General features: G+C 66.2%; 334 protein-coding genes, 4 tRNA genes, 3 pseudogenes, 1 CRISPR repeat array and 1 riboswitch (2 of these 343 cut by a window edge). Of the genes and pseudogenes, 158 read left to right on the top strand and 183 right to left on the bottom strand.

Annotated features, from left to right (window positions below; translation table 11 throughout):
• The 3 genes from hemL to ggt form a co-directional block, all read left to right on the top strand.
• Positions 1–1,166: the 3' portion of a glutamate-1-semialdehyde 2,1-aminomutase gene (gene hemL, locus Mschef_RS03415; RefSeq protein ID WP_081126405.1), read on the top strand. It extends 127 nt beyond the left edge of the window; 1,166 of the gene's 1,293 nt are visible here — the last part of the coding sequence; its start codon lies beyond the left edge, outside the window; its stop codon occupies positions 1,164–1,166.
• Entirely contained in the window at positions 1,163–1,660 is a 498-nt protein-coding gene (locus Mschef_RS03410; RefSeq protein ID WP_081126404.1) for a GNAT family N-acetyltransferase, read from the top strand. The genes hemL and Mschef_RS03410 overlap by 4 nt, the downstream gene beginning before the upstream one ends.
• 109 nt (positions 1,661–1,769) lie before the next feature.
• Positions 1,770–3,560, top strand: coding sequence for a gamma-glutamyltransferase (gene ggt / locus Mschef_RS03405; RefSeq protein ID WP_081126403.1), 1,791 nt, complete (start codon positions 1,770–1,772; stop codon positions 3,558–3,560).
• Positions 3,561–3,572: 12 nt separating this feature from the next.
• Here ggt and Mschef_RS03400 read toward each other — a convergent pair whose 3' ends face one another.
• Positions 3,573–3,806: a hypothetical protein gene (locus Mschef_RS03400; RefSeq protein WP_136256380.1), complete on the bottom strand. Its 234-nt coding sequence runs from the start codon at positions 3,804–3,806 to the stop codon at positions 3,573–3,575.
• 78 nt (positions 3,807–3,884) lie between these two features.
• Between Mschef_RS03400 and Mschef_RS03395 the strand changes: the two genes are divergently transcribed.
• From Mschef_RS03395 to Mschef_RS03385, 3 genes are read left to right on the top strand one after another with little or no spacing between them, the layout of a single operon-like run.
• Positions 3,885–5,990 (top strand): S9 family peptidase, encoded by a 2,106-nt coding sequence (locus tag Mschef_RS03395; protein ID WP_081126401.1) that lies wholly within the window; start codon positions 3,885–3,887, stop codon positions 5,988–5,990.
• Positions 5,974–6,963 (top strand): ABC transporter ATP-binding protein, encoded by a 990-nt coding sequence (locus Mschef_RS03390; RefSeq protein ID WP_168708895.1) that lies wholly within the window; start codon positions 5,974–5,976, stop codon positions 6,961–6,963. The genes Mschef_RS03395 and Mschef_RS03390 overlap by 17 nt, the downstream gene beginning before the upstream one ends.
• Positions 6,960–7,703, top strand: a complete 744-nt coding sequence (locus Mschef_RS03385; RefSeq protein WP_081126399.1) for an ABC transporter permease — start codon at positions 6,960–6,962, stop codon at positions 7,701–7,703. The genes Mschef_RS03390 and Mschef_RS03385 overlap by 4 nt, the downstream gene beginning before the upstream one ends.
• Before the next feature lie 142 nt (positions 7,704–7,845).
• On the opposite strand, the gene Mschef_RS03380 is transcribed toward Mschef_RS03385, so the two are convergent.
• Positions 7,846–8,574 carry an SDR family oxidoreductase gene (locus Mschef_RS03380; protein WP_081126811.1) on the bottom strand — a complete coding sequence of 243 codons (729 nt, stop codon included), beginning with the start codon at positions 8,572–8,574 and terminating at the stop codon, positions 7,846–7,848.
• 23 nt (positions 8,575–8,597) lie between these two features.
• Positions 8,598–9,842, bottom strand: a complete 1,245-nt coding sequence (locus Mschef_RS03375; protein WP_136256381.1) for an aspartate aminotransferase family protein — start codon at positions 9,840–9,842, stop codon at positions 8,598–8,600.
• A 103-nt stretch (positions 9,843–9,945) separates the two neighbouring features.
• Here Mschef_RS03375 and Mschef_RS03370 point away from each other — a divergent pair, with 103 nt between their 5' ends.
• Entirely contained in the window at positions 9,946–11,070 is a 1,125-nt protein-coding gene (locus tag Mschef_RS03370) for a trans-sulfuration enzyme family protein (RefSeq protein WP_081126397.1), read from the top strand.
• Between the two features lie 16 nt (positions 11,071–11,086).
• On the opposite strand, the gene Mschef_RS03365 is transcribed toward Mschef_RS03370, so the two are convergent.
• The 3 genes from Mschef_RS03365 to Mschef_RS03355 all read right to left on the bottom strand — a co-directional run bounded on the left by Mschef_RS03365 (position 11,087) and on the right by Mschef_RS03355 (position 13,163).
• Positions 11,087–11,524, bottom strand: a complete 438-nt coding sequence (locus Mschef_RS03365; RefSeq protein ID WP_081126810.1) for a VOC family protein — start codon at positions 11,522–11,524, stop codon at positions 11,087–11,089.
• 204 nt (positions 11,525–11,728) lie between these two features.
• The gene (locus tag Mschef_RS03360) at positions 11,729–12,550 is read right to left on the bottom strand and encodes an SDR family oxidoreductase (protein ID WP_081126396.1); all 822 of its coding nucleotides are present in this window, start codon (positions 12,548–12,550) and stop codon (positions 11,729–11,731) included.
• Between the two features lie 10 nt (positions 12,551–12,560).
• Complete coding sequence (locus Mschef_RS03355) at positions 12,561–13,163, bottom strand: LON peptidase substrate-binding domain-containing protein (RefSeq protein WP_276967305.1); 603 nt, start codon at positions 13,161–13,163, stop codon at positions 12,561–12,563.
• 128 nt (positions 13,164–13,291) lie between these two features.
• Here Mschef_RS03355 and Mschef_RS03350 point away from each other — a divergent pair, with 128 nt between their 5' ends.
• Both Mschef_RS03350 and Mschef_RS03345 read left to right on the top strand, forming a co-directional pair.
• Positions 13,292–14,212, top strand: a complete 921-nt coding sequence (locus Mschef_RS03350; RefSeq protein ID WP_081126395.1) for an ABC transporter ATP-binding protein — start codon at positions 13,292–13,294, stop codon at positions 14,210–14,212.
• Positions 14,209–15,618 carry a hypothetical protein gene (locus Mschef_RS03345; RefSeq protein ID WP_136256382.1) on the top strand — a complete coding sequence of 470 codons (1,410 nt, stop codon included), beginning with the start codon at positions 14,209–14,211 and terminating at the stop codon, positions 15,616–15,618. Before Mschef_RS03350 ends, Mschef_RS03345 begins: the two co-directional genes overlap by 4 nt.
• Before the next feature lie 106 nt (positions 15,619–15,724).
• On the opposite strand, the gene Mschef_RS03340 is transcribed toward Mschef_RS03345, so the two are convergent.
• The 5 genes from Mschef_RS03340 to pgmB all read right to left on the bottom strand — a co-directional run bounded on the left by Mschef_RS03340 (position 15,725) and on the right by pgmB (position 26,694).
• Complete coding sequence (locus Mschef_RS03340) at positions 15,725–17,299, bottom strand: GH39 family glycosyl hydrolase (RefSeq protein ID WP_242426430.1); 1,575 nt, start codon at positions 17,297–17,299, stop codon at positions 15,725–15,727.
• 70 nt (positions 17,300–17,369) lie between these two features.
• A complete protein-coding gene (locus Mschef_RS03335; RefSeq protein WP_338093166.1) occupies positions 17,370–18,677 on the bottom strand; it encodes an MFS transporter in 1,308 nt (435 codons plus the stop codon).
• Positions 18,667–20,940, bottom strand: coding sequence for a glycosyl hydrolase family 95 catalytic domain-containing protein (locus Mschef_RS03330; protein WP_081126806.1), 2,274 nt, complete (start codon positions 20,938–20,940; stop codon positions 18,667–18,669). Before Mschef_RS03330 ends, Mschef_RS03335 begins: the two co-directional genes overlap by 11 nt.
• Before the next feature lie 142 nt (positions 20,941–21,082).
• On the bottom strand, positions 21,083–23,578 hold the full coding sequence (locus Mschef_RS03325; RefSeq protein ID WP_081126393.1) for a TonB-dependent receptor: 2,496 nt from the start codon (positions 23,576–23,578) through the stop codon (positions 21,083–21,085).
• The gene (pgmB, locus tag Mschef_RS03320) at positions 23,575–26,694 is read right to left on the bottom strand and encodes a beta-phosphoglucomutase (protein WP_081126392.1); all 3,120 of its coding nucleotides are present in this window, start codon (positions 26,692–26,694) and stop codon (positions 23,575–23,577) included. Before pgmB ends, Mschef_RS03325 begins: the two co-directional genes overlap by 4 nt.
• Before the next feature lie 321 nt (positions 26,695–27,015).
• Between pgmB and Mschef_RS03315 the strand changes: the two genes are divergently transcribed.
• Positions 27,016–27,975 (top strand): LacI family DNA-binding transcriptional regulator, encoded by a 960-nt coding sequence (locus Mschef_RS03315; RefSeq protein ID WP_081126391.1) that lies wholly within the window; start codon positions 27,016–27,018, stop codon positions 27,973–27,975.
• A gap of 23 nt (positions 27,976–27,998) precedes the next feature.
• On the opposite strand, the gene mpl is transcribed toward Mschef_RS03315, so the two are convergent.
• Together mpl and Mschef_RS03305 are read right to left on the bottom strand one after the other, a co-directional pair.
• The gene (mpl, locus tag Mschef_RS03310; protein ID WP_081126390.1) at positions 27,999–29,363 is read right to left on the bottom strand and encodes a UDP-N-acetylmuramate:L-alanyl-gamma-D-glutamyl-meso-diaminopimelate ligase; all 1,365 of its coding nucleotides are present in this window, start codon (positions 29,361–29,363) and stop codon (positions 27,999–28,001) included.
• An 18-nt stretch (positions 29,364–29,381) separates the two neighbouring features.
• Positions 29,382–29,969: an adenylate kinase gene (locus tag Mschef_RS03305; protein WP_081126389.1), complete on the bottom strand. Its 588-nt coding sequence runs from the start codon at positions 29,967–29,969 to the stop codon at positions 29,382–29,384.
• A gap of 262 nt (positions 29,970–30,231) precedes the next feature.
• Here Mschef_RS03305 and Mschef_RS03300 point away from each other — a divergent pair, with 262 nt between their 5' ends.
• Both Mschef_RS03300 and Mschef_RS03295 read left to right on the top strand, forming a co-directional pair.
• Positions 30,232–31,485, top strand: a complete 1,254-nt coding sequence (locus Mschef_RS03300) for a 6-phosphofructokinase (RefSeq protein ID WP_081126388.1) — start codon at positions 30,232–30,234, stop codon at positions 31,483–31,485.
• A gap of 152 nt (positions 31,486–31,637) precedes the next feature.
• Positions 31,638–32,582, top strand: coding sequence for a DegV family protein (locus Mschef_RS03295; protein WP_081126387.1), 945 nt, complete (start codon positions 31,638–31,640; stop codon positions 32,580–32,582).
• Between the two features lie 118 nt (positions 32,583–32,700).
• On the opposite strand, the gene Mschef_RS17595 is transcribed toward Mschef_RS03295, so the two are convergent.
• Both Mschef_RS17595 and Mschef_RS03290 read right to left on the bottom strand, forming a co-directional pair.
• Positions 32,701–32,847, bottom strand: coding sequence for a hypothetical protein (locus Mschef_RS17595; RefSeq protein WP_168708896.1), 147 nt, complete (start codon positions 32,845–32,847; stop codon positions 32,701–32,703).
• Between the two features lie 183 nt (positions 32,848–33,030).
• Positions 33,031–34,071, bottom strand: coding sequence for a threonine aldolase family protein (locus Mschef_RS03290; protein ID WP_081126386.1), 1,041 nt, complete (start codon positions 34,069–34,071; stop codon positions 33,031–33,033).
• A 277-nt stretch (positions 34,072–34,348) separates the two neighbouring features.
• On the opposite strand from Mschef_RS03290, the gene Mschef_RS03285 reads away from it, so the two are divergent.
• Positions 34,349–34,969, top strand: a complete 621-nt coding sequence (locus Mschef_RS03285; protein ID WP_081126385.1) for a DUF4124 domain-containing protein — start codon at positions 34,349–34,351, stop codon at positions 34,967–34,969.
• 54 nt (positions 34,970–35,023) lie between these two features.
• On the opposite strand, the gene Mschef_RS03280 is transcribed toward Mschef_RS03285, so the two are convergent.
• The 4 genes from Mschef_RS03280 to Mschef_RS03265 all read right to left on the bottom strand — a co-directional run bounded on the left by Mschef_RS03280 (position 35,024) and on the right by Mschef_RS03265 (position 41,242).
• A complete protein-coding gene (locus Mschef_RS03280; protein ID WP_081126384.1) occupies positions 35,024–36,529 on the bottom strand; it encodes a thioredoxin-like domain-containing protein in 1,506 nt (501 codons plus the stop codon).
• A gap of 151 nt (positions 36,530–36,680) precedes the next feature.
• A complete protein-coding gene (locus Mschef_RS03275; RefSeq protein ID WP_136256383.1) occupies positions 36,681–38,957 on the bottom strand; it encodes a patatin-like phospholipase family protein in 2,277 nt (758 codons plus the stop codon).
• Between the two features lie 137 nt (positions 38,958–39,094).
• Complete coding sequence (locus Mschef_RS03270; protein WP_081126382.1) at positions 39,095–40,354, bottom strand: sensor domain-containing diguanylate cyclase; 1,260 nt, start codon at positions 40,352–40,354, stop codon at positions 39,095–39,097.
• Between the two features lie 93 nt (positions 40,355–40,447).
• A complete protein-coding gene (locus Mschef_RS03265; protein ID WP_081126381.1) occupies positions 40,448–41,242 on the bottom strand; it encodes an SDR family oxidoreductase in 795 nt (264 codons plus the stop codon).
• Positions 41,243–41,331: 89 nt separating this feature from the next.
• On the opposite strand from Mschef_RS03265, the gene Mschef_RS03260 reads away from it, so the two are divergent.
• On the top strand, positions 41,332–41,586 hold the full coding sequence (locus Mschef_RS03260) for a hypothetical protein (RefSeq protein ID WP_081126380.1): 255 nt from the start codon (positions 41,332–41,334) through the stop codon (positions 41,584–41,586).
• Positions 41,587–41,783: 197 nt separating this feature from the next.
• Here Mschef_RS03260 and sppA read toward each other — a convergent pair whose 3' ends face one another.
• Complete coding sequence (gene sppA / locus Mschef_RS03255) at positions 41,784–43,643, bottom strand: signal peptide peptidase SppA (protein ID WP_081126379.1); 1,860 nt, start codon at positions 43,641–43,643, stop codon at positions 41,784–41,786.
• Positions 43,644–43,697: 54 nt separating this feature from the next.
• Positions 43,698–45,065: an MATE family efflux transporter gene (locus Mschef_RS03250; RefSeq protein WP_081126378.1), complete on the bottom strand. Its 1,368-nt coding sequence runs from the start codon at positions 45,063–45,065 to the stop codon at positions 43,698–43,700.
• 90 nt (positions 45,066–45,155) lie between these two features.
• Here Mschef_RS03250 and Mschef_RS03245 point away from each other — a divergent pair, with 90 nt between their 5' ends.
• Positions 45,156–46,148: an NAD-dependent epimerase/dehydratase family protein gene (locus Mschef_RS03245; RefSeq protein WP_081126377.1), complete on the top strand. Its 993-nt coding sequence runs from the start codon at positions 45,156–45,158 to the stop codon at positions 46,146–46,148.
• A gap of 309 nt (positions 46,149–46,457) precedes the next feature.
• Positions 46,458–48,641 (top strand): primosomal protein N', encoded by a 2,184-nt coding sequence (locus Mschef_RS03240; protein WP_081126376.1) that lies wholly within the window; start codon positions 46,458–46,460, stop codon positions 48,639–48,641.
• 85 nt (positions 48,642–48,726) lie between these two features.
• On the opposite strand, the gene Mschef_RS03235 is transcribed toward Mschef_RS03240, so the two are convergent.
• From Mschef_RS03235 to Mschef_RS03215, 5 genes are all read right to left on the bottom strand, one after another.
• Complete coding sequence (locus tag Mschef_RS03235; RefSeq protein WP_081126375.1) at positions 48,727–49,248, bottom strand: hypothetical protein; 522 nt, start codon at positions 49,246–49,248, stop codon at positions 48,727–48,729.
• A 98-nt stretch (positions 49,249–49,346) separates the two neighbouring features.
• Positions 49,347–50,429, bottom strand: coding sequence for an ADP-ribosylglycohydrolase family protein (locus Mschef_RS03230; RefSeq protein WP_081126374.1), 1,083 nt, complete (start codon positions 50,427–50,429; stop codon positions 49,347–49,349).
• Between the two features lie 17 nt (positions 50,430–50,446).
• Entirely contained in the window at positions 50,447–52,594 is a 2,148-nt protein-coding gene (ovoA, locus tag Mschef_RS03225) for a 5-histidylcysteine sulfoxide synthase (RefSeq protein WP_081126373.1), read from the bottom strand.
• Positions 52,595–52,732: 138 nt separating this feature from the next.
• Entirely contained in the window at positions 52,733–53,650 is a 918-nt protein-coding gene (locus Mschef_RS03220; RefSeq protein WP_081126372.1) for a glycosyltransferase, read from the bottom strand.
• Between the two features lie 31 nt (positions 53,651–53,681).
• Complete coding sequence (locus Mschef_RS03215) at positions 53,682–54,947, bottom strand: multifunctional CCA addition/repair protein (RefSeq protein WP_081126805.1); 1,266 nt, start codon at positions 54,945–54,947, stop codon at positions 53,682–53,684.
• A gap of 90 nt (positions 54,948–55,037) precedes the next feature.
• Between Mschef_RS03215 and Mschef_RS03210 the strand changes: the two genes are divergently transcribed.
• The gene (locus Mschef_RS03210; RefSeq protein ID WP_081126371.1) at positions 55,038–55,907 is read left to right on the top strand and encodes a TlpA family protein disulfide reductase; all 870 of its coding nucleotides are present in this window, start codon (positions 55,038–55,040) and stop codon (positions 55,905–55,907) included.
• A gap of 60 nt (positions 55,908–55,967) precedes the next feature.
• On the opposite strand, the gene Mschef_RS03205 is transcribed toward Mschef_RS03210, so the two are convergent.
• Both Mschef_RS03205 and ettA read right to left on the bottom strand, forming a co-directional pair.
• A complete protein-coding gene (locus Mschef_RS03205) occupies positions 55,968–56,918 on the bottom strand; it encodes a LysR substrate-binding domain-containing protein (RefSeq protein WP_081126370.1) in 951 nt (316 codons plus the stop codon).
• Between the two features lie 40 nt (positions 56,919–56,958).
• Entirely contained in the window at positions 56,959–58,620 is a 1,662-nt protein-coding gene (gene ettA / locus Mschef_RS03200; RefSeq protein WP_081126369.1) for an energy-dependent translational throttle protein EttA, read from the bottom strand.
• A 376-nt stretch (positions 58,621–58,996) separates the two neighbouring features.
• Between ettA and glyA the strand changes: the two genes are divergently transcribed.
• From glyA to Mschef_RS03175, 5 genes are read left to right on the top strand one after another with little or no spacing between them, the layout of a single operon-like run.
• Positions 58,997–60,250: a serine hydroxymethyltransferase gene (gene glyA / locus Mschef_RS03195; RefSeq protein WP_081126368.1), complete on the top strand. Its 1,254-nt coding sequence runs from the start codon at positions 58,997–58,999 to the stop codon at positions 60,248–60,250.
• 15 nt (positions 60,251–60,265) lie between these two features.
• On the top strand, positions 60,266–60,814 hold the full coding sequence (nrdR, locus tag Mschef_RS03190) for a transcriptional regulator NrdR (protein WP_081126367.1): 549 nt from the start codon (positions 60,266–60,268) through the stop codon (positions 60,812–60,814).
• Between the two features lie 9 nt (positions 60,815–60,823).
• Positions 60,824–61,315: a GNAT family N-acetyltransferase gene (locus Mschef_RS03185; protein ID WP_081126366.1), complete on the top strand. Its 492-nt coding sequence runs from the start codon at positions 60,824–60,826 to the stop codon at positions 61,313–61,315.
• Entirely contained in the window at positions 61,312–62,418 is a 1,107-nt protein-coding gene (ribD, locus tag Mschef_RS03180; RefSeq protein ID WP_242426429.1) for a bifunctional diaminohydroxyphosphoribosylaminopyrimidine deaminase/5-amino-6-(5-phosphoribosylamino)uracil reductase RibD, read from the top strand. Before Mschef_RS03185 ends, ribD begins: the two co-directional genes overlap by 4 nt.
• Before the next feature lies 1 nt (position 62,419).
• Positions 62,420–63,016, top strand: a complete 597-nt coding sequence (locus tag Mschef_RS03175) for a riboflavin synthase (RefSeq protein WP_081126365.1) — start codon at positions 62,420–62,422, stop codon at positions 63,014–63,016.
• On the opposite strand, the gene Mschef_RS18355 is transcribed toward Mschef_RS03175, so the two are convergent.
• Positions 62,955–63,266, bottom strand: coding sequence for a DUF6538 domain-containing protein (locus Mschef_RS18355; protein WP_425486737.1), 312 nt, complete (start codon positions 63,264–63,266; stop codon positions 62,955–62,957). The genes Mschef_RS03175 and Mschef_RS18355 overlap by 62 nt on opposite strands.
• 27 nt (positions 63,267–63,293) lie before the next feature.
• On the opposite strand from Mschef_RS18355, the gene Mschef_RS03170 reads away from it, so the two are divergent.
• Positions 63,294–63,548 (top strand): FitA-like ribbon-helix-helix domain-containing protein, encoded by a 255-nt coding sequence (locus tag Mschef_RS03170; RefSeq protein ID WP_081126364.1) that lies wholly within the window; start codon positions 63,294–63,296, stop codon positions 63,546–63,548.
• Positions 63,545–63,961 (top strand): type II toxin-antitoxin system VapC family toxin, encoded by a 417-nt coding sequence (locus tag Mschef_RS03165; protein WP_081126363.1) that lies wholly within the window; start codon positions 63,545–63,547, stop codon positions 63,959–63,961. Before Mschef_RS03170 ends, Mschef_RS03165 begins: the two co-directional genes overlap by 4 nt.
• 306 nt (positions 63,962–64,267) lie before the next feature.
• Here Mschef_RS03165 and istB (Mschef_RS03160) read toward each other — a convergent pair whose 3' ends face one another.
• Positions 64,268–65,092, bottom strand: a complete 825-nt coding sequence (gene istB, locus Mschef_RS03160) for an IS21-like element helper ATPase IstB (RefSeq protein ID WP_081126362.1) — start codon at positions 65,090–65,092, stop codon at positions 64,268–64,270.
• The gene (gene istA, locus Mschef_RS03155; RefSeq protein WP_136256384.1) at positions 65,079–66,584 is read right to left on the bottom strand and encodes an IS21 family transposase; all 1,506 of its coding nucleotides are present in this window, start codon (positions 66,582–66,584) and stop codon (positions 65,079–65,081) included. Before istA (Mschef_RS03155) ends, istB (Mschef_RS03160) begins: the two co-directional genes overlap by 14 nt.
• Positions 66,585–66,788: 204 nt before the next feature.
• Between istA (Mschef_RS03155) and Mschef_RS03150 the strand changes: the two genes are divergently transcribed.
• A complete protein-coding gene (locus Mschef_RS03150; RefSeq protein ID WP_081126360.1) occupies positions 66,789–68,195 on the top strand; it encodes a hypothetical protein in 1,407 nt (468 codons plus the stop codon).
• 345 nt (positions 68,196–68,540) lie between these two features.
• Here Mschef_RS03150 and Mschef_RS03145 read toward each other — a convergent pair whose 3' ends face one another.
• Positions 68,541–68,864, bottom strand: coding sequence for a type II toxin-antitoxin system RelE/ParE family toxin (locus Mschef_RS03145; protein ID WP_081126359.1), 324 nt, complete (start codon positions 68,862–68,864; stop codon positions 68,541–68,543).
• Positions 68,861–69,139, bottom strand: a complete 279-nt coding sequence (locus Mschef_RS03140) for a ribbon-helix-helix domain-containing protein (RefSeq protein WP_081126358.1) — start codon at positions 69,137–69,139, stop codon at positions 68,861–68,863. The genes Mschef_RS03145 and Mschef_RS03140 overlap by 4 nt, the downstream gene beginning before the upstream one ends.
• Positions 69,140–69,476: 337 nt before the next feature.
• Here Mschef_RS03140 and Mschef_RS03135 point away from each other — a divergent pair, with 337 nt between their 5' ends.
• The 3 genes from Mschef_RS03135 (at position 69,477) to Mschef_RS03125 (ending at position 70,909) form a co-directional block, all read left to right on the top strand.
• Positions 69,477–69,698, top strand: coding sequence for an antitoxin MazE family protein (locus Mschef_RS03135; protein ID WP_081126357.1), 222 nt, complete (start codon positions 69,477–69,479; stop codon positions 69,696–69,698).
• Positions 69,695–70,021 carry a type II toxin-antitoxin system PemK/MazF family toxin gene (locus Mschef_RS03130; protein WP_176212393.1) on the top strand — a complete coding sequence of 109 codons (327 nt, stop codon included), beginning with the start codon at positions 69,695–69,697 and terminating at the stop codon, positions 70,019–70,021. The genes Mschef_RS03135 and Mschef_RS03130 overlap by 4 nt, the downstream gene beginning before the upstream one ends.
• A 129-nt stretch (positions 70,022–70,150) precedes the next feature.
• On the top strand, positions 70,151–70,909 hold the full coding sequence (locus Mschef_RS03125; protein ID WP_136256385.1) for a hypothetical protein: 759 nt from the start codon (positions 70,151–70,153) through the stop codon (positions 70,907–70,909).
• A gap of 40 nt (positions 70,910–70,949) precedes the next feature.
• On the opposite strand, the gene Mschef_RS03120 is transcribed toward Mschef_RS03125, so the two are convergent.
• From Mschef_RS03120 to Mschef_RS17905, 16 genes are all read right to left on the bottom strand, one after another.
• On the bottom strand, positions 70,950–71,714 hold the full coding sequence (locus tag Mschef_RS03120) for an HNH endonuclease (RefSeq protein WP_081126355.1): 765 nt from the start codon (positions 71,712–71,714) through the stop codon (positions 70,950–70,952).
• Complete coding sequence (locus Mschef_RS03115; RefSeq protein WP_081126354.1) at positions 71,711–72,409, bottom strand: RNA ligase family protein; 699 nt, start codon at positions 72,407–72,409, stop codon at positions 71,711–71,713. The genes Mschef_RS03120 and Mschef_RS03115 overlap by 4 nt, the downstream gene beginning before the upstream one ends.
• 3 nt (positions 72,410–72,412) lie before the next feature.
• Positions 72,413–72,949, bottom strand: coding sequence for a hypothetical protein (locus tag Mschef_RS03110; protein ID WP_081126353.1), 537 nt, complete (start codon positions 72,947–72,949; stop codon positions 72,413–72,415).
• Complete coding sequence (locus Mschef_RS03105; RefSeq protein ID WP_081126352.1) at positions 72,949–74,334, bottom strand: DUF3696 domain-containing protein; 1,386 nt, start codon at positions 74,332–74,334, stop codon at positions 72,949–72,951. The genes Mschef_RS03110 and Mschef_RS03105 overlap by 1 nt, the downstream gene beginning before the upstream one ends.
• Positions 74,328–78,317 carry an Eco57I restriction-modification methylase domain-containing protein gene (locus Mschef_RS03100; protein ID WP_081126351.1) on the bottom strand — a complete coding sequence of 1,330 codons (3,990 nt, stop codon included), beginning with the start codon at positions 78,315–78,317 and terminating at the stop codon, positions 74,328–74,330. The genes Mschef_RS03105 and Mschef_RS03100 overlap by 7 nt, the downstream gene beginning before the upstream one ends.
• A 58-nt stretch (positions 78,318–78,375) precedes the next feature.
• A complete protein-coding gene (locus Mschef_RS03095) occupies positions 78,376–78,600 on the bottom strand; it encodes a type II toxin-antitoxin system Phd/YefM family antitoxin (RefSeq protein ID WP_081126350.1) in 225 nt (74 codons plus the stop codon).
• 27 nt (positions 78,601–78,627) lie between these two features.
• Positions 78,628–81,405 carry a helicase-related protein gene (locus Mschef_RS03090; protein ID WP_081126349.1) on the bottom strand — a complete coding sequence of 926 codons (2,778 nt, stop codon included), beginning with the start codon at positions 81,403–81,405 and terminating at the stop codon, positions 78,628–78,630.
• Positions 81,402–86,705 (bottom strand): DEAD/DEAH box helicase, encoded by a 5,304-nt coding sequence (locus tag Mschef_RS03085; RefSeq protein ID WP_081126802.1) that lies wholly within the window; start codon positions 86,703–86,705, stop codon positions 81,402–81,404. Before Mschef_RS03085 ends, Mschef_RS03090 begins: the two co-directional genes overlap by 4 nt.
• Before the next feature lie 158 nt (positions 86,706–86,863).
• Positions 86,864–87,175 carry a hypothetical protein gene (locus tag Mschef_RS03080; protein ID WP_081126348.1) on the bottom strand — a complete coding sequence of 104 codons (312 nt, stop codon included), beginning with the start codon at positions 87,173–87,175 and terminating at the stop codon, positions 86,864–86,866.
• A gap of 102 nt (positions 87,176–87,277) precedes the next feature.
• Positions 87,278–87,817, bottom strand: a complete 540-nt coding sequence (locus Mschef_RS03075; RefSeq protein WP_081126347.1) for a hypothetical protein — start codon at positions 87,815–87,817, stop codon at positions 87,278–87,280.
• Positions 87,814–88,473: a hypothetical protein gene (locus tag Mschef_RS03070; protein ID WP_081126346.1), complete on the bottom strand. Its 660-nt coding sequence runs from the start codon at positions 88,471–88,473 to the stop codon at positions 87,814–87,816. Before Mschef_RS03070 ends, Mschef_RS03075 begins: the two co-directional genes overlap by 4 nt.
• 183 nt (positions 88,474–88,656) lie before the next feature.
• Complete coding sequence (locus Mschef_RS03065; protein WP_081126345.1) at positions 88,657–89,109, bottom strand: hypothetical protein; 453 nt, start codon at positions 89,107–89,109, stop codon at positions 88,657–88,659.
• A gap of 182 nt (positions 89,110–89,291) precedes the next feature.
• The gene (locus Mschef_RS03060; protein WP_081126344.1) at positions 89,292–89,720 is read right to left on the bottom strand and encodes a hypothetical protein; all 429 of its coding nucleotides are present in this window, start codon (positions 89,718–89,720) and stop codon (positions 89,292–89,294) included.
• Positions 89,721–89,802: 82 nt separating this feature from the next.
• Positions 89,803–90,654, bottom strand: a complete 852-nt coding sequence (locus Mschef_RS03055) for an HD domain-containing protein (RefSeq protein WP_081126343.1) — start codon at positions 90,652–90,654, stop codon at positions 89,803–89,805.
• A 116-nt stretch (positions 90,655–90,770) separates the two neighbouring features.
• Complete coding sequence (locus Mschef_RS03050; protein WP_197686709.1) at positions 90,771–92,036, bottom strand: site-specific integrase; 1,266 nt, start codon at positions 92,034–92,036, stop codon at positions 90,771–90,773.
• A gap of 1 nt (position 92,037) precedes the next feature.
• Positions 92,038–92,496, bottom strand: a complete 459-nt coding sequence (locus Mschef_RS17905) for a hypothetical protein (protein WP_197686708.1) — start codon at positions 92,494–92,496, stop codon at positions 92,038–92,040.
• Between the two features lie 368 nt (positions 92,497–92,864).
• Between Mschef_RS17905 and Mschef_RS03040 the strand changes: the two genes are divergently transcribed.
• Positions 92,865–95,825, top strand: a complete 2,961-nt coding sequence (locus tag Mschef_RS03040; RefSeq protein WP_081126341.1) for an ankyrin repeat domain-containing protein — start codon at positions 92,865–92,867, stop codon at positions 95,823–95,825.
• A gap of 25 nt (positions 95,826–95,850) precedes the next feature.
• Here the strand turns inward: Mschef_RS03040 and Mschef_RS03035 are convergent, their stop codons facing one another.
• Positions 95,851–96,168 carry an STIV orfB116 family protein gene (locus Mschef_RS03035; RefSeq protein WP_168708897.1) on the bottom strand — a complete coding sequence of 106 codons (318 nt, stop codon included), beginning with the start codon at positions 96,166–96,168 and terminating at the stop codon, positions 95,851–95,853.
• Positions 96,169–96,275: 107 nt separating this feature from the next.
• Here Mschef_RS03035 and Mschef_RS03030 point away from each other — a divergent pair.
• Positions 96,276–96,556: pseudogene (locus tag Mschef_RS03030) on the top strand (transposase); the annotation flags it as partial.
• An 88-nt stretch (positions 96,557–96,644) separates the two neighbouring features.
• Here Mschef_RS03030 and Mschef_RS03025 read toward each other — a convergent pair.
• The 22 genes and pseudogenes from Mschef_RS03025 to Mschef_RS02925 form a co-directional block, all read right to left on the bottom strand.
• On the bottom strand, positions 96,645–98,843 hold the full coding sequence (locus Mschef_RS03025; protein ID WP_168708898.1) for a TIGR03986 family type III CRISPR-associated RAMP protein: 2,199 nt from the start codon (positions 98,841–98,843) through the stop codon (positions 96,645–96,647).
• A gap of 104 nt (positions 98,844–98,947) precedes the next feature.
• Positions 98,948–99,412, bottom strand: coding sequence for a hypothetical protein (locus Mschef_RS03020; RefSeq protein WP_081126338.1), 465 nt, complete (start codon positions 99,410–99,412; stop codon positions 98,948–98,950).
• Positions 99,409–100,860 carry an RAMP superfamily CRISPR-associated protein gene (locus Mschef_RS03015; RefSeq protein ID WP_168708899.1) on the bottom strand — a complete coding sequence of 484 codons (1,452 nt, stop codon included), beginning with the start codon at positions 100,858–100,860 and terminating at the stop codon, positions 99,409–99,411. The genes Mschef_RS03020 and Mschef_RS03015 overlap by 4 nt, the downstream gene beginning before the upstream one ends.
• Before the next feature lies 1 nt (position 100,861).
• The gene (locus Mschef_RS03010) at positions 100,862–102,379 is read right to left on the bottom strand and encodes a hypothetical protein (RefSeq protein ID WP_081126336.1); all 1,518 of its coding nucleotides are present in this window, start codon (positions 102,377–102,379) and stop codon (positions 100,862–100,864) included.
• A complete protein-coding gene (locus Mschef_RS03005) occupies positions 102,376–102,978 on the bottom strand; it encodes an RAMP superfamily CRISPR-associated protein (protein ID WP_081126335.1) in 603 nt (200 codons plus the stop codon). The genes Mschef_RS03010 and Mschef_RS03005 overlap by 4 nt, the downstream gene beginning before the upstream one ends.
• Positions 102,975–104,627 (bottom strand): Cas10/Cmr2 second palm domain-containing protein, encoded by a 1,653-nt coding sequence (locus Mschef_RS03000; RefSeq protein ID WP_136256386.1) that lies wholly within the window; start codon positions 104,625–104,627, stop codon positions 102,975–102,977. The genes Mschef_RS03005 and Mschef_RS03000 overlap by 4 nt, the downstream gene beginning before the upstream one ends.
• A gap of 334 nt (positions 104,628–104,961) precedes the next feature.
• Entirely contained in the window at positions 104,962–105,429 is a 468-nt protein-coding gene (locus tag Mschef_RS02995; protein WP_136256387.1) for a hypothetical protein, read from the bottom strand.
• A gap of 142 nt (positions 105,430–105,571) precedes the next feature.
• On the bottom strand, positions 105,572–107,494 hold the full coding sequence (gene csx16, locus Mschef_RS02990) for a CRISPR-associated protein Csx16 (protein WP_081126332.1): 1,923 nt from the start codon (positions 107,492–107,494) through the stop codon (positions 105,572–105,574).
• A gap of 173 nt (positions 107,495–107,667) precedes the next feature.
• Positions 107,668–109,674, bottom strand: coding sequence for an AAA family ATPase (locus Mschef_RS02985; protein ID WP_168708900.1), 2,007 nt, complete (start codon positions 109,672–109,674; stop codon positions 107,668–107,670).
• A gap of 526 nt (positions 109,675–110,200) precedes the next feature.
• Positions 110,201–110,497 (bottom strand): hypothetical protein, encoded by a 297-nt coding sequence (locus Mschef_RS02980; protein ID WP_081126330.1) that lies wholly within the window; start codon positions 110,495–110,497, stop codon positions 110,201–110,203.
• A 141-nt stretch (positions 110,498–110,638) separates the two neighbouring features.
• Positions 110,639–110,878: a hypothetical protein gene (locus Mschef_RS17065; RefSeq protein ID WP_136256388.1), complete on the bottom strand. Its 240-nt coding sequence runs from the start codon at positions 110,876–110,878 to the stop codon at positions 110,639–110,641.
• Positions 110,879–111,135: 257 nt separating this feature from the next.
• Positions 111,136–112,202: pseudogene (locus Mschef_RS02970) on the bottom strand (IS1595 family transposase).
• Positions 112,203–112,310: 108 nt separating this feature from the next.
• Positions 112,311–112,448: a hypothetical protein gene (locus tag Mschef_RS17585; protein WP_168708901.1), complete on the bottom strand. Its 138-nt coding sequence runs from the start codon at positions 112,446–112,448 to the stop codon at positions 112,311–112,313.
• Positions 112,449–112,544: 96 nt separating this feature from the next.
• Positions 112,545–113,568: a CRISPR direct-repeat array (repeat unit 37 nt; unit sequence GTCTTAATCCCCTCGTTTGCGGGGCAGTGATTCGGAC).
• Between the two features lie 150 nt (positions 113,569–113,718).
• Positions 113,719–114,087, bottom strand: coding sequence for a CRISPR-associated endonuclease Cas2 (gene cas2 / locus Mschef_RS02965; protein ID WP_168708902.1), 369 nt, complete (start codon positions 114,085–114,087; stop codon positions 113,719–113,721).
• Positions 114,084–115,034, bottom strand: coding sequence for a CRISPR-associated endonuclease Cas1 (cas1, locus tag Mschef_RS02960; protein ID WP_081126327.1), 951 nt, complete (start codon positions 115,032–115,034; stop codon positions 114,084–114,086). Before cas1 ends, cas2 (Mschef_RS02965) begins: the two co-directional genes overlap by 4 nt.
• 12 nt (positions 115,035–115,046) lie before the next feature.
• A complete protein-coding gene (gene cas2, locus Mschef_RS02955) occupies positions 115,047–115,328 on the bottom strand; it encodes a CRISPR-associated endonuclease Cas2 (protein WP_081126326.1) in 282 nt (93 codons plus the stop codon).
• Positions 115,329–115,420: 92 nt separating this feature from the next.
• Complete coding sequence (gene cas6 / locus Mschef_RS02950) at positions 115,421–116,383, bottom strand: CRISPR system precrRNA processing endoribonuclease RAMP protein Cas6 (protein ID WP_081126325.1); 963 nt, start codon at positions 116,381–116,383, stop codon at positions 115,421–115,423.
• A gap of 3 nt (positions 116,384–116,386) precedes the next feature.
• Positions 116,387–117,523 carry a CRISPR-associated ring nuclease Csm6 gene (gene csm6, locus Mschef_RS02945; protein WP_081126324.1) on the bottom strand — a complete coding sequence of 379 codons (1,137 nt, stop codon included), beginning with the start codon at positions 117,521–117,523 and terminating at the stop codon, positions 116,387–116,389.
• Positions 117,524–117,640: 117 nt separating this feature from the next.
• Positions 117,641–119,515, bottom strand: coding sequence for a DEAD/DEAH box helicase (locus Mschef_RS02940; RefSeq protein ID WP_081126323.1), 1,875 nt, complete (start codon positions 119,513–119,515; stop codon positions 117,641–117,643).
• 221 nt (positions 119,516–119,736) lie between these two features.
• Entirely contained in the window at positions 119,737–120,366 is a 630-nt protein-coding gene (locus tag Mschef_RS02935; protein WP_081126322.1) for a hypothetical protein, read from the bottom strand.
• Positions 120,367–120,491: 125 nt separating this feature from the next.
• Complete coding sequence (locus Mschef_RS02930) at positions 120,492–123,338, bottom strand: S8 family serine peptidase (protein ID WP_206780147.1); 2,847 nt, start codon at positions 123,336–123,338, stop codon at positions 120,492–120,494.
• A gap of 908 nt (positions 123,339–124,246) precedes the next feature.
• Positions 124,247–124,323: transfer RNA gene (locus Mschef_RS02925), tRNA-Met, on the bottom strand.
• 106 nt (positions 124,324–124,429) lie between these two features.
• Here Mschef_RS02925 and Mschef_RS02920 point away from each other — a divergent pair.
• Positions 124,430–124,978 carry an RNA pyrophosphohydrolase gene (locus Mschef_RS02920; protein ID WP_081126320.1) on the top strand — a complete coding sequence of 183 codons (549 nt, stop codon included), beginning with the start codon at positions 124,430–124,432 and terminating at the stop codon, positions 124,976–124,978.
• 22 nt (positions 124,979–125,000) lie between these two features.
• Here the strand turns inward: Mschef_RS02920 and Mschef_RS02915 are convergent, their stop codons facing one another.
• From Mschef_RS02915 to Mschef_RS02905, 3 genes are read right to left on the bottom strand one after another with little or no spacing between them, the layout of a single operon-like run.
• The gene (locus Mschef_RS02915; RefSeq protein WP_168708903.1) at positions 125,001–127,394 is read right to left on the bottom strand and encodes a hybrid sensor histidine kinase/response regulator; all 2,394 of its coding nucleotides are present in this window, start codon (positions 127,392–127,394) and stop codon (positions 125,001–125,003) included.
• A 10-nt stretch (positions 127,395–127,404) separates the two neighbouring features.
• Entirely contained in the window at positions 127,405–130,008 is a 2,604-nt protein-coding gene (locus Mschef_RS02910) for a response regulator (protein ID WP_081126318.1), read from the bottom strand.
• Between the two features lie 45 nt (positions 130,009–130,053).
• Positions 130,054–130,470, bottom strand: coding sequence for a CopD family protein (locus Mschef_RS02905; protein ID WP_081126317.1), 417 nt, complete (start codon positions 130,468–130,470; stop codon positions 130,054–130,056).
• Positions 130,471–130,602: 132 nt separating this feature from the next.
• Here Mschef_RS02905 and Mschef_RS02900 point away from each other — a divergent pair, with 132 nt between their 5' ends.
• The 9 genes from Mschef_RS02900 (at position 130,603) to Mschef_RS02860 (ending at position 141,153) form a co-directional block, all read left to right on the top strand.
• Positions 130,603–131,343, top strand: coding sequence for a DUF6776 family protein (locus Mschef_RS02900; RefSeq protein ID WP_081126316.1), 741 nt, complete (start codon positions 130,603–130,605; stop codon positions 131,341–131,343).
• A complete protein-coding gene (locus tag Mschef_RS02895; RefSeq protein ID WP_081126315.1) occupies positions 131,324–131,722 on the top strand; it encodes a bactofilin family protein in 399 nt (132 codons plus the stop codon). Before Mschef_RS02900 ends, Mschef_RS02895 begins: the two co-directional genes overlap by 20 nt.
• A gap of 32 nt (positions 131,723–131,754) precedes the next feature.
• Positions 131,755–132,123 carry an iron-sulfur cluster insertion protein ErpA gene (gene erpA / locus Mschef_RS02890; protein ID WP_168708904.1) on the top strand — a complete coding sequence of 123 codons (369 nt, stop codon included), beginning with the start codon at positions 131,755–131,757 and terminating at the stop codon, positions 132,121–132,123.
• Positions 132,120–133,028, top strand: coding sequence for an NAD(+) diphosphatase (gene nudC, locus Mschef_RS02885; protein WP_081126314.1), 909 nt, complete (start codon positions 132,120–132,122; stop codon positions 133,026–133,028). The genes erpA and nudC overlap by 4 nt, the downstream gene beginning before the upstream one ends.
• Before the next feature lie 120 nt (positions 133,029–133,148).
• The gene (locus Mschef_RS02880; protein WP_081126313.1) at positions 133,149–134,015 is read left to right on the top strand and encodes a hypothetical protein; all 867 of its coding nucleotides are present in this window, start codon (positions 133,149–133,151) and stop codon (positions 134,013–134,015) included.
• A 223-nt stretch (positions 134,016–134,238) separates the two neighbouring features.
• Positions 134,239–135,960 carry a diguanylate cyclase domain-containing protein gene (locus Mschef_RS02875; RefSeq protein WP_081126312.1) on the top strand — a complete coding sequence of 574 codons (1,722 nt, stop codon included), beginning with the start codon at positions 134,239–134,241 and terminating at the stop codon, positions 135,958–135,960.
• Between the two features lie 83 nt (positions 135,961–136,043).
• Positions 136,044–137,117: a glycosyltransferase family 9 protein gene (locus Mschef_RS02870; RefSeq protein WP_081126311.1), complete on the top strand. Its 1,074-nt coding sequence runs from the start codon at positions 136,044–136,046 to the stop codon at positions 137,115–137,117.
• 89 nt (positions 137,118–137,206) lie between these two features.
• Positions 137,207–139,738 carry a DNA topoisomerase I gene (locus Mschef_RS02865; protein WP_081126310.1) on the top strand — a complete coding sequence of 844 codons (2,532 nt, stop codon included), beginning with the start codon at positions 137,207–137,209 and terminating at the stop codon, positions 139,736–139,738.
• 53 nt (positions 139,739–139,791) lie between these two features.
• Entirely contained in the window at positions 139,792–141,153 is a 1,362-nt protein-coding gene (locus Mschef_RS02860; protein WP_081126309.1) for an AMP-binding protein, read from the top strand.
• A 307-nt stretch (positions 141,154–141,460) separates the two neighbouring features.
• Here Mschef_RS02860 and Mschef_RS02855 read toward each other — a convergent pair whose 3' ends face one another.
• A complete protein-coding gene (locus tag Mschef_RS02855) occupies positions 141,461–145,222 on the bottom strand; it encodes an EAL domain-containing protein (RefSeq protein ID WP_081126799.1) in 3,762 nt (1,253 codons plus the stop codon).
• Between the two features lie 255 nt (positions 145,223–145,477).
• Between Mschef_RS02855 and Mschef_RS02850 the strand changes: the two genes are divergently transcribed.
• Genes Mschef_RS02850 through purD form a run of 4 tightly spaced genes read left to right on the top strand, consistent with a single transcriptional unit; the run spans position 145,478 to position 149,174 of the window.
• Positions 145,478–146,122, top strand: coding sequence for a class I SAM-dependent DNA methyltransferase (locus Mschef_RS02850; RefSeq protein WP_081126308.1), 645 nt, complete (start codon positions 145,478–145,480; stop codon positions 146,120–146,122).
• 2 nt (positions 146,123–146,124) lie between these two features.
• Positions 146,125–146,796 carry an SDR family NAD(P)-dependent oxidoreductase gene (locus Mschef_RS02845; protein WP_081126307.1) on the top strand — a complete coding sequence of 224 codons (672 nt, stop codon included), beginning with the start codon at positions 146,125–146,127 and terminating at the stop codon, positions 146,794–146,796.
• Positions 146,796–147,851, top strand: a complete 1,056-nt coding sequence (locus Mschef_RS02840; protein WP_081126306.1) for a flavin monoamine oxidase family protein — start codon at positions 146,796–146,798, stop codon at positions 147,849–147,851. The genes Mschef_RS02845 and Mschef_RS02840 overlap by 1 nt, the downstream gene beginning before the upstream one ends.
• Positions 147,852–147,893: 42 nt before the next feature.
• A complete protein-coding gene (gene purD / locus Mschef_RS02835; RefSeq protein ID WP_081126305.1) occupies positions 147,894–149,174 on the top strand; it encodes a phosphoribosylamine--glycine ligase in 1,281 nt (426 codons plus the stop codon).
• A 26-nt stretch (positions 149,175–149,200) separates the two neighbouring features.
• Here the strand turns inward: purD and dprA are convergent, their stop codons facing one another.
• Together dprA and Mschef_RS02825 are read right to left on the bottom strand one after the other, a co-directional pair.
• Positions 149,201–150,331, bottom strand: coding sequence for a DNA-processing protein DprA (gene dprA / locus Mschef_RS02830; protein ID WP_081126304.1), 1,131 nt, complete (start codon positions 150,329–150,331; stop codon positions 149,201–149,203).
• A gap of 125 nt (positions 150,332–150,456) precedes the next feature.
• Complete coding sequence (locus Mschef_RS02825; protein WP_081126303.1) at positions 150,457–151,605, bottom strand: LysM peptidoglycan-binding domain-containing protein; 1,149 nt, start codon at positions 151,603–151,605, stop codon at positions 150,457–150,459.
• Between the two features lie 1,028 nt (positions 151,606–152,633).
• Here Mschef_RS02825 and Mschef_RS02815 point away from each other — a divergent pair.
• The 5 genes from Mschef_RS02815 to Mschef_RS02795 all read left to right on the top strand — a co-directional run bounded on the left by Mschef_RS02815 (position 152,634) and on the right by Mschef_RS02795 (position 156,812).
• The gene (locus Mschef_RS02815) at positions 152,634–153,623 is read left to right on the top strand and encodes a hypothetical protein (RefSeq protein ID WP_081126301.1); all 990 of its coding nucleotides are present in this window, start codon (positions 152,634–152,636) and stop codon (positions 153,621–153,623) included.
• A gap of 295 nt (positions 153,624–153,918) precedes the next feature.
• Positions 153,919–154,833, top strand: coding sequence for an HNH endonuclease (locus tag Mschef_RS02810; RefSeq protein WP_136256594.1), 915 nt, complete (start codon positions 153,919–153,921; stop codon positions 154,831–154,833).
• Between the two features lie 32 nt (positions 154,834–154,865).
• Entirely contained in the window at positions 154,866–155,495 is a 630-nt protein-coding gene (locus tag Mschef_RS02805; RefSeq protein WP_168708978.1) for a Shedu anti-phage system protein SduA domain-containing protein, read from the top strand.
• Positions 155,496–155,567: 72 nt separating this feature from the next.
• Positions 155,568–156,185: a YiiX/YebB-like N1pC/P60 family cysteine hydrolase gene (locus tag Mschef_RS02800; protein WP_168708977.1), complete on the top strand. Its 618-nt coding sequence runs from the start codon at positions 155,568–155,570 to the stop codon at positions 156,183–156,185.
• A 204-nt stretch (positions 156,186–156,389) separates the two neighbouring features.
• Positions 156,390–156,812, top strand: a complete 423-nt coding sequence (locus Mschef_RS02795) for an NADPH-dependent FMN reductase (protein WP_081126297.1) — start codon at positions 156,390–156,392, stop codon at positions 156,810–156,812.
• Here Mschef_RS02795 and Mschef_RS02790 read toward each other — a convergent pair.
• On the bottom strand, positions 156,740–158,380 hold the full coding sequence (locus Mschef_RS02790) for an IS1634 family transposase (RefSeq protein WP_081126145.1): 1,641 nt from the start codon (positions 158,378–158,380) through the stop codon (positions 156,740–156,742). The genes Mschef_RS02795 and Mschef_RS02790 overlap by 73 nt on opposite strands.
• Between Mschef_RS02790 and Mschef_RS17060 the strand changes: the two genes are divergently transcribed.
• Positions 158,367–158,834: a hypothetical protein gene (locus Mschef_RS17060; protein ID WP_139789384.1), complete on the top strand. Its 468-nt coding sequence runs from the start codon at positions 158,367–158,369 to the stop codon at positions 158,832–158,834. The genes Mschef_RS02790 and Mschef_RS17060 overlap by 14 nt on opposite strands.
• A gap of 353 nt (positions 158,835–159,187) precedes the next feature.
• Here Mschef_RS17060 and Mschef_RS02780 read toward each other — a convergent pair whose 3' ends face one another.
• The 4 genes from Mschef_RS02780 to Mschef_RS02765 all read right to left on the bottom strand — a co-directional run bounded on the left by Mschef_RS02780 (position 159,188) and on the right by Mschef_RS02765 (position 164,825).
• Entirely contained in the window at positions 159,188–159,928 is a 741-nt protein-coding gene (locus Mschef_RS02780) for an SseB family protein (protein WP_081126295.1), read from the bottom strand.
• Positions 159,929–160,234: 306 nt separating this feature from the next.
• Positions 160,235–161,494 carry a TniQ family protein gene (locus Mschef_RS02775; RefSeq protein WP_081126294.1) on the bottom strand — a complete coding sequence of 420 codons (1,260 nt, stop codon included), beginning with the start codon at positions 161,492–161,494 and terminating at the stop codon, positions 160,235–160,237.
• Positions 161,491–162,492 (bottom strand): ATP-binding protein, encoded by a 1,002-nt coding sequence (locus tag Mschef_RS02770; RefSeq protein ID WP_081126293.1) that lies wholly within the window; start codon positions 162,490–162,492, stop codon positions 161,491–161,493. The genes Mschef_RS02775 and Mschef_RS02770 overlap by 4 nt, the downstream gene beginning before the upstream one ends.
• Complete coding sequence (locus Mschef_RS02765) at positions 162,492–164,825, bottom strand: hypothetical protein (RefSeq protein ID WP_139789382.1); 2,334 nt, start codon at positions 164,823–164,825, stop codon at positions 162,492–162,494. The genes Mschef_RS02770 and Mschef_RS02765 overlap by 1 nt, the downstream gene beginning before the upstream one ends.
• Positions 164,826–165,701: 876 nt before the next feature.
• Here Mschef_RS02765 and Mschef_RS02755 point away from each other — a divergent pair.
• The 15 genes from Mschef_RS02755 (at position 165,702) to Mschef_RS02700 (ending at position 184,566) form a co-directional block, all read left to right on the top strand.
• Positions 165,702–166,502 (top strand): hypothetical protein, encoded by an 801-nt coding sequence (locus tag Mschef_RS02755; protein WP_081126290.1) that lies wholly within the window; start codon positions 165,702–165,704, stop codon positions 166,500–166,502.
• A gap of 156 nt (positions 166,503–166,658) precedes the next feature.
• Entirely contained in the window at positions 166,659–166,859 is a 201-nt protein-coding gene (locus Mschef_RS17055; RefSeq protein ID WP_136256577.1) for a hypothetical protein, read from the top strand.
• A gap of 58 nt (positions 166,860–166,917) precedes the next feature.
• Positions 166,918–168,297: a hypothetical protein gene (locus Mschef_RS02750; protein WP_081126289.1), complete on the top strand. Its 1,380-nt coding sequence runs from the start codon at positions 166,918–166,920 to the stop codon at positions 168,295–168,297.
• 132 nt (positions 168,298–168,429) lie between these two features.
• Entirely contained in the window at positions 168,430–169,968 is a 1,539-nt protein-coding gene (locus tag Mschef_RS02745) for a class I SAM-dependent DNA methyltransferase (protein WP_081126288.1), read from the top strand.
• On the top strand, positions 169,965–171,155 hold the full coding sequence (locus Mschef_RS02740; protein ID WP_081126287.1) for a restriction endonuclease subunit S: 1,191 nt from the start codon (positions 169,965–169,967) through the stop codon (positions 171,153–171,155). The genes Mschef_RS02745 and Mschef_RS02740 overlap by 4 nt, the downstream gene beginning before the upstream one ends.
• Positions 171,156–171,157: 2 nt before the next feature.
• Positions 171,158–171,988, top strand: coding sequence for a hypothetical protein (locus Mschef_RS02735; protein WP_081126286.1), 831 nt, complete (start codon positions 171,158–171,160; stop codon positions 171,986–171,988).
• A gap of 9 nt (positions 171,989–171,997) precedes the next feature.
• The gene (locus Mschef_RS02730) at positions 171,998–173,638 is read left to right on the top strand and encodes an ATP-binding protein (protein WP_081126285.1); all 1,641 of its coding nucleotides are present in this window, start codon (positions 171,998–172,000) and stop codon (positions 173,636–173,638) included.
• 280 nt (positions 173,639–173,918) lie between these two features.
• Positions 173,919–175,103, top strand: coding sequence for a Fic family protein (locus tag Mschef_RS02725; protein ID WP_136256579.1), 1,185 nt, complete (start codon positions 173,919–173,921; stop codon positions 175,101–175,103).
• The gene (locus tag Mschef_RS02720; RefSeq protein WP_081126284.1) at positions 175,100–178,540 is read left to right on the top strand and encodes a DEAD/DEAH box helicase family protein; all 3,441 of its coding nucleotides are present in this window, start codon (positions 175,100–175,102) and stop codon (positions 178,538–178,540) included. Before Mschef_RS02725 ends, Mschef_RS02720 begins: the two co-directional genes overlap by 4 nt.
• Before the next feature lie 88 nt (positions 178,541–178,628).
• Positions 178,629–179,354, top strand: coding sequence for a hypothetical protein (locus tag Mschef_RS02715; protein ID WP_081126283.1), 726 nt, complete (start codon positions 178,629–178,631; stop codon positions 179,352–179,354).
• A 292-nt stretch (positions 179,355–179,646) separates the two neighbouring features.
• Positions 179,647–180,639, top strand: coding sequence for an RDD family protein (locus Mschef_RS02710; protein WP_081126282.1), 993 nt, complete (start codon positions 179,647–179,649; stop codon positions 180,637–180,639).
• A gap of 163 nt (positions 180,640–180,802) precedes the next feature.
• Entirely contained in the window at positions 180,803–181,726 is a 924-nt protein-coding gene (locus tag Mschef_RS17050; RefSeq protein ID WP_136256615.1) for a hypothetical protein, read from the top strand.
• Between the two features lie 310 nt (positions 181,727–182,036).
• Positions 182,037–182,327, top strand: a complete 291-nt coding sequence (locus Mschef_RS17045; RefSeq protein ID WP_136256614.1) for a hypothetical protein — start codon at positions 182,037–182,039, stop codon at positions 182,325–182,327.
• Positions 182,324–182,812, top strand: a complete 489-nt coding sequence (tnpA, locus tag Mschef_RS02705; protein WP_136256613.1) for an IS66 family insertion sequence element accessory protein TnpA — start codon at positions 182,324–182,326, stop codon at positions 182,810–182,812. The genes Mschef_RS17045 and tnpA overlap by 4 nt, the downstream gene beginning before the upstream one ends.
• Positions 182,813–182,871: 59 nt before the next feature.
• On the top strand, positions 182,872–184,566 hold the full coding sequence (locus tag Mschef_RS02700; protein ID WP_081126280.1) for an IS1634 family transposase: 1,695 nt from the start codon (positions 182,872–182,874) through the stop codon (positions 184,564–184,566).
• A gap of 454 nt (positions 184,567–185,020) precedes the next feature.
• Here the strand turns inward: Mschef_RS02700 and Mschef_RS02695 are convergent, their stop codons facing one another.
• Complete coding sequence (locus tag Mschef_RS02695) at positions 185,021–186,139, bottom strand: TniQ family protein (RefSeq protein WP_242426428.1); 1,119 nt, start codon at positions 186,137–186,139, stop codon at positions 185,021–185,023.
• A 116-nt stretch (positions 186,140–186,255) separates the two neighbouring features.
• On the opposite strand from Mschef_RS02695, the gene Mschef_RS02690 reads away from it, so the two are divergent.
• Positions 186,256–187,695 (top strand): IS1182 family transposase, encoded by a 1,440-nt coding sequence (locus tag Mschef_RS02690; protein ID WP_081126278.1) that lies wholly within the window; start codon positions 186,256–186,258, stop codon positions 187,693–187,695.
• Between the two features lie 265 nt (positions 187,696–187,960).
• On the opposite strand, the gene Mschef_RS02685 is transcribed toward Mschef_RS02690, so the two are convergent.
• The 6 genes from Mschef_RS02685 to Mschef_RS02660 all read right to left on the bottom strand — a co-directional run bounded on the left by Mschef_RS02685 (position 187,961) and on the right by Mschef_RS02660 (position 193,111).
• Entirely contained in the window at positions 187,961–188,851 is an 891-nt protein-coding gene (locus Mschef_RS02685) for a hypothetical protein (protein WP_081126277.1), read from the bottom strand.
• A 192-nt stretch (positions 188,852–189,043) separates the two neighbouring features.
• The gene (locus Mschef_RS02680) at positions 189,044–189,457 is read right to left on the bottom strand and encodes a type II toxin-antitoxin system MqsA family antitoxin (protein WP_081126276.1); all 414 of its coding nucleotides are present in this window, start codon (positions 189,455–189,457) and stop codon (positions 189,044–189,046) included.
• Entirely contained in the window at positions 189,454–189,762 is a 309-nt protein-coding gene (locus Mschef_RS02675; RefSeq protein ID WP_081126797.1) for a type II toxin-antitoxin system MqsR family toxin, read from the bottom strand. Before Mschef_RS02675 ends, Mschef_RS02680 begins: the two co-directional genes overlap by 4 nt.
• A 708-nt stretch (positions 189,763–190,470) precedes the next feature.
• On the bottom strand, positions 190,471–191,289 hold the full coding sequence (istB, locus tag Mschef_RS02670; protein WP_081126275.1) for an IS21-like element helper ATPase IstB: 819 nt from the start codon (positions 191,287–191,289) through the stop codon (positions 190,471–190,473).
• On the bottom strand, positions 191,279–192,790 hold the full coding sequence (gene istA / locus Mschef_RS02665; RefSeq protein ID WP_081126274.1) for an IS21 family transposase: 1,512 nt from the start codon (positions 192,788–192,790) through the stop codon (positions 191,279–191,281). The genes istB (Mschef_RS02670) and istA (Mschef_RS02665) overlap by 11 nt, the downstream gene beginning before the upstream one ends.
• Before the next feature lie 96 nt (positions 192,791–192,886).
• Positions 192,887–193,111, bottom strand: coding sequence for a hypothetical protein (locus tag Mschef_RS02660; protein WP_136256559.1), 225 nt, complete (start codon positions 193,109–193,111; stop codon positions 192,887–192,889).
• 55 nt (positions 193,112–193,166) lie between these two features.
• Between Mschef_RS02660 and Mschef_RS02655 the strand changes: the two genes are divergently transcribed.
• The gene (locus Mschef_RS02655; RefSeq protein WP_081126272.1) at positions 193,167–193,679 is read left to right on the top strand and encodes a hypothetical protein; all 513 of its coding nucleotides are present in this window, start codon (positions 193,167–193,169) and stop codon (positions 193,677–193,679) included.
• A 272-nt stretch (positions 193,680–193,951) separates the two neighbouring features.
• On the opposite strand, the gene tyrA is transcribed toward Mschef_RS02655, so the two are convergent.
• Entirely contained in the window at positions 193,952–195,085 is a 1,134-nt protein-coding gene (gene tyrA / locus Mschef_RS02650) for a bifunctional chorismate mutase/prephenate dehydrogenase (RefSeq protein ID WP_081126271.1), read from the bottom strand.
• A gap of 272 nt (positions 195,086–195,357) precedes the next feature.
• Here tyrA and Mschef_RS02645 point away from each other — a divergent pair, with 272 nt between their 5' ends.
• The 4 genes from Mschef_RS02645 to Mschef_RS02630 all read left to right on the top strand — a co-directional run bounded on the left by Mschef_RS02645 (position 195,358) and on the right by Mschef_RS02630 (position 200,830).
• Positions 195,358–197,295, top strand: a complete 1,938-nt coding sequence (locus tag Mschef_RS02645) for a pyridoxal phosphate-dependent decarboxylase family protein (RefSeq protein WP_081126270.1) — start codon at positions 195,358–195,360, stop codon at positions 197,293–197,295.
• A gap of 16 nt (positions 197,296–197,311) precedes the next feature.
• Entirely contained in the window at positions 197,312–198,802 is a 1,491-nt protein-coding gene (locus Mschef_RS02640; protein ID WP_081126269.1) for a UbiD family decarboxylase, read from the top strand.
• 118 nt (positions 198,803–198,920) lie between these two features.
• Positions 198,921–199,916, top strand: a complete 996-nt coding sequence (ubiU, locus tag Mschef_RS02635) for a ubiquinone anaerobic biosynthesis protein UbiU (RefSeq protein ID WP_081126796.1) — start codon at positions 198,921–198,923, stop codon at positions 199,914–199,916.
• 11 nt (positions 199,917–199,927) lie between these two features.
• Positions 199,928–200,830: a U32 family peptidase gene (locus Mschef_RS02630; protein WP_081126268.1), complete on the top strand. Its 903-nt coding sequence runs from the start codon at positions 199,928–199,930 to the stop codon at positions 200,828–200,830.
• On the opposite strand, the gene ubiT is transcribed toward Mschef_RS02630, so the two are convergent.
• The 9 genes from ubiT to tatA all read right to left on the bottom strand — a co-directional run bounded on the left by ubiT (position 200,809) and on the right by tatA (position 208,020).
• The gene (gene ubiT, locus Mschef_RS02625) at positions 200,809–201,753 is read right to left on the bottom strand and encodes a ubiquinone anaerobic biosynthesis accessory factor UbiT (RefSeq protein ID WP_242426427.1); all 945 of its coding nucleotides are present in this window, start codon (positions 201,751–201,753) and stop codon (positions 200,809–200,811) included. The genes Mschef_RS02630 and ubiT overlap by 22 nt on opposite strands.
• A 31-nt stretch (positions 201,754–201,784) precedes the next feature.
• Positions 201,785–202,144: a hypothetical protein gene (locus Mschef_RS02620; protein ID WP_081126267.1), complete on the bottom strand. Its 360-nt coding sequence runs from the start codon at positions 202,142–202,144 to the stop codon at positions 201,785–201,787.
• Positions 202,141–202,953, bottom strand: coding sequence for a cytochrome c1 (locus tag Mschef_RS02615; RefSeq protein ID WP_176212389.1), 813 nt, complete (start codon positions 202,951–202,953; stop codon positions 202,141–202,143). The genes Mschef_RS02620 and Mschef_RS02615 overlap by 4 nt, the downstream gene beginning before the upstream one ends.
• A gap of 88 nt (positions 202,954–203,041) precedes the next feature.
• A complete protein-coding gene (locus Mschef_RS02610) occupies positions 203,042–204,475 on the bottom strand; it encodes a cytochrome b (protein ID WP_081126265.1) in 1,434 nt (477 codons plus the stop codon).
• Positions 204,476–204,529: 54 nt separating this feature from the next.
• The gene (locus Mschef_RS02605; protein WP_168708962.1) at positions 204,530–205,378 is read right to left on the bottom strand and encodes a c-type cytochrome; all 849 of its coding nucleotides are present in this window, start codon (positions 205,376–205,378) and stop codon (positions 204,530–204,532) included.
• A 27-nt stretch (positions 205,379–205,405) separates the two neighbouring features.
• Entirely contained in the window at positions 205,406–206,092 is a 687-nt protein-coding gene (petA, locus tag Mschef_RS02600) for a ubiquinol-cytochrome c reductase iron-sulfur subunit (protein WP_081126263.1), read from the bottom strand.
• Between the two features lie 261 nt (positions 206,093–206,353).
• Positions 206,354–207,127, bottom strand: coding sequence for a twin-arginine translocase subunit TatC (gene tatC / locus Mschef_RS02595; protein WP_081126262.1), 774 nt, complete (start codon positions 207,125–207,127; stop codon positions 206,354–206,356).
• Positions 207,124–207,762 (bottom strand): Sec-independent protein translocase protein TatB, encoded by a 639-nt coding sequence (gene tatB / locus Mschef_RS02590; RefSeq protein ID WP_081126261.1) that lies wholly within the window; start codon positions 207,760–207,762, stop codon positions 207,124–207,126. Before tatB ends, tatC begins: the two co-directional genes overlap by 4 nt.
• 9 nt (positions 207,763–207,771) lie before the next feature.
• Positions 207,772–208,020, bottom strand: coding sequence for a Sec-independent protein translocase subunit TatA (gene tatA / locus Mschef_RS18245; protein ID WP_081126260.1), 249 nt, complete (start codon positions 208,018–208,020; stop codon positions 207,772–207,774).
• A gap of 264 nt (positions 208,021–208,284) precedes the next feature.
• Here tatA and Mschef_RS02580 point away from each other — a divergent pair, with 264 nt between their 5' ends.
• The 6 genes from Mschef_RS02580 (at position 208,285) to vapC (ending at position 213,346) form a co-directional block, all read left to right on the top strand.
• On the top strand, positions 208,285–209,670 hold the full coding sequence (locus tag Mschef_RS02580) for a cytochrome C (RefSeq protein WP_242426426.1): 1,386 nt from the start codon (positions 208,285–208,287) through the stop codon (positions 209,668–209,670).
• 101 nt (positions 209,671–209,771) lie between these two features.
• Positions 209,772–210,170, top strand: coding sequence for a hemerythrin domain-containing protein (locus Mschef_RS02575; protein ID WP_081126259.1), 399 nt, complete (start codon positions 209,772–209,774; stop codon positions 210,168–210,170).
• Positions 210,171–210,256: 86 nt separating this feature from the next.
• Positions 210,257–211,657, top strand: a complete 1,401-nt coding sequence (gene hemN, locus Mschef_RS02570; RefSeq protein ID WP_081126793.1) for an oxygen-independent coproporphyrinogen III oxidase — start codon at positions 210,257–210,259, stop codon at positions 211,655–211,657.
• A 74-nt stretch (positions 211,658–211,731) separates the two neighbouring features.
• Positions 211,732–212,490 carry a Crp/Fnr family transcriptional regulator gene (locus tag Mschef_RS02565; RefSeq protein WP_136256355.1) on the top strand — a complete coding sequence of 253 codons (759 nt, stop codon included), beginning with the start codon at positions 211,732–211,734 and terminating at the stop codon, positions 212,488–212,490.
• A gap of 221 nt (positions 212,491–212,711) precedes the next feature.
• Complete coding sequence (locus Mschef_RS02560) at positions 212,712–212,942, top strand: antitoxin (protein ID WP_081126257.1); 231 nt, start codon at positions 212,712–212,714, stop codon at positions 212,940–212,942.
• On the top strand, positions 212,942–213,346 hold the full coding sequence (vapC, locus tag Mschef_RS02555; protein ID WP_081126256.1) for a type II toxin-antitoxin system tRNA(fMet)-specific endonuclease VapC: 405 nt from the start codon (positions 212,942–212,944) through the stop codon (positions 213,344–213,346). Before Mschef_RS02560 ends, vapC begins: the two co-directional genes overlap by 1 nt.
• 233 nt (positions 213,347–213,579) lie before the next feature.
• Here vapC and Mschef_RS02550 read toward each other — a convergent pair.
• A tRNA-Phe gene (locus tag Mschef_RS02550) sits at positions 213,580–213,655 on the bottom strand.
• A 207-nt stretch (positions 213,656–213,862) separates the two neighbouring features.
• On the opposite strand from Mschef_RS02550, the gene Mschef_RS02545 reads away from it, so the two are divergent.
• The gene (locus tag Mschef_RS02545) at positions 213,863–214,342 is read left to right on the top strand and encodes a DUF6491 family protein (RefSeq protein WP_081126255.1); all 480 of its coding nucleotides are present in this window, start codon (positions 213,863–213,865) and stop codon (positions 214,340–214,342) included.
• Here the strand turns inward: Mschef_RS02545 and Mschef_RS02540 are convergent.
• The 4 genes and pseudogenes from Mschef_RS02540 to ftsY form a co-directional block, all read right to left on the bottom strand.
• Positions 214,312–214,596 carry an oxidative damage protection protein gene (locus tag Mschef_RS02540; protein ID WP_081126254.1) on the bottom strand — a complete coding sequence of 95 codons (285 nt, stop codon included), beginning with the start codon at positions 214,594–214,596 and terminating at the stop codon, positions 214,312–214,314. The genes Mschef_RS02545 and Mschef_RS02540 overlap by 31 nt on opposite strands.
• Positions 214,593–215,639: an A/G-specific adenine glycosylase gene (gene mutY / locus Mschef_RS02535; RefSeq protein ID WP_081126253.1), complete on the bottom strand. Its 1,047-nt coding sequence runs from the start codon at positions 215,637–215,639 to the stop codon at positions 214,593–214,595. Before mutY ends, Mschef_RS02540 begins: the two co-directional genes overlap by 4 nt.
• Complete coding sequence (locus Mschef_RS02530; protein ID WP_081126252.1) at positions 215,636–216,688, bottom strand: AsmA family protein; 1,053 nt, start codon at positions 216,686–216,688, stop codon at positions 215,636–215,638. Before Mschef_RS02530 ends, mutY begins: the two co-directional genes overlap by 4 nt.
• Before the next feature lie 9 nt (positions 216,689–216,697).
• A pseudogene (ftsY, locus tag Mschef_RS02525) lies at positions 216,698–217,609 on the bottom strand (signal recognition particle-docking protein FtsY); the annotation flags it as partial.
• Positions 217,610–217,811: 202 nt separating this feature from the next.
• Here ftsY and rsmD point away from each other — a divergent pair.
• The 7 genes from rsmD to Mschef_RS02490 all read left to right on the top strand — a co-directional run bounded on the left by rsmD (position 217,812) and on the right by Mschef_RS02490 (position 222,262).
• Positions 217,812–218,393: a 16S rRNA (guanine(966)-N(2))-methyltransferase RsmD gene (gene rsmD, locus Mschef_RS02520; RefSeq protein ID WP_081126250.1), complete on the top strand. Its 582-nt coding sequence runs from the start codon at positions 217,812–217,814 to the stop codon at positions 218,391–218,393.
• Positions 218,394–218,429: 36 nt separating this feature from the next.
• A complete protein-coding gene (coaD, locus tag Mschef_RS02515) occupies positions 218,430–218,960 on the top strand; it encodes a pantetheine-phosphate adenylyltransferase (protein WP_081126249.1) in 531 nt (176 codons plus the stop codon).
• A 23-nt stretch (positions 218,961–218,983) separates the two neighbouring features.
• Positions 218,984–219,481 carry a hypothetical protein gene (locus Mschef_RS02510; RefSeq protein WP_081126248.1) on the top strand — a complete coding sequence of 166 codons (498 nt, stop codon included), beginning with the start codon at positions 218,984–218,986 and terminating at the stop codon, positions 219,479–219,481.
• A gap of 39 nt (positions 219,482–219,520) precedes the next feature.
• A complete protein-coding gene (locus Mschef_RS02505; RefSeq protein ID WP_081126247.1) occupies positions 219,521–219,784 on the top strand; it encodes a YfhL family 4Fe-4S dicluster ferredoxin in 264 nt (87 codons plus the stop codon).
• Positions 219,781–220,653 carry an MBL fold metallo-hydrolase gene (locus tag Mschef_RS02500; RefSeq protein WP_081126246.1) on the top strand — a complete coding sequence of 291 codons (873 nt, stop codon included), beginning with the start codon at positions 219,781–219,783 and terminating at the stop codon, positions 220,651–220,653. Before Mschef_RS02505 ends, Mschef_RS02500 begins: the two co-directional genes overlap by 4 nt.
• Positions 220,650–221,744, top strand: coding sequence for a TMEM43 family protein (locus Mschef_RS02495; RefSeq protein WP_081126245.1), 1,095 nt, complete (start codon positions 220,650–220,652; stop codon positions 221,742–221,744). Before Mschef_RS02500 ends, Mschef_RS02495 begins: the two co-directional genes overlap by 4 nt.
• Positions 221,745–221,854: 110 nt before the next feature.
• Complete coding sequence (locus tag Mschef_RS02490) at positions 221,855–222,262, top strand: MAPEG family protein (RefSeq protein WP_081126244.1); 408 nt, start codon at positions 221,855–221,857, stop codon at positions 222,260–222,262.
• A 196-nt stretch (positions 222,263–222,458) separates the two neighbouring features.
• Here the strand turns inward: Mschef_RS02490 and Mschef_RS02485 are convergent, their stop codons facing one another.
• Genes Mschef_RS02485 through Mschef_RS02475 form a run of 3 tightly spaced genes read right to left on the bottom strand, consistent with a single transcriptional unit; the run spans position 222,459 to position 224,511 of the window.
• Positions 222,459–223,016, bottom strand: a complete 558-nt coding sequence (locus Mschef_RS02485) for an NUDIX hydrolase (protein ID WP_081126243.1) — start codon at positions 223,014–223,016, stop codon at positions 222,459–222,461.
• Positions 223,013–223,930, bottom strand: a complete 918-nt coding sequence (locus tag Mschef_RS02480; protein WP_081126242.1) for a 5'-3' exonuclease — start codon at positions 223,928–223,930, stop codon at positions 223,013–223,015. Before Mschef_RS02480 ends, Mschef_RS02485 begins: the two co-directional genes overlap by 4 nt.
• Positions 223,918–224,511 (bottom strand): nitroreductase family protein, encoded by a 594-nt coding sequence (locus tag Mschef_RS02475; protein ID WP_081126241.1) that lies wholly within the window; start codon positions 224,509–224,511, stop codon positions 223,918–223,920. Before Mschef_RS02475 ends, Mschef_RS02480 begins: the two co-directional genes overlap by 13 nt.
• Before the next feature lie 273 nt (positions 224,512–224,784).
• Between Mschef_RS02475 and Mschef_RS02470 the strand changes: the two genes are divergently transcribed.
• On the top strand, positions 224,785–225,888 hold the full coding sequence (locus tag Mschef_RS02470; protein ID WP_081126240.1) for an NAD(P) transhydrogenase subunit alpha: 1,104 nt from the start codon (positions 224,785–224,787) through the stop codon (positions 225,886–225,888).
• A 49-nt stretch (positions 225,889–225,937) separates the two neighbouring features.
• On the opposite strand, the gene Mschef_RS02465 is transcribed toward Mschef_RS02470, so the two are convergent.
• From Mschef_RS02465 to Mschef_RS02455, 3 genes are read right to left on the bottom strand one after another with little or no spacing between them, the layout of a single operon-like run.
• Positions 225,938–226,447, bottom strand: a complete 510-nt coding sequence (locus Mschef_RS02465; RefSeq protein ID WP_081126239.1) for a DUF3106 domain-containing protein — start codon at positions 226,445–226,447, stop codon at positions 225,938–225,940.
• Entirely contained in the window at positions 226,444–226,854 is a 411-nt protein-coding gene (locus tag Mschef_RS02460; protein WP_136256356.1) for a hypothetical protein, read from the bottom strand. Before Mschef_RS02460 ends, Mschef_RS02465 begins: the two co-directional genes overlap by 4 nt.
• Complete coding sequence (locus Mschef_RS02455; RefSeq protein WP_081126791.1) at positions 226,851–227,435, bottom strand: RNA polymerase sigma factor; 585 nt, start codon at positions 227,433–227,435, stop codon at positions 226,851–226,853. Before Mschef_RS02455 ends, Mschef_RS02460 begins: the two co-directional genes overlap by 4 nt.
• Positions 227,436–227,573: 138 nt before the next feature.
• On the opposite strand from Mschef_RS02455, the gene Mschef_RS02450 reads away from it, so the two are divergent.
• Both Mschef_RS02450 and Mschef_RS02445 read left to right on the top strand, forming a co-directional pair.
• Positions 227,574–227,867, top strand: a complete 294-nt coding sequence (locus tag Mschef_RS02450) for an NAD(P) transhydrogenase subunit alpha part 2 (protein ID WP_081126238.1) — start codon at positions 227,574–227,576, stop codon at positions 227,865–227,867.
• Positions 227,867–229,336, top strand: a complete 1,470-nt coding sequence (locus tag Mschef_RS02445) for an NAD(P)(+) transhydrogenase (Re/Si-specific) subunit beta (RefSeq protein ID WP_081126237.1) — start codon at positions 227,867–227,869, stop codon at positions 229,334–229,336. The genes Mschef_RS02450 and Mschef_RS02445 overlap by 1 nt, the downstream gene beginning before the upstream one ends.
• On the opposite strand, the gene Mschef_RS02440 is transcribed toward Mschef_RS02445, so the two are convergent.
• The gene (locus tag Mschef_RS02440) at positions 229,317–229,760 is read right to left on the bottom strand and encodes a hypothetical protein (RefSeq protein WP_136256357.1); all 444 of its coding nucleotides are present in this window, start codon (positions 229,758–229,760) and stop codon (positions 229,317–229,319) included. The two genes, Mschef_RS02445 and Mschef_RS02440, sit on opposite strands and share 20 nt — an antisense overlap.
• A gap of 539 nt (positions 229,761–230,299) precedes the next feature.
• Positions 230,300–230,500, bottom strand: coding sequence for a sulfur carrier protein ThiS (gene thiS / locus Mschef_RS02435; protein WP_081126235.1), 201 nt, complete (start codon positions 230,498–230,500; stop codon positions 230,300–230,302).
• A 47-nt stretch (positions 230,501–230,547) separates the two neighbouring features.
• Here thiS and Mschef_RS17580 point away from each other — a divergent pair, with 47 nt between their 5' ends.
• On the top strand, positions 230,548–232,074 hold the full coding sequence (locus Mschef_RS17580; RefSeq protein WP_168708820.1) for a pilin: 1,527 nt from the start codon (positions 230,548–230,550) through the stop codon (positions 232,072–232,074).
• Positions 232,075–232,166: 92 nt separating this feature from the next.
• Here Mschef_RS17580 and Mschef_RS02425 read toward each other — a convergent pair whose 3' ends face one another.
• Positions 232,167–234,461, bottom strand: a complete 2,295-nt coding sequence (locus Mschef_RS02425; protein WP_081126234.1) for a DUF6600 domain-containing protein — start codon at positions 234,459–234,461, stop codon at positions 232,167–232,169.
• Between the two features lie 1,036 nt (positions 234,462–235,497).
• On the opposite strand from Mschef_RS02425, the gene Mschef_RS02420 reads away from it, so the two are divergent.
• The 6 genes from Mschef_RS02420 (at position 235,498) to Mschef_RS02395 (ending at position 241,798) form a co-directional block, all read left to right on the top strand.
• Positions 235,498–235,571 (top strand) — tRNA-Gly (locus tag Mschef_RS02420).
• Between the two features lie 16 nt (positions 235,572–235,587).
• On the top strand, positions 235,588–237,213 hold the full coding sequence (gene ltrA, locus Mschef_RS02415; RefSeq protein ID WP_081126233.1) for a group II intron reverse transcriptase/maturase: 1,626 nt from the start codon (positions 235,588–235,590) through the stop codon (positions 237,211–237,213).
• A gap of 209 nt (positions 237,214–237,422) precedes the next feature.
• Positions 237,423–238,298 (top strand): 30S ribosomal protein S6--L-glutamate ligase, encoded by an 876-nt coding sequence (rimK, locus tag Mschef_RS02410; protein WP_081126232.1) that lies wholly within the window; start codon positions 237,423–237,425, stop codon positions 238,296–238,298.
• Between the two features lie 387 nt (positions 238,299–238,685).
• Positions 238,686–239,375, top strand: a complete 690-nt coding sequence (locus tag Mschef_RS02405) for a response regulator transcription factor (RefSeq protein ID WP_081126789.1) — start codon at positions 238,686–238,688, stop codon at positions 239,373–239,375.
• Positions 239,356–240,681 (top strand): sensor histidine kinase, encoded by a 1,326-nt coding sequence (locus tag Mschef_RS02400; RefSeq protein WP_081126231.1) that lies wholly within the window; start codon positions 239,356–239,358, stop codon positions 240,679–240,681. The genes Mschef_RS02405 and Mschef_RS02400 overlap by 20 nt, the downstream gene beginning before the upstream one ends.
• Positions 240,682–240,748: 67 nt before the next feature.
• Positions 240,749–241,798, top strand: a complete 1,050-nt coding sequence (locus Mschef_RS02395; protein WP_081126230.1) for an NAD(P)/FAD-dependent oxidoreductase — start codon at positions 240,749–240,751, stop codon at positions 241,796–241,798.
• Positions 241,799–241,812: 14 nt separating this feature from the next.
• Here Mschef_RS02395 and Mschef_RS02390 read toward each other — a convergent pair whose 3' ends face one another.
• The 4 genes from Mschef_RS02390 to ahcY all read right to left on the bottom strand — a co-directional run bounded on the left by Mschef_RS02390 (position 241,813) and on the right by ahcY (position 246,060).
• Positions 241,813–242,736, bottom strand: coding sequence for a branched-chain amino acid transaminase (locus Mschef_RS02390; protein ID WP_081126229.1), 924 nt, complete (start codon positions 242,734–242,736; stop codon positions 241,813–241,815).
• Positions 242,737–242,861: 125 nt separating this feature from the next.
• A complete protein-coding gene (locus tag Mschef_RS02385) occupies positions 242,862–243,473 on the bottom strand; it encodes a hypothetical protein (protein WP_136256232.1) in 612 nt (203 codons plus the stop codon).
• A 184-nt stretch (positions 243,474–243,657) separates the two neighbouring features.
• Positions 243,658–244,518: a methylenetetrahydrofolate reductase [NAD(P)H] gene (metF, locus tag Mschef_RS02380; protein WP_242426424.1), complete on the bottom strand. Its 861-nt coding sequence runs from the start codon at positions 244,516–244,518 to the stop codon at positions 243,658–243,660.
• Between the two features lie 111 nt (positions 244,519–244,629).
• Positions 244,630–246,060, bottom strand: a complete 1,431-nt coding sequence (gene ahcY / locus Mschef_RS02375) for an adenosylhomocysteinase (protein WP_081126787.1) — start codon at positions 246,058–246,060, stop codon at positions 244,630–244,632.
• 54 nt (positions 246,061–246,114) lie between these two features.
• Positions 246,115–246,206: riboswitch (S-adenosyl-L-homocysteine riboswitch) on the bottom strand.
• Between the two features lie 103 nt (positions 246,207–246,309).
• On the opposite strand from ahcY, the gene ppc reads away from it, so the two are divergent.
• From ppc to Mschef_RS02320, 10 genes are all read left to right on the top strand, one after another.
• Positions 246,310–249,024 (top strand): phosphoenolpyruvate carboxylase, encoded by a 2,715-nt coding sequence (gene ppc / locus Mschef_RS02370; protein ID WP_081126227.1) that lies wholly within the window; start codon positions 246,310–246,312, stop codon positions 249,022–249,024.
• 268 nt (positions 249,025–249,292) lie between these two features.
• Positions 249,293–250,402 carry a LacI family DNA-binding transcriptional regulator gene (locus Mschef_RS02365; protein WP_081126226.1) on the top strand — a complete coding sequence of 370 codons (1,110 nt, stop codon included), beginning with the start codon at positions 249,293–249,295 and terminating at the stop codon, positions 250,400–250,402.
• A 96-nt stretch (positions 250,403–250,498) separates the two neighbouring features.
• On the top strand, positions 250,499–253,498 hold the full coding sequence (locus tag Mschef_RS02360; RefSeq protein WP_081126225.1) for a TonB-dependent receptor: 3,000 nt from the start codon (positions 250,499–250,501) through the stop codon (positions 253,496–253,498).
• A 116-nt stretch (positions 253,499–253,614) separates the two neighbouring features.
• Positions 253,615–255,129 carry a tryptophan halogenase family protein gene (locus Mschef_RS02355; protein ID WP_081126224.1) on the top strand — a complete coding sequence of 505 codons (1,515 nt, stop codon included), beginning with the start codon at positions 253,615–253,617 and terminating at the stop codon, positions 255,127–255,129.
• A gap of 165 nt (positions 255,130–255,294) precedes the next feature.
• The gene (locus tag Mschef_RS02345) at positions 255,295–256,761 is read left to right on the top strand and encodes a glucoamylase family protein (RefSeq protein ID WP_081126222.1); all 1,467 of its coding nucleotides are present in this window, start codon (positions 255,295–255,297) and stop codon (positions 256,759–256,761) included.
• Between the two features lie 7 nt (positions 256,762–256,768).
• Positions 256,769–258,070, top strand: a complete 1,302-nt coding sequence (locus Mschef_RS02340; protein WP_081126786.1) for a sugar ABC transporter substrate-binding protein — start codon at positions 256,769–256,771, stop codon at positions 258,068–258,070.
• A complete protein-coding gene (locus tag Mschef_RS02335) occupies positions 258,067–258,951 on the top strand; it encodes a carbohydrate ABC transporter permease (protein ID WP_081126221.1) in 885 nt (294 codons plus the stop codon). The genes Mschef_RS02340 and Mschef_RS02335 overlap by 4 nt, the downstream gene beginning before the upstream one ends.
• A complete protein-coding gene (locus Mschef_RS02330; protein ID WP_081126220.1) occupies positions 258,948–259,772 on the top strand; it encodes a carbohydrate ABC transporter permease in 825 nt (274 codons plus the stop codon). Before Mschef_RS02335 ends, Mschef_RS02330 begins: the two co-directional genes overlap by 4 nt.
• 16 nt (positions 259,773–259,788) lie before the next feature.
• Entirely contained in the window at positions 259,789–262,992 is a 3,204-nt protein-coding gene (locus Mschef_RS02325; RefSeq protein WP_081126219.1) for a discoidin domain-containing protein, read from the top strand.
• 168 nt (positions 262,993–263,160) lie between these two features.
• Positions 263,161–264,144, top strand: a complete 984-nt coding sequence (locus Mschef_RS02320) for an aldo/keto reductase (protein ID WP_197686729.1) — start codon at positions 263,161–263,163, stop codon at positions 264,142–264,144.
• 146 nt (positions 264,145–264,290) lie between these two features.
• Here Mschef_RS02320 and Mschef_RS02315 read toward each other — a convergent pair whose 3' ends face one another.
• Together Mschef_RS02315 and bufA1 are read right to left on the bottom strand one after the other, a co-directional pair.
• Complete coding sequence (locus Mschef_RS02315) at positions 264,291–264,785, bottom strand: DoxX family protein (RefSeq protein ID WP_081126218.1); 495 nt, start codon at positions 264,783–264,785, stop codon at positions 264,291–264,293.
• A gap of 122 nt (positions 264,786–264,907) precedes the next feature.
• Positions 264,908–265,237: a BufA1 family periplasmic bufferin-type metallophore gene (bufA1, locus tag Mschef_RS02310; RefSeq protein WP_081126217.1), complete on the bottom strand. Its 330-nt coding sequence runs from the start codon at positions 265,235–265,237 to the stop codon at positions 264,908–264,910.
• Positions 265,238–265,566: 329 nt separating this feature from the next.
• Here bufA1 and Mschef_RS02305 point away from each other — a divergent pair, with 329 nt between their 5' ends.
• The 4 genes from Mschef_RS02305 to Mschef_RS02290 all read left to right on the top strand — a co-directional run bounded on the left by Mschef_RS02305 (position 265,567) and on the right by Mschef_RS02290 (position 269,281).
• Entirely contained in the window at positions 265,567–266,055 is a 489-nt protein-coding gene (locus tag Mschef_RS02305; protein ID WP_242426423.1) for a MarR family winged helix-turn-helix transcriptional regulator, read from the top strand.
• A complete protein-coding gene (locus tag Mschef_RS02300; RefSeq protein WP_081126215.1) occupies positions 266,036–266,611 on the top strand; it encodes a cysteine hydrolase family protein in 576 nt (191 codons plus the stop codon). Before Mschef_RS02305 ends, Mschef_RS02300 begins: the two co-directional genes overlap by 20 nt.
• Complete coding sequence (locus tag Mschef_RS02295) at positions 266,608–268,347, top strand: MFS transporter (RefSeq protein ID WP_081126214.1); 1,740 nt, start codon at positions 266,608–266,610, stop codon at positions 268,345–268,347. Before Mschef_RS02300 ends, Mschef_RS02295 begins: the two co-directional genes overlap by 4 nt.
• A gap of 115 nt (positions 268,348–268,462) precedes the next feature.
• On the top strand, positions 268,463–269,281 hold the full coding sequence (locus Mschef_RS02290) for a DUF929 family protein (RefSeq protein WP_081126213.1): 819 nt from the start codon (positions 268,463–268,465) through the stop codon (positions 269,279–269,281).
• A 171-nt stretch (positions 269,282–269,452) separates the two neighbouring features.
• On the opposite strand, the gene radC is transcribed toward Mschef_RS02290, so the two are convergent.
• The gene (radC, locus tag Mschef_RS02285; RefSeq protein ID WP_081126784.1) at positions 269,453–270,121 is read right to left on the bottom strand and encodes a RadC family protein; all 669 of its coding nucleotides are present in this window, start codon (positions 270,119–270,121) and stop codon (positions 269,453–269,455) included.
• Positions 270,122–270,264: 143 nt separating this feature from the next.
• Here radC and coaBC point away from each other — a divergent pair, with 143 nt between their 5' ends.
• The 3 genes from coaBC (at position 270,265) to Mschef_RS18240 (ending at position 274,487) form a co-directional block, all read left to right on the top strand.
• Complete coding sequence (coaBC, locus tag Mschef_RS02280; RefSeq protein WP_081126783.1) at positions 270,265–271,491, top strand: bifunctional phosphopantothenoylcysteine decarboxylase/phosphopantothenate--cysteine ligase CoaBC; 1,227 nt, start codon at positions 270,265–270,267, stop codon at positions 271,489–271,491.
• The gene (dut, locus tag Mschef_RS02275) at positions 271,488–271,943 is read left to right on the top strand and encodes a dUTP diphosphatase (RefSeq protein WP_081126212.1); all 456 of its coding nucleotides are present in this window, start codon (positions 271,488–271,490) and stop codon (positions 271,941–271,943) included. Before coaBC ends, dut begins: the two co-directional genes overlap by 4 nt.
• A 174-nt stretch (positions 271,944–272,117) precedes the next feature.
• Complete coding sequence (locus Mschef_RS18240; RefSeq protein WP_081126211.1) at positions 272,118–274,487, top strand: phosphomannomutase/phosphoglucomutase; 2,370 nt, start codon at positions 272,118–272,120, stop codon at positions 274,485–274,487.
• A gap of 130 nt (positions 274,488–274,617) precedes the next feature.
• Here the strand turns inward: Mschef_RS18240 and Mschef_RS02265 are convergent, their stop codons facing one another.
• From Mschef_RS02265 to def, 4 genes are all read right to left on the bottom strand, one after another.
• On the bottom strand, positions 274,618–275,292 hold the full coding sequence (locus tag Mschef_RS02265) for a DUF4124 domain-containing protein (RefSeq protein ID WP_136256230.1): 675 nt from the start codon (positions 275,290–275,292) through the stop codon (positions 274,618–274,620).
• A gap of 83 nt (positions 275,293–275,375) precedes the next feature.
• A complete protein-coding gene (gene rsmB / locus Mschef_RS02260) occupies positions 275,376–276,695 on the bottom strand; it encodes a 16S rRNA (cytosine(967)-C(5))-methyltransferase RsmB (RefSeq protein ID WP_081126209.1) in 1,320 nt (439 codons plus the stop codon).
• The gene (fmt, locus tag Mschef_RS02255; protein WP_081126208.1) at positions 276,692–277,639 is read right to left on the bottom strand and encodes a methionyl-tRNA formyltransferase; all 948 of its coding nucleotides are present in this window, start codon (positions 277,637–277,639) and stop codon (positions 276,692–276,694) included. The genes rsmB and fmt overlap by 4 nt, the downstream gene beginning before the upstream one ends.
• A 2-nt stretch (positions 277,640–277,641) precedes the next feature.
• Positions 277,642–278,151: a peptide deformylase gene (gene def, locus Mschef_RS02250; RefSeq protein WP_081126207.1), complete on the bottom strand. Its 510-nt coding sequence runs from the start codon at positions 278,149–278,151 to the stop codon at positions 277,642–277,644.
• Between the two features lie 257 nt (positions 278,152–278,408).
• On the opposite strand from def, the gene argS reads away from it, so the two are divergent.
• On the top strand, positions 278,409–280,097 hold the full coding sequence (argS, locus tag Mschef_RS02245) for an arginine--tRNA ligase (protein ID WP_081126206.1): 1,689 nt from the start codon (positions 278,409–278,411) through the stop codon (positions 280,095–280,097).
• Positions 280,097–280,753 (top strand): SPOR domain-containing protein, encoded by a 657-nt coding sequence (locus Mschef_RS02240; RefSeq protein ID WP_081126205.1) that lies wholly within the window; start codon positions 280,097–280,099, stop codon positions 280,751–280,753. Before argS ends, Mschef_RS02240 begins: the two co-directional genes overlap by 1 nt.
• Before the next feature lie 130 nt (positions 280,754–280,883).
• On the opposite strand, the gene Mschef_RS02235 is transcribed toward Mschef_RS02240, so the two are convergent.
• The 3 genes from Mschef_RS02235 to glk all read right to left on the bottom strand — a co-directional run bounded on the left by Mschef_RS02235 (position 280,884) and on the right by glk (position 286,018).
• Positions 280,884–282,038, bottom strand: coding sequence for a glycoside hydrolase family 18 protein (locus Mschef_RS02235; RefSeq protein WP_242426422.1), 1,155 nt, complete (start codon positions 282,036–282,038; stop codon positions 280,884–280,886).
• Between the two features lie 111 nt (positions 282,039–282,149).
• Positions 282,150–284,885 carry a TonB-dependent receptor gene (locus Mschef_RS02230; RefSeq protein ID WP_081126203.1) on the bottom strand — a complete coding sequence of 912 codons (2,736 nt, stop codon included), beginning with the start codon at positions 284,883–284,885 and terminating at the stop codon, positions 282,150–282,152.
• 110 nt (positions 284,886–284,995) lie between these two features.
• Entirely contained in the window at positions 284,996–286,018 is a 1,023-nt protein-coding gene (gene glk / locus Mschef_RS02225) for a glucokinase (RefSeq protein ID WP_136256229.1), read from the bottom strand.
• 474 nt (positions 286,019–286,492) lie between these two features.
• Between glk and Mschef_RS02220 the strand changes: the two genes are divergently transcribed.
• From Mschef_RS02220 to nagA, 4 genes are all read left to right on the top strand, one after another.
• Positions 286,493–287,809 (top strand): sugar MFS transporter, encoded by a 1,317-nt coding sequence (locus tag Mschef_RS02220; protein ID WP_081126202.1) that lies wholly within the window; start codon positions 286,493–286,495, stop codon positions 287,807–287,809.
• A gap of 120 nt (positions 287,810–287,929) precedes the next feature.
• The gene (locus Mschef_RS02215) at positions 287,930–288,985 is read left to right on the top strand and encodes a LacI family DNA-binding transcriptional regulator (RefSeq protein ID WP_081126201.1); all 1,056 of its coding nucleotides are present in this window, start codon (positions 287,930–287,932) and stop codon (positions 288,983–288,985) included.
• Between the two features lie 178 nt (positions 288,986–289,163).
• The gene (locus Mschef_RS02210) at positions 289,164–290,225 is read left to right on the top strand and encodes an SIS domain-containing protein (RefSeq protein WP_242426421.1); all 1,062 of its coding nucleotides are present in this window, start codon (positions 289,164–289,166) and stop codon (positions 290,223–290,225) included.
• A gap of 1 nt (position 290,226) precedes the next feature.
• Complete coding sequence (gene nagA / locus Mschef_RS02205; protein WP_081126200.1) at positions 290,227–291,390, top strand: N-acetylglucosamine-6-phosphate deacetylase; 1,164 nt, start codon at positions 290,227–290,229, stop codon at positions 291,388–291,390.
• A gap of 8 nt (positions 291,391–291,398) precedes the next feature.
• Here the strand turns inward: nagA and Mschef_RS02200 are convergent, their stop codons facing one another.
• From Mschef_RS02200 to tsaD, 4 genes are all read right to left on the bottom strand, one after another.
• Complete coding sequence (locus tag Mschef_RS02200) at positions 291,399–292,637, bottom strand: MFS transporter (RefSeq protein ID WP_136256228.1); 1,239 nt, start codon at positions 292,635–292,637, stop codon at positions 291,399–291,401.
• 51 nt (positions 292,638–292,688) lie between these two features.
• On the bottom strand, positions 292,689–293,717 hold the full coding sequence (locus tag Mschef_RS02195; RefSeq protein ID WP_081126199.1) for a hypothetical protein: 1,029 nt from the start codon (positions 293,715–293,717) through the stop codon (positions 292,689–292,691).
• Between the two features lie 92 nt (positions 293,718–293,809).
• Positions 293,810–294,184 carry a dihydroneopterin aldolase gene (locus tag Mschef_RS02190; protein ID WP_081126198.1) on the bottom strand — a complete coding sequence of 125 codons (375 nt, stop codon included), beginning with the start codon at positions 294,182–294,184 and terminating at the stop codon, positions 293,810–293,812.
• Positions 294,181–295,221: a tRNA (adenosine(37)-N6)-threonylcarbamoyltransferase complex transferase subunit TsaD gene (gene tsaD / locus Mschef_RS02185; protein ID WP_242426420.1), complete on the bottom strand. Its 1,041-nt coding sequence runs from the start codon at positions 295,219–295,221 to the stop codon at positions 294,181–294,183. Before tsaD ends, Mschef_RS02190 begins: the two co-directional genes overlap by 4 nt.
• A gap of 51 nt (positions 295,222–295,272) precedes the next feature.
• On the opposite strand from tsaD, the gene rpsU reads away from it, so the two are divergent.
• Entirely contained in the window at positions 295,273–295,488 is a 216-nt protein-coding gene (rpsU, locus tag Mschef_RS02180; protein WP_081126196.1) for a 30S ribosomal protein S21, read from the top strand.
• A gap of 58 nt (positions 295,489–295,546) precedes the next feature.
• On the top strand, positions 295,547–295,990 hold the full coding sequence (locus Mschef_RS02175; RefSeq protein ID WP_081126195.1) for a GatB/YqeY domain-containing protein: 444 nt from the start codon (positions 295,547–295,549) through the stop codon (positions 295,988–295,990).
• A 115-nt stretch (positions 295,991–296,105) separates the two neighbouring features.
• On the opposite strand, the gene Mschef_RS02170 is transcribed toward Mschef_RS02175, so the two are convergent.
• Positions 296,106–297,962 carry a phospholipase D family protein gene (locus Mschef_RS02170; RefSeq protein ID WP_176212388.1) on the bottom strand — a complete coding sequence of 619 codons (1,857 nt, stop codon included), beginning with the start codon at positions 297,960–297,962 and terminating at the stop codon, positions 296,106–296,108.
• A 221-nt stretch (positions 297,963–298,183) separates the two neighbouring features.
• Between Mschef_RS02170 and Mschef_RS02165 the strand changes: the two genes are divergently transcribed.
• The gene (locus tag Mschef_RS02165) at positions 298,184–298,729 is read left to right on the top strand and encodes an HlyD family secretion protein (protein ID WP_168708819.1); all 546 of its coding nucleotides are present in this window, start codon (positions 298,184–298,186) and stop codon (positions 298,727–298,729) included.
• Here Mschef_RS02165 and Mschef_RS02160 read toward each other — a convergent pair.
• The gene (locus tag Mschef_RS02160) at positions 298,674–299,435 is read right to left on the bottom strand and encodes a hypothetical protein (protein WP_081126193.1); all 762 of its coding nucleotides are present in this window, start codon (positions 299,433–299,435) and stop codon (positions 298,674–298,676) included. The two genes, Mschef_RS02165 and Mschef_RS02160, sit on opposite strands and share 56 nt — an antisense overlap.
• 279 nt (positions 299,436–299,714) lie before the next feature.
• On the opposite strand from Mschef_RS02160, the gene Mschef_RS17575 reads away from it, so the two are divergent.
• Positions 299,715–299,813, top strand: a tRNA-Pro gene (locus Mschef_RS17575).
• Between the two features lie 79 nt (positions 299,814–299,892).
• Here Mschef_RS17575 and Mschef_RS18350 read toward each other — a convergent pair.
• Positions 299,893–300,108 (bottom strand): transposase, encoded by a 216-nt coding sequence (locus Mschef_RS18350; protein ID WP_425480065.1) that lies wholly within the window; start codon positions 300,106–300,108, stop codon positions 299,893–299,895.
• Here Mschef_RS18350 and Mschef_RS18010 point away from each other — a divergent pair.
• Both Mschef_RS18010 and Mschef_RS02150 read left to right on the top strand, forming a co-directional pair.
• A complete protein-coding gene (locus tag Mschef_RS18010; RefSeq protein WP_242426419.1) occupies positions 300,082–300,507 on the top strand; it encodes a hypothetical protein in 426 nt (141 codons plus the stop codon). The two genes, Mschef_RS18350 and Mschef_RS18010, sit on opposite strands and share 27 nt — an antisense overlap.
• Positions 300,504–301,250, top strand: coding sequence for a transglutaminase domain-containing protein (locus tag Mschef_RS02150; RefSeq protein WP_136256226.1), 747 nt, complete (start codon positions 300,504–300,506; stop codon positions 301,248–301,250). The genes Mschef_RS18010 and Mschef_RS02150 overlap by 4 nt, the downstream gene beginning before the upstream one ends.
• Before the next feature lie 27 nt (positions 301,251–301,277).
• Here the strand turns inward: Mschef_RS02150 and phhA are convergent, their stop codons facing one another.
• Positions 301,278–302,171, bottom strand: a complete 894-nt coding sequence (gene phhA / locus Mschef_RS02145) for a phenylalanine 4-monooxygenase (RefSeq protein ID WP_081126190.1) — start codon at positions 302,169–302,171, stop codon at positions 301,278–301,280.
• A 146-nt stretch (positions 302,172–302,317) separates the two neighbouring features.
• On the opposite strand from phhA, the gene Mschef_RS02140 reads away from it, so the two are divergent.
• The 3 genes from Mschef_RS02140 (at position 302,318) to Mschef_RS02130 (ending at position 304,759) form a co-directional block, all read left to right on the top strand.
• Positions 302,318–302,791, top strand: coding sequence for an Lrp/AsnC family transcriptional regulator (locus Mschef_RS02140; protein ID WP_081126189.1), 474 nt, complete (start codon positions 302,318–302,320; stop codon positions 302,789–302,791).
• Positions 302,792–302,906: 115 nt separating this feature from the next.
• Entirely contained in the window at positions 302,907–303,722 is an 816-nt protein-coding gene (locus Mschef_RS02135) for a lysophospholipid acyltransferase family protein (RefSeq protein WP_081126188.1), read from the top strand.
• A complete protein-coding gene (locus Mschef_RS02130; RefSeq protein WP_081126187.1) occupies positions 303,719–304,759 on the top strand; it encodes a YheT family hydrolase in 1,041 nt (346 codons plus the stop codon). Before Mschef_RS02135 ends, Mschef_RS02130 begins: the two co-directional genes overlap by 4 nt.
• A 144-nt stretch (positions 304,760–304,903) precedes the next feature.
• Here Mschef_RS02130 and Mschef_RS02125 read toward each other — a convergent pair whose 3' ends face one another.
• Positions 304,904–305,527 carry a thymidine kinase gene (locus tag Mschef_RS02125; RefSeq protein ID WP_081126186.1) on the bottom strand — a complete coding sequence of 208 codons (624 nt, stop codon included), beginning with the start codon at positions 305,525–305,527 and terminating at the stop codon, positions 304,904–304,906.
• A gap of 207 nt (positions 305,528–305,734) precedes the next feature.
• Here Mschef_RS02125 and Mschef_RS02120 point away from each other — a divergent pair, with 207 nt between their 5' ends.
• Entirely contained in the window at positions 305,735–307,714 is a 1,980-nt protein-coding gene (locus Mschef_RS02120; RefSeq protein ID WP_081126778.1) for a UvrD-helicase domain-containing protein, read from the top strand.
• A 21-nt stretch (positions 307,715–307,735) separates the two neighbouring features.
• Here Mschef_RS02120 and Mschef_RS02115 read toward each other — a convergent pair whose 3' ends face one another.
• Positions 307,736–309,814, bottom strand: coding sequence for a tetratricopeptide repeat protein (locus Mschef_RS02115; RefSeq protein ID WP_081126185.1), 2,079 nt, complete (start codon positions 309,812–309,814; stop codon positions 307,736–307,738).
• A gap of 96 nt (positions 309,815–309,910) precedes the next feature.
• Positions 309,911–311,320, bottom strand: a complete 1,410-nt coding sequence (glnA, locus tag Mschef_RS02110; RefSeq protein WP_081126184.1) for a type I glutamate--ammonia ligase — start codon at positions 311,318–311,320, stop codon at positions 309,911–309,913.
• 278 nt (positions 311,321–311,598) lie between these two features.
• On the opposite strand from glnA, the gene Mschef_RS02105 reads away from it, so the two are divergent.
• Positions 311,599–312,459, top strand: coding sequence for an undecaprenyl-diphosphate phosphatase (locus Mschef_RS02105; RefSeq protein ID WP_081126777.1), 861 nt, complete (start codon positions 311,599–311,601; stop codon positions 312,457–312,459).
• A gap of 142 nt (positions 312,460–312,601) precedes the next feature.
• Positions 312,602–313,417, top strand: coding sequence for an undecaprenyl-diphosphate phosphatase (locus Mschef_RS02100; protein ID WP_242426418.1), 816 nt, complete (start codon positions 312,602–312,604; stop codon positions 313,415–313,417).
• Positions 313,418–313,669: 252 nt separating this feature from the next.
• On the opposite strand, the gene Mschef_RS02095 is transcribed toward Mschef_RS02100, so the two are convergent.
• From Mschef_RS02095 to rpmH, 7 genes are all read right to left on the bottom strand, one after another.
• Positions 313,670–314,113, bottom strand: a complete 444-nt coding sequence (locus tag Mschef_RS02095) for a phage holin family protein (protein WP_081126183.1) — start codon at positions 314,111–314,113, stop codon at positions 313,670–313,672.
• 2 nt (positions 314,114–314,115) lie between these two features.
• Complete coding sequence (locus Mschef_RS02090; RefSeq protein ID WP_081126182.1) at positions 314,116–314,448, bottom strand: ElaB/YgaM/YqjD family protein; 333 nt, start codon at positions 314,446–314,448, stop codon at positions 314,116–314,118.
• A 123-nt stretch (positions 314,449–314,571) separates the two neighbouring features.
• Positions 314,572–315,195 (bottom strand): YbhB/YbcL family Raf kinase inhibitor-like protein, encoded by a 624-nt coding sequence (locus Mschef_RS02085; protein WP_081126181.1) that lies wholly within the window; start codon positions 315,193–315,195, stop codon positions 314,572–314,574.
• Positions 315,196–315,282: 87 nt separating this feature from the next.
• The gene (mnmE, locus tag Mschef_RS02080) at positions 315,283–316,638 is read right to left on the bottom strand and encodes a tRNA uridine-5-carboxymethylaminomethyl(34) synthesis GTPase MnmE (RefSeq protein WP_081126180.1); all 1,356 of its coding nucleotides are present in this window, start codon (positions 316,636–316,638) and stop codon (positions 315,283–315,285) included.
• 9 nt (positions 316,639–316,647) lie between these two features.
• Complete coding sequence (gene yidC, locus Mschef_RS02075; protein WP_081126179.1) at positions 316,648–318,366, bottom strand: membrane protein insertase YidC; 1,719 nt, start codon at positions 318,364–318,366, stop codon at positions 316,648–316,650.
• Positions 318,367–318,411: 45 nt separating this feature from the next.
• On the bottom strand, positions 318,412–318,795 hold the full coding sequence (rnpA, locus tag Mschef_RS02070; RefSeq protein ID WP_168708818.1) for a ribonuclease P protein component: 384 nt from the start codon (positions 318,793–318,795) through the stop codon (positions 318,412–318,414).
• 7 nt (positions 318,796–318,802) lie between these two features.
• Positions 318,803–318,937, bottom strand: a complete 135-nt coding sequence (gene rpmH, locus Mschef_RS02065) for a 50S ribosomal protein L34 (RefSeq protein WP_049621303.1) — start codon at positions 318,935–318,937, stop codon at positions 318,803–318,805.
• A 149-nt stretch (positions 318,938–319,086) separates the two neighbouring features.
• Here rpmH and dnaA point away from each other — a divergent pair, with 149 nt between their 5' ends.
• The 9 genes from dnaA (at position 319,087) to Mschef_RS02020 (ending at position 329,378) form a co-directional block, all read left to right on the top strand.
• Positions 319,087–320,439, top strand: a complete 1,353-nt coding sequence (gene dnaA, locus Mschef_RS02060) for a chromosomal replication initiator protein DnaA (protein ID WP_081126177.1) — start codon at positions 319,087–319,089, stop codon at positions 320,437–320,439.
• Between the two features lie 195 nt (positions 320,440–320,634).
• Positions 320,635–321,741 carry a DNA polymerase III subunit beta gene (gene dnaN, locus Mschef_RS02055; protein WP_081126176.1) on the top strand — a complete coding sequence of 369 codons (1,107 nt, stop codon included), beginning with the start codon at positions 320,635–320,637 and terminating at the stop codon, positions 321,739–321,741.
• A gap of 57 nt (positions 321,742–321,798) precedes the next feature.
• Positions 321,799–322,863, top strand: a complete 1,065-nt coding sequence (gene recF, locus Mschef_RS02050) for a DNA replication/repair protein RecF (RefSeq protein ID WP_081126175.1) — start codon at positions 321,799–321,801, stop codon at positions 322,861–322,863.
• A gap of 65 nt (positions 322,864–322,928) precedes the next feature.
• Complete coding sequence (gyrB, locus tag Mschef_RS02045) at positions 322,929–325,352, top strand: DNA topoisomerase (ATP-hydrolyzing) subunit B (RefSeq protein WP_081126174.1); 2,424 nt, start codon at positions 322,929–322,931, stop codon at positions 325,350–325,352.
• A gap of 155 nt (positions 325,353–325,507) precedes the next feature.
• Entirely contained in the window at positions 325,508–326,785 is a 1,278-nt protein-coding gene (locus tag Mschef_RS02040) for a tetratricopeptide repeat protein (RefSeq protein ID WP_168708817.1), read from the top strand.
• 239 nt (positions 326,786–327,024) lie between these two features.
• A complete protein-coding gene (locus tag Mschef_RS02035) occupies positions 327,025–327,603 on the top strand; it encodes an energy transducer TonB (RefSeq protein WP_338093148.1) in 579 nt (192 codons plus the stop codon).
• A gap of 113 nt (positions 327,604–327,716) precedes the next feature.
• On the top strand, positions 327,717–328,448 hold the full coding sequence (locus Mschef_RS02030) for a MotA/TolQ/ExbB proton channel family protein (protein WP_425480064.1): 732 nt from the start codon (positions 327,717–327,719) through the stop codon (positions 328,446–328,448).
• A 32-nt stretch (positions 328,449–328,480) separates the two neighbouring features.
• Positions 328,481–328,900, top strand: a complete 420-nt coding sequence (locus Mschef_RS02025; protein WP_081126171.1) for an ExbD/TolR family protein — start codon at positions 328,481–328,483, stop codon at positions 328,898–328,900.
• Positions 328,901–328,994: 94 nt separating this feature from the next.
• Positions 328,995–329,378 carry an ExbD/TolR family protein gene (locus Mschef_RS02020; protein ID WP_242426417.1) on the top strand — a complete coding sequence of 128 codons (384 nt, stop codon included), beginning with the start codon at positions 328,995–328,997 and terminating at the stop codon, positions 329,376–329,378.
• 71 nt (positions 329,379–329,449) lie between these two features.
• Here the strand turns inward: Mschef_RS02020 and Mschef_RS02015 are convergent, their stop codons facing one another.
• The 7 genes from Mschef_RS02015 to Mschef_RS01985 form a co-directional block, all read right to left on the bottom strand.
• Entirely contained in the window at positions 329,450–330,196 is a 747-nt protein-coding gene (locus Mschef_RS02015) for a pyridoxine 5'-phosphate synthase (protein ID WP_081126169.1), read from the bottom strand.
• 229 nt (positions 330,197–330,425) lie between these two features.
• The gene (locus tag Mschef_RS02010) at positions 330,426–331,037 is read right to left on the bottom strand and encodes a 4'-phosphopantetheinyl transferase family protein (RefSeq protein ID WP_081126168.1); all 612 of its coding nucleotides are present in this window, start codon (positions 331,035–331,037) and stop codon (positions 330,426–330,428) included.
• Positions 331,034–331,798 (bottom strand): ATP-binding cassette domain-containing protein, encoded by a 765-nt coding sequence (locus Mschef_RS02005; protein ID WP_081126167.1) that lies wholly within the window; start codon positions 331,796–331,798, stop codon positions 331,034–331,036. The genes Mschef_RS02010 and Mschef_RS02005 overlap by 4 nt, the downstream gene beginning before the upstream one ends.
• A complete protein-coding gene (locus Mschef_RS02000; protein WP_081126166.1) occupies positions 331,789–332,106 on the bottom strand; it encodes a hypothetical protein in 318 nt (105 codons plus the stop codon). The genes Mschef_RS02005 and Mschef_RS02000 overlap by 10 nt, the downstream gene beginning before the upstream one ends.
• Entirely contained in the window at positions 332,085–332,852 is a 768-nt protein-coding gene (locus Mschef_RS01995) for a hypothetical protein (RefSeq protein ID WP_081126165.1), read from the bottom strand. Before Mschef_RS01995 ends, Mschef_RS02000 begins: the two co-directional genes overlap by 22 nt.
• Before the next feature lie 64 nt (positions 332,853–332,916).
• Positions 332,917–334,857 (bottom strand): acetate--CoA ligase, encoded by a 1,941-nt coding sequence (acs, locus tag Mschef_RS01990; RefSeq protein WP_136256233.1) that lies wholly within the window; start codon positions 334,855–334,857, stop codon positions 332,917–332,919.
• A gap of 62 nt (positions 334,858–334,919) precedes the next feature.
• Positions 334,920–335,231 (bottom strand): hypothetical protein, encoded by a 312-nt coding sequence (locus Mschef_RS01985; RefSeq protein ID WP_136256225.1) that lies wholly within the window; start codon positions 335,229–335,231, stop codon positions 334,920–334,922.
• A gap of 42 nt (positions 335,232–335,273) precedes the next feature.
• On the opposite strand from Mschef_RS01985, the gene Mschef_RS01980 reads away from it, so the two are divergent.
• From Mschef_RS01980 to Mschef_RS01960, 5 genes are all read left to right on the top strand, one after another.
• On the top strand, positions 335,274–335,714 hold the full coding sequence (locus Mschef_RS01980; protein ID WP_136256224.1) for a hypothetical protein: 441 nt from the start codon (positions 335,274–335,276) through the stop codon (positions 335,712–335,714).
• Positions 335,715–335,716: 2 nt separating this feature from the next.
• Positions 335,717–336,880 (top strand): class I SAM-dependent rRNA methyltransferase, encoded by a 1,164-nt coding sequence (locus tag Mschef_RS01975; RefSeq protein WP_081126161.1) that lies wholly within the window; start codon positions 335,717–335,719, stop codon positions 336,878–336,880.
• A gap of 170 nt (positions 336,881–337,050) precedes the next feature.
• On the top strand, positions 337,051–337,848 hold the full coding sequence (locus tag Mschef_RS01970; RefSeq protein WP_081126160.1) for a sulfite exporter TauE/SafE family protein: 798 nt from the start codon (positions 337,051–337,053) through the stop codon (positions 337,846–337,848).
• Positions 337,845–338,720: a DMT family transporter gene (locus Mschef_RS01965; RefSeq protein WP_081126159.1), complete on the top strand. Its 876-nt coding sequence runs from the start codon at positions 337,845–337,847 to the stop codon at positions 338,718–338,720. The genes Mschef_RS01970 and Mschef_RS01965 overlap by 4 nt, the downstream gene beginning before the upstream one ends.
• Before the next feature lie 60 nt (positions 338,721–338,780).
• Positions 338,781–340,022 (top strand): nucleoside recognition domain-containing protein, encoded by a 1,242-nt coding sequence (locus tag Mschef_RS01960; RefSeq protein WP_081126158.1) that lies wholly within the window; start codon positions 338,781–338,783, stop codon positions 340,020–340,022.
• 23 nt (positions 340,023–340,045) lie between these two features.
• Here Mschef_RS01960 and Mschef_RS01955 read toward each other — a convergent pair whose 3' ends face one another.
• The 5 genes from Mschef_RS01955 to Mschef_RS01935 all read right to left on the bottom strand — a co-directional run bounded on the left by Mschef_RS01955 (position 340,046) and on the right by Mschef_RS01935 (position 344,102).
• Positions 340,046–340,858 (bottom strand): DUF3014 domain-containing protein, encoded by an 813-nt coding sequence (locus tag Mschef_RS01955; protein ID WP_081126157.1) that lies wholly within the window; start codon positions 340,856–340,858, stop codon positions 340,046–340,048.
• A gap of 66 nt (positions 340,859–340,924) precedes the next feature.
• Positions 340,925–341,125, bottom strand: coding sequence for a hypothetical protein (locus Mschef_RS01950; RefSeq protein WP_081126156.1), 201 nt, complete (start codon positions 341,123–341,125; stop codon positions 340,925–340,927).
• Between the two features lie 76 nt (positions 341,126–341,201).
• Positions 341,202–342,080, bottom strand: a complete 879-nt coding sequence (locus Mschef_RS01945) for a cytochrome c oxidase assembly protein (RefSeq protein ID WP_242426416.1) — start codon at positions 342,078–342,080, stop codon at positions 341,202–341,204.
• Between the two features lie 57 nt (positions 342,081–342,137).
• Complete coding sequence (locus Mschef_RS01940) at positions 342,138–343,058, bottom strand: restriction endonuclease (RefSeq protein ID WP_081126155.1); 921 nt, start codon at positions 343,056–343,058, stop codon at positions 342,138–342,140.
• A gap of 57 nt (positions 343,059–343,115) precedes the next feature.
• Positions 343,116–344,102, bottom strand: coding sequence for a pyridoxal-phosphate dependent enzyme (locus tag Mschef_RS01935; RefSeq protein ID WP_081126773.1), 987 nt, complete (start codon positions 344,100–344,102; stop codon positions 343,116–343,118).
• Between the two features lie 119 nt (positions 344,103–344,221).
• Here Mschef_RS01935 and pepN point away from each other — a divergent pair, with 119 nt between their 5' ends.
• The gene (gene pepN, locus Mschef_RS01930) at positions 344,222–346,891 is read left to right on the top strand and encodes an aminopeptidase N (protein ID WP_081126154.1); all 2,670 of its coding nucleotides are present in this window, start codon (positions 344,222–344,224) and stop codon (positions 346,889–346,891) included.
• A 31-nt stretch (positions 346,892–346,922) separates the two neighbouring features.
• Here pepN and Mschef_RS01925 read toward each other — a convergent pair whose 3' ends face one another.
• Entirely contained in the window at positions 346,923–348,404 is a 1,482-nt protein-coding gene (locus Mschef_RS01925) for a RimK family protein (RefSeq protein WP_081126153.1), read from the bottom strand.
• Positions 348,405–348,577: 173 nt separating this feature from the next.
• On the opposite strand from Mschef_RS01925, the gene Mschef_RS01920 reads away from it, so the two are divergent.
• Entirely contained in the window at positions 348,578–349,051 is a 474-nt protein-coding gene (locus Mschef_RS01920; RefSeq protein ID WP_081126772.1) for a GNAT family N-acetyltransferase, read from the top strand.
• 21 nt (positions 349,052–349,072) lie between these two features.
• Here the strand turns inward: Mschef_RS01920 and Mschef_RS01915 are convergent, their stop codons facing one another.
• Positions 349,073–350,062, bottom strand: a complete 990-nt coding sequence (locus tag Mschef_RS01915; protein WP_081126152.1) for a chorismate transformation FkbO/Hyg5 family protein — start codon at positions 350,060–350,062, stop codon at positions 349,073–349,075.
• Positions 350,063–350,156: 94 nt separating this feature from the next.
• Between Mschef_RS01915 and Mschef_RS01910 the strand changes: the two genes are divergently transcribed.
• The 8 genes from Mschef_RS01910 (at position 350,157) to fabG (ending at position 356,539) form a co-directional block, all read left to right on the top strand.
• On the top strand, positions 350,157–350,444 hold the full coding sequence (locus Mschef_RS01910) for a phosphopantetheine-binding protein (RefSeq protein ID WP_081126151.1): 288 nt from the start codon (positions 350,157–350,159) through the stop codon (positions 350,442–350,444).
• A 72-nt stretch (positions 350,445–350,516) separates the two neighbouring features.
• Positions 350,517–351,197 (top strand): hypothetical protein, encoded by a 681-nt coding sequence (locus tag Mschef_RS01905; protein ID WP_081126150.1) that lies wholly within the window; start codon positions 350,517–350,519, stop codon positions 351,195–351,197.
• Positions 351,194–351,496, top strand: a complete 303-nt coding sequence (locus Mschef_RS01900) for an ApeI family dehydratase (protein WP_081126149.1) — start codon at positions 351,194–351,196, stop codon at positions 351,494–351,496. The genes Mschef_RS01905 and Mschef_RS01900 overlap by 4 nt, the downstream gene beginning before the upstream one ends.
• Positions 351,493–352,443: a lysophospholipid acyltransferase family protein gene (locus Mschef_RS01895; RefSeq protein ID WP_081126770.1), complete on the top strand. Its 951-nt coding sequence runs from the start codon at positions 351,493–351,495 to the stop codon at positions 352,441–352,443. The genes Mschef_RS01900 and Mschef_RS01895 overlap by 4 nt, the downstream gene beginning before the upstream one ends.
• Entirely contained in the window at positions 352,403–353,026 is a 624-nt protein-coding gene (locus tag Mschef_RS01890) for an outer membrane lipoprotein carrier protein LolA (RefSeq protein WP_242426415.1), read from the top strand. The genes Mschef_RS01895 and Mschef_RS01890 overlap by 41 nt, the downstream gene beginning before the upstream one ends.
• Before the next feature lie 8 nt (positions 353,027–353,034).
• Positions 353,035–355,383 (top strand): MMPL family transporter, encoded by a 2,349-nt coding sequence (locus tag Mschef_RS01885; protein WP_081126769.1) that lies wholly within the window; start codon positions 353,035–353,037, stop codon positions 355,381–355,383.
• Positions 355,377–355,805: a hotdog family protein gene (locus tag Mschef_RS01880; protein WP_081126148.1), complete on the top strand. Its 429-nt coding sequence runs from the start codon at positions 355,377–355,379 to the stop codon at positions 355,803–355,805. Before Mschef_RS01885 ends, Mschef_RS01880 begins: the two co-directional genes overlap by 7 nt.
• Positions 355,802–356,539: a 3-oxoacyl-ACP reductase FabG gene (fabG, locus tag Mschef_RS01875; RefSeq protein WP_081126147.1), complete on the top strand. Its 738-nt coding sequence runs from the start codon at positions 355,802–355,804 to the stop codon at positions 356,537–356,539. The genes Mschef_RS01880 and fabG overlap by 4 nt, the downstream gene beginning before the upstream one ends.
• Before the next feature lie 196 nt (positions 356,540–356,735).
• Here the strand turns inward: fabG and Mschef_RS01870 are convergent, their stop codons facing one another.
• The 4 genes from Mschef_RS01870 to Mschef_RS01855 form a co-directional block, all read right to left on the bottom strand.
• Positions 356,736–356,996, bottom strand: a complete 261-nt coding sequence (locus tag Mschef_RS01870) for an outer membrane beta-barrel protein (RefSeq protein ID WP_136256223.1) — start codon at positions 356,994–356,996, stop codon at positions 356,736–356,738.
• A 78-nt stretch (positions 356,997–357,074) separates the two neighbouring features.
• Entirely contained in the window at positions 357,075–358,715 is a 1,641-nt protein-coding gene (locus Mschef_RS01865) for an IS1634 family transposase (protein WP_081126145.1), read from the bottom strand.
• Positions 358,716–358,848: 133 nt separating this feature from the next.
• Positions 358,849–359,100, bottom strand: a complete 252-nt coding sequence (locus Mschef_RS01860) for an outer membrane beta-barrel protein (RefSeq protein WP_206780145.1) — start codon at positions 359,098–359,100, stop codon at positions 358,849–358,851.
• A 99-nt stretch (positions 359,101–359,199) separates the two neighbouring features.
• Positions 359,200–360,435 (bottom strand): glycosyltransferase family 9 protein, encoded by a 1,236-nt coding sequence (locus Mschef_RS01855; protein ID WP_168708808.1) that lies wholly within the window; start codon positions 360,433–360,435, stop codon positions 359,200–359,202.
• Positions 360,436–360,738: 303 nt separating this feature from the next.
• On the opposite strand from Mschef_RS01855, the gene Mschef_RS01850 reads away from it, so the two are divergent.
• A complete protein-coding gene (locus Mschef_RS01850) occupies positions 360,739–363,123 on the top strand; it encodes a TonB-dependent receptor (RefSeq protein ID WP_081126142.1) in 2,385 nt (794 codons plus the stop codon).
• A 60-nt stretch (positions 363,124–363,183) separates the two neighbouring features.
• On the opposite strand, the gene mnmG is transcribed toward Mschef_RS01850, so the two are convergent.
• Together mnmG and Mschef_RS17570 are read right to left on the bottom strand one after the other, a co-directional pair.
• Positions 363,184–365,052 carry a tRNA uridine-5-carboxymethylaminomethyl(34) synthesis enzyme MnmG gene (gene mnmG / locus Mschef_RS01845; RefSeq protein ID WP_081126141.1) on the bottom strand — a complete coding sequence of 623 codons (1,869 nt, stop codon included), beginning with the start codon at positions 365,050–365,052 and terminating at the stop codon, positions 363,184–363,186.
• Positions 365,052–365,225: a hypothetical protein gene (locus Mschef_RS17570; protein ID WP_168708809.1), complete on the bottom strand. Its 174-nt coding sequence runs from the start codon at positions 365,223–365,225 to the stop codon at positions 365,052–365,054. Before Mschef_RS17570 ends, mnmG begins: the two co-directional genes overlap by 1 nt.
• A gap of 596 nt (positions 365,226–365,821) precedes the next feature.
• Between Mschef_RS17570 and Mschef_RS01835 the strand changes: the two genes are divergently transcribed.
• On the top strand, positions 365,822–366,013 hold the full coding sequence (locus Mschef_RS01835) for a hypothetical protein (protein ID WP_081126139.1): 192 nt from the start codon (positions 365,822–365,824) through the stop codon (positions 366,011–366,013).
• 137 nt (positions 366,014–366,150) lie between these two features.
• On the opposite strand, the gene Mschef_RS01830 is transcribed toward Mschef_RS01835, so the two are convergent.
• From Mschef_RS01830 to Mschef_RS17565, 14 genes are all read right to left on the bottom strand, one after another.
• Positions 366,151–366,741, bottom strand: coding sequence for a 1-acyl-sn-glycerol-3-phosphate acyltransferase (locus Mschef_RS01830; protein WP_081126138.1), 591 nt, complete (start codon positions 366,739–366,741; stop codon positions 366,151–366,153).
• Complete coding sequence (gene arfB, locus Mschef_RS01825; protein ID WP_081126137.1) at positions 366,738–367,160, bottom strand: alternative ribosome rescue aminoacyl-tRNA hydrolase ArfB; 423 nt, start codon at positions 367,158–367,160, stop codon at positions 366,738–366,740. Before arfB ends, Mschef_RS01830 begins: the two co-directional genes overlap by 4 nt.
• Before the next feature lie 68 nt (positions 367,161–367,228).
• Positions 367,229–368,623, bottom strand: a complete 1,395-nt coding sequence (locus Mschef_RS01820) for a TolC family protein (RefSeq protein WP_081126136.1) — start codon at positions 368,621–368,623, stop codon at positions 367,229–367,231.
• Positions 368,620–368,937: a DUF3240 family protein gene (locus Mschef_RS01815; RefSeq protein WP_081126135.1), complete on the bottom strand. Its 318-nt coding sequence runs from the start codon at positions 368,935–368,937 to the stop codon at positions 368,620–368,622. Before Mschef_RS01815 ends, Mschef_RS01820 begins: the two co-directional genes overlap by 4 nt.
• The gene (locus tag Mschef_RS01810; RefSeq protein ID WP_081126134.1) at positions 368,934–371,996 is read right to left on the bottom strand and encodes an efflux RND transporter permease subunit; all 3,063 of its coding nucleotides are present in this window, start codon (positions 371,994–371,996) and stop codon (positions 368,934–368,936) included. The genes Mschef_RS01815 and Mschef_RS01810 overlap by 4 nt, the downstream gene beginning before the upstream one ends.
• Before the next feature lie 10 nt (positions 371,997–372,006).
• Positions 372,007–373,056 carry an efflux RND transporter periplasmic adaptor subunit gene (locus tag Mschef_RS01805; RefSeq protein ID WP_168708810.1) on the bottom strand — a complete coding sequence of 350 codons (1,050 nt, stop codon included), beginning with the start codon at positions 373,054–373,056 and terminating at the stop codon, positions 372,007–372,009.
• A gap of 94 nt (positions 373,057–373,150) precedes the next feature.
• Positions 373,151–374,458 carry an ATP-binding protein gene (locus tag Mschef_RS01800; protein WP_206780144.1) on the bottom strand — a complete coding sequence of 436 codons (1,308 nt, stop codon included), beginning with the start codon at positions 374,456–374,458 and terminating at the stop codon, positions 373,151–373,153.
• A 19-nt stretch (positions 374,459–374,477) separates the two neighbouring features.
• On the bottom strand, positions 374,478–375,140 hold the full coding sequence (locus Mschef_RS01795) for a response regulator transcription factor (protein WP_081126131.1): 663 nt from the start codon (positions 375,138–375,140) through the stop codon (positions 374,478–374,480).
• Between the two features lie 120 nt (positions 375,141–375,260).
• Entirely contained in the window at positions 375,261–375,677 is a 417-nt protein-coding gene (locus Mschef_RS01790) for a hypothetical protein (protein WP_081126130.1), read from the bottom strand.
• A gap of 185 nt (positions 375,678–375,862) precedes the next feature.
• Positions 375,863–377,524 carry a ubiquinone biosynthesis regulatory protein kinase UbiB gene (gene ubiB / locus Mschef_RS01785; RefSeq protein WP_081126129.1) on the bottom strand — a complete coding sequence of 554 codons (1,662 nt, stop codon included), beginning with the start codon at positions 377,522–377,524 and terminating at the stop codon, positions 375,863–375,865.
• Positions 377,521–378,165 carry a ubiquinone biosynthesis accessory factor UbiJ gene (locus tag Mschef_RS01780; protein ID WP_081126128.1) on the bottom strand — a complete coding sequence of 215 codons (645 nt, stop codon included), beginning with the start codon at positions 378,163–378,165 and terminating at the stop codon, positions 377,521–377,523. The genes ubiB and Mschef_RS01780 overlap by 4 nt, the downstream gene beginning before the upstream one ends.
• Before the next feature lie 57 nt (positions 378,166–378,222).
• Complete coding sequence (locus Mschef_RS01775) at positions 378,223–378,687, bottom strand: tRNA (cytidine(34)-2'-O)-methyltransferase (RefSeq protein ID WP_081126127.1); 465 nt, start codon at positions 378,685–378,687, stop codon at positions 378,223–378,225.
• A gap of 14 nt (positions 378,688–378,701) precedes the next feature.
• Positions 378,702–382,016 (bottom strand): S41 family peptidase, encoded by a 3,315-nt coding sequence (locus tag Mschef_RS01770; RefSeq protein WP_081126126.1) that lies wholly within the window; start codon positions 382,014–382,016, stop codon positions 378,702–378,704.
• A 196-nt stretch (positions 382,017–382,212) separates the two neighbouring features.
• Entirely contained in the window at positions 382,213–382,380 is a 168-nt protein-coding gene (locus Mschef_RS17565) for a hypothetical protein (RefSeq protein WP_168708811.1), read from the bottom strand.
• Positions 382,381–382,586: 206 nt separating this feature from the next.
• On the opposite strand from Mschef_RS17565, the gene Mschef_RS01765 reads away from it, so the two are divergent.
• Positions 382,587–383,771, top strand: coding sequence for a DUF6351 family protein (locus Mschef_RS01765; RefSeq protein WP_136256217.1), 1,185 nt, complete (start codon positions 382,587–382,589; stop codon positions 383,769–383,771).
• Here the strand turns inward: Mschef_RS01765 and Mschef_RS01760 are convergent, their stop codons facing one another.
• Positions 383,772–384,761: an NAD(P)-dependent oxidoreductase gene (locus Mschef_RS01760; RefSeq protein WP_277921461.1), complete on the bottom strand. Its 990-nt coding sequence runs from the start codon at positions 384,759–384,761 to the stop codon at positions 383,772–383,774.
• A gap of 14 nt (positions 384,762–384,775) precedes the next feature.
• Here Mschef_RS01760 and Mschef_RS01755 point away from each other — a divergent pair, with 14 nt between their 5' ends.
• Entirely contained in the window at positions 384,776–385,357 is a 582-nt protein-coding gene (locus Mschef_RS01755; protein WP_242426414.1) for a peroxidase-related enzyme, read from the top strand.
• A gap of 6 nt (positions 385,358–385,363) precedes the next feature.
• Here the strand turns inward: Mschef_RS01755 and Mschef_RS01750 are convergent, their stop codons facing one another.
• Complete coding sequence (locus Mschef_RS01750) at positions 385,364–386,323, bottom strand: L-threonylcarbamoyladenylate synthase (RefSeq protein WP_081126124.1); 960 nt, start codon at positions 386,321–386,323, stop codon at positions 385,364–385,366.
• A protein-coding gene (speA, locus tag Mschef_RS01745; protein ID WP_081126123.1) for a biosynthetic arginine decarboxylase crosses the window boundary here: on the bottom strand, positions 386,320–386,968 show its final stretch. 1,250 nt of this gene lie beyond the right edge of the window; the window shows 649 of its 1,899 coding nt (coding positions 1,251–1,899); the start codon falls outside the window, past its right edge; the stop codon is at positions 386,320–386,322. The genes Mschef_RS01750 and speA overlap by 4 nt, the downstream gene beginning before the upstream one ends.

The following is a 386,968-nucleotide window of genomic DNA, read 5'->3' as shown; positions in this document are numbered from 1 at the left end:
ACCTCTGGGACGTCGAAGGCAAGCGCTATATCGACTACGTCGGCTCGTGGGGCCCGATGATCGCCGGCCACAACCACCCGCATGTACGCGAGGCTGTGCAGCGCGCCGTCGCCGGCGGACTGTCTTTCGGCACACCTTGCGCCGCGGAGGTCGCGATGGCCGAGGCCATCACGCGGCTGGTGCCATCGATCGAAATGCTGCGCATGGTCAACTCGGGCACCGAGGCGACCATGGCCGCGATCCGTCTGGCGCGCGGCGCCACCGGGCGCAGCATCATCGTCAAGTTCGAGGGCGGCTACCACGGTGTCGGCGACAGCTTTCTGGTGAAGGCCGGTTCGGGCGCGCTGACCTTCGGCGTGCCCTCCTCGCCAGGCGTACCGAAGGCGCTGGCCGATCTCACTTTGACCCTGCCCTACAACGACACCGACGCCGCACGCGCGCTGTTCGCCGAACATGGGCAGCAGATCGCCTGTGTGATCGTCGAGCCGGTGGCCGGCAACATGAACTGCATCCCGCCGCTGCCCGGATTCCTCGAAACGCTGCGTGCGCTGTGCACGCAATACAGCGCCGTGCTGATCTTCGACGAGGTGATGACCGGCTTCCGCGTGGCCCCCGGGGGCGCACAGCAGCTCTACGGGATCACGCCCGACCTGACCACGCTGGGCAAGATCATCGGCGGCGGCATGCCGGTGGGCGCCTATGGTGGCCGTCGCGAACTGATGCGACAGATCGCACCGTCCGGGCCGATCTATCAGGCCGGCACGCTCAGCGGCAACCCGGTGGCGATGGCGGCGGGACTCGCCATGCTGGAGCTGGTGGCGCGGCCCGGATTCCACGCCGCGCTCGAGCAGACGACCATGCACCTCTGCGCCGGATTCGAAACGCTCGCACGCGAGCAAGGCGTGCCGTTCACCAGCAACCATGTGCCGGCCATGTTCGGCCTGTTCTTCCACGTCGGCCCGGTGCACAGCTACGCCGCAGCCACGGCCGCGGACATCCCGGCGTTCAGCCGCTTCTTTCACGCCATGCTGGCGCGCGGCGTGTACCTCGCGCCCAGTGCGTTCGAGGCCGGCTTCATGTCCTCGGCACACGGACAGAGCGAAATCGAACAGACGCTCGAAGCCGCGCGCCACGCCTTCCGCGCCGTCGTGCAAAGCACGGCATGAGCGGCGGCACGGACGCGCCACGCGGTGAGGCGCTGCATATCGAGCCACTGCGCGACCACGAGGATGCCGCCATCGTCGGCCGCTGGATCTACCAAGAATGGGCGCGCATCGAGGACGAAGCGGTGTGGCGCGAGAACCGCGCCGATCTGCAACACAGCCTCGATCGTGCCGTTGCCATCCCCAGATTTTTTGTCGGCCTCGTCGACGGCGAACGCGTGGGCTGCGCCAGCATCGTGCCGCACGACCTGCCAACACGTCCCGACCTCGGCCCGTGGCTGGTCAACATCCTGGTGTTGCCAGACTGGCGCCGGCGCGGTTTCGGTCGCCAGCTGGCACGCGCGGCGATGGACCACGCCTGCCGCCACGTGCCCGCGCTGTACCTCTACACCTTCGACCAGGTGGACCTATACCGGCACCTGGGCTGGACCGTACTGGAGCAGAGTGAATACAGCGGTCGCAGCATCACTCTGATGCAATATCGTTGCACGGAGTGAGCCGCTTGCCGCGTAGTGGCAGCATCATGCGGCCACCACGAGTTGATCGCGCGCAGGGCGGTAATCTGCGCAACCCGCATCTGAATCCCGACCGACCGAGGAGAGCCCCATGCATCGACTCCTAACCGTCCTCTTCTGCGGCCTGCTGGCCAGCCCGCTGGCCGCCGCCGCGCCGCGCGATGCGGCGCCCGCGCATCCTGCGCCAGCGGCCTCCGCCCAGATCTCCAGCGCCGCGCTGGACAGTACTGCCGGCGGCATCGCGCAGGCCGAATGGATGGACGCCAAGCCCGTGCTCGCCAAGCACGCCATGGTGGTCAGCGCACAGCATTACGCGACGCAAGTGGGCCTGGACATTCTCAAGCAAGGCGGCAACGCGGTGGATGCCGCGGTCGCCGTCGGCTACGCACTGGCCGTGGTGCATCCCTGCTGCGGCAACATCGGTGGCGGTGGCTTCATGACCCTCCACCTGGCCAATGGCAAGAACGTCTTTCTCGATTTCCGCGAGCGCGCGCCGCTGGCGGCCACGCCGACGCTGTTCCAGGACGCGCAGGGCAACGTGGTGCCCGGCCGCAGCACCAAGACCTGGCTGGGCGTGGGCGTACCCGGCTCGGTGATGGGCCTGGATGCGGCGCTGAAGAAATACGGCACGATGAGCCTGAAACAGGTGATGGCCCCGGCCATCAAGCTGGCGCGCGACGGCTTTGTGCTGCAGCCGGGCGACGTGAAGATCCTGGACACGCGCAGCAAGGACTTCGCCGCGCACCCCAACGTCGCCGCCATCTTCCTCAACCACGGCCAGCCCTGGAAAGCGGGCGAGCGGTTGAAGCAGCCCGAGCTCGCGCACACGCTGGAATTGATCGCGCAGGGCGGCAGCAAGGCCTATTACGACGGCCCCATCGCCAGGGCCATCGTCGCCGCCAGCGCGCAGCACGGCGGCATCCTCAGCCTCAAGGACTTCCGCGACTACAAGGTGGTGTGGGCCAAGCCCATCGAATGCCGCTACCAGGGCACTACGGTGGTGACGCCGCCGCCGCCCAGCTCGGGCGAGACGGTGTGCGAGATCCTGCGCATCCTCGATGGCTATCCGCTGGCCCAGTGGGGCTACGCCTCGGTGCTGACCACGCACGTCCTGGCCGAGGCCGAACGCCACGCCTTCGCCGATCGCAACACCTACCTCGGTGATCCGGCCTTCGTGCACAACCCGATCAAGCGCCTGCTCTCCACCGCCAACATCGCGCGCATCCGCAGCCAGATCCAGCCCGACCGCGCCACCCCCTCGAGCGAGGTCAAGGGCAGCCTGGGCGCCGCCGAAGGCATGCACACCACGCACTACTCCGTGCTCGATGCCAAGGGCAACGCGGTCAGCGTCACCTACAGCATCAACTATCTGTTCGGTGTCGGCATGATGGCCGGCAACACCGGCTTCTTCCTCAACAACACCATGGACGACTTCACCTCCAAGCCCGGCGTGCCCAACTCCTTCGGGCTGGTGCAGGGCCACGTCAACGAGATCCAGCCGGGCAAGATCCCGCTGTCCTCGATGGTGCCGAGCATCGTGCTCAAGCACGGCAAGGTGTTCATGGTCACCGGCAGTCCGGGTGGCTCGACCATCATCTCCTCCACGCTCGAGAGCATCCTCAACGTCGTCGACTTCGGCATGAACATGCAGCAGGCGGTGGATGCACCGCGCATGCACATGCAGTGGTACCCGGACGCCATCTTCGTCGAACCCGGCTATCTCACGCCGACCACCCAGGCCGCCCTGCAGAACATGGGCTACACGTTCAAGGTCGTGCCCGCATGGGGCGCCGACGAGGCGATCCTGGTCAATCCGGAAACCGGCATGATCGAAGGTGCCAACGATCGCAGACGCCCGGCAGGCCTGGCCGCGGGGTACTGATGCGCGTACGCGTCACGCGTCCACCAGATCCAGCGCCGCAGTGGGGCCGTAAGCCATACCCAAGACCACCGCATAGTTGAACCGCCGCCGGCGAGGGCTCGGCGCTGCATCAGCGCGTCGTACAAAGCGACGCTGCGTGGTCAGTCGTTGTCGGCAAAGCCGGCACTCGGCCAGCGCGTCGGTATCGAGCAGCGCCCCGCGCAACGCCACGCGCCCGCTGTAGCGCACGGCAACACCCGTCGCCACCGGCCATGCGATGCAACCTCGCGCCCACGCCGCTGTCAAAGCTCGATCGACCACGGCACGTCTTCGCGGAGATCCGACATGTCACTGCCATCGCGCCTGTTCACGCTGCTGCTGGGCCTGGCTTTCGCGCCCCGACTGGCGCAGGCCGCCGATGTGATCCCGCCACCCGAGGTTCCGGCCGCGGTTTCGGCGCGGGTGGATGCCATCCTGGCGCGGCTGGGCGCGGCCAAGGCCATTGCCGCGGTGGCGATCTCGCCGCACGCGCGGCATCTAGCCTGGGTCGAGAAGACCACCGACGGCGCGCGGCTGTACCTGGCCAACGGCAACGGCAGCGAGGTGCGCGCCATCGCCGCGCCGGGCCAGCACAAGGGCTGCGGCGTCGCCGCGCCCGGCTTCGCGCCGGATGGACACACGCTGGCGTTCCTGTCCGACTGCGCCAGCGGCAAGCGCGCGCAACAGGACGTCGTGCTGCTGGATGTGGCGCGCGCCGGTGCGCAGCCGCATCAGATCACCCATCTCGATGGCCTCGTGCACGCGCTGCGCTGGGCGCCGGATGGCCGCGCGCTGGGCTTTCTGTACATCCCCGGCGACACGCGCCGTGCCGACGCCCTGGCCTCGACCGGACCCCAGGTGGGCGTGATCGGAGAAACCAATATCGAACACCAGCGTGTGGCGCAGGTGGCGGCGCAGGGCGGCGCACCGCAATTGCTCACGCCCGCTGGACTGTTCGTCTATGAATTCGACTATGCGCCGCACGCGCAGCGCATCGCCTACGTGGCGGCCACGCCACCCGGCGCCGACCACTGGTGGGTGGCGCAACTGTACGTGCAGCCGACGCGCGTCGCTGCCGCGCCACGCGCCGTGGTGGACCCCGACACCGTGGCCGGGCCGCTGCATGGCCTGCAAATCGCGCTGCCGCGCTTCGCGCCGGATGGCAAGTCCATCGCCTTCATCGGCGGGCTGATGAGCGACCAGGGCGCCACCGGCGGCGACGTGTACCTCGTCCCCGCCACGGGCGGCGCGCCGGCGGATCTGACCCCGGGCATCGGCGTCACCCCGAGCTGGTTCGCCTGGACCGGCGCGCATGCACTGCTGGTCAACGCCTTCGCCGGCGGCTCCAGCCAGTTGGCCACGTTGCGCATCGACGGCAGTCACGGCCGCTGGCAGCCGCTGCGCACAGTGCATGCCGCGCTGGGTGACGGCACGGCGATGTCGGCGCTGGCGCTGGCCGCGCAGGGCGATGCGCTGGCGTGGATCCAGAGCAGCTTCGAGGTGCCGCCCGAGGTGTGGTCCACCACGCTGCGCCGCGCCAGCGATGGCGGCATCGCCGCGCTGGCCGCGCCGCGCGCGCTCACGCAGGTCAATGCCGGCATCCGCCCGCTGTGGGGCAAGTCGGTATCGCTGCACTGGACCAACCAGGGCTTCCATGTGCAGGGCTGGCTGCTGTACCCAGCCAACTACGATCCGCACCAGCGCTACCCGCTGATCGTCTCGGTGCACGGCGGCCCGAGCTGGGCGGTGCAGCCACGCTGGCCGGGCGTGAACTACGGTGGCGCGCCGCTGTCGGCGATGGGCTACTTCGTGCTGTTTCCCAACCCGCGCGGCAGCTTCGGCCAAGGCGAGCGCTTCGCCAAGGCCGTGCGTCGCGACATGGGCTACGGCGATCTGCGCGACATCCTCGCCGGGGTGAAGCAGGTCGAGGCGCACTTCCCGGTCGATCCGCGCCGCGTCGGCATCACCGGCTGGAGCTACGGCGGTTTCATGAGCATGTTCGCGCCCACGCAGACGCACGTGTTCCGCGCCGCGGTGGCTGGTGCCGGACTGTCGGACTGGCTGAGCTACAACGGCGAGAATTCGATCGACGCCTGGATGAAGCCCTTCTTCGGCGCCAGCGTCTACGATGATCCGGCCGTGTATGCGCGCAGTTCGGCGATCAACTTCATCAAGCGGGACAAAACGCCGACGCTGATGGTGGTGGGTGAATTCGACGCCGAGTGCCCGGCGCCGCAATCGTTCGAGATGTGGCGTGGGCTGAAGGCCATGGGCGTGCCCACGCAACTCGTGGTGTATCCGAACGAGGGCCATGGCTTCGTCAACCCGGCGCACAAGCGCGACGTGCTGGTGCGCGCGCTGGCCTGGTTCGCCAAGTATCTGCCGCCCGATGCGCATGCCCGACATGGCTGAGGGCGAGGTGTCGGGCAATGCGCCGGCGCTCGAGGCGCGCGGCCTGCACAAGCGTTACGGCGCCGTGCATGCGCTGCGCGGCATCGACCTTGCCGTGTGGCGCGGCGAGATGTTTGCCCTGCTCGGTCCCAATGGCGCCGGCAAGACCACGCTGTTCTCGATTTTCGCCACGCTACTCAAGCCCAGCGAGGGCACGGCGCAGGTGCTCGGCTTCGATAGCGTGCGCGAGCGCGTGGCGGTGCGCCAGCGCATGGGCATCGTGTTTCAGGAGCCGGCTCTCGAAGGCAAGCTCTCGGTGCGCGACAACCTGCATCTGATGGGCCTGTTCTACGGGCTGTCCTCGCGCGCGGCGAAAACGCGCAGCGCGGAACTGCTGGTGACGCTGGGGCTGGAGGATGTCGCCGCGCGCGAGGCGCAGAAGCTCTCCGGCGGGCAGAAGCGCCGCGTCGAGCTGGCGCGGGCGCTGGTGGCCACGCCCGAAGTGTTGTTCCTGGACGAGGCCACGCTGGGCCTGGACGTGGATGCGCGGCGCCTGTTCTGGGCCGAGGTGCGCCATTACGTCAGCGCCGGCGGCACGGTGTTCCTGACCACGCATTACATGGACGAGGCCGAGCCCGCCGACCGCATCGCGTTGATCGATCACGGCCAGATCATCGCCCTGGGCAGTCCGCAGGAACTCAAGAACCGCGTCGGCGGCGGCGTGTTGCTGCTGGCCACCGATGACGACGCGCAGGCCGCCGCATGGCTGCGCGAACACGGCCATCACCCCGAAATCAGCGCGCGCGGCGTGCTGCTGGTCGCGTCCGAGCCGGCGGCGGTGTTGCCCGAGGTGCTGGCGCATCTGCCGGTGCGCACGCGCCGCGCGGAGGTGCACGAGCCCAGCCTCGAGGACGTGTTCCTCAAGCTCACCGGACGTGCGCTCGAGGATGGCAACGGCAAGCCCGCGCCGCGCGCGCAGGGAGGCCAGCCATGAGGGGCCTGTTCGCGGTGATCATGCTGGACCTCAAGCGCCTGTGGGTGGACCGCGTGCGCCTGGTCTCCAGCCTGATCCAGCCGCTGCTGTACCTGTTCGTGCTGGGCTCGGGCCTGGGCGCCAGCTCCAAAATGGGCGGTAGCGGCTATCTGCACTACATCTACCCAGGCGTGCTCGGCCTGTCGCTGCTGTTCTCCTCGGTGTTCGCGGCGATGCTGATCGTGTTCGACCGCCAGATCGGTTTCCTCAAGGCGGTGCTGGTGGCGCCGGTGCCGCGCGTGGCGATTGCGCTGGGCAAGGTGCTTTCGGGCGCCATCCAGGCGCTGGTGCCGGCGACGATCCTGCTGCTGCTGCTGCCGCTTCTGGGCATGGATCTGTCGCTGCTCGCGCTGCTGGAACTGATCGGCACCATGATCCTGGCCGCGGTCACGTTCTCCGCGCTGGGCGTGGCCACCGCCGCGCGCTTCCGCTCGACCACGGTGTTCCCGATCATCTCCAACGCGGTGCTGCTGCCGATGTTCTTTTTGTCCGGCGCGTTGTACCCGCTGGACAGCGCACCGGTCTGGCTGCGCTGGCTGGCGCACATCGACCCGGTGGCCTACGCGGTGGACCTGATGCGCGGCGCCATCCTCGACCGCTATGCGTACCCGCCGCTGCTATCGCTGGCGGTGCTGCTGGGTTTCATCGTGGTGCTGACCTGGCTGGCGACGCGCGTGTTCGCCGCCGGCGAGGACACGTGAGGTCAGCACGCAGCGGCGATCAGCGGTCGATCAACGATGACGCCCATGGCAGGTCCCGCTGGATCCCGGCTCGGCGCTGCGCGCCGCCCGGGATGACGGAGCCTGCGAGTCGCAACGCGCTCGTCCCGAGTCCCGGTCCAACTCAACCCAGCTCGCGCAGATCCGCCACGGCTTGCGCGCCGAAGGCATCGCTGAGCAGGTAATCCAGCAGACGTTGCGCCACGGCAGCCGGCGCCAGCAGCGCGCCAGTCTCGTGCATGGCCACGAAGCGCGCGTGTTGCGGAAAGCGCGCTGGATCGCTGGCGCGCACCGCGGCCTGCATGTCGGTATCGATCACGCCGGGCGCCAGGCTGCAGATGCGCAGGCCGGGCGTGGCGTCCGCAGCCACGGTGCGCGCGTGCTGGTCCAGCGCGGCCTTGCTGGCGCAGTAAAAACTCCAGCCGGCGATGGGCTGATGCGCGGCGCCGCTGGAGATGTGCACGATGCGTCGCTCGGCCGTGTTGGACGCCGCGAAGGCGGCGGCCAGCATCAGCGGCGCGCTCACGTTGAGCGCAACGGCCCGCGCCAGTTGCGCCGGCGCTTGCACCTCCAGCGCGCCCACCGGACCAACCACGCCGGCGTTGTTGATCAGCAGCACGCGCGCGGCGCCAGCCAGCCAAGTGCGCAGTTCGCCGCCGTCCAGCCAGCTTTGCAGCGCGGCGCTGTCGGACAAATCGATCGAGACCTCATGCAGGCGCTGCGGATAGTGCGCGGCGAGCGCCGCGTTACCGCGCCGTGCCAGCCCCAGCGTGGCGATGCCGCGCGCCAGCAGCGCTGCGGCCAGCGCGGCGCCCAGGCCGCGCGAATGCCCGGTGAGTACGGCTTTGGTCATGTTGATCGCAACGCCTTCTTCCATCACGCGGCCGCCCGATAAGTGCGCAACGCCTGCGCCAGACGCGCCAGACCCTGCTCGATGTCGGCCTCATCCAGCACCAGCGGCGGCACGATGCGCAGCACATCCGCACCGGCCTGCAGCAGCAGCAGACCGGCGCGGTGCGCATGGTCGAGGATGGCGCCAGCCTGGCCGCGGTGCGCCTCGGCCAGCACCGCACCCAGCATCAGTCCGCGCCCACGCACGCTGGCAATCACGCCGGTTTCGACTGCCAGCGCCTCCAGCCCGCGGCGCAGCGTCGCGCCATGCCGCTGGACCGCGGCCAGAAGTTGCGGAGCGGACAGGCGGCGCAAGGCCACCCCGGCCACCGCCGCGGCCAGCGGATTGCCGCCGAAAGTGCTGCCATGCGCGCCGTACTGCAGCACTTCGGCCACGCGCGGGCCGGCCAGCATGGCGCCGATGGGAAAACCCGCGCCCAGCGCCTTGGCCAGCGTCACCACATCCGGCACCACGCCGTCCTGCGCGTGCGCGAACAGCGTGCCGGTGCGGCCCATGCCGCACTGGATCTCGTCGCAGATCAGCAGCGCGTCGTGGCGGTCGCACAGCGCGCGCAGCCCGGCCAGGAAGCCCGGCGCGGCCGGCATCACCCCGCCCTCGCCCTGCACCGGCTCGACCAGCACCGCGCACACGCTGCCGTCGGCCAGCGCTGTCGCCACAGCATCGAGATCATTGAACGCGCAGTATCTGAATCCAGCCGGCAGCGGCTCGAAGCCTTGCTGGTATTTGGGCTGCGCGGTCGCGGTGACAGTGGCCAGCGTGCGCCCGTGGAACGAGCCTTGAAAGCTCAGCATCGTGCGCCGCTCCGGCGCGCGCCCCTGCTGCGTAGCCCAGCGCCGTGCCAGCTTGATCGCGGCCTCGTTGGCCTCGGCGCCGGAGTTGCACAGGAACACGCGCTGCGCGAAACCCGATGCCGCCACCAGCGCCGCGGCCAGCTCGATCGCCGGCGCGTTGTGGAACACGTTGCTGGTGTGCCACAGCTTCTGCGCCTGCGCGTGCAGCGCCGCGACCAACTCGGGATCGGCGTGGCCCAGACTGCACACCGCGATGCCGGCGGCGAAGTCGATGTACTCGCGGCCATCGCGGTCCCACAGGCGCGCGCCGCGGCCATGGTCGAGCACCAGCGCGCGCGGCTGGTACACCGGCACGAACACCTGCTGCGCCGTCGCCAGCAGTGCAGCAGTGGACGACGGGGAATCACTCGGGGACATGGCAACAGAATTCATGAAGGCGACGCGCGATTATGCCCGCGAGCGCAACGCTGCGTTACCCTGCGCATCCGTGGCGCCCGGCGCCGTAATGCGAGATCGACCCATGCGCATGGAAACCCTGGCCGTGCATGCCGGCGCGACACCCGATGCCGAAACCGGCGCGGTGGTGCCGCCCTTGCACCTGGCCACCACGTTCGAGCACGCGCCCGATGGCAGCCTGCCGCACGGGTTGATTTATCAGCGCACGGATCACCCCACGCAGCAGCGTTTCGAGCAGGCCCTGGCCGCGTTGGAAGGCGGCGTGCGCGCACTGTATTTCGGCAGCGGCATGGCCGCTGGCAGCGCGCTGCTGCAATGCCTGCCGCCCGGCAGCCACGTGTTGTTTCCGCACGACGTGTACCACGGCTTCCGGCATCTGGCGCTGGAGTATTTCGCGCGCTGGAACCTGCGCTGCGATTTCGCCGACCTGTCCGACATCCCCAGCACGCACGCTGCCCTGACGCCGCTGACACGGCTGATCTGGGCCGAGACGCCGTCCAATCCGCTGCTGCAGATCAGCGACATCGCCGCGCTGGCCGAACTGGCGCACGCGCGCGGCGCGCGCCTGCTGGTGGACAACACCTTTGCCTCGCCGGTGCTGCAGCAGCCGCTGACGCTCGGCGCGGACGTCGTGCTGCAGTCGGTGACCAAGTACATCGGCGGGCACAGCGACACCATGGGCGGCGCGCTGGTGTTCGGCGCCGGACTGGACGCGCTGGCCGAACAGGTGTTCCGTACCCGCGCCGCCGTCGGCTTGCACGGCGCGCCGCTGGGCGCGTGGCTGGCGCTGCGCGGCCTGCACTCGCTGCCGGCGCGCATGGACTGGCACTGCCGCAATGCCTTCGCCGTGGCCCAGGCGCTGGGCGCGCACCCGGCGGTGGCGCGCGTGCACTACCCCGGCCTGCCCACGCATCCCGGCCACGCGGTGGCGGCGCGACAAATGCGCGATTTCGGCGGCATGGTGTCATTCGAGCTGGCGGGCGGACGTGAGGCGGCGCTGGCCTGCGCCGCACGCCTCAAGCTGTTCATCAACGCGACTTCGCTGGGCGGTTGCGAATCGCTGGTCGAGCACCGCGCCTCGACCGAGGGCCCCACGCCCACGTCGCCGCAAAGCCTGCTGCGCCTGTCGGTGGGCCTGGAACACCCGGATGATCTGGTCGGCGATCTGATGCAGGCGCTGGCCGGCTGAACCGGCTGCGGCGGCGCTACCAGACGCCGCTGTTGGGCATGGATCGCCACGGCTCGGCAGGCGGCAGCGCGTCGCCTTTCTGCAGCAGCTCGATCGAGATCAGGTCCGGCGAGCGCACGAAGGCCATATGGCCATCGCGCGGTGGACGGTTGATGGTCACGCCCATGGCCTGCAGATGCGCGCAGGTGGCGTAGATGTCGTCCACGCGAAACGCCAGATGGCCGAAGTTGCGTGCGCTGCCGTAGTCCTCGGGCGCACTGCCGTCGGCGGGCGGCCAGTTGTGGGTCAACTCGACCTCAGCCTCGGGGCTTTCATCCGCAGCCAGAAAGACCAGCGTATAGCGGCCCTGCGGAAACTCGCGGCGGCGCGTTTCCGCGAGGCCCAGCCCGTCGCGGAAAAACCTCAGCGTCGCGTCCAGATCGCGCACGCGAATCATGCTGTGCAGATATTTCATGGCGGCCTCGCTGACGTCGACAAGTGGGCGATGTGGGATCGGCCACGCGATTTGCAAGCGTGACGGCATGGCCGTGGCCATGGGTCGCGAGCAGAGATGAGGCAATACCGGGATGCTTCGCGTTGCTCAGCATGACCAACCCCTTCATTTCACGGCGCGCAAAGTGACTCCATGCTCCTCACACTCCTCGCTTTCCGCGCGCGGTCAATCGAGAAACAAATCCGGCAGCAGCGCGGCGCCGGGCTGCACCGCGTAGTGCTCGAAATCGCTCAAGCCGGATTCGCGCAGCACGTCCTCGTCGATGGCGAAGCGGCCCGTGCAGTTGCGCGCGGGTTGCGTCAGCAGCCAGTGCGCGGCGTCGGCGACGATCTCGGGTTTGCGGCAGTGCTCGGGTTGCACCGTGTCACCGAGCATGGCCACCGCGGCCGTGGCAATGACGGTACGCGGCCACAGCGCGTTGACCGCGATACCGCGCGCGACGAATTCGGCGCTCATGCCCAGCACGCACTGGCTCATGCCGTACTTGGCGATGGTGTAAGCGGTGTGCGTGGCAAACCAGCGTGGTGCCATGTTCAGCGGCGGCGCCAGCATCAGCACATGCGGATTGGCGGCGCGCTCGAGCCAGGGCAGGCAGGCCTGCGTCATCAGGAACGTGCCGCGCGTGTTGACCTGGTGCATCAGGTCGAAGCGCTTGACCGGTGTGCCCGGCGTATCCGCCAGCCAGATCGCGCTGGCGTTGTTGACCAGGATGTCGATGCCGCCGAAGCGCGCCGCGGCGGCGGCTACGGCGCGCGCGATGTCATCCGCGTCGCGCACATCCAGACGCAGCGCCAGAGCGGTTCCGCCCGCCGCCTCGATCGCCGCGGCGGCACTGTGGATGGTGCCCGGCAGTTTGGGATTGGGCACGTCGCTCTTGGCGGCGATGACCACGTTGGCGCCATCGCGCGCGGCGCGCAGGCCGATGGCCAGGCCGATGCCGCGCGAGGCGCCGGTGATGAACAGGGTCTTGCCGGCAAGCGTGGTCATGCGCAGGTCCTCATCCGTCGCGCTGGAAGCGCGGCAGCAACATGTTGAGCGCGCCCAGCCGCGCCAGCGGGTCTTGCAGTTCGAGCAGACTCTGGCGTTCGGCGCGCGCCAGCGGCAGCAGTTCGGCGAGGCGACAGCCCACCCACACGGCGTCGTCGAGCTGCGGCGCAGCGTAGAGCACCGCGTTGTCCTTGGCATAGGCATCGAGCAAGCGCTCGAGTATCGTCGCCAGCAGGCTGAACTCGGGCGGCAGGATTTGCGCGGGCTCGATCGGCCACAGCGTCACGTCTGCGCGCAGCTGGCCATCGTTGCGTACGCGCGTCTGCCGCACGCGAAAGCGCTGCCCGCCCTCGGCGAGGATACCCAGCAACCCGTCGCGCAGAGAGAAAAAATCGCGGATGGTGGCCAGCGTGCCCACCGCGGCCGGCGTCGCCGCCACGCCCGCCTCGGCACCCTCGAGGATCAGGTTGACGCCGAAGGGGCGCTCGGCGCGCGTGCATTCGCGCACCAGATCGACATAGCGCGGCTCGAATACGCGCAGTTGCATGCGACCGCCAGGAAACAGCACGGCGGGCAACGGGAACAGCGGCAGGTCGGCGCAGTTCGATTCCACCGGCGAAGTCTAAGGAGGGACTGGACATGCCGCCACAGGCGAGGCGTCGCACGTGCGCCACGCCTGCTGCGTGGCGCACGTGATTTGCGGCATGCTTGCACGCCGGACCGACCCCGCAGGATCAACGCATGGGCATCGATGCAACGCTCGCAGCGGCTCGCGAGACTGAACTTCCCGCACTCAGCGCGCACGCGCTGCTGAAATCATTCGACGGACGCGAGGTGCTCAAGCGCCTGGACTGGGAGGTTCCCGCCGGGCGCGTGGTCGGCCTGTTGGGGTGCAACGGCGCCGGCAAGACCACGCTGCTGCGCTGCCTGCTGGGCCTGTCGCCGCTGGACGCCGGCAACATCGAGGTGCTTGGTGAACCGATGGATGAACCGCGCGGTCAGCGCCTGCACCGCATCGGCTACGTGCCGCAGAGTTTCGATCTCTTTCCGTGGATGCGCATCGGCGATTTCCTCACCTTCACCGCGGCGTTCTACAAGCGCTGGGACAGCGCGCTGGTCGAGCGCCTGCTGGGCGAATGGCAGCTCGACCGCAAGAAAAAAATCGCCGCGCTATCGCAGGGCCAACGGCAGATGCTGGCAATCGTGCGCGCGCTGGCGCCCGACCCGGATCTGCTGGTGCTCGACGAGCCGGTGGCCAGCCTCGATCCGATCGCGCGGCGCGATTTCCTGGCCACGCTGATCCCGCTGATGCGGCGTCCGGGCAAGACGGTGATCTTCTCCACGCACATCACCACCGATCTGGAACGCGTCGAGGCTGACATCGCGCTGCTGCGCAGCGGCCGCATCGCGCTGCAGCGACCGCTGGCGGACCTGCGCGCGCACTTCCGACGCGCATGGCTGAGCCGCGAAGGCGGCTTCAGCATGGCACCGGCGCTGGATGGCGCGCTGGATGTCGACCTGGTGGAGGCGCGTGCCGCCTACGTGGTGGACTTGGCCGACGTGCGCATGCAGCCGGCGCTGAAGGCCTTGGCCGCGCGCGAGGGCGCGACGCTGGAGCTGGCGGCGCTGGATCTGGAAGACCTGTTCGTGGCGCTGGCATGAGGGCAATGCTCGCGCTGGCCGTGCTGCCCGTGCGCCAGGCCTGGGTGGCCATGCTGCTGTTACTGGCCATGCTGGCCGGCGCCGGCGCGCTGATCGTGGCCGGCGGCAAGGGGATCGATTCCGGCGCGATGCTGGCCGCTTTCGCGCTGTGGTTCGCTTGGCTGCTGGCCGGTGCCGCACTGAAGGGTCTGGCGCGCAAGGAAACCCTGCTGCTGCCGGAGTTCCACCGCGCGCTGTTTGGCGCGGCCATGCTCTGGGCACTGCTGTTCTGGCTGCTGCCCTGCGCGCTCGCAAGCCTGCACTGGGGCGTGATGGTGGGTTGGCAGGCGCTTGGCGTCGGCACGCTGGCGATCGTCTGGGCACTGCTGACCACCAGTGGTTCGCGCAGTGGATTCCTGGTCTGGATATTGATCATTGGTGCGCGCTTCATCGCGGAGCCGTTCTGGCTGGCCATCGCACCGGCGCTGCAAAGCGCCTGGCTGCCGCTGGCGGCGCTGCTGCTGGCGGCGCTGATCCTGCGCGCGACCTGGCAGCGCCTGTTCCCGGCCGGCGATCCGCCGCTGCCGGACTCGCCGCTGCTGGCGCCCGAGCCGATGCGCCGCGGCATGGGCAACACCACCAGCAACGTGCCGCGCGGCAAGCTGATGCAGCGGCTGAATGGCTGGTCGGAGGTCGGCGCCAGCGCGCTGTTGCTGCGCCAGGCCGCGCGCTATCACGCCGCGCCCACGCCGACGCGGCAGCGCGCCATGCTGCGCGCCCTGCTGCTGCCGCAGGAACAGCCGCGCGGCTGGCTGGTGCGCTGGCTGCTGTGGGGCGCGGCCATCGCGGTGTATGCCATCGCCGTGGGGCAGCAGGCGCAGATCGGCATGGTCGCCGGCTACGCCACGTTTTTCGCGCTGACTGGTCTTAACGTGGTCGGTCTGGGCATGCCGCGCCTGCAACCCAGCCTGGTCGAACTGTATTTTTCGCTGGCACCGGACACCCTTGCCGATTTCAAGGCGCAGTTGGTGGACAGCTTCCTCGGCCTGCTGCCGGGCACCATCCTCAGCGCCTTCGTGTTCACCACGCTGGCGGCGCTGCTGGTCGCGCCGCCAGCGCTGGCCGGCGTCGCGCTGACCACGGCGATCCTGGCGCCGCCGCTGACACTGGCGACGCTGGCGCTGTACCTCAGTCTGCCGGTCAATATCATCCTGCGCAGCGTGGTGTCGGTGATCACCCTGTTCGGCCAGATGGGCACGATCTGGCTGGGCTACGCGCTGATCGACCGCTATGGCGCGCTGTGGGGCGGCGTACCGGTGCTGGTGGTCACCTGGAGCTTCGCCATTGGCGCATGGAGCGCCGCGCGCGCGCACTGGATCAACAGTCCGCTGAGCTTCGATCCGCCCAAGGCCAAGGCCGGCGCCTGAGAGGCTGTGAGTTTTCAGCCTCTCGGCTCGGCCATGGATGGCCGGATGAAAAATCCCGCACGCCGCGGAATTTTTCACAGGCTCGGAGACACCGGCCGGCCGCGCTTCAGGCGTGCACTTCGAGCAGGGCCAGCCCGTACGGCGGCAACGTCACCTCGACATGGCCGTCGCGGATCGGCAGCACCCGCGGCGGTGCCAGCATGCCGGCGCGGCGCAATTCCGCGGTCTGCAGCTGCGTGGGATAGGCCGGACGCCCCATGGCGTCGTACAGGCGCATGACGTCGGCGTGGTGGCGGCCGACGCGCCACAGCGTGGCGTAGCTGCCCGCGGCCAGATGCGTGAAATGCACGTCGAAGCGTTTGGCGGGCTGCACCGGCGCGCGGTCGACATAGTTCGGCGTCAGGTTCACCGGCGGCGCGTAGTTCCACAGCGCCAGCGCCAGCGTGCCGTCGCGGCGGCGCGTGGCGATCACGTCAGCGCCGCGCACCGGCAGCCGGGTGCGACCAAGCTTGTGCAGCAACGCGAAGGCATTGAACGCCGGCTTGCGCATGCCATACGCCGAGACCAGACCGTAGCCGCCGTAGAACGGCGTCTTCACCACGCCCTGCTCCTCGAACACGTCCGAGAAGGTCCAGTAGCTCATCATGGTCACCTTGCCGGCGCAGCGGTCCACCGTCTCGGCCAGATACGGCCCCATGTAGGCCGAATCGGTGACGTTGGGCAGGTTCATGTAGGTGGCGTTGTACTCGCTGAGGATGAAAGGCAGGTGCGGATCGGCCGATTGCGCGATCTCGCGGTGCACCTTGGCCACGGCATCGCAGACCATGGCGCGGCGCGGAATGTGCTCGTCCTTGTGGAACACGTTCTGCGCGGTGTCGTCGCCGTACACGTGCGCGCTGAGGAAATCCACCGGGACGTCGTGCGCGTGGGTGTAGTCGAGAAAAGCCCGCACCCAGGCGGTCTGCGCGGTGGCCGGACCGCCCACGCGCAAGCGCGGACTGACTTCTTTCAGCGCGCGCGCGGTGTTGGCGTAGAGCTTGAAGTAGGTGGCCTGCTTCGGCTTGCCAGCCCAGAAGTTCAGGTTGGGCTCGTTCCACACTTCGAAGTACCAGGTGGAGACTTCGTCGATGCCGTAGCGCGCGACCAAGTGACGCGCGAAGGCGCGGATCATCGCGTCCCACAGCTTGTAGCTCTTCGGCGGCGAGGTGATCGGGTGATACCAGAAGCCGTTGGTATCAGCGGGATCGGCGGCCAGTTCGCGCGGCATGAAGCCCAGTTCGACGTAGGGTTTGACCCCGCGCGCCAGCAGGCCGTCGTAGATCTGGTCGACCAGCGAGAAGTTGTAGACCGGCTTGCCATCGGGGCCAATGTGAAACATGCCCACGTGACGATCGAAGATGCCGTGGAAACGCACGTAGTCGAAGCCGGTGGCGCGCTTGACCATCGACAGGTCGCGGCGATACGAGGCACGCAGCGTCAGCACCGCGTGACCGGAGCCGAACATGCGCTCCCAAAAGTGCGGGAACGGCTGGCCGGCAGCCTGTGCATCCACCTCGATCGGAACGGCCTTGGCTGGCGCCGCGGTCTGCGCCAATGCACACGCGGAGTGCAACGCGAACAAAGGGATCACCCAAGCCACGCGACGCAACGCGCGACGTACGATCATGCAGGTCAAGGACATGGGGCTCGCAGGTAATGATGAAGGGGTGTGCATCGAAGCAATCCATATGAACCCTGAAAACTGATTTGGTTCACTCCGCCATGGCACGGCCGTGCTGCAAGGCTCGCTCCGCGGCCGCCGTTTCGCGGCGAAAGAAAAACAACGCCACGAGTATTCCCGCCATCGGTATCAGGGTGATGTAAAAGGCGTGGCTGCCGCCGAAGTGGGTGAACAGGAAAGCGACGATGAACGAACCGGAAGTTCCACCCAACGCGGAGAACACCACGATCAGTCCGGTCATCGCCGCGTGCCGATCCTTGGGCAACGCACTCAGCATCACCGAATTGACCGCGGGATAGATCGGCGCCATCAGCAACCCGATGAGAGGAAATGCATAGGCCACGAACGGCGCATTGAACCAGTTCACGTCGGGACGCAAATGTACGTGCGCCGCCAGCGGCAGGACGATGACCACCAGCAGGATCATGCCGACCAGACACCCGCTGAGCAGCGCATACCAGGACACCCGCCGCAGCACATAACCCGCCAACAGCCGGCCCAGCGCCAGCGAGCCGGCATAAATGCTGGCCATCTGCACGCTCATCGCTGCCGGCAATCGCAGAACCTGGCTGTTGAACGTCGGCAGCCAGGTACCCAGCCCCTGCTCGATCAGCACGTACAGGAAAATCGAGATGATGAAGACGTACACCATGGGCCGGGTCAGCAGACGCAACATGTCGCCGAATGCACCGCCACTGCCGGTGCTGACCGAGCGCGCCGCGGACTCATCGAGTCGCGCCAGCGCGAGCAGCACGACCACGGCCAGACTGGCGCCGGCCAATAGCCAGTACACATGCACCCAGACCAGATTGGCCGGCGCCCTGGAGTCGATGAAGGCGCCGAACAGCCAGTAGCCGCCGAGCACGCCAACCATGAACAGGCCTTCCAGCACATTCATCAGGCTGGCGTGGCGCTTGGCGTCGGCGGTCAGCAGACCGATCGAGGAGTACACGCTGACCTTGATCAGCGCGAAGGTCACCCCGATGGTGGCGAACAGCACCTCCGCCGTGCCGAAGCGCGGGCGCAGCGCCATCAACACGCAGGCCGCCGCCACCAGCGCGTGCCCCAGCATCATCGCGCGCCGGTAGCCGAGCCGCGGCAGGTACGAGGCCACCACGAAGGACACGCCGGCGATGGAAAAATCCTTGCACGCCTCGAGAATGCTGCCGCTCTCCTTGCTGATGCCGAAGCTGAGGATGGATTGCAGGATCACCGTGCCGACGCTGTTGAGCAGCACGGCATACACCATGTAGCTCAGACACAGCGAGACCAGCATCAGCCAGCGGTTGATGCGCGCTTGCCCATGCGGATGGGTATTGCCCAGGCCGTCACCGATCATCCACATGCTCCAGGCGAGTTCGCTGCAGTTGCGCGACACCCGCCGCATCGCGGGTGATCGTGATGTCATAACGCTTGCCGCGTATCGCGATGTCGCGCAAGGTGAGCGCGCGCCAGACCGGCGGCAAAACCGGCGGATAGACCGCCTCGACGCCCGTGCCTTCGACACGCAGGCCGCTGAAGCCGTAGATGAAGTTCTGCACGAAGCCGCCGGAAGCGGACAGCAGATAGCCCGTGTCGTTGGTCGCTGTTTCGCTGCGCACGTCGAATGGCGGCTTGTCGAAGCCAACCACGCTGCGCTGCAGCCAGTGATAAGCCGCTGGCGCATCGCCCAGCGTGGCGGCATTGACCGACAGCATGACCATCAGCATGTCGTTGGGGTCATCACCGTTGGTTCTGAGCGCGTGCAAGGCAAAATCGAAGTCGTTGCGCCGAACGGTCTCGCTCATGTGCAGGTCCAGCGGAGGATAGGCGAGCCAGGCCAGGGTGCTGCCCATCCAGGTCTTGCGGTCATGCGCGACGCCCGCGCCAAAGTCGAGATAACGATTCTGTTGCCGCGAATACGGCAGATAAAGCCCCGCGGCGATACGCGCCCAGCGTGGATCAGGAGCCAGCCCCAGCACGTGCGCGGCTTGCCCTGCGATTCTGAGCGCCTTGCGCGCCACCGCATTCGTGAACGTGTCGTTGTCGACATCGTCGTAATCCTCGTCGGGCGAGACCACATGCAGGATCTCGTAGCGGTGCGCGGCTGTGTCATAGGTCACCCGGCTAACCCAGAATCGGGCCACGGCGCGGATCACCGGCCAGCCGTAATGGCGCAGCCAGGTCTTGTCACCGGTCGCCAGGTAGTACTGCCACTGCGCGATCGCGACATCGGCGTTGACGTGGATCTCGCGCGCTGCATTGCGCCAGGCAAAGCGCGGGGTCTGATCGGTGCCGTATTCGGGATCGGCCTCCCACGGATACATCGCACCGCGGAAACCGCTCGCCTTGGCACGCGCCTTGGCCGCGCCCAGCGTCCGATAGCGGAACATCACCAGCGACTTTGCTCGCCGTGGATGCAGCAGCAGCAAGGCCGGGAAGTCCCATGAATCGTTGTCCCAGAAGACGTGTCCGAGATAATTGGGACTGAAACCACAAGCCGCCATCGGCCACGCGGTGTCGGCGGTCGAGTTTTCCAGCAGGTAAAACAGATCGGCATGCACGGCACGCTGCATCGGCGGATCGCCGCTGATCACGATGTCCGGGCGCCACAGGCGATGCCATGCCGCCACGTGCTGGTCGTGCAGCACGATGAAACCCTTGCGCCGTGCTGCACGGACGAGGGCTGCATCGGTCCGCGCACCGCCCCCCCAACCGGCACGCGAAGCGGTGACGAATTTGTCGAACGTGTAAGTCTCGCCCTTGCGCACCTCGAGACGCATCTCGAGCACCAGCCGGTGCGGAGTCCTGACCAGCCGCGTGACCGGAGGCGGCGTGCCCGGCGGCAATCCGAAGCGCACGGCCACCGCCTCGGCCATGGCGAGCCCGTGGCGCGCGTGGCCGCGTACCCACAGCATGCGCCGTCTGGCGCTGCCGCCCGACGCATCGATCACGGTCTGTCCCGGATACCAGATCGGCGCGCGGTCGGCGGTCGCGGGCGCCACGGCATGCAAGGACTGGCCCGATGCGGCGACGGCGGCCTGCATTTGCGCCAGCGTCAGGCGCGCCAGCGCGAAACGATACGCCGGCGGCGGCCATAGTCGCAGCGAGAATTCGAGACGCACGGCACCGCTGAACCGCGGCGTCAGCGTGAGACGAGTGGCCGCGAGATGCGGATCGGCCTGGCTGACGAAGGTCGACACGAGAATGTCGCTGCCGCGATCACCGTTCACCCAGCGATAACGCGTGGTGAGCGTGCCGGCATGCATGTCCAGCACCTGGCGGTAATCACGGAACGCAGCCGGCGTCAGCGACACGCGATTGAGCCACGCGTTCCCATCAAAATAGTCGATGCCACTCCAGCCGGGAATCAGCGCGGGACGCGATACGTCACCAGGCGTGTAGTCCATGAGCGCGACCATGAACGCGTGCGTGGCGCGGGTGCCGCGCCGCGAGCTCATGGTCGTGAAGTAGCCATTGGCGAGATAAGTGGGAAAGTACGCGGCGAGATCGGCCGGCGTCGCGACCAGCTCGAAATCCGCGGGCGTGGCGCGCACGATCCATGGTGCCAGTCCAAGGCCCAGGACCAGGAACACCTGCCGGAAAAGAAGACGAGCCTGCATGCGCGCACTCAAGGACTGCATCACCTGGACGAGGACGGATCGACGGCATCCGACGCAACGGGTGGCCGCCACCGCCGGCCATGGGAATCGGCGCGGCGCGAGCCACGTGGCGTTGCGCCACGCGACCCGCGCCGCATTGCCATCAGAGCTTGTATTCGACCTGGAACCGCACTTCACGACCGAAAATCGGGCGCGCCATCTCCACTCCATTCAAGATGCCCGAGGTCAATATGCGGGCATTGCCCTCGGTCAGACCGATCTGGTTGGTGAGATTGCTGCCCTGCAGGCGAAATACGAGATGCTTGCCGACCCTGGCGACGGCGCCTGCATCCAGCGTGTAGTACGACGGCAGCAGCTGGGAATTGGCGATATCCGAATAGGCGTAACTGATGCTGCTGTAAGCGGCAAACAGTTGCACATCACCCCAGCTCGTCGGTATCAAATAGCTGGGCGTGAAGCGCGCCTGCCAGCGCGGCTGGCGGATCAGCATGTTGCCGTTGTAGTTGTACGCGCTCTGTCCCGGGCTGGCCGGTGCCGCGTAATGCGTGTAGCGGCTGTCGTCCCAGTCGCCGACCAGCGCCAGCGTGAGGTGTTCAAGCGGACGCCAGCGCACCTCGAAGTTGACGCCGTGTCCGCTGGAACCATACACCGTATTGAAAATGCTGCCGTCCGACATGATGATCGAATAAGGCACGCCGGTGAAAATTCTGCGATAGGCGGTCACGCTGCCATACCAGCCGTCCTTCTCGGCACGAAACCCGACTTCCAGATTCTTGACTTTCTGCACGGATGGCGTGCCATTGCGCAAATCGTCGAAGCTCGGGAAGTGCACGCCCTGATCGACGCGTACATAAGCGCTCATGTCCGGGGTGATCTTGTAGTTCGCGCCCAGGGTCCAGGAGCCGCGCGTGGTGTTGAAATTTTCCGGGGTGTAGGTGCCGTTGGCGACCGCGGTGCTGTTGTTGTACAGCGTCAGCGGATTGCCATCGAGGTTGACCGTCGAATCATTCGACACGGAACCGTTGAGACTCTCGTTTTCGATGCGCACGCCGCCGTCGAACAGCCAGCGCCCCGTCTGCCACTGATCATACAAATAGCCGGCGGCATTGCGTCCGCTGAAGGAATCGATCAGCGAGTAGAACGGACCGCTGATGAAACCATTGCGCGTGACCTGGGCCCCGTTGTTCAGTGTCAGATTGATCGGCTGGGCATTGTTCGTCGCGGTCATCAGCATGTTGTTGCCGAGGTACCACGTATCATTCGCCGTGTAACTCGCGAAATAGGTACCGAAGGTCAGGTGATTGCCCTCGAACAGGCGCTTGGTCAAACGCGCCTCATCGCTGAACGACTGGATCCGGTTATCCACGATCCAGAAACCGAGTGAAGCGACCGCCTGATTGGGGTTCACGGCACCGCCACCATTGACATACGTGGCCGTGCCGCTGGTGGCAAGTCCGCCGGCCGCCACCACCGCGGGATCGGCATTCGCGCTGGCGATTTCGCTGGCCGTGAAACTGCTCATCGTTTCCGGCGAGAGGTTGTTGAACAAGGCATTGGTCGGCATGTGTCCATCGGTGACATTGAACACGTTGCTGAAAGTCCAGCCGTTGTCGAAATACAGATTCAGGTTGGATCCGAACATGCGCACATGCGCACCGCGGCCATTGGCAAGATCGGCATTGATGGTGCCCGGGGGATTGCCTGGCGTGACCTGGATGTTGGCCATGCGCAGCGCGTTGCTGGCGAATGTCCCGGTCAAGGCCGGGAACCCAGGAAAGCCGGACAGATTTTGTCCATTCGGGCTGACAATCAGCGGAACATCCGTGATGAACAGATTCTTGTCACTCAGGTCGCGTGCATAGAACATCACGCTGCCATGGCGCAGATCATGGGTCAGCGTCGCGGTCAGTTGCCCGCCCTGGTTCGCGGGAAATTGCGGGTCGCGTATGCCACTGTCCGTGCGGTAAAAACCGCCGACACTGTAAAACCAGCCAGGGCTGATTTCGCCGCTCATGAAGCCGTCATAGCGGTAGTAGCCGTGGGTTCCGATCGTGTAGCCGATCGCGCCCTCGGTCTGCGGCGTGCCTTGGCGCAAGGTGAAGTTCGCAACCGCACCGATCTGGCCGCTGCCGAAAATGACCGAAGGCCCTCCCTGCAGCACTTCCACGCCAGAGATGGTGTCGTCCAGTCTGAACATCGACGAGTTGTCCATGAACGACAGCGTCGGCACGGGATAGATCGGCGAGCCGTTCAGTTCGAACGTGACATAGGGCGCATCGCCACCGCCGGGAAATCCGGCGACGTCGATGTTGGGGCCGGTTTCGCCGCCGCTGCTCTCCGGCCAGATGCCCGGAACCACTTTGAGCAAATCCGCGGAACTCGAAGGCATGATGTTCTTGATGTCCTTCAGCGACAGCGCGGTCACTTCGAAACTGGCATCGATTTTCTTCACGCCCATGTAGGTCGGCGCGCCAGTGACCACGACCTGCTGCAATGTCTTGACGTGCTCGGGTACCGGCTCCGTTGATTTGCCTGGCGCTGCCGGTGTCGTTGCGTCCTGTGCCTGGACCGTGAATGTGGCCAGCGCCGTCGCAATGGCGAGTGCCAGTACCGCTCGGTTCGTGCGTGTGCGTTTCATAAATCCTCCACCCTCGGATTGCCTGTGTGTTTAGGTTGTTGTTGAGCCGCGTGCGCGCGGCCACTCGACGGCCATTTCCTTGCCAGGATTGACTCCAGATCCAACTCAGCCAGGGATCCGACCACGACATCGGCGGCCCCCAGCACTGCCATGCAACCGATGCCCACCGACCGCATCCCGGCGGCGCGGATGGCGGCGATGCCGGCCGCGGAATCCTCGATGCCGATGCAGGCCTGTGGCGCGACACCGAGTCCTGCGGCCGCCTCCAGAAAAATCGCCGGACTCGGCTTGGCCGCGCCGGCGCGGACCGGGTCGGCGATGAAATCGAAGTACCCGGCGATACCCAGGCTGCGCAGCAACTGCGGCGCATTGCGGCTGGCCGAAGCCAGCGCCAGTTTCAATCCCGCCGCGCGCGCAGCCAGCAGAGTCGCCTGCGCTCCGGGCAGCAGCGCCCCGCCATCGAGTTGCGCGATCTGCTGCACGTAGCGCTGGTTCTTGCGCTCGGCCAGCGTCTGCTTCTGCGCTTCGCTGAATTCGCGCGCGCGCGCGCCCAGCACGAGTTCCAGCGAACCGCGCCGATCCACGCCTTTCAAGCGCTCCGCGAGCGTCGCATCGAACGGCAGGCCAAGCTCGTCAGCCAGTTCGCGCCAGGCCGCAAGATGCAACGACGCGGTATCCGCGAGCACGCCATCGAGGTCGAATATCAGGGCCGCGCAGTGCGCATCCGTGCGAGCAGCCGCAACCACGACCGCCGGCGCGAGCATCGGCGCGGCCGCCAATGCCCTGCGCACGCACGCGCCAGGTTCGACCTGCAGCAGCTCGCTGCAATGACGCAACAACAGTGGCGTGCCTGCTCCCGCGTCCAGCTCATACGACACGCCGGTGCGATCGACAGTCAGGCGCAGATGCGCGCCGCGCCATTGCACGCCGAAACGATACCCCTGCCAGTGCTCGGGACAGCGTGGCGCGAAGGCGATGGCATCGCGCTCCACGCGCAACCCGGCAAAGCCCTGGCTCAGCGCGAGCCAGCTCCCGGCCATGGCGGCGAGGTGCACGCCATGTCCGGTGTTTCCATGCAAGTCATCCAGATCGACGCGCAGGCTCGCCATCAGATAGCGCTCGGCCTTGGCGACCTGGCCGACAGCGGCCGCAAGCACGGCAAAGCTCGATGCGGAAAGCGTCGAGTCATGCACGGTGACTTGCTCGTAGTACTCCAGCGTGCGCCGCTTCAATTCCGCGTCGACCTCGGCGCCTGCCAGAGCCAGCGCCAGCACGGTGTCGGCCTGTTTGCAGACCTGGTGGCGGTAGATCGTGAGCGGATGCAGACGCAGCAGCAGCGGGCCTTCGCCGTGGCTGAGCAGCGCTTCCGGCAAGCGCGGCCGATCGAGGAATCCATCGTCCTGCGGGTAGATGCCGAGCGCGGCATCCACGGGCAAATGCATCGCGTCTGCCGCACGCCGCCATTGCGCCGGTTCCTGCTCGCGCAGACCGATGCGCTGACGCAGCGTCACCCACGCCTGCGGATGCCGCGCCGCCATCCAGTCCGCGATCGCCGCGGCATCGCGCAGGTGACGCTGTGCCATGCGGTTGGTGTAGTGATTGTTGTCGACCAGCGCCGAGTACTCGTCAGGCCCGGTAACTTCATGGATGCAGAACGCGCCGCCGCGACGTGCGCTGAAATGGCCGATCTGCATCCAGATGCGCGCCGTCTCCAGCAGCATTTCCGCGCCCGCATCGCGCATGAACTCCTCGTCACCGCTGGCGTCCACGTACACGCGGATCGCCCAGGCGATGTCCGCATTGATGTGGTACTGCGCCGAGCCGCCCGGAAAATACGCCGAGCACTCGGCGCCCGAGATCGTGCGCCATGCGTACAGCGCGCCTTCGCCATGATCGAGTTCGCGCGCATGTGCACGGGCGCGATCCAGGGTGCGGTAGCGGTAGACCAGCATGCTGCGCGCGAGCTGTGGTGCGATCAGCACCAGCGCAGGCAGCATGAACACCTCGGCATCCCAGAAGAAATGCCCTTCGTATCCTTCGCCGCTCAATCCCTTGGCTGCTGCGCTGCCGCTGCCATCGCGCGCCACTGCTTGCTGCACGTGGAACAAACCGAAACGCAGCGCGCGCTCGATCTCGGTCTGCCCTGGAACATGCAGGTCCAGCGCCGCCCAAAATGGTTCAAGCCAGGCGTGTTGCTGCTCGCACAATGTGTCGAAGCCAGCGGTGGCCAAGGCGGCGCTGTCCCGCTCGGCACGTGCGCGCAATGCGGGTAGATCCGGGGTCGAGTCGGCGGGCGAACACGCATAGGCGATGTACTTCTCGAGCACCACCTCCCGCCCCGCCGACAACTGCGCGCCCACCCGCTGCGCCACGCCCGCGGCGCCGTGATCTGCCACTTCGCAGGGGCCGGCTGCGGACCAGTTCTGGCGCTGCACGCACACCACCGCGATGCCGCTATGCGTGGTGCGCTGCGCATACCAGGCGTGCTCGGTACCTGCCGCTCCACCCGCCCACTGCAATCCGCCTTCCAGCGCCGCGCCGATGCGCGGGTCATCACCCTGCGGTGCCGCGGCGACGGCGGGACTGATGCCTGATTCCACCACCAGCGAACCGCTGTAATCGAGCGAGCGTATGCGGTAACGCAACACCAGTGCCGCGCGTCCATCCAGCGGCACCAAACGTTCGGCGTTGATTTCGATGCGTGCGCCAGTCGCGGCTTGCCACAACGCGCTGCGCCGGTAGCAGCCGGTGCGCAAATCCAGTGTGTGTGCCTCCGACAGGCATCGGCATCCGTCTTCGCCCAGCACGGCCGCCCCCAGTTCAACGCGTATCGAGGTGGCGTCCGCAACCGGCAGCCGGGTCTCGGTATGACGCGCGAAGCCTGGGAAACGCTCGTGGTAGCGAATCGGCGTGCGCTCCCAGACCCCGGCCAGAAACACGCGCGGACTCTCGGCACTAACTTCCTCGGCGCCGGCGCGCACGCCGAGCGCGCCATTGGCCAGCGCGCACAGACTTTGCAGCCGCGGTGCGGCTGCGCTGGACACATCGCGCCAGCTCAGCTGCCACGGATCGTGGCCATCAGCCTGCGGCGCTTGCGCGCTGGTGTGCTCGGACATCGCTGCTTTTGCTCCCCGGCAAGCGCCGATGGGCGGCGAGCCTAGAGCCAAATGATATCGATATCAAGATATCGATATCATGCACCGCAGCATGGTCGCCTGCCACGCATGACAGTCCGCGTATGGCAGCGGCGTGACAGCGTTGGCCACATCAGCATTGACGCTGGCCCTGTCACGCCGGAGACTGCAAGGCATGATCGCCGCCCGTCACTTCCGCCGCGTCGCGACCGCGCCGGCGTACCTGTCGTTGCCGGATGCGACCCGCCCTTGAGCAGGATTCGCCCACCACGCGCCGAAGCGCAGCCTCCGGCCCCCCTGACCATGGCCGATCTGGCCCGCCTGGCGGGCACGTCCAAGATCACGGTCTCACGCGCCCTTGCCGACAGCTCGCTGGTGAATGCGCGCACGCGCGAGCGCATCCAGACCCTGGCGCGCGAACAGGGTTACAAGCTCAATATCAGCGCGCGCAATCTGCGCTTGCGCCACAGCCGCACCGTGGGCGTCATCGTCGAGATGCGCCCCTCGGACGCGCGCCCGATGCTCGATCCCTACCCGCTCAACCTGCTCGGTGGCATCACCCAGGCACTGACCACGGCTGGCTACAGCGTGCTGCTCACCACGCGGCAGGATGCCAATGCCACCGCGATCCACGCGGCGGATGGCTTGATCCTGCTGGGCCAGGGCGTGCACCAGGATGCCGTGCGGCGCTTCGACAAACTGGGCCTGCCGATGGTGGTCTGGGGCGCCCCCGCTGACCATGACAGCCACATCGTGGTCGGCAGCGACAACCGCCAGGGCGGACAACTGGTCGCCGAGCATTTCGCGCGCATCGGACGCCGGCATCCCGTGTTTGTCGGGCCACCCGGCCACCCCGAAATTCTCGACCGTCTCAATGGATTCGTCGACGCCCTGGCCCGCATGGGAATCAAGCCGCTGCTGATGCGCCGCGACGATTTCACCATGGCGGCGGGCATCGACGCGGTGCGCTCACTGGTCGCGCGCGGAGCAAAATTCGACGCCATTTTCGCCTCGAGCGACCTGCTGGCGCTCGGCGCCATCAGCGCACTCAAGGATCTCGGCGTGGACGTGCCGCGAGCTGTGTCGATCGTGGGTTATGACGACACCCCCCTCGGCGCCACGTTCCTGCCCAACATCTCCACGGTTCGCCAGGACTGGCAGGCGGGTGGCGTGTTGCTCGCCGAGAAAGTGCTGGACCTGATCGAAGGGCGCCCGGCGCAAACCGAAACGCTCCCGGTCGAACTGATCCTGCGCGCGACCTGATCCGCGGGCCCGCGGACGTGGATTCAGGCGCGTTCCGCGAATCGCCGCGGCGCACCCTCGAAGCCGCCGTTGGACATGAACACCACGTGGTCGCCCGCGCGCGCGCGCGCAGCCAGCGTGGCCAGCAACGTGTCGGTGTCGGGCACGGCCATGCCGCGGCCGTCCAGCGCGGCGATCACCGGCGCGGTATCCCAGGCCAGTGCCGGCCGTGCCAGCAGGACCACCTCATCGGCAGCGGCCAGCGCCGGCGCCAGCGCCGCCGCGTGCGCGCCGGCGCGCATCGAGTTGGAGCGCGGCTCGAGCACCGCGAGGATGCGCGCCGCGCCGACCTTGGCGCGCAGTCCGGCCAGCGTGGTGGCGATGGCCGTGGGGTGATGCGCGAAGTCGTCGTAGATGTGCAGGCCATCGCGGGTGCCGATCAGTTGCATGCGCCGTTTGACGCCGCGGAATCCGGCGAACGCCGGCAGCGATGCGGCCGCGTCGACCCCTGCCGCGCTGGCCGCAGCCAGCGCCGCCAGCGCGTTCATCACGTTGTGGCGACCGAGCAGTTCCCAGCGCACCGTGCCGATCAACCGCCCGCCGCGGCGCACCTCGAACGCGCCGCCATCCGCATCGAGCAGGCGCGCGCGCCAGTCGCCGGCATCGATGCCGAAGGTCTCCACCGGCGTCCAGCAGCCCATCGCCAGCACCTCGGCCAGACGCGCGTCCTCGGCGTTGACGATCAGCCGGCCATTGCCCGGCACCGTGCGCAGCAGATGATGGAACTGACGCTGGATCGCGGCGACGTCGGGAAAGATGTCGGCGTGGTCGTACTCGAGATTGTTGAGCACGGCGATGCGCGGACGGTAATGCACGAACTTGGAGCGCTTGTCGAAAAATGCCGTGTCGTATTCGTCGGCCTCGATGACGAAGGGCGCACCCGCGCCCAGCCGCGCCGACACGCCGAAATTCTCGGGTACGCCGCCGATCAGGAAGCCCGGCCGCGTGCCGGCCGCATCCAGCAGATGCGCCAGCAAACTGCTGGTGGTGGTCTTGCCGTGGGTGCCGGCCACGGCCAGCACCGCGCGCCCGCGCAACACGGTTTCGCCCAGCCACTGCGGGCCGGAGACGTAGTCCAGGCCGGCATCGAGCAGGTATTCCACCGCCGCATTGCCGCGCGCAAGCGCGTTGCCGACGATGATGCGATCCGGCGCCGCGTGCTGCGGCGTGGCCTGCAGATACTCGGCGCGATAGCCGGTTTGCAGCGCGATGCCCAGTGCCTCGAGCTGGGTGCTCATCGGCGGATACACATTGGCGTCGGAGCCTTCGACTTCCAGACCCAACTCGCGCGCCAGCGCGGCGACACCGCCCATGAAGGTGCCGCAGATGCCGAGGATATGCAGCCGCATCGGAGTGTTCGTGCGCGCTCAGCGCGCCGTCGCGGCAACCGGTGCCGCGGATAGTGCGGCCATGATGCGCGCGAACACCTCGTCCAGGCTGCCGACACCATCGACCACGCGCAGCGTGCCGGCGCGGGTGTAGTGCTCGGCCACCGGCGCGGTCTGCTCGGCGTACACGGCCAGGCGCTTGCGCACGGTGTCGGGATCATCATCGGCGCGACCCTCGGCCTGATGGCGCAGCGCGGTGCGTGCGATGATCGCCGCGCTCGGCACCTGCAGCTTGACCACGGCATCCAGCGGCCGCCGCAGACGCGCCAGCAGCGCATCCAGCGCCTGCACCTGGACCAGATTGCGCGGATAGCCATCGAGGATGAACCCGGCCTGCGCATCGGCCTGCGCCAGACGCTGCTCCAGCATGCCCAGCACGATATCGTCGGAGACCAGTTGCCCGGCCTCCATCACTGCCTTGGCCTTGAGTCCCAGCGGCGTGCCCGCGGCCACCGCCGCGCGCAGCAGATCACCGGTCGAGATGTGCGGTACGCCCAGCGTGCTCTTGAGCCGCGTCGCCTGGGTGCCTTTGCCCGAACCTGGCGCGCCGAGTAATACCAATCGCATGGGTCTCCCTTGCAGTGCGTCCCACCCGGGCGCTCCGCTATGCTTGTGATGAGGTTTCAAGCTTGCGGCCCGCGGCCGCCCGAGTCAAACCGCGGCGGCTGCAATCCAGGCATCCCGCCGTGGCGGGCATGCAAACCGCGCGGCGCAAGCCGCCACCCCGGTCGCGACGCGCATGCACCCGCCCGCCGCGGCGACCCATCGCACGGCGCAGCGGCACGGCACACCGCTCGCGTTCCAACCCCTGCAAGCTAAGGAGTCCCCCATGCCCGGCAAGCTTCTGTATGCCCAGTCCGGCGGCGTCACCGCCGTGATCAACACCAGCGCCGCCGCGGTGATCGCCACCGCGCGCGCCCACGGCGTGCGCGCCTATGCCGCGCGCAACGGCATCCTCGGCGTGCTGCGCGAGGATCTGATCGACACCGGCAAGGAATCCGCCGCCGCGCTGCGCGACTTGGCGCACACCCCTGGCGGCGCGTTCGGCTCGTGCCGCTACAAGCTGAAGACGCCCGAGGCCGATCCGGCCGCCTACGCGCGCCTGATCGAGGTCATGGCCGCGCACGACGTGCGTTATTTCCTCTACAACGGCGGCAACGATTCGGCCGACACCGCGCTGAAAATCTCGGCCTATGCCAAACGCAGCGGCCACGAGCTGATCTGCGTGGGCGTGCCCAAGACCGTGGACAACGACCTGGCGGTGACCGACACCAGCCCCGGTTTCGGCTCGGTGGCCAAGTACACCGCGCTGTCCGTGCTCGAGGCCAGCATCGACGTGGCCTCGATGGCCGAGTCCTCGACCAAGGTGTTCATCCTCGAGGTGATGGGCCGCCACGCCGGCTGGATCGCCGCCGCCGCCGGCCTCGCCGGGCAAGGCCCGGACGACGCCCCGCACCTGATCCTGTTCCCCGAGATCGCCTTCGACGAAGCCGCGTTCCTGGCGCGTGTCAAGGCCACCGTGGAACGCGTCGGCTGGTGCACCGTGGTCGCCTCGGAAGGCCTGAAGAACGCCGCCGGACAGTTCCTGGCCGAGGCCGGCGGGCGCGACGCCTTCGGCCACGCGCAGCTCGGCGGCGTGGCGCCGGTGCTGGCGCAACGGGTGCGCGAAAAGCTCGGCTACAAGTACCACTGGGCGCTGCCCGATTATCTGCAGCGCTCGGCACGCCACATCGCCTCCGCCACTGACGCCGCGCAGGCCGCGGCCGTGGGTCGTGCGGCGGTGGAATACGCGCTGGCCGGTCACAACGGCGTGATCCCGGTGATCGTGCGCGGCAGTGACGCCCCGTATCGCTGGAAGATCGCGCCGGCGCCGCTGGCCAAGGTCGCCAATCACGAGAAGAAACTGCCGCGCGGCTACATCACCCGCGACGGCTATGGCATCACCGCGCAGGCGCGCAAGTATCTGGCGCCGCTGATCCACGGCGAGGCGTATCCGCCCTACGACACCACCGGCCTGCCGCGCTACGTCAAGCTGAAGAACGCCGCGGTGCCACGCAAGCTGGCCGCGTGGGCGCAACCATGACCGCGCGCGCAAGCATGCCACTGACGAAATCGTAATCTGCGCGCACTCGGCCCGGCACGGCGCAAGCGGCCCGACTGCGCCATTCGGCGCGCACCACACCGTGCTTGCGTGATAATTTGCGCCCCTGCAGCACTGCTGAAGGAGCCTGGGTCATGCGTGTCGGACTGGTGGTGGACTCGGCTTGCGATCTGCCCGCGGAATTCCTGCGCGCGCACGACATCACGCTGCTGCCGATCAGCGTGCGCAGCGACCTGATCACCTTCGAGGATCGTCGTGATCCCGTCGCCACGCTGCGTTTCTTCCGCGAACAACTGGGCGACCGCGCGCACCACGCCGAAAGCGAGCCGCTCAGCGTCGCGCAGGTGCACGAGCTGTTCCTGCGCGAGTTGGTCACGCGCTACGACGCGGTGGTCGCGCTCACCATCACCGCCTCGCGCAGCAAGATCTACGAAAACACCCTGCAGGCCAGTTTCTCGATCCTCAAGGATTACCGCCCGATCCGTCAGGCGGCCGGCTACGATTCGCCGTTCCAGTTGCGCGTCATCGATTCGCAAACGCTGTTCGCCGGCCAGGTGCCCGGTGCCTGGGAAGCGGTGCGCATGATCGGTTCCGGCGCCAGCGCCGCGCAGATCCGCGAACGCATGGAGTTCCTCGCGCCGCAATGCTACGGCTATTTCTTGCCGCGCGACCTGTACTACCTGCGCGCGCGCGCGCAGAAGCGCGGCGACCGCAGCGTGGGCTGGTTCTCGGCCACGCTGGGCAGCGCGCTGGACATCAAGCCGGTGGTGCGCGGCTGGCGCAAGGCCACCGAGCCGGTGGGCAAGGTGCGCGGTTTCGAGCACGGCGCCGGGGTGCTGTTCGCGCACGCCGCCGAGCGCGTGCGCGCCGGCCTGCTGGTGCCGGTGGTCGGCCTCAGCTATGGCGGCGAGCTGGAAGTGATGCGCGCACTGCCCGGCTACCAGGACTTGTGCAACACCTGCGACGAGCACGGCGTGCAATTGATCGAAAGCGTGATGAGCATGACCGCGATGGTCAACGTCGGCGCCGAGGGCCTCACCGTCGGTTTCGCCAGCGCCGAGTACGAGGCGAAGTTCTGAGGCGTCATCGCGACAACCCCGCGAAGTACGCAAGGCAGGCCGAGAACGCGCACGTTTTTTCATTCGACCGTGCGCGCTGCGCTTCCTGCGCGGACAACGCCGCGCCGCACCCCGCCGCTCAAGCTTCCTGCGCCCACCCCTCGCCACCCAGCAAGCCATCGTCGCCGAGATCGAAGCCGAACAGGTGCTGGTCGCCGCCAACCGCGAACTCATCACCCGCTTCGCGCAGAAAATCCAGGCCACCCGCGCCCGCGTCTGGGGCCACGGCACGCCGACTTCACCGGATTCCACTGCTTGTTGAAGTCCCTGGATCCCCGCCTGCGCGGGGATGACGGCCAACCGCGCTGGGATGTCGAAGCAAGGCAATCCGCGCGGTAATGTCGCGTCAAGGCCAACCGCGCGGGGATGACGGCAGCATCCGCCGGCATGCGCGCACCGCGCGCGGCGCTCAGCCGCGCAGCGCCGCCGCGATCACCTCCAGGGCGCGCACGATGCCGGCGTCGTCCACGTCCAGATGCGTCACCGCGCGCATGCGCCGCGCGCCCATCGGGCACAGGCGCACGCCTTGCGCCAGCGTGGCGGCGGCCAGTTTCGCGGCGTCCCAGCCGGGCGCGGTGATGTCGAAATACACCAGGTTGGTCTGCACCGTGGCCACATCGATACCGAGGCCGGGGATGCGCGCCACGCCTTGCGCCAGTTGCCGCGCGCGCGCGTGGTCAACGGCCAGGCGCGCGAGGTTGTGATCGAGCGCGTACAGGCACGCCGCGGCGATGATGCCGCTCTGGCGCATGGCGCCGCCGATGCGCAACTGCCAGCGCCGCGCCTCGCGCACGAAGGCCTTGCTGCCGGTCAGCAATGCGCCGCCTGGCGCGCCCAGGCCCTTGCTGAAATCGATCCACGCCGAATCGAAGCCCTGCGCGAAATCGGCCGCGCTCACGCCGCTGGCGACGACGGCATTGAGCAGGCGCGCGCCGTCCATGTGCGTGGCCAGTCCGGCATCGTGCGCGCAGGCCGCGATCTCGCGCAGGTCCTGCAGCGGCCACACCGCGCCACCGCCCAGGTTGGTGGTGTTTTCCACGGCGACCAGCCGCTGCAGCGGCGCCTGCAGGTTGTCGGCGCGCAACTGCGCCCTGAGTTGCGCGGCGGTGAACATGCCGCGCGTGCCGCTGATCGGCTCCAGCATCACCCCGGCCAGCGCCGCCGCGCCGCCGGCCTCGAAGCCGACGATGTGCGCGCCGGCCTCGCACAGCACCGCCTCGCCCGGACGGCAGTGCACGGCCAGCGCGATCTCGTTGCACATGGTGCCGGAGGGCAGGTACAGCGCCGCCTCCTTGCCCAGCAGCGCCGCGCCGCGCGCCTCCAGCGCGTTGACGGTGGGGTCTTCACCGGCGCGCTCGTCGCCCACTTCGGCGGCGGCCATGGCGGCGCGCATGGCGGCGCCGGGCTGGGTCTTGGTATCGCTGAACAGGTCGATCAGGGGCATGGGCATGACGGGCTCGCGGCCAGATGGAAAGCGCGATTGTGCGGCAGCGGCGGTAGCGTGGGGAGTCGGAAGTGGCGAGCCGGAAGCCGGGAGGCAGCGCGGCTCATGCTTTTGTTGTCATCCTGAGGCGCAAGCCGAAGGATCCCGGCAGCCACGATGACGCTGCGCGCGCACCAGCCACGACGCGCATTCACGCGCGCAGATGCTTCGCCGCGCTCGGCATGCCAAGCCGTAAACAGTCCGTACCCATCCCCGACCGCCGCCCAGCGCTACGCTGCGCCCCATGCGCACCCGCCTGCCCCTGCTGCTGCTGCTCGCGCTGGCCGTGCCGGCGCACGCGACCGAGGTGTACCGCTGCGTGGATGCGCGCGGCCGGCTCGCGTTTCAGGATCAGCCCTGCCCGCCGCGCAGCCGCCAGCGCATATTGAACCTGCCCACGCCGCCGCCCGCCGTGCCGGCGCCCGCGCTGGCGCCGCCGCGGCCCACGCGCAGCGCGCCGCCCGCGCCGCCGCCCAGGCCCGCGCTGCCGCTGCCGGCGCTGTATCGCTGCATCCGCGCCACCGACCACAAGCCGTACCTCAGCACCATCGGCGACCCGCAACCCTATGCCGTGCCGCTGGCCGTGCTGGGCATCCAGCCCATGTCGATGACACGCAGCGCCCCCGGCATCGGTGCTCCGGTGCGACCGCCCGGCCCGCCGACCCCTCTGGCTTCGCCGTTCACGGGTTACTACACCTGGGTGCAGGATCGCTGCGCACCACTGCCGCGCGCGGCGGTATGCGCCAACCTGCGTGAGCGCCTGGACCAGCTCGACACGCGCATCGAGCACACGTTCCAGTTCGATCGCGCGCCGCTGCAGCACGAAGCCGCGACGCTGCGCGCGCAACTGCAGAATTGCCGCTGAACCATTCCGCACGACGCGGAATTGTTCAGCGGCTCTGCGCGCCGCGTCCGTCGATTACTGCGCCGGCGGCAGCCCGCTGAGCGGCCACGCATGCAGCGCGCCGTTGGCGACATTGATCGTGACGATGCGATTGGCGTCGGTGTCGGCCACCAGCAGCGTGCCGGCATCGAGCACGGCGAGGCCGCCCGGCTGCCTCAGCCCGGTCGCCAGGGTGCTGACTTGATCGTTGGCCGGATCCAGCACGCGCACCGCGTTGTTGAAGGTGTCGGCGATGTACAGCTTGCCGCCCTGCCAGGCCAGGCCCTGGTCGTGCTGCAGCAGCGCCTGCCCGGCACGCCCGTTGCGCAGACCGAAATCGAACAGGCCCTTGCCGATGAGCGTGCGCACGCGCCCGGTTTTCAGATCGATCGCGCGCACCGAGGACGACTCGGGATCGGCCACGTACAGCGTGCCGGCGTGATACGCGAAACCGCTGCTCTGCGCGAAGCTGGCCGACTGCCGCGAACCGTCATCGATGCCCTCGGCACCGGTGCCGGCATACGGGCCGATGCGGTCGCTGCGCAAGTCGAACGCCCACACCTGATGGTCGCCGGCCATGGCCACATACAGCACATCGCCCACGGCCTCGAGGCCCCAGGGCGAGTTCAGCGGCACGCTGCGCGCGGGCTGCATGCCGCTGCCGCCGAACACGCGCCGGCCATCGCCAGCCACGGTGCTGACCACGCCCGAGGCGAGGTCGATCCTGCGGATCAGCGAGTTGCTGGTGTCGGCCACGTACAGCGCGCCGCCGACGAAGGCCAGCCCCTGCGGACCGTCGAACTGCGCCACGCCGGCCGCGCCATCGCGCGCGCCGGGCACGCCGCTGCCGAACACGCGCAGCACCTTGCCGGCGTGATCGAGCAGGATCACGCGGTTGTGGCCGCTGTCGCTGACCGCCACGTAGCGCGCATCCACCGCCACCTTGCCCGGCTGCAGCAAGCCGGCGCGGCTGAGCAGCGGCGGTTTCAGCGGCAGCGGCGCGGTCACCAGCGTGCCGGCGCGCTGCGCCTGCTCGATGGTCTGCAGCACCGCGGCGCGGATGCCGCGGTAATCACCCTCGCCGATGAACTGCTGCACCACGCCGCCCTGCCCATTGAGCAGCACCAGCGTGGGCCACGCCTGCACGCCGTAGTAGTTCCACAGCGTCATGCCCTTGTCGGTGAGCACCGGATGGGTGATGTCGTAGCGCTGGATGAAACCCTCGATGTTGCTGCTGCGCTGCGAGGCCACGAACTTGGGCGAGTTGACGCCGAGGATCAGCAGGCGCGCGCCGAACTCGCGTTCGAGCCTGGCCATGTCCGGCAGCATATGCACGCAGTTGATGCAGCCGGGCGTGAAGAAATCCAGCAGCACCACGCGGCCCTTCAGGTCGTTGGGCGTCAGCGGCCGGCTGACGTTGAACCAAGGCGCGCCCGGCGGCAGCGGCACCGCAGCGGCCAGCGCGCGCCTGGGCGCCAGCGCCACGGACACACACAGCACCGCCAACAGCGGCAGCCAAATCCAGCGGATCATTCGCAACATAAGAACCTCGTCCAGTCATGCGCGCAGGCCGCGGCGGGAATGTCGCGGCATTGCCTGCTTGGTCGCGCGGCGCGGCAAAACCTTACACGCGGGCGTGATCGGTCATTGGATGCGCGATGGCGTCAGCGATCGGTGAAGGACCGCCACGGCCTCACGGATCCTGGCGCCGGATCAGCGAGCCGAAGCTGAGATAGAACGTGGTGTGGCCGCCGCTGGCATGGCCGACGCCGAAGAAAATCGGCCCCATGGGCGATTTCAGCGCGATGAAGGCGCTGCCGGCGTAAATCAGCTGGTTGAAGTTGATCGCGCTGCGCGTGTTCCACACGTTGCCGGCCTCGAGGCTGGCACCCAGATAAAACGGAAAGCCGACGATGCGCTCGCCGCTACCGGTCAGGTCGCGGTAACCGACCAGACGTCCGTAGGCGAGCTGGTTGCCGACCAGTGCGCGCTCGGTGAGGCCGGACAAATCGAGAAAGCCCCCGAGCACGCCGCTGGCCTGCAACACCTGGCCGCTGCCCCACTCGGTTTGTCCGCGCAAGCCGGCGAGCACGGTGTTGCGGTCGTCGTGCCACAACACCTGGTCGTAGCTGAAGCGCGCCACGTCGCTGTCGGCATCGCCGCCGAGCGCACGCAGATACGCGGTGTAGGTAAGATCGCTGCGCCAGCCGCGGGTGGGAAAATCGGCGTCGTCGAGATTGTCGTGCACCACGCCGGCGTAGACATCGGCGAAGGGCGTGCGAAAGCTGGGGTACACCGCGGGATCGCCGATGTTCAGCGCGAAACTGTCGCGACCGCGCTGCATGCCGGTGCGCAGGCGCCAGTCGACCGTGGGGTCCCAGCCCAGTTCGGCGCCGGCGCGCAGGCGGCCGACGCGGTACTGCGCCAGCGTGGTGTTGCCGCTCACCACCGGCTGGTTGATGGCGCGGTAACCGCCGTAGAGCCTGGCGTAGAACTGCGCCTGCGGGCCGAAGGGCTGGTACAGCTCGCTCTGGAAACCCGCCACGCGCCCGAGGCTGAGGCGGTTGCGCCATTCGCGGCCGAGGCTGTCGAGACCGGTGAGGTTGTACTCGACCAGCGCCTGATAACCGGCGTTGCCGCTGAAGTCATCGCTGAGGCTCAGACCCACGCGCAGAAAATCCGGGCCCCAGCTCTTGTCCACCGGCGTCACCTGCAACCCGGTAGCGCCGTAACGCTGCACCAGTTGATAATCGATGCGCTCGTAGCTGCCCTCGCCGTAGCTGCGGTCGATCTGCGCATCCACGCGCGCCGCGCTGAACACCTTGCCGACCTCGCCCTGCATGCGATCAGCGACCAGCGGCGCGGTGCGGCTTTGCGCGCCGCGCACGTCGACGAAATCGATCACCGGCGCCGGCCCGCCTGGCAGCCGGTGCCGCGCCAGCCACGCCTGCCAGGCGACGCGACCGACGGCGAAACGCCGCAATGCGGGCGCCAGCGCGACGGCGGCCTTGCGACCCTCGGCCACGGCCTGATACGCGTGCGTGAAATCGGCGCTGCCCAGATCGCCCAGATCGGGACGGATCAGCACATCGTCCGGGCCCAGCGTGGCCAGTTGCCGCTCGGTTTCCTGGCGCATCATCACGGTGATCATCTGATCGGTGATGGCCAGCGGCGAATTGAGATCCCTGGCTGGCTTCAGCGGCGCGCTCACGTCCACCACGATCAGTCGCGCGGCGCCCAGCGCGCGCGCGACACCGATCGGCACGTTGTCGGAGATGCCGCCATCGACCAGCAACTGGCCATGCAGGTCCACTGGGGCGAATACCGCCGGCACCGAGATGCTGGCGCGGATCGCCAGCGGCAGGTCGCCCTGCGCCAGCACCACGCTCTGGCCCGATCCGATATTGGTGGCCACCGCGCGGAACGGCAGGCTCAGGTCATCGAAGTCGCGCGTACGCCATACCGGCAGCAGCCAACGCGTGAGCAGTTGCTGCAGGTTCTGCCCTTCCAGCGCGCCGCGCGGCAGCTTGAGTCCGCCGCGGCCCACGCCGAACTCGATGCCGCCGATGCGATCGAGTTCGTCGTCCTTGGCGCGCATGCCCAGCGCGGCGCGGCCGGGGCTGTCGCTGAACACCTGCTGCCAATCCACCGAGTGCAGCATGGCGTCGATCTGCAACGGGCTGTAGCCGGCCGCGTACAGGCCGCCGACGATCGCGCCCATGCTGGTGCCGACCACGCAATTCACCGGCACGTGCAGCTTCTGCAATTCCTCCAGCACGCCGATGTGCGCGATGCCGCGCGCGCCGCCGCCGCCCAGCACCAGCGCGGTGCCGCCGGCGCAGGGCCGGCTCGGGTCGGGCTGCAGCGGCTGCGCCACGGTGTGCGCCAGCACCGGCGCCGCGTGCGCCGGCAGCACCCGCACGCACAGCGACCCGATCAGCGCGCAAGCCAGCATGATCGCGTGCTTCATGATCGTATCCAGATCAGTTTGCAAAACCGGGCATCCTGCCGCGGTTTGCAAAACAAACGGACGCGGCAGAGCCGCGCCACCTTTGTCGCATTGTGCGCGAGCGGCGCGGGACTGACGAGAACCGCGCCGCTCGCCGCTTAGGCACCGACGCGGTTGCGACCTTCCGCCTTGACCCGATACAGGGCGCGGTCCGCGCGTTCGAGTGGATCGCTGGCACGGCGGTCGCCAACACGCAGGTCGGCAAGACCGAGGCTCACCGTCAACTCCACCGCGTGCAGGCGATCGACGATGAAGGGCGTCGACTGCACCGCGGCGCGGATGCGCTCGGCCAGATGCCGTGCCGCGCTCGCGTCGACCCGCTCCAGCAGCAGCACGAATTCCTCGCCGCCCAGGCGCCCGAACCGATCGACATCGCGCAACAGCGTCTGTACCAGCGCCACGAACTGGCGCAGCACACCATCACCCGCGCCATGGCCCCAGCCGTCGTTGATGCGCTTGAAATGATCCAGGTCGAACAGCAACAGCGCGAATGGACCGCCGCCACGGCGCAACCGCGCCAGGGCGTCTTCGATTTGCTCGAGAATGGCGCGGCGATTGAGGATGCCGGTGAGGTCGTCGCGCGTGGCCAGCCGCTCCAGCTCGCGTTCCATGCGCTTGCGCTCGCTGATGTCGCGCCAGATGCCCTCCACGCCAGCGTAATTGCCCTGCTCGTCGCGCAGCACCTGCGTGCTGATGGCGATGTCGATGATGCGCCCGTCGCGGCAGCGCATGCGCCCCGGAAAATCGTGCACGAAACCGTCGCGACGGATGGCCGCCAGCAGCGGCTCGCGCTCGGCCGGGTCGGGATAGAACATCGCTGCCGGCAGGCCGATGATGTCCGCGGCGGCGTAGCCGAGCACGTTCTTCACCGCCGGGCATACGTAGCGCGTGATGCCGTCGGCATCGGTGCGGTAGAACACGTCCTGCATGGTGTTCATCATGCGCTGGAAGTTGTCGTCGGTTTCGCGCAGGCGCGCGTCCATCTCGGCACGCGCGCTGAGGTCCATGAACGTGGCCAGCGCCGCCCAGGTGTTGCCAAGGCGCAGCGGCGTGCTGGTCATCGCCAGCACGCGCAGGCTGCCGTCGCAGGCGTACACGCGAAACTCGGTGGGCGGATTGCCGGCTTCGCCGCGCTCGGCGCGGCGGATGCGCGCCAGCACGCGCGCCAGATCCAGCGGATGCACGAAATCCTGCACGCTGCGCCCCAGCACATCCTGCGGCGTCGCCGCGCGGATCAGGCGCAGCGCCTCGGCATTGGCGTAGCGCAGATGCTCACCGACGATCAGGATCACGCCGGTCGGCAGTTGCTCCAGCCAGCGCATATCGGGGTTGATCGGTGCCGCACACGCGTCGGCCATGACGGTTTCCTCTCGCTGCGCAACGCCGCATGGTGCGGGCTGCGCGTCCATAGCGCACGGATTATGCCAGCGCCTGACGCGCGCCGTCGCACCTCAGAACCCGTAACGCAGGAAGCCGCCATCCACGGCGATGCACTCGCCGCTGATGTAGCTGGCCGCCGGCAGGCACAGGAAGGCCACCGCCGCGGCGACCTCGTGCGGCTCGCCGATGCGCTGCATGGGCGTGCGCGCCAGCACCTCGTCGAGATAGTCCGCATCGGCCAGCGCAGTTTCGGTGCGGCGCGTGCGGATGTACCAGGGCGCCACGGCATTGACGCGGATGCCGTCCTCGGCCCACTCACAGGCGAAATTGCGCGTGAGCTGGTGCAACGCGGCCTTGCTCATGCCGTAAGGCGCGCCGGTGCGCACATGCGTGAGGCCGGATACCGAGCCGACGTTGACGATGGCGCCGGCGCCGTGCGCGGCCAGGTGCGGATGCGCGAGCTGGCACAGATGAAACGCGCTGAGCAGGTTGGTGCGCAGCAGCGCCTCGACCTCGGCGAGCGGGTAATCGAGCGCGGCGCGCACCTGGTTGGCGCCGACGTTGTTGACCACGATGGACAGCTCGGCGCCGGCATCGGCGTTCAAGTCGGCGATCCAGTCGAACACTTCCAGACGCGACTCGGCCAGGCTCAGGTCGGCGGCGAACGCGTGCGCCGCGCAGGCCGGGAATTCCTCGCTCAACTCGCGCCGAGCGGCTTCCAGCGCATCGGCATCGCGCGCCACCAGCAGCACGCGCGCGCCCAGCGCCGCCAGCTCGCGCGCGCAGGCGTAGCCGATGCCGCGACTGGCGCCAGTGACCAGGGCCGTGCTGCCATCAAGGCGCCAGCGCGCCAGGATCTCGTTCATGCCCACCTCCGCTGCGCGCGAGTGTAGCGCCGGCTTGCCCGCGCCCCATGCCCGCGCGAGACTGCACGCAACCCCGCGCGGAGAGACCCATGCGCCCGCACATCCTGGCCCTGGCCGCCTGCGTATTGCTGCCGCTGCTCGCCGCATGCAGCAAACCCGCGGCCGACACCACGCACGCGACGCTGGCAGCGCGTGCCGGTTCCGTGGCGCCCGCCGATGGCGGGCTCGGCGGCACGCCGTTGGCGCCATTGCTCAAGGACAAACAGCGCGCGCGCGACGTACAGGCCATCGTCAACCGGCAGGCCGCGAAACAGCGCGCGCAGATCGCCGCGCAGACACATTGAAGCGGATGCCGGCAAGCGCAGGATCATTGCGCCCTGCCTTGCTTTGTCATCCGGGCGTCGCGACGGAACCCGCCTTGGCGCCGTGCGCAGACGCGCGGAAGAGAGGCTTCGCTGCGCTCGGCACGACCAGCAGGAGGCCGCGCGCGGCGACCCGGACGCTGCCGGGTGCCGCGTGCCGCGTGCCGCGTGCCGATCTACTACTGCCCGCAGAAGCAATACGCGTAGGCGTTGACCTTGCCGGGCCGCGCGTTCTGCAGCATCTGCAGCGGGCCGGTGACGCGCGGCGCGAAGCTGGCCATCCATGATGGCAGGGTGAAGCCGTGGTGGATGGCGATGGACGCCAGCGCGCTGTCGCCGAAGCCCATCAGCGCGCGCTGCAAGGGGCTCATCGGCTCGCTGATGTAGTGCACGCGATAGTTCTTGCCCAGCTTGGCGTCCTGCGCCGCCAGCGCGATGGCGGTGTCGATGCCGCCGAGCTTGTCCACCAGTCCGCGTGCAACGGCCTGACGACCCGTCCACACGCGACCCTGGGCGATGGCGTTGATCTGCTCGAAGGTCTTGCCGCGCGCCTTGGCCACGCCGCCGACGAACTGCATGTAACCGTGGTCGATGATCTGCTGGATGGTCGCGCCCAGCTTGGGATCCAGCGGACGGGTGATGTCGAACGCGCCGGCCCATGGCGTGGTGCCGAGACCGCCAGTGTGGATGCCGATCTTGGCCAGCGTGTCGGGAATGTTGTAGTACAGGCCGAAGATGCCGATCGAGCCGGTGATGGTGTCCGGCTCGGCGACGATCTGGTTGGCGTCCATCGAGATCCAGTAGCCGCCGCTGGCGGCCACGTTGCCCATCGAAGCCACCACCGGCTTGCCGGCGGCGCGCGCCAGTTGCACCTCGCGCCGGATCAACTCGGCCGGATAGACCGCGCCGCCGGGCGAGTTGACGCGCAGCACGATGGCCTTGACGTGCTTGTTCTCGCGCGCCGCGCGGATCAGCCGCGCGGTTTCGGCACCGCCGATGCTGCCCGGCTTCTGCGGGCCGCTGATGATGTCGCCTTCGGCCACCACCACGGCGACCTCGGGGCGATTGTCGAGTTTCGGTGCATCGCGCCGGATGCGCGCCAGATATTCGCCGAAGCCGACGCCACGGAACCCGTAGCCGTCTTTTTCCGGCGCGCTCAGCTTGCGCAGCTCGGCGACGACCTGCGCGCGCGTGGCCAGACCATCGACGAAGTGCTCGTCCAGCGCCATTTTCGCCAGATCGCCACCGGCCGCGGCCACGCCTTGCGGCATGTCGTCGATGTCCTGCTTGACCTGCGCCGGGGTGAGCTTGCGCGCCTTGGCCACGGAATCCAGCCACTGGTTCCACAGGCCGCCCAGCCAGTAGGCGTTGGCTTCCTGCGCGGCCGGCGAGGGCCCATTGAGGATGAACGGTTCGGCCGCGGATTTGAATTCGCCGACGCGGAACAAATGCACGTTCACGCCGAGCTTGTCGAGCAGATCCTTGAAATACGGCTGGTAGCTGTCGAAGCCGGTGAACAACACGCTGCCGGCCGGATCCAGCAGCACGCGGTTGGCGTGCATGGCCAGGTAGTACTGGCCCTGGTCGTAGCCGCTGGCCCAGGCGATCACCGGCTTGCCGCTGGTCTCGAACTCATCCAGCGCGTGACCGACCTGACGCAGGCTGGCGTAGGTCCAGGTGCCGGTCTGCAGGTCGGAGGTGTCCAGCAACACCGCGCTGATATGCGGATCCGTGGCGGCGTGCTTGAGTACCATCAGCAGGTCGCGCAACTGCACTTGCTGGATGGGCTCGCCGGACAGCCTTGCGATCACGCGCTGCGCGGGGTCGATGCTGTACTGCTCGACGATCTGGCCCTTGGGCTGCAGCACCAGCACGGTCTTGTCCTGCAAGGGCAGCGGCCGACGCGCGGCGGCGAGGATGATGATCAGCAGCAGGCCGAAGAAGATCAGGTTGAGGATGGCCTGGCGGGTGATATTGATGCCGCGCCACAGCACCCTGATGAAGCCGAGGAATCCATTGCGCTGCTTGACGTCGGCCATGACCGTGTCCCGTACCTGTGAAAGCGCGCAGCCTAGCCCAGCCCGGCACGGGCGTCATCCGCCATCGGTCACCAGGTTCAGCCGGTGCGCACGGCGCACGAAGCGCGCGAACAACAGCAGCGCGGCCATGCTCAGCCCGGCGATCAGGCCCATCCACACGCCGCGCGCGCCGAGGTGGTGCCAGAAGCCGAGGTAGATGCCCAGCGGAAAACCCACCACCCAATACGCGAACGCGGTGATGAACATCGGCACGCGCGTGTCCTTGAGCCCGCGCAGCGCGCCGGCCGAGGCCACCTGGATGCCATCGGAAAACTGGAAGATGCCGGCCAGCACCAGCAGTTGCGCCGCCAGCGCGATCACGCGCGGGTTGACGGTGTAGATCGCGGCGATGGCGTGCGGAAAACCCAGCATCAGCGCGGTGGAAAAACTCTGCGTCAGCAGGGTCAGCGCGATGCCGCTGTAACCGGCGTAGCGCACCCCGCGCGTATCGCCGCGCCCCACCGCGAACCCCACGCGCACGGTGATCGCCATGGCCAGGCCCAGCGGCAGCATGAAGGTCACCGAGGCCACGTTGAGCGCGATCTGGTGGCTGGCCACCACGTCCGCGCCCAGGCGCCCGATGGCCAGCGCCGCGGCCACGAACAGCCCCGCCTCCATCAGCAGGCTGAAGGCCATCGGCATGCCCAGGCGCAGCAATGCGCCCAAGGCGCGCAGGTCCGGCGGCTCCGGGCGCTTGAACAAATGCAGCCCGTCATAGATGCGCGCACGGCGCATGTACAGCGCGAAACCGCACAGCTCCGCCCACAGGATCAGCGCCGTGGCCATGCCGCTGCCCTGCGCGCCCAGTGCCGGCACGCCCAGCCTGCCGTACATCAGCACGTAGTCCAGTGGCACCAGCAACACCAGGCCCAGCACGCCGAAATACATGGTCGGGCGCGTATGCCCCATGCCCTCGGACACACCACGCAGCGCGAAATAACAGGCGATGGCCGGCGCACCGAAGGACACCGCGTGCAGGAACTCGGTCACCTGCGGCCACAATCGCGGATCGACGTGCAGCGCGCGCACCACCTGTGGCGCCAGCCAGTGCACCGCGGCGAACAGCAGCAAGCCCATGCTCAACGCCAGCCACAGCGCCTGGCGGAACAGTGGACCGATTTCAGCGCGACGTTCGGCGCCGACCAACTGCGCCACCGAGGGCGGCAGCGCCATCATCAGGCCGATCGCGGTGACCACGGCCAGCGACCACAGACTCACGCCCACCGCCACCGCGCCCAGCACGTCGGCCGAGTAGTGCCCGGCCATCACCGCATCGACCGCGCTCATGCCGACCGCCGCCAGTTGCCCGGTGATCAGTGGCAGCGCCAGACGCAGCGTGCTCCAGGCTTCATCCGCGAACCGGCGCGTATCGACGCGTGCCATGATGCCTGCTTGTGATGCGAAAGCCGCGCAGTGTAGCCGGTGCCGGTGTGGCACCGATGCTTGCGGCGCGACGCCCGGACGAGGCCTGACATGCGCAGCGCATTCATCACCGGAGCCGGCGGTTTCCTCGGCGGCCACGTGCGCGCCGCGTTGCAGCGGCAGGGCGTGACGCTGCGCGCGCTGGCGCACAGCGATGCCAGTCGCGCGGCGCTGACCGCCGCGGGGGTCGATGTGGTGCAGGGCGAGATCGACGACGCCGCGCTGCTGGCACGGGCACTCACACCCGCGCCCGATGTCGTGTTCCACATCGCCGCCGACACCAGCGTGTGGCGACGCGAGCGCGCGCGCCAGTGGCGCATCAACGTCGACGGCACGCGCGCGCTGCTGGATGCCGCCATCGCCGCCGGCGTGCCGCGTTTCGTTTACACCTCCAGCATCAGCGTGTACGGCCTGACCGCAGCCTGCATCGACGAGGACTCGCCACGTCTCGGCCTGCACGGACCGGTGCACTACGCGCGCAGCAAGGCCGCGGCCGAGGCCCTGGTCTGCGCCGCGGCGCAGAGCGGACGCATCAGCGCCGCGGTGCTGCAGCCCGGCCACATCCTCGGCCCCGGCGATCGCCACAACTGGTCGCGCCTGGCGCAACTCATCGCCGCGCGGCGCCTGCCCGGCGCGCCACCCGGCGTGGGTGCGTTCGCCGATGTGCGCGAGGTCGCGGCCGCGCACGTGGCGGCGGCCATGCATCCGGCGGCAGCGCGGGCATGGGTGCTGGGCGGCGCGGCGGCACCGTTCAGCGCGCTGGTCGCGGCGCTGGCGCGGGCGCTGCACCTGCCCGCGCCGCGCCGCACCCTGCCGCATGCGCTGCTCTGGCTGCGCGCCGTGCTGGATGAATCCGCCGCGGTTTGCACCGGCCGGCCGCCCGCGCTGACCCGCGAAAGCGTGGCCCTGGCCTGCCATCATCTGTGCGTGGATGACACCCGCGCCCGCATTGAACTGGGCTACCGCCATCAGCCGCTGCAAACCATGGCCGATGACACCGTGGCCTGGCTGCAGACCGCGGGCTTGCTGGCCGCCACGCAATAGGAATTTTTCATCCGCGGCAGACGTTGTGCACAGCAGCGCAAGGCTGGGCAAGCTGCACCCGGTCGCGCACGCGGCACGGTTTGCTGCGCGTGAAATCGTCCCGGCATCACCACGCAAGTATCTGTTTTCATGACTATGTGACGCTTTGTTGAAAATGTGACCAAGGCAAGCCGCCGCGTGCTGTGGCAAGGTGCGCACGCTGCCATGCAGCGTCCCATGCACAGACTTATCCACAAGCCATGTGGATAAGCCGCAAATCCTTTCGGAATCCGGCCTTTGCCACGCGAAGTTGCGCAGCCGCACACGAACATGACGCAACCCGACGCCTCGCCGCGCGTGCTGCGCGTGGCACTGCCGGTACCGCTGCGGCGGCTGTTCGATTACACCCTGCCGGAGTCATTTCGCACGCCCATGCCCGGCCTGCGCGTGCGCGTGCCGTTCGGCCACGGCACACGCATCGGCGTGGTGGTCGCGTGCATGGCGTGCAGCGATCTGCCCGCGGCACAACTCAAGCCGGTCAACGCGCTGCTGGATGATGTGCCACTGCTCGATGCCGAGCTGCTGGCCAGCGTGCTGTGGGCCGCGGAGTACTGGCTTGGCAGCCCTGGCGAGGCCCTGCTCAACGCGCTGCCGGTGGCACTGCGCGATGGCCGCGCGTTGCCACAGCTGCGCGCGCAGACTTGGATGCTGAGCGACGCCGGCCGCATCGCGCTGCAGACCAGCCGCACGCGCGGCGCCAGTCTGGCGCTGCTGCAACGTCTGGCTGCAGCCGAGCTGCCTGCCCAGTGCGTACGCACGCTGCCTGCCGCCGAGCGCGCGGCGCTGGCGCGTCTGCGCCGCGCCGGACACATCATCGCCGCCGCGGACAGCGCCGCCACGCCCGGCACCGCGCCCGCGCTCAACCCCGCGCAAGCAGAAGCGCTGGCGCAACTGCGCGCGCAGCCACCGGGATTTTCCGTGACCCTGCTCGATGGCGTCACCGGCAGCGGCAAGACCGAGGTGTACCTGGCGCGCATCGCCGAGGTGCTGGCGCAGGGCCGGCAGACGCTGGTACTGGTGCCCGAGATCGGCCTGATCGCGCAAACCGCGCAGCGCCTACAACAGCGTCTGGGCGTGGGCATCGACCTGCTGCACTCGGGGCTCAGCGACGGCCTGCGCGCCGAGGCCTGGCTGCGCGCGCGCAGCGGCGCAGCGCGTGTACTGCTGGGTACGCGTTCGGCGGTGTTCGCACCGCTGCCGCGCGCCGGCCTGATCGTGATCGACGAGGAGCACGACGCCAGCTACAAGCAGCAGGACGGGTTGCGCTACCACGCGCGCGATCTGGCGCTCAAGCGCGCGCAGGCGCTCGGCATCCCGGTGCTGCTGGGCTCGGCCACGCCGGCGCTGGAAAGCCTGCACAACGCCGCACGCGGGCGCTATGCGCACCTGCGCCTGGCGGCGCGCGCCAACGCGCGCCCGGCGCCGCATGTGGAACTGATCGACCTGCGCCGCCAGCGCAGCGAGCACGGCCTCAGCGCGCCGCTGCTGGATGCCCTCGGCGCAACCTTCGCGCGCGGCGAGCAGGCCATGGTGTTCCGCAACCGCCGCGGCTACGCACCGGTGCTGAGCTGCGCGCAGTGCGGCTGGCACGCCGACTGCCCGCAGTGCGCGCGCCCGCTCACCTGGCACCGCGCCGCGCAGCGGCTGGAGTGCCACCTGTGTGGACGCCTGCAGCCGGTGCCGCCGTGCTGCCCATCCTGCGGCAGCAGCGCGCTGCAGGCGCAAGGGCATGGCACCGAGCGGCTGGAGGCGGCGCTGGCCGAGCGCTTTCCCGACATTCCGCTGCTGCGCGTGGATCGCGAAACCACGCGCACGCGTGCCGCGCAGGCCGCGCTGGACACGCGCCTGCCCGAGCACGGCCCGGCGCTGCTGGTCGGCACGCAGATGCTGGCCAAGGGCCACGATCTGCCGCGCCTGACCCTGGTCGCCGTCACCAGCGTGGACGAGGGTTTGTACAGCATCGACTTCCGCGCGCCCGAGCGCCTCGCGCAGCTCATCGTGCAGGTCGCCGGCCGCGCCGGTCGCGGCACGCAGCCCGGGCGCGTGCTGCTGCAAACGCGCCACCCCGACCATCCGCTGCTGCTGCAATTGCTCAGCGGCGGTTACCACGCACTGGCCGCCAGTCTGCTCGACGAACGCCGCGCCGCGCGCTTGCCGCCGTTCGCCTATCACGCGCTGCTGCGCGCCGAGGCCGCGCACGAGGCCGCGTTGTTCGCGTTTCTCGACGCCGCGCGCACCGCGCTGCCCAGCGAGGCCGCCATCGAAATCATCGGCCCCATGCCGGCGCCGTTGCCGCGCCGCGGCCCGCGCTGGTGCGGCCAGTTGCTGCTGGCCGGCGCACAGCGCGGCGCGCTGCACCGCGCGCTCAAGCCTTGGGCGCTGGTGCTGGAAACCCTGCCGCAGGCGCGCGCCCTGCGCTGGTCGCTGGATGTCGATCCGCTGGAGATGGGCTGAGAGGCTGGGGAAAAAAACGCCCGCCTGCTGCGACCGTCGCCACGGCGCTCGAATTTTTCACAGCCTCTGAGTTGTGGTGCGTCGGTCAGGCCTGATGTCTACGGCTCCAGCACCGTAACACCGCCCTCGGCCCCACCGCGGCAACCACGATCGCCAGTCCGATCAGTAGTTCGACCAATTGCAACAACCACGCCAGCGGCATGCTGGCGAAGTCGGCGACCCAAGGCACGTTGCGGTCCAGATGCAATACCAAGTCGCGCAGCAAACCGAGCAGTCCATGCACCGCGAAGTAGAGGCCCAGCAAAGCGAATAGCGTGCGCTGCAGCGTGAGTAAATCGGTGCGACTCGGCGCAGCCGGCACCATGCCGCCATCGTGTCGATCGGCCGTACGCAGCGCACGCGTACCGAGACGCCACAACAGTGCGCCGATCCCCGCAACGAGCACGAATACGACCAGCACGCCCCCAAGGTAGGTCCAATTGTCACCGCGCAGCGCACCCCACTCGAAACGCGTCTGCAGCAGAAAAACAGTCAGCGACAAAGCCAGGGTAGCCAGCACGTACATCGCCAACAGCCGCAGCGCCAAAGCCGTGATGATGCGGATCATGGTGTCTCCCCCACCCTTGCCCATGCCGCATGCTACTGCGCCGCACGGCCGGACATCGCGTGGCGACCGACTGGGCTGCGCGATCGGAGTCGGCGCGCCTAGGCGCGTTCGATTTGCGCCGCGAGCCGTCGCGCCCACTCCATGCGCTGCGTGGCGCGTTCCAGGCCACCGATGAAACGCTGCGGAATCGCGGACAGACCGACCATCGCCCCGACCAGCGCGCCGGTGAGCATGGCGCGCGCCTGATTCTGGCCGCCGCCGTTGATCGCGTGCAGCACGGCGGCCTCGAAGTCATCGGCGAAACGCGCGGCGAGATAGTACGCGGCGGGAAACTGGTGGTACACCGCGCAGGGCATGCCATACACCAGCGATGCTTTCCACGCCGGTTCGATGCGTACCCCGGGATCGGCGGCGGCGCGGGCGATGTTGCCCGGCGTGAGCAAGGCATCGGGGGAAGCGAACTGCCCCGGCCGCGGCGCGGCTTCGGCGCTCGCGGGGACGGCATCCAGCGCCGCGGCGGTGACCGTGTGGAATGGCAGCTCGCCGCTGCGCACCAGCGCCATCAGCCGGGTCGAAATCTGCGCATCCAGCGGATGACCCTGGACCAGCAGGCCCAGCACCGCGCAGTACGCGGTGGTCATCGCGCCGATGGTCGGATCGATTTGCGTCAGCACGGTGTTGGCGCCGACAAAGCCGGCGAGCTGACGCGGCGCATGCGCGTAGCGCACCGCGATGGCCAGCGTGCGCTCGGCCGCTTCGGTGTTGTCGGCATGGCCGCCGACGCGTCCCCACGGCAGGCCCTGTTGCACGCGCTTGCGCCAGGCCTCACGCATCGACTGGCTGGTGTAGCCGCCGGGCCCGCCCTGCGGCGTGCCGTCGAGCAGGGGGAAGAATTGCGTGTCGATGCGACGGCAGAAATCGGCCTCGTCGTAGGCGCCGCGCTCGACCAGGCTGCGCAGCGTCAGCTCCAGCAGCCAACCGGGCTGGGACGATTGCCCCGCGCGCAGCCCCGCGTGGTAGCGGCCTGGCCTGGGCGTGGTGTAGTCGGCGACCCACGGCCCGAAGTCGGCGTGCAGCGCATCGAGGTCGTAATACCAGTGCGGGCCCACGCCCAGGGCTTCGCCGATGAATGCGCCGAGGAGGGCGCCGCTGACACGGTCTTGCAGGTCGGATGCCGGCATGGCGGGGACTCGATCCGTCAGCGCCGTCGCCAGACGCTGACTTCGGACAGGCTGTGCTGGAATTTGCGCCGCGTTTCGCGGATCACGAACGGCAGCTCGCGCGGCTCGCCGACGCGATCGAAATGCGCGCCGAGGATGTCGCGCAGGCCGTCGAGCGTGGTGTGATTCTCGCCGTCCTTGCGGAAACCGCCGATCCACTCCTCGCGCCGGGTGTGCTCGGCCAGCCAGGTGTAGGGCGAGGCGATGACCAGCAGTCCACCGCGCTTGATGCGCGCGTGCACCTGCCCGAGAAACTGCGCGGGACTGTACAGGCGGTCGATGAGGTTGGCGGCGAGGATCAGGTCGTAGCCGCCGAACAGTGGCTTGAGGTTGCAGGCATCGCCCTGGAAGAACTCGACCTTGCGCGCTGCCTCGACCAGGCCCAGCTCGGCCAGGGTGCGTTCGCGATAGCTGACCAGTTCGCCTTCCTCGACCAAGGCGTAGCGCAGCGTGCCCTGCTCGGCCATGTGCGTGCACACGCTGATGAAGCGCGCGGAAAAATCGATGCCGGTGACGTGCTCGAAATGCCGCGCCAGCTCGAAACTCGACCGCCCGGTGGCGCAGCCGAGATCCAGCGCGCGGCGCGCCGGCTGCCCGTCCATCGCCGCGCTGCACAGCTCGGCCAGCGCCTGCGGGAAGTTGGGCACGCCGAAGTGGCGATCGCCGTAGTGGAACTCGCAGTATTCGGCGACCAGGCGATCGGTTTCGTAGTGCGACTCGGGCAGTTGCGTGCGGGCCTGGCTGACCACGTAGCGGAACCCGGCATGCTGGAAAAAGTGCCGTCTGAAGGCATAACGCGAAACCGGCAGGGCCGGGTTGCCGCAGGAAATCCACGAACCACCCTTGATCAGGTTGTGGTGACCGTCGAAGGTGGGCGTGGTGAAGTCGTCGTAGAGCGGATGCACCGCGAACCCGGCGAACGGATACGTCGGCGTTTCCAGCCACTGCCAGACGTTGCCGATCAGGTCGCAGAACGGCCCCTGGGCGAAACGCGTCACCGGGCACGACGAGGCGCCATGGTCCAGCTCGATGTTGGCCGGCGCGGGCCGTGGCTGCGGCCCGTCGGCGATGCCGGCGAGCTGGCGCATCGCGTGCCACTCGTCCTCGCTGGGCAGGCGCACCGGCTGACCGCTTTGCCGCGCCAGCCAGTTGCAGAATGCCTTGGCCTCGTGGAAGTTGGTTTCCACCGGCCAGTCCCAGGGCATGGGCACTTCCTCGGCCAGCAGGCGCAGACGCCAGGCGCCGGCACCACGCACCCAGAACGCGGGATGTTCGGCACGCGCGTAGCGCTTCCACGCCGCGCCTTCCTCGCTCCACAGGCTGTCGTCGGCGTAGCCACCGGCCTCGACGAAGGCGCGGAATTCGTGATTGCTGACCAGCTGGCGCGCGGCCTGGAACGCCGCGACATCCGCCGCGTGCGCGCCGAATTCGTTGTCCCAGCCATACACGTGCGGCTGCCCGCGATCGCGCCCCAGGCGCACCTGGCTGGCATGCACGTCTACCAGCGCGTTGCGCGGCGGCATGCCGCTGTCACGGCACGGCTGCCAGGCCGGGTGCGGCTTGACGTATTCGAGCTTGTGCTGGCGGATCAGCACGGACGAAGTCTCCAAGTGGATGCGCTCGTGCTCGATGCCCATCAGGATCACCCACCACGGACTGTCCCAGTCGATGGGCGCATCCAGCGGCAGGCTGCGGATCAGGCCATCGACGACGTCGCGCACGCGCCGGCGATAGGCGCGCACGGCCTGCGGCGTCGGCCACTCGTAGTGCCGGTCATCGAGGTCGTCCCAGCTCATTTCATCGACGCCCACCGCGAACAGCGATTCCAGCTCGGGATCGATGCGTTGCCTGATCAATTCGGCCAGGATGAGCTTGTTGATGAAAAACGCCGCGGTGTGGCCGAAATAGAAAATCAGCGGATGGCGCTGCGGGATCGGCTTGACCAGCCATGCCGCGTCGTCGCGCAGCAGCTCGAGCAGGCTTTCATGGCGATCGAAGGTCGCATGGAACGCGTGCAGGACGTCGACGCGCAGGGCCGCCGGCTCGCGGCCATCGAGGCGCACCGCGCGCAAGTCGCCGTGGCCCCGCGCGGTGGTGGTTTCAGCAGCGCCGCCGGATATGTCCATGCCGGCATTATCCCAGCGCTGCCGCGCGCATGTGTCAACGTCGCGTCAATCAGGACAAGGTTGCCGTGCACGGTCATGGCGCCGCCGCGACGAATCGACTTGCCGGGTACGCGACTTGCGTGAGCAGGACGGATTCCCTCAACGATCGGCCATGCCGGCGCCAGCGCGAGCATGGCCGCGCGCGCGCGCATCGCGCCATGCCAGGCGCGGCGCCAGCATGGCGAAGTGCAGCCAGACCAGCGCGGGCAACAGCGCGCGCCATGGCCAGCGCCGCGCCGCGGCATCGTGCGTGCGCAGATAGCGCAGCAGGCCGCGGTGCTTGTGCCGCGCCACGAACAGCGCGCGGCTGCCGGAGGAACCACCTTTGGCGTGCAGCACGCGCGCCGCGCCGGCGAGGCGCAGCGGCGTGCCGCCGGCACGCACGCGCGCGCACAGGTCCAGATCCTCGAAGTGCAGGAAATAGCCCGCATCAAAACCGCCGACATGATTGAACACCGCGCGCGGCAGCAGCAGCAGCGCTCCGGACAACGTCTCGACCGGAACCGTCGCAGCGGGCAGCGCATCGCGCCGGTTGACCCCGGCCAGCGCCGGCCAGCGTGATTCGAAATGCGCCAGCCCGCTCATCATGCACAGCACGCGGCGCAGCGTGGGCGCGCGCCGCCAGGCGGCCGCGTCGGGCCGACCCTGCGTATCGCAGACGATGGCGCCGACCAGTGCCCCGTCCTGCGCGGCGGCGAGCAGGCGCGCGAGGGTGTCGGCGGCGAGCAGGCAATCGGGATTGAGCAACAACAGCCAGTCACCGCGCGCCACGGCCGCGCCACGATTCATCGCCGCGCCAAAGCCGAGATTGGCGCCGAGTTCCAGCACGCGCACGCGCGCATCGTCCGCATGCTCGCGCGCGAGGCGCTGCGCAATGCCATCGCGACTGGCGTTGTCCAGCACGATCAGCTCGCTGCATTCCGGCGCGGCCAGCGCGCGGCGCGCGGCCTCCAGCGCGCCCGCGCCGCTGTCGGCCAGCACCATCAGCACGCTGACGCGGGCGGTGTCGGATGCCATGGCGGATGCGCGCACGCTGGACTCGAGGCACCTAGCGTGGGGCATGCGCGGCACCTGCTGCAGGACAGGCCGTGCTGATCGCGCGGCAGCGCGCAGCGCGCAGCGCAGCGCCCAGCGCCGGGCCCTGCAGGCCCTGCGCCAGCAGCGGCGCGGTACTGACATGGTGCGCGGCCGCCAGCGCGGCGCGCAGCCGCGCGGCCTGCGGATACGCCGCATCCGCGTGTCCGAGGCGTCCGCGCGCATCGGCCTCGCAGGCCAGCAGGAATTCGTGCAGGCGCTGCGGACGGCGCAGCGCGTCGAGTTTTTCCAGCAACTGCAGCAAGGTGCCGGGACGCAGCGCCAGCGCGCGGTGCGCATCCAGGTGATAGCGGCACACGGCGGCGGCCAGATCGGCGTGTTCGCCGCCGACTTTCAGCCGCGCGCACAGCGCACGCAGCGGCGCCAGTCCGCGCTGCTCGTGGCCGACGTGGCGTGGCCACTCGGCGCGCGCGGTCAGCGCCTTGCCCAGGTCGTGACCGAGCGCGGCAAAGCCGATGCGGTCATTGCCAGGCGCCAGCTGCGCGGCCATGTCCAGCACCAGCTCGAGATGCACGCCGCAGTCGATCTCGGGATGATGATCGGCGCGTTGCGGCACGCCGTACAGCGCATCGACCTCGGGGAACAACCGCGCCAGCGCGCCACTGGCGCGCAGCACGCGCACGAACGCCGACGGCTGCGCCTCGGCCAGCGCCTTGCGCGTCTCCGTCCACACGCGCTCGGACACCAGATGGTCGATCTCGCCGCTGGCCACCATCTGTCGCATCAGTGCCAGGGTTTCATCGGCCACGCGAAACCCCAGCGGCGCGTAGCGCGCGGCAAAACGCGCCACGCGCAGCAGACGCACCGGGTCTTCGACGAACGCGGGAGAAACGTGGCGCAGCACGCGCGCCTGCAGATCACGCTGGCCGCCATGGGGATCGATCACGCGCCCCTGCGCGTCCTCGGCCATGGCGTTGATGGTCAGGTCGCGGCGTGCCAGATCCTGCTCCAGCGTCACCTCGGGCGCGGCGTGAAAGGCAAAACCGTGATAGCCGTGACCCTGCTTGCGCTCGGTGCGCGCCAGCGCGTACTCGGCGGCGGTATCGGGGTGCAGGAATACCGGGAAGTCCTTGCCCACCGGCTTGAAGCCGGCGTCGAGCAGCGCTTGCGGGGTGGCGCCGACGATCACGTAATCGCGATCGCCGCCACTGCGTCCGAGCAGGCGATCGCGCACCGCGCCGCCGACGAGGTACACGGAAAAGAGCAGGGATGGGTCCATGCGCATAGCCTATGCGCGCTGCGGCCCGCGCGTCGAACGAAACCTTGCGCGCGTGGCACTACCATCGCGCCTGCGCAACCGGAGACCGCCATGCAGGCACTGCCGCTGGGCCCGCTGGTGCTGCCGTGGGGACCGGTACTGATGTTGATCGGCTATGCCGTGGCCGCACTGGTGGCCTGGCGCGAGCGCCGTCACGGCCGCGCCGACGCCGAGCCGGCGCTGTACCTGCTGCTGTTGCTGGGCCTGCTCGCCGCGCGCATTGGTTTCGTCGCCCGACACTGGCGCAGTTACTCCGGCGTGCCGGCCATGCTCGACATCCGCGATCTGGGCTTCGCCCCGTGGCCGGGCGCGATCGTGGCGCTGCTGGGTGGCGCGTTATGGCTGTGGCGGCGCCCCGCACTGCGCCGCCCGCTGGCGTTGAGCGCGGCCAGCGGACTGGTGATCGCCGGGCTGATCGGCGCCATGATCAGCATCTCGCAGCCATTGCGCACACCGCTGCCCGAGGTCACCCTGCGCACGCTGGATGGCGCGCCGCAACCACTGGCGGCGCTGCGCGGCACGCCGCTGGTGCTGAACCTGTGGGCTACCTGGTGCCCGCCCTGCGTGCGCGAGCTGCCGCTGCTCGTGCACGCGGCACGCCACGAACACGGCGTGCGCATCGCGCTGATCGATCAAGGCCAGGATGCCGCCACGGTGCGTGCGTACCTTCACGCGCACCGGCTCGATCCGCCGCTGGTGCTGCTGGATGGCGACGGCGCGCTGCTGCGCGCCTACCACTCGCCGGGGCTGCCGACCACGCTGTTCATCGCGCCCGATGGGCGGCTGCTCAGCGCGCACGTCGGTGAGTTGTCGCAAGCCACCCTGGCGCAAGCGCTCATGCGATTGCGCGCCGCGTCGCGACCAGCGCCCACTGCCCGCGACGGCAGCGCCTTGCGCGCGCATGCATCACCCTCAAACTGAGCGCATGGCCGCAGCGCCGGCTTGCCGCGACACATGACCCGAGCCGCGTGGCAAAGCAAGCTAGGCGCGCGCCGCGGTTTGCCGTGCGCCGCGCGCGCGCGACTTGATGGTCGCCGCCGAATTCAACGGCGCCGCCTGCGCGGTATCCAGCAAGGCTTGCAGCAACGCGCCGCGGTAGCGTCCACGCGCCAGCACCAGCGACAGCTCGCGTTGCAAATCCAGAAACGGCGTCGGCAGGATGCGCAGCTCGCCCGCCGCCAGCTCGGCGCGCACCGCCACGCGCGGCAGACAGGCCACGCCAAGCCCGGCCAGCACCGCCTGCTTGATCGCCTCGCTGTTGCCCAGCTCCAGCACGGTGACGCCGGCCGGCAGGCGCGTCAGCTCGCGCTCGACCAGGGCGCGCGTGGCCGAGCCGTGTTCGCGCAGAATCCAGCGCGCACCGGCGAAATCGGCGGGCGCGAGGCGCTTGCGCGACGCCAGCGGATGGGTGGGACGCGCGCACACGCACAGCGCATCCTCGCGCCACGGCAGCGCGTCCAGCCCGGCGCGCGCGGCCGGGCCTTCGACGCAACCGACATCGAGCGAATAATCCAGCACGCGCTCCAGTACCGTTTGCGTGTTGTCCACCAGCAGTTGCACCGAGGCCTGCGGGTGCAGCGCGATGAAGCCGCCCAGCAGCTCGCCGACACGGTAGCTGCCGACCGTGTTGCTGGCGCCGATACGCAGCTCGCCGAGTAGTTCGTCGGGGCTGGCGGCGGCGTTGCGCTCCAATGCCTGCATGCGCACAAGCACCTCGCGTGCCTGCGGCAGCATGGCGCGACCGCGCGCGTTCAAGTGCAGGCGCTGGCGCGCGCGATCGAACAGCACCACGCCGATGCGCCGCTCCAGCTCGGCCAGCGCCATGCTCGCCGCGGGCTGGGTGAGGTGCAGTTGTTCGGCGGCGGCGCGCACGCTGCCCAGCGCGGCGACGGCAACGAACACCTCGAGCTGGCGCGGAGAAATGCCGATCATGTGCGCAGCATAGCCGCTGACCGGCGCAAGCCGGCGCGGCTCAGGCGATCTTCTTGAAGCGCACGCGGTGCGGCTGCGCGGCCTCTTCGCCCAGGCGGCGCTTCTTGTCGGCCTCGTATTCCTGGTAGTTGCCGGTGAAGAACTCGATGTGCGAATCACCCTCGAAGGCGAGGATGTGCGTGGCGATGCGGTCGAGGAACCAGCGGTCGTGCGAGACCACGATGGCGCAGCCGGGGAACTCCAGCAGCGCCTCTTCCAGCGCGCGCAAGGTTTCCACATCGAGGTCGTTGGATGGCTCGTCCAGCAGCAGCACGTTGCCGCCGCTCATCAGCGTCTTGGCCAGGTGCAGGCGCCCGCGCTCGCCGCCGGACAGTTGCCCGACCAGCTTCTGCTGGTCGGCGCCCTTGAAGTTGAAGCGGCCCAGGTAGGCGCGCGAGGGCGTCTCGTAGCGGCCCACGGTGATCATGTCGGCGCCGCCGGAGATTTCCTGCCACGCGCTCTTGCTACCGTCGAGCGTGGCGCGCGATTGGTCGACGAAGGCCAGCTTCACCGTCGGTCCGATGATCAGTTCGCCGGAGTCGGGCTTTTCCATGCCCATGATCATTTTCATCAGCGTGGACTTGCCGGCGCCATTGGGCCCGATCACGCCGACGATGGCGCCGGGCGGGATCTTGGCGCTGAAGTCCTCGATCAGCATCTGCCCGGCGTAACCCTTGCAGAGTTTGTCGAACTCGAGCACCAGCCCACCCAGACGCTCGCCAGGCGGAATGTAGATCTCGTTGGTTTCGTTGCGCTTCTGGTACTCGACCGAGTTCAGCTCCTCGAAGCGGTTGATGCGCGCCTTGCCCTTGGACTGGCGCCCCTTGGCCGCCTGGCGCACCCACTCCAGCTCACGCGCCACCGCCTTGCGCCGTGCGCTCTCGCCGGCCTCCTCCTGCTTCAGGCGCTGCTCCTTCTGCTCCAGCCACGAGGAATAGTTGCCCTTCCACGGAATGCCGCGGCCACGGTCCAGCTCGAGGATCCACTCGGCGGCGTTATCGAGGAAGTAACGGTCGTGGGTCACCGCGACCACGGTGCCGGTGAAGCCCTGCAGGAAGTGCTCCAGCCATTCCACCGATTCGGCGTCGAGGTGGTTGGTGGGCTCGTCCAGCAGCAGCATGTCATAGCGCCCCACCAGCAGACGGCACAGCGCCACGCGGCGCTGCTCACCACCGGAGATCTCGCCGATCTTCGCCTCCCAGGGCGCCAGGCGCAGCGCGTCGGCGGCGATCTCCATCTGCCGCTCCAGCGTGTGCGCGTCGCCCGCGGCAAGGATGCCCTCCAGCCGCGCCTGCTCGGCGGCGAGCTTGTCGAAATCGGCGCCGTCCTCGCCATAGGCGGCGTAGACGGATTCAAGCTGCTTTTGCGCATCGAGGATTTCGGCAAAACCTTCTTCCACGGTTTCGCGCACGGTCTTGCGCGGATCCAGGTGCGGCTCCTGCGCCAGATAGCCGATCCTGATGCCGGGCTGCGGGCGCGCCTCGCCGTTGAACTCGGTATCGGTGCCGGCCATGATGCGCAGCACCGTGGATTTGCCGGAACCGTTGACGCCGAGCAGGCCGATCTTGGCGCCGGGGAAAAAGCTCAGCGAGATGTCCTTGATGATCTCGCGCTTCGGCGGAACGATCTTGCTCACGCCGATCATGGTGTAGATGTATTGCATGGAGGACTCCGAAGATTGCATGACGCCCGCTGCGCGGGCGCGCGGCGCGGCTGCCAGGAAAAAGAAACAGGACCATCCCGCCCCGTCATGCCCGCGCGGGCGGACATCGCTTCACGACAGCGCAGCGGGTCATCCAGCGCAAAGCCAGTTACCGGATGCCCGCCCCCGCCTTCGCCGGGGCAGGCTCTGCACGGGCAAGACTGACGCTGCGCAGACGCCGCGCATGTGTGAGGCCGGGCAAACCGGGCTACGTTGGCGACACGCGATTATCTCCGAGCGCGCCGCGCGGCGCCAGCGCTGCTAGGCGCAAACCCGCGCCTCCGTTAGACTTTTGCATCCGCGCGACGGCTGCGCCGCGCCTCGCCCGAGGTTCACCATGTTCCCCAGCACCCTGCAGATCGCTGGCTATGACGACGAGCTGGCGCGCGCCATCGCCGCCGAACGCCAGCGCCAGGAAGACCACGTCGAGCTGATCGCCTCCGAAAATTATGCCAGCCCGCGCGTGCTCGAGGCGCAGGGCAGCGTGCTCACCAACAAGTACGCCGAGGGCTACCCTGGCAAGCGCTATTACGGCGGCTGCGAGTACGTGGACATCGCCGAGCGTCTGGCCATCGCGCGCGCGCAGCAGTTGTTCGACTGCGACTACGCCAACGTGCAGCCGCACTCCGGCTCGCAGGCCAACGCCGCGGTGTACTTCGCCCTGTTGCAGCCGGGCGACAGCATCCTCGGCATGAGCCTGGCGCACGGCGGTCATCTCACCCACGGCGCCAAGGTCAACTTTTCCGGCAAGATCTTTCACGCCACGCAGTACGGCGTCGATGCCGGCGGCCTGGTCGATTACGCCGAGATCGAACGTCTGGCGCAGGAACACCGGCCGAAGATGCTGGTGGCGGGCTTCAGCGCCTACTCGCGCGTGCTCGACTGGGCGCGCCTGCGCGCCATCGCCGATGGCGTGCAGGCATACCTGTTCGTGGACATGGCGCACGTCGCCGGTCTGGTTGCCGCCGGGGTGTATCCCAGCCCGCTGCCGCACGCGCACGTGGTCACCAGCACCACACACAAGACCCTGCGCGGCCCGCGCGGCGGCATCATCCTGGCCAAAGGCGCCAGCGAGGATGTGCAGAAGAAACTGCAGTCGATGATCTTCCCCGGCACCCAGGGCGGCCCGCTGATGCACGTCATCGCGGCCAAGGCGGTGGCCTTCAAGGAAGCGCTGGAGCCGGACTTCAAGGTCTATCAGGCGCAGGTCGTGCGCAACGCGCGCGCGATGGCCGCCACGTTCGTGGCGCGCGGCTACAAGATCGTCTCCGGCGGCACCGACAATCACCTGATGCTGGTCGACATGATCGGCCGCGAGGTCACCGGCAAGGACGCCGAGGCCGCGCTGGGCAAGGCGCACATCACCGTCAACAAGAACGCCGTACCGAATGATCCGCGCTCGCCGTTCGTCACCTCGGGCCTCCGCATCGGCACCCCGGCGGTGACCACGCGCGGCTATGCCGAGGCCGAGTGCACCGCGCTGGCCGGCTGGATCTGCGACGTGCTCGACGCGCCCGCCGACGAGGCCGTGATCGCCGCCGTGCGCAGCAAGGTCACCGCGCAGTGCCGCGCGTTCCCGGTGTACGGCTGAACACACGGCCATTCGATGCACTGCCCCTTCTGCCAGCACGAGGACACGCGCGTGATCGACTCGCGTCTGAGCGAGGACGGCAGCACCGTGCGCCGGCGTCGCGAGTGCCCGGCCTGCGGTGAGCGCTTCAACACCTTCGAGACCGCCGAAATTCGTCTTCCCGCGGTGATCAAGAGCGACGGTCGCCGCGAGACGTTTGATGAGCGCAAGCTGCGCACCAGCTTCGAGCGCGCGCTGCAAAAGCGCGCGGTCGGCGCCGAAGCCATCGACGCCGCGCTGCGCGCGGTGCTGCATGGCCTGCGTCTGGGCGGTGAGCGCGAGGTGCCCTCGCTGCAGATCGGCGAGCTGGTCATGGGTGAACTGAAGAAACTCGACCAGGTCGCCTACGTGCGCTTTGCCTCGGTGTACCGGCGCTTCGAGGACGTGCAGGCTTTTCGCGAGGAAATCGAACGGCTGGAGCGCGACCTGCCCGCGCTCGAAGGTCTGCAATTGCCGCTGCTCGAAGGCGAGACGGAGGACACACCCGGCAAGCCGGCCAGGAATGTCCGCAACGGCAAGCGCTGAGCGCTGCGCATGGAATTCCGCATCGACTACGCCTGCGACGCGCCCGCCTTGCACAGGGATTTCGCCGCCGCGCAAATGACCGCGTTCGCGCCCATGATCGCCGACATGCGCCTTGATGCCACGTTGCTGCGCGTGCGTGCGCATGTGCAGCGCGGTGCGCTGCCGACCAGCTTCATCGCGCACGCTGACGGAGCCTTTCTCGGCGGCTGCAGCCTGCTCGTCAACACGCCCGCGGATACGCGCCCATGGACGCCCTGGCTGGCCAGCCTGGTGGTGCGCGCAGACCGGCGCGGACGCGGCATCGGCACTGCGCTGCTGCAACGCTGCGTGGACGCGGCGCGCGCGCTGGGGTTGCCTGGGTTGTACCTGTACTGCGCGCCGGAGCTGCACGATTACTACGCCACGCGCGGCTGGCAACGCTGCGGCGACTTCACGCGCGGCACCTGGCAGGCCACGGTCATGCGCATCGGGCTGCAAGCGGCGCGGGCGGACGCGGCATGAACCCGTTCAGCGCCAGCGATCACGCGCACATGGCGCACGCGCTGCGCCTGGCCGAGTGCGGCCTGTTCACCACGCAGCCCAATCCGCGCGTCGGCTGCGTGATCGCGCGGGGCGAACACGTGCTCGGCAGCGGCTGGCATGAACGCGCCGGGCAGCCACACGCCGAGGCGCATGCGCTGCGCGCGGCCGGTGCCGCGGCGCGCGGCGCCACCGCCTACGTCACGCTGGAACCCTGCGCGCACCACGGGCGCACCCCGCCCTGCGCCGATGCGCTGGTCGCGGCCGGCGTGGCGCGCGTGGTCGTGGCCTGCGTCGATCCATACGCGCAGGTCGTCGGCGCCGGCATCGAACGCCTGCGCGCGGCCGGCATCGTGGTCGACGTGGGCCTGATGCAGGCGCCGGCGCGCGAGCTGAATCGCGGCTTCATGAGCCGCATCGAGCGCGACCGCCCGTGGCTGCGGCTGAAAATGGCGCTGAGCCTGGACGGCCGCACCGCGCTGGCCGACGGGCGCTCGCTGTGGATCACCGGCAGCGCCGCGCGCGGCGACGTGGCGCGCTGGCGCGCGCGCAGCTCGGCCCTGCTCACCGGCGCCGGCACGGCACGCGCCGACGATCCACGGCTCAGCGTGCGCCTGGCCGAGCCGCAGCCTTTCGTGCCACCGCTGCGCGTGCTGCTGGATACACGTCTGGATGCCCTGCCCGTCGACGCTCACCTGCTGGATGGCACGGCACCCACGCTGATCCTGCACGCGCCGCATGCGCGCCCCGCACACGCCGGCTATGCGCGCGCCGAATGCGTGCCAGTTGCGTGCCACGGCGCCGGACTCGACCTCCACGCCGCGCTGGCGCTGCTGGCCGCGCGCGGCTGCAACGAGCTGCAGGTGGAGGCCGGCGCCACGCTCGCCGGCGCGCTGTTCGCCGCGGGTCTGGTCGACGAGCTGCTGCTGTATGTCGCGCCGGTGATGCTGGGCGACAGCGCGCGGCCATTGCTGCGCCTGCCGGCGCTGGCTGAAATGAGCGCACGCTGGCAACTGCGCACACTGGATCAACGCATGCTCGGCGACGATCTGCGCCTGTTGCTGCGCCCGCATCGAGGAGACTGACATGTTCACCGGCATCATCCAGGCCGTCGGTCACATCGCCCGCATCGAGCCGCGCGCTGGCGACCTGCGCCTGCGCATCGATGTGGGCGCGCTGGACCTGACCGGCGTCGTGCCCGGCGACAGCATCGCCGTCAGCGGCGTGTGCCTGACCGCGATCGAACTCGATGCGCGCCAATTCGCCGCCGACGTATCCCGCGAGACGCTGGCCTGCTCCACGCTCGGCGTACTGCGCGAGGGCGCCGCGGTGAACCTGGAGAAGGCCCTGCGCGTCGGCGATGCGCTGGGCGGACACCTGGTCGCCGGTCATGTCGATGGCGTCGGTCATGTGCGGGACGTGCATGCCGACGCGCGCTCGCAGCGCTGGCGCTTCAGCGCGCCCGCCGCACTGGCGCGCTACATCGCCAGCAAGGGCTCGGTGTGCATCGACGGCGTCAGCCTCACTGTCAACGAAGTGGACGGCACCGACTTCGGCGTCAACCTGATCCCGCACACGCTCGAGCACACCTGTTTCGGCCAGCGCGCAGCGGGCGACGCGGTCAACCTGGAAGTCGACCTGCTGGCGCGCTATGTCGAACGCATGCTGGGCGCGCAGGCCTGATTTCACCCGTCCGCAAGCTGCGGGTGATCTCAACCCTCCCGAGAAGGGGCCGAAGATCGGCGGGTACACCCAAGCGAGAGGTGAAGGTGTTGCCGCGTCGCTGTAGCACTTGCGTCCAATTCCCTGTAGCACGGCACTGGGAACGGTACGGCACCACTCGGAACGAGTGTCCTGCAAGGCTTACAGGAGCGGTGGTGGCTGCTAGGCGGTTGGGCGGTCGTGTGATATCATTTGTGTAAAATGCTATCATTGATAGCATAGATTCAAGGCAGCCATCATGGCGACAGTCACCGTTAGAAACCTACCGGACGAGGTGCATCGCGCGCTCCGTGTACGCGCCGCCATGCACGGCCGCAGCACCGAGGCGGAAATCCGCGAAATACTTGAAACGACCGTCCAGCCAGCGGAACGCCTTCGCCTGGGCACAGCCTTGGCGGAGCTGGGGCGTCGCGCCGGGCTGTCCGATGAGGATTTCGCTGCTTTTGAACAAATGCGCGACAAAACGACTGCCGAGCCTGTGAAGTTCGGATGATCATTTTGGATACCAACGTCGTCTCCGAGGCGATGAAGCCACGGCCACATCCGGAGGTACGCACGTGGCTGGACGATCAAGTCGCGGAAACGCTGTACCTGTCCAGCGTCACGCTCGCTGAGCTGCTGTTCGGCATTGGGGCCCTGCCGACCGGCAGACGTAAGGACGCACTGGCTCAAACGCTGGATGGGTTGTTGGAACTGTTCGGGGATCGGGTTCTTGCGTTCGACACGGACGCAGCCCGGCATTATGCCAAGCTGGCCGTAACGGCACGAGCGACTGGCAAGGGCTTCCCAACGCCAGACGGCTACATCGCCGCCATCGCCGCCGCACACGGCTTTACCATTGCGACACGTGACGCATCCCCGTTCCAGGCTGTCGGGCTCAAGGTCATCAACCCCTGGGGCCTATAAAACATCTGCCACTGACATTGTCCAGCACTGACCGCAGCAATACTCTTGGCCTTGATGGCCGCGCCCAACGACCTGCCCGCTTCTAACCTGCTGAGCCTACTAGCCAGACTGGATGGGGCACTGCCTTCGTCCGTCAACACGATGTGGCTGACGGACGTCGCTCGCAGCTTGCTGCGAATTCACCGAAATATCGCGGACTGTTGGCGCTGGTTGAAAACTGACCACCTCTGCTGGTTCAAAACTGACCAGGGATGGAGGCCGAGGGGAAGGCCCCTCGGCTGTGGATAAGTATAGGGTTTGGGGTCCTCAGAAGGGATCGTTGGTGTCGTCGGTGCTGCTGGATTCCGCGCCGAGTTTTCGTGTGTGCTCGCGGGATTTGATTTTTGCCTTGGCGGTCGCGCTGCTGTGACGGAAGCGGAACGACTCGTTGCCGGTTTCGACGATGTGGCAATGATGGGTCAGGCGGTCGAGCAAGGCGGTGGTGAGCTTGGCGTCACCGAAGACCGCGGCCCACTCGGCGAACGTCAGGTTGGTGGTGATGATGACGCTGGTGTGCTCGTAGAGCTTGGACAGCAGGTGGAACAGCAGCGCGCCACCGGCTTGCGAGAACGGCAGGTAGCCGAGCTCGTCGAGGATGACCAGATCCATGCGCATGAGCGCGTAGGCCAGACGGCCTTGCTTGCCCGCGGTCTTCTCCTGTTCCAGCGTGTTGACCAGCTCAATGGTCGAGTAGAAGCGCACGCGCAGGCCGCGCTGCGTGACGGCGGCGACGCCGAGCGCGGTGGCCAGATGGGTCTTGCCGGTGCCGGTGCCGCCGATCAGGACGAGGTTGTGCGCGGCCTCGGTAAAGTCCAGCGTGGCGAGCTGCTCGATCAGGGCGCGGTCGACCTTGGCGGCCGTGAAGTCGAAGCCGGCCAGATCGCGATGGACAGGGAACCGTGCGGCCTGCATCTGATGGCGGATGGAGCGCATCGCCCGATCGGTGTTCTCGGCACGGATCAGGTGATCGATCAGCCAGTGCGATGTTTGCATGGCAGCGGTGTCGCCTTCCTGCAGCAGTTCGGCATAGGCCTGCGCCATGCCGTGCAACTTGAGGTCCTTGAGTTCGGCGAGGGTGTCAGGCCTGGGCATGGCGCACCCCCAGGCCGTGCAGGCGGTCGTAGCGCTGCGGATCGGCCACCGGTTCCTCGATCAGCTGCAGCGTGGTCTCGACGCGGTCAGGGGTCGGCGTGGCGCGCAGCCGCGCGAGCACATTGAGCACATGCTCGGCGCTGGGTGCGCCGGACTCGAGGACCCGATCCACCGCAACGAGCACGGCCTCCAGGCCGAAGGTCGGCACAGAGGCCAGCACCTGGGCCATGACCCGGTCGCCACCCACATGGCGCAGCAGCGCCTGTTTGAGGGCGAGCAAGGGCGCCGGCATCTCGGCAAACGGCGCGCCGTTGCGCAGCGCGCCGGGCTTGCGCTCGAGCAGCGGGACGTAATGCCGCCAGTCGTACGCCACCTGATCGCGGTCCAGGCCGCGCACATGATCGGCGACGATCTGCGCATCGGCGCAGATCACGATGTGCTCGGGATACAGTCGCACGCTGACGCGCTGACCTGCGTACTCACAGGGCACCGAGTAGCGATTGCGCTTGACCGTGACCAGGCAGGTACTGGAGACCCGTGCCACGACCTCGACGTAGCCATCGAACCGGCTCGGCATCGGCATCAGGTGCGGCTGCTCGTACGCGTGCGCCTCGGCGATGCTCATCCCCGGGAAGTCCGGGTGTCGCGCGCTCTGCCACGCCGCCTTGCAGCGCTCCGCCAGCCAGGCATTGAGTTCGGCGAATGTGGCGAAATGCTCGGCCAGCGCCTCCTGCCAGATCCCGCGCCGGCTGTCCTGCACGTCCTTCTCGACGCGACCCTTCTCCCAGCCGGCGGCGACGGTGCAGAAATCCGCATCGATCAGATAGTGCGCGCACATCGCCGCGAAGCGGCCGTTGACCAGGCGCTCCTTGCCCTTGCCGACCTTGTCCACGGCCGTTTTCATATTGTCGTAAATGCCGCGCCGGGCCACACCGCCGAGGCCAGTCAGCGCGCGGGTGTGCGCATCGAACAGCATCTCGTGACTCTGCCCCGGATACGCGCACAGCCAGAACGCACGGCTGGCGCAGAGCTTCATGTGCGCCAGCTGCACGCGGCGGTAGACACCGCCGATGACAATGCCTTCCTCGCTCCAGTCAAACTGGAACGCCTCGCCCCACTCAAATTGCAGCGGCACATACGCTGCACGTGCCGTGGCCAATCCGGCCTCGGCACGCAAGTGCCGGATGCGCTCGGTCAGTTGCGAGTAACTCCCGGCATAGCCTTGCGCCTGGATCTCGGCAAACAGCCTCAACCGCGTCCGTCGATCCCGCTTGGGCCGATGCGCATCCGCTTCCAGCGCCTGCCGCAGCGCGGCCATGAACGGATCGAGCTTGGTCTTGCCCTGCGGCCGTGTGTACTTGAGCTCGTCGCGCTCGGGCGCTTGGAGCCACTTCCTGACCGTGTTGCGCGACAGATTATTGCGGCGTGCGATCGCGCTGATCGCGACCTTCTCCCGGAAATACATCCGGCGAACTTTGGAGTACTGACTCATGGTGATCACCTCGTGGTCCTGCTGGTTAAAAACTCAGCAGGTTAGGTTGAACACCCTGGTCAATATTGAACCGGCAGAACCCCTGTTTGATGGTCAGTTTTCAACCAGCGCCAACAGGCCACGCCCCTGCCTTGGGATGCGATTGCTGCTCTGGCCGGGCTCCGCCAAGCCCATCTTGATCCAGGTCTCTACAGCGAGCACGAGTTGGCCAAGGTGTATGAGGTGCTCCAACAGGATCGAGCCGATCTGCTGGCGCGTCCCGATGCAGCGCCCGATCTCATCCGCCTGGCCGAGCTGCGGATCGTGCAGTTCGTCGTGCTTGCCGCCAGCGGCATCCGGCCCCGCTCCGCACGTGGCCTGCTGTTGGCTGATCTGCATTTGTTTGGCGAGGCCGGCGATTGGGTGCACGTGCATCGCACCGGCGGCTACGGTGAAGCCAAGACCAGGACTTCGATTGGCTACGTGCCGCTCGAAGGATCGTTGTGGGTCCGTGTACGACCCTGGTTCTGCGAATGGCTCGAGACCGAGCGTAGCCGGGTTTCTGCCGATCAGACCCAACGGGTACCGTTGTTCGCCGTCGCCGCCGGCGCGCGGAAGCGCTTTGGTCGCACACTGCTCGAGCATCGCCAGGGCGAGCTGCTGCGCTGGGTCACCGGGAATGAAGACGCCCGTCTGTATTGGTTGCGCAAAACCCGGGTCACGGCGCGGCACCGTGCACTTGCTTTGACCGAGGGCGCGCGCGCCCGCGATATCCACCGCATCCTGTGCCTCTCAGGCCATGCCAGCATCGAGACGCCGATCAGCAGCTACATCGCTGACCCTGCCGTTCTCGTCGGTCACAGCGTGCTGCAGGGCCGCAACGCCGAACGGCAACAGATCCTGGCTGCATCAAACGTCGAAGGCGGCGCCATTGATGTGGCGTGGACGACCGCAGGCGGCGTGAAGAGCGGCCAACGCATCGCAATCACCCTGAACCGGCTCGCGCATGCGCCGCACGAGGTGCCTGCCGAGCAAATCACCGAGCCGCCGCCGCTGATCGCCAAAGGCGGATTGCTGCCAGCGGACCTGGATGCCTATGCGCGGCTGCGACGCCGGCTGCCCGCCGATGAGGCGCAGTTACAGGTCAATCTCTCGCCGTCCCAGAGCGAGGCTTTGGAGGCTGCCGCGCGCAAGTTGCTGGTCCTGCGAGGACAAGTTCCGTGGCCGGTTGACGGCTTTCAGAAGCCGCGTGCACGGCTCTTGCCACCGAGGCTGCTCGCCAGCGCAGCACCGTTCAAGTCGGCACTGGCGCGACGACCGGATGATGACCTGCTCGCGCTGTCGGAGCTCTGGGCACAAACCGGGCACGCCACGCTGACGGGTGCCGACCACGATGCGGTGTTCGTTCCGACTGGCGGGGATCTCGCACGTGTGCGCGCAAGTCTGCTGACGCTGGGCGTTCCTGCTGCTCTGATCTCCGAGGCAACCCATGCGCACGGAACCAGCCTCACTGTCCTGCGCCCACCCGATGAAGAGACCGTGCTCGAGCTGACCCATCAGGCAGCTCTGAGGTGGCTGCTGGCACTGGTCTGGCTATGGAGCGCCGTCACGTCGCCCGCAAACACGGAGTAGGCTGCCAGCGCACTTGCGCGCGCGCTCGCAATTCATCCATTCCGCGCCATTGCGCGCGATGATGGCTGCCCAATGTTCGACGCCACAACCGACCGAACTGATGCAAAAAACCAGGCAACTGGACTGTAAAACCAGCATCACTGGACACCAGCGCCAAGCAAACTGGACAGCAGCGCCAGACCGGCTGGACACCGACGCCAGCCTGGACGGCAACACCAAGTTGCACGCACTAACTATGGCGAGGTGAATTGCGGTGACTTCATGGCCTGACGGCAAGTGCTGCCGGAGTGGATCTTCGTCGCTTTCCATGCCCGTCGAGAACCACATCGGATCGCAACATGTCGGTCAGCGTTCACGGTCGCTTGGCAGGAGGGCGCTCTCGTAGTCCTGGCCACCGTAGAACACGCCGATGATCCAGACCTCCTCCTCGTCGACCACGAAAGCCACCTCAGCGCTGCCGCGGTAGGGCACCAGCCGTAGGCCCGGTCGGATGTCGTCGCGCCGCGCACCGCGCTGCGGAAACGTGGCCAGCGATTCGCAATAGCTGACCAAGGCGTCGACATAACGTTCTGCGACCATCGGATGGCCTGACGCGGCTGCGATGTAGCGCTCTATCGCGCGCAGCTGGTTGAGCGCCTCGGGGGTGAGGACTACTTGGTAGGCTTTCACCGCTTGCCAGTGGCTTTCCGGCGACCGGCCGCCAACTCTGCGCGCGCAGTTGCCAGAGGAATCCCCCGTGATGGATCGGCCTTGAGGGCATCGTAGGCGGGCGCCACCGTCTCGCGTAACCAAGCCTCCACCGCCCGATCACGCGCCATTAGAGATCGCAAACCGTCCCGAATGACCTCGCTTTCGGTGGCGTACTCACCGCCCGCAACCTTGGCGCGCACCACGTCGGCCATGTCATTGGGTAGCGTAATACTGAACTGCTGCGTGGAACGCATGCCTGGATCCTCGCTCACGAATATGGGATTCAATCCTACGCATCTTGCAGTTTGCCCGCAACGCAAGGCAAGCGGTGGCGCTGGTGTCCAGGCTAGCGTCGGTGTCCAGCCGGTCTGGCGCTTCCGTCCAAGCGGTTTGGTTTTTGGTGTCCAGTAGATTGGCGTTTTGCAGAACTGACGACGCACATCGACGGTGCCGGTTGATCAACATCGAACGCGCTGGAGTATTCATTTTCAACGCGTACCATCACGTCACGCAGGCCCGATTCGCATGAATCCCCACCCGGCACATTCGGGCGTGGTACGATTCGTTTCATGTAACAAAGCGAGAAATCTCATGTCGACACCCATCCGGGTCCGTGTCAGCAAGCATCGCGCCGCGCTGCGTGCGGCGGGACTTCGGCCTGTGCAGCTATGGGTTCCTGATACGCGTCAACCCGGCTTTGCCGAGGCCTGTCATCGGCAGTCGCTCAAGGTCAACCGTGCCGATGCGAAGGATCGTGCGCTCCAGGATTTCCTCGACGCAAGCGTCGAATCGATCGAGGGCTGGACCGCTTGATCCGAGGGACTCTCATCACCGTGGCGCTGCCTGGAGATCTAGGCAAGCCAAGGCCTGCGCTGATCATCCAGGCCGACCGCTTCGAACGTCTCGCCACCCTGACGGTACTCCCGATCACCAGCACGCTCGTCGATGCGCCGTTGCTACGCGTGACACTCGAACCATCCGACACGAACGGTCTGCGCAAGCGCTCGCAGGTCATGCTCGACAAGATCTCGACGATCCGGCGCGACAAGCTGGGGCCGAGGATCGGGGCCCTGAATCGTGACCAGTTGATCGAGATCGAGCGCCGCCTTGCGGTGTTTCTCGGTCTTGCGGATTGAATGTTCGCGCGAGTCACTTTCTGTGCGGGGCGAAATTGCCTCTGAGAGGCGTTTTTATCACCAAGGGGCGTCACCGAATGCCACAGAATAGGTATCGGCCAGATCGTGGTCGACAACCCAGTCATCAGCATGAAAACGTCGAAATTCAGCGAACCGTATTTTGCGATGGCGTTACTTGCCAACGAGAATCCACATGAGGACGAAGCGATTGAGATCTCCACTGCCGATTTGCGCAGAATGGTCCACGCCAAAGTTTTCCGGCCACTCATCAGGCATTTGCAGCGCCAATGTCAAATTGCGATCTATGTTGATCGCGGCATCCTTATCGTCGAGATCAAGGCGACGAAATCTGTTAAGCAAAACGGTACAGCCGAGTTGCTCGATGGCAACGCGGCGGCGTTTGACCTGATTTCTCAATTCTGCAGCATGCTCGAAAAATCCGCAGAGCGCATTCATGCGAATAGCATTTCTGAAAATCCGGTGCCGTTTGCGCAGCTCCTTGGAATAACTAAATTCGCATTGCGGATGCTTGACGCGCTTTCACGGGCGGCCAAGGATAGCGTTAATGTACTCTGCCATTGCCGCGAGATGACACGCTTGCCTGCACTGCCGCGCGAGTGTTTTACGGACATGCTGACTGCGCAAAATTCCGCGACTCGCGCAATTAATGCCCACATCTGCGGTGTGGTGCTCGTCTCACGGCCTGATAAGTTTGTCCTCGAACTCGAGGATGGAACCCGCGTGGTCCCGCCCATGCGCTTCCTACTTAAAAACGCGTTGATGACTTTCGAGGCGCCGATCCTTGTTGTTGGTCGAGCCAACTTGCATGACGACCGCTGGCACCTTGATGAAGATTGTCGCTTTCTCCAGCAAGCTGCGCTCGGATGAGGCTTGATCCATTGCTGCGCGCTCACGATTGACTGGTTGTTCAAGTCACCATACGCTCGCGATGGTAAGCCAGATAACGCGCATGTTCCACTGCCAGCCAGCGCAGGTACAGCGGCGTGCGCAGGCTCAAAGCGTCGCGCTGAGACGGCGAGATTGTGGGGCTGACCAGCAGTCGGCCCGTCACATCGAAACTGATGAGGAAGCGGTCGAACAGCGCGTCGAGGTTCGCCACCAGCAAAAATCCGTTGAACACATCCAAGCGCTCAGCGTCGCTGGCGCAGTCGGCCCAGGGCTTGGCGTGGCTGGCGCGCAGCACATCGGGCAGAGCGATGCCGGTGACGGCGCAGGCGCCGCCCCAGTAATCCAGCAGTGCATCGCGATAGGTCTGCTGACCCACGCGCTGGCGCACCAGGCGCTCGACTTCGGTACCGCGCGCCGCGGCGGGGAGCGCCGCCAGAGCAGCGTCCATGGCGGCCTCGTACGTGTGCAAGGCCTGATGGGGCAAGGCCAGCGCCAGCGCGGCGGCACGACGCAACAGCGCGGCCAAGGCGGCCTCGCCCTGTACGATGAAGCGGCCATCCGCCTGTCGCGCGGCGGGAAAGCTGCGCGCGAGTTCATCGGCAAAACCGGCGAGCGTGGCGAGGATGCGCAGGTGGTAAGTATCCCGCTCCAGCCGCACCTCCACCTGCGCGCGGTGCCGCGCCGAGGCCATGCGCACCGCATCGGCTGGCGCATCGCCCAGCACGTTCTCGAAGCCGTTGTCGTAGCCGGCCTTTTCGATCAGTGCGCGTTCGAGGGCATTCATGCCGAGATGGGTGCATCCGCTGCGACGCGATTCCACTGCACGGCGCGGTGCCGCCAGTGGTCTTCGATGGTCTGGGCGAACTGCGCGCGCACCAGCTTGGCGCGGACCTCGCACCAGTCGGCGGACTCGCTGCGGATCACCACGCCTTCCAGCGGCCCGTTGCGGTAGCGGCTGGGCGTGCCGTTCACCAGATGCTTGACTTGATCGAGCGTCGCGTGGCCACGCCACACCAGCGGCACGGTCACCAACCCCGCCTGCGCCGCCAGCACGTTGCGTCGCGCGCTGCTCCAGAACTTGCCCGCCGTGCGATCGTACACATCGAACAGCAAGAACCAGTCGGGCAAAGCGGCGTAATCCAGCGAATGCCGCGCGGCGCACCATTCGCCGAACAGGATCAGATCGGGCGTGAGCACGGCGCGCAGTCCCGCCTCGTGCTGCGCCAGCCACGCAGGCAGGCGCGCAAACTGGCCCATGTGCGGCGTGCTCAGGTATTGCCCGCGGTTCTGCGCGCGCAGGCTCCCATCGGGCGCCCGTGACAGGCCGAGGTTGGCGCCATCGAGTTTTTCTTCCACCACCACTTTGCCCGCCAGCAATGCGCGCGCCTCCTCCGGCGCCAGCACCTTGTCGTCGCGCGGGGCGCCCTCGCCCAGCCAGGCCAGGTGCGGGGTGTGGGGGAAGCGGAAGAAGGCGGTCATGGCTCAGGCAAGAGGCAAGTCGGGAACGGCATGCTTGGGAAATTTCTTGGTATAAAAGCGTCGCGCATCATCCGGGCAGACAAACTCCACTCTCACGCCCTTGGCCGCCAGCGCGGGCCACCAGTCCAGCCATTTGCAGTCAGCGGCTTGCCAGATCGGCGGCTTGTCAGTGTGGGCGTGCGCCACGGCAGCGAATTTTCGATCTGGCGCATCGAAGCGGGACTGCAACGTGGCATCCGGAAATTCAGCGAACTCGTTCGTCGCCGTCTCCGTGATCGCCACCTTGTGCACGCGCGACGCATTGGCTTGGTTTTGCAACAGCCACTTCAGGAATGCATCGCCCACGCCCTTGGGTTGGTTGGGGCTGGTCTTGTTCCGGTATTCGGACAAGATGCGGAAGCCGTCGTCGATCACGGTGACACCACTATGTTGCTGTGTCTGCAGACGTTCGATACAAGCTGCGCGGCACGCATCTGAAACATCCGCATGACTGCCGTTGGCAACCAGCAGTATGTTGGTATCGATCACGGCCATCGACATCACTTGCCTCCTTTGCCTGTTTGCGCACGATGTCGGATCGCGGCCAGAGTGCGTGCCGCAATGTCGCCCATCTCATCGCCGAAGAAGTTGTCCGGCCAATTGCTGATTTCTCCCGCAAGGTCGATTTGCAACGACTCCAGCCTGGCGCCGCCGTGCTGATGCTTGACGAAATACACGGCGATCTCATCGGGCCTGATGCCACCTTCGGCCACGCGCCGCTGCAACCGGGTAAGGAAGTGCTCGGAGTGTGTCTCGATGATTAGTTGTGTATCGCGCGGCTTGCCGCCCTCGTAAGACTGCACGGCGCTGATGAACGCATCGGCCAGGTTGGATTGCGCCATCGGGTGCAGATGGATTTCCGGCTGCTCCATCCAGATCGTCGAACCGGCAGGCGCATAGAACGCCTGCACCATGGCCGGCAAGACCTGCGAGAGGCCAAAGCCCACATCGGTGAGCTTGACCTCGGGCGCGTCGGCATGGGTCTTGATCAGCACCTCGTACTCCTTGCGGTCCTTGGCGACCGGTTTGACCTTGAACGAGTTGATCACGCCCAGATCAACCAGCCAGGCCGCGATGAAGGCATCGAAGCTCTGTTTGCGCTGTTTATAGGCGCGGTTGAGTTCACGCCGACTCTGGGCGGCCGCCAGCAACGCAGCGATGGCGTATTCGCCCTGCTGTCCCACATCGCGAGGCGTATCACCCGACCACTGGTACACGCGCTTGGGCGGGCTGCGCAGCGGGCCGAGATAAAACACGCCATCCAGTACGCGCTCGGTCTCCAGCGCGAACTCGGCGAGGAAGTCTGCATTCTGGTAACGCGACAAAGTTCGATCAGCGAAACGGTAGAACTTTTCCGGTGGCTCGGCTGGCCATTTGCGACCCTGTGCATGGACCAATCGCAGCGGCTTGCTGTCCAGCGTTCCACCGGATGCATTGCGCCCATGCGTCACTTGCAGCACAGGTCCTGTACTCGTTGCCAGCGTGTAACTGATCTCGGCCGTCTGCGGCTGGCCGGCCTTGTCGGCCGTCAGTTTTGCCGTCAAAGCCAAGGTGTCGCCCACATACTTGGCGCGACTCAAAGTGTCGGAAACTGTCATCGCACTCGGCAGTTTCCAGCCCAGGCTGAACTCCAGCGCACGCGCGGTATCGTGGGTATACAGGCAGTCGGCAAACGTGCCAAGGTCGATCAAGGCATTCTCGTCACCGAGGTGCAAGGCGCGCTTGCGGTCGGCCATTTGCACGGTTTGCTTGAGTGCCAGCAGCAGGTGACCAAGACTGGATTTGCCCGAGCTGTTGGTGCCGAAAATCACCGTCAGTGGCGCCAAGCGCATGGTGCCGGAGTCTTGCCAGGCTTTGAAATTCTGGACACGCAGTGACGTCAACATGATGCGGCTTCTCCTTCTTGGTGCATGGCATCCCACGCCGCCAGTACCAGGCGTTGGGTGCGATATTCGCCGAAGTCGCGTTCTTCGTTTTTCTCGAGCACGCGGAAGGTTTCGCTGGGGTAGTCCGCGCCCAGCACATCGCTGGGGTCGAGGATGTAGCGCAGCTCGTCGCGGGTGAGGCCGTAGAGGTGGGCATAGTACGCATCGAGTTCGGCGCGCAGCAGCGCGCGGCGGTCGGGGTCGAAGGCGTAGGGCGGGCCGTCGTAGCCGAGGTCGTGCGCCCAGGCGTTCAGGTCGTGGGCGGTGTAGGTGAGTTCCAGCACGCGCGGGACGATGAAGGCGTGGTCGGCTTCGGTGTATCGGTCGGACGAGAGGATGGGGAATTGCTCGACGATGAAGAAATTCAGATTGGTCCCGCCAATCTTTTGTCTTGCGGCGTAATCCAGGGTCATGGATGCCATGTTTGCGAGCAAAACTGCTGCGTGACTGGCGGGAATTTCGCCGTCTATGAGCAAGAGGGGGGCACTGTTGCCTACCGCGACGAAGGGAATGATGCTTGAGATAAAAGACCGTTCATTGGTTGCATTGGTTATTCCCCTCATTGCCATCAACCACCCCCGCGTCCAGCCTTTGTCTTGCAGACGCTGCTCCACCTCGGCGGCTTCCACCCAGTAGCGCGGGGTGACGGTGAAATCGGGGTCGCGGTGTTCGGCCAACGTCACGTCGCGGCTGTTGCCGTCGGGGTTATAGGTGGCCCAGCGGTGGTCGAACTGGTGGATGAGCTTGGCTTCGTACAACGGCAGGCGGCCGGCGCCGGGGGCGTCGGCGAACAGGTGGCTGTCGTTGGACATGTCCAGCATGCGCATGAAGGAAATGCCCCAGGGGTTGCCGTCGGGGCGCCGCTCGTCGATGAGCACCGGCGCGGCGCGGTAGAGTTTTTTGGTGAGTTCGGCATCGCGCGCGCTGCGGAATACCGGGCAGGTCAGGGTGTTGGGGTTGAGCAGGCGGAATTCGTCGGGGGTGAGGGCAAAGCGGCGACGCGGGTCGGCCAATTGCTGGAGTTGCCTTGCGAAAAAAATAAACTCCGGTTGCTTCGAATGTCCCAAGGTCAAAAGGCAAAATTTGAATGCGTGATGAACTGCCTGGAAAATAAATTCCTCGTTTTCAAACGAATAGAGACTTGCCAACTGCTCTGATTGAACGATGTGGGAAAAAAATGTCTTTGTGCTGTCGTCGGTGACGATCCCGGTGGGCACAATGAAACCGGCGCGGCCCAGCGGCGCCATTAACTGCACGAAGGTTTCGGCAAAGAGGGCGTAGGTGTTCACATCGCCCACGCCGGTGAGCGGGTAGCGGCCACCGTCCTCGCCCTTGACATGGGCGAACAGGCTCACGGCCTCGGCCGTGCGGCGGGCGGTGATGAATTCAGCGTACACGCGTTGCTCGGCGGCGCATTCCTGCTCGGGGTGTTCCAGTTCGGGGAACAGATGCCGCGCCAGCATGCCCTCGGCTAGCCAGCCGATACGCTGGCTGCGTTCGGCCTTGTTTTTGGCCTCGGCCACGTCGCGGTGGCGGGTGGCGAAGAATTCTTCTTCCTGCAGCTTGATGCGTTCCCACGGCGGGTTGCCCAGCACGCAGTCGAAGCCGCCCGCCGCGGCCACCTGCGGAAACGCCAGCGGCCAGTGCAGCACGCGCGCCTCGGCGCAGGCGTGCTGCGTGGCGCCGCGCTGCGCCACGTGGGCGACATCCGCTGCGTCTGTGAACAGTTCCAGATACAGGGTCTGGCTGGTGGGCACGCTGGCCGCGCTGGCCGGTGTCTTGGGCAGCAGGAAGGCGCCGATCAGCAGATCGGCCGCGTGGGCGAGACGGCTGTCGTGGGCCTGCTGCAAAACCTCACGCCAGGCGATTTCCTTGGCGGCGATTTCGGCAGGGGTGTCTTGCGGCAGGGCTTCGAGTCGGCGCAGGCCATCGAGTCCGTCCACGTGGTGGAAGTCGAACGGCACCTGCCCGCGCTGCAGGTCGCGCTCGAGTTGTTTCAGCCCGTGGGCGTTGGCCTGCGCCAGCACTTTGCACGCGGCTTTGTCGTCGCCGGAAAGCGGCTTGAACGCGTCTTTGGGAATGCCGTGTTCGAGTGCCTTGAGGTCGGTGAGGCCGAGCAGCGCATCGCCCATTTGCAGGTGGTGATCGAGAAAGCTCAGGGGCCGGCCTTCTTCAAAGCCTTCCAGCCACAGCGCGGTGCGCGCCAGTTCGATGGCCATGGGGTTGCGGTCGACCCCGAAGATGCAGCGGGCGATGACGTCGCGCAGGGCGTGGCGGTAGTGCTGCGGCTGCACGGCGCCATCGGCGGCGCGCAGTTGGGCGAGTTGTTCGGCCAGGCGGCGCGCGGCGGCGAGCAGAAAGTGGCCGCTGCCGCAGGCAGGGTCGATGACGCGAATCGCCAGCAGGGCTTCGACCGGGTTGGCGGGCTGGGCGGCGAGGCGCTGGGCGATGACGGGGTCGAGGGCGGAACGGATGAGTTCCTGCACCAGCGCGTCGGGGGTGTAGTAGCTGCCGCTGAGTTTGCGCGCGTTGCCGGCGGTGCTGCCTTCGCTGTCGCCCATGCCGATGAAGCCGAAGCGGCGCGCGGGCAGGTCGATGTCGGGCACCAGTTCGAGCAGGCTCTCGTACACGCTGCCCAGTTCTTCCGGCCCCATGTTGCGGTAGTCCACCGGGGCCAGGCTGCCGCTGTGCCTGGACCAGCGCAGGTGTTGCAGCGCGGCCATGAGGTGGGCGTTGTCGAGGCTGGAGGCGTCGAGGTCGGGGCATTGCGCGGGGGTGAACAGGCCGCCCAGCGCCGGCAGGGCCAGGCGCGGCTCGCCTTCGGCCAGCGCGTTGAACACGATGCGCAGCGCCTGCCAGTGGTCGTCGAAGCGGTTGCGCGCACGGCGCTTGAGGCAATGATCGCGCAGGCGCGCCAGGGCATAACCCTCGGCGTAGGCGGTGCGGGCCTGCGGGCTGGCGTCGCCGGGGTGCAGCACGCCGCGCTCTTCGACGTTGAACAGGAAGATCAGCCGGTAGATCAGGCGCAGCAGTTGTTGGAAATAGGCGTCCTTGCCAAGGGCGCCGCTGTGCAATGCGCCGCGCAGCGCGTCGTTGGCGGGATGCTGGATGAAGCCTTCGCCGAAGCTCAGCAGGGCTTGGGTGACGCCGTCGCGCAGACCCTCGCGCACGCGGGTGCCTTGCTCCTGCCCGGCCTCGCGCCAGCGCTCCCAGATGCAAGTGCCCGCACCTGCCGCTGCATCCGCATCCCCTGCCACGCTGCCAGCGGATGAAGCACGTTGCGGGGCGCGGCTGGCGTGCAGCAGGCGCCACACCGAGCCGAATTCGGCGTAGCGGGCGTTGCCCAGCAAGTCTTGCAGGTCGATGTCGAGATAGCCGGGACGGGTGAGCGTGCTGGAGACGCGCAACAGGCGCAGTTGGCGGCCGTTGCTGACCAGCGCCCAGGGGTGATCGGGGCTGGCATTGCAAAACTCCTGCGCAAGCTGGAAGGCGGTTTTTTTGCGCGCGCCACCGCCGCTGATGACAAAACGTGCGTCGGCCTCGTCCAGCCCGATGGTGTGCGGTGCAACGACGACGGGCACGGCGCCGGCTTGCAAGGCGATGGGGTAGTGGTGATCGCCGATGGCGATGCCGTCGATCGACGCGATGTCGGTGTAACCGAAGGCATCGCGCAGCAGTTCGCGCACGTAGCTTTGGGTGAGTGCCGCGGCCTCGACATCACGGCGCTCGCACTGGCTGGCGAAATGCTTCCACTGCGCGCAGGCGATCTGAAAGGCGCGGCTGATGTCGTCCTTGAGCTTGAGGCCCTTGGGGGTGCGGTAGTCGGCTTCGGACTGAAAGTCCGCGGCACCAAGCGCGGCTTTTTCCAACAGGTCGGGCAGGAACAGCGCGCCTTCCAGACGCAGGGTGTCAAGGGCCAGGTGCTGGCGCGGGCGGTGTTTCACGGCGACACCACGTGGATGCGGCGCTTGGCGATAGCCGATGCGTCGAAATCAGCGCGCATCAGTTGCCGCGCGCCTCGAGGATGAGCCGGCTGATGGCCTTGCCGCCAAGGGTCAGCGGCCGCGCCGGGCGCTGTTTCCACGAGGGCGTTCGCGGCGGGATGGGCTGGATTTCGGCGATGGGCTTGCCATTGCGCAGCACGCGCACGGTCTGCCCGGCCTCGACCCGCGCGAAACAGGTTGCGAAGTCTTTGCCGATCAGTTTGCTGAGTTCGATTGCTTGCATGACGGGACTCCTTCCGGGTTTTGTCCATCACAACGCATCCGGCAGCAGCACGTAGATGCCCATCACGTCCACCGGCAGGCAGGGGCTGACACTGTATTGGCCGACATCGCGCGCGGCTTCGCGCACACGCTCGTGGTCGGCCAGCAGCACGGCGGCGCGCTCACGTGCCAAGTCTTCGAGCTGCTGCGGGTGGGCGCGCAGAAAATCCAGCGCAGTGGCGATTTCGCGTTGCACGGCAGCGGGCGCCAGATTGCCGCTGGGAGTGCATTCGAGCAGCGCGCTGGCGGCATCGCCGCGCAGCCATTGCGGGTTGCTGCGACCTTTGACGGCGAGGGTGACGGTTTCTTCGGCCATCACTTGGAACGGTTCACGGCGGCGCACATAGCTGAGCTGATGGCGCAGGCGCAGCAGGTAGAGCGTGGTGACGACATCCACCGCGTCGGTGAGGGTGGCTGCGCAGCGCGCGGCAAGCCCGCTATCCCCTTGCAGGCTGGTTTCCAGCAGGTGCTCGGCCAGGGTAGTGACCAGCGGGTGACTGCGGTGCAGTTCGGTGAAATCGAGGTTCAGTGTTTTGCTGATGCCCTCGTCGGCCAGACGCAGGCGCAGCGCTTCGGGCAGGTGCTGCGGCAGCAGACGAAACTGGCCGTTGCGCGCGGTCTCCAACGGCGCGCCGAGGCGCGCGCAGGCGCTGAGCACGAAGCGCTGCACGTCGTCCTGGGTGCCCAGCGCCTGCTGCTGCTTGTGCCACTCGGGCAGCACTTCGTCGGGGCGGATACGGCGCTGTGCGAACACGGTGCGGTTGGCCTTGGCTTTGTCCAGCGCGTCGCGCCACTGCGCCTGCAGCGGGGCGAGGATGGCCTCGGCATCACCGAAGTCGAAACCCAGTTGCGGCGAGCGCGCCTCGCTGCGCTTCATCAGCGCGGCCTTGACCAGCGCCTGGTTGATGCGCGCTTCGTCCTCGGGCATGGGCACCAGCACGCCGAGTTCCTTCTCGATGGCCTCGCCCTTGCGCAGGATGACGTTGAGCACGAAGCCATCGACCGGGTTGTCCTGCCCGTACAGCATGGTGCAGCGCACTTCGGGCGCCTGCTGGCCAAAGCGGTCGACGCGGCCTTCGCGCTGCTCGTGGCGAGTTGGATTCCAGGCCAGATCGTAGTGCACGACGGCGGTGAACAGGTGTTGCAGGTTGATGCCCTCGGACAGGCAGTCGGTGGCGACGAGGATGCGCGGCTCGGCTTCGGTCAGCGCCTCGACCCGCTCGCGACGTTCCTCGGGCGCGTATTCGCCGGTGACGGCCTCGATGGTGACCTTGGGGAAAGCCAACCGGAGGTGTTCGGCCACATAGTGCGCGGTGGCGATGTAGCGGCAGAACACCACGGGGGCAAAGCCGTCCTGCAGCAGCGCACGCAGGTGGACGATGAGCGCCGCCAGCTTGGGGTCGCCTGCTTGCCCGCTGAGCCGCCGCGCCTCGGCAATGAGGCTGCCCAAGCGCTCGGCATCCTGCAGTTGCGCGGGCGGTTCGAGATCGCTGCCGCTGAGGTCGTCGGCGTGGCCGTCGTACAGACGCTCGTCGCTGAGCAGGTCGTCGCCGGCCATCGTGCCGTCGAGGCGCGTCGTCAGCGCCTTCACCGCCGCGGCGGGCGATGAGGCCACGCAGCGCAGCAGCGCCAGCGTGGCGTACCAGATCAGCCGCGCGCCGCCGGTGTCGGCTTGCGCATGGGATTCGGCCAGCTCGCGGCAGTAGCCCTGCACGGCGTCAAAAAACAACCCCCAGTCGCCGCTGAGCGGATAGGTGATCTCGGTTTTCATGCGCCGTGGAAAGCCGCGGCCATCGCCGGTGTCCGCCTGCCATTCGACGATGTCCTTGCGCCGACGCTGGACAAAGTGGCGGGCCAGCTCCAGGCGCAGCGGGTCGCTGGCCGAGGTGCGGCCTTGAAGATCGGCGAAACGCGCATCGAGCAGCGACAGCAGATTGTAGAAGGCAGCCTCATCACCCGAGTGCGGCGTGGCGGTGAGCAAAATCAGGTGGCGGTTGGCGTCGGCGGACAGCCGCTGCAGCAACTCGAAGCGCAACTGCCTGCCCTGCCCGCCGGTCGCGCAGGTGTGGGCTTCGTCGACGATGACGCATTCGGGCGCAATGGCGAGAAAGTGCGCGCGGTGGCGCTCGCTCTTGATGTAGTCGAGGCTGACTACGGCGACCGGGTAGTGATCGAACAGGCCCATGCCATGCGGCAGGTCGCGTTCGATGCGCGCAGCCGAAGCGGCGGTGAGCGCTACGGCCTGCAGGTTGAAGCGGCTTTCCAGTTCGTCCTGCCATTGCTCGACCAGGTGCGGCGGGCACAGCACGGCGAGGCGTTGGATCTCACCGCGATCGAGCAACTCGCGCGCGATCAACCCGGCTTCGATGGTCTTGCCCACGCCCACGTCATCGGCAATCAGCAGGCGCACGGTGGACAGGCGCAGGGCCATGAGCAGCGGCACGAGCTGGTAGGCGCGCGGTTCCACGGCGATGTTGCCGAAGGCGCGAAACGGCCCGCCGCCGGCGCGCAGTTTCAGGCGCAGCGCGTCGCGCAGCAGCAAGGCGGCCGCATGGTTGCCGGCCTGTTCGGGTTCTGGCCATGGGAAGGTGGCGGGCGCAATGGCCTGCAACTCCAGCGCGGGGATCAGGGCGATGCTGTCATCGTCGGCGCCGCCCAGCGGACGCAGGCGCAGCCAGTCTCGGCGCGAGTCACTCTGCACCACCCATTCGCGGCCGCGCGCGCGCACCAGGGCGCCCGGCAGGAAGTCGTGCTCGAGCGCGGTCATGTGCGGGCCAGATCAGGTGATGGCATGGCGGGCGTGCCGAACACATCAGCATGCGTGGCGAACTGGGTCGCCCATTGCGCTGGATCGGAGCAATCGAGCACGCGCCAGCCCTTGTCGGTGAGCCGAGTGATCCGCTCGGACGCGAGCGAGTGGACGAACACCAGGACACGCGCCGCCTGATATCGCCCCGCCGCGGTGACGGCACCTTGATCGACCGGCACGCGTGTGGCGTCGGGCTGGCGCAAACCGGCGACGTTCAGCGCGAGCAGCCATTGCGCGATCAGGTCTTGCGCATCGCTTGTAGCGCGTTCTGACACCGACGTGGGTTCGGTGGCAAGCGGCTGCACCTGCGCATTGGCCAGCGCCACCAGCAGATCGATGGCGTCGGCATTGTGACGGTCGATGTGTTCGTGGTCGGGCTGGTTGAAGTACGACAGCAGGCATTGGTAGCAACCGGCTTCGCAGGCGCGCTGGCCGTTGGCATCGAGCTGTTCCTGCAGCGCGTCGGCTTGCCAGATGTCGACGGGTTTTTGGTAATGCATGAGCTGCAGTGCCTGGCTTGCCACCTGCGCCAAGCTGGCCGGGTCGCTGGCCAGGCGTGTGAGCACGCCGGCGCCGCCTTCGGCGGCTTCGTAGAACATCAGCGCGCGACGCTCGTCGCCGGTAGGCAGCGGTTCGGCCACCAGCTCGGATTCCTCGATCTGGAAGGTCATCTCGATGCCGCGCTTGAGCGCAGCCTGCAAGGTGGCCATGGCCTCGATGGGCAACTCGCGCAGCGGGGCCAGGATCAGCAGGTTCCGATGGTCCTCGACAAAGGGCACGATGCGCTGATTGGGCACCTTGTCGAGCAGCGCCTCGTCGTTGTCGTTGCTCTCGCTGGCGCTGGGGTCGTCCTGCTTGCTCCAGGCGCCGGTGATGGGGTTGATGTAAAAGCCGAGCTGCGCCTTGTCCTTGCGCCGGCGCCAGCCACGGTTGATGCGCCAAAGCTGCGCGGCGGGCGCGTAGGTGAGTTCGGCCAATACGTCCTCAGCGTGCGAGACGCGCGCCTTGCGCTGCTGGATGACGCCATCCGGCCCAGGCAGGAAGCGGTAGGTGGTCTGCAGCTCGAAGCCCTGCCGCTGGCGGTCTTCGTCGTTGACCGAGATGCGCTCGACAGGAATGGTCTCGACGGTTTCGATTCGGTATAAATCGCGCACCCAGTCGTGCTCGGTAAGCAGGGCATCGCAATTGTCGCAGCGCTCGGCCAGCGGTTCGCTTGCACCCGGTTCGCCCAGATGACCGTAGCCGCATTGGCCGCACACCCGCGAGGCGATGGTGGCAAGCGTGCTGTTGCCGGAGATGTGATCGGCCGAGCCGACGTTGAGCTTGGCGCGCACGACGCGGTACATGCGGCCCTGGTGGTAGATGAGGCTGCGCGGGCCAAATTCGGACAGCGCAAGAAAGCGCGGGCGGCTGACCATGCTGCCTTCGTCGTCCTTGCCATGACCTGTGCCGCCGCGCGCCGGAATCCACGCCATCAACGGCAGCCGTGGAAAGTTGTAGCCCGGCAGGAAACCCTGGCTGGCCAGATAGCGGTAGCTGTAGAAGTCGGCGTTCTGCGTGTTGCCGGTCTTGAGCAGCACAGCGTATTGACGTGCCGCATCGCCATAGCGCCGCTGCGCATTCTGGCGCTCGCGGTTCGAGGCGGTGTGGCTTTTCACGAGCTGATCGGCCATGGCCATCTGCGTGCGGGTGGCGTCGAACAGCACGCGCCAGCGCTCCAGCGCCTGCGAAAAGGCTTGCGGCGCCTGCCCGATCACGCGGCGCACGTAGTCGGGCGAAAACCAGTCGCTGCCGTCCAGATCGGACTGCAGTTGATGGATCACGCGGGCCGCGCTGGCCTGCGCGCGCGCTTGCGCGGCAGGGTCGTTGAAGCCGACTTGATAATCGGCCTTGAGTGGTTTGCCTGGCTGATCGAGATCGAGCAGTTCGGCAATGCTCGATGGCAGATCGATCTGCGCACTGGCCAGCCAGACGGCGTGCAAGTGGCTTTCCACCAGATCACGGTTGGCCAGATCGAGCGTGGGTGGCTTGACCACGCCATGCACCATCTGCGCGGCATGGTGGAAAAACCACTGGTCGTGCGGACTTTGCGCCGCACAGTAGGTGATGACCAGCGCCTGCTGGCCCGAGCGCCCGGCACGGCCACTGCGTTGGGCGTAGTTGGCCGGTGTCGGCGGCACGTTGCGCAGGTAGACGGTATTGAGCGCGGAAATATCCACGCCCAGCTCCATGGTCGGCGAGCAGAACATCACCGGCAGCCGTTCCAGCGGCGCGTCGTGCGCCGGGTTGCTGGCCCAGTCGCTGCGATCCTTTTCGGTATAACGGAAACGCTGTTCCAGCAGTTGTCGACGGTCGGCATCGACCTGTGCGGTGTGCTCCTGCGCCTCGAAATCGAATAACGGGTGGCTGGGCGCGCGCAGCAGGTCGGCGACGTTGAGATAGAGCTGGCGGAAGAAGGCGTTGGATTTGCTGTCTGCGGCCTGGGGCGCAGCGGCGGTCAGGTGCCAGTCGAGTGTCGTCGCGTTGAGGCGCCAGCCGATGACTTGGGTGTCGAGGTCGTGCTTTTGCACGTAGCCATAGTCGCTGGCGGCAGCCAGAGCAGCCTCGATCAGCTCGACCCAGTGCGCTGATTTCCAATGTGCAATCTCAGCGGCCAAGGCGCTGCCTTTCCAGAACGCCGCCGCCTTGACCTGACGCAGCAGGCGCGAACGCGGACCGCCGGTGATCAGATCATTGCGCGGCTTGCCCTTGTATTCGGGACGCTTGCCGGTGATCAGATACTTGGCCGTTTCCAATTGCTCATCGGTTGCGAACGCCCAGCGCTCGTTGAGATAGGTGTAGGCGCTCGTACGAATCTTGTCCTGTTCGACGGGATCGAGGTAACGGCTTTCCAGGCACAGACCGCCACGCATGCCATCGAACACGATCTGGCACAGCTGCGCCCGGTCCTGTGCGTTGAGCCTGGCGAGCGCGACATGCTTGGCAAACGTGGCATCCGTGGCACAAAACGCATCGAGCTCGCGGTAGCGGATGGCCAGCAGCCCGAGCTGGTCGAGGTTGGGATTGTTGAAGCGCCAGCCCCGGCGCAGATCGCGCAGCAGCCGATAGCCGATGATGAAGCGCAGCGTGCGCTGCGCCTCCTGCCGCGCCAGACCCATGAGCTTGGGATTGCGCAGGTATTCGGCCAGGGTGGCGGCATCGTTCGCATCCAGGCGCAGCGCCTTGAACACGGCATCGGCGAGCTGCGCTTCGTCGAGCAGGCCGCCGCTGTTTTGCATGGCGCCCAATAGCCCGGACCGCAGGGTCAGCAGAAAAATGAAATCATTGAAATGCCCGGCTTGCAGCGCGGCATCCTGGCGGTTGTCAGTGAAACCCAGCAGCTTGCGCGGGTCGGGCTGGCCGGGCGCCGGCATGGGCTCGCCAAACAGTTGGCGCAGCGCGCTGAGGGTCAGCATGGTGGTGGCCGACGAACGGCCTTCACCGGAGAGGCTCGCGAGGCGGTTGATGTCCTTGCCATGGGCTTCGTGCTCTTGGCCGCAATTCAGGCAAAAGCGGAACTTGCCGGGAATGAACCAGTACGCCTGGCCGCGACCGGCATGGCCCTGGGCATCGACGGCCACTTCAAAGGGCACGGCCTTCTTGTAGTTCGGCTTGACCCTGGGTTCGTTGCGGGTCACATCGAGCCAGGCTTCGGGCAGGTCTTCCAGCGCGCCCCGGTATTGCTGGCCCTCGCGCCGCGGGCAAAGGAAGCCGTAGCGGTCGTCTTCATCGTCGGCGGTGATGTCGTCAATCTCGCGCGGCGAATACAGGTCTCCTGCCCCGCCGCTGCTGTGCCACACCGGGTGGTATTCCTGCCCGCAATCGCGGCAGAAATGCGTGGCGTAGAGCTGCACCGCTTCGGCCTGTCGTCCAGGTGCAAAGCGTTGTACGTCCTGGGTGATATTGCGTACGCCGGGAGCCTCCAGCGTGGCCATGACCTTGCCGGGGCCGCTGATGAACTGGTGCAGCTTGAATGCGAACGGTGCACGGCCTTGCGGTGTCTTGACCGCATGCGCGGCGAGCAGGAACCGCTGCAGGGCGCTGCGTGCTGCATCTGGCGTGCAGCCGGCGTCAACTGCCAGACGTTCGCTGGCGTCCTTCAAGGTCATGGGCTGGGCGCGGCGCGGCGGCGCGTTGTCGTGCAGCGCGATACCCAGATTCAGCTCGACCCATACTGCAATCGGATCGCTGCGAAAGGCAGCGAAGTCGTCCCATTCAAATGATTCGCGCTGAATTGCTGCGCTCAGGTGAGGCCGGATCGCGGCCAGATCGAGTGCCGGATCGGTGACTCGCTCCAGAGTTTCACCGATCACATCCTGCGCGGTGATGGTGGCGCCGAACAAGCGGCTGGCCACATCCGCGACAGCCTGGTTGCTGTCGCCACGATGCTCGGCACTGGACATGGTGGCCGAGGTGCCGATGCACACGAGGGATTCGGCGTGCAGGCGTTCGCGCAGGCGCCGCACCAGCAGCGCCACATCGGCGCCTTGCCGGCCGCGATAGGTGTGCAGCTCGTCGAGCACCAGGAATTCGAGCCCCTCGCAGTGTTCGAGCACCCGGCGATCGGTGTCCTCGAATCGGGTGAGGATCAACTCCAGCATCATGAAGTTGGTCAGCAGGATGTCGGGCGGATTGACGGCGATGGCGTCACGCTCGGGCTGCTTCTCCTGTCCGGTGTAACGCGCCACGCTGAAGGGCGCCGCCCCGGCTGCGAAGCCGTGCAGAAACTTGTCCAGCTCCTCCAACTGGCTGTTGGCCAGCGCGTTCATCGGGTAAATGACGATGGCTCGGGTGCGGGGGGATGGATCGACATCCTTGGCACGCAAGATGCGATCGATGATCGGCAGGAAAAAGGCCAGCGACTTGCCCGACCCCGTGCCTGTGGTTACGACGAAGCTCTGACCTTTCTGTCCCTTGGCCAGTGCCTGCAACTGATGGGTGTAGAGCTGCAGTGGCGCGGGATGTCCTTCGGTCTTGCCGACCTGGAAGATCTCCGCGCACAGCGGATGCAGCACGCCGTCGCGGGCCAGTTGCTGCACCGTGCCCTGTTGCTGGTAGTTGGGGTTGATCTGGATCAGCGGCTCGGGCCAGTAGCGGCCATCGGCGTAATCCCGCTCGACCTCGTGCCGGATGTCGTCCGCGCCGATACGCACGAAACTGCGCGAGAAGGTGCTGTATTCGTCGATCAGTTTGTCGCGGAAGGAAAAGACGTTATCCAAAGACTTCATCCTCCATGCGGCCAAAGTGATAGCGACTGCGGATAGATACTAAGGCCTGCGTGCTAATGCGGACAGAACAAAACACGGTACGCTCCGCCGCCGCAAGCCGCCGCTCGAGGGCATTCATCGGTTCTTCCACGCCGGCATGCACCCGCTTGTCATGACTCATGCGCGAGACGAATGCGTTGCGCCTCGGACACCAGGCGGAACAGCGCGCCATTGCCTTCGAAGCTCCACGGACGACCCGCCTCGACGATCGCGAGATCGGATTCTTCGCTGCGCAACAAGAGGCGGTCGGCAACTCGACCCGAGGACTCTCGATAGATCAGCGCCAGTGCATCGGACCCATGCCATTGCACGCTGACCACGCTGCCGCTGGCATCGGGCAGGATGCCGCGCACCGGGCTGCCCGCGGTAAGCTGCTCCAGACGTGTGGCGGTGCTGCTTGGCTCGACGTTCGCCTCATCCATGTCTGCAAACACTCCCCTTGCGATGCGGATGACCATGGTATGCCTGCCTGTGTGTCCGCTCTAGCAGCACAGTTCGGGTGCGCCCGGTCGAGACTGCGTTGATCACCGCCGGTGCAGCCCCGGTGTCGCCACACCGAGATCCGCCGGCGGCCCGAGGATCTGGCCTTCGGACAGCTTGATCCCTTGATTGAGCCGCTCGGGATCGCCGCGGTAGGGAAGCCCGGTCCACACCTTCGGAATGACCGTGATGTAATCCCTCTCCAAGTACTTCTCGATGGGTGCACGCGCGCGCTTGGGTGGCTTGTTCCTGGCCGGCAAGATGTCTTGCAGTCTCCGCGCCAGCGCCAGCATCAGCGTGCCGATCCCGGCGAGCAGCAGACCGCTGGCCGAAATCAGCACCCAGCCGATCGCCAGCAGGATGCTGTTCGCGATGACCCAGGCGAGTCCTTTGGCAAAGTCCGCCAGCAGATCCAGCCGCCAGATTCCCTCGCTGAGGCGGCAGACGATCTGCACGCCCAGCTCGGACAGCCCGGCCAGCACCAGCAGACTGAGCAGGCCCAGGCCCATCCGCGGCAGCAGAGTGCCCGGATCGAGCGGGTTGTCCGCGGGCTCGGAACGAACCTGTTGGAGTGTCGGTGTCATGGCATACCCTCCTTTGGTGTAGCCGATGGATCTTCAGACCACCCAGCCGGGCGCCTCGGCGCTTCGATTCCGCATGCGCCGAGGATGTTCCTGATTTCAGCAACGTCATTCCGAAGCGCGGCGTCGATCAAATCAGTTTCCCGCACGTGAACGCTCGGCTCGCTTTCGATCAGGTTCGCCATGGCGATCATGCGCCGCATTCGATGCTCCCGCCGTTGGATGACTGCGATCGGATAGAGCCCTTTGGCAGTGACGCCCGTGGGAAGCTCCAAGTAGGCGACCGTTTGCTCGGGCGTGATCGACAGCATCGACTCCGCCTCGACATACGCCTCGATGAGCGAATAGAGCAATGCATGCACCACGGGATCCTGTGGCACCGATTCAACCGAACCCGGGGCATAGCTACCAGTGCGCGCCATCGGCATCGGATGCTGGGCAATCTCCTGACTGAGCGCCTCCAGCTCTGCCTCGATGGCTGCGACATCGCCCATATCGGGGCCAAATCGCGGCGGCCACGTCAGTCGGATCTGGCGCTCCTGAACGATCTGACCGTGGCAGATCGCTCGCAGGAGGCAGCAGCTGGATTCACGATCATGCTCAGGGAGAAAGACCTCGAACAAGACATCTCCCTCACGACATTCTGCCCACTTGATCATCGGGTCACTCCGGTGTGATTGACAGGGGGGGGTTGGTATCGAGGTGTCCATGGCGCGGCCTCGGGTCGCGACGCCGTCGCTAGGGCGTGATCGCGCATTGACGTGCCCACCACGTGTTGACGGCTCATCAGGTCGATCACCCCATCGTTCGTCAGGGGTGTGCTCAGACAGAGATTGCGTTGATCACTGTTTGTGCAGCCCCCGTGACGGCTGCCTGAGATCGAGTGGCGGGCCGAAGATGGAGCCCATGGATACCTTGATCCCTTGCACGAATCGCGCTGGATCGCCCTGGATGGGAAGTCCGGTCCAGACCCGCGGCGTGCGGGTCATGTACGCCTTTCTTCGATAGGTTGGTGTGCGCCGTTGCGCTGACTTCCCTGCCGGCAAGAGAGTGCGCAGCCTCCGCGCCAGCGCCAGCATCAGTGTGCCGATCCCGGCGAGCAGCAGACCGCTGGCCGAGATCAGCACCCAGCCGATCGCCAGCAGGATGCTGTTCGCGATGACCCAGGCGAGTCCTTTGGCAAAGTCCGCCAGCAGATCCAGCCGCCAGATTCCCTCGCTGAGGCGGCAGACGATCTGCACGCCCAGCTCGGACAGCCCGGCCAGCACCAGCAGGCTGAGCAGACCCAGGCCCATCCGCGGCAGCAGAGTGCCCGGATCGAGCGGGTTGTCCGCAGGCTCGGAACGAACCTGTTGGGGTGTCGGTGTCATCGTGCGATCTCCCATAGCGTTGCGGTTGGCTCTTCAGGTCGTCCGGCCGGGCCAACGATCCGTTGCGCACTGCGCGATCAGTGCATCGATTCGTTGTCGTCCGAGGATCAAGACAGGGGCCAGAAGAATTCGCCCAGCCAATAGGCCCACCAGCAGACGAGAGTCCCCGCCAGCAGTACGAGCGGGGTCAGGAAAAACCCGCATCCCGCCAAGGTGAGCAGATACAGGCCGTAGCTACCCTGGAAACCCTCACCCGCCGGCACGCCCCAGATACCGAAGATCATGCGTGCGACGCCCCAGGCCAGCCCGGTGGTTACGAGGATGTAGGCCAGGATCAGCGCAAAGCCGAACAGAATGCGCGCCCAGGTGCGCCGGTCCATGAGACCGTAGGGCCCGAAGTCCAACACGTCGCACTGCGCGGCGGCCTCATCTGCAGCCGCACCGACCGCGTTCTGCGCATCCTCCGCCGCAAGCTCCCGCTCGACGGGATGCATCAGTTCGTCCGCTCCGGGCTTCCGCTCAGTGTCCTTGCTCATGGCAACCTCCGCTGTGGCAATGATGGGGGGGGTGTATTGCAAAACGACGCCGTCGCACAGGCTGCGACGGCGCCGGGGTCGTTCAGTCTTGCGGGGCACCGGCGCTGGCCGCGCTCTTGTTGTCCGCCCAGCGCAGCAGATCGCTGAGCCGGCGCAGCGGCAGCGGGCTCTCGGCGAAGTACGTCCGATTCGTCAGCAACACGTGCAGCCCATCGGCCAGCAGCGGGGACTCCTGACGCATCGCCAGCAGGGCCGGCCACAGCAACTCGACGCCGAGCAGCTCGTGCCCGATCCGGCGGCAATGCTCGGTGCGGCCACCCTGGGCGTCGTAGGCCGCCGTCTTGCCGACCTCGTGCAGCAGCGCGGCCGTGAGGGCCAGGTCGCGTGCCGCGGGCTCGACGCCTTGATCGGCCAGTGCCTGTTTGCGCAGCGTGCGCTGCACGATCTCCATCACATGCAGGCTGTGCTCGATCAGTCCGCCCGGATAGGCGTGGTGCGCACCGGCCGGCGCGGTCCAGTAGCGATAGAAGATCACTGGGACCTTGAATACCGTACGGATGAAATCCTGCAGCGCCGGGGTGTCCATGGCATCGACAGTGCCGCGCAGCTGCTCGATGGCCAGCGGGATGCAGCAGAACGCACCGGGCACCTGCGCCAGCGGATCGAAATCGGCCGTGCGCCGGGCCTCGACCAGGTGCATCACACCCTGTGCCGTGCGCAGCAGCTCGACCTCGGCGAAGTCGATCGTGGTGGCATGGTCACGCGGCCCCTCGGCCCAGCACTCGACCGGGGTGATGCCGCCAGCGTTGATCAGCGAGACGCCGCTCGGCAACGCCGGGTGCGCGCGGCCCCAGGCGAGAATGCCCTCGCTGCTGTAGACATCCGGGAGCGATTCACTGCGCAACAGGGGATTGGTCAGGGTCGTCGTATTCATGGCAAAACTCCTTGTGGTGGGTTGTTGCGTACGCGCCCGTGCATGGGCTCACTCGGGGGAACTTCGGGAGACTTCGGGGAACTTCGGTGGACTGCCGGTGGCGGCCGGCCAGTGGGTTAGCTGGGTGGCGTCATGACGTCCTCCTTGACAGGGATCACGGACAACGGCCGCTGCTCCAACAACCCGGCCAGGGCGAGGCCATCGCGCCGGGTCAGGTTGGGCACGAAGCGGCTGTAGACCTTGAACAGCATCTCGGTGTTGGCGTGACCCAGCACGCGGGCGATCCACTCCGGGTTCTCGCCGGCGGCCAGCATCAGGGTCGCGGCGGTATGCCGGGTCTGGTACGGGCGGCGCGGTTTCAGGCTGAGGTAGCGCAGCAGCGGCAGCCAGATGCGGTTGTTGAAGTTGTGGCCATCGATCGGTCCGCCCTCGCGCGTGGCGAACACCCAGGACACGTCCGGCCGACGCTGCTGGAACTGCGCTTCCAGCGCCTGACGCACCATCGGCAGCATGGGCACATCGCGCACCGAGCCGAGCGTCTTGCCGCCGGGCGTGGCCTCGCCATCGACCAGGGTCTGGCGCACCAGGATCTGGCTGCGCGTGAAGTCGATGTGCTCCCACATCAGGGCGTTGATCTCGCCCGTGCGCAGGCCGGTGAAGAAGCGCACCGTCAGGTAATGCCGGTAATCCGGTCGCACCATGGCCAGGATGCGCTGCACCTCCTCCAGGGTGAAGGGCTGCACCTCGCTGCGCGGCAGCTTCAGGGGCTTGATGCCGCGGAACGCGGGCACCAGGCCGAAGCGATCGGCGGCCTCGTTGAGGATCTGTCGCAGCACGCCGAGGATCTTGTTGATGCGCGCCGGCCCAAGGGTGCCTTGCTTGCCGGGGCGCTGCGCCAGCTTGGCGCGCAGGGCCAATACCTCGGCCTTGCCGATCCGGGCCAGCGGCTGCGTGCCGAAGCGTGGCAACAGATCCCGGTCCAACACCGCGCGGACGTTCTCGCGGTAGCGACCTCGCCACTGCGGCGTCATCTCCGCGTACCAGGTTTCGGCAAAGGTGGCGAAGACAGGCGCCGCGGCGAGAGCGGTGGCATTGCTGCTCGTCATGGTCGCCGGCATCGGCACGCCCGGCGGTGTGCCAAGGGCGCCGTGGATGGCCGGGGGCAAGCCCGGCGCCGCCATGAGTGCGGCACGCGGACTGTCCGGGAAAAATGCCGAATACACGAAGCTGCCCTCGCTGATCGCGCGCTCGATGCGCTTGAGCAGGCCTTGCAGCAGCCGGCGATTGGCCGGCGTGTCGGCAAAGTCCGTCTGCTCTCGGCACCGCTGACCGCGATAGCGGAAATCGACGAACAACTTCCCGGACTCGATGCGGGTACGCACCTTACCCACGTGCGTAGCCCCCGTTGGCCATCGGGATCAGCGTGCCGCACTGGCCCATGTAGGGCAGGTCGCGCACGATGTTCTCCCACAGGAAGAGATACTTCCGGCGCGGCTTGATGAAGTGCACGTTCTCGAACAGCACGACATCGATCCAGGTGTTGCGGATCGTGCACTTGGCATAGCCCAGGCGCTCGGCCACCTTATCGGTGGTGATCACTTCGAACTTGGACACGTCCGGCGGCGTCGCGGCAGGACCGAGCAGGTAGGGAATCGCCGACGCGCGGGTGGCAGGCGGATCTTGCGGTGGCACCGCGACCGGCGGATGTGCCGGAGCGGGCGATGCCTGACCGACCTGCTGATGGTTGCGACGCGGCGTGCGATACGATGCACGGCGCGACACGTGCGTGTCCGGTTGCGCGTCCTGAGTAGCCGGGGTCAGCGGCTGGGTTGCGGTTTTCATCGTCGTCTCCTGAGTTGGGCGAAGCGGCTGCTCCACGTGAATTCAAGAAAGCACACGTTTGCGCTGTGGCAAGAGCGGGACGCGCGATCATCATGGACGTCAATCGACGTCGATCGATCTCAACGGCGAAACGGTCGCTGAACGCACTGAATCGCAGGGTGCAGCAATCGCGATGCATGAGGGCAAGCCCGATGCGCCCGCATGGGCTCGGCAATGACCGCGCACGCGCTTGCATGAGTGCGCAGGCGATTCATGGCGCGCAGTCAGTGAACATCCTGGCTGCAGATCACACCTGGCGCGTGACGCATTCCGCCTTGAGGCGATTCACGATGGGATTCAAAGAAGCTTTGCGCTGTTAGCATCACCCGATGCGCGTCCTTCACTACCGTGGTCTCGACACACGACGAGTCCAGAAAGCCTTCGACAAAGTCCGCCAGGCGCTGATCCGCGAGGACTTCCACAGTGCCCAGATCAAGAAGCTCGCGCCCACGCCCTACTGGCGCGCGCGTCTGGATGACAGCAATCGTCTGTTGCTGCAGTTCGTGCGCCATGCCGGTGAGACGGTCTGCCTGCTGCTGGAGGTGATTCCCCAGCACGCCTATGAGAAGTCGCGCTTCCTGCGCGGCGCACGCATCGACCCGGCGCGCATCGAAGCGGATTCCCAGCAGGATCGAATCGACGTCACGCCCGAGCCGGCGGCACCGACGCTGCGCTGGTTGCATCCCGAGCGCAGCGCGTTCGAGCTGCTGGACAAGCCCATCGTGTTCGACGATGCACAGGAGGCGGCACTTCAGCTGCCGCCGCCGGCCGTGCTGGTCGGTCCAGCGGGCTCGGGCAAGACCGCCGTGACCCTGGCCAAGCTGCGTCAAGCCAGCGGCCGCGTGCTCTACGTCACCCTCTCCGCCTATCTCGCGCAGAGCGCCCGTTCCCTCTATGACGCGCACGGCTATGTCAATGAGGATCAGGCGGTCGAGTTCCTGAGCCTCCGCGAGTGCCTGGAGACACTGCAGATCCCGGAAGGACGGGAAGTCCGTTTTGCCGATTTCCGCGGCTGGTTCGAGCGCCACCGGCAAGTTCTGCGCGGCGAACTCAAGGAGTTGGATGCACATGCCTTGTTCGAGGAGTTCCGCGGCGTCATCGGTGCCGCGCCTCGTTCAGCGCTGGATCTGGCGGCCTATCAGGCCTTGGGTGTGCGCCAGTCGCTGATCCCGCAGGGTCCGGCACGCGCGGTCGTGCATGGCCTGTATGGCCGCTACAGCGCCTGGCTGAAGGAGGCCGGCCTGTTCGATCTCAACCAGATCGCGCACGCCTGGATGCCACTGGCCGAGCCGGTGTACGACTTTGCCGTCATCGACGAGGTGCAGGATCTCACCCGCGCCCAGCTGGCGCTGATCCTGGCCTGCCTGAAACATCCGGATGCTTTCCTGTTGTGCGGGGATACGCACCAGATCGTGCACCCGAACTTCTTTTCCTGGGCGGCGGTGCGTGCGCTGTTCTGGGAAGGGCGTGATGCAAGCCCGGACACCACGCAGCCCGTCGCGTTGTTGCGTGCCAATTTCCGCAACACCCAAGCGGTGACCCAGCTCGGCAACCGCCTGCTCAAGATCAAGCACGCCCGCTTCGGCTCGGTCGATCGAGAAAGCAGCTTCCTGATCGAGTGCGCCACCCGCGAAATCGGCACCGTCCAGCTCCTGGACGCCACCTCGGCGACACTGCGCGAGATCGATGCGCGCACACGGACCTCGGCGCGTCATGCCGTGATCGTGCTGCGCGATGAGGACAAGCCCGCCGCCAAGGCGCAGTTCCACACGCCGCTGGTGTTCTCGGTCCACGAGGCCAAGGGCCTCGAATACCCGCATGTGGTGTTGTTCGATCTGGTCTCCAGCCAGCGCGCGGCCTTCGCCGAGATTGCCGAAGGCATTTCCGAGCGTGGTCTGAACCAGGACGACCTGAGCTTTCGCAGGGCGCGCGACAAGGCCGACAAGTCGCTCGAGCTGTACAAGTTTTACGTCAACGCCCTGTACGTCGCGCTCACGCGCGCCAGCGAGAGCCTGATCCTGGTCGAATCCGATCCGCGCCATTCCCTGCTGGATCTGCTCGGCTTGCGCCCGGGTCAGCCGCTGGATCTCGCAGCCAGCCGCTCCAGTGTCGATGAATGGGCACAGGAGGCGCGCAAGCTGGAGCAGCAGGGCAAGCAGGAACAAGCCGATGCCATTCGCGCGACGTTCCTGCAGGCCAAGCCGACACCCTGGAAGCCTTGGTCGGAAGCGCTGATCCGTGAACTGCTGCCGCGGGCGCTGGACCCGCGCGATCCTTCCAACAAACTCCGGCAGACCCTGTTCGATTACGCCCTCTGGCACGGCCAGCATGCCTGGATCGAACAACTCGCGGAGACGACACGCTTTGCGCCTGCCCTCAGCCTCGCGCCGCAAGGCGCCCTCGGCGGCATCCCGCTCACGCGCGGTTTCATCGAGCGCGCCGACCAACCGGTCTTGCGCGCGATCGCCAACCAGCGTGAGCGCTGGTTGCGCCCTTATGCGGCACGCAACATCAAGGAGGTGCTGGCCGATGGCGATCGATATGGCGTCGACCACCTGACACCGACCGGGGGAACGCCCCTGATGTGCGCCGCGCAGGCGGGCAACCTCCCACTGGTCGATGCATTGTTGTCCCGTGGCGCCAGTCCCGAACAGGCTGATGACTTCGGACATACGCCGTGGCTGGCAGCGCTCAATGTCGCCATCGAGGATCCGGGTACGGCGCGCAATGCCCTGGGGAGCTTGTTCGAGCGTTTGGCACCGGGCGCGCTCGATGTGCAGGTCGACCACCGTTTGGTGCGCCTCGAACGATCGCAAGCGGAATACTGGGTGCTCAGCGTCATGCTGGCGGGGCTGAAAACCTTGGGCATGCGCGTCAGCCCGCGACCGCTGCCAATACAGCGCTATCGCCGCGGCTTCTTCGCCGACGCCATCCTGGCCGTGCTGGAAACCTTACCCGAAGCCCTGTGGCCCGCCGCGCGGCGCAAGCGCACCTACATCAACCACGTGCTCGCACGCGCGGAGCTCGGCGCGAACTATCGCCCCTCACGACAACTGTGGGTGCGGGTCCAGCAAGGCTACTACATGCCCAATCCGGCCATGAAGCTGCGCGCATCACCGCAAGCAGACAGCACGACAGGCTGGGTGGATCTGGACAACGCCTTCAACCTGGCCTGGGTCACCACCGGCAGCGATGCATGGCCTGTGATCGGATTGCGTCATGCGATCGCGGCGCCGGGGCCAGCCGAGCAAGTTGTCCAGTGTCAACGGCCTGACCGGCCAGAAGATTGACGCTGTAAGCAGCCTCAGGTCTGGTTCAAGACACGCGTTCAAGCAGCGCGAGCTCATGCGGCCAGGCAGCCAGCTCGGCGTGCTCGAGTATGCGTCCTTCGGGAAGACGCCGCAGCAGGCGCAAGACCAGCGCGGCATCACCAGGCTGCATGCGTACATCGACGCGCTGCATCGGCACGTCGCACTCGAGCAGTTGACCCATGCGCGATGCCGCACCCGCGTGACCGATGGCCGAGGTAAACCCGCACGCTGCGCGCGCACGTGCGGCAGAAACGTCCAAGGGCGTGAAGCGGAACGTGCCTATCGTGGTGAGTACGGGAGAGTTGAGCAGATACAAGGTCATGAGGCGCATCCAGACTGTGATGGATAGGCACAGAATGGATGCGCTTGCTCAGCAGTACGCAAGTGACAAGTTTGCCGCGGATCGCGCCGATGATGCTGTGCGGCGGCTGGCGCCGCGCCTGGGACCGGGTCATCCGGTTCTTCGCATTCCCTCCGGCCGTGCGCAAGGTGATCTACACCACCAACGCCATCGAGAGCGCAATGCACGGCTGCGCAAGATCATCAAGACCCGCGGCCATTTCCCCAGCGACGACGCGGCCAGCAAGCTGATCTGCCTGGCGCTACGCAACATCACCGCCGACTGGGGCCGCGCAGCCAAAGACTGGAAGGAGGCGATGAATCAGTTCGCGATACTCTACGAAGACCGCTTCACGCTGGCACGGCCCTGACCACGGCCCTGTCAGCGCAGAAGCAAAACCGCCTCACACACAAAAAACCTGACACGCCCCATGGCCGCGGAATAACGTCTCTGCGCGCTCAGCCTGCTGGCCAAATCAGCCCGACGATGGTGAGGCGATTGCCCTGCGCCTCGACTTCGACCTCGACACCGGCAAGCTCGCCTTTCTTGCGCAGGCGTTCGCGCTGTGGCTCGGGCAAGGCATCGAGTAACCGTGTGGCTTGCTCTCTCACTGCGGGCTTGCCTTTGCCAGCCAGCGTGGCCGTCAATCGGCAGGGCCCGGGCTCCCATTTGAGTTTGGCATTGGGCCAGGTGTTGAGCGTCGTAGCGTATGCCGTGGGTGCCGTGGCCCCTGCTGGCACCGCCTTATTGTCCACCGAGACAGTCACTGCACCGTGTGGCTTGCCCTGCGTTGGCTGATAGTGCGTGGCAGGGATGTAGCCGCTGGCAACGGCATAGTCGGCCAATACGGAGTTGCCTTGCTTGGCGGTTTGAAATTCGTTGACTTTTCCCTTTGCCTCAAGACGCATATGGCGCAACGGCATGCCCACGGGCAATTTGCAGGCAGCGGCCGGATCGGCCATGGCGCAGAGGTTGAGTAGCTGCGGTGACTGTTCCCACTGAGGGAACGAGGCCTCCATATGTGCCGCGAACGCTGCCACGAAATCGGCGCGGCGCGCTGCATCCAGGGCAGCCTCGGGGATCGCAGGATCGTTCGGAATGAGCCGGCTCTGGTCGGTATCCAGAGTGAAATGCACTTGCCCGAAACCAAACGGCTTGCCCATGCCCAGGCTGTGGCGCAGATGCGTCTTGCCGCCCCAGGTCAGCGCCCAAAGCAATGCGCCCAGCTCCTCCGGCTTGAGGTTGTGAAACACGATGCGCCCGGCAAACCGGCTTTCCGGCGCCAGGGTATGCAACTCGATTTGCACCTTGCGATTCTTGAGTTGCTCGTCAGTGAGCGACTGCACCTGCGCATCGCTCAAGGGCCGCACGGGATACCGCTTGAAACCGCGCAGAGTGGGCGCCTTGGACTGACTACTCTCGAGGTATGTCGCGTACTGGCTAGTCTTGAGCTTCCAATTGCTGGGGTTGGCCTGCTGGGTAATGTAATTGGGAAAATAACTGGGCTTGGGGCCGTTCAAGATCGTAGCGGGCTGCGCAACGGCCTGCGGATTGTCCAAGGCATGCGCCGTTTCCAAGCTGACCCGGCCACGCAATGCATCCGCCTGAGAGTCACCGTTGATGGCGCCGAACAGGAGATCGGCCAGGTCGTAGCCATGCTGAGCGCCGGGCGGTTGCAGATGCTCGCAACTGACATGTTCGATCATGTCGAGGCTGGAAAAATCTCCTGCCAGCTTGGGCATGTAGGCCAAGCCGATGCGAAGCAGATCCTTGTTCTTGACCGTGTCCCGCAAATAGAAAACAGGAACGTCCTCGCCCGCGCGATATTTGTTCTTCCAGTAACCGGGCCAGGACATGGCGGGTTTGCCATCCTCATCGCCATGGATGCGCAGGAAGTCACGCCATGCATCACGAGAAACCTCGATCGCATGGGATGCATCGCGCGCGTAGAACACGAAATCGCGACGCTTGCCACGTGGCTGGGTGCTATCGTTGATCTGGCCCGTGAATACCGGTACGCCCTCGAGGGCACCTTCGAACAGACGTATCGGGGCCTTGGCGTCTGCGCCCAGATCGAAACGCAACGACCGCGGGTTCTTGCCAGCCTTTCGACAGGCCTGGCTCCAAGTCTCGTATTTGTCTTTAACCGAGGTGCGTGTCGCAAAGATCGGCTCTTTGACGCCGAGCGCTTTTTCAAGAGCACGATGGTCAAGCCGCAGCATTTTGCAAGGGACGATCTCCTGCCCGCCATCCTTGCGTCGGCACAGGAATCCGGTCTTCACCCTGTCGCGCACGCGCGTTGCATAGACCGTATCGCTTTTTGAGATGTCGCGCAGCCCTGGGCGCACTTCATCCACCATGCGCATGCGCCCGAAGGCCGCTATTTCGACCACGCTGCGCAGCATGCCCTTGAGGCTGGAACCGGGAATGGCGTAGGTGCCATCGGGCCATTGCAAGGGTTTGACGCTGCCGGGTTTGTCCTGGGTGGCCTTGATCTGCTTGCCGCCGACCAGCAAGGGCGTATCGGCAGTGAGGATGTAATGCAGCTCACCGCTGTAACCATCCTCGAAAGGCCAGTCGTGCGAGACTTCGCGCGACCACGCCGGGATATGCACGCGGGGTGCCAGCGGCACGAAGTTGTAAGGCGCCGAGATCATTTCTCGCGCGCTGTTGTCCTGCCCCTGCGAACGGCTTCCGTTCTGATGGCGGGATGGGCCTTGCGCATTGGACGAATGAGCATTGGGATTGGACATGACGGGCCTCACTCGAAACCGATGAAACAACCGTGATCCTGCACGAAGCCCGCTTCGGCATCGTGCCGCCAGTAACGCCGATAGCGCAGGGTGCCGGTCTTGGGGTCGTGCGCAAGATGCCGCACCTCATCCCACAAGTCATCCCCCGTTGCCTGGTGCTCGAACCGGCTCACCAGCCAGGCGCCGTCGGCATCCAGCGCGATGGCGATCGAGCAGCCCTCGGCATCGACCAGCTCGCCCGCCAGCAGCATGCCCCAGCGTGGATCGCGCACGGGCAGCTCGCCGTGCATGGCGAGCTGGTACGACTGGAACTGCAGCCAGCCCTGACGCGGTGCATGCTCAGCCAGATGCGCCCATAGCTGCGCCTCGCTGGTGCAAGTCTGCTGTGTCATGGTGTAGCTGCCGGTGTGCATCTCGGGAAGTTCCGGGATGCGCGTGCGCAGTTTCCGATAAGACTCGATTAGATTCGTCATGCCGCCTCTCCCTGCAATTGCGCGGATGGATCCAGCCAAGCCTGCAGTGGGCCGCTGAGCCGGCCGCAGAAGAACCCGTTGCCCGTGGTGCTGCGTGAGCCCAGTGCCAGCCGGCCCTCGCACAAATCACGAATCGCCAGATGCAGGGCGGCGCGCGTATCCGCTGACCGCAGCCGTTGCGTATCCAGCGCCAGCTCGATTTCGATGACGCCGCCCAACACCACCTCTTCGTCGTACAGCACGCGGTCGCGCACACCGCCGGTGAAGCGATCGATGGCGTTGTGCATCAGTTGCGCCAGCTTGACCTCGGACACGCTGACAAATGCATCGTCGATATACAGGCAGCCAGCCTTGCCGAAACCTTCGTCGTCGTCCGCGCTGGCGCCGTTCTTGGCTTCGCCGAACAGGTCGACCACCGCGCCGGGCTTTTCGTCCAGGTCGTGTGCGGTCTCCGCTGCGGCGCGCCACGTGTCGGACAGACGCCGCGCATGAAACGCCATGCGATGCGCCAACGCACCCTTGATCGAACTCGCCGGGACCAGCAGCATGGCGGGCGTATAACCTCCGGCACCTGCGGCCCAATCGATGCGCGATTCAACCACGGGCAGAAGGTCCGCGGGTTTCTCGGCGCCGCTCGGCGGCGCGTCGCCCTGACCGATACGCCACGCGCCGCGCGGTTCCAGGCGCAGCGTGCCGCGCAGCCAATCGGCTTGTTCGGCAGGCCGTGGCGTGGGCGTGTAGGCCGCAAGGCCACGCCAGTCGTTCAGGTCGCGTGACAGATTTTTCAACCGGGCGCGATCCGCAGCCTGCTCCATGTCGAGCCGTGCGATGGCAATGTCGACGGTTTTCAACCGGCCCAGGCCCGCGCGCGTGGCACCGCCCACGCGCAGACCCGGGTGGGCAAGCAGGCTCAGCAGGCGATCAAACTCCGTGTCGTCGTGGCCGGCGCCGGACCACAGGCGCAATTCGACAATGAATCGGTTGCCGGCAGGCAGGACGGCGCGATCGAACTTTCCGGTATCCGCCGCTGCGCCACGATGCGTCAGACGAACCCGGTTGCGGAATACGGGCGCATCCACCTGGGCCAGCGCCGTGGCGAACAAGGGATCAGACGTCAGGCGCTTGGCCGCATCGCCCAACAACAAGCCATCGGCGACACGACCCTGGCTGTCGCACAAATGCCCCCAGGAGACAGCCACTCGCGAGGGCGCACCCTCGCTGCCCGTCTGGTGGCCGAACAACGCATCAGCGGACGCCTCGCCGTGACGACCCAGCCACAGATGGCGCAGGACGCCGGCCAGTGCCGTGCCGGGGATGGCGGGCAACCCATTGGCATCGCGCACCAGCGCGGTATCGAACACGTTGTCCGGCTGCCCCGTGCTGATGGAGAGCGGGGTGACGGCCTCGAGCTTGACGCGGGCAAGCAGCAGAACCGATTCGCCAGCCATTTCAAACCCTCCTGTTGTCGATGTCATCGCGCACGCGATGGGCGATGCGCCGAATCAAGTAGGCATATTCTTCCTTTGTGCGCGACGCGACTGGCAATTGCACTTTCAGCCAGTCCGCAAGCTTCTGCCACTGTTTGTCCACCAGCACTTCGATGCTCCAACCCTCGCCACTGGCTTTGATGATGGCCTTGTCATCCTCGAACAGTTGCTTGTACAGCGCCGCGCCCGAATGCACGCGCGCGGCCTCGAACACACGACCCCACTGCGATCGGGAGGGTCCGAAAGGCAGCTTCTCGTCGAGACCTGCGGCGCGGCGCGCCGCCATGATCCGCTCACGGATCTCGCTCGCCATGTCTTCGGCTTTCTGCTCAACGCAGATCTTCCAGCTCTTATCCTGCTGGGTCAGCCAGTGCAGCAAGGGATGGCCGGGTGCGACTGGAACAGGCTCCGAATCGGACTCCTTGCGTTCGGCAAACCGTGGGTGCAGCTCGGCCAGCAGAGGCGCATCGGCCCAGACCTGGCCAAGTCCCGACTCGCGATGCAGCCCCAGCCCTGCATGCAGGAGATTCCGCAATGCCTGACGATCGGCGCCGTCGGGCAATACCACCGTGATCACGCCCCCCGCATTCAGCACCAGGCGCTCGCGCTCATAGCCGTGTCGCGCCGTGTTCCATGGGCTGTAACAACGCCGCCGCACGAAGGTTTTGCTGGCATCCAGACGAGTGCCGCGTGGAAACCCCAAGGCCATCAAGTCGATGGCATGGGTGGGTTGACGCGCCCGATCACAAGGCGCGAGATCGGACAGCAGCCACAGGCTCATGCGTGTCGCATCGGCAGAATCGGCGTGCTCGAAGGCCGGCAGTTCGTTGACAGGCGGCCGGGCCAGCGCGCGACCGAATTCGGCGGAGCGCGAGCGCCCCAGCAACAACGAACCGTGCAGGGCGCCGAGTACCTGTTTGAACAGATCCGCGTCGAGATCGTCATCGGCATCGATGCAGGCCATGAACGACTGGCCACGCTGCAGGGCGTCATAGCCGAACAGTGCGGCCTCCATGGCGCGTCCGCTGGCTGGATCGATCGCGGTCTTCATGCGCAGTCCATGCGCAGGCTTGCTCCGGAACCCATCCGCATGCACGTAGCCGTTGCGCATGGGCTTGACCTGTGGGTCAGCAGCACCGGACTTGTCATGCAGGAAGTTGAAGATCTGATCCGACAACAGATAGTCCTTGGAGTCGTCCCTGCTCTGCAGCCGTTCCTTGGGCTCATGCCACGACAACGGCAGCGGATAGCCCACGCTATGGCCATCCCAGGGCAGGCCATTGCCAAAGCGCAGCTTGCCGGAATGGAACACGCGCGCCGCATCCGCCGGACCGAGCGTGCGATAGACGCGCGCCGCGGCGGCGCCAAGCAACGCGCTTCCGGGAACATGCGTAAGCGACGCATGCCCGCCTTCAGTCGCGGCGCTGGCACTGAAGACGCAATCGTCGAGAAGATCGATCTGCAAGGCTGCGCGTCTCATTCGGCATGCTCCAGGCTCAGTACGGCCCGCCCCAGACCACGTGTGCGGTGCGCGCCAACGGCATCGATCAGCGGCAGCACGTCGCGCAGGCGTTCGTGCCAGTCAGGCGGTGGTGAATCGGCGTCGGCGATGGCCTCGATGCGTGCATGCAGCTGCAGGGGAATCGTGACCTCGATGCCGCGCAGCGAATGCTCCTTGGCGCTGCCCGTTTCGTGATCGACTGCCGTGCTATGCAGGCTTCGAAACAGGCGGGAGATGTGGTGTTTGCCGTTTGAGCTGGCTACCAGGTAACGGGCCAAGCTGCTGTCCATGCGGCCATCGCTGACGCGCAGGCAACCCGGCCTGGGCACGACACCCGGTTCAATACGCTCGCTGCGCTGCCCGAACAAATGCTCGGCCAGGCCGGCGTAGCCGTCCCAATTCCAGGCCTCGGCGCGTTCGAGCGCATCGCGCAACAGCCCCTTGATATGGCGTCCCGGCAACACCGGCAGGCCGGAGGGGTCACGATGCACCAGGGCATCTACCACGGCGCCGCCGCTGCGCCCGGTGCCGGCATGCCAGTATCCGAGCACGTCGATCTTCAACGTCTGCGCGCTCATACTGCCGCCTCCAGCGCGGTGGCCGACTGATCGCTGTCCGCGATTGCACAGCACCGCGTATCGTTGCCCGCGCCGTGCAGGGCGAGCACATCGCCCAGCGGGCTATGCCGCAAATGCTCGCGATCGGGCGGACCATAAGGCAGATCCTTGATCCTATCGACATTGCATCCCAGCAGCTTGCAGACCCACTCATCGAAGCGTTGCAGAGTCTCTCGCTTGTTGTCTTGCATCAACTGACGCCAGCGTCGATAACGCATGCGCGCATCCGCCGGAGCCAGTCCGACCAGGGTCAGCAATTGCCGCGTGGGGCCACGTGCCATGTCCTCGTCCCCCAGCAGGTGCTGCAAGGAGAGCAAGTCGCCCAGATTGGGCTGCTGCGTGTCGTCGAGAAAATATGCGGGCAGCACATTGCGATAGACGTGTGCATCCCCATCGCCATCGCCTCGATGCGTCAGCTCGTGACGCAGCACCTCATCGTAATCGTCGACCAGGCTGCTGGTGATGCGATGAAACTTGATGCTGCTGGCCGGCACGGCGTAGGTGCCGGCCTGCTGCTTGGCCAGATCTTTCGCGCGGCGCATCAGGTCTTCGCTGAGATCGGCGGCCATCGAAAACGGCTGGCTGGCACCCATGTAGACCAGACCGATGCCCAGGGTGAGTTGCTGCGGCAATCCCGCCACGTCGAACCCAGCCAGTTTCTGCTGCAACAGGCGCCGACTTTCGGATTCGAAAGCGCGCGCAAAAGCCAGGGCATAAGCCAAGGCAAGATCGGCGCGCACCAGCACGGTGACATCGTCCCCGCCCAGCACGATTGGACGTGCCGCCAGGCAGTCCGTTGCGCGAACGCGTGCGGGTAGCAAGACGGTTTCGGCTGCGTGACGCGCCGCCGTCTGGATACTCGCATCGAGTGTGTCGGAAAACCCCTTGAAGATCCCGATGAACTGGTCCGGTCGCGCTTGAGCTGCGGCGCTCAGGTTGCGCAGGATCTGGCCCATGCCATTGCCATCAGCGTGAATCAACGCCACGGTGCGCAAGTCACCTGCAAATGGCATGGACTGCTCACCCGCCTCGAGATTCGTCGGCCAGTCGCGCCAGCCAACGCCCGGCGGTGAAAAGCGCGTGATGAAACCAGCGTGATCGGGCCTCGAAAATGCCTTCTTGCGCGCACTCGCAGCGTCCACGGGGCCGTCGTGCCGATCGAGCACGCTGGCCACAGCGCCGGTGCGCCGATGACGTGCCGCGATCGGCGCTGCTGCCGGAATTTGCAAGGGTCGTGCAGCGGCCTGGTCCACGGACTTGCGCGCATTCCGGAATGCATCAAGTTCACTCTGGCCGTGCCCGCGCGATACGCTGAAGCCTAGCCCGGGCGCCCAGTGTTGCACCGCCAGCACCCACAGCGCCTCGAAATGGCGCAACAGAGCCTCGTCCGCGCAGAACGCATAGAACGCGCCACCCGACCGGCGCGAAAACCGGATCGCCTGTTGCGCATCGCAGGACTGCAACACGCAATCGAGCAGGTTGCCCTCGGCGCTCTCATTGGTCATCAGATCGATCAGCTCGCTGCCGCCGATCAGATCGCGCAGGCGCCCGCTTTCAGCGATCCAGGATTGGATTGAATTGAGCTCGAACAGCACGGCGTGGTTGGTCATGAGGGCTTCCTTGGCTGCTGGATCGTTGCAGTTGCTGCCCGCGCGCAAGAAGGCAGCACCCAAAGATTCCGGTGCATTGCCACTGCACGCATGCGCGCAAAAATCAGGCAAGAAAAAACGGATGGTGGGCGCGGGCTCAGCACCCCGCCGGATGATTCGGCTGTGTACGCATCAGCCCCCTGCCTGCGTCGCATGATTGAGCGTATCTCCCCACCTTGCCGCGCCGCAGTGCGGTGAATGGCAGGATCATGGCCCGATGAGTTGGGGACAAGTATGGGCGGATAAAGTTCCGCGACGCAGGCCGGATCCGCGCCTCTTGTTGTACGCGCTGCGTTCATGACTCGCGCTCGATCGTCTGCAATAACTCGCGCCATAACCCGATCACTGCAACTATGACCCAACCCAGCCAAACCCACTGCATGCCGGGCCACGCCATGCACATCAGGTTGCCAACCACCCCAACGCAGGCGACGGAGTAGCCGAATCGGCCGTGGTCTCCGTAAATGCCCGGCAGCATGACTTGCAGCATGAAACCCGCGCTCACGCCATCGAGCACGGACCCGAGCAGGCCCCAGCCGCACACCAGATTGGCCGCGACGGTGGACAGCATCAGCGCCGCCAGCGCCACATGCCAGCGCCAAGTGCCCTGCTCGGCCTGGTTCCGCGCACGCGTGCGCCAAGTCAGCGTCGCGATACCGTCGGCCAACACCGCCAATGGCGCGCGCCACGGCGATCCTGCCGAGTCAACCGTGCCGGGGTTTTCCGGCGGTTGTCTGGATTGCGGTGCTGCGGAACGGACCACGATGCGGATCCTCCTGACGGAGAGCTGTGCGCCGACATCATCGGCTGGTGCGCAGTGTGCTTGCGCCTCTCGGCGCTGCGCTGACCGGCAAGTTTGCTGGCCATGACCTCGGGACCGCGCTGGGCCACCTGGACAACCCGGATCAACGCCGCCGCCGACCACTCCACGGTGCGGATGGCTTGCTGCTGGCCATACCGCCCAGGCCTTTCTGCTCCAGTTGGCGCATTTTGTCCTCGCTCGCGGGCGCAGCGGGGGCGTCAGATGGCGCTGCTTGAGCCGCGTCGGAACCAGCACCATCGGCCGAGGAAACGCGTTCGTAGAGCTTCGATTTGGCGTCGATTTTCTGCTTCGCGTCCTTTGAAATCTCGAGCACGCGCGCCGCATACCCGTCGTCGCGCGGCATCGAGCCACGTCCTGCGTCGATCCACTCCTTGAGCTTGCGCGCGAAGTGTTGAAGAGGCTCCTTACCCTCACCAGACGGTTGCGCCGAGAACACCTCGATGCGCTTGTCCCTGGCGCGCTTTTGGTCATCATCATCCAGCGCGCGCGCTGTAACCAGCCAGTTGCCGCTGAAATAGTGGCCCAAGGTATGGCCCACCGAATCGAGCTTGTATACGGTGTCCTGTGCCTTGGTACTTTTCTTGCCGCCGCCCTTGTCGGACTTGCGCGCAAGATTGGCCGCCTTGACCTCGATCAGCAGGGTGCGATTGCCGCTGACGATGAGCGCATCGAGTTCGTTGTTCTTGCCGCGTTCGCTGCCCACTTGCACACCGCAGGCCCAGTCGTCGGGACCGGCAGCCTCGATCAGACTGGCGACATGCGCCTCCAACCACGAACCCAACAGATAACCGATTTCGGAAGGTGCAGTGAACTGCAATTTGACCCCTGCGTCGCTTGTCTGCGGCCGTGTACGCAGCACACCGGCCTCAGCCAGGTGTGCGCCTAATTTGCCGCTGATTTGCTTTGCCGCAAAGTCATCGCCAGGCAACACGATGAAGTGCCCCCGCGTGGCTTGCTCGACATCGTGCTCGATTCGCCACACCCCCTGTTCCGATTTCTTCTTGCCGCGCTGTAATTCTTCCATCTGTGCGACCAGCGCATTGAACAGCGCAAGCCTGTCCGGATTCCCCAGCAGGTAGCGATGCAATTGAGTGCGGCTCATCCACTTGCGAAATACGGACGATGCGCTGTCGCACCCCGCATCCGGCTTGCCCGAGGCCAGCACTGCGGCACGCACATCGAGCACGGCACGCATGGGCTGCAGCGGCCGCGTATCCGGGGTCAGATGCTCGATGCGGCCCGCTGCCGTATCCACGTACACCGCATCGACTGGGGCGCCATTCCTGGCTGCCTGCTGTCCGGCATGGGTCAGTGCCATCGACATCAGCTTGGTGCCGCCGGTCGCATTGAGCACGATTTTGTCGTGGCCAATCTCCAGCAAGTAGTCCAGCAGATCGCGTGTTTTGGCATCCAATGTTGCATAACCCGTGCTCTCGAAGGGAATTTTCCCGATTTTATCCGGCCGGCGTGGTGCGTCGTTCAGGAGTTTCTCCAACTCATCGGCGCGCTCTCCCATCTGATCTGACGCAGCCAGCAACACGCATGGTGTCGGCGCATGCAGATAACCCAGATAGTTCGGCATGATCTCGCCACTGACCAGCATCACAGTCACCGCTGGTCTTGGCGCATCCGCAGTGCGCTGGCGCTCTGCTTTCACGGCATGCTGGCCATCCTTGCTGACCCTGTAACGCGTCAGCGTGGCGCCAAGCTTGGCCAGCTCGGTAGCACTAAGCTCCTTGCGCCTGTCCTGCGGCGGGACGTGCAAGTCCAGTGCCCAAAATGCGATGCCGCGCGATTCGAGCGCTGCCGCCACATTCATCGGCAAGGTGCCCATCACCACATCGCCCGGTTGCAAATGCTCGGGGTCGATGTTCTCTACCGCTTGATCGATGCGATGCGGCAGCTTGCCGCCCTTCGCATTCATGATGCGCGCCCAGCGCTGGATGCGCTCGTGCTGCGAAACAAAATAGACCGTCATGTCCATCCTCCCCGTGGTGGACACCATGCCCGGGGGAGCAAGGCGCCGCGTGCGTCGGTGGCAATCGGATGCGAACGCTCTGCGACAGCGAAGACGCCACCCGCATAGACATACACTTGTACGCCAAGTTCAAAGCGGATTGAAAAACGCTCCGGCACATGGATAGGCCATGGCCGGCTCGGCGGTCGTTGCCTCAGCCGTCACTGCAACACGATTTCGTTGTGCGCGGCAAGCAGGCGCTCGCGCGTCACGCATTGCTGCGCGGTGTGGTTCTCCATCGCTGCCGTGACCGCATGGTTCACGGCCAGCTTCAGCACCGCTTGTACGTTGCTGATGGTCTGCCCCTGCAGCACTTCGGCGGCCATCTCCACCCAGGCATCCGCATCATCGCCTACGAACGCATGCCTGGATTGCGCCCACTCGCGCAACATGGCTCGCAGCGGTTCCGGGCTGGGCGCGCCGAAAAGCAGCTTCTGCTCGAAGCGACCGCCGCGGAGTGCCGCACTGTCCATGCTTTCGATGCTGTTGGTCGCCGCAATCCACACCACATCGACCAGCATGCCACCCGCGCCATCGATCAGTGTCAACAGCTCGTTGGTTGCGCTCTTGTTGGATGAATAGGACCGCTCGCCCAGAATGTCGTCGGCCTCGTCGATGAATACGATGGCAGGGCGCAACTCGCTGGCCTCCTTGCGCAGCGCATCGATGGCGTTTTCGCTGGTCAGGTCGCGGCCATTGCGCACGATGAACGTCCAGCCGCACTCGGCGGCCAGCGCCATTGCTGTTGCGGTCTTGCCTGTGCCCGGCGGGCCATAGAAAACAATGCCCTTTGGCAGCGTGCCACCCCGGCGCTCGATCTCATCGACTTTCATCAGTTGCGTCGCCAGGCGCTGGATTTGAATCCGCTGAGTCGCGTCCATGTGCATCGACTGCAGACGTTTGGCGCCTTCGGGAGCGCCGCCGCGACGGCCCTGCACGTCGCGCAGCGCGCGGTAAAACGTGTCGTAGCTCAATGCGACGGGTGCGTTGTTCTGCTTCCCTCCAGAGCCGATGACTTGGGTCCGGCCAAGCTTGCACGCGCGTTCGGTCACCTCGCGGATACGTGGCACATTAAAGCCTGCCCAGCGCCGCACCAGCCGTTGCAGCGTATCGTCATCGATGCTGCTGCCGTAACAGCGCAGGCCTTCGTTGATCAGCTCGTGGCGTGCCACGGCATCGGGCAGTGGCACCTCCAGCTTGAAATCAAAGCGCCCCTCGCGGATCGCAGCCGGGTCCAGGCGCTTGATCAGATTGGTCGCAGCCACCAGCAAGACGCTCTGGCTGCGCAAGGCGACCGCAGCGGCCAGGAAGGTCGCCACGATGCGCTCGTGCTCTTCATAGCCGATACCTTTCATGCTCTCGCGGTCGCGCAGCAAGGCGTCGATCTCGTCGATGAAGAGTACACATGGCGCTTGTTGCCTGGCGCGGTCGAACAGCAGTTTGAGCCTCTGCGTGGTCTCGTTGATCCACTTGCTGGCCATGTCGCCAACGTTGACAGCGATGATCGGCAGCCCCAACTCCCCCGCCAACGCCTCGGCCATCAGCGTCTTGCCGCCGCCCGGCGCGCCGTGCAGCAGGATGCCGTTCTTTTTTTCGTCGCGCCAAGCATTGCCGGCATCGGCGAGGGACCGCTTGAATTCCGCGTAACCCAGGATGGACTTGAACGTGTAACGCGCACGCACGGCGACAAACTCCCGTAGCGTCTCAGGGTTCGGCGTTGCCTGGACCTGCTGCGCCACCGGCTGGGCCACGTGTTGCGCCTGTGCGGTCGGCTGCTCGGGCTGCGCCTGTGGCTGCGTGACGGGCACCGGCCAGCGGGCGATGCGCAATGCCAGAACCATGCAAATGTTGGCCAAGGCCAGCGCCGCCATCCAGTGCCAGGCGGTGATCAGGTGCGCCAGATCCTGCGTGCGCACCAGCGGGTTGCTCCAGTCGGTGGGATTCAGATAGCGACCCGGTTTGCTCATCAAATACGGGTACAGGATGCTGCCGGCCAGCAGCACCACGCCTGGCATCAGCGGGGTGACATCGACATGATCTCGCAAGTGAATCAACTGCAGCAGCAACTGCAGAGCGACCGCCGCTCCCAGACCCAACAATGCCACCAGATAGAGCGTGAAGTCGCTCACGCCGAAGCTGTTGGGGTTCGCGCGATGCAGCCAGACCATGCCAAGAACCACACCAAGCATCGCGGTCGGCGTAAACAGCTGCGGCAACACCCAGTGGTGCTTGCTAGGGTCTTTTCTCTCGAGTGCGGTGATGAAAACCGCTCCGTAAAAAAAAATGAACGCACCTGCCAAGAGGCATATAAACGTCAACAGCTTGTTGATCGAATTGTCACCCCACGCATGTCCTGTCTGGATGTACTCGTAAGGAAACCTCGTGAAGCAATACGCCACAAGCGGACCGAGTAGCGCAAGTAGAAGCCCGCGCAACGTGAAGACCGGCAGTACGCTCGACAGCTCGCGCTGAAGCAACAACCAGACGTTGTGCTGTTTCATGGGCTGCACTGCGTGTTCTCCTTATTCAGTTGGGCTGGTCGATCGATATGCCAATCATGTCCAGTTGTCTGGCGTATTACCTTGCGGTGCAAGCTTTCACCGCCTGCGAACCCCGGAGATGGCACGTCCCTGTGCCTGCGCAGCGGTGGCGCTGCGCTCACGCCGTCGTGGCGTGCCCCCTTTTTCATATGTGTTATCCACCCCCCTGGCTGTAGCGCACAGCCGTCTGATTGCACTGCACTGCCGCCAGCCCCGCCCAGACCACGCATACCGGCCATGCGAGCAGGTAGAGCCAGAACCCCAGTCCCAGCGTCATCACGCCGATGAGCGGGATCAGCACCACATAGACCGCCAGCATGATCAGCGCGCCGGCCAGCGTTGAATAGAACATCCCCAGTGGACCGAAGAACAACGCCAGCAGTGCGGCCGCGAAAGGCGACTTGCGCGGCGCCACGATGGTCACGTTGATCGAGCTGTTGGTGTCCGACATGATGATTGACTCCTCTGAGATTCAAAGAATTGGTGTGGTTGATGCCTGTTGACGAAGCGCATTGTCCGTGCGGCCTGCAGCGCATCGTGAAGCGACAAACTTGCACGGCCTTGCGGCGGAAATCAGATGCGCCCGGCGTGGTCATGGATGCGCGCAAGTTCCTGCGCGCCTCACGGCAAACCACAGATGGAGCGTGCCACTCTGGCCGCCGCGCCGAACCTGTCGCTCGCGTACCAGCTTCGCAGCCAATGCGCCGGGCACGTCCACTCGTTGCCCGTTGTAATGCAGTGTGAAGCGCCGTCCCCCGTGGTTGTGTTCTTCCAGCGTGGCGCCAGTAGACAGCAGTTCCAGCAACGCAGAATGTTGGCGATCTTCATTCATGAGTCTTCTCCTGAGATTGATTAACAAGTCAGCATCCGCCCCGTACGGACCGCAAAACACTTGATTCGCACAACAACCGGACTGGCGTTGAACTTGGATCGATGCCCCGATCCCAGCCCGGAACAGCGTTCGTGTCCGGAACGAGGCTTATGCTTGCAGGAGCGGTTGGTGGCAGGTGCTCTGGCAAACTTGCCCGCACGGCACGGGCGTTGCCGGTGCGCGCGTGATGCATGACTTGCCTTGATTCGCGCTGAAGTTCAGCCGGTGGGGGTGGCAGGCATGGCGCGCAAACACCGCTCGGGCCAGGCTTTGCAGCGCGCTGCGGCCACCAGCAAGCGAGACACCAGAATCTTGAGGTCGAAGCGGCGGTTGAGGCGCTTTTCAACCGCCGCAGGCGGGTCAACGCCAGGCGGCCTCGGCGAGGTAACGATGCGCATAGGCAGCGAAGCGGAATGCCTGATAGGTGCCGTCCAGCGAGCGCTTGACGTTGCTGAGCTCCGTATTGACCCAGCGCATGCCGCCGGCCTCGATGGCGGCGCGCCCGCACTCGCTTTCGATAACGGTGTGCGCATGGCCGGCTTCGATCACGGCGCGGAACGCACCCAGCCCATCGCTATGGACCTCGGTTTCCGGGCGCAGGTGCAGCCGCGTCCAGTCCGTCAGCGCCTGGGTGGTGAAGCCGGATACAGGTGTGATCACCGCATGCAGTGGATGGCCCTCCGCAGAGAGTTCCACGGCGATGACGAAAGGGCACCTGTTTTCCGAGCCGCGCCCCGGTTTTCCGCCGTTGCGCTCGCCGCCCAGGTAGGCATCATCGATCTGCACGAGGCCGCCCAGCTGGCGCCCCGCCTCACGCTCAGTCATGGCCTGCATCAGCTTGTCCCTTGGGGACTTCCGTTGGTCGTGCTTGATCCGCCACGCGGTGCGATAGCACACACCCAGGTGCCGCATGAGCTCCAACGCCGCCACGTTGGTCTTGCTCTGGGTCAACAGGTAGAGCGCCAGAAACCATGTCCGCAGCGGCAGCTTGGTGGCCTCGAAGAGCGTGCCGCTGAGCAGCATCGTCCCTTGGGGACTTCCGTTGGTCGTCTGGTGCCGACAGGCCGAGCATTGCCACATCCGCTCGCCATGCCGATTCGCGTAACGGCCATAGCGCCGGCCGCCGCAGCCGGACAGACAAACCCTTTCGGCCAGCGCGCGTGCCGCAACGCGCGCTTGCACGCCGCCTCGGTGCCGTACTGTTGCAGAAAGCCGGCCAACGACGACCGAAAGAAGTCCCTTTCCGGGACAGGCCGGGTTGGAACTGGATGCGGTTCATCGCCATAAGTCCTGCCTCCTCCTTGCGGGAGGCTCAGCATCTGCGCGACCCGTCGCACAGGCTGCGACCCGGCTGAACTTCAGCGCGAATCAGGACGGCGTTTCGACAGGCGTCTTAATCCCCTCGTTTGCGGGGCAGTGATTTGGACGATCGGAAAAGCCGCTGAAACAGCATCGGCATGGCGATCGCACTGAGTGCGGCAAGAATCGTCGTGACAAAAATCGCGATGCCAAGTCCAATTCCAATGTTCATGAGCGACCTCCTTTGGCGTGACGCCCATGATGGACGCGGTGTGTGCAGGGCTCCGGCGGCTGGCTTAGATTATAAGCCACCAGCGCCGGGGCCACCGTCTTAATCCCCTCGTTTGCGGGGCAGTGATTCGGACGAGTACCAGGCTTCACGGCGCGCCAAGCGAAGGGTCTTAATCCCCTCGTTTGCGGGGCAGTGATTCGGACTGAGTTCAGCCTGAAGGATACATCCGATTCATTGTCTTAATCCCCTCGTTTGCGGGGCAGTGATTCGGACCCACCACCACGGAGAAGTTCGCCAAGTATGATGGTCTTAATCCCCTCGTTTGCGGGGCAGTGATTCGGACCGAATCAACCAATAGCAAGGAGGAGATATGAAGGGTCTTAATCCCCTCGTTTGCGGGGCAGTGATTCGGACCGAATCAACCAATAGCAAGGAGGAGATATGAAGGGTCTTAATCCCCTCGTTTGCGGGGCAGTGATTCGGACTCAACATGTCACAAAACCAGTATGGGCCGCAATTGTCTTAATCCCCTCGTTTGCGGGGCAGTGATTCGGACTCCTGTACTCCGGGATCCTGGAAGACGGGAAAGGGTCTTAATCCCCTCGTTTGCGGGGCAGTGATTCGGACCGCATCTGGGCCGCAGGTGACACCATGATCAACGGTCTTAATCCCCTCGTTTGCGGGGCAGTGATTCGGACCACTTTAGCAAGCTGATTGCTAACGCATTGGCTGGTCTTAATCCCCTCGTTTGCGGGGCAGTGATTCGGACCCAGGCCCGGTGTCGGTCGAGGCTCTCACACGTCGTCTTAATCCCCTCGTTTGCGGGGCAGTGATTCGGACCGGCCTGCGTCTCATCGCGGTCGTAATCGTGGTGTCTTAATCCCCTCGTTTGCGGGGCAGTGATTCGGACCCGATTTTCAAGTCTTTTCGCGATTTAGACGATGTCTTAATCCCCTCGTTTGCGGGGCAGTGATTCGGACGCTTGTGCTGAACTGCTAGAGGTATTAACTATGTCTTAATCCCCTCGTTTGCGGGGCAGTGATTCGGACCCGTCAGCGCTGCGGCTGGAGTGATGGCCAACATGTCTTAATCCCCTCGTTTGCGGGGCAGTGATTCGGACCGCTCGCGTCTGCAATGCCTTTTGTTTCAGTGTGTTGCCAAGGCGCTTGCGGAATTTGTCGGGCATGGGCGAGTTGAGGTCCATCACTGAACTCCGGCACGCGACCACGTTGCCGGATGTGCGTGACCTTGCGCCGGTGATTTGCGCATGTCAAGCATGATCGGGGTGACCCTGTGCGCTGGACTGTCTGGCGGCCGCCCTCGCACCGAGCAGGTCAAGCAGGTGCGCGGCAGCTTGTGTGCCTGTCAGCTCGATGTCTTGCGGCAGAGTTGGCCGGCCCAGGCTCCAGACGCGGGCGCGCGCAGGGATGGCGTAGGCACGCACGTCGTCGCGGCGCGGGTCGATGAGACTTGCCAGTTGCGCGAAAAGCTCGTCCAGACCGGCATCGTCGGCCAGGAGGGTGAACAGCGAGTATTGGGTGGCGATGCCCTGTTTGCGCAAAGTGCGGTGCACGCTGCGCAGACGCTTGGGATCGCGGATGTCGTAGGCAACCAGCCAGGTGCGTGTGGAGGCGCTCACAGGCTCAGGTCCGGGCTGATGGCGCGCAACACTTCGTGCATGGGCCGACGCAAGGCTCGGCGTAGGGGCGGCGCGGCTTGCGCCCAGTCGGTGTAGAAGTGCTGGCGGCCGGCCTTGCCCATGATGCAGGCGTCACCGCCGTCGCGGCCGAAGTGCTCGGCGCTGAGGCGCCGGCTGCGAAACAGGGCGTGGACACGGCGATCGATCCAAGGGCGCCATGGTTCCATAAGGTCGGCGGCGAGGCTGGCGCGGCCATGTTCGGGCACGTGCAGGTAGCCGATCATGGGGTCGAGGCCGTGGGCGTAGATGGTCTCCACCAGCAGGCTGTGCAGCAGGGTGTAACCCAGCGACAGGCAGGCGTTGACCGGGTCGCGCGGCGGGCGGCGGTTGCGCTGGGTAAAGCCCAGCTCGGGCGGGAGGACGCTGGAAAATCCGGCGAAGTAGGCGGCCGCGGCCGCGCCTTCGAGGCCGCGTACACTTTCGACGGTGCGCACGCGCGGCAGGCGCTGCAGGGTGGCGCCCAGGGTTTCAAAGGCGTCGAACAGTGGCTTGCGCTGGTCGGGGCGCTGTTGCATGAGGCTGGCGATGAAACGTCGCTGTGCGCGCAGCTTGGCGCGGATGAGTGTCTGGCTCCAGTGCAGGACGTGGGCAGCATCGTCGAGCTTGCGCACTTGCGCAATGCGGCGGCGCGCGTCGTTGCCGGCCGCGCCCAGAATCTGGGCGACGCGCTGTCCGCCGCGTCCGCCGTGGGCGATCACGCCGATGCCGGCATCGGCCAGGGTGGCCAGGGTTTGGCTGTCGAGTTGGGTGCGGGCGCGCAGCACGACGCGCTCGATCAGCGCCAATGGCAGGTGACGCGGGCCGGGCGCATTGGGAACGCGCAGGACCAGGTTGCCCTGTTCGATGGCGAGGGTGGTGTCGTGGTGGTCGACAAACAGAATACCCATGGGTGTACTCCTTCAGCCCTGGTAAAAGCAGGTGCCATCGTGGGGTGCGCAGGCAACGCCAAGGGTGCGCACGAGGGTGTCGCGGCCGATCTGCACGATCAGCGCGCGGTCGGCTTGCGGGTCGATGTGTGCATCGAGCTGCTGCAGGGTGGCTTGCAGGCAGCCGGCATCGAGACGGCATTCGTAGAGTGACTTCTGGCCACCCACGGCATATGCGCGCAGGCTTTGACGCACGCGGCGGGCACGGAGCGGGCTGCTGATGTCGTAGGCGACGAGGACCAGTGGCTGGAACATGGCGCCATTGGAACAGCCGGCACCGCGGCCAGAGTTGGGTGGCAAGATTGCGACGCCGTGTTTCGGCGCGCGTCGCGTGAAGGCGACGGGGCTCAACCGGCGGCGCTGATGCGGTAACCACCCATGCCAAAGCTGGCGTTCTTGCCCACATGCAGCCACTGGCCGAGGTAGAGCAGAGGCCACCAGGCGCCGGCGATGTCGGTGATGGTGTAGCAGCCAACCATGCCGCCGAGGGTCATGGCGCGCTGTTGCCGGTTGGAATAGCGCGTCCAGTCGCGCCAGCGCAGCGAGCCGCTGCCGCGTGTCGCGCGCGCCTGTGCATGCAAGTCGTCAAAGCACCAGCCGGTGGCGCGACCCAATTGCAACTCCAGCAGCAGCGCGGCACGGCGCAGCAGGGCAATGAGTACGTCGCCGGCGGTGATGGCACTGGCGTCGAGTACGCGACCCTGCTGCTGCAGGCGCAGCGGGGTGATGAACTCGAGCGTGACCTGCGCAGGCGCGCTGTCGGGTGTGGGCAGCGCTACGGCCTGGTTGTGCGCAAGAAACGAGTCGGCGTCTTCGCACCAGATGACATGGCCGCTTTCCAAGTGCTGCACGCGCTGCACGCGTGCGCTGCCCTGACCGCCCCCGACGTTGCGCGCAAGGCCCTTCTGCCAGGCGCGCACAATCAGGGGCAACTGCACCAGTGCCGGGCCGATGAGCACGAGGTCGAAGTGAAAATCGGCGCCGCTGGATAGATGCAGTGCGCCCCAGCCGGCGGGCTCGACGGCAAACGGGTTGGGTGCGTGGCGGAGGGCTGCCGCGGGATAGCCCACTGGCGCCGGGCGCTCGAAGATGGACGGATAGACGCAGCTGCGGTAGAACGCGCAGGGCTCGCAGACGGGCTGGCGGGTGACGCAGACCAGATCTTTCAGGGCATGGCCCAAAACTCCGCGCAAGGTGGAGCCGGCGTAGTCGGGCAGATGCAGCGCACGCTCGACGCGGCAGTGCAGGCGATAACGCGCCACCGGAAACGGGTTGGGCAGCGGCGCGCCGGGGATGGGAGAGCCGGGCATGGCTCAGACGAACTCGATGCGTCCGGGCGAGAGGTTGAGCGCGTAAACGGAGCGTGCGCGCGGGCCAAGCGTGGCAACGCCCAGCAGTGTGCGCCCACGTGTCCCCAGGGCGGCCTCGATATCTTTGTTGATTTCGTTGACGCGCTCACCCAGCCATTTCGAGCCGTCGGTGTTCAGCGCGGACTTTTCGTCGTCGTGCAAATTGTCGAGTTGCGCCGCCAGAGCACTCATTTCGGCCAGATGGGGTTTCACGCTGCGGCAGAGACCAGTGCGCAGCGCAGGATCGGTGTTGAACAGGTGGCGCGATACCGGTCCTTCGCCATGCTGCGCGCGCAGTGCGAGCCAAAGCCATACGAGAAATGCCAGCGGTTTGAGCGCGATGTCGAACTCGGCGTAGCGCAGCGTGCGCGCTTGCACATCGACGCGCACATTGTGCGTGGCCACCAATACGGATGCCTTGCGCACGGCCTCGCTGAAGCTGATGCCGGTGTCGCTGGCGAGTTGATCGGTGACGCCGCTGCGCAGGCTGACAAAGGGTATGTCCACCAGTTGCACCTGCGCGCTCTTGGCATCGAGCGGGCGCTGGTCGCGTGTGGCGTAAAGCACCCGGGTGTGCGGTGTGGGATAGAAAAACTCCGGGTGGGATTCAAAATCGGCATCGACCAGCACATGCGAGAGCCGGTCCTGTGGACGGCCAAACAGGGTCAGCGCGTAGCCGAGCAGGTAACCCATGGTCTTGCGTCCTCCCGCGATGGATACGTGCAGGGCGCTATGCGCATCAGCGCTGAATTCACGCACCATGCGCACCATGGCATCGGCGCAGGCGGTGTTGTCATCGGCGTCGTGAATGTCCTCGAGTGCTTTGCCATCGGCGCCTTGGACGACATGCAGACAAGTCTCGTCGAAACGTGGGGGCCGCAGCGTGTAATCGGCGCACAGACTTGCGACGGCACCTTTGCCATCTTGCATCAGGGTGAGCCGCGCACGATGCGCGCCCTCGCGTGTGGTGATGATGTGGATTTCACTGGGCACCCACGCCGGGCGCTGGCGCACAGCGAGGGCATACAGGGTTTCGGTGACCACTTGCGGCGAGAGGCCGGTGGCGCAAAGCAGGATGCGGCGTTCGTTGGCTGGTTTCATGGGATTCGATTGGACACGGGTATGAAGCAAGCATGCGCGATCAGGATGCGCTGCATCCGCGCGACAAGTTTGCCACGAGGTTGACCTGGGCCTCCCTTGCTTGAGAGCCGGCGCGTCTCAAGCGGCGCTGTCACGCGCGTGCAAGGTGCGCTGAATTGCGCTGTCCAGGCGCATGGTAAAGGCTGACTCGTCGTGGTGAAACAGCAGGAGGCGTTCTGTGGCGCGTGTCATGGCCACGTACAGTAACCGCGCTTCATGCACTGCATCTTCGCGGGGGTGCGGGAGCTGACCAAGGCCGTAAATGATGACCATTGGAAATTCGAGGCCCTTGCTGCTGTGCTGAGTCATCAGCTTGATGCAACGGTCGTCGCTGAACAGGGCCGCCTTGCCGGCGCGCGTTTGCGCGACGCAGACGGCAATGCCGGCATGGGCAAGCTGTTGCGCGAGCGCATCGCCCTCGCGGTGCGTGCGGTAAAGCACCGCGATGTCGCACGGCTGCGTGCCGCGATCCAGCGCATCCTGGATGCATTGAACGATGGCCTTGCATTCGTCGCGCTGGTTGCGAAAGGCAAACAGTTCGGGCACTGGTCCGTGGCGCCCCGAACTTTGCGGCACGATCAGGGGCACTCCGTCGTCGTCGCTGCTCTGTTCGTGCAGCAAGACCTCAGCAAAATGCCGCGCGACGCTGAGTATCTCGAGCGTGTTGCGGTAGTTGAGCTTGAGGATCGTGGTATGGCCCACGGCCTCGATGCCCACGCTCTTCCATGTGAATCCGCGCCGCGCCGGCGTGCCGTAGATGTTTTGCGCGTCGTCATACAACACCAGCAGCGCGTTGCTGGACGGATCGAGCATGTGCACGACCAGACGATACCAGTCGGACTTGAAATCGTGGCCCTCGTCGATGAGCACGGCGCTGTATTGCGCACGCGGCACCTGGCCTTGCTCGAGTGCGCGCATCAAGGCCGGCGCGAGCGCATCGAAGTAACGTTCGCCCGACGCCGGCAGACAGACGTGATAGGCGTCCAGCATGCGCCTGCACCACTCGTGGAAGTGGTGGACCTGCACTTTGTGCGCAAGGCCATAGCCATGGACGATCTGGCCAAGGCGCGCAGCGAGCGTGGTGTTGTAGCAAAGCACCAGCACCGGCTTGCTGACCATGCGTGCAAGGTGCAGACAACGGTAGCCGAGGATCATGGTCTTGCCCGATCCGGCCACGCCGTGGATGATGCGGTGGCCTTCACCCAGTGAGCGCGCCAATGACTCCTGCTGCATGTCCATGACCTTGACCAGATCGGGGATGGCCAAGGGCATAACGTTGGGCTGGGATGCGGCATCGAACAGGCCAAACTGGCCTTCACCCGGGGCCACGCGGATTTCCGGGAACAGCAGCCAGCGCACGCGGTCGATCTGCGGCAGGCTGAGCACGCAGCCAAAGGGTTGCGGAAGCATCGACCATAGCCGGCGCTGCAATGCTTCGGCGTCGACCGTTTCGACGATTTCGTCCTTGCATAAGACCAGATGCGGCTCGATAACCTGGTCGAGTTGCGCCTCGGTAAATTGCCTTCGAGTGATGTGGGTCAGCACCACACCGAAACCCCAGGGCATCACCAATTGCCCGGCATGTGGGCTGCCGGGCGGATGGCGCATGGCGCTGTCGGCCTCGAGCACGATTTTCACCTCCAGCGCATAGACACGAGCCTGCTGCTGTGGGTTGATGACGGTGACTAGGCCGCGATCGGTGAGAAGAGTGAACGACTTGCGATTGGCCTCGCGGATCGTCTCGAGCTTCCAGTCCTTGACTTCGAGCACGAGCAGGCCACGCCGTGGATGCAGGATGACGAAGTCGGGCTGGCGCTGCTTGAGCCCGATGGGCACGTCGTACCAGAGCAGATAGTCATCCTCGAGTTTTTGCTCGAGTCGCTCCGAGAATCGTCGTTCACCCGACGTCATGCGTCGCAAACACGTACTGCGCGCGGGCACCAGCTTGGCCATTCTCCCCCTCCAAGGCATGGAACTTGCCGGGGATTATCCATGCGGATCGCCCCGCGCGGGGCGGCCTGATGCGTCTGTGCGCCGGGCGGGCCGGCGATAGGCAGGCAGCAAGACATCCTTGTCTTGCCCCAGCAGTCCCTGTGTGATCGGCTCTGTGTAGCAGCCGTCACACGGCCTGCCGTTGTGGGTGAGCCGCGGACAGGCGCCTCCCTTTCTCGTGCTCAGAAGTCCATGAATACCGCCCTCCATCCATTGTGCGTCAGCGTCATGGCAGCCTTCTTCTTGATTGGCTTGCCGCCTGACTTCAAGTACTCCTTGTAGCTCAGGAAAATCGGAATCTGACTGACTACGTTGACGACCCCGGGCTGCTTGGCCCACGCCGGGACGATGTACTTGTAAGTGAAATCAACCTCATAGTTCGAGCTGTCTTCCTTGGCATAGTTGGTGATAGCGACCACCTCACGCTTGAAACCAAAGCACTTGTTCTTTACCGAGTAGTAACGTTTGCCCATCGGCGTCAGTGCGTAGTTGTAGAGCGTCTTCGCGGGTTGCGCAGACGACAGAAACGATGCCTTCTCCGGCGGCAGCACCTTGTACACAGTTGTAGCGAACAAGCCGGCATGGGCAAGCGCCTGGCTGACCTCGTCCATAGCCATGAAATCGAACGCGGTGTCATGACCGGGCTTCGGGTAGTTGGAATAGAACATGCACTTCGGATCATGCGTGTCGAAACGATGCTGGATGGCTGTCTGGAAATTGGATGCACTGGGCGATGAGCTGCAGCCGGCGAGTGCCAGTGTGCACAACGTGATCGCAGCGATCAGGGCAAGCGTGCGGAAAGTGTTCATCATGGTTTCTCCTGTGATTGGGAATAGCTGGAATGGTAGGTTTGACTTGGATGCAAACGACTTGATCGAAGAGTGTTTGTCGATGCGTGCATCGAATCGATGCACATACCGCGTGTCGGCGACATTGATCAGAACCGCGCCTCGAGGCCGACGTTGGCCAGCTTGCTCACGAACGCGCCGCGCGCCCGCGCCAGGCCCAAGTCGATGAAGCCCGTCCAGGTGCGGTTGAAGCGCGTGTCGAGATCCACGCCGCCCTCGAGCGTATTGCGCACCAGGCTCTGGCCTTGCGCCGTGAACGTGGCCGTCGGCGTGCCGGCGAAGGCCGCCGTGAAGCCCAGGTTCGCACCCGACAGCACGCGCTGCCAGGCCAGCCAGCCGGACAGGCTGCTGCGGCCCAACGCCCAGTCGAAGTCCGTGCCGTAGCGCAGGCCGAGCGTCGCGTAGCTGGCGGTGTGGCTCTGCGCCGCCGCGGTGAGGCCGAAGCCGGATGCGCCCGCCTCGGTGTACGCTGCCTGGTGCAGCCGGATGCCGGTCAGATCCGCATATGGCGTCCAGTGGCCCAGCGTGTCGCCCAGCTCCAGCGTGCCCGCCGTGATCGTGTCGGTGCGGTTGCTGGCCAGGCTCTGCAGGGAGTTGCCCAGCAGCACCGTGCGCTCGATGTTGGCGGTGAGTCGGCCTTCGCTGGCGCGGCCCGACAGATAGACACCCTGCGCGTGACCGGCGCGGCCATAGACCGCCACGGTGTCGAGTGCGCCATCGATGCGGCCAGCGAGACCGTCCAGCGTCGCATCGAGGTGGCTGCGGCTCAGCGCGGCGCCGATCTGGATGTGGCGGGCGACGGGAACATCCACACCCGCCATCACGCCGCCCAGGTTGTCGTGCGCCGTGGCCGTGCCGGCCTGCCGCGAAGTGCCCGAGCCGCCCGTGGCCTGAATCCACACGCCGGGCCGCGTGCCCTCACCCAGCGCATTGACGCGATCGGCCAGCGTCTGGTCGGTGTCCAGCGCCTGCTGCACTTCCAGCGCACGGGTGGTTCCGTAGATCTCGCCGGAGAGGCTGCCCAGGCTGGCGTTGGCCTGCGCATCGGTGCGCGCCGCCAGGAACTGCGCGGCGTTGGTCAGGAAGCCGGCATGCGCTGCACGCTGCGCGGTATTCCAGCCGTTGGCCTGTTGCAACGACGCCTGCACGCCCTGCGCCGTGGCCAGCGTGACCGCATCGGCACCCGGCAGCAGCGCGGAAGTCTGCGCGACGTTGCTGGCGGTAACGGTCGCCGTCAGCGCCTTGCTGCCATAGCTGAGGTTGCTCACCGTCCAGAACACGCCGGCGCCGTACGTCTGCGAGCCGAAGCTGCCGGTCTCGCTGCCATAGTTGATCAGCGTCTCGGTGCTGGTCGGCGTGTAGGTCGTCGCCGGCGCGAGGATCTCGAGGATGCCGGCCAGGCTGGCACTGCCGTCCACGGTGAGCGGGTTGCCCAGCGCGATCGCGGTCGTGCTGGCGCTGTTGGCTGTGTAGTTGCCGGTGAGGGTCAGGCCCTGGCCGCCCACGGCGGCCTGGCTGATCAGCGTGCCGCCGGTGTTGGTCACGCTGCCATTGATCGCGCCGGGGCCGCCGAAGCTGCCACCGCTGATCGTGACGTTGCTGGCCACCGAGCCGGACAGCCACAAGTTGCCGCTATTGACCGTTGTGTCGCCGCTATAGGTGTTGGTGCCGGTCAGCGTGAGCGTGCCGGTCGTGCCGGTCAGGACCAATCCACCGCTTCCGTTGACCGGGTCATTACCACCCAGTGGGTCCGGGCCGATGTCGTTGGCGAACGTGCCGTCGAAGGCGCCAATGTTGGCATCGAAGTTGCCGAACAGGAATGCGGCCGGGCCTTCGACAGCCTTGCCGGCATTCACCAGTCCCCAGCCAAAGGTCGCGTTCGGTGTATTGCCGCTGCCATCGGCAATCGGCGTGGCGGTCGTTAGCAGGGTATCTTGCAGTTGCGGGCCTTGCATCCATGGATAGGCTTGTTGGACCAGGGCGGCAACGCCTGTAATGACGGCCGTGGCAAAGCTGGTACCTACGCCGCCCGCCAGACCATTCGTGCCCGACCAAAGCGCTGATCCCGGCTCACCATCCACATCGAGGAAGCCTGGCGCACTGATGCACCAGTCCGCGGCGACGCCGCACGCATTCGACGGCTCGCTTCCGACTGTGTTCCAGAGCCCGACGACTTCGCCTTTGGCACCGATGTTGACGTTGACCACGGCCAGCCAGTTATGCAAAGCGGCCGAATCTCCGTAAGGTAGCGCGGCCAAGGAACTTGGCTGGGGCTGACCTTGATTCATCGCGGCGACGACAAACAATCCGTTGCTCAGATTGATCAGCGGGTTGAAGATGTTCGCTTCACCCTGGAATACCGCCGATGCCGCGGTCGCGGCATTGTCGGTCGGGCCAAAGCTCATGTTATAGATCGTGACGCCCTGACCGTAGAGGTCCTCATAGTTTTGTGCGGAGTACACGCAGCCGCCTGTGCTGTTGCAGATCTGCGCTTCATACAGCGACGCGCCTGGCGCCACGCCACCCTGAAAGCCCACCGACGGATTGGCCATCCCGGCGATGATCTGGCTAATGAAACTGCCATGACCGTAGGAGTCATTCGCTGTCGTGCCCGTCGACGGCGTGAGATAGGACTTGAACCACGCGATCTTGCCCGAGAGACTGGGGATTGCGGGATTGGCGCCGCTGTCGAGAACCCCGACTTTGACTCCGGCACCGGTGCATCCATGGCCATCGCAAGCCGTTCCGGTCTGCGCTACTTGCACACCCGTCGGGATGATCTGGCTGTACTCGGGATAGCTGTACACCGTGGTCGGCGGCGGCACGGTTGTCGGCGGTGGTGGATTGCTCGTCGTGGAGGGCGACGCGGGCACATTGGGCTGGACGTTGGCGCCGCCGCCCGAGCAAGCCGTGAGGATGAGGACCAACAGGGACAAGCAAGCCAACGAAACGATATTGCGATACGACATGACGCCACTCCGTGCAGAAAGCGATGGAGCAGCACCCTAAGGCACCGGGCTCAGCCTATGGTCGTGCGGCAAGATTGCCGGTGATGGCAGACGCGCGGGCACGTGCAGAACGCTGTTGGCACCCGCGTTGTTGGCGCGCGTTGAAAATTGACGATGGGGAGGTGCGGCACCTCCCGGCGGCGAAATGGTGACCAGCCCTGCGAGTTCCACGTTGATCAGCAAGCGCCGACGGTCGTCATATCCGACTGTTGCGGCATTCAACCTTGTCGTCGCGCACCATGCTCCAGGACTGATAAATCTCGAACGCGCGGTAAGTCCCGGGTCAATAGCTGGACTGCTGCCCTATGACCTGGCCAACTTGATCGCCGTCTGTGGGTTTGGGCGTGTCGGTGACCATGCCAAGCGCGTCGCGAGTGGTACCTGATTGCATCGCGCCACAGATCTGACAGGTGTGCTGGAGGCGTGCGCGTTGTTCTCTCCGAAGTCTGTGACAACGGCTGTGTCACAGACCGCGAATTGACCTCAGCACTGCATGTGCTCCTGTGACATGCCCAAGGCTGTGACGGAAAACAGTGCTTGGGTCGCGTTTCGGCATGACTCCAGCACACGCTGTGACACGTCCGAAGTTGTGACAAAAAACAGTGCTTGGGTCGGGTGAAAATGCGACCCCAGCACGACCTCTGCCGGGGTCATTCTCACGGTTCGATGAGATCTGTGACGCAGCGGAGTGTCACAGAAACTGTCACAGCGTCGTTTGGACGTCCAAACGTAGGCTTGAAATCGCGCGAAAACGGGGGCATGCTCGGACACGCTCGTTGCCATGACAGCGAGGCGGCGTGCGGGTTGCAGAGTGATCGCGCGGCGCGCTGATGCGGTGGTGGCTATGGGTGGACTCGAACCACCGACCCCAGCATTATGAGTGCTGTGCTCTAACCGGCTGAGCTACATAGCCGCGCGAACCGGTGATTTTATGGGTGCGTCGCGACTGACGCAAGGTGCGGCGCTTGCCGCTGCGGGGTGCGCGTGCTTGAATCGACGCACCTCTTGTGCGCTGCGCCATGTCCGACGTCATCGACGCTGATGGTTTCCGCCCCAATGTGGGCATCGTGTTGCTCAATCCGGATGGCCGGGTGTTCTGGGCACGCCGCATCACGCGCGACGGTTGGCAATTTCCGCAAGGGGGCATCGGCAGCGACGAGACGCCGCTGGAGGCGATGCATCGCGAGCTGACCGAGGAAACCGGGCTCGGCGCAACGCATGTCGAGGTGCTGGCGTCCACACCGGGCTGGCTGCGCTACCGCCTGCCGCATCGCTATCTGCGCCATCACCAGCGTCCGTTGTGCGTGGGCCAGAAGCAGGTCTGGTACCTGCTGCGCTTCATGGGCGAGGACGCGCAGGTGCGCCTGGACGCGGTCGATCATCCCGAGTTCGATGCCTGGCGCTGGGTGGATTTCTGGTATCCGGGCGAAGCCGTGGTGGCGTTCAAACGCGAGGTGTACCAGCGCGCGCTGCGCCAATTCGTGGTGCATGCCGAACGCCTGTGCGCACGCGAATTGCCGCCGCCATGGTCGGTGCCGGCCGGCGTCGTGCCGGCGGCGAGCGACTGAATCAGCGCCTGACGCGGCTCTGTCAGGCACGTACGCCGAAGCGTTCGCGCAGAGCATCGGCAGTGGCCAGATACATTGCCTTGAGCTGCGCGACGCGTGCCACCGGATTGTCGACTTGGCCAGCGCGCGCGGCCAGTTCCAGCGTCTTGGCCTCGGCCGACATGCGCTTGGCCCCGAGGTTGGCGCTGGCCGATTTCAGCGCGTGCGCCTGCTGCGAAAGGCCATTGATGTCGTTTTGCGCGGCGGATTGTTCGAGCATGGCGATGCGTTTCGGACTGTCGCCGAGGAACACCGTGACCAGCGGCTTGAGCTCGTCGCCCATGATGTCTTCGAGGTCGCGCAGCACTTCCTCGTCAAGCAGATCGCCACTGGCGACTGGCGGCGGCGCGGGCGGCGCGAAACTGGGCCGCAGCGGCGGCGGGGTGATGCGGCTGGGCGCCGCCGCGGCGCGCGCGGCAACGCGCAGCACCTGACCTGGATCGGGCGCGACAGGCGCCGGTGCGACCGGAATGGCCTCCTCCACGGGCGTGCTCGGCAACCACTGCTTGAGGGTACGCGCCAGCAGCGCGCGGTCGAGCGGCTTGGACAGGTAATCATCCATGCCGCTGTCCAGGCATTTCTCGCGATCGCCAGCCATGGCGTGCGCGGTCATGGCGATCACCGGCATGCGCGCGGAGTTGACCAGGGCTTCGCGACGGCGCAGCTCGCGCGTGGCCGCATAGCCGTCCATGATCGGCATCTGGCAATCCATCAGCACCAGATCGAACACGCCCTTGCCGAGCAGATCCAGTGCTTCGCTGCCGTGGTTGGCCTGCACCACTTCCAGACCCAAGCGTGACAGCAGCTTGGTCGCCACCTGCTGGTTCACGGGGTGATCCTCGACCAGCAGAACGCGCCCACGCAGCGGCGGCTCCAGCTCGTTGGCGGTGGCCGCCGCGGGTGCGCGCGCCGGCGGTGTCGTGGCGCGCGCGATCAATGGCTGCGGACGTGTGTGCGAACTCAGCGCGAACAGGCTTTCCAGCGCGGCGCGCAATGCGGACTCATCAGGTTCGCGCGGCAGCACGCCAAGGCGCGGACCGCCGGCCTCGGCAGGTGCGCCGGGCAACAGGATGCGCACGCGTTCGAGGGTCGGCTCGCGCAACACGTTGCGCACCAGATTTTGCGTCTCGCCCGGCGCGCCGCCCATTTCCGCGACCAGCAATTCGTGGCCGAAGCTGCGTCCCAGCGGCGCGGAACGGCGCAGCCGCGCCAGTGCCTCGGCCGGCTGCGGCAGAAATTCCACCTGCAGGCCCAGCCCGGCCAGCAGCGGGTTGAGCTTCTCGTAGCCACGCTGGCTGCCGACGTACAGACCGCGCACACCCTGCAGGCTGAGCCGGCCTTGCGCGACCTCGCCCGGGAGTTTGGCCAGCGGCAGGCTGAACCAGAACACCGAGCCCTTGCCCGGCTCGGAGCGCAGGCCGATCTTGCCGCCCATCAGCTCGACCAGTTTCTTGCAGATGGTCAGGCCGAGGCCGGTGCCGCCGTAGCGGCGCGTGGTGCTGCTTTCGGCCTGGGTGAAGGGCTGGAACAGCCGCGCGGCGGCCTCCGGCGTGATACCGATGCCGGTATCGCGCACTGCGAACACCAGCTCCTCGTGGGTGGGCGTTTCCGCGCGCTTGCTGACGCGCACCGATACGCCGCCACGTTCGGTGAACTTGAGCCCATTGCCGACCAGGTTGCTGAGCACCTGGCGGATGCGCACCGGATCGCCGCGCAGCAACGTGCGCACATCCTCATCCACGCTCAGGCGCAGACTGAGGCGCTTGGATTCAGCGGCCTTGTCCATCAGCGCCTGCACGCTGTCGAGCAGGTCGCGCAGGTTGAGCGTGACGTTCTCCAGTTCGAGCTTGCCGGCTTCGACCTTGGAGTAGTCGAGGATGTCGTCGACGATGCGCAGCAGCTCCTGCGCCGAGCGCTGCGCGGTGGCGACGTAATCGCGCTGGTCGGCGTTGAGTTGCCCGCCCAGCACGATGTCCAGCAGCGGCAGAATGCCATTGAGCGGGGTACGGATCTCGTGGCTCATGGTGGCCAGGAATTCGCTCTTGGCCAGCGTCGCGGCCTCGGCCGCGCGCTTGGCGGTGACCAGTTCCTTCTGCATGCCCTGCAGTGCCGACAGCTCTTTCTCCAGAATGATCGTGCGCGTGGCGTTGGGCGTCGGCGCCGGCGGCACCAGCAATGCTTCCGCCTCGCCCCAGTGCCGCGCCAGACGCAACCAGGACAGCACGGCCAACACAGCGGCCAGCAGCGCGGCGGCGGCCAGCACCAGCTTCCACGGCAGCACCATCTGCCACAGGGCCAGCACGACCAATGCGGCCAACAGCACCAGGCTGCCGACGAGCAGGGCGGTGGCAGTACGATCACGGGGCATGGCGGACATGCGGCTCATCTCAGGCAGTGTTGCTGACAAAATCGTAATCGAGTTGCGCGCCGGCTTCCTGCACGAAGTTGCCCTGCAAGAGGTCGGCACCGGCAGCGTAGAACGCCGCGGCGGTACTTGCATCATGCACGCGCGGGGCAATGACCAGTGCGCCGCGCGCATGTCCGGCGGCGACCACGGCACGCGCCTGACCGTCGCGCGCCAGCTCGGGCGCCAGCTTGAGGAAATCCAGCGGCAGATCGTTGAAGCCCGGCTGCGCCAGGGTCTGCGCACTGACCCCGGCCACCGCCACCGCGAGGCCGCGCGCATGCAGATCCGCGAAACGGCGCGCGGCGTCGGGGTAATCGCCGAGCAATGCCTCGCAACGGTATTCCAGCACCAGGCTGGACGCCGGCAGCGCGGCGGCAGCCAGCGCCTGCGCCAGACTGCCATCGCGCCAGACCTCTTCGAACACCTCGAAACTCTGGCTGACGAACAACATCAGCGCCGTACCCAGCTTGCGCCGCGCGGCCAGCACCACCAGTGCGCGCTTGAGCACCCAGACATCCAGCGCCGGCAGCAGACCAGCGGCGGCGGCGGCAGGCAGCAGAGCGGCGGCGGCGTGCTCGCTGCCGCGCGCATCGCGCAGGCGCAGCAATGCCTGGTAGCGCGGCGCAGCGGCCATGCCGGCGATCGGCACCAGCGGCTGGAACGCCAAGCTCAAGGTGTCCTCGGCCAATGCGCTGCGCACGAGCGCGGCAAGGGTTTGTTGACCCGATGCCTGCGCGGCGTGGCGCGCGACGTTCACGCCCTGCCGGCGCGCGTTTTCCAGCGCACGCTCGCAGGCGCCGAGCAAGGCCATCGGATCAGCGCCAGCGCCCATGCCGCAAACCCCGGCACTGAACGCCAGCGGCACCGCGCGGGCCATCTCGAAGCGCTCCTGGCCGATGCGCGCGGCAAGATCCTCGGCGAAGGCGGCCAGCGCGGCCTCGCCGCGTTGTGGCGCGAACAGCAGAATGGCGCTGGGCCCGAATGGCGCCAGCACCTCGCGCGGCAGGGTCTGCTCAGCCACCCACGTGGCGAATTGCTGCAGCAGGCGATCGAAACCGCCGAGGCCAAGGCGCTCGCGCAGGCGCGGCGCGTCGTTCAACTCGATCAGCAGCAGGCCGCCGCCGGGCGTGACGCCGGTGCGCGCGGCCAGTTGACGCGCGATGCGATCGAACAGTACGCCGCGATCGACCAACGCCCCGCTGCCGCCAAGCGCACGCGGACCGCGTTGCGTGGCGGCGCGCGCGCGCCGCACGCGATTGCCGACCGCAGCGATCAGGTGCCTGGGCCGCACCGGCTTGGCGATGAAATCATCACCACCCGCATCCAGCGCGGCGAACTGGCGATCGGTGTCCGGATCACCGGATAGAAACACGATGGGCGTGGCCACGAAGGCCTCGCGCTCGCGGATCAGCGCGGTCAACTCGAAGCCGTCGGCGCCAGGCATGTTGATGTCCATCAGGATCAGATCGGGCTGGAAGCGCTCCAGCTCATCCAGCGTCGCCAGCGGCTCGACCACCGTGCGGGTCTGCATGCCGGCCCTGCGCAACACGGTTTCGGCGAAAGCGGCCTGGGCGGCGTCGTCGTCGACCACCAGCACGCGATAGGGCGCGTCGTCGAGTTCGTCCTTGAGCAGCGGCTCGGCCTGCGCCAGCAACGCGTGCAGGCCCAGGGTGCGCGGCAGGGCGTGATCGGCACCGGCGCGCAGCGCTTCGAGGCGTGCACCCAGATCATCGTGCTCGAGAATGGCCAGCAGCGCGATGCGGTGTCCGGCCTCGACGCGGGCGTGGCGCAGCGCCGGGGCCAGCAGCGGCAGCGCCGCCAGTGCGCGCGCGCCGACCACCAGCAGCCGCGGTGGCGCAGCGTCGCCCAGCGCCATGATCATGCGCTCGACGCTGTCGACTTCGGCCACCGCGTGCCCGTCCTGCTCGAAGTGCAGCGCCAGATCGTGCAGCACCGCGTCGGCGCCCAGCAGCAAAACTCGGGGCGCGACCGCCAGCGCGGCGGGCGCGGGCGCGGCCGACGCCGTGGCGGCGATGTCCACGGCGGCGGCAGCCGGCAGGGGCATGCCAGCGGAATCGGTGATCAGGGCGGCGGCGGGCGCGGGCGGTTCGGGATCGGCAATGCCCAGTTCGCGCCAATAACCGGGCGGCGGGGTTTCCATTTGCGCGTAACCGGCAGGGTCGGCGGGGGTTTCGGCCCGCGGCGGCGGCGCACTCGGCGCGGCCTCGGCGCGCGCGGCGAGCTCCAGCATGGCCACTTGGCCCATGGGGGCCTGCAAGGCCTCCAGCGCCTGCGCAATGGCGTCGTTGGCGGCTGCATCCGGCAGCGTGCTGCCCAGCACGAAGGGTTGCAGCGATTCGGCCAGCGCCTGCAGCGGTGCCGCCTGTTCGGGCAGACCATAACGGCCGGCGGCCTCGGCGAGACGCGCGAACTCGGTTTCCAGCAGATACAGCGCGTTGACGTCCCAGCCCTCGCGGCGCTGACGCTCGGCGCGACGCAACAGGATCTTCATGCGCTGCGGCAGATGACGCAAAAAGGCGCCCTTCAGCTCCTCGCTGCGAATCTGCTGCTCGGTAACCTTCATGCCTGTCCCCTTTGCGTCCCCATGCGTCCATGCCCGGCGTGGTCCTCAGAACGGCTTGACCACCACCAGGAAGACGATTGCAACCAACAAGAGCGACGGAACTTCGTTGAACCAGCGCAGGCGCTTGCTGCTCCAGTCGCATGCGTCGCGCGCAAACCGGTTTTTCAGATGCAGCAAGCCGAAGTGGTAGGCGATCAACAGCGCCACCAGGGTGAGCTTGACGTGCATCCACGGAAACCGCAGAAAACCCGGATCCATGACCAGCATGGCGATGCCGAACGCCACCGCCAGCGCGCCGCCAATGTGGGTCATGATCATCAGCTTGCGTTCCATCACCTTGAGGCGTTCGCGCACCACCGGCTCGGTCGCCTCGGCGTGGTACACGAACAATCGCGGCAAGTAAAACAGACCCGCGAACCAGGTCACCACGAAGATGATGTGAAACGCTTTCAGCCAAAGCATGGGGTCACTCCGCGAGGGCCGAGTATAGCTACAGCAGACCGCGCGAGCCGTGTCGTGACGTGGCTTACAAATTGCAAACTTTCGTCATGGCACCATCGCGGCCACTCCTCACTACGGCCCCTGGTTGCCGCGATGCCGGTCACGCCGCCACCCGATTACAGCGTACGCCCGCGCCTGCCCGGCAGCCATGAGCGTCGTGTCGTGGCCGTGCTGCTGGCGCTGCTGCTGCTGCTGGGCGCCAGCTTCACGCTGGGGCGCTGGAGCGCCGGGCGCGGTGCCGCCGCGCCGGGGCAGGCCGCATCCGCGGCGGCGCAAGATGAAATCCAGGCGTTGAAGCAGCAGCTGGCCATCGTGCAACGCGACCGCCAGGTGATGCGCGTGGCCACTGATGCGCTGCGCCGCACGCTGTCCGATCGCGGCGCCGAAATCGAAAGTCTGCGCGCCGATCTGGCTTTCTACACACGCCTGATCGGCGGCGACGAACAGGCGCCGGGCTTGGGCGTGGCCGCACTGACGCTGAGCCCGGTGGCCGGGACGCGCGGCTATACCTTCACCGTGACCCTGCTGCAGACCGCGCGCGACAGCAACCCCGTGCATGGCCTGATGACCCTGACGCTACAGGGCGTGCAGGGCGGTCGCGCGGCGCGCTGCGCCTGGGCGCAACTGGCGGATGCGCGGCAGCGTGACGGACTGCCGTTTGCCTTCAAGTATTTCCAGCAAGTGCATGGCATGCTCGTGCTACCGCCGGGGTTCGTGCCGGCGCGCATCCATGTCACCCTCAAGCCCGCGGGTGGTGCCGCGTTCACGCGTGATCTGGCCTGGGCCGGCACGCTGGCCGGCAAGGATACGATCCATGTTCCGCAAAACCCGTAAAGACCGCGCCGGCGGCGGCGCGACCAGCCTGATTGCGGCCGACACGACCGTGCACGGCGACATCACCTTCAGCGGCACGCTGCATGTGTGCGGATGTGTGATCGGCAACGTGCGTGGCGATGGTGAAGCGCTGTTCACGCTCAGCGCCGGGGGCGTGATCGAAGGCGGCGTGCTGGCGCCACAGGCGGTGATCAACGGCACGCTGCGCGGCGATATCCACGCCACGCAGCATCTGCAGCTGGCGGCTGCGGCGCGGGTCGAGGGCGATGTGCGCTACTGCAGCCTGGAGATGGCCGCCGGCGCCCAGGTCAATGGGCGTATGCTGCACGATGCCGATGCACCCAAACGCCTGGCCGCACCCGATGCGGCCGAGGCTTGAACCCGGCGCCTCCGCCCCCAAGCATGCTGATCATGGATATCGCCATCGCCACGCCTGACTACCGCAGCGCCGAGCACCCGCTGGACTTCACCGCGGCGGCCGCGCAGAAAGTGCGCGAGTTGATCACCGAAGAGGGCAACCTCGCGCTCAAGTTGCGCGTGTACATCTCCGGTGGTGGCTGCTCGGGTTTCCAGTACGGTTTCAGTTTCGACGAGCAGCAATCCGACGATGACTACGTGCTGGAGCGCGACGGTGTCGCCCTGCTGGTCGATCCGCTGTCGCTGCAATACCTCGCCGGGGCCGAGATCGACTACCGCGAAAACCTCAACGGCGCGCAATTCGTGATCCGCAACCCCAACGCGCGCACCACCTGCGGCTGCGGGTCCTCGTTCTCGGTGTGAACGCAAGCCAGCGCTCGGCGCGCAATGCCTATGCCGGGCTGGTTCTCGACCGTGTCCACACGCTGCGCGACGATGCGACCTGGCTGGCTGCGGCGCAGGCCGATGCACGCACACGCTTCGTCTTGACCCTGCCCGAATCCAGGCTGTGGGCCACCCCCGCGGGCGATGCGCTGCAATTGCTTGGCCCTGCCGCGCTGGATATCGCGCAACGCGCACCTGCCAGCCTGCTCGGTCTGGACGACAGCGGCGTCGCGTATTTCCAGACCGCCAGCGCGCGGCCACCACCGGGGCCGGGGCAGGCCCTGGGTTTGCGCGCGCTGGCCGCCACCGCCGATGCCTTCCAGGCCGGGCTCGCCGCCTACGCCGCGGCCCTGGCGCACTGGCAGCACACCAGTCGCTGGTGCCCGGCCTGCGGCGGCGCCACGCAACGCGACCAAGGCGGCCACCGCGCGCACTGCGCGCAGTGCGGCCTGAACCAGTTCCCGCGCACCGATCCGGCGGTGATCGTGCTGGTCGAGCACGCCGGCGCCGCGCTGCTGGGGCGCAAGCCGGGCTGGCCGCCGGGACGTTTTTCCACGCTCGCCGGCTTCGTCGAACCGGGCGAGACGCTGGAAGATGCCGTGCGCCGTGAGGTGTTCGAGGAGTCCGGCGCGGTGATCAGCGCCTGCGACTATCACTCCTCGCAGCCATGGCCGTTCCCGGCCTCGCTGATGCTGGGCTTCACCGCGCGGGCCGTCTCGCGCGTGCTGGCGACGGGCGATGGCGAACTGGCCGAGGTGCGCTGGTTCACGCGCGCCGGGCTGCGCGCCGGGCTGGCCGCTGGCACCCTGAGCCTGCCGCCGCGTTTTTCGGTGGCCCATCACCTGATCGCGGACTGGCTGGCGCGTACGCGCCGAGCGCCGTGATGGCAGCGGCCATTCGATACAAGTCAGCGCTGATCGCGGCCCGTGCATGCGCCCGTGCCCGCGCTGACAGCACGATGCCGGGCGCGTGATTACAATCACGCCTCATACCAAGGAGTGTCCATGGCGCTGAAGCTGCTTGCCGTGCTGCTGGCCCTGCTCCTGGCGCGCGGCGTGCCAACCCTGTTGCACCTGCGCAGCTTCGGCTGGTTGAAACCCTGGCTGCGCGCCACGGGCGCCACGCGCACGGGCATCGTGCTCGCGGTGCTGTTGCCCGCGGCGCTGGCCGGAGTGGTCAGCTATGTGCTGCTGGACCGCTGGCTGGGCGTGTTGTGGCTGGCGTTCGCGCTGGTGACCCTGCTGTGGACGCTGGGCCCGCGCGAACTGGAAGCCGACCTCGAAGAACTGCTCAACGCCGCCGAAGGCGAGATGCGTGCGACCGCATTGCAGAACTTCGGCGATGGCAGCGATGCCGCCTTGGCATGGAGTGCGCCCAGCGTGGTCGGCGCCGGCATCAACGCCGCGCTGCGGCGTCGTTACGCGGTGCTGTTCTGGTTCTTCATACTCGGTCCGGGTGGCGCGCTGTTGTACCGGCTGGCGCGGCTGGCCGCTGGCGCGGCCGGACATGCCGCCGGGCTGCCCGCCGCGCAGCAGGATTTCGCGCGGCGCATGGCCGCAGCACTGGAATGGCCAGCGGCATTGCTGATGGTGCTGGCGATGGCGCTGGTGTCGAATTTCGATGCCGTGCTCGGCAGCCTGCGCGCCTGGCACAACGAGCCGGGCCGCAGCTGGCTGGGACTCGATCCGGATTTCCTGCCCGCCATCGCCGTGGCCGGGGTCAACGCCGATGTCGAGGCCGGCGATGGCTATGCCGTGGACGCCACCGACGTGGCCGGCGAGCTCGAAGACCTCGCGCATTTGCTCAACCGCGTGCTGCTGGTGTGGCTGGTTCTGGCCGCGCTGCTGGTGCTGGGCGGCTGGATGGCGTGAGCCGGAAGCCGGACACGCGAGATGCCTCGCTGCGTTCGGCGTGGCAATCGACGAAGGTCGGCCGGCAGAAACCCGGCGTGGCGAAGGCATTGCCGTCGCGCCTTGCCCTGGCGGCCGCCGGCGGCCGCCGGTGCAGGCCGGAAGCAGGGAATAAAACAGCAGGATGGTCAGCGTTGCGCGAAATTGGATTCGCGCGCCAGGGCTCGCTTGCTAGGCTTGTCCCATGCCCTACCGCCAAACCGGATCTCTCGCCCGCCGCGCCGCCGCGGTGCTGCTGCTGTTCGCCCTGCTGCCGGCGCTGCTGCTGGGCCTCGCGCTGAGCGCGTGGTACGGGCGCAGCGATGCGCGCCATAGCGCGGCCATGCTGGGCAGCATGGCCGATGGCGCCGAGCTGGCCCTGCGCGGGTATCTGGCGCGACACCGCGATGCCATCGCCACCATCGCCGAGGTTCCCACGCTGCGCAGCGATTTTTCGGTGGCCACTCTCACTCCGCGCCTGCGCCTGCTGCAAAAAATGTATCCCGGCATGCTGACCACGTTCGCCGCGGCGGCGGACGGCGCGGTGCTAGTCGCCTCGCCGGAGCACGACGCTGCCGGACGCGGTTACTACTGGCAGGGCGTCAATCTGGCCGAGCGCGACTATTTCCGCGCCGCGCTGCGCAACCGCGCTGTCGCGGTGACTGGCCTGTTCCACAGCCATGGCTACGGCCAGGGCATGCAGGTTGGCATCGCCGCGCCGGTGTACGACCCGCAGGGCAGGTTGCTGGGCGTCGTTGGCGCGGTACTCGATCCAGACAAGCTGCAGGCCGACCTGGGCGAACTGGCTGGGCCTGAAAACGCACTGGCCCTGCTCGATGCACAAGGGCGTGTGGTGGCAGCCAGTCCGGGGCTGGGTCTGACACGAGGCGTTCCGGCACACGACGATTCCACCCTGCGGCATGCGCTGGCGCTGCCGGTTGATCATGTGGCGGACGTCGACCCCGGGCCGTTGATGGAACGCCGCGGCTTGCGTGAAATGCTGCCGAATGGATGGCAGGTGGTCGCGCTGGGCCCGCGCCAGCTATTCGCGCATGCTTGGCTGCTGGCCTTGGGATTGCTCGGCCTGCTGCTGGTGCTGGTGTCGATATCGCTGCGTCTGCTGATACGTGGCGCGACGCGACGCCTGCTCGCCCCGGTCAACACCCTCGCGGATGCACTGGCGCGGTTCGACCCGAGCGGCAGCGCCGAACTGCCGCCCGGTCTGCGCGCCGCGCCGCGCGAGCTGCGCCCGATCGTCGACGCGCTGGAGGCGCATGCCGCGTTGTTCCAGGCGTTGCTGGCGCAGCGCGAGGAAACCCTGGCCGAGCGCGAACACGAGATCGAGCAACGCACCCGCGAGCTGCGCCGCGCCGTGGATGCGCTGGCCGAATCCGCGCGTACCGACGCCCTGACCGGGTTGACCAACTACCGCGGCTGGCGCGAGCTGGCGGACACGCTGTGGGCTGAGGCTCGGCAACAGCATGGCGAGGTTGCCGCGATCGCCTGCGACATCGATCATTTCAAGGCCTACAACGACACCTATGGCCACGGCGCCGGTGACGCGTGCCTGCGTCGCGTGGCCACCGCGTTGCAGGCGAGCCTGCAGCGCGATGCGCGCGTCTTGGCGCGCAGCGGCGGCGAGGAATTCATCGCCTTGATCCTGCCCGCGCAACGGCGACACATCCAGGAACTGGCCGAAGCCGCGCGCGCCGCCGTGGCCGCGCTGGCCATTCCGCACAGCGGCAGCACGCGTGGCCACGTCACCCTGAGCCTGGGATTCAGCGTGATGCTGGCCGACCCGGATGCGCGTCTGGACGTGTTGCTGCGCGCCGCCGATCTGGCCCTGTACCGCGCCAAGCGCAATGGCCGCGATCAGGTCGCCGAACTCTCGGTGAGCGCCTTGCAGAAGCTGCGCAACGAGGAATGAGCCAGGCTCCGCTACGCAGCGCACCACGGCGGTGCTGCTAGGCTGCGCGCCCCTCTCGCCGCAGCGCTGGCCCGCCACGATCCATGCCCGATCGCATGCCCGATTGCACGCACGCCTGCATGCCGCGCCCGCTGGTCGTGCGCTGCGGCGCGCTCGGCGACATGGTGCTGCTGACGCCTCTGCTGGCGCTCTTGCACCAGCGCTACGGGCTGGCGGCGGACGTGCTTGGCGCAGGCGCATGGACGGCACCGCTGTACGCCGGGCATCCCGACGTCCACCGTGTGCTGCTGCTGGGCAGCCGCAAACGCCCGTACTGGACGGATCCGCGCCAGTGGCGGGCCGTGGCGCAATTGCGCAGCGGCGGCCGGCGCCCGGTCTATGTCTGCGACGAGCTGGCCACCACGCCCTTGGCGCGACTGCTGGCGCGCGCCGGCTTCGATGCCGGCGATCTGCTGTGGGTCGGCGCGCACCCCGAATGCGCACGCACGCACTGGGTCGAGCGCTGGCTGGCCTTCGGTGCACTGGACGCGCCGCGGTGGCCAGGCGCAGCCCAGGCTTTGACCGAGGCGGCGCCGCGACTGTTCATCAGCGCCAGCGCCGCAGCCGACTGCGGCGCGTGGCTGGCGCGGCGCGGCTGGGCCGGACGCCCGCTGCTGCTGCTGCACGCCGGCAACAAGCGCACGCTGAAGCGCGGCGGCACGCGTGGACGCCTGGGCGACAGCAAGGCCTGGCCGGATGCGCGCTGGCTGGCCTTGCTGCAGGCCATGCACGCGCGCGTCCCCGCCGCCATCATCCTGCTCACCGGCACCGCGCCGGAGCAGGCGTGGCTGCGGCGCCTGGCGCGCGCCAGCGGTCTCGCCGCCGCGCAGGCCATCGGCGACGATCTGCCCTTGCCGCGCCTGCTGGCGCTGCAGGCGCGCGCCGCTGGCATGATCAGCGTCGATACCGGCCCGGCGCACAGCGCCGCCGCTCTGGGCTGCCCGCTGCTGGTGCTGTACGGCGCGGCCAGCGCGGCGGCGTGGCTGCCGCGGGCGCCCACGGGCAGTCCGGTGCTGTGGCTGGGCGGCCAGGATGCCGGCCGCGCGCGGCTGCTGGACACCGCCGCGGACGCGGTGATCGAGGCCTGGAACACCCTGCCGCTGCGGTCGCCGACTTGACAGCGTGCCCGCGCTGGCCCTCAGACTAAATAAGAAGCGCGAGGTTTGACGCCACCGGCTGCGCCCCGCAACCCCATTCGAGTGCATTCATGGCCAAGAACCTGCTCATCGTCGAATCGCCGGCCAAGGCCAAGACGATCAACAAATACCTCGGCAAGGATTTCGAGGTGCTGGCCTCCTACGGCCACGTGCGCGACCTGGTGCCCAAGGAGGGCGCGGTCGATCCCGAGCACGGCTTCGCCATGCGCTATGCGCTGATCGACAAGAACGAAAAGCACGTCGAGGCCATCGCCCGCGCCGCCGCCAAGGCGCAATCGATCTACCTCGCCACCGATCTGGATCGCGAAGGCGAGGCGATCAGCTGGCACATCAGCGAGATCCTGCGCGAGCGCGGCCTGCTGGAGGGGCGCAACGTGCAGCGCGTGGTGTTCAGCGAGATCACCCCGCGCGCCATCCTGGAGGCCGTGGCCAGGCCGCGCGCGCTGGCGCAGGATCTGGTCGATGCGCAGCAGGCGCGGCGTGCGCTCGATTATCTGGTCGGCTTCAACCTGTCGCCGGTGCTGTGGCGCAAGGTGCAGCGCGGGCTCTCGGCCGGGCGCGTGCAGTCGCCGGCGCTGCGCATGATCGTCGAGCGCGAGGAAGAGATCGAAGCGTTCAAGGCGCGCGAGTACTGGTCGCTAGATGCGCAGCTCGCGCACGCGGGCATCGCGTTCACGGCGCGTCTGAGCAAGCTCAGGGGCAAGAAATTCGAGCAGTTCGATGTCACCGACGCCGCCACTGCGCACGCCGCGCGCGCATCCCTGCTGGCCGCCGCCAACGGTCGCCTCGTGGTCAGCGAAGTGGTTTCGAAAGAGCGCAAGCGCCGCGCCGCGCCGCCGTTCACCACCTCGACCCTGCAGCAGGAAGCCGCGCGCAAACTCGGCTTCGCCACCAGCCGCACGATGCGCGTGGCGCAAGGTTTGTACGAGGGCGTGGCGCTGGGTGACGCGGGCAGCGTCGGCCTGATCAGCTACATGCGCACCGATTCGGTGAGCCTGTCCGCCGAGGCACTGGACGAGTTGCGCGAGGTGATCACGCGCGAGTTCGGCGCGCACGCGCTGCCGGAGAAACCCAATTTCTACCAGAACAAATCGAAGAACGCGCAAGAGGCGCACGAGGCCATCCGCCCGACCTCGGCGCTACGCACGCCCAAGTCCGTGGCGGCATTTCTCAATGACGACCAGCGCAGGCTGTACGAACTGATCTGGAAGCGCGCGGTGGCCAGCCAGATGATCCCGGCCACGCTCAACACGGTCAGCGTGGACCTGGCCTGCGGCGCCGACAACGCGTTTCGCGCCAGCGGCACCACCGTGGTCGATGCGGGCTTTCTGGCCGTGTACGAGGAAGGCCGCGACCAGAAAGCGGACGACGACGACGAGCAGCGCAAGCTGCCTGCGCTGAAGATCGGTGACGCGGTGCCGCTGGCCGACATCCTTGCCGAGCAGCACTTCACCGAGCCGCCGCCGCGCTATTCCGAAGCCTCGCTGGTGAAAACCCTCGAGGAATACGGCATCGGTCGGCCTTCGACTTACGCCAGCATCATCCAAGTGTTGCTGGCGCGCGAATACGTGCTGCTCGACCAGCGTCGCTTCCGGCCCACCGATGTCGGTCGCGCGGTGGGCAAATTCCTCGCCCAGCACTTTGCCAAGTACGTCGATTACGACTTCACCGCGCGCCTCGAGGACGAGCTGGATGCGGTCAGCCGCGGCGAGGAAGCCTGGGTGCCGCTGCTGCAGAAATTCTGGACGCCGTTCAAACAGCAAGTCGATGAAAAAACCGGGAGCGTCGAGCGCAGCGAAGCCACCGGCGCGCGCGAGATCGGCATCGACCCCGTCAGCGGCAAGCAGGTGAGCGTGCGCCTGGGCCGCTATGGCGCGTTCGCGCAGATCGGCCTCAAGGAAGCGGGCGATACGCCACGCTATGCCTCGCTGCGTCCGGGGCAGAGCATGCATACCATCGCGCTCGCCGATGCGCTGGAGTTGTTCAAGCTGCCGCGTGCGCTGGGCGATTCGCCGCAGGGCGAAGCGGTCAGCGTGGGCATCGGCCGTTTCGGCCCGTTCGTCAAGCAGGGCGACACCTACGCCTCGCTGGGCAAGGACGACGACCCGTACACGATCGACCTGGCGCAGGCGCTGGCCCTGGTGCAGGCCAAGCGTGAGGCCGCCGCCAATCGCATCATCCAGGACTTCGGCAACGGCGTGCAGGTGCTCAACGGCCGCTACGGGCCGTACATCACCGATGGCGAGAAAAATGCGCGCATCCCCAAGGAGCGCGAGCCGGCCAGCCTTACTGCGGACGAGTGCGCCGCCCTGCTCGCGGCGGCGCCGTTCCGTCCCAAGCGTGGCGCCGCGCGCAAGAATGCCAAGGCCGCGCCCGCGAAAAAAACCGCCGCCAAGAAGGCTGCGTCAGCGGTGCCGGCCAACCTGGCCACCCCAACGCGCAAGCGCGCCGCCAGCGTGAAGAAAGCCGCGGCACGCAAGACGACCACCGACACATCGGCGCCGCGCAAGACACCCGCAGGCAAAGTCGTCGCCGGCAAACGCGCGCCGGTCAAGCGCGTAGTCCCCGGCCCGGGGGCGTGAACATGTGCGCCAGCAACCCCGGCGTACCTGATCGATAGCGCGACTACGGCGCCATGTCGATCCGATTCCCCGCCCGCGCCTGCGACGCCGCGCAACTGCCGTGGCTGGCAGGTGCGGCGACGCGCGCGCTGATCTGGCGCGATGGCAGGGCCATCGACCTCGGCGCATTCGCCGCGCAGGCTGAAATCGTGGCCGCGGCGCTGCCCGGACCGGCCAGCGCGATCATCAACCTGTGCGCCGGGCGCTACTCATTTTTGCTGGCTTTCGCTGCCGCGCTGCGCGTCGGTCGGCCCACGCTGCTGCTGCCCGCGCGCACGCCCGCAGCGCTGGCCGAGGTGCGGCAGGCGTGGCCGGGCGCGCTGACGTTGCATGAACCGGGCGCCGCGCATGATCTCGGCGGCTTGCAGATGGACGCGCTGGGCAGCACGGCGCCCGCGTGCGGCACCTCCGCGCGCAGCATGGCGCTGCTGGATGCCACGCGCGTGGCGCTGGTCGGCCACACGTCAGGTTCCAGCGGCGCGCCGCAACCGCAACGCAAGACGCTGCGCGCGCTGTGGGCCAGCAACGCCGCCAACCAGACACGGCTGGCCGCCGAACTGGGGCTGCATTTCAACATCCTGGCCACGGTGCCACCGCAACACATGTACGGCATCGAGATGAGCGTGCTGCTGGCGCTGCTCGGCGGCGGCGCGGTAGCCGACGCGCAACCCTTGCTGCCCGCCGATGTCGTCGCCGAGCTGCGCAAGCTGCCCGCACCGCGCGTGCTGGTGACCACGCCGCTGCACCTGCGCGCGCTGCTCGATGCCGGACTCGAACTGCCTTGCGAGGCCATCGTCTCGGCTACGGCGCCACTCGAGCCCGCGCTGGCGCGTACCGCCGAGGCGCACACCGGCGCACCGCTGATCGAGGTGTATGGCTCCACCGAAACTTGCGTGGTAGCCACGCGACGCCCGGCGCACGAACCACTATGGACGCCCTACCCTGGCGTTGACATGCAATCCGCGCCCGACGGCGTACGCATCGAGGCACCGCAATTGTTCGCACCGGTGCTACTGGGCGATCTGGTCGAGCGCCAGTCCGACGGCCGCTTCGCGCTGGTCGGGCGCGTGAGTGACCTGATCGAGATCGCCGGCAAGCGCGCCTCGCTGGGCGACCTGACGCGCCACCTGCTGGCCGTGCCCGGCGTCGAGGACGCGGCGATCATCCAGCACGAGGACGTCGACAGCAGCGGCGTGCGCCGTCTCGCCGCACTGGTGGTGGCGCCCGGCACCAGCACTGCCGCCATCATGGCCGCACTGCGCGCCAGCTTCGATCCCGCCTTCCTGCCACGCCCGCTCAAGCGCGTGCCGCGCCTGCCGCGCAATGCGCTGGGCAAGCTGCCGCGCGCGGCGCTGCTGGACCTGCTGCGCGGCTGATATCCACGTGCATTCAGCAAGAAGGACTTTTCGAACGAACGACCAGGTCGTTGGGGCTCGTCATCCACGCACAAAGCCTGCCGCCGCGCAGGCGGGATTGATTTGTCATACCCACGCGGGCGGGGATCCAGTGATTTCAGCCAGCGCTGGCTGACCCGCTGTCAAAACGCGATTCCCGCCTGCGCGGGAGTGACGGAAGTGGGGCGAAGGCAGGACAGGCTTTGCGCGCGAATGACGGTCTGATCATCCTCGATATTCGATTGCAATTTCGTATTGAGGCACCAGCCTGCGCAAGGCGTCGGCCGATTCAGGCGCTGCGACCGCGCGCGTTTTCCTCGGCGCACACCTGCGCAACCAGCACGTCGATGAAGTGCGCACGCGACGCGCGATAATCCGCGCTGCGCGGCCCTTGGTATGCGGCGCTGTGCATGGCGTCGTGCGCGTCGATCAGCGCGGCATGCGCCGCGCCGTGCTGCTGCGCCAGATGCGCGTGGACAAGACCTGGCTGCTCGGCGATGCGCCGCCAGCCAACCTGGTCTTCCGCGGATTGCTCGAAGCGCTCTTCCCACAGCAACACAGCCGCCAGCGCGCCCAGTGCCGTACGCGGCGTGTGCGCATCGAAAGGCCAGTGGAACCGCGCCAGCAGTTCCGGCAGTGCCGCCGGTGCACACGGTCGCGCCAGTGCGTAACCCTGGCCGAAATCCGCGCCCAGCAGCAGCGCGGCCTCCACCAGGCCGGCGGTTTCCAGCCCCTCGACCACCACCTCGATGCCCAATGCCTGCCCCAGCAGGGTGAGCTGGCGGATGAAGCGCAGCGTGCGCAGCGGATCGGAAGCCACGCCGCGCACCAGGGTCTGGTCGATCTTGACGCGATCGAACGGCCATTGCCGCAGCCGCGCCAGCGAGCTGTGGCCGGCACCGAGATCGTCCTCGGCCACGCGCACGCCCAGTGCCTTGAGCGCGAGCACGCCCGCCACGCCGCTGCCCAGCGCGTGCTCGGCCTCGCTGGCGTTCTCCAGAATCTCCAGCAGCAGCGCACGCGGCGGACACTCGCCGCGGCTCAGCGCGGTGGCGGTGGCGGCGACGTAACGCGGATCATGCAGCGCCGCCGGCGGCAGGTTGACGGTGATATCCAGCGTGTGGCCGGCCGCGGCCATGAGCGCGCGCTGCGCCAGCGCCTGGCGCAGGCCTTCGCGAAACAGGTGCAGCAGATCGTCCGGGTTCAGCGCCGGCAGAAAGCGCCCGGGCGCCAGCAGGCTGCCATCGACATCACGCAGGCGCGCCAGTGCCTCCAGCTCGACCACGCGACCCTGCGCCAGCGCGAAGATCGGTTGGTAGTGCATTTCGATGCCAGCGCCGGCCAGGCGCTCACGCCAGCGCTCGCGCAGGGTAAATGGCAGCACCTCGGTGCCGGGCCGATCCGGCGCCAACCGCGCCAGGGCCAGATCGAGCAAGGTCTTGAGCTGCGCGATGAAAGCTTGCTGCGCGTCGCTGGAAAACCCGCCCGGATAGCGGCTATACAGCACCAGCAACGCCAGCGACGCGCCCGGCTTCGGTCCCAGTGGCAGCGCCACGCTGGAGCGCACGCCGAGCTGCAGCGCGAACTCGCGCCACGGCGCCATCGCCGGGTCGGTGGCGAAGTGCAGGCAGCGCTCGATGCCGCCGCCACGCCAAGCGCGGCCGCTGGGCCCGCGTCCCAACTCGCTGCCGGCATCGGCGGAGATGGCCGTCACCGCGCCGCGCGCGAGCGCGCGCAGGTAGTCGGCGAAGGCGCTGCCACCGACCGCCTCGTAGGCGAAAGCGCCATTGGCGTCGGGACGCCCGACGCTGCAGGAGATGATTTCATCGTGACGCGCCAGCGCATCCACCACGCCCTGCATCAGCGCCGCGTAGCTATCGGCCGACCAAGCCAGCGCGCTGATCCGCGCGATCAAGGCATCACGCTCGCGCTGCGTGGCGCGCATGCCCTCGAGCTGCCATTGGCGATCCTGCGCCAGGCGCCGGTGCAACACCAGCAAGGCGCGGCGGTCGCGACGCACATAGCGGCCGAGCGCCGTGTCGAGCGCTTCACGCAGCCGTTCGGCGCTGTCCGAAAGCCACACCGCTTCGATGCCGCAACCGGCGTGCGCGCGCCCGGCGTGCTCGGCCACCCTGCGGTGCGTCGACTCATCGAGGTCCGGGCGCAACAACAGGCGCAAATGCTCGCGCTGCTTGTCGTGCAGTGCGGCGAGTTCATGCGCGGGCAGGATCTGCAGCAGGCGTGCCGGTTCCGCCATCTGCCCCAGCTCGAGGTAGAACGGCTCGACCACGCTTTCCAGGGTGTCCTGCGCCGCCGCGGAGATCGTCTGCAGCAGGCGCGCCGCGTAGTCGCCATACGGCTGCAGATCGGTCGTGTCGTGCTCGCTGGGCGTGCTTTCAGCGTTCGCGCCAGCGGGTGGCAGCGCCCACCAGCGGTGTGCCTCATGCTTGTGCGTCTTGACCTGGTACATGGCCTGGTCGGCGCGCCGCAGCAGTTGCTCACCACTGTCATCGGCGTGCAGCGGAAACAGCGCCATGCCCAGACTGGCGTGCAGCCGAATGTCCTCGGCGTCGATGCGGCAGGGGCGCTCGAGCGCGATGCGCACACGCTCGAGCAGGGGCTCGAGATCCTCGATGCGTGCCAGATCCTCGAATACCAGCACGAACTCGTCGCCGCCAAGACGCGCCACGTAATCCTCGGCGCGCAGCGCGCTGCGCAGCTGTGCGGCCACGGCCAGCAGCAGGCGATCGCCCATGGCGTGGCCGAGGCGATCGTTGACCGGTTTGAAGTCATCGAGATCGAGCATGCCCACGCCAACCAGCATGTGGTGGCGCCGCGCGCGCGCCAGCGCGCCATCGAGTTGGTGTTCCAGTGCGCGCCGGTTGGGAAGTCCGGTCAGCGCGTCGTGCAGGGCGAGGTGCGTCTGCCGCTCACGCTCGTGCGCCAGCGCCGCGCGCTGCGCGTGCTGGCGCAGCGCCAGACCGGCGGCGGTGGCGATCTCGTCCAGCAGCGCGCACAGTTCCGCATCGAAGGTATCGGCCTCGCGCGCGATCACCGCGAACACGCCGCTGGGCGTGAGCCGTGTGCTGGTCTCGGGCACTTGTTGCGCACCGAAAATCGGCCAGCATCCGACCGCGCCCATCTGCGCCAGCGGCGCCTGCCGCCAACTCTCGGGAATGCTGTCATCCGCGGCCGATTGCACGCGCACGAACGGCCGCGCCTCGCTGAAGGCGCGCGTCGGCCCGGGCACCACCGCCCCTTGCGGAGTACGCGGCGGAATGGGTACGGCACGAATCGCCTCGGCCATCGGGCCAGTCAGTGCCACGCGTCGCAACTGCACGCCGCCCTCGTCGGCGAATACATCCACCGCGGCGGCGCCGGCGACATCGACCAGTACCGCGGCCAGTGTTCGGTAGATGGCTTCTGGATCGGGCTGCGCCAGCAGGGCCTGCTGGATCGCACGCTGCGCGGTGCGATAGCGGCGCAGGCGCTGCTCGCGGTCCAGCAAGGCCTGGTGGTCCCAGAAGCGCGCGATCTCCTCGATCAGGCGTTGCGCCCAGTCCAGCAGGTCATCACCCAGCAGCGTGCGCGAATGACCGTAAACGGACAGCGCCAGTTTCGCGCCATCCGCGACGGCCGCCACGGCAACCAAGCTCGCGCCCAAGCCATGGCGTTGCGCAGCGACCCGCCACGGTGCGAATTCCGGCGCATCGACCTGCGTGAGGCGCGGGCGGCCATCGCGCAGTGCCATGCCCATCGGGCCATGCGCGCTCGGCTGGACGGGGTCGATATCCAGTTGCAGATGGTCTGCGTAACTCTTCGCCGGCCCTGCGCTGCCCAGCACCTGGATCTCGCTGGCGCCCGCGGGCAGCAGGCCGATCCACACCAGCGGCAGGCCCATCGCCCGCACCAGCGTGGCAGCAATTTCGGTCATGGCGGCGCGGCGATCGCGGCCGGGTGACGGGCGCAACTGCGTCAGCGTCTCCGCGACGCTGCGATAAAAGCGTGCGCGCAATGCCTCGGCGCGATGCAACTCGACGACTTCGTCCATCGCCATGACTCCGTCCCAATCCACGGATGACCGATACCCATCATCCCGCGACCCGCTGGTCATTGGCGGGTTGCGACGCGTGCGCTGCTCGCCAGCTCGCCGCGTTCATGAAGACTGCACCTTGATTTCGGTCAAGGCAAGAACCAATTCTGGCAGGCTGCGAGTGTGGCGCTGCGCGCATTTTCACGGACGGACGCAACGTAATGTGTTCGTATTGTTCATTCTGTCGTCACCAAGCTACCCCGGAGTCACCCCATGTCCAGCCTTTTGCAAGACTCGAACCGCCAGCGTTTCGACCGCATCGCCGCGGACTGGGACGACTCGCCCCGGCGCCGCGCCATGGCCGGCGACGTCGCCAGGACCATCGCCGACGCGGTGCCCCTGCAATCCGACTGGCAGGCACTGGAGTACGGTTGCGGCACCGGTCTGGTCGGCGCGCAACTGGCGCCACGGCTGGGACACTTGCTGGCCTGCGACCTGTCGCCCGGCATGCTGTCCGTGCTGGATGAAAAAGCCCGTGCCGCAGGCGTCGGCAACCTCGACACGCGCGTGCTCGACCTCACCCGCGAAGCGCCGCCCGCGCAGCGCTTCGATCTGATCTTCAGCAGCATGACCATGCACCACATCCCCGATGTACCCGCGCTGTTGCGCGTGTTCCACGGCATGCTCGCCGCGGACGGCTGGGTGGCGCTGGCCGATCTCGACGCCGAGGACGGCAGCTTCCACACCCCCGACGTCCCCGGCGTGGCCCACCACGGCTTCGCGCGCGATGAATTCACACGCTGGCTGGCCGCCGCCGGTTTCCGCGACATCAGCGCGCGCACCGCGCACACCGCGGAGAAAACCCGCGATGGCAAGACCGTGCGCTACCCGATTTTCCTGATCACCGCGCGGCGCTGAACATGACCGCGCCGGCCCAACTATGGATCGTCGGCCATGGCCCGGGCCTGGGCGCGGCGCTGGCCGCGCGTTTCGCGCGCGAGCACTGGGGCGTGCTGGCCTTGTCGCGGCGCGCACCCGTCGCGGCATTGGCCGTGGGCACGCACACGAGCCTGGATGTGCTGGCTGCCGATGCGCCCGCGCGGCTGGCGCGGTTGATTGCCGAGCACGGCGCGCCGCGCGTGCTGGTGTACGACGTTGGCGTGTTCAAGCGCGCGCCCTTCGCCGCGCTCGGCGAGGACGACTTCCGCGCCTGCTGGGAAGGCATGGCGCTGGGCGCCTTTCGCGTGGCACAGGCCGTGCTGCCGGCGATGGTGCAGGCCGGCGGCGGCACGCTGATTTTTTCCGGCGCCACCGCCAGCCTGCGCGGCGGTGCCGAATTCGCCGCCTTCGCCAGCGCCAAGTTCGCGCTACGCGGGCTGGCGCAGGCGCTGGCGCGCGCCTACCAGGCGCAGGGCGTGCATGTGGTGCATACGATCCTCGACGGCGTGATCGGCGGCAGTGCGCGCGCCGGGCAATACAGCGCGCGACTCGATCCCGGCGCGGTCGCCGATGCGTATTGGCAACTCGCGCAGCAGCCGTCCGGTGCCTGGACCCACGAGCTGGATCTGCGCGGCGCCGACGAGCCGTTTTGATGCGCCATGAGCTGATCATCGTCGGCGCGGGTCTGGCCGGCGTGGCGCTGGCGCATGCGCTGCATGTCGATGGGCACGCGCCGCGCGTGCTCGAAGCGCGCGCACGCTGCGGCGGGCGCATCCTCGGTGTCGATGGTTTCGACCTCGGGCCTTCCTGGGTGTGGCCGACGCTGCAGCCGCGACTCGCGGCATGGATCACGACGCACGGCCTGCGCAGCTACGAACAAGCCAGCACCGGCGCGTTGCAGTTCGAGGATGCGGTTGGGCGCATGCAGACGTATGCCTCCGGCATGGCGCAGGAGCCGCCCAGCCAACGCCTGCTCGGTGGCAGCGCTGCGCTGCTGGCACCGCTGCCGGCACTGCAAGGCGCGGGATTGATCGAAACCGGCGTCACGGTGCGCGCGCTGCAGCTCGGCACGGAAGGCGTGGACGTGATCGCGCAGGGCAGCGACGGCACGCGCCGATTGCAGGCGCGGCGCGTGGCACTGGCGCTGCCACCGCGGCTGGTCGCGGCCATGGCATTCGACCCGCCGCTACCTGCAGCCCTGCATGCGCAGCTCGCGGCGCTGCCCACCTGGATGGCCGGGCAGGCCAAGTTCGTGGCGCGCTACGCGCGACCGTTCTGGCGCGCGGCAGGTTTCTCCGGTGCAGCCTTCAGTCAGCGCGGGCCGATCGGCGAACTGCACGACGCGACTTTGCCAGATGGCCGCGCCGCGCTGACCGGCTTCATCGCCTGGCCGGCGTCGGTACGCGCCGCGTGCGCGGATCTGCCGGGTGCGATCGTGGCGCAGTTGCAGCGCCTGTTCGGGTCCACGGCGGCGCAGCCGCTGGCGGTGCATGTGCAGGACTGGGCGCTGGAAGAGTTCACTGCCACGCCCGCGGACAGCGCCGCCGTGCCGCGCGAGCATCCGGATTACGCGCCTATCATGCTGCCCGAACCCTGGCGCGCGCGCGTGCTGCTGGCCGGCAGTGAAGTGGCGCCGGATTTCGGCGGCTATCTGGAGGGCGCGCTGCAGTCTGCCAGCGCCGCACATGCCTGGCTCAGCGCGCGCTGAGCGCACCGCTACAATCGCGTTTTGCGCACGTGGGGCAATGTGATGAAGGTGCTGGTGATCGGCAATGGCGGCCGCGAACATGCCCTGGCCTGGAAGCTGGCGCAGTCGCCGCGCGTGCGCGAGGTGATCGTCGCGCCGGGCAATGCCGGCACCGCGCGGGAACGCCACGTGCGCAACGCGCTGGTCGCGGCCACCGATATCGACGGTCTGCTCGGACTGGCGCGAACCGAAGCGGTGGCGCTGACCGTGGTCGGCCCCGAGGCGCCGCTGGCGCTGGGCGTGGTCGATCGTTTCCGCGCCGCCGGGCTGCGCTGCTTCGGCCCGCGCCGCATCGCTGCGCAACTGGAAAGCTCCAAGGCCTACGCCAAGGATTTCCTCGCGCGGCACGCCATTCCCAGCGCGCACTACGCGGTATTCACCGACCTCAAGCTGGCGCTGGCGCATGTGCGCCGCCACGGCGCACCCATCGTGATCAAGGCCGATGGCCTGGCCGCCGGCAAGGGCGTGGTGGTGGCACTGACCCTGGGCGATGCCGAGCAGGCGCTGCACGACATGCTCGGTGGCAACGCGCTGGGCGCGGCCGGCGCGCGCGTGGTGATCGAGCAATTCCTCGAAGGCGAGGAGGCCAGCTACATCGTGCTGTGCGACGGCACGCACGCGCTGCCGCTGGCCAGCAGCCAGGACCACAAGCGCCGCGACGACGGCGACTTCGGCCCCAACACCGGCGGCATGGGCGCTTACTCGCCGGCGCCGGTGCTGACGCCGGTGATCGAACAGCGCGTACTCGACACGATCATCCGCCCGACGCTGGCCGGCATGGCCGCCGAGGGCGCGCCGTTCATCGGTTTTTTGTACGCCGGGCTGATGATCGACGCCACTGGCAACGCGCGCGTGCTGGAGTTCAATGTGCGCCTGGGCGATCCGGAAACCCAGCCGCTGCTGCTGCGCCTGCGCTCGGATCTGGTGGACCTGATCGAAGCCGCGCTCGATGGCCGCCTCGCGCAGATCGACGTGGAGTGGGATCCGCGCCCGGCGCTGGGCGTGGTGCTGGCCGCGCACGGCTACCCCGGCGCGACGCGCAGCGGCGATGTGCTCAGCGGCCATGACACGCAGTTTGCGCCGGAGGTGAAAATCTTCCATGCCGGCACTCGGCTCGACGCGCAGGATCGCGTCATCGTCAGCGGTGGGCGCGTGCTCAGCGCCTGCGCATTGGGCGAGTCGCTGGCCGCCGCGCGCAGCGCCGCCTACGCCGCGCTCGCGCACATCCATCTGGACGGCGGCTTCTACCGCCACGACATCGGCTTTCGCGCGCTGCACCGCTGAGGGCGCGCGGACGCGGTCGGTCATGTTCAATCCGGCAGGCGCTGCCACAGTCCGCCGGCGGTGCGCGCGACGCGGCCATCGAGTTCCAGCAGACCCAGTGCCGCAGCCGCGGCGGCGACCGGCTGATCGAGGCGCAGTGCGAGGGTTTCCAGCGCCACCGGGGCGTGACCGAGCGCATCCAGCCAGCGCGCGGCGTCGCCATCCGGCGCAGCGGTCGTGGCGGATGCGGCGCTGACGTCGGCGTCCTCGCCCAGCCGCGCGGACAGGCGCAGGCCTTGCGCGGCGATGGACGTGCGCAGCGCATCGATGATTTCCTCGGCGCTTTCCACCAGTTGCGCGCCCTCGCGGATCAGGCGGTGGCAGCCGCGCGCCAGTGGGTTGGCGATGGACCCGGGCACGGCGAACACCTCGCGCCCCAGCGTGGTGCCGGCATGCGCGGTGATCAGCGCGCCCGAGCGCTGTCCGGCCTCGACCACCAGCACGCCCAGCGCCAGCCCGGCCAGCACGCGATTGCGCATGGGAAAGTGCGCGGCACGTGCCGTGGTCGCGGGCGGGAACGCGCTGACCACGGCACCGTGCACGACGATGCGTGCGGCCAGTTCGCGGTGCCGCGCCGGGTACACCACGTCGCAACCAGTGCCGACCACGGCGACAGTGCCGCCGGCGCTGTGCAGCGCGCCGGTGTGCGCGGCGCCGTCGATGCCGGCGGCCAGCCCGCTGCTGATGGTCAGGCCCGCCGCGCCCAGTTGCGCGGCGAAGCGACGCGCGTGGGCGAGGCCCTCGGGCGTGGCCGCGCGCGCGCCGACGATGGCAAGCTGCGGCAGCAGCAGCCGTGCGGCATCGCCGCGCACGAACAGGGCCGCGGGTGCGCCAGGACAGGCGTCGAGTTGCGGCGGGAAATCGGCATCGAGGCAAGTGAGCAGCCGTTGTTCCGGCTGCCGCAGCCAGTGCAGATCGGCGTCAATGCGCGCGGCATCCGGCGCATGCAGCCAGGCGCGGGCGACGGCGGGAAGGCCCTCGGGCGGCGCCCGGCGCAGCCGGGTCAGCAGCGCCGTGCTGCTGCCGGCGCGCGCCAGCAGGGCACGCAGGCCGGCACCGCCCAGCATGGGCGTGCGCAGCAGGATCAGCCAGGCTTCGTGTTCGGTATCGGCATGCATGCGCGCAGTGTGTGCAAAGCGGTGTCAGCCGCGCGGCGGCGCGTGTTGTCGGGCATGGCCTACAGGCGCCACAAACGCGTGCGCCCTCACGAGGAGGGCGCACGACGGCTCATGCGATGGCGAACTTATTCCGGCAGTTCGAGCTTGTCGCCCAGCTTGACCGGGCCTTGCGCGTCCATGATCAGGCCATAGCTGACGTGATCGAAGGTGCGGAAGATCATCACGTGGCCGACGAACTCGCTGGGCAATGTCACCTTCTTGCTGAAGGTGTGATCGAAGCTGGACGATTCGACATCGTTGATGATGTGCTCGCCCGGCTGCCAGATGGCGTAGGTCTGGCCATTGTTCACGCCCTCCGCGCTGCCTGCCGAAAGCGCCACCACCTGCTTGGGGCCCGCCGCATCGAACGCATCATTGAAAGCGATCACGCGCATGTTCGGCGGCAGGGCCTTGGGCGCGTGCGGGTAGTAGTTGCTGTCGTAGGGATGGGGGTCCAGCGGCAGGATGCGATCGCCCTTGCGGATCTCCATGGTCGAGGACTGCAGCAGCGTGGTCACGGGCTCGCCCGGCTTGTTGACGCGCAACACCGCGATGGTACCGATCACCTGCGCCTCGTAGCCCAGGGTGTGGCCCTTGCCGAAGTGCCCGTCGCCGATGGTGTTGCGGTGCCAGGGACCGTTGTACTGGCTGACATCGTCGTCGAGATCCTGCGCGATCTGGTCGCGGCTACCGGCGTCGGCGTTGAAGGTGGTGAACACATGCGAGGGTCGCACCACGGCGAAACGCTCGCCGGGCTTGGCATCGTGCAGACCCATCACGTAGACGAACTGGCCGGGTATGCCGCGCAACTCGTTTTGCTCGAAGCCGACCACATACGGCGCCTTGCTCAGCGTGTCGCGATGATCGAACACGCGCAGGTCGACCAGATAGGTTTGCAATTCAGACAACGGAATCGGCGCAACCGCCTGGTTCAATGGGGTGGCGATCACGCGCGGCTTCAGCACCAGGCTCGGCTCGCCGTTGCCGAGGTAGGCCAGACTGAGCACGTCGCCCGGGTAGATATGGTGCGGATTGTGGATCTGCGGATTGGCCTGCCACAACTCCGGCCACAACCAGGGTTTGTTGAGAAAGCGGGCGGCGATGCTCCACAACGTGTCGCCCTTGCGCACCACGTAGGTGTCCGGGTGACCGTGACGCAGCATGTTGCTGCCACCGGCATAGGCCGCGAAGGCGATCATCACGCCGGAAAGAAGCGCAAGCGATTTCTTAAGCATGGCTGGCAATTCCCCGTTCCCCTTAGGGTTTTAGCAGTGTAACACGCACTCAAACCGGCTCGGCCAGCATGGTTGGCATGTTCCCTTGTGGTCGAAACACCAAAGTTTGTACCAAATGCACCGACTTTGGTGTCAAAACGCCCTGTACCAACTTTGGTGTCACTGACTTTTGGAGCGGTGCTGAAGCGTCAATCCATTGTTTTCACTACACTTCATGATTTTCAATGAGAACTGTTGTCAAATGAGAATGGCGCGACGCGTTCAGGAAGTTTCTTGTATCTCAATGTGCTTATATTGCAACGCAGCACGCTGAACTGTGGTCTGCATCACCCAACCACCGGCAGGCTGCCCGGGTCCATCGCTGTCGCGCACACCCTGCCAACATCCTCTACCGCCAGATGCCGCGCAAGGCGCTAGCGCAATTGCACCCGCTGCGCCGGTGTCGGCACCAGTGTGCTGTTCAGAGCGGATGAATGTAGGGTCTGCGCCACCGCAATGTCCACCAGCCGGCGCAGCCGTGCGCTCGTGTCCTGCCGGACGTAGCGCTGCTGGGGTAGCGCGCGACCCGTCCAGGTTCGGCTTTGTCGAGCCTGTGCCGGTTCCATGCCCAGGCGCGGCAGGATGGACGCCAGCGGCGATAGACGCCAGCGGCGGTAGATAGGCGGCCGGCGCTTCGTCCAACAGATAGTCCAATCCAACCCGTCAGGGCCGAAAGTTCGGCTGCATCGTCACCGCCGGAGGTTGTGCGCGAAGTTCGCGTCGAGGGCCATGTTGAGGGCGCAAAGGCCGCCGCTCATTTCAGATGAACGGCGGCGACCGGTGGCGCGCCGCAGGCGCGATGACCGCGGATACCGCGCAGTGCAGTGCTGGCATCACGCTGGCCCGAGTGGCACAGTGCGACCCAAAGCAGACACTGCTCGATGAGATGAAACTAGGATCATCGAGATGGCTCCTTGCCTGTGAGCTCGCATTCTTCGAGACTTTTGCCATGTCGAATGGTACGAAGGTAGGGAGTTGAGGGGGCGCGCATGGAAATCGAAGCGACCGACATCAAGATGAGCACGTCTGTTCAGACCGAGACCTTTTACTTCACGGGCGGGCTCTGCGCGCATCCACTGAACGACGGCCATCTGGCGCTGGCGCCGGTGGGTGTAAACGACAAGGGACTGATCGGCTATAGGTTGACCTGGCCTGAGGTGCTAGAAGCAACCACGGCGGCCGGCTGTGTGATGGCGGGTGTCAACCAAAGACATAACACTGGGAGACCGACCCGATCGGAAGTCTGGCGTCCCGACGTCCCAACCTCTGGCCAGCAGCTCCATGCTGGTGACAGTTGGCGGGCGCTTTCGCACGTGGCACGTGTAAGCGGCGACCAGCAGTTCTCGGATCTGGCTCGCTACGTCTCGGTGTCGGTCCACGCAGCAGGAGTGCGTCTAAGAGACGTGGCCGACGCACATCACGAGCAGTTGCGTTGGGCGCTGATCGAGGGAAAGAAGCCCGGAGTGCGCTTTTCGAACACGGCCATGACTGATCTCCACCTCGCCTTTCACTCGCTTGCTGGCGAACTCTATTCGGCACGCGACCACCTAGCGCACGTCGCGGCTGTCGAGTGCTCCGCGCCCGAGAAGGTCGATGGAATGGGCCGGCTCGAGGAATGGCTCGCAACGTCCGACAACGCCGCCGCGGCCAACAATCCGCTAGTGGCCCTCCTGTTTGCGAACATGGGGACGAAGAATGCACCTGGCTGGTTGCGCATTCTCGGCGAGTTCCGCAACACCGTCATGCACCGTCAGCCTATGGGCGCAAATCCAGCGGCCGGCGGCCTCAGTGTCGCAGAGTCGATGACTTGCGCAGGGCCCGTCCGCACCATTCGTCTCGTACCAATGAACGCCGCTACCAAGGGACCTGATCCATTCGTCGAGCTTGTCGGGCTCTATAAGCAGTTCGAGGCGTTGGCCATCGAAGCAACGGCCCGTCTTCCCTACAAAGTCGAACTTCCCCGCGTGGTCGGCAGATAACGACTTTGGTTGGATCAATGCCCGCTTCCGGCCCGGAGCTGCCGGTCGCAGCCTCGGCAAGATTGCCGAATAGCGGTCGTTGGAGGCCCGCCGTGTTGATGCTCGCGGCAGAACTCGGAATCCCGATTTTCCCCTCAGGTGGGCCCGTCTATGCCGCTCAGAATTCGCCGGACCGAGCACGTCGAAGCTCCTTCAACTTCGTGAAGCTGTGCTACGGTCGTCTGAGGCCGGTCCGAGATATCGCCGTACCCCCGGTTTCGTATATTGAGTAGTTAGCTATAGTGAGGATGCCGTCGTGCAAGCTTTTGTCTTAAGGCTGAATCCTGACCCGAGAGGGGGGATGCCGTACACGAAGTATCCAACTCAAAAAGAATATCGTGAAATCCACGAATCGTCTCCAATGGATGGTTTTCATGAAGCGGTCAATTTTCTCTCTGAAAGCGGAATCATCCGCGGCTATCTTCCGCCGAAGCATTTGCTATCAATCCGCTCTGGTAAGCCTTTTGTGCTCATCACAATCACTGCAAAAACTGCAAAGATCGGCGGAGATATGATCGTCGGGATTCAGGCAGGTTGCCGATACGACGGCGACAATTCAAGGTCCGGCGGAACACAAGCATCAAGAGCTTTAAAGTTCAACTGGCATTATTCCTGCGGCGAGTCAATGTCACTAGTTCTTAATCGCCAGGTTCCAAATGCACGCAAGCTAGTTCTTGGCAAAAGCGGCACGTGGGTTCGAGGGCCAACTTACGAAATTGGAAAGCCAGCACTCAAGAGGCTGATCGGTTCTATTGGCAAATCTCTTACAGCTAAAGACGAGCGTAGAAAATTCGCGCAAATTTCTAAAATCTTAGGTGGTGTTGCAATAAAGACTTTCCCCAAAGTTTCCGAAAACTCGGACTTTGAGTTGAATGTTGCAGACGCCTTGAAAAGCGATCTTTCGCACGTTGTTGGAAAGAGAGTCCCAGATCAAGTAGAGGTCCGTACTTACCAGTATCAGAGAGACTCGAAGGTTGCTGCGTATGCGCTAAAGCATTCAAATGGCACTTGCGGAGACTGTGGGAACCATGCTCCGTTCAAATCAAGTAAAACGGGGCTTCCGTATCTTGAAGTTCATCATATCAAGATGCTCAAAGATGGTGGCAGTGACACAACTGATAACGTGGTTGCGTTATGCCCAAACTGCCATCGCAAGCGGCATTATGGCTGACTCGTTCAACGCGGACACCGGAGGGCACATCCATGCAAGTTAGTAAGCTAAATGACAAGCAAATCAAGAGCCATCTAGGCGCCCTGAAGAAGCTGCTTGGATCTAAAAAGACGGACGAGAAGACCATTCTTAGTTACTTAAAAAAACATCAAGATCTTGTTCTTCACATTTTTGGAAACAGGGGCGAAGGATTTTGTTTCCGCGAGTATCATTTGTGCTCTGGTGAAAAGCCCGACTTCTTTCTACTTCATGGAAATTCCTATCCACACCTACTTAATATTGAGTTTAAATCTCCTAAAGCAAAGCTTCTAACTAAGAAGGGACTCATGTCGAGATGGATGAACGATGCTATTACTGCAAGCTTGAACCGAGCATTTTGGTCGGAAAAAAACCACGCAAGCTTAGATGATCGTCTCGCTCGAGAAACAAGTGACGCGATGATTGAAAAATCGCATTATCATTGCATCTTTACTCCTGAAGTAACCTCGAATTTTTCCATTCCCTTGAAAAAGCCCAGCGAGAAATTTGAATCGGTTATCATTATTGGCCGAGATACTGACACTATGACCGATGATGCTCTTAGAAACATGATTTCAAAACAATTGAAAAACACTTCCTTATGGACGTATGACACCTTACTGAGGCGTCTTACTAGTGTCTAACATTTTACTACAGCGGACGCCCCTGGCGGGCCGCCGCTGAGTTCTGGCGTTATGTTTTCTATGGACAGACTTGTGAACGAACTAATCGTCATCGATAAATTCTCGCTTCAACCTGGAGACGTTTTGCTCAGCTATGCAGCGCAAATGATGGATGAGCCTGGCTGCGAGACGGGATACTGCCATGCAGCAATCTATCTTGGCTCCGGAGAAATTCTCGAATCCGACGCACAAGGAGTCAAAAAGAGCTCTGTTGAAGATATTCTTCTTGCCTACGATCACATTGCGGTCATGCGCTCCGAAGACATTTGGTCAAGCGCAAGAATTGAAGCTCTTCGGGACTTTGCATCGCGTCATATCGGAAAGAAGTTCAACATACGAGCACTGCCAAGAATTGAACTCTTGAGGCAACTAAGCGTTGAGAACCCTCATCAAGAAATCATTGACTACTTTGCTGGACGCGCGACACCGGTTGAGGCAGACAGAGAAACATATTTCTGCTCGGAACTTGTCACATCCGCGTTCATTGACGCCGGGATAATTTCAGAATCCGCAGCACTTCTGTTCAAGCCGGAGACCCTGATGCCAATCGACATTGCTCAAGACAAAGTCTTTGGCTTCTTCTTTGGCTACATTCCCAAGAGATCGAATTATGTCATCCCAAGCGATGATTGGTTCAGATCGAATATCTAGCTAAGAAATATGACGATTCAATCAAGCCGGCGCCGCTTCGCGCCACGGCTTGATTCAGGCGTTGCCAGCCCTCCCGAAAGCGGCCGTTCGTAACCGGCTGCAACGGGCCGAAACCCGACGTCGGGGCAAGGCAGGGCAGAGCGATTAGCCCGTAGTGGGGGCTCGCTGGACAATCACTTGCTCGAAGTCCTGTTTGGCTAGCTCATGAAAGTTCTTGCGATTTCCGGCAGCCTGCGGGCCGCATCCATTAACTCGGCGCTGCTCCGCGCAGCCGCACGCCTGGCTCCGCCCGACATGGCGATCACACTGTTTGCCCGCATTGGCGACCTGCCGCTCTTTAATCCCGATTTCGAGCCGCACACGCCGCCACCGGTCGCCGCACTGTATGCCGAGGTTGCAGCTGCCGACGCGCTGCTGATCGCCAGCCCGGAATACGCACACGGCGTGAGCGGCAGCATCAAGAACGCGCTGGACTCCCAAGTTCCGCAGCTAAACGCACAAGTGATTGATTGGCCTGTGGGCGAGCAGGCAAAAATGACACAACAGACGGGGGATCAGAGTTTCGGTAGGGTCAACGCATCGAACAGGGCGAGTTGCTCCGGGGTGGTCTTGCTGACGCCGCGGTAGGCGTGATCACCAATGGCGACGTGGTGCTGCTGGATGCGGCGCAGGATCTCCAGGGCGGTCTTCGGGCTGGTCGTGCTGCCGCTGGCCTTCAGTCGCATGCGCATCACCCGATACAGCACCAGCGCCAGGAAGCAGATCAGCGCATGTGCGCGGATGCGTTCCGGCAGGCGGTGGTACACCGGGGCGATCTCCAGATCGCTCTTGAGCACCCGGAAGCCGCGCTCGATGTCGGCCAGGGATTTGTAGCGCGCGAGGATCTCGGCGGCGCTGAAGTCGCTGACGTTGCTCAGCAGGACCAGCTTGCCGTCGAAGCGCTCGGCCCAGGCGATGGCCTCTTCATCGAGGTGATAACTGAAGCGCTCCGCCTGATAGTCGGCCTGGACAAAGCGCGTCAGCTCGGCCTCGGCGACGGCGCGCGCAAAGCGGCTGTAGGCGCCGCGATCGCTGGCCTTGCGGCCGCGCGCGCTCTGTCCTTCGTCCTGGGCATCGAGCTTGCGCACCAGGGTCTGCGCGAAGGCCTCGAGTTCCTGGATCCGGGCGCGCCGCTTGGCCGCCTGCTCGGCCGCGCGCACCGGGTCGTGCGCCACCACCAATCGATGGCCGGCGAAGGTGCCTTCGGCGAGGCCGTCCTGAAAGTCCAGTGCCGCCAGCGTGCCGCCCAGCTCGCCATAGCGGCGCGCCGGCACCGCCAGGATGAACTGCAGCTGCCGCTGCGTGCTTTCTGCCACCTGCGTTAGCTCGGCCACGTTGTCCAGGCTCAGCAGCCCGCGATCGGCGACGACGATCACCCGCTCCACCGCAAACCGCTGCAGCACCGCTTCCAGCATCGCCTTGAGCGTCTTGGTCTCGGCGACGTTGCCCGCATGCACCGTGTGCATCAGCGGCAAGCCCTCCGCCGACTGCACCACCCCCAGGACGAACTGGCGGGCGATCCCGCCGGTCTCCTTGTTCAGCCCGAACGCGCGCACATCCCCGGGCAGCTCGGCGGCGCCGTGGATGCGCACCGTGGTCAGGTCGTAGAACACCACCGACAGCTGCTGGTCCAACAGCGGGTGCAGCTGGCGCGCGATGCGCGCCTCCACCGCCTCGGCGCGATCCATCAGGGCGTCCATGGTGCGCAGCAGTTGGTCGTGGGTCACCTCCTCCGGCATGCCCGGGATCGCCACCGTCTGCAGCCAGTCCAGACAACCCAGCTTGGAGTCCGGCGCGCACAGGCGGTTGAACACCATCGCCCGCACCAGCGCCTCGGCATCGAAGCTGCGCCGGGATGAGCGCAAGGCCGCGCGCACAGCATCGGCAAAGCCCAGCTCGGTCCACAAGGCGTGCAGGGCGTAGACATCGCCATACGTCCGCGCGCTCTCATACGTCACCGGGGCCGCCGTGGGCTCGGCGCGTCCCAGCGCGCGGTGGAGTCCCTGGATCAACGGATCGAGGTGTTTGGGCTCCAGCTGATCAAGCCGCCCCAGGGTGGCGACGATGCGCTGGCGCACCGTACCGGTGTCGGTGCGATAGCCCTCCACGAGCTGCAAGTAGCTGCGTCCGCCGGAGCGGCTGATGCGCGTGTACATGGGACAACGGTATCACGTGCAAAACACCATTCCAATTACACATTACATACAATGCGTGACACAACAGCATTGCCGCGTTTCGCCCACGCAACCCCTTGAGCCACAACGATCCCAGCTCGCCAAAACACGAAAATCAGGCCGCGAACTGCGGAACTTGGGTGGACTGGCTGGTCGGCAGCGAAACCTTCATCAACTGCGCCTACAAGAATCTGCAATCAACAAGCCGGAGGCCGTGCTCAACGCTTCGCCGCGCGCACGGCACGCTGACGCTGCATTGCGCGAAACACTGCGCACCATGTCGGCCGTCATCGTCGAGGCGGCTTCGATCAGCATCCCGCTGCTCGGTTCGAACCTGACGGAAAGCGGCATGGTGGACTCGCCGCCGGTCTCCAGCGCGATCAGGGGCGCGCTGGCGGATCTGCAGCGCGCGGTGCTAGCGCTTCAGCCCGGGTAGGCGCGGGCTTTCCGCAAGCACCGAAGCTCGGCGCTACCTGCAGGATCCAGTGCAACAGCGGCGACGCCCTGGTGCGGGCAGATGGCTGAGTTCGATCGCAGTCACACAGACGCGACTCGCATCGACTGCCCCCAGCTGATTCGGCAGGCTTTGTTGCCAGCGTGTCTGCACCATGCACCGTCAGCCCACATGCGGATCCGCGATTGAGCCGAACGGCTGCGTGCGCATCCGATCTCGAAGCCGATGCGATCCAGGCGAAACGTGTCGGCAATTGGGGGTGAGTTCTCGTGCCTGTGCCTTTGTTCAGAAGATCGGAAGGGTGGGCGTGGCTGCATGCCGACCGGCCCGAAGGGCTAGCTTCCATAGAACTGAATGCCCCGGTCGCAGATCGCAGGCAGATCTTGGTCGACATCGTGAAATGCCACCGACAGGGGGAGTGCAGTCGTCGGTTTGCTCGTTGCGAGCGCGAGCGAGATCACGTGGGCCAACCGCTCTGCATGGCGTCCATGCGACACCACGACCAACAAGAGAGAGACCTCCTCCGACTCGCCACACGAGCGCCGGACCTCAATCAGATAGCCCGCCCGGACCGTGCCCTCGGCGGCAAAGCACGCTCGAAGGACTTCGACCAGGTCGTCCTCGGGGACCGATGGGGGACATCCATCGGTGAGCGTATCGCGCGGGATGGTTTCCCTCGACAAGGTGCCGATCGGTCGCCCGGCCAGCAAGGCGTCAATCTCCGGCGGGTAAAGCACGGCCTGTTCCCGATTCGGGTTCATGATCAATGTCGCGCCCCGCGTCCATTCGAACAACTGACGGCCAGTCGCCTCGATCAAGGCTCGCTCGGGCGATAGCGGCACTTCGGCCTGCGCTTGATCCGTAAAAAACGGAAGAACCAACTGGCCATTGTCGGGTCGCCTGATCTGAATGAACCGTATTCGTCCGGGCGGCATCGGGCCGCTCGGCCGATGGGCGTAGACCGTGGCGTCCAGGAGCGCAACGAAAAATGCATGCTCCGCCTGGGCCATGGCCTCGAACGTCTTGGCAGCGCGAGCGACCTCGAGCAATGCTTCTAGTTTGGATGCAGATGCCATACGTGCAATGGACCTCGCTTCTGATTCCACGCGCTCACGCGTGAATTTGACCATTCAATGCGACAGGCAGGCCATGGTGCGGCGCTTGCTGTGCAGTCACCCCATGACCGACGCTGTCGGGACCCTTTGCTTCCCCTCGTGAGGTAATGCCGAAACCTGCGCAATATGGAATCGGTGGCCCGCGCTGACGACTGGTCGATCGGTCTGACGGACCCATGCGGTCGCGCAAGCGGGCCCTCTCTGCGCAGACGGTGTGTATGGCGCTGACACAATGCTCTGCAAAGCGGGCATGACGATATCGCAGCATCACGCTTCCACCGTCAAGCTGCTGAGTTCGACCGCGGTCACGCAGACGCGACTCGCATCGACGGCCCCCAGCTGAGTCGTCAGGCGTTGTCGCCAGCGGATCAAATGCGCCGGCGCCGGCACCAGATGCTGCGTCAATGCGACGGACCGCAGGGTCCGCGCAACCGCGATGTCGAGCCGGCGCAGCCTGGCACTCGGACCCTGACGGAGGTAGCGCTGCTGGTACCGCGCGACGCGGACGGGCTCCGCTTGTCGCGCCTCGTCTAGCTCCAGACCCAGGCGCGACAGGATGCACACCACCGGGGGGAGGTGGGCGGCTGGCCCTTCACCCATGAGGTGATCCAACACGACCCGTAGCCGTAGCCGGGGCATTGCCGGTCTGCGCAAGCCAGCGTCCTGCCTGTCCGATAGCGGGGACCAGAGCGCGCTCTGGAAGGTGGCATCAGGCGCCGTCAGCAGCGGCACCACGTCACAATGCTGGGTCGCCGCGACTTCCAGCAACAATTCAAGCGTCGGCGGCGGCAAGAGACGTCGGGTCCCTCGGCGCAAGCGAGACCGGACTACGGCGGGAACAAGGGCCCAGCGTTCCGGGATGCGCTGCAAATGCAGGCATGCCTTGTGGAATGCGTCGGCCGGAAGCTGTGGACTTTGCGGATTTGCGGCATAGTTGACGATTGCTAGGACTTGGGCGTCGATCCAGCGCTCGAGTGCGCTTTGCACCAGGTGCGCCGAACCGGTGCACCATCCCAGCGATGCTGCGCATTGGCGACATTGGCGGCGTTGAACCACCGAGTCGCCATGCGGCTGCGTGTCGCCGCAGATTCGGCATCGATCCACCAGTGCGCAACCGTGCGTGGGGCAGGTCTGCATCAATCGGATCAACCAGGCCAGCGGCTCACTCCACTCTTCCCGGGTTTGCTCCGCATAGCAGTTTGGACACCAGCGCCGCGGCCGACTTTTTGTGCCGGCGCCATGCAGACTGAGCGCTCGGGAGACCGCCCACAGGGTGCCGCATCGAAGGTCATTTTGACCGGTGAGATGCTCCATGGCCCGAAGGGTCTGCTCGGTGCAGGGCAGCAGTCCGCAGCATGGAATCGCGCAAGCCGCCTTCTGCATGCCAGCTTGCTTGATCAGCGATGCGAGCGGCAGCCCCAAGATCTCACTCATCCGCAGCACGTAGTGTGCAAGCGACTCCACTTGCGATGTGGCCGTGTGCCGCAGCGGCTGCGGAGGCAAGGCCGTCCAGAGGAATTCCTTCATGCGCGCCGCTCCTTCGGTGGCAATTCATGCAGGACCTGCTTCTTCAGCGCGCGCGGATCACCGGGTGCACACAGTTCCTCGAACAGACGGACGTCTTCCCACATCTGTTTCGCGGCGGCGTCATTGTGAAAGGAGGCGCGCAGGTCCACCTCGCTGATCGCTTCCCGTCCGGACTGCTGGGCGCGCATCCTGCTGTCGTCTGCCAGCCGGATAAGCTCGCCGACGATCCCTGCGGTTTCGACAAACAGATCCTCGATCATGCCGCGCAGCACGCCCTGCTCGACGGCATACTCGTTCTCGATCGCACGCAGCAGTGCCACGAAATGCTTGCGATCTTCCTCGCGATAGGGGGAATACGGTCGCATCAAGACGATGTGCGCGCGTCGGCGGATCTCCGGGCGCGTCATCCACAGCTCGGACATCGCTGTCACACCCGTCAGCACGAAGTTGAGCTCGAGCTGTTCGGCAATCCCCATCAAGTGCAGGATGTGATCGGCGGGCTGCTTGTTGCGGCGGACCACGCACAGGGACGCCGCCTGTTCCACCGAGACCGTTTTGACTGCGCGTGTGCGCGCCAGTTGCGCAAAGATGCCCCAGAGCCGTGTCTCGGGCACGCGCGAATAATCCACCCCATCGAGCTGGGCGCGCGCTTGATCCACCTCGCGTTCGAAGACTTCGCACGCTTCGCGATGGGCACCGCCTTTCATCCAGCCGAGCCGTGGGAACGTGACCATCTCCACCAGCGTCTGGGCAAACGCTTTGGAGGTGAAATACGCGTTGGCCGGCAGCTCGGCGTAGACCTCGATGAGGGGAATACGGCCCTGGCCCCACTGCTGTGGGCTACCGACCAGATCGCGGAACACGGCGTGGCGCAACGTCGTCTTGCCGACCCCGGTGGGACCGACCAGAAAGATCATGCGCCCCGCTGTTGGATTACCAAGCACGGCGCGCAGCCGTGCGCGCGCCTCGACAAAATGCGGATGCTCAAGCAGATCCATCAGCGAATCTCCGCAGCGGCGTCATCCCACAGCTCTGTCCAGCGTGCCGTTGCCGGATCTTCCATGGACGAAACTTCACTGGCATCCACAGTCGCCGACGGATGCAGATGGGTATGCGCGTCGGCCGCCGCGCGCGCACGCTCCATGCGCTGGCTCAGCTTGCGCTCGACTTGAGTCTTCTGGTCGCGGTTGGCGGCCTGGATGGCGGGCTCGACCAGGCGCAGCCAGAGGCGCTCCGCAGCACTCAGTGCGGCGCGTTGTTGCACCTTGCCGTGAAACGCCCTGAGCCGCTGCCCATTGATGATGACATGCAGCACGCTGGGATCGGCGGCGTCCAATCGCAGTTCCTGGGGCGTGCCTGTCCGCAGTGCGTTGCGCACCTCGAGCGAAGTGAAATCGTGATTGCCCAGCCGGATGCCGCGTCTCTCGTTTGCAACGAAGCCACCCGTCCAGCGCGGTGACGTTGCAAACAGCAGCTCATCATCGAAGAGGCAAGGGATACCCAGCGTGCCGAGGCGCTCGACCGCGGCTTCCTTCCTCTGCTGCGGAGTTTCTCCCTGTGCATTCGGGATGTGCGGAACGTCCTCATAAAGGAATGCTTCGATCAGCCCGCAGAGCTGCAAGAACTCGAGCTTGGCCGTCATCAGGCTTTTGAATTTGCCATCGACCGAGCGTCCGGCCTTATCCGGTAGCGTGCTCCCCGGCAACCGCTGGGAGACACGCGCGTTGACCTGGCCGATGCGATTCTCAGCCTGGCTGTTGGATCGACTTCCTCCAGACATCGTATCAAGCAAGGTAATGCCCCGGCTGAGAGCGAATTGCTTCAGCCAGCGGCTTTGGTTGTCCGGACCGCGATCGTCCACGATGGCACGCGGCAGCGCGCCATGCCGATGCACGATCTCGCGCATGAGCAAGGCCACACCCTCGATGCGTGAGGGTCCAACAACAAATGCGTGGCCGACGACAGAGTCGGAGGATTCGTCCACAGCGATGTAGAAGCTGTCGTAGCCGCGCCCGGCGTCGTCCTTGAGTGCGCGGCGCTGGTCGATCAGTCGTTTCAGCTCGGACGAGGCGCGCACATCGCGCTTCGAACTGTCGATGTGGACCGTGTGCAGGAAACCGCTCGCCGCGCCGGAACGCAGGCGCGGATCACTCCGCGCCGCTGTGGCCTGGTAGGCACGCATGCCGCCCGTTTTCAAAGCCCTAAGTGCTGGATCCTCAGCACGCAGGGCACGCCGGAAGGTCGTGATCGACGGCGCATCGGCTTCGGCCGCACTGCATTCCGTTTCCAGCAGAGTCCACGCACTGGTGATCGCTATTGGTGGCGTTCGACCTTGGAAATCCTTGACTGCCCTGCGCAACAAAGATTGTTGGGTCTCATCCAGGCGCGCCAGGCGATTCCCGCTCACGGCATAGGAGGGCAGACAAGCGTCATAGGGCGTGACGCCCTTCTGCACGGCCTCGGCAACCTGCTTGGCGAGTTTGCGCATGCGCCGCGTCGGCCTGGCCTCGCCCTTCTCGATGGCCTGCAAACGCTGCAGTCGGCGCATGGCGCAATGCGCTACTGCCGTCGATGGCGTGGCGGCCGGTACTTCCTCACCTGGGGTCCCCAGCATCCGCGCGCGCGCGTGAAGCAGGGCCTGATCGACTTCCAGCGCCTGTGCTTCGTCCCCGAAGATGCGGAATGCATCTGCGCCGATCGGATCACTCTGGATCGTGCCAAAGAGCTGCCGCTGGGCCAACAGAATTGTCAACGAGCGTCCATCGATGCCAGGCAGTTGCGCACGTAAATCGGCCCAAGTGAAGGTGTGGTTTCTCAGCAGCCTCGGGATCTTGGCTGCTGCAGGCTCGGCTGCCTTGTCGAGCGGTTCGCCCAAGCGCGTGAAGAGAAGCTCCAGGTTTCGGAGATAGATGGCAAAGGGAAAAGGCGGATGCCAGACGCGGAAGGCAAGCCCATGCGCCACCGCCCAGCGTGCATAGGGTTCACAGCTCCAGGTTCCGTCGTTGCAGGACCAGCCCTTGCGATCCTCATGCGCGCGCAACCAGCTCAGGTCTTTGCACTCCACGAGGGTGATGGCGTTGCGCGAGAAGACCAGGACATCCAGGGTCGCTGCCGCGATGTGCCGGCGCCCGTTGGGCAAACGCCGCTCAACACGGGTCAGCGGGACCTGCGTGACATACCCGACGACCTGCGGGTCCAACTCGAGTTCATACAGGAACATCCGCTCCACCGTGTGCGACTCGAAGAGCCGCAGCGCCTCACACTTTTTCGATGGCAGACTCCCGCGAATGTTGCGTAAAGCGCCCTTGCCCACCGCGCGGGCAGGGCTCAAGCGAACCAATTCCTCTATGGAGCGCTGCTGGGCGGCAGTCAGGGCAAGCGTCTGGTAAACCGCCTCCCGCTCCCCACGCCAAACTGCGCTCGTGCGCTGTGCCAATCCCGCCTGCTGGCGTCAATACTTGATCATTCATACCTGCCTCCAAGTGTTGAGGAAAAGCGCCCCTACCCGAACCGCAGGGCGCACTTGACTCGCGGCTCGTGCCGCGTACACTGGAGGTGCTGACGGTCTAATGTCTGCACCTCCAAGAGCCCATGGGTTGCCACCCGTGGGCTCTTTCGTTGAAGCGATTTGCAGTTAGCTCGTGTCCACCGGATGCTCCTGAGACTTGTGCTGGTGCCTAACCCACTCCCAACCATCAGCTCATGGCGGTGAGGCCTTACTCTTTCGAGCAGCCCTCGCCTGCCGACTGCAATTCCACGGTTGCAAGAAACTCTGCGAGGCTGCGACTGCTGACGAACCAGCCTCGCCGAGGCGGGATTCGAACCATCTTGATCGGCAGACTGCCCCGCAGCCGAGCCTTCTGCACCGCTTGGACGCTTGGGTAGCGCAGAACCTCTGAAACATCGGCCATGGTCAGCAAGGGGCCGTACCTGAGAACCAAGCCGTCCTCAACTCGCTGCACACGGTCGCCGCTGGTCTGCGCTAGTCTTTTGGTTGCCATGCGGTGGCCACTCCGGCGGGTCTGTCGCTCGCGGAGTATTGCTCAGTATTCAACAGCGCTCGATGCGTCAATTGCGATCGAGTGCACCAGCGAGAATTTGACTCACGTGCGTACCAGTTTCGTTGACACCCTTCGTCACATGGACGGCAGCAAAAGTAAGGGTGCCCAGCCAGTTCGTGAATTCCACACCAAGATCTGGCTTGAGTATGCAGTACGACGATCAGGGCTTGCGTGGCGGGATTTCGTCAGGGAGTGCGTGTACCGCGGCCGAGCCAGATCGAGCCTTGCTGACAAGTGGCGAACGGGAAAAGCCCTGCCGACGCGCCTGTCCGCACAACGAATCGAGCGCCTATTGTCAGGCACACTGGCCGTTTTCGATTCTCCACTGTTCCCGCTTACTTGAAGATCGCCCGTTCACCGTTCAAGAGTTACGGAAGCTCTTCGCGCCCTACCGCGAAACGCGTGTTCCGCTGATCGTTTGGAGATTCCCGAACGACGAGGAACTCCGCGAGCGTCGTCACTGGGTGCCAACCCTGCACGAGAAGGACACGTCGAGTCTCGTGAGGCGTGGCGACATCTGGGGATTCATCGCCGCGGTCTGGGTCGCACGCATGTGTGAAGCTCAAGGTGAGCTGGACTACCACTTTACGGCGTGTATGGATGTTTACCGGGCCGCGCCGGCGGCGCTCAAGGAGTCATGGCTGGCTCCACACGTCGATCAACTCTTCAAGTTGCTCGAAACGGTGAGGTATCGGGAGATCTCGACGTTCATCATGTTCGATGTCGATCTCGACATCATCAAGCGCCAGGCGTCTGATCCGAACCACGAGCCGATCCGCGAATATCGGCCGCGCGATCCGTTGACACATCGATTCGTCGAGATCGAGGATCCCGTGCTGCCTGCGCACTGGATCCCCGGCACAGTCTGGCGCGACCAGCAACGGCGCCGCGAGCAGCGCAGGGCGACTCTTAAGAAGTCACATCGACCGTCACCCCCGACGACCTAAGATAGACGTGCCTGTTGGCGCGCATCGACAATGGATCGGCTTGCAGGGTTATGGTTGACCATGCGTCAAGACGGGCAAATCGTTGCTCGCCCGGAACTACAGCCCTCCGTCTCATGAATTGCGACGCCTGCGGGTCACGATAACGGCCTCTCCTCCATGGGCACCGAGACATGTCGGATCAATGTCGTGCTGTTGGCCAGCCTGCGGCAGTTGAAAAGCGCATCGACAGGGCCTGCGCTGGTCGAGCATATGCAGCGGTACTGCACCGAAGCCAAGACCTACCATGCCTCACCACGGCACACTGGCCAGGCGGCTTCTACTGCCCGGCCCGCCATGACCGGCGGCGTTCACGCTTGACCAGCATGGCGACTTCTCATTGATGCACGAAATAACTGCAATGTCGATGTCAAGCACGATGGCGCCCGAACAATCCTTCAAGCCATTGTCGCCACCCCAGGCCAGGATGTGGACGGCGCTGCCGCCGCTGCAGCTGCGCGGCACCGGGACTGCACAGGTCGAGAGCCTCGATCACTACCTGATACGTCTCGTGGATCTCGTGGGCATCACGCATGACAGGATGCTCGAGATCTGCAACGCTGCGGCAGGACAGATCCTCTTTCCGCCGCATGGCACGTCGTCTCCGTTCCTGTGCAATGAAACGGAGCTTGAAGCGCGTATCGCGGCCATCGAGCGGCTGACCGGCCAGAACGATCTCCTTCGCCATGGCACGCCATGGGCCTGCTCCGCGGTGATGGGCGTGCACGCCTTCTCCAGTGCGGCGCGCGCCAGACGCTGGTGCCCTGTGTGTTACTTGCAGTGGGATGTGGACAGATCTGCAGAGCCGCTCACCTGGTCGATCGAGATCAAGAAGCTCTGCTCGCTGCATGGCAGTGAACTCGTGGACCGCTGCCGATCCTGCGGCAAAGCGCAGCCGGTCCGTACACATTACCGGGCGCGGCGAGCCTGTCGATTTTGCCGAACACCTCTCGGATGGGACGCAGAGCCGGTTAGCGCACACCTGACCCCATTGGATCGCTGGGTCGAATCGCAAGTCGACCAGGTGATCGAGCTCTGCTCGGATCCCGCGCAAGAAAAATTGCCCGCAGATCGCTTCCACCAATTTCTGGAAGCCTTCAGCGTTATGCACGGTGATCGAGCGGATTTGCCGTCCGCGCTGCGCTCGGTCGTATCGCTGTGGTCCTATGCACCCGCCACGAAAATTTCGCTCAAGATGCTCGTGAACCTGGCCGGGATGCATGGCTGCTCCGTGCTGGACATCCTGCTCGATCCGGTCAGGACCGCGCAGCGCGAGCCGTTCTTCGGATTCTGGCAAGGCTTCGACTATCTCCCGCTGACACCGCGCAGCCGTCTTCGCGGCTCCGTCCGCCTTCAAGTTGCGCTGCGTAATCTGCTGCGGCGCGCGGCGGTCTGCTATCTGCCCTCGCTGGCTCTCGTTGCGGATCATGCAGGCTGCAAGCAACCCGAGATCCTGCACGTCCAGAATCAGGTGCTTGCTGCCTATCGACAGGCGCGCAGGGTGCAGCACGGCAAGCACAAGTCCAAGCTGTTTGAGCAGGCGATCCAGCCTGCGCTCGATGCGCTTGGCCTCATCCAGATCAAGCGTGTCATGCTGTACAAGATCGTTCCGGAGATTGTTACGGCAAGCAGGCTCGACAAGACCGATGCGCGGCGCATCGCCGAAACTGCATTGATCCTGCGCCGCGCGAAGCGCGCCCACGACGCATCGCTGGCCGTTCTGCCAGACACCGCCCGGGACACGGTCTGGTTGCAGTGAGGATTCCGGCTGAAGCAGCGTAAATCGCATCGCGCGCCCAACGTATTACGCTTTAGATCATCATTGATCGCCTCTCCGGACGCGTGCTGAGAGACGGTCGCGCACCACGCTGATAACCGGAACCCTGCCCGCATGATCACCGGCACCATCAAGAACCAAATCGACCAAGTCTGGAACGCCTTCTGGTCCGGCGGCATCTCCAATCCGCTGGAAGTCATCGAGCAGATCACCTACCTGCTCTTCCTGCGACGGCTGGACGACCTGCAGACGCTGGAGGAGAACAAGTCCGCGCGGCTCAAACAGCCGATGGCACAGCGGGTGTTCCCCGAAGGCATCGATCCCAGGGGCCGCCCCTACGAGGATCTGCGCTGGTCGCGCTTCAAGCACTTTGCCCCGGGCGACATGTACGTCGTCGTTGGCGACCATGTCTTCCCGTTTTTGCGCACGCTGGGCGGTGACGAGTCCACCTACGCGCACCACATGAAGGACGCGCGCTTCACCATCCCCACGCCGGCGCTGCTGTCCAAGGTGGTGGACCTGCTCGACGCCGTGCCGATGGAGGATCGCGACACCAAGGGCGACCTCTACGAATACATGCTCGGCAAGATCGCCAGCGCCGGGCAGAACGGCCAGTTCCGTACCCCGCGCCACATCATCCGGCTGATGGTGGAGCTGACCGCGCCGCAGCCCACCGATGTCATCTGCGATCCGGCCTGCGGCACGGCGGGATTCCTGGTCGAGGCGGGCGAAGTCCTGCGCGAGCGCTACCCGGACATCCTGCACGACGCCAGGCTGCGCGAGCACTTCCATCACCGCATGTTCCACGGCTTCGACTTCGACAACACCATGTTGCGCATCGGCAGCATGAACATGCTGCTGCACGGCGTGGAGAACCCCGACATCCGCTACCGCGACTCCCTCGCCCAGGACCACGCCGGCGAGGAAGAGAAGTACACGCTGGTGCTGGCCAATCCACCCTTCGCCGGCAGCCTGGACTACGAGAACACGGCCAAGGATCTGCTGCAGATCGTCAAGACCAAGAAGACCGAGCTGCTGTTCCTCGCGCTCTTCCTGCGCCTGCTCAAGCCCGGTGGCCGTGCCGCTGTGATCGTGCCCGATGGCGTGCTGTTCGGCTCCAGCACCGCGCACAGGGCGCTGCGCCGGATGCTGGTCGAGGACCAGAAGCTCGATGCCGTGGTCAAGCTGCCCGGCGGTGTCTTCCGGCCCTACGCGGGCGTCTCCACCGCGATCCTGCTGTTCACCAAGACCAACTCCGGTGGCACCGATCACGTCTGGTTCTACGAGGTCGAGGCCGACGGCTGGAGCCTCGACGACAAGCGCGCGCCGTTGCTGGCCGAGGACAAGCTCGGCCCAACACCGCGCTTGGCGCTCAGCGCGGAGGAGCACGCCAAGAACAACCTGCCCGACGTGCTGGCACGCTGGGCCGAACGCGACGGCGCCGAGCGCGAACGCCCGCGCACCGCGCAGAGCTTCTGCGTGGCCAAGGCCGACATCGCCGCTCAGGGCTACGACCTCTCGCTCAACCGCTACAAGGAAGTGGTGCACGAGGCGATCGAACACCGCGCGCCGAAAGAGATCCTCGCCGAGCTGGCGACGCTGGAGGAGGAGATCCAGCAGGGGATGAAGGAGCTGGAGGGGATGCTCGGATGAGCGCTGTGCCGCATGCCACGATCGGGGAACTTGTGGAGCCGGTGACATCCTGGGTGCCTGAGCGCGATGACCCTGATAGTGCCTTTACATACATCGACCTAAGCGCAGTCGACCAGGATGCCAAGGCGATTACAGGTGCGCGACAGCTCGCCTGTGTAGACGCCCCAAGCAGGGCGCGGCAGCTCATTCGCACTGACGATGTTCTCGTGTCGACGGTTCGACCCAACTTAAATGCGGTTGCGCGTGTGCCTCAGAAGCTCGATGGCGCGACCGCGTCCACTGGATTCTGCGTGGTACGGCCGCGTCCCGAGAGGTTGGATGGTGGATACCTATTCCACTGGGTTCGCTCGCCACGCTTTGTTAGCGATATGGCCAGGTTGGCGACCGGGGCGAGCTATCCCGCTGTCAGTGATCGAATCGTCTTTGACTCGAAACTGCCCCTACCGCCCCTCCCCGAGCAGCGGCGGATTGCGGAGATCCTGGACAAAGCGGACGCGCTGCGGGCCAAGCGCCGCGCCGCTCTCACCCAACTCGACACCCTCACCCAATCCATCTTCCTCGACATGTTCGGCGACCCCGCCACGAATGCGAAGCGGTGGCCGCAGGTTCCTATCGGCGACCATGCGATCAAAATCGGGAGCGGAGCGACGCCTCGGGGTGGGGAAGAGGCCTACAAGGCTGCTGGTATCAAGCTCATCAGGAGCATGAATGTCCGAGACGGTGCGTTCCTGAGAGACGGCCTTGCATTCATCGATAACGAACAAGCCGCACAGCTTGAGGGTGTCGTCGTTAAAGCTGACGATGTACTGCTGAACATCACGGGCGCGAGCGTTGCACGGGTATGCCGTGCGCCGGCAGACGTGCTTCCTGCGAGGGTGAATCAACATGTGGCGATCATCCGCCCGACGTCGGCTTTCAATCCGTGTTTCCTTGAGCAGTGCCTCCTGTCCCCGGCGGTGAAGGAACGACTTCTCAAAATCGCTCGCGCCGGGGCAACCCGCGAGGCCATCACCAAGTCAGCGATTGAACAGTTCAGGGTCATCCGTCCGCCGCGCGAAATGCAGAACCTGTTCGCTGCCCGAGTGGCCGCGAGCGAAAGCATCCACCGCCATATGCGTACTTGGCTCGGCGAAATGGACTCGCTTTTCGCCTCCCTCCAGCACCGCGCCTTCCGGGGAGAGCTGTAACCATGCATGGCGAGTTCATCGGCGCATGGTCCGAAACATGGCGCGAGATCTGGCTGCCACTGACAGACCACGAGGATGTGCGGGAGGACATCTTCTGCGACTTGTACCGCGAACTCGCAAAGGCGCTAAAGGCGCCGCCCTCGGTTGGAAACCTCGCCGATCTCATCGAAAACCCCGTACAGAGTCGCATGGCGTTCGAAGCGATTACCGCGAACGACTTCGCCGGTGAGCGCGTGCTCGTCGACTTCTTCGAGTCGGCGTACGACGCCTTAGAAGAATTTCGTGGCGATGAGCTGTCGAATCGCTACTTCAACCTGCTCACCGCGTTCATCGAAAAATTCAGCCTCCGCTATGACCTGCGTCGCCCCTGTACCTTGTGCCCGACGCTGCCCGGTATGTTCGCCAGCCTCGTGCGGGATCTGCGAGGGATGACGTGTCTGGACGCGCACCTCGACACGCTGATGAAGGAGTTCGAGGAGGCCATGCGCAACCTGCGCCACGATTGCTCCGACGGGCAGATCAAGACCTGCATCCAGAAGCAGGTGAACCTGCTGGAGGCTATCGGACGAACGACGCCCGGCGTCACCGAGGCCGAGTTGAGCGGTATATGCAACCAGGTTACGACTTGGCCGCATGGTGCGATCAAGGCGTCATTGAAGAACCTCTACGGGTTCGCCAGCGACTATCCGGGGATTCGGCACGGCGGAAATCCCGCAGGTGCGCTGCGCGCTGTCGACATGCGCGACATGGTAGCCATGTCGATCCTGCTTGCCGGGTTCACGCCGTACCTGAGCAACGCGCTCGACGCTGACGTCGTGTACCGCGGCGGCTGAGGGGGCGTCATGCAGACCACCGCCGAACAACTCCAGCACTGGTTGGCCGAGCCCGAAGGGGTTCGCCTCGAGTTCAAGGAAGCGAAGCAGAGCTATCACTTCGACAAGCTGGTGGAGTACTGCGTGGCCTTGGCCAACGAAGGTGGCGGCAAGATCATTCTCGGCGTGACCGACCGGCGCCCGCGCCACATCGTCGGCACGGCAGCGTTCGCGGAGCCTGGGCGCGCTGAAGCCGGTCTGCACGACCGGCTGTCGCATCGCATTCCCGTGGAGGAGGTGCGAACCGCCGACGGTCGAGTGCTGGTCGTCCATGTGCCGCCGCGACTTCCCGGCACGGCCTGGCAGATCGACGGGCGTTACCTCAAGCGGGCGGGTGACAAACTGGCGGCGCTAAGTGATACGGAATTGCGGGCCATGTTCGCCGAGACCGGGCCTGACTTCTCCGCCGAATGCTGTCCCGGCGCTACGCTCGACGATCTTGCAGCGCAAGCCATCGCCTTGTTTCGCGAGCGATGGGGCAAGAAAACGCGAGACGAGCGCAAGCTGCAATGGACCGACGAACAAACGCTCTTCGATGCCGAGTTGCTGATCAATGGCGGTGTCACCTACGCAGCGCTGATCCTGTTCGGCACCCGCGCGGCGTTGGGGCGCCGGCTGGCCCAGGCCGAACTGGTGTTCGAATACCGATCCTCGGAAGCATCGGGTCCGGCGGCGGACCGCGAGGAATATCGCGAAGGCTTCTTCCTCTGGCAAGACGCGATCTGGGCCAAGATCAACCTGCGCAACGAACGCCAGAGCTATCAGGACGGCCTGTTCCGCATGGATGTGCCCAGCTTTGATGAAGTCACCGTGCGCGAGGCCCTGCTCAACGCTGTGGCGCACCGCGACTATCGCGATGGCCGCTCGGTGTTCGTGCGGCAGTGGGCGCGGCGGCTCGAGGTCGTCAGCCCGGGCGGGCTGCCGGCCGGCATCACACCCGAGAACATTCTCGACCAGCAGAATCCGCGCAACCGCCGCTTGGCCGAGGCGCTGGCGAAGTGCGGCCTGATCGAGCGCTCGGGACAGGGCATGAATTTGATGTTCGAGAGCGCGATTCGACAGGGCAAGCCCTTGCCGAGCTTCGCCGGTACCTCGGCGCACGAGGTGCGGCTGACGCTGGAGGGCGCGATCGAAAGCCCTGCCTTCGTGCGCTTTCTTGAGCGCGTTGGCGAGGAACGTCTGCGCAGCTTTTCGACCTCCGACTTTCTGGTGCTGGATCACCTGCGCCGCGAACAGCCGCTGAGCGAGGCGCTGAAGCAACGTCTGCCGGCACTGATCGACGCTGGTGTGATCGAGCGGGTGGGGCGTGGCCGCGGTTACATGCTGTCGCAGGCTATGTATGCCGCCTTGGGGGCACGCGGGGTGCACACGCGCAAGAAGGGCTTGGACCACGAGACCAACAAAGCGCTGTTGCTGAAGCATCTGGGTACCGTGGGGCAGGTGGGCTCGCCGCTGAGCGAGTTGCGACAAGTGCTCCCGGCCTTGCCGGCATCGGCGGTTCAACAGCTGCTTGCGGAGCTGCGCCGGGAAGGCAGGGTCGCCTTGTCGAATCAGCGCCGCTGGGCACGCTGGAAGCTGGCCTCATCGGGTCAGGGTGCGGGCGATGCCTAAAGATTTTTGCGTAGTGCCGTTCGACGCTTAAAAAAGACGCGCGCAAAATTTGTGTGCCGAAAACAGTGCTTTATAAAACGCATCAAAAAAATGCGCCGCCTAAAAAATCTTTAGCGCACGGCTTAGGCCATGCATGAGAATGCGCCGCGCCGATATGCCTGCTCTTGTAGATTCAGACTGGATGGCGTCGAACCTTTAGCATGGCGGCTGCTTGCCTCCATGCTAAAGAGAGCCTTTAATACAGCAGGGGCGCGCCAGCATAGGAAGGGTAGGCTTGCATATGGTCGAGGTCTCGACGGGTCATTCCTTGCGCGCCGGCAGCTATCAGCGCCAGCCCTCCGGCTACCGCGCATTCATCCCAGCACTGCTGCCGCCCATACCGCCCGTGATGATCCAGGGCGATATGCAGCGTTTGCTTTCGGAGGCCGATCGCGCCCTGGGTCGCCTCGACGGCTCGGTGCACACGCTGCCCAATCCCGACCTTTTCGTGCTGATGTACGTGCGCAAGGAGGCGGTGCTGTCCAGCCAGATCGAAGGGACGCAAAGCTCGCTGCAGGATCTGCTGGCCGCCGAAGCCAATCTGTTTGGCGCCGACACCCGCCCACGCGATGTCGCGGAAGTGGTCAATTACGTCGCGGCCATGAACCACGGCTTGCAGCGACTGGCCGAGCTGCCTGTATCGGTGCGACTGATCCGCGAAATCCATGAGCGACTGATGCGCGGCGTCCGCGGTGGCCGGCTGACCCCGGGGGAGCTGCGCCGCACCCAGAACTGGATCGGCCCCGGTGGCTGCACGTTGGCGACGGCGAGCTTCATACCACCGCCACCTGAGCTGGTGCCGCAGGCACTCGGTGAATTGGAGCAGTTCCTGCATCGCGAGGACGATCTGCCAGCGCTGATCCGGATTGGTCTGGCCCATGCGCAGTTTGAGACCATCCATCCCTTCCTTGACGGCAACGGGCGCGTCGGCCGCCTGCTGATCACCTTCCTGCTGACGGAGCGCAACATTCTGCAGCGGCCCGTCCTCTACCTGTCGCACTATTTCAAGCGTTATCGGCAGGACTACTACGAACGCCTGCAGGCGGTTCGCGATACGGGCGACTGGGAGGGCTGGCTGCGCTTTTTCCTGCGCGGCGTGGCGGAAGTCAGCGCCGAGGCCACGGAGACCGCGCGCCGGGTGCTCGCGTTGCGCGAGACGCATCGGGCTGAAATCACGCACAGCCTTGGGCGTGCGGCCGGCAATGGACACAAGGTGCTGGAATCGCTGTTCGACAGACCGATCGTTGCGGTCAACGATGTCGCGGCCCTCATCGGCACGACCTATCCTGCGGCCAACAACCTCGTCTCTCGCCTGGAGCAGCTGAAGATCCTGGTCGAGGTGACCGGCCACGCGCGTCATCGCCGATTTCGTTACGAATCGTACGTGCGGCTGTTCACTGACGATCCAGTGGAGCCGGAAGCGTGAGCCCATTCGATTTCCTTGAACGCGAATGGCCCACCGTGCATGAGGCCGCCGGCAAGGCCGCGGCCGCCGTGCACGCCGACCCACGCACGGCCTGCTTCTATGCGCGCAGAGCACTCGAACTGGCCGTTGCCTGGACCTACAAGCACGACGCCGCGCTCAACCTTCCCTATCAGGACAACCTGTCGGCGCTGATCCACGAGCCCAGTTTCAAGATCACCGCCGGCGAGGCGGTGTTCAACAAGGCGAAGGTCATCATCACGCTGGGCAACCGCGCGGTCCACAGCCACCGCGCGATCCCGTCCGACGATGCCCTCGTTGCGGTCCGGGAACTGTTCCATGTGACGTACTGGCTGGCCCGCACCTACGGCCGCGCAGCACGACCGGCGCCCGGGCTTGTCTTCGACGCAGCCGCGTTGCCCAGGCCCCTATCGGCATCCAGCCAGACGGCTGAGCAGCTGCAGCAGCTCGAAGCGGGATTGCGCGAACGCGACGAGAAACTCGCCGCCTTGCTGGCCGACAAGACCACGCTCGACGAGGAATTGAAGCGCCTGCGCGCCGAGGTGGCGACGGCGAAGCAGGCGGCAGCGGCGCAGCCGGATACGCACGACTACTCCGAGGCCGAAACCCGCGACTACTTCATCGACCTCCTGCTCAAGGAGGCCGGCTGGCCGCTCGATCAGCCGCAGGACCGCGAGTTCGAAGTCGCCGGCATGCCCAACATGGAGGACAAGGGCTTCGTCGACTATGTGCTGTGGGGCGACGACGGCAAGCCGCTCGGACTGGTCGAGGCCAAGCGCACGCGCCGCGATCCGCGCGTCGGCCAGCAGCAGGCCAAGCTCTACGCCGATTGTCTGGAGCGCCAGTTCGGCCAGCGCCCGGTGATCTTCTACTCCAACGGCTACGAACACTGGCTGTGGGACGACGCCCGCTACCCCCCGCGTGCGGTGCAAGGTTTCTACAAGAAGTCAGAACTGGAGCTTGCGATCCAGCGCCGCACCACGCGCAAGCCGCTGGCCACGGGCGCGATCAATCGCGCCATCGTCGAGCGCTATTACCAGACGCGCGCCATCCGGCGCATCGCCGAGGCGTTCGAGCGCGACCACGACCGCAAGGCGCTGGTCGTGATGGCGACGGGCGCCGGCAAGACGCGCACGGTGATCGCGCTGGCCGACCTGCTCATGCGCTGCAACTGGGCCAAGCGCATTCTGTTTCTCGCCGACCGCGTGGCGTTGGTGAACCAGGCGGTGAATGCCTTCAAGCGCCACTTGCCGGATGCGTCGCCGGTCAACCTGGTGACCGAGAAGGAGGCCGAGGGGCGTGTCTTCGTCTCGACCTATCCCACCATGATGGGGCTGATCGACGAGGTGTCAAACGACCGCGCTGGGCGCGGTGGCGACGGCCAGCGCCGCTTCGGCGTCGGACATTTCGACCTGGTCGTCATCGACGAGGCGCACCGCTCGGTATTCCAGAAGTACCGCGCCATCTTCGATTACTTCGATTCGCTGCTGGTCGGCCTGACAGCCACGCCCCGGGATGAGATCGACCGCAACACCTACAGCCTGTTCGACCTCGAGGACGGCGTGCCGACCGACGCCTACGGGCTCGACGAAGCGGTGCGTGACGGCTTCCTCGTCCCGCCCCGGGCCGTCTCGGTGCCGCTCAAGTTCCAGCGCGAGGGCATCCGCTACGACGATCTGCCGGAAGACGACAAGGACCAGTGGGATGCGCTGGAGTGGGATGAGGACGGAGACGTCCCGGACCGCGTCGAAGCCGAGGCGGTCAACAAATGGCTGTTCAACAAGGACACGGTCGACAAGGTGCTGGAGCACCTGATGACGCGCGGCCAGACGGTGGCCGGCGGCGACCGGCTCGGCAAGACCATCGTGTTCGCCAAGAACCAGGCGCACGCGGAGTTCATCGCCGAGCGCTTCAACGCCAACTATCCGCATTACAAGGGCGAATTCGCGCGCGTTATCACCTTCAAAACCGAGTATGCGCAGAGCCTGATCGACAGCTTTTCGGCCAAGGACAAGGCACCGCACATCGCCCTCTCGGTGGACATGCTGGACACGGGCATCGACATTCCGGAAGTCGTGAACTTGGTCTTCTTCAAACTGGTGCGCTCGAAAACCAAGTTCTGGCAGATGCTGGGCCGCGGTACGCGCCTCTGCCCGGATCTGTTCGAGCCCGGAAAAGACAAGAAGTTTTTCTATGTCTTCGACTATTGCCAGAACCTGGAGTACTTCAGCCAGAACATCCCGGCCACCGAGGGCGCGCTGGGCGAATCGCTGGGCAAGCGCCTGTTCAATGCACGGCTGGAGTTGCTCGGCGAGCTGGACAAAACGCTGGAAGGAGGCCAGCGCAATGCCACACGTGAGCAGCGGGCACCCCCGCACGGGCAACCCGATTCCACCGACGAGGTGCGAGCGCAAGTCGCCGCGTTGCTGCATCGAGAAGTGGCCGCCATGAACCTCGGCAACTTCGTCGTGCGGCCGCGGCGACGCAGCGTCGAAAAGTACGCCCACCCCGAGGCCTGGGCGATCCTGTCGCCAGAGGCGTTATCAGAGCTGTCGCACGAGGTAGCGGGCCTGCCGACGGAACTCGACCCGGAGGGCGAGGAGGCCAAGCGCTTCGACCTGCTGGCCCTGAACCTGCAGCTCGCGATGCTGCGCTCGGAGCCCGGCTTCGCCCGGTTGCGGGATCAAGTCAAAGAACTGGCAGGACTGCTGGAAGAGAAGGCCGCGATTCCGATGGTGCGCGAGCAGATGGCGCTCATCCAGGACGTGCAAACCGACGCGTGGTGGCAAGACGTGACGGTCCCCATGCTCGAGGGCATGCGCAGAGGGCTACGCGATCTGATCAAGCTGATCGAGAAGCAGAAGCGCAAGCCGATCTACACCGACTTCGAGGATGAGATGGGCGGGGAGATGCCGGTCGATCTGCCCGGTTTCAGCCAGGGTACCGACTACACGAAGTTCCGTGCCAAGGCTCAGGCGTTCCTGCGCGCGCATCAGGATCATGTGGCGATTCGCAAGTTGCGGATGAATAAGGCGCTGACCGCCGCCGATCTTGCGGAGCTTCAGCGCATGCTCGCGGACAGCGGAATCGGCGCTGCGGACGAAATCCGACGCGCGGCCGAGGCATCGCACGGACTGGGGCTCTTCGTGCGCTCACTGGTCGGGCTTGACCGTCAGGCGGCGAAGGAAGCGCTGGCCGGATTTCTCAGCGGCAAGACGCTGAGCGCCAACCAGATCGAGTTCGTGAACCTGATCGTGGATCACCTCACCGAGCACGGCGTGATGGAGGCGGCGATGCTGTACGAGTCTCCCTTCACGGACTTGACACCGCGCGGCCCGGAGGAGCTTTTTACTTCCGTGCAGGTCGATGAATTGCTGGCGGCGATTGATCAAGTGCGCCTGTCGGCCATTGCGGCATGAATGTCAGACTCACGCCAGCCAGCCTTTACAAAAGCCGGGGCGGCTCAGTTGGCGTCGAAGCCAAAATGTCCACCAAGAGGTACTTAAATTGAAACGGCCACTCGCAGACTTTCCAGTTTTTCCTCACTGTGCTGAGGACCTCGTCATTGAACTGACCATCCAGGCGCTCAACGCCGGCCACTTGGTAAAGGACCGTATCGATGCTGCGCTCTTGGCCGCCATGCTACGGGAGTTTTCGAAATGCGTTGGACGACTTGATGATGTGCTTGAGCTGCAGGCGCTTAGCGACGACCTGGGTAACAGGCATTTTCTAGTTTGTGACAGCGTCGACCATGGCGGAGGTCTTGGCGCGCACTGGGACGAGGTGCCATTGCTGAGTTCGGGGTCGGATGATCCGATTCCGCTTGCGGCAATTTCTGGCAGCGATACTCACAAGGCAGCCCATCTCAGCAGGATCGATCTGCTGTTGCATGAGATCACGCATTGGGAGTTCCAAGAGCACGACCTCTGGTTTGCAGCCCTGCTGAACTGGCAGCGCCTACGGTGTGGCTTGTCACTCTTGTCGGATCCCTATGACGTGCATGAGGAAAGTGACTTCCGTACAAATGAAACTGCCCAAGGACTGGATATCGTATTGGAGTTGGCTCACGAGCTTGCCACGGCGTTCTCTAAAATTCGTCGGCGGGAAAATGTTGTCGGCGCCTTGATAACGCTTCACGCCGAGAGCATGTCGTGGGGCGGCGATGCGCAAATCTTGCGCCGAAGGATGCTTGAGCTGAAGTCCATGGCGCAACAGAGTTGCGAAATGCTTTAAGGCTGCCACAGAACTCTCTTCCGTAACACCTGTGGGAGCATGTTCGATTGGGCAGTCGCCATCGAGAGGATCATCCTTATCTCTTGGTTTTTTGCCAAGGTAGGCGTCGAGAGCCGGCGTGGGCGGCCGTTTCATCCTGGGTCTCGCGACCGTCTCTCAGCGAGGTGCACAGTCGACCCACAGCCGCAACTGGCTACAGCACTGATTTTTGTGTAACGTGCCCAGCGTGATGGCCGGGGAAGATAGGCTCCAACGATAATCGTGCGGCACATTTGACTCCAAGGGGGAAGTCATGTCGGATGCACCGCAGTCGGGTAGTGGTTCGGGTGCGCCCGTTGCCTACTCAGGTGCGTGGCGTCGGCTAGGTGCTTTTTGCATCGATGGCCTCGTTCTCGGGATCATCGGCATAGCGCTGGGTGCCGTCGCGTTTGCGCGCTTGGCTGCACTGGGTCCTTGGGGTCGGCTTCTGGGCTTTGTCATTGCAGTTGCCTACTTCGGCGTCCTAGAGAGCCGCGTCGGTGGTGGCCGTACCCTCGGAAAACGTCTTCTTGGGATCCGTGTGGTGGATCACAGCGGACACGCGCTCAGCCTTGCGCAAGCGCTGTTCCGGTCCACGATCTTCTTCGTTCCCTATTTTCTGAACGGTCTCATGCTCGGCGCCGACAGCATGATCCCATGGGTCGCCATGGTCCTGTCGATCCTCGTCTTTGGACTTGGGTTCTCCATTCTCTACCTGCTGCTGTTCAACCTGCCGACCCGGCAGTCCGTGCACGATCTGGCCACGGGTGCATTCGTCGTCAAAGCCCCTGCCTCCGCACCACTTCCCACGCCGCTGCGGCGCGTGCACAAAATCGTGATTGCGGTTGCCGTTGCGCTGAGTCTCGTCCTCCCTCTGGGTGGACTCTGGATCGCGTCGCGACTCACATTCTTGGCGCCTATCCTGCGGGTGGGGCGGACGTTGGACGCACAGAGCCATGTTGTTTCGGCCTCGGTGAACGAGGGTACACGCTGGTCGTCATTCAATGGCAGCGTGATGCACAAAACCACGATGCTCAGCGCGTCGGTGGTGATGCGACGCTGGCCAGCCGATCCGAAAAGTGCAGCAGCTTCCTTTGCATCCATTCTCCTCCGGGACGTTCCTGGCGCCAGTACGCGGGACGTCGTCTCGGTGCAGCTTGCGTACGGCTATGACATTGGCATTGCCCGAGCTTGGCGATATATGAACTACAGCTACACACCGGCCGCGTGGATGCGGTTGGAGTCGCCGAGAACAACGATACATTGAGTGCGAGCTTACCGCTCACCGCACTGACGCCATCTCGAACCCACAACATACAATGCAGATCGATCAAACCGCAGGAGAGAGAGTGTAAGCGGCGGCTCCATTACGTGCGCGCTGGTGTAAGGGCTTGCGAAGTGCTGGAACGCGCAGGCTTGACGCCGGCGAGATGAATTACTTGCGTTCGGAGGCGCAGCGATTCAGGAATCAATACTGGTTGCCGGCGGCTCTCCTTGCCGCATCACCAACGTGCCTTGTTTTAGGTCTGATTGCGTTCGCAGGAAGCCACACGACACTGATCGCCGAAGTGGTCAGCGTGATACTGCTAGTCTGCGGCATCTATATTTTACCAGCATTTGCATTTCTGAGCTTTCGCGACATCAAAAAGCAGCGCAAACTGCTGCGGCTTGATCTGGAAATCGGCGTGGTCGAGCGGTTTGAGGCTTTGTCAGATTCACCATCTAGAATACCTAAAAAAGCCTCATTGTGCGAGAGTGCTCTGGAAAGCATCGAAGTGCTTCCAGGCTCAAGATTCATACTTAAGGCAAATAACAGGGTCCCGCCGAAGCGCATTGCCGCCGAGATTACAGAGACTGCGCCGCCGACCTCTAACATCGAAACCAGCAAACAGCCAACGACGGTTCGTCGCACCTCAGTCCTTCGTTCATTTACCATGGAAGAACTCAGTGAAATAACGGCGACCGCGCAGCGTCTCAAAAGAAATATCCGGATCAGGTTCTTTTTTATCGCGTGGTTTATCCTTGTGCTAATGAATGTCACATCCGGAATGTCGCACGGACCGTTAAGGTCAGTGCCAACAGATATTCGCGAAATAATCTTGCTTATCGCTACAGTCATTGCCGCCGATGCTATCTACAAGTTTTATCGCTTATTCCGAGTTGCGAGACTGCTTACTCAAGACTTGCGGGATGGACACTTGATCGTAGTTGCGGAACACGCTCCTCCTTTCCACACATTCGAGGTTTTGCGTCATTCCAAGTTGATCTGGTCTGCCTCAGCTCAACCTGCCCTTTGGAGGCATAGTCGCGCACTGATTCGTCGTAGTGATTATTTAGCTGATCTGAATCTATAATATTATTCACGTGACAGCACTTATCCAGCACACTGTCACGCCGCACGTTAAGCCACGGGGTCATGCGGCAGCCCCAAACTGGCCAATAGCGTGAAGTAACCGAAGGGGACAAGAATGTCACTGCAGATCTTGACCGAGTTCAAACAGTTGTTGTACCTGCGGATGTCACCGTGTGGCACCTGAAAAGTCTTCGATCCAGAAGACTCGTGGCGTAACAAGCTTCGCCGCAGGATGCTTACTGTCGCTCGCTTGTGCCCCTGCGCCGATCTCGGCAAAGACGCCTCCACCCGTGCTCCCATCCTGGCGCGTCATGCCGTACCGTGCCACGCTCCGCAGTGAGCCTGCTGCAGGCTTCGCGCTGGGAGTCTTCAGTGCCCGCTTCGAGCACACCACGCTGAATGAAGTGAGGAGCGCACTGCACGTAGGGCAGATCGAGCAACAGGGTGATGCGGGTGGCTACTTTCTGTGGCTCTGCTACACCAATATGCACGCCGCGCCAGCCGAGCGCATATGGATCGTATCAAGTGGCGAAATGGGTGGCCCGGACCATGCGGTTCAGGAGATCGATAGTAAGCGTCCATCAGCGGCACCTGTTGTTTGACGGTCTGGCTGTTGCACGCTCGCGCCTGGTTTTCGGATGCGGGCGTGGTGATGACGAGTCAGGTGCAGAAGCGGGTGTTGTGGCAGCAGCGGTTGGCGGATCTGGAAGCGAGCGGGATGACCCGGACGGCGTACTGCACGGCGCGTGGCATCGGTCGCTCGACGCTGCAGCGCTGGCAGCGGCGGCTGCGGAGGGAAGCGGCGACCGCTGCCGTGGTTCAGGCCGACGACGCGCCGGGTGCTGGTCTTGGCCTGATCCCGATCCGGGTGCGTGATGGGACCGCGCCGAGGAAGGAGCCGGCGGCCGCGCCGCCGGACTTGGCGCTGACGTGGCCGAGCGAGTTGCGCCTGCAACTGCCGGTGGCGACGGACGCCAGATGGCTGGTGGATCTGCTGCGCCCAAGTTCGACATCTTCGAGCGGAGATTTTGCTCTGAAGGTGTGTCGCGACAAGGGTTTTGGCTCGTCCGAAGCGGCCATGCTGTAGTGACACGTTATTTAGCAGAGTATGCTCAGTAGCGTTATTTTGTGCAGTAGAGTGGCGACATGTTCGTCAAGCTCACCCGTTCCGGTCCGCGCAGCTACGTCAAGCTCGTGGAGGCGTACCGCGATGATCGCGGGGTCTCCCGCCAGCGCGTCGTCGCCACGCTGGGTCGCCTGGAGCAGGTCCGCACCGGCGGGGCCGATGCCCTGATTCGCGGTCTGCACCGCGTCATCGACGGCGAGGAGCCGCAGGCGCCCTCGGTGCGCTTTGCCCCGGCGCTGGCGGTGGGCGACACGTGGATGCTGCACGCGCTGTGGCACAAGCTGGGCTGGGACGAGGCGTTTCGCCGGGTGCTGCGCAACGCTCACGGCGCCTTCGATGCCGAGCGATTGCTCCGGGTGATGGTCTTCAACCGGCTGTGCGATGCCACGTCCAAGCTCGGCGTCTTGCGCTGGCTCGAAGGCACCCGGGTGCCGGGAGTCGACAGCACCTCGGTCACGCACCAGCGGCTGTTGCGCACCATGGACACGCTGGCCGAGCGCAGTGAGGCGATGCAGCGCACCCTGGCGGCGGTGCTGCGGCCGCTGGTCGATCAGGACCTGTCGATCGTGTTCTACGACATGACGACGATCGGCATGGAGGGCCAGAGTGAGGTGCCCGGCGAGATTCGCCAGTTCGGCCTGTCCAAGGACGGCGGCATCCGCCGGCAGGTCATGCTCGGCGTCGTGCAGACCGCCGAAGGCTTGCCCATTGCGCATCGCGTGTGGGCGGGCAACACGGCCGAGGCGCCGACGCTGCATGCCGTCATCGACGAGATCCTGGCCCTCTACCCGGTCAAGCGCGTCGTGCTGGTGGCCGACCGCGGCCTGCTCAGCCTGGACAACCTGGAATGGCTGCAGACGGTGCGCATCGGCAAGACGGCGCAACCCCTGGAGTTCATCCTGGCCGTGCCGGGTCGCCGCTATGGGGAGTTCAACGAGATCCTCGGCGCCGTGCAGGCCGAGCACTGCGTGCAGGCCAAGGACGAGGTCATCGGCGAGACGTCCTGGCAGGGTCTGCGCCTGGTCTGGGCGCACGAACCGCAGGCGGCTGCACAGCAGAGCGCCGCACGGCGCCAGACCATCGAGACGCTGACGCAGCAAGCCGAGCTGCGCGCCGGCAAGCTCGACGCCCAGGACGCCGGCGCCGCTTTCAAGGGTCGGCGCCTGAGCGACTCGGGCGCCAAGGCATGGCTGTTCCGCGCCGTCAGCGACGCCCATCTGGGATCGATCATCAAGGTCGACCTGCAGTCCGACCGGTTCGCCTACACCGAGGACGAGGCCGCGCTCAAGCGCGCCGAACTCAACGACGGCAAGCTGCTGCTGGTGACCAACACCACGGACCTCGATCCCGCCGAAGTGATCGCGCGCTACAAGTCGCTGGCCGACATCGAACGTGGCTTCCGGGTGCTCAAGTCCGAGATCGAGATCGCCCCGGTGTTCCACCGCCTGCCCGACCGCATCCGCGCCCACGCCCTGATCTGCTTCATGGCGCTGGTGCTGTACCGCGTGCTGCGCATGCAGCTCAAGTCCACTGGCAGTTACTACTCCCCCGAGCGCGCGCTCGAAATCGCCCGCCGCATCCAGCTCCACCAGGTGCGCATCGCCGGCCAGGGTGCCGCCAGCGGCCTGACCGACCTGAGCCCCGAGCAGCTTGCCCTGTTCGACCAACTTCAACTCGACATCCCGACCAGAGAACCCTTCGACATCGCCCCGTAGTGCCAATTTCGATCGCCTGAACATAGGCGGATCAATGCCTTGCACAAAAATATGTCGAACTCGGGGGGCCGAGACCGGTCGCTGGGCGCGTAGCGATAAATCGCGGCGGCAACTGCCGTGCTGCAGTGCAGGAAAACCATAGTTTGTGCAGAAACCGGGGGAAATGCACCGACTTTGGTTTCTTTCGTGTACCGACTATGGTTTCTCGACCACTTGTGGTCGAAACACCAAAGTTTGTACCGAATGCACCGACTTTGGTGTCGAAACCCCCTGTACCGACTTTGGTGTCGCCTGCACCTTAACCTGTTGAACTGCACCAATCCACTGTCCCCACAGCACTTTTTCCGTCGTGCCGCGCACAGATTGCAAATGAGAATGCAGCGACGCGTTCAGAAAACTGCGGTGGTCTCAGAAGGGCCATCGTGCACCGCAGCACGCCAGACTGTGTAGTACATCACGCACGCGGAGCCGGCAGCCGGCTGAGCGCCAGCGCCGACGTACAAACGCGCCCCGCATCAGCCACCTTGAGGTGCCATGTATGCGCGAGCTGCTGGCGCACCTGCGCCACACGCGAAGGGGTCGGCACCAAGCTGCGGGTCAGGCTCGGCGATAGCAATGCGCGCTCCAGGGCAATGCTCAGCCGGCGCAGCTGTGCGCTCGTTCCCTGCTCGGCGTAACGCTGCTGGTAGTGCGCTATGAGCTCCGGATAGGAATCCTTCGCTTGATCCAAGTCGATGTCGACGCGCGCCAGAATCGTAGCCAGGGGCGGCAAGTACGAAACCGTGTTGCCGATCAGCAGGCGCGACAGCAATGCCTTCATTCGCAGCATGGGCACTTCAGGCCTCAGCATCGCGTGTGTGGACTCCCGCGCCAAAGGCCCTTCAGCCCACAGCGGCGCTTGGACTGCCCACTCGGGCTCGGTCAGCAGATCCATCACCCCGCAGTGCTGGATGGCCGCGACTTCCAAGAGGACTTCCAACACGGGTGGTTTCAGTGTGCACCGTGGCCGGGTGCACATCACGGTGCGCAGCGATGTGGGCAATTGCTGCCAGCGTTCCGGGAAGCGCCTGAGCGCGGTGCAGAATCGGTGGAAGCCGTTTGCAGGCAACAGCGGATTCTGTGGGTCGGCGCAGTACTGAACGATCATCACGATCTGGGTGTCGATCCAGCGCTCCAGCGGACTCTGCTCATCCCGGGCCGGGCGTGCATTCCAGCCTAGAGGCGCGCAACACTTGCGACAATGCCGTCGCGTTGACAGCGGACCCTTGTCTGGCTGAGCCGAACCGCAGGCACCGCATGTATCGACCAGCGCACAGCCATGGACTGTGCAGGTTTGTAGCACCCGCATCGACCAGACCAGCGGTTCTGCGGCACTCGCGGCGCTCTGCTCCGCATAGCAGACTGGACACCACCGACGCGGCAAATTCAATTGCGACACGCCATGGAGGTTCGTTGCGCGGGAGACAGCCCACAACGTGCCGCAACGCAGATTTGTTTGGCCCGTGAGGGTTTCAATCGCCTGAATTCGACGTGCCAGTCGCTGCGACAGTCCCGGCCACTGGGTCTCCTTCATCGAAGAGGCGGCATCTCCGGTTTGTAGGCCGCTATCCAACAGCGTCGCCGGACTGAGAGGGTGAGAGTTTTTCTCTGAGCCACCCAAACGGTTGTGCGGCAGGCATGATAGCGAGCATGACGACATCCACTGAGCATGACCCGGCGGCGACGCAGACAGGCCTGTTTCTGGACCTGCCCGAGCCCAGCGAAGCCCAGGTACGGGAGGCGCAGGCCAAGGCGGCGATGCAGCGAGAGCAAGGCGCGCCGCGATTGCTCGAACCCAACCGTTTGCAGGTGGAGCTGCGCGCCTCGGACCTGGAATCGTTGTTGCCCGAGGACCACCGGGCGCGACTGGTGTGGGGTTACGTCGAGCGTCAGGACCTGAGTCGGTTGATCGAGGCGGTCAAGGCGCGCGGCAGCAACGCCGGTCGTGCGGCGATCGACCCGCGCATTCTGTTCGCACTGTGGCTGTACGCCACGCTGGACGGTGTGGGCAGCGGCCGCGAAGTGGCGCGGCTGAGCCTGGAGCACGATGCGTACCGGTGGATTTGCGGCGGCGTGTCGGTGAACTATCACGCGCTCAATGATTTTCGTGCGGGCAACGAAGCGCTGATGGACGAGCTGCTCACGGATAACGTAGCCGCCCTGGCCGCGGTGGGTGCGATCACCTTGCAGCGCGTGGCGCAGGACGGCATGCGCGTTCGCGCCGCTGCGGGTGCCGCCTCGTTCCGCCGCCAAGCCAGCCTGGACGACCACCTGAGCCAGGCCCGCGAGCTGGTGCAGACGATCAAGACGCAGGCCCAGGCCGATCCGGGTCAAGCCCGGCGGCAAGCGCAGGCGGCCAAGCTGCGCGCGGCCCGGGAGCGCGAAGCGCGCATCCAGGCGGCGCTGGAGCAACTGCCTGAAGTGGCCGCTGCCAAGAAGCGCAACGGCTCCAGGGCCGAAGACGCCAGAGCGAGCACCACCGACGCCGACGCGCGGGTCATGAAGATGGGCGACGGCGGTTTCCGTCCGGCGTTCAACGTGCAGTTTGCCACCACCTGCGAAGAACAGGTCATCGTCGGCATGGACGTGGTCACCGCCGGCAGCGACATGGCGCAACTGGCGCCGATGGTCGAGCAGGTCGCGCAGCGCCTGGGGCGCAGCCCGGAGCAGTGGCTGGTCGATGGCGGCTTCCCCGCGCACGAGCAGATCGATGCGGTGGCCGGCAGGACCAAGGTCTACGCGCCGGTGCCAGAACCCAGGACGAAGCAGGACGCGCAGGGCAAGGAGGTCGCGCAGGACAAGCACCAACCCAAGCCCGATGACTCCGAGGCGGTGGCCCAGTGGCGCGTGCGCATGGCCGGCAGCGAGGCCAGGGACATCTACAAGCAGCGCGCGGCAACCGCCGAATGCGTCAACGCCCAGGCGCGTAACCGAGGCCTGCTGCGCATGCCCGTGCGTGGCTTGGCCAAGGTCCGCTCGGTGGTGGGCCTGTTCGTGCTGGCGCACAACCTGTTGCGCACCGCCGCGCTGGCACCGCAACTCATCGGTTGGGGGACAGATCCGTCCGCCATGGCGGCGCAGGCCGCATGAGAGGGCAAGAAATGGCCCCAAAGCGCTCAGCCAGCGCGAAGTTCGGGAGACCGACACCCATCACGGGCACCGTCTGCGCCATTCGACCGCACGCGCAGGCGACCACGTCCAGCATCAGCAGCCGTCGCGCCCACGCCGACAACCGAAAAACTCACAGCCTCTGAGCCCGACGACGTCACTCAGACGCAGCACATAGTGATCAAGCGACTCGACCCTCGTCGTTGCCACGTGACGCAATGCCAGTGGCGGTAAGACCGACCACAGCTCAGGGTGCATTGCGGGCTGCCTCGCCATGGCCTTTTCTCGGCTTGGGCGCCGAAGGTTGGATCAGCTTGCGCAGATATGCCGGTGATCCCGGAGCACGCAGTTCCTCGAACATGCGGACGTCCTCCCACATCCGCTGCCCCGCTGCATCGTTGTGGAACGATGCACGAATGTCCGAGGCGGTGATCTCTGAACGGCCGCCCTGCTGGGCACGCATCAGGCTGTCGTCGGCCAGCCGTATCAGTTCGCCGACAATGCCCGCAGTCTCAAGGAAAATCTCCTCGATCAACGCGCGCAAAACGCCCCGTTCAAACGGGTAATCGGATTCGATCGACCGCAGCAGGCTGACAAAGTGCTTTCGATCATCCTCGTCGTGGATGCCGTATGGACGCATCCAGACCACGTGGGCACGCCTTCTTATCTCAGGCCGCGACATCCAGAGCTGCGACATGGCAGGCACACCGGTCAAAACGAAGTTCAGCGCCAACACTTCGACTATCTTCCGCTGACGCCGCGCAGCCGTCTTCGCGGCTCCGTCCGCCTTCAAGTCGCGCTGCGTAATCTGCTGCGGCGCGCGGCGGTCTGCTATCTGCCCTCGCTGGCTTTCGTTGCGGATCATGCAGGCTGCACGCAACCCGAGATCCTGCACGTCCAGAATCAGGTGCTTGCTGCCTATCGACAGGCGCGCAGGGTGCAGCGCGGCAAGCACAAATCCAAGCTGCTTGAGCAGGCGATCCAGCCTGCGCTCGATGCGCTTGGCCTCATCCAGATCAAGCGTGTCATGCTGTACAAGATCGTTCCTGAGATTGTTGCGGCAAGCAGGCTCGATAAAGCCGATGCGCGGCGCATCGCTGAAACCGCGTTGATCCTGCGTCGCGCGAAGCGCACCCACGACGCATCGCAGGCCGTTCTACCAGACGCCGCCCGGGACACAGTCTGGTTGCGGTGAGGATGCCGGCTGAAGCAGCGTAAATCGCATCGCATGCCCAACGTATTACGCTCGAGATCATCATGGATCGTCTCTCTGGACACGTGCGGAGAGACCTGTCACACACCGCGCAAGCACCGGAACCCTGCCCCATGATCACCGGCTGTTGGTTCTTGAAGGCGCTTCCGCCAATTCCCCAAGCAATTCGGGGTGTCGGTCGAGCAGGCTGAACAGGTTGATCACGGCCGGCATCGGGCGAGCCTCGCCGCGCTCGTAGCGGCTGAAAGCATTGTGACCGCCGCCGGTCAGTTCGGCTGCGGCTTTCTGCGACAGGCCCAGACGCTTGCGGATACTACGCAGCATGACGGCTTCTTCGGCCGCCAAGGCTTCCGCGGCCGCGCTGTAGCGTTGCCCTTCGCCTGGATCGAACTCGACCTCGCCACAAACCGGACAGTGCCAGCCCGAGACCTTCGTGACCACACGTTCGCGACCACGCACCTGGACCGTCAAGTCGCGCCGTGTATGGACCAACTTGGTCCCGTCATCGCATTGCAAGCAGTAGTGCGTCATGGTCGATGCTCCTTGAACGAGATCACCACGCTGCCATCCTTGCGCAAGGTGAACTTCACATAAGCCGTCCCGCACGGAGTCGGCGCGTGGTACACGTCCTGCCACACGCGAGGGTCGGCGTAAGTGGTCATGGACTTGAAGAAATGCACCCGCTCCAGCGCCAGCAGTACCGCGATGGCCTGAGCCGCCGTCAACCCCATACTCACGACGCCATCCTGCGCAGAACGGGTGAAGCAGTCGATGCCGCGAGCTGCGATGGCGGCCTTGATCCCTTCCAGCAAGTGGTGCGGGGTGCGTTTCTCCACGCCGCGCATACTACCCTATAAGGGTCATCACTACCACTCTCGCGACAGACAGCGCGGGTGGCCAATTCCGGAGCGCAAAGGGTGGCTGATGGCCCCATCAGCCGCGGCCGGATGGCGTTTCCGGTGGTGGGGACCAGCATTTTGGGTGGTGGTATCTGAGCATACTGGGTGGCGGGATTCGGGCATTCTGGATGGCGGAAAACGTGCAGCGCACGCAGCAAGACAACCGGCCGCGGGAAAAAAAAGCCTCTCGCACCAGCAGGCACTGCCCTTCAAGGACATCTGGCTGTATCCGCTGCGTCGCGACTATGCCGCTATCTTGCGGCGGTAACTGCTCGACGTGCTCACCGAATATTTACCAACAGTCGACCTGCTTACGCAATCGTATCCGCGGAAGATAGACACGGACTTCGCACCCGCTGTTCAAGAGGCGCGCACAGCAGCATGCGCAGGGGTATGGAATGGGTGCAGCAGCCAAAGCCGCAGGACGGGTGCCGTCGGACGACTTGTTCCGGCCCGAGGCGCTGCAGGCGCAGCAGACGCGCTGGCTGGGCGAGATCCACATTGCCACGCCGCCGCGGCGCTGGATCGTGTGTTGCCGCCGACTTAAAACTGACCCGCCGTGCCGATTTAAAACTGACCCGGGAAGAAGACGGCCACGCAAGGTGGCCGCCTGTGGATAACTCTACTGTTTGGCGGGCTTGGTGACTAGCTGGGCGACATGGCCTCCGCTTCGATCGGCAAGTCCGTTTGAGCCTGTTTCCTGGCCGATTCACGCGCCTTGATGCGCTGGCCTGCGGCCTGGCTGCTGTGCCGGTAACGATGCGATTCGTTGCCGGTGGCGAGGATGTGGCAGTGATGCGTGAGCCGGTCGAGCAAGGCCGTGGTCATCTTGGCATCGCCAAAGATGCTGGCCCACTCGCCGAAGTCCAGGTTGGTCGTGACGATGACGCTGGTGCGCTCGTAGAGCTTGCTCAGCAGGTGGAACAACAAGGAGCCACCGCTGGGGCTGAAGGGCAGATAGCCCAGCTCGTCGAGGATGACCAAGTCCATGCGCATCAAGCTGGCGGCGATGCGGCCGGCTTTGCCCTGGGCTTTCTCCTGCTCCAGGGCATTGACCAGGTCCACCGTCGAGAAGAAGCGCACGCGCTTGCCGTGGCGAGTGACGGCGGCATGGCCGATGGCGATGGCCAGATGCGTCTTGCCCGTACCGGGACCACCCACCAGGACCACGTTGTGCGCGGCCTCGGTGAAGCCGGCGCCCGCCAGTTTTTCGACCAGGACGCGGTCGATGGGCGTGTCTTCATACTGGAAGCTGAGCAAGTCCCGATGCAGCGGGAAGCGCGCGGAGGTCAGCTGGTTGCGGATGGATCGTCCGTGACGATCGGTCTGTTCGGCCTGGACGAGGTGTTCGATCAACCAGCGGCCACTATCCAGCGGATGGTTCTGCTCCAGCAGTTCGCTCCATGCGCCCACCATGCCGTACAGGCGCAAGTCCTTCAGGTCGCGCAACAGGTCAGGACGCATGGGCCACCTCCGTCTCGCGCAGGCGGTCGTATCGCGCCGTGTCCGCTTCCGGAGTAATGGCGGCACGCAGGGACGTGGCGATAGCCGCCGGCGTGGCCGGTGCGCTCAAGCGCCCCAGCACGTTGACGACATGTTCGATACTGACCCGTCCCGGCGGCCCGGACTCCAGGGCCAGCTCCGCCGCTACAGTCACCGCCTCCAGCCCCGCCTGCGGCACCAGCGCAAGCACCTTGGCCATGACGCGATCGCCGCCCGCCTCGCGCAGCAACGCTCGGCGCAACTGCTGCAGGGCTGCGGGCAGGTCGGCGAAGGGCTCGCCGTTGCGCAGCGCGCCCGGCTTGCGTTGGATCAGCGGCACGTAATGCTGCCAGTCGTAGCGTACTTGCCCGCTGCCGTTCAGCCGTTCGTGTTCGGCGATCACCGTCTCGTCCGAGGCCATGACCAGCCGTGTCGGGTACACGCGCGCCGACACCCAGCGGCCGGCATATTCGCACGGCACCGAGTAACGGTTCCTCGCCACCGCGACCAGGCAGGTGCTGCTGACCTTGGCGGCCTTCTCCACGTAACCGTCGAACGGTGCCGGCATCGGCATCAGATGGGCCCGTTCGTGCTCCAGTAGCTCGGCCAGCGTGCACGCCCGGTGTTGCGGGTGATGCAGCTCTTCCCACAGCGCGCGGACCTTCGTCGCCAGCCAGGCGTTGAGGTCGGCGAAGGTCGCGAAGCGCTCACCGGCCGCCTGCTGGAAGATGCGCCGCCGCGCATCCTGCACGTTCTTCTCCACCACGCCCTTTTCCCAGCCGGACGCGACGTTGCAGAAATCCGGCTCGACCAGGTAGTGCGCGCACAGGGCCGCGAAACGCGCATTGACCACCCGCTCCTTGCCGCGCAGCACCTTGTCCACCGCCGTCTTCATGTTGTCGTAGATGCCGCGGCGGGCCACGCCGCCCAGGGCGGCGAAGCTGCGCGTATGCGCGTCGAACAGCATCTCGTGGCCCTGACTGGGATAGGCCACCAGCCAGAACGCGCGACTGGCGCACAGCGTCATGTGTGCCACCTGGGCGCGGTAGTACACGCCGCCGACCACCACGCCTTCCTCGCTCCAGTCGAACTGGTAGGCTTCGCCCCACTCGAAGGCCAGCGGTACGAACGCCTTGCGCGCCGCCGCTTCGCCGCCATCGGTACGCCAGGCGCGCACGAAGTCGGTCACCCGCGAATAACAGCCCTCGTAGCCCTGGGCCCTCACGTCCTCGAACAAGGCCTTCGCCGTGCGTTGCTCGCGCCTGGGACGGCGCGCATCCGCCGTCAAGGCTTGCCGAAGGGCATCCGCGTAGGGCGTCAGCTGCATCGACGCCGCTGGTCGCCGATATTGGCGATCCTTGACCTCTGGCTCACGCAACCACGCCCGCACCGTGTTGCGGGACAAGCTCGTCACGCGCGCGATCTCGCGCACCGATTTCTTCTCGCGGAAATGCATCCGCCGCACTTTTCCTATCATCGACATGGGGTACACCTCATCAGATTCCTGCTGGTCAAAAAACCAGCAGGAAGGTTGGGGTACCCGGGTCAATTTTCGGTCGGCATCAGCCCGAAAAGTGGGTCAGTTTTGGATCGGCGTCAACAAGCCGTGCGCCTGCGCAACGATCAACGCCAAAGCACCACGCACCGCCGAAGATCTTGGACCGTCATCGCTTGCCAGTGCATTTGTCAGCAAGAGCAAAGCTGCAGGCGCGATCCCGGTCCACACGCCGTCACCGGCATTCACGCACCTGAGCCCGATATGCGCAGCAGCGCACAACTTGAAGAAATGTTGCAACAACGCCATGCGCCGCGACCTATCCTCGTGTGATGTCCGGATGACGTACATGACGGGGTGACGCATGCTGCCCATTGAACAGGTGACCGCGGTCGATCCGGACAGTGCCGGTACCGCGGCAGGATTCCGTCTGGAGACGTTCGATGCACCGGGCTACGCCGGTGCGGTGTTGCGTATCGCGTGTCCGGCAATCCAGGATCTTGCGGCAATCGGCGTGGAGGCCCTCGGCGCAGCGCTCGGCGAAATGATCGCGGATGCGCAGCGTGCCATCGGTACCGATACGACCACGATCATGCTGGACGTCGTCGATGCCACCATCGTGCCACTGTATGTGGATATCGCGGTGGACCACCTTCGCGAGCGTCGCGTGCGCACCGGCGTGATCGTCGTCTGTGATCGGTCCACGACCCATGATGTGGACTCGACGCTGCCCGCGGCCTTGTGCGCCAGCGTGAGCGCGACAAACCGACGCGGCGCGGTCTGGCACCCGTTGCGGCAACGCGCCGTGCCGGCCACTCTTGGCATGACCACCGAGGCCCCGGATCGCATGCAGGCGTCGGCGTCCACGCAGCGCTGACGGCAACACGGTGCGCGAGATCACAACGCAACAAAACCTTGCAATGCCATGCGCGCCCCTGCAATGCCGACAGTGGCGCTGCGCTGATCACCACCACGCCGAATCAGGCACAACGCATCTGCCTGTAGCGCCCTGCCTGGATCAGCACATCCGCAGGCGCTTCGCGCCATCCATGTCGCGGCCGCGGCTGCGAACGAACGGGCGTGGCGATGCCGCCTCTGCATGCGCGCAACGAAGCCATTACCGGTTCTCGGGCCGAACCGCAGCGGCCATCAGGCAAATCGCTCGGACAGCCTGTAGATCAGGTATCCGCTCTCGCGGCGGGCGCGTTCCGCGAAGTCCGCGAAGAACGCACTGATGTCGCGGAATTCGGTGATGAAGGCCTCGCGGTCGTTGTCCTCGATGATGCGCGCCAGCGCGCGGTGGTGCTCGAGGAATTCGAGCAGCAGGCTGCGCCGTTCGGCGTTGGCCAGCACGATGTCGGCATATAACTGCGGATCCTGCGCGAACATGCGCGCCGTCATCATCAGTTCCATCCGGTAGACCGGGCTGGAGTAGTCGAGGATGTCCTCCGGATGCAGGTTGCATTGGCGCAGAAACGATCCGTGCAGGAACGTCGTGAAGTGGCGCAGGCCCTGGATCAGGTGCATCGCGCGATCATGCTGATCGGCCTCGACGATCTTGATGCGCATGCCCCATAGCCGGCACTGCTCGAGCAGCCACTGGCTGCGCTGCGGATCGCGTCCCGGGCAAGCCAGCATCAGTTGTTTGGCCAGATTGGGCGCGTCCGGGCCATGCAACGGGTGCAGACTGAGGACCGGACCCGGGTGGACCTGCCGCATCAGTTCCAGCAGGCCGTTCTTGTTGGAGGTGAAATCGGCCAGCACAGCGTCAGCAGGCAGGTGTGGCGCCAGGCGGCAGATGACCTCGGCGGTGACATCGATCGGTACCGCGACGATGGCCAGATCAATGCCGGCCGCGAGTTGCGCGACGCGCGGCCAGTCGTCGCGATCAAGCACGCGCACGCGGTGCCCGCTGCGCTCGAGGAAGCGGCGGTACAGCGAGCCCATGCCGCCCGCGCCGCCGACCAGCAGCACTTCGCGCGGCTGCGACCCCGCGCGCGGAAAGTCCCCGTGTGACTGGCGATCGCGCGAACTGCCCATGATCATGCGCAGGAAATCCTCGGCCCACTCCGCATCCAGCCCGCGTTCGACGGCCTGCGCGCGGAAGCGCACGATTTTGTCGGCTTCGCGCGCGGCGTCGAAGATGGGCAGGCTCTGCCGGATCTTGGTCGCGATGACATCGCCGACCACGCGATTGCGCTGCTGCAGCAAGTCGAGGATCCGGTTGTCGATGTCGTCGATGAGCTCGCGCGGGGCCGCGAGCGGCGGCTGACTGGATGGCATGGTCGATGTCTGCAGGGCTGTGGTGGGGGTCGATGGTCGCGCCGCGCTGGCGCGCCGGAATCGATAGTAGAGCCTGCACCGCTTGTTTCCCTGTGTTGTGCCAAAACTGATCCAGATCAAGACGGGCTTGAGCTTTCGGCGCGATGCTTCTGAGTCACTGCAGCGGCGCGACGAGTCTGATCCGGGCCTGGCGCCGGGTTGCGCCGTGCGGGTTGCCTTGTCACGCGACGTGCAGCCATGCAACCGCCAATGAACCGATCCTGCGAGCATCCATGACCGAGCCCAGCCTGTATCCGTGTTTCCTGGGGCCCTACGGGGAGAACGATGCGCTGCTGGAACGGCTGGTGCTGGAGTTTCTGCGCGACCATGTTTTCTGGCGGCGCAATCTTTATCCCGAAGATCCGCCGGCCATCCCCACGCGCGCCGCGCAGCAACCCGCATTCCAGGAATTCGAGGCGCGCCTGCGACGTGAATTGCACACGCTGTCCGCGGCGTTGAAACGCTCCGTGCCCTTTCACAGCCCGCGCTACCTCGGGCACATGGTCTCGGACCTGCTGCTGCCCGGGCTGGTCGCGCAGATTCTGGCCCTGCCCTACAACCCCAACAATGTCAGCGACGAGGCCGCGCCCGTCACCATCGATCTGGAGATCAAGGTCGGCTTGCAACTGGCCAAGTTGCTCGGCTATGCCAGCGATCCGCAACAGGACCATTGCGCATTCGGCCATCTGACGTCCGGCGGCACCCTGGCCAATTTCCAGGCCTTGCGCCTTGCGTTGGCATTGAAGTGCTTTCCCGTGGCACTGCGCGCCGCGGCACCGCCGGGGATGCATATCCCGGACGACGATGTGCAGGCGTTCAGGCTGACGCCGACGCAAAGCATTGCCCTGCTCACCGACTGGCAAGGCTGGCTGGCCGCACTGGAACCCGCGGAGCGCGCCCGCTGGCGCAGGACACTCGAAGCCGCACGCATCGAGCAGCTCGGCAGCGTGCGTTTCTTCGCCATGCACCCTGCGCTGCTGCCGCCCGTCGTGCTGGCCCCCGTGACGGCGCATTATTCCTGGAGCAAGGGCATGAAAATGCTCGGCCTGGGGCGCGAGCAGTTGCGGCTGATCCCGGAGCGCGGCATGCGCCTGGATATCACCGCGTGCGCACAGGCGCTGCGCGACCTTGATGCCACCGGCGCTTCTCCGTTGCTGGCGGTCGCGGTCTTCGGCACGACCGAGTTCGGCACCATCGATCCGGTCCATGAGCTGGTGGCCCTGCGCGAGCGCCGCGCCGCACAGGGCAAGGGTTTCGCCATCCATGTCGATGCCGCCTGGGGCGGCTACCTGGCCACCCTGTTCCGCCAGGAAGACGGCGCGCTGCGCAGTCTGCAAAGCATGCGCGCGGAGTTCACCTCGTTTCCCAGCGCGGACACGCACGCGGCGACGGCCGCGCTCGGCCAGGCCGACTCGATCACGGTGGACCCGCACAAGCTCGGTTATCTGGCCTACGGCGCCGGCGCATTCGTATGCCGGGACCACCGTGCCATGGAGCTGCTCACCGAAACCGCCGATTACGTGTTCACGGGCGCGGCGCCATCCGGATATTTCGAGCGCTATCGCAAGCTGGGCCAGTACATCCCGGAAGGTTCCAAGTCCGGCGCGGCGGCGGCGGCCGTGTATGTGACGCACCGGGTGCTGCCGCTGGATCACGCCCACTTCGGGCAACTGGTGCGGCAAACCATTCGCGCGACCGAGGCCTTCGCAGCACGCGCGGAACAATTCGCCCGCGAAATGGAATCACGTCTGCGCGTGTGCGTTCCCTATGCCCCCGACAGCAATTTGGTGTGCATGGCCCTCAACCCGGCGGGCAACCGCGACGTGGCCGTCGCCAATGCCTTCACCCGCCGCATCCACGGCGCGATCAGCACGGACACCGGGGCCGCTGTGCAGAACCGCGAATTCTTCGGTTCGACCACCACGCTGCGCGCGGAAATACTCGGCGCGCAAGACATGCACCGGGTTCTGCATGAGCTGGGGCTGGATGCGAACTCCATGCGCGCGGATGACCCGCGCGCGGATCGCTTGCTGATCCTGCGCCACACCTTGATGAATCCTTTCATCATCGATGACGAGAACGGCATCAGCTATATCGACCGTTACTTCGACTATCTGTCACGGCGCATGGCCTTGCTGCTGCCGGCGACGCCATCGCCGCGCGCGGCCTGAGCGAGGAATCCGGGGTATGGCTTTTCACGATCTGCGCGCGTTTCTCGCCCATCTGCAGGCGCGCCATTCCCTGCGCAGGGTCGCGCAGCCGATCGATCCGCAACTGGAGAGCACGGCGTTCTGCCTGCGCGCGCTGCGCGCCGGCGGGCCGGCGCTATTGTTCGAGCATGCGCGGGGTTCAGTCCACCCCATGCTCGGCAACCTGTTCGGGCATCGTGAGCGGATCGAGGCCGCGCTGGCCGGCAGGCCCCTGGCCTCGCTGCGCGAACTGGGCCAGTTGCTGGCCTCCATCAAGGAGCCGCGCTGGCCGGGATCCGTGCGTGAAGCACTGCAGATGTGGCCTGAATTCGGCCAGCTGGCGAATGTCACCCCCAAGGTCGTGCACGAGGCTGCGTTTCTCGATCAAGTCGTCGAGGCCGCCGATGTCGATCTGGCCCGGTTGCCCATCCAGCGCTGCTGGCCCGATGACGTCGGGCCGTTGATCACCTTCGGCCTGGTGGTCACCCGCGGCACGCGACAGAAACGCCAGAACGTGGCGATCTACCGGCAACAGGTGATCGCCCGCAACCGGGTGATCATGCGCTGGCTGCCGCATCGCGGTGGCGCGCTGGATTTCGCCGACTGGCAGGCGGCTTGTCCGGACCGGCCGTTCCCGGTCCTGGTCGCCATCGGCGCCGACCCGGCCACGCTGCTGGCGGCCGTGGCGCCCGTCCCCGACACCTTGTCCGAATACGAGTTCGCCGGCCTGCTGCGTGGCGACCGCACCCGCGTCTGGCACAGCGCGCGCACCGGTCTGGATGCGCCGGCTGGCGCGGAGATCGTGCTCGAAGGTGTCATCCATCCCGGCGACACCGCCATGGAAGGGCCGTTTGGCGACCACACGGGCTACTACAACAGCCAGGCCCGGTTCCCCGTGTTTACCGTGCAGCGCATGCTGCTGCGCAGCGGCGCGATCTATCACGGCAGCTACATGGGGCGTGCGCCGCATGACGAACCCTCGGTCCTGGCGCTGGCATTGAACGAGGTCTTCGTGCCGATCCTGCAGAAGGTATTTCCCGAGATCGTGGATTTTTACCTGCCCCCGGAAGCCTGTTCCTACCGGATCGCCATCGTCAGCATCCGCAAGCAGTATCCGGGCCATGCTCGCCGCGTGATGATGGGCATCTGGTCATACCTGCGCCAGTTCACCTACACGAAGTTCGTGATCGTGGTCGACGCGGATATCGACGCGCGGCAGTGGAGCGAAGTGATCTGGGCGCTGTCGACACGGGTCGATCCCGCGCGCGACAGCGTGCTCATCGAGCGCACCCCCATCGATTACCTGGATTTCGCCAGCCCGGTGGCTGGCCTCGGTTCCAAACTGGGACTGGATGCCACCAGCAAATGGGCCGGCGAAACCGACCGCGCCTGGGGACGCCCGATCACCGCCGACCCCGACATCGAGCGGCGGGTCGATGCCTTGTGGTCAAGCGTGTTCGCCAGCGTCCCCGCGGCGCAGCAGCCATGAAATGGATGCCCTCGCCGTGCGCTCTCCACTTCAGCAGCCCGACGGCAGCCAGGGCGGCGGTGTCGCGTCGCGCCGCGCGCCGCGTGGCGAACCACCCGGCACAATCCCAGGAGGCACCATGGATCTGATCTGTCCGGCGGGCAACCTGCCCGCGCTCAAAACCGCGGTTGATCACGGCGCCAGCGCGGTCTATGTCGGCTTCCGCGACCAGACCAACGCGCGCGCGTTCGCGGGCCTCAACTTCAGCGACGACGACCTGCGTCAGGGCATCGACTATGCCCATGCGCGCGCGCGCAAGGTCTACGTTGCGCTGAACACCTACCCGGGTCCGGCGCATATCAGTGCCTGGCAAAGCGCCGTGGATCGCGCAGCCGATCTCGATGTCGACGCCATCATCTGCGCCGACCTCGGCGTACTCGACTATGCGACGCGGCGCCACCCCGATCTGCCGCGCCACCTTTCGGTGCAGGCTTCCGCGACCACCCACGCCGCCCTGCGCTATTACCGCGAACGCTTCGGCATCGCGCGCGCCGTCATGCCCAGGGTGCTGTCGCTGCAGCAGATCGAGCGGCTCTGCGAACGCCAGGTCGTGGCCATCGAGGTATTCGCCTTCGGCAGCCTGTGCATCATGGTGGAGGGACGCTGCCAGCTGTCCAGTTACGTGACCGGCGTTTCGCCCAACCGCCATGGCGTCTGTTCACCAGCCAAATTCGTGCGCTGGGACGAGGAGCCCGGCGGCGTGCGCAGCGTGCATTTGAACAACGTCCTGATCGATCGCTACCAGGCGCACGAACCCGCCGGCTACCCGACGGTATGCAAGGGCCGCTACGCAGTCGGTGGCGAGATCTTCCATGCCCTGGAAGAACCCACCAGCCTGAATACGCTGCCGCTGTTGCCGATGCTCAAGGCCGCGGGAGTCGCGGCACTCAAGATCGAAGGGCGGCAGCGCGGACTGGCCTACGTGGGCGCCGTGACACGGGTCTGGCGACAGGCGCTCGACCGGCTCGAAGCACAGCCTGGTGCCGCCGGCGATCCGGCATGGCAACGCGAACTCGACGCGCATGCCGAAGGCCAACAGACCACGCTGGGCCCTTATCACCGTTCCTGGCATTGAGGCACGCGCACATGCAACTCACCCTCGGACCCCTGCAATATTTCTGGCGCCGCGATGACGTGTTCAAATTTTATCGCGCGGCGGTGCAATGGCCGCTGGACACGATCTACCTCGGCGAGACCGTCTGCAGCAAGCGTCGCGAACTCGGCACGCGTGACTGGATCGCGTTGGCGAACGAACTCGCCGAAAGCGGACGCGAGATCGTTCTGTCCTCGCTGGCGCTGCTGGAAGCCGAGTCGGATTTGTCGGCGCTGACGCGTCTGGTCGACAACGGACGCCTGCGCGTCGAGGCCAATGACATCGCCGCGGTACAGCTTTTGCGCGAACGCAAATTGCCGTTCATTGGCGGCCCGGGTTTGAATATCTACAACCATGTCGCCTTGCGCCTGCTGCGCGCGGACGGGATGCAGCGGCTGGTGCTTGGAATCGAGCTGGGGCGAGAATTGATGCAGGAATTCAAGAACAGCGGCGAACCGCTGCCGGAGTTCGAGGCGATCGCCTGGGGGCGTCTGCCGCTGGCCTATTCGGCGCGCTGCTATACGGCGCGGGCGCTGGATCTGGCCAAGGACGACTGCGGTTTCCGCTGCATCGACTATCCGGATGGCCTGCCATTGCAGACGCGCGAGGGCCGCCCCTTCCTGACCATCAATGGCATCCAGATCCAGAGCAACGAGCACTGCGATCTGGCGCCCGACATCGCCGAACTGCAGGCAGCGGGCATCCGCTTGCTGCGCCTTTACCCGCAGGTGAATGACATGGCGGCCGTGGTCGCGCGCTTTCGCGAGGCCATCGATTCCGGTCTGCCGGCGCAGCGGATCGGCAAGGAAAATGGCTATTGGCACGGACGCGCCGGCATGCAACGCATGCCCGGCGATGATGCGCCAGAGCTCGCTCAGGCGATCATTTCGCCTTGATGGGCCGCGCGCGCCAGGCGCGCGAACCGGGCGCCTCGATTCAGCAACACCCGGACATCCAGTGGAATCGTCTCCCACGGAAGTTGATCAAGCAGATTGCGCACCAGCAACCCCAGCTCGGTGTCGCCGACTAGTTGCAGACGGCGCTGGAAAAACAGCGTATCGGCGTCCTCGAGACGGCTGGCCAGAAGCAGAAGATCGGTGGCACTGCCGCGCACGGTCGACTCCGCCTCCGCGCCGGGAACCTGCACATGCAAATCGCGCGTACCGATCACGACCACCCAGCGCAACTTGAGGTCGGTGACTTCGACCCCGAGCCTGCGACCCTGCAAATCATCCAGCCTGCCCGCGGCAAGAGGCCCCGCCATGACACGCAAGGTCATGCTGCGCAGCAAGACGCGCAGCAGCGGCGCTGGCAACGTCCAGCGCAACGGTGTGCTCAAGCGCACAGGAGGCGGCAACAGCCGCAGAAATTTTCCCGCCCGGGGGGATCCCGGCACCGGCGGACTCCCCGATTCATGCAGCGATGAAGAACAACCCATGGTTGGTTCCCCGGATGACGACAAACCCTGCAATGCGCAGGCATCGCCGATGAGCAGCTCCATCAATTGCCGCGTCACGCCATTGGGCAGCGCGAGCTTCGCGCCAAAGGCCTGTGCCCGGTCATGCACCTGACGCTCGCGTTCAGGGTTGCGTGCGGGCAGGCCGGCACGCTGCTTGAGCGCCATGGCACGCCGCACCAACTGGCGCCGACCCGCCAGCAGAACCAGGAACATCTCGTCGACCCGGTCGATCAGGCAGCGCATCGCGTGCAGTTCAGCCGATCCGGTGGCTGCCACGGGTCGCGCGCGTGCAGCGCCAGCGCGGCCGGAAGTCTGCGCAGGCGGCTCGATACGGGTTGGCGGCAGCTCGACGGTATGCATCAAACACCGGGCCGGCAATGCACGCGAAAGCTCATATCACTTTCCGCAGACTGAAAAAAATCAGGCCCTTGAGCAACCGATAGACAAACCACGAATAGACGGGTACGAATACCAGCAGGGCAAATCCGAACGGCATGCAGAAGCCGGCGAGAATGGACCACATCATGAACAAGAACGCGGTGCGCAGGCGCCATTGGCGATGACTCTGCAGAAATGGATCCGCACAGGATTCTGCCGGCTTGCGCGTATCGGCATACACCTGATACCAGATGGTGAAGATGAAAAAAACCAGACCCAAGGCAAGTGCAATGTAGGCATTGCGCGAACCCCGCAGTTGCCGGTCACCTGATCCCACCATGACGCTTGGCGCGGCGGCGATCGTGGTACTCATCGCCCGATCCTCCACCAGCGCTCATGGCTGGTAATCACCCGCCGCCAGTACAATTTGTAGATGAAATAAGTCAGCAACGAAAGCCCGAGAAACAGACCGATGATCCATGGCCCAAGCCGGGCCCGCTCGGCCTGATGCGGATGTGCGACTGCGTACAGAAACGTGACAATGTCCCGCGCGGTCTGATCAAACTGCGCCTGCGACATCGTACCTTGCGTCAAGGGCTGCACACCGACCGCGATCCTGGCCGGGCTGCCAAAGCGCAAGCCCGTCACCAAGACCGGCTTTTGCAGTCCCTGCATGCCGGCGAAAACATCAGGCATGGCAACATTGTAGAACACGACGTTGTTGACGCCGGTCGGCCGCGCCGGATCGACATAAAATGAAGTCAGATACGTGTATAGCCAGGCGGGCGAGCGGCGCAGCGCGATATCGGTCAGATCCGGCGGCTCCATGTTCAGGAATTTCGTCATCAACTCGGGCGACATGCTCGTGGTGATGGTGTCGTGGTAGTGGCGCCCGTCGGTGCCGATGTATTTCAGGAACTGCGATTTGCTCAAACCAAGGACCGGCGGCAGTTCGCTGTAGCGCTCGCCCTGGATCCCGTGACACGCGGTGCACATGTGCAATGTATACAGGGCACCCGTCTGCAATGCCGCTTTGTCATGCAGATTGATCTTGATATGCCGCAACGGTGGTTGCGTGGTCGTTACCGATGCCAGCGCCGCGCTGCCGGACACCGCCAGCAGCAGAGTGGATAGAAGCACCACAAGCAAACCGGATTTCCATGCTGGAGTGCGTGTTGTCATTGCTCGTCCTGCCCAAAAAGAGTTCGGTTGTCTTCTGCGGACCGATCGGACGAACATCGCCCGATATCACGTGGACGCAGACTTGTCGTCAATGGAAAATCCCACCCGCAGTAAGTCGCTCAGGCAGGTGCTGGGTGTCACGGGTCAGTGCCGGGAACAGAATCGCCAGTCCGAACAACAGCAACAGGTAAGCCGCCGGAATCCAGTCCGTCAGCAGCATCAGGGCCCATCCATGCGCATGGATGGAGTACATCCAGAGGTCGATCAGAAAAACCACGGCCTCCGTGGCGACCAGCCAGGCCACCGTGGCACCGATCGCGCGCCGCTTGTTGAAAAATGGCAGCACCAGGAACGTGGCGTAAAAGACCTCGGTGACATGAAGCCCGTACACCATGTTGTGCTCGGTGGCGAAGCCGTGGGCGACATAACCCAGCCACAAAAATGATGCCGGCATCATCAGGATGTTTAATTTGTACAGTACCGAGCGATAGCGAATCGAGCGAATCGGATTACGGTCGAGCAGCGGCAGGCACGCCAGCAATGCAAATGAGCCGGCAAATGCCATGATCCCATACAGCTTGTTGGGTACACCGCGCAGCATTGCGTAAAATGGTAGAAAGAACCACAGCGGGTGAATGTCGCTGGGCGTATGCAGGATATTTGCAGGTGTATAGTTCAACTTGTCCAGCAGAAAACCCCAGCCATCCGGTCGATAGAATACGAACCAGAAAAACACGACGAAAAACACGCTGACACCGAACAGATCTTTCACGGTGTAATACGGGTGAAACGGGATTCCGTCACGCGGCCATGATGATTCGTTGGTATTGTCGTGAATCTCGACTCCATCCGGATTGTTCGAGCCGACCTGGTGCAGCGCGATGAGATGGACCAGCACCAGCGCCAGCAACAGGACCGGCATCAGAAACACGTGGAACACGAAGAACCGGTTCAAAGTCGGCAGTCCGATCACGAACGAGCCGCGCAACCACTGCGCGATCGGCTTGCCAATGCCCGGTATCGCAGTCACGAAATTGGTGACGACGGCCGAGCCCCAGTACGACATTTGCCCCCATGGCAACAGGTAGCCAAGAAATGCCTCTGCGGCCAATGCCAGGTAGATAAAGATACCGATCAGCCACAACAATTCGCGGGGCTTTTTGTATGAGCCGTACATGATGCCGCGGTACATGTGCAGATAGACGAGCACGAAAAACGCCGAAGCACCGACGATGTGCATGTCACGGATCAGCCAGCCCCAATGCGAATCTCTCTGGATCGTGCGCGCCACCGACCAGAACGCCAGATGCGGGTTGGGTTGGTAATGAATGGCCAGAAATAAGCCAGTCGCAAGCTGCATGACCAGAACCAGCAGCGCCAGCGAACCGAAGATGTACCACAGATTGAAATTTTTCGGTGCCGGATACTCGGCGACCTGCGTGCGCCAGAGCGACGAAATGGGCAGTCTCTGGTCGAACCAGCCAAACACTCGCTTTGCTCTTGATTGGTCAATGTTATTCATGGAGTGCGAAATCCTTCACGGCGCGAACGCCACGTGGGTCATGCGTTGTTTCGTTCAGCGTATTGGCTTGGATTGGACGGTCTCTGCTTTCGGCTTGGCAACACCATGCGGCGCGGCCACGAGAGCGGATTTTTCTGCTTGCTGGTGCAGTTCGACGGTCTTGGTGTATTCGCCGTAATTCTTTGGTCCGATGCCGAGAGTCGAATCAGGATTCAACTGCTGTAGATAGGCGGCAACCGCCTGCATCTGCGGCTTTGTCATGGCCCTGGCAATGCTGGTCATGACTTGTCCAGGACTATTGCGCCGCGCGCCGCTGGCGAATTGGTCAAGCTGCGTCAACAGGTAAACCTGGTGTTGCAATGCCAGCGCGGGAATCGCCATCGGCCCATTGCCGTCCGCGCCAAGTCCGTGGCATGCGGCACAGGCAGGAATGTTGTCGTTTGCCAGTCCCTGCGTATAGATTTTCTGTCCTTCCTTCAACTGGGTGGCGTCTGCGCGCATGCCGGGGCCTGCCGCCACTTCCGCCGGCAGTAATGGTTGACGCGAGAAATATGCGGCGATTTCTTTCAGGTTTTGATTATTGGCCGAGGCAGGTATGGTCATCGCCATGCCACTCATGATCGTCGATTTGCGCGCGCCGTCCCGGAAATCTTCCAGTTGCTTCAGCAGATAGTTGTAGCGCTGTGCCGCCAGATTGGGATATTCGGCTGCGGCACTGTTCCCAGTTATTCCATGACACGCTGCACACACCGCGATCAAGGCGCTGCCTTGCTTGGCCGCCGCCGCTCCCAATGGTATCCCGTGATAATCAGCTTTCGCATGCACATCGGCCACACTGCAAAACGCAACCAAAAACAACGCAATCGCGGTGGCTGGCTTGGGCATATGTTCGGCAATTTTCATCTTGACATCCATCTGCAGAATACCGGCTTACCAAATATCGGGAGTCCAATTCTTGTCGATGCCCGATTTGTTCGCCTCGCCTATGGTGACCATCGTGGCGGTTTTCCAGTAATACGGTGGAATCGGAATGTTCAATGGTGCTGGCGAACCCTCGAGCACGCGCGCGGAAAAGTCGTACATGGATCCGTGGCAGGCACAATGAAATCCACCCGGCCACCACGGCGTCACCGTATGCGGCGCGGGCCGATAGTCCGGAATGCATTGCATGTGCGTGCACAATGCCACGGCTATGAACATGTCCGGTCGCAGGGCCCGATAGTTGCCATTCACATATTCTTGCGCGGGCTGCTGGTTCTGTTTGCTGTGTGGATCCTTGAGTCGCCGCAGCAGTGACGGTTCGGCCAGGGTGTTCAGCATCCAGCCTTCACGTTTCAAGATCCATACTGGTTTCTTCTTCCATTCCACGAGAAGCAACTGCCCGGGTTCCATCCGGCTTATGTCGACGTCGATCGGTGCGCCCAGAGCCTCAACAGCTTTCCCGGGATTCATGTTGTCGATCAGAATGTCCGCAAACAGACCGACTGCACCCGCGCCCAGGACACCGGCAGCGGCGATGAGAAACTGTCTGCGGTCGGGTCGTACCTCGCTCTCGGGACGAATCGAATCCATGATCAGCTCGCCAGCGGGCGCTTTTTGAATCGGGCTATTCGCCATAAATGTAACCCTGCCGTAATATTGCCGGACTTGATTGGGTCAAAAATAATCCCCCGCGCCTCGGGTTGACTTGATTCAGATCAAGTTCGGCGCGGATTGCGTCATCTTGTCACGGAATTTTGACCAAGGGGATTACAAATCGCTCCGGCACGTGGCCGTACCACCAGGATGAGCATGCAGGTGCCTGCCGCGACCATGCAGGCGCAACTTTGCCGTACCCGTTTGCTGCAGGCCCCGACGGCGCGCGTGCGTTGAGCGCCCTCAGCGCGGATCGCCATCCTGGTGTTGTGCGGCACGCGCGGCCTTCTGCCGCACCAGCATGGCGGCGACCAGCACGCCGATCTCGTACAGCAGCACCATGGGCACCGCCAGCAGGGTCATCGACAGCACGTCCGGCGGGGTGATGATCGCGGCCACCACGAACGCGCCGACGATCACGTAGCGCCGCGCGCTGCGCAGCTTGGCCACGCTGACCACGCCCAGCGCGGCCAGCACCACCACGATCACCGGCACCTCGAAGCACAGGCCGAAGGCGAAGAACACGTGCAGCACAAAGCTCAGGTAATGCCCGATGTCGGTCATCATCGACACGCCGGGCGGGGTGACCAGGGTGAGGAAATGGAACGCCGCCGGCAGGATCAGGAAATAGGCGAACGCGCAGCCGGTGTAGAACAGCAGCACCGCGGCGACCAGCAGCGGCAGCGCCAGGCGTTTTTCGTGGCGGTACAGGCCGGGGCTGACGAAGGCCCAGATCTGGTACAGCACCGCCGGCATGGCCGCGAACAGCGCCACCACGAAGGTCAGCTTGATCGGGGTGAGGAACGGCCCGGTGACCTCGATGGCGATCATGTGCGCGCCCTTGGGCAGGCGCTCGATTAGTGGCCGCGCCAGCAGCGCGTAGAGTTTTTCGGAAAACGGCAGCAGCGCCAGCAGCGCCACGAGCACGGCCAGCGCGGCCTTGAGCAGGCGCGAGCGCAGCTCCAGCAGGTGCGCGATCAGGCCGCCGGGGCTGCCGGGGGCGTCAGCGGCGCTCATGCGGAGTGCGGCGGGGCGGGCACCGGGCGGGCGGCGGGCGCATCCGCATCCGGGGCCACGGCGAGCGTCGCCGCCGGCACCTGCTGCAGGCGCTGCGCGATCTCGGTCAGCGATTGCGCCACGGCCTGCGTGGCCGGGGCCGTGGCGTCCGCCAGCGCGGCCGCGTCGGCGGCCATCTCCGGCGTGGCGGCCAGTTGGTCGGCGGCGGCACGCAGATCGGCGGCAACCGCGCGCAGTGCGTCGCGCTCGGCGCCGGCCGCGCCATCCAGGCGTGCCGCCAGCGTGCGCAACTCGCCGATGCTGCGCGCCAGTTCGGCGGCCACCTCCGTCATGCCGGCGCGCGCCGCGTCCGCCGCGTGCACGGCCGGCTGCAGCGCTTCACGCGCTTCGCCCAGCGTCGCGCGCGCTTCGCTGGCCACCCCACGCAGCGCCGCGGCGCCCTCGCGCCACTGCCGGGTGAGCGCGTCCTTGTCCAGTTCGCCCGCCACCTCGGCCTGCACGCTGGCCCAGGCCGTGCGCGCACGCCGCACCAGCGCCCCGGCGGTCCGCGCCGCGCCCGGCAGCTTCTCCGGGCCCAGCACCACCAGCGCCACCACCGCAATCAGCAGCAGCTCGTTGAAGTCGATGCCGAACACGGGCGCCGCTTACGGGGCGTGATCCTGCGGCTTGGCCGCGTCCTTGGCCGCCTCCGCGACCGGCGCATCCGCCTGCAGGCGCTCCACGCCGCCGTCCTTGGCCTCCTTGGCCGCGTCCGCGTCCTCCTTCATCGCTTTCTTGAAGTTGCGCACTGCCGCGCCAATGTCCGAACCCGCGTTGCGCAGCTTGCTCGTGCCGAAGATCAACAGCACGATCACCAGCACAATCAGCCAATGCCAAATGTCATCTAAACCCATGTCTCACTCCCGCGCTCGCGCGCCGAACGACGTCGCAGCAGCGGACGCCAGCGGCGTGCAAGTTTACTCCTCGCGCCGAGCGCACAAGCTGGCATCCGCCAGCGCGCACAACGTTGATCGAGCACAGGCGTCAAAGTGCGCGGCGTCGTGCCGCATGCCCGCGCGGCTGCAAGCAATGTCCGTCTTGATCTGGGTCAAGAGCGCACGCCATTGCTTGCGGCACGATGGATGTGCATCGTTAAGGATGCGTTATCGGAGATTGCAATGAGCACCTCATTTGTCGCGCCGCGTGCCTTGCGCTGGCTGCGTGCCACCGCCCTGCTGGGCGTGGCTGCGCTGGCCCTGCTGCTGGCACTGCCGGCGCAGGCCGTGCCCATGTTCGCGCGCGAGACCGGGCAACCCTGTTCAGCGTGCCATATCGGTGGCTTCGGGCCACAACTGACGCCGTTCGGTCGCCAGTTCAAGCTGGACGGCTACCGGCTGGACGTGCACAAGGGTTGGGACACGCATATCTCGGCCATGGCCGTCGAAAGCTTCACCCACACCCAGCAGGCGCAATCCGCACCTCCGGCGCCCAATTACGGCCTCAACAACAACACCGAGCTGCAACAGGCCTCGATCTTCTACGGCGGCAAGCTGGCCGCTCACTGGGGCATGCTGGGTCAGATCACCTACCAGCAGGCCACCGGTCAGTGGGGCTGGGACAACACCGATGTGCGCTATGCGCACAATTACATGCTGGGCGGCAAGGGCGGCGTGTTCGGCGTTTCCTTCAACAACAATCCGACGGTCTCGGACGTGTTCCAGACCTCGCCAGCCTGGATGTATCCCTACTTCGCCACCGACCTGGTGCCTGGTCCGCCGGCGTCTCCGGCGATCATGGGCGCCTTCGCGCAGCAAGTCGTGGGCGCAACCGCCTACACCATGTTCGATTCGAACTGGTACGGCGAAGCCGGCATGTACCGCACGCTGTCCTCGAGCTTGTTGCAACAGCGGCCATTCAACGCTGGCTTCAACGGTCGCATCGTCGGGGCCGCGCCCTACGCGCGCATCGCCTACACGCGCAATATCGGTGCGGGTGACATCGAAGTGGGCGGGATGTTCTTCGACGCGCGCCAGGGCCAGGTCGGCACCAACAACAATGGCACCGTCATCGCCGTGCCCGGACCGTACAACCAGTACAAGGACTATGGCATCGATGCCAGTTACCAGTATCTCGGCACCGGCAAGCACATCTTCACCGCCGACGCGCTGTACGTGACCGAACGCCAGACCTTGACCGGTACCTACAGCCAGGGCGGATCCAGCAACCTGCGCAATACCGTCAACTCGCTCAATCTCAACGGCTCGTACTGGTACAACAATACCTACGGCATCACCCTGGCCGGCTTCCGCAACAACGGCACCGCCGACCCGATCCTGTATGCCAACCGCACCGGCTCGCCGCTGACCCAGGGCTACATGGTGGAGTTCAACATCAACCCGTTCGGCAAGTTCAACTCGTTCGACCAGCCTTGGGTGAACCTGCGCTTCGGCCTGCAGTACACCTACTACACATTGTTCGACGGCGCGGCCACCAATTTCGATGGCGCCGGCACCAACGCGCACGCCAACAACACGCTGTTCGCCTATGTCTGGACCGCGTTCTGATCCGGATGCCGAACTGACGCAACTAACGAGCGCCGCGCCCGCTGCATTGCGGGCGCGGCTGTTCGCGTTCGCGGATCCGCACCTGTCCGCGGGAGTATCGGATGGATCAAGCCCCTGATATCGGCGCGCAACATGCACACCTGTTGCGGCTTGTGCAGCAGGAGCGCCTGGCTTTGCTCGCCGGCGAGATCGCGCTGGCGCGCGATCTATTGGCGGAAATGCATGCTTTGCAGGAAACCCACATCGCGGACGAGGAAAGTCGGCTGCTCCCGCGCCTGCCGCAGACGGCGCGCTGGCCCGCCCGGATCTACATCGCCGAGCACCGCAAACTGACCTCGATGCTTGCGGATTTGCGCGCGGCGCTCGCGCCGCTCGCCGCCCGCATCGAGAACGCCACCACCCGGCTGACCTTGCTGGATGCGCAGATGCCTTTCAAGCATGTGATCGAGCACCATTTCGAGCGTGAGGAAAAAGGTCTGCTCGTGGAAATATCGACGTGAACACGCGCCGTGCCGAAACATTGCGGCATCCCGCGAATCTGATCCAGATCAAGACCGGCGCGCGGCGGTCGCGGCAGACTGCGGCCATGACTTCGCAAGCACCCCAGGCACCGCGCTTCGACGCCGAGCTGATCCGGCGCTACGACGTGGCCGGACCGCGCTACACCAGCTACCCGACCGCGCCGCAGTTCCACGCCGGTTTCGGTGAGGCCGCGCTGCGCGCCGAGGCGCACGCCAGCAACGACGACCCGATCCCGCGCGATCTGTCGGTATACGTGCACGTGCCGTTCTGCCTGAGCCCGTGCTTCTACTGCGGCTGCACGCGCCTGATCACGCGCGATCACGCCAAGGGCGAGCAGTACCTGCAGCACCTGTATGCCGAGATCGAGCGTACCGCGCCCTTGTTCGACCGCGACCGCAGCGTGGTGCAACTGCACTTCGGCGGCGGCACGCCCAATTTCCTTGATGCGCGGCAGATGCAGGACCTGCTGCAGGTCCTGGGCCGGCACTTCAACCTCAGCCAGGCCGCCAGCCGCGAGTTCGGCATCGAGCTGGACCCGCGCAGCGCCGACCCGGATTACGTGCGCGCACTGGCGGCACTGGGTTTCAACCGGCTCTCGGTGGGCATCCAGGACTTCGACCCGGCGGTGCAGGCCGCGGTCAACCGCGTGCAGAGCGTGCAGGACACCGCCGCGTTGCTGCAGGCCGCGCGTGCGGCCGGCTTCCGCTCGACCAGCGTGGACCTGATCTACGGCCTGCCGCTGCAGACGCCGGCGCGTTTCGCGCACACGCTGGAGCAGGTCATCGCGCTGGCGCCGGACCGCATCGCCGCCTACAGCTACGCGCACCTGCCGCAGCTGTTCAAGGCGCAGCGCCGGATCGACGCCAGCCAGTTGCCTGATGCCGCGAGCAAGCTGGCGCTGCTGGGCCTGACCGTGGACCGGCTCACCGCGGCCGGCTATGTGTACATCGGCATGGACCACTTCGCGCGGCCGCTGGACGAGCTGGCACGGGCGCAGCGCGCGGGCACGCTGCAGCGCAATTTCCAGGGTTACTCGACGCACGCCGAGTGCGACATCATCGGTCTGGGCATGAGCTCGATCAGCCGCGTGGGCAATGCCTATTACCAGAACGCCAAGGACCTCCCGGGCTATTACGCGGCGCTGGAGGCCGGGCGCCTGCCGGTGGCGCGCGGGCTGGTGCTGAGCGCGGACGACCGCCTGCGGCGCGAGCTGATCAACGCGCTGATGTGCCAGGGCGAGATCGACATCGACGCCTTTGGCGCGCGCCACGGCATCGACTTCCGGCGCTACTTCGCCGACGCGCTGGACGCGTTGCATGAGTTCGAGGCCGATGGTCTGGTGCAGTGGCAGGGCGCGCGCCTGCGCATCAGCGCGCGCGGCCGCCTGCTGACGCGCCAGGTGGCGATGCGCTTCGATGCCTACCTCGGCACCGCGCAGAACGCGCGCTACTCGCGCGCCATCTGACGCAGTCTCGCGTTTGCATGCCAGTGGGCGCTAGAATCGCGCGCTCGAGTGCTGCAGTCGCGACGGAGGCTGTGATGACCGCCAAGCCGAAACTCTGCGCGCTGGACGTACCCGGCATGGCCTGCGCCGAGCCACGCGATGCAAGGGTCTCCTGTGATCGCTGCGGATTGGTACACGCTTGCGGCATGTCCGGCAACGGCAGCGTGGCCTTCGCCGACATGCACAAGCTGGTCGAGGACATCGGACCGTTTCGCAGCAATGACCACGTATTCAAATCCGGCGAGCCGTTCCGCACGCTGTTCGCGGTGAAGTCCGGCATGGTCAAGACCGTGCAAGTCGACGCCGAGGGCCGCGCCCAGGTGCTGGGCTTTTATCTGCCCGGCGAGGTCGTGGGACTGGAGGCGGTCGACCCCGGCGTGTATCCCTGCGATGGCGTCGCGCTGGAAAGCACACGCCTGTGCAAGCTGCCGTTCGATGCGGTCAGCCACGTGGCGCAACGTGAACCGGAAGTGCAGCAGCACCTGTTCCGCATGTTCAGCCACGCCATTGCGCAGCACGAGGCGCGCAGCTGGGACATGGGTGCCGATCAGCGCGTGGCAGCGTTCCTGCTCGATTTGTCGGCGCGCTATGCACTGCGTGGTTTGTCGCCGGAGCATTTCCATCTGCCCATGCCGCGCAGCGACATCGCCAACTTCCTGCACCTCGCCGCCGAAACCGTCAGCCGCGTACTGGCGCGCTTTCGCGAACAGGGCATGGTCGACATCATCGGCCGCGAGGTGCACTTGCAGCAGCCCGCCGCGCTGCGCGCGCTGCTCAAGGACGACAACGCCTGAGCATGCCTCCGTCCCGCCGCATCGGGCTGCCGGACACGGCGGCGGTAATCGGCGTGATGCGGCGGGCCGGCACGTTTTCGTCACGCGCATGGTGTGATGCGTTGGCTGCCGATTGAGTACGGCACATGCGCTGCCTTTTGGCGTCGCACTGGCATCCTTGCGCGATGACGCCGCATGATGCAAAGTATACACTTTGATGTGTATACATAGGAGCGGGCCCGATGACAACCGCCAGAGTCTTCATGTCCGGCAACAGCCAGGCCGTGCGACTGCCGAAAGAGTTCCGCGTGCGCAGTGCCGAGCTCGAGATTTTCCGGCGCGGTGATGAACTCGTGTTGCGCGAACCTTCCGGCGGGCTCGCGCGCGCGTTCGACCTGCTCACGCAATTGCCGGATGACTTTCTGCCCGATGGCCGCGATGACACGCCGCCGCAGCGGCGCGAGGGGCTGTAATGGCGGCACGCTATCTGATCGACACCAACATCTGCATCTACATCCAGCGGCAACGGCCGCCTGCGGTGCTGGAACGCTTCCGCAAGCTCAAGCCTGGCGAGGCGGTGATCTCGGTGATCACCTGGGGCGAGTTGTCCTATGGCGCGGAGAAGAGCCGCCAGCGCGACAAGGTGCTTGCGCTGCTCGAAGAGTTGGTGACGATGCTGCCGGTCATGCCGCTACCGGAAACGGCGGGGCGGACCTATGGTGCGATCCGTGCCGCACTCGAAGCGAAAGGCGAGCCGATCGGCAACAACGATCTGTGGATCGCCGCGCACGCCAAAGCGGCGGGGCTCATCGTGGTGACCAACAACGAGCGCGAGTTCAGGCGCGTACCGGGGCTGCAGGTGCGGAACTGGGCATGAACCTCGGCAGGGGCGAAGATGTGCCTATCGGTCGCGGACATCAAGCACGCAATTTGAATTCCGGCAACTCCGCATTGATCTTCGTGGTGCCGCTGTAGGTCCGCCAGGGCTGTTGCGTTACGCGCATCTCGCCACCGATCACCTGCGTGACGCGGCGGGCCGGATTGATGGCACGTTTTCGTCACACGTAAGGCAACCGCAAACGTTGCGACTTGTGTAGGTGATTGATTTGATGGTGGCCAGGGACGGAATCGAACCGCCGACACGAGGATTTTCAGTCCTCTGCTCTACCAACTGAGCTACCTGGCCGGAACACCGCAGCCTTGCGTTGCGGGCCGCGTATTACAGCGGCTGCGGGCACTTTGCGTCAAGCCCGAATCTGGCGCGCGTGCCGCCATGAACGCGGCACGAACACGGGTGCGGGGCGCGCGGCGGCGCTTTGGCGCGGGACTATGATCGTCGCGAAACCGCGGCCAACCGGACGGGTCGGGCACGCGGTACGTGAAGGAGATTCCCATGCGCAGCAAAATCGTGTTGTCGGGCCTCATGGCGTCGGTGCTGGTGCTGTTCGCGGGCACGGCGCTGGCCGATACCGCCAAGGTGATGGCGGCAAACCTCGCCCGCTTCGAGCATTACGCCGGCAAGCCGCAGGACGCGGTCACCGTGTTCCAGTTGCAGGGCTGGCAGCCCTTGGGCGATGACCACATCGCGATCTGGACGGGGGTCAACGATGTGTACCTGATCAAGGTCGCCAAGCCCTGCATCAACCTGAGCTGGACCAACAGCGTCGGCATCAATCCGCACATGAATCAGTTGCAGGCGCGCTTCGATTCGATCCACGTGCGCGGCATGCCATGCCAGATCGAGACCATCCGCAAGGTTGATTACCGCGCGCTGCGCAAGTCCGAGAGCACGCAGGGCAAGGTGCTCGATCCCAAGCCGATGACGGCCGCGGCCAAGGATACTCAGCCGGCGTCGGCATCCTCGGGCGGCTGAAAGCCGGGTGGCGGCGCCGCGCCGCCGCCGAACAGGAACTTCTCCATTTCCGCGGCCAGTAGTGCGCGCGTTTTCGCGTCCAGCGGGCTGAGCCGGTTCTCGTTGATCAGCATGGTTTGCTGCTGCTGCCACTTGCTCCACGCCTCGCGCGAGATTTCGGCGTAGATGCGCTGACCGAGCGCGCCTGGCCAGGGGGCGTAGGGCAGACCCTCGGCCTCGCGTTTGAGGTATTGGCAGTACACCATGCGCGTCATCGGCTGATCTCCGGAAGTTGTTTGAGCAGGCGTCGCACCGGCGCCGGCAGTGCCAGCGCCAGTGCGGCCTGCGGCATATACCAGCCCAGCGCGGGTTGATCGCATACCGCGGCGCGCGCGCGCGCGCCGTCGAACAATAGCGGCTGGGCCTCGAGCTGGAAGTGGGTGAACACATGCCGCAAGGGCGATAGCGCGCGCGGCGCAGCGTGCAGTTGCGCCAGGCTGGCGGCGTGCGCTTCGGGGGCAAGCTCGGCTTCGGGCAGGCTCCACAGGCGCGGCCAGATGCCATCGCCAGCACGCTGCACGAGCAGGATGCGACCCTGCGCGTCGCGCAATAGCAGCCAGTGCAAGTAGCGCCGCGGCAGCACGCGGCGCGGGCGCGGTGTGGGCAGGCGGGCGCTCAGTCCTTGTGCGTGCGCGGCGCAGGACGTACGCAGCGGGCAGCTTGGACAATCAGGTTGCTGCGGCGTGCACAGCATGGCGCCGAGATCCATGATCGCCTGCGCATAGGTGCCGGCGCGCCGGCGCGGCGTGTGCGCGGCGGCATGACGCCAGAGTTCGCGCGTGACCGCCGCCTGCCCCGGCCAGCCGCTGATGGCGTGGTAGCGCGCCAGCACGCGCTTGACGTTGCCATCGAGGATGGCGAAAGGCAGATCCCAGGCCTGCGCGAGGATCGCCCCGGCGGTGGAACGGCCGATGCCGGGCAGCGCCGCGAGCGCGTCGAAATCGCGCGGCAAGTCACCCGCATGTTGCGTCATGCAGCGCCGCGCGGCCGCATGCAGATGACGTGCACGGCGGTAATAGCCAAGGCCCGACCACAACGCCAGCACGCGGTCCTCGCTGGCCGCTGCCAGCGCTGGCAGATCCGGCAACGCATGCAAAAAGCGCGCGTAGTAGGGAATCACCGTGACAACCTGGGTCTGCTGCAGCATGACCTCCGCCAACCAGATGCGATAAGCGCTGCGCGGTGCCTGTTGCCAGGGCAGGTCGTGGCGGCCGTGGCGCGCGTGCCAGTGCAGCAACGCCGGTGCCAGCGCACTCATCGCTTGACCGGCAGCGCGGATTTTTTCGGCACGCTGCTGCTGGTGGCTGGCGCGGCACTGGCATCGACGTGCACGCTGAGGCCCTCGATGTGCACGCCGGCGGCGTCGAACTGCGCCACGCTGGCACTGGCGGCCAGCGGCGGCGGCGTCAGTGGTGGCAGATTGCGCCCGCTGGCCAGCGCGCCGTGCCACCATGCCAGCAGCGTGGCGGGATCAAAACTGGCCTGCAGGTGCTGACCCGGGCGCGTGGCGTCGATGTTCATTTGCGCTGTGCCGCTGGTATTGGCGAAACCCAGTCGCAACTGCATTGCGGGCTTGCCGGCACTGCCCTGCAGCGCCAATTGCACGCGGCTACCGCCCAGCCAGCGCGCCTGTCCGGCGAGGGTGAAATCGCCATAGCCCGGCAGTGTGCCACTGAGCTTGAGCGGGTCCAGCGCGACCACGCTGGCGCTGCTGCGCGGCGTACCTTGCAACTGGCATCGCAGGATCTGCGCCTGCGCGTTGCGCGCGCTCAGCGTGAGCACGAACGGGCGCCCTGGCTCAAGCTGGCCGGCACTTATGTTGATGGCGCTGAAAACGGTCTGGCCGCTGCTGCTCAGCGTGCCGTCGTTGATCTCGACGCCGGTGCTGATGCGCGGCAACCATGGGGCCTTGCCCGTTGGCAGCGTGGCAATGTATGCATCAAGCTCATCAAGGTCGATCTGCGCGCCGTCGAGTTGCAGGCGCGTGATCACCGGCACGCCGCCGAGCAGTGCGCGCCAGGGCACGAAAATCTTGCCGCCACTGGCGCTGAGCATCGGCGTGGCGTGCGCGGGCACGCTCAGACTCAGGCCTTGCAGCACCAGGCCGGGGCTGGGAAACAGTTCGGGGCTGGCCGGCTGCGCCAGCGTCAGGCGCAGGCCGGCGGTGCTGGCGGCGCTTTCCAGCAATTGCGTGAAGCGCTGCGGTTGCAGCAGCAGATGCACCGCCAGCAGTGCGCCCAGCAGCAGCGCCAGCAGCACGCCGCCGATACTCAGCAACAGGATGCGTGTACGCCGGCGCAGGCTCATCGCACGGGCTCAGGCCGTACCCTGCAAACGCGGTGGCAACAGGCCGTCGACGAAAGCGGCGGCATCGAACACACCCAGATCGCGCAGATGCTCGCCCAGTCCAACGTAGCGAATCGGCAGGCCGAACTCGCTGGCCAGCGCGAACACCACGCCTCCCTTGGCGCTGCCGTCGAGCTTGGTCACCACCAGACCGGTGACCGCGGCGCTGTCGCGGAACTGGCGCACCTGGCTGATCGCATTCTGGCCGGTGGTGCCGTCGATCACCATCAGCACCTCGTGCGGTGCATTGCCATCGCGCTTGCCCAGCACGCGGCGGATCTTGGCCAGCTCGTCCATCAGCCCGCCCTGCGTGTGCAGGCGCCCGGCGGTATCGGCGATCAGCACTTCGGTATCGCGCGCGATCGCGGCCTGCAATGCATCGAAGATCACGCTGGCCGAATCGGAACCCTGCGCCTGCGCGATCACCGGCACCTGATTGCGTTCGCCCCAGGTCTTGAGCTGCTCGACCGCGGCGGCACGAAAGGTATCGCCCGCAGCCAGCATCACGCTGCGGCCTTCATGGCGATAGCGCTGCGCCAGCTTGCCGATGGTGGTGGTCTTGCCGGCGCCATTGACGCCGACCATCAGCACGACAAAGGGCCGCGCGCCAGCGATCACCAGCGGTTGCGCGATCGGCTGCAGCAGCGCCAGCAGCGCCGCGCGCAACGCGCTCAACAGCGCATCGGCATCGGCAAACTCGCGCTCGCGCATGCGCTTGCGCAGGCCTTCGATCAACGTGGTCGTGGCGGCGATGCCGACGTCGGCACCCAGCAGCAGGGTTTCCAGCTCATCGAGCAGGTCGTCGTCCAGACGGGGGTGGCGACTGAACACCCCGGCCAGACCACGCGCCAGCGCACTGCCCGCCAGACGCTCGCGCCAACTGCGCGCAGGCGACGCTTCGGTGACTTCATCTGCGGCTGTGGCGGCGGCGGCAACCGGCGCCGGGCCTTGCTTGCGAAACAGCTTGATCATGCAGGCGGCAATGCGGCGAGAATGCATGCATGCTAACACTGCGAAATACAGCGCTTGCTGAGCACGCGCGTACCTTGCGACCCGTTCCGGCCCGGGCGCGCGCGTGAGCCGCATGCGCCCTGCCACTGCGCGCGCGGCGCCACCTGGACGCGTGCGCATCATCGCCGGCAGCCTGCGCGGCTCGCGCCTGGCGGTGCCCGATCTACCCGGGCTGCGGCCCACGCCCGACCGCGTACGCGAGACTCTGTTCAACTGGCTGCAGCCGCTGCTGCCTGGAGCACGCTGTCTTGATTTGTACGCTGGCAGCGGCGCGCTGGGCATCGAGGCGCTGTCGCGCGGCGCGCAGTCGGTGTGCATGGTCGAGCGCGAGCCGGTGTTGGCTGCCGCGTTGCGCGCCAATCTCGATCGCCTCAAACAGCACGCCGGCACGGTGGTGCAGGCGGCGGCGCTGGATTACCTGGCGCGCGCACCACAACCCTTCGATGTGGTGTTTCTCGATCCCCCTTATGCCGCGGATGCGTGGTCGGCCGCGGCACGGGCACTGCAACCCTGGCTGGCGCCCCAGGCACGGGTGTATGTCGAGCATCCCGCTGCCCTGCCCGTGCCACGGTTGCCGGCGCACTGGCAGGCATTGCGCAGCGCGCGCGCCGGCGCAGTGAACTACGCGCTGTACCGCGTCGACAGGCAGGGCTAGCTGTTAAAGTAACCGCGATCTAAACCGGATGCAGCCATGACCGAGACCCCGGACGCGCATGCCAGACACCGCATCGCGGTCTATCCCGGTACGTTCGACCCGATCACCAACGGCCACGCCGATCTGGTGGCGCGCGCCGCGCCGCTGTTCGAGCGCGTGATCGTCGCGATCGCGGAAAGCTCCGGCAAATCGCCTGGTTTCAGTCTCGACGACCGCATCGCGCTGGCGCATCTGGCACTGGCGAGCTTGCGCAATGTCGAGGTGCGAGGTTTCGATTGCCTGCTGGCCGATTTCGTGCGTGAGACTGGCGCCGGGGTGATCCTGCGCGGATTGCGCGCGGTGTCGGATTTCGAGTACGAATTCCAGCTTGCCAGCATGAACCGCTATCTGATCCCCGAAGCGGAAACGCTGTTCCTGACACCGGCCGAGCAGTACAGCTTCATTTCATCGTCGCTGGTGCGTGAAATCGCGCGCCTTGGCGGCGACGTGTCCAGTTTCGTCCATCCAGCCGTGCAACAGGCCCTGCGGCAACGCTGGCGCCTGCGCCGTCCGGCTGCATCAAACTAGAAAGCACTGAGAGGAGAACGCACATGCGCAAGATTCTGATTGCCGCGGCCCTGGGCCTCGGCGTGGCACTGTCGCTGGCCGGGTGCCACAACAAGGAAGCAGCCGTCACGCAACAGGCGGCCGCCACCGTGCCGCGGCCCACCAGCGCCACTGACATCCCGGGCTGGCAGGCCTACCTGAGCCAGGTCGTGCAGAACAACATGCAGGGCGTCAGCGCCAGCAGCCCGTATGTGTACTTCGTCCCCGCGGGTACCGACCCTACCGATGTCGCCGAGCGCCAGCGCCAGCTGGAGCAGGTGCAGGGGGTGGTCGCGCGTACCGTGTTGCCGGGCAACATGCTGGCTTTCGGCGGCCCGGATTCGGCATTGACCGCGAAGATGATCGAAGACTCCTTCATGGGCGCCACGGCGGGATCGTTCAAGGGCGTGACCGTGCTGTTCATCGGCGACAAGGCCGATGACGCCGCCGTGCAGAAAGCGGTGGCGCCGACCAGTGCCACCTACAAATTCGTGCAGATGTGAGGACTTTCGCGGCGGGCACCGTGCCCGCCGCCGTTCGCCATGGCCCTGAAGATCACCGATGCCTGCGTCAATTGCGATGTATGCGAGCCAGTCTGCCCCAACCGCGCGATCAGCATGGGCCCGGAGTTCTACCTGATCGATGCGGCGCTGTGCACCGAGTGCGTCGGTCACCACGATGAGCCGCAATGCGTGGTGGTGTGCCCGGTCGAGTGCATCGAGCCGGATGCGCTGCACGCCGAATCGCACGCCGAGCTCGAACGCAAATACCGCGCCCTGACGCAGGGCAAGGACGATGCTGCATGAAGCTGTGGTCCGTGCCCGGCAACTCGCAGAAACTCGATGGCGGCGCCATGTTCGGCAACGCGCCGCGCACGCTGTGGTCGCAGTGGCTGGCGCCGGATGCCGAAAACCGCGTGCCGCTGGCCTGCCGCTGCCTGCTGGTGCAGGATCTCGATGGCCGCACCGTGCTGTTCGAAACCGGCATCGGCGCATTCTTCGAGCCGAAGCTGCGCGAGCGCTACGGTGTGCAGGAGGACCGCCATGTGTTGCTGGATGAACTCGCCACGCGCGGATTCTCCGAACGCGACATCGACGCCGTGGTGCTCTCGCACCTGCACTTCGATCACGCCGGCGGGCTGCTGGCGGCGTGGACCGAGGGCGCCGCGCCACGCCTGCTGTTTCCGCGCGCACGCTACCTGGTCGGCGCGGCGCACTGGCAGCGCGCGCTCAAGCCGCATCCGCGCGATCGTGCTTCATTCATCCCCGAACTGCCCGCGTTGTTGCAAGCCAGCGGACGTCTGGAACTGGTCTCCGGCACGCACTCGGAGTGGCTGGGCCCACGCGTGCGCTTTCATTTTTCCGATGGCCATACGCCGGGGCTGATGCTGGCCGAGATCCAGCCCGCGGCCGGTGCTGGCGGCGGCGTACTGTTTTGCGCCGATCTGATTCCGGGCACGCCCTGGGTGCACGTTCCGATCACCATGGGCTACGACCGCTACCCCGAGCGCCTGATCGATGAAAAGCAGGCACTGCTGGATGACGCGCTGGCGCGCGGCGTACGCCTGTTTTTCACTCACGACAGCAGTGCCGCCATGGCTGAGGTGGCGCGCGATGCGCGTGGACGCTATGCCGCGCGGGCACCACTTGCGGCGCTGGCCGGCGTGAGTTTGTGAAGCCCGCCACACGCCGCATCCGCAAGCAATTGCAGCAACAGCGCAGGGCCGCGCGCGCGCCGCGCGACTGGCGCAGCTCGCCGTGGCCGTGGCGCGCTGCCGGGGCCGTGCTGGTGCTGGTGGCGCTGCTGCTGTCGTGGCGCGTGGAATCAAGCGCGCTGCGCTATCAGCAGGGCTTGCGCAACGTCGCCGGCGCGGGTGCCAGCCTGGTCAATCTGGGCCAAAACGCACAGCCGTCGAAACATTTGCAGGGTGACCTGGTGCGCGTGGTCGGCACGCCGCAGGTCATCGAAGCGCCACGCGATCCCGATTTCAACCAGAGTTCCAGCGCATTGCTCCTGCGCCGCGAAGTAGCCATGTTCCAGTGGCAGCAGGTCAACGTGGGCTATCCGATCTACGAGTTGGAGTGGGTGCATGGACGCGTCGACTCCGCTGCTTTCTCGCGCCCCGCTGGACACGTCAATCCGGCGCTGCCGATTGCTTCCATGGACTTTCCCGCGCCGCGCGTGCGCCTGCATGGTTTCATCCTCGATGCCGCGCTGGTCGATCTGGTCCCGGGCCATGATTCGCACCCGGTCGATGCCGCGGCGCTGCCGTCCAATCTTGCCGCGACCTTCAGCGATTACGAAGGCGATCTGTACAGCGGCAATCCGCAGCAGCCGCGCCTCGGCGATGTGCGCTTGCGCTGGAGCACGGTGCCGACGCAGGAAATCACCGTGCTGGCGCGCGTCGACGACGGGCGTCTGACGCCCGCGTCCGCTGCCGGCGTGCAACTGGGCGATCGCAGTCTGGGCGATCTGCTGCCACAGTTGCCGCCACGGCCTTACGGCCTGTGGTTCGGGCGCGTCGTCGGCTGGCTGCTGGCGGCGCTGGGCGTGGCGTTGCTGCTGCGCGCGCTGCGCCGCGGCCTCGATCCGCTGCTGGCGCTGGCGGCGGGTGGGGCACTGATGTTGTTGCTGCCCGCGGTGCTGTGGATGACATTCGATGTCTGGCTGGGTCTGGGCCTGCTGGCAGCGCTGCTGCTGACGCTGGGCGTGGCGATCTGGCGCTGGCGTGGCGGAAAAATCGCGTTGCGCCGTGCGCAGCAGTAGATGATGGGTCGCTGCCATCCAGGCGTGGATGGCAGATGGCAGGAACTTTTTTATGCGGCGCGCCGCTTTTTTCCGGGCCCCGGCATCACGAACCCCGACAAGGAATCCCCATGCCCCTGATCACCGGTTTCTATGCCGCGCTCGCCACCCTGCTGGTGCTGGTGCTGGCCGCGCGCATCGTATGGCTACGCAATGTGCGCAAGATCGGCCTCGGCGATGGCGGCGATCCGCAACTGGCGCGCGCCATCCGCGTGCACGCCAATGCCGTCGAATACCTGCCGCTGGCCTTGCTGCTGCTGCTGGTTCTCGAACTGCAGCACACCGCGGCGTTGTGGTTGAACGTATTCGGCATTGCCTTGATCGTGGCGCGCGTGCTGCACGCGTTCGGACTTTCCGGTTCATCCGGCTATTCGTTCGGGCGCGGCGTCGGCACCGTGCTTACCTGGCTGGTGATGCTGGCCATGCTGGGCGTGGCACTGTGGCATTACCTGGCGCTGCAGATCCTGCTGGCGCATTGAACCCAGCTTGTCCAATAGGCGGCGCTTCGCACCTGCATGGGCGCTGGCGGGTGCCTGGCGGCGTCTTTGCCCCCGCGCTTCGCGTCCATGGCGGCGGCTATGGGCTTGTCGCGCCGGGCCCAATCCATCCCGCCACCACCGCGCCATCCTCCGATGTCCCATTCAACAATCTGGCTGGATTGAACGCGTTGCGCGCTCAGCCTGCGCCGTGGTGCAAAAACCAAAGCCCGGCGAATAGTTTGGGATCAATCGAATAACCCGCGGCGGCCTGCGCCAAGAGCCAAGCGTGCGCCTGCGCGCGCGGCACCGCGTGCACACGGATGTTCTCGGTGGCATCGCCGCCGCCGGCGCCGACCTTGCGCAGCTCGTGCGCGCGCACGAAGCTGATGATCTCGTTGCTCATGCCGGCCGATGACGGCCCGGCGTGCAGAAACTCGACGCGCGCCGGACGCCAGCCGGTTTCTTCCTCCAGTTCGCGCGCGGCGGCGAGCAGCACGCTTTCATCGCGGGCGTCGGCCAGATCGCCGACCAGACCGGCCGGCATCTCGATGGTCCACTGCGCCACCGGCACGCGGAACTGCTCGACGAACAGCACCTGGTCGCCGGGCGTGAGCGCGACGATCACCACCGCGCCGCTGGCACGCGTACGTTCGGCGTATTCCCAGTGGCCGCAGGCTTGCAGGCGCAGCCAGTTACCCGTGAACAAAGTGCTGACGGCGGGCATGCCGGCGGGAATGGGCGGCGTCGTGTTCATGTCGGCAAGGGCTCCTCGATCAAGGCCAGCGCACGGCTGCGCGTATGCGGGCCGAAGCGGTGTTGCTGCAGCAAGGCATCCAGTGCGGCGCCATCGCCGCGGCCGCGCACGAGGCAATCCGCCGGTAACGGCACGTCGCATGCGATCGTGGCCAGGCACTTGCACAGGCGTGCGGCGTCGGCGTGTTCGCGCAGGCGCCGCGCCAGCACTGCCGCGCCGCGCAGGGTCTTGCTCGCGGCCAGTTCGGCGGTACCCGCCAGCAGCGTGTCCAGATCGCCGAATTGCGCCAGCAGGCGCGCGGCGGTGCGCGCGCCGATGCCGGGCACGCCGGGGATGTTGTCCACGGCGTCGCCGCACAGGCCCAGGTAATCGCTGATCTGCCGTGGCCACACGCCAAAGCGCTGATGCACGCCGGCCGGCCCCCAGCGCGTCTGGCGCGCCCAGTCCCACTGCTCGTCGTGCACATCCAGCAGCTGGCCGAAATCCTTGTCGGCGGAGACGATCACGCAATCCAGATCCAGCGCGCGTGCGCGTACGCTGGCGCTGCCGATCAGATCGTCGGCCTCGTAGCTGGCATGCGCGTGCGTGCTCAGCCCGAAGGCCCGGGCGAACGCGCGGCAGGCATCGAACTGGCGCAGCAACTCGGCGGGCGCCGGCTCGCGGTTGGCCTTGTAGGCCGGGTACAGCAGGTTGCGGAACGAGCCGCCGAGGGCGATGTCGAAACCCAGCATCACCTGCGCCGGCCGCACACGCTGCAGGAAATCCAGCAGAAAGCGCACAAAACCATAGGTGGCGTTGGCGGGCTGGCCGTCCGCGTCGCGAAAGGCCGCGGCCGGATACGCAAACCAGCCGCGGAAGACATACATGCTGGCATCGACCAGATAGGCCTTGCCGCGCGGATTCAGCCCATCCACGCGCTGACCTTGGCGGCGGCCGCGGGGCGCGCACGCTCGGCCATCGCGCCGTTGATGCTGCCGATATGCACGAAGCCGATCACGCGCTCATCCGCGGCCAGTCCGAGCAGCGCGGCGACCCGCGCATCGTAGGCGGCCCAGCCGGTCAGCCACTGCGCACCGAAGCCCAGCGCCTGCGCACCGAGCAGCAGGTTGTAGGCCACGCAGCCAGCCGACAACAGTTGCTCCTGCACCGGAATTTTCGCGTGCGCCGCGTCGATGCGCGCGACCACGACCAGCACCCACGGCGCGTGGGTGTAGCGCAGACGCTCCTTCTCGCGCTTGTCTTCGAGCAACGCCGCATCATGTGCCAGCGCCAATGCCGCGAGGCGCTCGCCGAAGCGCAGCTTGGCCGCGCCCTCCAGACTGATCAGCCGCCATGGCGTCAGCGCGCCGTGATCCGGCACGCGCAGCGCGTGCTCGAGCAACCACGCGCGCTGCGCCGCGTCGAGGCCGGGCGCGGACAAAAGACGGGCGGGGATCGAGCGGCGTGCGCCAAGGAACTGCTGTGCGGCCGCATCGGCCTGACGGGATTCGGACATGACGCGCAGTCTAGCGACACGTGCGCCGACGTGACGAGTCAGCATGATGATCCGCATCCGCCGCGCACCCGGCCTGCCAGCAGCCGATCGGGATTTGCTGGTCGAGACGCGACTTCGGCTGTGCGAGGACCGATTTTCGACACAGCGCCGGCCCATCGTGATTCCATGAGCCAAGCAGCGGCGGAGAGAGGGACCGCACGGACGGATTCGCAGCCCGGCCAACCGAAGTCCGACAGGCTGCTAGCATTCGGCAACGATCCGGGGAGAGCCAGCATGCCGATCACCATCGCAGCCTTGCGCGAAACCGCCGCCGGCGAGCGGCGCGTGGCGATCACGCCGGAAACCGCGAAAAAGTACGCCGCGCGCGGTCTGCGCGTGCTGCTCGAGCACGGCGCCGGCGACAGCGCAAGCTTTCCCGATGCCAGTTACTCCGGAGTTGAATGGGGCGATGCCGCGGGCGTGGCCGCGGCCGCCGACATCCTGCTGTGCGTGCTGCCGCCCAGCGCGGCCGCCATCAACACCATGCACAGCGATGCCATGCTGGTCGGGCAACTGCGCCCCTACGGAGCCGCCGCGCGACTGGCCGCGCTGGCGCAGCGCCAGGTCACCGCATTCGCACTGGAGCGCCTGCCGCGCAGCACGCGCGCGCAGGCCATGGATACGTTGTCCTCGCAGGCGGCGGTGTCCGGCTACCGCGCCGTGCTGTTGGCGGCCGAAGCCGCGCCGCGGTTTTTCCCGATGCTGACCACGGCGGCCGGCACCATCCGCCCCAGTCGCGTGCTGGTGATCGGTGCCGGTGTCGCTGGCCTGCAGGCTCTGGCCACGGCGCGGCGCCTGGGGGCGCAGGTCGAGGGTTTCGACGTGCGCCCGGAAACGCGCGAGCAGGTGCAGTCACTCGGCGCCAAGTTTCTCGAACTGGGCGTCAGCGCCAGCGGCAGCGGCGGTTACGCGCGCGAGCTGTCCGCCGAGGAGCGCGCGCGTCAGCAGCAGGCGCTGAGCGAGCATTTGCGCAACATCGACGCGCTGATCACCACCGCGGCGGTACCCGGCCGCGCCGCGCCGCGCATCGTCACCGCGGCCATGGTCGCCGGCATGAAGCCGGGCGCGGTCATCGTTGACCTGGCCGCCGAGAGCGGCGGCAATTGCGAGCTGACGCGACCCGGCGAGCGCGTCGAGCACGGCGGCGTCAGCATTCTCGGCCCGCTGAACATGGCAGCGGGACATCCGTTGCACGCCAGCGAAATGATCGCGCGCAACTTCGCCCATTTCGTCGAATTGCTGGTGAACAAGGATGGCGTGCTGGCGCCGGACTTCAGCGACGAGCTGCTGGCGCAGAGCTGCGTGGTGCAGGGCGCGACGGTGAAATTCGTCGAGTAAGCGGAGATCGCGGACTCATCGCGTGGCTGCGCGGTGCCGCGCACCGCGTTCAGCGCCCACCGGCTCCATCGCGTTGCCCGCCGCCTGCGCGCGCTGGCGGCACGTGTTCATGCAGCCACTGCGCGCGCTGCTCGGGACGCAGCTGCTGCCAGCGCTGGCGCAGCGCCTCGCGCTGGGCCGGGCTCATGCGCTGGAACCGCGCATAGGCTTCGCGCAGCCGTTGGCGTTGCTCGGGACTCATCGCGCGCAGTCGCTGCAGGTTTTCACGCACGCGCGCGCGCTGCTCGGGATTCATGTGCTGCCAGCGTTCGATGCGCTGGTCGATCAGCTGCTGGCGCCGTGGCGGCAGGCGCTGCCAGTTCGCTTCGCGCTGCAGCAATAGCTGGCGGCGTGCCTGCGGCATGTGGTCCCAGTGTTCGCGGAACGGCGCCAGCAGGTGTCGCTGCTGCGCATCGAGCTGGCGCCACTCGGGCGCAGGCCGCGCACTGGCCAGCACCGGCAGTGACGCGAGGACCGCGGTCAGCACCGCGACGGCGAACAGACGCGCAGGCGCTTTCATTGCACGCTCGTGGCCTGCGCGGCCTGTGCGGGTTGCGGCTGGGTGGCCAGCCAGTCGTAGAAATCGAGGTTTTGCGCCATGTCGACCTCGTTGCTGTCGGCGCTGGCCAGCAATGCGCCGGCGCCCGCAGTCGCCGGCGCGCTGGCGGGCGCACGCAGCGGATGCCAGACCACGGCCAGCGCCAGCGCAGCGGCAGCCAGTGCGCCCGCGGGCACCAGCACCGGCAGTAGATTGCGCCGGCGCGGGGCGCTCAGCGCGGCCACGCGCGCGACGCGCAGACGGCGCAATGTGTCGCCGTCGATGTGTTCGCTGGCGCTGGCAAACAGCGCGTGCGCATGCGCGGCCAGACTGGCAGCGGCGCGGTCTGCATGGTTCTTGTCAAAATCAGGGGTGGCGTCCGGTTTCATTTCCAGTCCTCCAGCTTGTGCCGCAGCGCCTCCATGGCGCGCGATAAATGGGTTTTCACGCTGCCGTCCGAGCAGCCCATGGCGCGCGCGGTGGCGGCCACATCGAGGCCTTCCAGCATGCGCAGCATGAAGGCCTCGCGCTGGCGCCGCGGCAGCGCGCGCACCGCGCACGACAAATCCGCGTAGGCGGCACGACCGGCGATTTCGCGCGCCGGATCGGCGAGTACATCGACAGGTTCCCAGACCGGTCCGTCCTCGCCATCCTCACCCGCACCGCGCAACCAGCCGACCACGATGCTGCGCACCTTGCGCCGCCGCTGCAGGTCGGTGATGCGCCGACGCAGGATGCCCCAGAACAGCGGCGACCATTCCTGCGCCGGGTGCTGCCGGTAATGCTGATGCAGGCGCAGCATGGCGTCCTGCACTGCGTCGAGCGCGTCGTCGGCGTTGCCCAGACTCATTTCAGCGACGCGAAACGCACGCCGCTGCACCTGCGCCAGGAACGCCTCCATGGTCGCCGGCAGCTCGGCCGCGCGCGGCGCGGCCAAGCCTTCGGGGTGCAGCGCGGCGGCGAGGTTCATGTCATCCATTCCCGGCTCCGGCGCGTGCTGTTGCCATGGCCCGCGCCTGCTTCGACAGTATCGACAACGCGCCAGCTTCCCCGCGGTTGACCGGCCTGCGTATGATGCAGCGGATTCCTGGCGCGCGGGGGATGTGGGATGGATGGTTTTCTGGTGCTGTACGTGTTCATGCTGGCGGCCTTCACCGGCTACGAGATCATCGCGCGCGTACCGGTGATCCTGCATACACCGCTGATGTCCGGCTCCAACTTCATCCACGGCATCGTGCTGGTCGGCGCGATGGTGGCGTTGGGCCACGCACATACGCCGCTGGAGCAGACTATCGGCTTCATCGCGGTGCTGCTGGGCGCAGGCAACGCCGCCGGCGGCTATGTGGTGACCGAACGCATGCTGGAGATGTTCAAGTCGAGCAAGCGCGAGGAGGGCAAGTGATGACCAGCGCCTGGCTCACGCATCTGATCAGCGCCAGCTATTTCATCGCGGCGCTGCTGTTCATCCTCGGCCTCAAGCGCATGAGTTCGCCGCGCACCGCGCGCGGCGGCATCCTGTGGGCGGGCGTCGGCATGCTGCTGGCGGTGCTGGTCACGTTTTTCCTGCCCGGCATGCAGAACCTGGCGCTGATCGGTCTGGCGCTGGTCATCGGCGTGGCCGCCGCGTGGGTGTCGGGCAAGCGCGTGGCGATGACCAACATGCCGCAAATGGTGGCGCTGTACAACGGCATGGGTGGCGGCGCGGCGGCGGCGATCGGCGCCACCGAACTGCTGCGCTTCAGCGGCGGTGGCGAGGTGGTACTGGCGGCGTTGCATTTCGGCGGCGCGCCGGTGCTGGCGATCAGGACGCTGCCGCCCGCACCGCCACTGCCGCAGCTGGTGCTGGCGGTGGTCGGCGCGCTGATCGGCGCGGTGTCGTTCTCCGGCTCGCTGATCGCCTTCGCCAAATTGCAGGGCTGGATGGACCGGCGCTTCGTGTTCGCCGGGCAGCAGGGCATCAACCTGCTGGCCCTGCTCGGTGCGTTGCTGGCAGGCGCGCTGCTGATCGCGATGCCGCACAGCGCGGGCACCACCATGGTGGTGGCGTTCTTCGCGCTGGCGCTGGCCTTTGGCTTGCTGATGACGCTGCCCATCGGCGGCGCCGACATGCCGGTGGTGATCTCGCTGTACAACGCCTTCACCGGGCTGGCCGTGGCGTTCGAAGGCTTCGTGCTGCACAACGAGCTGATGATCATCGCCGGCATGGTGGTGGGCGCGGCCGGCACCTTGCTCACGCAGCTCATGGCCAAGGCCATGAATCGCTCGATCGGTAACGTGCTGTTCGGCAGTTTCGGCGCGGGCGCGGCGACAACCGGGGCGCAAGCCATCGTTGGCGCGCAGAAACCCATCGAGGCGGCTGATGCCGCGGTGATGATGGCCTACGCCGAGCGCGTGGTGATCGTGCCGGGCTACGGCATGGCAGTGGCGCAGGCGCAGCACAAGGTGTGGGAGTTCGCGCAGGCGCTGATCGCGCGCGGGGTCAAGGTGAAGTTCGCCATCCACCCGGTGGCGGGACGCATGCCAGGGCACATGAACGTGCTGCTGGCCGAGGCTGGCGTGCCCTACGATCTGATCGCCGACATGGACGACATCAATCCCGAGTTTCCGGCCACCGACGTGGTGCTGGTGATCGGCGCCAACGACGTGGTCAATCCGGTGGCCAAGACCGATCCGGCTTCGCCGATCTACGGCATGCCGATCCTGGACGTGGCCAGCGCGAAGCACGTGATCGTGATCAAGCGCGGTCGCGGCACCGGCTTCGCCGGCATCGAGAACGCACTGTTCTATGCCGACAATGCGCGCATGCTGTATGGCGATGGGCAGGGCGTGGCCGCCAAGCTGGTCAGCGAGATCAAGAACCTCGACGATTGAACGGCCAGGCGCCCAGCGTGGCCAGTGCCATGCCGGCGCAAATCCATGCCAGCAAGGAGCTGCTCATCGCCATGCGCGCCAGCAGCGCGAGCATGCCCAGTCCACTCTCGCGCAGCGCTGCGAGCAACGGCACACCGAGCGTGCCGGCGATGCGCACCGCCGCCATCAGGATCTGCTGGTAATACGCCGCCGCATACGTGGCCGCGAGGGCCAGCAATGCGCCGTAATGGCGCGCCTGCGGCAACGACGCGCGCGCAAGCAAACCCGTACCCAATCCCAGCAGCAAGGCTGCCGGCGCCAGCGTGCGTTGGCTGAACATCGCCGCGAACGCCCACACCGCCGCCAGCGCCAGCGCGCCGAGCACCACGTTGAGCGTGCCGAAGGCCAGATTCAACCACGCTACTGCCTTGCTGCCTTGGGTCATGCACGCCTCCGCGCTCGGAGCGGCGAGCATAGCAGCGGGGTGGGGCGCGAATGCCCTGCTTCGCATCACGTGCAGGCGCCGCTACGCGCTGCGCGCGTGGGCCCTTGAGGGCTCGCGCATCCTGCGTTCACCGCGCAAGTCCTGCCCGAGACATCCTGCCTCGGGCGTGATGCGCGCCGTCCATGGCGCTTACCCTGCGGGCCGCCCGCGGCGTTCGTGCGTTGCTCATGCACGCACGTCGCACTGGCGCGATCTGCCACTGGCAGATCGCAAACGCCACCACGCGCTGCGCTCGTGGGCTCTTGCGGGCTCGCGCATCCTGCGTTCACCGCGCAAGTCCTGCCCGAGACATCCTGCCTCGGGCGTTCGCACTGGCGCGATCTGCCACTGGCAGATCGCAAACGCCACCACGCGCTGCGCTCGTGGGCTCTTGCGGGCTCGCGCATCCTGCGTTCACCGCGCAAGTCCTGCCCGAGACATCCTGCCTCGGGCGTTCGCACTGGCGCGATCTGCCACTGGCAGATCGCAAACGCCAGTGCTCACCCCCCGCCGATGGCGTGGACGATTTCGACGCGATCGCCTTCGGCGAGCAGATGTGTGGCGTGTTCGGAGCGCGGCACGATGCATCGATTGACCTCGACAGCGACGCGGCGCTGCGCGTAACCGGCGTTTTCGAGCAATTCCGCGACGCTGCAGGGTGCGGCGCAATCGTGCGACTGGCCATTGAGTAGCAGATTCATGACGCTATTCTAGGCAGTGTTGCGGGTGGACCGCACAAGGGGGATCCATGGAGACGCAGTTTGCAGTCACGCTCACCGGACGCGTGCAAGCCGGTGTGGATGTCGATCAGGTCTGGACACGTGCGGCGGGTTTGCTGCGCAAATCGCCCGAGGTTTTCCTCGCGGAGGTGCAGCGCCGCATGCCGCTGAGCCTGAAGCCGGTTGACGAGTCGCAAGCGCGACGTCAGGCCGATGCCTTGCAGCAGGCCGGCCTGGAAGTGGCGCTGCTGCCCGAGCAGGGCGAGCGCGTGTGGTTGCACCACGCGGATCGGGTATGCGGGCCTTTGAGTGCGCGCTGGCTGGAGCAGGCGCTGGACGCCGGCAGCATCCCGGCGCAGGACAAGGTGCGCGCGCTGGCTGCGAATGCAGCGTGGATCGCAGCCAGCGACTGGCGCGCCGGCAAGGATCTGGACCTTGCGCTGGACCCCGGCGACCCCAGCCCCGCTGTGGCACCGGTAACACCGGATGCCGCGCCAGCCGCAGCCGTTGACGGGTGGGCGGTCACCGCAGGTAGCACGATGCCCGCCGCAGGCACTCCGGTCGCCGCGGCTGCGTCTCTTGGCGCCGGCTGGCTGCCAACGCACCATGAGCGCCGTGATCTGTATGGCGGCTTCTGGCTGCGCTTGATCGCGGCGATACTGGACGGGCTGATTCTGTACGCAGGCAGCATGTTCGTGGTCGCGTTGGTGAGTGCGGCAGCAGGAGCGCCGTTTGCGGTGCTGGCGGGTTGGGATTTTGCCTGGGGCGGATATGCCGGTCTGCATGTACTGATGTTTTTCATCAACATCAGTGTTGCCTGGCTGTACGCATCCCTGTTCCAGAGTTCCAGGCTGCAAGCCTCGCCCGGCATGCTGGCGCTGGGCTTGCATGTGACTGCGCTGGATGGCGCGCGCATTGGTTTCGGACGTGCCATGGGTCGTTTTTTCGCCTCTTATCTTTCGGCGATGATCTTGTTTTTCGGTTATTTCATGATCGGCTGGACGCAGCGCAAGCAGGCATTGCACGACATGATCGCCGGCACGCTTGTGGTGCGCAGGGAAAGCCTGGCGGTGTATCGCAGCGAGTTGCGCAGCGGCACCGTGGCAAGTGGCGGCTATCGTCCGGGGCTCTCGGCCGGCGCCATTGTCGGCATCGTGTTCGCGGGTGTGTTCGCGTTTCTGATTGTTCCGATCCTGGCCGCAATCGCGATTCCGGCGTATCAGAATTACATTGTGCGCACGCAAGTGGCTGCAGGTCTGGCCTTGGCCGACGGCGCCCGGATCGACGTGGTGCAGTTCTATGCAAAGACCCGGCGCTACCCAGCCGACAACGCCAGCGCGGGCTTGCCGGCGGCGAGCAGCATCAGCGGCAGGTATGTCGCCGCGGTCGCGGTGCGTGACGGCAATATCCTGGTGCAGTACGGCAACGCCGCGAACACGCGGATCAGCGGCAAGATGCTGATGCTGGCGCCACAAGCCGCGGACGGCACACTCCGCTGGAGTTGCCAGGGACTGGACCTGCCGCGGCGCTACCTGCCGAACAGCTGCCGTCCGTAGCCGCGAGCGTTCGCGAAGCGCAGCCAGCGTGCCTGTGCTGGCTGCCGCGTTGTGTGCAGCAGCCACGCCGCCTGTCACGGCATAGCGCAAGTCTAGTCGCGCCCGCCACCGTGTGGCCGATTGGGCTCCTCCGCGCGCGCGCGCGGCGGCGGTGCCTCACGCGGGGCCGGCATCGGCCGCGCCTGGGGCGGCGCACGGAACTCTTGCGGCGGTCGCTGCTGGTACTGCTGCGGCGGTTGCTGGTACTGGGGCATGCGCGGCGGTGGCGGCATGGGAACGCCTTGACCGTAGGCTGGCTCGCGTGGATATGCCGCGTGGAAGTTCTCGCGCGGCACGTTGTAGTTGCTGCGCGGCGCCTCGATCACCTGCGCGCCTTGGCCGAAAGCCGGCTCGCGCGGGCGTGCCGCGCGGAAGTTGTCGCGCGGCGCCTGCGGATAGCCGCCCTGGCGTGGCGCGCCATAGTCGGGACGGTTACCTGTCTGCATGGGCGGCGGCGTGTTGCGGCCGCCCGGCATCACGCTGAAGCTGCCACCGCCACTTTGTGGACGGCCCTCGATGATTTGCGCGCCATTCTCGCGACGGATCTGCGTACGCGCGCCGGGCGCAACCATGGGCGCCGGTTCAAGGCGCGCAGCCCGCGGCAGGCTCTCGGGTTGCCAGCGATGCGGTACGAAACCCGTTGAGGGCATCGCGCCTTGCCGTGGCATGGGTGAACGCGCCATGGGCGCGGCGGCGGCCTGGCCTGCGCGTTCGATGCGCGGTACCCGCGGCAGGGCAACATCGCCGCGCGCCGCATGCATGCCGGGCTGCGGCCGCGAGCCGATCACGCGCACGTTGCTGGCGATGCGCACCGGCTGCGTCGGCAGCAGCGGTCGCGCTTGGCCACCAGGCGCCAAACGATAGCCATCGGCACGTTGCGGCAGCGCATTGATCATCTGCGGGGGGGGGCGGTGTGCCAGCACGTTGCGCGCGAAAATCGGGCGCGGCACGTTGGGCCTGAGCCCGTGATCGGGCGCCATCAGGCTGCCGCGTCCGGGCGCTGGTGGTGCAGCCAGCGCCATCGGCCCGCGCAGCACCGTGCCGTGCGGTCGCGCCACCAGCATGTGCGGCCCGATCTGGTGCGCGCCGGTGAACACATCGTGCGGCACCATGGTCAGCGCCCGCGGCGGGATGCGGTGATCGCCGATCTGCGTGAGATTCAGATGGCCGCCCCGACGGTAGATGTTGTAGGTGTTGTTGATGTTGTTGATCGTGTTGTTGTTGACCACGCGGATATTGGTGAGGTTGACGTTGCGGAAGTAGCGTGGCCCGCAGCGGTACCACGGCACGAATACCGCGCCCGGCGCCAGCGGATACCAACCCACCGGCCCGCCAAAGCCGACGCCGACATTCCAGCCGATGCCGCCGCCAAATCCGCCGACGAAAGCCACCAGCGCTGGGGCATACACCGGACGCATCGCCAACGAGCCAGGTACCCAGCCCCAGCGGTTGCCGATGTAAGCCCAGCGCCCGTAGTGGAACGGCGCGAAACCCCATGGCGCGTTGTCGATCCAGGTCCAGCCCCACGGCGCGATCCACGCCCAGTGGCCGTAGCGATAAGGCGCCCAGCCCATCGGCACCGCGGTCGGGAACCACATCGGGCCATAGTCGGCTTCGTTCTGCCAGGTACCGTAATCAGCCAGATCCTGATAACCGATCACTTCGCTGGAGACATACTCGCGCGAGCTGCTGTAGTCGCGCTGATAGCGTGCATCGCGCGCGAAGCACCAGCGATCGAAGCTGTCCGGCGCGGGCACGGCGAACACCTCGACTTGCGCCAGACTCGAGTCGAGAAAGCGATACGAGTTGCCCGCGGTGACGCGGCGTTCGGTGCCGCCTTGGCCGTACACCGTGGCTGCGCCGCTGAATACGGTGACCTGGGTGCCCTTGCCATCCGGCGCGATGTCGAGACGGTACTGCCCACGCTGGCGCGTGACGAAAGCCAGGGTCGGCGTGTCGATCTCGTAATCCTGACCCGAGTAGAGATGGCGCACGTTGAGGTTGAGCGTGCCCGAGGTCAGTTGCGCCTGCGCGGTGTCGTTACCCAGATGCAGAAAGCCGAAACCGCTGTCGCCATCGAGACGGATCTCGGTGCCGCCCAGCTCCAGTGATGCGCGGCTGCCTTCCGGTATCCACAGCTTGTCGCCGGTACCCAGCGGACGATTGATCGAGGCATTGCCCCAATCCTGGCTACCGGCCGGCAGCAGGCTGGCGCTGCCATCGATCACCGCCAGGCGCGCAACACGATCGGGTGGCGCTTCCTCGGCGGACTGTGCCTGCGCTGCCGCCACGGCGGCCCATAGCCCGCAACCCATGGCGACCAGCACCCAAAGCTTGCGCATGTTCATGCCTGTTCCCTCGCTGCCGCCGCGGCGGCTCAACTGGATTCGAAGCCTACTTTCGCGCATGCACCTTAACCTGCCCTGCACGATTTCATGGATGCCGTGGTCGATGTCAACCAAAGCACGACATCCCGTGCGGCCGGCGGCGCAGCTTGCCGCAATTCGGTCGCCTGCGTAAGCTTCACAGGCAGCGCGGGTGTAGCTCAATGGCAGAGCTGTAGCTTCCCAAGCGTGCGACACGAGCCGCGTGTCCCACGCTCTTACCGTAGGTGCGGCCGACTCTCCGTCGTAAACTGGAGCGGTCCCGGCTCGATGTCCGGTGTGCTCAAGGAGCTATATCCCTTGAGCGAGGTAAGGGAGGTCTGTGTCCGGATTTCGGATGCGGACATGCGCGGCGAAGGCTGTGCGAGTAATTGTCAGTCGGGTTTTCATGCTTGAACTGACTCGGTGTTCAGCCACCGGTAGCCTAGGAGCAGTGCGGAACGGGTAACTGTTCCGTGCCGAGCGCTCTGACAATGTAGCCACCCTCGCGGGTACGTCGACCCCGCAAGGGGCCGGCGTGACCTCGGAAGATGTACCCGAGTAGGCGCTAGGCTGTGTAGCAAGGGTTAGTGCAAACGAACTGCCGTTCTAAACGTCGTCAAGCTAGCTGGGCCAAAGCATCTGACAGGCCCTACCCAAAAGGGATGAGGTCGGACATTCCCCTGCTTGGTGGGAATGCGCTGATGGAGTACCTCCGGCGAAAAGGCAGAACCCTAGCCACACTGTTACTTGTACGGAACGTGGAAACCCCGATAGGCTGTCGCCACCTCGGTGACGACTAGACCATCCGCAAGGATTGTCGAAGGCCTAGCGGGCACAGGATCGCGGAGAAAGCGGATGCTCGGCTGTAATCGCCGAGATAGGGGATGAAACGATCGCCCCAACCCGAAAGGGTGCTGACTTCTGCGAGGTGGCCTGTCGCTAGACAGGCCTGACAACCAACTCCCGATGGGGTGACAAATCCCCGTCAGGGGAGGCGTCCATCCCCAAGGGGTCATGGGCGGGTGTAGCTCAATGGTAGAGCTGTTGCTTCCCAAGCAACTGACGAGGGTTCGATTCCCTTCACCCGCTCCAACTCTGGAGGACTGATATGGACGCCATTTCAAGTGGCGATGTCGCCTCCACGCGCTGGAACGATTGGCACACGATCCCGTGGGCCGAGACTTTTCAGCACGTCGGTAGGTTGCAGGCACGCATAGCGAAGGCAGCCAAGAACGAGCAATGGCGCAGCGTCAAGCGCTTGCAAAAGTTGCTCGTTCGTTCGACCACCGCACGGGCAGTCGCGGTGCGTCGAGTCACGGAGAACCAAGGCCGAAAAACCCCAGGTGTGGATGGCATCACATGGTCCACGCCAAGGGAGAAGCGGAAGGCGGTGTCCACACTGGATTCTCGTGGATATCGTCCGAAGCCGCTTCGTAGGATCCACATCCCGAAGGCCAACGGCGGGAAGCGGCCCTTGGGCATACCGACGATGAAAGATCGGGCGATGCAGGCGTTGTACTGGCTTGCGCTGGATCCCATCGCGGAAACCCACGGAGACCTCAACTCGTACGGATTTCGCTCTGGACGTGCAACGGCGGATGCCATTGCCCAGTGCCACAACGCACTGAGTCGTGAACATTCGCCGGAGTGGGTACTGGAGGGCGACATAAAAGGCTGCTTCGACAACATCAGTCATGACTGGCTGGTGCGCAACGTGCCGATGGACCGGCACGTGCTGTCGAAGTGGCTCAAGGCTGGGTTTGTGGAGGGTCACAAGCTGTTTCCGACGGACGCGGGTACGCCACAAGGAGGGCCTATTTCTCCTTGCTTGGCCAACCTGGCACTGGACGGCATGGAACGGTTGTTGAAAGACAATCTTCCGCGTCGGGCCAAGGTCAACTTCATCCGCTACGCGGATGATTTCGTGGTGACGGGCGCCTCGAAAGAGCTGCTCGAAACCCGAGTCAAACCGCTGATCGTGGGATTCCTCGCCGAGAGAGGTTTGATGCTCTCGGAGTCGAAGACGAAGATCACCCACGTGACGGAAGGGTTCGACTTCCTCGGCTGGCACGTGCAGAAGCACAAGCGGTTTCTGCGCATCGTTCCGTCAAAGCGTAACGCTACAGCGTTCTATGCAAAAGTCAGCGACAGGCTGCGCGAGCTGCGGGGCGCAAGGCAGGATGAGGTGGTGTTCGTCCTCAACCCGATTATTCGAGGGTGGGGCAACTATCACCGAGTCGTGCACTCGTCCCGTACGTTTGCCAAGCTCGATCATCTGATCACGCGCGCACTGTGGTGTTGGGCTACGCGTCGGCATCCAATGAAAGGCAAGCGGTGGATCAAACGGCGGTACTTCCGCTCGAATGGTTCACGCGACTGGCTCTTTCAAACGGATGTGTCCTGCCTCACGCACTTGACCAGCATTCCTGTGGTCAGGCACGTGAAGGTTCGGGCGGACGCCAACCCCTATGACCCAAAGGACGAGGGCTACTTCGACGAGCGTCTTACTCGCCGAATGCGGTCCACCTTGCAGGGACGCAGGAAGTTGTATTGGCTTTGGAACAAGCAGCAAGGCAACTGCCCGGTCTGCGCTGCCAAGATCACGAAGGCCACGGGTTGGCATGTCCATCACGTGGTTTGGCGGGTTTATGGTGGCTCTGATCGGCTGTCCAATCTGCAAATGCTCCACCCGACGTGTCACGCGCAGTTGCACGCGTGCGCCACTGAAGGATAGGCTGCCGCTCGTCAGCGGGTGCTGATCGAGTTCTTGGCTGCTTGAGCCGTATGAGGCGAAAGTCTCAAGTACGGTTCTGAGGGGGGAGGGTGGCCGCGAGGCCTCCCTCCCACCCGACTACTGACGAGGGTTCGATTCCCTTCACCCGCTCCAGTGTCCCGCGTGGCTTGCGCCTGGCAGCCCGCTCCCGGTGCAGGATCGATCCGCGCTTGAAGCTCGCCATCCTCTCGCGCAACACCAAGCTGTATTCGACGCGGCGTTTGCTCGAAGCCGCGCGCGCGCGCGGCCACCAGGTGCGCGTGCTCGATCCGCTGCGCTGTTACATGCGCATCGCGCCGGATGATTTTGCCCTGCACTACCGCGGGCGCGCGCTGCGCGGCATCGACGCGGTGATCCCGCGCATCGGCACCACGATCACGTTCTATGGCACCGCGGTACTGCGCCAGATGGAGCTGATGGGTGCCTATACCCCCAACGGCGCCGATGCCATCCTCAAGGCGCGCGACAAGCTGCGCTGCCTGCAATTGCTGGCGGTTGCAGGCTTGCCGCTGCCGTGCACCGCCTTTGGCGACAACCCCGATGACACCGCCGATCTGCTCTCGCTGCTGGGTGAGCCGCCGCATGTGATCAAGCTCAACGAGGGCTCGCAGGGGCAAGGCGTGGTACTGGCGGAAAAGCGCGCGTCCTCGCAGAGCGTGATCGAGGCGTTCCGCGGCTTGTACGCCAATTTTCTGGTGCAGGAATTCGTCGCCGAAGCGAACGGCTGCGACCTGCGCTGTTTCGTGGTCGGTGGGCGCGTGATCGCCGCCATGCAACGCTGCGCGCAACCTGGAGAGTTTCGCGCCAACCTGCATCGCGGCGGCAATGCGGTGGCGGTGAAGTTGAGCGCGACCGAGCGCAAGCTGGCGTTGCATGCCGCCGCGACGCTGGGATTGGAGGTGGCCGGGGTCGATCTGATCCGCTCGGCACGTGGCCCGCTGGTGCTGGAGGTCAATGCCTCGCCCGGGCTGGAGGGGATCGAGGCCGCCGCGGGCGTCGATGTCGCCAGCGCGATCATCGCCTTGATTGAACGCCGCCTGCGCTGAGCCCACCCTGGGCATCGAGGTGCTGTGGTTGGCTGGCAAAGTTCAAGGCCGCGCGCGTATTGCCATCGGTGCTGGCACCGACGCATCGGGTGGCTTAACGCGCCCCTGCGCCGCGCTTAACGCGGCTTTAAAGGCCGCGCGTCTATAAAAGCCGCACTGTAGTGCGAGCGGGCCCAAGTCTCGGGCTGTTGCGGATTACGGTAATCGGGGCAGTAGCTTGGGCCCGATGAGGCGGGTTTCCCCCAACGGCGCCTCGTCGGGCCTTTTTCTTTGGCGTTGATTGCGCGCACCGCGCCGCGCGGGCTTGCCAGTGTCGGCGGCAGCCGCGGCGGCGATCGCGGTAAGCTCTTGTCCGCGTGGCAGCGGCTGCGTGGCGGAGGATGTTTCATGCGCGTGCTGGTGATCGAAGACAACAACGATATCGCCACCAATATCGGCGACTACCTGGAAGATCGCGGCCATGTGGTCGATTTCGCCGGCGATGGCGTGACCGGCCTGCATCTGGCCGTGGTGCATGATTTCGATGTGATCGTGCTGGACCTGACCCTGCCCGGCATGGACGGGCTGGAGTTGTGCCGCAAGCTGCGCCACGAGGCGCACAAGCAGACCCCGGTGCTGATGTTGACCGCGCGCGACGCGCTGGAGCAGAAGCTCACCGGCTTCGAATCCGGCGCCGACGACTACATGACCAAACCCTTCGCACTGCAGGAACTGGGTGTGCGCCTCGAGGTGCTGGCGCGGCGCGGCAAGGGCCCCAGGAGCCGCGTGCTCAAGGTGGCCGATCTCACCTACAACCTCGACACGCTGATCGTCACCCGCGCCGGCAAGGACATCCCGCTCAACCCGATCGGATTGAAGCTGCTGCAGGCGCTGATGGAAGCCAGCCCCTCGGTGGTCACGCGGCACGAGCTCGAACATCACGTGTGGGGCGAGGAACTGCCCGATTCCGATTCACTGCGCGTGCATATCCACGGCCTGCGCCAGTTGATCGACAAGCCCTTCCCGCGGCCGCTGATCCACACCCGCCACGGCATCGGCTACCGCATGGGCGAGACGGATGCTCAAGTCACGGCGTAGGCTGCGCAGCCGCATCTTCATCTCGTTTGTCATTTTCGGGCTGGCGCTGACCTCGCTGTTCGCGGTGGCGACGATCTACATGCGCGCGCGGCTGGAGGACCAGCTGATCAACAATACGCTGCAGAAGCAGGTTGATCGTTTCGTCGAGTTCAAACGCAAGAATCCATCGCCTGACGCGCCGTTCTTTTTCCCGCTGGTGAAGATGTACATCGCCTCGCGCCAGCACTTTCCCAACGTGCCATTCGAGTGGCAGCCGTACGTCAAAACCGGCGTCTACGACATCACCGAGCGCGATGCCGGTGGCAAGCTGGTGCCGTACAAGCTGGCTGTATTTCGCAGCCAGAACTACTGGGCTTTTCTGCGTTACGACATCAGCAGTCAGCGCGAAGGCGAACAGCAATTGCTGATGGCGCTGATTGTCGCGGTGTTGCTGTTTGGCGCGCTGTCGGTGGTCATCGGCCTGTGGATGTCGCGGCGCGTGATGCATCCGGTGACCGAACTGGCCGGGCGTCTGCGCGCTTCGCGCCGCGCAGGCACCCTGCAGAAACTGGCGCCGCACTTCGCCGACGACGAGGTGGGCGAGCTGGCCGGCGCGCTGGACGAATACGCCGAGCGCCTGACCAGCATGGTGCGCCGCGACCACGAGTTCAATGCCGATGTCAGCCACGAATTGCGTACGCCGCTGGCGGTGATCGCCAGCACCACCGAGCTGATGCTGGCGGCGCCGGAGATGAGCGAGAAGCTGCGCGAGCGGCTCAAGCGCATCGAGCGCGCCAGCCGCCAGGCCGCCGAGATCATCGACGCGCTGCTGCTGCTTTCGCGCGCCGAGCGCCAGGGGCCGGCCGATGGCGAGAGCACCGACGTGGCCAAGGCCGTCGCCGATGTTCTGGAACTGCAGCGCCCGCAGTTGCGCAACAAGCCGGTCAGCGTGTCCTTGCAGGTGGAGGCGGCGCTGGTGGTCAACGCGCCGGCCTCGGTGGTGTCGGTCGCGCTGTCCAATCTGGTCGGCAATGCCTTCAAGTACACGCAGCAGGGTGACGTGCTGGTACGTGTGCAGGAAGGCCGCGTGCTGGTCGAGGATTCCGGTCCAGGCATCAAGCCCGAGGACGCCGAGCATCTGTTTGAACGTGGCGTGCGCGGCGAAGGCGTGAAGGGTGGCGGCGCGGGCCTGGGTTTGGCCATCGTACGCCGGCTGTGCGACCTGTACGGCTGGCGCGTGCGCCTGGCGCCGCGCCCGGAAGGCGGCGCGGTGGCGATTCTGGAATTCGATGCCGCGCTGCGCCCTGCTGTCGCAGCAGGGGCTTGAGGCTGCCATCGTCCGGCGCCACGTCGGATAATGCCGCGCTTTGACCGGATGCAGGCACGAGACGCGGATGATCGAGACCGATGTAGTGATCGTGGGCGCGGGCCCGGTGGGCCTGTTCCAGGTATTCGAACTGGGCCTGCTCGGCCTCAAGGCGCATGTAGTCGATGCCATGCCGCATATCGGCGGCCAGTGCGTCGAGCTGTATCCGGACAAGCCCATTTACGACATACCGGCGTTGCCGGTGTGCGGTGCGCGCGAGCTGATCGAGCGCCTGCACGAGCAGATCCGCCCCTTCGCGCCGCAGTTTCATCTTGGCCATACGGTGACGGCATTGCAGCCGCAGGCAGGCGGCGGCTTCGTGTTGAGTACCAGCGCCGGCACGCGCCTGCGTTGCGGCGCGGTGGTGATTGCCGCGGGTCTGGGCGCTTTCGAGCCGCGCCGGCTGGCATTGCCGCAAGCCGCCGCGCTGGAGGGCCACGCGCTGCATTATCTGGTACGCGACGCGAAGGCGTTTGCCGGGCAGGACATCATCGTCGCCGGCGGCGGCGACTCGGCACTGGACTGGTCGCTGGAGCTGGTCGAGCACGCCCGCAGCGTGGTGCTGCTGCACCGCTCGCCGCGCTTCAAGGCCGCGCCGGCCAGCGTGGCGCGCATGCATGCCCTGTGCGATGCGCTGCGCATGCAATTTCTGGAAGGCGATATCGTCGGCCTCGATACCGCAGACACCGCGCTGCAGGCTGTGCGCGTGCGCACCCGCGCCGGCCTGACGGTGCGTGTCGAGGCCACGCATTTGCTGGTGTTCTGGGGCCTGCACCCCAAACTGGGACCGATTGCCGACTGGGGGCTGGCGCTGGACAGGCACCTGCTGCAGGTGGATACCGCGCACTTCCAGACCAGCCAGCCGGGCGTATATGCAGTGGGCGACATCAACACCTATCCGGGCAAGAAAAAACTGATCCTGTCCGGCTTCCACGAGGCCGCGCTGGCCGCTTTCGCGATCAAGGAACAGCTCACGCCCGGCGAGAAAGTACACTTGCAATACACCACCACCAGCCCGCTGATGCACAAGCGTCTGCACGTCGAGCCGGACCTGTCCGGGCTCGACGATGTGATGTGAGGCCGCCGCAGGATTCAGCCCGTGACCGGCTCCAGCCAGCCCCACTGGTCCGCGGTGCTGCCATCGAACAGGCCGAAGTAGAGCCGCTGCATGCGCCGCGTGATCGGGCCCATGCCGCCGTTGCCGATGCTGCGGCCATCGACGCTGCGGATCGGCGTGATCTCGGCCGCGGTGCCGCACATGAATACCTCGTCGGCCAGATACAGATACTCGCGCGGCAGATCGCGCTCGACCACCTTGATGCCGGCCTGCTCGGCCAGCGTGATCAGCGTGTGCCGGGTGATGCCGTTGAGCAGGCTGGCGGCCACCGGCGGCGTGTGCAGCGCGCCATCCATCACCAGGAACAGGTTTTCACCGGCGCCTTCGCTGAGCAAGCCGTTGTGCGCCAGCGCGATGCCCTCGCCGAAACCCAGCCGCCGCGCTTCACGCGCGATCAGTTGGCCGGACAGGTAATTGCCGCCGGCCTTGGCGCCGGCCGGAATGGTGTTGGGCGCGAAACGCTGCCAGCTCGACACGCAGGCATCGATGCCTTGCTCGAGCACGCCCTCGCCCAGATACGCGCCCATCGGCCGTGCCGCGATGGCGACATCGGTGGGGCAATCCGCGGCCAGGCCGAAACCGCCCAGGCCCAGGTAAGCCACCGGGCGCAGATAAGCCGCCTCGAGCTTGTTGGCTTGCATCACCGCGCGACACGCAGCGGTCAATTGCGCCTGGTCATAGGGCATGGCCATCGCATAGATGCGCGCCGAATTGAACAGGCGCCTGAGGTGATCCTGCAGGCGAAAAATCATCGCGCCGCGTGGCGTCTTGTAACTGCGGATGCCTTCGAACACGGATGAGCCGTAGTGCACCGCATGCGCCATGACATGCGTGGTGGCCTCGGCCCAGGGCTTGATCGCACCGTTGTGCCAGATGAACTCGGGATAGGTCTGTGTCATGGCGAACTCCGCTTCGGGAACGCGACATGATAACGGAGCCGGTACCGCGACTGGGTCGCCCATTGCGGGCAAGACGATGCGGCAAGGGCACCCGAAGCAGCAAGCTCATCCCGCGTTGGGCGCACTCAGGGCAACAGCCACCAACAGCCGTGGTCGCTTTCGATGGCGAACCCCAGCTCATGCCCGCCGTCGAGGCGGATGTGCAGGCGCGTGGGCGCCGGTGCGTCATTGTCGGCATGGGCCAGGCTGTCGCCCGACAGCGCCATGCTCGCCGTGGTGCCGAACGCTGCGTCAGGCGCGGCAATAGACGCGAGTGGCGAGGGCGGGCCATGCAGTTCGATGCGCAGCAGCCCTTCGCGCATGGCACTTCCCAACGCCTGCATGCGCGCGATCGCGGCGTGCCCGCCGTAGCCCTGCCACAGCATCAGTCCGGCGAGGCGGTTGATGTCGTGCGCCAGGAATGCGTCCGCGACGCGCGCGCGCAGTTCGTCCGGATCGAGGGGGCACAGGTGCAGTGGCGTGCGGTCGCCGATTGCGGCGACCTCGGGCAATGCGCCCTGCGCGAGACTGTCCTCGTTGCACGGCGTGCCGCTGAACATGGTGCTGCCGTCCGGACCCAGACACCGATAGATGGGTTGCGGCGCGATGGAATCACCACGCGCGCAGGCGCGGCGCACTTGCAGTGGCGCGCACAGCACGAGGCCGACGAATACGATTCGCAAAGCCTGTCGCATCATGATGCGGCAGTCTAGCGGAGCGCCTGGCGCGCTCAGCGCCTGTGAAAAATTCCGCGTCGTGCGGAATTTCTCATCGGCGCGTCCGGCACAGGTCCGTACGCGCCTGCGCGAATCAGCCACTGACGTGACCGCTTCGCGACCGGCCATCCATGGCCGGGCTGAGCGGCTGAAAATTCACAGCCTCTCAGCGCAGACGCTCGAGCACGGCCTCGGTGGGCTTGGCCAGATTCAACGTGTAGAAGTGCAGCTCGGGTGCGCCGCCTTCGATCAGGCGCCGGCACATGCCGGCCACCACATCGGCGGAGAAACTGCGGATCGACGCGGTGTCATCGCCATAGGCCTGCAAGCGGCGCACGATCCAGCGCGGAATCTCGGCACCGCACTGCTCGGAGAAGCGCCGCAGTTGCGCGAAATTGGACACCGGCATGATGCCGGGCACGACCGGCGCGCTCACGCCGGCGCGGCGCGCGTCCTCGACGAAATGGAAATAGGCATCGGCGTTGAAGAAGTACTGGGTGATCGCAGTGTCGGCGCCGGCCTCGATCTTGGCGGCGAAGTGGCGCACATCGGCGTGCGCATCCTCGGCCTGCGGATGCGTCTCTGGATAGGCCGCCACGGTGATGTGGAAATGCCGCGCGTGCTCGCTGCGGATGAAGCGCACCAGGTCGGCGGCGTAGCGGAAATCGCCGCTGGTGGCCATGCCCGAGGGCAGGTCGCCGCGCAGCGCCACCACGCGCGTGCAGCCGATCTCGCGATACTGTGCCAGCAGCGCGGCGATCTCGCTGCGCGTACCGCCCATGCACGACAGATGCGGTACCGCGTCCAGCCCGTGGGTCGCGCGCAGCGTGCGCACGGTGTCCGGCGTGTAGCTCAGCGTCGAGCCGCCGGCGCCGAAGGTCACCGACACGAATTGCGGGGCGTGCGCTTTCAGGCGCGCCACCGTGCGCTCGAGCTGCGCGTGCTGTTCGGGCGTCTTGGGCGGGTAGAACTCGAAGGAAACCGGAGCCGGCAACCGCGCGCCGGTAGCCGGGGGGGCTTGCATCATATTGCTCACGCCGGTCATTCAATTCATGCCTTCGAGGTGATCAGGGCGCCGGGTAGCGCGGCGCGCGCAACGGTTGCGGTGCTTTCCGGCTACCCATTTCCGGTTACCTGCTCAATAGCGGTAATGCGCGGGCTTGTACGGCCCCTCGACCGGCACGCCCAGATAGGCGGCCTGCGCGGCGCTGAGCGTGGTCAGCTTGACGCCGATCTTTTCCAGATGCAGACGCGCGACTTCCTCGTCGAGTTTCTTGGGCAGGATGTAGACCTTGGCCTGATACTGGTCGCGGTTGGCCCACAGTTCGATCTGCGCCAGCGTCTGGTTGCTGAAGCTGTTGGACATGACGAAGCTGGGGTGACCGGTGGCGCAGCCCAGGTTGACCAGGCGACCCTCGGCCAGCAGGAAAATGCTGTTGCCGTTGGCAAACGTGTACTTGTCCACCTGCGGCTTGATGTTGAGCTTGTCAGCGCCGCTCTTGTTCAGCGCATCCACCTGGATCTCGTTGTCGAAGTGGCCGATGTTGCAGACGATGGCCTGGTCCTTCATCGCCTGCATGTGCTGCAGGGTGATGATGTCCTTGTTGCCGGTGGTGGTGACGTAGATGTCGCCCGTGCCCAGCGTGTCCTCGATGATTTTCACCTCGAAGCCTTCCATCGCCGCCTGCAGTGCGCAGATCGGATCGATCTCGGTCACCACCACGCGGCAGCCGTAGGCGCGCAGGCTGTGCGCGCAACCCTTGCCGACATCGCCATAACCGCACACCACGGCCACTTTGCCGGCCAGCATCACGTCCATGGCACGCTTGAGGCCGTCGGCCAGCGATTCGCGGCAGCCGTACAGATTGTCGAACTTGCTCTTGGTGACCGAGTCGTTGACGTTGATCGCCGGCACCAGCAGCGTGCCTGCCTCGGCCAGCTGGTACAGACGATGCACGCCGGTGGTGGTTTCCTCGGACACGCCCTTCCAGTCCTTGACCACGGCGTGCCAGTAGCCCGGACGCTCCCTGGCCACGCGCTTGAGCAGGTCCTTGATCACCTGTTCCTCGTGACTGCCGGAGGCGCTGTTCACCCAGTCGGAACCGTTTTCCAGCTCGTAGCCCTTGTGGATCAGCAGGGTCACGTCGCCGCCGTCGTCCACCACCAGTTGCGGACCGAGCTTGCCGGCGCCGAAACTGAGCGCGGCGAGCGTGCAGTCCCAGTACTCCTCCAGCGTCTCGCCCTTCCAGGCGAACACCGGCGTGCCGGTTCTGGCGATCGCGGCGGCGGCATGATCCTGGGTGCTGAAGATGTTGCACGAGGCCCAGCGCACGTCGGCGCCGAGATCCTTCAGCGTTTCGATCAGCACCGCGGTCTGGATGGTCATGTGCAGCGAGCCAGTGACGCGCACGCCCTTGAGTGGCCTGGCGGTGGCGTATTTGCGGCGGATCGACATCAGTCCCGGCATCTCATGCTCGGCGATGTCGATTTCCTTGCGGCCGAAGTCGGCGAGGCTGATGTCGGCGACCTGGTAATCGGCGCCGGCGGCGGTATGGGCGAGTGCGTTCACGATGGACTCCAATGGATGCGCGGATAAGGCAGGGCCCGCACAAGCAGCATGCAAACCCGGCGGGCGCGGTTGTACTGACTGCCGCACCGAGCCTGGCCGCGTGGTCGAGCTTCGGCCAAGACACGGTCGCAGCGCCCCTCGGCGTGCAGAGGATTTAGTATATCGCTCTCTCCGGATGGAGAGATAAAGACTTTGTCAACGCGCGTACGGTGGCAGGGATACGGTCGACGCCCATGATCCGGAACTTGCATGCACGACTCGCGTGAATCCGAATTTCGCCCGCAGGACGCCCCGCTGCGCGAGGACGTGCGCCGCCTTGGCGCCCTCGTCGGCACCATGCTCGGCGAACAGATGGGCGCTGAATTCCTCGCCATGGTCGAGGCGATCCGCGCCGCGGCCATCCAGCGCCGCGAGTCGGCGGCCGCGGTCGATGCGCTTGACGCGCGCTTGCAGGGTCTGGCGCCGGCCTTGGCCGACGCGCTGACGCGCGCATTCTCCACATACTTTCACGTGGTCAATGTCGCCGAGCGCGTGCACCGCATCCGCCGCCGACGCGCCTGGCAACGCGCGCTGGCTACGCCGCAACCGGATAGTCTGCACGACGTGCTGGCGCGCCTGCGCGATGGCGGCATCGGCGCCGATGCGCTGCGCGAGACGCTGGGGCGACTGCGCATCGAGCCGGTGTTCACCGCGCACCCCACCGAGGCGGTGCGGCGCTCGCTGCTGGAAAAGGAGCAGGTGATCGTGCGCTGTCTGGTCGCCGATCTCGATGGCGAGCAGACACCCGGAGAGCGTGCCGCAGGCATCGCGCAGATGCGCATGGCGCTGAGCGTGGGCTGGCAGACCGCCGAAGCCTCGGCGTTGCGCCCCAGCGTGCAGGACGAGGTCGACCACATCGGTTTTTATCTGTCCGATGTGCTGTATCGAGTGCTGCCGGTGTACTACGAGATTCTCGATGACGCGCTGTGCACCTGCACCGGGGCAACCATCGAGCTGCCCACGCTGCTGCGCTTCGGCACCTGGGTGGGTGGCGACATGGATGGCAACCCCAACGTGGGCGCCGCGACCATCGAGGCCACGCTGCGCGCGCAGCGCACGCTGGTGCTGGAGCGCTATCTCGCCGAGGTGGGCCGGCTGGCGCGCTTGCTCAGCCAGTCGCAGAGCCGCATCGGCGTGGATGCGCGCATCATCGCGCGCAGCGTCGAGTATCAGCGGATGCTGCCGCAAGCCGCCGCCCTGATCCGTCCGCGTCATGCCGAGATGCCTTACCGCGTGCTGCTGACACTGATGCTGGCGCGGCTACGCGCCAGCCTTGACGACACCGCGCATGGCTATGCCAACGCCGACGAATTCGCCGGCGACGTGGAGCTGATCGGCGCCAGCCTGCGCGCGCATGCGGGCAACCACGCCGGCTGGTTCAGCGTGCGCCGCCTGCTGTGGCGCGTGCGCACCTTCGGTTTTCATCTGGCGCGCCTGGACGTGCGCCAGGACGCGCGCATACATGCGCAGGCGCTGGCGGCGGCGCTGGATGATGCGCAGTGGAGCGAGCGCGATATCGGCGCGCAGGCGCGGCGTCTGGCGCCGTATGCCGCCGGCAGCGCGCGCTTGCCGGCGCCCGCGGATGCCGTCGGGCGCGCGCTCGATGCCGTGTTCACCACGCTCGGCGTGGCGCGCACCGTGCACGGCGATGCCAGCATCGGGCTGTACATCATCAGCATGGCGCACAGTGTCGCCGACGTGCTGGCGGTGCTGGCACTGGCACGGCGTGGCGGCCTGCCCGGCGCGGGCGCGGGCGCGGTGCCGCTGGATATCACGCCGCTGCTGGAAACCATCGATGACCTGCAGCACGGCGCCGACATGCTCGCCGCGCTGCTGGCCGAGCCGGTCTACCGCGCGCATCTGGACGCGCGCGGTGGTGTGCAGACCGTGATGCTGGGCTATTCCGACAGCGCCAAGGACGGCGGCATCGTGGCCTCGCGCTGGGCGCTGCAGCGCGCGCAAACGCAATTGCTCGCGGTGGCCGCGCAGGCCGGCGTGCGACTGACGTTTTTCCATGGCCGCGGCGGCTCGGTCAGTCGCGGCGGCGGCAAGACCACGCGCGCGGTGCTGGCCGCGCCGCCGGGCAGCATCGACGGACGCCTGCGCTTCACCGAACAGGGCGAGGTGGTCCATCGTAATTACGGCATCCGCGCACTGGCGCTGCGCACGCTGGAACAGCTCAGCGGCGCGGTGCTGCGCGCCAGTCTGATCACGCCGGGTGTCGATGCGCGCGAGCCGCACTGGGCCGCGGCCATGGACACCATCGCCGCCGAGGGCCAGGCCGCCTATCGCGCGCTGCTCGAGACGCCGGGGTTCGTCGCCTACTTCCGCGTCGCCACGCCGATCGACGTGATCGAGCGCATGACGCTCAGCTCGCGCCCGCCCCGGCGCGGCGCGGCCGCAGGCGGCATCGAAAGCCTGCGCGCCATTCCCTGGGTGTTCGCGTGGACGCAGTGCCGCGCCGGCATGACCGCGTGGTATGGCGTGGGCAGTGCGCTGCAGCGCGCCGCGGAGACCCTGGGCGAGGTCGCACTGCTGGACATGTCGCGCGACTGGCCGTTCCTGCGCACGCTGCTGGACGATGTCGAGATGGTGCTGGCCAAATGCGATATGGATATCGCCGCGCGTTTCTCACAGCTCGCGAGTAATGGCCTGCACGCGCGATTTTCCCCGCGCCTGCGCGACGAGTTCGCGCTCACCCGGTATTGGGTGCTGCGGCTCAAGGGCAACGACGAACTGCTGGCTGCCGATCCGCGCCTCGCGCAATCCATCCGCCTGCGCAACCCCTACATCGACCCGATGAGCCTGATCCAGCTCGACCTGCTGGCACGCTGGCGCGCAACCGGGCGCAACGACGACGCGCTGTTCGCCGCGCTGGTCACCACGGTCAACGGCATCGCGCAGGGTTTGCAGAATACCGGCTGAGGCAGCGCGGTCTGCGCATACGGCTTGCCGGCAACGGTTACATGCCGCATTGCGACATTTTTGTTAAATATCCGCCCGCGCATTTCAAGCTCAAATCCAGCAATAATATGAATTGGCGCAACCATATGTTTAGAAAGAACTATTATTGCGTTGCAGCATAAAACAAGGCTTTTGCAAACCATTATGGAAACGTTTACATTCCGCTCCGAATCGTTGCTTATGCGTCCATCGGTAAGCACTTTCCAACCTTCCGGTAAGGCGGTGTGGCGTGGCCATCACGATCAGAGATGTGGCACGAGAGGCCGAGGTGTCGGTGGCCACCGTGTCGCGCGCGCTCAACGGTCGCGACAACGTCGCCGCCGCGGTACGCGCGCACGTGCAGGAGGTCGCCACGCGCCTCCGTTATGTGCCGCATAGCGCGGCGCGCAGCCTGATCACGCGGCGCACGCAAACCATCGGCGCGCTGCTGCCGGACATGCACGGCGAGTTCTTCTCCGAACTGATCCGCGGCATCGACAGGGCCGCGCGCGCGCAGGGCTATCACCTGCTGTTGTCCAGCTCGCACGGCGACGCCGGCGAAACCGCCACCGCGCTGCAGGCCATGCTCGGCCGCGTTGATGGCCTGCTGATCATGTCGCCGCATGCCGACCCGGGTTTCATCGAGCAGCACCTGCCCGAGGATCTGCCTGCGATCCTGCTCAATCCGGTGCACGGGCACACGCGCCTGTCGGCGCTGGCGGTGGACAACCGCGCCGGCGCCCACGCCATGACCCAGCATCTGGTGAATTGCGGATACCGCGAGATCGTCTTCATCGGCGGACCCAAGGGCAACCTCGACGCCGAGGAGCGTCTGCAAGGCAGCCTCGACGCGCTGCGCGACCTGCTGCCACAGACCGTGCCACAGATCGTTCCGGGTGATTTCAGCGAGGAATCCGGCTATCGCGCCGGCAGCCTGATCGCCAGGCAAGGCACGCGTCCGCAGGCCATTTTCGCGGCCAATGATTCCATGGCCATCGGTTGCCTGTTCGCACTCACCGAGGCCGGGCTGCGTGTGCCCGATGACATCGCGCTGGCCGGCTTCGACGACATTCCCACCGCGCGCTTCACCCAGCCGCCGCTGACCACAGTGCGCGTGCGCATCGCCGATCTCGGCGGGCGCGCGCTCGACCAATTGGTCGCCACCATCGCCAACGGCGGCTCGGCGCAAGCACACAGCGTGCAGATGTTGGCGCCCGAGCTGGTGCTGCGCGCGTCCTGCGGCATGCACAGCCACGCCGCCGCCGCACCCACGCACAACCCGGACACCGTTTCCAAGAAGCGCGCGCAGGCCGGGCCTGCCGTGCAAGGCAAACCGCAGGCTGCACCCAGGCACCGTTAGTTCCGCATCGCTCCACCCGTCGCACCGTTCCAGCAAAAACACGCAGTGTCGTCCCGAAACTGCGCAACTCACATACCTGACCAAGGTAGGAAAACCATGAAAACGCCGCAGAGCTTCAAAAAGAAACTGCTCGCCAGCCTGATCGCCACCTCGCTGGTGAGCGCGGGCGTCGCGCTGCCCACGTCCGCGCTGGCAGCCAGCGCCGACGCCACGCTGCGTGGCACCACCACGCCCAATACGCAGATCGTGGTACGCGAGATCGCCACTGGCCTGACACGCAAGACCGAGTCCAACAGCAAGGGCATCTACGTGCTGCCCGGGTTGCCGCCCGGCACCTACACCGCGCAGGCGGGCAACGGACCCGCGCAGAAGATCCGCCTCAGTGTGGCCTCGACGATCACGCTCAACCTGCCGACGGCCACCGAATTGGCGGCGGTCAAGGTGAGCGCCAACGCGATCAACATGAACGCCATCGACGTGAATACCTCGCAGGTCGGCAGCTATGTTTCCCTGCACCAGATCCAGAACATGCCCGCTGCTTCGCGCAACTTCCTGCAGTTCGCCGATACCGTGCCGGGCATGGTGTTCAGTTCCGCTGGTCCTGGCGGTGCGACCAAGTTGCAGGCCGGTGGACTGGCCGACAGTGCGATCAACGTGTACATCGACGGCGTCAGCCAGAAGAGCATGGTGCTCGCTGGCGGCATCGTCGGCCAGACCAGCAGCTCTGGAAATCCGTTTCCGCAGCTCGCCATCGGCGAATACCGCGTGATCACCAACAACCAGGAAGCCGAGTACGGCACGCTGTCCAGCGCCGCCATCGTCGCCTCCACCAAGTCGGGCACCAACACGTTCAAGGGCGGCATCTTCGGCAGCTTCAACAGCACCGGCATGCGCGCCGCCATGCCAGCCGAGAACGCCGCAGGCAAGAAGACGCCGTCCACCGACAAGGACTACGGCTTCGACTTCGGCGGTCCGATCATCAAGAACAAGATGCACTTCTTCATTGCCTACGAAGGCAAGAAGTTCAACACCCCGGCCGTGGTGATACCCAATGCGCCAGAGGTCTACGTGAGCCAGTTGCCGGCCAGCGTGCAGGCGCAGGCCGGCCCGGCCAACCTGCCGTTCCTCGAGAACAACTGGTTCGGCAAGATCGACTACGAGCCGACCGATCGCGACCGTTTCGTGCTGGAAACGCATATCCGCAACGAAACCAGCATCAGCGGCGTTGGCGGCGTGACCACACAGTCGGCGGGCCTGAATACCATCAACTACCAGAAGACCGCCGACTTGGCCTGGGAACACAGCGGCTACGACTGGTTCAACCGCCTCGAAGCCACCTGGCAGGACGCTGCCTATCAGCCCACGCCAATCCTGCTGGGCATCGGCAGTGCCTATACGGCCGCGATCAACACCAACTTCAACCCCAACCAGACCATCCTGCAGACCGGTAACTCGCCGCTGGCGCAGCAGAACAAGGGTCAGCGCGGCACCGGCATTTTCGACCATTTCACCTATGACGGACTGGAGTGGCACGGCAGCCATGTGATCAAGGCGGGCTTCGACCTGCAGCGCGTCACGCTGACGGCGCAGGATGCGGGTGACAGCAACGCGTTGTTCTATTACAAGGTTTCGCCGACCACTGGTGTCGAAAACATTCCCTACCAAGTGCAGTTCGGTTCGCCCATCCCCGGCCTCAGCCCGGTCTCGGTGAGCAAGAACACGCTGTTCGATGCCTTCCTGCAGGATACCTGGACGCTCAACAAGCACTGGACCTTCAATCTCGGCGTGCGCGGCGACTACAACCGTACCCCGGCCTACCTCAACTACGTGACGCCGGCCAATGTCGTCGCCGCACTCAACAGTCAGGCACCCGGCGCACCGGCTGGCATCACCTACGCACAAACGCTGGCGGCGGGCGGCATCAACATCAACAACTACATCAGCAACGGCCACAACCGCAGCGCCAAATGGAATTTCTCGCCGCGCCTGGGCGCGTCATACGACATCGACGGCAACCAGAAGCACGTGATCTTCGGTGGCGTGGGTCGCACCTACAACCAGAATCTGTACGACTTGCTGCAGGTCGAGCAGACCAAGTACGTGCTGTCGCAGCCCACGATCCTGTTCAACACGCCGCTGCAACCCTGCGTGGTCAATAACAGCACCTGCTACACCTTCAATCCGTCCTACCTCAGCATCCCGGCGCTGCAGTCGCTGGTGGCCGGCTCGTTCGCCGGTAAAGAGGTGGACATGATGCCCAACAACCTGAAGACGCCATATTCCGACCAGTTCTCGATCGGCATGCGCAACCAGATCGGAGACTGGGATACCAGCGTGGCGGTGACGCGCGTGCTCAGCTATGACAACCTCACCGGCTTCCTCGGCAACCGTTATCCCAATGGTGATTTCTGGCAGAACCATAGCCAGCCGTGGTCCTACGGCCTGCCCGGATTCGGCAACCTGATCCTGTGGGGCAACGGGCTGAACACGCGCACCACGCAGTTGCTGCTGTCCGCGCAGAAGCCCTACACCGAGGAGTCCGGCTGGGGCCTGACCGTGGCGTATACCTATACCCACGCGAAGTGGAACATGGATAACCAGGCGATGAATAACAACTACTCCTTCGACGAGGAGTCCCCATCGGACTACCCCTACATCAGCGAGCCGGTGGCCAAATCGCGCCTCGTCGTGGCCGGTACCCTGAAGGGACCGTGGGATATCGCCATGGGTGCGCGCCTGACCCTGGCCACGCCGATCCCCGCCGTCAACCTGGCCTGCTACAGCGATCCCAACACGCCCAGCGGCTGCATCCCGGTGGCGGCCACGCCGGAGGGCTCGCACTTCCTGGTCGGTGGGCGCATCTGGGGCTATCGCGACTTCTCGGTGCAGTTCACCAAGAACTTCAAGCTCTATGGCCTGGACGCCTACGCGCGCGCCGACATCATCAATGTGTTCAACTGGCACAACTACTCGAGCTACGTCTACAACTACGGCAGCAATGGCTTGCTCAACAAGTATCCGATCACGTATGACCCGACCGGCACCATCAGCGGTTACCCGCGTTACCTGAAGCTGACCGTGGGCGTCAATTTCTGAGCCCAAGCAAGCGCGCCGGCGGGCAATCCGCCGGCGCGCGGCGACTGCGCCGGGCTTGATGCTCCGCCATGGACCGGCGCGCCGCGGTTGCGCAGACTTCACCGAGAGCAGTCCCGATGCCCACGTTACAACCCGTGAAAAACATCGTCATCGTCGGCGGCGGCACCGCCGGCTGGATGGCGGCGGCGGCCTGCGCCAAGGTATTGGGGGCAGGCTATGCCGTGCAACTGATCGAGTCGGAGGAGATCGGCACCATCGGCGTGGGCGAGGCCACGGTGCCGCACCTCAAGCTGTTCAACAATCTGCTGGAGATCGACGAGGTCGAGTTCGTCAAAACCGTCAAGGGCACGTTCAAGCTGGGCATCCAGTTCAACGACTGGGGCCGCTTGGGCGACAGTTACATCCACGGCTTCGGCAAGCTGGGCACCGATATCAGCCTGCTGCCGTTCCACCAGTTCTGGATCAAGGCGCGGCAAAGGGGCTGGGCCGGGCCGCTGGGGGATTATTCGATCAACACGGCGGCGGCACCACGCGGCAAGTTCATGCCCTCGGCCAGCGACGTGCCGGCCAGTTCACCGCTGGCCGACATCCGTTACGCCTACCACTTCGACGCCAGTTTGTACGCGCGCTACCTGCGCGGCTATGCCGAGGCACGTGGCGTGCGCCGCACCGAGGGCAAGATCAAACACGTGCAGTTGCGCGGCGAGGACGGCTACGTCGAATCGGTGACGCTGGAGAACGGCAGCGTCATCGGCGGCGACCTGTTCATCGACTGCTCGGGCTTCCGCGGCCTGCTGATCGAGCAGGCGCTGCATACCGGCTACACCGATTATTCGCAGTGGCTGCGTTGTGACCGCGCCGTGGCGGTCGGCTGCGAAAAAGTCGGCCCGCCCACGCCCTACACGCGTGTCACCGCACGCACGGCCGGCTGGCAATGGCGCATCCCGTTGCAGCACCGCACCGGCAACGGGCACGTCTACAGCAGCGCGCTGATCAGCGACGACGAGGCCGCGGCCACCCTGCTGGCCAATCTCGATGGCAAGCCGATGGGCGAGCCGCGTTTCCTGCGCTTCACGCCCGGCATGCGCAAGAAGTTCTGGAACAAGAACGTAGTCGCGCTGGGGCTGGCCAGCGGTTTTCTGGAGCCGCTGGAATCCACCAGCATTTTCCTCATCCAGTCCGGCATCGCGCGCTTGCTCAGCCTGCTGCCTTGGAACGATTTCAGCGAGGTGGTGATCGACGAGTACAACGCCCAGCTCGGTTTCGAGCTGGAGCGCATCCGCGATTTCCTGATCCTGCACTACCACGCCACCCAGCGCGACGACGCGCCGCTGTGGCGCGAGTGCGCCCGCATGTCGATTCCCGATGGCTTGGCGCACAAGATGCGCCTGTTCGCGGACAGCGGGCGCTTCTTCCGCGAGTGCGAGGAAATGTTCGGCGATCTGAGCTGGGTGCAGGTGCTGATCGGGCAGAACATCCTGCCGCGCACCTATCACCCGCTGGTCGAGCAGATGCCCGACGACCAGCTCAGGCAGTTCGTGCAGGGCGTGGCGCAGGTGATCGAGAGCTGCACCGGCATGATGCCGCCGCATCAGACCTTCATCGACCGCCGCTGCGCGGCACCTGCATGAGCGGTCGCCGTGGCGGATTCCACCTGCTGCTGCATGCGGTCCTGTATCGGCACGCGTAGCGAATCGTTGTCCGCGGCCAGGACGGCCGTGATCCGGGTGTGTGCGTGATTCCGCGCACCGGCAGACCAGCCGGTGCGCGGCTTTTTTCCATGCGGCGAGGCGGTCATGTTGAAACGAAGTGCCATTCTGTGCGCGACCCTGCTGGTCATGCTTCCCGGTGCGCTGCTGGCAGCACCGATCACCACCCTGCCGCAACATGCGCCGTTCGTATCGACGCTGCCGGTGAGGCACACGCTGCCGCCGTTCTTCGATCAGCTCGAAAAGCGCACCTTCGACTTTTTCTGGGATACCACTAACCCCGCCAACGGCCTCGCGCCCGATCACTATCCGGGGCCGTCGTTTTCCAGCATCGCGGCGGTGGGTTTCGCGCTCACGGCCTACCCGATCGGTGTCGAGCGCGGCTGGGTCACGCGCCGGCAGGCGGCGCAGCGCGTGCTGACCACGCTGAAATTTTTCGAAGACGCGCCGCAAGGCAAGGCCGCGGCTGGCGAGACAGGCTACAAGGGTTTCTACTACCATTTTCTCAATATGCGCACCGGCAGGCGCTGGCCCGACATCGAGCTTTCGAGCATCGACACCGCGCTGTTCATGGCCGGCGTGTTGTTCGACCAGAGCTATTTCGACCGCGACACGGCACGGGAACGCGAGATCCGCGCGGTCGCCGGCAAACTTTACAACCGCGTCGACTGGCCCTGGATGCAACCGCATCCGCCGTTGATCGGCATGGGCTGGACGCCCGAAGACGGCTTCATTCCGCACAGCTATCGCGGCTATGACGAAGCGATGATTCTGTACATCGAAGCGCTGGGCTCGCCCACGCATCCGATCCACAAGGACGCCTGGGCCGCGTGGAGCGCGACCTATCCGAAGTTCTGGGGTGACTACTACGGCCGCGAGCAGCTCAGCTACGGGCCATTGTTTACCTCGCAGTATTCACAGGCCTGGGTGGACTTCCGCGGCATCCAGGATGCCTTCATGCGCGCCCACCACAGCGACTATTTCATCAACAGCCGCCGCGCCACGGAGTCGCAGCGCGACTATGCCATCGCCAATCCCATGGGCTGGACTGGTTACGGCAAGTCCCTGTGGGGACTGACCGCGTGCGACGGCCCCGGCAACTTCGCGGTCAAGGCCGATGGCAAGCGACGGCAATTCTATGGTTATGCCGCGCGCGGGGCGGGCATCGTCGGCACCTTGGACGACGGCACCATCGCGCCGACAGCGGCGCTGGGCTCGATCGCTTTCGCGCCCAAGATCGTCATCCCCATGATCGAGGCCATGCAGGCCAAGTACGGCAAATCCATTTATGGCCGCTACGGCTATGTCGATGCCTTCAATCCCAGCTTCCACGATCGCAACGTGGCGTTGAACAGCGGGACCGTGGTGCCGGGGGTGGGGTGGGTGGACTCCGAACGCCTCGGCATCGACCAGGGACCGATCCTGCTGATGCTGGAGAACTACCGTTCCGGCTTCGTCTGGCGGGTGATGCGCAGGAACCCATCCATCCGCCGTGGCCTCGAGCGCGCCGGCTTCACCGGCGGCTGGCTGGACGGCAAGCCGGCCACGCAATGAGCAGCGCATGCCAGCCATGAAGCGCGCGCTGCACCTGCTGTGGTTGCTGCCCGTGCTGTTGGCGGCGACGCTGACCGGTTGCACGCGCACGCCGCAGGATTCGCGCATCGTGCTGCGCTTCTGGGCGATGGGCGAGGAAGGCCAGGCCGCCGCGCAACTGGTCAAGGGCTTCGAGACGCTGCATCCGGATATCCGCGTCGAGGTACAGCAACTGCCGTGGACCGCCGCGCACGCCAAGCTGCTCACCGCCTACGCCGGGGGCACCACGCCCGACATCGCGCAGATGGGCAACACCTGGATCCCGGAAATGGCCGCGCTGAGGGCCATCGTGCCGCTGGACCGTTTCATCGCCGGCTCGCACATCGTCACCCCCGCGGACTATTTCCCCGGCATCTGGAAGAGCAACGTCGTCGCCGGCAAGGACTACGGCGTGCCGTGGTACGTGGATACGCGGCTGATCTTCTATCGCAAGGACATCCTCGCCGCGGCCGGCTTCGACCATCCACCCACCAGTTGGTCCGGATGGACACGCATGATGGCGGCGATCAAGGCGCGCGCCCGACCCGGCGACTGGGCCGCGCTGCTGCCGCTCAACGAGTTCGAGCAGCTGGTGTCGTTTTCCCTGGAGCAGCCCGGCTCGTTCCTCAAGGGCCACGACCAGTACGGCAACTTCCAGTCGCCGCAGTTCACCGCCGCGCTGCGTTTTTATCTGGACTTTTTCCGCGCGGGTTACGCGCCGCGCATCGACGACACGCAGATCGCCAGCGTGCCGATCGAGTTCGCGCGCGGCCATTACGCGTTCTACATCTCCGGGCCGTGGATGATCCGCGAGTTCGAGACGCGCATGCCGGCCGCGGTGCAGAAAGACTGGGCCACCGCACCGCTGCCCGGCCCGGCGGGTGCCGACAGCAACTCGGGCATCGCCGGCGGCGCCAGTCTGGTGATCTTCCGCAGCAGCCGGCACAAGGCGGCTGCGTGGAAGCTGATCGAATACCTCTCGCGGCCCGCCGTGCAGGACCAGTTCCACCGGCTCACCGGCGACCTGCCACCGCGGCGCAGCACCTTCGCGCGGCCGGACATCGCCAGCGATCCCTACGCCGCGGCGTTTTTCGCGCAACTTCAGCGCGCGCGCGCGGTGCCGCGCATCGCCGAATACGAGCAGATCGTGCGCGAGATGCAGACCATTGCCGCGCGTGCGGCCTGGGGCCGCCTCGATGTGGCGCAGACCACCGCCTTGCTGGATCGCAAGACCGACGCCATCCTCGCCAAGCGGCGCTGGATGATCGCGCACGGGAGGCTGGCGCCATGAAGTCCAACCAGACCCTGGCGGCCTGGGTGTTCACCGGCCCGGCGCTGATCGTCATCGGCTTGTTCTTCCTGGTGCCGGTGCTGCTGGCGCTGGGTCTGAGCTTCACCGATTTCGACATCTACGCCCTGGCCAGCCTGAAGAACGTGCAGTTCGTCGGCCTCGATAATTACCTCACCGTGCTGCGCATGGGCCTGTTCTGGAAGGCGCTGGGCAACACGCTGTACTTCGTCGTGGTCGGCGTGCCGCTGTCCATCGGCGTGGCACTGGGCGCGGCGCTGCTGGTGCATTCGCGACTGGCGCGCTGGAAGGGCTTTTTCCGCACCGCCCTGTTCACCCCGGTGGTAGCCAACATCATCGCCGTGGCGGTGATCTGGAAGTACCTGTTCCAGCAACACTACGGCGTCGTGAATTACGTGCTGGGCTGGTTCGGCGTGCAGCCCGTCGACTGGCTGGGCAATCCGCACATGGCCATGCCGACGATCATTTTCTTCGCGCTGTGGAAGAACTTCGGTTACGCCATGGTCATCGTGCTGGCGGGGCTGCAGGCGATCCCCGACGAGCTCTACGAGGCCGCACGCCTGGACGGCGCCAGCACCTGGCAGCAAGTGCGCCATGTCACCCTGCCCATGCTCGGGCCGACGCTGATGACGGTCGGCCTGCTGACCATGGTGGGTTATTTCCAGCTGTTCGCCGAGCCCTACGTGATGACCGAGGGCGGGCCGCTGCAAAGCACGCTGTCGGTGCTGTACCTGATGTACAACCAGGGCTTCGACTGGTGGAACCTGGGCCTGGCCTCGGCCATCGCCTTCACGCTGTTCGTATTCACGCTGGCGGCCACGTTCCTGCTGGTACGCGTGGGCCGCCGCAAGGGTTGGGTATGAAGTCCTCGCGCGCTGCGGTGTGGGGGGTCAACGGGCTGCTGGCGCTGCTCGCGCTGCTCGCGCTGTTTCCGCTGTTCTGGATGCTGTCGGTGTCGCTGATGCCGCTGGGTTCGGCCAGCACGTTTCCGCCGCCGCTGCTGCCGCTGCATCCGACACTGGCCAATTACCGCGCGCTGTTCGTCGGCGCCGATCTCGGCCGTTATCTGCTCAACAGCCTGATCGTCTCCGGCGGCATCACGCTGGGCTCGCTGGCCTGCAACGTGCTTGCCGGCTATGCCTTTGCCAAGCTGCGCTACGCCGGGCGCGAGCGCACCTTCAACCTGCTGCTGGGCGCGCTGGTGATCCCCACGCAGGTGGCGATGATGCCGTTGTTCCTGCTGGCGCGCGAGATGCACATCGTCAACAGCTATGCCGGCGTGATCCTGCCTTCGCTGGCCAGCATCTTCGGCATCTATCTGGTGCGCCAGTACGCGCGCGCGATTCCGACCGAGATGCTCGAGGCCGCGCGCATCGACGGCGCCAGCGAATTCCGCATCTTCGCGCGCGTGGTGCTGCCGCTGCTCAAGCCGATCATCCTCACGCTGACCATCCTCACTTTTCTGACCGCGTGGAACGACTTCATGTGGCCGCTGATCGTGCTGACCGGCAGCAGCCACTACACCCTGCCGATCGCGCTGGCTTCGCTGGCGCGCCAGCACAACCAGGACGTGGAGATGCTGATGGCGGGCTCGATGGTCACCGTGGTGCCGGTGCTGGTGCTGTTCCTGCTGCTGCAGCGTTATTACATCCAGGGCCTGCTGCTCGGCAGCGTCAAGGGTTGAAGAGAGGATTGTGTCGATGCAGGTGCGCCACGTTGCGGTCCGCGGTTTGCTGTCGCTGCTGATGCTGGTCTGTGCTTTGCCTGCGCTGGCGGCGCAAGCACCGGGCGTGGTGATCCGCGCGCTCGAGTTTGGCAACGCCAGCGCGTGGACACTGCACGCCAGCGACGACGTGCAGGCCAGCCTGCATGTCGCGCCGGGCGCGAACGGGCGCACGGCGCTGTGCCTCGGCTATGACTTTCCGAAAGGCGTGGCCGGCTACGTCGAGATGCAGCATCCGCTGCCGCTGGATTTTCCCGCACACTACGCGCTGCGACTCGGCGTGCGCGGGCAGGGACCGCGCAACGGCCTGCAGCTCAAGTTCACCAGCGCCGACGGCTGGAACGTGTGGTGGTACCAGCAACCCGAATTCGCGCCGCCCGCGACGTGGACCACACTGCACATCGCGCAGCGCGAGGTCGGCTTCGCCTGGGGCCCGCGCAAGGATCACCGCCTGCGGCACAGCGCCGCGCTGCAGCTCACCATCGCCGCGGTGCAGGGCGACCGCGGCGAACTGTGCTTCGATCATTTCGCGCTGCTGCACGCGCCCGCGCCGCCGGCGCAATGGCCGGTGCCGCGCGCCAGCGCCAGCAGCGCGCTGCCCGGTCACCCCGCCGCGCTGGCGCTGGCCATGCGCGCCGGGCGCACATGGCGCAGCGCCGCGGGCGGCGCGCAGACGCTGACGCTGGATCTCGGTGCTGAGCGCCCGCTCGGTGGTCTGTCCTTCGCCGTGGCCGCGAGCGCCGGCACGCCCGGGGTGCGCGTGGAATCCTCACGCGACGGCAGGCACTGGCAAGCGCAGCGCAGTCTGCTGTTGCGCAGCGGCACGCAGGTTTTGCTGGGGCTGCCGGATGATCCCGTCGCGCACTGGCTGCGGCTGGGGATGTCCGGCAACCCGCACGGCTACGCGCTCGGTCAATTGCGGTTGCGCGCGCCGGGCTGGGGCCGGCCGGTGGCACTGCTGCAGACGCTAGCCAGGCGGGCACCGCGCGGCGAATTCCCGCGCGGACTTTCCGGCGCGCAGAACGACTGGACCGTGCTGGGCGTCGCTGGCGGCACGCACACCGGTTTGATCTCGGCCGACGGCCGCATCGAGCCGTTCGCTGGCGGTGGGTCGGTGGAGCCCTTCCTGCTCGATCACGGCCGGCTGATCGACTGGGCCGACGCGCGCATCACGCAGAGCCTGCGCGCGCACGAGCTGCCCGTGCCCGGCGTGCAGTGGCGGGCCGGCGCGCTGACACTGCGGGTCACGGCCTTCGGCGCAGGCACGCCCGCGACCGCGCGGCTGCTCGCGCGCTACACCGTGCGCAACAACGGCGACACGCCGCGCCGGGTGACGCTGGCGCTGGCGCTGCGGCCGTTGCAGGTCAACCCGCCGCAGCAGTTTCTCAACACGCCGGGCGGGTTCGGACCCATCCATCGCATCCGCTATGCTGACGGCATCGTCACCTTCGGCGACGACGAGCACGTGGTGACACTGGGCGCGCCAGCGGGATTCGTCGCCGGCAATCTGGCCACGCAGTCGATCGCGGCGCTGCTGGCGCAGACGCCGCAGCCGCGGACGGCGCTGCGACAAGCCGACGGGCTTGCGCAGGGCGCGCTGCTGTATCCGCTGTATATCCCCGCGCACGACGCGGCCACGGTGGGCATCGCCATCCCGTGGACAGGGGCTGTTCCCGCGCCGGTGGCGGACGCCAGCGTGGCGGCGCGCATGCTGCGCGACCAGGAGGATCAGGTCACCGCCGCCTGGCGCGCGCGCCTGACGCGCGTGCGCGTGCAGTTGCCGCCGGCGGCGCACGTGTTCCAACACACGCTGTACAGCGCGCTGTGGCAGGTGCTGCTGGACCGCGACGGCGCCGCGCTGCAGCCCGGTCCGCGCAGCTACGCGCGCAGCTGGATCCGCGACGGGGCCATGATGAGCGAGGCATTGCTGCGCATGGGCGATGCGCGGGCCGTGCGCGATTACCTGCTCTGGTACGCCCCGCATCAGTTCAGTACCGGCAAGGTGCCGTGCTGCGTGGACTGGAAGGGCGCCGATCCCACGCCCGAGAACGACTCACAGGGCGAGTTGATCTTCGCCATCGCCGAGTACACGCGCTACACCCATGACCTCGCGATCGCACGCCAGCTCTGGCCGCATGTCGAATCTGCGGTGCGCTACATGAACACGCTGCGCGCCACGCAGAAAACCGCAGCCTACCGGCATGGCGAGCGCACTCTGTACTACGGTCTGATGCCGCGCTCGATCAGCCACGAGGGCTACTCGGCCAAGCCCATGCACTCATACTGGGACGACTTCTGGTCGCTGCGCGGCTACCGCGATGCGGCCTGGCTGGCCGGACAACTCGGCCATGCGCGGCAACAGCAGGCCATCGCGCGCGCTGCCGATGACTTTCAGAAAGATTTCTTTGCCTCGATCCGCAACGCCGCGCGCTGGCACCACATCGACTACATCGCCGGCAGTGCCGACCTCGGCGACTTCGACCCCACCTCCACCACCATCGCGCTGTCGCCCGTGGGAGTGCAGCACGCACTGCCGCAGGATCTGCTGCGCGATACCTTCGCACGCTACTGGCGCAATTTCGAGGTGCGCAGCGACGGGCACGCACCCTGGCGCGATTACACGCCCTACGAATGGCGCAACGTCGATGCCTTCGTGCGCCTGGGCTGGCGCGCGCGCATCCCCGCGCTGCTGCGCTTCTTCTTCGCCGGACAGCGCCCCACCGCCTGGCACCAATGGGCCGAAGTGGTGTGGCGCGATGCCGACGCACCGCACTTCATCGGTGACATGCCGCACGCCTGGGTGGCCAGCGACTTCCTGCGCAGCGCGCTGGACATGCTGGCCTATCAGCGCCACCGCGATCACGCGCTGGTGCTGGCCGCCGGCGTGCCGCCGCAGTGGCTGGAGGACGGCGGCATCCGCATCGAGGGCTTGCGTACACCCTGGGGCAGCCTGAGCTACCACTACTGGCGCGCGGTCGATGGCAGCGTGCAGCTGCAGATTCCTGCCGGGAGCGCCATGCCACCCGGCGGCCTGGTGCTCACCTGGCCGTATGCCGCAGCGCCCGGCGCCACCATGCTTGATGGTCAGCCGGTGACGTGGAGCGGTGACCAGCTGCGCATCACGCGCCTGCCCGCAATGCTGCGCGTGGCCGCACCGGACGGATCGCTGCCCATGCCCTGATGCGCCTTCCGCTGCTTGCGGTTGCCGCGTGCAGCGCTGGATCGCGCGATATCCGCGTCGCACCCACCCCAGCCGTAACCCGATGTGCACCGCTGCCAGGATTGCGCCGTAGCCCGGGATCCTGGCGTGCGCGGATATCATGACGCTTTGTCGGAGATCGCCATGACATTGCACTCAAGAAAACTTGGCAGCCAGGGCCTCGCCGTTGCGGCCATCGGCCTGGGCTGCATGGGCATGAGCCAATCCTACGGTCCAGCGGACGCGGCGGAATCGATCGCCACACTGCATCGAGCGATCGAACTCGGCTGCACCTTCCTCGACACCGCCGAGGTCTACGGACCCTTCGCCAACGAAGAGCTGCTGGGCCGTGCGCTCGCCGGCAAGCGTGATCAGGTGGTGATCGCGACCAAATTCGGCTTCAAGATCGAGCATGGCAAAAGCATTGGGACCGACAGCCGACCCGAACATATTCGCCAGGCTGTCGCGGGTTCCTTGCAGCGATTGCGCACCGATTACATCGATCTGCTGTACCAGCACCGCGTCGATCACAGCGTGCCCATCGAAGATGTGGCCGGCACCGTCGGCGAGTTGGTGAAGGAAGGGAAGGTTCGTTATTTCGGCCTTTCCGAGGCCGGTGTGGACAATATCCGCCGCGCCCATGCAGCCCATCCGGTATCCGCATTGCAGAGCGAATACTCCTTGTGGGAACGCAATCTGGAACGCGATGTACTGCCCGTGCTGCGCGAGCTTGGCATCGGCCTGGTGCCGTTCGCACCACTCGGCCGGGGCTTTCTGGCCGGCACGGTCAAGCGCGCGGAGGACTATCCAGAGGATGATTTCCGCCGCAACGACCCGCGCTACCAGGGCGCGAACTACGATGCCAATGTGCAGGCAACGCAGACGCTGCGTGACATCGCCAGGGAACTGCATGCGCAACCTGGGCAAATCGCGCTCGCGTGGCTGCTGCACAAGGGCGCGGACATCGTGCCCATCCCGGGCACCAAGCGGCGGACCTATCTGCAGGAAAATGTCGCCGCCGCCGCCATCACGCTGGACGCCGCGCGCTTGCAGGCACTCGATGATGCCTTGCCGAGCGGGACAATCTCCGGCACCCGCTACAACGAGAAGCTGATGGCGATGGTCGATCGCTGAGCCCGCTGCTGCGAAGACGGCGAAACCTCAACGCTCGCCAGCGATGGATCGATCGCAGCGCTGGCATTCCGCATCTGGCCACGCGCCACGGCAACACCAGCATTCCGATGATGCGCCGGCAATGATGCGCAGCACACCGGGAGCCCTCACGCTGGCGCCATGCCGCGTGCCCGCCGCGCGTGCCACGCATCGAGCGACCAGGCGCCCGGACCCCACAGCGCCACCAGCAACAGCAGGATGCCCCAGATGAAGTGGAACATGATCGCCGGCGTCTGCAGCGCATGTAGATAAGACAACAGCGCCACGATATTGACCACGAACAGGCCCAGTGCGCCGAAGCGCCCATACAGTCCCAGCGCCAGCAGCGGCGGCAGCAGCACTTCGCCGGCGGTGCCGGCCACGGCCGCCGCGGCGGGCGGCAGCAGCGCCACGTGAAAACAGTTTTCGTACAACCACAGCGTGGCCGGCCAATCGCGCAGGCTTTGCAGCCCGGACAGGAAAAAGACCCAGGCCACATAGGCCCGTGCCGCCAGCAAGGCCGGCGCTTGCGCCCATTCGAGGACGTGCTCCAACCCGCGCCAGGCGCGGTGTACAACAACAAGGCCACGCGTGGCGGTGGCCGCGGATACTGGGGTGTTCATCGATGATCTCCGCCGGTGAATGCGAGGGGCATGGGCGACTTCCGGCAAGCCGCGCGAACCCGATGCTCGCCCCGGGCCGCCGCGCCACCGTGACAGCGGCGCGCAACCCGGGGCGATAGGGTTCAGCCCTTGGCCTTCGCCTCCATCCTGGCCTCGAATGCCTTGACCTCGGCCGGGTTCTTCAAGATCGTCTTCGCCTGGGCCATGTCCAGACCGCCCAGCTTTTCGCAGGTGCCGGTGGGCACCACGCGGAAATCGCCAGGGTTGTAGTTGTTCGGGGACGAGCCCTTGCACGAGTGCAGCCCGGAGATGCCCGCGCAATCGTTGTGGTGGGCCGTGGCGACGCCAAAGCACTTCTCCATGCTGGCGGCATGCGATGCCGGCGCGGCGGCCAAGGCGCCGGCGGCGATCAGGGAAGCCGCGGTCATGCTGAGAAATTGATGCTTGTTCATGCTGGATATCCTCGATTGGAGTGATGCAAGTCGGGTGAGTTGAATGCGGCCGAATGACCGCTGCAGTTCGGCTTGGCGCGCGCTGAAGGAATGCGTCGCCAAGCCTTGGTCGCGGCGCGCACCGGATTCCTTACACCCCGCGCAAATGGCTTGTCTACTCGTTGCACGCGCCATGCAGCACGTGCCGCCAGCCCGCGCCGTCGCACGCAAGGGTCACGCGCGCATAGGGCAGCGATGTATTAAGGTAAACTTTGAAGTCTGGCTTCATATAAACCAGGCTCGGCATGAACCCACCAGCGAGTGATTCCGGAACCGCACGCGCCGCCAGGGTGGCGGCTGCGCTGCGTGTCGTGGTCGGTCAACTCGGCCGACGGCTGCGTGAGCAGGCGCATCCGGGCGATGTCACCTGGTCGCAGATGTCCGTGCTCGGTCGCCTGGAGCGTGATGGCCCGGCCACGGTGAGCAGCCTCGCGCGCGCCGAGGGCGTGCGTCCGCAATCCATGGGGGCCACGATTTCCGTCCTGCTGGGTGCCGGTCTGCTGCGCGGCGCGGCAGATCCGGCCGATGGGCGGCAAACCATTTTGTCGCTCACACCGGCCTGCCGGGAAATGATCAAGACCAGCCGGGCGGCACGCGAGGACTGGCTGTTCCGTGTCATCCGCTCAAGCCTCGCGGCCGCCGAACAGGAGCAACTGGCAAATGCCGTCGAGCTGCTCAAACGTCTGGTCGATTCGCCGGCGAACGCCGCGTCGCCCCATGCCGGCCCGGCATCATCCCAATCACCCTCAGGAGAAACGCATGGCCCTCACCACGCTTGACGCGCACATCGCGCTCATCGTCATCGACTTGCAAAAAGGCATCGTCGCGCTACCCGCCGCGCATCCGCTCGCGACGGTCGTGCAGAACGCCCGCGCGTTGGCCGATGCATTCCGCGGCCACGGTCTGCCCATAGTGCTGGTCAACGTGGCCGGCGGCGCGCCGGGCCGGACCGAACAGGCGCACCGCCTGGGCGAGCTTCCCGCCGGATGGGCCGATCTTGTCCCCGAGCTCGACCCGCAGCCGCAAGACCACACGGTGACCAAGCGCACCTGGGGCGCGTTCACCGGTACGGACCTCGCGCAGCACCTGAAGAAGCTGGGCGTGACGCAGGTCGTGATCGCCGGCGTCGCCACCAGCATCGGCGTCGAGTCCACCGCACGCCAAGCCCACGAGCTCGGGTTCAACGTCGCCCTCGCCATCGACGCCATGACCGACATGAGCCCCGAGGCGCACCTCAACAGCATCACGCGCATTTTCCCGCGACTGGGCGAAACCGGTACGGTCCGGGAAATCATCGATCGGCTCGCGTCGAGCCATTCTCGGGCCGCCCCATGACCCGGCACGCCGCCACCCCGCGTCACGCGGCAACGGACAGCGCGATTGCGACCGCGGTGGCATCGGGCCCGGCTGGCGTTTCCACCCACTACAAATGGCTGGCGCTGTCCAACACCACCATCGCGGTACTGCTGGCGACCATCGACTCCTCGATCATGCTGATCGCCATGCCGGAGATTTTCCGCGGCATCCAGTTGAATCCGCTCGATCCGGGCAACACGTTTTACCTGCTGTGGATGATCCTGGGTTTCTTGATCGTCAGCAGCGTGCTGGTGGTGAGCCTCGGCCGCCTGGGCGACATGTTCGGGCGCGTGAAGATGTACAACCTCGGCTTCGCCGTGTTCACCGTGGCCTCGCTGCTGCTGGCGCTCGATCCTTTCACGGCGCGCGCCGGAGCCGATTGGCTGATCGTCGGCCGCATCTTCCAGGGCATCGGCGCGGCGTTCCTGATCGCCAACTCCGCGGCCATCCTGACCGACGCGTTTCCGCCCGACCAACGCGGCCTGGCGCTGGGCATCAACAACATCGCCGGCATCAGCGGCTCCTTCATCGGCCTGATCCTCGGCGGCGTACTGGCCGCGATCGACTGGCGGCTGGTGTTCCTGGTGTCGGTGCCGTTCGGACTGTTCGGGACCATCTGGTCGTACCTGAAGCTGAAAGAACTCGGGCAACGCCATCGCGCCCGGATCGACTGGGCCGGCAACATCACGTTCGCCGCCGGGCTGATCCTGATCATGATCGGAGTCACGCTGGGCATCGAGCCGGCCAACGGAAATGCCATGGGCTGGACCAGCGCGCCGGTCATTTCCCTGCTGGCGGCGGGCACGGCGTCGCTGGTCGCTTTCGCCATCGTGGAAACCCGCGTGACCGATCCGATGTTCCGGTTTCCGCTGTTCAAGATCAAGGCATTCACCTTCGGCACACTCTCGACCTTCCTGTCGGCCATCGGCCGCGGTGGCCTGATGTTCATGCTGATCATCTGGCTGCAGGGCATCTGGCTTCCCCTGCACGGCTACAGTTTCAAGCAGACACCGCTGTGGGCGGGGATTTTCATGCTGCCGCTGACCTTGGGATTCCTGCTTTCGGGGCCGCTTTCGGGCTACCTGTCCGATCGTCTGGGCGCGCGCTACTTCGCCACCGGCGGGATGCTCGGAGCCGCCCTGAGCTTTGCCTTGCTGATGCTGCTGCCGATCGACTTCAACTACGCGGCGTTCGCCGCGATCCTCCTGTTCAGCGGGCTCTGCATGGGCGCCTTCGCCGCACCTAACCGGGCGGCCGTCATGAACAGCCTGCCCGCGCGCGACCGCGGCGCCGGGGGCGGCATGAACTCGACCTTCCAGAACTCGGCCCAGGTGCTTTCGATCGGCATCTTCTTCACGCTGATGATCATCGGTCTTTCGACGACCTTGTCGACGACCCTGGTGCAGGGCCTGATGCAACACGGTGTACCCGCAACCGCCGCCGCGCGAGTCGGCGCGCTGCCGCCGGTCTCGATCCTGTTTGCGGCATTCCTTGGCTACAACCCGATCCGGACGCTGCTGGGCGCGGGTGTTCTGGATCATCTCGCGGCCAGCGACCGCATGCAGTTGACCGGGCACTCGTATTTTTCCAATCTGATCGCCAAGCCGTTCCACGCGGGCTTGGCCGAGGCATTCATCTTCGCGGCGGTGATGTGCCTGATCGCCGCGGCCGCATCGTGGTCGCGCGGTCGTCGCTACATACACCGCGAGGATTGAACGCCCGCCGTTTGTTCACCATCCGCGTTGCCGCACTTCACGCGCATGGCGCTGTCCAAGCACAGGGTTTGCACCGCGCGCATGCGCCCGCGCCTTATTACATCGAGGACCGATCATGTCGAATATCGTGTTGCGCTTCAGTCTCACGCTGGTCGCCGCGCTGGCAGGCCTGACCCTGGCTGGCGCCGCCAGCGCCGATGCCACGCCGCCGGCACTGGCGGCGCAGTTGAATCGCCCGGTCGCGCCGGCACTGATGCAGCAGCTCGAGCGCGCCAGCAGCGCCGGCCTGCGCATCACGCAGCGGCCAGCCGTCAGCTACATCAAGGCCATCCAGGGGCCGGCGCTGGGCAAGCCGCCGGTGCTGCTGTATATCGGCGCCGACTTCTGTCCGTATTGCGCCGCGCAGCGCTGGGGGCTGGCGCTCACTTTGCTGCGCTTCGGCCAGTTGTCCGGCGTGCGCTACATGCTCTCCTCGCCGACCGATGTGTTTGCCAACACGGCGACCTTCACGTTCCAGTTCGCGCACTTCAGCAGCCCGTACCTGCAATTCCAGGCGATCGAAACGGCCAATCGCGCACAGCAGAAGTTGATGCCAATGACCGCGCAGGCCAAGCAGGTCTTCGGCACCTTCGATGTGCCGCCGTACGTGCAGTTCGCCTACGGCATTCCTTTTGTCTATCTCGATGGTGCCTATCTGCTGACCCAGCCGATGATCTCTCCAGCCAGCCTGCAGGACATGGACTGGCAGCAGATCGCCACGCAACTGGCCGATCCGCGCAGCGCGCTGTTCGCGCAGATCATGCCGCAGGTCAATGCGCTGAGCGCCGCCATCTGTCGTATCGACGGCAACCAGCCGACGCGCGTGTGCGCCGCGCCGGGCGTGATGGCGGCCAATGCGGGCCTGGCCGATCTCGAAGGCATCCTGGCCAGGTAATCGGCCGGTCGGCGTGTCACGCCAGCGTCATCGCGCGCGGCTACCTTGCCCGGGCTGAACCGAACTCTCCACGGGCCGGCATGGGGCATGATTTGGGTGCAGGGCACTCGCGGCGTGGTGGCGACACCGCGCCGTTTCTTTTGAGCACCTTGAAGCGCGCCGCCGCGCGATTCAGCACAGGCCGCGCTGGCTCAGCGATACCGGCGCGCCGCTGCCGATGACCAAATGATCGAGCACACGCACGCCGATCAGATCCAGCGCCTGCTTGAGTGTTTGCGTCAGCGCCACGTCGGCGGCGCTGGGCTCGGCCACTCCCGAGGGATGATTGTGCGCGAGGATCACCGCGGCGGCGTTGTACTGCAGGCAGGCGCGCACCACCTCGCGCGGCGGCACGCTGGCGCCATCGAGCGTGCCGCGAAACAGCTCGGCAAAGGCCAGCACGCGGTGGCGGTTGTCCAGAAACAGGCAGGCGAATACCTCATAGGCGCGATCGCGCAGCTGCGCGCGCAGGAATGCGGCGCTGTCGGCGGGGCTGCTCAGTGCCGGGCGCGCGGCCAGTTCCTCGCCCAGGCTGCGCCGCGCCAGCTCCAGCGCGGCCAGCAGGCGCGCGCGCTTGGCCGGGCCGAGGCCGGGCATGCGGCTGGCTTCCGGTGTGTTGAGCAGGGCCGAGAGGCTGCCGGCGCGCGCCAGCAGGCGCTGGCCCAGTTCCACCGCGCTGGCACCACGCACGCCGCTGCCCAGCAGCACGGCGATCAGCTCGGCCGGCGCCAGACTGCCGGCGCCCAGCCGCAGCAGGCGCTCGCGCGGACGGGAATCTTCGGGCCAGTCGCGGATGCTCATGCGTGCAGCATCGCGCGCCTGTGATGCGGCGCGCAGCGGCGGCGGCCACGGCATCCGGTAAGCTCTGCGCTTTGCTGGCTGTCGGGTTGCGCCCACATGATCGTTCTGTGCCGATGCATCGCGCGCGCCGCGCAGTGGGTGTCATGAGCGCATGGCGCGGTCCGCAGCGCGTGCTGCTGGGCGTCAGCGGCGGCATCGCCGCGTACAAAGCCTGCGAACTGGTGCGACGCCTGCGCGAGCGTGAAGTGGAGGTGCGCGTGGTACTCACCGCCAACGCCGAGCGCTTCGTCGGCGTCCTCACGTTCCAGGCGCTGTCCGGGCAGCCGGTGCGCAACAGCTTGTGGGATGCCGCTGCCGAGGCCGCCATGGGCCATATCGAGCTGGCGCGCTGGGCCGATGTGGTACTGGTCGCGCCGGCCAGTGCCAATACCTTGGCGCGGCTGGCGCACGGCTTGGCCGATGATCTGCTCGGCACGCTGTGCCTGGCCAGCGAACGCCCGCTGCTGCTGGCACCGGCGATGAACCGTTTGATGTGGGCGCACCCGGCGACGCAGGCCAATATGGCTTTGCTGCAGGCGCGCGGCGCGCAGATTCTGGGTCCGGACAGCGGCGCGCAGGCCTGCGGCGAGGTGGGCGCGGGACGCATGCTGGAGCCCGATGCCATCGTCGCCGTTCTGGAGGAACTGGCGAGTGCGCCGGCGGCGCCCGACCTGCGCGGCCTGCGCGTGCTGGTCAGTGCCGGGCCGACCCTGGAGGATCTCGACCCGGTGCGCTATCTGGGCAATCGCAGCTCCGGGCGCATGGGTTTCGCCATCGCCGCCGCCGCCGCGCAGGCCGGTGCCACGGTCACGCTGGTGGCCGGGCCGGTCAGCCTGCCGACACCGCCGGGCGTGGCGCAGCGCGTGGATGTGCGCAGCGCGCGCCAGATGCACGCCGCGATGCTCGATGCAGCGCGTGCCGCCGACATCGTGATCGCGGCCGCCGCGGTGGCCGATTACCGACCGGCGCAGGTCAGCACGCACAAGCTCAAGAAGCACGGCGGCGCCATGATCCTGGAACTGGCCGAGAATCCCGACATCCTCGCCGCGCTGGCGGCGCTGCAGCCCAAGCCTTTCCTGGTGGGCTTCGCCGCGGAAACCGAGCAACTCGAGGCCCATGCGCGCGCCAAGCTCGAACGCAAGGGCGCGGACATGATCGCCGCCAATCGTGTCGACGCCGGACTGGGCATCGAAACCGCGGACAACGCCATCAGCGTGTTCTGGCACGGCGGCCAGCACGAGCTGGCGCGCGCCGACAAGACCACGCTGGCGCGCGAACTGCTGGCGCTGATCGCCACGCGTCGTGCCGCTGTGCGCGCGGCCGCGCCATGATCGTGGTGCAGTACCGCGTGCTCGACGCGCGCCTCGGCGTCAGCATTCCGCTGCCCGCGTATGCCACGCCGGGCAGCGCGGCCATGGACCTGCGTGCCGCGCCCGAATCCGCGCTCACGCTGGCGCCGGGCGACACCGCGCTGGTGCCCACCGGACTCGCCCTGCATATCGGCGATCCGGGCTGGTGCGCGCTGATCCTGCCGCGCTCGGGTCTGGGCCACCAGCACGGCCTGGTGCTGGGCAATCTCACCGGCCTGATCGATGCCGATTACCAGGGCCCGCTGATGATTTCCTGCTGGAACCGCGGACAAGCGGCGTTTACCATCGCGCCGGGGGATCGCATCGCGCAGCTGCTGCTGCTGCCGGTGGCGCAGGCGCAGCTGGTGCCGGTGGCGGAATTCGCCCCCAGCTCGCGCGGGACAGGCGGTTTTGGTTCCACGGGCACGGGTTAGCGCGATGTCGGAAAACACCGCACGGATACCGGGCTGGGATGTCCACTACGCGAGTCAAGCGCGCGTGCACCTTGATCCGGCGGGAGTGGGCACGGACCTGCGCCGGGCTCATGATGCCGAGACCGCGCACGGCAACACTGGCCCGGCTTTCGGCTTGGCGCGAGGACGAGGCGCATGACGGCAACGCAGAATCGATCAGCACAGCATCCATCCGCCAGGTCGCCGCGCGGATGGCGCGCGCTGTTCGGAACCTTCGACTGGCGCCGCGAATTGACGCTGGCTGGCGCCACCCTGGCATTGCTGTTCGGCCTGTTCTCGACCTGGCAAACCTGGGGACTGTGGCAGGTGCAGCAGGCCGTGGCGGCGCTGACGCCGACGCGCGTGCAGGCGGCGCAAAACCTGGGCGATTGGTTCGCCGGCCTGCGCAAGCAGATCGCGCTGGCGCTGCAGGATCCCGCCCTGCAGGCGGACATGGCCGGCGTTCACAGTGCCGTGGCGCAGACGCGCCTGCAGGCGTTGTTGCCGCAAGCGCGCCGCATCGAACTGTTCGGCCCTGATCTCAACGAAGTGCTGCACGCCGACTACGCCCGTTTCGGCTATGCCAAGGCGGCGCAACTGATGCGCGCGCAAAGCAAGGCGGCGATGGTGCCTTTCGAAGTGCGCGGCAATGCCGGTGCGCAAACCCTCAGCCTCGCGACCCCGCTGTGGCACGGCACGCATCTGCTTGGCTACGCCTGGATCGAATTCCCGTTCGCGCCGCTGCGCGCGCGCTTCGATTCACTGCCCGCGCCGCAAGGCGGCGGGCGCCTTGAATTGCGCCAGCTGGGCCTGTTGTTGCTGGCGCGCGGCGGCAGCGCCCAACCCGGCGCCGAGGATGCCGGGCTGCCGGTACCCGGCAGTGCGCTGAGCGTGCGTGCACTGCCACCCGACAACTATGTGGTGCTGACCGACTCGCTGCCCCTCGCGCTGCTCTGGGTGGTACTGGGATTCGGCGCCGGCATTGCACTTTTGTGGCTGCGCCGGCGCGCCTTCGGCTCGACTTCTTTCCACCTTGGAGAACCTACCTTGGCCGATGTCATGCGCGACCAGCCGCAAGCGGCGCCCAGCAGCGCGGCGGTTGCCAAAGCGGCCACGCCCGCGCCCGCCGTCAGTGCTGCGCCGGTGGCGCTGGATCGCAGCATCTTCCGCGCCTACGACATCCGCGGCGTGGTCGGCACGCAATTGACTGCGGAAATCGCGCATCTGCTGGGCCAGGCCATCGGCAACCTGATGCGCGAGAAGAACCTTGGCGAGATCGTCATCGGCCGCGATGGGCGCCTGTCCGGTGCCGAGCTGGTGACCGCGCTGGGCGAGGGTTTGCGCGACGCCGGCTGCCACGTCGTCGACCTCGGCGCGGTGCCCACGCCGGTGGTGTATTTCGCCGCGTATCTGCTCAACACCGGTTGCGGCGTGGCTGTCACCGGCAGCCATAATCCGCCCGAGTACAACGGCTTCAAGATCGTCGTCGGCGGCGAGACGCTGAGCGAGGACGCGATCCAGGATCTGTACGCGCGCATCAGCGATGGCCGCCTCAAGCGCGCCGACGGCGGCAGCTTGCGCCAGCAGGATGTCGGCCACGATTATCTCGAACGCATCAGCGGCGACGTGCAACTGGAACGGCCGCTGAAAGTCGTGGTGGACTGCGGCAACGGCATCGCCGGCGCATTCGCCCCGCAACTGCTGCAGGCCATCGGCGCCGAGGTGATCCCTCTGTACTGCGAGGTGGATGGCACCTTCCCCAACCACCACCCCGATCCGTCCGATCCGCACAATCTCGAGGATCTGATGCTGTCGGTGAAGCGCATGGGCGCGGATCTGGGCGTGGCCTTCGATGGCGACGGCGATCGCCTCGGCGTGGTCACACCCAGCGGCGAGAATATTTTCCCCGACCGCCTGCTGATGCTGTTCGCCGCCGATGTGCTGACGCGCGATCCCGGCGCCACGGTCATCTATGACGTCAAGTGCACGGGGCATCTGGCACCGGCGATCCTGCGCCACGGCGGCGTGCCGCTGATGTGGCGTACCGGGCACTCGCTGATCAAGGCCAAGATGCGCGAAACCGAGGCCGCGCTGGCCGGCGAGATGAGCGGGCATTTCTTCTTCCGCGAGCGCTGGTACGGCTTCGACGACGGCATGTACGCCGCCTGCCGTCTGCTGGAAATCCTCGCCGCCGACCCTGGACGGCGCGCGCCGGGCGCGATCCTCGCCGCGCTGCCACGGGATGTGAGTACCCCGGAACTGAAAATTGCTCTGGCCGAGGGCGCGCACTACGCCTTCATCGAGCAGTTCCGCCACAACGTGCACTTCGATGGCGGCCGCATCAGTCTGCTCGACGGCGTACGCGTGGACTGGCCGGATGGTTTCGGACTGGTGCGCGCCTCCAACACCACGCCGGTGCTGGTGCTGCGCTTCGCCGCCGATACGCCCGAGGGGTTGCAACGCATCCAGGATGCATTCCGCGCGCAACTGTTGGCGCAGCAGGCGGATCTGCAGCTGCCGTTCTGAGAGAACCTCTGAACAAGTCCATCCTGGATTTGTCGGTGGCAAGCCTTCCATGGCTTGAGTGAAGGTCTGAACGTGTTCAGGCCTTCCCTGAGCCGGGTTGCCGGAAAACGTCCGCGGCTAGCGGCTCGGCTCACGGCATCTGGTTGTCGGCTTGCTCCTGAGCCCGCTGTTTAATCTGGCGATAGCGCGCCAACTGCGGCGCGATCGCCGCCTGGGCCGCATCGCGTTGCTGCTGCTGGCGCTGCAGGGCAAGGCGCTGTTGCTCGACCACCTGGCGCTGCTGGGCGATGTCGTGGGTGAGATAGGGCGGCACGGGTTTTTTCTCGTGCTCGATCTCGGCGGCGCGCTGCAGCATGTCGGCAAGGCTGCTTTCCTGGCTGTGCAGATTGATCTCGGTGGCGCGCATGGACTGGCTGACGTTGCTCACCTGCGCCTGCAGGGCGCTGCGCAGATCGGCCTCGGTCGGATAAGCGTTCAGTAATTGCGCGTCCGCGGCCTGCTGGCGCGCGCGTGCGGCATCGAGCTTGGCTTGCGCCTGGGCGGCGACTCCCTCGGCGCGGCGCTCGGCGGGGCTGGGCACGTGTTGCACCACCACGCCCTGGGCATTGACGATGTCATAGCCGCGCGCGATCGCGTTGGCGCTGAGCGTATCGCTGAATTGCAGGACACCGTGCGCATCGTGCCAGCGGTATTGCACCGGGCCGGTGGCGGTAGCGGCCAGCGCCATGCCGCTGGCCGCCAGGCCGAGGATCAGCACCCATTTCGGCACAAGGCGGCGCAACGGTCGCGAGGGGGTCGGGATCACGAGCAGGCTCCTGGATATCAACACGGACACGCGCAGCAGTGTAGCCGCGCCGCCGCCTCGCGGCAGTGGCACGCCGCACGACTTCAGCACCTGCCGCGCTTGCGCAAACGCGCGTAGAACATGCCGTCGAGGCCATCCTCTCCGGGCAGGATCTGCCAGCCGGGGCCATCTGCGCGACCCGCCGGCAACGCGATAGGCAGCGCTTCGGCATCCGCGTGCGCAGCCACGAATGCCGCGGCTTGCGCGGCGTTTTCGCTGCGCAGGACCGAGCAGGTGGCGTACAGCAAGGTGCCGCCGGGCGCCAGCAGTGGCCACAACGCGTCGAGCAGCGCGCGCTGCTGCGCGAGCAGCGCGGGCAGATCGCTGGCGCGGCGGTGCAGGCGCACGTCGGGCTGGCGACGCAGCACACCCGTGGCGGAGCATGGTGCATCCAGCAGGATATGCGTGCAGGCGACGCCATCCCACCACAGCGCCGGCTGCGTTGCGTCGCCCATGCGCAGATCGGCATGCAGATGCAGACGCGCGAGGTTGTCGCGCACGCGCGCCAGACGCGCCGGGGCCAGTTCCAGGGCAGTCAGTTGCACGGCGCTGCGTTCGAGGATGTGGCAGGCCTTGCCGCCGGGTGCGGCACAGGCATCCAGCGCGCGCGCGCCGGGCGGCGCATCCAGCAGCAGCGCCGCCAGTTGTGCGGCGCCGTCCTGCACGGCGCACAGCCCCTCGCCCCAGCCCGGCAAGCGGGTGACATCGAGCGATGCCGACAGCGTCACCGCGCTGTCGATCCAGGCGTGCGGCCGCGCGTCGATGCCGGCGGCGGCCAGACGCTGCACGTAATCCGCGCGCGTCACGCGCGCCAGGTTCACGCGCAGCGTCGGCGGCACCTCGGCATTGCTGGCGCTGATGATGGCATCGGCCTGTGCGGGCCAATCCGCGTACAACGCCTGCAGCAGCCAGGTGGGCAGGCGCGTGCGGCTGACGCTATCCGCGTCGAGTTGCGTCAGCAGCGCAGTGCGCTCGCGCAACCAGCGCCGCAGCACCGCATTGACCATGCCGCGTTGCGCGCCGTGGCCCAATGCGCGCGCCGCCTCCACCGTGGCAGCTACCGCCGCGTGCGCGGGCACGCCGAGATCCTCCAATTGCGTCAGGCCCAGCACCAGCAACGCATGCAATGCGCCAAGGCGCCGCGACAAGGGCTTTTGCAGCAGCAACGGCAGCGCCGCGTTCCAGCGCAGCCAGCCGCGCGCACCGGCGAACACCAGCGCGCTGGCGAAGGCGCGTTCGCGCGGCGCTGACAACTGCGGCAACTGCTGCGCCAGCACCTCGCGCAGGGAGCGACCGCCCAGCGCGATCTCGGCCAGCGCGCGTGCGGCGACGGCACGGGTGTCGGCGGGCGCGGCGGTACTCATCCGCGCGCGCGCAACTCGGGCCGTGCGTTGAGGTAATCGGCAGCGCTGATGCGGCGCGCACCGGCACGCTGCAGCTCAAGTACACGCAACACGCCCGCGCCGGTGGCCAGATCAATGCCTGCGCGCGTCGCATCGATGATGCTGCCAGGCGCGGCGCCGGATACGTCGGCCGGTAGTGCCTGGGCCCGCCACACACGCACGTGCTCGCCGGCGATCCCGGCCTCGGCCACCGGCCACGGATCGAACGCGCGTACCTGGCGCTCCAGCTCCGGCGCGGGCTTGCTGAAATCAAGCATGGCTTCGGCCTTGACCAGCTTGTGCGCGTAGCTCACGCCGGATTCGGCCTGCGGCTGCGCCACCGGCAGCGTGCCGGCGCCGAGTCGCGCCAGGCCGATGCCCAGCATTTCGCCACCAAGCGCGGCGAGACGATCGTGCAGACTGCCGCCGGTGTCCGCGGCGATGATCGGGGTGCGCCGCGTCAGCAGCACCGGACCGGTGTCGAGGCCGGCCTGCATCTGCATCAGGCACACGCCGGTCTGCGTATCGCCGGCCAGCAGAGCGCGCTGGATCGGCGCCGCGCCGCGCCAGCGCGGCAACAACGATGCGTGCACATTCCAGCAGCCGTGGCGCGGCAGCGCCAGCACCGCGCGCGGCAGGATCAGCCCGTAGGCCACGACGATCAACAGATCGGGGGCCAGCGCCACCAGCTGCGCCTGCACATCCCGGCTTTTGAGCGACTCGGGCTGCAGCACCGGCACACCCGCCGCGAGTGCGGCCTGTTTGATCGGGCTGACGGTCACTGCACGCCCGCGCCCGGCCGGACGGTCGGGTTGCGTATAGACGCCCACCAGCCGGACGCCCGGCGCATTGCGACATGCCGCGAAGCCGGGCAAGGCGAAGGCCGGCGTTCCGGCGAACACCAGCCGCAACGGTTCGCGCTGCATGTTCAGGCCGTGGCGGCCTGACGATGCCGCTTGTCCAGTTTGCGCCGCACCATCTCGCGCTTGAGCGGCGAGAGGTAATCGACGAACAACTTGCCCTGCAGGTGATCCATCTCGTGCTGGATACACACGGCAAGCAGGTCGCTGGCCTTGAGGGTGAACGTTTTGCCTTCGATATCCTCGGCCTCGACGGTCACCATCAGCGCGCGATCAATATCCGCAAAGATGCTCGGCACCGACAGGCAGCCCTCCTGGTAGGTCTGCGCGCCATCCAGGGCGAGGATGCGCGGGTTGACCAGGGCCAGGGGCTGGTCGTGATCCTCGCTGACGTCGCATATCAATATGCGCTGGTGCACATTGACCTGGGTCGCCGCCAAGCCAATGCCCGGCGCGGCATACATGGTCTCGAACATGTCGCGCACCAGTTGCGCCAGCGCGGCGTCGAAATGCTTGACCGGCTGCGCCACGGTGCGCAGGCGCGGGTCGGGGAATTCGAGGATTTCAAGTCTGGCCATGGCGATGCCTCCCAGGCGGAGATGCGGATCGCGGAGCCGATCACAAGCACGCCGCTGTGGCTGCGGCTATTGTAAACACGCCGCGCGGGCCGCGCCTGATCGATCATTGCTTCGGGCAATTACCATGGGCTCGAGGAACCATGGTCCGCGCACGCCTGCAGCCATGCGCAGGGTGCCGACGCCCACCCACGCGTGCGGGCCGGGCAAACGCCGGGCATGCTGTTACGATTCCGTGTTTGCTCCGACCCGAAGCCGCCGTGAAAGACCTGTTGCGCTCCCTGCTGGATACCGCCCTCGCCACCCTGTTGCGCGATGCGCGCCTGCCGGCGCTGGAGGCGTTGCCCGACTACACGCTGGAACGCAGCAAGACACGCGCGCACGGTGATTTCGCCTGCAACGTGGCGCTGTTGCTGGCCAGGCCGGCGCGCATGAATCCGCGCGCACTGGCCGAAGCGCTGGTGGCGGCGCTGCCGGCGCATGCGCTGCTGGCGCGCGCCGAGGTCGCCGGGCCTGGCTTCATCAATCTGTTTCTGGCGCCAGCGGCGTATCACGCCGAAGTGCTGCGCGCGCTGCGCGAAGGCGCGCGTTATGGCCACAACGCGCAGGGTCGGGGGCGGCGCGTGAACGTGGAATTCGTCTCCGCCAATCCGACCGGGCCGCTGCATGTCGGCCACGGCCGTGCCGCGGCGCAGGGCGATTGCATCGCGCGCCTGCTCGAAGCCAGCGGCTGGGCGGTGACTCGCGAGTTCTATTACAACGACGCCGGTGCGCAGATCATGAATCTGGCACTGTCGGTGCAGGCGCGCGCGCGCGGCCTCGGCCCTGACTCGGACGGTTGGCCCGCCGACGGTTATCGCGGCGATTACATCAGCGAGCTGGCACGGCGCTACCTGGCACGCGACAGCGCCACCGTCGAGGGCCATACCGTTCACGCCAGCGCTGAGGCGGACGATCTCGACGCCATCCGTCGTTTCGCCGTGGCCGCCCTGCGCCATGAGCAGAACCTCGACCTGGAAGCCTTCGGCGTGCGCTTCGATGTGTATTTCCTCGAATCCTCGCTGTATGCCGAGGGCAAGGTCGAGGAAACCGTGCGCGCGCTGATCGCCCACGGCCACACCTACGAAGACGGTGGTGCGCTGTGGCTGCGCAGCACCGATTTCGGCGACGACAAGGACCGCGTGATGCGCAAGTCCGACGGCAGTTACACCTACTTCGTGCCGGATGTGGCCTACCACCTCAGCAAGTGGCAGCGCGGCTATGTGCGCGCGATCACCGAGCTGGGCGCCGATCACCACGGCTCGCTGGCGCGGGTGCGCGCTGGCCTGCAGGCGCTGGACTGCGGCATTCCCGCCGGCTACCCCGACTACGTGCTGCACCAGATGGTGACGGTGATGCGCGGCGGCGAGGAGGTGAAGCTGTCCAAGCGCGCCGGCAGCTACGTGACCCTGCGCGACCTGATCGACGAGGTCGGCCGCGACGCCACGCGCTGGTTCCTGGCGGCGCGCAAGGCCGACTCGCAGCTCACCTTCGACATCGATCTGGCGCGCGCGCAAAGCAACGACAATCCGGTGTTCTACGTGCAATACGCGCACGCGCGCATTGCCAGCGTGCTGCGTCAGGCGGGCGCGCGCGACATGCCGCACGACGCGGCGCGCGGCGCGGCCGCGCTGTTGCGTCTGGACAGCACGACGGCGCAGGCGCTGCTGTGGGAGATCTCGCGCTATCCCGAGGTAGTGGACACCGCCGCACGCGATCTGCAGCCGCAGCAGATCGCGCAGTTTCTGGGCGAAATCGCCTACGCTTTCCATACTTGGTACAACGCCGAACCGTTTCTGGTCGAGGACGCCGAGCTGCGCGATGCACGCCTGCTGCTGGCGCGCGCGACGCAGCAGGTGCTCGGCAACGGTCTCGGCCTGCTGGGCGTATCCGCCCCGGAGCACATGTGATGGCAGACAAACGCAAGAAGCAGGCCGTGCGCAGCGGTGGCGTGCCGGCCTGGATGCTGGTCGGCATCGGCATCCTGATCGGCGCCGGCGGCATGGGCTACGTCGCGCATCGCGGCTGGATTCCCAGCCTGCGCAGCAATGCCGGCCCCGAGGCCAATCCCAACGCCACGGCACCGGGCGCCGGCGAGGGCGGCATCGCCGAAGCGGGTACGGCGAAAAAGCCCAGCTTCGATTTTTATCAGGTGCTGCCGGGCAAGGAAGTGGTGATCCCCGACGCCGAACTCAGCGCCAAGGCCAAGGCCGAGACGCAAGCGCAAGCGGCTGCAGCCGCCGCCACGCCACAGCCGGTCGCGCCCGGCGCCACGCCCGCCGTGGCCAGCACGCGCGTCACACCCGCCGCGGTCGGCCCAGCCACCAGCAGCGGCGGCTATGTGCTGCAAGTCGGCGCTTTCCCCGACAACGCCAAGGCGCAAGCGGTCAAGGCCAAGCTGGCCTTGCAGGGTTTCGTCGCCCACGTGCAGGTAGTCAAGATCGGCCAGCAGACCTGGTACCGCGTGCGTCTCGGCCCCTATGCCAATGCCGCGCAGCTGGAAAAGATCAAGCACCAGCTCAGCGGCGCCGGCATTCCGACCATCGCGCTGAAGGAAAACGGCTGAACCGGAACCGTAGCGCACGCGTGCACACGCGCAATGGGTCGGGCACTGGCTTATTGCGCAGCCGCGTATGCGCGACCTGACCGGGGTGAAGCGGTGATGGCACCCGCCATGCAGCGCAGTCGATGCCGCTTCACTGCAATCCGCGGTAGATCGCCTTGAGCAAGGTACCGCCCGGATCGAGGCTTTGCTCCCAGTACATCACGCCTCCCAGATGGTTGGCCTTGACGTAGACATCCTTGGCTGCGATCGATTGCGGATCTTCATAGGTGATGAATGTGCGCGTCTTCTGGTTCCAAAGGTACGCCGCCATGGCCCTGGAGCCCCAGTAGCGCTTGAATCCATTCTTGTTGATGTAACCGCTGACCAGTTTGGGCCACGCGATCATGGCGACGAAGTGGCCATAGGGCTGGTACATGCCGTGGTGCACAGGGCGCACGTCGGCGAACGCGCGCCCATAGAACGCGACGCCGATGACGAGCTTGTGCGCAGGGACACCCGCAGCCAGGAACTGGCGCACGGCGCGATTAGTGGTACGTGCTGTTGCCGGCGCCCAGCGCGACGCATAGAGCGCGGTGTGGTTTCCGGTGGTCGGCGTCAGCGCATTGACGAAATCGTAGGTCATCAGGTTGAACCAACTGACGTAGCGACTGACCGCGGGGATGTCGATGCCCTTGACGAAAGGACCATCCGCGATCGCGATGCTCAGCGTGTAGTGACGGGTCATTGCATGTCCGTGCGCTGTCTCGGCCGCATTCAATGCGGCGCGAACGTCCTTGAGCAGCAAGGTGAAATCGGCACGATCATGCGGACTGGACTTGATGCCCGACTGGCTGCTGCCGGGATATTCCCAGTCCACGTCGATGCCATCCGCGCCTGTCGCGACCACCAGATCGGCGGCGGTGCGCGCGAACTCGCGCCGCCCTGCAGGCGTGCTGGCCGCCTCGGAAAACCCGCCCGCGCCCCAGCCGCCGATAGAGATTTCCACTCTGAGCCGCGGATCGATAGCCTTCAACGCCACGATCTCGCGCAGTCGCGCGGCGGCTTCCGGAGCAAGCACGACATGACCGTGCTTGATCTCTGCAAAAGCGAAGATCAGCGTGTTGATCATGTGCAACTGATCGTTCTCGGAAGGATTCCACCGTGTCACATAGCCCACCACCCGATAGTCCGGCGCGACCGCTGTTGTCCTGGCGAAGATGCTGCCCGCGGCCAGCAAGCCGATGCCCGCCATTACCAGCAGGCTGCTGCGGAACAAGAACACGTTACGGCAGCGAATCGGATTCATGAGGCTCACCATGGTTCGGACATGCCCCGACTGGTCTGGGCGATGATTGAAAAAAGCGGGCCGGTTCGGGGTTGATCCGGCCCGCAATCGCACCACAACGCACAGGCTTCGTCAGAACTTGTAATTCAACCGCGCCAGATACTCGCGGCCACTCTTGTAACGCGCGTAAATCTCCGTCGGATTGCCTTCGGCATACTCCTTGTAGGTCGAATCCAGAAGATTCAGCGCATCGAAACTCACCGAGAAGTGATGGCTGAACTGATACGTCGCGTCGAAGTCCAGCTCAGCCCACGGGGCCACCATCACGCTGGGCGCACCCGCCACATAGCCGCCCGCCAGATACTTGCTCTGCCAGCTGTAGGTGACACTTGCGGTCAGCGGGCCTTTCTCGAAGTAAGGACTCAGGGTGTACGACAACTTCGAGTTGTAGGGCAGCAGACCGCCGGTATGCGTGCTGCCGTCGGTGTAGGTGAGATTGGTCCGCAAGCCGAAACCCGTATGCGCGAACGGCTGCTGGTAACTAACTTCAAGACCCTTCACATCGGCGCGTCCGCCATTCTGTGGCCGGATGATGCTGTAGTTGCAAATGCCGGTCGCGTTGCAGCTGCCGGCGGGCAACTGGGCGTAGAGATTGGGCGCGGTCTGGTACAAGCCGTTGTAGAGCTGTTCGATCCCCGTGCCCTGTGTGATGTAGTTGCTGAGATCTTTATAGAACACCGAGAACGCCAGCACTGACTGGTCGTTGAAATACCACGCGACCGAGGTGTTGAAGTTGTACGACTTGTAGGGATCGAGGTGCGCGTTGCCACCTGTGCCAGTCAGCACCGTATCGTTGGTTTCGGTGTACGGCGTTTCCTGGTTGTATGGCGCCCAGGCGATGGTCTCCGCCGCAGCGCCGCGCAGGATTACATCCGGAGTCAGGTTGTAGGCAATGTTGAACGACGGCAGGATGTTGGTGTGTGTATTGCCGACGGTCTGATAGCTGCCAGGGGGTGCTGGCAGGGTGCCAACGTCAGCTTGGCTGATGACAAAGCCTGACGCATCAATGATGGTATGCACGAGGCGCACGCCCAGATTGCCGCGCACACCGTCGTCATTGCCGAAATCGAGCTGTGCATAACCCGCCTCGCTCTTCTGCGCCACGCCAAATGTGTTGTCGTAGACATAAGGCGCATACAGATTGTTGAACAAGCCCGGTGTCGCCAGCACATAGTTGTAGATCGCGTCTGGTCCGGATGGCTGCACGTGGAACACGCTGCCGGGGAAGAAATTGAGGCTGGACAAGCCCGACAGGTTGGTCAGCGGCCCCGCTCCGATGCCGGCCAGCGTTGCCACTGGAACACCAGTGTAAACATCCAGCGTCTGGCCTTCATGATGCACGGCCCAGCGCACACCCACGCGGAAGTCGTTGAAGAACCCGTTAAGGTCATACTTGAAGTCGGCTTGCGCATAGTTGTCGCGGGCGTAGTAGGGCAGACTGCCGTAGTTGCCCATGAAGTAATAGCCAGCCCAGTTGGCCGGATTCTGTGCCGCCGCGGGGTTGCTGAAGTTGAAACCCTGGCTGAGGCTCCAATTGTAGCCACCGAAATACACCGGCTCGATGAAGGCTTGGGTGATCGGATCATGCGAACTGCTGACGCCGGCTTGGCCACTCAGCTTCCAGCCGTATCCATGATAGGCAGCGCGCAGATCGATGCCCTTGGTGGTCACTGTGGCACGCCGCGCGTTATTGTCGAACACCGTCGCGCCAGCGGCACCGGTCGGGCAGGTGGGCTGCGTGGACGGATCACACTGACTGCCGGCGATGATCACCCCGTTGGGACCCTGTACCAATCCGCTGATACCTTGTTGCGTGCTGGCCAGCCAGGTCGGGAACGCATACATCGACTGGTTGTAGTTGTTGAGCTGATCGCGCAGGTACATCAGGCCCAGGGTTGCTTCGAACTGGTTGTTGGGCCGGAACTGGATGTTGCTGATGAAGCTCGTGCGCTTTTCCGTCTGCTGGAAGTTCGCCGAATTGATCTCGTTGGGCATGATCGCCGTGGACTGGATCTGGCCATTGGCGATCTGCGCAGCCACCGCAGGATTGACAGTGGCAATGGTCGATACCGGGGTGTAGCCGAAGATTTCCTCGCCCTGGCGATTGGTGACCTGTTCGTAGTGCTCGGCCGCCACGTCGATACCCCAGGTGTCGTTCTTGTTTTTCCAGCTGTAGATCAGCGATACATCCGGTTTGCCCTTGCTGACCATGTCGTTGTAGTTGTAGCCCACCGATGCGCGCAGCGTGTTGGCTGGCAGATTGAGCGGCTCCAGCGTGTGCATGATGATGGTGCCGCCGATGCTGCCTGATGGCAGGCGCGCCTCGGGGCTCTTGTAGATCTCCAGATTGCCCAGAATTTCCGGCGGCAACAGCGAGTAGTTGAAGCCACGGTTGGGCGAATCGCCATACAGCCACAGCGCTTGCGCGACCGGGTGGCCGTCGAGAAAACTCAGGTTGAGGCTCGGGTCCATGCCATCGATGCTGACGCGCTGGGTGGCGCCGAGCACGCGGTCGATGGTGACGCCAGGCATCTGCGCCAGCGCTTCGGCGACGTTGGTCGCCGGGAACTTGCCGATATCCTCCGCAGTGATGACGTTGATGATGGCGTCGGAGTTGCGCTCGGTCTCCAGCGACTTCTTCAGGCTCTGGCGCAAGCCGACCACCTTGATCGTCGCCAGCGTCGTGACCTTGCTGCTGTCGTTTTTACCGTTGGCATCAGCCGTCCCGGTGTCTTGCGCATGGACCGGAACTGCGACGCAAAGTGCTGCGAGAATGCTTGCCGAAAGAATCGATGCGGTGAATTTCATACTCATACCTCCCCAACGTGGCAGTTCCGGCTGCTTGGTCAGCGGTTCTCAGGCGCGCTGGCGATTGACCGGGTCTAAGTCGAACTCCCTGTGGCACAAGCTCCGGGGCGTCACATCCTGTCCTTGACGGATAAAACTCCAGATCGGTGTTGCAAAAACCAGGACGCAGCCCCGATCACGCCGAGGTTGCCGTGCTCGATCAGACGCACGGGAACCTGCGCGAGCACGCTGCGCATCGGACCTTTGCTGAGCAGGCGTGCGTGAAAGCTGCTGTGCTGCAAAAAATCGCGCATCTGCGGCAGGATGCCGCCCGCCATGAACACTCCGCCTTGCGCGCCATAGAGCAGAATCAGGTCGCCGACGACGCTGCCCAGCAATCCGCAGAACGTATCCAGCGCATCGCGCGCCAGTGCATCAGTGCCAGCGATAGCAGCGTCGGTGACTCGTGCGGGTGACTCAAGCGGCGCCGGGCTTCCTTCGATCAAGCCGAGCGTGCGATAGATCGTGTGCAGGCCGGGACCGGACACAAGTTGCTCGACCGGCACATGAGCATCCTTGCGGAGCAGTCGATCGAGAACCGCGAGTTCGCGCGGCGTCGAAGGCGCGAAGGCTGCCTGGCCGGCCTCGGTCGAAAGGATGATCGAGCGTCCGCTTTCTGTCGGGATGCGCACGGCAGCGCCGAGTCCCGTGCCTGGTCCCATGACGAGCACGGGGCCGCTCGCCACAGCGGCAGGACCGGCGATCAGCGTCGTGTCATCCGCGCCGAGAAATTCTGTCGCACACGCCATCGCCTGAAAATCATTGATCAGGGCAAGCTCGCGAACACCCAGCGCTGCGCGCAGTTCGGGGATCGAAACCGGCCACGGCAGGTTGCTGTTGATGACTTGCTCGCCCTCGGGATAGCCCGCGCAGGCGATCGATCCGCAGCACACCGGCGCCAAGGCGTGGTCTGCCAGGAAAAGGCGCAGGATCTCGCCCAGGCTGGCGAACTGCGCACACTCGTAGGTTGCATAACGCAACAGCGCAACCGGTTCTGTGCGCTTGCCTGTCGGGCTTACCAGCCCGATGCGCGCATGGGTCCCGCCGACATCGGCCGCAAGAAACGGCGCGGGTTGCATGTCTGCGGCAGCCATCGATGGACTCTGTATCGCCAATGTCGCTCCGTCCAAGTGTTTTGGGTACCGCACATCGGTGTCGAATTGCGCCGCAGTCTGCACAGTGATGACAACGTTGTCAAATATCGAATCCACGCCTCATGACGCGCGCTACATTGCCATGCACAACAAATCCGATTGCAGCCCGGATGGCCACCACATGTCATCGAATAAATTCATTTATAACAATAATATATGTGGCATTTACACGTGCTTGGCGAGTGCCTGACAGGTGCTGCGATGCAACACCTTGGACGCGGCTCGCACGCAGTTCCATCGCATGTGCGAATGTGCCAATATTGACCCGCGAATGGCTATTGAATGACATCGTTCAACATCAATGACGGCAGCAAGACATGCAATGGCCGGTAGCGATACCCGTCGTCGTGGTCCCCGGCCGGACGCACCGCATGACCACAAGTGCCCGGCGGCAAGGCAACTGGAGGATCGAGGATGGGCAATACAGGTTCCAACCCGCCGTCGGCGGGCTACGCCACATCGGTCGCGATCATTGGCGGGCTGTTTTTCGTGTTCGGCTTCGTCACCTGGCTCAACGGTCCGCTGATCATCTTCGTCAAGCTGGCCTTCAATCTGGACAATGTCGGCGCGTTCCTGGTGCCAATGGCGTTCTACCTTTCGTACTTCTTTCTGGCCTTGCCGTCGGCAAGCATCCTGCGCATCACCGGCATGAAGCGCGGCATGGGCCTTGGCTTGCTGGTCATGGCGGCCGGCGCCGCGCTGTTCGGCGAGTTCGCGACACTGCGCATCTATCCCGGCGCCCTCTCGGGTCTGTTCGTGCTCGGTGCCGGGCTGGCCCTGCTGCAGACCGCCGTGAATCCCTACATCAGCATCCTCGGACCGATCGAAAGCGCCGCACAGCGCATCGCGGTGATGGGTATCTGCAACAAGGGCGCAGGGATCCTCGCCCCGTTCGTCATCGGCACATTGGTCCTGAGTGGCATCAATACATTCGAAGCCAGACTGCATGCTGCCAGCAACGCCCAGGCACGAGATGCGCTACTCAATGCGTTCGCTGCGCATATCCAGATGCCCTACTTCGTCATGGCCACGATCCTGGCGCTCCTTGCGCTCGTGGTGGTGCGCTCGCCACTGCCCGATGTGCACGCTGGCGAGGCCAACCGCATGCCATCCCGTCGGAATGGCGATGTGCGCTCCGCGCGGATCTCGCAGTTTCCGCACTTGTGGCTGGGTGTGCTGTGCCTGTTCCTGTACGTGGGCGTCGAAGTGATGGCCGGGGATGCCATCGGCACCTACGGGCTGAGTTTCCATTTGCCGCTTGAGCAGACCCGTTTCTTCACTTCCCTCACCCTGACCGCCATGCTGGTCGGCTATCTCGTGGGGATGATCGCGACGCCGCGATTCATCTCGCAACAACGCTACATGAGTTGGTCAGCCGTGCTCGGTGTGCTGCTGGTCATCGGCGCTTATGTGACGCACAGCTACGTATCGGTTGGTTTCGTCGCAGCGCTGGGCTTTGCCAACGCAATGATGTGGCCAGCCATATTTCCGCTGGCCATCAAGGGCCTTGGCCATCTGACCGAGCGTGGCTCAGCATTCATGATCATGGCAATCGCCGGCGGCGCGGTACTGCCGCAGCTGTTTGCGCATCTGATGCAGTACTTCAACTTCCAGCTGGTGTTTCTCGCGCTGATGGCTCCGTGCTACCTGTATATCCTGTACTACTCGCTGTATGGCCACCGCGTCGGGCTGGATACGCACGACAGTGCGGGCACCATGGAAACGCAATGAGGATTCACTGTCTGCTGCGACCGCGTGCCGCATGGTCGCATTGTCATGCTGTCTCACTTACTATTCTGATGAGCATGACTGCTTGCCAATCGCAAGCCCCAACGAATCCGAGCCCAGCGCTTGCGCAATCCCACGATCCGCGACGTCGCCGAACGCGCCAAGGTTTCCGTCAAGACGGTGTCGCGCGTCATCAACCGCGAAGCATCCGTGCTCGCCGCGACACAAGAGCGCGTACTGCGCGCGATCAGCGATTTGAACTATCAGCCCAACATTGCGGCGCGCAATCTGCGCAGCGCGCGCGCCCATGCGATGGGCCTGGTCTACGACAATCCGAACCCCTACTACATCATCAGCGCACAGAACGGCGTGCTATCAGCCTGTCGCGAAGCGGGTTTCGGCTTGCAGATCCACCCTTGCGACTCGGCCTCGCCCACGCTGCTGGAGGAATTGCTCGACCTGGTGCGGCACTCCCGCCTCGCTGGGCTGGTGCTGGCGCCACCGATGTCCGAGCGCCCCGAACTGGTCAACGCGCTGGCCGCGCACGACATCCATTTCGTACGCATCATTTCGGCTGCCGCCGATCCTCAGGATGGCTATCCCTGCGTGTATGTGGACGATCGCGACGCGGCCTACGACATTACCAAGCATCTGATCCAGCTCGGCCATCAACGCATCGGCTTCATCTGGGGCGGAACGTCGCATCGGTCCAGTTCCGAGCGCTACCTCGGCTACGAGAGCGCGCTGAAGGACTACGGGTTGCCACTGGATCGAAAGCTGGTGATCCCTGGCGATTATTCATTCGACGACGGATTCCGCGGCGCGCGCAAATTGCTGGCGCTGCGCGACCGGCCGACGGCGATCTTCGGCTCCAACGACGAGATCGCGGCGGGCGTTCTGGCGGCGGCCAAATCCAGCGGAATGGAAGTGCCGTTCGAGTTGTCCATCGCGGGCTTCGAAGACAGCCCGTTCTCAAGGCAATCCTGGCCTGCGCTGACCACGGCCAACCAAGCGACCGAGGATATCGCCCGTCAAGCGGCGCTTCTGTTGCTGGCGAATCTGCAGGTCGCGGATGCTCAGACACGGGGCATCAAAGCGCCGAAGAATCCTGGGTTCAGTCCGGTTCTGGTCGTGCGCGGCTCCACGGCGCCTGCACGGATCACCGCCGCGGCAACCTGAGCTGCGGCTCGGCCGCTGTGTCGCGCGGCATACGTTTCAACCATCCAGTTCACCTCACTGCGGATCTCCACAAGCATCGTGCGCACCGTGGCTGCGCGTGGACGGATCTTGCGCGGATTCCGCCACGCGCGGCGATCAGGTGAAACCCCATTGCGCACGTTGCCGCCAAGGATCCAACATGAACCCACAACTCGACAACATCAAATCTGCAGCGTCGCCGCCAACCCATATGTTCATGGAAGCGGCCGAGGCTTCCGATGCCATCGCGCGCATGCTGGATCGCAACGCCACGGTAGTGGATCAGCTGGCTGCACGGCTGCGCGCGGTTCCGCCCGCATTCGTGGTGACCTGCGCGCGTGGCAGTTCCGATCACGCCGCGACGTTCGCCAAATATGCCATCGAGATGCAACTGGGCGTGGTCACCGCCTCGGCGTCGCCGTCGATTGCCAGTCTCTACGCCAGCACGCCACACCTTGCCGGCGCGCTCTATCTTGCCATCTCGCAATCAGGACGCAGCCCCGATCTGATACGCAGCGCCAGCGCCGCGCGCGCCGCTGGCGCATTCGTGGTGGCGATGGTCAATGCCGAAGGCTCGCCGCTCGCGGCAGTCGCCGAAGTCGTCATTCCGCTGCACGCGGGAACCGAAGCCAGCGTGGCTGCGACCAAGAGCTATGTCTGCGCGTTGGCGGCCATCCTGGATCTGGTCGCACGCTGGAAACACGACGCGGGGCTGGCGCATGCGGTCAGCGCGCTCCCGGAATTGCTGCACGCTGCATGGCGCGCCGACTGGTCGGCATTGAGCGCAGGACTGACGGAATCGCGCAACTTGTTCGTGCTCGGGCGTGGCCTAGGCTTTGGCGTCGCACTCGAGGCAGCACTCAAGCTCAAGGAGACCTGCGGCATCCACGCCGAGGCATTCAGTACCGCAGAAGTTCGCCACGGTCCCATGGCTCTGGTTGGGCCCGGTTTTCCGGTGCTGGCTTTCACGCAGCAGGATGAGAGCCTGGCCAGCACGCTGGAATTGGTCGCGGAGTTTCGCGCGCGCGGCGCGCAGGTCTGGGTCGCTTCACCTGCAGGCAGCGGACGCGACCATCTTGCGGTGCCCACGGCGCCACATCCAGCCTGCACGCCGGTTGCGGAGATCGTCAGTTTCTATCGCGCCGCCAATGCCCTGGCGCTCCGTCGCGGCCATAACCCTGACCTGCCGCCGCATTTGAAAAAAGTCACGGAGACGCTCTGACATGCAGGCGCTGATCAATGCGCGCGTGCTCACCCCGCGCGGTCTCGAAACAGGTCTGAGCGTGCGCCTGCAAGGCGATGCCATCGTCGATGTAACGCGCGCCGAGCAATCCCTGCACGACTGCGAGCTGATTGACCTGGATGGCCTGGTGCTCGCACCAGGCTTCATTGATCTGCAGGTCAACGGCGGCGGCGACGTGCTGTTCAACGATGCGCCCAATGTCGAAGCCTTGCGCCGTATCGCCAGCGCGCATCGCCGCTTCGGCACCACCGGCATGCTGCCGACGCTGATCAGCTCCGACCGCGATGTCTTGCGCGCCGCGATCGATGCGGTGCGCACGGCCATGGCTACGTCTGTCGCCAGCCTACTTGGCATCCATATCGAGGGGCCATTCATCGCCGCCGCGCGCAAGGGTGTGCATGACCCGCGCACTTTCCGCGACATTGATAAAGCGGACATCGATCTGATGGCCGCGCCGGGGCATGGCCGCACGCTGCTCACGCTGGCTCCGGAACAGGTCGATCACGCCCGGATCGCACAGCTTTGCCAGCACGGCATCATCGTCGCCGCTGGCCACACCGATGCCAGCTATGAAGTCACGCGTGCCGCGCTGGACGCAGGCATGAGCGGCTTTACCCATCTGTTCAACGCCATGTCGCCACTGCAGGGACGCGCGCCCGGTGTCGTGGGCGCCGCACTGGAGGACCGGTCGAGCTGGTGCGGCATCATCGTCGATGGCCAGCACGTGCATCCTGCCGCGCTACGCATCGCGCTGGCCGCAAAACCCCGCGGCAAGGTCGTTCTGGTCACCGACGCCATGCCGCCCGTGGGTGGAAAAAGAAATGACTTCAGGCTGGGCGGGCGCGTCATCACCTGCCGCGATGGACGCTGCACCACCGTCGACGGCGTGCTCGCGGGTTCATGCCTGGATATGGCCAGCGCGGTGCGCAACACGGTGCACCTGCTCGATGTGCCGTTGGCCGAAGCCTTGCGCATGGCATCGACCTATCCCGCCGCCGTGCTGGGCCTCGATAAAAGCCACGGTCAGATCGCCGCCGGATATCGCGCCGATCTGGTCGCGCTGGACGGCGCGCTCGAGGTACGCTCGGTCTGGTGTGGCGGCATCCGCGAACAACACGTCACGGCAGCAGCGCGCGCCAACTGAGTGGCGTGTCAGGCTGCGGTCCGCGCCACAGCCGTGGCCTGATGCAGGCTACGCAAATCCGGCAGGAAATACGCCAGCAGGCCGATCAGCGGCAGGAACGCGCAGACCTGGTACACGCCGACGATGCCGATGCCGTCGGCCAGTTGCCCCAGCACTGCGGCGCCGATGCCGCCCAGACCGAACGCCAGACCGAAAAACAATCCCGACACCGCGCCAACGCGGCCAGGCATCAGCTCCTGCGCGTAGACCACCATCGCCGGAAACGCCGAAGCCAGGGTGAAGCCGATGATCGCGGTGAGCACCGCCGAGGCTTCGAGGCCGACATAAGGCAGCGCCAGCGTGAATGGAGCCACGCCGAGGATCGACGCCCAGATCACGCGCTTGCGTCCGATGCGATCGCCGATCGGCCCGCCCAGCAGGGTGCCCGCAGCCACCGCCGCGAGGAAAATGAACAAGTGGATCTGGCCGTCGCGCACACCGATGTGGAAACGATGCTGCAGATAAAAAATCAGGTAGGTGTTGATCGAAGCCAGGTAGAAAAACTTGGAGAACACCAGCGCCATCAGCACGGCCATGGTCTTGCGCACCAGCTTGGGCGGATGCGCGCGGGATGGCGCGACTTCGGGCTTGCGCCGGCCTGGGGACGCCTGGCGCCGCGACCAGCGCCCGACAAAAAACAGCACCGCCATGGCCAGCAGCGCGGCCAGCGAGAACCACGCGATGCTGCCCTGTCCGAGCGGGATGATGATGGCCGCGGCCAGCAGTGGTCCCAGCGCGCTGCCGGCATTGCCGCCGACCTGGAAGATCGACTGCGCCAGGCCATGCTGTCCGCCCGCCGCCATGCGCGCCACACGCGAGGACTCGGGATGGAAAATCGACGAGCCCATGCCGACGCAGGCCGCCGCCAGCAGCACGTGCACAAAGCTGTCGGCGCGCGCCAGCAGCAGCAGCCCGATGAAGGTGAAGCCCATGCCGATCGACAACGAGTAGGGGTGCGGGCGGCGGTCGCTGTAGAGTCCCACCAGCGGCTGCAGGATCGAAGCGGTGATCTGGTAGGCCAGCGTGATCAGGCCGATCTGCCCGAAACTCAGGTGCAGATTGCCCTTCAACAGCGGATAGATGGCCAGCATCAGTGACTGCATCATGTCATTGAGCAGGTGCGAAAAGCTGATCGCGCCGAGCACCGGGTAGCGCGTGCGCTCACGCGCCAGCGCCGGCGCGACGTGCATGCCGACCGGATCAGCCATGCCCGCACGCAGCGCGCAGGGGCGCGCGAGAGGGGGATTTGTGGCGGCGAATCATTGCCCTGCCTGCCAATCCAGCGGCGGTGTGGTGTCGATGCCGGCACTCCGCAGCAAGGCAAGCTGGATCGAGTTTTCGGTGCCGCCTTGCAGTACCAGTTGCACCAGACGCGCGGCCAGCGCGCGGTCGTTGCGCGCCTTCAGCACTTGCGCGGCATACTGTTGGGTCTGCCAGGCCAGCGTGCGGCGCTCGGCAGCAACATGCGCGCGCGCGTCGGCGCTGTCCGCCAGGCGCTCCTGCAGGGCCAGGCCTGCGGCGTGCGCGATCACCGTGTCGCCCCACGTCAGCAGGTGCGCGATCCGCGTGCACTGCGCGCGCAGCGTGGCGTCCTTGCCGGGTGCCTTGCACGCCTCGAACACCGGGGCCAGCGACGGCGTAGGCAGGTACATGATGTTGCCGGCGGCGATCATGTAGGTCACCGCATAGGCGTTGCCATCCGCGCCAGCGAGTTCGTGCACCAGCGCTGCCGACATCGGCAAGGCGCGCGTGGTTTCGAGCACGGCGTGCAGCAGCACGCCGTAGTACGTGCTGAATTCCGTGGCCGCGGCGGCGCGCGTCAGCGCTTCGCGCGCGGCCTTGTCGTCACCGCGCTGGCGCGCGCGATCAAACGCCAGCAACCACACCGCGGCATTGTCCGGGGCCAGTTTTTCCAGCCGTGCCAGCGCCCTGACATTGATGCAATCCTCGGGCTGCGGGCCAACCTTGCCGCAATTGCCCAGCGCCACCCATTGCACCGCGGCACCGGCTCCGGGCGCGGCTTCGGCGCGCGCCAGAAACGTCTGATAGGTCAGCACCGACGGCAGATCCGGCACCGCGCGCGCCAGCACCGCAGCACCGGCGAGGCGATCGGCTTCATTGCGCAGAGCGACGATGCTGAGCACGTCGTGCTCGAATTGCCCCAGCGACGCGCGTGCCGGCGGCGTGTTGCCAGCGGCCGTCACCGGGTCGGCGGGGGCGGCTCCGGCCAGCCGCGCCAGACTGATCAGCGCCAAGGCCAGCAGCGCGACAATGGATTGACGTGACATGGTGCAACTCCGTGGTGAAGTACAAAACCAGCAACTAGATGGGTGCCGCAGCTTAACTGTTCAGGCCACCCGGGAATCGCGGCAGATGAGCTTCAGGCGGTCCGATCCGGACATCGCAAACCGCGCTCGATGATGATGCCGACGCCACGCGTGCCAGGTACGGCACCGGGTTTGTCCAGGCGCAGATACAGCCAGCAAGCGCCGAATTCGCTCTGCAGCACGTCGCTCATGCGTTCGGCCAAGGTTTCCAGCAGCGCCGGCTGCAGGCTGGCCGCGAGCGCGCGCAGGCGCTGGGCGATGGCGTCGTAGTCGAGGGTGTGTTCAAGGCGATCGCTAGCCGCGGCCGCGCGCGTGTCGCAGGCCAATTGCACGTCGCAGAGCACGCTGCGCGGAATCAGCCGCTCGTGCGCGTGCACGCCGATCACGCAGTGAAGTTCCAGCGCGTCGATATAGATCAAGTCACTCATGCGGCCAGCGCACCGAGGCCATCCAGCGACCAACGCGGAAAGATGCGGATGGCCGCGTCGCCATGCTCACCGGCACCGAGGCGCAGCGCACCGACATGGGCGATCATGGCGCCGTTGTCGGTGCAGAATTCCGGTCGCGGAAACCAGGTGCGAAAGCCATCGCGGGCGCCTGCCGTGGCCAGCGCGGCGCGCAGCGCGCGGTTGGCGCCGACGCCGCCGGCCACCACCAGCCGCGTGCCGCCGCTGGCGCGCAGCGCACGGCGGCACTTCTCCACCAGCGTCTCGACCATGGCGACCTCGAAACCCGCGGCGATGTCGGCGCGCGTGGTGGCGGACTGATCGCTGCGCTGCCAGGCCAGCAGCACCTGCGTCTTCAGCCCTGAGAAACTGAAATCCAGCCCCGGTCGATCCAGCAGCGGGCGCGTGAAGCGATACGTGTCGCGACGCCCCTGCGTAGCCAGGTTGGCCAGCGCCGGGCCGCCTGGATAGGGCAAGCCGAGCAGCATCGCGGTCTTGTCGAAGGCTTCGCCGGCGGCATCGTCCAGCGTGTCACCGAGCAGCGCGTAACGACCAATCGCGGCCACCTGCACCAGCATGCTGTGGCCGCCGGACACCAGCAGCGCCACGAAGGGCGGTTGCGGCGGATCGGGCTCCAGCAGCGGCGCCAGCAGATGGCCTTCCATGTGGTGCACGCCCAGAGCGGGGATGTCCAGCGCCCAGGCCAGCGCGCGCGCGGTCGCGGCGCCCACCAGCAACGCCCCGGCCAGGCCAGGCCCCGCGGTATAGGCCACGCCGCCCAGATCGCGCGGACGCAGGCCGGCATCGCCCAGCGTGGCTTCGAGCAGCGGCAGCAGTTTGCGCACGTGATCGCGGCTGGCCAGCTCGGGCACCACGCCGCCGTACTCGGCGTGCATCGCCGCCTGGCTGTACAGGCGGTGCGCGCGCAGGCCCAGCGCCAGGTCGTAGATCGCCACGCCGGTCTCGTCGCAGGAGCTTTCCACCCCCAGCACCGGCTTTGAAACTCGCGCCGCGGCCACGCTATACTCTCCGGCTCGCCCGTATCGACGGGCAGTTTACCCGGAGTGCACATGCCCAACGTCAAGGTGCGCGAGAACGAGCCTTTCGAGGTCGCCTTGCGTCGTTTCAAGCGTACGTGCGAGAAAGCCGGCGTGCTGGCCGAAACCCGCAAGCGCGAGTTCTACGAAAAACCCACGCAGGAACGCAAGCGCAAGCGCGCTGCCGCGGTCAAGCGTCAGGCACGCCGCGTGTCACGCGACGGTGCCCGCCAGGTCCGCCTGTTCTGAATCGCGCGCCGGCGCCGCTCGCGTCGGCTCTGCATCGGCAACCTATCGCGGATTTGCCATGTCGCTCAAGAACCAGATCACCGAGGCCATGAAGTCCGCGCTGCGCGCGGGTGACAAGCCGCGTCTGGGCGTTTTGCGTCTGGCCTTGGCCGCGATCAAGCAGCGCGAGATCGACGAGCGCATCGTGCTCGACGACGCGCAGGTGCTGGCGGTGCTGGAAAAAATGCTCAAGCAGCGCCGCGATTCGCTGGCCCAGTTCCAGGCCGCGCAGCGCGCCGATCTGGCCGCACAGGAACAGTACGAAATCACCCAGCTGGAAACCTGGCTGCCGGCGCCGCTGAGCGAATCCGAGCTTGAAGCGCTGCTTGTCGCTGCCATCGCCACAACCGGCGCCAGTGGCGCGCGCGACATGGGCAAGGTGATGGCCGCGCTCAAACCCCAGGTCGCCGGTCGCGCCGACATGACCGCGCTGTCGGCACGGGTCAAGGCGCGCCTGGGCTGAGACTTCCGCGCGACGCAAGCCACGGCTGCATGGCGCAGATTGTGTCTTGCCCCGCCGCGCGGCGGCGAAGCACCGCCGGCACACAAACGCCACAGCACGCGCCTTGGCCGCGCGATCACATGATCCCGCTGAAGCTGACGCCGAACGCGGTGATGATGCGCGTATAGATGGCCTTGCCGGACAGATTCACCTCGGGGAAATCGCCGACCGGTTCGTAGCATTGACGAAAGCGCGGGTCGCTGGGCAGCAGCGGCGGGCAATCGGGTTTCTTCTGCCAGTCGGTGGCGTAACGGAACGGCCAGAAATCGAAGATCGGCAGCGCCGCGGAAATATCGCCCAGCACGCGGCTGATCGGGCCCAGCAACGGTGGATTGTCGCGCCGTGCCACCACCCAGGCGTTGTCCGGGTGCGTCGCACGCAAGATCGAGGCGCGCAGCGCCTGCGCGAACGCGGCATCGTCGATGATCACGCCGTTCTCGGTGTTGTAGTGATCCGAACGCGGATCGAAATTGTGTGAACCGATCACCGCGATGCGCCCATCGATCACATAGGACTTGGCGTGCAGGCTGATGCGCGGGCCCGGGGTCAGCAGCGGCGCGGGGTAATCGAATACCGACAGCACGGGTGCGCGCTCGGGTGCGCTCGACGCCACGGCGGCGGCTGGTATGTCCGCGCCCAGGGCCTGCGTGCTCATCTCCGCCGAGGGCCGCGGCATCAGCTCGTAGACCTGCAAGCCAAGCCGCTTGATGTAGCGCTTGCGGTGCTTGTACGAGATGGCGTACACGGCGAAGGCATCGGTGGACGCCAGCGAATTGGTGGACACGGTCATGCGCAGCGCCAGGCGCTCGCGGTGCAGGCGCCGCAGCAGGTCGTAGGCGTGGTCGCTGAGCACCAGATATGGAGTCTGCATGAGCAGCTCGTGTTGCGCGCCGCCGACCACATCCATCAGGTGCTGCGTCAGTTTGTCGGCGCTGCGCAGGCCTGGATCCCCGGTCTTGGCCGGCAGGTCCGAGTAGTACTCCACCGCGCCGACCGGCATGGCGTGCGCCAATACGTGCCGCGCCATCCACGCCGGGTCCGCGGCGTCGCGCTCGATGGCGGCCACGCGCGCGGCATCCTGCCAAGGCGGCGGCGTCCACGGCGGACCCTCCGCGCTGGTGACGCGCAGCGACTGATTCACATCGCGCAAGCGCGGCAACGGCAGCGCGCGCGGGTTGTGCCAGAACACATCGAAACTGCGCCGCATGATCCGCGCCACCGGGCCGGCGAGCAGGACATCGCGGTCGAGATAATCAAGGCTCGGATCCCAGCCGAAATAGCGGTTTTCGTAATTGCGCCCGCCGACGATGCCGACGCGACCATCGACCAGCAACAACTTGTCGTGCATGCGCTGGTTGAAACGGAAGTAACAGCAAACGATGCCTGCCGCCCACTGCAGCGGCTGCGTGTGCGCCTCGTCAAACGTGGGGTTGTACAAGCGGATGTGCAGGTGCGGGCTGCTGCGCGCCAGTGCTGCCAATGTGCCGACGTTGGAAAACGAAAACAGCTGGTCAGCGAGGATGCGCACCGTCACGCCGCGTTGCGCCGCGCGCAGCAGCGCGTCCAGCATCAGGTTGCCGACATCGTCGAACGACCACAGATAAGTCTGCACATCGATGCTGTAGCGCGCGCCAGCGATCAGGTTCAGGCGCGCGGCCAGCGCGGCGTCCGGATCATCCAGCAGGATCGCGCTGTTGCGCGCCGCCGTCGCGGTGCTGGCCCGATCGTTCGCGCGCGCCAGTTCGAGCAGTGACGATGGTGCCGCGCAATGATCCGGCGCCGCGCACGGCGGCGGCGCATACAGCGCATGGCTTTGCGTCATCACCACGCGCGCCGCGCGCACATCCTGCCGCGACACCGCGCAACCGGCCAGCAAGGCCAGAAGCGCCGGCAGCAGCAGCGCGCGCAGCAGCGATATCTGTGGATGGGTCATCGGTTGATCTTAGGCGCACGCGGCAGTGGGGTGCGAGGCGTATTTGCGTTGGCTTCTGCGCTTTTTGTCAGCCAGTGACTACACAAGAAACACGAAACCGCGCACGGCGAACATGACTTGCAGCATGGGCGATCGTGCCCTCTGCCGCCGTAGCGTGCTTCCCACGCTTGGCGCGTGTGGGGACACCGCCGGGCAGCATGGACAGCCATGGGGATGGCGCGATGTCGGCAGCAGCGGGGAAATTGTTTCGCGATGAAGCGCTGCACGCGCAGCAACAGCGCTGGCTGGGCGAGCTGCGTCTGGTCACGCCGCTGTCGGCGCGTGTGCTGGCAGGCGGCATCGTGCTGATCGTGGCGGTACTGGCTGTGTTCGCCAGCCTGGGCACGTACACGCGGCGCGTGCATGCCACCGGCATGCTGGCGCCCGCCACGGGTTTGCTGACGCTGGCCGCGCCCACGGCGGGTCGGGTGCAACGCATCACGATACGCGAGGGTGCGTTAGTCGCCGCGGGCCAGGTGCTGGCCGTTGTTTCCAGTGAACGCCAGAGTCTTGCGGGCGACACGTCCAGCGCGGTGCGACTGATAAAGCGGAGGGACATCGGGTGTCGGCTGATCTGGCCAGCCTTCGGCCGGACGCTTCTTCCTCAAGGCATCCCCGACGGCCTTTTCCCAAGGCTTGTTGAGCTTGATGCGCTCCGGTTCTGGGCCCGATTTATTCTTCTGCTTCTGGCTTGCCATTGGCTTCTGGCTTCTGGACGGATCGGCTAATCTTTCGCTTCACAATAGTCAGCCAATCCTCAACGTCCTTGAGGGATTCAACACTCAGAGCAGCCGGCCACTCGATGGTGACGGCCCCTTCTTCGATTGAGAATACGTCTTGACGCATAGATGGGTTGACGTTTGATTGATACTGCTTAGACGGCGCGCCGCCGCTTGGGTTCCGCGTGGATTCCCGTTGTTGCTCGCTCGCAAGGAGATTGTCCTGCACCTCCTGTGCCGCCTGGTCATATAACTTCTTGACCTCGGATACCAGCTCCATTGTTTCACGATAGGTACGTATAGGTGCATCCACGGTGGACGGCGAGAACGCCCGCTTGAGCAGGTAAGCCCGCATATTTTCATCACTAGGGACAGTTTCCCCGTACTGTTCATTGAGGTCCGAAAACAGTTGCGGGCTAAAAGCAGCCTTCACGATCAGCTTTGCACGTTCAACAGAATCCTTCGGGTCAACCAAGATAGTGAGCGCGTCCGCACTGATCTTGAGCTGCTTCCCTTCATCTAGCAGTAGCCCATACTTCTTGAGCGCGGAGAGCGCCGTTGCGGATGCCCCGTTCATGCCGCTGTAGCCTAGAGCCTTTGCCATGACCTCCGGATCGGCCTTGTGCGTATGCTCCTTGTCGTAGATCTTCCGAGCCGCGTCAATAGCGGAAGGTAGGCTCAAAGACGGGTAATTCGGGCTGCGGACTCGTGCCATGGCGGCGTCTCCTATTTCTACGCAGACGGACGATACAGGATATCCGTGTGTCGCGTCAAGGAGCCGTGATGTTTGTGACGTTAGCCACGATAGTTGACAAGTGTTTGTCGCGCAGCGAGAATGCCGCTATGGTCGCAAAAGGCACCCGAATGAGGAGAGCGTGAGCCGCTGCATTCCGTCCAACTAGGACGGCGGTGTCGCCGAGTGCAGCGGCCAAAAAGAAGGCCCGGCAAGCTGGCTAGAGCTTCCGGGCCGTGGCGACAAGCCGTCCACCTGTATGCCGACGTGGTGGAAAAGGTAGACACACGAGCTTAGGAAGCTCGTGGGCGCCGTGGGTAACGGATCACGCCCGTGCCGGTTCGATCCTGGCCGTCAGCACTTTTATTGTACTGCACGGGTAGGCGTCTGGTACATCAGACGCTTACCTTCTGCCGCCTTAATTGCTGCGCTCGTCCGCTCACCGTCTTCCAGTTCGCGATTGTTGTAACGGAACTCGAACTCCGCCATGTAGCGGTGCAGGCGGTTCCATGCTGACCGCGTGGTAGATGCCGTTAATGCCGCGCTTCACGATGGAGAAGAACCCTTCGATCGTGTTGCTGTGGACGTCCCCGCGCACGTACTCACGGGCGCTGTGACAAACCGTATGATGGCCGCCAGCGAAATTGCTGCCAATGCCAGTGTAGGCGCTGTTTTCGTCCGTAATGATGCGGGCGACGGGTGCACGTCTTCGCGGATCGCATCCTTCAAGGTCTTGCCCGTGACGTTCGCAACAGGGCGCGTCTTGACTCGTCCGCCGCGTTCCACCATCGCCAGGACGCATTGCTTCCAGAGCTACACCACGCGCGAGGTTTTTGTGCGAACGATGCGCAGCGCGCTTGATCTCGAGCTGGCACGCCGCTGGTTGAGCGAGGCCAGCTATTGCCCCTCGCTTTCAAGCGCCGAGGTCAAAGTCGAAGCGTTTTCGATCGCGCGCCGCATCCATGGACGTTGGGTCACGATTGCGCCATTGCAAAAAATGCCGCGGGCTGCCTTGCCCCGCAGGACATCAAGGCCGGCGAAACGCTGCGCGTGACCGTCGATTCGCGCATCACGATGGCAGCCGATTCGATACTGTCTTATTCGGTGCGTCTGGACCCGGCCTTTCGCGACCGCGCCCTGATCGTGGTGTCGCCAGCGGCTGCGGATGTACCGGTCCATTTCGACGCGCGCGACGAGGCGGGTCAGCGCGCCTATGGTGTACTCCATCAAGCGCAAGTGATCGTCGCCGAACCCAGGTATCCGCCGTCCGCAGTGCCATCCATCGCGCTGAGCACGCTGCCGAGCTGGCGCGCTTTGGCGCAACTGCACCGGCAGCGCGAGGACAGCCTGCTCGATGCCGAGCCGAAGCTGCCGGTGTTCGCTGGGCTGTCGAAACGCGAGGTTGTCGCGCAGGCCCTGCGCTGGCTGCACGCGCGTGTGCGCTACGACCACGACCGTTTCCGCGATGGCGCTGTGTTCCCCGAACAATCGGTCTCCGCGCTGCTGGACAGCGGCATGGCCGACTGCAAAGGCATCGCCCTGCTGTTTCGCGCGGTGATGAAAACGAACGGCATCGACGTGCAGACGGTGGCGGTGTCCACGCTGGGCTTGCGCCCGGTGAGTTGGCTGATACCCGGCGCGTGGTCCGATCACGTGATCAGCTACGTGCCGGATCTGGACCTGTATCTGGATGCCGGTGTGCCGTGGGACGCGCAGAAAACATTGCAGGGACACGAGCGGTTTCGCTACGAGATGGGGCTGAACCTCGCCACCGGCGCGTTCGGTGTCATCCGCTAGTCGTCCCGGAAATCTGTGGCGGCAGCCTCACGCATCTGCCCCCTCGGGCCAGCCTTCGCGGGTGCCGCGGTGGTGCACGCGGTCGCCGGGCAACACGCCGCCGGCGGGCACGGATTCGGCGCCGGCGACGCGCGGGTAGATCGGCGCGAAGTCCTGCTGCGTGGCGGCGAACAACTGCTCGAAGCTGTCGATGACGAAGTAGGTTTTCTGGTAGCTGTCGATGCGGTAGCGGGTGCGCATCACGCGCTCGAGATCGAAGCCGATGCGGTTGGGCGCGGGCGATGCGAGGCTGTAGATCGACTCGCCCTTGGAGCTGACGATGCCGGCGCCGTAGATGCGCAAGCCATCGGGCTCGCGCATCAGGCCGAACTCGACGGTGTACCAGTACAGCCGGGTGAGATTGAGCAGCGCCTCGGCGCCGAATTCGCGCTGCGCGCGCAGGCCGCCCTGGCCGTAGGCCTGCATGTAGTCGGCAAACACCGGGTTCATCAGCAACGGCACGTGGCCGAACAGGTCGTGGAACAGGTCCGGCTCGGCGATGTAGTCGAGCTGGTCGGCGCGGCGGATCCACCAGGTGACCGGAAAGCGCCGCTGCGCCAGGTGCTCGAAGAACACCGTCTCGGGCAGCAGGCCCTCGACGCCGATCAACTGCCAACCGGTGGCGGCGCGCAGGTGGCGGTTGAGTTGATCGAAGCGCGGGATGGCATCGGGCGTCATGCCCAGCGCGTGCTGGGCATCGAGAAACGCGCTGCACGCGCGACCGGGCAGCAGCGCGCGCTGGCGCTGGAACAGCGTGGCCCAGACCTGGTGATCAGCGGCGCTGTAAGCGGACCACGGCTGCTCGACCACGCCGGTGGCGTACTGCGGGATCACGCCGCGGTCGGTGGCGATGTTTTCAACGCGGCGCGGTTGCGCGTTCATGGCGGTGCTCCTCGGCGGCGCACAGTGCGCGATGGCTTGCTGCGCTTGAGTGTAGGCCAGCGGCCGCGCAACAGGCTTGCTTTGTTGCGCATAACAGCGCTTTCAGCGCACACTTCGTGCGTATATCGGATACATGACGCACGATCATGGCGTTGAACCTGGATCGCACCGACCGCGCCCTGCTGCGCCTGTTGCAGCAGGAAGGCCGTCTGAGCAACACCGAACTGGCCGAGCGCGTGAACCTTTCGCCCTCGGCGGCGCTGCGCCGTGTGCAGCGGCTGGAAGCTGCCGGGGTGATCGCCGGCTATAGCGCGCGCCTCGATGCGCCCGCTCTGGGCCTGGGCCTGGCCGCGTTCGTCCGCGTGCAACTGGCCGCGCATACCAATGCCGCCATCGAGCATTTCGTGCAGGTGATGCAGAGCGCCGATGAGGTGATCGCCTGCCACGCGCTGACTGGCGACATGGATTATCTGCTGGAGGTGCGCGTGGCCGATCTGGAGCATTTCTCGCGCTTTCTGCTCGACCACCTGCTCAACGATGCCGGCGTCGCCGATGTGAATTCCAGTTTCGTGCTGCGCACCGTCAAAGCCCCGCGCGGGCTGCCGCTGCTCGGCGATTGAGGGGGGAAGCCAGCGCGGAACCGTAGGCTGCGTGTGCTTGTCGAAACCTCGCCGTGTCTGACTGCGGCAACGTTGATGGCTACCACGCGCCAGTCGCGATCGTTAAAGTGCCGTTATGAGATCTCCCGAATCCGTGGCGCCGACCACCCGTGATCGCTTGCGTGGTCTGCGCTATGTCTGGCGCGTACCGATCCTGCTGACGCTGGTGGTGATCGCCATCCCACTGGGCGGCGCGGTGGCGCTGCTGCCTGCAGGTGAGGGTGGCGGCAGCGGCGAGCCACTGGCGCAGCGCATCGTGCGCAACTGGTCGCGCTGGATGCTGCGCGGCGCATTCGGTTTTCGCATCGTCAGTCACGGCACGCAAGTCAACGGACCGGTGCTGTTCGTGGCCAATCATGTGTCGTGGATGGACATCCAGTTGCTGGATACGCAACGCGCGGTCTGTTTCGTGGCCAAGGCCGAGATCGCGCGCTGGCCGCTGGTGGGCTGGCTGGCGGCGCGCGCCGGCACGATCTTCCTCAAGCGCGGCAACCCGGCCTCGCTGAGCGCGGTGATCGCAGTCATGAGCGAGCGCCTGCGCGGCGGGCGCACCGTGGCGGTGTTTCCCGAAGGCGGCATCGAACACGAACTGACCAGCATCACCACGGTGCGCACTTTCCATGCGCGCGTGTTCCAGTGCGCGCTGGATGCGCGGGTGCCGATCCAGCCCGTCGCGCTCACCTACTGCCGCGCTGGCTGCGCCTGGGATGGCGCCACGTTTCGCTCGGGCGAGGGTTTTCTGGGCAATTTTCTGCGCCTGCTGGGCGAACCGCCGCTGCAAGCCGAGGTGCACTTTCTCGCGCCCTTGATCACGCCTGCGGAAAACGGGCGCCGTGCCATGGCCGACGCGGCACGAGCCGCCATCGCCACATGCCTGAGCGAACGCGCATGAATCCACCGCTGCCACGCGCCGCCGATTTTTCGCCGCCGCGCTGGCTGCGCAATGCGCACCTGCAGTCGATGCTCAACTCCAGCTCGCTGCGCCGCGCCATGCTGTGGCGACGAGCGCGGATGCTGGCGCGCGTGACCCAGGCCGAGGTACTGCAACTCGATGGCGGCGTGCGTCTGCAGGGTTTTCACAGCGTGCAGCAGGCACTGCCCGATCGGCTTGGCCTGGTGCTGCTGCTGCACGGCTGGGAGGGCAGCGCCGATTCCAACTACATGCAGGCCACCAGCGCGGGTCTGCTGCGCGCCGGCTACGACGTGTACCGGCTGAATTTTCGCGATCACGGCGACAGCCATGCGCTCAACCCGGAGCCATTCCATTCATGCCGACTGGATGAAGTGGTCGCCGCCGCCGCGCAGGTATGCGCGCGCCCCGGCGCCGGTCTGCGCGCGATCGCCGGGTTTTCGCTGGGCGGCAATTTCGCGCTGCGCGTGGCGCGCGCCGCGCCGGCACGCGGCATCGAGCTCGATTACGCACTGGCGGTGTGCCCGGTGGTCGATCCGGCCGCGGGCCTGCGCCAACTCGAACAGGGCCGCCTTTATCACGCCTACTTCATGCGCAAGTGGCGCAGCTCGCTGCGCCACAAACAGGCGCTGTTTCCCGCACGTATGCTGGTGTCGCGCGAGGAGTTGGCGCTGAACATGCGCGGATTGACGCGCGCGCTGGTGCTGCGCTACACCGAATTCGGCACGCTGGACGCGTATCTGGATGGTTATTCGATCGCCGGCGACCGCCTCGCGACGCTGCAAGTACCAGCCACCATTCTCACCGCCGCGGACGACCCGGTGATTCCGGTCGCGGATTTTCGTGCCATGCAACTTCCGGATTGCGTCGAGCTGGACATCGCCACGCATGGTGGCCACTGCGGATTCCTCACTGGCGCGGGCCTGCACAGCTTCGTCGAGGATTATCTGGTTGCGCGTCTGCATGCGCGCGCCGCCGAACTTGCACGCATGCCAGCACACGCCGCGCGCCGCGCCTGAACATCACGCGCAACCGATAGGGCATGGCCACGACGGCATGGTCACCGGTGACAGGCCAAATGCGGGCGCGGCTAGATGACCTCCATGATGGTTCCCGCGGGCGGCGCGCGCGGGATGGCGGGGCTTGAACCGCGCAGCGCGGACTCAGCTGATCGGCAAGGAGGGTTGTTGCGGATCGATGCGACCGGCGCCCAGCATCACTTTTTTGTACTCGGCACGACTGACCGACACGTAACGCTCGTTGCCGCCGATTTGTACCTGCGGGCCCTCGCGAACGGCGCGACCCTGCGCGTCCACGCGCAGCACCATGGTGGCTTTCTTGCCGCTGTGACAGATGGTCTTGATCTCGGTCAGCTCATCCGCCCAGGCCAGCAGGTACTGGCTGCCCTCGAACAGCTCGCCGCGGAAATCGGTGCGCAGGCCGTAGCACAGCACCGGCACATGCAATGCATCGACCACGTCGGTGAGCTGCCAGACCTGCGCGCGCGTCAGGAACTGCGCTTCGTCCACCAGCACACAATGCAGCGCGCCGCCCTGGGCGATATCGCCGCGCACGCGCGCGGCCAGATCGTCCTCGCGCTGAAAACGCAGCGCCGCGGCGCTGAGCCCGATGCGCGAGGCCACCGTGGCATCGTCGCGCCGCGTGTCCAATTGCGGCGTCAGGATCAGCGCGCGCATGCCGCGCTCGCGGTAGTTGTAGGCACTCTGCAGCAAGGTCGTGGTCTTGCCGGCGTTCATCGCCGAGAAATAGAAGTAGAGCTTGGCCATGGGGTGGACGCGACGTGGACAGTGGAATGTCGCAAGCATCGCGGTTCGCGACACGCTTGTCATTCTGCAGCCGCAGACGCAACGATCTCGATGCCGCGGTGTGCCGGTGCGTTGTCCTGTCTGCGCTGGCGGCCACTCGCTGCAGGGCAACGTCCCGAGTCCCGAGTCCCGAGTCCCGCTAAGCTAATGCGCTTTGCGCGCGCCATCATGCTCAATCCGCAACAACGCGAAGCCGTCGACTACTGCGACGGGCCGCTGCTGGTGCTGGCCGGTGCCGGCTCGGGCAAGACGCGGGTGATCGTGGAGAAGATCGCGCATCTGGTGCAGCGCCGCGGCCTTGCCGCCGAGCGCATCGCCGCGATCACCTTCACCAACAAGGCCGCGCGCGAGATGCGCGAGCGCCTCGCCAAACGCCTGCCGCAAGCCGAATCCGAAGCACTGCGCGTATCCACCTTCCACGCGCTGGGCCTGCGCTTTCTGCAGCAGGAACATGCGCGCGCCGGCCTGCGCCGCAGCTTCAGCGTGCTGGATGCCGACGACACCGCGGCGCTGCTGAAAGACCTGTTGCCCAAGGCTGCGCGCAACGACGACATCCACGTGCTGCGCGGCGCGATCAGCCAGGCCAAGAACGCCGGTCTCGACAGTGCAGCGGTGGCGACGGCGGCGCGCAGTGCGCGCGAACACGAGATCGCCGCGCGCTACGACGCCTACCAGCAGCGTCTGCGTGCCTACAACGCCGTGGATTTCGACGACCTGATCCGCCTGCCATTGGCATTGCTCGAGGCCGATGCCGAGCTGGCGCTGGTCTGGCGCGAGCGCCTGCGCTACCTGCTGGTGGACGAATACCAGGACACCAACGAAGCCCAATACCGCCTGCTCAAGGCGCTGGCCGGACCGCGCGGCGCATTCATCTGCGTCGGCGACGACGACCAGAGCATCTACGCCTGGCGCGGCGCGCGCCCGGAAAATCTGCGCGATATCGCCCGTGATTACCCGACGCTGCGCGTGCTCAAGCTCGAACAGAACTATCGCTGCAGCACGCGCATCCTGCGCTGCGCCAACGCGCTGATCGCGCACAACCCGCACACGCATCCGAAAAAACTGTGGAGCGCGGCGAGCACAGGCGCGCCCGTGCGCGTTCTGCGCTGCCGCGATGCCGAGCACGAAGCGGCACGCATCGCCGCGCTGCTGGACCAGGCACACGGCACCGATGCCGGCAGTTGGGGCGAGTACGCCGTGCTGTATCGCGGCAATCATCAGTCACGCGAGCTGGAAAAAGCGTTGCGCCTGGCACGCGTGCCTTACCATCTCAGCGGCGCGCTGAGCTTTCTTGACCGCGCCGAGGTCAAGGACGTGCTGGCCTATCTGCGCCTGCTGGTCAATGCCGAGGACGACGCCGCATTCCTGCGCGTGGTCAACGTGCCGCGCCGCGACCTGGGCGCGAGCTCGCTGGAAAAGCTGGGCCTGGCCGCGCAGATGCAACATCTTTCGTTGCTGGCCGCGGCGCGTGACGCCCGCTGCACGGCCGCGCTGGCGCGGCGTCAGGCGCAAGCGCTGCAGGCGTTCGCCGCGCTCATCGCGCGTCTCGCGCACCTCGCGGAAAAACTGCCCGCCAGCGAGTTGCTCGACGCCGTGCTCGAGCACAGCGGCTACCGCGCGTCCTTGGCCGCACTGCCCGGCGACCCAGCCACGCGCGCGCGCCGCGAGGCCAACCTGCGTGAGCTGGGCGAGTGGTTCAGCGCCATGCAGCGCGGCGGCGCGCGCGGCGGTGATCTGGCGCAACAACTGATGCTGCTGGGCAACGCCGAGCGCGAGGAACCCGGCAACGCGGTGCGCCTGATGACGCTGCACGCGGCCAAGGGATTGGAGTTCGATGGCGTGTGCATTGTCGGCTGCGACGATGCCACGCTGCCGCACGAGGGTGCGCTGGATGAAGGCCGCCTCGAGGAAGAGCGGCGCCTGTTCTATGTCGGCATCACGCGCGCGCGGCGCTGGCTGGTGCTCAGCCACAGCGAACGCGTGCGCCGCTATGGTGAGGTCGTCGCGTTGCGCCCCAGCCGTTTCATCGATGAACTGCCCGCAGCCGACCTGCAGCGCGATGGCGATGATCCTGCCGCCGAAGCCGAGACGCGACGCGACACTGCGCTGACGCATCTGGCGCGCCTGAAGGCATTGCTGGAATCCTGAAAAACGCCGCGCGCCGAAGCCTCAGGCTGACGGCGCGGCCGTGGCTTGCAGCGCCTGCAACCAGGCACTGCGCGTCGGCGTCGGCACACTGGTGGGCAACCCGAGATAGCGCGATTCGCTGCGCCAAGCCTCGGGTAGCTGCAGATCGTCGCGACCGAGGAAGACCCCCAGTTCGGGTGGCAGTTGCGGTTTTTCCGCGAGCAGCGCATCCATCTCCAGCGCCTGTGCCGGCAGCAATTCGACGCCCAGCGCCAACTGTGCGCCGGCCTGCTGCAACCAGTATTGCGCCTGCGCCACATCGTGCAGCGGATAGCCGCGCTGATAGCCGAATGCAAGCCAATCGAGCAGGCATGCCTCCGGCTCGCGCCAGGCCAGCAGCAGGCGTACGCCCGGCAGTGCGCGCTTGAGCGAGGGCAGCAGACGCGCATCCAGCCGCGGCAGCCAATCGATGACCTGCTCGACCGCGGGCGCGGCACGGCGCACGCCGCGCGCGTAGCGCAGCGCCAAGCTGTCCAGCTCGGCTGCAGTCAATGGCTGCAACAGGCGCGGATCATCGGCGCGCGCCAGCAGATCGCTGCCGGAAAAATAGTCGCTGCGTACTTTCAGGCCCGACTGCCGCGCCAGCAAGCTGGCCAGACGATGCACCCCGCTGCCGGGCAGGCCGACCAGCACGATCGGTGCTGACGGCAGCGTGGCCGGCAGCGTGGGCAGCGCCGGCAGCGCGGCCAGCTCGCGCAGGCGCGGCCCCATGGTTTTCGCATCAGGCAATGCGGGCAGTGCCGCCGCGTCGTCCGCGTGCATGGCCAAAAACGCCTGCTGCGCCGCCGGCCAGTCGCGCTTGCCCAACGCCGCCAGGCCAAGCAAATGCTGGCGGTGGCGACGCTGCACAGGATTGAGCTTGGCTTCGTCCAGCCCCTTGAGCCGGTCGCGCGCGGTTTCGAAAGCACTGTCGCGCAATGCTGCGCGCGCGCGCAGCAGGACCAGCGGCGGCCAGCGCCCACCCAGCGCGGCGCGTTCGGCTTCCTGATCGGCACTGGCGAAGTCGCCCGTGCGCTCGAGTGCCAGCGCCAGGTCGGCACGCAGCGAGGCCTGCCCGGGACTGCGTGCCAGCGCCTCGCGCCACAACGCCACGGCGCCGGCGGCGTCGTTGCCGCGCAGCAGACGTTCGGCCAACGCCGCGCGCGCGCCGCTGGACTCCGGATGCGCGCCCAACCAGTCGCGCAACAAGCGCTGCGCGGCTTCGGCTTGCCCATTGCGCTCCAGCGCTTGCACCAGGCCGAGCACTGCGCGTTCGTGATCGACATCGCGCGCCAGCGCCTGCTGAAACAGGGTCAGTGCCAGCGGCACGGCGCCGCGCGCCAGCGCCAGTTCACCCATTCCGGACAGCGCCGCGGCAGCGTAGCGCGGATGCTCGCGCAATTGCTCGAAAACCTGCAGCGCGGCGGTGCTGCGCCCGCGCTGTGCCAGCGTTTCGGCCAGTTGCAGCCGCGCCACGGCCAACTCGGAATTGAGTTCCAGCGCACGCTCGAAAGCACGCAGCGCGAAATCGAGATAGCCCTGCGCGCGCAGCGTCTGCGCGAGACTGAACTGCGCGGCGGCATCATCCGGGCGAATTTCCAGCGCCATGTTGAAGCAGCGCGCCGAGGCTTCCTGATCGCCCTTGCCGGCCAGCGTCTGGCCCAGTCCCAGCCAGGCTTCCACTGCGTCCTCGTCGGCGCGCAGCGCGGTGCGAAACCCGCTTTCAGCAGTGTCCAGATCGCCACCAGCCAGCGCGGTGGCAGCCAGACCAATATAGGCATCGAGGTTATTCGGATCGAGCCGTCGCGCGGCCTCGAAGGCCATGCGCGCGCGGCCGCGATCACCCGCCAGCAGCGCGGCGCGACCGCAGCTCACCTGCAACGCGGGCTGCGCGGGATCGCGCTGCACGGCCGGAAGCAGGGTTTCCAGCGCCGCGACATAGGCCCCGCGGCGGATACGCACTAGACCCAGTACATGGCGCGGCTCGATCGCATCCGGCTCGGCATCCAGCCACGCCTGCGCGCGCGCCTCGGCCTCGGCCAGGCGGCCCTGCTGCTCCAGCTCGAGGATTTCGTCGCGCATCGCATGATCCGGCAAAGCGCCTGATTATGCCTTGCCGATGCCTCACGGCGCCGTGGGCACTTCGCACCACGGCGGTCCCGGATCGCTGCCCGGCGCTCAGATCGAGTAGTACATCTGGTACTCGAGCGGGTGCGTGGCGGCGCGGAAGCGCGTGACCTCGGCCATTTTCAGCTCGATGTAACTGTCGATGAAGTCGTCGCTGAACACGCCGCCGGCCTTGAGGAAACCGCGATCCTTGTCCAGTGCCTCCAGCGCCTGGTCGAGACTGGAGCAAACCTGCGGGATGTTTTTCTCCTCCTCGGGCGGCAGGTCGTACAGGTCCTTGTCGGACGGTGCGCCCGGATCGATCTTGTTGAGCACGCCGTCCAGGCCAGCCATCAGCAGCGCGGTGAAGGTGAGATAGCCCGAGTTGACCGGATCGGGGAAGCGCACTTCGATGCGGCGGCCCTTGGGGCTGGACACATACGGGATGCGGCAGCTCGCCGAACGGTTGCGCGCCGAGTAAGCCAGCATCACCGGCGCCTCGAAGCCCGGCACCAGGCGCTTGTAGCTGTTGGTGGTGGAGTTGGCGAAGGCATTGATCGCCTTGGCGTGCTTGAAGATGCCGCCGATGTACCACAGCGCCAGCTGGCTGAGGCCGCCGTAGAGTTCGCCGGCGAACAGGTTCTTGCCGTCCTTGCTCAGCGACTGGTGCACGTGCATGCCGCTGCCGTTGTCGCCGACGATGGGCTTGGGCATGAACGTGGCGGTTTTGCCGTTCTGGTGCGCGATGTTCTTGATGACGTATTTCAGCGCCATCATCTCGTCGGCCTTTTTCACCAGCGTGTTGAAGCGCGTGCCGATCTCGCACTGCCCGGCGGTGGCGACCTCGTGGTGGTGCACCTCGACCTTGAGACCCATGGCTTCCAGCGTCTGGCACATCTCGGCGCGCAGGTCGCCCAGCGAATCCACCGGGCTGACCGGAAAATAGCCGCCCTTGATGCCGGGCCGGTGGCCGGAATTGCCGCCTTCGATGCGTTGGCCCGAGGACCACGCCGCTTCCTCGGATTCGATCTCGTAGAACACCTTGCCCATGTCGTTGCTGTAGCGCACCGCGTCGAAGATGAAAAACTCGGGTTCGGGACCGAAATAAGCCGCATCGGCGACGCCGGTGGAGTTCAGGTAGGCCTCGGCGCGCCGGGCGATGGAACGCGGATCGCGGCCATAGGGCTGCATGGTGCTGGGCTCGAGCACGTCGCAGTTGAGGATCAGTTGCTTGGCGCTGCTGAATGGGTCGAGCACGGCGGTGCTGGCGTCGGGCATCAACACCATGTCGGAATCGTTGATGCCCTTCCAGCCGGCGATCGAGGAGCCGTCGAACATCTTGCCGTCCTCGAAGGTGCTGGCGTCGACGGTATGCGCGGGAAAGCTGACATGGTGCTGGCGCCCGGCCATGTCGGCGAAACGGAAATCGACGAATTCGACTTCGTGTTCGGCCATCAGCTTGAGAACGTGATCTGCGGACATGGACTGCTCCAGGTGGGGAAAAGGATGCTGGACTCTGGCAAGTCTCGTGCCAGTCGCTGTCGGCGTCACCAGCAACGGCCGGCCACGACCGTGGCGTGCAACGCAACGCCGATCGCAACATATTAGTGCGTAGCGCCTGCGATCTGCATTGAATTGGTGCATTTCAGCGCTCCACCACCCCACGCTTTGCCATGCACGGCCAGCCTTTGCATCGCATCGGCCTGCGCATGCGCGCCGACTGGCTTAACATCGCGGCCCCACGCTCCCGGAAATCGCCCATGAGTTTGTTCAACGTGCTGCTGATCGCCTTGTTGCAGGGCCTGACCGAATTGTTTCCGGTCAGCAGCCTCGGCCATGCGGTGCTGGTGCCGGCGCTGCTGCACTTGAACATCAACCAGCATGCGCGCGATTTCCTGCCGTTTCTGGTGGTGCTGCACGTGGGCACGCTGCTGGCGCTGCTGGCCTATTTCTGGCGGGTCTGGCTGGGCATCGCCTGGGGCGTGCTGCGTGGGCCGCGCGCGGGCGATGCGGAAAACTTCCGGCGTCTGGCCGGCATGCTGGTGCTGGGCACATTGCCGGCGATTGTCGTCGGCTTCGTGCTGGAAAAACCGTTGCGCGCGCTGTTTGCCGAACCCTGGGTGGCGGCGCTGTTTCTGATCGTCAACGGCGGCATGTTGCTGCTGGGCGAACGCCTGCGCCGGCGCGCGGCTCAGAGCGCCAGCGGCGCATTGCAGGACGAGCATCTCGATGGCCTGCGCTGGCGTGACGCCCTGCTGATCGGCTGCTGGCAGTGTCTGGCTTTCATCCCCGGCCTGTCGCGCTCGGGCGCGACCATGGTCGGTAGTCTGCGCCGCGGGCTGAACCATGCGCAGGCCGCGCGTTTTTCGTTTCTGCTCGGCGCGCCGGTGATCACTGGTGCGGCGGTGCTGGAGATCCCCAAATTGCTGCGCACGCACGCCGCGCATGCCGCGCCGCTGGGATTGATGTTGCTGGCCGGAATCGTTGCCGGACTTGCGGCGCTGTTCAGCACCTGGTTCCTGATGCGCTACTTCCGCCGTCATGAACAGGCGGCACTGAACCCCTTCGCCTGGTATTGCATCGGCTTTGGCACCTTGGCGCTGCTGCTGTTGCGCCTATGAAAATGGGTGCGCGCGGTTGCCTCCGCGCGCACCCGGCATTCACTTCCAATCCTGATTCCGCGGCCCGCGATTGTGCGCGGCCAGCGTGGCCGTCGTGTCGCCTGGGGCGACTGCGGCCCCTGCTAAGCTCGTGCGCTTAATCGTGGACGCTGCGGCCGTGCTGATTCCCTGGAATGCGATCCTGCTCGGGATCATCGAAGGCATCACCGAGTTCCTGCCGATCTCCTCCACCGGCCATCTGCTGATCGCTGAGCAATGGCTGGGCGCGCGTTCGGATCTGTTCAACGTGGTGATACAGTCCGGCGCGATTCTCGCGGTGACGCTGATCTACTGGCGGCGCCTGTGGGCACTGGCATCGGGCCTCGGCGAGCGCGCGAACCGCGCCTATGTCGGCAAGCTGGTGCTGGCGTTCGCGGTCACCGCGGTGCTGGGTTTCATCGCCGTGACGCTGGGCTTCAAGCTGCCGACCAGCGTGCTGCCGGTGGCCTGGGCGCTGGTGCTGGGCGGCATCTGGATGCTGGCGGCCGAGGCCATCGCTGCGCGCCTGAAACCGGGCCGCGAGGTGAGCTGGGCGGTGGCGCTGGTGGTCGGCGTGGCACAAATGGCGGCCGGCATTTTCCCGGGCCTGTCGCGCTCGGCCAGCACCATCTTCGCGGCAATGCTGGCGGGTACGCGTGACCGTTCGGCGGCGACCGATTTTTCCTTCATCGTCGGCATCCCCACCATGTTCGCGGCGGGTGCCTACGAGCTGTGGCATGTGCTACGCCACGGCGGCGCGCAGCACGAACACTGGGGCGCGCTGGGCGTGGCCTTCGTGGTGTCGACGGTCACTGCTTTCATCGCGGTGAAGTGGCTGCTGGGTTACATCAAGACGCATCGCTACACGCTGTTCGCCTGGTACCGCATTGTGCTGGGCACGGTTTTGTTCGGCGCGCTGAGCCTGGGGTGGATGCGTTGAGCGGCGCGCGCTGCAGTGCGCATCAAGGCCGCAGAAAGCGCAATGCGCGCAGCAACAACCCGCCACCATGACCCCATTGCGCTGGACGCGGCAGCAGGCGCGCGACCAGCAAGCCACCCAGCAGGGCCACCGCCGGACGCGCCCATGGATGTCGATTCAGCCAATCCCCGCCGCGTTGCAATCGCGGTGTGAGTGCAGTCCGTGCCCGCTGCGCGCGGGCCACGCCATCCCGCCACCGTTGTCGACGCGTGCTCATGCCGGCGGCTTGCTGCGCAGCGGCTCGAGCACGGCGCGCAACTCGGCGCGCGTCGCCGGCAGGCTGAGCGGGCGCAAGACGCGACGCAAGCCGCGCAGCAGAAGCCATACGCCGACGATCAGCACCAAGATTGTCAGCACCAATGCCAGCACCAGCGAGCCGCTGGCATGAACCAAACCGAGCAATAGCAGTGCCACCAGCAGCAGCAATCCTGACGCCACCAGCACCACGATCGCGATGCCGAACAGCAGCGCCCACAACAATCCGCGTCCGGCACGACCGGCTTCCAGCCGCGCCAGACCCAGCAAGGCCGCACCCATTTCAATCACGGCATCCAGCGCACCTGGTACCGCCGTGCAGGTGTCCGTGGGCGCCGGCGCAGTGATGATCGGCGCCTGCGTGGTATCAACTTGGGCTGCTGGCTCCTCGGCTTCAGTCATGCTCAGCGCCGTGTCAGACGACCCAGCAGCCAACCCGCCGCGACCGCGATCAACACCGCCTGACCAGGCTTCTCGCGCACGAAATCGCGCGTCTTGTCGAACAGATCACCGGCTTGCGCACGCAGTTTTTCGGTCGCTTCGCGGCCACGCGCAGCCATCTCCGCGGCCTTGTCGTTGACGCTGGCGGCCACATCGGCGCCGACATCCGTTGCCCGGTGCAAGCCATGTTCGACCCGCTCGGCGGTGCGTTTCACGGCGGCGCTCTCGGTCTGCTTGGCGCGCTCGGCAGCAGCGTGGATACGATCTTCGGAAGGATTGCCGACTTCGCTGTTCATGGTTATCTCCTGTGCTGGATTGATGCGCGACTGCGCAAAGGCAGTCCCGTCTCCTACATGATGCCGCGTTCTGCGCAGGCCATGCGGTGCGCTGCCGCACGCACGCATGCACAGCGCATGCGTTCAGCTTGTGGCACGCATCGAATACGTGCCCACGCACACCGCTTGTGCCAGCACGTGCCCGGCGCTGACGCGGCGCAGATCAGCGAGATTGAAACGCGCCGGCAACTCCAGCCGCCCCAGATCCAGCGCGTAAAGGTGGAACCCGTAGTGATGCACGATGCTGTCGTTCCATGGCGGACAGGGGCCGTCATAGCCGTAATAGTCACCGGCCATGCCGGCATCATCGGCAAACCAGTGGGTGTAATCGTTGATGCCCTGACGGCTGCCAGGCGGACCTGGAGGCTGCTGCTTGCCGTGCGCAACGATGCCGCTGCCACAAGCACCTTCGGTCAATTCGCGTACACCGGCATCGATGTCGATCATCAGCCAGTGCGTGAACTCGACGCGCGGCAGATCGGCCGGCACAATGCGCCCGGGTTTGTTCACGTCATCGCCACGACTCGGCACATCTACATCGATGCAGGCCAGGGCGAAACTGCGCGTGCCCTGCGGCACATCGCCCCACGCCAGATGCGGACTGCGGTTGCCGGCAAAGGCAAATGGTCCATCCGTGCCCGGCTGGCCGAAGGCACAGCGTGCCGGAATGGGTTGATGGGTGACAAAACTCTGGCTGCTGAGCTGCACGACGTGCTCCCCGGATCATTGATTGCGGCAGAGGCTATCAAGCCTGCGCCGCGTCGCATCGATGCGCAAGCCGCCGCCGCGCGGCATTCATTTGCCGATGCAAAAACTGGAGAAAATCGCGCCAAGCAAGTCCTCGTTGCCGTGCGCGCCGGTCAGCTCGTCGAGCGCGCGCTGCGCGCGGCGCAGGGCTTCGGCGGCAAGCTCGGCCAGCCCGCCACGGCGCGCCACGGCGCGCTGCACCTCGATGTGCGCGGCCTCGATCTCGACTTCCGCGCGCTGCAAAGCCAGCACATGGCGCACGCGCGCGCTGTAGGCGTTGTCCGCACCACCGCCGGCACGCTGATGCAACTCCTGGCGCAATAAGTCGATGCCGGCTCCGCTGCGCGCGGATAACGCGATGCGCAACGGGCTGGCCGCATCCTCGATGCGCACCGCGGGCTGGCCGAACAGATCAATCTTGTTGAGCACAACCAGCAGCTCCGTAGCCGGCGCGCGCGCGCGCGCATCAGCTAGATCAGCGATCCAGTGCCCGGCATCGCTGACCAGCAGCGCGAGATCGGCGCTGGCCAGCGCCGCCATGGCGCGGCGCATGCCTTCGCGTTCGATCGCATCGCCCGCCTCGCGCAAGCCCGCGGTATCAGCCAGTTCCAGGCGCACGCCGTCGAATTGCAGTTCCAGGCGCAGCACGTCGCGCGTGGTGCCCGGCACGGCGGTGACGATGGCGCGATCCTCGCCCGCCAGGGCATTGAGCAGGCTTGATTTGCCGGTGTTGGGGCGCCCTATCAACACCACGTTCATGCCCTGCGCGAGACGCACGCCTTGTTGTGCTTCGCGCAGCACGCTCGCGACCTGCGCGCGCAGCGCGGCCAGCGCGCTCACCAGCGCTGGATCGGCCAATAGTTCGATCTCTTCGTCGGGGAAATCCAGCGCCGCCTCAATGTGCACGCGCGCGCGGGTGAGCAGCGCCTGCAACTCGCCCACGCGTGCCGAGAACACCCCGGCCAGCGCGCGCTGCGCAGCGCGCACCGCCGCTTCGCTGCCGGCGGCGATCAGGTCGGCGATGGCCTCGGCCTGCGCCAGGTCGAGCTTGCCATTGAGATACGCGCGTTCGCTGAATTCACCTGCGCGCGCGGGCCGCGCACCGAGGGCGCAGACACGGCGCAGCAGAAGATCGAGCAGGATCGGGCTGCCGTGCGCATGCAACTCCAGCACATCCTCGCCGGTGTAGGAATGCGGCGCGGGGAACCACAGCAGCAGGCCTCGATCCAGCAATGCGCCATCGGCTTCGCGCAGTGTGGCGTAGTGCGCGTGGCGCGCGCGCGGTGCGCGCCCCAGCAAGGTGGATGCGATCGTCCCTGCCTGTGCGCCGCTGACGCGCACGATGCCGACGCCCCCCGCGCCCGGCGCGGTGGCCACGGCGACGATGGTGTCGGCAGCATGCATGCGGGTGGCTCAGTCTGTCTTGGCGGCGTCGGCGCGCATCACTTGCCGGGTGACATACCACTGCTGCAGCAAACCGAGCACGCTGTTGGTGATGTAGTACAAAACCAGGCCCGCCGGGAACTGGGCGAAGAAAAACGCCATCAATATCGGCATGGCTTTCATGATCTTGGCTTGGGTCGGATCCATGCCGACCGCAGGGGTCAGCATCTGCTGCGCGAGCATGACCGCGGCATACAACACCGGCAGCACGTAATAGGGATCCGGCGCGGACAGGTTGTGGATCCACAGCGCAAATGGCGCCTGGCGCAACTCCACGCTCTCGATCAGCACTGGATACAACGCAAAGAACACCGGGATCTGCACCAGCATGGGCAGACAACCCGCCACAGGATTGGCCTTCTCTTTTTGATACAGCTCCATCATGGCCTGTTGCATCTTGGGCTTGTCGTCGGCATAGCGCGCCTGCAACGCCTTGATGCGTGGCGCCAGCTTGCGCATCTTGGCGAACGAGCGGTACTGCTTGTCGCTGAGCCAGTAGAACGCGGCCTTGATCAACACCACCAGCAGGATGATCGCCAGACCCCAGTTGCGGGTGATGCGGTGCAGTTGCACCAGAACCCAGTGCAGCGGCTGCGAGATCACGGTGAAGATGCCGTAATCCACGCTCAGTTCAAGACCGGGCGCGGCGGCATTCAGCGCGTGCTCCAGCTTGGGTCCGATGAACAGGCTCATGCGTTGCGTGACACTGGCCCCAGGCGCCACGCTGAATGCGGGGCCGATGCTGCGCAGCAGGTAGTGCGGCACGCCGCCGACATCGAAGGTGGCACTACTGAATTGCGCATTGCCGCCGCGCGCCGGAATCCACGCCGCGACAAAATAGCGCTGCACGAAGGCGACCCAGCCATCCTGCACGGTGCGCAGCAGAGGTTGCTTGGCGAACTCATCAAAAGCCAGCTTGTTGAACTTGTCCTGCGGGCTATACCAGCTGCCACCGGTGAAGCTGTAGTACTCGGATGGGTCATGCAGAAAGAAGAAATGTGACGCCGCGGGCGCTGGTGGCGCGGTGCGCACCAGCTGGGTCCAGGCATTGCCGGTCCACGGCGTCTTGCCGAGGTTGTGCACCTGCTCCTGCACCTGCACCACGTAACTGCCACGCGTGAAGGTGTAACGCTTGATCACCGCGACACCTTGTGCAGGATCGCTCCAGGTCAGATCGACATTGAGCTGCTTCTGCCCTGCGGCCAGGGTATAACTGGAATGCGCAGCCTTGAATGGTGCATCCACCGCAGGCGCTGCGCCGGCGCTGTTGCTGACCAGGCCACTCTGTGCAACCAGGTAATGGTTGGCGCTGTCATCCAGCAGGCTGACACGCGGCGCAGCCTCGGGCGCCACCGCGTATTTCAGCAAGCGCGCCTGCACCAACGCGCCACCCGCGGTATCCAGGGTGACATCGAGCAGATCGGTGTGCACCGCGATGCGTTGGCCATGCGCGCCACCACTGCCAGGCAACAATGTGGCTGCGGGCGTGGCGGCCTTCGCCGTCGCCACAGGCATGGACGGCATTGCGCCGACCGGCGTGGGCGCAGCGCTCGCTTGTGGAGCCAGCGAACCGGCGCTGGCAGTTGGTGGTGGTGCGGGCGGCACGTTGAATTGCTGCTCCCACCCGGTCCACAACAGATAGGCGACCAGCAACAGGCCGAGCAGCAGGAATGTGCGCGTCTGATTCATTGAATAGAGTGTCCGGTAAGTGGCGCGCATGCAGCCGGGCGCGGATCAGCCGGGCATTGTGCCGGTCGCATGCTGCAGCTTCAATGCCGCCAGTCGCTGCAAAAGGGTGGCGAGGTCAGCGGCGAGGACGTGATTGTCGACGGCGGCTGCCGTTACGCGGGCGATGATGAGCATGTCCAGCGACGGCATGTTTTCACGCCGCAGACGAAATGCGGTACGGATCTGACGCTTGATGCGATTGCGTTGCACGGCATGCTTGTGCACTCGCTTGGAGACAGACTGCGCCATGCGCGGGTGTCCGCTCGGCGAGAATCGGTATCGCGCCACGAAGTGACGCGTGCCAAGCGCCGCGGCGGCGCGCCCGAGCGCGGCAAAATCAGCAGGCCGCGTGAGCCGCGCCGAACGCGGCAACCCAGCGGATGCCTTCATCGTCGTCTCAGGGTATGAGGCGCTTGCGGCCCTTGGCACGGCGGGCGGAAAGGATTTTGCGCCCATCTGCGGTGGCCATGCGCGCACGGAACCCATGGGTACGGGCGCGCTTGAGTTTGCTGGGTTGGAAAGTGCGCTTCATGGCGGCAATCGCGTCGCAGGCTTGCAAAAAGGTCTGCGATTATCGCGAGCTCCACGGCTGCGTGTCAATCGCACGCGTCATGCGCGGACGCGTTGCTACACTGCTCGATCAATTCCGCCGTTGTGCTGCTGGCCTCTTCCGGATTACCCATGAGCGAACTCTGGCAACGTTGTCTCACCCGCCTTGAAGGCGAGCTGGGCAACGATATGCACACTTGGCTGTTGCCGTTGCAGGCGCGCGAAGACAATGGCGGGCTGCGCCTGTTCGCGCCCAATGCTTACACCGTGGACACGGTACGCGAGCAGTACCTGGTGCGCATTCGCGAAGTTCTGGAGCATCTCGCGGGGCAACCGATCTCCGTGTACCTCGAAGTCGGCAATGCGCGCGCGCCAGTCAGTATCGCCGCGGTTGCCAGCGGCGCGAGCCAAGGCGGCCAGGCGACACCCGCAAACAGGACATTGGTGGTCGCCGAGGAAGCCGTCGACAGCAATCTTGATCCAGCCTATACGTTCGACAATTTCGTCGAGGGCAAACCAAACCAACTCGGCAAGGCGGCGGCCATGCAGGTCGCACAGGCGCCAGGCACCGCTTACAATCCGCTCCTGCTATATGGCGGCACCGGCTTGGGCAAGACTCACCTGATGCATGCCGCGGGCAACCTGATTGCGCAGTCGCGGCCCGGTGCGCGCGTGCTGTATCTGCGCTCCGAACAGTTCGTCGGCGCCATGATCGAGGCGCTGCGCAGCAAGAACATGGATGCCTTCAAGCGTCGCTTCCGCGAAGTCGATGCATTGCTGATCGATGACATCCAGTTTTTCGCTGGCAAGAACACCACGCAGGAAGAATTTTTCCACACTTTCAATACATTGTTTGAAGGCAAGCAGCAAATCATCCTCACCTGCGACCGCTATCCGCGCGAGGTGGAAAACCTCGAGCCACGGCTGAAATCGCGCCTTGGCTGGGGTTTGTCGGTCGCCATCGAGGCGCCGGATTTCGAGACGCGCGCGGCCATCCTGCTGGCCAAGGCACAGCGCAAGAATATGGCGCTTCCGGAGGATGTGGCCATGCTGCTGGCGCGGCGCATCCGCTCCAACGTGCGCGACCTCGAAGGCGCGTTGAATACCCTCGCAGCGCGTGCCAATTTCTTCGCCAAGCCCATCACCTTGGCATTTGCCGAGGAGACCCTGCGCGATTTGCTGTCCGTGCATCAGTTGGCGTTGACGGTGCCCAACATCCAGAAGATCGTCGCCGACTATTACCAGGTGCGCTTGTCTGATCTGCTATCCAAACGCCGGGTGCGCTCGCTGGCACGGCCGCGCCAATTGGCCATGGCTCTGTCCAAGGAATTGACCGAGCACAGCTTGCCGGAAATCGGCGACGCTTTCGGTGGTCGTGACCACACCACGGTACTGCATGCCTGCCGGACCATCCGCGGGCTGTGCGAAAAAGATGCGCGCATGCACCAGGACTGGGACAAGTTGATCCGTATACTCACCGGTTGAGATCCTGTGGATAAAGCGGTGTGTTGACTCGACGCGGCACTTATGCACAGGGCAAGCACAGGCTCACGGCTCTTCAAGCAAGTATTAGTTCCTTGCAACAATATGATCTTAAACAAAAATCCAGCTTGTCCCCTGTAAACACAGGGTCTACTACAGCTACCATAAATCTCCTTAAAATCAGAAACGGACCGTCCCATGCGCGCAAGTCTGAGCCGTGAAGCCCTCCTGCAACCATTGCAGCGAATCATCGGAGTCATCGAGCGCCGCCAGACCATGCCAGTGCTGGCACATGTCCTGGTCGAGGTTGACGCCCAGTTGCAATTGACGTTGACCGGTACCGACATGGAAGTTGAAATGATCGGTAGCACGGCGACCGAGAGTGCCGAAGCCGGCATCTGCACCTTGCCTGCGCGCAAGCTCTACGACTTGGTCCGCGCCTTGCCTGAAGGTTCTCGCATCGAGATCAAGCTCGAAGGCGAACGCGCTCTACTGCGCGCCGGGCGCAGTCGCTACACCCTGGTTACTTTGCCAGCTGCGGATTTCCCCACACTGGACAATATCGAGGTCACCAACCACTTGCGTATCGCCGAGGCCGATCTGAAGGCGCTGATCGAGCGGACCCAGTTCGCCATGGCCAATCAGGACGTGCGCTATTACCTCAACGGCATGTTGTTTGATATGCAGTCTGACATGTTGCGCTGCGTCACCACGGATGGACATCGCCTCGCCATGGCCGAAGCAGTGCTTCCCGTAGGGACCAGTCAGACGCGTCGGCAGTTGATCGTGCCGCGCAAGGGTGTGCTGGAACTGGCCGGCTTGCTGGATTCCAGCGATACCGAGGTCGAGCTTGAATTCGCGCGCAATCATTTGCGCCTGCATCGCCCCGGCGTGCGTTTTACCTCCAAATTGATCGACGGCAAGTTTCCCGATTACGAAACCGTGCTGCCGATCGGCGCGGATAAGCTGGTCACCGTCAATCGCAATATGCTGCGTGAAACATTGCAGCGTGCGGCGATCCTGTCCAACGAGAAGTATCGTGGTGTCAAGCTTGAATTCAGCCCCAACCGTATGCGCATTGTCGCGCACAACCCCGAGCAGGAAGAGGCGGTCGAGGAGCTCGAGGCCGAGACCGCAGTCGATGAGCTCGCCGTGGGTTTCAACGTCGGCTATCTGCTCGATGCCCTCGGCTCGCTGCGCGGGGAACAGGTGTTGCTGCGCTTGCGCGATGCGCAATCAAGCTGCTTGCTGGAAGGGCTTCCCGACGAGCGGGCACGCCACGTCATCATGCCATTGCGACTCTGATCATCCAGGAATCATGGCGCAGGATTCCTGTCGGTACCAACGCAACCGTGAAGTTCCATGCGCGTCTTGCGCCTGAATCTGGCGCAACTGCGTTGCTTTGAATCACTGTCGATTGTTCCGTCTGCAGGTCTGAATCTCCTGCTGGGCGCCAATGGCAGCGGCAAGACCAGCGTGCTCGAGGCGCTGTTCCTGTTGTCGCACGGACGCTCGTTTCGTCCCGGAGGCAGCAAAGCGCTGATTCGGCGTGGACAGGAGGAATGCACCGTCTACGCAGAACTCGATACTGTCGGTCACACACACCGACTTGGCTTGGCGCGCAGTGCGCATGGATGGCGCGCGCGAATTGACGCGCAGTCCGTCCCACGCCTTTCCGACTTGTTGGTGCATTGCGCGGCCATTTGCGTCGAGCCCGGGAGCCATGGCGTACTCACTGGTCCGGCTGAGGGTCGCCGCCGCTTTATGGATTGGGGTGTGTTCCACGTGGAACACACCTTCCTGGAGATATGGCAGAGTTATCAGCGCTGCCTGCTACAGCGCAACTTTTTGTTGCGCACGAACGGCGACAGCACACAACTTGACGTGTGGGAGCAGGGAATGGCCAACGCAGCCCAATGGCTGGATGGGCAACGCCATGCCTACCTCGGACGTTTGCGCGTGCGGTTGCTTGAGCACCTGGCCCGCTGGCTGCCGGAACTTGGGGAGCCGACGTTGAATTATCAGCGTGGCTGGGCCTCGGATGCCTCATTAATCGAGGTGCTGGCGGTGCATCGAATGCGGGACCGTGAGCAAGGGTACACAAGGCAGGGCCCACATCGTGCTGATTGGTTACTCGGATTCGAGCACGCGCCAGAACGCCATCAACTTTCGCGTGGGCAAACCAAGCTCGCGGCATTGGCCTGCCTCTTGGCGCAATTTGATGTGTTTCGCGAGCTTCGCGCGACAACACCATTGCTGCTTCTGGATGATCTTTCGGCCGAACTGGATGCTGCCCATCTCGATCAGGTGATGACTTACCTGCAAAGCAGTGGCGCGCAGACCTGGATCACCGGGACCGATTTCCCACAGCGCTGGCAACCCGGCATGCGGGTGTTCCACGTGGAACATGGTGTGCTCCGCGCCTGAAACGGGGCAACTGCTAGAATTGATGCCTTGGCCGCGCTGCGGCGATAGACAATGCGCGAATCGGCATGAGTGAATCCGGGCAACATTACGACGCAAGCAGCATCAAAGTTCTCAAAGGGCTGGAAGCGGTGCGCAAGCGCCCCGGCATGTATATCGGCGACACCGATGACGGCACGGGCCTGCACCACATGGTGTTCGAGGTGGTGGACAACGCCATTGACGAAGCGTTGGCCGGACACTGCGATCGCGTACGCGTCGAGTTGCATGAGGATGGCTCGGTCAGTGTTGAGGACAATGGTCGCGGCATTCCCGTCGAAATTCACCCCGAGGAGGGTCGTTCCACCGCCGAAGTCGTGATGACCGTGCTGCACGCCGGTGGCAAGTTCGATGACAATGCGTACAAGGTTTCCGGCGGCCTGCATGGTGTTGGCGTGTCCGTGGTCAACGCCTTGTCCGAACACTTGTGGCTGGAGGTTCATCGCCAGGGCCGCATGCACCGGCAGGAATACCGCATGGGTGAGCCGCTGTTCGCAATGCGCGACGTGGAAGCCAGTGTGCGACGTGGCACCACGGTGCGCTTTCTGCCCAGCACAGAAGTTTTTGCGATCACCGAGTTTCATTACGACATATTGGCCAAGCGCCTGCGCGAGCTGGCTTTCCTCAACTCGGGATTGCGTATCGAGCTGGCGGATTTGCGCCCAGGGCAAGAACGCGAGGACGTTTTCGCCTATGAGGGGGGCATTTGCGCCTTCGTACAACACTTGGCCGAGCTGAAAACCCCGTTGCACCCCAAGGTGATCAGCCTGAATTACCGTGCCGACGGTATCGAGGTCGAGGTGGCCTTGCAGTGGACCGACGGCTATCAGGAAGGTGTGTACTGCTACACCAACAACATTCCGCAACGTGATGGCGGCACCCACCTCACCGGTTTTCGTGCCGCGCTGACGCGCACGCTGACACAGTACATTGAGCGTGAGAATCTGGCCAAGAACGCCAAGGTGCAGCTGACCGGTGACGACATGCGCGAGGGGCTGATCGCCGTGCTCTCGGTAAAGGTGCCGGACCCGAAGTTCTCATCGCAGACCAAGGAAAAGCTGGTTTCCAGCGAGGTCAAGACCGTGGTCGAGCAGGGTGTTGGCCAGACGCTGGAGGAATTTCTGCTGGAAAATCCCGGCGAGGCCCGCACCATCGCCGGCAAAGTAGTCGATGCCGCGCGCGCGCGCGAAGCAGCGCGCAAAGCGCGCGAGATGACTCGGCGCAAAGGCGCGCTGGATATTGCTGGGCTACCTGGCAAACTGGCTGATTGCCAGGAAAAAGACCCGGCATTGTCGGAATTGTTTCTGGTCGAAGGTGACTCGGCAGGCGGCTCAGCCAAGCAGGGACGCAACCGCAAGAATCAAGCGGTGCTGCCGCTGAAGGGCAAGATCCTCAACGTCGAAAAGGCGCGCTTTGATCGCATGCTCGCTTCGGCCGAGGTCGGCACATTGATCACCGCGCTGGGCTGCGGCATCGGCAAGGATGAATATAACCCGGACAAGATCCGCTATCACCGCATCATCATCATGACCGATGCGGACGTGGACGGCAGCCATATCCGCACCTTGCTGCTGACCTTCTTCTATCGACAGATGCCCGAGCTGATCGACCGCGGCTACGTTTATATCGGCTTGCCGCCGTTGTACAAACTCAAGCAAGGCAAGCAGGAGATGTATCTGAAGGACGATGCCGCGCTCAACGCTTACCTGCTGAACAGTGCCATCGAAGGCGCTGAATTGGTGCCTGGCGAAGGTGCGCCGCCCATTCGCGCAGAAGCCCTGGAGCGTTTGTTGCGTTTGTGGCAGCAGGCAGAGGACGCCCTGCCGCGTCTCAGTATGCGTTGCGACAATGCCGTGCTTGGCGCCATGTTCGAACACGCGCCGCTGGATGAGGGCGCCTGGCACGACACCCATGCGTTGCAGGAATGGGCCGATGCACTGGTTGCCGGGCTCAATGCCGAAGGACTGGGCCGCGCGCGCTACAGCTTCACCGTGCAGCCCGGCGGTGAGCATGGTGCTGTGCTGTTGTTGACGCGCAGCCAGCACGGACTCGATCACACCTGGCCCATGGCGCGTGGATTTTTCGCCAGCGCAGAGTTTCGTCCCATTCTTGAGTTGAGCCGCGCCGCGCACGATCTGATCGAGGCCGGCGCCAGCATTCGTCGAGGCAGTGCCAATCGCGCAGTGCAGAATCTTGCACAGGCGCGCGCTGTTTTGTTCGAAGAAGCCAAAAAGGGCCGCATGATTCAGCGCTTCAAGGGATTGGGCGAAATGAACCCCGAGCAGCTTTGGGAAACCACGGTCAATCCCGAAACCCGGCGCCTGTTGCAGGTGCGCATCGAAGACGCCATCAGCGCAGATCGCGTTTTTGCCATGCTGATGGGCGAGGCGGTCGAGCCACGGCGCGAGTTCATTGAATCCAACGCGCTGAAGGTCGCCAACCTCGATATCTGACAGCCACGCGCCAAACGCGCGGCCCATGCGGACGCCGCTGCAATCGTATGCAGCGCATGCCTGCGGCGGCGCAGCTTGGCGGAATGTGCGCCAGCGATTACGCTTCATCTTCCCACCGCGGCCAGCCGCGGCGTCCTCTCCCCCGCGAGGTCTGCATGAAAGTTCGTTCCCTGCTCAAGTTCCTGTTGCTGCTGGTCCTTGCCTTGACCGCCGTTGGCGCCGCCAGTGCCAGGGACGACAAGAACGCACCGGAGTACCCGAACACCAAGCGCGAGCAGCCGAAGAACGATCTGCGCAGCGAGCGCGAACAACGCATGCTGCAAGCGGGCTTCAATGCGCTCAACAAGAATGACGACGCCAAGGCCACGGACGAACTCAACAAGGTACTGAAGGATTCCTCGAGCAAGTATGCCAAGGCCATGGCGCTGCGCGGTCTGGCGCAGGTCCAGATGAATGCGGGCAACAACAAGGCCGCGGTGCCGCTGTTGCAGCAGTCGCTGGATCTGAACTCGCTGCCCAACAACGACTACTTCAACACCATGCTGACCATCGCCCAATTGCAGGCGCAGGACGAGCAGTGGCAACCGGCGTTGGCCACGCTGCAGAAATGGATGACCGAAGGCGGCAAACAATCCGGTGATGCGTATGCGCTTGAAGGCAATATCTACTACCGGCTCAACCAGTACCAGAACGCCGTCGGTGCAATGAAACAAGCGTTGGCACTGAAGCCCGATGCTCCGGATTCGTGGAACCAGTTGCTGATGGCCAGCTATTTTGGCCTCAATGATTACGCCGAGGCGGCCAAGCTGGAAGAGGCTGTCGTCGCCAAGAATCCCAACGACAAGGCCGCGGTCAAAAATCTCGTCAGCGTCTACATCCAGGCCAAAGAGCCGGACAAGGCGCTCAAGGTCATGGCCGCGGCCAAAGCGCGCGGGCTTTACACCAGCAATGATGACTACATCAATCTGGCCAAGATGTACCTGTACATCGGGCAGAATCAGGACAACCCCAAGCCCGATGCGCTGCAGGCCGCTGGAGTGGTGCAGGATGGTCTGAGCAAGAACATCGTCACGCCGAGCCTGGAGGCGTACAAGCTGCTCGGCGACGCCTATTACGTCGCCGGCGAGCAGGACAAGGCCATGTCCGCATGGACCAAGGCCTCGCCCTATGCGAAGGATGGCGAGATGGATTTCCTGCGTGGGCAGCTGTTGATCCAGGATCAGAAGTTCACCGAGGGACGCAGCCTGATGCAGACTGCGCTCAAGCGTGGCGTCAAGCGCGTGGGTGCGGCATGGGCGCTGATCGGCAATGCCGACCTCGCGCTGAAGGATCGCAAGGCCGCGATGGCCGCGTTCGAGAAAGCCGCGCAAGACCCGGAAACGCACGCTGCTGCCGAAAAAGTACTGAAGCAATTGCGCGGCGGTCGCAAGTAATACAGACACGTGGCCCGGGCCTCGTTTGAGGCTGAACGCACGCTATACACGATCGAAGTTCTCGTGTACTGTGGCGGGCTTTCGAACCCTCGCGGCGCAAAGCCTAGGCTGCGCGGGGCCCGGCGATAAAAGCACTCAGCATTGTTGGTTGAATGATGGCGTCGAGTACCGATCAATCCGGGGCAACCCGATTCAACTGGAAGCGCACCTGGGCGCTGTCCGGCGCGATTGCGATCCACGTGGCCGCGATCCTGATGATGCTGTCGCCAGCGGCGCCGCCGCAGGCGAAGGAAAAGGCGAAGGAAAAGATCGTCCAGGTCGAGTTCATCAAGCCGCCGCCGCCGCCGCCGCCGCCGCCGCCGCCGCCGCCGATACCGCCCAAAGCGCCGCCGCCGAAGGTGATCCAGGTCATCAAGCCGCCGCCGATGCCGCCGCCGCCAGCGCCACCACCGCCGGTTGCGGAGCAGTCCGCGATGTCCGTAGCTGCGACGCCGACGCCGCCGGCACCCCCTGCGGCGCCAGTCGATATCGCGCCCAGCCAGGACATTTCGTACAACAATCGGCAACCGCCGCGTTATCCAATCTCGGCCGTGCGCCAACACCAGCAGGGAACGGTGTACCTTCTGGTACTGGTTGGTGCGGATGGTTCGGTGCAGGACGTCAAGGTCGACCAATCCAGTGGTTACCGCGATCTCGACCGTGCCGCCATCGAGGCAGCACGGAAATGGAAGTTCAATCCCGGCAGCCAGGATGGCAAACCTGTCGGCGGTTGGGTGAAAGTCCCGGTCCAGTTCAAGCTTAGCGATCTCGGTTTCTAACCGAACCTGTCCACGTTTGCTCAAAGGGTAGTGTCATGCTGCAAGAAGCCTCCACCTCCTCGTCGGCCGCCCAGGGCGCAGCCATTCCTCCTTCCGGCGCACCACTGCCGACGCTGGGCGGTAACGCCAATGCCCATGCGCTGCAGCAAGCCGGCTTCGATCAGTTGATCCACAACTTCGACTGGTTGGGCTGGCTGGTCTTCATCGTGCTCCTGGTGATGTCGGTGCTGTCCTGGTACTACATCATCTTCAACCTGATCAAAAACGGCGCATTGCGTTCGCGCATGAACAAGGTGATCGATGCCTTCTGGCATACGCCATCACCACAGGATGCGATCCGCGCCATGGAAGCGCAGCCGCCATCCGAACCATTCTCGAAGATCGCGCTGGATTGCGCGCAGGCCGCCTCGCACCACCAGAAAGCTGAAGGTGGGGCCATCGCTCAGACGCTGAGTCGTTCCGAATTCGTGGATCGCTCGCTGCGTCAGGCCGTGGCGCGCGAGAGCATGCGTCTCGAAACAGGCCTGACCCTGCTGGCCACGGTGGGTTCGGCGGCGCCATTCGTCGGTCTGCTGGGCACGGTCTGGGGCATCTATCACGCCCTGATCGCCATCGGCGCATCCGGCAACGCATCGATTGGCGCGGTGGCAGGCCCGGTGGGTGAAGCATTGATCATGACCGCGATGGGCCTTGGCACCGCCATCCCTGCTGTGTTCGCCTACAACTTCTTCGTGCGCATGAACCGTGTGACCTATGCCAAGTTCGACGAATTCGCGCATGACCTGCACGATTTCTTCGCTACAGGTGCGCGCGTCGGCGAGATTGCTGCTCCGGCCAAGAAGTAAGAATTCGCGCAGGCAGAGGAGAGGATCGGCCCATGGCAATGAGTACCGGAGGGGGCGCCAATAGTGGCGCCCCGATGTCCGAAATCAACGTCACCCCGCTGGTGGACGTGATGTTGGTGTTGTTGATCATCTTCATGATCACCGCACCACTGGCCGCGCACCAGATCAAGGTCGAGCTGCCTGTCGCCAGCCCCACGACGAATCCGCACCAGAGTGGCGGCTCGGTCGACCTGGCGGTCAGGAACGATGGCGCCATGTACTGGAACGATTCAAAGGTCACGCAGAACGAACTGCGCGCCCGCTTTGCCGTGGAAGCGGCCAAGAATCCGCAGCCCGAGATCCATCTGCGCGCCGATCGCTCGATCCGCTTCAAGGAAGTCTCCAGGATCCTGGCCGACGCCAAGCAATCAGGCATCATCAAGATCGGCTTTGTCACCACCGGCAAAAACTGAGTCCGTACCGCAGGCGCGCGCAGCGCAGCCCGCCCGGAGCATGAGGTAGCGAGCAATGGCTTTCAGCAGCAAGAGTGGTGGCAGCAGCAGCCCCATGTCGGAGATCAACGTCACGCCGCTGGTCGACGTGATGCTGGTATTGCTGATCATATTCATGATCACCGCACCATTGCTGACGCATCGCATCCGCATTGATCTGCCACAGCCCAATCGCAATGTGCAGCCGCCGCTCAACCCGCCGGAGCCGATCAAGCTGCAGATTCGCGCCGATGGCTCGATTTTCTGGAACAGCCTGCCAGTCACGATTTCCGAGTTGAAGGCGCAGCTGGCGGTGACGGCAGTCAAGAAGCCACAGCCCGAGCTGCAGATCAACGCTTCGCCCAACGTCGAATATCAAAACGTGGCGGCGGTGCTGGCCGATGCCAAGCGTGCCGGGCTGGAAAAGATCGGTTTCGAGAATACCGATCAGGGTGGATAAACACACTGGTCTCAAGAGCAGGGCGCCGCAAGGCGCTCTTCGCGTTGATGGTGCTGATTACGGGGCGGCGCTCAGGTCCGCAGCAACGCCAGATAAGCGTGCACGGCAGGTGCGAGGCCCGTGTACAGCGCTTCGCTGATCAGTGCATGCCCAATCGAAACCTCCGCCAGATCAGGAATGAACGCGCGCAGTTGTGGCAGATTGCGTTGATTCAGATCGTGCCCGGCATTGACCAGCACGCCCGCCGCGCGCGCCGCGCGCGCCGTGCGTACGCAGGCATCCAGCGCAGCGCTGTAATCAGCGCCGACGCAGGCTTCGGCGTAGGGACCAGTGTAGATCTCGATGCGCGCCACGCCGATGCCGACCAATCCTGTAAAATCCGTGGCGCCTGCATCCACGAAAACGGAAACACGCCCGGCGTGCGCGCGTAGTGCCGCGACCAGCGGCCACAGTTTGACAATATCGCCAGGCAGTGAAAAGCCATGGTCCGAGGTCAGCTGCGCATCGCCATCTGGCACCAAGGTCACTTGCGCAGGACGCGTGGCGCGCACCAGTTCCAGCAAGCCTGGGTAAGCCCCGCGCGGCGGCGCGAACGGATTGCCCTCGATGTTGTATTCCACCTTGCCATGGCATAGATCCGCAAGCTCCAAAACATCCTGTGGGCGGATATGGCGCTGATCCGGGCGCGGGTGCACGGTGATGCCTTGTGCGCCAGCCTCGATGCATGTCCGTGCCGCGTGTTCCACGCTGGGCTCATTGCCGCCGCGCGAATTGCGCAGCACGGCGATCTTGTTGACGTTGACGCTGAGCTGGGTCATGGCATTCTCGCGATCGGCATCGCGGCAAGCATGCCAGCGATCGGCATGCAGCAGAACACGCAGAAAAAAAAGCGCGCCATGAGCGCGCTTTGAATCCGTGTCACACCAGGAACCTCGAACGGCACTTCACGGCAGGAGATGCGTTAAAGAGAGTGCGTGACCAGCCGAAAAGTTCCGCCACGCGCCAAACCCGCCTCGCCGCCTCGGCGAAGCCATGCAAAAATGCGAATCAACAGGTCGTATCGATCAGTTGGACCAATCGTTGCGGACCCCGCCACGCCAGGTGTCCAAGCAGCGCCGCAGGCAAGTCCAGGCGCTGCAGCTGCCACGCCGCAGCCGGAGCCAGCGCGTCGGCGAATTGATCAACAACCCAATCTGGCCCGCGCCATGCCATACCGGCCTTGGCGAGCCCGTAGCCGATACCGACGCCGGCCGCCTTCAGTACGGCTTCCTTGGCCGTCCACAGCGCGTAGAACGCGTGCAGACGCTCCTCTTCGGGCAGCCCGCGCAAAGCGCTCGTTTCCGCTGCAGTGAAAAAACGCTGCGCCAGGTCCAGCAAGCGGCGGCGTGGTCGTGGCGATTCCAGATCCACGCCCACGGGTTGATCTTGCGCCAAGGCGAGCAGCGCCCTGCCGCCGCTGTGGCTGAGGCTGAAGTGCCACTCGCGGAGCGCGCCCGTGAAGTGTGGCTTGCCCTGTTCATCGCGAACAATCGACAGCGCCGCGGCATCCACTGCCAGGGCGGAGCCCAGCGTGGCGCGCACCCAGTCCCAGCCATCGCGCGTGGGCCAACGCGCCAGCCAACAATCGATCGTCGAGTGCGAGCCGAGCATGGCGCTCATCCTGCGCCTCCCGAAGCCGCTTGAATCGCCGTGGCGGCCCCCAGGACCTGCAGCAAATCATGCCCCTGCCCGGCCAACACAGTGAGCTCATCGCGCCGCCATGCGCCGGCAACACGCCCCGCATGCAACAGCAACAGACGATCGGCGAAGCGTGCGGCATGCTCGAGCGCATGCGTCGCCAACAATACCGCGGCGCCTTGCGCGCAACGCGCGCGCAACAGCGCCTCGGCAGCGGCCAGGCTCACGGCATCCAGGCCGCTCAACGATTCGTCCAGCACGAGCAGGCGCGGACTGCCCAGCATGCCCAGCGCCAAGCCCAGTTTCTGGCGCATGCCCAGGGAATAACAGCCCAGCGGCTGCGCCAGCCGTGACGCATCCAGGCCTAGGCTCAGCAGCAAAGGTGCGGCGGCCGGCGCGTGCCCGGGCTGGCCTTGCGCGCGCGCGAACAATTGCACGCACTCGTGACCGCTGAGTTCCAGTGGCAACAGCCAGTGGTTGACCGCCATGCCAAGTGCGCGGCGACTGCTTGGGTGCATGCTGTCCACGCGCGCGCCGTCCAGCCACACCGAGCCCGCCACGGGTCGCATCAACCCGGCCACACACCGTGCCAACGTGGTCTTGCCGGCGCCGTTGGCGCCCAGCAGCGCGATGATTTCACCACCGTCGATACGCAGATCGACGCCATCGAGGATGCGTTGCGTGCCACGTCCGACGCATAGCCCGCTCACTTCCAGCAACGGTGGCGCGGGGTTCATCGCCATGGATCAAGCCTGCGCCGCAGCCGCAACGGTTGCATGACCAGCAACGACAACCCGACCCCGCAGCAGACCAGGAGGAACAGCAGCGCCGTGCGCAACCACGAGTCTGACCAGGCGAGCGCGCGTACCGCTGTCGCCGCGCACAGGCTGCCGCCGACCATCACCAGCAAAGGCAGCGGCAGTATCGCCAGCAGCCAGCGCAGTGGCGTGGTGATGCATGCCTGGGTGAGCATGAGCACGTGCAGCAGCGTGGCGCGGCTGATGGCCAGTGCGTCGAATGCGCTGGCCATCAACCAGGCGAAGGCGAGCATGAATAGCGCGGCGCCAAGCGGGGTGCCCATTGGGGCATGAGGGCGATCACGGCGAGCAACAGTTTGTGGCGATCCGGACGCAGATGACCGAGGCGCCGCAGCTGCCAATGCCACAGCAGGATGCGCAGCGAGGCAACACCAGCGCGGTCCGCATCCAGGAGTGGTGGAGCGGACGGCAGTGGTGCAACGGAGCATGCACGCGGCATGACGTGCGCATCAAGGCGCGCATGCCTGCGTCGCATGCCCCAAAGACTGCCGCAGGCCCCAGCCAGAAACATGACAACAAGCGCAGCGCCAGCGGCCGACATCGACGCGAATGACATCACGTGGAAAACCGCCACGTACAATGTCAGCCACAGAGGCAGGGTGCGCGCGCAGGCATGCAGGCTGCCGAGCAACCAGACATGCAGGCGCCGTCGCGTCGCGGACAATGGCAAGGCCTGCAACCAATGCTCGTCCGCCGCGGCATGCAGCGCATGCGCCGCAGTGAGGCCGCCGCGTGCGGCGAACGCGGCCAGCAGCAGCAGCAGAAACAGTGGCTGGCGTGCAGTCAGCAAAGCCACATTGGGCAGCAGCCAAGCCAGTGCCAGACCCGCCAGCACCGCACCCGCGATGGGTAGTCCCAAGCGCCCAGCGCGCGCGAGGCGCAGCCGGCCCGGGGCAAGGCCATGCCGCGCGCGCCAACGCCACCACGCCTCGCGCAGCAACAAGGCCTGCAGGGAGGTGGTTTCGCTCAGCGCGTCCATGCCGCGCCGCGCACGAGCCGTGACCGCGTGACGGCGGGACACCGCATCGGTTCGCTGACGCCGTTCACCGGATCAGCCGCGCCTCGACCAGGCCGGCGACCACGGTCGGATCGGCCAGCGTGGAGATGTCGCCCAGTTGCTCGGGCGCGTTCTCGGCGATCTTGCGCAGGATGCGGCGCATGATCTTGCCCGAGCGCGTCTTTGGCAGCGCCGGCGCCCATTGCAGGTAATCGGGCGTGGCGATCGGCCCGATTTCCTGGCGCACCCATTGGATCAGTTCCTTGCGCAGCGCCTCGCTGGGCTCGATCTCGGCGATCAGGGTGACATAGGCATAGATGCCCTGCCCCTTGATGTCATGCACGCAGCCCACCACTGCGGCTTCGGCCACATGCGGGTGCGCGACCAGCGCGCTCTCCACCTCGGCGGTGCCCAGGCGATGCCCGGAGACATTGAGCACATCATCGACGCGGCCGGTGATCCAGTAATCGCCGTCGGCATCGCGGCGTGCGCCATCGCCAGTGAAGTAGGTGCCTGGGTAAGTCGAAAAATACGTCTCGATGAAACGCGCGTGGTCACCCCACAGCGTGCGCATCTGTCCCGGCCACGAGTCCGTGATCACCAGATTACCCTCGCACGCACCGTCACAGACCCCGCCCTCGGCATCGACGATGGCCGGCTGGATGCCGAAGAACGGCCGTGTGGCCGAGCCGGGCTTGAGCGTGCTGGCGCCGGGCAGAGGGCTGATCAAAATGCCGCCGGTCTCGGTCTGCCACCAGGTGTCCACGATCGGGCAGCGCGCATCGCCCACCACACGGTGATACCAGCTCCACGCCTCCGGATTGATCGGCTCGCCGACGCTGCCGAGCAGGCGCAGGGACGCACGCGAGGTGCGCTTGACCGGTTCATCGCCCTCGCGCATCAGCGCGCGGATCGCGGTGGGCGCGGTGTAGAACAAGGTCACCTGATGCTTGTCGATCACCTGCCAGAAGCGGCTGCTGTCGGGATGGTTGGGCACACCCTCGAACATCAGCGTGGTGGCGCCGTTGGCCAGCGGGCCATACACGATGTAGCTGTGCCCGGTCACCCAGCCGACATCGGCGGTGCACCAGTACACGTCGTCCTCGCGCAAATCGAAAATGCACTCGTGCGTGTAGCTGGCGAAGACCAGGTAGCCGCCACTGCTGTGCAGCACGCCCTTGGGCTTGCCGGTGGAGCCGGAGGTATACAGGATGAACAGCGCATCCTCGGCGCCCATCGGCTCCGGCGCGCATTGCGTGGCTTGACCTTCGCAGACCACGTGCCACCAGCGGTCGCGCGGCGCGCGCATGGACACGGCGGCGCCGGTGCGGCGCACGACCAGCACGGTTTCCACGCTCTGCGTGCCGGGACGCTCGAGCGCGGCATCGACGTTGGCCTTGAGTGGAATCTTCCTGCCACCGCGCACACCTTCGTCGCTGGTAATCACCAGCTTGCATTGCGCATCGCTGATGCGGTTGGCCAGCGAGTCTGGCGAGAAACCGCCGAACACCACCGAGTGGATCGCGCCGATGCGCGCGCAGGCCAGCATGGCCACGGCGGCCTCGGGGATCATCGGCAGATAGATGGCCACGCGATCGCCCTTGCGCACGCCGAGGTTGCGCAGCGCGTTGGCCGCCTGGCACACCTCGGCGTGCAGCTCGCGGTAGCTGATGCGCCGCGACTCGGCGGGATCGTCGCCCTCGAAGATGATCGCGGTCTTGTCGCCACGCGTGGCGAGGTGGCGGTCGAGGCAGTTGGCGGCGACGTTGAGCACGCCGTCCGCGTACCAGCGGATGTGGAAATCCTCGCGCGCGAAGCTGGTGTCCTTGATGCGTGTGGGAAATTTCATCCACTCGAGGCGCCTGGCCACCTCACGCCAGAAGCCCTCGGGATCGCGCAGCGATTCGGCGTACAGGCGCGTGTAATCCGCGGCCGTGATGCGCGCGTGCGCGGCAAAGGCGGGATCGACGGGATACACAGGCTGGATCGACATGGCAAAACCTCGAATCGGCAAAAACGGTGCAAAGGGTGTCAACGGGCAGAACGCGTTCAAGTTCGCGTGGGGGGCTCATCTGGCGGGCGCTGCTGGCGCAGCATCTCGCGCCATGCCTGCAGTTGGCTATCGCTGACATGTTCGTCGCGCGCGCTGCCGGTGATGCGCGCATCTGCCAGCGCCAGTACCGCCCAGGTTCCACCGACGAAACTCAGCAGCAAGCCCAGCCCCAGCCAGCCGGGGCCATGCAAGACGATCGGCAGGACCACGCCGCTGGCGAATACCAGCACACCCAGCCACGGCATCAGGCGCTCCTTGAAAGCAGACAGTGCCGTGCAATTTAACCCGTTGCGCGGAGGATGGCGCACGCTGCGCTGCGGCTATCATCCAAGTTTGACACGGAGAAGCCTATGTCCGCGATGATTCATCGGCTGATCGGCGTGCTGCAGATCGCCGGCGGTTTCTGGGGATTTTTCGAGCTGGCAGGACGCGCCTTCGTGGTGCGTGAGCCGCTATGGTTCGCATTGCTGTTGCTGGGCGCGCTGATGTTTCTGCTGGTCCTGGTCGCTGGCGTGTGGCTGATCAACGGTGATGCGCGCGGCCGCGCATGGTCGCAGTGGTTGCAGCTGGCGCAGGTGCCGATCCTCGGCTCGCCGTGGCTGAGCTACGGCTGGCACGCCGGCGCGGTCGCGGCGCTGGGCTTCGCGCGCGGGGGCCACTGGAGTTTCGGCTACCGTGTGCCGGACATCGGCTGGCAGCTCTATCTTGGCGGCAGCGCGCACTGGTTTGTCGGACTGAATTTTCTCGGCTTGATCCTGTTCCTGCTGCTGCGCCTCACGCGGCGCGCATGAACATGGATCCGGCTCCGGCGTATCCACGCGTGCGCCTGCTGGCGCCGCGCCTGCCGCAACACCCGGCCATCTTCCGCCGCGCGTTGCAGGCCGATGCGCGCCTGGCGCCGGGCAGCGTGGTGGACCTGGTGGATGACACCGGACGCTTCCTGGCACGCGGCTTCTGGAACGGCCACGCGCGCATCGGCCTGCGCGTGCTGACGCGTGACGCCCGGGAATCCATCGACGGCGACTGGATCGGCGCGCGCATCGCCGCGGCGCTGGCGTTGCGCACGCGGCTGGGCCTGGATCAGGGACAGGGTGCGGCGCGCCTGATCCACGCCGAAGGCGACGCCTTGCCAGGGTTGGTGGTCGATCGCTACGCCGATCTGCTGGTGATCGAGTATTTCGCCGCCGGCATGTGGAAGTTGCGCGAAGGCATCGAGGGCGCGCTGCGCACGCATTATCCCGAGGCCACGCTGTACCACTTCGCCGAAACGCATGTGCAGAAGCAGGAGAGCTTCGATTGCCGGCCAGCGCCGATCCCGGCACCGCGCTGGATACGCGAGCACGACCTTGAATTCCAGGTGCAGCCGGGTACACGCCACAAAACCGGATTTTTCGTCGATCAACGTGACCATCGTGCGCGCCTGGGCGCCTGGGCCAGCGGACGCATGCTCGATGTGTGCTGCAACAGTGGCGGTTTTGCGCTGAATGCGGCGCGCGCTGGCTGCGGCGAGGTGACCGGCATCGACCTCGACCCGGACGTGCTCGACCTGGCGCGGACCAACGCCACGCGCAACACCCTGCGTGCGGAGTTCCTCGCCGCCGATCTGTTCGCCTACCTCGAACAGGCGCTTGCCGCCGGGCGGCGCTGGGACACGCTGGTGCTGGACCCGGCCAAGCTCACCCGCGACGCCGCCAAACTTGCGCAGGCACTGCGTACCTACGTGGCGATGAACGCGCTGGCCATGCGCGCACTGACGCCTGGCGGGTTGCTGCTGAGTTGTTCCTGCACCGGCCTGGTGGACGAGCCGGCATTCCTCGAGGCGCTGCGGCGTGCCGCGGCACTGGTGGGCCGCGAGTTGCAGATCCTGCACGTCGGCGGCGCCGGCGCGGATCATCCCTGGCGCGTCGCGGCTCCGGAAGGGCGCTATCTGAAGGCGGTGTTCGCGCGGGTGATGTAGCAAGCGGCAGGACGGCCGGCAGCCTACGGTTTGCTTACGTCGCCGTGCTGGATCTGAACATGGTGGAACTGTCAAGAGCGGGGACTGTCATATCAGGCGGTGCTAATTTTATGGCGGCAGTCCACGTGCCACCTTTTCCTTTGATCCCGAGGCGGTGCGCAATGGTTCCCATGATGGTTCATCTGAGTTTGCTGCAAGACATTTTTGCGGTGATCTCCGGCCTGTTGGTTGGTTTTTCGCTGGGCCTGATCGGCGGTGGCGGCTCGATCCTGGCGGTGCCGCTGCTGGCTTACTTCGTCGGCTATCCCGATCCGCACGTGGTGATCGGCACCACCGCGCTGGCGGTGGGCATCAATGCGTATCTCAATCTGATTCCGCATGCGCGTGCCGGCAACGTGCGCTGGCGTGCCGCGATCGTGTTTGCCATCGCCGGGGTCATCGCCGCGCTGGGTGGCTCGATCCTGGGCAAGGCGGTCGGCGGGCACAAGCTGCTGTTCCTGTTCGCCATCCTGATGCTGGTGGTGGCCTTCCTGATGACCCGCCCGCGCGCCGAGCGCACCGGCGACGTGATCAAGCGCCCGGTCGCGGTGGAAACCGCGTGGCTGATCGTGGTCGGCGCCGGCGCCGGCTTGTTGTCGGGTTTCTTCGGCATCGGTGGCGGATTCCTGATCGTGCCGGGGCTGATGCTGGCCACCGGCATGCCGATCCTCGCGGCCATCGGCACTTCGCTGTTCTCGGTGGGCAGTTTCGGCATGACCACGGCGCTGAGTTACGCCTGGTCGGGTCTGGTCGACTGGCGCGTCGCCGCGCTGTATATCCTGGGCGGCGTGGCCGGCGGCTGGATCGGTGCGCGTCTGGCCACGCACCTCGGCAAGAACAAGAAAGCGCTGAACTGGATCTTCGCGGTGATCGTGGCCTTGACCGCGATCTACATGCTGTACCGCAACCTCGCCGCGTTCCATCTGTGAGCACGCGCGGCGCACGTGGTGCGCTGCTGGCGCTGGCCGCGCTGACGCTGATCTGGAGCTACAACTGGATCGTGATGAAGCAAGCCCTGGCGTATTCGGGGCCGTTCACGTTTTCGGCCCTGCGCTATGTCGGTGGCACGGCGGTGCTGTTTGTGTTGCTGCTCGCGCGGCGCGAATCGCTGGCACCGCCGCCATTTTGGCCGACGCTGGGCATCGGCATGGCACAGACCGCGGGCTTCCAGGCACTGGTGCAGTGGGCGCTGGTCAGCGGCGGCGCCGGCAAGACCGCACTGCTGGCCTATACCATGCCGTTCTGGGCGATCGCGCTGGCATGGCCGCTGCTCGGCTCGCGCCCGGGCGGACGCCAATGGTGGAGCATCGCAGTGGCCGCCTGCGGGTTGTTGCTGGTGATCGCGCCATGGCAGGGCGTGGGCAGCACCCGCAGCGTGCTGCTGGCGCTGGCCGGCGGATTGAGTTGGGCTGTGGGCACGGTACTGGCCAAGCGCCTGTTCGTGCGCCATCCCGATGTCGCGCTACTCAGCGTCAGCGCCTGGCAGATGCTGTACGGCACGCTGTTGCTGGTCCTGCTGGCCTTGCTGATTCCGCAGCCCGTGGTGCAGTGGACGCCGCCGTTCATCGCTGCGGTGGCCTACAACGTGCTGCTGGCCTCGGGTCTTGGTTGGGCGCTGTGGCTGCTGGTGGTGCAGCGTTTGCCGGCGCAGGTGGCCAGCCTGACCAGCCTGGCGATTCCGCTGATGGGCGTGCTGCTGGCCTGGCTGATCCTGCACGAGCAGCCCGGTATCTGGGAGGTCGCCGGCATGGCGCTGATCGCCATGGCGCTGCTGAGCTTGCGGCGCACGTCGATGCGCTAGCAGCCTGCCTGTTAGCATCGGCGCGCGCCGTCGCGTCGCGCAGGGCGCAGTGGGAGTCCGATGCTCAACCGCCTCTGGCTGGGTTTCTTTCTGGCGGCCGCGCTGGCCGCGCTGGCGCGCTGGTCGTTCGGTGACGCTGCGGTCTTCGCCGCGATGGTCGACAGTCTGTTCGCCATGGCCAAGCTGTCGGTCGAGGTCATGGTGCTGTTGTTCGGCACGCTCACTCTATGGCTGGGGCTGCTGCGCATCGCCGAGCGCGCGGGGCTGGTGGAACTGCTGGCGCGGGCGCTCGGGCCGCTGTTCAAGCGGCTGATGCCCGAGGTGCCCGAGGGGCATCCCGCCATCGGCCTGATCACCCTGAACTTCGCCGCGAATGTGCTGGGCCTGGACAACGCCGCCACGCCCATCGGCCTGCGCGCCATGCGCGAGTTGCAGACGCTCAATCCCAGCGGCGACACCGCCAGCAATGCGCAAATCCTGTTCCTGGTGCTCAATGCCTCGTCGTTGACGCTGCTGCCGGTGAGCATCTTCATGTACCGCGCGCAGCAGGGCGCGCCCGACCCGACGCTGGTGTTCCTGCCCATTCTCATCGCCACCAGCGCGTCCACGCTGGCCGGGCTGCTCAGCGTGGCGTGGATGCAGCGACTCAAACTCTGGGACCCGGTGGCGCTGGCCTATCTGGGCGGCGGCGCGCTGCTGCTGGGCGCATTGCTGGCAGGATTAGCCACACTCAGCGCGGCGGCGCTGGCCAGCGTCTCGGCGCTGGTCGGCAACCTGGTGTTGTTCGGCGTCATCCTCGCCTTCTTGTTGGCTGGCGCGATCAAACGGGTGCCGGTGTATGAAGCCTTCATCGAAGGCGCGAAGGACGGCTTCGGCGTGGCGCGCGACCTGTTGCCCTATCTGGTGGCCATGCTGTGCGCGGTAGGCGTGTTGCGCGCCTCGGGCGCGCTGGGCTATGCGCTGGAGGGCATCCGCTGGGTGGTGCACGGGCTGGGCATGAATACCGATTTCGTCGCCGCTCTGCCGACGGCGCTGGTCAAGCCGTTTTCCGGTAGTGCCGCGCGTGCCATGCTGATCGAGACCATGCAGCATTACGGCGTGGACAGTTACCCGGCGCTGCTGGCGGCGACCATGCAGGGCAGCACCGAGACGACGTTTTATGTGGTGGCGGTGTATTTCGGCGCGGTGGGCATCAGGCGCGTGCGCCACACCGTGGGCTGTGCGCTCGCGGCGGATCTGGCGGGCATCATTGCGTCGATCGCGGTGTGCGCGTGGTTCTTCAGCGGCGCGGCGCCGGGGTGAGCGTACCGCGTCACGCCTCGGCGTCAGGACCCGGGCAGGCTCTTGCCGGACAAATCGGCGCGTATCGCGCGCAACTTGGCCTTGATCGTGGCGGAATCGGCGGCGCCCATGCGCAGCAGCGTGCGCTGGCCGATCGACAGCGATTGCAGCGCCGGATCGGCGTAATCCCACATGCCGTTCTTGCCCTGCACCAGCGCGGGCAGCGTGGCGCGATCCGGCGTCGCCAGCAGGTTGTCGATCACCACGATCAGGCGGTCGTTGAAGTAGCCGTGCGGATAACCGAGTTGCTGGTAGGCCTGCTGGAACAGGGGATAGAAGTGCACGTACCAGGCCACCAGCGCCGGTGTGGGAATGGCTTCGATCACGCGCATGTACGGGGCGTAGCGCGTGTCATTGGCCAGGCTGGGCGTGGTCACGCCGGCGCTCGTGCTGACCTGGAAATCGCCCTTGGCGTGATGCACAGGGAGTACATCGCTGCCCAGTGAACGATCGGGCAGCGCATTGATGGTGGCGACGGCGTGCTGGATCAACGCCTGCGGGCGCAACAACGCGCGCAAGCCGGCGCCACCGGGCAGTGCGGTCAGCGCATGGATGATGGCAGCATCGTCGTTCAGCGCCGGCAGCGGTGCGGACGCGGCGGCGGCGGGTGCGCCGCGCACGTGTTCGATCGGGTAATGCTGGCGCGGGTTGGCAATGGCGCCGCTGACATTGGCGCCGGGCACGGTGAGCTGCGGGCTGGTGAGGTATTGCTCGCGGTGGTACGAGTAATACAGCAGACCGCCCAGCGCCAGCGCCGCAACCACGATCGCCACGATCCAGATTTTGCCTTCGCTCATGGTTGCGCTCCCGCCAAGCCAGGTGAACTTTGGAGTGTCGCGCGCGCGCGAGGTTCCGCGCCCCGTTCAGCGCAGCGCCGGTCCGCGCAGCACGCGCGCCGGCAGCATGAACACCGCTGCGAGCAGGGCCAGCACGCCGCCCACCGCGATACCGGCGATGCGGAACGGCAGCAACAGCAGCCAGACAAGCGGATACAGCAGCAGCGCCAGCAATGCCAGCGGCCAGCACAAGACCAGCAGGATCAGCCACAGCAGGAAGGTGAACATGCGCGCGCGACCCTCGAAATGAGCCCGCATCGTCGCGCGATCAGCGCCGGATTGCGAGCGGCGCGCAGCGCGCGGTTCAGGACGTAGCGGGCAGTGCGCCGCGTGGCGTGGCGCGGCGCGGGCGCTGCGACAGGCGCATCCATACGCGCAGCGCCAGCAATGCGGCGAGGGCCTCGATGATGGCCGCGGGCACCCAGGTGATCAGGCCGCCGTATTGCTGATCGGTCAGCACGTCGATGTCGAGGGCACGGCCGCAGATCGAGAAAATCGGATACAGATCGGTCTTGCTGAAGGTGATGATGGCGCCGATCAGGATCTGCGGCGTCATGCTCAGCGCCGGTGACAGCACGCGCAGGCCTGGCGCCATACGCGCCGGCGGACGCCGGCGGTGATCCAGCACCAGGCCCCAGTAGATCAGTCCGCTGAGCAGCATGCTCCAGTTCATCAGCAGGTACAGGCGCCAGTCGAGCATGGCCAAGGTCATCATGCGCGGGATCAGCCACACCAGCACCAGCGCCACGAACAGCAGCGTGGCCAGCAGCGGGTTGAACAGTAGCGCCGCCACGGCGCGCCACGGCCATGCGCGCGCGAACGGACGCAGCAGGCGCGCACGCCAGCGTAGTGGCAACGCCGCGCGCCATACGGCCAGCGGGTAGGCCAGCATGATCAGCAGTGGTGCCAGATGATGCATCAGCACCTGCTGGATGCGATCGAAAAAGAACTGGTGCAGCGCGTAGTAATCGAAACGCGTCAGCAGCGCGAAATACGTCAGCGCCATGCCGCACCAGAACAGCGCCTGGCGCACGCGCGGCACGCGACGTCGGCGCGTGCCCAGCGCATACAGCAGCGCGGCCAGCAACCAGGTCGCCAGCAGCGTGGGCGAGAATTCATATGGGATCAGCCAGTCCAGCATGGTGCGCGTGCCCGCCCCGTACCCCACGGGGCAGGCCAGCATAGCCGCTGCCGGCGTGCCTGCACGTGCCTGCGACGGCGCGGCGCAGGATGTGTGCTTTCAGTCGGCGCTGGCCAGAAACCACACGGGGCGCAGCGGAAATCGTCGCCGCGCCGCGTCGTCGAGCCTGGTGTAATACTCGGTCCATAAATCGACGAAGCGGCCCATGTCCAGCAAGGTGACGCGACGACTGCTCTGGCTGCGTGCTTCCTGTTCGGCGTCGCGCGTGAAACCGGACAGGGCTACGAAGATGCCGATGTCCTCATCGCCCAGCACCGCCATGAAGCTGCGCAGACCCTGCACGTCGATGCGCGCCGATTCGGCGTTGCGCTTGACCTGCACCTTGATGCGCGGCGGGCGCGTGCCGAGTGGATCGTTGTAGGCGAGCAGATCGGTGCCACCGTCCTTGCCGGGCGGGGCAACCCAGGCCACGTGGTAACCCATGGCGCCGAGCAGATCGCCGACCAGCTGCTGAAACTGATACGGCGGCATGCCGTTGAGAAACCGCGTGATCGCCGACCAGGCCATCTCCTCGGCCTGGTCGAGCGAAAGGCTGGCGATTTCAGCGACGCTTGTGTCCGTGAAACCGGCATCCGGCGCCGCATTCGCCGTGCTGTCCGCAAGCGGCGCATCCGGCTGCGCCCTTTTCCAGGCGTCGTACCGGCGCACGGCTTCACGATAGAACTCCTCGGGGTCGGGCCAGCGCTCGTAGGCGCGCAGACCCTCCGTGCTCAGTGTCCAAATGCCCTTGTGTTTGCTGAGCCAGCCGGCCTTGACGCAGTCGACGGTGGCGAAACGCACGATCTTTTCAAAGCGTCGTCCGCCGGATTCGTAGTCGCCGGCTTCGTAGGGCGTCAGTTGCACGCGCGCGGCGAGTTGGCGCAGCGCTTCACTGGCTTGCAAGCCGTCGGGCGCTGTGCGCAGCAACTCGAACAACACGCGCAGCAATTCGCCGGTGCGGCGGCGGGTGATTTCAGCCATGGACCTGCTCCGAATGCGAACCAGCCCTTGCCAGCATGCCGCAAACCACGGCTCGACTCAGCCGGCGCCGCAGCGTGCGCAGAAAGCAATGGCGTCGAGATCGACATTGCCGCCGGAGAGAATCAAACCCACGCGATGCCCGGCGAAGCGCGCGCGTTGTTGCAGTACCGCGGCCAGCACGGTGGCGCTGGACGGCTCCACGGTCTGTTTCAGGTGCTGCCAGAGCAGACGCATCGCGGCGCGGGTTTCCGCGTCGTCGACGGTGATGACGCCGGCGCCGGCCGCGCGCAGCAGCGCGAAGTTGGGCGCGCCGATACCGGCACGCAGGCCGTCGCAGATCGTGTGCGGGGTGAACGCGGTGACGCGCGCGCCGCTGCGCAAGGATTGCGCCGCGTCGCTGGCGCCCGCGGGCTCGGCCAGCACCAGTTCGCAACGCGGCGCCAGCGCCTGCAGGCTCAATGCGCTGCCGGCGGCCAGCCCGCCGCCGCCGATCGGTACCACCAGCGCGTCCAGATCGGGCAGGGCGTGCAGCAGTTCCAGTGCGACGGTGCCCTGGCCGGCGATCACCTGCGGATTTTCGTAGGGGTGGATCAGCGTGGTGCCCAGCGTCTGCATGAGTTCGACGCATGCCGTCTCGCGCGCGGCCAGCGTCGGCGCGCAGCGATGCACGTGCGCGCCGGCGGCTTCGATCAGCGCCAGCTTGGTGCGCACCGCGCCGTCCGGCACCACCACGTGCGCGGCGATGCCGCGGCTGGCCGCCGCCAGCGCCAACGCGGCGCCGTGGTTGCCCGAGGAGTGCGTGAGTACGCCGCGCGCGGCGAGTTCATCCGGCAGCGCCCAGGCCGCGTTGCAGGCGCCGCGAAATTTGAACGCGCCACCGCGCTGCAGGTGTTCGGCCTTGAAATATAACGTGGCGCCGCTGAGTGCATCGAGGGCTTCATCGCGCAGGATCGGCGTCAGGCGCGCGTGCGGCGCGATGCGCGCAGCGGCGTCGAGTACCGCGGCGAATTCAGGCAATGCGGCGGCAGATGGGGGGTGTGACATGAATGCATACAGTACCAAAGTTGCAAAATCATGCCGCAGGGCGTGTCTGCAACGCACATTTCACCGCGGCTCGCGCGAGTCTCGCTACGCTAGGCGATCCCCTGAATTCGAGCAGCCCCATGTTGCAGCGCGATGCCGACGGCACCCCGACCCCCGACCTGAAAATCCGCCTCAGCGACTACCAACCGTCCGCCTGGCGCATCGCCAGCGTCGAATTGGTGTTCGATCTGGATATCGCCAGCACCGAGGTGTATGCGCGCCTCGAACTGGAATCCGCCAGTGCCACGCCAACGCCGCTGCGCCTCGATGGCGAAGGTCTTGAGCTGATCGAGCTGCGTCTCAACGGCAAGCGGCTTGGTCCGCTTGGCTATCGCGTCGAAGCGCATGCACTGGAGTTGTCCGATCTGCCCGCGAGCTGCGCATTGGAAAGCCGCGTGCGCATCCGTCCGCAGGCCAACACCGCCCTCGAAGGCCTGTACCTGTCCGGCAGTGCCGAACGCGGCTTTCTGCTGACCCAGTGCGAGGCGCAGGGTTTCCGCCATATCACCTGGTTTCTCGATCGCCCCGACGTGCTCACGCGCTACAGCGTGGAGCTGCGCGCCGACGCTGCGCGCTTTCCTGTGCTGCTGGCCGGCGGCAATGCGGTCGGCAGCGGCATGCTGGCCGAGGGCCGCCATTGGGCGCGCTTCGAGGATCCGCACCCCAAGCCCAGCTACCTGTTCGCGCTGGTGGCCGGCCGCCTCGAATGCCTGAGCCAGCCGTACATCACGGCGGATGGCCGCGCGGTGACCCTGAATCTGTGGGCCGAGGCCGACGCCATCGGCCAATGCCACTACGCGCTGGGCGCGCTGCAGCGTGCGATGCGCTGGGACGAGCGCAGCTACGGGCGCAACTACGATCTGGACGTGTTCCATGTCGTCGCCACGCACGATTTCAACATGGGCGCGATGGAGAACAAGGGCCTCAACATCTTCAACGCCAAGTACCTGCTGGCCGATGCCGACACCACCACCGACGAAGGTTTCCGCGCGGTCGAGGGCGTGATCGGCCACGAGTACTTCCACAACTGGTCGGGCAACCGCGTCACCTGCCGCGACTGGTTCCAGCTGTCGCTGAAGGAAGGCTTCACCGTGTTCCGCGACCAGAGCTTCAGCGCCGACATGCACTCGCAGGCACTGAAGCGCATCGAGGACGTGGCCACGCTGCGACGTATGCAGTTTCCCGAGGATGCCGGCCCGCTGGCGCACCCGGTGCGCCCGGCCGAATACGCCGAGATCAACAATTTCTACACCGCGACGGTGTACGAGAAAGGCGCTGAACTCATCCGCATGCTGGCCGCGCGAGTCGGTCCACAGGCGTTCCGCCGCGGTACCGATCTGTACTTCGCACGACATGACGGCAGTGCCGCCACGGTCGAGGATCTGCTCGCCGCATTGGGCGAGGCCGCCGCGGTGGACCTCACGCCGTATCTGGCCTGGTACGCGCAGGCCGGCACGCCGCGCCTGTCGGCGCGTTGCCACCACGAACCAGCCACGCGCCGCTACGTGCTGCGTCTGGCGCAGCACACCGCGCCGACGCCCGGCCAGGCCGTCAAGCACACGTTGCCGATACCGGTGAAGCTGGCATTGTTCGCGCGCGATGGCCGCATGCTGCCGTTGCGTCTGGCCGGCGAGGCCGACGCCGTGGGCGTCGAACGCGTGCTGGAACTGACTGATGCCGCCGCCGAGTTCGTGTTCGAGGACATCGACGAGGCACCGATTCCATCCCTGTTGCGCGGCTTCTCGGCGCCGGTGATCCTGGAATGCGCCATGCCGCCCGGGGATCTGGCGTTGCTGCTGCAGCACGATGCCGATGGTTTCAACCGCTGGGAGGCGGGCCAGCACCTGGCCAGCGACGCGTTTCGCGCCGCGCATGCCGGCGCTGCGCAATATGCGGCGCTGGCGGCGTGGACCGGCGCGCTGGGCGCCCTGTTCGCGCAGACTGATTTTTCCGACGCGGCGCTGCTGGCCGAGCTGCTGGCGCCGCCCGCGATCAGCGAGCTGGAAGCGCTGGTCGAGCCGCACGATCCCGATGCCGTCGACGCCGCGCGACGCCGGCTCGAGCAGGCGCTGGCGCAGGCACTGGGCGCATCCGCGCTGGCCGCGCGCTACACCGCATTGCACGCCGCCGAGCAAGGCGCGCATGACGCTCCGGCACAGGCGCGGCGCCGTCTCAAGCGCCGCGTGCTGGAGCTGTGGGCGCTGGTCGATGCGCCGGCCGCACTGGCCGCCGCCGAAGCGCAGTTCGCCCAGGCCGCGGGCATGAGCGAGCGCCTCGCCGCGCTGCGTGTGCTGCTGCGCCATGGCGATGCCGGCATGCGCCACGGCACGCTAACCGCATTCCGCGCGCGCCACGGCCAGCAGCCGTTGGTCATGGACACCTGGTTCGCGGTGCAGGCCGAGGTCGCGGGCGTGGACGCATTGGACACCGTACGCGCGCTGCTGGCCGACGCCGCGTTCACCTTGCGCAACCCCAATCGCGTGCGTGCCGTGCTGGGCACGTTCGCGCGCCAGAACCGTACCGCGTTCCACCGCGCCGACGGCGCCGGCTACGCGCTGCTGGTGGCGCAGTTGCAGGCGCTGGACCAGCTCAATCCGCAGACCGCTGCCGCGCTGGCGCAGGCGTTCAACGGCTGGGCGCGGCTCGAGCCGAAGCGCCGCGCGCTGGCCGAGTCGCATCTGCGTGCGCTGGCTGCCACACCGGGCCTGTCGCGCAATCTCGCCGACATCGTGCAGCGCAGCCTGGCCTGAAACCTGGACACGGGACACGCGTTGCGGCTGCTCATCCCACGATGCCCAGCCGTTTACGTTCCAGGCGGCGCAGGAATTCCTGCATCACGCGCAGGTACAGATCCTCGCCGAGGTAGGCGTCCTCGACGCCGGCATCGACCGAGGGGTTGTCGTTGACTTCGATCACCACGGTGCGCTCGGGCGTCTGCTTGATGTCGACGCCATAGAAGCCGTCGCCGATCGGCTGCGTGGCGCGCAACGCCAGCTTGATCACCTCCGGCGGCGCCTCGCGCACCGGCAGGGTCTTGAAGCCGCCGCTCTTGGCGGTGCCCTTGGCGCCGTGGTTGTAGATCTGCCAGTGGCCGCGCGCCATCGAATACTGGCAGGCGTACAGCGTCTCGTGGTTGAGCACGCCGATGCGCCAGTCGAACTCGGTGTAGAGAAACTCCTGTGCGATCACCAGCGCGGTGTGCTGGAACAGCTCCGCCGCGGCTTTGTCCAGCGCCGAGCTTTCCTCGACCTTGACCACGCCACGCGAGAACGAGCCATCGGGGATCTTCAGCACCATCGGAAAGCCGAGGCGCTCGGACAGGTCGCGCAACTGTTTGGGATCGTCGCGATAGAGGATTTCGGTGCGCGGCGTGGCCAGCTTTTTCGAGCGCAGCAGATCGTGCAGATAGATCTTGTTGGTGCAGCGCAGGATCGAGGTGGGGTCGTCGATCACCACCATGCCCTCGCGCTCGGCCTTGTGCGCGAAACGGTAGGTATGGTGATCAAGCGCCGTGGTTTCGCGGATGAACAGGCCGTCGTACTCGGCGAGGCGCGTGTAATCACCCTTGCCGATCGGATCGACCTCGATGCCCAGTTCCTTGCCGGCGGCGATGAAGCTTTTGAGCGCCTTCTTGTTGGATGGCGGCATGACTTCGTTGGGATCGACCAGCATGGCGATGTCATAGCGATACAGGCGCCGCGCGCGCGGCTTGCGCCACAACTTGCGCGCGAAGCTGTCGAGCGTTTGCGCGAACGCATCCTCCTGGGCGTCATCCAGCGTGTGCAGGCCGATCGGCTTGATCGCGCTGATGCGCCACATGCGTTCGCGCTCGAACTCGATGCGCAGCAGCGGTGCCGGGAACGACTCGAACACGCCGCGTGCCAGGTCGCGCAATTGCGGGTACGACGTCTCGCCGAAGTACACGAGGATGCCGAAGTCGGTGGTGTCGCGGCCTCCGGCAGGCAGGAAATTGGCCAGCTTCTGGTTGAGGTCCTCCACATCCAATCCGTACAACGAGCGCCGGCGCAGATCATTGATGGTGCGCACCGAGGGGATCACGCGGTGGCCGCGCGCCTCGCCCAGCAGGGACACGTAATAGCCGGTGCCGAGGTATTTGTAGCTGCGGCACAGATTGATGACGTGGGTACGCTCGTCGCCACCCACCGGCTCGCGCAGGTAGTCAGTGGCGGAAACGACATTGTCGGAAGGGTAGTACGAGCCCCAATCCGTGTTTTTTTCGACAACGATGACCAGCCGGGCCATGACTCCTCGCGCGTGTGCTGCATAACCGCGTGGGGGCGTTTTCCAGCGCGCGGGCGGCGCGAGTGTGGCACAGCGCTGCGCGCGCGCAAGACCCGCGCGCGGCGTGGTTGCGACCGGGTCAGCAAAAAAGCTTGCAGCGGCGGCGCCATGTCACTACCGTGCGCGCCGTGCAGATGCCCCGCGATCCCGAACCTCCCGGCCGAGTCCACGTCCGCCGCGCCGACGCCGTTGATCTCGACGCGCTGCTGGCGCTGGAGACGCGCGTGTTCCGTTCCGATCTGATCAGCCGCGCGCAGTACCGCCGGCATATCGACAGTGATAGCGCGCTGGTGCTGGTGGCCACGCAGACCGGTACGCTGCTGGGATCGGTAGTGGTGTTCTTTCGTCGCGGCAGCCGCAACGCGCGCCTGTATTCACTGGCCAGCGCGCCGGAAGCGCGTGGGCGCGGCGTCGGTGCCGCGCTGCTGCGTGCCGCCGAGCAGGCCGCGCGCCAGCGCCGCTGTCGTGGCATGCGTCTGGAAGTGCGCAGCAGCAATCGCGCCGCGCAGCGTTTGTACGAAACCCGCGGCTATGCGCGTGGCGGTGTGCACCGTGGCTATTACGAAGACGGCGCCGACGCATTGCGCTACGCCAAGGCGCTGGACTGATCGCCGCGCTTCAAGCCCCGCTCACGGCATGCGCCAGCCGTCGATCTCCACCAGCAATTCGGCGCGGCACACATCGCCCAGCATGATTTGCAGTGGCGTGGTCGGCGGCAACCGCCGTGCCAGCGCGGCGCGCAGGGCGGGCAGATCCTGCGCGCGGCGCAAATACACCTTCAGTGGCGCGTGCGCATCGAAGCCTGCCGGCATGTCGGCCGCGGCCAGCAGCGCCTCGATGTTGGCCAGGCTTTCCTGCAATTGCGCGTCGAAGTCGCCGATGTGCAGCGAGGCGTGGCCGACGATGCTGGCGGTACCCGAGATCGCCAATGTGCCAGCGGGCAGGCGCATGCCGCGCGCGAAGCCGGGCGCGGCCGGGCCGTACTGGCGCGGATAGCGCCATGCGGAAAGCTGGCGCGGGTTCTCCACGCGCATGCCGGGCTGCGCACAGGCCAGCCAGTACACGATCAGGCCGCGCATCGGATCGCGGTGGCCGATCGCGGTGGCGGCCGGATAAGCGCCGACGAAGCCATTGCCCAGACCCCGGCTGCGGCCCGCGCAAAAAAGCTTGTAGCGCTCGCCGTCGCCGGCACCGGCATTGATGTCGGCCAGGTAATTCCAGACGCGCAGGACATGACGTTCCGGCTGCAGCGCCTGGAAGGCGCGCAGCGCGGCATACGCACGGGCGGTGGCGGCTTCGATGCCGCCATGTGCGCTTTCGTCCAGCTCCAGCGCGGCCACCAGCCAGCCGCCGCCGCGCGCCCAGTGAATCGCATCGCACTGTCCGTTCGACACCGCGGCCTGCACATGCCAGATCTCGTGCATCGCGGCATCCATCAGCGGCACCAGGGGCAGCCGCAGGCGCAATGCGCCCGTGTTCGAATGCGCCGCAGCGCCGTGGCTGGGGACGCCGCCAAAATCCAGACGTGCCAGCGTGCCGGGCGCCAGTGGCGCGGCGGCGGCGTTCAAACCGATGTCCAGGGGGGCGATGGGATCGGGCTGGGACGAAAACTGGCGCATCGGCGTGGACAGCGAATCCGGGGGCGGTCGAGCGCGTAATGTTACAATGAGCGGTCACCGCGCCTGCGGTCTTTGCCTGTCGCGCCCACGTTCGATGCCCAAGCAATGCCCCGCCGAAATGGAACTGGCCGAGCTGATTGTCAGCAGCCTCAATCTGGAGCATCTGCGCGCCGCGGATCTGGACCCCGAGGCGCCCCTGTTTGGCGGCAGCCTGGGACTGGATTCGATTGATGCACTGGAGATCGCGCTGGCGGTGTCGCGCCATTACGGCATCCACCTGCGCGCGGATCACGCCGACAACAGGAACATCTTCGCCAACCTGCGCGCGCTGGCCCAGCACATCGAGCGCGAGCGCCGTGCCAGCGTGGTCGAGAACCCGTGAACCGATCTTCTTGCCTGCCGTGGCTGTGTCCTGGCATACACGGCAGCGGATTGGCGCGCGGGTTCTGAACACATGTCCCGCGCATTCGGCGCGCTGCTTTTCGTGGTCTGGGTGCTGGCTGCGCACGATGCCGGAGAGACCGGTTCGGCTTGCATCGCGGCGTTGGCGCTGGGCGCGCTGGGCGCGCTGATCCTGCTGCCTGCGCTAGGCGCCGCACGCACGCGGCTGCGCGCCGCGCTGCTGTTGCTGGCTTGGCTGCTGTTGCTGGCGCTGCTGGTGCGCAGCGCGGCCACGGCGCTGTTGTTGAGTCTGCCCTCGGTACTGCTGCCGCTGCTGCTGGCGTGGATGTTCGCGCGTACGTTGCGTCCCGGGCACGAGGCGCTGATCACGCACTTCGTGCGTTTGAGCGATGGCAGCGAGCAAGCCGCGCTACCTGCCGTGCGCCGCTACACGCATCGGCTGACCGCGCTGTGGGCGCTGCTGCTGCTGGCGCTGAGTCTGGTTGCGGCGGTGCTGGCCGCACTGCGCGTGCCGCAGGGTTGGCTGGCATTGCTCGGTGTGCTATCGCCGTGGCCACTGCCGGCGCGTGTCTGGAATGCCTGGGTCAACGGCTGGGCTTACGCGGTACCGGTAGCCGCGCTGGTGCTGGAGCTGGCGCTGCGGCGTCGCTTGCTGCCCGAGGCGCCGCCGCCACATCCGCTGCGTTTCGCGCGTGCGCTGCTTGGTCATTGGCGCGAGTTGCGCGCGCCATGAGCGCACAGGTTCTGCGCAGTACGCTGTGCGTCGCTCCGACCCATGCGTGTCTGGCCGGGCACTTCCCCGGGCGGCCGCTGGTGCCGGCGGTGTTGCTGCTGGACGCGCTGGCGGGGCTGCTGGAAACCCGTGGGCAGCGCATGCTTGGTTTGTCCGAGGCGAAGTTCCTCGCGCCGCTGCTGCCAGGAGAGCATGCCGCGTTGGAGATCGTGGCCATCGACGCGGCGCAGTGGCGTTTCCACATCATTCGCGCCGACACGCTGATCGCGTGCGGCCGCGTGCGGGTGGCGCCGGCATGAGCGGCTGGCAGGGCCGGCGCGAGGGCGGTGGTTGGTTCGCGCTGTGGCTGATCCGTTTCATCGGCTTGCGCCTGGGGCGCACGCCAGCGCGATGGCTGCTGGTTCCGATCACGCTGTATTTTTTCTTGCGTCGCGGCAGCGAGCGCCGTGCTTCGCGCGACTATCTGACACGCGTGTTGTGCCGCCCGGCACGCACGCGCGAAGTGCTGCGTCACTTCCACGCATTTGCCGCGACTACGCTGGACCGCGTGTTTTTTCTGGCGCGCGGCGTGCAGGGCTTCGATGTCGAAATCAGCGGTCTGGATGCGCTCGAGCAGGCCATGGCCGGGGGCCGTGGCGCGTTGCTGGTCGGCGCGCATGTCGGCAGCTTCGAGGCGCTGCGTGCGCTGGCCGCGCGGCGTCCCGATCTGGATCTGCGTCTGGTACTGGATCGACAGCAGACCCCGGCGCTGAACATGCTGCTGGAGGCGCTGGCGCCCGCGTTACGCGCGCAGGTGATCGATGCTGCGCAAGGCGGCGTCACCGTGATGCTGGCATTGAGTGAGGCCGCGCAGCACGGCGCGCTGCTGGCGCTGCTGGGCGATCGTGCACGTCACGGCGAGGCCATCTGCCGCGTGCCCATGCTGGGCGCTAGCGCCGCGCTGCCGGCGGCACCCTGGCGCGTGGCCGCGGCACTGCAAATCCCGGTACTGTTGGGCTTCGGCCTGTATGCAGGCCGCAGCCGCTACCATCTGCGCTTCGAGGCTTTCGCCACGCGCATCGATCTGCCGCGCACAGCGGACGCGCGTACTGCGGTACTGCAGGCCTGCAGCGCACGCTATGCCACGCGCATCGAGGCGCAGTTGCGCGAGTTCCCCTACAACTGGTTCAACTTCTATGATTTCTGGCAAACACCTGAGTCTGGGCTTGTACCTTCTGCTGGCCATGCTGCCGGCGCTGGCAGCTGAGTCGAACCACGCCGATGCTGCGCGCGCCATGGATCTGGTGCGTGCGTTGGCGCGTCCGGCGCCGGCGCGCACCGCCTACACCGAGGTACGCTTCGTCGGCATGCTCGATCGCGCGCTGGTACTGCGCGGCGAAATGGCGTGGCTGGGCGGCAGCCGCCTGCGGCGCAGCGTGGTCACGCCCTACCCCGAGATCACCACCATCGACGGCGACACCGCCACCCTGCAGCGCGGCCAGCATGCGCCACAGAAATTTTCGCTGGAACGCGCGCCGGAGCTGAAGGATCTGCTGGGCAGTTTCATCGCGCTGCTATCCGGTGACGCGACGGCGCTGGCGCGCAACTTCACCCTGCACGCGTATGGCAATCAAACGGCATGGACCCTGGACCTGACCCCGCGCGATGCCGCCGTGGCACGGCGCATCCGCGATGTCAGCGTCGATGGCAGCGGCAAGACCCTGCGTTGCATGCGCGTGGATGAAACCGATGGCGACACGACCTTCACCCTGCTCGGCCCGCTGGGCAATGCGCGGTTGCCGGCCACGCCGACGCCCGCGGGGCTGGCCACGTTGTGCGCAGGCATGTGAACAGCGGGATGCACGCGGCCGACCCGCCACGGCGCGCAGCGCGCGGCGTCATCGTGCTGCTGCTGTGGCTGCTGGCGCTGGGTGTGCTCGGTGCCTACAGCGCATGGCAGTTGCGCATCAGCTCGGATCTGCGCGCGTTTCTGCCGGCGCCGCGCACGCCACTGCAGCATCTGCTGCTGCGCGAGTTGGGCCAGGGCGCCGGCGCGCGCACACTGCTGCTGGCGATCCGCACGCCCGATGCCGCGCGCGCAGCGACGTTGAGCAGCGCGTTGCGCGCGCGTCTGCTGGCCAGTGGCCAGTTCGACACCGTGCAAAACGGCAGCGGCGGCCTGCAACAAATCGCAGCGGGGTTGTTGCCATATCGCTATCTGCTGGCGCCGACGCTGGACACGCACCGCTTCGATGCGACGTATCTGCGCAGTCAGCTCGAGCAGCGCCTGGATGACCTCGGCTCACCCGGATCCAGCCTGCTCAAGCCGTTGTTGCCAGCGGACCCGACGCTGGAAACGCTGAAGCTGGCCGAGCGTTGGGCGCCGCGTCACGCGCCGCCATTGCGCCATGGCGTGTGGTATGCCGACCACGCCGCGCTACTGCTGCTGGAAACGCACGCGGCGGGCTTCGACCCGGATGCGCAAGCGCGCGCGGTGCGCGTCATCGAGCAGAGCTACAGCAGCCTGCCGCAGCACGCGCAGGCACGGTTGGAACTGAGCGGCCCGGGTTACTTCGGCGTGGTGGTGCAGGCGCTCACGCGCAGCACCGCCGAGCACCTGGGCTGGGCGGCCGGCGGGGGTCTGCTGCTGCTGCTGCTGCTGGCGTATCGCAGCGTGCGCGCGGTGCTGCTGGCGGCGTTGCCGCTGTTGAGCGCGGCGCTGGTCGGCACCACGGTGCTGGCGCTGGTGTTCGGTGGCGCGCATGGCTTGACGCTGGCATTCGGCATCACCCTGCTCGGCGTGGCGCAGGAATACCCGTTGCGCCTGCTCAGCCATCGCCGCCGCGGCGAAGATCCGCGCGTCAGCGCGCGCGCGCTGGGCCCGGTGTTGCTGCTGGCGATGGCGTCCACGGCGATCGCCTATCTGGCGTTCTTCGCCTCGGGTGTGGCCGGTCTGCAGCAACTGGCCTTGTTCACGCTCAGCGGCATCCTTGCCGCGGGATTGAGCACGCGCTTCGTGCTGCCGTTGCTGTTGCCGGTGGCGCGCCGCGATGCCGGCGCGCAACGCTGGCTGGCGGCGCTGGCGCGCGGCCTGACGTGGTTGCCGCGCGCGCGCGCCTTTGCCGCGCTGCTGGCGCTGGCCGCCGTGTTCGTGTTGCTGCTCGTGCCTGGACCGTGGTGGCAGAACAATCTCGCTGCGCTGACCCCGGTACCGCTGCCGCTGCTGCACCGTGAAGGCGTTCTGCGCAAGGCACTCGGCGCGCCCGATGTGCGCTATCTGCTGGTCATCGAAGGCGACAGCGCCGAGCAGGTCCTGCGCCATAGCGCGGCCGCTGCGCCGGCGTTCGCGCCGCTGCTGGCGCGGGGTACGCTGGAGACCCTGATGCTGCCAAGCACGTATCTGCCGCCGCTGGCGGTGCAGCGCGCCCGCCAGGCACGATTGCCCGATCGCGTGCAATTGCAGACGGCGCTGGATCAAGCCTTGCACGGCCTGCCGTATCGCGCGGGTTTGTTTGCGCCGTTCGTGCGCGATATCGAAATCGCGCGCACGTTGCCGTTGCTGACGCCACAAGCCTTCGAGCGCACGCCGCTGGGCGGGCTGCTGCGCGCGCTGCTGATTGAGCGCCACGGGCGCTGGTTCGGGCTGGGCCTGGTCGGCGGCGTGCGCGATCCAGCAGCGTTGGCAAACGCCGCGCAAGCCACGCACGGCCTGGTGCGCCTGGTCGACCTGAAAACCGAAACCGAGTCCTGGGTGGCCAGCTATCGGCAGCGCATTCTTGCCGCGCTGGCCGGCGCCGCGCTGTTGCTGATCGCGGTGGTCACGCTGGGCCTGCGCCGCTGGCGCGCGGTGTTGCGCGTGCTGGCCGCGCTGGCACTGGCGTTGCTGTTGACGCTGGCGGCGCTGCGCCTGCTGGTCGGTGCGCTGAGCCTGTTTCATCTGGTGGCGCTGCTGCTGGCGGGCGGGCTGGGCCTGCACTACGCGCTGTTCTTCGAACGCGCGCGCGGCGCGGATGCCGAAGAACGCCTGCGCACGCTGCACGCCACGTTGCTGTGCGCGGTCTCGACGCTTCTGGCCTTCGGCGTCTACGCATTGGCACCGCTGCCGGTATTGCGCGCGCTGGGTCTCACCGTGAGCCTAGGTATTGCCGCCAACCTGCTGGCCGCAGCGTTGTTGACCTGGCCGCGCGAGGCGCCACGCGCATGCTGACGCGCGCCGACTGGGCCGGGCTGATCCCGCATGCCGGACGCATGGATTTGCTCGATCGCGTGCTGCACTGGGATGCCGACAGTCTCGAAGCCGAAGCGCTCGCGCCGGATGCGGCCCATCCACTGGTGCGCGCCGGACGCGTGCATGCACTGCATGCGTGCGAGTACGCCGCGCAGGCCGCCGCGGTGCACGGTGCCTTGCTGGCGCGCGCGGCGCAGGCCACAACTGCGCCCGGCCTGCTGGCGGCGTTGCGCGCGGTGCAGCTGCAGCACGAGTGGATCGGGTCGGCGGCGCCACTGCATATCGCGGTGTGGCGGCTGGCGGCCACGACGCAGGCGGTGCAGTATCGTTTCGCGGTCGCACAGTGCGCTGCGCCGCTGGCGCAAGGTCAATTGCTGATCGCTTTCGGAGCCAAACCATGAGCGCTTCCGTGACACCGCGACGCGTGCTGATCACCGGCGCCAGCGGTGCCTTGGGCGGGGCTTGCGCACGGCTGTTGGCGGCACAAGGCTGGGCCGTGCTGCTGCATGCGCATCGCGGCATCGAGCGAGCCGCAGCCCTGGCCACAGGATTGCGTGATGCCGGTGCGTGCGTAGCGACGCTGCATTGCGATCTCACCGATGCCGAGGCCACGCGTACGGCGATCGAATACGAGCTGGCACAGGCGCCGATCGACGCGCTGGTGCACGCTGCCGGCACGCACGCCGACGCACCCATGGCCGGCATGCGCGCCGCGCAGTGGCATGGCGTGATCGACCTGGGTCTGCACGGTTTCTTTCATGCCGCGCAGCCGCTGCTGCTGCCGATGGCGCGCGCACGCCATGGGCGCATCGTGGCGCTGGGTTCAGTGGCGGCACGGCTGGGCAATCGCGGGCAAAGCAACTACGCCGCGGCCAAGGCCGGGCTGGAAGGCGCGGTGCGTTCGCTGGCGCGCGAGATGGCCAGCCGCGGCGTCACCGTCAACGTGGTCGCGCCGGGCATCATCGCTTCGCCGATGAGCGATGCCGCGTTCACGCCTGGGCAGATCCAGACGCTGGTGCCGGCGCAGCGCGCCGGTGCGCCCGGGGAAGTGGCCGCGCTGGTCGCGTTTCTGTGTTCGGACAGTGCCGCCTACATCAATGGCCAGGTGATCGGCGTCAACGGCGGCATGGCCTGAGCGCCACGCATTGCATGGAAGGTCAGAACAAATTCAGACCTTGCCCAAGCCATGGATGGCTTGTCGCGCATCGAGCACGCACGTGCTTGATGCAGGTTCCCAAGGTGCGCGCAGCCAGAATCCGGTGAGCGCGCCATCGGGCGGGCGCAGTTTTGCCCAGGCGCTGCGTGTTGAAAATGCGGACGCCTCATTTTGTTCAGAAACGAAAATTGACGCCGAGCAGGAATGTATTCAAATTTGTGCCGAGGCCATTGAAATGAGGAACGAATTGGTATTCGGCGCGAATACTCACGGCCTTGGTCAAGCTGTAAGACAACCCCAAACCCAGCAGTGGATCGATGCCGCTGGCTTTGTACTTTCCGGTTGGACTCTCGGTCCAATACGACATGCCCAATAGACCCAGCAGGTGGATGTGGTCAGAAATCCGGTAACGACCGAGCGCACTCACGCTCAGCACCCAAGTTCCGCAGCTAAACGCACAAGTGATTGATTGGCCTGTGGGCGAGCAGGCAAAAATGACACAACAGACGGGGGATCAGAGTTTCGGTAGGGTCAACGCATCGAACAGGGCGAGTTGCTCCGGGGTGGTCTTGCTGACGCCGCGGTAGGCGTGATCACCAATGGCGACGTGGTGCTGCTGGATGCGGCGCAGGATCTCCAGGGCGGTCTTCGGGCTGGTCGTGCTGCCGCTGGCCTTCAGTCGCATGCGCATCACCCGATACAGCACCAGCGCCAGGAAGCAGATCAGCGCATGTGCGCGGATGCGTTCCGGCAGGCGGTGGTACACCGGGGCGATCTCCAGATCGCTCTTGAGCACCCGGAAGCCGCGCTCGATGTCGGCCAGGGATTTGTAGCGCGCGAGGATCTCGGCGGCGCTGAAGTCGCTGACGTTGCTCAGCAGGACCAGCTTGCCGTCGAAGCGCTCGGCCCAGGCGATGGCCTCTTCATCGAGGTGATAACTGAAGCGCTCCGCCTGATAGTCGGCCTGGACAAAGCGCGTCAGCTCGGCCTCGGCGACGGCGCGCGCAAAGCGGCTGTAGGCGCCGCGATCGCTGGCCTTGCGGCCGCGCGCGCTCTGTCCTTCGTCCTGGGCATCGAGCTTGCGCACCAGGGTCTGCGCGAAGGCCTCGAGTTCCTGGATCCGGGCGCGCCGCTTGGCCGCCTGCTCGGCCGCGCGCACCGGGTCGTGCGCCACCACCAATCGATGGCCGGCGAAGGTGCCTTCGGCGAGGCCGTCCTGAAAGTCCAGTGCCGCCAGCGTGCCGCCCAGCTCGCCATAGCGGCGCGCCGGCACCGCCAGGATGAACTGCAGCTGCCGCTGCGTGCTTTCTGCCACCTGCGTTAGCTCGGCCACGTTGTCCAGGCTCAGCAGCCCGCGATCGGCGACGACGATCACCCGCTCCACCGCAAACCGCTGCAGCACCGCTTCCAGCATCGCCTTGAGCGTCTTGGTCTCGGCGACGTTGCCCGCATGCACCGTGTGCATCAGCGGCAAGCCCTCCGCCGACTGCACCACCCCCAGGACGAACTGGCGGGCGATCCCGCCGGTCTCCTTGTTCAGCCCGAACGCGCGCACATCCCCGGGCAGCTCGGCGGCGCCGTGGATGCGCACCGTGGTCAGGTCGTAGAACACCACCGACAGCTGCTGGTCCAACAGCGGGTGCAGCTGGCGCGCGATGCGCGCCTCCACCGCCTCGGCGCGATCCATCAGGGCGTCCATGGTGCGCAGCAGTTGGTCGTGGGTCACCTCCTCCGGCATGCCCGGGATCGCCACCGTCTGCAGCCAGTCCAGACAACCCAGCTTGGAGTCCGGCGCGCACAGGCGGTTGAACACCATCGCCCGCACCAGCGCCTCGGCATCGAAGCTGCGCCGGGATGAGCGCAAGGCCGCGCGCACAGCATCGGCAAAGCCCAGCTCGGTCCACAAGGCGTGCAGGGCGTAGACATCGCCATACGTCCGCGCGCTCTCATACGTCACCGGGGCCGCCGTGGGCTCGGCGCGTCCCAGCGCGCGGTGGAGTCCCTGGATCAACGGATCGAGGTGTTTGGGCTCCAGCTGATCAAGCCGCCCCAGGGTGGCGACGATGCGCTGGCGCACCGTACCGGTGTCGGTGCGATAGCCCTCCACGAGCTGCAAGTAGCTGCGTCCGCCGGAGCGGCTGATGCGCGTGTACATGGGACAACGGTATCACGTGCAAAACACCATTCCAATTACACATTACATACAATGCGTGACACAACAGCATTGCCGCGTTTCGCCCACGCAACCCCTTGAGCCACAACGATCCCAGCTCGCCAAAACACGAAAATCAGGCCGCGAACTGCGGAACTTGGGTCAGCAGGGTCATTTCATAGCCCATCAATGACTCATAGCCACCCTCCACGCCCATCGATCGGTTGAAATCATAACCTGCTGTCAACCCGAAATCAGACGAATTTCCATATCCGGATGTTGTCGTCCTTGCAATATTGGCTCCGAAATCAAAGCCAGGGCTGGCATACGCTGCGGGCGCAGCCGCTACTGCCGTCAAAAGCATCACCATCATGAACTTTCTCATCATTTGCGTCCTTCTCGGGTGGGAATGGGATTTCTGCGGCGTCAACATGGGATGGACTGCGAGGCAGATGCAGTCTGACGAACCTGTTTCGGGCGAGTCACTTCACATCGAGACGGGTGTCCTGCGCCTGGATGATGCGGCTGGCATCGAGCCCGGCACGTCCCTGGAGCGCCGCTGCGCAGCGGCCGGCTGCAGCGCCAACAGTTCCAGCGCAGCAGCCAAAACCGCCTCGGGTGCGATGTCGCGCGCGTCTGTTGCACACACCTGGCGATGCCGTACACCCTGCGGAGCCCAGCCCAGTACGAACGGATCCGTGCACACCATCACGGTCGGCGTGCCGGCCGCATCGGCGAGATGCAATGGCCCGGTGGGCGTGGACACCCAGAGATCGAGCCGATGCTGCACGCCAGCCATCTCCGCCAGTGTCAGATTCGGCAGCACCCGCGTTTGCGGTACAGCGGCGTGGACGGCGAAGGCTTCCACTTGCTCCACGCCTGCCGCCAACAAGATGACGCATGCGCCATGGGCCACCAGTGCCTTCACGAAATGCACCAACGCGTCGCTTGACCACGCCCGTACGCGATGTCGGCGGTTTGCGCGATTGGGGATGGCAACCCCGACCAATGGCTTAGCGTCCGCAATCGCCAGCGCGCGCAGCATTTCGGCGGCGTGGCGATCAGCCGCTTCCGGCACTTCGATTACCGGACGCGGCGCGGAGAACACGACGCCCAGTCGCTGCGCCGCCCGCCAGTAGCGCCGCAGATGGTGCGCATCCTCGCAACCGAGCACGAGATTGAACGCGGGTGCCGTGCGCGGTGACGCATTGGCCACCATGCGCACGGGTGCCCGGCTCAGCGCCGAGATCAGCACGCCCGACAGCACCTCGGTGCGCAGGCTGACCGCGAGATCGAAACGCTGGCGCCGCAACCACATAATCAGGCGTACCCATGCCAGCGGATCACGGCGGAACTCCGGACCTGGCATCAGGTAGGGCAGCAGCGGCGCGACCGCCCGATTCTTCGGGCTGCCCACCAGCGTGATCCCGGCTTCTGGCCACTTGCGATGCAGCGCCGCGATCAGGGGTGTGCTGCACAGCAGATCGCCGATGCGATCGCAGCGGATCACGAGGATCCGCTGCGGCGGTTGCGCGTCCAGGTCCCCAACCACACGCGGACGCCGGTCGAGCGGCCCCGCGGCCAGCGCCGATATCCAGCGCATGGTCGGCACTTTCACCTGCATCCGTAGTGCCTTGAGCACGCCGCGCAGCGATCCGCGGCACCTTGCGGCGCGGTCGCGGCAGGCATCATTTGCACGCTGGCGCAGCACGCGCTTGAACATTGGAGTTTCCGGGAAAAGCGGGCCGGCGCAAACCGGCATGGCCGGTTGATTCCGGCCAAGTTGGAAGCAGACCGCCACCGCCATTCGCGAACAAGCGGCTGCGGATTACACGTTCCTGAAAACGACGTAAGCCGGGTATGCGAGCGCGCGCTGCGCGTGCACAGGCCGGGCCATCGGGCGCGGCACAGTGGAGAACTCACGGAACCGTGAACACGCCGCCATATTTTCTTGAGTGCAGTGCCACAACGCGGCAATGCGTGGCGTCGAGCATGCGATCACTGTCCCGAACTCCTGAGGTCCGCCATGATCCGCAGCAGCGCACGCAGCCTGTATCCAACCGCATCCCGCACGCTGACCGTCGCCATCGCGCTGGCCTTGGTCACCCCCGCCACGGTCCACGCGCAGCAGGTCGAACCGCTGGCTGACAAGCATGCGCAAACCATGCAGCGCGTGGTGGTGAAAGCCAACGTGCTGCACAGCGCAGGCATCGACGTGCGCGGCCTCAGCCAGCGCGCCATTTTCAAATCGGCGCTGGGCGACAAAGTGCTGGACAAACAGCAGATCGCCGCCGCCGGGCCGCTGGCCGGCGCGGCGCAGGCGCTGGCGTACGCGCCTGGCGTGGCGGTGAGCAGTTACGGTGCCACCGGCAGCACGAAGTACATGATCAGCATCAATGGCATCAAGCAGGGCTGGGGCGGATTCTCCGGCGGGCAGATCGACGATGGCAGCATCGCGGTCAGTTTCGATGGCGTGCCGATGGCCAGCCCGGCGACGAGTCTGTGGCAGTCATCGCAGTTGCCGCAGAACGCCCTGCTCGAGGGCATCCGCGTCACCTATGGCCCCGGCGATCCGGTCGATCGCTGGTACAACAACATCGGCGGCGCGCTGGCCTTCGTGCCGCTGCAGCCCAGCGCCAAGCCCGGCGGGCAGATCGCGCTGAGTGATGGCAGCTACAACAGTCGCAACGTGTTCTTCAGCCTGCAGACCGGCGCCATCGGCGGCTGGGAAACCGTGCTCGCCGGCGGCACCGGCAGCGCCGACAACTTCCGCCGCTCGCCCGATGGCTATGCCTGGCCCAGCAAGAACTTCGCGGGCTACTTCAAGACGCGCAAGACCTTCGGCAACGGCGATGTCAGCTTCGGCGGCTATATCGGCGACGGTCACGGCTGGCGGCCCACGCCGATCCCGCTGACGCCGGTGCCGGGCATCAGCGTCAACGGCCAGGACGCCAACGGCAACCCCAACCCGGGACCGCTGCTCAGCCAGCAGACCACCGGCTACTACAGCGCGCTCAACCAGAACGTCTGGGCCAAGGACGACTACAACCGCACCTGGCTGCTGTACGCGCGGCAGAACCTGCGCCTGGACGCCATCACCACGTTGCACAACCTGAGCTGGTATCGCAAAGGCAACCGCCTGCACAAACACTTCAACAACTACGTCGATGGCGCCAGCAACCTGTACGAATACAACAATCCGTACTCGAAAACCTATGGCGACAAGCTGTCGGCAGAAATCGCTCTGCCCTACAACGACCTCGCCGTGGGCGGCTATTTCCTCAACAGCGAGTACAACTCGCGCAACGCTTTCTACAGCCCGCTGGCACCGTACTTCGGCTCGTATCTGGTGCCCAACGCCAAGTTTCGCAGCGATTACTGGTACGTGACCGATCTGGCCGCTTTCGTGCAAGACACGATCACCCCGGTGCGCGGCGTCAGCATCACCCCGGGACTGCGTGCGGTGAGTTTCCACACCGATTATTACCCGCGCGGCAATGTCGATTTCGCCCAGGCCTATGCGCTGTATCCGCAAAACGACCAAGGCAAGCTGCCCGCGGCGAGCACCAACTACGACCGCATCGAGCCCTCCATCAGCGCGCGTTGGCAGCCACTGCGCTGGTTGGCACTGTTCGGCAACTGGGGCGTGGCTTATCGCCTGCCTTCGGTGGGCGGCGGCGGCGGGCTTTATCAGAGCCAGCCGGTGGGCGGCAACATCCTCGAGCGTGGCCTCGAATGGCAGGCCGGCATGAAGATGCATTGGTACCACGTGGGCGCGTTCCGCGATGTGCTGCTCAGCGGCAACTACTACCACCTGCACTTCAGCAACGAGTTCATCGGCGTGTCCAGCGGCAACGGTCAGTTCCTCGGCCTGGGCACGGGCGATTCGAATTACCACGGCGTCAACCTCAGCGCCGAGGGCGCGCTGGGCAAGGCGCATCTGTTCGGCAACGCCAACTTCGAGCAGGCGCACTTCAACCACTACGCGTTCCAAGGCACCAACTACGACGGCCTGCCGGTGTCCTACGTGCCGGATACCACGTTCAATGCCGGCGCCTACTATCGCGCCCCGATGGGTGGCGGCATCGTGCTGACGCCGCGCGTCTGGTACCAGTACACCGGCAGCCAGCACGTCTTCGACAACAACCTCGGCGCACCCAGCCAGCAGACCATGCCGGCCTACGGCACCTTGAATCTGTCGGTGGGCGCGGAACTGCCGCGCGATCTGGCCGGTGGCCTCGCGCATTCGGTCGAGCTCAGCCTCGAAATGCTCAACGCGCTGGGCAAGCGCTACAACAGCTTCGAGGAGATTTCTTCCGGCGGGCTGTACAACACACCTACGGCGGGCTACGTGCTGGCACTGCCGGGCACGCCGCGGGTCATCTACGGCACGCTGGACGTGAAGTTCTGAAGGTGGGTCCTTCGCGCAGCCCGCAAAGCAATGCAAGTCGCGCCTGGATGCGCAATCGCCTCAGGCCGCGTGGCTGCGCCGCTTCAGGTGCACCAGCAGCAGACCGATGGCGGCGGGCGTGACGCCGCTGATGCGCCCGGCCTGGCCGATGCTGGCCGGGCGGATCGCCTGCAGTTTGCCCTGCACCTCGGCCGAGAGTCCGCGCACGCCGGCGTAATCGAAATCACCGGGGATCGGTGTGTCGGCCTGCTGGCGCTGGCGTTCGATCTCCTCCTGCTGGCGCTGCAGGTAACCCGCGTAGCGCGCCTGCACATCCAGTTGCAGTGCCGCGGCGGAGTCATCGAGACCGGGGCCGAAGCCTTCGATCTGCATCAGCCGCGGGTAGTCCAGCTCGGGCCGGCGCAGCAGGTCCAGCGCGCTGTTCTCGCGCGTCAGCACGATGCCGGCTTGCGCCAGCGCCGCGCCCAGTGCATTGCCCGGACCGGCCCACAGTGTCGCCAGGCGCGCGCTCTCGGCCGCGATCGCAGCCTGTTTGCCTTGCACACGCGCCAGCGCTGCGTCATCGATCAGGCCCAGCGCGTGTGCCTGTTCGCCCAGACGCAGATCGGCGTTGTCCTCGCGCAGCAACAGGCGGTACTCGGCGCGCGAGGTGAACATGCGGTAGGGCTCGCTGGTGCCCAAGGTCACCAGATCGTCGATCAGCACGCCGATGTAGGCCGCGTCGCGGCCGGGCGTCCACGGCGCCTGTCCACGTATGCTGCGCGCGGCGTTCAATCCTGCAATGAGGCCCTGCGCGGCGGCTTCCTCATAACCGGTGGTGCCGTTGATCTGGCCGGCGAAAAACAGCCCGGCCAGCGCCTTGGTTTCCAGTGAGGGCTTGAGGCCGCGCGGATCGAAGTAATCGTATTCGATGGCGTAGCCGGGGCGCGTGATTTCCGCGCGCTCCAGCCCGGGGATGCTGCGCACCAGCGCCAGCTGCGCGTCGTAGGGCAGGGATGTGGAAATGCCGTTGGGGTACAGCTCGCCGCTGTCCAGGCCCTCGGGTTCGACGAAGATCTGGTGCTGCTCCTTGTCGGCGAAACGCACCACCTTGTCCTCGATCGACGGGCAGTAGCGCGGCCCGACGCCTTCGATGCGTCCGCTGTACAGCGGCGATCGATCCAGCGCGGCGCGGATGATGGCGTGCGTGGCGGGCTGCGTGTGCGTGATGTGGCAATCGACCTGGCGCGGTGCCGGTGTGCCGCGGCCATCCAGCGCGAAGCACGGCAGCGGGGTTTCGCCCGGCTGCGGTTGCATCGCGCTGAAATCCACCGTGCGCGCGTCGAGGCGCGGTGGCGTGCCGGTCTTCAGCCGACCCACGCCCAGATCGAGTTCGCGCAGCCGTTCGGCCAGGCGCTGCGCCGGTGCCTCGCCAGCGCGGCCGCCGGCATAGTGCTCAAGCCCGACATGGATCTTGCCGGCCAGGAACGTGCCCGCGGTCAGCACCACCGCGCGCGCGCGGAACTCCACACCCATCTGCGTGCGCACGCCCACTACGCGCGTGCCTTCGAGCAACACGTCATCGACGGCCTGCTGGAACAAGCGCAGATTGGGCGTGTGCTCCAGCACGCCGCGCACATGTGCCTTGTATAGCGCACGATCCGCCTGGCAGCGCGTGGCGCGCACCGCCGGGCCCTTGGAGGCATTCAACGTGCGCCAATGGATGCCGGCGGCGTCGGCGGCGCGGCCCATCAGTCCGCCCAGCGCCTCGATCTCGCGCACCAGATGGCCCTTGCCGATGCCGCCTATGGCCGGGTTGCAGCTCATCTGCCCGAGTGTGTCGATGCTGTGGCTGAGCAGCAGCGTGCGCGCGCCGCTGCGCGCGGCAGCCAGGGCCGCTTCGGTGCCGGCGTGGCCGCCGCCCACCACGATGACATCGAAGGTTTCCATCACTGCCTGATCCGCTGGGGTTGTTTTGACGCCGCGCCGGCGGCGCTCACGACGGTGACTAGGCCCGCGCCTCCTGCGCGCGCCAAGTCACCCGGCGTGCGGCAGTCCTGCCGCACGCGCGCAAGGCATGCCTTGCGCCCACCGCCGCCGACGATGACATCGAAGGTTTCCATCACTGCCTGATCCGTTGAGGTGGGTCCGCCGCCGCGGTGCGCCGCTCTGCGCCGCGCCGCGTCACCCGGCGTTGCCGCGAAAATCATGCAAGTCCCTGTCACCACAGGCGCAGTCGGCATGGCATGGAACCTGCTGCCCTATTCTCGCACTTCCATCCCGCAACGCGTTCGCGAGCACGCCAAGACCGGAATTCAGGGGCCGGTCGCGCGAGGATGGGAGGAAGCAACGGCCTGGGCTTGCCCGGGCCGTTTTTTTGCTGCGCCACCGGCCGCAGTCGTGCCGGATGCATGCACGCGGACGCGACGAGCAGGACTGGTGCGCAGCGAGTGCAAAGAGAAGATCTGGCGCCCGGCGGTCACAGGAACAGGGGGAATCCAGGATGACCGTTTGAGCCGGGCGCCAGAAGCCTGAAAAGCGGCGTCCTGTGTGCTGTAACACCGCGTAACACGCAGGAATGGCCGCAAGTTGTCATCGGCTGCCCTGCAGTGTCAAGGCGAACCGCGCGTTGTCGCGTTTCTGGTGCAGTCGACGTTCATTCTCCAGCTTGGCATGCGACATGCATCACACCTCCCGTCCATCACCGGGAGTCCACATCATGACCGCCATGAGCCTCGATTTGAACCTGATCCGCCAGCGCCACGATCTGATGGTCCAGGTCGGCACCCTGGAGCTTGCCCTCGACGCCATCCAGCAGCGCAAGGCCGAGGACGAGCGCGCCAGACTGATTCCGCAGATCCAGGCACGCATGCAGCGCCTCAACGATACGCTGGCGCAGCTGCCGGCCTGAGCGGCACCCGCCGCGCGCATTGCCGGTGCAACAAATCCTAGGGCGTCATCCGCGCGCAAGCGGGAGCGCCGCGGTCAGGGACGACCTTGGCAGGCCACGTCCAACGTGGCCTGCGCTTCGTAGCTGATTCGCACGCTTCACACGCCGCGATGCTTGCCGCGATACGGTGCGTAAAACGCACGGATGCGCGCCATCTCGGCGTCGAGGTCGGGGCCCATGTGCCACAGGGGGCCGAGGCCGATGGTCTTGCTCGGGTAGTCCAGATAGACCAGCTGGACCGGCACCTGCGCGCCGCGCGCGATCTGCCAGAAACCGGAGCGCCAGCGCACGACCGCGCGCCGCGTGCCTTCCGGCGTAATGCCCAGCCACAGCGCATCGCTGTCGGCGAAATGCCGCACCATCTGCTCGACCACACCGAAAGCGCGCTTGCGCTGCACCGGGATGGCGTCCAGTTTGCGCAGCAGCCAGCCCAGCGGACCGCGAAACAGCTCGGCCTTGATCATGATGCCGATGCGCAGGCCCAGCGCGGTCTTCATCAGCATGCCCCAGACGCCATCCCAGAACGAGGAATGCGGCGCGCCGACCAGGATCACCTTGGCCACGTCCGGCAGCGTGCCTTCGAGACGCCAGCCGGCGCGCAACACGATCCAGCGGCACACCCGCGCGCCGATACCCGGCGTGTGCTGCGGCGCGCGCGGCGGCGCGGCGGGCGGCAGATAGCCGTTCACGCGTCGGCGTCCGGGCGGCCGCGCGCGCGCTTGCGCCGCGCGCCGATGCGTTTGCTGGTCAGACGACGCTCGACCGCAGCGCGCGGCGGGCGCGTGGCCTTGCGTGGCTTCGGTGCGACCAGCGCGGCGCGGATCCATGCCGTCAGACGCGCGCGCGCGTCGCTGCGGTTGCGCGCCTGATCGCGAAAGCGCCGCGCCTGCAGCACCAGCACGCCGGCCTGATTCAGGCGCCGATCGTGGCGCGCCAGCAGGCGCGCGCGCAGATCCGCGGACAGCGCCGTCGAATGCAGCACGTCGAAGCGCAATTCCACCGCGCTTTCGGTGCGGTTGACATGCTGTCCGCCGGGGCCGTCGGCACGCAGGAAACGCTCGACCAACTCGTGCTCGGGCAGGCGCAGGCCGGGACTGATGATGAGCATGGCGCGAGCATATCAGGCGCTTTCGCGCGACTGGATCGTGCATGCGATACGCACGCGTCGTGACGAAGTCACTCGCCCAGTGTCGGCAATTTCACCGCGCCGGCATTGCCTGCAGGCGAGGCATCGGCATCGTGGTCGGCGCCGTCGTGCGCCGCCTCGGCATGGCGGTGCCAGCGCGCGTGCGCATCCACCGCGACGCGCTCGACCGCGTACAGCGCATCCACCGCGGCGCGACCAGCGGCCTGATCAGCCTTGGAGGCGCCCTGCGCGGCCAGCAGCACCTCGCTGATGCCGGCTTCGCCCAATGCATAGGCGCGACGCGTTTTCTCCAGACTCGCTGTCGCCGCGGTTTGCGCCAGCGCGCGTTGCCGCCACAGCGCATGCAACGCTTCGGCTTGGGTCACGACCTGCGCGGCCGACAAATGCACCTCGCGCGTGACCAGGCTGAGATCTTGCGCCGCGGCCTGCGCCTGCGCGCCGGCCTCGGCGGCCTGCGCGCCGCGATAGCGAAAGCCCAGCGGCAAGCCCAGGATCACGCCATACACCTTCTCGCGCCCGCCCAGATCGCTGAGCACGCGCACGCCGACCACCGGATCGGGCACGCGATCGGCGCGCGCGCGGCGCGCTTCCACCTCGCGCTGCTCGGCGGTGCTGCGCGCCATGCCGATTTCATGACTGACATCGACGATGCGTGCTTGCCACTGCGCCGCTGCGCCGGCCAGCGCGGGCGGGTTTTCCACGCGCGGTACGCGTTGCGGCAACGGCAGTGTCGGAAACGTGGCCGCCAGCGTGCGCCGCGCGCTCTGTTCGGCAAGTCCGGCCTCGATCGCGCTGGCGCGTGCCTCGGCCAGCGCCGCATCGGCGGCGAGCAGATCCTTCTGCGCGGCGTCACCGGCATGGACGCGCCTAGCCACCATCGCACGTTCCTGTTCGATCAGCGTCGCGATGCGCGCGCTCACCGCGGCATCGCTGCCAGCGCGCAGCCATGCGCTCCACTGCATCAGCAGCAGGCGCGCACCGGCGTGGTGCGAATCTTCGAAACCCAGCCGCGCGGCCTCCACGCCGAGCTGGCCGATGCGCGTGTCGAGCAGGTATTTGTTGGGCCAGCGCACCGACTTGTTGATGTCCAGCTCCCATTCGCGGTAATGCGTGCCGTCCTGCACGCGCCGATCCTGCGGAATCCAGGTGACTTGCGCCTCCTGATTGCCGATGCTGCGCATGTCAGCCCGTGCGCGCGCAGCATCGAACTCCGCCGCCTTGCGCCGCACCTCGGGCAGCGCCTGGATGGCACGCATGGCCAGTGCCTGATCGGGCAATGCTGCATCCGTGGCGCGCGGCGCGGGCACCGCAGCAGCGGGCGCTTGCGCGCTGGCGGATGCAGGCACGGCCTGCGCGCGTGCCGGCAGCGCCAGCAGCAGCGCGATGCCGCACAGCGCGGCGGCGGTGAGTCGTGCGTGGATCATGCCAATCTCCCGTGATCATTGACCGGCGTCGTCCACCAATGCAGGCCGGCGCCCTTGAACTGCGTGCCCAGCGCGTCGAGCAGTTGCGCTACGCGCGCAGTCGGCAGCACCAGCGTGAACTGGGTGCGCTCGATGCGCCCGCGCACCAATTCGCGCACGCTGGCGCGGCGGAAGTCCTCGGCGTGGCCGTCGATGCGCAGGGTGCTGAAGCCACCCAGCGCGGGTTGCGCCGTGAGCAGCGCATCCAGCAATGCATCTTCGACCGCGCGTGGCGCGATCAGCACCAGTTGCAGCGTGTCGGTATCGTGATTCATCGGCGGTCCTCACCAAAGCGGCGGAACAAGACAGGCAGCAGCAACAGCGTGAGCGCGGTCGAGCTGATCAAGCCGCCGATCACCACGATCGCCAGCGGGCGCTGTACCTCGGAGCCGGGGCCGCTGGCGAACAACAGTGGCACCAGGCCCAGCGCGGTGATGCTGGCGGTCATCATGACTGGGCGTAGACGCCGGATCGCGCCCTGGCGCACGGCCTGTGCCATGTCCATGCCTTCGGCGCGCAACTGGTTGAAGTAACCCACCAGCACCAGCCCGTTGAGCATGGCGATGCCCAGCAGGGCGATGAAGCCCACCGAAGCCGGTACCGACAGGTACTCGCGCGTCAACCACAGCGCGACGAGGCCGCCGACCATGGCGAACGGCACGTTGGCCAGGATCAGCGCCGCCTGGCGCAGGGATCCGAAGGTGGTGAACAGCACCAGAAAGATCAATGCCAGCGCCACCGGCACCACCAGCCCCAGGCGCGCCGCGGCGCGCTGCTGGTTCTCGAATTGCCCACCCCAGGCGAGGCTGTAGCCCGGCGGCAGCGGCACGTCCTTGGCCGTGCGCGCTTGCGCATCGGCGACGAAGCCCACCAGGTCACGGCCGCTGACATTGGCCTGGATCAGCGCATAGCGCTGTGCGTTCTCACGGCGCACCGCCACCGGACCGGCGCTGCGCTCGATGGTGGCCAGCGCCTGCAGCGGCAGCGTGCCATCGGGGCGCGTCAAATCCAGGCGCGCGAAGCGGCTCGGGTTGCGCGCCAGCTCGGCATCGCCGCGCACCAGCAGCGGCACGCGACGTTCGCCCTGCTGCACGATGCCGGCACGGCGGCCCTCGACCTGTGCGCGCAGCTCATCCTGCACCGCGACGGCATCCAGCCCGTAGCGTCCAGCCAGATCGCGGCCGATGCGCACGCTCAGGTACTGCACGCCCTCGTTGGCTTGCGCCAGCACGTCGCTGGCGCCGGGCGTGGCTTCCAGCACCGCGGCGATACGCTGCGTAAGCTGGTCGAGCACGTGCAGGTCCGGGCCGAAGATCTTCACCGCCACATCGCCGCGGCTACCGGTGAGCATTTCCGCCACGCGCATCTCGATCGGCTGGGTGAAGCCGTACTCGATGCCGGGGAAGTCGCGCATGATCGCGCGCAGCTCCTCGGCGATGAAGGCCTTGTCCTTGCGCCGCCACTGATCCTGTGGCTTGAGCTGCAGGAACATGTCGGTCTCGTTGAGTCCCATCGGGTCCAGGCCCAGCTCGTCCGAGCCCAGCCGCGCGATCACGTGCTCGACCTCGGGGATGCGCGCGCGGATGCGCTGTTCCACGGCCAAATCGATCGCCGCCGAGCGTTCCAGGCTGATCGCCGGCGGCTTCATCAGCTGCATCAGCAGATCACCCTCGTCCATGGTCGGCATGAAGGTCTTGCCGGTGTTCACGTAGGCGGCGCCACCCAGCAACAGGCTCACCGCGGCCGCGATGCCGAGGGTTTTCGGATGCGTCAGCGCCCAGTCCAGCAGCGGCGTGTAGCCGCGCTCGAGCATGCGCATCAGCCATGGCTCGCGGTGCGCGCCTTCCTTCAACAGGAACGAAGCCAGCACCGGGATCACGGTCAGCGACAGCAGCAAGGATGCGGCCAGCGCGAACACGATGGTCAGCGCCACCGGCGCGAACAGCTTGCCCTCCAGACCTTGCAGGCTGAGCAGCGGCAGGAACACCAGCACGATGATCAGGATGCCTGCCGTGACCGGCTTGGCCACCGCCGCGGTGGCGCGCCAGATCCGGTGCAGGCGTGGCAGCGCCTTGTCGGCATGGCCCAGCGCACTGACCGTGTTCTCGATCACCACCACCGCGGCATCGACCAGCATGCCGATGGCGATGGCGAGGCCGCCCAGGCTCATCAAGTTGGCGCTCATGCCAAAACCGCGCATCAGCAGAAACGTGATCAGTGCCGCCAGCGGCAGCGTCAGGCTGACCACCAGCGCCGCGCGCAGATCACCGAGAAACAGCAGCAGCAGCACCACCACCAGCAGCGTGGCTTCGAGCAGCGCGCGCTCCACCGTGCCCACGGCGCGCGTGATCAGCGTGCTGCGGTTGTAGAACACCTCGATGCGCACACCCTGCGGCAGTGATGGCTTGAGCTCGGCCAGACGCGCCTCGACCCCGCGCACCACGCGCGCGGCATCGGCACCGCGCAGACCGACGACGATGCCTTCGACCGCCTCGCCCACGCCGTCCTTGGTCACCGCGCCATAGCGCGTGAGGCTACCCATGCGCACCTCGGCGACATCACCCACGCGCAGCGCAGGTTGCCCCGGCGGCGCGCGCAGCACGATCTGGCGAAGATCATGCAAGGACTTGATGGCGCCCTCGCTGCGCACGATCAGTGCGCTGTCGCCTTCGCTCAGGCGCCCGGCGCCGTCGTTGCGGTTGTTGGCCTCGATCGCGCGCATCACATCGCTGAAGCTGACGCCGGCGGCGCTGAGCTTGGCGCGTTCGGGGATGACCTCGAAGGTCTCGGCCTTGCCGCCGAGCGCGTTCACCTCGGCCACGCCAGGCACGGTGCGCAGCGCCGGCCGCAGCGTCCAGTCCAGCAGGGTGCGGCGTTCGGCCAGGCTCAGTCCGCCGCCTTCGATGGTGAACATGATCATGTCCGACAGCGGCGTGGTGATCGGCGCGAGTCCGCCGCTGACGTCCATCGGCAGCACGTCGCGCGCGGCGGCGAAGCGCTCGGCCACCTGCTGCCGCGCCCAGTACAGATCGGTGCCTTCCACGAAATCGAGGGTGATGTCGGCGATCGCGTACTTGGTGATCGAGCGCAGGATCAGCGTGTGCGGAATGCCGAGCAGTTCCTGTTCCAGCGGCACCACCACGCGCGCCTCGACCTCCTCGGGGGTCATCCCCGGCGCTTTCAGGATCAGCTTGACCTGGGTCGGGGTGATGTCGGGGAATGCGTCGATGGGCAGCGCGCGGTAGGCGGCCACGCCAGCCAACACCAGCGCCAGTGCCGCCAGAACGGCGAGCAGACGCTGCGACAGCGCGAAGGCAATCAGTCGATCGAGCATGATCGCGCCCTCACTCGCCGCCGGCCAGGCCGGCCAGCACCAGTGCGCCGCTGAGCGCGATGCGCGCCTGCGCGGGCAGCCTGGCCTGCACGTACAGCGCGCTCTCGGTCTGGTCCAGCACGGTCACCGGCACGGGCACGAAGCCCTGCGCGGTGAGCCGATACAGCGTGGCGCCACTCTGGCTGCGCGTGACCGCCGTCGCCGGCACTTTCCAGGTCTGCGCGGGCGCGGGCAGCGCCAGATCCACTCCCAGGCGCTGGCCGGGCATCAGCTTCGGGCCGGCAGCGGTGGCGCGCAATTTGAGGCTTTGCGTGCGCGCATCGATGGCCGCGCCGACGGACAGCACCTGGCCGCGCGTGCCATCGGGCAACTGCACCACCAGCCCCGGGCGCAGCAGGGCGCGATAGCTTTCCGGAATCTGGATTTCCAGCCCCACCGGGCCGGCGCGACCGATGCTGAAGGCCATGCCGAGCGAGTCGATCGCCTGACCCAACTCCACCTCGCGCGTCAGCACGCGTCCGGCAAAGGGTGCGCGCAGTTCGTATTCACCCGGGCGCAGCACGGATTTCGGCGCCAGGGCCTGCGCGGCGCGCAGTTCGCGCAGCCGCGCATTGGCGGCACTGGCCGCGGCACGGCTTTGCTCGACGCGCGCGGCGGCGATGATGCCTTCCTGGTGCAGGCTGGCATCGCGCGCCGCTTGGGCGTTTGCTGCCGCCGCCGCACTCTGCGCCGTGGTCAGCTCGCTGGCCAGCAGCATCGCCTCGCGGCTCTGCACGCGCGCCAGCACCTGGCCCTGGCGCACGCTGTCGCCTTCATAGGCGCCGATCCAGGTGACCACGCCGGCGTAAGGCGCGGTGACCGCCTCGGCGTTGCCCGCGGCCGGCGTCACCAGCGCTGGCAACTGCGTCAGCAGGATTTCGCGTGCAGCCTCGGGCGCGCCACTGCGGATCGCCAGCGCCTGTTGCTGCGCGGCGTCGAGCTGGATCGGCGTCGCGGCGTGCGCGCCGAGGCTGGCCAGCGCGAGGGCACAGGCCAAAGCGAGGATTGCGGGGCGGGACATGCGCGACTCCGTGGCGGGAATGCGCACAGCCTGCGCGGTGAAGCTTTGACCCTGCTTAAGAGCCCTGCGGCGCGACATCCTGCCGCGGCGCTGATCACGCCGTGTCGTGCAGCGCCGCGAGCGGGCCGAGGTGCGCGTACAGGATTCCGTCGTGCAGCGTGAAGCGCAATTGTGTGTGCAGTACCGCGGCCAGGGTTTGCGCCAGCGCCAGACCGAGACCGGCGTGGCCATCGCCGGCCTGCGTCGCGCGTTTGCGCCAGAAGCGCCGGCCCAATTGCGCCAGGTCCGCGGGATCCAGCGCAGGCGCGGCATTGCTGATCACCAGCCGTACCGCATCCGCGCACGCACAATGTGCCTGCACGCGGCTCGCTGCGGGCGCGTGGCTGACTGCGTTGTGCAGCAGGTTGTCGAGAATGCGTTCGAGCAGTACCGGATCGCTGCTGATCCAGCACTCGTCCTCGGCTTGCACCTGCACCGTGATCGCGCGCGCGGCGCCTTGCGCCGCCGCGCGCGCGCAGGCCGCGCGCAACAGCGCCGCCAGATCCAGTGGCTCCAGCAGCGGTTGCGCTTGGCCGGATTCGTAACGCGCCAGCAACAGCAGGCTGTCGGTGATGCGCTGCAGGCGCGCGATGCCGGCCAGGCTCGCGTGCAGCGCGGCATGGTCACCCTGCGCGCGCAGCGCCAGCTCCACCTCGCTGCGCATCTCGGCCAGCGGCGTGCGCAACTCGTGCGCGACTTCGCGCAACAGCAGGCGCTCGCGCGCCAGCGCGGCGGCGTGGCGCTGCAGGGTCGCATCCAGCGCAGCGCGCAGTGGCTGCAATTCCTGCGGCAACGCCTGCTGCGGCAGCGATGCGGGCAGGTGTTCCGGGTCGATGCGCCGCAGCACGGCGCTGAACTCCGCCAGCGGCCGCAGCTCGCGGCGCAGGCTGAGCGTGGCCAGTGCCGCGGCCAGTGCCAGAGCCAGCACGATGCCGCCGAGCAGCGTGTAGTGCAGCTGGCGCTCGAGACGGTCGGTGCGCTCGCGCGATTCGGCCAACAACAGGACGCGCGGCTGGCCGGCGGCGGTCAGCGCCAGGGCCAGCGCGCGCGCCGGCGCGCCGTCCGCCAGCACGGTATCGAAATAGCGCGGCTGGCCGATGCGCGGCGCCGCGCCCGGATGCCGCGCGGCCCACGCCGTTGGCGTCAGCACGCGCAGATCGAAACTGGCGCCGGGCGCATCATCACGCGGCAGGTCGGCTTCGTGACCCACCGCCACCAGTACCGCGTAGCTGCGCGCGCGATCCAGCAGTTCGCTGTCCAGGCGCTGGTACAGCTCGCGATCGATGGTGCCGTCGAGCACGAAAAACAGCGCCGTGAACAGCAGCAGCAAGCCGCTCATCTGCACCAGCAGCAGATGCTGCAACAGCGAGTGCCGGCCGCGATCACTCCACCACATAGCCAAACCCGCGTCGCGTCTGGATCAGCTCGGGCAACCCCGCTTGCGCCAGCTTGGCGCGCAGCGTGCTCAGCAGGACCTCGATGACCTTGTCCGAGGTGGCGCTGGCGGCGTCGTACAGGTGCTCGAACAATTGCGCGCGCGAGAATACCTGGCCGCGCGCGCGCAGCAGCAGCTCGAGCAGCGCGTACTCGCGTGGCGACAGCGCCAGCAGTTGCGCATCGACGCGCACCAGACGCGTGGCCGGGTCCAGGCTGAGCGCGCCGTGGCGCAGCAGCGGAACGCCTTCGCTCTTGCGCCGCAGCAGCGCGTTCAGTCGCGCCAGCAGCTCGTCCCAGGCGAAAGGCTTGACCAGATAATCGTCGGCGCCGAGGTTCAGCGCACCGACGCGGTCCTCGACCTGATCGCGCGCCGACAGCACCAGCACGCGCGTGTCGCGCCCGGCGGCGCGCAGGCGTTTGAGCACCTCGCCACCATCGCGCTGCGGCAGGCCCAGGTCCAGCAGCATGGCGTCGTAGGGATAGCGCCGCAGGAATTCGCATGCCGTCACTCCATCGCCGGCCAGGTCCACGGCGTGGCCTTCGGCGCGCAGGCCCCGTTCGAGGCTGGGGCCGAGCAGCGGGGAATCTTCGACGACCAGCAGGCGCATGCGGCCAGCATGCAGGCAGCCTGCGCGCGGGGCAAGACGCACGCGTGCAAAAAGACGGCCGCAGTCAAGGCTGCGGCCGTGAGGTAAAGCGCGGTGCGTGTGCAGGCGTGGCGCGCGCGATCAACCGCCGCCGCGGCGGCCACCACCGCCACCGCCCTGGCGCTGCTTGATGCCTTGGCCCGCGCCCTGGCCGATGCCGGGGCGGCTGCTCTGGTGCACTTTGCCACGCTCAAGCGGTGGCGCCGGCGGCAGGGTCACGCCTTGCGCCTTGGCGCGCTCCTGCATCTGCACATGATGCTCGGCGCGGATCCGATCGCGCGCCTGCACGGTCCTGGCTTCGCGCAAACGCTGACTATAGGCCGCGCGTTCGGCTGGGGTCATCAACTGGCTGCCATAGATTTGCTGCGCGTCCGTGGTCTGCATGTGCTCACGCGTTTGCGCGTGCAGTTGTTGCGGGGTCTCGGTGGGTGTTTGCGCCTGTGCGGCAAAGCCGGTGACGGTCAGGGCCGCGGCCAGGATCAGGGGGGTTTTACGCATGATGAATACTCCTGTGTAGGAGCCGCGAGTTGCGGCCATGTCACCTTAGGCACACGCGCCGGCTCACCGTTTGATCCAAATCAAGCCGTGATGCATGCGTAATGTATTTCGGCTGCATGGTTCAGCGCCGCGTCATGCGTGCGGAGCGTGCCGGGCCGCGTGTCGTGGTGCCGAGGACGCCTGCCTCAACGGGGTGCTGCGTCGCGCCGCGGCCACGCGCGCCACCAAGCGAGCACGCCCAGCACGGCCAGCACGACCGGCGCGGTGATGCCCAGCTGTGGCTTAAGCGCCCACAGCACGACCGCGATGATCAGCAGCGTGCTGCCGAACAATCCGCCGGCGAGCAGGCGCTGGGTGACGCGCGTGTTCGCGGCCAGCGCTTCAAGTTCGCGCGCGCGGATGGTCAGTTCGCCGCGCCCGCTGGCGGCTTGTTCCAGCGTCTGGATCAGCAATTCGGGCAGGCGCGGCGCCTGGCGCATCCATTCCGGTGCACGGCGTTTGATCTCGCGCAGCCAGGCGCGTGGCCCGTAGCGCTGGCGCAGGACGTTGCGCAGGATCGGTTCGGCCACTGCCCAGATGTCGATCTCCGGATCGAGCTGGCGGCCGAGCCCTTCGATATTGAGCAGGGTTTTCTGCAGCAGGATCAATTGCGGCTGCAGGGTCAGCTCGTATTCGCGCGCGGTCTGGAACAGCTTCACCGTGACCTCGGCGATGGAGATCTCGCTCATCGGGCGCGTGAAGTACGGCTCGCACACCGCACGCGTGGCGGCTTCCAGCTCGTCGATGCGCACGCTGGCCGGCATCCAGCCGGCGGCCACGTGCAGCTCGGCGATACGTCGGTAATCGCGCTGGAACAGCGCCATGAAGTTTTCCGCCAGCAGGTACTGGTCGGCCTCGGGCAAGGATCCCATGATGCCGAAATCCAGCGCGATGAAACTGGCGTCGGCGGGTTCGCCCGGGTCCACCCAGATATTGCCGGGGTGCGCGTCGGCATGGAAAAAATTGTCGCGGAACACCTGTTCGTAGAACAGTCGCACGCCCTTGCGCGCCAGCGCCTTGCGGTCCACGCCCAGCGCATCCAGCGCGGCGATGTCGTCGGCGGGGATGCCGTGCACGCGCTGCAGGGTCAGCACGCGCTCGGCGCTCCAGTCCCAGAACACCTCGGGCACGTAGAGGTCATGCGGCGCGTGCGCGAAATTGCGCCGCAGCAGGCTGGCGTTGGCGCCTTCGCGCTGCAGGTTCAGTTCGTGCTCGAGGGTTTTCTCGATCTCCTCGACCACCTCCAGCGGCCGGATCTTGTCGGCGCGCGGGTGCCAGCGCTGCGCCAGATTGCCCAGCGCGCGCAGCAGGCGCGTGTCGCGCGCGATGCGCGCGGCGATGCCGGGGCGCAGCACCTTGACCACCACCGCGCGGCCATCGGGCAGGCGCGCGGCGTGCACCTGCGCGATCGAGGCCGAGGCCAGCGGCGTTTCGTCGAATTCGGCATACAGCTGCGCGATGGGTTTGCCCAATTGCTCTTCGATCGTCACGCGCGCCTGCGCACCGGGGAACGGCTCGACCTGGTCGCGCAGCTTGGCCAGCGCATCGGCCAGATCAGCCGGCAGCAGGTCGCGGCGCGTGGACAACACCTGGCCGAATTTGACGAAGATCGGCCCCAGTTCGGTCAGCGCCAGGCGCAGGCGTTCGCCACGTGCCAGTCCGCGCGCACCGCGCGCGCGCGGCAGCAGCGCGGCCAGCAGCGCCAGTGGCCGGTACAGGCGCGTGCCCTGCGCGAATTCGTGCAGGCGCCAGCGCAGCGCGATCACCAGCACGTGCAGCAGGCGCGGGGTCGAGGACAGCGTGCTCATCGCCGCGCGCCATGCAGGCGCGCGCGCAGGGCTTCGAGCCGCGCGGCGAGGCGTTCGCTGCGTTCGCGCACGTGGTCCACCTCGTCGAGGAAATCCGCGATCTCCTCGCGTGCCGGGGTCAGCCGCGCCTCGTCGCGCAACCAGGCCGCGCCATCCTCGAGGCCTTGCGTCGCGAACGTGCGCGCCTGCGCCAGCGCGCCCAGCAGCGCGCGCGCCAGCGGTACGCCCAGCACCTCGCCGAAGCGCGCGGCGAAGGCCGCTTCGAGGTCGGGTTGATAGTCGCGCGCCAATTTCTCCATGCGCCGCGCCAGGTCGGCATCGCCGGACAGGTTCACCGCGCCCGGCGGCAGTGCGCCGTCGCCCTTCAGCGCCGCCGCGGCGAGGCTGGCCGGGCGCAGCTTCACTTCGAGTTCGGCCGCGGCGGCCGGACCCACGCACAGGCGACCGTCCTGCACGTGCAGGCGCAGCGCCAGCGGCGGCTGCTGCACGCGCACGCAGACGCTGCGCCCGTCCAGCGCGGCCAGCGCGTCGCGGCTGTCGGCATCCAGCGCCAGCGCGCGGTTCAGGGCTTCCTCCAGGGTGCGCCCCAGCAGGCGTTTCAGTGGCGCCGGCAGCAGCGCATCGAGCGTGGATTCGGACATGCGCGGATTGTAGCCCGCGCTCCTCGCGTGCAGGCCATGCGCGGGATCGACGCTGGCTCACACCGCGCCGGCGTAGCCGAGCTGGCGCCACGCTGCATACACCGTCACCGCGACGGCGTTGGACAGATTCAGGCTGCGGCTGCCGGGCACCATGGGCAGGCGCAGGCGCTGCGCCTTGGGCACGGCGGCCAGCACGTCGGCGGGCAGGCCCTGGCTCTCGCTGCCGAACAGCAGCGCGTCGCCGGCGGCGAAGCGCGCCTCGTCAAGGTGCACATGGCCCTTGCTGGTCAGCGCGAACACGCGCGGCGCGTGCAGCGCGGTCAGGCAGGCGGCCAGCGTGTCGTGCACAGCCACGCGCGCGTGTTCGCGGTAGTCCAGCCCGGCGCGGCGCAGCTTGGCGTCATCCAGGGCGAAGCCCAGCGGTCGCACCAGATGCAGCGCGCAGCCGGTGTTGGCGGCCAGACGCATCACGTTGCCGGTGTTGGGCGCGATTTCAGGATGCACCAGGACGATGTGCAGCATGGCGCGACGCGCGGTTATTGCCCTCCGGGTGCAGGGCTGGCCACGGGTCGTGGCAGCGGCGGCAGTTGTGGGTGGTAATTGCGCCACGGCGCGTGCGTGTAGTGCGGCAGCGGATGCGCCTTGAGCTGCTGCAGCGCGATCTGCACCGCGCGCTCGAGCTGCGGATCCTGCCCCTCGCGCACCAGCTTCGGGTTCTGCCACACGGTCACATCCGGCGCGATGCCGTGGTTCTCCACCGGGAAATGTCCGTTGAGTCCTTCCACGGCGACGCGTGGCGCGGTGATGCCGCCGCCATCCATCAGTTTCGGATATCCGCCGATGCCGACCAGTCCGCCCCAGGTGCGCTCGCCGACCAGCGTGCCGACGTGGTCCATCTTGAAATACCACGGCAAGGCATCGCCGCCGGAGCCGGAGAACTGATTGATGATCATCACCTTGGGCCCGAAGATGGCCATCGGCGGCGCCAGTTGCGGGTGGCTCCAGCGGGTGACGACCAAGGCCATGGGTTTGCGTTGCAGATACTGGATGATGTAATCGGAAAGATCGCCGCCGTGGTTGAAACGCTCGTCGATGATGACGCCCTGCTTGTCCACCTGCGAAAAGAAATAGCGGTTGAAATTCTTGTAGCCGCCCCACTCCGTATCCGGCAGATAGACATAGCCCAGCTTGCCGCCGGAGAGCCGGTTGACCAGCCTGATGTTGTGGTCGATCCAGGCGACGTTGCGCAGCGCGTGTTCGCTGGGGATGGTCTTGACGACGATCGGGTGGGCGCCATCCATGTCCGGCCGCGGGCCCACGGTCAGCGTCACGTCCTTGTTGGCCAGGTTCTGGAATGCCTTGTAGATGTTGGCGTCACCGCGGAGCGGCTGGCCGTTGACCGCGAGCAGGTAATCGCCCACCTTGACCTTGAGACCCGGCTGCGCCAGCGGGGCATACAACTGCGGATTCCATGCGCCGCCGGTGAAGATCCGGGTGATGCGGTAGTGGCCGTGCTCGATGGCGTAATTGGCGCCCAGCAGGCCCACATGGATGTCCTGCATCTTCGGCTCATGACCGCCGTAGATGAACATGTGACCGATCGAGAGATAGCCGGTCATCTCGCGGAACAGGAAGCTGAGTCCGTCGCGACTGGCGAGGCCGGGCAGGTAGTGCGCGAATTCGGCCTCGGCCTGATCGATGTTCAGGCCGTCGTAGATGGGGCTGTAGAAATACGCGCGCTCGATGCGCCAGGCGTCGCGATACATCTCGGCCCATTCCTCGCTGGGCACCACGAACACGCGCAGCGATTGCGTGGCCAGCTTCTCCGGCTTGGCCTTGGGCTTGGTCGCGGCGATGAACCAGTTCGTTCCGCGCTGATACAGCATCTTCGCGCCATCGGCAGCGAGCCGGAAGCTGGTGATGCCGCTGACCAGCGTGGCGGTTTTCCTGGAGGCCAGTTCGAAGCGCTCGATCGACACCGGCACGCCGAACGGCGTGACATCCGACGGCATCGTCACCAGGGGCGCCTTCTGCAGATACAGCACGCCGCTGGTGCCGGCCGCGAGGCCCACATAGTTGGCGGCGCTGATCGGCAGCGGCACCGCGCGGGCCTGCAGGCCGGTGAAGTCGATCGCGACCGTCGCCGCGGCTTTGGAGGTTTTGCCGGCGGTGTGTGCGGCGCTGCCCGGAGCGGCAGGTTCAAAGCCCGCATCCGGCGCCAGCGGCGAAGGCGTCCCCGGCATGAGCGTGGCGGCGTACACATGGCGCGTGACCGGCCGCTCCATGCCGCTCATTTCCCACAAGCCCGAGGTCAGCGCGGTATCGGTACTCGAGGTGAAGTACAGGTACTTGCCGTTGGCATCGAAGGCCGCATGGCGGCAGTCGCTGCTGGCGTCGGTCACCTGCTGCGCGCGGGCAGCGGCCAGCGAGTAGATGAAGATCGCGTGCAGGTAGTTGGGCATCACCTTCGAGTAGACGATCCAGCGGCTGTCCGGCGACCAGCCTGGATGGAAGTGCTGCAACGTCGCATAGGCATTGTGCGCAACCTTGATCGGGTGCGGATCATGCGCGGCCAGATCGACATACCAGAGGTTGAGCTTTTGATCGCCGAACACCAGCTTGCGGCTGTCCGGCGCCCAGGTCAGGCCGTAGTAGAAGGCGTCCTTCTGGCCGAGCGCGATGCGGCGCGGCGTGCCGGTGCCATTCTGCGCACGAATGTACAGGTCGTATTCGCCGGCACGGTCGGAGAAATAGGCAACCCAGCGGCCATTGGGTGACCAGGCTGGATCGCGATCCATGACCCCCGGGCTGTGGGTGAGGTTGACGAAGCTGCCGTGCAGGGTGGGCACCGAAAGGATGTCGCCGTTGGCCTCGAACAGCGCGCGGACCCCGCTGGGCGAGATCGCGGCATCGTCGATCAGCTTGGACACGTTGATGAAGCGCGGGCGCAGTTGCGGCAGATCGCCGGACACCGTCACCGCCAGCGCGCGGCTGTGGCCGCTGGCGAAGTTGTACACATGCAACTGGCCGAACTGCGAATAGACGATGCCGCCCGGCCCGGCGCTGGCCGAGGTGATGTCGAAGCCGGTGTTGTCGATCACGCGGCGCACCTGGCCGGTGCCCGTGTCGTAGGCGAACAGGGTCATCGGCCCGTCGCGATCGGACAGGAAATACACCGTGTTGCCGACCCACATCGGATCGCTCTCGTTGGCATTCAGGTCGGGAATGCGCACCACGCTCGAATCGGACAGACGCGCCAGCCAGATCTGTGTGTGCTGCCCGCCCTTGTAGTATTTCCAGAACGGTTCCCACTGGAACTCCGGCACGTAGGCCAGGTGCGTGCCATCGGCCGAGTACGAACCGTCCTCGGCCATCGGCAGCGGCAGTTCCTGCGGGAAGCCGCCGCTCACCGGCACGGTGTACAACTGGTCCGGATCGGAATAGCTGTAGCGGTGCGAACGAAACAAAATCGCCTTGCCATCGGGCGTCCAGCCGACCGCCACATTGGGGCCAGGGTAATAGGTCAGTCGGCGTGGTTCGCCACCACTGGCCGGCACCACGTAGACATCGGTGTTGCCGTCATAAGTCCCGGTGAAGGCGATCATCGAGCCATCCGGCGAAAAGATCGGCTGGGTCAGCATGTCCATGCCGCTGGCCAGCACGTGGGCCTGCCCGCCGGCACGCGGCACTTCCCACAATTCGCCGCCATATTCGAAGGCGACCTGCGTCTTCGACAGCGTCGGATAACGCAGCAGCAGCAATGGCTGTGTGGTCGCGGCATGGGCCGCGCTGCCGCCGATTGCGATGACACATGCGAGCGCCATCAACAACGCGCAAATTCGATTGGACATGGGCGACTCTCCCCCGCAGACAGGAACCGGCCCGCCGACCTCGTGCGCGGTGCAGCGGACCATGACGGGCGCGAACATCATTCACGCCGCGTTCAAGTGGACCGCTTGCCTGCCGCGAAGTTCCGCCGCGCTGCAGGCGCGGACGCGCGATGCGAGCCGGCGATTGTGTCGTGGTCGTGGCCCGTGGCGACGCCCATCAGGCCGGCGTTGACAGCGCTGCGGAGCCAGGCTGGCGGGCGCTGCTGGCGCCGGCGAACACCGACTGCGGCGTGGGCGCCAGGCCCAGCATCACCGTCAGCAGCACGGCCAGCATCAGCGCATTCAGCGCGAACATCGCGCCCAGCAGTTTCAATTCGTTGTTCATCGCGGACTCCGTGGTGGGGTGCGCGGCATGCGCCGCGGCAGGGAGGTCATCGCAAGCCCCGTGCCAGCCCATGGCGTGGCCCTGATCCTTTGCGATCAATCATTTGCGCGCGGGCGATGCCTGTTGCCGCTGTCCGCGGACGTCCGCCTGAGGCGCGCAGCCGGTGCCGGCGGCTAGACTGCGCCGCTGTCCTCGAGGAGTTCGCCATGCACCCGCCGCGTCGATGCCTATCGCGACTCCTGCCCGTGCTGGTGGGCCTGCTGCTGGCCTCGACCCTGAGCGTCGCGCAGGCGCGCAACGCGCCGGCCGCCTATGCCGGGTTGCATGTGCACGACGTGCAACGCACGACCCGCGCCGGCATCGCCATCGAGACCGGCCGCCTCGGCGGCGTGGCCTACCGCATCGACGTGCCGCAGGACTGGAACCAGCGTCTGGTGGTGTTCTACCACGGCTATTCGCTCGACCCGGTGCACTACGACCTCGACGCGCCGCAAGCCTGGCTGGCGCCGATGCTGGCGCGCGGCTACGCGGTGATCCAGTCGGCCTACGCGCAGACCGGCTGGGCGCTGCAGAGCGCCATGGCCGACACCGCGCAACTGCGCGCGTACTTCAGCGCGCGGCACGGTGCGCCGCGGCAGACCCTGGTGGCGGGCGACTCGATGGGCGGCGCGCTCACCGCGCTGACCATCGAGAGCGACCCCGGCAACTACCAGGGCGCTCTGGCGTTGTGCGGCGCGCTGGCGCCCAGCTGGGAGCTCGGGCAGCGCCAGTTCCGCATGCTCGCGGCGTTCGCGTACTACTTCCCCGGCATCCTGCCGACGCTGGGCCCGGTGCCGGTCGATTACGCGCCCACGCCCGAAATCGAAAAGCGCATCGCCGCCACCTTCGCCGCGCACCCCGGGCGTTTCGCCGACCTGCGCGCGATCTGGCACGTGGGTACGCCCCAGGATCTGCCCGGCGTGATCGCCTTCGCCACCGCGCTGGTGCAGCGCGCGCAGCAGCAGGCTGGCGGCAACCCCTTCGGCAACGCCGGTTACGTGTACCTCGGCACGCGCGACGACGCGGCGCTCAACGCCGGCGTGACGCGCTACCGCGCCGATCCCGCGGCCGTGGCCTACCTGTTGCGCTACTACACCCCCAGCGGGCGCCTGCTGCGTCCCATGCTGGAGCTGCACGACCTGGCCGACCCGCTGGTGCCCGCCGACAGCGTCGATGCCTACGCCGAACGCGTGCAGCGCGCCGGGCATGCCGGCATGTTCGTGCAGCAATACGTGCCCGCCGAGGGCCATTGCGTGTTCACCGGCGCCGAAGTCGGGCGCGCCTTCGACGAGCTCACGCGCTGGATCGACCACGGCCAGCGCCCGCAGCCGGGCAAGCTGCCGGGTGGTTGATCAGGCTCCGCGCACTGGCGCGTGCTTCAGCCGGATCAGCGCCGAGATGTCCTCGTCGGCGTGGCCGGCGGCCATCAGCGCGGCGTAGTCGGCCAGCGCCTTGTCGACGACGCTGTGCTCGGTGCCGGCGGCGCGTGCGATGCCCTGCACGATGCCCAGGTCCTTGTGCAGCAGGCCGAGCTTGAAGCCGACGCCGAACTCGCCGCGCAGCATCGTCGCGCCGCGCTTGTCCAGGAACCAGTTGCCGGCGGCGCCCGCCGCCAGTGTCGGCAGCAGGCGTTCCGCTTGCAGTCCCAGCGCCGCGCCCAGCGCCAAGCCCTCGCACACCGCCGCGGCGATGCCGGCCACCAGCACCTGGTTCACCGCCTTGGTGGCCTGGCCGCTGCCCGTGGCGCCCATCCAGGTGACGCGCGCGGCGTAACTTTCCAGCACGACGCGCGCGTGCTCCAGCGTGGCCTCGTCGCCGCCGACCATCACCGAGAGTTTGCCATTGCGCGCGCCCTCCACGCCGCCGGATACCGGCGCATCCAGAAACCGCGCACCGGCCTCGCGCAGCAGCGCCGCCGCGCGCTGCGCGGTTGCCGGCGCCACCGTGCTGTGGTCGATCACGATCGCGTCCTGGCGCAAACCCGGACGCAGCGCCTGCACGCAGCCGAGCACGTCGGCATCAGCCGTGACGCACAGGGCGATCACATCGCACGCCGCGGCGAGCTGCGCCAGCGTGTCCGGCGCGGCCACGCCGAGTTCGAGCGCGAGCGCCTGCGCCTTGGCCGGCGTGCGGTTGGCGACGGCGGTCAGCAGGCCGCGTGCGTGCAGGTGGCGGGCCATGGGCACGCCCATTGCCCCGAGTCCGACGAATCCGACTTGCAAAGTGCTCATGCGTTGCGATTCCTGATCTGGATGGCGGTAGTGCCGGGGGCCGGGCGAACCGTTCGTGGCGCCCGATGCGTGATTGTGCGCGATGCGGATGCGTACTTGCCAAGCGCACAACGACGCATGGGAAGATGCCCGCCACGGCCGCGCATCCGGCGCGGCGCCCGGAGAGCCGCCGCATGGCGTGGATCAACAGCATCGACGAAGCCCACGCCGACGGCGCCCTGGCCGCGTTTTATGCCGACCTGCGCGCACGCCGCGGCCAGTCCACGCCGATCATCGAGGCGCAAGGCCTGGATGTCGAAGCGTTGCAGCAACACCTGGCGCTGTATTCGCACCTGATGTTCGCGCCAGGCGGCGTGCCGCGCGACGAGCGCGAGATCATCGCCGTGGTGGTGTCGGCGGCCAACGGCTGCGGCTATTGCGTGCGCGAACATCTGGGGCGCCTGCAGTACTACATCGAGGAAGATGACGCGCTGCAGGCCGTGCGCGCCGCGCCCGAGACCATCGCCGACGCGCGTCAGCGCGCCATCGCGTTGTACGCGCGCAAGCTCACCCTGCAGCCGCATGCGCTGCGCGCCGGGGACATCGCCGCACTGCGCGCACAGGGCCTGGATGATGCCGACATCCTGCGCGTGAACCTGATCACCGCGTACTTCAATTTCGTCAACCGCATCGCGCAGGGACTGGGCGTGGACGCGGATGCGAGCTGACCGCGTTCAATCCGCGGCGCCCGCGCCCGCCGCGGCGCGGGCGAGGCGATCGCGCACCCCGGCCCATTCGGGCGCATCGGGTACCTGCTCGACCAGGATCACGCGCGCGCCGCGCGCATCCAGTTCGCGCAGCGCCGCGTACAACGCCTGCGCGTAGCCGGCGGCAGTGGTTGGCAGACGCAGCCCGGCTTGCGGCGGCAGCGCGAAGCCGTGACCGAGCACCAGCACGCCGGGCGCGCCGACTTGCGCGAGTAGTTCGGCGCGCGGCAGCAGTCGCAGCGGCGTGCGCGGCGCGTAGTGCGCGGGCAGGCTACCGGACACGCGCGGCGCGGCGGCATCGGCGCCTGCGGCCACGGTCACGCCCAGCGCGGCTTCGAGCATGGCGCGGGTGATCGCGCCGGGGCGCAGGATGCGCGGCGTGGCACGGCTGAGATCGAGGATGGTCGATTCGATGCCCACCGCACACGCCCCGCCGTCGAGCACGCAGGGTACGGCCGCGCCGAACTCCGCGCGCACGTGCTCGGGTCGCGTCGGGCTGATGCGCCCGAAGCGGTTGGCCGAGGGCGCTGCCAGCGCGCCGCCGAAGGCATCCAGCACGGCGCGCGCCAGCGGATGCGCGGGCATGCGCAGCGCCACCGTGTCTTGGCCGCCGGTGACCGCGTCGAGCACCCGCGCGGCGCGCGGCAGCACCAGGGTCAGCGGCCCCGGCCAGTAGCGCGCGACCAGCACGCGCGCGGCCTCGGGCACCGCGCGCGCCCAGGCGTCCAGTTGCGCGACGCTGCCCAGATGCACGATCAGCGGGTGGTCGGCCGGGCGCTGCTTGAGCGCGAACACGCGCGCCACCGCCTGCGCGTTGCCGGCGTCGGCGGCGAGGCCGTACACGGTTTCGGTGGGCAGGCCGATCACCTCGCCGCGGCGCAGCGCGGCCACGGCCCGCGGCACGCTGCACGCGGACGGCGTGTTCACGCCGGCGTGGCCAGATAGGTATAGCCGTCCACGCCGGCCTGCAACGCGGCCAGCAGCGGCGCGGCCTGCGCGGTGTCGAGTCCGGCGTCGTGCAGACGCTGGCGCCAGGTTTCGCGCAACGCGGCCAGGTCGTAGCCGACGTACTCCAGCATCAGCGCGGCGCTGTCACCGCGGCGGTGGTGGCTGAGCACGGGCCGGCCATCGGCGCCGACGCGCACGTTCACCGCGTCGGTGTCGCCGAACAGGTTGTGGATGTCGCCCAGGGTTTCCTGGTACGCGCCGACCATGAAGATGCCCAGGCAATACGGCGACCCGGGATCGTCGGGCAGCGCGTGCAGCGGCAGGCTCACGTCGACGCCGCCGGCATCCACGTAGTGGTCGATGCGCCCGTCCGAATCGCAGGTGAGATCGGCGATCACGCCACGCCGCGCGGGTTTCCGGTCGAGCCCGGCAATGGGCACGATGGGGAAGATCTGGTCGATGGCCCAGACATCGGGGATCGATTCGAACACCGAGAAATTGACGAAGTATTTGTCCACGAGTTTCTCGTCGAGTTCGTCCAGCAGCGCGCGCTGCGCGCGCTCGTGCGGGTCCAGGCGCGCGCGCACGGCGTGGGCGAGGGCGTGGAACACATCGTCCAGCGCG

The organism is Metallibacterium scheffleri (assembly GCF_002077135.1).
Taxonomy (GTDB): Bacteria; Pseudomonadota; Gammaproteobacteria; order Xanthomonadales; family Rhodanobacteraceae; genus Metallibacterium; species Metallibacterium scheffleri.
The sequence above is the reverse complement of the archived record's forward strand: the minus strand, read 5'-3'. Positions and strand labels throughout refer to the sequence as shown.

Bases quoted from the DNA above. Each gene is read 5' to 3' on its own strand.
- Mschef_RS03340 (WP_242426430.1), bottom strand. From the start codon at position 17,299: ATGTCCTTGACCTGCATGATCGTACGTCGCGCGTTGCGTCGCGTGGCT.
- rpmH (WP_049621303.1), bottom strand. From the start codon at position 318,937: ATGAAGCGCACTTTCCAACCCAGCAAACTCAAGCGCGCCCGTACCCAT.
- Mschef_RS02120 (WP_081126778.1), top strand. From the start codon at position 305,735: ATGCTCAATCCGCAACAACGCGAAGCCGTCGACTACTGCGACGGGCCG.
- Mschef_RS02140 (WP_081126189.1), top strand. From the start codon at position 302,318: ATGGCGTTGAACCTGGATCGCACCGACCGCGCCCTGCTGCGCCTGTTG.
- csm6 (WP_081126324.1), bottom strand. From the start codon at position 117,523: ATGAAACCAGCCAACGAACGCCGCATCCTGCTTTGCGCCACCGGCCTC.
- Mschef_RS02630 (WP_081126268.1), top strand. From the start codon at position 199,928: ATGCAACTCACCCTCGGACCCCTGCAATATTTCTGGCGCCGCGATGAC.
- Mschef_RS01815 (WP_081126135.1), bottom strand. From the start codon at position 368,937: ATGAATCACGATACCGACACGCTGCAACTGGTGCTGATCGCGCCACGC.
- Mschef_RS02325 (WP_081126219.1), top strand. From the start codon at position 259,789: ATGCAGGTGCGCCACGTTGCGGTCCGCGGTTTGCTGTCGCTGCTGATG.
- Mschef_RS02815 (WP_081126301.1), top strand. From the start codon at position 152,634: ATGGAAATCGAAGCGACCGACATCAAGATGAGCACGTCTGTTCAGACC.
- Mschef_RS03040 (WP_081126341.1), top strand. From the start codon at position 92,865: ATGCGCGTCCTTCACTACCGTGGTCTCGACACACGACGAGTCCAGAAA.
- Mschef_RS02455 (WP_081126791.1), bottom strand. From the start codon at position 227,435: ATGAACCTCGCCGCCGCGCTGCACCCCGAAGGCTTGGCCGCGCCGCGC.
- petA (WP_081126263.1), bottom strand. From the start codon at position 206,092: ATGGCGAATAGCCCGATTCAAAAAGCGCCCGCTGGCGAGCTGATCATG.
- Mschef_RS03005 (WP_081126335.1), bottom strand. From the start codon at position 102,978: ATGAGCGCGCAGACGTTGAAGATCGACGTGCTCGGATACTGGCATGCC.
- Mschef_RS02895 (WP_081126315.1), top strand. From the start codon at position 131,324: ATGTTCCGCAAAACCCGTAAAGACCGCGCCGGCGGCGGCGCGACCAGC.
- fmt (WP_081126208.1), bottom strand. From the start codon at position 277,639: ATGCAGCGCGAACCGTTGCGGCTGGTGTTCGCCGGAACGCCGGCCTTC.
- Mschef_RS03345 (WP_136256382.1), top strand. From the start codon at position 14,209: ATGAGGGCAATGCTCGCGCTGGCCGTGCTGCCCGTGCGCCAGGCCTGG.
- cas2 (WP_081126326.1), bottom strand. From the start codon at position 115,328: ATGTTCCAGCCACTGGTCCTCGTCGCCTACGACATCAGCAGCCCGCTC.
- Mschef_RS03210 (WP_081126371.1), top strand. From the start codon at position 55,038: ATGCAGGCACTGCCGCTGGGCCCGCTGGTGCTGCCGTGGGGACCGGTA.
- Mschef_RS01860 (WP_206780145.1), bottom strand. From the start codon at position 359,100: ATGATGAGAAAGTTCATGATGGTGATGCTTTTGACGGCAGTAGCGGCT.
- Mschef_RS02915 (WP_168708903.1), bottom strand. From the start codon at position 127,394: ATGTCCGCCATGCCCCGTGATCGTACTGCCACCGCCCTGCTCGTCGGC.
- Mschef_RS01940 (WP_081126155.1), bottom strand. From the start codon at position 343,058: ATGGCTGAAATCACCCGCCGCCGCACCGGCGAATTGCTGCGCGTGTTG.
- metF (WP_242426424.1), bottom strand. From the start codon at position 244,518: ATGATGCAAGCCCCCCCGGCTACCGGCGCGCGGTTGCCGGCTCCGGTT.
- def (WP_081126207.1), bottom strand. From the start codon at position 278,151: ATGGCCAGACTTGAAATCCTCGAATTCCCCGACCCGCGCCTGCGCACC.
- Mschef_RS02170 (WP_176212388.1), bottom strand. From the start codon at position 297,962: ATGACCCATCCACAGATATCGCTGCTGCGCGCGCTGCTGCTGCCGGCG.
- ggt (WP_081126403.1), top strand. From the start codon at position 1,770: ATGCATCGACTCCTAACCGTCCTCTTCTGCGGCCTGCTGGCCAGCCCG.
- coaD (WP_081126249.1), top strand. From the start codon at position 218,430: ATGACCGAGACCCCGGACGCGCATGCCAGACACCGCATCGCGGTCTAT.
- Mschef_RS03055 (WP_081126343.1), bottom strand. From the start codon at position 90,654: ATGAATACGACGACCCTGACCAATCCCCTGTTGCGCAGTGAATCGCTC.
- Mschef_RS03360 (WP_081126396.1), bottom strand. From the start codon at position 12,550: ATGACCACGCTTGCCGGCAAGACCCTGTTCATCACCGGCGCCTCGCGC.
- Mschef_RS03170 (WP_081126364.1), top strand. From the start codon at position 63,294: ATGGCGACAGTCACCGTTAGAAACCTACCGGACGAGGTGCATCGCGCG.
- nagA (WP_081126200.1), top strand. From the start codon at position 290,227: ATGCAGGCGCTGATCAATGCGCGCGTGCTCACCCCGCGCGGTCTCGAA.
- nrdR (WP_081126367.1), top strand. From the start codon at position 60,266: ATGCACTGCCCCTTCTGCCAGCACGAGGACACGCGCGTGATCGACTCG.
- Mschef_RS03015 (WP_168708899.1), bottom strand. From the start codon at position 100,860: ATGGCTGGCGAATCGGTTCTGCTGCTTGCCCGCGTCAAGCTCGAGGCC.
- Mschef_RS01835 (WP_081126139.1), top strand. From the start codon at position 365,822: ATGACCGCCATGAGCCTCGATTTGAACCTGATCCGCCAGCGCCACGAT.
- Mschef_RS01925 (WP_081126153.1), bottom strand. From the start codon at position 348,404: ATGGCCCGGCTGGTCATCGTTGTCGAAAAAAACACGGATTGGGGCTCG.
- Mschef_RS02745 (WP_081126288.1), top strand. From the start codon at position 168,430: ATGATCACCGGCACCATCAAGAACCAAATCGACCAAGTCTGGAACGCC.
- Mschef_RS02025 (WP_081126171.1), top strand. From the start codon at position 328,481: ATGGCAATGAGTACCGGAGGGGGCGCCAATAGTGGCGCCCCGATGTCC.
- rsmB (WP_081126209.1), bottom strand. From the start codon at position 276,695: ATGAGTACCGCCGCGCCCGCCGACACCCGTGCCGTCGCCGCACGCGCG.
- Mschef_RS02465 (WP_081126239.1), bottom strand. From the start codon at position 226,447: ATGAAAGCGCCTGCGCGTCTGTTCGCCGTCGCGGTGCTGACCGCGGTC.
- Mschef_RS02425 (WP_081126234.1), bottom strand. From the start codon at position 234,461: ATGAACATGCGCAAGCTTTGGGTGCTGGTCGCCATGGGTTGCGGGCTA.
- Mschef_RS03235 (WP_081126375.1), bottom strand. From the start codon at position 49,248: ATGATCCGCATCATCACGGCTTTGGCGCTGCGGCTGTTGGCGATGTAC.
- Mschef_RS02730 (WP_081126285.1), top strand. From the start codon at position 171,998: ATGCAGACCACCGCCGAACAACTCCAGCACTGGTTGGCCGAGCCCGAA.
- Mschef_RS01810 (WP_081126134.1), bottom strand. From the start codon at position 371,996: ATGCTCGATCGACTGATTGCCTTCGCGCTGTCGCAGCGTCTGCTCGCC.
- Mschef_RS02870 (WP_081126311.1), top strand. From the start codon at position 136,044: ATGCCCGATCGCATGCCCGATTGCACGCACGCCTGCATGCCGCGCCCG.
- thiS (WP_081126235.1), bottom strand. From the start codon at position 230,500: ATGAATCTGCTACTCAATGGCCAGTCGCACGATTGCGCCGCACCCTGC.
- Mschef_RS03315 (WP_081126391.1), top strand. From the start codon at position 27,016: ATGGCCGATCTGGCCCGCCTGGCGGGCACGTCCAAGATCACGGTCTCA.
- tatA (WP_081126260.1), bottom strand. From the start codon at position 208,020: ATGGGTTTAGATGACATTTGGCATTGGCTGATTGTGCTGGTGATCGTG.
- Mschef_RS02485 (WP_081126243.1), bottom strand. From the start codon at position 223,016: ATGAACACGACGCCGCCCATTCCCGCCGGCATGCCCGCCGTCAGCACT.
- rsmD (WP_081126250.1), top strand. From the start codon at position 217,812: ATGCGCCCTGCCACTGCGCGCGCGGCGCCACCTGGACGCGTGCGCATC.
- Mschef_RS03240 (WP_081126376.1), top strand. From the start codon at position 46,458: ATGACGCAACCCGACGCCTCGCCGCGCGTGCTGCGCGTGGCACTGCCG.
- Mschef_RS17055 (WP_136256577.1), top strand. From the start codon at position 166,659: ATGGGCACCGAGACATGTCGGATCAATGTCGTGCTGTTGGCCAGCCTG.
- Mschef_RS03215 (WP_081126805.1), bottom strand. From the start codon at position 54,947: ATGGACCCATCCCTGCTCTTTTCCGTGTACCTCGTCGGCGGCGCGGTG.
- glk (WP_136256229.1), bottom strand. From the start codon at position 286,018: ATGGCTGCCGCAGACATGCAACCCGCGCCGTTTCTTGCGGCCGATGTC.
- Mschef_RS02130 (WP_081126187.1), top strand. From the start codon at position 303,719: ATGAATCCACCGCTGCCACGCGCCGCCGATTTTTCGCCGCCGCGCTGG.
- Mschef_RS02210 (WP_242426421.1), top strand. From the start codon at position 289,164: ATGAACCCACAACTCGACAACATCAAATCTGCAGCGTCGCCGCCAACC.
- Mschef_RS03270 (WP_081126382.1), bottom strand. From the start codon at position 40,354: ATGGCCGACGCGTGTGCGGCACCGATCAACCCCGATATGCGCTGGCTG.
- Mschef_RS02475 (WP_081126241.1), bottom strand. From the start codon at position 224,511: ATGTCCGAATCCCGTCAGGCCGATGCGGCCGCACAGCAGTTCCTTGGC.
- Mschef_RS02620 (WP_081126267.1), bottom strand. From the start codon at position 202,144: ATGAGTACCACGATCGCCGCCGCGCCAAGCGTCATGGTGGGATCAGGT.
- ettA (WP_081126369.1), bottom strand. From the start codon at position 58,620: ATGCAATACATCTACACCATGATCGGCGTGAGCAAGATCGTTCCGCCG.
- Mschef_RS03120 (WP_081126355.1), bottom strand. From the start codon at position 71,714: ATGAATGCCCTCGAACGCGCACTGATCGAAAAGGCCGGCTACGACAAC.
- Mschef_RS02845 (WP_081126307.1), top strand. From the start codon at position 146,125: ATGACCGCGCCGGCCCAACTATGGATCGTCGGCCATGGCCCGGGCCTG.
- Mschef_RS02360 (WP_081126225.1), top strand. From the start codon at position 250,499: ATGAAAACGCCGCAGAGCTTCAAAAAGAAACTGCTCGCCAGCCTGATC.
- erpA (WP_168708904.1), top strand. From the start codon at position 131,755: ATGGATATCGCCATCGCCACGCCTGACTACCGCAGCGCCGAGCACCCG.
- Mschef_RS02900 (WP_081126316.1), top strand. From the start codon at position 130,603: ATGCCGGTCACGCCGCCACCCGATTACAGCGTACGCCCGCGCCTGCCC.
- Mschef_RS03205 (WP_081126370.1), bottom strand. From the start codon at position 56,918: ATGATCGGCATTTCTCCGCGCCAGCTCGAGGTGTTCGTTGCCGTCGCC.
- Mschef_RS01995 (WP_081126165.1), bottom strand. From the start codon at position 332,852: ATGGACGCGCTGAGCGAAACCACCTCCCTGCAGGCCTTGTTGCTGCGC.
- istA (WP_081126274.1), bottom strand. From the start codon at position 192,790: ATGTCGATGATAGGAAAAGTGCGGCGGATGCATTTCCGCGAGAAGAAA.
- Mschef_RS02580 (WP_242426426.1), top strand. From the start codon at position 208,285: ATGAGCACCTCATTTGTCGCGCCGCGTGCCTTGCGCTGGCTGCGTGCC.
- Mschef_RS02880 (WP_081126313.1), top strand. From the start codon at position 133,149: ATGGCGCTGAAGCTGCTTGCCGTGCTGCTGGCCCTGCTCCTGGCGCGC.
- Mschef_RS02655 (WP_081126272.1), top strand. From the start codon at position 193,167: ATGCTGCCCATTGAACAGGTGACCGCGGTCGATCCGGACAGTGCCGGT.
- Mschef_RS03375 (WP_136256381.1), bottom strand. From the start codon at position 9,842: ATGTCCCCGAGTGATTCCCCGTCGTCCACTGCTGCACTGCTGGCGACG.
- Mschef_RS02825 (WP_081126303.1), bottom strand. From the start codon at position 151,605: ATGCTTAAGAAATCGCTTGCGCTTCTTTCCGGCGTGATGATCGCCTTC.
- Mschef_RS17565 (WP_168708811.1), bottom strand. From the start codon at position 382,380: ATGAACAACGAATTGAAACTGCTGGGCGCGATGTTCGCGCTGAATGCG.
- Mschef_RS03350 (WP_081126395.1), top strand. From the start codon at position 13,292: ATGGGCATCGATGCAACGCTCGCAGCGGCTCGCGAGACTGAACTTCCC.
- Mschef_RS02445 (WP_081126237.1), top strand. From the start codon at position 227,867: ATGACCAGCGCCTGGCTCACGCATCTGATCAGCGCCAGCTATTTCATC.
- Mschef_RS01790 (WP_081126130.1), bottom strand. From the start codon at position 375,677: ATGCGTAAAACCCCCCTGATCCTGGCCGCGGCCCTGACCGTCACCGGC.
- Mschef_RS02645 (WP_081126270.1), top strand. From the start codon at position 195,358: ATGACCGAGCCCAGCCTGTATCCGTGTTTCCTGGGGCCCTACGGGGAG.
- Mschef_RS01970 (WP_081126160.1), top strand. From the start codon at position 337,051: ATGATGGTTCATCTGAGTTTGCTGCAAGACATTTTTGCGGTGATCTCC.
- ubiB (WP_081126129.1), bottom strand. From the start codon at position 377,524: ATGAGCACGCTGTCCTCGACCCCGCGCCTGCTGCACGTGCTGGTGATC.
- cas6 (WP_081126325.1), bottom strand. From the start codon at position 116,383: ATGCCCGGCTCTCCCATCCCCGGCGCGCCGCTGCCCAACCCGTTTCCG.
- Mschef_RS03135 (WP_081126357.1), top strand. From the start codon at position 69,477: ATGTCGACACCCATCCGGGTCCGTGTCAGCAAGCATCGCGCCGCGCTG.
- Mschef_RS18240 (WP_081126211.1), top strand. From the start codon at position 272,118: ATGACGGCAACGCAGAATCGATCAGCACAGCATCCATCCGCCAGGTCG.
- Mschef_RS02240 (WP_081126205.1), top strand. From the start codon at position 280,097: ATGGCAGACAAACGCAAGAAGCAGGCCGTGCGCAGCGGTGGCGTGCCG.
- Mschef_RS02565 (WP_136256355.1), top strand. From the start codon at position 211,732: ATGACCGCCAAGCCGAAACTCTGCGCGCTGGACGTACCCGGCATGGCC.
- pgmB (WP_081126392.1), bottom strand. From the start codon at position 26,694: ATGTCCGAGCACACCAGCGCGCAAGCGCCGCAGGCTGATGGCCACGAT.
- Mschef_RS02695 (WP_242426428.1), bottom strand. From the start codon at position 186,139: ATGAAGGAGACCCAGTGGCCGGGACTGTCGCAGCGACTGGCACGTCGA.
- Mschef_RS02540 (WP_081126254.1), bottom strand. From the start codon at position 214,596: ATGACGCGCATGGTGTACTGCCAATACCTCAAACGCGAGGCCGAGGGT.
- Mschef_RS03025 (WP_168708898.1), bottom strand. From the start codon at position 98,843: ATGATCTCGGCGCCTTACAACTTCGTGCCGCTGGCACCCCGCGTGCAT.
- Mschef_RS03075 (WP_081126347.1), bottom strand. From the start codon at position 87,817: ATGACACCGACACTCCAACAGGTTCGTTCCGAGCCCGCGGACAACCCG.
- Mschef_RS02605 (WP_168708962.1), bottom strand. From the start codon at position 205,378: ATGAAAATTGCCGAACATATGCCCAAGCCAGCCACCGCGATTGCGTTG.
- Mschef_RS02330 (WP_081126220.1), top strand. From the start codon at position 258,948: ATGAAGTCCTCGCGCGCTGCGGTGTGGGGGGTCAACGGGCTGCTGGCG.
- Mschef_RS02190 (WP_081126198.1), bottom strand. From the start codon at position 294,184: ATGAGTGACTTGATCTATATCGACGCGCTGGAACTTCACTGCGTGATC.
- Mschef_RS17065 (WP_136256388.1), bottom strand. From the start codon at position 110,878: ATGAATGAAGATCGCCAACATTCTGCGTTGCTGGAACTGCTGTCTACT.
- recF (WP_081126175.1), top strand. From the start codon at position 321,799: ATGCGCGTCTTGCGCCTGAATCTGGCGCAACTGCGTTGCTTTGAATCA.
- Mschef_RS01920 (WP_081126772.1), top strand. From the start codon at position 348,578: ATGCCCCGCGATCCCGAACCTCCCGGCCGAGTCCACGTCCGCCGCGCC.
- Mschef_RS02040 (WP_168708817.1), top strand. From the start codon at position 325,508: ATGAAAGTTCGTTCCCTGCTCAAGTTCCTGTTGCTGCTGGTCCTTGCC.
- mnmG (WP_081126141.1), bottom strand. From the start codon at position 365,052: ATGGAAACCTTCGATGTCATCGTGGTGGGCGGCGGCCACGCCGGCACC.
- Mschef_RS02335 (WP_081126221.1), top strand. From the start codon at position 258,067: ATGAAGTCCAACCAGACCCTGGCGGCCTGGGTGTTCACCGGCCCGGCG.
- Mschef_RS01780 (WP_081126128.1), bottom strand. From the start codon at position 378,165: ATGTCCGAATCCACGCTCGATGCGCTGCTGCCGGCGCCACTGAAACGC.
- Mschef_RS03090 (WP_081126349.1), bottom strand. From the start codon at position 81,405: ATGACCGCGCTCGAGCACGACTTCCTGCCGGGCGCCCTGGTGCGCGCG.
- Mschef_RS03280 (WP_081126384.1), bottom strand. From the start codon at position 36,529: ATGTTGCGAATGATCCGCTGGATTTGGCTGCCGCTGTTGGCGGTGCTG.
- bufA1 (WP_081126217.1), bottom strand. From the start codon at position 265,237: ATGAACAAGCATCAATTTCTCAGCATGACCGCGGCTTCCCTGATCGCC.
- vapC (WP_081126256.1), top strand. From the start codon at position 212,942: ATGGCGGCACGCTATCTGATCGACACCAACATCTGCATCTACATCCAG.
- ltrA (WP_081126233.1), top strand. From the start codon at position 235,588: ATGGACGCCATTTCAAGTGGCGATGTCGCCTCCACGCGCTGGAACGAT.
- tatC (WP_081126262.1), bottom strand. From the start codon at position 207,127: ATGAGCGCCGCTGACGCCCCCGGCAGCCCCGGCGGCCTGATCGCGCAC.
- Mschef_RS02125 (WP_081126186.1), bottom strand. From the start codon at position 305,527: ATGGCCAAGCTCTACTTCTATTTCTCGGCGATGAACGCCGGCAAGACC.
- Mschef_RS02560 (WP_081126257.1), top strand. From the start codon at position 212,712: ATGACAACCGCCAGAGTCTTCATGTCCGGCAACAGCCAGGCCGTGCGA.
- mpl (WP_081126390.1), bottom strand. From the start codon at position 29,363: ATGCGGCTGCATATCCTCGGCATCTGCGGCACCTTCATGGGCGGTGTC.
- Mschef_RS03070 (WP_081126346.1), bottom strand. From the start codon at position 88,473: ATGATCAAGTGGGCAGAATGTCGTGAGGGAGATGTCTTGTTCGAGGTC.
- Mschef_RS02865 (WP_081126310.1), top strand. From the start codon at position 137,207: ATGGCCAAGAACCTGCTCATCGTCGAATCGCCGGCCAAGGCCAAGACG.
- Mschef_RS17045 (WP_136256614.1), top strand. From the start codon at position 182,037: ATGCCGTACCGTGCCACGCTCCGCAGTGAGCCTGCTGCAGGCTTCGCG.
- phhA (WP_081126190.1), bottom strand. From the start codon at position 302,171: ATGAACGCGCAACCGCGCCGCGTTGAAAACATCGCCACCGACCGCGGC.
- Mschef_RS03330 (WP_081126806.1), bottom strand. From the start codon at position 20,940: ATGCAGGCTCGTCTTCTTTTCCGGCAGGTGTTCCTGGTCCTGGGCCTT.
- Mschef_RS01975 (WP_081126161.1), top strand. From the start codon at position 335,717: ATGGATCCGGCTCCGGCGTATCCACGCGTGCGCCTGCTGGCGCCGCGC.
- Mschef_RS01880 (WP_081126148.1), top strand. From the start codon at position 355,377: ATGCTGACGCGCGCCGACTGGGCCGGGCTGATCCCGCATGCCGGACGC.
- coaBC (WP_081126783.1), top strand. From the start codon at position 270,265: ATGAGCGCATGGCGCGGTCCGCAGCGCGTGCTGCTGGGCGTCAGCGGC.
- Mschef_RS02290 (WP_081126213.1), top strand. From the start codon at position 268,463: ATGTCGAATATCGTGTTGCGCTTCAGTCTCACGCTGGTCGCCGCGCTG.
- Mschef_RS02505 (WP_081126247.1), top strand. From the start codon at position 219,521: ATGGCCCTGAAGATCACCGATGCCTGCGTCAATTGCGATGTATGCGAG.
- Mschef_RS02805 (WP_168708978.1), top strand. From the start codon at position 154,866: ATGCAAGTTAGTAAGCTAAATGACAAGCAAATCAAGAGCCATCTAGGC.
- Mschef_RS02460 (WP_136256356.1), bottom strand. From the start codon at position 226,854: ATGAAACCGGACGCCACCCCTGATTTTGACAAGAACCATGCAGACCGC.
- Mschef_RS03080 (WP_081126348.1), bottom strand. From the start codon at position 87,175: ATGGATGAGGCGAACGTCGAGCCAAGCAGCACCGCCACACGTCTGGAG.
- Mschef_RS02575 (WP_081126259.1), top strand. From the start codon at position 209,772: ATGGATCAAGCCCCTGATATCGGCGCGCAACATGCACACCTGTTGCGG.
- Mschef_RS02200 (WP_136256228.1), bottom strand. From the start codon at position 292,637: ATGGCTGATCCGGTCGGCATGCACGTCGCGCCGGCGCTGGCGCGTGAG.
- Mschef_RS02500 (WP_081126246.1), top strand. From the start codon at position 219,781: ATGAAGCTGTGGTCCGTGCCCGGCAACTCGCAGAAACTCGATGGCGGC.
- Mschef_RS01900 (WP_081126149.1), top strand. From the start codon at position 351,194: ATGAGCGCACAGGTTCTGCGCAGTACGCTGTGCGTCGCTCCGACCCAT.
- Mschef_RS03365 (WP_081126810.1), bottom strand. From the start codon at position 11,524: ATGAAATATCTGCACAGCATGATTCGCGTGCGCGATCTGGACGCGACG.
- Mschef_RS02020 (WP_242426417.1), top strand. From the start codon at position 328,995: ATGTCGGAGATCAACGTCACGCCGCTGGTCGACGTGATGCTGGTATTG.
- Mschef_RS02750 (WP_081126289.1), top strand. From the start codon at position 166,918: ATGGCGCCCGAACAATCCTTCAAGCCATTGTCGCCACCCCAGGCCAGG.
- istB (WP_081126362.1), bottom strand. From the start codon at position 65,092: ATGCCCAGGCCTGACACCCTCGCCGAACTCAAGGACCTCAAGTTGCAC.
- Mschef_RS02450 (WP_081126238.1), top strand. From the start codon at position 227,574: ATGGATGGTTTTCTGGTGCTGTACGTGTTCATGCTGGCGGCCTTCACC.
- Mschef_RS02135 (WP_081126188.1), top strand. From the start codon at position 302,907: ATGAGATCTCCCGAATCCGTGGCGCCGACCACCCGTGATCGCTTGCGT.
- Mschef_RS02855 (WP_081126799.1), bottom strand. From the start codon at position 145,222: ATGGACGAAGTCGTCGAGTTGCATCGCGCCGAGGCATTGCGCGCACGC.
- Mschef_RS01915 (WP_081126152.1), bottom strand. From the start codon at position 350,062: ATGCGCCAGTTTTCGTCCCAGCCCGATCCCATCGCCCCCCTGGACATC.
- Mschef_RS01955 (WP_081126157.1), bottom strand. From the start codon at position 340,858: ATGAGCGAAGGCAAAATCTGGATCGTGGCGATCGTGGTTGCGGCGCTG.
- Mschef_RS02780 (WP_081126295.1), bottom strand. From the start codon at position 159,928: ATGGCATCTGCATCCAAACTAGAAGCATTGCTCGAGGTCGCTCGCGCT.
- Mschef_RS03220 (WP_081126372.1), bottom strand. From the start codon at position 53,650: ATGGCATCCGACACCGCCCGCGTCAGCGTGCTGATGGTGCTGGCCGAC.
- Mschef_RS02640 (WP_081126269.1), top strand. From the start codon at position 197,312: ATGGCTTTTCACGATCTGCGCGCGTTTCTCGCCCATCTGCAGGCGCGC.
- Mschef_RS01905 (WP_081126150.1), top strand. From the start codon at position 350,517: ATGTCCCGCGCATTCGGCGCGCTGCTTTTCGTGGTCTGGGTGCTGGCT.
- Mschef_RS03245 (WP_081126377.1), top strand. From the start codon at position 45,156: ATGCGCAGCGCATTCATCACCGGAGCCGGCGGTTTCCTCGGCGGCCAC.
- Mschef_RS01935 (WP_081126773.1), bottom strand. From the start codon at position 344,102: ATGTCACACCCCCCATCTGCCGCCGCATTGCCTGAATTCGCCGCGGTA.
- Mschef_RS02230 (WP_081126203.1), bottom strand. From the start codon at position 284,885: ATGAAATTCACCGCATCGATTCTTTCGGCAAGCATTCTCGCAGCACTT.
- Mschef_RS02920 (WP_081126320.1), top strand. From the start codon at position 124,430: ATGTCCGACGTCATCGACGCTGATGGTTTCCGCCCCAATGTGGGCATC.
- Mschef_RS03020 (WP_081126338.1), bottom strand. From the start codon at position 99,412: ATGACGAATCTAATCGAGTCTTATCGGAAACTGCGCACGCGCATCCCG.
- Mschef_RS17905 (WP_197686708.1), bottom strand. From the start codon at position 92,496: ATGAAAACCGCAACCCAGCCGCTGACCCCGGCTACTCAGGACGCGCAA.
- Mschef_RS02725 (WP_136256579.1), top strand. From the start codon at position 173,919: ATGGTCGAGGTCTCGACGGGTCATTCCTTGCGCGCCGGCAGCTATCAG.
- Mschef_RS02165 (WP_168708819.1), top strand. From the start codon at position 298,184: ATGTCGGCAGCAGCGGGGAAATTGTTTCGCGATGAAGCGCTGCACGCG.
- Mschef_RS02005 (WP_081126167.1), bottom strand. From the start codon at position 331,798: ATGGCGATGAACCCCGCGCCACCGTTGCTGGAAGTGAGCGGGCTATGC.
- Mschef_RS02615 (WP_176212389.1), bottom strand. From the start codon at position 202,953: ATGACAACACGCACTCCAGCATGGAAATCCGGTTTGCTTGTGGTGCTT.
- ovoA (WP_081126373.1), bottom strand. From the start codon at position 52,594: ATGGACATATCCGGCGGCGCTGCTGAAACCACCACCGCGCGGGGCCAC.
- Mschef_RS01855 (WP_168708808.1), bottom strand. From the start codon at position 360,435: ATGTTCAAGCGCGTGCTGCGCCAGCGTGCAAATGATGCCTGCCGCGAC.
- Mschef_RS03140 (WP_081126358.1), bottom strand. From the start codon at position 69,139: ATGCGTTCCACGCAGCAGTTCAGTATTACGCTACCCAATGACATGGCC.
- csx16 (WP_081126332.1), bottom strand. From the start codon at position 107,494: ATGGTGTCCACCACGGGGAGGATGGACATGACGGTCTATTTTGTTTCG.
- Mschef_RS02000 (WP_081126166.1), bottom strand. From the start codon at position 332,106: ATGCTCGCCTTCGCCTGGTTGATGGCCAGCGCATTCGACGCACTGGCC.
- Mschef_RS01805 (WP_168708810.1), bottom strand. From the start codon at position 373,056: ATGTCCCGCCCCGCAATCCTCGCTTTGGCCTGTGCCCTCGCGCTGGCC.
- Mschef_RS01950 (WP_081126156.1), bottom strand. From the start codon at position 341,125: ATGTTCACCTTCCTGCTGTGGCTGATCCTGCTGGTCTTGTGCTGGCCG.
- Mschef_RS02980 (WP_081126330.1), bottom strand. From the start codon at position 110,497: ATGTCGGACACCAACAGCTCGATCAACGTGACCATCGTGGCGCCGCGC.
- Mschef_RS02010 (WP_081126168.1), bottom strand. From the start codon at position 331,037: ATGAGCGCCATGCTCGGCTCGCACTCGACGATCGATTGTTGGCTGGCG.
- Mschef_RS01885 (WP_081126769.1), top strand. From the start codon at position 353,035: ATGCACGCGGCCGACCCGCCACGGCGCGCAGCGCGCGGCGTCATCGTG.
- purD (WP_081126305.1), top strand. From the start codon at position 147,894: ATGAAGGTGCTGGTGATCGGCAATGGCGGCCGCGAACATGCCCTGGCC.
- Mschef_RS17050 (WP_136256615.1), top strand. From the start codon at position 180,803: ATGAATTACTTGCGTTCGGAGGCGCAGCGATTCAGGAATCAATACTGG.
- ubiT (WP_242426427.1), bottom strand. From the start codon at position 201,753: ATGCATACCGTCGAGCTGCCGCCAACCCGTATCGAGCCGCCTGCGCAG.
- Mschef_RS02470 (WP_081126240.1), top strand. From the start codon at position 224,785: ATGCCGATCACCATCGCAGCCTTGCGCGAAACCGCCGCCGGCGAGCGG.
- sppA (WP_081126379.1), bottom strand. From the start codon at position 43,643: ATGGCCGACGTCAAGCAGCGCAATGGATTCCTCGGCTTCATCAGGGTG.
- arfB (WP_081126137.1), bottom strand. From the start codon at position 367,160: ATGCTCATCATCAGTCCCGGCCTGCGCCTGCCCGAGCACGAGTTGGTC.
- Mschef_RS02385 (WP_136256232.1), bottom strand. From the start codon at position 243,473: ATGATGCGACAGGCTTTGCGAATCGTATTCGTCGGCCTCGTGCTGTGC.
- hemN (WP_081126793.1), top strand. From the start codon at position 210,257: ATGACTTCGCAAGCACCCCAGGCACCGCGCTTCGACGCCGAGCTGATC.
- Mschef_RS02985 (WP_168708900.1), bottom strand. From the start codon at position 109,674: ATGGTCTGGCTGCATCGCGCGAACCCCAACAGCTTCGGCGTGAGCGAC.
- gyrB (WP_081126174.1), top strand. From the start codon at position 322,929: ATGAGTGAATCCGGGCAACATTACGACGCAAGCAGCATCAAAGTTCTC.
- Mschef_RS02235 (WP_242426422.1), bottom strand. From the start codon at position 282,038: ATGAATCCGATTCGCTGCCGTAACGTGTTCTTGTTCCGCAGCAGCCTG.
- Mschef_RS02115 (WP_081126185.1), bottom strand. From the start codon at position 309,814: ATGCGCGACGAAATCCTCGAGCTGGAGCAGCAGGGCCGCCTGGCCGAG.
- Mschef_RS02220 (WP_081126202.1), top strand. From the start codon at position 286,493: ATGGGCAATACAGGTTCCAACCCGCCGTCGGCGGGCTACGCCACATCG.
- Mschef_RS02940 (WP_081126323.1), bottom strand. From the start codon at position 119,515: ATGGCCAAGCTGGTGCCCGCGCGCAGTACGTGTTTGCGACGCATGACG.
- Mschef_RS01945 (WP_242426416.1), bottom strand. From the start codon at position 342,080: ATGCTGGCCTGCCCCGTGGGGTACGGGGCGGGCACGCGCACCATGCTG.
- Mschef_RS03260 (WP_081126380.1), top strand. From the start codon at position 41,332: ATGCGCCCGCACATCCTGGCCCTGGCCGCCTGCGTATTGCTGCCGCTG.
- Mschef_RS02790 (WP_081126145.1), bottom strand. From the start codon at position 158,380: ATGTACACGCGCATCAGCCGCTCCGGCGGACGCAGCTACTTGCAGCTC.
- Mschef_RS03385 (WP_081126399.1), top strand. From the start codon at position 6,960: ATGAGGGGCCTGTTCGCGGTGATCATGCTGGACCTCAAGCGCCTGTGG.
- mutY (WP_081126253.1), bottom strand. From the start codon at position 215,639: ATGAGTGCGCTGGCACCGGCGTTGCTGCACTGGCACGCGCGCCACGGC.
- Mschef_RS03035 (WP_168708897.1), bottom strand. From the start codon at position 96,168: ATGACCTTGTATCTGCTCAACTCTCCCGTACTCACCACGATAGGCACG.
- Mschef_RS03335 (WP_338093166.1), bottom strand. From the start codon at position 18,677: ATGATCGGTGACGGCCTGGGCAATACCCATCCGCATGGGCAAGCGCGC.
- tyrA (WP_081126271.1), bottom strand. From the start codon at position 195,085: ATGCCATCCAGTCAGCCGCCGCTCGCGGCCCCGCGCGAGCTCATCGAC.
- Mschef_RS02860 (WP_081126309.1), top strand. From the start codon at position 139,792: ATGTCGATCCGATTCCCCGCCCGCGCCTGCGACGCCGCGCAACTGCCG.
- Mschef_RS01820 (WP_081126136.1), bottom strand. From the start codon at position 368,623: ATGATCCACGCACGACTCACCGCCGCCGCGCTGTGCGGCATCGCGCTG.
- Mschef_RS03110 (WP_081126353.1), bottom strand. From the start codon at position 72,949: ATGTCGATGGCCGTGATCGATACCAACATACTGCTGGTTGCCAACGGC.
- Mschef_RS02545 (WP_081126255.1), top strand. From the start codon at position 213,863: ATGCGCAGCAAAATCGTGTTGTCGGGCCTCATGGCGTCGGTGCTGGTG.
- Mschef_RS01770 (WP_081126126.1), bottom strand. From the start codon at position 382,016: ATGTCCAATCGAATTTGCGCGTTGTTGATGGCGCTCGCATGTGTCATC.
- Mschef_RS03325 (WP_081126393.1), bottom strand. From the start codon at position 23,578: ATGAAACGCACACGCACGAACCGAGCGGTACTGGCACTCGCCATTGCG.
- Mschef_RS01980 (WP_136256224.1), top strand. From the start codon at position 335,274: ATGTCCGCGATGATTCATCGGCTGATCGGCGTGCTGCAGATCGCCGGC.
- Mschef_RS02355 (WP_081126224.1), top strand. From the start codon at position 253,615: ATGCCCACGTTACAACCCGTGAAAAACATCGTCATCGTCGGCGGCGGC.
- rnpA (WP_168708818.1), bottom strand. From the start codon at position 318,795: ATGAAGGCATCCGCTGGGTTGCCGCGTTCGGCGCGGCTCACGCGGCCT.
- Mschef_RS18010 (WP_242426419.1), top strand. From the start codon at position 300,082: ATGGCCGCCAGCGAAATTGCTGCCAATGCCAGTGTAGGCGCTGTTTTC.
- Mschef_RS02710 (WP_081126282.1), top strand. From the start codon at position 179,647: ATGTCGGATGCACCGCAGTCGGGTAGTGGTTCGGGTGCGCCCGTTGCC.
- Mschef_RS03000 (WP_136256386.1), bottom strand. From the start codon at position 104,627: ATGACCAACCACGCCGTGCTGTTCGAGCTCAATTCAATCCAATCCTGG.
- ribD (WP_242426429.1), top strand. From the start codon at position 61,312: ATGAACCCGTTCAGCGCCAGCGATCACGCGCACATGGCGCACGCGCTG.
- Mschef_RS01960 (WP_081126158.1), top strand. From the start codon at position 338,781: ATGCTCAACCGCCTCTGGCTGGGTTTCTTTCTGGCGGCCGCGCTGGCC.
- Mschef_RS02795 (WP_081126297.1), top strand. From the start codon at position 156,390: ATGAAAGTTCTTGCGATTTCCGGCAGCCTGCGGGCCGCATCCATTAAC.
- Mschef_RS02390 (WP_081126229.1), bottom strand. From the start codon at position 242,736: ATGACACAGACCTATCCCGAGTTCATCTGGCACAACGGTGCGATCAAG.
- Mschef_RS01755 (WP_242426414.1), top strand. From the start codon at position 384,776: ATGCCCGCCACGGCCGCGCATCCGGCGCGGCGCCCGGAGAGCCGCCGC.
- Mschef_RS18355 (WP_425486737.1), bottom strand. From the start codon at position 63,266: ATGATAGCATTTTACACAAATGATATCACACGACCGCCCAACCGCCTA.
- Mschef_RS03395 (WP_081126401.1), top strand. From the start codon at position 3,885: ATGTCACTGCCATCGCGCCTGTTCACGCTGCTGCTGGGCCTGGCTTTC.
- istB (WP_081126275.1), bottom strand. From the start codon at position 191,289: ATGCGTCCTGACCTGTTGCGCGACCTGAAGGACTTGCGCCTGTACGGC.
- Mschef_RS03115 (WP_081126354.1), bottom strand. From the start codon at position 72,409: ATGACCGCCTTCTTCCGCTTCCCCCACACCCCGCACCTGGCCTGGCTG.
- Mschef_RS03275 (WP_136256383.1), bottom strand. From the start codon at position 38,957: ATGAAGCACGCGATCATGCTGGCTTGCGCGCTGATCGGGTCGCTGTGC.
- glyA (WP_081126368.1), top strand. From the start codon at position 58,997: ATGTTCCCCAGCACCCTGCAGATCGCTGGCTATGACGACGAGCTGGCG.
- dut (WP_081126212.1), top strand. From the start codon at position 271,488: ATGATCGTGGTGCAGTACCGCGTGCTCGACGCGCGCCTCGGCGTCAGC.
- Mschef_RS03230 (WP_081126374.1), bottom strand. From the start codon at position 50,429: ATGCCGGCATCCGACCTGCAAGACCGTGTCAGCGGCGCCCTCCTCGGC.
- Mschef_RS02440 (WP_136256357.1), bottom strand. From the start codon at position 229,760: ATGACCCAAGGCAGCAAGGCAGTAGCGTGGTTGAATCTGGCCTTCGGC.
- pepN (WP_081126154.1), top strand. From the start codon at position 344,222: ATGTTGCAGCGCGATGCCGACGGCACCCCGACCCCCGACCTGAAAATC.
- Mschef_RS02910 (WP_081126318.1), bottom strand. From the start codon at position 130,008: ATGAAGGTTACCGAGCAGCAGATTCGCAGCGAGGAGCTGAAGGGCGCC.
- Mschef_RS03370 (WP_081126397.1), top strand. From the start codon at position 9,946: ATGCGCATGGAAACCCTGGCCGTGCATGCCGGCGCGACACCCGATGCC.
- Mschef_RS03185 (WP_081126366.1), top strand. From the start codon at position 60,824: ATGGAATTCCGCATCGACTACGCCTGCGACGCGCCCGCCTTGCACAGG.
- Mschef_RS02690 (WP_081126278.1), top strand. From the start codon at position 186,256: ATGACGACATCCACTGAGCATGACCCGGCGGCGACGCAGACAGGCCTG.
- rpsU (WP_081126196.1), top strand. From the start codon at position 295,273: ATGCCCAACGTCAAGGTGCGCGAGAACGAGCCTTTCGAGGTCGCCTTG.
- Mschef_RS02105 (WP_081126777.1), top strand. From the start codon at position 311,599: ATGAGTTTGTTCAACGTGCTGCTGATCGCCTTGTTGCAGGGCCTGACC.
- Mschef_RS17580 (WP_168708820.1), top strand. From the start codon at position 230,548: ATGGAGACGCAGTTTGCAGTCACGCTCACCGGACGCGTGCAAGCCGGT.
- Mschef_RS02295 (WP_081126214.1), top strand. From the start codon at position 266,608: ATGACCCGGCACGCCGCCACCCCGCGTCACGCGGCAACGGACAGCGCG.
- Mschef_RS17060 (WP_139789384.1), top strand. From the start codon at position 158,367: ATGCGCGTGTACATGGGACAACGGTATCACGTGCAAAACACCATTCCA.
- Mschef_RS02905 (WP_081126317.1), bottom strand. From the start codon at position 130,470: ATGCTTTGGCTGAAAGCGTTTCACATCATCTTCGTGGTGACCTGGTTC.
- Mschef_RS03105 (WP_081126352.1), bottom strand. From the start codon at position 74,334: ATGTTGACGTCACTGCGTGTCCAGAATTTCAAAGCCTGGCAAGACTCC.
- Mschef_RS02160 (WP_081126193.1), bottom strand. From the start codon at position 299,435: ATGGCACGAGTCCGCAGCCCGAATTACCCGTCTTTGAGCCTACCTTCC.
- Mschef_RS03380 (WP_081126811.1), bottom strand. From the start codon at position 8,574: ATGACCAAAGCCGTACTCACCGGGCATTCGCGCGGCCTGGGCGCCGCG.
- Mschef_RS02015 (WP_081126169.1), bottom strand. From the start codon at position 330,196: ATGACCCAGCTCAGCGTCAACGTCAACAAGATCGCCGTGCTGCGCAAT.
- yidC (WP_081126179.1), bottom strand. From the start codon at position 318,366: ATGAATCAGACGCGCACATTCCTGCTGCTCGGCCTGTTGCTGGTCGCC.
- Mschef_RS02530 (WP_081126252.1), bottom strand. From the start codon at position 216,688: ATGAGCCTGCGCCGGCGTACACGCATCCTGTTGCTGAGTATCGGCGGC.
- Mschef_RS02510 (WP_081126248.1), top strand. From the start codon at position 218,984: ATGCGCAAGATTCTGATTGCCGCGGCCCTGGGCCTCGGCGTGGCACTG.
- Mschef_RS02490 (WP_081126244.1), top strand. From the start codon at position 221,855: ATGCCCCTGATCACCGGTTTCTATGCCGCGCTCGCCACCCTGCTGGTG.
- Mschef_RS03295 (WP_081126387.1), top strand. From the start codon at position 31,638: ATGCGTGTCGGACTGGTGGTGGACTCGGCTTGCGATCTGCCCGCGGAA.
- Mschef_RS02935 (WP_081126322.1), bottom strand. From the start codon at position 120,366: ATGATGAACACTTTCCGCACGCTTGCCCTGATCGCTGCGATCACGTTG.
- Mschef_RS02660 (WP_136256559.1), bottom strand. From the start codon at position 193,111: ATGGCGTTGTTGCAACATTTCTTCAAGTTGTGCGCTGCTGCGCATATC.
- Mschef_RS03390 (WP_168708895.1), top strand. From the start codon at position 5,974: ATGCCCGACATGGCTGAGGGCGAGGTGTCGGGCAATGCGCCGGCGCTC.
- Mschef_RS03095 (WP_081126350.1), bottom strand. From the start codon at position 78,600: ATGCAAGCAATCGAACTCAGCAAACTGATCGGCAAAGACTTCGCAACC.
- mnmE (WP_081126180.1), bottom strand. From the start codon at position 316,638: ATGCATGCTGCCGACACCATCGTCGCCGTGGCCACCGCGCCGGGCGCG.
- Mschef_RS02315 (WP_081126218.1), bottom strand. From the start codon at position 264,785: ATGAACACCCCAGTATCCGCGGCCACCGCCACGCGTGGCCTTGTTGTT.
- Mschef_RS02175 (WP_081126195.1), top strand. From the start codon at position 295,547: ATGTCGCTCAAGAACCAGATCACCGAGGCCATGAAGTCCGCGCTGCGC.
- Mschef_RS02680 (WP_081126276.1), bottom strand. From the start codon at position 189,457: ATGACGCACTACTGCTTGCAATGCGATGACGGGACCAAGTTGGTCCAT.
- Mschef_RS03250 (WP_081126378.1), bottom strand. From the start codon at position 45,065: ATGGCACGCGTCGATACGCGCCGGTTCGCGGATGAAGCCTGGAGCACG.
- Mschef_RS01775 (WP_081126127.1), bottom strand. From the start codon at position 378,687: ATGCTGCACATCGTCCTGGTGCATCCTGAAATCGCGCCCAACACCGGC.
- Mschef_RS17585 (WP_168708901.1), bottom strand. From the start codon at position 112,448: ATGAACATTGGAATTGGACTTGGCATCGCGATTTTTGTCACGACGATT.
- Mschef_RS02735 (WP_081126286.1), top strand. From the start codon at position 171,158: ATGCATGGCGAGTTCATCGGCGCATGGTCCGAAACATGGCGCGAGATC.
- Mschef_RS17570 (WP_168708809.1), bottom strand. From the start codon at position 365,225: ATGGAAACCTTCGATGTCATCGTCGGCGGCGGTGGGCGCAAGGCATGC.
- radC (WP_081126784.1), bottom strand. From the start codon at position 270,121: ATGAGCATCCGCGACTGGCCCGAAGATTCCCGTCCGCGCGAGCGCCTG.
- Mschef_RS03010 (WP_081126336.1), bottom strand. From the start codon at position 102,379: ATGAGACGCGCAGCCTTGCAGATCGATCTTCTCGACGATTGCGTCTTC.
- Mschef_RS02340 (WP_081126786.1), top strand. From the start codon at position 256,769: ATGCCAGCCATGAAGCGCGCGCTGCACCTGCTGTGGTTGCTGCCCGTG.
- ppc (WP_081126227.1), top strand. From the start codon at position 246,310: ATGCACGACTCGCGTGAATCCGAATTTCGCCCGCAGGACGCCCCGCTG.
- Mschef_RS03285 (WP_081126385.1), top strand. From the start codon at position 34,349: ATGCGCACCCGCCTGCCCCTGCTGCTGCTGCTCGCGCTGGCCGTGCCG.
- Mschef_RS02300 (WP_081126215.1), top strand. From the start codon at position 266,036: ATGGCCCTCACCACGCTTGACGCGCACATCGCGCTCATCGTCATCGAC.
- dnaN (WP_081126176.1), top strand. From the start codon at position 320,635: ATGCGCGCAAGTCTGAGCCGTGAAGCCCTCCTGCAACCATTGCAGCGA.
- cas1 (WP_081126327.1), bottom strand. From the start codon at position 115,034: ATGGGTATTCTGTTTGTCGACCACCACGACACCACCCTCGCCATCGAA.
- dnaA (WP_081126177.1), top strand. From the start codon at position 319,087: ATGAGCGAACTCTGGCAACGTTGTCTCACCCGCCTTGAAGGCGAGCTG.
- Mschef_RS02770 (WP_081126293.1), bottom strand. From the start codon at position 162,492: ATGGATCTGCTTGAGCATCCGCATTTTGTCGAGGCGCGCGCACGGCTG.
- Mschef_RS03060 (WP_081126344.1), bottom strand. From the start codon at position 89,720: ATGAGCAAGGACACTGAGCGGAAGCCCGGAGCGGACGAACTGATGCAT.
- ubiU (WP_081126796.1), top strand. From the start codon at position 198,921: ATGGATCTGATCTGTCCGGCGGGCAACCTGCCCGCGCTCAAAACCGCG.
- Mschef_RS03125 (WP_136256385.1), top strand. From the start codon at position 70,151: ATGAAAACGTCGAAATTCAGCGAACCGTATTTTGCGATGGCGTTACTT.
- Mschef_RS01850 (WP_081126142.1), top strand. From the start codon at position 360,739: ATGATCCGCAGCAGCGCACGCAGCCTGTATCCAACCGCATCCCGCACG.
- Mschef_RS02400 (WP_081126231.1), top strand. From the start codon at position 239,356: ATGCTCAAGTCACGGCGTAGGCTGCGCAGCCGCATCTTCATCTCGTTT.
- Mschef_RS01765 (WP_136256217.1), top strand. From the start codon at position 382,587: ATGCACCCGCCGCGTCGATGCCTATCGCGACTCCTGCCCGTGCTGGTG.
- istA (WP_136256384.1), bottom strand. From the start codon at position 66,584: ATGAGTCAGTACTCCAAAGTTCGCCGGATGTATTTCCGGGAGAAGGTC.
- Mschef_RS03305 (WP_081126389.1), bottom strand. From the start codon at position 29,969: ATGCGATTGGTATTACTCGGCGCGCCAGGTTCGGGCAAAGGCACCCAG.
- Mschef_RS02090 (WP_081126182.1), bottom strand. From the start codon at position 314,448: ATGAACAGCGAAGTCGGCAATCCTTCCGAAGATCGTATCCACGCTGCT.
- Mschef_RS02875 (WP_081126312.1), top strand. From the start codon at position 134,239: ATGCCCTACCGCCAAACCGGATCTCTCGCCCGCCGCGCCGCCGCGGTG.
- Mschef_RS03410 (WP_081126404.1), top strand. From the start codon at position 1,163: ATGAGCGGCGGCACGGACGCGCCACGCGGTGAGGCGCTGCATATCGAG.
- Mschef_RS03300 (WP_081126388.1), top strand. From the start codon at position 30,232: ATGCCCGGCAAGCTTCTGTATGCCCAGTCCGGCGGCGTCACCGCCGTG.
- Mschef_RS01795 (WP_081126131.1), bottom strand. From the start codon at position 375,140: ATGCGCCTGCTGGTCGTCGAAGATTCCCCGCTGCTCGGCCCCAGCCTC.
- Mschef_RS03175 (WP_081126365.1), top strand. From the start codon at position 62,420: ATGTTCACCGGCATCATCCAGGCCGTCGGTCACATCGCCCGCATCGAG.
- fabG (WP_081126147.1), top strand. From the start codon at position 355,802: ATGAGCGCTTCCGTGACACCGCGACGCGTGCTGATCACCGGCGCCAGC.
- Mschef_RS03265 (WP_081126381.1), bottom strand. From the start codon at position 41,242: ATGAACGAGATCCTGGCGCGCTGGCGCCTTGATGGCAGCACGGCCCTG.
- Mschef_RS03065 (WP_081126345.1), bottom strand. From the start codon at position 89,109: ATGGGCCTGGGTCTGCTCAGCCTGCTGGTGCTGGCCGGGCTGTCCGAG.
- Mschef_RS02700 (WP_081126280.1), top strand. From the start codon at position 182,872: ATGTTCGTCAAGCTCACCCGTTCCGGTCCGCGCAGCTACGTCAAGCTC.
- Mschef_RS02345 (WP_081126222.1), top strand. From the start codon at position 255,295: ATGTTGAAACGAAGTGCCATTCTGTGCGCGACCCTGCTGGTCATGCTT.
- Mschef_RS02610 (WP_081126265.1), bottom strand. From the start codon at position 204,475: ATGAATAACATTGACCAATCAAGAGCAAAGCGAGTGTTTGGCTGGTTC.
- Mschef_RS03165 (WP_081126363.1), top strand. From the start codon at position 63,545: ATGATCATTTTGGATACCAACGTCGTCTCCGAGGCGATGAAGCCACGG.
- Mschef_RS01895 (WP_081126770.1), top strand. From the start codon at position 351,493: ATGAGCGGCTGGCAGGGCCGGCGCGAGGGCGGTGGTTGGTTCGCGCTG.
- Mschef_RS02195 (WP_081126199.1), bottom strand. From the start codon at position 293,717: ATGTCACGTCAATCCATTGTCGCGCTGCTGGCCTTGGCGCTGATCAGT.
- glnA (WP_081126184.1), bottom strand. From the start codon at position 311,320: ATGTCCGCAGATCACGTTCTCAAGCTGATGGCCGAACACGAAGTCGAA.
- Mschef_RS01865 (WP_081126145.1), bottom strand. From the start codon at position 358,715: ATGTACACGCGCATCAGCCGCTCCGGCGGACGCAGCTACTTGCAGCTC.
- Mschef_RS01910 (WP_081126151.1), top strand. From the start codon at position 350,157: ATGCCCAAGCAATGCCCCGCCGAAATGGAACTGGCCGAGCTGATTGTC.
- Mschef_RS02840 (WP_081126306.1), top strand. From the start codon at position 146,796: ATGCGCCATGAGCTGATCATCGTCGGCGCGGGTCTGGCCGGCGTGGCG.
- Mschef_RS02740 (WP_081126287.1), top strand. From the start codon at position 169,965: ATGAGCGCTGTGCCGCATGCCACGATCGGGGAACTTGTGGAGCCGGTG.
- Mschef_RS02395 (WP_081126230.1), top strand. From the start codon at position 240,749: ATGATCGAGACCGATGTAGTGATCGTGGGCGCGGGCCCGGTGGGCCTG.
- Mschef_RS02775 (WP_081126294.1), bottom strand. From the start codon at position 161,494: ATGAAGGAATTCCTCTGGACGGCCTTGCCTCCGCAGCCGCTGCGGCAC.
- dprA (WP_081126304.1), bottom strand. From the start codon at position 150,331: ATGCATGCCGATACCGAACACGAAGCCTGGCTGATCCTGCTGCGCACG.
- Mschef_RS02405 (WP_081126789.1), top strand. From the start codon at position 238,686: ATGCGCGTGCTGGTGATCGAAGACAACAACGATATCGCCACCAATATC.
- Mschef_RS02095 (WP_081126183.1), bottom strand. From the start codon at position 314,113: ATGACTGAAGCCGAGGAGCCAGCAGCCCAAGTTGATACCACGCAGGCG.
- Mschef_RS03290 (WP_081126386.1), bottom strand. From the start codon at position 34,071: ATGCCCATGCCCCTGATCGACCTGTTCAGCGATACCAAGACCCAGCCC.
- Mschef_RS02755 (WP_081126290.1), top strand. From the start codon at position 165,702: ATGCAGTACGACGATCAGGGCTTGCGTGGCGGGATTTCGTCAGGGAGT.
- Mschef_RS02850 (WP_081126308.1), top strand. From the start codon at position 145,478: ATGTCCAGCCTTTTGCAAGACTCGAACCGCCAGCGTTTCGACCGCATC.